This window comes from Bacillus sp. EU55 (assembly GCF_038005925.1).
GTDB classification, from domain to species: domain Bacteria; phylum Bacillota; class Bacilli; order Bacillales; family Bacillaceae; genus Bacillus; species Bacillus velezensis.
Genome location: NZ_JBBOUE010000001.1, coordinates 622501 through 1083873 on the forward strand (window position 1 = coordinate 622501; position 461373 = coordinate 1083873).

The following is a 461373-nucleotide window of genomic DNA, read 5'->3' on the forward strand; positions in this document are numbered from 1 at the left end:
AACGGTTTCTCAGCAAGAGTGGATTTCTTTGCTTGATTACTGCACTCAATCGGGCATTCCGATTGCGAAGATAGGGGCGGTATCTGAACGGAAGGAAGCATGTGTTCTTTTGACAGCCAATGATCAGAGACAAATCGTCCTTGAGAAAAAAGGATACAATCATTTTAAATAAGACGGGTGACTCACTTTGAAGACATTACAATGGAGAACGAAAAACCCCGAAGAAACGAAAGCCGTAGCCAAGCTTGCCGCTTCTTTGGCAAAGCCGGGAGACATTTTGACACTGGAAGGCGACTTAGGCGCGGGAAAAACGACTTTTACAAAGGGTTTTGCCGAAGGACTGGGAATCACGAGAGTGGTAAACAGCCCGACTTTTACAATTATAAAAGAATACCATGACGGTTCGCTTCCTCTATATCATATGGATGTGTATCGTATGGAGGATGAAAGCGAAGACTTAGGGCTTGAAGAATATTTTGAGGGACAAGGCGTCTGTTTAATTGAATGGGCTCATTTAATTCAGGATCAGCTGCCTGCTGAACGGCTGCAGATCGTTATCAAGAGAGCCGGTGATGAGGCAAGGGACATTACCTTTACGGCTTGCGGAACACGGTATGAAACGCTTTGTGAGGAGATAAATAAACATGACAATACTGGCAATTGATACGTCAAATTACACGCTGGGTGCCGCGCTCGTTCGTGACAAAACGGTGATGGCGGAGTATATTACATATTTAAAAAAGAATCATTCCGTGCGGGCCATGCCTGCTGTCAATTCATTGCTGAAGGATTGCGGCCTAACACCGCAGGATCTTACAAAAATAGCGGTGGCGAAAGGACCGGGATCGTATACAGGTGTCAGAATCGGTGTGACGCTGGCAAAAACATTGGCATGGTCGCTGAAGCTTCCGGTTTCCGCTGTCTCGAGTCTGGAGGTGCTGGCGGCTAACGGACGGCACTTTCAAGGACTGATCTGCCCGTTATTTGATGCCCGGCGCGGACAGGTATATACGGGACTTTATGAATATCAGGACGGCCGATTACAATCCGTTCTTCCAGATCAGAATGTCCTTTTGACTGATTGGCTCGGCATGCTGAAAGAAAAAGCGTCTCCGGTTTTATTTTTAGGGCACGATACAGCGATTCATGAAGAAACCATTCTGCATGAGCTGACATCTCAAGCAGTGATAGGAACGGCTGCACAGCATAATCCGCGGCCGTCAGAGCTGGCGTTTTTAGGCTTGGAAAAAGAAGAAGCGGATGTCCACAGCCTTGTTCCGGATTATTTGCGTCTGGCAGAGGCTGAAGCGAAATGGATGGAATCTCAAAAATAGGGTGATAGGGATGAAAACGAAAACGGCGATTCGAAGCATGCGGCCGGAAGATATTGATCAAATTTATGAAATTGAAACAGCATCCTTTACTTCTCCGTGGACGAAGGATTCATTTTATCATGAGCTTTTGGAAAATCCGTATGCCCACTACCTTGTCATTGAAAAGGACGGCTGTCTGGCGGGGTATTGCGGAATCTGGATTATTATAGATGACGCGCAGATTACGAACATAGCCATTAAGCCGGAATATCGGGGCCAATCATTGGGAGAAGCGCTGTTTCGCTCTGCGATAGAATTGTGCAGAGAAAAAAAGGCAAGAAGGCTCTCTCTCGAAGTCAGGGTCTCAAATCATCCCGCCCAATCCTTATATAAAAAATTCGGTCTTCAGGCCGGTGGAATCAGAAAACAATACTATACAGATAACGGGGAAGATGCGTTATTAATGTGGGTGACATTACATGAGTGAAAAACAAGATATTTATGTATTAGGAATCGAAACAAGCTGTGATGAAACAGCGGCCTCAGTCGTAAAAAACGGGAATGAAATTATTTCAAACGTCGTCGCTTCTCAAATTGAAAGCCATAAACGTTTCGGCGGGGTCGTGCCTGAAATAGCGTCCAGACATCATGTGGAGCAGATCACCCTTGTGATTGAGGAAGCTCTTTCAAAAGCGGAGATGGGCTTTGATGATCTTGATGCGATTGCCGTAACGGAAGGACCCGGACTTGTCGGAGCCCTGTTAATCGGAGTCAATGCGGCAAAGGCGTTAAGCTTTGCCCATCAAATACCGCTAGTCGGTGTCCATCACATTGCGGGTCATATTTATGCAAACAGGCTGATAGGAGAGCTTCAGTTCCCGGCGCTTGCTTTGGTTGTGTCAGGCGGACATACGGAATTGGTTTATATGAAAGAGCACGGTTCATTTGAGGTTATCGGTGAAACGCTGGATGATGCCGCAGGCGAAGCTTACGACAAAGTGGCAAGAACGATGGGGCTTCCTTATCCGGGAGGGCCGCAGATTGATAAGCTGGCTGCTGTGGGAACGGATTCCATTCCGCTTCCGCGTGCGTGGCTGGAAGAAGGGTCTTACAATTTCAGCTTCAGCGGCCTAAAATCAGCCGTGATTAACACGCTTCATAACGCCTCGCAAAAAAATGAGGTGATTCCTCCGGAGGATCTTGCAGCAAGCTTTCAGCAGAGTGTCATTGATGTACTGACGGCAAAAACCTCTAAGGCCGCGAAAGAATACGGGGTTAAACAAGTGCTGCTGGCAGGGGGCGTAGCCGCTAACAAAGGGCTGAGAGCCGCACTTCAGCAGGAATTCAGCCATTCGGGAGATCCCGAGCTTATCATCCCGCCGCTTTCTTTATGCACGGACAATGCAGCGATGATTGCGGCTGCCGGAACCGTTGCTTTTGAAAAGGGGATTCGGGGCTCATATGATATGAACGGACAGCCCGGTTTGGAATTAACATCCTTTGATCGTCTCACGTTGTAAAACGTGAGGCTTTTTTTACTTATTAACAGATAATTCTAACATATCCACAGGATTGTGAGTATATCCAGAAATCCAGGCTGGATAAGGGGCTGTAAGTTGTTAGTAAAGTGGATAAAGTCAGAAAATTTTGTGGATAGTGTGTATAAAACGCTTACTTACATGGCTGACAAGGAGGATAGCTGTGGATAAAAAAGCACCCCTTAAAGAGGTGCTTGACTTTTTCTATTCTTCTGAGGAGAGTTCCTCCCATTCTGCTAATAAGTTCTCGAGCTCTTGATTCAGAGCTTCATTCTCCGCGTGAATGGTCTGTACCTTTTCATGATCCTGATACACGTCAGGATCGCACAGCAGCTCCTCATTGGCGCTGATTTTCTCTTCGGCGGATGAGACGGCTGCTTCGATTTCTTCAATGCGTCTCAGGCGCTGCCGTTCTTTCTTCTTCCATTCTTTTTCTTCCTCGTAAGTTCTTTTCGTATCCTGTTTGACCTTGCCGGCAGGCTGAGCCTGCTCCTTTTCCTGCCGCTTCATTTCTTCCAGTTCCAGCTGCTGGGCTTTTTTCTCGGTGTAATAGTCATAGTCTCCCAAATATTCTTCTGCATGATCAGGTGAGAGCTCCAGCACTCTTGTGGCGATCCTGTTAATAAAGTAGCGGTCATGCGAGACAAATAACAGTGTTCCCGGGTAGTCGATCAGGGCGTTTTCCAGCACCTCTTTACTGTCCAGGTCAAGGTGGTTTGTCGGTTCATCAAGGATGAGAAAGTTTGCTTTTTGAAGCATCAGCTTGGCAAGCGCGACTCTTGCTTTCTCCCCGCCGCTTAACGAACGGACCGGTTTCAGGACATCGTCTCCGCTGAACAGGAAGTTGCCGAGGCATGTCCTGATCTCTTTTTCCGGCATGTCCGGATATTCATCCCACAGCTCGTCCAGCACGCGTTTGGACGAGGTCAGTTCAGCCTGCTCCTGATCATAATAGCCGATTGTGACATTGGAACCGTACGTGATCGATCCGGATTCCGGACTGATTGTATTCATAATGGTTTTCAGCAAGGTTGATTTGCCGATTCCGTTCGGTCCGACGAGGGCGGCGCTTTCGCCTCTTGTCATGCCGAAGGTCAGGTTTTTCAAGAGCGGAGGCTGGCCGTCATAGCTGATGGAAACATCCTGTACGCGCAGGACGTCGTTTCCGCTCTGTTTTGTAATGTCAAAACGGAAGGCGGCTGATTTTTCATCCCCGAGCGGCTTTGCCATGACGTCCATCCGTTCAAGCTGTTTTCGTCTGCTTTGGGCTCTTTTCGTTGTAGAAGCTCTGGCCAGATTGCGGTCGACAAAATCTTGAAGCTTGGCGATTTCGTCCTGCTGTTTTTCATACAGCTTCAGGTCTTTCTCATACTGCTCAGCTTTTTGTTCTAAATAGGCGCTGTAGTTGCCGAGGTATTTTTTGCTTTCTGTCCGTGAGACCTCGTACACTTGGCTGACGACTTTATCAAGAAAGTATCTGTCGTGGGAAACGATCAGAATGGCGCCTGAATATCCCTGTAAATAATGCTCAAGCCATGTAAGCGTATCGATGTCGAGATGGTTCGTCGGTTCATCCAGAATAAGCAGATCAGGCTGGGTCAGCAGCAGCTTTCCGAGCGCAAGTCTTGTTTTCTGACCGCCGCTCAGGCTTTGCACTTTCACGGAATCGTCAAATTTTCCGAAGCCGAGGCCGTGAAGGATAGAGCGGACGTCCGCTTCATATTGATAGCCGCCTTTATCCTTGAAATCCTGCTGAAGCCTGTCATAGGTTTTCATCAGCGTCTCAAGCTCCGCCGGGGCGGCCGTGGCCATCTTTTCTTCAATAGAGCGCATCTCTTTTTCCATTGCTTTCAGGAAATCAAAAACACTCAGCAGTTCTTCTTTTATGGTAAGCTGGGATTCCAAGCCTGTGTGCTGGGCAAGATATCCCATCGTTAATTCTTTCGGTTTGATTAATTCACCCTTTTCATATGAAAGGTGACCTGCGATAATTTTAAGGAGAGTTGATTTGCCGGCTCCGTTTCTGCCTACTATGGCGATGCGATCCCGAGATCTGACTTCAAGCTTTATATTGTTTAAAATAGGATCAGCGCCAAAAGATTTGGATAGCTGATTAATTTGTAAGATCATCATATTATTTCACCTCTGTTATAATAAGTTAAGTGTAGCTTATCAACCTGCTGTCAGCAAACAATACATCAGAATTGGAACATTATAGGATAAGACATCAGGGAGAAAATAGTGTATGATCAGAAGTAAGGAGAGTTTAAATATGAATGGATTTTCTCATTTTAATGAAGAAGGCCGTGCCCGCATGGTGGATATAAGCGATAAATCTTCAACAGTCCGTACTGCCGCTGCGATATCCAGCGTACACATGAAGCATGACGTGTACAGCAGAATCAAAAACCGCGAGATCGGAAAAGGAGACGTGCTGGCTGTCGCACAGGTGGCAGGAATTATGGCCGCAAAGCAGACGTCAGCGATTATCCCGATGTGCCACCCGCTTTCTTTAAGCAGCGTCGACATTTCATTCGGCTGGGAGGAAAAGGATTCCGAAGCCGTTCTTCATATACAGGCAAGCGTAAAAACGAAAGGGAGTACAGGTGTGGAAATGGAAGCGCTAACTTCCGCTTCAGTCTGCGCTTTGACCGTTTATGATATGTGCAAGGCGCTGGATAAAGGAATGGTCATCGGCCCGACCTGCCTCATGGAAAAGACAGGAGGCAAAAACGGTGATTTTAAAAGAGATGCATCTGAGTATAAAGTGGAGGACCAATCATGAACAAGGATCAATCAAAAATTCCACAGGCGACGGCAAAACGGCTGCCGCTTTATTATCGCTTTTTAAAGAATTTACACGCGTCAGGAAAACAGCGCGTTTCATCAGCTGAACTGAGCGACGCGGTAAAAGTCGATTCGGCCACGATCCGCCGGGATTTTTCCTATTTCGGGGCGCTCGGCAAAAAAGGATACGGCTATAATGTGGATTACCTGCTGTCATTTTTCAGAAAAACACTGGATCAGGATGAAACGACGAACGTCATTTTGATCGGTGTCGGGAATTTAGGGACGGCGTTTCTTCACTATAATTTCACAAAAAATAATAACACAAAAATATCTATGGCTTTTGATGTGAATCAGAGTAAAATAGGAACTGAGGTAGGCGGTGTGCCTGTCTTTGATCTTAATGATTTAGAGCTTCACATTAAGGATGAACCCGTGGCGATTCTTACCGTTCCCGCGGTTGCCGCCCAGTCAATCACCGACCGGCTCGTGTCGCTCGGAATCAAGGGAATCCTTAACTTTACGCCGGCCCGTTTGAATGTGCCGGATCACATTCGAATTCATCATATAGATTTAGCTGTAGAGCTTCAATCATTGGTTTATTTCTTGAAGCATTATTCTGTTTTGGAAGAAATTGAATAGCGAAAGGAGGAGCTGCACATGATCGGTCCTGGAAGCCTGGCGGTTATCGGTGTGGTAGCGGTGATTATTTTCGGTCCGAAGAAGCTTCCCGAATTAGGAAAAGCGGCGGGGGACACGCTTCGTGAATTTAAGAACGCTACTAAGGGATTAGCCGGTGAAGAAGAGGAAAAAAAGAAAGAAGAACAGTAAGATAGGATGACGCGTATGAGAGTGAATCAAATGACGCTTGTGGAGCATATTGCCGAACTTCGGAAACGATTGCTGATTGTGGCGTTATCCTTTACGGTTTTCTTTATTGCCGGCTTTTTTCTGGCAAAACCTATCATTGTGTATCTTCAAAAAGCCGATGAAGTAAAAGAGCTCACCCTTAATGCTTTTAACCTGACGGATCCGCTGTTTATCTTTTTGCAGTTCGCGTTTATCATCGGCATCATTTTGACTTCGCCGATTATTCTCTATCAGATTTGGGCGTTTGTCAGCCCGGGTCTGTATGAGAAGGAGCGCAAAGTAACACTCAGCTATATTCCGATTTCGATCGTGCTGTTTGTCGGCGGTGTGTCGTTTTCTTATTATATTTTATTTCCGCTGGTCGTTGATTTTATGAAGCGGGTCTCGAATGACCTCGATGTCAACCAGGTGATCGGGATTACCGAGTACTTTCATTTTCTGCTGCAGCTGACGATTCCTTTTGGGCTGCTGTTTCAGATGCCGGTGCTGATCATGTTTTTAACGAGACTCGGTGTGATCACGCCGATGTTTTTATCGAAGATCAGGAAGTACGCGTATTTTGTGCTGCTTGTGATCGCCGCGATGATTGCGCCGCCTGAGCTGCTGTCTCACTTGATGATTACGATTCCGCTTTGCATTTTATATGAGATCAGTATCCTGATCTCAAAAGCGGCGTATCGGAAAAGGCAGACCAGCAGTGAATCCGATCAGGACGTATCAGCATAAAAAAGCCATTTCTCAATGATGAGAAATGGCTTTTCTTTTATTTTTGGTTTTTCTTCACTTTAAATGAGAAAGCGAACATTTTAAACGAGATGCTGATATTATAAGCGGCGAAAACCATCAGCAGTATGGAATAAAAAGACCACATGCTTCCCGGAGAGCTTGCGGCCAAATACGTAAAGATACAGCCGACTGCGAAATAAATCAAGCCCCAAGTCATTGGGTTCCTCATACAAACAATCCTCCAATAATTAATTGCATTTGCTCACTATGCTGTTCAATATATTTTTGGGCGGGGCCGAGCTGCATGACCACGACAATGGTATTCATCATGACATGGGCGAATATCGGCACAATAATCCGTTTCGTCTGCACATACAAGAACGCAAAGGTAAAGCCCATGGCCGTATACAGCAGCAGGTGCGTGAGGTCTTGATGCACAATGCCGAAAATGACGGAACTGATCAGTCCGGCGATAAAGAAATTCGTTTTTTCATATAATACACCGAAAATGATCTTCCGGAAAATGATTTCTTCAAGAATCGGCCCGACGATAGAAGAAACGATAATCATGAGCGGCATGGCTTTAATAATGCTGAGAATGGCTTTCGTGTTTTCGGAACCGCTGCCCACATGAAAGACATACTGCTCAATCATTCCGGCGATTCCCTGAGAAAATAAAGCGAGCCATATTCCCGCTACCGCCCAGAGAACGGACATGCCGGCGGATGCTTTCTTCCCGTTTCTTAATGTCTGCTTCGGCGCGGTTCTCAAAATCAAGAGAACGATAATCAGGCAGATAAAAAAGCTTACGACGGAATAAATCCCCTGAGCCATGGTGAGATTCGCATTCGTAGGGTGCCCGCCCGCATAGCCGAATTTGTACATTAAAGGAATGCCGATCAATGCGGAAAGCTGCATGATAACATATGTCAAAATGATATACCAATACTGTTTTCTCAAATGATATGTACTCCTTTATCCTATAAAATCAACTTATTTGTTCTTATTGTAACACAAGTGAACTTGACGTGAAAAAAGGAGAAAATCAGTGTGAGAGAGAATCATGTAAGCGTGAAAATTTCAGTGTGAGAGAGAATCATGTAAGCGTGAAAATTTTTTATTCTTATGACTTGAAATTGGAAGTGAGATTCTTTATTATAATAACTGTGTTAGCACTCTTTAGAGCTGAGTGCTAAAATTACATATTCATACTATTGAGGAGGTTATTACATTGTTAAAGCCATTAGGTGATCGCGTTGTCATTGAACTCGTAGAATCTGAAGAAAAAACTGCCAGCGGAATCGTATTACCGGATTCTGCAAAAGAAAAGCCGCAAGAAGGCAAAATCGTGGCAGCCGGTTCAGGTCGCGTGTTGGAAAGCGGAGAGCGCGTTGCTTTAGAAGTAAAAGAGGGCGACCGCATTATCTTCTCAAAATACGCCGGTACTGAAGTGAAATACGAAGGTACTGAATACTTAATCTTACGTGAAAGCGACATTTTAGCTGTAATCGGCTAAGCAAATAAATATTTTTAAAAATTCGAGGAGGTTTCGTTAACATGGCAAAAGATATTAAGTTTAGTGAAGAAGCACGCCGCGCTATGCTTCGCGGTGTCGATGCGCTTGCTGACGCTGTAAAAGTAACTTTAGGGCCAAAAGGACGCAACGTGGTTCTGGAGAAAAAATTCGGTTCTCCGTTAATTACAAATGACGGTGTGACAATCGCAAAAGAAATTGAACTTGAAGATGCGTTTGAAAACATGGGTGCGAAGCTTGTAGCTGAAGTAGCCAGCAAAACAAACGACGTTGCCGGTGACGGTACGACGACTGCGACTGTACTTGCGCAGGCTATGATCCGCGAAGGCTTGAAAAACGTAACTGCGGGAGCTAACCCTGTCGGCGTGCGTAAAGGTATGGAACAAGCCGTGACTGTAGCAATCGAAAACTTAAAAGAAATTTCTAAGCCGATCGAAGGCAAAGAGTCTATCGCTCAGGTTGCTGCGATCTCTGCTGCTGATGAGGAAGTCGGAAGCCTTATCGCTGAAGCAATGGAGCGCGTAGGAAACGACGGCGTCATCACAATCGAAGAGTCTAAAGGATTCACAACTGAGCTTGAAGTTGTTGAAGGTATGCAATTCGACCGCGGATATGCGTCTCCTTACATGGTGACTGACTCTGATAAGATGGAAGCGGTTCTTGACAATCCTTACATCTTAATCACAGACAAAAAAATCACAAACATCCAAGAAATCCTTCCTGTGCTTGAGCAAGTTGTACAGCAAGGCAAACCATTGCTTCTGATCGCTGAAGATGTTGAAGGTGAAGCTCTTGCTACACTCGTTGTCAACAAACTTCGCGGCACATTCAACGCTGTTGCCGTTAAAGCTCCTGGCTTCGGTGACCGCCGTAAAGCAATGCTTGAAGACATCTCTGTTCTTACAGGCGGAGAAGTAATCACAGAAGACTTAGGCCTTGACCTGAAATCTACTGAAATCGGACAATTGGGACGCGCTTCTAAAGTTGTGGTAACGAAAGAAAACACAACAATCGTAGAAGGCGCCGGCGATACTGAAAAAATCGCTGCACGCGTTAACCAAATCCGCGCTCAAGTGGAAGAAACAACTTCTGAATTCGACAGAGAAAAATTACAAGAGCGTCTTGCGAAACTTGCCGGCGGCGTAGCTGTCATCAAAGTCGGCGCTGCGACTGAAACTGAGCTGAAAGAGCGTAAACTTCGCATCGAAGACGCCCTCAACTCAACTCGCGCAGCTGTTGAAGAAGGCATCGTATCCGGCGGTGGTACAGCGCTTGTCAACGTATACAACAAAGTCGCTGCAGTGGAAGCTGAAGGCGATGCGCAAACAGGTATCAACATCGTGCTTCGCGCGCTTGAAGAGCCGATCCGTCAAATCGCGCACAATGCTGGTCTTGAAGGATCTGTCATCGTTGAGCGCCTGAAAAACGAAAAAATCGGCGTAGGCTTCAACGCTGCAACTGGCGAATGGGTAAACATGATTGAAAAAGGTATCGTTGACCCGACAAAAGTGACGCGTTCAGCCCTGCAAAACGCAGCTTCTGTAGCAGCAATGCTCTTAACAACTGAAGCGGTTGTCGCTGACAAACCGGAAGAAAACGCCGGCGGTGCAGGAATGCCTGACATGGGCGGCATGGGCGGTATGGGTGGAATGATGTAATTATTGCCTACTAGAAATAAAAAAAGGCAAACTTCTTTCCTGAATATAACGGATGAATTAGAGGCTTTCCATGAGTTCTTTGAACTGTTGGGAAGTCTTTTCTTCCATGTTAGGGGTAATATGGTTTGGATTAATTATTACAGTAAGCCAACAAGCGGTATGAACAAGCAAATTCATCATGAAACAAAGCAATTAATGTATTTGGAAAAAAATAGAAATTAAGATAATCACAAAATTTCCTCTGTAAACCAAAATCTTCTTTAGACAGTAGCCCCTTTTAAATATAATATAGTTTATTTCTCTTTTGCTTTACTTATATTTGGATTATTTGATATTAGGAAATAATTTATGATTAATACTTAATTGTAAAAAATAGGAGTGGGAAGATGGGTACTCATAAAGCTAAGGTTATTTCTTTTATCAACTTAAAAGGAGGAGTAGGAAAAACTTCTACAGCTATAAATGTTGCAGATGCTCTTTCACGAGAGGAACATGATGTGTTAGTAATTGACATGGATCCTCAGTTTAATGCTACACAAGCTTTGCTAAACCACCAGTTTAGGCATCACCCAAAAAAAATAGAGGCTACAATGCTAGAGGAGGTTCTCACTGAACTTAATGAGACATATGATGAAGAAATAAGCACGAGTTCAGGTCAAGATGAAAATAGAGATCAAGATGATGATCTAAATCAAGATGAAAATTATAGAAAAGAAATATCATCTCAGTTAATATATAATAGATTAAAGGAAAGAGGAATGACAGTACGAACGTTGTTTACTCAAGAAGGTTTAGTTAATCCATTAGAAAATCCGTCTCTAATTTATAATATAAAAAATAGTTTAGATTTAATTCCTGGAGATTTAGATTTGTTTGAGTCTTTGTACGGAGATACCAGTGGGAAACATAATGTTTTAGAGGATCATTTCGAAACATATGAATTAAGAAAGGATTATGATTATATAATTATTGATTGTCCCCCTAACTGGACTATATTAACTCAAGCAAGTTTATTTGCTTCTGACTATTACATAATCCCAAGTAAAATTGATTTATTTTCAAGTGTGGGTATTGGATTACTAGAGAATTTAGTTAAATCTACATTTTATGAGAAAAAGTCTGGAATATATAAAATGTATACCATGTATAGAAGAGATTTAGGTCGTAAACATATTGAATCTCTAGGAGTTTTATTTACTTTAACACACGATATGACTATTGCGAGTAAATTAAAAGAAAGACTTCAAAAGAAAATACCACAGTCTTTCTTTGAAACAGAAATACCTTATCATTCATCAGTTCCTTTGAAATTTTCTTTATATGATGAAAGTGGGAGTAAACATGATACTCTAAAAAACTCAGTTACAAGAGTTGTCTCAGAAATAACAGGGAAAATATCATCTTTGGAGGGAGTATATGAAAACAGTTGACAGTAAGAGAGATTTTAAACAAGAGCTAAGTGTAATAAATAAAAACAAATTTACTCTCCAGCAAACTAAAAGTTTGTATCTGGGGCTACTATATGAGTTGATTTCGAGTAGAGAAGTATTTTCGAAAAACAAAGATTTAGAAGATTTCTTAATAAATGTTTTCAAAAAAAAGTACAATAGTTATTTGTTTAAAGCTAGACCTTATCTAGCTTCACGACTATTAAAGGATGTATCTAAAGAGTATGATTCTTTTAGGATATCAGCGTCTATAAAACTAATTATATTGTATCTCGAAGAAAAAGATTTAAACAACCATAATAGTATCCCTAAAGAAAAAAAGTCTTCAACTAGTTTAGAAGATGATGTTATAGGTTGGTTTAATTCTGTTAACAAAGGAAGTAATGGAAATTGATGAGGTTGGAGGATATTTTTCAGCGAGAGTTTGAAAAAATGAAAATACTAGACGGTATTAAGCAACAATTTTTGTTGACTAATGAAAATAAAATGAAAAAAATTTTTGGGTATATCTTTTCGATTAATTATTTTAAAAATAAAATCGAGACACGAAACTACTTCGGTTCAGAATTCAACATGTCTTTTTCATTACTCCTCGAATCAATATATGCTCTTTTTACAGGACAATGCAGAAGTGCCTTATTGCTACTAAGGTCTGCACAAGAAGCAAACTATAAATTTGTGTTGGAAAGAGAAAGAGAATTTATGTTAAATAATAATTCCTCTATATCATTTGATCCTTTAGATTTCCGATTTGTGGAAACTAAAAGGAAGTTTATCAATGATTTACAATATTGCTTAGATAAAAGTGACTATAAAGAATATTATAATTCGGTTGAGCGAAATTTAACTCTTTATAAACGGCTAAGTGGGATAGTTCATTCTAAATCAAAAAGTTTACCTGTAATGAGTGTTGAGTATTTTTCTAATCTTCATGAAGAAACAATTGTAAATATTGATGAATTCTTTCATTTATATTGTTCTGTGTTAAATGAAATTTTTCTTTTGAATTTCTTTTTAATCCGGGAAAGTTTAAATAAATGGGATTATTATACTCTATATAATTTATTGAGAATCTTATATGGGGAGAAAAGGACACGAACGCTCATAAGAATTGTAAAGAAAGATAAGTAATTTTATAACTGCTGTATAAAAATCAATCGCAAAATGTGTATTTTAGAAATAGGCAAGTAACTATCCCAGCTCTAAAATGACCATCTTTTTTAGAGCTGGAGTATTTTCAGAAAATGAAAATCAAACGGCGAGAACTCTTGTAATACTATAGTTTGATCGTTTATTTAATTTAAATGCATAAATACATTCAATTAGAAAGGGTTTCTTATCGGTCTGCGATAGTAATTGGTGATTTTTTGTTTATAAGGTAAAGCAATAAATTCATTTGTTCCCATAATTCACCTTATATGTTACGACGATGTTTTCTAACTATTTCCTTCAAGCACCATTCTCAGCTGCTCCACCTCACCCCGAATCCCAATCCCAGGCTCCCACGAATCAATCAGACGAATTGCCTTCTGATTGGATTCCATCGCTTTCGTTTTCTCTCCTTTTCGGTACAACAGCTGTGCCATTCCGTAGTGATAGTAGATCAGTTCAACTTGATTGGCGTTGTGTTTGTCATAGAGCATTTGTTCAAAGGCTTTTTCCGCTTTTTCGAGTTGATCACACTTCACGTAAGCCATGCCGAGGTTGAAATAGGCTTCTATCGTTTTTTCGCCGCCGTATGCGGCGCTGGTTGTGTTTGCCGCTTCGTATAATGTGATGGCTTCTTCGTAGTGAGAGCGGGCGAAACTCAGGTCGCCGCGGACCAGAAGAACCCTGTGCCGGATAATGGGCGAGACGGGCTGATCTTTGATGCCGTCCAGCATTGCTGCCGCTTTTTCCGGTTCTCCGATTTTTAACAGCAGCCTCGATTGCAGGGCGGTTCCCCATACTTTCAAGTCGTCGTGATCCGGTGCGCCTGATTGTTCGAGTATCTTCAGGCCGGCTTCTATTTGCCTGAGAGCTCCGTCTGAATCGTTGACTTCCATCAGCGCCCAACCTGCCGTATCGATCCGAAAGTAAGCTTCCCGCGTGTGTTCGCCTGATTGACGGGCGGCATCGGCGGCTTTTAATCCGTATTCGATTCGCAGGGGCAGGTTGATTCTGCTTAGAAAATGGCTGATACGGATGATGAGTTTGATCAGGATGTCATGTTGTCCGGTTTCGCTCGACCATTCGATGACCTTTAGGATGTTCGGCCATTCCTTTTTCATTTGCTCTAAATTCCGTCCCAGCAGATAGCTCCAATAGACAGAATTGGGCCGTTCCCGTTTTATATGGGTTTCCGCATAATCAATATAATAATGCGCCCAGCGGCTGCGGGCTTCTTTTGCAAATTCGTGATTTTCGGATAAGTGCTGTTCTCCGTAAGCGACAACGGTTTGATGGGCTGCATATTGAATACTTCCTTCGCTTCGTTCCGGCTGTATTAAAGCATATGACCGCATTTGCTCAATCGCGTAATGAAACCGCCGGACGTCTAATCCGGCCGCTTGAGCCAAGCTTTTCTCATCAGGGGGCTTAGCGAAAAAGCAAAGCGTCTGCCATAGTTTTCGTGTGTCTTCATGACATCTGTCCCATGTGCGGCCAAAGAGAACCTCAAACAATTCCAATAATGAGTAACCCGCTTGTTTAAGTTCTTGAATGAGCTGCGGAGCGGGGATGTCGTCGTCTGACATGTATGCAATGCTCAGTGCCATGGCCTTCGGGTTGCCGGCGGCTGCCGAGACGAATTTATTCTTAAGGTCAGGCGATAGCTGCAGCAGCTGCTCCAGCTTTTCCCGTTTATGCGGGAGGTTGCATGTTTGCAGACAGCGGTGCACTTCTTGATGGAAAAATTCAAGGGCATCCGTTTGTTCAAGGCCGCTCAGCTGGATGGCCGCCAGTTCCCCGAGGCCGTCCCGGTATGTCTGTTTTACGTTTTCCCGTGCCGTAAGGAGGACTTTTACGCCTTGCGGAAGGCCGATGATAAATTCGTGAATGTCACGTTCCGCTGTATCAATGCTGTCAACGATCAGCAATACTGGTTTTTCGTTTGAATGAGCGGCTAATGCATTGCGGACGACGAACCGTTTTTCGTTGATTGATTTGTCGATTTGTTCTGTGCGTCCGAGCTGATAGGCGATCGTGTTTAAAAAATCGCTGAAGCTCAATCCTTTCCAATCCGCACTGATCCAGATGATGCTGTTGAATGCCGGCCAATCTGGTGAACTGCCGGCACAAAGGTAGGCTGCTTCAAGAGCGATTGTTGTTTTTCCCATGCCGGCCCAGCCCGTGATTAAACAGACCGGTGACGGAGACAGCATCCATTGCCGGATTGCTTCCATATCAAAGCCGCGTCCGATAAAGTTCCCGGTCCGGCGTGACGGTAAGTTATGCGTAACGAACTTTCTTGTTTGCGCATTCGTTTCGTGGCTTGGTCTGTCATGAAACAGCCGCTTTACTGCTTTTTCAATATCTTCATCACTCGGCGCTCCGAATGATCCGTCTTTCCGGAGTATTTTTGCTTTTTTTAGACAAGACGCCGTCCAAACGGGCAATGCGGGTTTGATGACGGGAATGGTGGTGGTTTCCAGAAGGCCGATCAGCCATTCAGGATCCATGTCAGTCTTTTCTATAATGATCCAGATCATTCCGAACAGCTTTCCGTCGTCAATTCGTCCGGGAATGTAGTTTGCGCCCATCTGTCCGATCCAGCTTTTGATCGTGTTAGAGGAAACGCCTATTCGGAGTGAGATTTGATCTATATAAGACTGTCCGGATTTTACGTTCTTTGTCCTTTTAATTTTGTAATCAAGATGATGTTTCAGCGATTTGACGGCAGGTGCCAGCAGTTCTGCAAATTGTGTCCGGTTTTCAAGTTCAGCCATTAGCCTGCACCTCCTATTAGTACTATTTTATCAATTCAGTGTTTTTTGTATATGAAAAAATAAAAAGTACAGTGCCGCTGTCCTTTTATACAGCAGGAAAGGCTGTTGTACGTCTTGAAAAGCAGATAAAATAGGGGCAGTGATAGAGAAAATAAAAATGTATGCACTTACATTTCAAAGCAGAGAAAGGAATTTGCCAAATGACTCACACAGTGCCTCAAAACATGAAAGCGGCGGTTATGCACAACACAAGAGAAATCAAAATCGAAACTTTGCCCGTGCCTGACATCAATCATGATGAAGTGTTGATTAAGGTGATGGCTGTCGGAATTTGCGGATCTGATCTGCATTACTATACAAATGGCAGAATAGGCAATTATGTAGTGGAAAAACCATTTATCCTCGGTCATGAATGCGCGGGAGAAATTGCCGCCATCGGATCGTCTGTCGATCAATTTAAAATAGGAGACCGGGTCGCTGTCGAACCCGGTGTCACATGCGGACGCTGTGAGGCGTGTAAGGAGGGGCGTTATAACCTTTGCCCGGATGTACAGTTTTTGGCTACACCACCAGTAGACGGTGCGTTTGTCCAATATATTAAAATGCGTCAGGACTTTGTTTTTTTAATCCCAGACTCACTTTCTTATGAAGATGCTGCTTTGATCGAGCCGTTTTCTGTCGGCATCCATGCGGCGGCCAGAACGAAGCTACAGCCCGGATCAACGATTGCGATTATGGGGATGGGCCCTGTTGGGTTAATGGCTGTTGCCGCAGCTAAAGCATTTGGGGCAGGCACAATCATTGTCACCGACTTAGAGCCGCTGCGGTTAGAAGCTGCGAAAAAAATGGGAGCGACTCACATTATTAATATACGTGAACAGGATGCACTTGAAGAGATTAAAACGATCACGAATGATAGAGGCGTTGATGTTGCTTGGGAAACAGCAGGGAATCCAGCGGCATTGCAATCCGCACTGGCTTCTGTGCGCCGGGGCGGAAAATTGGCGATTGTCGGTTTGCCTTCACAGAACGAGATTCCGCTCAACGTGCCGTTTATTGCGGATAATGAGATTGATATTTACGGGATCTTCCGTTATGCCAATACGTATCCAAAGGGAATCGAATTTCTTGCTTCAGGCATTGTGGACACGAAGCATCTAGTAACGGACCAATATTCGCTGGAGCAGACGCAAGATGCGATGGAACGGGCCTTTCAATACAAAAATGAATGCTTAAAAGTGATGGTGTATCCAAATCGCTGAGTGGACGGGGAGGATCTTTGCATTCTCCCTCTTGCTTATCAAAAATGAAAACGGATTCTTGGGGTGGGAAATGATGATTGAAACAGAAAAAGAAGCGGCAGTAAAGACGAAATATCGCGGCCTGTCCTGGATGGAACGGATCGGCTACGGATTCGGCGATATGTCGTACAATATTATCTTTCAGTTTGTAAACGCATACTTATTATTCTACTATACAGATGTCGGCGGCATTAAGCCTGCGGTCATCGCAGCTTTGTTTCTTATCGTAAGGGTGCTGGACGCTATTTTTGACCCGATTATGGGCGTGATTTTAGACAAGACGAATACAAGATGGGGAAAGGCAAGGCCGTATCTTTTGTGGGTGGCGTTTCCTTTTGCGCTATTTACGTTCTTATGCTTCACGACCCCTCATTTCGGCGAAACGGGGAATATGGTTTATGCGTACATCACTTATATTCTGCTTGGGATGTCCTTCAGCATGCAGACGATTCCGGTCAACAGCTTAACGGGGCGGATGACGAATTCCGTGGAGGAACGGACGGTTCTGACGACGACCCGGATGATTTTGGTTTATATCGGAATTCTGTTATCGATTTCCTGTGCGACACCGCTTGCGGACGCCATCGGCGGGAAAGATCAGGCGTTTGGATTTCAGATGACGGCGCTCATCTATGCGGCGGTGAGCATCGCATTGAATCTGTTCAGCTTCTTTACTGTGCGGGAACGGATTCAGCCTGAAAAAAGAAAAAAACAAGGAATGAAAAAGACGTTGTCCGTTTTGTTCCGAAACAAGCCTTTGCTCATTTTGGTTTCTGCATTTTTGGCGTTTGCGATTGGGTTTAACATTAAGCTCAGCACGATGGTGTACTATTTTACGTATAACGTCAGCCATAAGGAATTTGTGTTTTTAGGAACCGTGTTGTTTTTCGGCGCAGCGCTGATCAGCAATCTGTTTATTCCTTTCTTTTCTGAGAAGCGGGGCCGGAAGCAGGTTATGATCATCACGGCGGCGCTATCGCTGATTTCTTATGCGGGCCTTCAGTTTACATCGTATTCTTCGCTGCCGCTTATCTTCTTTTGGCTTTTCGTTTCGGGATTTTTACGACGCCTTTAAATACGCTTGCTTGGGGAATGGTTGCCGATTGTGTCGATTATGCGGAATGGAAAACCGGAGTCCGGGCTGATGGCGTGGTGATTTCGAGCATGAGTTTCATCAATAAGCTCGGAGTTGCGTTAGCCGGGTCATTTTCGGCCGTTTATCTCGGAATCGCCGGATATGCCGCGAATACCGATCAGACAGCCTCGTCATTGAATGCGATTAAAAATATGAATGCGCTCATCCCGGGATTGTTCATTCTGCTGTCTATTATTCTTATTTCTTTTTATCCTTTAACTGAAAAAAAATATCAGCAGATGATGTCTGATCTGGAGCAAAGGGCTGCCAGATAAGTATACGTAAAATTTAAAATATTCTATGTAAACGGTTGTATTTATGACAGAAAGCACTATACTGAAACTATAATCGAGAATTGATAAATGAGTGTGATAATGTGGGAAGCCAATCTGTTATTTGTATTGGAGAATTGTTAATTGATTTCTTTTGTACCGATGTGGATGTTGATTTGACGGAAGGACGTAATTTCTTAAAAAGTGCCGGCGGGGCACCGGCGAATGTGTCGGCAGCGATTGCTAAGCTGGGCGGAGACGCGGCTTTCAGCGGAAAAACAGGCAAAGATCCGTTCGGGTATTTTCTGAAGCAGACATTGGACGCCGTACACGTCGATACCTCTATGCTCGTCATGGATGAGAAAGCGCCTACAACGCTTGCGTTTGTTTCATTAAAACAAAATGGGGAGCGCGACTTTGTGTTTAACAGAGGAGCGGACGCTTTGTTTACGCTGGAGGATATTGATCTGGAAAAGGTAAACGATGCGAAAATCCTTCATTTCGGATCAGCGACAGCATTGTTATCTGATCCGTTTTGCTCAGCCTATTTACGGCTGATGTCGATTGCGAAAGACAATGGACAGTTTATTTCCTTCGATCCTAACTACCGTGAGGATTTATGGAAAGGAAGAGTTTCAGAGTTTATAAACACCGCAAAAAAAGCCGTTGCCGTAAGTGATTTTGTGAAAGTCAGTGACGAAGAGCTTGAGATCATCAGCGGTGCGAAGAATCATAAAGAAGGTGTTGCGGTTCTTCATGAGATCGGAGCCGGCATTGTGGCGGTGACACTCGGGAAAAGCGGGACCCTTCTTTCAAATGGGAAGCATCTTGACATCATTCCGAGCATTCCGGTGACATCAATAGACTCAACGGGAGCGGGAGATGCGTTTGTCGGCGCGGCGCTGTATCAGCTGGCGCGCACCGATGAGATTCAGACGGCAGCCGATGATTTTGCGAAGCTGCGTGATATTGTCTCATTTGCCAATAAGGTGGGGGCGCTCGTGTGCACCAAAATCGGTGCGATCGATGCTTTGCCGAGCTTTAAAGAGGTTGAAGTATCACTGTAAAGTATGGAGGATGTTTCTTGAAAGTCATCGGACTTCGGGAAGCATCCTCTTTATTTAGGTCTGAAACCCTTTACGATATACGGTATACTTTAGAAAGGCATCCAGTAAATTGAACCGCTGTGAAGTACATACAATCACGTTTTTATCAGTTCTGAGTAAAACCAAGTTTCTGCTGCTGCCGTCATGTATAGTGTGACGGCCTATGATATTGAACCGCGGAGGAATGTTTTTCATGAAACATGTTTTTCTTATTGTGCAATGCGCGTTTTCTGTTTTTTGTTTTCTTTGTCTTGCCGCTGTCAATTGGTATCAGGGGAGTGAGCTTGTTTCTGATTCGTTTGATTGGAATTATACGGCTAAATTCTCAAAGCTTTTGAATGGGACGGATACGATTACAAGTCCGGAACAGATTTCGCAGCTGGATTTCTTTGTGTATGCGGCGAAGCATTATCCGTTAGTGAGCGGGTTGATGATCGGGCTTTTTATTTATTTTTTGTTCTCACTGTATCTGGTCGTGAAAAATTTCCGCCGGCACAAATGGGTTGAATGAGACTATTTTCATATAAAATACATAAATTCATGAGAAAATGAAACTTTTTTCAAAAAAAACAGTATATATAACTATGAACTTGTTACTATTTAATTTTGGGAGGAAAATGAAAAATGAGTATTTTAGGAAGATTTAAAGACATCATGTCAAGCAATATCAATGCGCTGCTGGATAAAGCTGAAAACCCTGAAAAAATGGTTGATCAATATTTGCGGAATCTGAACAGTGATTTAGGAAAAGTGAAAGCGGAGACGGCTTCTGTCATGGCTGAGGAACAGCGGGCGAAAAGAGCGCTAACAGAATGCCAGGCTGATGCCGAAAAGATGGAAAGTTATGCGATGAAAGCGTTGCAGGCCGGCAGTGAAGCTGATGCGCGGACATTTTTGGAAAGGAAAGCGGCTGTTGAATCAAGACTGACTGAGCTGCAAACGGCTTATCAGCTCGCTTCATCCAACGCGTCTCAAATGCGCAAAATGCATGACAAGCTTGTCGCTGATATCGGAGAGCTTGAGTCGCGCCGAAATGCCATCAAAGCGAAGTGGTCTGTGGCAAAAACGCAGGAGAGAATGAACAAATTGGGGTCCTCTGTGTCAAATGCGGGCCAATCGATGACAGCTTTCGGCAGAATGGAAGACAAGGTCAACCAAGCGCTTGATCACGCCAATGCGATGGCTGAGCTGAACGCGTCTCCGAAAGACGATATTGACGAGCTGGCGGCTAAATATGACAGCAATCAAAGCAGTGTCGATGATGAATTGGCGGCGCTCAAGCAGAAAATGCTTTTCAGTAAAGATCAATAGACAGCGGGCTGCAGCTTTGTCCGATATAAAGAGAAAGTGAGAGAAACAGAATGATCATTTCTTATAAATGCCCGAACTGCGGCGATGATATGGTCTTTGACAGTTCATCCGGCATGCTGACATGTCACAGCTGCGGGCGGCAGGATCAGATTGAGAGCCTGCCAAAAGAGTATATAACGACGAGATTTTCCGAAAATGAGGCGAATGAGTACCGCTGTGAGAATTGCGGCGCGGTATTAATGACTGAGGCGGAAACGACGGCCACGACGTGCGGGTTTTGCGGAGGAGCCGCCGTTCTCGCCGACCGATTATCGGGAAATCTCGCGCCTTCGATGGTGATCCCTTTTACGATCAGTAAAGAAGAGGCCATGAGCGCTTTTAAAAAGTGGTGCCGAAACGGCCGTCTGACACCGAAAGGATTTATGTCTGCCGATCGGGTGAAGAGCATAACCGGCATGTACGTGCCGTTTTGGATGTTTGATTTAAACAGCAAGGTTCAGGTCAATGCCGTTTGTACGAGAGTGCATCACTATGATGATGGAGAATACCGGGTGACGGAGACCGAGTATTACAACGCGTACCGCGATATCAATCTTGATTATCTCAAAATTCCGGTCGACGCTTCAGAAAAAATGAATGATGAATTAATGGACAAATTGGAGCCTTACTCATACAGTGAGCTGAAGGAGTTTAATACGGCCTATTTAGCGGGATATATAGCGGAAAAGTACAATTATACCGATGACGATCTCTTTCCGCGGGCGAAGGATAAAATCAGCCATTATATTGATTCTTATATCAGATCCACCTTCTCCGGATATACGACGGCTGACATTACGGATGAGCAGATTCAGACCGATAAAATCAGCAGCTTTTACGTACTGCTTCCGGTCTGGATGGTCAGCTACGACTATGAGCGGGCTGAGCACATTTTTGCGATGAACGGGCAGACGGGCAAGGTTGTCGGCAAACCGCCGATCAGTGCCGGAAAAGTGGCCGCGTGGTTCGGCGGCATAACCGCCGGTGCGTTTGTAGCATTAAGACTCGTCTCACTTATGATAGGAGGCGGTTTTTGATGAAAGTATCGATAAAAAAAGCGTGTCTCTTCTGCTTCGTCCTTTTTCTGATGCTGTCTTTTTCTTTACATACATCGGCGTCTGCCGCGGAACAGAAGCAATATGTTTATGACAATGCTCATTTATTAACGAAGGATGAAACGAAGAAACTTGAGGAATTGGCCGGGAAGCTGGGGGCAAAGCGCCATACTGCTTTTATCATTCTTACCGCAAACGGAACGGGCGGTAAGGACATCGAGCAGTATGCCGGTGATTTTTATGACAGTCATTTTAGCGGAAGTACGGCGATATTGACCATTGATATGAAAAATCGGGAAGTATTTATCTCCGGATATAAAAAGGCGGAGACGTATTTGAATAACAGCCGGCTGAATACGATCAGGAATACGATCTCGTCAGATATTTCCGCAGGCCATTATGAAAAGGCGTTTCAGACCTACATCAAGATGGCTTATAAAGATATGGGGAAAAGCCCGGACGACAAGTCTGACAATCTGCTGCTCACATGGTGGTTTCAGCTCATTATTGCCGCAGCCGCGGCCGGAATCGCCGTCACTGTGATGGTGTACAATTCCGGCGGCAAGGTCACCGTCACCGGCAGCACGTATATGGATCACGATACGTCTGAAGTGCTGAGCCAGCACGACACATATATCCGAACCGACGTTACAAGAGAGAAAAAGCCTGATAAAGATAATGACAATGACGGCGGAGTCACGAGGGGCGGCACGAGTTACAGCGGAAGCAAGGGAAGTTTTTAAATTATATGTAAAGGATTTGAGCATACATGGGTTTTTTTAGAAATCAGTTAGCAAATGTGGTGGAGTGGGAAGAATTCAGAGACGACATGGTTTTCTATAAATGGAACAACCGTGAAATTAAAAAAGGCAGCCGTCTGATCATCCGGCCGGGACAGGATGCCATCTTTTTATACAACGGGAAGATTGAAGGGATTTTCCGTGATGACGGCGATTATGATATCGAATCAGAAATCATTCCGTTTCTATCTACACTAAAAGGGTTTAAGTTTGGTTTTAACAGCGGCATGCGGGCTGAAGTGCTGTTTGTGAATACGAAGGAGTTCACCGTGAAGTGGGGCACAAAAAACGCCATCAACATTCCGGCGGCAGGTATGCCGGGCGGTATGCCGATCCGCGCAAACGGCACATTTAACTTCAAGGTCATTGACTACATCGGATTGATTGATAAGATTGCGGGTGTCAAAGACAGCTATTTAGTGGAGGACATTAAAATCCGGATTACGTCTATTCTCGATCAGCTTTTGATGAAATGGATCACCAGAGAAGGAAAAGACATGTTCAATCTGCAGTCGAATTCCTTTGAAATCGGAAAAGGGATTCAAGAAGATCTTGATATGCAGCTGATCGGAGACGGCATGTCGATTACGGGCTTCAATATTATGAGCTTTAACTATCCGCAGGAAGTTCAGGATATGATTACGAAAAACGCTTCTTACGGCATGGTGGGCGATGTGAACCGCTATCAGCAGATTTCCATGACGGACGGAATGTCATCCGGCAAAATGAACGGAAGCGGCGCCGCCTCAGACATGGCGGGCATGATGATGGGAATGAATGTGGCAAATCAAATGATGAACCAAATGAACCAAAATCAGCAGAACCAGCCGCAGCAAGATCAAAGTCAGCAGAATCAGGGGACGGCACCGGCGAACGGCTCGGAAGGAGCGGATAAGCCGAAATTCTGTCCGAACTGCGGAACGAAAACGGAAGGCGCGAATTTTTGCCCGAATTGCGGACAGAAGCTTGCCTGACGATATACGAAAAAGAGGCCTTTTTGGGGCCTCTTTTTTTTGTCATGATTTCATCGTTTGAACGATGAGGGATGTCAGCGCTTTAGAACCCTCAGGTATGAGATGGACGCCGTCCGGTGTGAAGTATTCAGGGTGCTGCAATGCTTTTGCGTGCCAATCGACAAGCGTCACATTTTTCCGTGACTCGGCCTGCCGGCGCAATGATTCGTTTACTTTGCTTTCCCACTGCCGCGGCACACGTGTGTTGACAAGATAGATCTCGGCTTTTGAAAAGGAGCTGATCAGTGATTCAATTTGGCTGTTGGTGAAATAGCCGTTCGTCCCTAACTCGATGATGACCGCTTTGTTCGGCTGATTAAATGACGCATATTCCGAAGTGAGCCGGAGTGCTTGAGAGACTTGTCTTCCTACCTTTCCGTCGATGGTGACATGAGGGAGGGACTGCCGCAGGTATGACGCAATGTCCAGCATCACCGAGTCACCGATGGCCAGCACGTCTTGCTGAGGCTGTGTTTGTTTTGAATCAGCCGTTTTTTGAGATGACCGTTCCTTTTTCTCTTCGTTTTTCTTTGTATTTGATTTGTCTGTTGGTTCTTTCTTGTTTTTGTCTGACGCGGTGTCCGTTTTTTCGCCGCCGTGTTTTTTCTTGCTGTCTTCTTCTTTTGCAGGCTGATCGTGATCGGCCGTTTTGTGCGAAGAGGCGGCGGTTTCTTGCTGATCATTTTGCGCGTACGTCCATTGCGGCTGTTTTTTCTCTTCGGCTATCCCTGACAGCCCGCCCGCAAATACGAGAATGGCGGCAAGAATGAGGCCGAGCGACATTCTGCTGATGACAGAGGACGTCTTCCATTCCAGAAAGCGGTTCAGAAACACGCGGCGTAAAAATGGCCGGAAGCCCGCAGTGCGGATCGGCTGTTCAATGAAATGGTAAGATAGCTCGGCAAGAATGAAAGTGGCGCCGATTCTGACGGCGCAGTGCCAATAAACCGGATTTCCGATTTCCTGTACGGGTGTGCTCAGCACGATAACCGGGTAATGCCAAAGATAGATTCCGTATGATCTCGTTCCGATCCAGCGAAGCGGCTTCCATGAAAGAACATGTCCCAAAAAGCTGCTCGGATGGCATAAACATGCGACAAGAACCGCTGCGGTGATGCTGATCAAAAGCATGCCGCCCTTGTACAGGAAGGGTTCATATTCATCCGTGTAAAAGACGCAAAGCAGCAGCGCGGCAAAAGCGGCAAGCTCCGTCCCGTGAAGCAGGTGTTTCATGCTGCTCGGCAGCCGTTTGGAAGATAATCGTTTCATCGGCCACACTAAAGCTAAAGCGCAGCCGATCAGCAATTCAAATGAGCGGGTATCCGTTCCGTAATAAACGCGGCTCGGATCTCCGCCGGGCACATACATCATACTCATTACGACTGCCGAACATAACGCGAGGAACATGACCGCGGCCGCAAGCCGGGCCCGTGTTTTACATATGTACATTCCCGCAAGCAGCAGGAAGGGCCATATGATATAAAACTGTTCTTCAATTGCCAGCGACCAAAGGTTTTTTAATGGCGAAGGGGAGCCGAAGCTGTCGAAATAAGAAAGTTTATGAAAGATAAACCACCAATTGCTTATGTAAAAAAGTGAGGAGACCGCATCTCCGCGTACGGTATGCAGGAGCTCGCTGTTAAACAATACGACCCAAATGACTGTCGTGATAATCATGAGATAAGCCGCCGGCAGAAGCCGCCTGATCCGGCGCACCCAAAAATCACGCAAATCAAGGGTGATGGCATTGCCTTGGGCAGGCAATATAATAGATGTAATTAAATACCCCGATAAAACAAAAAAGATATCAACACCGATGAAACCGCCGTCGGCCCAGTTAAAATTCAGATGATATGCGATAACTGCGAGGACGGCAAAGGCGCGAAGTCCATCCAGTCCGGGAATATAGCGGTGATGCAGTGACTTGTCTGACATGGTATTCCTCCAATAATGTGTGCGGAAATTCTCGCTGTTTTGCGGATGGCTATGGCAGATTTCTGTACAGTCTTCCATTTGTTCCGTTAATTAGACGCATTCGGAAGGGGATTTTGTTTCAGAAAAAATGAATGAAATGCTGTGATTTTCTTAAACTTTTCAGCCCCCGTCCGGCGTCTGTTATATGAAAAGGGTCCCTTATGCATCTTGGCTGTTGCAGGACGAAAGAAAAAATCCATGATCTGCGGATATCATGGATTTTTTTCTTTCTTTATCTGATGTAGCGGTCTCCGACAAGCAGCTTGGAGATGACGGAGGTCGGTATTGTAAACTCTGTAACGCCCATATATCCGGGTGCTGCTTCATATTCGTCAAATGAGATGACAAGTTTGTGCTTATCTGTAATATAAAAATTCTGGTCGGCGCGGATGGCTTTAAAAGGCTCCGTCATATCATCATCTTCGACCCAGTATATTTTATTCGGATCTTCTTTCATCTGTTTTTTCATTTGTTCTTTAATATTTTGGCTGATGACTTTAATATAACGGTCATCTTTGAATAAACTCTTTAACGTAAGCACGGCCTCATTTTTTTTATCAATCGTGATGTATCGGCTTTGCGTATAAGCGGAAGCTTGTGTTTTTTCGATATCACGGCGGACTGAGATCAGATCCGCTGTATCAGTCACGGTTTCATAATCGCTATAGATGCTGAGGTGGCCTTTTTTGCTTTTTGAGGCCGCCTTCATAAATTCCTGATACAGCTCTTTGCTTTCTTTCATATAATGCCGGTTGATGCTGTCTTCAAGTTTATGATTGGAAAGGCCGGACAGTGCGGGTGTTTTCACATCAATGCTTGATTGATTCTTTTCTTCTTTCATCTCCACGAACGTGATGGCTTGGACGACTTTGCCGATGACGGGGATTTTGGACATGGCCTGTGCGGCATCCGGATTGATATTGACAACGGCGGTAAATAAGACGGCCGCAGCGACTGCCGCGGATGTCGGCCACATCACGATTCGTTTTTTCTTCGGTTTTGGCTGAAGGGCTTTTTCGACAATGATGTCCAATTCTTTAGGAATGGGCACACTTTTGTACTCTTCCCTTAATTGCTCTAATCTCTTTTCCATTAAGAAAGATCCTCCTTCGTCAGTTGAATGCGCATAAGCTTCAGCCCCCTGTAAAGGCGTGTTTTAACGGTATTGATGTTTTCCCCCGTGATGTCTGCGATTTCTTCTAATTTCAGGTCTTCAAAGAAACGCAGAATGATAATGGTTTTATATGGATGCGGCAGGTCGTCAAGCGCTTCGTGAAGGTCTGTGTCTTTGTAGTGATCTTCCTTTCCGCGGCTTAAAAACTCGATCGTTTCATCGTCCATCACTTTAAGCTTTTTCTGTTTGCGGAGAAAATCAATGGCCGTGCGCACTAAAATTTTATAAAACCAGCTTTTGATGACATCGGGGTTTTTGACGGATTCGACCGATGTCAACGCTTTTTGAATTGATTCCTGAACAATATCTAACGCGTCATCCTTGTTCTTTACATAACTGTACGCAAGCCGGTAAAAGTCTTCTTTGCGCTCAGTTATGCACGTCACAAGCGACGCTTTGGCTGTTTCGTTCTTCATTGCTTCAAAGGGCTCCTTTTTAAAAAATACGTATCATAGGCTGCTGCCTAAGGATAGACGGGACAGGGTGAAAAATAGTTTGCGCAGAGCGGCTCATTTTTAAAAGGAAAAGGAAGGGAAGAGGAAGAGACGAAAAAAAGAGCCTGAACGGCTCTTTTTTTCGGATGTGTCTGGTATTTTGCCGAACGGCTTAGTTCGGTTTGACTAAGATTTTCACTTGGTTTTTCTCTTTGATTAAAGCGCCGAAGCCTTCTTCAATCAAATCGTCGAGCACGATTTTTTTCGTGACGAGCTTATCTGCTGAGAAGTAGCCTTCTTTCATCAGTGCGAGAACGGAAGGGAAGATATCACGGTATCCGATAATGCCTTTTACGGTCCGTTCTTTGATGACGATATCGTTCGGATGGATTTCCGCTCCTTTTTCCCAGATGCTGACGATAACCGTTTCACCGGAAATGTTTGTTGACTGGATCGCCTGGCGGAGAACGACAGGAACGCCTGTCACTTCATAAGAAACGTCAACGCCGCCGTTTGTGCGTTTAGCGATTTCTTCAACGACATCGTCCGTTTTTGACGGATCAATGATGATAGCGCCGAGTTCTTTCGCTTTTTCCTGACGTTCCGGTGAAAGTTCGACCGCGTAAATATCCGTTGCGCCGGCCGCTTTCAGGGCTTCAATCACAAGCAGTCCGATCGGTCCGCAGCCAAAAACGGCTGCCGTGTCGCCCGCTTTTAATTTGCTTTGGCGGACGGCGTAAAGCGCTACCGCTGACGGCTCAACAAGCGCGCCCTGTTCGTAAGAAAGCTCTTCAGGAAGCTTAAACAGCAATTCTTCGTCAACGGACACATATTCAGAAAATCCGCCGCCGCCTCCGGCTAAGCCTAAGAATCCCATTTGTTCATCAAGGTTATAGGCTCCCTGATGTCCGTGTGTGGCAAAAATCGGTTCCACGACGACACGGTCGCCGACGCTGTAATTTTTGACGCCTTCTCCTACTTCCACGACTTCTCCTGAGAATTCGTGACCCATCGTGACGGGCGCCATTTCGTTTGTTAACGGATGAGGTTTGCCGACCGGAATAAAGATCGGGCCTCCCAAATATTCATGAAGGTCGCTTCCGCAAATCCCGCACCATTTGACTTTAATTTTGACTTTACCCGGTTCTGCTTTAGGTTCATCAATGTTTTCGATTCGAATGTCTTTTTGATTGTGCCATCTTGCCGCTTTCATTGATTATCACTCCTAGTCTGATTGAAACGAGTATAGGTACATGATCAATATGAACCACGGTTAAAAGGAATAAAGTGCCTGCTTCCTAAAGCCTGATTTCTCAAAATATATCATATTATGCAACTATCAATAGGCCTTATAAAAAGTCCATATTGAATGCAGAAATACTCTATGAATATTATAACGCTAATGAATTAAATTTTGTAGTATAATTTACCATGGAATTATATAGAACAGGAAATTGTGCCGTCATTATGTGCATGTCTCATCACGTTGTAATGAACATGTAAAGTGATTGAAATATTATAATCGTCTTTCTGGTGTATAATTTTGCCTAGAATAAAGAATCAGGAGGACGAAAGCTTGAAGAAGTTATTCTTAGCCTTATTGATTTTAGCAGGAAGCACGCTGGGAGCGATCAGTTACTCTTCTGATGCAAGTGCTAAAAAAGTGAACGGAAATATTACATGGTATAATGGAGTCGGTAAAAAAGGATCTTCCGGTAAAAAACTGGGACACTGGGATTGCGCGACAAAATTAGGATTTGACGTTCCGAGAAACGGAACGAAAATCAGAGCTTATGCCAAAGCAAAACCGAAAAAGGTTATCACCGTATACAAAAATGATGTAGGCCGAATGCCGAATGCCGTATTGGATGTCAGCCCGAAAGCGTTCAAAGCGCTCGGATATCCATTAAGCAAAGGAAGAGTATCCGGACACTACAGCTATTAAAATAGACCATCTTAAAAAGCAAGGACACTGATTCTTGCTTTTTCTGATTGACGGAGAGATTGATAATGAAGAAGAAACGATGGATCTGGATGTTGCTGGCCGCCGTTTTGGCGGCGGCGGTCATCGCGGCCGTTTTACTGATTAAAGGAAAAAGCGACGGCGGCGGAAAAGCCGTTGTCTCCGGCGGTCATGACAAGCTGCTTGTTTCCATTACAGACAAAGATCTGATGACGAAATATTACGAGGACGGCCGCGTGCTGTACGAGGAAAAGCTTTCGGCATATCCGGCGTTTGCGCTGGATGACGCCCATCAGTTGCTCTATTTTGTCGGGAATAATGACCAAAATGAGATGCGTCTGTATAAGCTTGATCTGAAGACGAAAAAGAAGACGGTGCTTTATAAAGGAACGGCAAGCGCTGACAGTCTGTTTTTATCAAAGGATCTGTCGCACATTTATTTCCGTCTCGGAAAAGCAGATGAAGATATTTTTCGTCTCGCATCTTTTGATTTGAAAACGAAACGTTATGAAAATCTGTATCCCGCCGCCGATGAGAAAGACGACAGTGTGAGCAGCTTCTTTTATAATCGCAGCCAAAACGATTTTGCGCTTCTGCATTATTCCGTAAAAGAGGATTATCAAAAAACGGATGAGGCAAATGAGAAGGGGATTGACCCTGAACCGACGAATATCCGGTTTGCAGCAGGAGCGGGCGAACACCTTCAGGATCTGACAAACCTTGAACAGTTTATCAGCGACGTGGCGGTGTCACCGGACGGAAAGAACCTTGTCTTTACATCTTATACACAAAAAGGGACGGAACAAAAAGCATCCATCCGTCTGATGAATGTCAAAACGAAAAAAGATGAAACGATTATCTCAAACGGGAAGGACTTCGCTCCGCTGATTGATGCCCAGCCTCAGTTTTCTAAAGACGGCAGCATCATTTATTTCATGGCGGAAGCAAAAGGCGCTAAGCGTCTGAAGGATGAAACGGGGCGGAATGCGAAGGTCCGGACCATTTATGCTTATCATTTGGATACGAAAAAATGCGAAAAAGTCTGGGAAAATGACAACGGCATTATCAACAGTTTTTCCGTCATCCAATCATGAAAAAAACACTCAGCGCCTGCTGGGTGTTTTTTAATGAACAAAGCTGGCTGCGGCTGAGGCGAGCCATTTGAAAAAACGGAGAATCGGAACGGCAAAATGGAGCGTTTCGATGAATGACTGTGCGGCAAGGTTCATTTTCCGCCGTTTTGCCATTTCCTTCAGATCTTTCTGCTGCCGATCGTTTTTCATGTTCATTGCTCCTTTGCATCATAAAAGGACATGATAACGCAAAGGCCTCTCATGAGACATGGAGGCCTTCTCTATGTTGAGACTCGTAAAAGGGAGGTCTAACTTGATGCCGTTTGATTATTGTTTTGGAGATTTACCAACGAACGGACGCCGTCGATCATTTTACTGCCGCAAAGGGGGCAAGTCGGGGTATCACTGCCGGCAAAATTCTTTCTGCTCCAGCCGATACAGTCCTCTTTTGTGCATTCCCACGTACTGACATCTTCTTTAGGCAGCGGTTCCTGATTACGTTTGTTGTAGTAAGACATAAAGTCACTTCTTCCCTTATGAATTTTCGTGCACTCCTTCATTGTCTCATACTTTTCCCTAATCTCCTAATTCCTTTTTCTATCCAGATTTCCAATGAGGGTGCACCGTCTTCCTGTTATTACAGTATATGCAAATAAGTGTCTTCTTATTTTTTCTTTTTGGATAAATAAAAAAGCCCCTCTCAGAAAAGGGGGGATGTTTGTTTACTGCTTATCCGTGACGTCCATCGGTCTCATCATGTCGTAATCTTCGTGCTCTAAAATATGACAGTGCCATACGTAGCGTCCGCTGTAAGGAGCGAAAGTCGCCGCGATTCTGATGACCTCTCCCGAGTGCGCCTGCACGGTATCTTTCCAGCCTTTCTCACTTGGAGGAGGCGGGACGGCGGGGCCTGTATACACAATGTCGCCGAATTTGTTATAACGCTCTAAGTCAAAAGGACGCCGGTCAAGGATTTGGAAGGAAACAAGGTGCAGGTGTATCGGATGGGTTCCCCCCATCGGATTGATAATCGACCAGATTTCCGTTGTGCCGAGCTTCGGCGCTTCTGTCACAGGATCATGCCATCGCTTGTTATTCAGCGTCAAAACGGGCCGGCCGTATTTGTCTTGCGTATTTGTGAGTTTAAGCGTCCTGATATTGTGTATTCTCTTTGATGTCACATTAGGCATTGTTGAAAGATATTTAGGCTTACGGCTTGTGTCTTCTCCCTTCAGCGGTTTTGTGACGCGGAATTGCATCACATTGGCGTCTGTATCCGGATCGGCGTCGCCCCCGCAGCCGGTGCCGTTCGTTAAAATGATATGTTCTCCGTCAAAGGCGGAGAAATCGATGAGCACATCATACCGCTCTGCCGGGGCTAAGCTGATAGATTGTGTTTTGACAGAGCGGGGAAGCAGTCCGCCGTCAGAACCGATTTGGATAAACTTCCCGCCGTTATTGAGCGAGAGAGAAAATGTTCTTGTATTGGAGGCATTAAGGATGCGGAAACGATATGTCCGCGGTTCAACTTCCATATACGGCCACGCTTTACCATTGACGAGAATGGTATTTCCGCAAAAAAACGGGACGATGGAAGGGTCGGGCAGCGTTTCGGAAGGGTTAGCAGGTCCGCTCGGATAAGACAAGGAACCGTCGTCATTTAACGTGCGGTCCAAAATCATAAGCGGTACGTCGTACTCTCCGGAGGGAAGCTTCAGCTGCTTTTCTTTTCGCTCGCGGATGATATACATCCCGGCAAGCCCGGCGTACACATTGAGCCTCGTAATCGCCATGGCGTGATCGTGATACCATAACAGAGCCCCGCGCTGTTTGTTTGGATAATGGTATACCTCTTTCTCAAAATAAGGACCCGTTTCCTTAAAATCCTTTGTGAACCAAGCTTCCGGGTAGCCGTCGCTGTCCGGCGGGGTTGCTCCTCCGTGTAAATGGACGACGGTTTTGACATCGGGTTCCTGATGGCCGCTTTCTGAATGGTGAATGGTATGATCCACAGGCAGAAAATGCTTATCCGGCAGGTCATTCATCCATTTAATATAGACGTTCTCATCTTGGTTCACGTCGATCGTCGGGCCGGGAAATAAACCGTTATACCCCCACAGCCGGGTCGGCGGGAGATCGCGGTGCAGCTTGTGAAAGCATTCCTTCATGGTGACTTCATAATACGTGCTGCCGTCTGATTTCTTCTGCGGCTGGAGTGTTTCGATAATCGGCAGTTCATCTGCAAATTTTTCTAGTGCCATTTTTCATCCTGTCCTTATCATTTATTGAAATCCTGTACTACAGTTAATGCTGCCTGGAACAGGTTGGTTAAAAAAACACCCGCCCTTTTTTGAGGGGGGTGTTTGCGGTTATTGCGCAACCCGGCTTTCGGAAGCGCTCTCTTTCGGTTTTTGTTTTTTGCGGAATACATATGAGGCAAGCACCAGCAGAGTAATAAATCCTGTCAGCAGAAATTCAGACCGCATTGAACTGATAAACAGCATAGATAACAAGATGGCGCAAATGGCGATGATCGTCAGGTAGGTTAAGTACGGATAGAACCACATTTTGATTTTAAGAGATTCAGGGTTTGTCCGTTCGATTTTCTTTCTCATTCTCAGATGTGAGACGGCGATGACGAGATAAACGAGCAGTGCGATCGCCCCTGATGAATTGACCAGAAATAAGAATACGGAGTCGGGTGAAAAGTAGTTCATAACAACGGCAATATAGGAGAAAAAGGTGCCGGCGATAATGGCTTGAACCGGTACGCCTCTTTTACTCAATTTCATAAAACGCCGCGGCGCTTCATTTCGCTCTGCCAGTGAATACAGCATCCGTGACGTCGTATAAAGCCCGGAGTTCAGGCAGGACAGAACGGCTGTCAGGACGATGAAATTCATGATTTGAGCGGCTGCGGGAACCCCGATATGGCTCAAAACGGCAACGAAGGGGCTTTCCAAAATATTGGCTGAATCCCACGGCAGCAGTGTGACCACAACCGCAATGGAGCCGACGTAAAAAATAATGATCCGCCAAACGACTGAGCGGGTCGCCTTTGTGACGGATTCGACCGGATTTGACGTTTCTCCCGCTGCGATTGCGACAATTTCAGATCCCATGAAAGAAAAAATGACAACGACGATGCCGAGCAGAACGGAACTTGGACCTTTAGGGAAAAATCCGCCGCTGCCCGCCAGATTTTCCAGCCCGACCGGCTTGCTGCCGGGGACGATTCCGAAAATGAACGCAAATCCCGCGATTAAGAAGACAACGATCGTCGCTACCTTCACTAAGGAAAGCCAGTATTCAAATTCGCCGAACGATTTAACTGAATAAATATTCGTCAGTGTTAACAGCACGGTCAGAAGCAGACTCGTCAGCCATAACGGAATGCCCGGGAACCAGTACTGTATGATTCCGGCGCCTGCAATGGCTTCAATAGCAATGACGATGACCCAGAAAAACCAATACAGCCATCCGATCGTAAAACCGGCCCAAGGACCGATGGCGTCATGCGCGTACTGTGAAAACGAACCGCTTGTCGGGTTGACGGAGGACATTTCCCCCAGCATTCTCATAATAAAAATCACTAATAATCCTGCTAAAGCGTAGGAGACAATCGCTCCGGGTCCGGTGGAATGAATGACGGATCCGCTTCCGACAAATAATCCGGCGCCGATCACGCCGGCAATTGAAATCATAGTCATATGCCGGGTTTTTAATCCCTTTGATAAAGAGTTAGGCTGATTCATTCTTTGCCTCCTTTTGGCTTGTTTATGCTGAATATTCCGACAAGTATTATTCTATCATAAATGCCACAGACAGTTGAAAGTGATGTAAGAAAATATGACATTTTTTCTCGTCCGTACAGCAGAAGGTGCCGGAAGGAAAAGAAATAATTTTCTGTTATTTTTGTGTTTTAATGGGTTTGAAAATAATTCCATGAACATAGGGTGGCGAGAATCCTTGGTACGATTGGGATGAGAGGGGTTTCGTGAATAAAAATAAGTTTCCTGAGCGCATAAATGTTCCATGCTTACTATTTTTCTGTGGAAAGTGAATCATGTTTCTATAGACCCACTGTGTCTTTGCTTTGTATGATAATGAAGGAAAAATTGAACGGGAAGGAGGATTTTCAGTGGAGAGATATCATGAATTGAAAAAAGGCGAAACCGGAGCGATTGTCAGTATTGGCGCATATGCGGCATTGTCGGCTGTGAAGCTTGTGATCGGTTATTTGTTTCACTCAGAAGCGCTTCAGGCCGACGGTTTAAATAATACGACTGATATCGTGGCATCTGCGGCTGTTTTCATCGGTTTGCGCATCTCTCAGAAACCTCCTGACGAAGATCATCCTTACGGCCATTTTCGGGCAGAGACCGTCGCGTCACTCATCGCTTCCATTATTATGATGCTTGTCGGAATGCAAGTGCTGTTCAGCGCCGCGCAATCTATTTTTTCCGTTAAAGAGGAAACACCGGATATGATAGCCGCCTGGACGGCCGCGGGGAGCGCCGTCGTGATGCTGATGGTCTACCGCTATACGAAAGGGCTTGCCAAAAAGGTAAACAGCCAGGCCCTTTCAGCTGCGGCCGCTGATAATAAATCAGATGCGCTCGTCAGTATCGGCACGTTTATCGGAATTTTTGCTTCACAGTTCCATTTGGCTTGGGTGGATACGGTTACCGCGTTTATCATCGGGGTGATCATCTGCAAAACCGCGTGGGATATTTTTAAGGAATCCTCTCATTCGCTGACTGACGGTTTTGATGTCAAACATATTTCTGATTATAAAAAGACGATTGAACAGATTGCGGGCGTCAGCCGTTTAAAAGATATTAAAGCGAGATATCTGGGCAGCTCCGTTCATATTGATGTCGTCATTGAAGTGCCGTCTGATCTGAACATTAAAGAGAGTCATGAGATCGCAAATGAGGTAGAACGCAAGATGAAAGAGGAACATGCCATTGACCATTCACACGTTCATATGGAGCCTCTCCAGCTGAAATAAAGCTTCCTTTCTAAAGGGAGCTTTTTCCTTTTTCAGACTGGAAACAATTCGCTGGAAACGTTTTTTTATACTGTTTATATTTTGTGGTAAAGTTAGGTTACGATAATTGAAATTTGAGAGATGACTAGGAGGAGAAGAATGGCTTATAAAGAAGAGCTGCATCCGCTGCTGGAGAAAGCCGTTGAGCATATTGAAAACATCATCATAGGAAAACGGGATATCGCCATACTCAGTCTGGCCGCCATTCTCGCAAAAGGGCATGTGCTGCTGGAAGACGTGCCGGGAGTCGGAAAAACGATGATGGTCCGCGCTTTGGCCAAGCTGATCGGAGCTGACTTTAAGAGGATTCAGTTCACGCCGGATCTTCTGCCGTCAGACGTGACGGGTGTCTCTATTTATAATACGAAAACGATGGAATTTGAATACCGCCCGGGACCGATCATGGGGAATATCGTGCTGGCTGATGAAATTAACAGAACCTCTCCGAAAACGCAGTCTTCCCTGCTTGAGGCGATGGAGGAAGGGAATGTCACGATTGACGGAAAGACAATGCGGCTGGCTGAGCCGTTTTTCGTCATGGCCACACAAAACCCGGTTGAATATGAAGGAACGTATCCGCTTCCCGAAGCCCAGCTTGACCGGTTTTTATTTAAGCTGCGCATGGGCTACCCGACTGCCGAGGAAGAGCTTCAAGTTCTGTCTTTGCAGGAAGGGCGCAATCCGCTTGAAACAATCGAGCCCGTCATTTCTAAAGAACAGTTTATCAGCCTTCAGCAAAAACTGGAGCAGGTGCGGGTGGATGATGGAATTAAAGCATATATCGTCGGCATTACTCAGCATACCCGCCGGCATCCGTCCGTACATCTGGGCGTAAGTCCGCGCGGTTCAATCTCATTAATGAAAGCCGCGCAGGCGTACGCGCTGCTTTATGACCGCGATTACGTCATTCCTGATGACGTCCAGTATTTGGCTCCGTATACGCTGCCGCACAGAATGATCCTGACCGCAGAGGCGAAATTTAACGATGTGACGCCGGAAGCGATTATAGAAGACATCATGCAAACGGAAAAAGTGCCCGTCCAAAGGATGTCGGTCCGCTAATGAGAAAGAAGATGCATTGGCTTCTATATGGCTGGAAGCTGCTTATGTTGGCCGTACTGACGGCGGCTGTCTTTTCTTATGCCATGTTTCAGGGCGGATTTGTGAGCTGGTTTTTATTTTATGCGTTTTTGCCGTTTACCGTTTACGCCGGGCTGGTCGCTGTGTACCCGCTGCGGGCGTTTCAGGTGACGCGTGACGTGTCCTCCGCCCAGTTAACCTCAGGCGACAGGCTGTCTGTCACCATCAGGCTGACGAGGCGCCTGCCGTTTCCGCTGACATATATGGTCATTGAAGATGTGATGCCGGAAACGCTTGGTGAGAGGCGCAGTGCGAAACAGCTTGTGTTTCCGTGGTTTCAAAGGAAGCTGATGTTACAATATGAGCTGCCGCAGGTGCCGCGCGGAGAGCATCATTTACATACGATCAGAGTGCGGACGGGAGATGTTCTCGGGCTTTTGGACAAGACGGCGTCGTTTTCCGTAACGGATACGGTTCTGGTTTTCCCGGCGTACGGGCCTGTTCACTATAAGCCGCAGGCTGCATCAGGAGAAGAGGGTGCGGGTGCCGGCGCTCCGTTTCAGGTACACCGCACAGCAATGGCCGCGAGCGTCAGAAATTATCAGCCGGGCGACCGGTTTTCCGCACTTGACTGGAAAACATCGGCGCGGCGAAATGAGCTGATGACGAAGGAATTTGACCCGCTGCAGAGTATGAATATGATTCTCCTTTTGGACTGCAGGCCGTCCCCTTCGTTTGAAGCCGCGGTGTCAGCTTCGGCATCCCTGCTTTACACGGCGCTTGTGAAGGGCTCTCCCGCAGGATTTATTTCATTGGGGAGCGACCGGACTGTATTTCCCGTCCGGGAGGGAGACCGGCATTTCAGAAAGATGCTGCGTTACCTGGCATCAGCTTCAGAATCGGAAGAAGCCGATGAAGGCGGGCGTTTAGGAAAAGAACTGGGTAAAGCTTCCATTGCCGTCGTGACGGGCAGTCTTACAGAAGACCTTCTCAAACAGGCTGAGCCCGGCCGTGCTGACATGACGGTGTTTTTGGCGAAAGAAACGAATGCCGCGCTTTCGGAGAAAGAACGGAAACTCGCTCTCATCTTCGCTCAGAAAAATATTAAGGTGCAAATGATCAGGGACAAACGGGTGTCCCATGTTGTTTAGAAAGAGAGGTGGCGCGCCATGCCGCATGACGAGAACCAGGGAAGCAGGCTGAGTCTGCTGCTGTTTTATTTTCTCGCTTTTTTATTGTTATGGGAATGGCTCAGGCCGCTGCACAATTTTACGGATACAAAACATACCGGTTTTTTCATCGTTTTTATCGGTTTGGCATTTCTGCTGTCATTCTTCCGGATGAGGTGGTACGTCACCGTGCCGTCCTGCATTCTGTTTACGTTGATCAGTATTCACATCCTGTTTTATAAAGGTTCTATTTTTCAGCCGGAATGGCTCGTTTCTTTTTTGCGGGACGTGATGCAAAATGCCCGCCACATCGGGACCGGAAGATGGAATGATATGAATCCGTCATTCCGCACGTTGCTATTTTTTGTGCTTTTATGGCTGCTCGTGTATTTGCTGCATTACTGGGTGATCTATCAGCGGAAAATCTTATTCTTTTTTATCATGACGGTGGCGTATATCACGGTGCTTGATACGTTTACTCCTTATGATGCCGCGTACGCCGTCATCCGGATCGTCTTTATCGGCTTTTTGATGATGGGGCTTTTGTATATGGAGCGCATCCGGCTTACGGAACATATAGCATTTAAAAAAAGATTGATACTCAAATGGTTTCTGCCGCTGATGCTGTTTATCTGCGCTTCCGTCGTGTTCGGTCTGGCGGCTCCGAAATCAGACCCGAACTGGCCGGACCCCGTGCCGTTTCTTAAAAAAATAACAAACCACAAAGAAGTGCCCGCCGCCGAAAGCAAAATCGGCTACGGCAATCATGATGAAACATTGGGCGGCCCTTTTCAGCAGGATGATACGCCGGTTTTCACATGGAAGGGAAAAGAACGGGCGTACTTCCGGGTGGAAACGAAGGATACATACACGGGGAAAGGCTGGGTGGAGACCGATCAGGGCATGTCCTATAAACTGAACGGCGGCAACGTGGAAGATATATGGTTTGACCGGAGTGTGCAGACGAGACGGTATACGGCACAGGTGTCCATTGATGAGAATTATCTCTATAATCACGTCATGTATCCGATCGGCGTCTCCAATATTAAACCGAAGCACTCGATTCAGCTTGAAATGAACGGAAACACCGAGCAAATTACGCCGGTCAGTGAACAAGTGGGCAACATCCGCAATATGGGACGGTACACGGTGACTTTTCAGGCGCCCGTCTTTAAGCTGAATGATCTCAGAAAAGTGAAAGTGAAACGATACCGTGAGCAGAATCAATTCAATGACCGGTATTTACAGGTCCCCGACAGCCTTCCGAAAAGAGTGAGACAGCTTGCGGACAGACTGACGCGGGATCATCATAATATGTTCGATAAAGCGAAGGCGATCGAGGATTATCTCGGATCTTCCGCATTTTCGTATAATACACAGGATGTCGCCATTCCGGAGCACAATCAGGATTATGTCGATCAATTTCTGTTTGAAACGAAAAGAGGATATTGTGATAACTTTTCATCGGCTATGGCCGTGCTGCTCCGATCTGCGGGAATTCCCGCCCGCTGGGTGAAGGGTTATACATCCGGCGAGTATAAAGGCGCAGGCGACCATAACGGCCACATTTATGAAGTTACAAACAACAACGCCCATTCGTGGGTTGAAGTGTATTTTCCCGATCAGGGCTGGGTGACGTTTGAGCCGACGAAAGGCTTCACCAATCCGACGGAGTTTACGTCAGAGCAGAATCAAGCAGCTGGAAAAGACAGCGGAAGCTCAGCGGGGAATTCGGATACACCGTCTGACAAGCAGCGTCAGGAAACAAAGCCTGAAAAAGAAGAAGTACCGAAAAAGCGGGAGCACAGCGCGGCGCCGCAGCCTGTGATCCGCAACAAAACCGCGGCACAGCTGTGGCCGTATGCAGCCATCGTCATCGTGATTTCAGCCGCGGCGGCACTCGCCTGGCTGCTCCGGGCGCGCTGGATTCCGCACGTTACAGCAGCCAGATTGAAGCGGCGTACGGATGAAGACGTCTTTTTCGACGCATATGCCGCGCTGCTCCGCCAGCTGAAACGAAAAGGATTCAGCAGGGGAGACGGAGAAACGCTCCGCGATTTTGCCGCGAGGGTTGACGAGGCGCACCATACAAACGACATGTCCGAGCTGACGCTGCGCTATGAGCGGGCCTTATACCGCAGGGATAATGCCGCAAAGCTTTGGAATGAATCGGGACAGTTGTGGGAAAATATAATTAAAAGAAGATAGTCTTGACCGCATATCGTCCTGTTGTTAGAATAAATGAATGTTAAATGGGAGCCCGGGAGCGTTAAAAAGCCGGGCTTCCGGACAAGTCTTGCGCGACAGAGGGCTGAACGTTTGTCCTCCGTTTTTTCTGTGTCAAAAACTTAGAGGAGATTAGGTGACAACCATGACGAAGTTAGTGAATGAAATGATTCTTGTTCTTGATTTCGGCAGTCAGTATAACCAGCTGATTACCCGCCGGATCCGTGAATTTGGCGTATATAGCGAGCTGCATCCCCATACGTTGACAGCTGAGGAAATCAAAGAAATGAATCCAAAAGGAATTATCCTTTCAGGCGGACCGAACAGTGTATATGATGAAGGATCTTTCCGCTGTGATGAAAAAATCTTTGAACTCGATATTCCTGTATTGGGCATCTGCTACGGCATGCAGCTGATGACTCATTACCTCGGAGGGAAAGTCGAGGCGGCAAGCCAGCGCGAATACGGAAAAGCCAACATTCAGATTCAAGGAACTCCTGACTTGTTCAAGGATCTTCCGGAAGAACAGGTTGTGTGGATGAGCCACGGCGATTTGGTTGTAGAAGTTCCTGAAGGCTTCACTGTTGACGCAACAAGCCATCACTGCCCAAATTCAGCGATGAGCAAAGCGGACAAGAATTGGTATGGCGTTCAGTTCCACCCGGAAGTGCGCCACTCTGAATACGGCAATGATCTTCTGAAAAACTTTGTATTCGGCGTTTGCGATTGTGAAGGCAAATGGTCAATGGAAAACTTTATCGAAATCGAAATGCAAAAAATCCGTGAAACAGTCGGAGACAAGCAGGTTCTTTGCGCGCTAAGCGGCGGTGTTGATTCCTCTGTTGTGGCTGCTTTGATTCATAAAGCGATCGGCGACCAGCTGACTTGTATTTTCGTCGATCACGGCCTGCTTCGTAAAGGCGAAGCTGAAGGCGTCATGAAAACGTTCAGCGAAGGCTTTAATATGAATGTCATTAAAGTTGATGCGAAAGACAGATTCTTAAACAAGCTGAAAGGTGTTTCTGATCCTGAGCAAAAACGCAAAATCATCGGCAACGAATTCATTTACGTGTTTGATGATGAAGCGGACAAGCTGAAAGGCATCGATTACCTTGCGCAAGGAACGCTTTACACAGACATTATTGAAAGCGGAACGGCAACGGCGCAAACGATCAAATCGCATCACAATGTCGGCGGACTTCCTGAAGATATGCAGTTTGAACTGATCGAGCCGCTGAACACCCTTTTCAAAGACGAAGTGCGCGCGCTCGGCACAGAGCTCGGCCTTCCGGATGATATCGTATGGCGTCAGCCGTTCCCGGGCCCTGGACTTGGCATCCGCGTACTTGGTGAAGTAACGGAAGAAAAACTTGAGATCGTTCGTGAATCAGACGCGATTCTGCGTGAAGAAGTGGCGAACCACGGCCTAGAGCGCGACATCTGGCAGTACTTCACGGTTCTTCCTGATATCCGCAGCGTAGGCGTCATGGGAGATGCGAGAACGTATGATTACACAATCGGTATCCGTGCCGTAACATCAATTGACGGCATGACATCTGACTGGGCGCGTGTCCCTTGGGATGTGCTTGAAGTGATTTCAACACGGATCGTCAATGAAGTGAAACACATCAACCGCGTCGTGTATGACATTACGAGCAAGCCGCCTGCAACGATTGAGTGGGAATAAGAAACTAAAATGATTTGAATTGAAAAAGCCTATTTTACAGTGTTTATTGTGATGATAAACTTGTGAAATAGGCTTATATTAATTTGATCCCCCCCAAAAACTCCCCCCAATAAGACATATTTACTTATGATATTCCAATGCATTTAATTCAATTTATTGTAGCAATGAATAATAATGATTTTTTATGATTCAATTTGGAAGTTCCACTTATTAGATGATATAATAATATTAAAGATTCTATAAGATTCTTCATTTGGAAGGAGTTTTGACTATGGCAAAAATGGGACGAAAAGTATCTTATAATTTGACCTTAGCTAATGAAGAAAAAGAAAGAAAAGTTCGTGAGAAATGGGAAGAAGAAGGGGGGAGAGTCACTACTGCTTATGTTTTGAATAAAGCAATGGCTTTGTTGTATGAGAAAGAATTCCCTGAGGACGTAGATAATAATAAAAATGATAAAAAATAATTTAAAATCATAAGTATATTGACTAATCCGATAAGGTACTCTTATCGGATTTTTTTATGTGAATTCAAGAAGATTTAAGATGATTTAAGAAGATTATGGTTGACTTTGTGATCCTCAAATAATATTCTTTAAGAGTATTAAAGAATATTTGATATTCTTTAAGGATATTTTTCGAGTTTGGGGAGGTGTTAATTAAAATGTTTGAAGAAGAACTTGAAAATTTGTCAGAAGAAGAACAACTTGAGGTCATTGAGTATTTAGGTGAGTATATGGAATCTGTTGCTCTTGGAAACGGTGATTATCGTATTGGTTCAAATGACGAGATTATTGTTGAAGACTAATTTACAAAAGGTAAGAAGGGATGAAAAATGATACAAGGATTACCAGAGCAAGTTTTGAAGAAGGTTCATGCACAAGAAGGAAAAATAAGAGGAACAAAAAATGTTCCTGACAATATCTTGGTAGCTAATGCAAAAAAAGAGTTAGAGGAAATTTTTTCTGGTGCTGGACGTGTAAACCCTAAATACGCTAGAGAGACATTGATAGCACTGAATTATGCAAAAGAAAATCACCATTTTACTACAGGGAGATCTATGCTAGATGACATTATCAATCATAAGAGAATTGTATTTAACAATTATCTTATCGAGTATCGGTGAACTAAATAGAGAGTGGCTAAACTAGTTACTCTCTAATCTATTGCAAAATCAGAAGAAGTGTCTCTGGAGGGGAAGATGAAAAATAAAATTAAAGTAGTAGTCAAATTTATTCTTGAGACCATAGTTATTCTATTACCGCTATGTATCTCTTATATACTATTAAGCATGTGGTTATCTAATGTTACAGATTTCGGTAGAACATTTGTGGTTCCTTCTGGAACAGATTTTAAAGAAGTTTATGGGTCAGCAGTAAAATACGGCTGGATAGAGTTTGGTCAAGGGTATAAGAATTACGATTTTGAAGTTGCCAAAGTTTTTTGGGGAGGGTTAATATCTGTAATTCTTCTAGTTTTAATTGGCAAGCTAATTTACATAGGACTAGTAAGGTTGCTAGAGAAACGAGTAAAAATAAAACGTTTAATTGAGAATGGGTGAACGCATGAATGTTCAGACCCTTACCAATATGTTGAGTAGAAATAAGAATGATTGGAAGCAAGTTGTTTATCCACAGAAAAAAAATAAATTATTAATATATTTTCTTGTAATATTCATTCTTATGCTGACTATATTCTTGGTTCAAGTGTCAAATGCCATTCCTCCGTTAATTATCAATGTTCCATTGATTTATCGTTCAATAAGTTTTAGTTGGCTTGGTGAGCAGATAATACTGGTTCTATGGGGATATTCTATTTATAAAGCAATTAGGTTTTACTCTAAGCTAGTTAAAAGAAATAAGTCTTGGATTGCGAATAATCTAGCTTACATGATGGGTTCCTTAAAATTATATGATGAAGAATTCTTTGAAACGACCAATAAAGACGACAAAGTCATTAAAGAAAAGCGAATTGTAAGAGTTATACGCATTTTTTATAGAGAAACTGAAAAACATGTTTGTGTGAGAATAATGCGTGATGGTGACCGTTTTACAAGTGAGGCAACTAAATTAGGAGAAAACTTGGAATCTAGTTTAGGACTAGAGCTAGACTCAACTAGTCAGACTGTAGATTTTGCTGAATATGTATTTTTAAAGCATAAAGATGAACGTATAGATTTAAATTCTACTGTAACTACCGTAAATGATTCAGATGAAATCAAAATAACTGGAAACATATCTTATGAGCTCCATAAGGTTCCCCATTCCCTCATTGTAGGAGGTACTGGATCAGGAAAGTCATTCTTTATTTTAGGGAAAATTGTAAGTTATTTAAAGCTATCTCCACAGGCTGATTTACGAATCATTGACCCTAAAAAAGCTGATTTGAGTTTACTTCGATTTGTTACAGGGTTTGAAAGTAAGGTTGCAACTGAAGCTAATCAAATATGTCGAATGTTACGAGAAACTGTCGAATTAATGGAGCGAAGATATACAGATTATTTTAATGATGTATCAGCATTTGGGAAAACGTATAAAGATTTTAATTTACCTGTAGTAATCGTGATATTTGATGAATTTTCCGCGTTTATGCATTCCGTAGATAAGAAATTAGCTAAAGAAGCCCTAGACTACGTTTTTACTCTGGTTATGAAAGGCAGACAAGCAGGGGTAATGATTGAAATACTAATGCAACGACCATCAGCAGATGACTTACCAACAAATATTAGGGCACAAATGGGCTTTAAAGCTGGATTAGGTGCTATGGATTCGATTGGCTATAACATGATCTTTGACACGAATAATATTGAATATAAGACAGTTACAGAAAAAGGTGGAGGTTATATTCAAATAGATGGACAACACACTGCTCCTGTTTATTTTGAAACTCCCTATATAGATAAAGATTTTGATTTTATAGCCGAAATTGAAAATTTAATGAAGGAGGGTTGAATATCAAAGTAATTGTGAATCGACATTACTGTTAATGGTGGTACAGAATAACAAAGATTACTTTGGCTACCTGGAAAGAGAATGGATGGCAGTATTAAAATGTTTCAGCCTCACCCCACAATTGACCGTCATTTTTTGTGAAGGGTTGAGGCGGTGGCAGAGCCATCCGAACGGAGTGACCGAAAACGTTCACGAAAAATGATGGCCTCATGTTGAGCGTTCTTTGCTCAACATGATTTAACAGCCAAAAAACGCTGCACCCGTTGAGTAACACGGGTGATTCTCCCTCAGCGGAAATCGTGGGAAACGTTGGGGCTCTAGGCATGAAAAGCTGTCGGAAATCCCGAGACTGGGGATTAACTAACTGTAAAATTTTAGTAAAAAGGAGCTGGAAAACATGGCAAAATTAATCTTGAAGTCTTCAAAACTAATCTCATTAAATGATTCAGAAAATATCGATTTAGGTGAGTTGCATTTTGATATTTCACAATTCAAAGTTCCCTCAGCTATGGTAGTGCAGAAAGATGATTTTACATCTAGAGTGGCAAGAGAGAGAAATGCAAATGGTGAACTCGTAGAAACTGGAGAGTATACTATTACTTTCAAAGTCTATGACAGAAATTTTATAGAAATGGTCTTGGGGAATGGTAGTACAGAAATTGGTTCTCCTATCACTGTAGTAGTTGAAAAACAAGATAGCTTACCTATCTTTGATAATTATGAAGATGGTGAATTTATTCCGATCACTTTTAAAGGGCTTAATGTGAAACCACGAAAGGTTCAAAAGAAATCTTTTGTGGGACAAGGAAAACCTATGGTAGATACATGGCAATATTCTGAAATAAAAATTGAGGCTGACAGTTATACTATTGGAGAAGTCAATGAGCCGAAAGCTAAGTAATCAGTGTTTAATTGATTATTTGCGATTTTCAATTCCAAATAGCGATTTTACGATAATTGCTAATGAAATATTAGGAATCCCTATCTCCGAATTCTCTTCGGAGGTTAAGGGATCACCTTACCCCACTTATGATGAATCTATAAGTTTTGCAAATATTAAACTTCATTCATCTAAAAATCATAGCAGTATTCTTGTAGATATGTCAGGACAAGCCTGTCGGCAATATGAAGAATATATGTCCAGGGTAGATGGGTGGCACTGGCATGGATTCATTTCATTTATTTTAGATAGGCAAGGTAAAATAACAAGAATTGACCTCGCTTTAGATATTTTTGATGATTCAACACCAAGCGTTAAAGTATTACAAGACTATATAAAACGAGGGCAGTTGAGTACAAAAAGTCACAAATTCATTGAAATCAACAGTGGTAGAATACTTGATGGAAAATTGACAGGTTTTTCATTGTATATTGGCTCATCTCCTCAAATATTGAGAATTTATGATAAGAAACAGGAAAGAAAAGATAATACTGATGAGGTTGTAAATGTTGAAAAGTGGGTAAGGTGGGAACTTGAGTTGACTGACGGGAAGGCTATGCAAGTAGGCTTTCATATGACTGGTGGAAAGCCTCTTAGTGTTATAGTCAAAGGAATTTTGTCAGCTCACTATTGTTTCAAAACTCAGCCTAAAAAAGCTAGTGATTTTCATAATAAAAATAGGTTGCCAACTATGAAATGGTGGCAAAAATTTATAGATGGCATTGAAACGATACCTTTAAAAGTAACTCGTGACAAGATCACTTTAAAGAAAAAGAAAGGCTGGATTGAAAAGTCTACCGTAAAATCAATCAGTATGGTTTATGAGTCATTTGCTAGATTGTATGGGGAAGAATATGCTGATCTCTATTTGAAAGAGTTAATACATATTGGGAAAGGAAAAATCACTGAATCTGACCAAACATTAATCGAGCAACGTGTATTAGAACTTATGAGCGAAGATGAATATTAGCGTGGAAAGGGAGTGTTGTAATGGGTACAACAATATGTAAAGATGATCTAATTAAACTGGGATATAAAAAATATCAAGCTATTTCACTAATTAGGCAAGCAAAAGCAATCATGGTGCAAAAAGGTTGTCCTTATTATAACAACAAAAGACTGGGGAGAGTTCCTAGAGACGTGGTTGAATCAATTTTAGGAGTGTCTCTTATAAAAGAAATGAGCAACTCCCAATGAAAAATAAAACGCAACAAACAACGAAATATCCTGGTGTATATGTTGATGATAAAGGAAATTACTTTTATCAATCAGAATTTGGTATTGATCGGGTTACAGGAAAACGAATACGAAAAAAAGGAAGAAAAGACGTTAATGGCAAACCCTTTTCTTCCGCCTTCGAAGCTAACAAAGAGTTAACTCGATTAAAAAGAGAATATCATAAAGTCAACAGTTACGCTAACTATAAAATGACTTACGAGCAATTTATGAATAATGTGTATATACCGTACTATCAAACAGACGTTGAAGAAAGTACATTCTCTGTTAAGCAAAGAATTTTGGAAAAGATAAGGGATAGATTTGCTTCTATCCCCCTTCGTTCTATTTCAGTTGAGGACGTGCAAAATTTTCGCACGTGGTTATTAACAAGTCAAAAAAATGGCGGAGCTGGGTATGCTCAGTCTTATGCTAGTCTAATTTTTGGGGTGTTTCGCAAAAGCTTGGATAAAGCTGTGGAAATGCAATATTTGGAGCATAATATTTCGAAAAAAGTTAAAGCAATCCCAAAAGGAAAAGCAATTGTACCCTATTGGACCAAGCTAGAATTTGAAAAAGTGATAAATCAAATCTATATTGGTGATTTTTATGAACATTTGAATTTCGTTATGTTGTGGGTCTATTATATGTCAGGGATTCGTGTGAATGAAGGAACAGCTTTATACTGGAATGACATTGATTTAACAAAGAAACGTATACGAGTTCATCATATGCTTATCATGAAAAACAGAACGGATTGGAAACGAAATTCATATACAAAAACAGAAGATGGAAAGAGAATAATTGCGCTTGATGATGACACTATAAAAATTTTAAAAGATTGGAAAGATAGACAAACAGAAGTTGGTTTAGGTAAGGAAAATAATTTTGTTTTTAGTTATGATGGGTTACCGATGATTAAATCAACGATAGCTCGAATTATTGCACGTTATTCTAAGCTTGCAGGAGTAAAAAAGATACAAGCTAAAGGGTTGCGGCATTCCCATGCTTCATACCTTATTAATGAATTTAACGTTTCGGTTCTTGTTCTATCTCAACGTATGGGGCATTCAAGTCCAGAAATCACTTTAAAACATTATGCTCATATGTGGAGTGGTGCTGATACTGCAATTGCTGATGCAATGACTGGAAATATTGAAATCAAAACTGCTGAACGAACAAAAATCAAATTTAATGGAAATCAAGCATTAAATAAGGTTAACGTAAGAGGGAAAACGGCTATAAAGGAGCAGAAGGAACTTTATAATCATTTGTCTAAGGAGCATTGAGATATGGCTAATACATATAAGCTTTCACTTAAAAATGGTGAACTAGTGGTGTTTACATCAAACATGAACGAACAGGAAATAGACAGATTACCACAGTTTGCTAACCAGCATGATTTCTTTAGCTATTTTAAAGAAAAAGGCATCATACTTCATGGAATCGTTAAACCACCATTGGTGAATGGTGAGGAAAAAGAGTAGTATCCCACCGAGAACCCCACCAAATTAATTTATACAGTTGAGAAACCTAGAATTTTAAAGGGTTTTTGGATACACTATATACAATCGAGTGGGAATAAATGAAGATAAAAAACGTCTCTTTTTAAAAAAGAGGCGTTTTTTTTCATCTTTTTGAAACCGTTTTGCCCCGATTCATATCTAACAGCATAGGAGGTGGATAAGGTGAAGGAAGAACGATTGATCAAAAAGGCGAAAAAAGGCGATGCCGCAGCCTTTGAAAAAATGATCACAGCACACCAGGATACTTTATATAAAACAGCTTATCTCTATTTGCATCACAAAGAAGATACGCTGGACGCAGTGCAGGAAACGGCTTACAAGGCTTTTCTTCATATCGCGCAGCTGAAGGAGCCGAAATATTTTAAAACGTGGCTGATCCGGATTTTGCTTAATACGATTTTTGCAATGAGGAAAAAGAACGGAGACGTCATCCCGTTTGAGCCGCAACATGATACACGCGCGGAGAATAAGAACATTGAAGAATACATAGATCTTCGGAATGCCCTGGAAACGCTTGACGAACATATACAGCTGACCATTCAGCTTTATTATTTTCAAGATTTCTCGATTGCCATGATCGCTGAACAGACCGGTATGGCGGAAGGCACTGTAAAAACGCATCTCCACAGGGCGAGAAAAGCATTGAAGCAGGAGCTGGAAAAGGAGGATAAACAAATATGGAAAAGCATCAAATGAAGCAATTGTATCAGGACATTGACGTGCCGAAAGCTGAATTGAAAAACGTGATACATAGCGCCGCTGTCCGTGCCGGAAAAGAAGGCGCCGTCAGACGGAGATGGGGACGAAAAGTGATAAACGGCCTCGCGGTTGCTGCTGCTTTGTTTATTCTGTATCTGTCCTCAGGCTTGTTCATGCCCTCCGTTAATACGGCTATGGGAAACATCCCTGTTGCCGGGCAGATTTACAGGGTATTTCAGGATAAGGCAGGTTCTGCGCTGTTTAAAAGCAATCTGGTGACAAAACTGAACGAGAAAGCGGAATCGCGCGGGATTACGGTTACAGTGAAAAGTGTGTATTACGACAGCGGACAGCTCGTTTACAATTTTACCGTTGACAATTTGAAATCTGATGAGGAGGATATTCCTTTTCAAGTTGATTATAAAGACACCCGGAATATATTATCTTTGGATTATGACAGTCAGGGCATGAAAAAAATGAAAGACGGGCAGTACGGGGGGCAGTTTCGCTTTTTTGCGGACGGCCCAAAGCTGAAAGACGGTGATAAGCTTCCGCTTGTCATTAAACAAATCAAGGATATCCCCGGAAACTGGCGCTTTACACTCCCGATTAAAAAACAAAAGTCCGTTTCTCTTGAAGGAACGAAAGCTGTGAATGTAAACGGGTTATACCGCTTTTTCGATATCCGGGCGGAAAACGGAACGACGGGATCGGCTCTCCTGTATTCAGTCGACTTTCAAGATGCAGCTAAAAATGATGCTATCTCGATTCGCGAAGCAACGGATGATGCAGGAAACCATTATGAAATGATGATGGCGGCTATTGAACTTGGCAGCAGGAAGAACCTTCCCGGCGGCGGGAAAAGAGTACGCGGCCAAACTCAATTCAGCAAACCGATAGACCCGAAAGCGAAAACACTTTTCATAACGGGTGATGTAAAATCAGAATCAGAGCCGGGAGAAATCGTCCCTCTGAAAACAAAACTGCCCGCCAGCTATGAAACGAAACATCATCATGTCGGCATCACCATCAAAAAGATCAAACAGCAAGGCAGACGGGTAATTGTCGATTATCAATTCAGCGGAATTGATGTAAGCAAAACGGATAAAGATCAGCTGATGAATGTCGGTGAATCAATCGGTCTCGGCAATACGAAAAAAATGAAAACATGGCCATCGCTTAATGAGTATGAAAAAGGCTATTATCTGAAAGGGAATAAGGCGAAAGTCACGAATCTTAAAACGGGTGAAATGGAATCCGTTTTTGAATTAGATGATTCATCCGATAAAGAATATTCATTGCGCGATTTCTCATTCGGTTCGTATGCTTTGTATGTCAATCAAACGGTTATGAACTTGCTGGCGGATGACAAGGGGATCACATTCTCGGTGCCGGTTCGGCCTGCAGACGGAAAATGATGTCAGGAAGGCGGCTTTTGCCGTCTTCCATTATTGGTCAATTAACGAATAAACTAATTTTTTTAAACAAGATTGTTCGTTTTTTTTATTGAGTTTTCAAAATTGAATTGATACAATAGACTCAGAAATCAAATATGCAGATATCGTATAATGGCGGGGATATGGCCCGCAAGTTTCTACCAAGCTACCGTAAATGGCTTGACTACGGATCAATCTCAATCGTTTGATATAAATAATCCATTCTTATTTATTCAGACTGAACGTATGTAGTCAAGCGTCCCAAATGTATTTGGGGCGTTTTTTATTTGGCGGATAACGGGCAGAATAAATGGGAGAGAATGAAGGAGGCAAATGGCTTGAAGCAATTTTTTCAGTTTGATGAGCTGGGGACAAGCTATCGTAATGAAATCATCGGCGGTTTAACGACCTTTTTGTCAATGGCGTACATTCTGTTCGTCAATCCGCTCACATTGTCTTTAAACGGTGTGAAGGGATTTCCGGAAGCATTAAAAATTGATCAGGGCGCGGTGTTCACCGCTACAGCCCTTGCATCTGCGGCCGGATGTATTTTAATGGGGCTCATTGCAAAGTATCCGATCGCGATTGCGCCGGGTATGGGATTAAACGCGTTTTTTGCTTTCTCTGTCGTCCTCGGCATGGGGATTTCATGGCAGGCTGCGCTTTCCGGCGTCTTGATATCCGGAATTATCTTCGTGGCGCTTTCGCTGACGGGACTGCGGGAAAAAATCATTAATGCGATTCCGCCTGAGCTGAAATTGGCGGTCGGCGCGGGTATCGGTTTATTCATTACATTTGTCGGTTTGCAGGGTTCCGGCATTATTGAAGCGAATTCATCGACTTTGGTGTCCTTCGGCAATATTCACAGCGGGCCTGTGCTGCTGACGGTTTTCGGTGTTATTGTGACGGTCATTCTGATGGTGCTTCGCGTAAACGGCGGCGTATTTATCGGAATGCTTCTGACGGCGGTTGCCGGTATGATCTGCGGGCTGATTCCGGTTCCGACACACATTGTCGGCAGCGTGCCGAGTCTTGCGCCGACTTTCGGACAGGCGTGGATGCACCTTCCGGATATCTTCTCCGTACAAATGCTGATTGTCATTTTAACTTTCCTGTTCGTCGGATTTTTCGATACGGCCGGTACGCTGGTAGCTGTAGCGACACAGGCAGGACTGATGAAGGAAAACAAACTTCCGCGCGCGGGAAGAGCGCTTTTGGCAGATTCAACATCAATCGTTATCGGAGCCGTGCTCGGTACGTCTACAACGACTTCTTATGTTGAATCAAGCTCGGGCGTTGCGGCGGGAGCGCGCTCCGGCTTCGCGGCTGTTGTGACGGGCATCCTCTTTTTGCTGGCGATGTTTTTCTCGCCGCTTCTGTCAGTTGTCACCACGAATGTGACGGCCCCGGCTTTAATTATCGTCGGCGCGCTGATGGTGGCGCCGCTCGGTAAGATCGCTTGGGATAAATTCGAGGTGGCTGTGCCGGCATTTTTAACGATGATTATGATGCCGCTGACGTACAGCATTGCGACGGGGATTGCGATCGGTTTTATTTTCTACCCGATTACAATGATCTGCAAAGGAAAAGGAAAAAGCGTGCACCCGATTATGTACGGGCTGTTCGTCATCTTTATCCTGTATTTCATCTTCTTGAAATAACGGAAAAACCGGCTGAGGACAGCCGGTTTTTTGTTTTTGTCCTATTCCGTAAAACCAATACATAATATAAAACGTCATGTGGGTGTCCGGGTGAAGAAAACCGCTTGACTGATGAAGGACGCTTCGGTACCTTATATAAGTGTTTTATTTTCTTGCTTAACAAATTCCGCCGTATTTTTTTGATAGGAGTTGCTGACATGACGGAAGAAAGAAAAGAAACGTTGGAAGAAGAAAAACAGCATCAGGGAACTGATGAAGAACCGCTCTCGAGAATGTCCAGAAAAGCGGGACGTTATCAAAAGCAAAAGAAGAAAGAAAAGGAACGGCGCCCGGCTCCGGCTTTTACGGAAAAACTCGCTTCTGTATGGGCCGCGGTCAAACGTTATTGCCGTTTCGCATTGCGCATTTTGACTTCACCGGTGAAGGTCGTTGGAGAAGACGGCTTTTCCCGCTTTAAATATGCTCTTATTTCAATGCTTGTATTCAGTATTTTTTTCTCAATCGGAAATTGGTTTCAGCTGAGGGCGAGCCAGCAGAGACCGCTCGGATACGGGGAACGGCATCACACGTTTTTTGACGGCTTTACCGTCGTTCTCGTGTATTCGCTCGTCTTTTTTGCCGCTGCGGCCGGCGCGGTCTGGCTTGTATCACGCTATCTGCTGAAACAGAAAATTACGATGCGGGACGCGGCCGCGGGAGTCGGCTCACTCCTGGTTCCGGCTGTCGTCTGCTCTATCGTGTGGATGATTTTCGCGATATTGAATCTGCCGGTTATCACCGTGGTGTTTACGGCGCTGACCTTATTTCTGGCTGCATCGGCGATGGTGCAGTTTGTGCAGATTCTGTACAAATCGGCTGAGAATCCTGCCGTCGACGTGATGTACTGTATTTCTGCGGCGGTCATCATCATGCTCGTCTTTACGGCTGTGACATGGCCGCTTATTTCAGAGTACTTTACTGCCTCGCTGATCCCTTTATAAGTCGAAATTTGTCTTTCACAATGTTTACAAATATTTTTAATAAAGCGTGTTGTTTTGAAAAGCCGTCCGATATATGATGGGAGTAACAGAAATTGGAAAGCGGCATTAATCTTTATGATTCGGAAAGGATGATGAGGATGGCCCCGTTGTTGCGAGAAGCCATTAATCGGAAAAAACAGCATCTGAGGACAAAGCTGATCCGCTCAGGGTTTTATCAAGACCATGTTCAGGAACTGTCCGGGTACACGCTTAGTGAACTTGAGAAGGAATATGAAGCCGTCAAACGATTGAAAAAAGCCGAGCTTCACTGATAAGAGCTTAACAGTCTGCCTTGCGGGGCGGGCTTTTTTTTCTTTTGAAAATGATGAAAAGAGGGTAAACTATCCTTAATTGAAGGATTGATGCTTTTCAAAGTATCAGAGGAGGGGAATCAGTGATGCAGACGATTTTATCCAACAGTATAGGTATGGTTCTCATTATTCTCATCATTAACATTATATATGTCTCTTTCTTTACGATCAGGATGATTCTGACATTAAAGGGACAGCGCTATTTCGCCGCAGGCATCAGTACGATTGAAATCCTTGTGTATGTGACCGGCCTGAGTCTCGTGCTCGGCAATCTGAATCAAATTCAAAACGTCATTGCCTATGCGCTCGGCTACGGCCTCGGCGTCATAGTGGGAATGAAAATTGAAGAGAAACTGGCGCTCGGCTATATTACAGTCAACGTCATTACGAAGGAGCTCGATCTGGACCTGCCGAAACAGCTCCGGGAAAAAGGATACGGGGTTACAAGCTGGGTTGCGGGCGGACTTGAAGGAGACCGGACCGCCATGCAGATTCTGACGCCGCGCAAATATGAGCTTCAGCTTTATGATACGATTAAAACGCTTGATGAAAAAGCGTTTATTATCGCCTTTGAGCCGAAAACGATCCACGGCGGATTCTGGGTGAAAGCAGTGAAGAAGAGGAGAATTAAGGAATGACAAAGCCAAAAAAGAAACGGTTTGAAGTAACGGAAGATGAAACGATTGACACCATTCTCACTTTAATGAAGGAAGAGGGTTATATGCCGGTCCGGCGGATGGAAGAGCCGATCTTTACAGAAAAGAAAGAAAATGGATCAATTCAAGTCGTTCCTTGCGGGAAAAAAATCGTATTTGAAGGGAAATTGATCTAAACACGAACATTAAAAGAAAGAATTTTTATATCGTTCGATAATGTCGTTGACATTATCCAAGTCCGTTGTTAAGATAAACATGAAATCAAAACACGACCTCATATAATCTTGGGAATATGGCCCATAAGTTTCTACCCGGCTGCCGTAAACGGCCGGACTATGCAGGAAAGTGATAAACAGCTGACATGGATATCGCAGAAGCGAACGACTGACGATACGCGCGCCATGCCCGGTTTGTATTGCTTCCTCATAGTTGCAATATAAGCCGGGCTTTTTTTTCTGAAAAACAAAGCATGAGAAGGTGGGAACAGAATGCAGCCGCTAGCAGGAATCATCATGGGAAGCACCTCCGATTGGGAGACAATGAAACATGCATGCGACATACTTGACGAACTTCACATTCCTTATGAAAAACAGGTGGTATCCGCGCACCGGACGCCTGATTTGATGTTTGAATATGCAGAAAGCGCCAGAGACAGGGGCTTAAAAGTCATTATTGCCGGAGCCGGGGGAGCGGCGCATCTGCCGGGAATGACGGCGGCCAAAACGACGCTGCCGGTGATCGGCGTACCGGTTCAGACGAAATCGCTTAACGGGCTTGATTCTCTTCTGTCTATCGTACAGATGCCCGGCGGCGTGCCGGTCGCGACGACGGCGATTGGGAAAGCGGGCGCAGTGAACGCGGGTCTGTTAGCCGCGCAAATTTTGTCGGCATTTGACGATGACATTGCGGATAAACTAGAGGCGAGAAGAAATGCGACAAAACAAACGGTGCTGGAAAGCAGTGATCAGCTTGTCTGATAAAAAAACGATTTTTCCCGGCGCCGTCATCGGCATTATCGGAGGCGGACAGCTCGGAAAAATGATGGCTGTCGCCGCAAAACAGATGGGCTATAAAGTCGCTGTCGTCGATCCCGTGAAAGACTCGCCATGCGGACAGATCGCCGATATTGAGATTACCGCCCAGTACAATGACCGTGAAGCGATTCAAAAATTGGCCGGAGTCAGTGACATCATTACGTACGAATTTGAAAATATCGATTACGAGGCGCTCAACTGGCTCAAAGAACATGCATATCTTCCCCAGGGAAGCGAGCTGCTGCTCATCACCCAAAACAGGGAAACGGAAAAAAAGGCGATCCAGTCAGCAGGCTGTCAAGTCGCTCCTTATCGGATCGTAAACAGCGGACGGGAGCTTGAGGAAGCCGTTCAGGCACTGGGGCTCCCGGCGGTGCTGAAAACATGCCGCGGCGGATATGACGGCAAAGGCCAATTTGTCATTAAGGAAGAAGGACAGACAGATGAAGCGGCTGCGCTGTTAGAAAACGGCACGTGCATACTTGAAAGCTGGGTATCGTTCCGGATGGAGCTTTCCGTTATCGTGACGAGATCGGTGCACGGTGAGATTTCAACCTTTCCGGCTGCTGAAAATATCCACAAAAATAATATTCTGTTCCAAAGCATCGTGCCCGCGAGAGCGGAGGAAACGGTTCAGAAGCGGGCAGAGGCGCTTGCCGTTCAGCTCGCGGAGAAATTGGAACTTGTCGGGCCGCTTGCGGTGGAAATGTTCGTCACGGAAGACGGAGACCTTTTGATTAATGAACTGGCGCCGCGTCCTCACAATTCAGGGCATTATACGCTCGACCTTTGTGAAACGAGCCAATTCGAACAGCACATCAGAGCGGTCTGCGGACTTCCTCTCGGCCGAACCGATCTGCTCAAACCGGGAATGATGGTGAATCTTCTCGGTGATGAAGTGAAGCTGGCGGAGGAGCATACGGAGCTTTTAAAGGAAGCCAAACTGTACCTGTACGGAAAACATGAAATTAAAAAAGGCCGCAAAATGGGGCATATAACGTTTTTGCGGGAGCCTGATGAAAAATGGATTCAGGACATCACGAACATATGGATGAAAAGAGACGGAGGACGAGCATAATGATCGAACGTTATTCAAGACCTGAAATGTCCGCGATCTGGACGGACGAAAACAGATACCAGGCATGGCTGGAAGTCGAGATTTTAGCCTGTGAAGCCTGGGCTGAGCTTGGCGTCATTCCGAAAGAAGATGTTAAAGTCATGCGCGAAAACGCGTCTTTCGACATTAACCGCATTTTGGAAATCGAGCAGGATACGCGCCATGACGTCGTGGCATTCACCCGCGCGGTTTCAGAATCATTAGGCGAAGAAAGAAAATGGGTTCACTACGGCCTGACGTCAACAGATGTCGTGGATACCGCTCTTTCCTATCTATTAAAACAGGCGAATGAGATTTTGCTCAAGGACATTGAGAGATTTGTTGACATTATAAAAGAAAAAGCAAAAGAACATAAATACACGGTCATGATGGGCCGCACGCACGGCGTACACGCGGAACCGACGACATTCGGCCTGAAGCTCGCGCTTTGGCACGAAGAAATGAAACGCAACCTTGAACGTTTCAAGCAGGCGAAAGAAGGGATCGAAGTCGGGAAGCTTTCCGGCGCGGTCGGCACATATGCAAATATTGATCCGTTCGTAGAGCAGTATGTCTGTGAAAAACTTGGCCTGAAAGCGGCGCCGATTTCCACTCAGACATTACAGCGCGACCGTCATGCGGATTACATGGCGGCACTGGCTTTGATCGCGACGAGCATTGAAAAATTCGCAGTGGAAATCCGCGGTCTGCAAAAGAGTGAAACACGTGAAGTGGAAGAGTTTTTTGCGAAAGGACAAAAAGGTTCATCGGCTATGCCTCATAAACGGAATCCGATCGGGTCGGAAAATATGACGGGCATGGCGCGCGTGATCCGCGGGTACATGCTGACGGCATACGAAAATGTTCCGTTATGGCATGAGCGTGATATTTCTCATTCATCAGCTGAGCGCATCATTCTTCCTGACGCGACAATCGCGCTGAATTACATGCTGAACCGATTCAGCAATATCGTCAAAAACTTAACGGTATTCCCGGAAAATATGAAACGCAACATGGACCGCACACTCGGTTTAATCTACTCTCAGCGCGTGCTGCTCGCTTTAATCGACACGGGTCTGCCTCGTGAAGAAGCATATGACACGGTTCAGCCGAAAGCGATGGAAGCGTGGGAAAAACAAGTGCCGTTCCGCCAGCTTGTCGAAGCGGAAGAAAAAATCACGTCCCGTCTTACACCGGAACAGATTGCCGATTGCTTTGACTACAATTATCATTTGAAAAACGTCGACTTGATCTTTGAGCGTTTAGGTTTATAGAAGAAGCCAGCCGGGGGCGGCTTCTTCAGCCGCTATAGATTGAATATTCCCAACATTCGGGTTAGGAGGCCTTCCGTGAATATTATGAACAATAATCTTCTTTATGAAGGAAAAGCGAAACGAATTTATCAAACAGAAGACGAACAGATTCTCCGCGTGGTCTACAAGGATTCCGCAACAGCCTTTAATGGTGAGAAAAAAGCGGAGATCAGCGGAAAGGGCCGTCTGAACAATGAAATTTCAAGCCTGATTTTCAAACATCTGCATGCTAAAGGAATTGACAATCACTTTGTAGAGCGCCTTTCAGAATCAGAGCAGCTTATCAAAAAGGTAAGCATCATTCCGATTGAAGTCGTGGTCAGAAACTTTGCCGCCGGAAGCATGTCGAAACGCCTCGGCATCCCGGAAGGAACTGAGCTTCCGCAGCCGATTATCGAATTTTACTATAAAGACGACGCACTCGGTGATCCGCTCATTACCGAAGATCATATCTGGCTCTTGAAAGCGGCGGTTCCTGAGCAGGTCAAAACGATCAAATCGATTACAAAACAAGTGAATCCAGAACTTCAGCATATTTTTGAAGACTGCGGTGTCAGATTAATAGATTTTAAGCTGGAATTCGGCTTAGACGCAGAGGGACGGGTGCTTTTAGCAGATGAAATTTCTCCTGACACGTGCCGTCTGTGGGATAAAGACACGAACGAAAAGCTTGATAAAGATTTGTTCAGACAGAACCTGGGAAGCTTAACCGACGGATATGAAGAGATTTTCAAAAGACTGGGAGGCATTTCATCATGTATAAAGTGAAAGTTTATGTCAGCTTAAAAGAAAGTGTGCTCGATCCTCAAGGAAGCGCGGTGCAGCATGCATTGCACAGCATGACCTATAATGAAGTGCAGGACGTGCGAATCGGAAAATACATGGAGCTGACGATCGAAAAATCTGACCGTGATCTTGACGCGCTCGTGAAAGAAATGTGTGAGAAGCTCCTAGCCAATACAGTCATTGAAGACTACCGATATGAAGTTGAGGAGGTTGTCGCACAGTGAAATTTGCGGTGATTGTGTTACCCGGCTCCAACTGTGATATTGATATGTTTCACGCCGTAAAGGACGAACTCGGCGAAGAAGTCGAGTATGTCTGGCACGAGGAAACAAGTCTTGACGGATTTGACGGCGTGCTCATCCCCGGCGGCTTCTCTTACGGCGATTACCTGAGATGCGGCGCCATCGCCAGATTCGCAAACATCATGCCGGCGGTGAAAAAAGCGGCTGCTGAAGGCAAACCGATTCTCGGCGTCTGCAACGGATTCCAGATTCTGCAGGAGCTCGGACTTCTGCCCGGCGCCATGAGACGCAACAAAGATTTAAAATTCATCTGCCGCCCGGTTGAATTAATCGTGCAGAACGGCGAAACAATGTTCACATCTTCTTATAAAGAGGGACAATCGATTACGATTCCGGTTGCCCACGGCGAAGGCAATTTCTACTGTGATGACGAAACGCTTGAAAGATTAAAAGAAAACAATCAAATCGCCTTCACATACGGAAGCGATATTAACGGAAGCGTAAGCGGCATTGCCGGCGTCGTGAATGAGAAAGGCAACGTATTAGGCATGATGCCTCACCCGGAGCGTGCGGTCGATGAACTGCTCGGCAGCGCAGACGGTCTTGCATTGTTCCAGTCTATTGTGAAAAATTGGAGGGAAACTCATGTCGCTACTGCTTGAACCAAGTAAAGAACAAATAAAAGAAGAGAAACTCTATCAGCAAATGGGTGTCAGTGATGACGAGTTTGCACTGATTGAATCGATTATCGGAAGATTGCCGAACTATACGGAAATCGGGATTTTTTCCGTGATGTGGTCAGAGCACTGCAGCTATAAAAACTCAAAACCGGTTTTACGCAAATTCCCGACTAGCGGCGAACGCGTGCTGCAGGGTCCCGGAGAAGGCGCGGGAATCGTTGACATCGGTGACAATCAGGCGGTCGTGTTCAAAATTGAATCGCATAACCACCCGTCAGCACTTGAGCCATACCAAGGTGCTGCGACGGGAGTGGGCGGCATCATCCGTGACGTTTTCTCAATGGGCGCCCGTCCGATAGCTGTATTAAACTCTCTTCGATTTGGTGAACTCACTTCACCTCGAGTGAAGTACTTGTTTGAAGAAGTAGTGGCGGGAATCGCGGGATACGGAAACTGTATCGGCATTCCGACCGTCGGCGGAGAAGTGCAGTTTGACCCGAGCTATGAGGGCAATCCGCTTGTCAATGCAATGTGCGTCGGCTTAATCGATCATAAAGATATTAAAAAAGGCCAGGCGAAAGGTGTCGGCAACACGGTCATGTACGTGGGCGCTAAGACGGGGCGCGACGGCATCCACGGCGCTACTTTCGCATCAGAAGAAATGTCTGATTCGTCTGAGGAAAAACGATCCGCGGTGCAGGTCGGCGATCCTTTCATGGAAAAACTTCTCTTGGAAGCCTGCCTTGAAGTCATTCAGTGCGACGCGTTAGTCGGCATTCAGGATATGGGGGCGGCCGGTCTGACCAGTTCAAGTGCGGAAATGGCAAGCAAAGCCGGCTCCGGCATTGAAATGAACCTTGACCTCATTCCGCAGCGGGAAACAGGTATGACCGCTTACGAAATGATGCTTTCCGAGTCTCAGGAACGCATGCTTCTCGTCATTGAACGCGGGCGTGAACAGGAAATTGTCGATATTTTTAATAAATATGATCTAGAAGCGGTTTCCGTGGGTCATGTTACGGATGATAAAATGCTCCGCCTCCGCCATAACGGAGAGGTTGTTTGCGAACTTCCGGTCGACGCGCTGGCGGAAGAAGCGCCTGTGTACCACAAGCCGTCAGCGGAACCCGCGTACTACCGCGAGTTTCAGGAAACGGAAGTTCCCGCGCCTGAAGTGAAAGATGCGACAGAGACGCTTTTTGCCCTGCTGCAGCAGCCGACAATCGCCAGCAAAGAGTGGGTGTACGATCAATATGACTACATGGTGCGTACAAACACGGTGGTCGCTCCGGGATCTGATGCGGGAGTGCTCAGAATCCGCGGCACAAAAAAAGCGCTGGCGATGACGACGGATTGCAACGCCCGCTATTTATATCTTGATCCGGAAGAAGGCGGAAAAATCGCTGTTGCCGAAGCAGCGCGCAACATCATTTGCTCAGGTGCAGAACCGCTTGCGGTCACAGACAACCTTAACTTCGGAAATCCGGAGAAACCGGAAATCTTCTGGCAAATCGAAAAAGCAGCCGATGGCATCAGCGAGGCGTGCAATGTGCTCAGCACACCGGTTATTGGCGGTAACGTATCACTTTATAATGAATCGAACGGAACGGCTATCTATCCGACGCCTGTTATCGGCATGGTCGGCTTAATTGAAGATACGGCTCATATTACGACACAGCATGTCAAACAAGCGGGGGATCTTGTATACGTGATCGGCGAAACAAAACCTGAGTTTGCCGGAAGCGAACTGCAAAAAATGACAGAAGGCCGCATTTACGGCAAAGCGCCGCAAATCGATCTTGATGTAGAGCTGTCACGCCAAAAAGCATTGCTTGACGCGATTAAAAAAGGCTTCGTACAATCAGCGCATGATGTGTCTGAAGGCGGCTTAGGCGTAGCGGTTGCAGAAAGCGTCATGACGACGGAAAACCTTGGCGCACACGTGACTGTAGAAGGGGAAGCGGCATTATTATTCTCTGAATCTCAATCACGCTTCGTCGTTTCGGTGAAAAAAGAACACCAAGCTGCGTTTGAAGCGGCTATGGCCGATGCGGTTCATATCGGCGAGGTAACGGCTGACGGACTTCTGGCGATTCAAAACCAGGACGGACAACAATTGGTTCACGCGCAAACGAAAGAACTTGAGCGCGCGTGGAAAGGAGCTATTCCATGCTTGCTGAAATCAAAGGCCTGAATGAAGAATGCGGTGTGTTTGGCATCTGGGGACATGAAGAAGCCCCGCAGATCACGTATTACGGCCTGCACAGCCTCCAGCACAGAGGACAGGAAGGCGCGGGAATTGTCGCAACTGACGGTGAAAAACTGACGGCGCATAAAGGACAGGGGCTTATTACCGAAGTTTTTCAAAACGGCGAACTGAGCAAAGTGAAGGGAAAAGGCGCGATCGGGCACGTCCGTTATGCGACGGCAGGCGGAGGCGGATATGAAAATGTCCAGCCGCTCCTGTTCCGTTCGCAAAACAACGGCAGCCTCGCGCTCGCCCATAACGGCAACTTGGTCAACGCCACACAGTTGAAGCAGCAGCTTGAAAATCAAGGGAGCATTTTTCAGACTTCCTCCGATACGGAAGTGCTGGCTCATCTGATTAAACGCAGCGGACACTTTTCGCTGAAGGATCAAATCAAAAATTCGCTGTCTATGCTGAAAGGCGCTTATGCCTTTTTAATCATGACTGAAACAGAAATGATCGTAGCGCTTGACCCGAACGGACTCAGACCGCTGTCAATCGGCATGATGGGTGATGCTTACGTCGTCGCTTCAGAAACGTGCGCATTCGATGTGGTCGGCGCGACATACCTTCGCGAGGTAGAGCCGGGCGAAATGCTGATCATCAATGATGAAGGCATGAAATCAGAGCGTTTCTCCATGAATATCAACCGTTCCATCTGCAGCATGGAGTACATTTATTTCTCAAGACCTGACAGCAATATCGACGGCATTAACGTGCACAGCGCCCGGAAAAACCTCGGAAAAATGCTTGCCCAGGAGTCCGCGATTGAAGCGGATGTCGTCACAGGCGTGCCTGATTCCAGTATTTCTGCGGCTATCGGCTATGCTGAGGCAACGGGCATTCCGTACGAACTCGGTCTCATTAAAAACCGTTATGTCGGCAGAACGTTTATCCAGCCGTCACAGGCTCTGCGCGAGCAAGGCGTGAGAATGAAGCTGTCCGCCGTCCGCGGTGTTGTTGAAGGAAAACGGGTCGTCATGGTTGATGATTCCATCGTGCGCGGGACGACAAGCCGCCGGATTGTCACAATGCTCAGAGAAGCGGGAGCGACAGAGGTGCACGTCAAGATCAGTTCACCGCCGATCGCTCATCCGTGCTTCTACGGCATCGACACATCAACCCATGAGGAGCTGATCGCTTCTTCTCATTCCGTGGAAGAAATCCGCCAGATCATCGGTGCTGACACGCTTTCTTTCTTAAGTGTAGACGGATTGTTAAAAGGAGTCGGCCGAACATTTGAAGACACCAACTGCGGACAATGCCTCGCTTGTTTTACGGGCAAATATCCGACGGAAATTTATCAGGATACAGTGCTTCCTCACGTAAAAGAAGCGGTGCTGACAAAATAAAATGTGAAAATGACATAAAGGCAGCGGGAATTCAGGCTGCCTTTCTCTTTCTGCCTTTTAAGGAGAAACGAATTGACAAGGAGTGATAGGGATGTCTGATGCTTATAAAAATGCCGGAGTTGACATCGAAGCCGGATACGAAGCCGTCAAACGAATGAAAAAACACGTGGAGCGCACGAAAAGGCTCGGCGTTATGGGAAGCCTAGGCGGTTTTGGCGGAATGTTTGATCTGTCAGAGCTTCCGTATCAAAAGCCTGTTTTAATTTCCGGAACAGACGGTGTCGGCACCAAGCTGAAACTCGCATTTTCAATGGATAAACATGACACGATCGGCGTCGATGCGGTCGCGATGTGTGTAAATGATGTGCTTGCCCAAGGAGCGGAGCCGCTGTTTTTCCTTGATTATTTGGCGGTCGGCAAGGCTGATCCGGTAAAAATTGAGCAGATCGTTCAGGGCGTGGCGGACGGATGCGAGCAGTCAGGATCAGCGCTTATCGGCGGTGAGACGGCGGAAATGCCGGGGCTGTATACGGCTGATGAATACGATATTGCGGGCTTTTCAGTCGGCGTCGCGGAAAAAGACGAAATCGTCACCGGTGAACATATCGAAGAGGGGCATCTCTTAATCGGACTTACTTCAAGCGGCCTTCACAGCAACGGATTTTCCCTTGTGAGAAAAGTGCTTCTTGATGACGGCGGACTTGATTTGGATACTGTCTATGAACCGTTTGCGCGTCCTCTCGGAGAAGAATTGCTGGAACCGACGAGAATATATGTGAAGCCGGTGCTCAAGGCGGTGAAAAGCGGTAAGGTGGACGGCATGGCGCATGTGACAGGCGGAGGATTCATCGAGAACATCCCGCGGATGCTGCCGGACGGATTGAGTGCGGAAATTGATCACGGATCATGGCCGATCCCGCCGATTTTTCCGTTTCTGCAGGAGCACGGCAAGCTGAAAGAAGAAGAAATGTTCAATGTTTTTAATATGGGCATCGGTTTTGTCCTTGCCGTTAAAGAAGAAAACCTGACAGACGTCATCGACACGCTTGAAGCTCAGGGCGAGAAGGCTTATCTGATCGGCCGGGTCAAGCGGGGCGAAGGCATTTCTTTCGGCGGTGCGGCTCTTTCATGAAAAAGTTTGCGGTATTTGCTTCAGGAAACGGATCGAACTTCGAGGCCATTGCCAAACGCATGAGAGAAGAGAAGTGGGATGCGGAGCTCTCGCTTCTCGTGACGGATAAGCCTCAGGCAAAGGCGGTGGAAAGGGCGGAGGCTTTACACATTCCGTCATTCGCCTTTGAACCGTCATCTTTTGAAAACAAAGCGGCTTTTGAACGGGCCGTTATTGAACAGCTGCGCCTGCACGGGGCGGAATTAATCGTTCTCGCCGGCTATATGAGACTGATTGGAGATACGCTGCTTGAAGCATACGGGGGCCGCATTATTAATATACATCCCTCGCTTCTTCCGGCATTCCCCGGGATTGACGCTGTCGGACAGGCGTATCGGGCCGGTGTGAAAGTGGCGGGCATTACCGTTCATTACGTCGACGAAGGCATGGACACCGGACCGATTATCGCGCAAAAAGCATTCGAAATACAGGAAAACGATACGCTTGAAGACATAGAGCATACAATACACGAGCTTGAGCACAAATGGTATCCGAGCGTTGTGAAACAGCTGCTGGGACTAAATAACAGAGGTGAAAAGGCATGACAATCAAACGCGCACTAATCAGTGTTTCTGATAAAACAAATCTCGTACCTTTCGTAAAGGAACTGACAGAGCTCGGCGTCGAAGTCATTTCGACCGGAGGAACAAAAAAACTACTTCAGGAAAACGGTGTGGATGTCATCGGCATTTCAGAAGTGACCGGATTTCCTGAAATTATGGACGGACGGTTAAAAACGCTCCATCCTAATATTCACGGCGGACTGCTTGCCGTAAGAGACAATGAAGAGCATATGGCGCAGATCAATGAGCACGGCATTGCACCGATTGACCTTGTGGTTGTCAACCTTTATCCGTTTAAAGAAACGATTTCAAAAGAAGATGTAACATACGATGAAGCGATAGAAAACATTGATATCGGCGGCCCCGGCATGCTGCGCGCCGCATCGAAAAACCATCAGGATGTGACGGTCATCACAGATCCGGCCGATTACAGCTCCGTGCTCATTGAGATGAAAGAACACGGCGGTGTTTCGCTTAAAAGAAAACGCGAGCTTGCGGCCAAAGTATTCCGCCATACCGCGGCATACGACGCATTAATCGCTGATTACTTAACACGCGAGGCCGGTGAGAAAGACCCTGAGCAATTCACCGTTACATTTGAGAAAAAACAATCGCTTCGCTACGGTGAAAACCCTCACCAAGAGGCTGTTTTCTACCAAAGCGCACTTCCTGTCTCCGGTTCCATCGCGGCGGCAAAACAGCTTCACGGCAAAGAGCTTTCTTACAACAATATTAAGGACGCGGATGCGGCCGTTCAAATCGTCCGGGAGTTTACAGAACCCGCAGCTGTTGCCGTTAAACATATGAATCCGTGCGGAGTCGGTACGGGAGCTTCAATTGAGGAAGCATTCAATAAAGCGTATGAAGCTGATAAAATCTCCATTTTCGGCGGCATCATCGCGCTGAACCGTGAAGTTGATCAGGCAACGGCTGAAGCCCTTCACGGCATCTTTTTAGAAATCATTATCGCCCCTTCTTTCAGTGAAGAAGCGCTGAACGTACTGACGGCGAAGAAAAACCTTCGTCTTCTCACGCTTGACGTGACCGCATCAGGGAAGAAAGAAAAACAGCTGACATCCGTACAGGGCGGCCTTTTGATTCAAGATTTAGACGTCCATGGATTTGATGACGCCGACATCAGCATCCCGACAAAAAGAGAGCCGAACGAGCAGGAATGGGAAGATCTGAAGCTCGCCTGGAAAGTCGTCAAACACGTGAAATCCAACGCGATCGTTCTTGCAAAAGACCATATGACGGTCGGTGTGGGCGCAGGACAGATGAATCGCGTCGGTTCAGCTAAAATCGCCATTGAGCAGGCCGGAGAAAAAGCAAAAGGCAGCGCGCTCGGATCAGACGCGTTTTTCCCGATGCCGGATACAGTCGAAGAAGCCGCAAAAGCCGGTGTCACGGCGATTATTCAGCCCGGCGGATCGGTCCGCGATGAAGATTCGATTAAAAAAGCGGATGAATACGGGATCGCCATGGTATTCACCGGCATCAGACATTTCAAACATTAAGAGGGGGAACGAAGCGTGAATGTATTGATTATCGGAAAAGGCGGCAGAGAGCATACATTGGCTTGGAAAGCGGCGCAAAGCCCGCTTGTTGACACGGTGTACGCCGCGCCCGGAAATGACGGTATGGCAGACTGCGCGACGCTGGCCAACATTGAAGAAAGCGATCATGCCGCACTCATTGCGTTTGCGAAAGAACATCATGTCGGGCTGACGATTATCGGCCCTGAAGTTCCTCTGATTGAAGGAATAGCGGACGAGTTTGAAAAGGCCGGACTGCTTGTTTTCGGACCGTCTGAAAAAGCGGCAATCATTGAAGGAAGCAAACAGTTTGCCAAGGATTTAATGAAAAAATACGGCATTCCGACGGCGAAATATGAGACGTTTACTTCATTTGAAGAGGCGAAAGCATATGTGCAGCAAAAAGGCGCGCCGATTGTCATTAAAGCGGACGGGCTTGCCGCCGGAAAAGGTGTCACGGTCGCGATGACGGAAGAAGAAGCGATTGAATGCCTGCACGATTTTCTTGAAGATGAGAAATTCGGCGAGGCGAGCGCATCTGTGGTCATTGAAGAGTTCCTCGCCGGCGAAGAATTTTCTTTAATGGCGTTTGTAAAAGGGGAGGCCGTCTATCCGATGGTAATCGCTCAAGATCATAAACGCGCCTTCGATGGAGACAAAGGGCCGAATACGGGCGGAATGGGCGCCTACTCACCGGTGCCGCACATTTCCGATGATATCGTCAGAAGCGCAGTCGAAACGATTGTGAAGCCGGCGGCAAAAGCAATGGTGAAAGAGGGACGCTCCTTCACGGGCGTGCTGTACGCGGGGCTGATTTTGACGGAAAACGGATCAAAAGTCATTGAATTCAACGCGCGCTTCGGAGATCCGGAAACACAGGTTGTCGTGCCGAGAATGGAATCTGACCTCATTCAGGTGCTCTTAGATCTTCTGCATGAGAAGGATGTTGACCTAAGGTGGAAGGATACGGCCGCTGTCAGCGTTGTGCTGGCTTCTGAAGGCTATCCGGAAGGCTATGCAAAAGGGACGCCGATCGGCAGTTTGACGTCCGCTGAAGACAGGATCGCTGTTTTTCATGCCGGAACGAAAAAAGACGGCGGCCAATTTGTTACAAACGGCGGTCGGGTCGCCAATGTCACCGCATTTGCTGAGACATTTGAAGCGGCGAGAGATAAAGTGTACAGCGCCGTTTCAGGGCTGACAAAACCCGGACTGTTTTACAGAAGCGACATCGGCGCCCGTGCGCTGAAAGCTTCTCAACGATAGAAAGCAGAACCCCGCAGCACCCGAGCTGCGGGGTTTTTTACGTAAGCTGAGGACGGCCTAGGTTGTCGGCTTGCCAGTCATCGATGAAGGCGTATAGACGGATTCTTCTCAGACTCGCTGGACAGGAGAAAATAAATGGGGCTGGGACAAAACCCACCTCTAAGACGAAAAAAACGGTGAAATTTTACGACGAGTAAACTTTCACCGTTTTTGATTATTTTACAATAAAAAATAAGGACAACTTCTGATAAAATTAAGTTACCATACAAAATCTAATCAGAAAGAAGTGTCCTTATGTTTAAAGATTATACCATGAATCAAATCGTTTTGCCTTTAGATTTAGAAGTAAAGTTACAAAATAATGATATTGCCTACCATGTCCATCATTTAGTGGAAAGTATCCCTCAAGAAGCGTTTGAACCATTTCTTCGAAATGAAGGTTGTCCTGCCTATCATCCACGCATGATGCTTAAAATTATTCTATGTGCCTACACTCAATCTGTCTTTTCAGGGCGTAAAATAGAGGCCCTATTAAAAGACAGTATCCGTATGATGTGGTTAGCTCAAGGGTATGAACCAAGCTACCGTACAATTAACCGATTTCGTGTTCAACCAGTAGTGAAAGATTTAATCCGTCAATGTTTCATCCAATTTCGCTGCCAATTGATTGAAGAAAAACTGATCGATCAAGAAGCGATATTTATCGATGGTACAAAGATTGAAGCGAATGCGAATAAATTTACGTTTGTCTGGAAGAAAGCGATTGAGAAATTTCATCAGCGTTTAATTGATAAGTCAAACCAGTTGTACAATGAGTTGCTTGAGAACGAAATCATACCCCAAATGGAACGGGAAAGTGATGAACAGCTATCATTTGGAGAGCTCACTCAAATGGTTCAAAAAGTAGACGAAGTAGTGACCGAATATGATAAACAAATAGAAGCATCTTCAGACGTTACGGAACGAAAAGCCTTACGAAGGGAACGAAAATACCCGAAACAAGTGCGTAAACAGTTGATTGATTTTATCCTAAGAAAACGGAAGTACCAACAGGATCTTAAAATCTTTGGACCACGTAATAGCTATTCTAAAACAGATCTAGATGCGACATTTATGCGAATGAAAGATGATTATATGAAAAACGGGCAATTGAAAGCTGGTTACAATGTACAAATCGCAACGGAAGGTCAATATGCGCTTGCTTATAGTCTATTTCCAAACCCAACAGATACACGTACGTTAATTCCATTTTTAGATGAGATCGAGCAACATTATTTCGAGTTACCGAAACATATAGTTGCAGATGCAGGTTATGGTAGTGAACAAAACTTTAGTGATATTCTCTCAAACAGAAACCGAGAAGCACTGATAACATATAACATGTTTTTGAAGGAACAAAAGAAAAAGTACAAACAAAATACATTTAATCCTGATAACTGGGTATATGATCAAGAAACCGATACATATACGTGCCCTAATCAGAAACGTTTAGAATTTCAATATCATTCTGTCCGAACGGACGCTACAGGTTTCCAAAGGAGTTTCAAAGTCTACGAGTGCGAAGACTGTTCAGGATGCCCATTCCGTTCATCATGTACCAAGGCAAAAGAAGGAAACAATCGAAAACTAATGGTGAACAAAAAATGGGAACAGCAAAAAGAATATGTGAGAGCGAAGCTTTCAGAAGAGAAAACGAGTGCCATCTATCGAAAACGTAAAACCGATGTGGAACCAGTTTTTGGATTCTTGAAGGCTAATTTGCGTTTCACTCGATTTTCTGTACGAGGAAAATCGAAGGTAGCAAACGAAATGGGTCTCGCATTAATGGCAGTGAATTTAAGAAAATTCACTGCCAACTTCTAAGGTAATAGAAGAATTTATACATAAAAATAAAGAAAGATGAATTTGAGTACCCCCAAATTCACCTTTCTCATTATTTGAAGCTAGTTTTGTCCCAGCCACATTTTTCTTGCTGATGGCTGTCATCCTGATTCATTCCGGTTTGGAACATATATGTCACCGGGCAGAAGCGGAGGATGCCGGACGCCGCTTTCATCGCGCCCATTATCATACAGAAGAGATGCATCTTGCACCAAGGTTTTCTCGTGTATTTCGCTGAAGCAGCAGACAAAATGGTGAGGCCGCAAGTGATGCGCATAACGGCATTTAATAAACTGATATTCGGTTTCATCATTTCAGCTCCCTTAGAAAAAGTTTTTCATTCATCTTCAATAATTTGTAACGTTTTAGCCGTGCGATAATTGTGCGGATGTGATACGATGGGTCTAATATAAGCGAAGGAGAGTATGTGAATGTCCGAACGTACCTTTAACTGGAAAAATAAAGACATCAGATCACAGGCGGATGTTGTAGACTCAAAGCTGCTTCCAACGCTACTTTTACGGGATGCTCTCGTATTAAATCCTTTTTTAAAACAATGGCTGAAAAAGAACGTCTGGATTTACGGAGACCGAATTGTATATGTTGGTCATGAGCTTCCTGATGCAGCTGAGCACATTCATACCATAAATTGTGAAGGAAAATACATTGTGCCAGGTTACATTGAACCGCATACACATCCTTTTCAAATATATAATCCCCAAACGCTCGCCGAATATGTGTCTCAATTCGGAACAACGACGTTTGTTAATGATAACTTGTTTTTTCTTTTGCACAGCGGTAAAAAGAAAGCGCTTACTATATTGGAAGAACTGAAAAAACAGCCGGTGCAATATTTCTGGTGGTCCAGATATGATCTGCAGACTGAAGTGCTGAATGAGGATCAGCTTCTTTCTTTTGATGTCCGAAAGCAATGGATTGAGCACCCGGATGTCATTCAAGGCGGAGAATTGACCGGATGGCCGCGCCTCATGGACGGCGATGACCTGATGCTTCATTGCATGCAGGCGACAAAGAAACTGCGCAAGCGGATAGAAGGGCATTTTCCCGGAGCCTCTGAGAAAACACTGACGAAGATGAAACTGTTCGGAGCTGATTCCGACCACGAGGCGATGAATGGCGGCGAGGTGATGAGACGGCTTGAATTGGGCTACTATGTTTCGCTCAGACATTCATCCATCCGCCCTGATTTGAGAACGATTTTGCAGGATCTCCATCAAAAAGGCTTCCGGCATTATGATCATTTCTTTTACACGACGGATGGAGCGACGCCGCATTTTTATAAAGGCGGCATGACGAATGAATTAATCAAAATCGCTTTGGAGGAAGGAGTTCCGGCGATTGACGCCTACAATATGGCCTCCTTTAATATCGCGAAGTATTATCAGATGGACGACTTTCTCGGTGTGATCGGTCCGGGCCGGCTTGCTTCATTGAACATTCTCGATGACCCGATGAATCCTGACCCGGTCACGGTGATCTCCAAAGGTATCCTGGTGAGGGAAGACGGCCGAAATATGAATGCGTTTACAGAAACGGATTGGAAAAAGGGCGGTCTTGTCCCTCTTGAGCTTTCATATGATATGACGATGGATGATTTACAGTTTTCAATGCCGATGGGTGTGTCCATGCGCAACGCGGTCATTATGGAGCCGTATATGATTGCGATTGATAATTCTGTTGACCAGCTTTCTTTTGATCATGATGAATGCTATCTCACGCTTCTCGATAAGCATGGAAAATGGCGGGTTAATACAATGCTGAAAGGTTTTGCCGATCGGGTGCAGGGCTTTGTCAGTTCCTACACGACAACAGGAGATATTATCGCTGCCGGAAAAAATAAGGAAGATATCCTGCTCGCTTTCTCACGGATGAAAGAAATCGGCGGCGGAATCGTGCTTGCCGAAAACGGGAAGATTCTGCATGAGATTCCCCTCGCCTTAAACGGTTCTGCATCCGCGGAGAATTATGAAGAAGTGCTTGAGAAAGAGCAAAAACTGAGGACTTTGCTTGAGGAGCGGGGCTACCGATTCTGCGATCCGATCTATACGCTGCTCTTTTTGCAGAGCACACACCTGCCTTATATTCGCATTACGCCGAGAGGAATATTCGACGTGATGAAAAAAACTGTACTCTTTCCATCGATAATGCGTTAAAATATAAAAGCAGGGAGCCGACATATGAAAAGATGGAAAACCGTTTGTATGCTTTGTTTTGCGTTTTTGCTGCTTGCCGCCTGCCGGCAGAATGATGCCGATCAGGTGAAGCCGAAAGAGGCGGAAGCTCCTTTAACGGGGTTAAAAACTGAGCGGAAGCTTGCAGAACGCCGTCCGATTGCAGTTATAGTGAACAATCATCCGAAGGCGAGGCCCCAATCCGGGCTGTCAAAGGCGGATGTTGTCATCGAAGCGCTCGCGGAAGGCAGGATTACGCGGTTTCTCGCGATTTTTCAGAGTGAGATGCCGGAAACGGTCGGGCCTGTGCGGAGCGCGAGGGAATACTTTGTCACCCTCAGCAGCGGGTTTAACAGCATATTTATCCATCATGGCTGGAGTCCCGGCGCTAAAAAGCAGCTGGAGTCCGGTGCTTACGATTATATAAACGGTTTGGATTTTGACGGAAGCCTGTTTTGGCGGGCCGATTTCAGCAAGCCGCCCCACAATTCCTACACGTCTTATGACAATATCAGAAAGGCGGCGGAACAAAAAGGATACAAGCTGAACGGAAAAACAAAACCGCTTCCATTTCAGACATCAGAAGCAAAACCCGGAAACGAAACCTACAATATTCGGATAGATTATGGAACACAAAACGTTACAAATCTTGTCGAATACGATTATGATAAAAAAGCTGATACTTATACAAGAAGCTCTGATGGTGTGAAAGCGACAGACCGGGAGACCGGAAAGCCTTTAGCCATGCGCAACATTTTTATTGTTGAAGCCGGCCATCGCATGACAGACAAAGATGGAAGGCGGGCCATCGATATTCAATCAGGAGGGAAAGGCCTCCTGATTCAGCACGGCGATGTTATTGAGTCAGACTGGGAATACAAAGACGGCCGTATTCTGCCCGTTAAAGGCGGTGAGATTCTTCCGTTTGTGCCGGGAAAGACATGGATTAATATCGTTCCTGATCTCGATGCAGCTTCCATTAGTAAAGGAGAAGGTGTTTGACGATGCAAATCGATAAATTACGCGGAAAAGAACTGGACCAGTTATTTTTATCTATTTTATCGCTGAAAGATCTGGAGGAATGCTATCGTTTCTTTGACGATCTTTGTACGATTAATGAAATTCAATCGCTGGCGCAGCGTTTGGAAGTGGCAAGAATGCTCCGCGAAGGAAATACGTATCACAAAATTGAAAGCGAAACGGGTGCTTCCACAGCGACGATTTCCCGAGTGAAGCGCTGCTTAAATTACGGAAATGACGCCTATGAAATGGCGCTTGACCGTGTAAACAAAGGGGAATCTTCCTCAGCAACGTAAAAAACCGACCTGCCGGTGACGGCAGGCGGTTTTTTTATGCGTGCTGATCCATAAGGCCGGGAAGTTCCCTCAGGCTTCCGTCTTTCTCCCGGTATACGATGTGTTCAGCTGAGAAATGAATCGGCGAGCTGATGCCGGCCGCCGCGGCTAGGTGAAACAGCCCTTCACGCAAGGAAAGCACGTAGTTGCAGACGCGGTGCTGTTTATCCTCGATACTGAGTGCGCGCTGAAGTTTTGGATCGGTTGTCGCCACTCCGACAGGACAATGATTGGTGTGGCATACTTGAGCGCGGATACAGCCGACTGAAAACATCATTCCCCGGGCAATATTGACAAAATCTGCGCCTAGCGCGAGGGCGACGGCAATCTTATCCGGAGTGAGCAGCTTTCCGGATGCGAAAATTTTCAGCTTATCCCTTATACCGTATGTCTTCAAAAGGCCGTCAACAAGGGGGAGGCCGGTCAGAATCGGCAGGCCGACGGAATCCGCCAGCTCATGAAAAGAAGCCCCGGTTCCCCCTTCACTGCCGTCAATCGTAATAAAGTCGGGATGTTTGCCTGATGAACTCATGCAGGAAATAAGATCTTCAAGGTCTTTGCGGCTGCCGGGGACAATTTTGATGCCGACCGGTTTTTCACCTACAGTCCTTAATTTCTCAATGAAATCAAGCATGTCCGGTACATTTGAAAATTCGTTGAAGCGGTTGGGGCTGTCAATGGATTGTCCGGGCTGCACATTCCTGATGGCGGCAATTTCTTCGGTCACCTTTGAGCCGTCAATATGCCCGCCTCTTGCTTTCGCCCCTTGCGCAAGCTTTAATTCAAAGGCTTTAATCTGCTCGAGACGGCTTTTTTTCTTAAATTCTTCCCAGGAAAATTCTCCTTCTTCGGTGCGGACGCCGAACAGCCCCGGGCCGATTTGGCAGATAATATCCGCGCCGCCTTTCAGGTGATACTCTGACAGGCCGCCTTCGCCTGTATTCATCCATGTGCCTCCGGCTTGGTGCAGCCCTTTTGACAGGGCGGTAATTGCCCGGTCGCCAAGTGAGCCGTAGCTCATCGCTGATTGTCCGATTAATCCTTTTACATAAAACGGCTTCTTGCATGTGTCACGGCCGATTACTTGCACATCGTCCGGATGCAGGTAATAAGGGTCTGCTTTCGCTTTTTCACGGTGCTCGCTGCGCTTCAGCAGATTGTCTTTGTCAATCTTGTATACCATCGTCTCGATCTTCGGCGTCTGATCTGTGCGCAGCTCCTCCCTTTGTTTCGGGAAGAGGGCGTTACGGATATAATAGCCCGGCTGATCGAAATCCCGTTCCGATCCGAAGCCCATCATTCTGCTTTTATACTTTCCCGACATGACTGTCTGTTCATATTCTCTCCGGGAAAACGGCTGTTCTTCGTTATCATTGCTGAACAAATACTGCCGCAGCTCAGGCCCGATTTTTTCAAATATATAACGCAGCTTTCCCGTTACGGGATAATTGCGCAGCACTGAATGCTCTTCCTGCTTTTCATCTCTTATGTATATCCAAAGAAACAATGCGGCGGGAACCAAAATAATCAAAATTAATATACAAATCAGTACGATAATGGCCTGTTCCATTGAAATCAGACTCCTTGCCTTTTTTCTCTTTGACATTCCACATTTTGTATTTTTTCAAACATAGCCGTATCCCTGCAGGCGGAGCGCAATCTTTTTTTGTGAATCAGGTGAATGACGTCTTTTTCCGTTTTTCCGGGCCAAATGAATTTGTTATAATGTTTAAATGGCAAGAAACGAATGGAGGAACGAAAACGCATGTACGATGTTAACGAGTGGAAGCACGTTTTTAAACTCGATCCGAATAAAGATTTACCGGATGAACAGCTGGAACGGCTTTGTGAATCAGGGACTGACGCCATTGTGATCGGAGGAAGCGACAATGTCACCGAGGACAATGTGCTGAGGCTGATGTCAAAGGTGCGGCGGTTTTTAGTGCCGTGCGTACTTGAGGTGTCGACGATTGATTCCATTGTGCCCGGGTTTGATCTTTATTTCATTCCGAGTGTGCTCAACAGCAAAAAGGCGGACTGGATTGTCGGCATGCATCATCAGGCGATGAAAGAATACGGAGAGCTCATGTCAATGGAGGAAATTGTGACGGAGGGCTACTGCATCGTCAATCCTGATTGTAAGGCGGCCGCTTTGACGGAGGCGGATACACATATAGAAACAGAAGATATTCTCGCCTATGCGCGGGTCGCGGAACATTTGCTTCATCTCCCGATTTTTTATCTGGAATACAGCGGGATGCTGGCGGACATAGAAACGGTGGAGAAAACGAAGGCTGTGCTGGACAAGTCCGTCCTGTTTTACGGAGGCGGCATTAAAGACGCGGAAACGGCGGAACGGTTCGGCCGTCATGCCGATGTCATCGTTGTCGGAAATGCCGTATATGAAGATTTTGATCAGGCGCTTAAAACAGTGGCGGCTGTAAAGACAAAGTAGCCAAGCGGACGAAATTGATTTATGATAGAACATATGTTTGATAGGCGGTGAACGGATATGAATTACATTAGCAATCAATTATTAAGCGGATTAAATCCCGTTCAGCAGGAAGCGGTCAAGACGACGGACGGTCCGCTGCTTCTGATGGCGGGCGCGGGAAGCGGAAAAACACGTGTGCTGACGCACAGAATCGCATACTTAATGGCGGAAAAACACGTGGCGCCATGGAACATTCTGGCGATTACATTTACAAATAAAGCAGCCAGAGAAATGAAGGAGCGGGTGGAGAGCATTCTCGGACCCGGCGCGGATGAAATCTGGATATCCACCTTCCATAGCATGTGCGTGCGGATTCTGCGCAGGGATATTGACAGAATCGGCATCAACCGAAATTTCTCCATTCTTGATACGGCTGATCAGCTTTCCGTTATTAAAGGGATTCTGAAAGAGCGGAATATCGATCCGAAAAAGTTTGATCCGAGAAGTATTTTAGGCTCCATCAGCAGCGCAAAAAACGAGCTGATCGAACCTGAGGAATTCGCAAAAACGGCCGGCGGCTACTACGATCAGGTCACGAGTGACGTGTATACCGATTATCAGAAAAAACTGCTGAAAAACCAATCGCTCGATTTTGATGATTTAATCATGACGACGATTAAGCTTTTCGAGCGTGTGCCGGAAGTGCTTGAGTTTTATCAGCGCAAATTCCAGTACATTCACGTAGACGAGTATCAGGATACGAACAGGGCGCAATATCTGCTTGTGAAGCAGCTTGCGGCCCGTCTTGAAAATATCTGCGTCGTCGGTGACTCCGACCAGTCCATTTACAGATGGCGCGGGGCGGATATCGCGAATATCCTTTCCTTTGAAAAAGATTATCCGAGCGCAAACGTGATTCTGCTCGAGCAAAACTACCGCTCAACAAAGCGGATTCTGCAGGCGGCTAACGAAGTGATCAAAAACAACTCAAACCGCAAGCCGAAAAACCTGTGGACGGAAAATGACGAAGGCATCAAGCTTTCTTATTACAGCGGCGACAATGAATTCGGCGAAGGCCAATTCGTCGCGGGCAAAATTTATGAGCTGAACAGTTCGGGCCGGCGGAAGCTTTCCAATATCGCGATTTTATACCGGACAAACGCCCAGTCGCGCGTCATTGAGGAAACCCTTTTAAAATCCGGACTGAACTACAATATCGTCGGCGGAACCAAGTTCTACGACAGGAAAGAAATTAAAGACATTCTCGCATACCTGCGCCTTGTGTCAAACCCGGACGACGACATCAGTTTTACGCGGATCGTCAATGTGCCGAAGCGGGGCGTCGGCGCAACTTCACTAGAAAAAATCGCTTCATATGCGGCGATGAACGGAATGTCAATGTTCCAGGCGGTCAAACAGGTTGATTTCATCGGCGTCAGCGCGAAAGCGGCAAACGCGCTTGACGGCTTTGGCGCGATGATTGAAAATCTGACGAACATGCAGGATTACCTGTCCATTACAGAACTCACGGAAGAAATTCTCGAGAAAACGGAATACAGAGAAATGCTGAAGGCCGAAAAATCAATCGAAGCCCAAAGCCGCCTTGAAAATATCGACGAGTTTCTTTCCGTGACGAAAAACTTCGAACAAAAAAGCGAAGACAAGTCTCTCGTCGCGTTTCTGACTGATTTGGCGCTGATTGCGGATATTGACCAGCTCGACCAGAAGGAAGAGGAATCAGGCGGAAAGGATGCCGTCACTTTAATGACACTGCACGCCGCTAAGGGGCTTGAATTTCCTGTCGTGTTCTTAATGGGCATGGAAGAAGGCGTGTTCCCGCACAGCCGCTCCCTGATGGAAGAAGCCGAGATGGAAGAAGAACGCAGGCTCGCATATGTAGGCATTACGAGGGCGGAAGAAGAACTGTATTTAACGAATGCCAAAATGCGCACCTTATTCGGCCGCACCAATATGAATCCGGAATCCCGCTTTATCAGGGAAATACCTGGCGATTTATTGGAGAACCTAAATGAGAAGAAAACACCTCGCATGCAGCCGGGAAGAAAAGTGCAGCCAAAACGCGGGCCCGTATCCCGTCCCGTTTCCTATGCGAACAAAACAGGCGGCGACTCGCTCAGCTGGGCGGTCGGCGATAAAGCGGGCCATAAAAAATGGGGCACCGGAACGGTTGTCAGCGTAAAAGGAGAAGGCGAAAGCACCGAGCTTGATATCGCATTCCCGAGCCCAGTCGGCGTGAAGCGTCTGCTTGCCGCTTTTGCGCCGATTGAAAAGCAGTAACCTGAAGAGGAAAGGAAGAACATGATGGACAAAGAAACAGCGAAACACCGGGCAGAAGAATTGCGCCGCACCATCGATCAGTACAGTTATGAATATTACACCTTAGATGAACCGAGCGTGCCGGATTCCGAGTACGACAGACTGATGCAGGAGCTGATTGCCATAGAGGAAGAGCACCCGGAGCTCAGAACGCCTGATTCGCCCACACAGCGGGTCGGGGGAGCGGTGCTTGAATCGTTTCAAAAGGTGCAGCACGGCACGCCGATGCTCAGTCTCGGCAACGCATTTAACGATGATGATCTCCGCGATTTTGACCGCCGCGTCCGTCAGGCTGTCGGTGACGGCGTCGCTTATAATGTGGAGCTGAAAATAGACGGTCTTGCTGTTTCTCTCCGTTATGAAGACGGCTATTTCGTCAGAGGCGCGACAAGAGGAGACGGAACGACGGGCGAAGATATCACGGAAAACTTAAAAACGATCCGCAACATTCCGCTGAAAATGAAACGGAATCTTTCCATAGAAGTGCGCGGAGAGGCGTACATGCCGAAACAGTCATTTGAAGCGCTCAATGAAGATAGGCTGAAACATGAAGAGGAGCCGTTCGCCAATCCCCGGAACGCGGCTGCGGGCTCACTCAGACAGCTCGATCCGAAAATTGCAGCGAAACGAAATCTTGACATCTTCGTCTACAGTATAGCGGAGCTTGACGAAATGGGTGTGGAAACACAGAGTCAGGGCCTGGATTTTCTGGATGAGCTCGGTTTTAAAACAAACCAGGAACGGAAAAAATGCGCCACGATAGATGAAGTCATTGAAATGATCGAAGAGCTGCAGGCGAAGCGGGCCGATCTCCCGTATGAAATTGACGGGATTGTCATCAAAGTCGATTCGCTCGATCAACAGGAAGAACTCGGGTATACGGCAAAAAGCCCGCGCTGGGCGATTGCTTATAAATTCCCGGCGGAAGAGGTCGTGACAAAACTGCTCGATATCGAACTGAATGTCGGAAGAACGGGCGTCATTACGCCGACCGCCGTTCTGGAACCGGTAAAAGTCGCGGGAACGACGGTCTCAAGAGCATCCCTTCATAACGAAGATTTAATTAAAGAGAAGGATATCCGCATTCTCGATAAAGTGGTCGTCAAAAAAGCGGGCGACATCATCCCTGAGGTCGTCAATGTCTTAATCGAACAGCGGACCGGGGAAGAAAAAGAATTCAATATGCCTACCAGCTGCCCTGAGTGCGAGAGCGAACTTGTCCGCATTGAAGGGGAAGTCGCGCTGCGCTGCATCAATCCGGAATGTCCGGCGCAGATCAGAGAAGGCCTGATTCACTTTGTCTCACGCAACGCGATGAATATTGACGGACTCGGAGAACGTGTCATCACACAGCTTTTCCGTGAACATCTCGTCCGTAATGTCGCTGATTTGTATAAGCTGACGAAAGAGCAGGTCATCCGGCTTGAGCGGATGGGGGAAAAATCAACTGACAATCTGATCAGCTCCATCCAAAAGTCGAAAGAGAATTCGCTGGAACGCCTGCTGTTCGGTCTCGGCATCCGTTTTATCGGCTCAAAAGCGGCCAAAACACTCGCCATGCATTTTGAAAGCCTGGAAAATCTGAAACAAGCCACGGAAGAAGAGCTGCTTGCGGTAGATGAAATCGGCGAAAAGATGGCCGATGCCGTTGTCACCTATTTCCGTAAAGAAGAAATGGTTGAGCTATTGAATGAACTTGAGGAACTCGGTGTGAACACACTCTACAAAGGCCCGAAAAAAGTAAAAGCGGAGGACAGCGACTCTTATTTTGCCGGCAAAACCATCGTGTTAACCGGAAAGCTTGATGAGCTGTCCAGAAATGAAGCCAAGGCGCAGATTGAAGCGCTCGGCGGAAAGCTGACGGGATCTGTCAGCAAAAAAACAGACTTGCTGATTGCCGGAGAAGCGGCCGGAAGCAAGCTGACAAAAGCGCAGGAATTAAACATTGAAGTATGGAATGAAGCACAGCTATTGGGAGAGCTAAAGAAATAAGAGGAGTGTTTTCTATTGAAAAAGATGTTGGCATTGGCGGCGACGGCAACGGCGGCAGTACTCATGCTGTCGGCCTGTTCGCCGAGTTTCGGGGGGAACAAAGAGGAAGAGATCACGCAGAAAACGGCAAAGTCTTCTGAAAAAGCGATCATACCGAAATATAATATCTCTGATTCCTACTATAAAATGGTGCTTCCGTTTAAGGCCGGAAAAGCGCGCGGCCTGACCGCGGACCGGCTGAACACGAGGCTGGACATCGATGAATTCGAGACGGGTCTGATGCGGCTCGCTCAAGACACGTTCCCGACGGATGACTATTTGTATCAGGAAGGCCAGTATTTAGATGAGGACACGGTACTCAGCTGGCTTGACCGCAAAAAAGAGGGCAGTGATCTGAAAAAGGCGAAAAAGGCAGACGCCAATTTCCAGAATCTCGGCTTAAACCCGGTGCTGCCAAGCTCGGGATCGGCAAAAGAGAAAAATGAAAACAGCCCGATTTACTTAGCGTCTATGCTTGAACAGGATTACTTAGTAAGAAAAGATAAAAATTCCATCCAGCTTGGCGGTGTCATGATCGGTCTCGCTCTCAACTCTGTTTACTATTACCGCGAAAACACAGGTGATCCGCAGCAGGAAGTGGAGCTCAGCGACAAAACGATCCGCAGCCACGGTGAAGAAATCGCCCAGGAAGTCGTTAACCGCCTCCGGAAAATGGATAACCTGAAAAATGTGCCGATTACCGTCGCCCTTTATAAACAAGCGCCGAAAACATCAATCGTACCGGGGAATTACATTGCGAAAACAGAAGTCAAGGCCGGCTCATCCACCATTTCAAACTGGGATGATGTCAAAGAAAAGTACGTCTTCTATCCGGCGGATACAGACACGGCAAAGAAATACCCTGATGATTCCGAAGTGTTTAAACGCTTCAAAAACGCCATCGACAGCTACTTCCCGAATTACACCGGAGTCGTCGGAACGGCAATGTACGAAAACGATGAAATGAGAAAAATGAAGATTGAAATCCCGATGCAATTTTACGGGAAAAGCGAAGTCATCGCCTTTACCCAATACTTAACAGGTGAGCTGATGGATTATTATTCAAAAAGCTCAGTTGATGTCGAAATTAACATTACCTCGTCTGACGGACAGGAAGCGCTGATCGTCCGCAATGCGGGTGACAAAGAACCGACCGTCCATATTTACGATTAACCAAGATGCCCTTGTTCATTTCTGTATGAGCAAGGGTTTTTTATTGTGAATATCGTTGGAGCGAGGAATGAGGTATGTTAAGATATTTGTATAATTAGGGATTAACAGGAAAACGTATTTCATTCTAAGCGGATGTTACGAATCTGCTGTGAAAAAAGAAGGGCAGGAATGTTGATGAATGACATTTGCTGAGTACACACACCGCCTACAAACGTTATGAAAAGGGTGAATCAGCATGCATAAAGATATTAAAGCGATTTTTGAGGAAGAGAAGGTGCTCGCTGAAGCAGGTGAAATATACGGCTTTACCAAGTTTCAATTTATCGCGGACGCAGAGAACTACGTATATGAAATTGTGAAAGATAACGAACCTTATATCTTAAAAATTACGCATACGATCAGAAGAACACCGGAATATATTCTCGGAGAAATGGAATGGCTTCATCATCTGGCAAAGGGCGGGCTTTCAGCAGCGAAACCGATTCCTTCATTAAATGGCAAAGATGTCGAAGAAGTGCCGGATGGAAAAGGCGGAGCATTTTTAGTAAGAGTCTATGAAAAAGCGCCCGGACGCAAAGTGGAGCAATCAGACTGGAACGGGACTCTGTTTTACGAGCTTGGGAAGTACACGGGGAAGATGCACCGGCTGACGAAAAGCTACCGTCTGAGCGATCCGTTATATAAAAGGCAGGAATGGGATGAAGAGGAGCAGCTGAAGCTGAGAAAATACGTGCCCGCAGATCAGCACCTCGTATTTGAACGGGCGGATGCTCTAATGGAAAAACTGCGCCGTTTGCCGAAGAATCCTGAAAACTACGGCCTTGTGCACGCCGATCTGCACCACGGCAATTTCAATTGGGACAATGGGAAAATCACGGCATTTGATTTTGATGATACCGGCTACAATTGGTTTGTGAATGATATCAGTATTCTGCTGTACAACATGTTGTGGTATCCGGTCATCCCGTATGAAGACAAGGCCGCGTTTACGGGTGAATTCATGACTCACTTTATGAAAGGCTACAGGGAAGAAAATGACCTTGACCCCGCCTGGCTTGAACACATCCCGGATTTTCTCCGGCTGCGCCATATGCTGATCTACGGATTATTGCATCAGGCGTTTGACCTCAATTCACTCGGGGACGAGGAACTTGAGATGCTGAAAACCTTCAGGCGCGATATCGAAAACGAAACCCCGATTACGGAGTATAACTTTTCTGCATTCGTATAAATAGAAAAACGCCGGCTGAATCCAGCCCGGCGTTTTTTTTATAGCGTATCACACTTCACTCCGACGACACCCTGAATTTCTTTAATATCATAATAGACGTCAGTGGTGTATCGGTTTTTGTGAACACTGACTTTCACTTCCATAATCGGAAATTCTTTTTCGTGCAGATCATCAATCCGGACGGAGTGAATGCGGAGCTGTTTGCTTTTCATTTCCTTTAAAATCTCGGTCATTTTGTCTTTATCGGAAAGAGACATTCTCACGCGGATATCCTTCTCCTTCAAGCGGTTGGGACCGATTTTTCTGATCAGCCACGGAAGAAATTCGACACTGATCAGGATAAACAAGAGGCTTGCGAACGCCTCTTTATAAAAGCCGGCGCCTGTAGCCAGACCGAGCCCGGCTGCGCCCCAGATGATGGCCGATGTCGTCAGGCCGGATATGACGTCATTGCTTTTACGCAGGATCACGCCCGCGCCGATAAAACCGACGCCGGAAATGATTTGGGCGGGGAGGCGGAGCGGATCCATCATGATACGGTAATATTTTGGGAAATGATATGCCGCATTAATGCTGACGATCGTCAGCATACAGGAGCTGACGGCGATGACGATACAGGTTTTCAGTCCGAGCGGTTTGTTTTTCAGTTCGCGTTCAAGACCGATGATCATGCCGATCAGCGTGGCAATGCCCAGCTTTAATAAAATGTCTGGTTCGATAGGCCAGCTCAATTTGCACAGCACCTCCGCAATTTTTCTTATAATAAATTGATATGATTTTCTCACAGTATTTATAGCAGGACAAGTGCGGAAGAAAAAAGCCGTCAGGGATAAAATCTGACGGCTTTTTGTCTATTTCTTGTTTTTCAAAAGAGCTTCCATCCGGCTGAACAGCTGATAAGAAGCATCGGCCGGTTTTTTGGTCAGCAGGCTGACGGCAATACCGGCAATCAGACTGAGGAAGAACCCCGGAATGATTTCGTATACGCCGGTTGAAGCGGCAAGCCCTGTCGTGATCCAGATTAAAACGGCCGCGGCCCCGGTAATCATCGCCGCAAGCGCTCCCCATTCATTCATCCGTTTCCAGTACAGACTGAGCAAGAGCGCCGGGCCGATAGCCGAACCGAAGCCTGCCCACGCATATCCGACCAGATCAAGAATGGTGCTGTTCGGATTCATGGAAAGCAGGATGGCGATAACGGCCACGATCAATACCGACAGGCGTCCGGTCATGACCAATTCTTTATCGCTCGCTTCCCGTCTGAAAAAGGCGCGGTATAAATCTTCCGTAATGGCGCTTGCCGTTACGAGAAGCTGTGAGGAAATGGAACTCATGATCGCCGCTAAAATTGCGGACAGCAAGAAGCCCGTAATCAGCGGATGGAACAAGATTTTAGAAAAAATAATGAAAATCGTTTCCGGATCTTTTACGGAGACCCCGAAGTGATGAGAATACGCAACCCCGATAATCCCGGTAAGCAATGAACCGACAACTGAAATAACCATCCAGCTCATCCCGATTCTGCGGGCGGGTTTTAAATCTTTCACTTCTTTAATCGCCATAAATCGTACGATGATATGAGGCTGGCCGTAATAGCCGAGTCCCCATGCCAAATAAGAAATAATGCTAATGACGCTCGCGCCTTTAAAGATATCCAATAGTTTCGGGTTAACGGCGTTGATCGAATCAATCGTCGTTGAAACGCTCCCGAGCTGGGTAAAAGCAACGATCGGCACAAGCACTAATGCCGCAAACATGATCGCTCCCTGTACAAAGTCAGTCAGACTGACAGCGAGGAAACCGCCAAACAGCGTGTAAAGCACAACAACACCGGCCGTTAAAAACAAACCGAATTTGTAGTCGGCGCCGAATGCCGATTCAAATAACCTGCCTCCGGATACCATCCCGGACGATGTGTACAGCGTGAAAAAGATCATAATAATCACGGCGGAAACAATTTTCAGCAATGATGACGAGTGGCGGAACCGTTTATCGAAAAAATCGGGAATCGTAATCGCATCATCCGCAACTTCCGTGTAAGCGCGCAGCCTCGGAGCAAGCAGCAGATAATTTGAATACGCGCCGATCGTCAAACCGAGCGCCAGCCATAAGGTCGATAACCCCGTTGCGAACATTGCGCCGGGAACTCCCATCAGCATCCATGCGCTCATATCGGCCGCACCTGCGGACAGCGCCGTTACGAACGGGCCTAGTCCTCTTCCGCCCAGCATGTAATCATTAATATTCGTTGTCTTCCTGAATGCGTACCAGCCGATTAACAGCATGGCAGCAAAGTAAATGCCAAGAGATATAATTAATTCAATACTCACGTTTTTGGACCCTCTCTTCTTTCATGTAAATGTTGCATCACCTCTGCAGATTAGTAGTGCCGGAATATGCGCCGGCGATCCAGCCTTTAGTCATCATTCCATGCGGATCGCATGATTTAGTGCTGGCTATGGTTACTAAACCTAACAAAGTATCCCCGATCAATCAACTCTCGAAACCTGGCCCGCTCAAGGAAAAAATCCCCGCCAACATAGAACAGCTTAGAGATGAAAACGCTACCAATAAATTATAAAAGTAAAAATTTTCTGACATATAATTCGTTTCTCTTTCTCCCCGATTTAGGATAAAATAGAGAGGGTTTCATCATGCCTCAGAAGGCGGCGTTTTGTTGCTTTAGAGGGCTCATTTTTGATATGATCAGTATTATATGACGAAACGGAGAATTATGCGGAGGTGGATCTTATGTCACGAATTTCTATAGAAGAAGTAAAGCATGTCGCTCATTTGGCGAGACTCGCCATTACGGATGAAGAAGCTGAAATGTTCACAGAACAGCTTGACAGCATCATCTCGTTTGCCGAGGAGCTTAATGAAGTGGACACGGATAACGTGGAACCGACAACACACGTGCTGAAAATGAAAAACGTAATGAGAGAAGATGAAGCGGGTAAAGGCCTTCCGGTCGAGGATGTCATGAAAAATGCTCCCGATCATAAAGACGGCTATGTCCGTGTGCCATCTATTCTGGATTAAAGGAGGGAGACAGTATGTCATTATTTGATCACAAAATCACAGAATTGAAACAAATGATACATAAAAAAGAAATCAAGATTTCCGATCTTGTTGATGAATCTTACAAACGGATCGCATCCGTGGATGATAAGGTGCAGGCGTTTTTACAGCTTGATGAAGAAAGAGCCCGCGCTTACGCGAAAGAACTTGACGAAGCGGTTGACGGACGGTCTGAACACGGTCTTCTCTTCGGAATGCCGATCGGCGTCAAAGACAACATCGTGACCAAAGGGCTTCGCACAACATGCTCAAGCAAAATCCTCGAAAACTTCGATCCGATTTACGATGCGACGGTCGTGGAGCGCCTTCAAGCCGCTGAAGCCGTCACGATCGGAAAACTGAATATGGACGAGTTCGCGATGGGTTCTTCTACTGAAAACTCCGCGTACAAAGCGACGAAAAACCCTTGGAATCTCGATACGGTTCCCGGCGGATCAAGCGGCGGTTCCGCAGCTGCGGTTGCCGCGGGCGAAGTGCCGTTTTCACTCGGATCTGATACGGGCGGCTCCATCCGCCAGCCGGCTTCTTTCTGCGGCGTCGTCGGATTAAAGCCTACATACGGACGCGTGTCGCGTTACGGTTTGGTCGCTTTTGCGTCTTCACTGGACCAGATCGGGCCGATCACAAGAACCGTAGAAGATAACGCATTCCTGCTTCAGGCGATTTCAGGCCCGGACAAAATGGACTCTACGAGCGCCAATGTCGAAGTGCCGGATTTTCTTTCTTCATTAACTGGCGATATTAAAGGCTTAAAAATCGCCGTACCGAAAGAATATCTCGGAGAAGGCGTCGGCAAAGAAGCGAAAGAATCGGTTTTAGCCGCTTTAAAAGTGCTTGAAGACCTCGGAGCGACATGGGAAGAAGTATCTCTGCCGCACAGCAAATACGCGCTTGCGACGTATTATCTGCTGTCTTCTTCCGAAGCGTCTGCAAACCTTGCGCGCTTTGACGGCATCCGCTACGGATACCGCTCAGACAATGCGGACAACCTGATCGACCTTTATAAACAGACACGCTCTGAAGGATTCGGCAATGAAGTGAAGCGCCGCATCATGCTCGGCACCTTCGCGCTCAGCTCCGGCTACTATGACGCGTATTACAAAAAAGCGCAAAAAGTGCGCACGCTTATTAAGAAAGATTTTGAAGACGTATTTGAGAAATACGATGTCATCGTCGGACCGACAACGCCGACACCGGCATTCAAAATCGGAGAAAAAACCAGCGATCCGCTCACAATGTACGCCAACGATATTTTAACGATTCCTGTCAACCTCGCGGGTGTGCCGGGAATCAGCGTGCCGTGCGGATTTGCGGACGGGCTGCCGCTCGGATTGCAAATCATCGGAAAACACTTCGATGAAGGCACTGTATACCGCGTCGCTCATGCTTTTGAGCAGGCAACAGATCATCATAAAGCGAAACCTGAACTGTAAGGGGTGAAATGAAGTGAACTTTGAAACGGTAATCGGACTTGAAGTCCATGTGGAATTAAAAACAAAATCTAAAATTTTCTCAAGCTCACCGACGCCATTCGGCGCGGAAGCGAATACCCAAACGAGCGTCATCGACCTCGGCTATCCCGGCGTGCTGCCCGTTTTGAACAAAGAAGCGGTTGAATTCGCGATGAAAGCCGCAATGGCTTTGAACTGCGAAATCGCAACGGATACGAAGTTTGACCGGAAAAACTATTTCTATCCGGACAACCCGAAGGCATATCAAATTTCTCAATTTGACAAGCCGATCGGCGAAAACGGCTGGATCGAAATCGAAGTCGGCGGAAAAACGAAAAAAATCGGCATTACCCGTCTTCACCTTGAAGAAGATGCGGGAAAGCTGACGCATACGGGCGACGGCTATTCCCTCGTTGACTTCAACCGCCAGGGCACGCCGCTTGTCGAGATTGTATCTGAGCCGGATATCCGCACACCGGAGGAAGCTTACGCATATCTCGAAAAGCTGAAATCAATTATTCAATACACAGGCGTTTCCGACTGTAAAATGGAAGAAGGTTCACTGCGTTGTGACGCCAACATTTCCCTCCGTCCGATTGGCCAGGAGAAATTCGGCACAAAAACGGAGCTGAAAAACCTGAACTCCTTCGCGTTCGTGCAAAAAGGACTTGAGCATGAAGAAAAACGCCAAGAGCAGGTGCTTCTGTCAGGCGGAGTCATTCAGCAGGAGACGCGCCGCTACGATGAAGCGACGAAAAAAACCATTTTGATGCGTGTCAAAGAAGGTTCGGACGACTATCGCTATTTCCCTGAGCCTGACCTTGTCGAGCTCTACATTGATGACGAATGGAAAGAACGCGTAAGAGCAACCATTCCTGAGCTTCCGGACGAGCGCCGCAAGCGTTATATCGAAGAGCTCGGCCTGCCTGCTTATGACGCAATGGTTCTGACGCTGACGAAAGAAATGGCTGATTTCTTCGAAGAAACGGTCAATAAAGGCGCAGAAGCCAAGCAGGCATCAAACTGGCTGATGGGTGAAGTCTCAGCTTACCTGAACGCCGAACAAAAAGAGCTTGAGGATGTCGCGCTGACTCCTGAAGGCCTTGCCGGCATGATCAAATTGATTGAAAAAGGAACCATTTCTTCTAAGATCGCGAAGAAAGTGTTTAAAGAATTGATTGAAAAAGGCGGCGACGCTGAGAAGATTGTGAAAGAGAAAGGCCTTGTTCAGATTTCTGACGAAGGCGTGCTTCTGAAGCTTGTCACTGAGGCGCTTGACAACAATCCTCAATCAATCGAAGACTTTAAAAACGGAAAAGACCGCGCGATCGGCTTCCTAGTCGGACAGATTATGAAAGCGTCCAAAGGACAAGCCAACCCGCCGATGGTCAACAAAATTCTGCTTGAAGAAATTAAAAAACGCTAATAAAAAAGCAGCCCTTAGGGGACTGACCCCTGTTTTTGAGACAGGGATCAAAACACCTTCATACAGCCAATTGCCGATATTGTATCGGCGATTGGCTGTTTAGTTTCGTTTGAATACGAATATTGTTATAATAATGAATGTATTCTATGGCAGTGCGTTCTACGATGGTCGTCGTAGTTCGATCAATGCTGTTAAGATAGAACGTTTCAGACTTTAGTGAGGAATGAAACGATTCGATGGAGGCATTATCAGCGGGCGTCCCTTTGCGGGACATGCTCATGGTAATGCCTTTTGTTTTAACAGCTTTCTGATACTCATAAGATGTATAAACAGAACCTTGGTCACTATGTAACACGCAGTTCTCTGGCAGTGCGGGCAGCTGATCAAGTGTGTGTAAGACAAAGTCTGTGTCCTGTCTATCGCCAATTGTAAAAGCAATCACTTCTCCATTGTATAAATCCAATATACTGGAAAGATACAATTGTTTCTGCCCATAAGGCAAATATGTGATATCCGTTACTAGCTTTTCCAGAGGGCGTTCAGACTGAAAGTTTCGATCCAATATATTCTCGGCCACGGCATATGGCTGCCCATCTTTCTTGCGCTTTTTCACCTTAACCCGGCATTGCCACTGATTCTTCTGCATAATGCGCTGAACCGTTTTATGATTCACACGCATTCCCTTTTTTAATATGGCTGTGATTTTCCGATAGCCATATCGAAACTTGTGTTCTCGGCACAACGTGCCGATTTGTTTTTCTAAATGGTATTTAGGGTTATCTTTCATCAGATTCTTCTTCCAACGATAATAAGATGCTCGTGAGATACCTAAATGAATACAGATATCCTGTATGGTCATTGTGCCGCGCAATGCTTCTACAAGCTCGACTGGCGTTTCGCTATCAGCTTCCTTTCCAATTCGTTGCACTTTTTTAAAACTTCATTCTGTTGTCTCAGATAACGATTTTCTGCCTGCAGTTTCTCTAATTCGGAAGAATACTCCGGGCCTTTTCCGTAAGTGTATTGCTTTCCGACAGGCTGTTCGAATCGATGTGTATCCCCAGTCTTATGCCATCTAACCCATGTCTGAACCTGTGTCTTATTCTTAATATTCAATTCCTGCATGATCTCTTTCATAGGCACGCCTGCCAATCTCATTTCTACAGCCTTCTGTTTCACTTCAACCGGATAACTCACTCTTGTCCCCATAGAAAAAACACCTCCAAGTCTAATTTCGGCTAACAATCATCCGTTTTCAAACTTGAAGGTGTTTTTTGTTTGTCTCATCTTATGGGGTCAGTCCCTAGAGGCTGCTTTTTTTATAGTCAAATCGAGATAAAGACAGAGATGAGGGCCCGAAGCCTTTCAACTTCTTTGTCGCTGGTTCCGGTCAAATTGGACAGCATGCCTTTAATAATCGGCTTGCGCGGTTTATCCTGAGTCAATTCTTCCTCGATAACATCAAGTGACACGGTGATATCCTCGGGCAGCGTGCTGTTTTCTTTCACTTTCTGAATGTCCTCAAGCAGCTGGTCTTTTCCCGCAGGCATCGGGTTGAAAATGTCTTTTGACACAATCGGATTGAGTGCTGAGCGGCTCAGCCCCTGTACAAGATCATCTAGTCTCTCGATGATAAAGGCTGATATTTCTTCTGCACCGATATTAAGCTCACTGTTAAATACCATCACATTCATATAGGAATGCACGATGCCTCTTGCCATGATGGACAGATCTGCGACATACCGCTCGATTCCTTCGCCATAGGATACCAGCAAGGCGTTCCGGTACAGCTTATCCGTCTCCATGGTTACTTTGTAAAAGTATTGCTTGATTTCTTGATTTTCCGGAATGATATTTTCGGTAAGCAAAAGAACGATAAAATCTTTATGATCGCGAAAATCCTCAAATTGAGCGCCAATTTGCTTTTTTAACACTTCCTTAGGGGGCTTTCCGGCGAGATCTTCTTCTATATTTTTCATTTTGTTCATAGACATACCGATATAATATTCACAGGCAGATAACAGCAGCGCTTCTTTCGATTTGAAGTGCAAATAAAAAGCGCCCTTCGAAATGCCGCATTCACTGGCGATTTCTTGGATCGTCGTAGCTGCGAATCCTTTTTTCGCAAATAAACGAATGCTGGTTTTTATGATTCTCTCTTTTTTTTCATTCATGACGTGCTTCCCCTTAATCCTTGAAAAATTTAGTAAAATTTTCTGGTATATGAGTTGACGATGTTGAGTTATACCGTTTAGTATTATATAGAATGACCAGTCAGTCAATAAAAATTAACGGAGGACATGATGAACCACATTATTAACTTTGTACTGAAGAACAAATTCGCAGTTTGGCTGATGACGATTATCGTTACTGTAGCAGGGCTGTATGCCGGTATGAATATGAAGCAGGAATCCATACCGGACGTCAACATGCCTTACCTTTCAGTAAATACGACTTATCCCGGAGCTGCTCCGAGTCAAGTTGCGGATGACGTGACAAAACCGATCGAGCAGGCGGTCCAGAATTTAGAAGGAGTGAGCGTCGTAACGTCCACATCCTCTGAAAACGTCTCATCGGTTATGATTGAATATGATTACAGCAAGGATATGGACAAGGCGAAAACCGAAGTCGCTGAAGCGCTGGACAGTGTCAGCCTTCCTGACGACGCGAAAAAACCTGACATTTCCCGTTACAGCCTCAACTCTTTCCCGATTTTGACGCTCAGTGTGACAAGCGGCAAAAGCTCGCTTGAAGACCTGACCAAAAATGTGGAAAACACTCTCGTTCCTAAGCTTGAAGGCATTCAGGGCGTTGCGTCCGTGCAAGTTTCCGGACAGCAGGAAGAGCAGGTGGAATTCTCTTTCAAAGACAAAAAAATGAAAGAGTACGGACTTGATGAAGATACCGTCAAGAAAGTGATCCAAGGCTCTGACGTCAATACGCCGCTTGGATTGTACACATTCGGCAACAAAGAAAAATCAGTTGTCGTTAACGGAAATATTACGTCAATTAAAGATCTGAAAGATATGAGAATTCCGGTCACATCTTCTTCTGCCGCTCAAGGTCAAGCGGGCGGAGCCGGTGCGGCATCTGCGGCGGACGCTCAGGCTATGCAGCAGGCACAGCGAAGCGCGGCAGCAGGGGTGCCGACAGTCAAGCTTTCTGACATTGCCGACATTAAAGATGTGAAAAAAGCTGAATCCATTTCCCGCACGAACGGAAAGGACAGCATCGGAATTAATATCGTAAAAGCCAATGACGCCAACACGGTAGAAGTGGCCGATGCGATTAAAGATGAACTGAATCAATACAAAAAAGACCACAAAGGGTTCAAGTACAGCTCGACTCTTGATATGGCAGAGCCGATTACAGAGTCGGTGGATACGATGTTAAGCAAAGCGATTTTCGGCGCGATTTTTGCGGTCGTGATCATTCTCTTATTCTTAAGAGATATTAAATCAACGATGATTTCTATCATTTCCATCCCGCTGTCACTGCTGATTGCGCTTCTTGTGCTGAATCAGCTTGATGTCACATTGAACATAATGACGCTCGGTGCGATGACGGTCGCCATCGGACGGGTAGTCGACGACTCGATTGTCGTGATCGAAAACATTTACCGCCGCATGAGGCTGAAAGATGAACCTTTACGCGGGAAGCAATTGGTGCGTGAAGCGACGAAAGAAATGTTTAAACCGATCATGTCATCAACGATCGTAACCATTGCCGTATTCCTGCCGCTTGCCATGGTCGGCGGACAGATCGGCGAACTGTTTATGCCGTTTGCATTAACAATCGTCTTCGCGCTTGCCGCATCGCTGTTGATTTCGATCACACTGGTGCCGATGCTTGCGCACAGCTTATTCAAAAAATCGCTCACAGGTGCGCCTGTTAAAGCGAAAGAGCATAAGCCGGGCAGATTGGCCAATTTCTATAAAAAAGTGCTGAATTGGTCATTAAGACATAAATGGATTACATCTATCATCGCGGTTCTGATGCTTGTCGGCAGTTTGTTCCTCGTACCTCTGATCGGCGCGAGCTACCTGCCTGCGCAAGCGGACAAAACGATGCAGCTCACATACACGCCTGAACCGGGCGAAACGAAAAGCGAAGCTGAAAAAGCTGCGCAAAAAGCGGAAGACATGCTGCTTAAACGCAAACATGTCGATACCGTTCAGTATTCATTAGGCTCGCAAAGTCCGCTCGGCGGAAGCTCAAACGGCGCATTGTTCTACGTGAAATACGTGGATGACACGCCTGATTTTGACAAAGAAAAAGACAATGTCTTAAAAGAAATCAAAAAAACATCCAGCCGCGGCGAATGGAAATCACAAAATTTCAGTTCGTCAGGCAACAACAACGAATTAACGTACTATGTGTACGGAGATTCAGAGTCTGATATTAAAGGCACGGTCAAAGACATCGAAGGCATCATGAAAAAGCAGAAAGATCTGAAAGACATCAACTCAGGCCTTTCCAGCACATATGATGAGTACACGTTCACCGCTGACCAGGAGAAACTCAGCAAGCAGGGCCTGACGGCTTCGCAAATCTCCCAAGCCCTGATGTCCCAAACGTCACAGTCTCCTTTGACAACGGTGAAAAAGGACGGCAAAGAGCTTGACGTCAACATCAAAACAGAAAAAGACCAGTATAAGAGTGTAAAAGAATTAGAGGATAAAACCATCACATCGCCTGCAGGCCAAGAAGTAAAAATCGGCGATGTGGCGAAAGTGAAAAATGGCACGACATCCGATACCATTTCCAAACGCGACGGCAAAGTGTACGCTGACGTAACGGCAACCGTCACTTCTGACAACGTCACGAAGGTGTCATCAGCCGTTCAAAAGAAAGTTGACAAACTGGATAAGCCGGACAATGTATCGATTGATACCGGCGGTGTATCAGCGGATATTGCTGATTCCTTTACGAAACTCGGCTTAGCGATGCTTGCCGCAATCGCCATCGTATACCTCGTTCTTGTGATCACGTTCGGCGGAGCATTAGCACCGTTTGCGATTCTGTTCTCGCTTCCGTTTACAGTCATCGGCGCATTAGCCGGCCTGTATGTATCCGGAGAGACGATCAGTCTGAATGCCATGATCGGTATGCTGATGCTGATCGGAATCGTCGTCACAAACGCGATTGTCTTAATTGACCGCGTCATCCATAAAGAAGCGGAAGGCTTATCGACGAGAGAAGCGCTCCTGGAAGCCGGCTCTACGAGATTACGTCCGATTCTGATGACGGCGATCGCGACAATCGGCGCCCTGCTTCCATTGGCACTGGGCTTCGAAGGCGGAAGCCAGGTCATTTCTAAAGGACTCGGTGTCACCGTTATCGGCGGTTTAATCAGTTCGACTCTGCTTACCCTTCTGATTGTGCCGATCGTATATGAAGTATTGGCGAAATTCCGTAAGAAAAAACCTGGAACGGAAGAAGAGTAAGACAGCGGGCCTTGGCTCCTTAAACGGAGCCGGGGCCTTTTTTGTTGCGATTTTCTCAAGTCATAGTATAATTAAAGGTTGTTAGTGTTAATAATGGATCGGATACTCTTAAGTAGGATGATGAGATAATGAAACGTGCACGCATAATATACAATCCGACTTCAGGACGGGAGCTTTTTAAGAAAAATCTTGCCCAGGTCCTGCAAAAATTTGAACAAGCCGGTTATGAAACCTCCACCCATGCCACCACATGCGCGGGGGATGCCACCCACGCCGCAAAAGAAGCCGCTTTGCGGGAGTTTGACCTGATTATCGCTGCCGGCGGAGACGGAACGATTAATGAAGTCGTCAACGGCCTCGCGCCGTTAGACACACGACCGACACTCGGCATCATTCCGGTCGGCACGACAAATGACTTCGCCAGAGCGCTGGGCATTCCGAGAGAGAATATACTGAATGCCGCTGATACCGTCATTAACGGCGTGGCCCGCCCGATCGACATCGGACAGGTGAACGGTCAGTATTTTATCAACATCGCCGGCGGAGGCCGTCTGACGGAGCTGACGTATGATGTGCCAAGCAAACTGAAAACGATGCTCGGCCAGCTTGCTTATTATTTAAAGGGAATGGAAATGCTGCCTTCACTTCGACCGACAGAAGTCGAGATTGAATATGACGGCAAGCTGTTTCAAGGCGAAATTATGCTGTTTTTAGTGACGCTGACCAACTCGGTCGGCGGATTCGAGAAACTGGCCCCTGATTCCAGCCTGAATGACGGCATGTTTGATTTGATTATTTTGAAAAAAGCCAATCTCGCGGAGTTTATCAGAGTCGCGAGCATGGCGCTCAGAGGCGATCATATTAACGATCAGCACATTATTTACACAAAAGCGAACCGTGTGAAAGTCAATGTATCAGAAAAGATGCAGCTGAACCTGGACGGCGAGTACGGCGGCATGCTGCCGGGCGAATTCGTGAACCTGTACCGGCATATTCACGTCATCATGCCGAAGGAGAAAGCGGAACAGCTGGATGATTAATACGCGGACAAAATCCTAAAACAGTATTCGTTTTAGGATTTTGTCATCTTTTCAGCGTGATCGGAAACCTTTGAAGGCTGACATTGAATTTGAAGGTTTGCCAGCACGCTGAAACAAGGCTATTGGTAAAACTAGAGGTGATTATAGATGAAAATGAAACCCCCGATAGAAAAAAATGAATACTATGATGTGACATTTGAGGATTTGACGCACGAAGGAGCGGGCGTCGCAAAGGTTCAGGGCTTTCCGATCTTCGTGCCGAACGCCCTGCCTGAGGAAAAAGCGCAAATCAAAGTGACACGCGTCAAAAAAGGCTTCGCTTTCGGCCGTTTGATCGAGCTGAAGGAAGAAAGCCCGCACAGAACGGATGCCCCGTGCCCAATCTACAAACAATGCGGCGGCTGCCAGCTTCAGCACATGACCTATGAAGGCCAGCTTTTGTTTAAACAGAAACAAGTCAAAGACGTCTTAGAACGGATCGGCAAGCTGGACCTCTCAAAAGTCACCGTGCACCCGACGCTCGGCATGGAAGACCCGTGGAACTACAGAAACAAAGCACAGGTGCCGGTAGGAGAAAGAGAAGGCGGACTCGTCGCCGGATTTTATCAGCAAAGAAGCCATGACATCATCGACATGAGCGCCTGCCTGATACAGCAATCCAAAAACGACGAAGCCGTCCAAGCCGTCAAAGACATCTGTGCAAATTACGGCGTCAAAGCCTACAACGAAGAACGCCACAAAGGCTGGCTCCGCCACATCATGGTCAGATACGGCGTCGTCACAGGCGAAATGATGATCGTTTTCATCACAAGAACAAGCGATTTTCCGCACAAAGCGAAAATCATCGAAGACATTACGGCGCAATTCCCGCACGTCAAATCCATCGTGCAAAACATCAATCCAAACAAAACAAACGTCATCTTTGGGAACGAAACAAACGTTATCTGGGGCGAAGAATACATCTACGACCTCATCGGAGACGTCAAATTCGCCATCTCCGCCAGATCGTTCTATCAGGTCAACCCGGAACAGACAAAAGTGCTCTACGACAAAGCGCTTGAGTACGCGGAGCTGCAAGGGGAAGAAACCGTCATCGACGCCTACTGCGGCATCGGAACGATTTCTCTATTTCTGGCAAAGCAGGCGAAAAAAGTGTACGGCGTTGAAATCGTGCCGGAAGCCATCGAGGATGCGAAACGCAACGCTGAGCTGAACGGCATCACAAACGCGGAATTCGCAGTCGGAGAAGCGGAAACAGTCATTCCAAAATGGTATGAAGAAGGCATCACGGCCGACACCCTCGTCGTCGATCCGCCAAGAAAAGGCTGTGACGAAGCCCTCCTGCGGACAATCATCGACATGAAACCGAAGCGGGTGGTGTACGTATCCTGCAATCCAGGAACGCTTGCAAGAGACCTGCGGGTGCTTGAGGATGGCGGGTATCAGACGCGAGAAGTGCAGCCAGTGGATATGTTCCCGCATACGAATCATGTGGAGTGTGTGGCTGTGCTGGAGAGGAAACAATAAAGAAATTATAGAATTTAAGCACTTTCACAGACATACCAAGATTGCTGGGAGGGTAAAAATATTCCTTGTGGATACAATTGATAAAAAGGTGTTACTGAAAATAGCGCTTTTTTATTTTTTAGACATTCAAGAACATTGAGTGTCTATTTTTTATTCATTTTTCTTGATAGGGAGCAATACAATTATATCCACAATATATCGGGGTGTGCTTAACATATACACATCTATAAATTTATATAATTTGTTATTAATTGTGTCATTTTAATTAATCACCGTTAGGAGGAAAAAACAATCCAATTTTTATTGAATGTTAATAGTAATCGTAGGATAATTAAGGAAAAAGAATTATTATTGAGGTGTAAAATGATTAAAACTTTAGTTATCCAAAATTTTAAGTGTTTTAAGGAGAAATTTGTTCTTGATTTGAAAGAGGGTATCAACATTTTGGTTGGTAATAATGAAGCTGGAAAATCAACTATTTTAGAAGCAATCCATCTTGTGCTAACAGGAGTATTTCGTGGAAAATCAATAAAAAACAATCTTACTCAATATATGTTTAATAATGCTGCAGTTGCCGAATATATTGAAAATGTAAAAAATGGAACTGATACTACATTACCTGAGATTTTAATTGAGTTATATTTTGACGATCGATTTCCAGAATTAGAAGGAGATAAGTACTCGGAGAAGTCTTCAATCCCTAGGGCCCAAGGAATATCAATTACTATTCAAATTGATGAAAACTATCGTGACGAATATAATAAATTGGTTGAAAGTAAAGAAATCTATTCATTACCGATTGAATATTATGAAATTGTCTGGAGATCATTTGCTAGAAAAACAATCACGAGTAGAAGTATACCTATAAAATCAGCATTAATTGATGTAGGGTTTAGTAAATTCAGTAATGGCTCAGATATGTATATATCGCGTATTATTCAAAATTCTTTAGAAATCATTGAAAAAAATAGTGTTTCCCAATCATTTAGGAAGGCTCAAGAATTGTTTATGCAAGAAGGGTCAATTCAGCAAATAAATGAAAAAATCACTAATGTTTCTAGTTTAAGTAATAAAAAAGTTGAACTATCTGTAGACTTAGGTACACGGTCATCTTGGGAAGGAAGCCTTATCACAAGGTTAGATAGTATCCCGTTTGATTATGTTGGTAAAGGAGAGCAAGCCATAATTAAAACAGAACTAGCCCTAAAGAATAAAATTGCAGAAAAGTCTTCCGTAATATTAATTGAAGAGCCGGAAAGTCACATCAGTCATACTAGATTAAATCAATTAATAAGTAATATAAAAGAAAACTATGGAGATAAACAAATTATTGTTTCTACGCATAGTAGCTTTGTATCTAATAAATTAGGATTAGATAATTTAATTTTGGTAAATAATCAGCAAGTAACTAGATTCAATAAATTAAGTAGTGGTTCTAAATTATTTTTCGAGAAAATTGCAGGTTATGACACCCTGCGATTTATTCTATGCAAAAAAGCTATACTAGTTGAAGGTGATTCCGACGAATTAATAGTACAAAAAGCATATATGAGTTTAAATAATAGTCGTATTCCTATTCAAGATGGTATTGAGGTTATTTCAGTTGGAACTTCTTTCTTAAGATTTTTAGAAATCGCAGATGAATTAAAGATACCAACGCTTGTAATAACAGATAATGATGGCGATATTAAAGCACTAGAAAGGAAATACGATAATTATATCAAAAAAAAGAAAAAAGATTATGTTTATATTTCTTATGAAGAGAACGAATTTAATGGATCTCTCAAAATAGGTAAAAATGATTACAATTACAATACTCTTGAACCTGCAATTATCCGATGCAATACACTGGATAAGCTAAATTCTATTCTAGAGACCGATTTTAAAACAGAAGATGAGTTAAGAGTTTATATGAAAAGAAATAAAACAGAGTGCGCATTAAAAATTTTTCAAACAACACAAGCCATTGAATTTCCAGCATATATTTTAAAAGCATTAGAGGAGCTGAATAATGAATAAAAATCAATTTTTACTTGCTTCTGCTGGTGCAGGAAAAACTACTTATCTTGTAAAATTAGCTCTTCGATCTGAAGGGAACATTCTAATAACGACATTTACAGAACAAAACAAAGAAGAAATTCTAAATAAAATAAAAGAATTAAATAATGGATTAATACCTTTTAATATCACTGTTCAAACATGGTTCTCATTTTTAATCCAACACGGAGCAAAGCCATATCAAGGTTGCTTAACTGAAAGAGATATAACCGGAATGCAACTAGTCAATAACCCATCTGGTGTGAATTATTTTTACAAGCATAATAAACCTGTTTATTATGCTGAAGCTGATGTGGATAATCATTATTTCACAAAAGATTACCGGATTTACTCAGATAAACTATCAAAATTTGTTATAAAATGTAACGCACTTAATAACAATGCTGTCATTAAAAGGATTAGTAACATTTATAGTCATATCATGATTGATGAAGTTCAAGATTTAGCAGGCTATGACTTAGAAATAATTAAACAATTGTTAAATTCGGCCTCAAGTATCATATTAGCGGGTGATCCACGTCAAGTCACTTATCTAACGCACTTTTCTAGAAAAAACAAAAAATATCAATATGGTAATATCAAGTATTATATTCAAGAAGTTTGTAACAAAAAGAAAGAGATCTGCCATATTGACGAGAAAATTTTAAAAGATTCTTGGAGAAATTCTCAAGAAATATGCACGTTAGCTAATAAAGTATTTCCTGATTTTCCACCTTCAAAATGCTTGCATGATAAAGTATCTGAACATCAAGGGATTTTTTTTGTTAATAGAAAAGATATAAACTCGTATTTAAAAACATATAATCCAGTCCAACTTAGAGATAGCTTATCAAAACAAGTCAACCCTGATTTCTCTGTATATAATTTTGGTGCTTGTAAAGGGAAAACTTTTGATAGGGTTTTAATCTACCCGACTTCAGACATGATTAGATGGCTTCAGGACAATTCAATACCTTTAAAATTTAAAACTCAATGTAAACTATATGTTGCTTTAACACGGGCTATTTATAGCGTAGGTATTGTATGTGATAAAACACTTATTGTTTCAGGTATTAAACAATATAGTCTGTAAAAGAATATTGATTCTCCGGACTTACCCATGTAATAGTTTTATCGTTTTTAATTTTTTACTACAAAAATTCAATGATTTAACATATGGGTATTTCAGGGAATTTACCAACCTATACTTACTCAAATAAAACCTATCTACATTGATAATTTTGATGAAGGGAATACCATAAAGGAAAAAAGCCCCTCTAGGAAATTAGAATATATAGTGAGAGCAAATTAAAGGAATGATGCTTGTATAAATATCTCTCTAATCGTTCAACCACTTTTGTGTAGCACATTATAATATTGAGATTCATCACTCACGAATTTGATTAATCATTACAGATGCCGTCAACTGAATAACCCATTGAAAACCCAGTAAAACATTTTTTTACTTTGGTATAAGCATAAGGAGCAATTTGAATGTAATGAGTTTAGTACAAGTGTGTTCAAAAAACAAGAGTTGCTCAGTTTGTTTGAACTTGTATCTGCTATGTACAAAAAATGAGAATATCACCCATATTGTTCAAGAGATGCTTTCTTAAAGTATGAAATAACATTCCATTTTAAGAACCTAAAACTATGAGGTTTTCTTCTGGTTGATATTAAAAAATAGTGATTCCGTTACGTAGTAAAGAAGTGACTGACTACTTCATATATATTATACTGATTTTAAAATGCTATAGTTATATCTTTATATAAAATTTTTTGAAAGGAAGTATTTATGGCTGTATTTAAAAATTTAAGATATTTAAAACTAGATATGGAGAAAAAAGGTTGGTGTATAGACTCTTTTGAATTTAACTATAAACAGCAATACTTTATAGTGCTAATAAAATTATACGAGGATGCAGAAGCAAAACCGGATTATGCACTTTTAAAAATTGAGTTTTTAAGACAAGGAGATTTTGATGATAGTTTACTAGTACATGCAAATTCAGCGAAGCTGTTTGTTGATGCTAAAACTTTAAGAGAGTATTTTAATATTGATTATAGCGAAAACCTTGGGTGTATACTTCAACAATTTAATCAGCATTTTTCAAACTTTATCCCTACTAAGGTGATCGAAACCAAATCAAACATCCAAAGAAAAGCAATGGTATGTTCACTAAACCAAAGTGAAGCCGAAAATCCAAATAAACTCTATTGTTACGCAGTAAAAAGAAATCCTAAAAAAACAGACGGCACATTAGGGCAACGAAGTCCATTTAATGATAATAAAACTAGACTTTTAAGGCCAGAACTATATAAAAGATTAAGGAATGATACTAATTTAAGTTTCTGCTACTCTGTTGATCCCAATGATAGCAAATTAGATGAGGATATACTTTATAATTGGACGAAAAATAAAAACAAGTAATCACTCTAAAAATTATTGGTTACTGTTAAAAAAAGAATGTACTAGGGAGTTCGTTGAATTGTTTGCAGATTTGCTTGTCATGTTTCTGGGATGCTACGTTTACTTCATTTCCTCAGGAAGAACTGATAAAGCTTACAATGATCAAAGCAATTATAGCGCACCGTCAGTTTAAATTTCATACAAACAATCCCCTCTCTGAATTTGATTGCTGGTATGATAACAGAATATCCATCTGCCCAATTTCAGTATAAAACTTTGCGGATAATAATGCCAACTCTTCCATAGGAGGTGAGGGAGCGCCTTTTCATGACTTTCTAGGTCATCGTAGTTTCCTGCGATCACAAAATGGCATTGTATGCGGCGGACTGGGTAAAGGTTGTGCGTTTTATAAATGTAATCCGCCTGAGAAGAATAGTGCATGGATACGTGGGTTTGTTTCATATGATAAAACTTCAGCCATTTTAAAATAAAATTCCGTCCACTCAATTTCATCTAAGATATAGGGAATCGTGTTTGCCGCTTTTGGGCAGAAAGTAATGGGACTTAAGAAATTGTCTTGTTTGTATTAAGCATTTCAGCGTCAGTCACATTAAATATTTGAATATGCCGGTTCCACTCATTAATTTTCATCCTAACGTGTGAAGACAAAATCGTGCCCAAACTTCTAACCCTTCCTCTTCTCACTAATTATGTAAATTTATCAATACTAAAATTTAATAGGAAGGGGTTGAGTGACCGCAAAAAAAATTTTCGGTGCAGTCCGTAAAAGGGAGTTTGGGTGTTATATTTGGTTTTGTGTGGGTTAGTGCAATCTCAATTTTTGAATTGGATTGCGGTTATTAAGACTGAGCAGTTTCGCCGTACTCTTTTAGCAGTTTTTCTGTCTTATGCATTTCTCTGAGCATAGGAGTCATGTAGTCGTTAGCTGTTCAAGATATGCTCTTGTCAGAGTATCAAGTTTATTTTTAACTTTAGAGAGGTCTTCTTCGAATTGTTCCTTTGTTGAATGTTTGATAACTTCTTTCGCCTCTTCGTACCTTTTTAATATGTTTTTCACCATTGGAGTTGGATTCTTTTGTTTAATTGTTTTTATTGATGTGATTATTAAATTGATTTGTTCTGTTAATTCTTTTCTTACTGTCAAGATGATGCTCCTTTTAAATCTCTATTACATTTCAGATTTGCTATATCTGTTTAATGGTTTGTTAGACTACTCATCTTTATAATTTAGAGCAATTTTTACAACCTGTTCCGCTGTGTAATCTTCATTGCTCCAGAAAATTAAATCACTTGGTGCCGGATGAGGAACATTTTTCTCTAATAAAGCGAGATATTCACTGACTTTCTCATCATCTAATGTTGGGTTCATTAATTCCTTTACAAGCAAGATCAACTCTTCTTTTGTCAGTTTATCCATTGTTTACCCTCCGATAGATTGTATCTCCATTGATTTTTTTTACAAATAACTTTATTTCTTCTGGTAATGTTATAGGTTGTTTGCATAATGATAGATAATTGTCTTGAGAAAGGTTAGCCTCGTTATAGAGTTTATTAATTGTATTTATAATCAATATATTCATATAGAAAACCTCTGAAATTTCTTTATTTTAGATTGGTTTATAAAAAATAGCTCAGCAGAGTAGGGCTGAGCTATTTTTTAATTATAGACCGAGGTAACTAATTACAAATTCTTTATCATCCTCATCTTCAGGCAAAATACCAAGGTTTTTATATTCCCATATTGCGATTCTTTCATATCCATCTAATTCTGATGTTAAAATATCATCATAATTATAATCTAATTGGAATTCTCCGCTGCTATCCAATGTTAGTGTAAGGTTCGTCCAAACATCATCGTTATTATTTCTGTGTTCAGTTTTTAATTCTTCAAAAAGTTCTCTTAGTTCTCTTAACAACGTCTTGAAAATATCCTTGCTTACGTTGTAATGGCTAGGTATATCTTGTGAATAAATAATTTGATTATTTTCTGGTGTTCTGAAGTGAAAAAGAACCATTGTGGAATCATCTAATACTTCTGCATAAAGATATATCTTTGTCCATTCACCAGGTATAATGTCATTTAGTTTTTCTCCAATAAGTTGATATAAATCTTGCATTCTCTTAGTTTCCATTAGGTTAACCCCCTCGCTGATTTTTAATAGAGACACTTATTTCTTTTCTGCTCCCAATTTTGTAAGTTACATCGAAATATGATGGTCTAAGTGAATCCCCAGAATAGACAGGTTCTATTTGAACTGCTACTTTTTTAGGTGGTTTCTTGCTTAGAGCTTTTGCCCACTCCTGTTCCATCTCATACCATTTCCCGCCGCTCCTATTAATCTGAGAATTCATCGGCACGATGTTGTCGAATTGGCCTGAGCCTTTGAATTGGGTGGCGATTAGGTGGCCTCCGTCGTCATCTGTCAGACGGTCTGGTTTACCTGCTTTTGACTGTGCATATTGGTTGCGTTTTGCTTCTCCCAGCTGCAAGTCTGCTTTGACACTTGTAATTCTACCATAGTTGTCAGTGGTGTACGTGTAGCCTTCCTTTGTTTTGTAGATGACATTCGGCTTCAATACTTTCTTTCTAGTCCATTTCGCAAAATGCTCGCCGTATTTGACCGTTACCGGCGGTACATGCGGTGCCGGTGTCCGTCTGCCGCTTGCGGAGGTTCCGTACGGCTTCGGCAGGATGACCTTGGCGAATTTCTGAAGTCCTTCTTTAAGTGTGACCCCGTTGACTGCGTTGTAAGGAACGCCTGCCGGCACTAAGTCGTGACGCGGATGATACGGGAGAATATCAGCCAGGGTCAGATCTCCGATTTGATTTAGCTTGGTTTTGACGCGTTTTTTTGATACTTCCATGCCTGTGTTTACTTTTTGTTTGAGGTGATCAACGGTTTGTTTTGAGACCGTTATCGCTTTTTGTGCTGTGGCGGATTTGCGTGCTGCTGTTTTGACTTTGGTTGTCACTTTGGCGGCTGTGCCTGTTTTTGAGACGGCGCCGACGCCTTTTGTGCCGACGACTGATGTCACAACGGTGCCCACTGCATATGACACCCATCTTGCTCTGGAGTAGGTGTCGCCATTCACCATGTCTTTTTGGTACGATTCTTCGATTGCCGCTGAAATGGCTTCATACGTTTTGATCGGGTGAGCCACCGCTCCTGTAATGGCTTCAACCGTTCCGCCCGGATCTGTGACCATATCCCACAGGCCTGTGACCGCGTCTTTTCCGGAATCATAAAGGCCGACGGCAACGCCTTTGAAACCGTCTGTAAGTTCACGCGTGTTTTCAATTTGAGTGAAGTAGCGCTGCTGTTCTTTTGTCAGGTTTTTATAGCCGATTGTTTTGGCCATTGAGTAGAATTCATCGGCATTCGCATAATCGTAGTTTTTCAGTCTTTCTTTCAGTTTTTCAATCTCCCGCTCTTTCGCCTCTTCCTTTTTAATCGTCAAATAAGCATCCGAATGTCTTGCGATATCGCCTTTTTTCTTATGGATGTCGCTTTCGCGATACGCTTTGGCGTTGTAGTGAAGCGGCGTGGCGCTTTTTCCTTTGCCTGTAGCGTTTTGGAGCTGCTGGAAGTCGGCCTGAATGAACTGTTCGTTCGCTTCGGTTTCTGTGTATTCCTTCGTTAGATCGTGATCAAGCTTCCCGAGCTTATGTATGGTTTCGCTTCTTTTTTTGTCAGCTGAAGAAAGCTTCTGATCTGTGCTTTCGGTTGAAAACAGATCAAGCGAGATGATGTCTTCGATCTCTCTGAGGATGGACCCCATGTCCTTTTTTTGCCCTTCCATAATTGCCTTTGATTTACTGAGGGCGTGGGTGAGCTCGTGCTCCAGAAATGATTCCTCCACATGCGAATTGGAAAGTCCGGCGTCTTCGATTTTGCCGGGAAGGCTTGTGAGAAATGCGATTTTCATGTCGATCAGATCAAGCCAGCTGTCTGTGACGCCGGCGTGATCCTGGAAAAAGGCTTTGATATTATTGGCACCCCGGCCGGAGAAATCGCCGTCACCAAGATCAGCCATACCTTGAAACGCTTTTTTCAGATTAACCATCTGGCCGCGCAGTTTTTTGTATTCACCCGCGCGCTGTTTGGCAGCGGCGAGGAGGGTGGTTGCTTCGAAAACTTTCATGACCATATCCTTTCTTTTGTTCGATATCAAAATTTTACCACGTGAGTCGGGATATACAGTGTAGGAAATAGGTAATAAGAATAAAATGAATCTTTTGGCTTGCGACTTCCTTCCTGTATGAAGGGAGGCTTTTTATGTTTTGTATGATAACCCTCACATTCAGCTTACTGCGCTCCGGTGATTTTAAGCGTGCCTGTTTTTTCTAATGTCTTACACTCGAAACAACCCAACCGCTGAGGTATAATAGAAGCAGAGTATTTATCATACAGATTCAATTCGTGAAAGAGAGTGGAACAAAATGGGCCGTAAGTGGAACAATATTAAAGAAAAGAAAGCATCGAAGGACGCAAATACGAGCCGGATTTACGCGAAGTTCGGCCGTGAGATTTATGTGGCGGCAAAACAGGGCGAGCCAGATCCGGAATCGAACCAGGCGTTAAAAGTGGCGCTTGAGCGCGCGAAGACGTACAGTGTGCCGAAAAATATTATTGAGCGTGCGATTGAAAAGGCGAAAGGCGGCGCGGAGGAGAACTTTGACGAGCTGCGTTACGAAGGTTTCGGGCCGAACGGTTCAATGATCATCGTTGACGCGTTAACGAATAATGTAAACCGCACGGCGCCTGAAGTGCGCGCCGCATTCGGGAAAAACGGCGGAAATATGGGTGTGAGCGGGTCTGTCGCTTACATGTTTGATGCGACTGCCGTTATCGGCGTTGAAGGCAAGACGGCGGATGAAGCGCTGGAATTGCTGATGGAAGCTGATGTGGACGTGCGCGATATTTTAGAAGAGGATGACAGTGTTATCGTGTATGCCGAGCCTGACCAATTCCATGCCGTGCAGGAGGCATTCAAAAATGCCGGCGTTGAAGAGTTCACGGTTGCCGAGCTGACGATGCTTGCGCAAAATGAAGTCGAGCTTCCGGAAGATGCGAAAGCTCAATTTGAAAAGCTGATCGATGTGCTGGAAGACCTCGAAGACGTACAGCAGGTTTATCACAATGTAGATTTAGGCGAATAAAGACAAACAGGCCGGGGCGGCATAAGTTCCGGCCTTTTTATTTTGCTTACGCGGTCGGCCTGTATCGTATGTCTCCGTAAGCAATTATTGATTATTTCGCCAAAACTGGGCGGATGCCCATACGTTTCCTTCCGGATGTCATAAACTGGACTGTAACCTATGTGAAGGAGCGATAAGTCATGAATGAAAGAAGACCGATTTACGGCGGCGGCTTTGGCGGCGGCTATGGAGGCTTCGGAGGCTACCCGGGGTACGGTTTTGGCGGCCACGGAGGCTTCGGAGGATATCCGGGATACGGTTTCGGCGGAGGCTACGGCTACCCGGGATACGGTTTCGGCGGAGGCTACGGCTACCCGGGATACGGTTTTGGCGGTTACGGCGGTTTTGGCGGCTACGGCGGTTACGGCGGCTACGGGGGATATCCGGGGTACGGTTTCGGCGGCTATGGCGGAGGCTACGGCGGCTACCCGTTCCATCATCATCATCGGGACAGCCAATATATCTGACCATTCGGGAAAAAGCACTCTTGGAACAGCAGGAGTGCTCTTCTCATGTTCTTGCAGATGTGTTACGATTGGAGCAAAATCATCAAGTACATAAGGCTTTCTGTAAATCATGAGCAAGCTCACAAACCTTTTCTTTCTGTTGTTTATAAACTGAAAAGCATGATCTGTAAAAATCTCTTTATCGGGAGGTTTTACATGTGAGAAGTGAAGACGAAATGATGAAATTGATTCTTGATATTGCGATGAAGGACGAGAGAATCCGTCTTGTCACTTTAGAGGGATCAAGAACCAATAAAAATGTACCGAGAGACAGATTTCAAGACTATGATATTTCTTATTTTGTGACCGATATGGACTCCTTCACATCTGACGACAGCTGGCTGGATCAGTTTGGCGAAAGAATGATGATGCAAAAACCTGAAGATATGGAACTTTTCCCTCCGGAACTCGGAGACTGGTTCTCCTATCTAATGCTATTTAAAGATCATCATAAAATCGACTTAACTTTGATCCCTCTGAGTCAAACAGAGGATTATTTTACACAGAGTGATGGTTTGGCGGAAATAGTATTAGACAAGGATGACCGAATCAATAGTAAGGTTATTGCGAGTGATGAACAATATCATATAAAGAAACCGACCTCCAGAGAGTTTGATGATTGCTGCAATGAATTTTGGATGGTTTCAACCTATGTGATTAAAGGATTAATGCGTAAAGAAATACTGTTTGCGCTGGATCATATGAATGACATTTTAAGGCCTAATGTTTTGCGTATGATTGCGTGGAATATCGGGATAGAGAATCAGTTTTCATTAAGTGTAGGGAAGAATTATAAGTATATTCAACATTACATGAATGCGAAAGATTGGGAAATCCTGCTGAATACTTATGCCGGCAATACTTATGAAAGCGTGTGGAAGGCATTGTTTGACTGCCAAGGTCTCTTTAGAGCATATTCAAAGTCAGTGGCTGTTTTATTGAGATATGAATATCCTGAATATGATCAACAAATTACGGAATATACATTAAAACATTATCAGCGCTTTCAAGCAGATTTTTCATTATGATTGTTTCACTTCAAATTCCAGATGAGTTGCATTGAGTCCGTTTTTAACGGGCTTTTTTATTTTCTTACAGGGCATAAATGCCGGTACGGATTCATACCTATTAAGGTCATGTGTTTAGGAAAGGAGGATCGTAATGAAAGAAAATCAGCCGTTTACACCGGTCAAATCCTATAAACCCTTCCACAGCCGGTTTGATCCCTGCCCGCCGATCGGGAGAAAATATTACAGAACGCCGCCGCATCTTTATATGCGGTTTCAGCCGTATCACTTGGAGCAGTTTTCTCCGATGGAGGCATTGAGAAAAGGGACCCTTTGGAAGGATCTTTACGATTTCTATGATAATCCTTATCGGGGGGGAATCGAATATGGCGAAAAAGATTGATGATGAATACTATCGGCTGCTGGAGCAAATTCAGGCGGCGGACTTTGTCTTGGTGGAGCTGACGCTTTATCTGGATACGCATCCCCATGACCGTCTCGCGCTTCAGCAGTTTCATGAATATTCCCGGTACTCAAGACAGCTGAGAAAGCGGTTTGAGCCTGAGTACGGACCGCTTCTGCAATTCGGCGTGAGTCAGGTCGGCGCTCAATGGGACTGGGGCCGCGGTCCTTGGCCATGGCAAGTATAAGGAGGGATCTGTAAATGTGGGTATATGAAAAAAAACTGCAGTATCCGGTTAAAGTCAGTACATGCAACCCGATGCTGGCTAAGTTTCTCATTGAACAATACGGCGGGGCGGACGGCGAATTGGCCGCAGCGCTCCGGTACTTAAACCAGCGCTACACGATTCCTGACAAGGTGATCGGCCTGCTGACGGATATCGGCACGGAGGAGTTTGCGCATTTAGAAATGATTGCGACGATGATTTATAAGCTGACAAAAGACGCGACCCCGGAGCAGCTGCGTGATGCAGGGCTCAGTGATCATTACGTCAACCATGACAGCGCGCTGTTTTATCACAATGCGGCCGGAGTTCCGTTCACAGCGTCTTACATACAGGCGAAGGGAGATCCGATCGCTGATTTATATGAGGATATTGCGGCTGAAGAAAAGGCGAGAGCGACGTATCAATGGATTATTGATATTTCCGATGATCCTGACCTGAATGATTCACTCCGTTTTCTGCGTGAGCGTGAAATCGTCCACTCTATGCGTTTCAGGGAAGCGGTTGAGATTTTAAAAGAAGAACGTGATAAGAAGAAAATTTTTTAAACGGCCCTCAAACATGACGGCTGTTTTTTTCCTTTCAGCGTTTGGTCTATAATAAAGGTGTCGAATATTCTGATTACAGGAGGATTTTATGACACCATTTACGATCACGGAGGAGAAGGCGGGGGCATTCCGGGTCACCCCCGCCCGGAAGGATGATGAAGAAGAGGTCATGGATCTGCTCGTGCAAGCGGCAGAATGGCTTCGCGATAAAGGGTCGAACCAGTGGAGCGGCCTTCTGCAAGGGGAAGATACCCACAATATGCGGGAGGCGATCGCCAAAGGGTATGTTTTTTTATTCAGGCAGAATGAAGAGCTGGCCGGCGTCGTCATGCTGCTTCCCGAAGCAAGCGGGTGGGACAGACGTCTTTGGGGCGATGAAGGACATGAGGAGTCCGTATATCTCCACCGGCTGGCGATTAACAGGCGGTTTGCAGGCGAGAGGCTCGGCCGGACAATCATGACTTGGGCGGAGACGGGTGTGTCTTGTCCGGGAAAAACGAAAATCCGGCTCGATTGCGTGTCCGAAAACAAGGCGCTTCAGTCGTTTTACAGCGGAATGGGGTACGAATCAAAAGGACTCGCGCCGGGTTATCATTTGTTTGAAAAAAAGATGAGTAAATAAAAAGCTCCTCATGACGGAGGTGCAAAAGACATGGGGTTTTTTTATCTGATCTGTCTGGCCGCATTTTGTCTTAACTTTGCCGTATCGGCTGTGCTCCGTAAGAAATGGCCGAAAAAGATGTGGCCTGAGTGCCTTTTGGCGGTGCTGGGCCTGACTGCTTTAAGTACGGTTGTTTACAGCATTTTCGGTGTCGGCGGCTGGGAAGGAATGGGCTTGGGGCTTGCCGCGATGTTTGCGGGTTCCGGAGCGGCCGCCGGTTATGCCGCTGAGGTGTGTTTACGGGTCGTCAGATCGAATCAAAAACAGTAAGCAGAAGTGAAAAAACGCGGCCTCGGCTGCGTTTTTTTGTGTGTTGCCGGCCGCTGTATAGAAAACAGGCGAATGTCCATAATGGTAATGACTTTTAAGAAGAAGGTGCGAATATGGGACATTTACTTACAGTGGCTTGGGAGTTAGTATGCGGTTTGGGTATTTTATTTGTGATTTTAAAATTGCTTGGAAAAACTCAATTCTCGCAAATTACGCCGTTTGATTTTATTTCTGCGCTCATCCTCGGCGAACTGGTCGGAAATGCGGTGTATGATAAAAACGTCAGGATTATTGAAATCATTTTTGCTTCTCTGTTATGGGGAGTTTTAATTTATCTCATCGAACTGATTACGCAGAAAGTAAAAAGCACCAGAAAGCTGTTGGAAGGCGAGCCGAGTATTATCATACATAAAGGAAAACTGAAATATGATGTGCTGAAAAAGAATAAGCTGGACATTAATCAATTGCAAAGCCTTCTCAGACAGGCGAATTGCTTTTCCATACAGGAAGCGGAGTACGCGATTTTAGAAACAAACGGGATGGTCAGCGTCCTGCCGAAATTTCAATATGATACGACGAAAAACGGCGACATGCAAATAAAGCCGAAGCAGGTCTCTTTGCCGGTCACGCTGATTATTGACGGCGAAGTGCTGTATGAAAATCTGAAAGAAGCCGGGCTGGAAGAAAAGCAGCTGAATCAGGAGCTGAAAAAGCTGAACATCAAAAAAACGGAGGACGTGCTGTATGCGGAATGGAAGCCCGATAAACCGCTGTTTGTCCTGCCGTATGAGGAGAAAAAATAAAAAGAGCATTGCCCTGGGGCAAATGCTCTTTATTATTTTTCGTGTACGCCTGTTTTAACGGCTCTGACATGATACATACCGACATCCGTCCCAAGCATATAATCAGGTTTCGGCTTGCCTTGGTTTGCTTTGTGGGCCGCGATGTGGTCTTCGCTTTTTTCCCATTGTTTCCAATGATCTTCTGACTCCCAGCGGATTAACACGACGACTTCTTCATCACCGCGGCGGACTTTTTTTTCCAGGACCGTTACGTCTATCAAACCTTCCTGCTTTTCAATCACGCCTTCTGAACTGAAGCGTTCGATTACTTTGTCGGCATGTCCTTCTTTTACGGTCATTTTTCTGATTTGCACGAACATCTGGCATCTCTCCAATCATTTCTACGCTTTATCCAACATTTTAAATGAAAATGATTCTCAAAGTCAATTAAGATGCCTGACGGATTACGATTTCAGGAGAAAGACATGACCATCCTCATCTTTAAATTGCACGAAGCTGCCCCATTCCATTTGTTTCGGTTCATCTAAAAAGGTGATGCCGTTCTTTTTCATCTGTTCGTATGCGGCAAAGACATCTTCACACTCAAATACGATAGAAGCCTTCATATGCTCGGCGCCTTTCATCATCGATTTCGGATAAATAACCAAATGAGTGGCGGCTCCTTTGGGCGCTACCTCAAGCCAGAAGGCGCCCGGGCCCATCGGATGCTCGGCGACGGTTTCAAACCCCGCTTTTTCCGTCCAGAATGTTTTCGCTTTTTGCTGATCATCAGTGTATACGGCGACTGTCGCGATTTTTTTGATCATCATACTGACCTCCTGTTTCATTTCTTTTATAGTGTATCCTCCTGCCGAAAAAAGCAATCAAAAGCTTTAATGTGCAGGTTTTTTTAATTTCTCTAGTGCGATCGGCGATTCCGATTTATAATTTAGACAAAAGTACATATTCTTGAAAGAGGAGACGGCAGTGAACAAAGACCAGTTACTTCATGATTATATTATTACACATTCGGCAGAGCTGACGGAAAAATGGCTCAAGCTGAGACGGAAGCTGAGAGGGCGTTTTTATTCTGCGGATCAATTAAGTGAGGAAATGAAACGGCTGCTGATCGAGCAGCATACCTTTACAAACACGGTCATCGCAAGCGCTTTTTTGGAAGATCCGGCCGTTTTTCAGCATAACAAAGAAAAATGGGCCGCACAGGTAGCGAAAAGCAGAGTGGAGCAGGACGCGGAGGTTCATGAGGTCGTTGAGGCGATCGGCAATTCAAGAACCGTCTTTTGGGAGGCGGTCACCCGTTTTATGGATGAGCATCAGGACATCGTAACAAACGAGGATGCCCGCCGCTGGAATCACCTTGTCAACAGCTCGTTCGATCAGCTGATGACGGATTTTACTGAACAGTTTCAGACATTAATGATCGCAAGGCTGTCATCTCAGCAGGAGCTTATTTCCGAATTGAGCTGTCCGGTTATTTTGATCGCGGATACGATCGGCACTCTGCCGCTCATCGGATCGATTGATACGAGACGGGCGCGCGTGATTTTGGAGACGGTGCCGGAAAACTGTGTCGCCAAACGGATCACAAACCTTGTGATCGATCTGTCCGGTGTGCCCATTGTCGATACGATGGTGGCGCAGCAATTGTATATGCTGTCGAAAACGTTATTTCTCCTCGGCATCAGAACCGTGTTTTCCGGCATTCGGCCTGATGTGGCACAGACTTCTATCCAATTAGGGCTTGATTTTTCAGAGTATCAAACTTACGGCTCCCTGGAGCAGGCGCTCGCCAGCATGGGTGTCACATGTGTGATCGAGGAAGCAAAAGCATAGAAAAAAGGTGCTCCGTCCAGAGGCGGGGCGCTTTTTTTGTCAGCGGAAAACAATTTAAATAGTCTAAAACTTAGTTGACGGCTAGGGATAGTTTGAATTATTCTTATACACATCGAACCGGCACAAATAGCTGATCGTACACAAACGAAAGCTGGCCGTTCTGCCCAAATCTGATACCGGTATAATTGCCCATCAGTCAACTGAAGGCATATTATTTCCCTTTTTTGAAAGGGGATAATATGCCTTTTTTTTATGCGGAAAAAGAGAGGAGAAATCAGGCACATGAAAAAAACAGCGGCATTTTTAGTATTGATCTTATTGGCAGGGGCGCTGTCAGCCTGTCAATCTGAGTCCGGCAGCGCGTCAGCAGACGGAAAGACCGTTCAGCTGCTGAATGTATCGTATGATCCGACACGGGAGCTGTATAAAGAGTATAATCAGGCCTTTTCTTCCTATTGGAAAAAGAAAACGGGTCAAGATGTAACCGTTCAGCAGTCGCACGGAGGTTCGGGGAAGCAGGCCAGATCCGTAATAGACGGACTTGACGCTGATGTCGTAACGCTTGCTTTAGGTTATGACATTGATTCGATAGCAGAAAAAGCCCGACTCATTGATCAAAACTGGCAGTCACGTCTGCCGGATCAATCAACTCCTTACACGTCAACCATCGTATTCTTAGTCAGAAAAGGGAATCCGAAGCACATCACTGATTGGGCTGACTTGGTGAAAAAGGACGTTTCGGTCATTACGCCCAATCCGAAAACATCGGGCGGAGCCAGATGGAACTATTTAGCGGCATGGGCATATGCGGATGAAACGTATCATCATGACGACACGAAAATCAAACAGTTTATGAAAGACCTCTACGGCAATGTGGAAGTGCTTGATTCAGGGGCGCGCGGAGCCACGACCAGTTTTACAGAAAGAGGGATGGGGGATGTGCTGATCGCCTGGGAAAATGAGGCCTATCTCACACTGAAGGAATTCGGCAAGGAGAAATTTGAGATTGTCAATCCTTCAATCAGCATTCTGGCTGAGCCTTCTGTCTCTGTCGTCGACAAAACCGCGGATAAAAAAGGAACAAAAAAAGCGGCTGAAGCATATTTATCCTATCTCTACAGCAAAAAAGGGCAGGAGATCGCCGCGAAGAATTTTTACCGGCCCCGCGATAAAGAGCTTCTGAAAAAGTATAAAAAACAATTCCCGCAGATTAAAACGGTGATGGTCGAAAAGGAATTCGGCGGCTGGAAAAAAGCGCAGGAAACCCATTTCAATGACGGCGGAACCTTTGACAGCATCTATGAGAAATAGAAAGAGGAAACGAGTATGAGAACGTTACTTTTCAAAAAAACAAAACCGTCCGTGATTCCGGGGTTCGGATTAACGATGGGATTTACATTTTTATATATGGCCGTTTTGGTTATCGTGCCGCTGTCCATGGTGTTTTTTCATACGATGTCAATGGGGCCCGGGGACGTCTGGCATATCATTTCTGAGCCGAGGGCCGCGGCTTCCTATCGGCTGAGCTTCTTGACGGCGGGCTGCGCCGCTTTGATCAATGCGGTTTTCGGCGTTGTCATCGCCTGGGTGCTGACGAGATATGACTTTCCGGGGAAAAGGCTGGCTGACGGCCTGGTTGATCTGCCGTTTGCGCTGCCGACCGCCGTCGCAGGCATTACATTAACGGCAATGTATTCACCGGACGGCTGGATCGGACAGTTGTTTCCTTTCCGTATTTCCTTTACACCGATCGGCATTGTCATCGCATTGACGTTTATCGGTCTGCCTTTTGTCGTCAGGATGGTTCAGCCCGTCTTAGAAAATCTCCAAAAGGAAACGGAAGAAGCATCTGCTTCACTTGGAGCTTCGAAATGGAAAACCTTCCAAAAAGTCATTCTGCCGGAGCTTTTTCCTTCTATTATATCGGGTTTCGCATTATCTTTTGCCCGCGCCCTTGGGGAGTATGGTTCTGTCGTTTTTATCGCGGGCAATATGCCGTTTAAAACCGAGATTTCCCCGCTGATCATTATGACGAAATTAGAGCAATACGATTATGCCGGGGCAACGGCTGTTGCGGCAGTCATGCTTGTCATCACATTCTTTATTTTATTCGTCATCAATGGATTGCAATGGCTCACCGCGAGAAAATACGCAGGAAGGTAGGGGATATGCCATGCAGCTGGAAACAGCGAAAACAGCCGGGCCAAAGCGGGAGATGCGGGAATCACCCGTTGTGAAATGGGTGCTGATCTCAGCGGTCCTGCTCTTTTTGTCCATATTTTTAATCATGCCGCTTGCATTCATATTTATTGAAGCTTTTAAAAAGGGAGCGGAAGCATATATCCTCTTTGTCACGCATCCGGATTCCCTTGCCGCGATGAAATTGACGCTCCTCGTCGTTTTCATCACGGTTCCGCTGAATACGCTGTTCGGCGTCGCCGCGGCGTGGGCTGTGACCAAATATGAATTCAGGGGGAAAAGTCTGTTTATGACACTGATTGATCTGCCGTTTGCCGTGTCTCCGGTAATCGCGGGCTTAATCTTTGTCCTTTTGTTTGGGCTTCACGGCTGGCTTGGTCCATTTTTACTTGATCACCAGATAAAAATCGTATTCGCTGTCCCGGGAATCGTGCTTGCATCCTTGTTTGTGACGCTCCCTTTCATCGCCCGGGAATTAATACCGCTTATGCAAAGCTTAGGAAATGCTGAAGAAGAAGCCTCCGTCACGCTAGGCGCGGGAGGCTGGAGAACGTTTTGGCATGTCACGCTTCCTAATATCAAATGGGGGCTGATCTACGGGGTGATTTTAAGCGCGGCCCGGACAATCGGCGAATTCGGCGCCGTATCAGTCGTTTCCGGTCATATCAGAGGTGTTACCAACACGCTCCCGCTTCATATCGAAATTTTGTACAACGAATATCAGTTTACGGCCGCTTTTGCGGCGGCCTCCGTCATGTCGGTTTTTGCGATTGCGACACTGTTTTTGAAAAACATCATTGAATGGAAAGCCGGTTATCGTTCTGTCAAAACCGGATGAGGAAGGAGTCATTATGGAGATTACGATCGACAGTATTTCTAAGCATTACGGAAACTATCAGGCATTGCGGGATATCAATCTTCACGTCAATAATGGCGAGCTGGTTGCGCTTCTCGGTCCGTCAGGCTCAGGCAAAACATCATTATTGAGAGTCATTGCCGGTCTTGAGCAGGCGGATGGGGGACGTGTCCTGTTCGGAAAACAAGATGTGACGGATACGCATGTGAAAAGCAGACATGTCGGTTTTGTGTTTCAGCACTATGCGTTATTCAGCAAGATGACGATTTTTGAAAATGTCGCCTACGGATTAAAAGTCCGTCCGCGAAAGCAGCGTCCCGCCAAAAAGGAAATTGCCGAAAAGGTGAGAGAGCTCCTGGCGCTTGTGAAACTGGAACCTTATGAAAAGCGCTATCCCTCGCAGCTGTCAGGCGGACAAAGACAAAGAGCCGCCCTCGCACGCGCCTTGGCCGTAGAACCGAACATTCTGCTGTTGGATGAACCGTTCGGCGCGCTTGACGCCAAAGTAAGAAAAGAGTTAAGACAATGGCTCAGACGGCTTCATGATGAATTCGGCATGACAAGTATTTTCGTCACTCACGACAGGAAGAAGCGCTTGATGTGGCCGACCGCATCGTCATTATGAATGAAGGTGCGATTGAACAGATCGGAACGCCGCAGGAGGTGTATGATCACCCCGCAAATCCGTTTGTGTACGACTTTCTCGGCAGTGTCAACGTATTTGAAGGAAGAGTGGAGGGAGGAAAGCTGATCACCGGAAACGCGGCAATACCTGTCGGGCATGCTGATCAGGATAAGGGGATCGCTTATGTGAGGCCACACCATTTTACCGTAGAAAAAAAACCGTCCGGTCTGCATTCATTTGAAGCAAGGGCGGCTCATATTCGCGCCATCGGACCGTCCGTCAGATTGGAAGCCGTCCGTACCGACACAGGCCAGCACTTGGAGATTGAGCTCTCAAAAGAGCAATATGACGCCTTGGGGGCGGGCGTCGGCGACACGGTTTATGTCAAAGCGAAGGAAGTGAAAGTTTTCGCAAAGAAAACATATCCGAAAATTGTGTAAATGCTGTTGATTTCTGAATGAAAACATAATAGTATAATTATATATTTCTTATCAGAATAGTATGAATTAAAACACTCATTGTCAAAAGACGAACGGCCAGACATAAAGGGGGAGCATGATGACGTCCAAAGGAAACGTAGATCCGCATGTGATCGAAAAGATTATCAGCGCGCTGGAAACGCTCGATTTCGGGACAGTTCAGATTACGGTTCATAATTCCCAAGTGACACAAATTGATAAGGTGGAGAAATATCGATTTTCCCTGAAGAGCAAAGAAGTAAAACAATCTTAAAAAACAGCCAATGACAGGAGGCGGTACATATGAAGCATTCAACTGTTCCTTTCCGGGAGAGCCGGTATCTGCACCTGCCCGAAGTGCGCTTTCTGCATTGGTGCACGAAGCAATACGGCATTAACAAAGGCGTGCTCAATACAATTGACGGCTGGTTTTATGATGCGGGCGTCATTCCGATTCCCGTCAGGCGTCTTTATGTGCTGGCATTCCTCGATTTCGCGAAAACGCCGGGGCAGAAGGGGAAAATCCGATTCGGGCACGGCGGCTTGACGAAAAAACTGCATGATTTCATGGATATGCAGGAGTGCGCAGCAAAACGTCAGGCCTGATATCCTTAAAATCTTCTTAAAATCATGCAAATTTCTCCCATTTTATTTATAATAGACCTATCACGATCATTTTTTGGGAGGACTTTTGACATGCAAACTGCTGCTTATGAGAGCAAACAATCTATTATGCAGCGCATTATAACGGTATTTGTATTTACACTGTTAGTTGCGACAATCGGCCTGTATACGGGCCAGTTCATTCCGCCGGCATTGATGCTGCCGCTGTCGATCTTAGAGGTCGTCATGATCATCGCCGCGTTTTGGCTGCGCCGAAAAAAAGCCGTCGGATATGTGTTTGTGTTTTCATTCGCTTTCATTTCCGGAATGACGCTGTTTCCGATTATCAGCCATTATGCGTCCGCAGCGGGGGCCTATGTCGTATTGGAGGCATTCGGTTCTTCGTTTGTGATTTTTGCGGTGCTCGGCACGATTGGCGCTAAGACGAAAAAGGACTTGTCGTTTTTATGGTCCTTCTTGCTTGTCGCTGTTATCGCGCTTCTTGCAGTGGGGATCTTTAATATTTTCAGCCCGCTGAATTCCGCCGCCATGATGGCGTATTCCGTCATCGGAACGATTGTGTTTTCAATGTATATCTTATACGATCTGAACCAGATCAAGCACCGGGACATCACGGCTGACCTGATTCCTTTGATGGCATTGACGCTTTATATCGACTTTATTAACCTGTTTATCAACCTGCTTCGGTTTTTCGGGATTTTAAACAGTGATGATTAACCGCGCGAAAAAGGCGCCCTGCTAAAAGGGGCGCCTTTTTATGTTCTGCCGCCGGAAAACAGCAGAAGCTTATCAAATAAAACTTCAAGCATTTTTGTCAATTCCGCTTTTTGTTCAGCGGTGAAGCTTTCCATGACTCCTGAAATATTGGAGAAGTGGCCGGGAAGAAACAGCATCAGCTTTTCTTTTCCTTCTTTTGTGAGTTCGATGCTGATTTTTCGTCTGTCGCCGGTATGCCGGCTGCGGTTTACAAAGCCGTCCCGTGCGAGTCCGTCGATCAACCCGGTGATGGTCGCTTTGGTGACATTGGATTTTTTCGCCAGTTCCGTCGGGCTCAGGCTGTGGCCGGGTGCGTCAAACAGAAACATTAAAATTTTGAATTTCCCTTCGGACAATCCGTGACTTGAGAAATAATGCTCCATGACCTGATTCATTTTTTTAGACATATCAAATAACGTCAAAAATGTTTTCAATGATTCAGCATCCATATCGGCGTAAATCTCAGCGCGTCCGGCAATCTGCGAGTAATCCGGCAAATGTCTCAACTCCATTTTTGTAAGCCTCCGTACCATTTTAGTGATTCAAAGTATAAGCTTGCCGGATTCAAAAGGCAACCTATAAAGATTGACAGTTTTTCAGCTCATATAGTAAGGTGGCTAATAGTTAATGAATAATAAATAAATAGAGAAGGCGGTATCGTGATGAACCATGAAGTGAAAAAGATCATCATAGCGGGCGGAGGGATCGGCGGCCTGTCCGCAGCGATTTCTCTCGGCAGAGCGGGTTTTGAAGTGACCCTTTGCGAGGCGGCGTCCGGCATGCGAAAAAGCGGAGCGGGCATTCTCCAGCCTCAAAATGCGCTGCGGGTGCTGCGGGAAATCGGTGTGTATGATGAATGCTGCCAACACGGCTTTCAAACGGAATGGCTGAAGCAGCATGATGAAAACGGAACGCTGCAGTTTAAAGTGAGTGAGGCGTTTTTAAATGATTCACTGCCGGGGCGGAATAATATATTGCGCCAAACGTTAAACGATATCCTCAAAAAGCATGCTGAAGCGGCGGGGGTCACGATTCTTCTCGGTAAAAAAGTCGTGTCTTACGAAGAAACAGCAGATGACATAACGGTGCATTGTGCAGACGGAACCGCGATGACGGCTGACATCCTCGCCGGCTTTGACGGCATCCGCTCCGCTGTCCGCAATCAAATGCTGCAAAGAGAAGTGAAAACGGAGTATCTCGGCATGGGAGCGCACAGATTTTACATTTCTTTTCCCGAGCCGGTTTTTCATGATTCAACACTGATGTATAAAAAGGGGCAGACGCAGGTCGGGGTCGTGCCGCTCTCTGAAAAAACAGGATACGTATTTATCATCCGGCCGTATGACGCTGACTTCAGGGATGACGAGGACACGCGTTTTGAACGGGTGAAAGACTTGCTGCACGGATTTCCGGGAGTAAAGTTTGTGACAGAGAATATGTCAAAGGAATATCCCGTTTTGTTTCATAAGATTGAGCAGATGGCGGTTAAAGAACCGTGGCACAGAGGCCGCGTCGTTCTGGGCGGGGATGCCGTCCATGCAGGAGCGCCGACATTGGCGCAGGGAGCGGCGATGGCGATTGAAGACGCGATTGTGCTTAGTGAAGAACTGCAAAAACACGAAAACCATGAAACTGCATGTCAAGCATACTTCGAAAGACGGGCGGAGCGGGCATTGCAGGTGCAGAATCTCTCATCTGAAATCGTCCGCCGCGAGATAAAGGGAACGCCCGGCGTCCAAGACATCATCAGTGAATGCTATCGATTGCTCAAAGAGCCTTATTAAATAAAGAAAGTCCAGAACATGGCGTCTGGACTTTTGTCAGTCTTGTTCAGATTTATTCCGTATCCGCTCAATCACCTCATGCAGCCCCTCAGGCTTGTGAAACTCCACCGGCGAACTGCCTTTTTCAAACGAGATCGTCTCCGCCTCAATGAGCGCGACATAGCGCCCGTTCACTTTTGCGAGATGGATGGATTCGCCGAAATCAGCCAGTAATCCTTTAATCTCTGTTTCTCCGACTTTCATTTTCAGCTCGGCTTCCGGCGTGTGTTCAATGATCTGCGCGGATGCCTCGATGACTTGATGGGTGTCGAGGCGCTCCTGAATTTCCCGCTTTTCACTCGCTTCCCAAATTTCAATGTCGTGCTCAAACTGCTGAAGCTCTTCGCTGTTTTCTTCAAAAGTTTCATACACGTGCTCCTGCACCATGTTCATGACTTGGCTTTTCATGATTTCCGGCATCGATTCGCCGTATTCGACAAATTTGAGAAAATCTTCGAAATAACGGGCGTGCGAGGCCTGGTGGATTTTTAGCTCATGCTCTTCCGTCATGCCTTCTTCCGGCATATACGGATATTGAATGCTTTTCATGTTTTTTGTCGTGATGGCCATTTCGACCTTTTTAATGAGAGACGAGGCGTCTGAGATGCGGGCGACCTTCGGCTCGAAATCGCATTTCATCATAAAGACGAATTTGTCTTCAAAATACTTGCGCGGAACGGCCGATGCCACGATAAAAACACCGCCGCGCACGGCGCTCGTGTCAAGGTAAGTGCGGACGAACTGCTCGCTTGCTTCGATAAATGCTTCCTTCGTATCCGCAAGTCTGGCGCGGTTGAAAAGGTTGTAATTCGGATTTGAATCAAGCTCATGGCCCGGCTCCGTGATAAAATGGCCGATTTTTGTGGGGACCTGCTCGGATTGCGGATGCCGTTCGGCTTTCCGTTTGACGATTTTCTTCAATTCCCCGTCAAGAAAATCCTTCAGCTCGCTTTCTTCAAATTCTTCCGTGTCAAGGGTCTGGAAATGTTTGAACTGTTTGTTTGCCTGTTCGTCTTTTCCTTCCACTTGAATGACATAAAACGATAAAAACTTGATTTCAAAATCCATATGTGAACTCACCTTATTTCTGTATTTAACAAGCCTCTCCAGTATAGAAAAAACCGTTATCGATCGTCAATCCGATGATTGATCCGTGACGGCGGATAATCGGCCGGTGAAAAGGGCAATGTAGTTGGAAGGAACGCATCAACGTGTTAGAAAGGGTGTTATTCATGAAGGAAACAGGTCCGATTCCGCAGCCGAAGACATTCGGCCCGCTCGGCAATCTTCCTTTGCTTGATAAAGACAAGCCTACAATGTCGCTTATCAAACTGGCAAACGAGCAGGGGCCTATTTTTCAGCTGCATACGCCGGCGGGCGCCATTATCGTCGTGTCCGGCCATGAACTGGTGAAAGAGGTTTGTGATGAAGAGCGGTTCGATAAAAGCATTGAAGGGGCTTTAGAGAAAGTCCGGGCGTTTTCCGGTGACGGGCTGTTTACAAGCTGGACGCATGAGCCTAACTGGCGAAAGGCGCATAATATTCTGATGCCGACCTTCAGCCAGCGCGCGATGAAAGATTATCATTCGATGATGACTGATATCGCGGTGCAGCTGATTCAAAAATGGGCTAGGCTGAACCCGGATGAGGCCGTTGATGTGCCTGCTGATATGACCCGCCTGACGCTTGATACGATCGGGCTTTGCGGCTTTAACTATCGGTTTAACAGCTATTACAGGGAAACGCCTCATCCGTTTATCAACAGCATGGTGCGCGCCCTTGATGAAGTGATGCACCAAATGCAGCGCCTTGATGTTCAGGATAAGCTCATGATCAGGACGAAGCGCCAATTTCATCATGACATTCAGGCGATGTTTTCGTTAGTAGACAGTATTATCGCAGAGCGCCGGTCAGGCGGCCGGGATGAAAAGGATCTGCTGGCCAGAATGCTGAATGTGGAAGACCCGGAAACGGGCGAAAAACTTGATGATGAAAATATCCGGTTTCAAATTATCACGTTTTTAATTGCCGGCCACGAAACGACCAGCGGCCTGCTTTCCTTTGCCATCTACTTTCTGCTGAAACATCCCCGTGTTTTGGAAAAAGCCTATGAAGAAGCCGATCGGGTTTTGACCGATCCCGTTCCTTCATATAAACAAGTGCTGGATCTTACTTATATCCGAATGATTTTGCAGGAGTCATTGCGCTTATGGCCGACCGCGCCTGCGTTCAGCCTTTATGCGAAAGAGGATACGGTGATCGGCGGGAAATATCCGATCACGCCGAAAGACAGAATTTCCGTCTTAATTCCCCAGCTTCACCGTGATAAAGACGCGTGGGGAGACAATGCGGAGGAATTTTATCCGGAGCGGTTTGAACATCCTGATCAAGTGCCTCAACATGCGTATAAGCCGTTCGGAAACGGTCAGAGGGCGTGTATCGGTATGCAGTTCGCCCTGCATGAAGCAACTCTTGTTCTGGGGATGATTCTGCAGCATTTTACCTTTATCGATCACACCGATTATGAGCTCGATATTAAACAGACACTAACGATCAAGCCCGGCGACTTTCATATCCGGGTGCGGCCGAGAAACAAAGGAGCCGTTGCGGCAGCCCTCCCGGCGGCTGAAAAAACAGCGGAAGACGTCAAAAAAGAAAAACGGGATACAAAAGGCGCATCCATTATCGGGCTTGATAACCGACCGCTTCTGATTCTGTACGGCTCAGATACGGGAACCGCAGAAGGCGTGGCGCGGGAGCTTGCTGATACTGCCGGGATGCACGGCGTCCGGACTGAAACGGCGCCTTTAAATGACCGGATCGGAAAACTGCCGAAAGAAGGAGCTCTCTTGATCATTACGTCCTCTTATAACGGAAAGCCTCCGAGCAACGCGGGACAATTCGTTCAATGGCTTGAAGAAGTCAAACCCGGGGAACTGGAAGGCGTCCGATATGCCGTCTTCGGCTGCGGTGATCATAACTGGGCGGCGACATATCAGGCCGTGCCGAGGCTTATTGATGAGAAGCTTGCCGAAAAAGGGGCGGAACGCTTTTCCTCCCGAGGCGAAGGGGACGTCAGCGGCGATTTTGAAGGAAAGCTTGATGAGTGGAAAAAAAGCATGTGGACGGACGCCATGAAGGCATTCGGTCTCAAGCTGAATGAAAATGCCGAAAAAGAGCGGAGTGCGCTGGGCCTTCAATTTGTCAGCGGGCTTGGCGGGTCTCCTTTGGCACAGACGTATGAAGCGGTTTACGCATCCGTTGCGGAAAACAGGGAACTTCAGGCGCCGGAAAGCGGCCGGAGCACAAGGCATATCGAAATCACTCTGCCGAAAGAGGCTGCCTATCATGAAGGGGATCATCTCGGCGTGCTGCCGGTAAACAGCAAGGAGCAGGTCAGCCGTGTTCTCCGCCGGTTCAATCTGAATGGGAATGATCAAGTGCTGCTGACGGCCAGCGGACAGAGCGCGGCTCATCTCCCGCTCGATCGGCCGGTCAGGCTGCATGATCTTCTGAGCAGCTGTGTTGAATTGCAGGAAGCGGCATCAAGGGCTCAAATCCGGGAAATGGCCGCTTATACGGTCTGCCCGCCGCACAAACGGGAATTGGAAGATTTTCTTGAGGAGGGCGTCTATCAGGAGCAAATCTTAACATTGCGCGTCTCGATGCTCGATCTCCTTGAAAAATATGAAGCGTGTGAACTTCCGTTTGAGCGATTTCTGGAGCTTTTGCGCCCGCTGAAGCCGCGGTATTATTCGATTTCAAGTTCGCCTCGGAAACATCCCGGGCAGGCCTCAATTACCGTCGGCGTCGTTCGCGGCCCCGCCCGGAGCGGTTTTGGTGAGTATCGCGGAGTCGCTTCGAATTATTTAGCGGATCGCGGCCCTGAGGATGGTATCGTGATGTTTGTCCGCACTCCGGAAACACGATTCCGGCTGCCGGAAGATCCGGAAAAACCGATTATTATGGTCGGTCCCGGCACAGGAGTCGCCCCGTTCCGCGGATTTCTGCAGGCCCGGGCGGCGTTAAAAAAAGAAGGAAAAGAGCTGGGGGAGGCTCATCTGTATTTCGGATGCAGAAACGATCATGATTTTATTTACCGTGACGAGCTTGAAGCTTATGAAAAAGACGGAATCGTGACGCTTCATACGGCTTTCTCCCGCAAAGAAGGCGTACCGAAAACGTATGTGCAGCACTTAATGGCGAAAGACGCCGGCGCTTTAATTTCCATCCTCGGCCGGGGAGGGCACCTCTACGTATGCGGCGACGGCAGCAAAATGGCGCCCGATGTAGAGGCAACGCTGCAAAAAGCGTATCAGTCGGTCCACGAAACAGACGAACGGCAAGCGCAAGAATGGCTTTTGAACCTCCAGACAAAAGGCATTTACGCAAAAGATGTTTGGGCGGGGATTTGAGCGATTTGATGAGAAGGACTGGATGACTCCAGTCCTTTTTCCTTCAATAAAATGAATTGCTTTCCAATCGATATACATTCGGTTTGTCAGCAATCTGAAGGCTTTGTTGTGAGATCTTATAACAAGATAAGGATGTCTCACAGTGGTGGAAGGATATCAGCGCCAAGAGTCCCATCTGCTGTTTCCAGGACAAAATAGTTGCGCCTATTTTGGATAAAACCTCTTTACAAATATATGGAATTGGAATATACTCTGTTCCACAAAGTACTTTGCGAAAAGAGGAGCCTGTTTTATGTCAAATCAGAATTTTCGTGAATCAGAGATAGCCGAAAACTTATCTCATATCAAGGTCTTGACGAACTACAAGACTGAGTACTCAAGGCAAACCAGTCCATATTTCATTATTTGGGGCTGTATATGGATTATTGCGTATTCCGTTTCTTTATGTAAGGTACCTTCTGTAGTCCTCGCTTGTGTCTGGTTTATACTGGCAATAGTAGGGTGGATACTGACTTTGAAGACATATCTTAAGCAGAAACAATTTGATCCCATGCCCACTTTCTTAAAGAATCAATTAAAATATGCATGGATTGGATTCATATTAGTGATATGCATTTTTGTTTTTCTGATTTTAATGGGGTTATTGCCGCGAACAGGAGAATTTCTATCGTTTTTGATCGTTTTAATGGTGTCTATTATGTACATATTCTTAGGCATCGTGTTAACAAAAGAGATTTTTGTTATGGGATTTTGGCTGAGCATACTCGGTATGCTTACATTCTGCTTATTTCCTGATGCAATGAATATTGTTTTTGCATTTATTGGCGGAGGCAGCCTATTACTTACAGGAATGATTTTGAAAAGAAAAGGGCAAGGAAATGAGTAATGTTAATAATATCAATGATTTAATACATGCCAAAGTAAGGTTGGGAATTATGAGTTTACTGATGACTTATGATAAATGTGATTTTACTTTCCTGAAAAAGTCATTAGACATCACAGATGGTAATTTAGGTTCGCATCTGAAAAAGTTAGAGGAGGCAGCTTATATAGAACTAACCAAGAAGTTCGTATCCAAAAAGCCGAAGACTATTGTTCAGATTACGAAAGAAGGGAAAGCAGCCTACAAGGAGTACATTAATACAATTGAATCCATATTTAAAATAAATAACAGTGGGGGAATGGTGTAAATGCTGCAAGTTGAACATATAAGTAAGCGCTATGGCACGACTCTGGCTTTGGACAATGTGGCTTTAACAATTCCGAAAGGAGTCTGCTATGGACTTGTTGGACCGAACGGATCCGGTAAATCTACCTTAATTAAGATCATCTCGCGCATCATCCGGGAATATGACGGTAAGGTTGAATTTGTCGGCAATGAAAATGGCAGACTGGGTTATGTTCCACAGGATATCAGCCTTGAAGAAAAATTAACTGCAAAGACCAATATGGAGTTTTTCGGAAAGGTGCATGGGCTGAATGGCTTGAAACTAAAGCAAACAACAAAAAAACTGTTAGAAGATATCGGGTTGTCAGAAAGGGCAAACGACGTTGTGGAGAACTTTTCCGGAGGAATGAAGCGCCGTTTAAATATCGGATGTGCATTAATGCACGATCCAGACTTAATTATTCTAGATGAGCCGACGGTAGGCGTGGATCCGCAATCACGCCGCTACATTTTTAACATCGTAAATCGACTCAAAAAAGCCGGTAAAACCATTATTTATGTGAGTCATTACATGGAAGAGATTGAAACTCTTTGTGACTATGTAGCTTTTATCGACAGAGGGCAGATTATCGATGAAGGAGAAATAAATGAACTGCTTAAACGACATGAAGAATCATCTATTATGTTTAACTCCTCATTGTCTCATGAATTAATAAAGAGCCATGGTTTTGAGTTTTCAGTCGTTAATTCAGGGCTGATAATAAAAACCCAAGAACCTTTAGAAACCATGGAGCGCTTAATTAGGATCAGTAAGGAAAACAATATTGTGCCTCATCAGTTGTTTTTATATAAGCCAAAATTAGAAGATGTATTCTTTAAACTTACCGGCACTGATTTGCGTGATGAAGAATAAAGGGGGAATTTATCATGTTACCGCTCGCTCAAATTGAAACGCTAAAACAGTTAAAGGATAAGTCTCTGTTTTTTTGGACGATTATATTACCTATTGTGTCCATCATATTGCTGATTGAGCTATTTACGACAGACAGTACAAACAAAACTTTAGTAGCTTCACAATCTGTAACCGGTATGAGCGTATTCTTTTCTACATTCATTATTATCTCCATCGTTATAAGTTTTGTAAAGGATCGGGAAAAAGGAATTGTATCAAGACTGGCAAGTACCCCTTTAAAGCCTTATAACTTCTTCTTAGGAAAAAGTATCCCTTTTTTAGTCATAACTTTTATGCAAATTCTTCTCCTTTCTGTTTTAGGAATATTTCTGTATGATATTGAAATTAATAATTTTCCGGCGTATCTGTGGGTTGTTGTGTTGATATCTTTACTGGTTACATCCTGGGGAGTTGCCATTTCAGTCTTTGCAAAGACTGAAAATACCGGTTTGGTCATGACAAATGTGATTGCATTAGGTACCGCTGTTGTATGTGGTTTATGGACCCCTTATGATCAATTACCAAGCTATCTTCAAACTATTGGAATGCTCTTTCCTCAGTACTGGGCGCATCAAGGGTTAATTCAATCGGTTTCGACGATATCGGGAGGAGAAAGTCTAATATGGGTAACACTTGTTGTACTGAGCTATACAATACTGGGATTTATAGTTTCCTTAATTGGATACCGGCATTACATTAAAATGGCAAGAAATTAGACCGCTGAAGAATGGGTCATTAAAACGCAGCTGGGACTAAAAGGAGAGCGGGAAATGATAAGTGAAAAACTAAAACTGTATGTCGAGGCTCTATTTAAAAAGTATGAAAAAAACTCGTTATTGAACAGAAAAAAACGGAGCTAATTCCTTTATTGGCGGGTTTGATGAAACCAGTTCACAATTTTTTTCGCTAATGAGAAACAGAAATTTGCAAGACGCGTTAAGGACCGGTGTTGGAAAACAGTTTAAGCAGTCACAAATGCCAGCTCTGCTGCATGGTTGGATTATAAAAAACAAAAGGTATACGTGAAGAAAGCATTTTTGTATATCTTTAGGGACAGGTAAAGGACTGGATGACTCCAGTCCTTTTTTTACATCAGCCAAAAAAACCTTCAAGTTTTTCAACCCCTTTGCATACAATAACTTCAGCCCGCCTGTTGGGCGGCTGTCTTTGATATTCATTTTTCGTTTTTAGAAGTTTGTGTTATTCTTATATTTGGTATCTCCTATTTTCAGACCGGGTCTGATACGGTACCTTTTAATGCCAGAAAAAAATGTGAAACGAAGAACGGATATCCTGCGTCTAATGGCTGGCGGGATAAGATGTTCAATGGGCATGACACGAATGATAAATATATCGTTTTTTTAAATGGTGTGTTTATGGGGCTGTGTGATGCTTTCGTTTTGCTCGGAAAGCAGGAATTGAAGCAAAAAGTAAGAATACAGATTTAAAGTGTTTAGGAAAGTAGAGGTTGCCATGAAGAAATTATTTTCTTACAGACTTAGTTTTTTTGTACTGGCTATTATTTTGTTTTGGGCCAAAACGTATTTAGCCTATCATGCTGAATTCAACCTTGGGGTGAAGGGTCCGACGCAGCAGTTTCTGCTTGTGATCAATCCGTTCTCAAGCGCCATTTTCTTTTTAGGACTGGCATTGTTTGCGAAAGGCCGCAAATCAGCGATTATCATGGTGATTATTGATTTCATCATGACGTTTATTTTGTATGCAAATATCCTATTCTATCGATTCTTCGATGATTTCTTGACATTCCCGAACTTAAAGCAATCCGGTAATGTCGGAAATATGGGAGACGGCATCTTCAGCATTATGTCCGGCCATGATATTTTATACTTTGTTGATATTATTATTTTAATCGCGCTTCTGGTGTGGAGACGTGAGCTGAAGGAATTCAAGCTGAAAAAACGGTATACGTCATTAATTATCGTGACGGGTATTGTTTTGTTCTTCGTGAACCTGGCGATTGCCGAAGAGGACCGCCCGGAGCTGCTGACAAGAACGTTTGACCGCAATTACATTGTAAAATACTTAGGTCTTTATAATTACACGATTTATGACGGCGTGCAGACGGCGCAGACGGAATCACAGCGGGCATATGCCAGCAGCGATGACCTGACGAGCGTTGAAAACTACACATCCTCGCATTATGCGAAGCCGAACGCCGAGTATTTCGGCAAGGCCAAAGGCAAAAACATTATTAAGATTCACTTGGAAAGTTTCCAAACGTTTTTGATCAACTACAAACTTGACGGAAAAGAAGTCACGCCGTTCCTGAATAAACTCGCCCGCGGCGGAGAGGACATGACGTACTTTGATAACTTTTTCCACCAAACAGGCCAAGGTAAAACATCTGACGCCGAGCTGATGATGGATAACAGCCTGTTCGGACTGCCTGAAGGGTCAGCCTTCGTGACAAAAGGGGAAAACACGTATCAATCGCTTCCTGCCATCCTTAACCAAAGTGAGGGCTATACAAGCGCCGTTTTACACGGTGACTACAAATCATTCTGGAACCGTGACCAGATATACAAACATATCGGCTACGATAAATTCTTTGACGCCAGCACATACGATATGTCTGATGACAACCTTGTCAATTTGGGACTGAAGGATAAACCATTCTTCAAAGAATCCATTCCGAAGCTTCAATCGCTGAAACAGCCGTTCTATGCGCATTTGCTCACGCTGACGAACCATTATCCGTTTACGCTTGATGAAAAAGACGCAACGATCGAAAAAGCGAAAACGGGCGACGCGACTGTGGATGACTATTTCCAGACGGCGCGTTATCTCGACGAGGCGCTTGAACAGTTCTTTAAAGATCTGAAGTCATCTGGTTTATATGACAACTCGGTGATTATGCTTTACGGAGACCACTACGGAATCTCTGAAAACCATAACCGCGCGATGAAAGAAATTCTCGGCAAAGAAATTACGCCTTATCAAAACGCGCAGAATCAGCGTGTGCCGCTTATGATTCGCATCCCCGGCAAAAAAGGCGGGGTGAACCATACGTACGGCGGTGAAATGGACGTTGTGCCGACGATCCTTCACTTGGAAGGCATCGATTCTAGGAAATATATTAATTTCGGCACCGATCTCTTCTCGAAAGACCATGATGATACGGTGGCGTTCCGTAACGGAGATTACGTCACGCCGAAATATACTTCCATCTCCAATGTCGTATACGATACGAAGACAGGAAAAGAACTGAAAGGCAATCAGGAAACGAAAAACCTGAAAGCCAGAGTCACAGAGCAGCTGAAGCTGTCTGACAGCGTGATGTACAAAGACCTGCTCAGATTCCACAAATTGAGCGACTTTACGCCGGTTGATCCGTCTAAATATCATTACGGCAAAGAAAAGCTGAATCAGGATAATAAATAATAGAAAGAGCCTTACGGAATTTCCGTAAGGCTCTTTTTTTGTGTGTATCTTCACCAATCTGAAAAAAGAGAGAGCTTTTGGTCACAAAGGGCGCCAATCTCTCATATCTTACAGTAGATTTTGAAACCGGTGATAGAGAATCGGACAAATTATCGGGTTGGTTTCTCTTATACGGGCGGTTTCGAATCCAATATTCACAGAGAAGAGGGGTAGAGATGAAAGCAGTCATTCTCTGCGGCGGAAAAGGAACGAGAATGAGCGAAATCACCAATGAACGTCCCAAACCGCTCGCCATGATAGGCGGCAAACCGATTCTATGGCATATTATGAAACTCTATCAATACTATGGCGTGAACGAATTTATCCTGCTTCTTGGTTTCAAAGGAGAGATGATTAAGGAATATTTCTTAGATTATGACTGGAAGAATCACAGCATGACGCTGGACAGCTCTACCGGAGAAGTGCGGATATTGGGAAAATCCGAGCCGTGGAAAATCACTTTTTTAGACACGGGGGAACACACGCAGACAGCGGGGCGGCTTTTACAGGCGAAGGACATCATCGGTGATGAAACCTTTCTTATGACGTACGGGGACGGACTGGCCAACATCAACCTGTTTCATCTGATCAGCTATCATCAATCAAAAGGGGCTGCGGCAACCGTCACCGGTATAGAAAAGACCTCGCAATTCGGAACGCTGACGGTTGAAGACGGTATGGCGAAAAGCTTTTCTGAAAAAACCTCAAGTGAAGGCATCATCAACGGCGGATTTTTCGTGCTCAGCCCGAAGGTATTTGATTATCTGCCGAAAGACAGGGACGTCATGTTTGAAGAAGAACCGCTGAAGGAGCTGGCGAAGGACGGCGAATTGGCGGTATACCGGCATTACGGTTTCTGGACGGCGATCGATACGTATAAAAACCTGCTGGAAATCAACAAGATGTGGGACCGGGGACAACATGTATGGAAGGTATGGTGATCAAGTTTGAGTTTCTGGAAAAATAAAAATGTGTTTGTGACGGGATGTACAGGTCTTTTAGGAAGCTGCCTGGTGAAGGAACTGATCGATCAGGGGGCCAATGTGACGGGACTTGTCCGTGACACTGTGCCCAAGTCGAACCTGTATCAGGGAGAACAAGTGAAGCAAATGAATATCGTGCAGGGCGCGCTTGAGGATCTGGATGTGATTGAGCGGGCGCTGGGCGAATATGAAATTGACACGGTCTTTCATTTAGCCGCTCAGGCGATCGTCGGCGTCGCAAACCGCAATCCGATTTCCACATTTGAAGCCAATATTCTCGGCACATGGAACATCCTTGAAGCGTGCCGCAGGCATCCGCTCATCAAGCGGGTGATCGTCGCGTCCAGTGATAAAGCGTACGGCGACCAGCCGACACTGCCGTACGATGAAAACATGCCTCTTCAGGGCAAACATCCGTATGACGTATCAAAAAGCTGTGCCGATTTGTTAAGCCACACATATTTTAATACGTACGGACTTCCGGTCTGTATTACGCGCTGCGGCAACTTGTACGGCGGCGGAGATTTGAACTTCAACCGGATTATTCCGCAGACGATTCAGCTCGTGCTGAACGGTGAAGCGCCGGAAATCCGCAGCGACGGCACATTTATCCGTGATTATTTTTACATCGAGGATGCGGTCGAGGCATACCTTTTGCTGGCGGAAAAGATGGAGGAGCTCAATCTTGCGGGAGAAGCGTTCAACTTCAGCAATGAGATTCAGCTGACGGTGCTGGAGCTTGTAGAAAAAATTCTTAAGGCCATGGACAGTGACCTCAAGCCGAAAGTGCTCAACCAGGGAAGCCATGAAATCAAGCACCAATATTTATCGGCGGAAAAGGCGAGGAAGCTTCTGAATTGGTCACCCGCGCATACCATTGATGAAGGATTGGAAAAAACGATCGAATGGTATAAAGCCTTTTTTCAAAAGTAACAGAAACAGAGGTGAGAGAAAGACGTGACAAGCGCATATTGCACAGTTTTATCAAAAGGAAGGCTGTATCAGGCTATCGCTTTGTTCGGCTCATTGAAAGCGGTTCAGGCGGACGCCCCCATTTTTACTTTGTGTATGGACCAAGACACCTATGACGTGCTTCAGGCAATGCGGCAGGATAATGTCACCTTGATTCAGGTGTCCGCACTGGAAAATGAGGAGCTCCTTGAACTGAAGCGGACGAGGGATCAGAGCGAATACTGCTGGACGGTGAAGCCGGTATTTCTCGAATTCGTGCTGGACGGACATCCGGAATTAGAGCGTGTCACGTACATTGATGCCGATTTGTTTTTCTTCGCTGATCCGCGCGCGATTTTTGACAATCAGCCGGATTGTTCGGTGCTTCTGTCACGGGGCGATATCGTCATTCCCTCATTTGAAAAACAGGAAATCGACATGCTGCAGCGTCTTTTAGGCCGGTATAATTCCGGTTTTCTCAGCTTCAAAACCGACAGTGCCGGCACAGATTGTCTCAGATGGTGGAAAGAACGCTGCCTGGAAGAATGCAAAAATGCGCCGGGCGAAGGAAAATTCGGAGATCAAGGCTACTTGGATTACATGTCCGGCCTGTTCCCGAATGTGTGTGACATCACCACGCCCGGCGTGAATATCGGCCATTGGAATTACGGCCGCCACACGTTTTCATGGAAGGACGGGCGTCTTGTGCTCGAAGACGGAAGTCCGCTGATTTTCTATCATTTCAGCGGATACCGGATCGTTACAGCCGGCGACATTCGGCAGATTCATGAGACGGACCGGACCGACCTGCCGTTTGTCCATCAGCTTTATCAGGACATTCTGAAGCGGGTGATCGGGACGGTCAGCGCCGTCTGCCCGGAGTTCAGCGGCTTTGCATCTGAGGATGATAACAAATAAATGATCATATACAGGAAGTGAACGAAAAGTGAAGGCAAGCGTCATTGTTCCCGCATATAATTCCAAGGAGAGGCTTTATAACAGCCTGCTGTCCCTGAATGAACAGGAATGCACAGAGCCGTTCGAAGTGATTGTGGCTGACAACGGTTCGGAAGACGGAACCTTATCCATGCTTGAATCATTCAGCGCGAATTTCCCGCTGATTTTTGTGAGAATTAAAGAAAACAGAGGGATCGCTTACGGCCGGAATCAGGCGGTCCGCAATGCCAGAGGCGATATTTTGATCTTCCATGACAGCGACATGCTTGCCGAAAAGGATTTGGTGGCGAAGCATATCAAGGCTCATGAGAACCGGGACGATCTTGTCGTATGCGGTATGTTCTGGAAGCGGATTTACAGCTTTTATTATGACCGTTTTGAAAAAGAGCATAAGGAAAAACTCGCCGAACTGTATGAAGAGCTGCCGGGCGATAAAGAGCCGCTCCTTGAAGAAGGTGACATCAGAGACGGAAGTTTTCTTGACCAATGCTTTGATTTAGATACCGACTTTATCCGTGTGCTGAAAAGCATTTTGGAAAAATACGGAGATGATTTGAACGGCTACCGTCTGCCGTGGCGTTTTTTCATTACGAACAATTCGTCAGTCAAGAGACAGCACGTGGCAGATCTCGGCCTGTTTGATGAAGGCATTGTCAGATACGGCTTTGAAGATTATGATCTCGGCATCAGGCTTCATCAGTCGGGAATGAGATTTCAGCTGCGGCGCGATATCATGAGCGTCCATCAGGAGCATCCGAGCAACTGCGCTTCCGTTGATGACATCAGGGCGAACATCGCGTACATGTGCGACAAGTACAATGACATTCATTCGCTTGACGTGCACCTCGCGTTTAACGGCCCGTTTGACGCGGAGTTAACCAACAGCATGATGGCAGACATCGAAGTGCTGCTTGATTATGAGAAATATGAAAGCCTGCTGCACATTTTTCTCGAACTGCTGCACGCGGTTAAAGACCGCAACCTCGACCCGGACTGGAAGACGAAAAGCCCGCGGATCACGGCGAACAGCTTCAATCTGCCGGAGGTCGGAAAGCTTTTGGCAAAAGCGGAAAAAAAGCTGGGCGTCACGCACTTTGCAAGGGCGTTCAAAGCGCTGGCTGCTGATTTACTGCATGTGGATCTTAAATAAATTGGATGTGATATGGTGAGTAAATATCATTTTTCAACCATTGTTTCCAGAACGCATATCTTTAAACTGATGCCGATGATTCATTCTCTCCATGAGCATTGCCGGGATTTTCATCTGTATGTGCTGTGTGTCGACCAGAAGGCGTATGAATTGCTTCAGCAGGTGCCGTGGGAACATGTCACGGCGGTTCAGCTCCATGAAATGGAGGACCCGGAGCTGCTTGAAGCAAAGGGCGGCCGGACGTTTCATGAATATTGCTGGACGCTGAAGCCGGCATTTCTGTTCCATGTGATGACAGAGTATGATGAAGCCGAATATTTTGCCCACTTGGACACCGATCTCTTTTTCTTCTCAGATGCGGGCGAGCTGTTTGCGGAAAAGCCGGATGCTTCCCTTTTTCTGACGGATCACCGCAATTCAGAACGGTTTGCGTCTTATTACAAGCTGACAGGGCAGTACAACACCGGGTTTGTCGGCGCGCGGAATACCGGGGAAGCGTATCGGGCGGTCTGGCAGTGGAGACAGGATTGCATCTCCTATTGTACGGTGGAGATGAATGAAGAAAAAAAGACATACGGTGACCAAAGGTATGTTGAAAAGTGGCCCGCGCAGTTTGAACACGTTCATGTCACGGAGTCGATCGGCGCGAATGCGGCGCTTTGGAATATTGAGCAATATGACGTCAGCCTGCGTGACGGGGCTGTGTATGTCAATGACACCCCGCTGATTTTTTATCATTTTTCAGGCTTTACGCTCGTCACGGAGAACGAATTCAATCTGTGCTGGTACTATCACATTGATGACGAGGCGACAGTCAATATGATTTACGTGCCGTACATCAAAAACGTGAAAAAATGGATTGATGAAATTCAAAAAGCATTTCCCGATTTCAGAGAAGGGTTTATTCCGAAATATGCGGTTCCTGACACTCATTTTTATACGGTTGAAACATAAAATCCCTGCCTTTTCGGCAGGGATGTTTTTATGAATGCCATTCTTTTAATGTTTTGTCGCTCGGCAGGACAAAGGCGAGCAGACCTAAAACGGGCAGAAAGGCGACGGCTGTCATGGTCGGCGTCAATCCCGCTGAATCAATAAGAGCTCCGAGCGCAACGGCTCCGATCGCGCCCATTCCGAAGGCGAGCCCGACCGTAAGCCCTGACATCGTTCCGATTTTGCCTGGAACAAGCTCCTGCGCGTAGACAACCGTCACGGAGAAGCTGGACATCAGAACAACATCGATCAGCGCCAGTACGCCATAGGCGATGACAGGCCCCGCAAACGGAAGGGAAATCGTCAATGGAGCCGACGCTATCATCGAAACGATGATGACGTTCCGCTTTCCGAAACGGTCTGCAAGCGGCCCGCCGAGAAACGTTCCGACAGCTCCGAAAAATAAAAAGACGAAGATGTAGCTCTGTGCCTGCTGAATGCTGACATGATAGGCATTCATCGCATAGAACGTATAAAAGTTGCCGATCGCGCTCACATACCAGGAGCGCGCGAAAATTAAGAAGATAATCATGATAAGGGCGAGAATAATCGGTTTTGTAATCACGGTCTGCACAGCGGCGGCCGGTGATTTTTTACTTACGGCGCGCAAATGAATAAGGCGGCCTTTATACCATTTGGCGATATAGATGAGAAACAGCACAGCGATTGCGGCGACAAGCGTAAACCAGACAGAGCCGAATTGACCGAGCGGAACGAGAATCAGCGCGGTAATCAAGGGCGCCATCGCCTGGCCGGTATTCCCTCCGACTTGGTAAATCGATTGCGCCAAGCCGCGCTTTTCGCCGGCGGCCATGTAGGCGACACGCGATCCTTCAGGATGAAAGACGGCGGAGCCAAGGCCGATAAAAAAGACACAGCATAAAATCGTCAGAAAAGACGGGGCGAACGCGAGACCTAAAATGCCGAGCATGCTTGCGGTGAGTCCGAGCGGCAAAGCATACGGCATCGGGCGTTTATCCGTATACCAGCCGATGACGGGCTGCATCACGGAAGACACCATATTCAGCGTAAAGGCGATAATTCCGAGCTGCGTAAATGTAAGATTCATGGAACGTTCCAAAATCGGAAACATCGCCGGAATCACCGCTTGCAGTGAATCGTTCAGCAGATGACAAATCCCGATAATGAACAAAATAGAATACATGGTTGTCTCGGGACGATGGACAGGTTTTTCTTTAAGCGGGGCGGCAATTGCCAAAGTGATTCTCCTCCTTTTTATGTAAACGAAGCATACACCATATTATTCATAAGGTGAATGAATTATCAAGTGCAAAAAAGGCTCTTCTTTCTCAAAAAGAAAAAAGAGCCTCCCTTTTTATTTATTTAACAAACTGTGTTTTCTCGAATACATCATATAAACGACGATCCCGGCAGCGATCCAGATGACAAAGGCGAGCCATGTCACGCCCGGCAGGCTGCTTGCGAGATACAGGCATAAGCATGCGCTGATGATCGGCACAACAGGCACGAAAGGAACACGGAAGGAAGATTTGATCTCCGGATGTTTCTTTCTTAAAACGATGACGGCGATCGCAATGACCGTAAAGGCCGCCAAGGTTCCCATGTTGACGAGATGCGCCAAGGTTCCCAGATCAATAAAACCCGCGATCCCGGCGGCAATGATCCCCGTCACCCATGTGTTTTGAAACGGTGTTTTAAAACGCGGGTGAACCTTGGAAAACATGCGTGGCAAAAGGCCGTCTCTGCTCATCGCAAATGTAAGGCGCACCTGAGCGTAAAGCAGAGCGAGCATGACCGTTGTAATCCCGATAATCGCACCGACGGAAATAATGCCTGCTATCTTGTTCTGGCCGACAAATTGAAGCGCGAAAGATACCGGATCTCCGACATTCAGCTTGGTGTACGAAAGCATTCCCGTCAGGACGAGCGATACGGTAATGTAAAGGATGGTGCAGATGGCGAGCGCGCCGATGATTCCGACCGGCATTGATTTCTGCGGGTTTTTCACTTCTTCCGACGCGTTTGACACGGCATCAAATCCGAGATACGCGAAGAAAACGGTCGCGGCGCTCGTGATGACGCCTTTCATTCCGAACGGCATAAACGGCGACCAGTTTTCCGGTTTCACGTAGCCGAAACCGACAATGATAAACAGCAGAATGATCGCAATTTTCATCAATACAATGACATTGTTAAAGCGGGTGCTTTCTTTCACGCCCCTTGAAACAATCGCGGTAATGACCAAAATAATGATAACGGCCGGCAGGTTGAACACGGCACCCGTTTTGCTGCCGGGTGCGGCGGTCAGCGCCTCCGGAAGATGCAGCCCGAAGCCTGCAAGAAGCGACTGGAAATAGGATGACCAGCCGGTTGCGACGGCGGCGAGCGCGATGACATATTCAAGCATTAAGTCCCATCCGATTAAAAACGCGAGACACTCCCCGAGAGTGACATATGAATACGTATATACGCTGCCTGAAATCGGAATGGAAGAAGAAAATTCCGCATAACAAAACGCGGCGAGCGCGCAGGCAAGGCCCGCGAGCACAAACGACAGAATCAAAGCCGGTCCTGCGCCTGTCGCGGCCACAGTCCCGGTAATCACAAAAATCCCCGTGCCGACAACACAGCCGATTCCGAGCAAAACCAAGTCAAAAGCGCTTAACGAGCGGGACAGGCTGGTCTGTTTGCTCTGGGCCTTTAAGTCGGCCAGCGGCTTTTTCCGAAATAGTAAAGACATATGGGTCCTCCTGAAAATTCATAATATTCTCATCATTATATACACTGACGTTTGTATTATATTGTCGAAATTTCTCGCAGTCAATTAAAGAATTTTCCACTTTAAAAGGACAAAGCTAAAAAGCGTCGATGCACGGAAGGAACGGGAATTTTATTGTGAAATAGTTCAATTTTCTCACCTTAAGACCGATACAAAAGATGACTCATCAACTAATTTCAAGTTTCGGTGAAAGGGAGATGTTTACATGTTTCAATATGAAGAACTAAATAAGCAGTTTATCGGCGGCCGATGGAGGGATGGGAGCAGCCGGAACGTATTGGAAAACAGAAATCCTTATACTCAAAAAGTCATCACCTCATTCCAAAAAGCGACGTCTGATGACGTGGATGCGGCATATCGCGCCGCGGCTCTTGCGAAACAAGAATGGGACAAAGTAAACCCTTTTAAAAAGCGGGCCATTTTGGAAAAAGCCGTTTCTTTCATCGAAGAGCACGAAGAAGCGATTATTTACTTAATCATGGAGGAGCTTGGCGGAACACGGCTGAAGGCTGAGTTTGAAATCGGACTTGTCAAAAATATGATAAAAGAAGCCGCAACATTTCCGGTGCGGATGGAAGGGAAAATTCTCCCGTCCACGATTGACGGAAAAGAAAACAGGCTGTACAGAATACCCGCCGGAGTCGTGGGGGTGATCAGCCCGTTTAATTTCCCGTTTTTCCTTTCGATGAAATCTGTTGCGCCGGCACTCGGCGCGGGGAACGGCGTCGTGCTGAAGCCTCATGAAGAAACACCGATCTGCGGCGGAACGCTTATCGCGAAAATTTTTGAAGCGGCCGGCGTACCGGACGGGCTGCTGAATGTTATCGTGACGGATATCGGGGAGATCGGCGACAGCTTTGTTGAGCATCCCATCCCGCGGATTATCTCATTTACAGGTTCAACCGGAGTGGGCAGCTATATCGGACAGCTTGCGGTCAAACACTTTAAAAAACCGCTGTTGGAGCTTGGCGGAAACAGCGCGCTGATCGTGCTTGAGGATGCTGATCTTGAATACGCCGTCAATGCGGCCGTATTCAGCCGGTTTACGCATCAAGGCCAGATCTGTATGTCTGCGAACCGCGTGCTCGTTCACACATCTGTATATGACAAATTTACAGAGCTTTACGAAGCGAAAGTGTCATCGCTGAAAGTCGGCGATCCGATGGACCCTGATACGGTTATCGGTCCTTTAATCAATGAGAGACAGGCGGAAGGTCTGAGACGGTCTGTCGAAAAAGCGATAGAAGAGGGAGCGGTTCCGGTGCTGTCCGGCCGATTCAGCGGAACGGTCGCTGAGCCCGTCATTTTAAAAGATGTGAAACCTGAGATGAGCATCGCGAAGGAGGAGCTGTTCGGACCGGCCGTCTGCATCATGCCGTTTGAAACGGAGGATGAAGCGGTAAGCATCGCAAACGCGACACCGTTCGGTTTAAGCGGAGCCGTGCATACGGCAAACGTTGAGCGCGGCGTTGAGTTTGCTAAGCGGATCGAAACAGGCATGATTCACGTCAACGATACGACCATTAATGATGAACCGAACGTCGCGTTCGGCGGCGAGAAGCAATCAGGTCTCGGCAGGCTGAACGGCGAATGGAGCCTTGAAGAATTCACCACGCTGAAATGGATTTCGGTTCAGCATGAAAAACGGCAATTCCCATATTAAGAAGGAGTGAAAGAAATGAGTATACAGACGGAGCAGCAAACGCACAGCCTGCTTGACGCTTTTGTCAAAGTTGCGCCTTTTTTAAACAGCCTGATCCAAGATGACATCACCATCGGAATTTATGATACAGAAAAATTAATCGTGAATATTCCGGCTAAAACGTTTTCTCTTAACGTAAAGCCGGGAGACCCGCTGCAAAAAGGGGACATCATTACAGACGCGATCCGCATGAATCAGAAGAAGACAAGCATGGTGCCGAAAGAGCTGTTCGGATTTCCGCTGATCGCCAGAGCGATTCCGCTTCACGATGAAAACGGAAAAGTCATCGGCGGCGTCGGTCTCGGCACGAGCCTTGAAAAATCAGCCAAGCTTCATGATGTCGCTGAAAGCCTGTCCGCCGTCGTGGAGCAGACCGCTTCGGCCATCGCGGATATCTCAGAATCCATCAGCGGTTTCTCAGCACAGATGAACGGGATTTCCGCTCAGGCGAAACAAGTCAGTGAAAGCGCGGGAGAAATCGCCGACATTTCCGTCACTGTCAAGGGCATCTCGGATCAAAGCAATCTGCTCGGTTTGAATGCGGCCATTGAAGCCGCGAGAGCAGGAGAATCCGGCAAGGGCTTTTCCGTGGTGGCGGATGAGATCCGCAAGCTTGCCACTCATTCAAAAGACAATGTCGGCCAAATTGACCAAATTACGAAAAAAATCCACAGCCTGCTGAAAGGGCTGGAGGACTCAATTGAATCCATCAACCAGAACACGGACGGCCAAGCGGCGGCGGTTGAACAAATTTCTGCCACGATGCAGGAAATTTCGGGAAGCGCCCAGCATTTAGCGAAAATGGCTGAAAACGTACTAGGAGAGTCATAAAAAAAGGGAGCTTACGGGCTCCTTTTTTGTTTTTCCTTTATCAATCGGAAACTGCACTTACACGTTTGATCCGTCATGCTAAAGGGGTACACATACGAATACATCACCAATGATAAAGGAGAGTCTTGTATGTCTGATGCAAATCTGCACAACCCGCTGACGAAATATGATCATGATGAATTTCCAAAACAATATCAAGAACCGCCCGGTTTGCAAAAAGAGATGAAGCCTGTGCCGGATTGCGGTGAAACAAGCTATAAAGGAGCCGGCAAGCTGAAGGGAAGAAAAGCCCTCGTCACCGGCGGCGATTCAGGTATCGGCCGGGCCGCCGCGATTGCTTATGCCCGGGAAGGGGCGGATGTGGCGATTAACTATCTGCCTGAGGAACAGCCGGATGCTGAAGAAGTGAAAGCGTTAATTGAAAAAGAGGGAAGAAAAGCCGTTCTGCTGCCGGGAGATTTAAGCGATGAAGCGTTTTGCGGAGAATTGGCGGAAAAAGCGTATCAAGAGCTTGGCGGTCTTGACACGCTCGCTCTTGTCGCCGGCAAACAGCAGGCAGTGGATGATATCAGCGATCTTGCCACAGAACAAATCTATCAAACATTTGAAGTCAACGTATTCTCGCTGTATTGGCTCGTCAAAGCCGCGCTTCCGTATCTGCCGGAAGGCGCGTCTATTATCACGACAACGTCCGTAGAAGGGTATAATCCAAGCCCGATGCTGTTGGATTATGCCGCGACGAAACATGCCATTATCGGTTTTACCGTCGGCTTAGGAAAGCAGCTGGCGAATAAAGGAATCAGAGTCAACTCGGTAGCGCCGGGGCCGATCTGGACGCCTCTGCAGATTTCGGGAGGACAGCCCGGTGAAAACATTCCGAAATTCGGCAAGGAAACACCGGCCGTTCCATTAAAGCGTGCCGGACAGCCGGCGGAGCTAGCAGGGATTTATGTCTTTTTGGCCTCAGAAGAATCGAGCTATGTGACATCCCAAATTTACAGTGTAAGCGGAGGAATTCCGACAGCGTGATCAATAAGGAGCTGCCCTTCATACGGGGCAGCTCTTTTTTTGATGTTATGTGCCGAGCACGTTTTGATTATACAGGACACTCGGATGTGACGGATGATAGGAGGCGGCTTTGTCGTTATGAATCTTCGCTTTTTCTCTGTCGCCGAGCTGCCAGTGGCAGACGCAGAGCTGAAGATGGGGATACCAGGTGGAATATTCGAGCTGGGTAAAGCCTGCATCACTGCTTTTGGCGGATAGGGCGAGCTCATACCAAAACACGCCCTGCCGGTATTGCCGTTTCTCCGCAAAATAGTCGCCGAGCCTGCAGCAGAACTCCGGACGCGGACAATCGATCAGAAATGATTTTAAGAGAGACGTCATGGCGGCCTCTTCATGGCCGACCGCCCTGTAGCAATCGGATAGATATTGGCACGTTCTGATCTCGTCTTCGATCCAGCACTGTTTTGTGGAAAGAAAATGGTGATAATACGTGATGGCGCGCTGATACTGGCCGTGATCCTTTAATTCATTCGCGAAGTAAAACAAATCGCGCGGTGTCATCGTTTCACTGGTTTCCGCCATTTTCTCATAAATCTTCAAGTTGCGGTCTGAGGGAGGCGAGTGCTTTTTCTCGGATTTCCGGTGTGTGACGGCAATATCGGTTTCTATGATGTTTCCGTATACTTCCAGATACTCATGCACGGCTCCGATCCAGCGGAATCCTTTTTCACGCTTAACGAGACGGTTGCGGCGGTATCTGAAGCTGACCTCTCCCCGAGCATCAAAGCCGACGTGATAATACATGGATACCGCGTCCACCTCTTTTGAAAGCGACGCCTTCAGTTCAATCAGCTTTTCACGGTCCTTTTCCGTCAGTATATCGTCGGCGTCCAGCCACAGAATATAATCCATTTCCGCTTTCGAAAACACAAAATTACGGGCGGCCGCAAAGTGATCGATCCATTCAAAATTATAAATCTTATCCGTATAACGGGCCGCGATTTCTTTCGTCCGGTCGGTCGAGCCCGTATCAGCAATCACAATTTCATCCGCAATGTCTTTGACGGAATCAAGACAGCCCGCAAGCACTTCCTCTTCATTTTTCACGATAACGCACAAACTGACGCTGATCATGTCATCACCTCTTCCCCTCCAGTGTATAAAAGGAGAGGCGGAAACATTCTTCGGACAAAATGATCTCTTCCAAGAAATTTGTCTGTCCTTTTACTAGTTTTATTCCAGCGCCTGATTTAAAATGAACACATGAACTTACGTGAGGATTGATAGGGACCATGAGCATCATAAAAGCGGAAAACCTTTATAAAACATACGGAGATAAGACATTATTCGACCATATCTCCTTTCATATTGAAGAGAATGAAAGAATCGGTTTAATCGGCCCGAACGGAACGGGGAAGTCTACGCTTCTGAAAACCATTGCCGGCCTTGAATCAACGGAGGAAGGCGAGATTACGGCCTCAGGAAACGTGCATATTGAGTTTTTGCATCAGGACCCTGAGCTTCCGGCCGGACAAACCGTACTTGAGCATATTTATTCCGGCGGATCAGCCGTCATGAGAACGATGAGAGAATACGAAAAAGCGCTTCAGGCGCTGAATGAAGAACCGGAAAATGACCAGCGCCAGAAACAGCTGCTTGATGCGCAGGCCCGAATGGACGCGAATGATGCGTGGGAGGCGAATACGTTAGCCAAAACGGTTTTAACCAAACTTGGCGTCACCGATCTGATGAAGGATGTCAGCGAGCTGTCCGGCGGCCAGAGAAAGCGCGTCGCGATTGCGAAGAACGTCATCCAGCCGGCTGACCTGCTCATTTTGGATGAACCGACAAACCACTTGGACAATGAAACGATTGAATGGCTGGAAGGCTACTTATCGCAATATCCGGGCGCCGTTATGCTTGTCACGCACGACAGATATTTTCTGAACAGGGTGACGAACAGAATTTACGAGCTTGAGAGAGGCAGCCTTTATACGTATAAAGGAAACTATGAAGTATTCCTGGAAAAACGGGCCGAACGGGAAGCGCTGGCGGAGCAGAAAGAAACAAAACGTCAAAACCTCCTGCGCCGCGAATTGGCGTGGCTCAGAAGAGGGGCGAAAGCGCGCTCGACGAAACAAAAAGCGAGAGTGGACAGAGCGGAGGCGCTCAAAGAGCAAAAAGGGCCGGCAGTCTCCGGATCACTCGATTTCGCGATCGGCTCCCACCGTCTCGGAAAACAGGTGATCGAAGCCGATAACGTCTCCATTACCTATAACGGCCAAGCGCTGATCAGCCAGTTTAATGAGCTTGTCATCCCGGGGGAACGAATCGGCATCATCGGGCCGAACGGAATCGGGAAAACGACACTTTTAAACAGCCTCGCCGGCAGAATTCAGCCTGACAGCGGCAATATCACCATCGGGCAGACGGTCCGGATCGGCTACTACACCCAGGATCACAGCGAAATGAACGGTGATATGAAAGTCATTGAATATATAAAAGAGACGGCTGAAATCGTCAAAACGGCGGAAGGCGATGTCATCACCGCGGAACAAATGCTTGAGCGTTTTCTGTTCCCGCGTCCGATGCAGCAGACATATATCAGAAAGCTGTCGGGCGGGGAAAAGCGCCGTCTGTACTTGTTGAATGTACTGATGCAGGAACCGAATGTGCTGTTTTTAGATGAGCCGACCAATGATCTGGACACGGAAACATTAAGCGTGCTCGAAGATTATATCGAACAGTTCCCGGGCGTCGTCATCACCGTATCCCATGACCGCTATTTCCTTGACCGCGTCCTTGACCGCCTGATCGTATTTGAAGGACAAGGCGTCATTTCCCGTTTCCAAGGTTCGTACAGTGAATACATGGAACACGCAAAAGCGAAGAAGACGGCGGTAAAACAGCCGGCCGAAGAGAAAAAGGCGGAGGAAGAGCCGAAGAAAAAGCGCAAAAAGCTTTCATATAAGGATCAGATCGAATGGGACGGCATCGAAGACAAAATCGCCGGCCTTGAAGAAAAGCATCAGCGTCTGGAAGCGGAAATCGCTGAAGCGGGAAGTGATTTCGGAAAGATTCAAGAACTGATGGCCGAACAGGCAAAAACGGCTGAAGAGCTTGAAGCGGCGATGGAGCGCTGGACCGAATTGTCACTGATGATTGAAGAACTTGAGAATTAATAGAATGCGGATGCACGCCGCGCTTTTTTACACAAGCCTTATTATCGTAAAAACGTTGCCTTGAACCGCTTGACCGCATTGTTAGAGCACTAAGCAGTTTCCATCAGTGACAGGGGTTCAGCTAATCGAGACAAAAAACCAGCGGAGCGTGTATGCTTCACTGGTTTTTTGTTTCGTTATAAAAATAATAAATAGTTTAGCAAAAATAAACACGCAACGAAGCAAACGGTGACATTTAGCTCTTTCCCTTTTCCACACAGGATTTTAATCAGAGGATAAGAAATAAACCCAAATGCCATGCCGTCGGCAATATTATAGGTTAAAGGAATTAAGACAATCGTTAAAAATGCCGGAAAATATTCTGTCACATCATTGAAGTGAATGTCACGTATACTTTGAAGCATCAAGCTTCCGATTAAAATTAAGATAGGAGCGATAGCGCTGTCAGGTATGGCTTTAATAACAGGCATAAAAAATACCGAGCATAAAAATAATAAACCGACTACAGCCGAGGACAGACCCGTTCTCGCGCCGGAAGCAATACCGACAGAACTTTCCAATGCAGCCACTGTAGAGCTTGTGCCAAACGTTCCCGCAAAGATATTTGAAACTCCTGTCGCTCGGTAAGCGTGAGTGAATTTTCTCTCGTTTTTTTCAAAAGTTTGGATCGTTCCCAGATTTTGAAACAGCAAAATCATGGTTAACGAAAACACAGCCGTCCAAAAGGGAAGTGTAAGGAAGCGATCAAACGAAAATGCTCCGAATAAATGCTGGTACTGCCGCAGTCCTGCTGACCAATCACTCGAACCGTCCCATTCGGTAAAACCGAACGGAATTGCCAGAAGCGCACCTGCTGCAATGCTGATAAGAAGTCCGCCCTTTACATTCCTGATAAATAAAACCGCTGTGATAAGCAAAGAAACCAGCGTAAGCAAAGTTTTGGGACTTGTCAAATCCCCCAATTCAATAAGATTTTGCTTATTTGCCGTCACGATACCGCCTTTTTGCAGGCCGATAAAAGTAATAAACAAGCCTATGCCGACAGTAATCGCACTTTTCATTGAAAGAGGAATGGATTTTGTTAAAGATGCCGCTAAAGGAGAAAATGCAATAATGGTGTATAAAACGCCTGAAATGAATACAATAGCCAAGCCTTCTTGCCATGAAAAGCCGAGAGCACGGACAATGGTATATGAAAAAAATATATTTTCACCCATTCCGGGAATAATCACTAAAGGGGAATTTGCCCAGAAGGCTATCATCAGACAGCCTAAAAAACAAGTGATAGAGGTTGCGATTGCGGATGCTTCTTGGCTCATGCCGGCATCCTTTAAAATTGAGGCATTGACGATAACTATATACGCAACTGTGAAAAAGGCAGTTAGCCCCGAAAGAAATTCCCGCTGAACAGTCGTCTCATGCGCTTTAAGCTTGAAGGTTCGATTCATCCAATTTGTTAACAATGTTGCTCTCCTCCTGATATGATGGGATCTCCGCTGCTTTTGTACTGATGATAGTCAGATGATTCAGCGTTCTGAAACCGAACGTATCCATCCAGCTGGCTTTTGATTGAGAAAGATTCTGTCCCTGAAAAGCCTTTTGAAATGATTTTGCAAATATAGCCAAAGATTTCTTTGTAATTACCGCACCCGCACAGTAATGACTCCCTGCTCCAAAAGTAAGCGGTGCCGATTTGTGACTGTGCTGATGAATACAAGAAGGATTTATGTATTGTTGGGGGTCTACATTTCCCGCAGAAATAAAAAAGATTACCCGGTTGCCTTTTTTTATAGTTTTGCTGCCGATTTGAATGTCTTCATTCGCATTACGGGCGCAGTATGGAAAAGGTATTTCCAGCCTCAGTGTCTCTTCGGCAAATGTTTCAATCGGCAGACTGTCAAGAAATGACGGGTTTTCAGATGAGTATTTGATGAAGAAATACATAAACGTTTTAATAGCGCTTAAAAACGGTTCATGCCCGTCAATAACAATATTAATGATCAGCGCGAGGGATTCCTGATGTGTGCCGATGCTTTTTAAAACGCAGTCGAACAGTCTGTCCTCTTCAAAACGTTCATCGTCTATTATTTCATTAATCAGTCTGTAGGTTTTCTTAATGGATGCTATGGCGTTTTGGATGTGTGAGTGATCTGGGTGAGGGTTCCAAAGGAAGTCTACTGCGCTTGTTGCTTCAGCTAAAATAGTTGAATAATCTTTAACGCTTAATCCAAGCAAGTCTGCCATAACGTTGTTTATAAACGGGTCGGCGATTTCACTTACCGCGTCTATAACCGCTTGTCCCTCTTTAAGGGGAATGCGGCTGAAAACAGAGTTTGCAGCGCTTTGTGAGATTTCGGTTATTCGGGCATTTATTTTGTTAATAGGAAGTTGCACTTTTCTTCGCAATTGCGTATGTTCAGGTGCATCCATATACATAAGCCATTTCGAATAGAAAGACGTTAAAAATTGTTTTTCTTCTTCTGCGATGTTCAGTTTTTCGAAAAACTCTTTTTTTCTGTTGGCTGTAAATCGCTTGTCTTTTAAAAAATGAGAAATGAAATCATAGCGAAAGATCAGCCAGGCATTCAAGTCGTCTGACCACAATGGGTCATTGTGCTGCAGAGCTTCTTCATAAAAGGAAAAACGATTTGCTGTCATCTTGCCGATGATACCTTCGGTCAGTGGACAGCCGCTTATACTGGTCAATGTGAATACCTCCGAACATATTTGAATATTAACTATTTATAATTAGTTATAACTAGTTATAATGGATAATAACATAAATATGTTATTTTTTAAATAAAATGTTACAAAAAGTAAAAAACCGATCTGAGATCGGTTTTATATATCAAACGAGAGGAGCCAGCGCTTTATATCTTTGGGAAAGCTCCGTTATTTTTTGTGCAATTGCTTCTTCAGTATTCTCTTCAGTCGGAATCGTCTCGTCTGCATAAGGCTCCAAATCAGGATGACAGCCGATTCTTACCGCGTAAGCAGCGTTTTGAAACATTGTAATATCGTTTGTATCATTTCCGAAGGCAATATATTCTTCAGCATTCACCGGAATTCTTTGCAAGGCGCTCCATTTATGAATATTGGCAGGACTGATGTCAATCAGGTTTTCATTCGTATGTTTATGCACTACCATATCTTCATGTTCAAGCTCCCGCGCCATCGCGTCCATGTCATCTGCTTCAACAATCAAAATCTTAACAAAAGACTCCATTTCTTCAACCGTCACAATTTTCGCCAGTTTAAGTTCATCAACTTGTTTTAAAATCGGGTGGGTGGCAGGACCTGTGTAAGCATAGTTCCAATCACTGTCAATTAAGTATGACGCATTGTATTTTTCAATCAGATGTAAAATTGTTTTTCTTTGTTCATCTGTAAAACAGTGTGTGTGAACGATCTTTCCCGTGCTGGAAGACAACGCGCCGTTTCCGCCGATGAGATACGAATTATGAAAGTGTTTGTCAAGAACCGGTATCATATCACGAATCGGTCTGGCAGAAGCGAAGACTGCTTCATGCCCTTCGTCCTGCAAGGTGAGGATTGCATCAGCTATCACGCTGGAAACGGGTTTTCCTTTAAAACATATCGTTCCATCCAAGTCAAAAACAAATTTCATAGTATCCCCCTGTATATCATTATTTATATCTATTTATAACTAATAATAACATTTATTCTCTTCATCATCCTCATATTTTTCAAGCAGAAAAACCAAACCTTTACGTTTACGTTAAGGTTCAAATGGTGTATAATAGAAACAGATACGACAAGAGGGGGATTCACCTTGGAATGGATGAAGATTGATCAAGTTGCCAAGCGAAGCGGATTGACAAAACGAACCATTCGTTTTTACGAGGAGATTGGTTTGATTCCTGCTCCTAAACGGACAGAAGGCGGCGTCCGGCTTTACTCTGAAGATGATATGGAGGAGCTCGAAAAAGTCACCAGCACAAAAGAAGTGCTCGGTTTTTCCCTTCAGGAGCTTCAGCAGTTTATGGAGATGAGCCGTCAGCTGGAATTAAACAAAGAGGGGTACTTGTTGTCACTGGATCCGAAGGAACGGAAAGAAAAGCTGGAAGAGATTCAGCACGCTTTGAACCACCAGCTTGAGATGATTGATGAGAAGATCAGCACATTTCAGCATTTTAAAACGCGCCTTAACGGAATGAAAGAAAAAGCTGACCGCGCCATTCAATCAATCGAATGATTTTGCTGTAAACGCTATGGATATAGCGTTTCTTTTAATGGATGAAACAGGAGGTCTGGTCAAATGGATACATCATCACAACAGAAAACAGGCTTATTCAGCCAGCCGAAAGCCGTTTGGGCGGTTGCGTTTGCCTGTGTTATTTCCTTTATGGGAATCGGTCTTGTCGATCCGATTCTTCCGGCGATTGCCGCACAATTACATGCTTCACCTAGTGAAGTATCTCTGTTATTTACAAGTTATTTGCTCGTTACCGGTTTTATGATGTTTTTCTCCGGCGCGATTTCCAGCCGGATCGGCGCGAAATGGACGCTGCTTCTCGGACTTATTTTTATCATCGTGTTTGCCGCCCTCGGCGGAAGCTCAAGTTCAATCGCTCAGCTTGTCGGCTATCGCGGCGGCTGGGGGCTTGGGAATGCTCTCTTTATTTCAACCGCGCTTGCCGTCATTGTCGGGGTATCTGTCGGCGGCAGCGCCAAAGCCATTATTTTGTATGAGGCTGCACTCGGCTTGGGGATTTCCGTCGGGCCGCTTGCAGGCGGAGAGCTTGGCAGCATTTCATGGCGCGCTCCGTTCTTCGGAGTGTCTGTCCTCATGTTCATAGCGCTTTGCGCGATTTCACTCATGCTGCCAAAGCTGCCGAAACCGGCAAAACGCGTCGGTGTGTTTGATGCGATGAAGGCGCTCAAATATAAAGGCCTTTTGACAATGGCAGTATCTGCATTCTTATACAACTTTGGATTTTTTATTTTGCTTGCTTATTCTCCGTTCGTGCTGGATTTAGATGAACACGGCCTTGGATACGTCTTCTTCGGCTGGGGGTTATTGCTGGCAATTACGTCAGTCTTTACGGCGCCGCTCGTGCACAAAGCGCTGGGAACAGTGGGTTCGCTCGTCGTTCTCTTTATCGCCTTTGCGGTCATTCTCATCGTCATGGGGATCTGGACTGACCATCAGACGTTGATCATTACATGTATCGTTGTCGCCGGTGCTGTTCTCGGTATGGTGAATACGATCATGACAACCGCTGTAATGGGTTCTGCGCCGGTTGAACGTTCAATCGCGTCTTCAGCCTACAGCTCAGTCCGTTTTATCGGCGGTGCGCTCGCTCCGTGGATTGCGGGAATGCTGTCAGAACACTTCACTGCAAGCACACCATATACAGTAGGCGGGATTGTCGTTTTTGTCGGCATGCTTGTCCTTCTCATGGGACGCAAACATCTCGCCGGAATAAAAGCCGGACATTAAGAAAAAAAGGAACTTCCGCTCAGGCGGGAGTTCCTTTTTGTGTTTACAGCACTTTCGTCGTCCAAGATTCACAATTCCATGTTTCCGTCGCGATATCCATGTAGAACTCGGGTTCGTGGGAAATCAGCAGAATGGAGCCTTTGTATTCTTTCAGCGCGCGTTTCAGCTCTTCTTTCGCATCGACATCCAGGTGGTTTGTCGGTTCGTCAAGCACGAGCAGGTTTGTTTCTGAATTGATCAGCTTGCACAGTCTGACCTTCGCTTTTTCTCCTCCGCTGAGAACGGAGACGCGGCTTTCAATGTGTTTGGTCGTCAGGCCGCATTTGGCGAGGGCGGCGCGGATTTCGTACTGGGTAAAGGAAGGAAATTCGCTCCACACTTCTTCGATGCACGTATTGTTATTGGTTTCTTTCACTTCCTGCTCGAAATAGCCCGTGTATTGATGCTCGCCCCGTTCCACCGTGCCTTCCAGCGGCTGGATTTCACCGAGCAGGCTTTTTAACAGCGTCGTTTTCCCGATGCCGTTTGCGCCGTACAGGGCGACTTTCTGTCCGCGCTCCATTCTGAGATTGAGCGGGCGTGACAGCGGAGTATCGTAGCCGATGACTAAGTCCTTCGTTTCAAAAATGAGCTTGCCTGACGTTCTCGCAGGCTTGAAATGGAATTCCGGTTTCGGTTTTTCGGCCGCCAGTTCGATCATATCCATCTTATCAAGCTTTTTCTGGCGGGACATCGCCATATTTCTCGTGCTGACCCGCGCTTTGTTGCGGGCGACGAAATCTTTCAGCTCAGCCACTTCCTGCTGCTGTTTTTTATAGGCGGCTTCGAGCTGCTGTTTTTTCACTTCGTATACTTCCATAAACTGATGGTAGTCGCCGACATAACGAGTCAGCTCCTGATTTTCCACATGATAAATCAAATTGATCACGCTGTTTAAAAACGGAATGTCGTGAGAAATTAAGATGAACGCATTTTCATATTCCTGCAAATAGCGTTTCAGCCATTCAATATGCTGTTCATCAAGGTAGTTCGTCGGTTCGTCCAACAGGAGGATTTCCGGTTTTTCCAAAAGCAGTTTGGCGAGCAGCACTTTCGTCCGCTGTCCGCCGCTTAAATCTGTGACGTCGCGGTCAAGGCCGACATCCTGCAGGCCGAGGCCGCGGGCGATTTCTTCAACTTTGCTGTCAATCACGTAGAAATCATTGTTTGTCAGGGCGTCTTGAATGACACCGACATCTTCAAGCAGCTGCTCAAGCTCATCAGGGTCCGCTTCGCCCATTTTGTTGTAAATCTCATTCATTTCCTCTTCCATCGCAAATAAGTAATGGAACGCATCTTTCAGCACGTCGCGGATCGTTTTTCCTTTTTCAAGCACGGTATGCTGATCGAGGTAGCCGACGCGCACGTTTTTCGCCCATTCAACCTTACCCTCATCAGGCTCAAGCTTTCCGGTAATAATATTCATAAACGTTGATTTACCTTCGCCGTTTGCTCCGATTAAGCCGACGTGTTCCCCTTTTAAAAGACGGAACGATACATTGTTAAAAAGCGCACGGTCACCAAAGCCGTGGCTTAAATCTTTTACGGATAAAATACTCATCATTACACCTCTATCGTTATCAGACACGCTTTTTTTATCATGTGTCTTTCTCATTTATGATTATAAAGGAGGAGACCGTTTGTTAAAAGGCTTGGAAGGAAAAAGAAAATTGCGTTTGGCGCGTGCATTTGAGATACTATGGAGTAGATTTTAAGAATTGAGGAGAACGACATGACCCAAACATGGCCATTTTTACAGCATACACAACCATTTATCGCCGAAAACTGGGAGGCCTCAGGTTTTCAGGAGCCGACCGTCATTCAGGAAAAAGCCGCTCAGGTGATCATGGAAGGGAAAGACGTCATCGCCGAATCCCCGACGGGAACAGGAAAAACATTGGCGTACACGCTTCCGGTTCTGGAGCGGATCAACCCGGAACAGAAACATCCGCAAGTGATCATTTTAGCGCCGTCCCGCGAGCTGGTGATGCAGATTTTCCAAGTGATTCAGGAGTGGAAAAAAGGCTCTGATCTTCGCGCTTTGTCTTTGATCGGCGGAGCAAACGTGAAAAAGCAGGTGGAAAAGCTCAAAAATAAACCGCATATCATTGCGGGCACACCGGGCAGGGTGCTCGAATTGATTCAGGCGAAAAAGCTGAAAATGCATGAAGTCAAGACGATCGTTCTTGATGAAGCGGATCAGCTCGTGACACAGGAACACCGCGAAACGATGAAAAAAATTATTAAAACGACGCTGAAAGACCGACAGCTTTTAAGCTTTTCCGCTACGCTGCAGCCGGAAACAGAACAGGTGCTGAATACCATCGCACACGAACCGGCCGTTTTGAAAGTGGAGCGGAATACGGCGGAAAAAGCGCGCGTCACACATCAATATCTCGTCTGCGATCAGCGGGATAAAGTAAAGCTATTGCAAAAGCTGTCACGGCTGAACGGCATGCAGGCGCTCGTGTTCGTCAGAGATATCGGAAATTTAAGCGTCTATGCGGAAAAACTCGCCTATCACCACGTGGACCTCGGCATCCTGCACGGAGAAGCGAAAAAAATGGAGCGGGCAAAGATATTATCAGCGTTTGAGCGGGGAGAATTTCCGCTGCTTCTGGCGACTGACATTGCGGCGCGCGGACTCGATATCGATGATCTTCCGTACGTCATTCACGCGGACATGCCGAATGAAGACGGATATATCCACAGATCCGGCCGGACGGGGCGGGCCGGTAAAGAAGGAACCGTACTCAGCCTTGTCACGCCGATGGAAGAATCCAAATTGAAAAAAATGGCCAAATCACTCGGAATTGAGCTGAAAGAGGCCGTTTATTCAGGCGGAAAATTATCTGAGAAATAAGAAACGGAGGGCGGGAAGCCCTTCTTTTTTTGTTGTATAATAATAGAAAAGGTTCAGGCGGGGGCGGGAAGATGGTTTCAATAGACAGATGTCAAATATTGAAGGAACCCGAACTGAAAATACTTGAACACTGGTTTAAGAACGATAATATCAAACGGAGAATGGATGCGATGCTGCCATTAGACGCGTGGTATGCACGATTGAATAAAGATAAAGACGATACTGTCATTATGGGATATGAAGGGGAGTGTCCGGCAGGCATGGCCTCTATAGAGTTTGTGGAGGAACGGGCGTATATCGGGTTGATCGTCAATCCTTTATACCAGCTTCAAGGGTACGGAAAACAGATCTTGCAAAAACTGCTGACTGACCCTGGGTTTACCAGCGTGCGGGAATGGGCGGCAAGCATCGAAAAAGACAATCAAATCAGTTTAGCCTGCTTTCAAGCAGCGGGATTCCCTTTGGAAGATACAGAGCCTGATGAAGACGGCTTTCTTACTTTGATTCTTCGCGGCTGATCCCAAATAAACAGAAAAGGAGGGGACAAAGCCCTCCTTTTTTTCATCATCATGTTAACTTAGATCACTGACTTTGATGATCTGTTTGCCTTTATTTTCTCCTTTAAACAGGCCGAGGAACGCGTCAGGAATATTGCTGAATCCTTCCGTAATCGTTTCTTCATAATGAAGCTTTCCGTCCTTGAGCCATTCGGCCAATTGTTTCGCACCTTCGGAAAAGCGGTCAGCATAATCACTGACGATGAATCCCTGCATCAGCGCTTTTGTTTTGATCAGCTTCGGCTGGACGCGGGGGCCCATGTCTTCTTCTTCACTTTCGGTATTGTACGATGAGATCGCTCCGCATACCGGAATGCGGGCGAATTCATTCAGCAGGTTTATCACCGCATCTGAAATCGGTCCGCCGACATTGTCAAAATAGACATCGACGCCGTCAGGACATGCCTGTTCCAGCGCTTTTTGAATATCATCCGCCGTTTTGTAATTAATGGCTTCATCAAATTGAAGCTCCTCTTTCAAATACGCGATTTTTTCATCAGATCCGGCGATGCCGACAACCCGCGCGCCTTTGATTTTGGCAATCTGTCCGACTGTTGAGCCGACGGCGCCCGCCGCGCCTGAAACGACGACGGTTTCACCTTTTTTCGGACGGCCGATGTCGAGCAGCCCGAAGTAAGCGGTCAGTCCGGTCATCCCTAAAATGCCGAGATACGCCTGGGCGGGTGCGATATCCGTATCCAACTTGCGGAGGGCGGACTCATTGACGGCTGAATATTCCTGCCACGCGAGATTTCCGATCACAACATCTCCTTTTTTCAGCTGATCGCCATCTGTCAGAACCTCGGCAATCACTCCGCCTGTTATGGCTTCATCTAAAGCGAACGGCTCTACATATGATTTTGTATCCTGCATCCGTCCGCGCATGTACGGATCAACGGACACATAACTCGTTTTCACAAGCACTTCGCCGTCTTTCGGTTCGGGTACGGCAATCGTTTCAAAGCGGAAATCGTCATGGGCGGGAACGCCTTTGGGGCGTCTTGCCAATTGAATTTGCTGCTGATTATTCGGCATACTGAATCCTCCTTCAAGATAAGTGGTTGTTCCAAATGTAACACGAACCATTTCCCGATTACAAAATCAAACCGTCAGCGGTCATAAAAAAAGAAGGGCCCAGGGCCCTTCTTTCCTTATATGCATATTTAATAGAATAACCGGTACACATCGGTGTTTTTCTCATGTTCCAAATATTCATAGGCATTCGTTTTTGAAGAATGAAGCATGTCAGCGGTAACGACGGGCTGAAGCGCGGTCAGATAAGAACCCAGCCTATTTTCAATTTCTTTCGGCAGAACGGATTCGATATCACCGATATTGATAATGATAGAGAAAACGAAATCGATATTAATATGAAAAGTATCTTCAGCAAAGGCCGTAAGCTCTTTTATTCCATCCGGGCAGCGGGTATGCCGGCGGAATACCTGCTTCACTAAATCACTGACAACCCAAGCGTTAAATCGCTGTTCCGGTGAAAAGTAATGAATAGGAACCACCTCCCTGCTTAATCGGCTCATGAAGATTTTTATTTTTCTGATAAAAGTAGCTTTCCCTACTGTAACATGTCCCGCCAGAAAATATCCACCGACAATCTGCCCGTTTTTTCACGGAACTCTCTTTCTTTTGTTTGACCTTTGGTTGAGCGGGTAAACATCCAATATACAAAAACAAAAGGGAGGACTTATCAATGAAACCGGTAGTAAGAGAATATACAAATGATCAAAAACTGATGCAGGACGTAAAAGAGCTTCAGCAATTGGGTGTCGCAAAAGAAGACGTATATGTGCTTTCTCATGATGACGACAGAACGGACCGCCTGGCCGATAATACTGATGTCAATACCATCGGAGCGAAAGAAACGGGCATTAAACACGCGGTCGGCAATATGTTTAATAAAAAAGGCGACGAGCTCCGCAACAAAATTCACGAAATCGGCTTTTCGGAAGAGGAAGCATCGCAATTTGAAAAGCGCTTAGATGAAGGAAAAGTTCTTCTGTTTGTCACGGATAACGAAAAAGTAAAATCATGGGCGTAAGCTGAACAGATCCCAAGGGGTTTTCGGTCCCTTGGGATTTTTTTGCGGTTTCCGCAATAAAACCGAAAGGCACATTCTGTACATTTTCGGTGCTGTTTCTCAACTGATTTGATACAATTCGATTGTAATAAATTGGAACAAAGAATCAGGAGGAGCACAATTCATGAAAAAAATGTTATTTATGCTGGCGGTTTGTTTATGTATGACCCCTGCGGACGTCTATGCCGCTGATCTGGGACGGCAGACGTTAGGAACAAATGACGGCTGGGGAGCCGCTTCCGGCGGGACAACCGGCGGCGCGAAAGCCTCTTCATCGAATGTATACACCGTATCAAACAGACAGCAGCTCGTTTCTGCATTAGGGGGAAGCGCCAACAGCACACCGAAGATTATTTACATACAAGGCACAATCAATATGAATACGGACGACCGCAATAAAACGCTCGGCTTTAATGATTATAAAGATCCGGCATATGATCTCAACGCCTATCTGAAGGCGTACGACCCGGACAAATGGGGAAAAAAAGCGCCGTCAGGCACCCAGGAAGACGCCAGACAGCGATCGCAAAAAAACCAGAAGGCACGGGTCGTGGTTGACATTCCTTCAAATACGACGATCATCGGCTCGGGTTCAAATGCCAAAGTGACAGGCGGAAGTTTTAATATAAAGAACGGCGTCGACAATGTCATCATCCGCAACATTGAATTTCAAGACGCTTACGACTATTTTCCGCAATGGGACCCGACGGACGGCAGCAGCGGCAACTGGAACTCGGAATATGACAATATCACCATTAACGGCGCGACGCACATCTGGATCGATCATTGCACCTTTAATGACGGATCGAATCCCGACAGCGGTTTTCCCTACTATTACGGGAGAAAATATCAGCACCATGACGGCCAGACGGATATAGCCAACGGGGCGAATTATATTACATTGTCCTATAATAAATATCATGACCATGACAAAGGCTCCGTCATCGGAAACAGCGACAGCAAGATGTCGGATGAAGGAAAACTGAAGGTGACCATTCACCATAACTATTACCAGAACATCGTCCAGCGCGCACCGCGGGTCCGGTACGGGCAGGTTCATATTTATAATAATTTTTACGCAGGCTCGAAAAGCGCCGCATACCCGTTCAGCTATGCGTGGGGCGCGGGCCACGCGTCAAAAATATATGCCCAGAATAATGTCTTTGAAGTGCCGGGACTGGCTGCTGATAAAGTCATCAGCATCTTCAGCGGCGGAAAAGCGCTTCATGAAGACGGCACTCTTTTAAACGGCGCCTCCATTAACGCGTCAGCCGCCAACGGATTAAGTCAGTCCGTCGGCTGGACACCGTCATTGCACGGTTCCATCGGCTCATCATCAAATGTAAAATCAGATGTTATATCTAAAGCCGGGTCGGGCATATTAAAATAAGAAACAAGAGACACAAAGGAAAATATTCCTTTGTGTTTTTTAATTAACAAAAACGTTTATTAACTTAGTTAAGTAGTAAAATGGGATAGGGGATGGAAGACAACAAAATAGGAGGAGACCTGTAATGGCTTCAGAAAAAGACGCAAAAAAACAGCAGGCAGTAAAAATCATTCCTTTGCTTATTACTGTTGCTGTGGGATTAATCATTTGGTTTATTCCCGCGCCGTCCGGACTTGAACCTAAAGCATGGCATTTGTTCGCTATTTTTGTCGCAACAATTATCGGCTTTATCTCCAAGCCCTTGCCAATGGGCGCAATTGCAATTTTTGCATTGGCAGTCACCGCGTTAACGGGAACGCTATCTATTGAAAATACGTTAAGCGGATTTGGAAACAAGACAATCTGGCTGATTGTCATCGCCTTTTTTATTTCCCGGGGGTTCATCAAAACCGGGCTCGGCGCCAGGATTTCTTACGTATTCGTACAACGGTTCGGGAAGAAAACACTCGGCCTTTCTTATTCACTGCTTTTCAGTGATTTAATTTTATCACCTGCCATTCCGAGCAACACGGCACGGGCGGGCGGCATTATTTTTCCTATTATCAGATCATTATCCGAAACTTTCGGATCAACGCCGGCAGACGGAACAGAGCGGAAAATCGGCGCTTTCTTATTAAAAACCGGTTTTCAAGGAAACTTGATTACGTCTGCGATGTTTTTGACGGCAATGGCGGCGAACCCGCTGATCGCCAAGCTGGCCCACGATGTCGCAGGGGTGGACATCACATGGACAAGCTGGGCAATCGCGGCCATTGTACCGGGATTGGCGAGCTTAATCATTACGCCGCTCGTCATTTATAAGCTGTATCCGCCGGAAATTAAAGAAACACCGGATGCGGCTAAAATCGCAACGGAAAAATTGAAAGAAATGGGTCCGTTTAAAAAATCCGAACTCTCCATGGTCATCGTGTTTTTATTGGTGCTTGCGCTGTGGATTTTCGGAGGAAGCTTAAATATTGACGCAACGACGACGGCCCTGATCGGATTATCCGTTTTGCTTTTGTCACAGGTATTAACATGGGAGGACATCAAAAAAGAACAAGGTGCATGGGATACGCTGACTTGGTTCGCGGCGCTTGTGATGCTGGCGAATTTCCTGAATGAGCTCGGTATGGTGTCTTGGTTCAGCAATATGATGAAATCTTCTGTTTCCGGTTTTTCATGGATTGTGGCATTTATGATTCTGATTGTCGTGTATTATTACACGCATTACTTCTTTGCGAGCGCAACCGCGCATATCAGCGCCATGTATGCGGCATTTCTCGCCGTCATCGTGGCGGCAGGCGCTCCGCCGCTGTTGGCGGCGCTCAGCCTGGCGTTTTTCAGCAACCTTTTCGGTTCTACGACGCATTACGGCTCAGGAGCGGCTCCGGTCTTTTTCGGAGCGGGTTATATATCGCAAAGCAAATGGTGGTCCATCGGCTTTATCCTGTCAATCGTCCATATTGTGACATGGCTTGTGATCGGCGGATTATGGTGGAAAGTATTAGGGTTATGGTAGAAGAAAAAGTGGCTGGGACAAAACTAGCTTCAAATAATGAGAAAGGTGAATTTGGGGGTACTCAAATTCATCTTTCTTTATTTTTATGTATAAATTCTTCTATTACCTTAGAAGTTGGCAGTGAATTTTCTTAAATTCACTGCCATTAATGCGAGACCCATTTCGTTTGCTACCTTCGATTTTCCTCGTACAGAAAATCGAGTGAAACGCAAATTAGCCTTCAAGAATCCAAAAACTGGTTCCACATCGGTTTTACGTTTTCGATAGATGGCACTCGTTTTCTCTTCTGAAAGCTTCGCTCTCACATATTCTTTTTGCTGTTCCCATTTTTTGTTCACCATTAGTTTTCGATTGTTTCCTTCTTTTGCCTTGGTACATGATGAACGGAATGGGCATCCTGAACAGTCTTCGCACTCGTAGACTTTGAAACTCCTTTGGAAACCTGTAGCGTCCGTTCGGACAGAATGATATTGAAATTCTAAACGTTTCTGATTAGGGCACGTATATGTATCGGTTTCTTGATCATATACCCAGTTATCAGGATTAAATGTATTTTGTTTGTACTTTTTCTTTTGTTCCTTCAAAAACATGTTATATGTTATCAGTGCTTCTCGGTTTCTGTTTGAGAGAATATCACTAAAGTTTTGTTCACTACCATAACCTGCATCTGCAACTATATGTTTCGGTAACTCGAAATAATGTTGCTCGATCTCATCTAAAAATGGAATTAACGTACGTGTATCTGTTGGGTTTGGAAATAGACTATAAGCAAGCGCATATTGACCTTCCGTTGCGATTTGTACATTGTAACCAGCTTTCAATTGCCCGTTTTTCATATAATCATCTTTCATTCGCATAAATGTCGCATCTAGATCTGTTTTAGAATAGCTATTACGTGGTCCAAAGATTTTAAGATCCTGTTGGTACTTCCGTTTTCTTAGGATAAAATCAATCAACTGTTTACGCACTTGTTTCGGGTATTTTCGTTCCCTTCGTAAGGCTTTTCGTTCCGTAACGTCTGAAGATGCTTCTATTTGTTTATCATATTCGGTCACTACTTCGTCTACTTTTTGAACCATTTGAGTGAGCTCTCCAAATGATAGCTGTTCATCACTTTCCCGTTCCATTTGGGGTATGATTTCGTTCTCAAGCAACTCATTGTACAACTGGTTTGACTTATCAATTAAACGCTGATGAAATTTCTCAATCGCTTTCTTCCAGACAAACGTAAATTTATTCGCATTCGCTTCAATCTTTGTACCATCGATAAATATCGCTTCTTGATCGATCAGTTTTTCTTCAATCAATTGGCAGCGAAATTGGATGAAACATTGACGGATTAAATCTTTCACTACTGGTTGAACACGAAATCGGTTAATTGTACGGTAGCTTGGTTCATACCCTTGAGCTAACCACATCATACGGATACTGTCTTTTAATAGGGCCTCTATTTTACGCCCTGAAAAGACAGATTGAGTGTAGGCACATAGAATAATTTTAAGCATCATGCGTGGATGATAGGCAGGACAACCTTCATTTCGAAGAAATGGTTCAAACGCTTCTTGAGGGATACTTTCCACTAAATGATGGACATGGTAGGCAATATCATTATTTTGTAACTTTACTTCTAAATCTAAAGGCAAAACGATTTGATTCATGGTATAATCTTTAAACATAAGGACACTTCTTTCTGATTAGATTTTGTATGGTAACTTAATTTTATCAGAAGTTGTCCTTATTTTTTATTGTAAAATAATCAAAAACGGTGAAAGTTTACTCGTCGTAAAATTTCACCGTTTTTTTCGTCTTAGAGGTGGGTTTTGTCCCAGCCCCTTTTTTATTTCTGTAGGGAATGGGAAGGGCCTGCACATGATGACTTCAGTGCGAATAGAATATTGCCGGGGTGATAATATGAGCAGCGGCCGTGATCAATACATGATATTGAAACAGAAACCTTACAAATATATGAGCAGACATATGAAACGCCGGTATGAACAATTACCATGTGAACTTGAAAGACCGGAAACAGGGGCGGAAAAACGGTTTCCGTCTTCAGATGAAAATCGATCTGCCTTGTGCGTACCCGGGCTGCGAGGTCCCGAAGGCAAAAGAGGACCCGCCGGCTCCCGCGGTCCGCAAGGGGAGGCGGGTCCGCCCGGTCCCCCGGGGCCTGAGGGACCGCCCGGAGCGGTTCCTGCGGTAGCTTTTCAAAATACAGCAGACCAGATGATGATTCCGTTAGAAGGAACACCGATAAACGTGTTAAGCACAGTGATAGCCGCGCCGACAGATCAATTGGTGAAAACGGATGCCGTCATACAAGTAAATGTGGAATTAGACCCGCTCGCGTCTCATTTCTCATTGGTCTTAGCTGTCGATCTGCAAAGAAATGGCGTATCGATACAAACACAGAGACAAGAGCGGAACCTCTTTTCTTCAGGCGGACAAATCATAGGAATTCCTTTTACGTACATCGACGAAATGAAGGCGGATGAAACAGCCGCGTACCAGCTCTATTTATCCGTCCTTTCTTCGAATCTCGTAACACAAGTCGCAGCGGCAAACCGCTCCCTCATTGCGACGGGATTCCCCATTCAAGGACCGGACTAAGGTGATGAATAGAAATCACCTTTTTTATTTAGGTTGTCAAAACACAGCCCGTATTAATATGCTGTCTTAATAGGTAAGACGGTCAACAACGGGAAGGAGAGGGAAAAAGATTGAATGAATAATCCGATTATAAACGGGAGCTTTGAAACCGGTACATTAGCGGGGTGGAGTTCGGCCAATACCCAGATTAACAGTTTGTTTGCACATTCAGGGAGATATTCCGCGCAATTTATTGGAGCTCAGCCATGTGCTTACCTCAGTCAAATCGTTCCCATTTCAGCCAAGTCACTGACTCTATTCGTATCACTCGCAACGCTCGGAAATGAGCCAAGTCCCCAAGTAACTCTCCAGATCATCTATGTCAGCGCAGCAGGTGAACAAATCAGTTCCATTCAAGAAAATATTACACCCGGAAATTTGCCGAACGTGCTCTTTCACACATGGTCTGAAATCTATAAAACAAGCAGTGTGCCTTCTGGCGCGGCCTCTGCCGTCATTGTATTAAGTAAAGTTTCTTCCGGCACGGTTTTAATAGACGATGTTTCATTGGCGCAAACCGGGGGTGAACCTGGCGTAACAGGAATTACAGGTCCCACAGGAGTGACGGGCCCCACAGGAGTGACCGGAGCAAGAGGAGCGACCGGAGTAACTGGTGTAACGGGAGCAACTGGTTCAACCGGGGCAAGAGGAGCGACTGGAGTAACAGGCTCAACGGGTGCATCCGGGAATACTGGCTCAACAGGGGTAACCGGTTCAACTGGAGTGACTGGGTCAACGGGGATAACCGGACCGACTGGCTCAACTGGCTCAACGGGAGCAACCGGATCAACAGGTGCAACTGGAGTGACTGGGGCAACGGGGATAACAGGTTCAACCGGAGAAACTGGCTCGACCGGGGATACCGGAGCTACTGGAGAAACCGGCGCAACCGGAGTAACGGGATCAACCGGGATAACGGGAGCCGCCGGAGTAACGGGAGCCGCCGGAGTAACGGGAGCCACCGGAGTAACAGGCACCACGGGAGTAACGGGAGCAACCGGAGTAACGGGAGCCACCGGGATCACCGGAGCAACCGGAGCTACTGGAGTAACAGGCTTGACCGGAGCAACCGGAGATACTGGATCTACCGGAATAACGGGAGCCACCGGAGTAACAGGAGCCACCGGGATCACCGGAGCCATCGGAGCGACCGGGGCAACTGGAGCGACCGGGGTAACCGGATCAACTGGAGTAACGGGCTTGACCGGAGCAACCGGAGATACTGGATCTACCGGAATAACGGGAGCCACCGGAGTAACAGGAGCAGCCGGGGATACTGGAGCCACCGGAGTAACCGGAGCCACAGGTGTAACTGGGGTAACGGGAACAACCGGAGTAACAGGCGCAACAGGAAGTACTGGTGCAACAGGAGTAACGGGAGCCACCGGAATAACCGGAGCAGGCGCGATCATTCCCTATGCTTCAGGTCTTCCCACTGCCGTGACGACCATTGCCGGCGGATTAATCGGAACGGTGAGCCTTGTCGGGTTCGGCAATTCTGTGACGGGCGTCAATGTCGGAGGGGGAGGTGCAATTGATCTCACCGGGGCTGGAGGAACTCTGCTGAACTTTGCTTTTTCTGCTCCGAGAAGCGGAACCATTACATCAATTGCCGCTTATTTCAGTACAACCGCAGCATTGTCGCTTGTCGGCTCGACTGTTACGATAACCGCACAATTATACAGTTCCACAGTGCCGAACAATACGTTCACGCCGATCCCCGGAGCATCCGTCACTTTAGCTCCTCCCCTCACCGGCATATTGTCAATCGGCAGCATCAGCAACGGAATCACGACAGGGCTGAACATTGCGGTAACTCCTCAAACCCGGCTGTTAATGGTATTCTCCGCCACTGCGACAGGCCTTTCGCTTATTAATACAGTGGCAGGATATGCAAGCGCGGGAGTTACGATTTCCTGATAGATTGCAGACTGACTTCGGTCAGTCTTTTTTGTGTGTTATATAAACTATGTAAAAGTAAATATATACCTATCATACCTTTTTGGTAAGCCGCAAGAGAAAAAGATCACGAAAATTCTCAAAAATGAGAAACAAAGATTTAAAAAGTGGTATGATTTTAGGAGGAAAGGACGGCTGGTGCTGTGTTGGAAGCGAAGCGGTTTTATGTCTCTCTGCAAATGAAAATCGCCGGATTAATCACGGCTTTATTAATACTTGTCATCGGAACGCTCACTGTTATATTTGCCTTTCAGCAATTAAAGGAAGGCCAGAAGCAGGCTGAACAGCTGGCGGTGCAAACGGCAAAAACCATTTCATACATGCCTCCTGTAAAAGAGGCATTCCGGCTTGCGGATCAAGAAGCTTTTACAAAGTTAGACGTCATTGAACAAATGAAAGAACAGGCAGGCGCGCACGCCGTCTACATTACTGATCAAAAAGGGCATGCTGCATTTCATTCGGCCCGCAGCAGCATTCCGAAAGAAAATCAAAATCTGCAAAATAAAACCGTCATGTTCGGCGGGTCTCCGGTTTCCGACGGAATGACGGCGGTCCGGGGAAGCGCCCCGGTTATTCTGGAGGAAAAAAATCATAACGAAGTCGTCGGAACGGTGACAGTCGAGTTTTTACAAGATGAGATAGAAAAAGATATGAAAGCGCATCTGCGGCATTTAGGCTATTTTGCATGCTTGGTGTTTCTTATCGGCATCGGGGGAGCGGCAGCGCTCGCAAAAAGCATCCGTAAAGATACACTCGGCCTTGAACCGCATGAAATTGCAGCGCTGTACAGGGAGCGCAATGCGATGCTCCTTGCGATTAAAGAAGGGATTATCGCCGTAAACAAAGAAGGCGCGGTAACCATGATGAATTTATCTGCGGCTGGTATGCTGAATCTTCCGGAACCGATGATCGGAAGGCATATAAAAGAAATCATGCCGGGCGCAAATCTCATGCCGGTTTTGGCAGGGGGAGAATTACCGCCGAACGTGGAGGTGCGTGCCGGAGATAAAGTATTTATCTTAAACGTGAAAGAAATGAAGCAGACCGGACAAGTATACGGAGCGGTGATCAGCTTCCGCGAAAAAACGGAGCTCAAGAAACTGATTAACAAGCTGACTGAAATGAAAAAATACTCAGAGGATCTTCGGGCGCAAACGCATGAATTCTCGAATAAGCTTTACGCGATCCTCGGTCTGTTAGAGCTGGGAGAATATAATGAAGCCATTGAACTGATAAAAGAAGAGTACGCCATCCAGAATGAACAGCACGAAATCCTCTTTCAAAACATTCATTCACAGCGGGTTCAGGCCATACTATTAGGAAAAATGGGAAAGGCGTCTGAGAAGAAAGTGAAGCTTTCAATAGATGAAAACAGCTTTTTAGAATCGCTGCCGGAGCATGTGGGTTCATCCCAGCTCATTACGATCATCGGAAATCTTATTGATAACGCTTTCGAAGCCGTCGCCGAAAAAGAGAAAAAAGAGGTCGCCTTTTTTATGACCGATATCGGCAGAGATATCGTCATCGAAGTGGCGGATTCAGGAGACGGCGTGCCTCAGGAAAAAACAGAAACGATATTTGAAAAGGGCTACTCTTCAAAGGGGACGAGGAGAGGATACGGCTTAGCCAACCTGAAAGAAGCCGTCAGTGAATTGCAGGGATCGATAGAGATTTCGCAGCAAAAGAGCGGCGGTGCCGTATTTACGGTGTTTATACCGAAAGAAACGCCAAAGGGGGAATCGGTGTGATTAACATCGCGATTGCAGAGGACGACTTTCGAATAGCGCAAATTCACGAAAAATTTATCGAACATCTTGATGGATTCAATGTCATCGGCAAAGCAATCAATGCCAAAGACACCATATCGCTGCTTGAGAAACGGCAGCCTGATCTGCTGCTTTTGGATATTTATATGCCGGATGAGCTGGGAACAGATCTGCTTCCCCTTATCCGCGGCCGTTTTCCTTCCGTTGATATCATCATTATTACGGCTTCTGCCGAAACAAGACTGCTGCAGGAAGCGCTCAAATCAGGCGTTTCCCACTATGTCATAAAGCCGGTGTCGGCACATAAATTTACAGAAGTGCTTTTGCAGTACCGTGAAAAAAGAGAATGGCTGCACTCACAGCCGGAGCTGAGCCAGTCCGTTATCGACATGTTTTTCGGAAGCGGTCAGAAAGAACAAAAACAGCTCAATGATCTGCCGACCGGGATTAATTCGATTACACTTCAAAAAATCAAAAACGCGCTCAGGGCAGCCCAAAAAGGGATGACGGCTGAAGAACTGGGCGAAAAAATGGGCGCCTCCAGAACAACGGCGCGGCGCTACGCCGAGTTTCTCGTTTCTCGGGAAGAAGCGCTCGCTGAATTAGAGTACGGCATTATCGGCAGGCCGGAACGGAAATATTATTTAGCACATGAATAAGGGATGGGAGAAATGAAGCGGTTGGGAGTGCTTCTTGTCATGCTGGCGGCGCTGGTTTCTTTTGACGGACGGCAGATGGCGGGCATCCGTTCAGCTGAAGGGCCGGTTGAAATTGTCGTCCCGGCGGCGCCTCAAGGGGGCTGGGACGTAACGGCAAAAGCGTTGCAATCGGTAATAGAGCGGAAGCAAATATTAGGCCGGCCCGTAAAGATCGTCTATAAACCCGGCGGAGGCGGAGACAGCGGCTGGAAATATGTAAACGAACGAAAAACGGATGTCATCAGTATGAATTCAAGCCTGCTGTTAAGCAATGAAATTTTGGGACAAAGCCGGCTGAAGGCAGCTGATTTTACGCCTTTGGCCATTATCGCAAAAGAGTGGCAGACCGTCGCTCTTCCGAAGGATTCAAAGATAAAAAGCGGAAAGCGGCTGCTCGGCGATATTAAAGCACATCCGGGCGGCATAAAAATCGGATTTGCGCCCGGCCTCGGAAATGATGACCAGCTCTCCTTTGCGAGAGCGGCGGAAATGGCCGGAATTTCTCCGTTTGATATCCGCTTTTTTCAATACGGGAGCAGCAATGAAGTCATTGAAGCTCTTATCAGCCACGAGATAGACGCCGCCTCAATGACCATTTCAGAAGCGAGAGACGCCTATCGGAAAGGGAAAATCACATTGGCGGCCGTTACGTCGGACAAAAGGCTCTCCGGCTTCAGCGATGTGCCGACATGGAAAGAGCAGGGGGTGCCGTTTGTCTTTGCGCACTGGAGAGGCATCATGGGGCCGAAAGACATGACCGAAGGCGAGATCGCCTATTGGGATCAGGCTTTGAAACAGATTACCTCATCCGCGGAGTGGAAGCAAATGCTGAAAAAACGGGATTGGGAGAGCTTTTATAAAAACAGCAGCGGCGCAAAACGCTTTTTAGAAGAGCAGACCGAGTTTTATAAAGAGATGATGAGCAGCGAAAAATAAGCCTTCCGCATATTTGCGGGAGGCTTTTTATTTATAAATGAACAAAATGAACGAAAAGGTTATAAAAAATTAAAAATCTTTAAAATCCAAAATATTTACTTCAATATCCAATTCTCATAAGATAGCAAAAAGGCGGATAAAGGGGATCGGGCCTTTAAAATGTAAGCGTATTCATGATAAGGGGGACATACTGTGTTAGCAATCTTAGGCTTTCTTATGATGCTTGTTTTTATGGTGCTGATTATGACAAAACGGCTTTCAGTGTTAACGGCGCTCGTATTAACGCCGATCGTGTTTGCGCTGTTTGCCGGGTTTTCTTTTAACCGGGTCGGCGAGATGATGATTTCCGGTATTGAACAGGTGGCGCCGATCGCAGTCATGATTATGTTTGCGATTCTTTATTTCGGCATTATGATTGATACCGGTTTATTTGATCCGATGGTGTCGCGTATTTTAAAGCTGGTTAAAGGCGATCCGCTCAAAATTGTAGTCGGAACAGCCGTTTTGACCATGCTTGTCGCACTGGACGGAGACGGCTCGACGACGTATATGATTACGACAAGCGCAATGCTGCCTTTGTATATCATGCTCGGAATCCGTCCGATTATTTTAGCGGGAATCGCCGGTGTCGGCATGGGTATCATGAACACGATACCATGGGGCGGCGCGACGCCGCGTGCGGCGAGTGCGCTCGGCGTTGACCCGGCAGAGCTGACGGGGCCGATGCTGCCTGTCATTGCGAGCGGAATGGTGTGTATGATTGTGGTCGCTTATGTACTCGGAAGGATGGAAAGGAAACGGCTCGGGGTGATCGAATTAAAGCAGCCGTCCCATACAAATGAAACGGCTGCGGCTGCGGAAGATGAATGGAAGCGGCCGAAACTGTGGTGGTTCAATTTAATGTTAACGCTTTCTTTAGTGGGATTTTTAGTGTCAGGAAAAGTGAATTTAACCGTGCTGTTCATCATTGCGTTTTGTATTGCGCTGATTGTCAACTATCCGAAGCTTAACGATCAAAGGGAGCGTATTTCAGCCCATTCGAGCAATGTGCTTGCGATCGGTTCGATGATTTTTGCCGCAGGCGTGTTTACCGGAATTTTAACGGGGACGAAGATGGTTGATGAGATGGCCATTTCCCTCGTATCGCTTATTCCGGAACAGATGGGGGGATTTATTCCGGCGATTGTTGCCTTAACGAGCGGTATCTTTACGTTTCTGATGCCTAATGACGCCTATTTTTACGGCGTGCTGCCCATTTTATCCGAGACCGCCGTGGCGTACGGTGTAGATAAGGTGGAAATCGCCCGCGCTTCGATTATCGGCCAGCCGATTCATATGTTAAGCCCGCTCGTGCCGTCGACGCATTTATTAGTCGGGCTTGCCGGGGTCACCATTGATGAACACCAGAAATTTGCGATGAAATGGGCGGTTCTTGCCGTTATCGTCATGACGGCCTTTGCGCTCATCATCGGCGCAATCACGATTTTTTAACATAAAACACCCGGTTCGTCGCACACTAAAGGCATCAGAGGAGGTGCCATGATGAGTGATCCGTTTATGCCGCTTTTTTCAGTGAGAAGCGGTGCCGGTTTTAAAGCGGCGGACGGCGTTTACGGACTGACCGTGCAGATTGCGAATGTTTATTTTATCGAAAATCCCTCAGCTCCGCGGGAAATCATTCTGGTTGACGCGGGAATGCCGCAATCGGCGGAGATGATAACAGAAGAAATGAAACGCTGGTTCAAAGAGGGGTATCAGCTGAAGGCGGTCATTTTGACACACGGTCATTTTGATCATGTCGGTGCGATTGAAGAGCTGCTTGAGCTTTGGAATGTGCCGGTTTACATTCATGAAAAGGAGCTCCCGTACGTCACGGGGAAAGCGGATTATCCGCCTGCCAGGCCCGATGCGAAAAAAGGGCTTGTCGCAAAGCTGTCACCGCTGTTTCCGCGCCATACGATCCGTATTCCGTCCGTTCAGGCACTGCCTTCAGACGGTACCGTTCCGTTTCTTGAAGAATGGAAATGGGTGCATACGCCCGGCCACACACCCGGCCATATTTCATTATTCCGGGATAAAGACCGCGTTCTGCTTGCCGGTGATGCCGTGATCACTGTTGAACAGGAATCGCTTGCGGACGTTGTCATTCAAAAGCAAGAGCTTCACGGGCCGCCCGCCTATTTTACAGCGGATACGCAGACGGCGGCCGCATCCGTTCAGAAACTGGCCGAACTGGAGCCGGAAGCGCTTTTGACGGGTCACGGAATTCCGATGACGGGAAAAAACTACCGTGAGGATTTGCTTACACTGGCTGAAAAATTGCATTCCGTTTTGTAAAACACCTGCGAAATTCACAGGTGTTTTTTCTTTGCAGTTTCCAGTATGATACAAAAAAACCATTGTGTTCACTCCTAAAAACGATACAATGGGAAACAGATGTAAATTGAAGGAGAGAGTTTTTTGAAACATACGGAAATACTTTGGGATGAGGCGAAGGATTTTATTGATGTCTGCTATCAGGAACTCGGAATGGAATCGCAAATCAACACGCGTCTACACGCGATAAAAGATGAGATAGAGCGGACGGGAAGTTACGTCCATACGGCGGAAGAGCTTGAACACGGGGCGAAAATGGCGTGGCGCAACAGCAACCGCTGTATAGGGCGTCTGTTCTGGCAATCGCTGAACGTCATTGACCGGCGCGGTGTGAACACGAAAGAAGAGGTGCGCGACGCATTATTTGAACATATTGAAATCGCCACGAACGGCGGAAAAATTAAACCGACAATTACGATTTTCCCTCCTGAGAAGAATGGGGAGAAACAAGTGGAGATCTGGAATCACCAGCTCATCCGCTATGCGGGATATGAGACTGAAAAAGGAAGAGTCGGTGATCCGGCATCATATGAGCTGACGGCTGTCTGCGAAAAACTCGGCTGGCGCGGGAAGCGGACCGATTTTGATATTCTGCCGCTGCTTTTCCGGATGAAAGGGGACGGGCAGCCGGTCTGGTATGACCTGCCTCAGACGCTCGTGAAAGAAGTGCCGATCACCCATCCGGATATTGAAGAGTTTGCCGATTTAAATCTCAGATGGTACGGGGTTCCGATTATCGCCGATATGAGGCTTGAAATCGGCGGACTGTCGTACAACGCGGCGCCTTTTAACGGATGGTATATGGGAACCGAAATCGGCGCAAGGAACCTTGCAGACGAAAAACGGTATGATATGCTCAAAAAAGCCGCTGCGGTCATGGGGATTTCCGCCAGCCTGAATACCGACCTGTGGAAAGATCAGGTGCTGGTGGAACTGAATAAGGCAGTGCTCTATTCATACAAAAAACACGGTGTCAGCATTGTCGATCACCATACGGCGGCGAATCAATTTAAACGCTTTGAAGAACAGGAACAAGACGCGGGCAGAAAGCTGACGGGCGACTGGACTTGGCTGATTCCGCCGATCTCGCCGGCTTCCACCCACATTTTCCATAAATCATATGACAATACGATTGTGAAGCCGAATTATTATTATCAGGACAAGCCTTATCAGTAACTGATGGTAAAAGTGCGGTACCCTTTCAGACGGTGTGATTCTTCGATGGTTACGCCTGTGACATTTGAGAAGGGGCTGCCTTTTCTGACTGCTTCGGCAAATTGTTTTAACGACTCTTCAGGACCTTCGGCAAGGATTTCCACCCGGCCGTCATCACGGTTTTTTACCCAGCCGGCTACCTTATGTCTGTCGGCTTCCATCTGGACGAAGTAGCGAAAACCTACGCCCTGAACCCGACCGTCTGCCATCATATGATATTGAAGCATGGAAAAACCACCTTTTTCTTACTATGATAAAGGAAAGATATGAGATTTCGCAAAGGATGTGAACGAGGTGACGCAAGACTATTCTGTCTTATCTATCAATCTCGGAAAGCCCGCAATTCATGAATTTGCCGGCAGACAAATCAATTCCGGCATCATAAAGCGGCCCGCAGATTCTCCCGTCATGCTGTATAAAACCCATTTTGACGGGGACGGGCAAGCCGACTTGAAGCATCACGGAGGCCCCGATAAAGCGGTGTGCGTGTATCCCGCCGAGCATTATTCATATTGGGAAACAACGCTCGCGAGAAAACTTCCCGCCGCTGCGTTCGGAGAGAATGTAACGGTCAAAGGACTGGCCGAACAAGACGTGTGGATCGGAGACGTCTTTCAGCTGGGGGAAGCCGTCGTTCAAGTAAGCCAGCCGCGCCAGCCCTGCGTCAAACTCGCGCTCAAATATGGCATCAAAGATATGGTGCTCCGTGTACAGCAGACGGGATTTACCGGCTTTTATTTCAGGGTGCTTGAAGAAGGATATGTCGATTCGCGTCCCGTCCTCAAGCGTCTGTCGAGAGGAAAAGAAAGCATTTCCGTCTGGTATGCGAATGAAGTGAAATACCGTGATTCAGGCAATCTGTCAGCGATTGAAGAAATACTGCGGGAAGAAGCGCTGTCAGAAAGCTGGAGGGAGTCCTTCCTTAAAAAAAGGGACAGGCTCAGGAATGTATAGAAAAAAAGCCGTGCTGCACTGACAGCACGGCTGATTTACGTTATGCTTGTTTTTTTGTTTCCAGCAGATTGGCAAGGAAGTACTTTTTGAAGCTTTGAAGCTTTCTTCCTTCATAGTGGGTAATTCCTTTTTTCTTTAACTCTTCTACATACCAGCCTTTACTGCCATAATGCATGTCAGAAAACTCCTTTCTCCGTTCTCCCGCTGGGGAGAGTTTCTTCAGTTTTTGCCAAACTTTTGGCATTGTAACATCTATAAAAAGACGCTGAAAAGGGATAACGCAAAAACTGAGACTTTCGATTCAGAGATGTAAAGCTTTCTTACATATATATGTAAAGGGCGGTCTTTTCATGCTTAATGGCCGGTTAATTTTAACAGCACCGTTCCGAGTGTCATGATTCCGAAAACGACGCCGAAATAAATCAGCATCCCCTTCTTTTTCTTCACCCCGTAAACGGTGAGAATGATGCTTTCAATAAAGAAAATAAACCCGAAGATAATAAACCACATGTTGAAAAATGGCTCCTTTCACAGACATAAGTCCAGTGTAGCACAACTCTTATAACGGGGCATAAAAAAGCCGGGCACTGTATCAGTGTCCGGCAAGTTTGACGAGAAGCTGGGCCAAATGCTGTTTTTCATTGTCATCCGCAATGTCCCACAGTTCTTGTAAGAGTTTTTCTTCCGCATTGCGGGGCTCCTCGTGTTTGGCGAGATAGTCCCCGAGGATGGCGGCGCTTTTGATGATTTTGCTGTCATCCAGACCCAGTTTTTTTCCGGCGGAAATTTTCTGATGAAGGTACGCCTTAAATTCCTCGAAATCCTCTAAAATCTGCTGTTTCGTTACGCCGTGCATGGCGTGTATTTCGTTTTCGATTTTGATTTTTTCTTTATCTTTTTTCATGCGTCTCCCTCCTTCGGGTTAGTTGTTGTATACCTGTTTGGAAGGGAGATGAAACATTACAATGCAGTTAAAATAATCGGTTTGTCTTTTGTGATCACGATGGTGTGTTCCACTTGGGCGACAAGGCTTTTATCCGGCGTTTTATACGTCCAGCCGTCTCCCGTTTCAACAATCGTTTCCGCTTTCGTGGAAATAAACGGCTCAAGCGCGATCACGGTTCCGTTTTTAAGAAGCGCGTTATCAAACGGATCGTAGTAATTCATGATGTGGTTCGGCGCTTCATGGAGGTTTCTGCCGATTCCGTGGCCCGTCAGCGTTTTAATGACGGTAAATCCGTTGGAGCGGGCTTCATGGTAGACGGCTCTGCCGATCTGATTTTGGCGTTTGCCGGCTTTTGCCTGATCCAATCCTTTCTGAAATGCGGATGCTGCGCAGTTACAAAGCTTTTGCAGACGTTCATCGCCTTCTCCGAGCACAAATGAAATTCCCGTATCGGAATAAAAACCGCCGAACTCCGCCGAAATATCGATATTTACAAGATCTCCGGCTTTTAAGATTTTAGAGGCGCTCGGAATGCCGTGAGCGACTTCGTCATTTACGCTGATGCATGTCACGCCCGGGAAATCGTATTCCTTCTCCGGAGCGGAAGCGGCTCCGTGCTCGTCAAGCACCGCCTTTCCGATCAGGTCAAGATCTTTCGTGCTCATGCCGGGCTCGGCTTTTTTCTTCATTTCTTCACGCGCCAGCGCGACGATTCTGCCGATTTTTTTCAGGCCTTCTAATTCTTGATCGTTCGTTACAATCATTGTCATTCCCGCTTTCTATTTTTAATCATCTGATTCAAGCTTACCACAACTGGTTTATAAATAGAAAACCAACAAGCCTTATGTGAATAAATGAAGGAAAATTGGTATAGATCACTAGATAACTTATGTGGTATATTTAAGAAAAAAGAAGGGGGATGGGTAAAATGCTTCAATTTTTGCAAAAACTCGGAAAATCATTTATGCTTCCGATTGCCGTTCTGCCCGCCGTTGGTATTATTTTGGCCATCGGCAGAGAGGACTTATTAAATATTCCGTTCATTTACGCGGCGGGGACCGCGGTATTTGATCATCTGCCGCTGATTTTCGCGATCGGAATCGCGATCGGGATTTCCAAAGACAGCAACGGGGCCGCCGCTCTGTCGGGAGCAATTTCTTATATCATGCTGGACGCGGCTGTAAAATCAATCAATTCGACAAATAATATGGCCGTTTTCGGAGGGATTATCGCGGGGTTAATTGCGGGATACACGTATAATCGCTTTAAGGATACGAAGCTGCCCGAATATCTCGGATTTTTCAGCGGGCGCAGGCTCGTTCCGATTGTAACGGCGCTGATTACCATTATTTTGGCGGGGATCTTCGGATTTGTGTGGCCGCCGATTCAGTCGGTGATTACATCCTTCGGGGAATGGATGATCGGGCTTGGCGGGATCGGCGCCGGGATTTACGGGATTTTTAACCGGCTTTTGATTCCATTCGGTCTTCATCATGTGCTGAATAATATTTTTTGGTTCCAGTTTGGCGATTTTCACGGAAAAACGGGAGATCTGGCCCGCTTCTTTGCGAAGGATCCGACGGCGGGAACTTATATGACGGGATTCTTCCCGATTATGATGTTCGGGCTTCCGGCCGCATGTCTGGCAATGATTGCCGCGGCTAAGCCAAGTAAGCGCAAAGCGACGGCCGGAATGATGATCGGTCTCGCGCTGACGGCATTTATTACCGGAATTACAGAGCCGATTGAATTTGCATTTATGTTTTTATCACCGCTTTTGTACGGGGTTCATGCTATATTAACCGGGTTCTCTTTATTTATCGTAAATGTTCTCGGAATCAGGTCAGGTTTTTCATTCTCGGCGGGGGCGATCGATTATCTCCTCAGCTACGGCATTGCCGAAAAACCGCTTTTGCTGCTCGTTGTCGGGCTTTGTTATGCGGTGATCTATTTTGTCGTATTCTATATGCTCATCAAAACGTTAAACTTGAAAACGCCGGGACGGGAAGATGATGAGGAAGAGGAAGAAGAAGAAGTGCTTAGTGAAGATACGGCCGGTTCCGTCGAAGAACATGCCATGCTCAAGGGGCTCGGCGGCAGGCAAAACCTCGAAACGATTGATCACTGTGCGACCCGCCTCAGGCTGACCGTGCAGGATACGTCTCTCATTAATGAGGCGGCGCTTAAAAAAGCGGGAGCAAAAGGGGTTATCAAAACGGGGAATAAAACGGCGCAGGTCATTATCGGGCCGAACGTCGAATTTGTCGCGGAAGAGCTGAGAGAAGCCGTCAGCCGTGACGACCAGAAGCAGACTTGAAAAATCCGGATCACCTATGTGATCCGGATTTTTTTGAACATATAACAAGTTTCACATAATGTACAAAAAACAACGTTTTCTTCTATGTTAAGATTCATGTAGAACAAGTAAGGAGATGATGTAAGGTGACATGGATTGCAGTTGTTTCAATTGTTGTCATAAGCCTGATTAAGATTTTGCTGACATGCCTTCCTACCGGAGCGGTGGAATGGATTCTCCGCAAGTTTGAAACCCATTCAAAGCTCAGTGACGCGTCCGCTGCCGTTTCCCTCGGCGGAAAACGTCTGGAAGGCGAAGACAAACGCCGGGTGATTGATGATTTTAACGAAGCCGTGTTTATCGAACGGCATTATATATACCCAGGGGATGAAGAGCGTTATCTTCATCCGCAAAACGGAGCCGATCCGCTTGTCATTAAGACGAGAAAAGGAAAAAAAGATGTGACGGTGTTTGTATACAGCTACGAAGATCATGTAGATGTCGTCAAACAGCAGAAAAAGAAAGTCGTCGCTTATTCAGTTCTTTCCGACAGCCTGCAAAAGCGCTCTATGGCCGCCGCCGGGAGCTGAACATAAAAAAGCCAGATCATTGATATGATCTGGCTTTTGTTTATTCTTTTTGATCATCTGCTGAGGAATCTTCACGCTTCGTATAATCGAATTGTGAAGGGTCCACTTTCTTAAAGCCTTTCGGCTGATAGAAACGAAGCAGATCGCCGTTGATGATCTTATCAGACATTTCAAGCTCAGTCTTGACGAGAGAGTCTTCTTTTTTGTCGACTTCTGAATCATCTAAAAGTCTTCCGGTTTTCGTATCGTAATACTTGCCGGACACTTTCGTATAGTTCGGTGAGATGAAGTCTCCGTTACGGAACGGAATGACTTCTCTGTGCTCTTTCGATAAGATATCTGAACCTGACATGAGATAATCTTTCGTATCGACGCCGAGCAGATGAAGAACGGTCGGCGCAACATCGACTTCACCGGCAAATTTATGATTGCGGCCGCCTTTCACGCCGGGAGCGTGGATAAAGAGCGGCACCCGCTGAAGCTGGGCATTGTCGTATTCAGTGATCTCATCTTTGCCGAGCACTTTCGCCATCGCTTTATTATGGTTTTCGGAGATGCCGTAGTGGTCTCCGTACATCACGATAATCGACTTATCGTACAGGCCGTCTTTTTTCAGGTCATTAAAGAACTGTTCGATTGATTCATCCAGATAGTTCGCGGACTGGAAGTAGTTATTGACGACTGAATCGTCAAAGTCTCCCGCCGGGAAGTCCGTGTCTTCTTTATCCATTCCGAACGGGAAGTGGTTGGACAGCGTAATGAACTTCGTATAGAACGGCTGCGGCAGGCTCTTTAAGAGCGGCATGGATTCTTTGAAATACGGTTTATCTTTCATGCCGTAGTTTTTCGTGTTTTCTTCGCTCATGTCATAATAAGCGGAATCGAAAAACTTATCGATGCCTTCCGCTTTGTACATTTCGTTACGGTTCCAGAAAGTCTGCGTATTTCCGTGGAAAGCGGCAGATGTGTACTTTTTGCCTTTTAGGATCGCAGGAACGGACTGCAGCGTGTTTTGCGCTTTATTGACGAAAACCGAACCTTGCGAAAGCGGGTACAGAGAGTTCTCCATCATAAATTCCGCATCAGATGTTTTACCTTGTCCCGTTTGGTGGAAAAAGTTATCAAAGTAGAATGTTTGATTATCGTGCGCCAGTTTGTTTAAAAACGGCGTCACTTCCTTGCCGTTAATTTTATAGTCAATGATAAAGGATTGCAGAGACTCTAATGAGACGTAGATGACGTTTTTTCCTTCGGCTTTTCCGAAGTAGACGTTGTTCGGCACGTCATAGTTGGCCTTCATATAGTTTTCCACATCCGTTACATCGCTTGAATCGGCAAGCGCGCGCTGGCTGTTTGATTTCACATTCTGCACGGCATCGTAAATCGTAAAGTTGTACGTGCCCAAGTATTTCACCAGATAGTTTCGGTCAAATGAGCGTGTCAAAAGCTCAGGACGATCGGATTCCGCGACGGCGAGGTTGATCAGGAACACAAGCACGGCGGAAGCCAAAACGATTCTGAATGATTTCTTCGCCGGTTTTTCAGCCGGTTTTTTCATCTTAAGGGCCAAAATAATCAAAATGACGGTATCCAGGAAGTAGAAGGCGTCTGTCCATCTCATTAACGAGAACGCGCTGTCTCCGAGCTGGCCGCCGTTTGTCTTTGCCTGCATCATGACCGGGATGGTAATGAAATCATTAAAGAATCTATAATAGACGATGTTTGCAAAAAGCAAAAAAGACAATAAAAAATGAATCACAATAATGGCTGTCTGCTGTAATTTTTTCTTGAAAAGAAGCCCAAATCCAAGAAAGAACAAGCTGGAGCTCAGCGGATTCACAAAAAGCAATATTTTCTGGATCGTGTTGTCTATGCCGAGGTTAAAGTTTAAAATATAAGCGACATATGTTTTCACCCACAATAACACGACCGCTATCAAGAAGAAGGCAAGTCCTCTTTCTTTTATAAATGTTTTCATTGTTACACTCCTTTTTTCCGATCACGGTTTACACGGAACGATAGAAAAAACGAACGTAATCAATATACCATGAAACCAGCAAATAGAAAAGGTGGAAAAGGCTCATCGGAAAAAGGGCGAAAAACGCTGTCGCAACGGGGGTTGATCTGTTGAATGACAGCTTTAAAAAACGCAAATGGAACAAACTGGGATTTGTGTTTCCGTATGATCACACCCGGTTCTATTGAAAAAAGAGGTGAACAGTGATGGATATTGCCCATATCGTGGCTGAAGATAAAATCAAGCGCGCCATTAAGGATGGAGAGTTCGCCGGCATCAAAGGAATGGGAAAGCCCCTGCCCAAAGACGATGCCGCACATCTTCCGGAATCGCTCAGAATGGGCTACCGCATATTAAAAAACGCCGGGATCGCCGAGGATGAGGGCGCGCTGAAGAAAGAGCTGATGACGCTCGATTATTTGATCTCCAAGTGCCGCAATGAACAGGAGCGGGATCACCTGCGGAACAAACGGACGGAAAAACAAGTCAGACTCGATAAACTGACGGAGGAGAAAGCCATGTTCTCAAAACCCGCATCTTCTCATTATAAGGAGAAAGTGTACAGACGGCTGGGCCGCCCGTAAGCCGGCTCTTTAGATTTTTTTCTGAAAAGGAATGTGCTCCATAAGGCGCGGGTAGGAAATGTGGAGCAGGCCGTTTACGCACTGCGCCTGTAACAGGCGGGGCTCAGCCGGTTCAGGAAGCTCAATCGTCTCATCGATTTCCCCGTAATACCGGTTTTGGCAGACGCCCATGTTCTTTGGAAAAAGGGGTGTGATGTTTCCTCTTATATGCAGCCGTGTTCTTGACAGCAGCCTCAATGTCAATTCTTCTTCGTAAACGCCGGGCATTTCCACAATGACAAATGTGTGCTGTTCATCCTGATAAATATCATAAGTCAGGGTGTTTTTTTGTAAGGAGAAAAAATCTTCGGGAGATTTCCGTTTCAGGACATTGGTCCAAAAGTCGCTGGGCTTGTGCTCGTTCGTAATCTCAAGCCACTTTCTCATTTTTTCGATATCCACTTCGGCAGAACCTCCCTATATTTGATTTGCGATCGGCATTGACGGGTTGGCGATCTGATCCTGATCGCTCACGTCAGGGTCAAGATGGCCCGAATTCAAACATCCGGCGGCCGGCGAAAAATCCCCTAAAGAAAAGTTCGCTCCGACAAATTTGCTGTTGGCGGTGTGGCTGTTTTGTACGGTCTGACCGATATCGACGTTTCCGTTTTGCGTTGCTCCGTTTACTTTTATATTGACGACGTTAATTTGGTAAGGCATTCATAAAAACCCCTTTAATCTATAATGGGCGGCACCGGCGTAATATTTGCGGTATCTGCGGTTCCGATGGCTGTCTGGTCGTTGACATCAGGATCATTTAACAAGTTCTCCATCATCGATTCTATAGGTGACGTATCGCCGAATGAAGAGTTCAGTCCTTGTGATTTGTTATTTGTGGTGGGACTGTTGTATGCCGCTTCCCCAATCGTAATAGATCCGTTGCCAGAAATACTGTTAATCTTCAAATAGTACAGGTTGATAACAGTGGATGGCATCTCTTCACACCTCTTTAACTTAGTTGTACAGTACTGTATGCTTTTTGTGCTCCTGTTGTGAATTCCGCCCGGACATGTTCCCGATAAAACAAGAAGTCAAGGCCCGGTTCCGGCGGGGCTTTTTTTGTTTCAGGGTCTTTCGCAGTATATTTGTGATGAAAGCGCTATAAAAATAGATTGACGACATGTATATACATCATTACAATAGAGTCATAAACATGTATATACAAGTTTGCAAGACAAAATGAAAACGGTTACGGAGGGGTTGGCATGGGTGAGTTTAACCGGGCTGCGCGGCAGATCGCTGAAGCTGTCGGCGGAATCGAAAATATTGAGGCGGCGACTCATTGTGTGACGCGTTTGCGGTTTGCATTAATAGATGAAACCAAAGTAAACCAAAAAATGCTGGATGCAATAGACATTGTCAAAGGATCTTTTGCGGTAAACGGGCAGTTTCAAGTCGTGATCGGGCAGGGGACGGTCAACAAAGTATATGCGGAATTAGTGAAGGAAACGGGGATGGGTGAAGCGTCCAAGGATGACGTGAAGAAGGCGGCGGCGCAAAAAATGAATCCTTTACAGCGTGCTGTGAAAACGCTTGCGGACATCTTTATTCCGATCTTGCCGGCGATCGTCACGGCCGGGCTGTTAATGGGTCTGAACAACATCTTAACGGCGGAAGGCATTTTCTACAGCGAAAAATCGATTGTCCAAGTGTATCCGCAATGGGCGGATCTCGCCAATATGATTAATCTGATCGCGGGGACGGCCTTCGCTTTTCTGCCGGCTTTAATCGGCTGGTCGGCAGTGAAGCGGTTCGGAGGAAGCCCGCTTTTGGGCATCGTGCTCGGGCTGATGCTGGTGCATCCTGATCTGTTAAACGCATGGGGCTACGGGGCCGCCGAGCAGAGCGGCGATATTCCGGTGTGGAACCTGTTCAGCCTTGAGGTGCAGAAAGTCGGGTATCAAGGTCAGGTGCTCCCGATTCTGCTGGCATCTTATTTACTTGCCAGGCTTGAGCTCTTTTTGACGAAACGGACGCCGGAGGGCATTCAGCTGTTAGTCGTCGCGCCGGTGACGCTTTTGGTCATCGGTTTTCTATCCTTTGTCATCATCGGTCCGATTACGTTTGCGATCGGTAACGCGCTGACGGCGGGATTGATTGCCGTTTTCGGACAATTCTCCGCCATCGGAGGCCTGCTGTACGGAGGGCTGTATTCGGCGCTTGTGATCACGGGGATGCACCATACGTTTCTCGCGGTCGATCTTCAATTAATCGGATCAAAGCTCGGCGGCACATTTTTATGGCCGATGCTCGCATTGTCAAATATCGCTCAAGGATCGGCGGCTTTGGCAATGATGCTGATTACAAAAGATAAAAAACAGCGGGGGCTTTCACTGACGGCCGGCATTTCCGCATATTTGGGCATTACCGAACCGGCGATTTTCGGCGTGAATCTGCGTTACAAATTTCCGTTTGTGATCGCCATGATCAGCTCGGGAATCGCGGGGATGTTCATCTCCGTCAAAGGCGTTCTCGCAAGCTCGGTCGGAGTCGGCGGCGTGCCGGGGATCTTCTCCATTATGAGCCGGTACTGGGGTCCGTTTGCGATCGGAATGCTGATCGTGCTGATTCTCCCGTTTGCGGGAACATACGGGTATGCGCGGCTGAAACGGCAAAAATAGAAAACCTGCGGGGCGCCTTCTATCAGGCTGTCCCTTTTCCCTTTCAATTCAAAACATTACAGGCGGTGAAGAAAAATGAAAACAGACAGCACACCATGGTGGAAAAAGGCTGCGGTATATCAAATTTATCCGAAGAGCTTTTATGATACGACGGGAAACGGGATCGGTGATCTGAACGGTATTATCGAGAAGCTTGATTATTTGCAGAAGCTTTTGATTGATGTCATTTGGCTTACGCCGATTTACGATTCGCCGCAGAATGACAACGGTTATGACATTCGCGATTACTGCACCATTTATGAAGAATACGGAACGATGGAGGATTTTGAACGCCTTCTCGATGAAGCGCACAAAAGAGGAATCAAGGTCGTTATGGATCTTGTCGTCAACCATACATCAGTCGAGCATCAATGGTTCAAAGAAGCGGTCTCGTCACCCGACAGTCCGTATCGGGATTTTTACATTTGGAAAGACGGAAAGGAAGACGGCCGGGCGCCGAACAACTGGGAATCAAAATTCGGCGGTTCCGCTTGGGAGCTCGACCCGGCGTCAGGCCAGCACTATCTGCATTTATTTGATGTGTCGCAGGCCGATTTGAACTGGGAAAATGAAGAGATGAGAAAACAGGTTTACGACATGATGCATTTTTGGTTCCGAAAAGGGATCGACGGCTTCCGGCTGGATGTGATCAACCTCATTTCTAAAGACCAATCGTTTCCTGATGCCGAGGATGGGCGTGACGGGCGCCCTTATTATACGGACGGGCCGCGCGTGCACGAATTTCTCCATGAGATGAACCGGGAAGTGTTTTCGAAATATGACAGCATGACGGTCGGGGAAATGTCCTCTACAACGGCGGACCACTGCATCCGGTACACAAACCCTGAGAATAAAGAACTCGATATGACTTTTAACTTTCACCATTTAAAAGTGGATTATCCGAATGGTGAAAAATGGGCGCTCGCTCCGTTTGATTTTCTGAAGCTGAAACGGATTTTAGCGTTTTGGCAGACGGAGATGCAAAAAGGCGGAGGCTGGAATGCATTATTCTGGTGCAACCATGACCAGCCGCGGGCCGTATCCAGATACGGAGACGACGGCGTATACCGCACAAAATCAGCCAAAATGCTGGCGTCGGCCATTCATATGATGCAGGGCACGCCTTACATTTATCAAGGTGAGGAGATCGGCATGGGCAATCCGAAATTCGATGACATCGGCTCATACCGCGATGTCGAATCATTGAACATTTACAAAAAGATGAAGGAAGAAGGCGTGCCCGAAAATGACATTATCGCCATTTTAAAAGAGAAATCAAGAGACAATGCAAGAACCCCCATTCAGTGGAACAGCGGGCCGCACGGCGGTTTCACGACGGGAACGCCTTGGATTCCGGCGGCGGATGATTATCGGGACATTAACGCGGAAGCGGCTTTGCGGGACCCGGATTCAATTTTCTACCATTATCAGAAGCTCATCAAGCTCAGAAAGGAATATGACATCGTGACTGAAGGAACGTTTGAGCTGCTTGCTGAAGACGATCCGGCGGTTCTGGCGTACGTCAGACACGGCAAGGATGAAAAACTGCTGTGCATCAACAACTTCTACGGGAAAGAAGCGGACTTTACGGTTCCGCTTAAAGACACGGACGGCTGGCGGTTTACGGTGCTGCTGACGAATGATGAACCGAGGGAAGGGCGGCCGGAACGATTGACGCTCCGTCCGTATGAATCGATCGTTTATCATCTGACAAAAGCGTGATACACTAATCTGGGTGGTCAAATGAAAGTGAATAAATACATCACAATCTATAAAGATATGGTGCGGCAGATCGAAAGCGGCCAGCGGAAGGCTGAAGACGTTCTTCCGTCTGAAAATGATTTGTGCGATCAATACGGCACATCACGAGAAACCGTCCGCAAAGCGCTCAATATGCTGGCGCAAAACGGCTACATCCAGAAAATCAAAGGCAAAGGCTCCGTCATATTAGATAGAGAAAAAATGCGTTTTCCCGTCTCAGGCCTGATCAGCTTCAAAGAGCTTTCGAAAACGCTCGGAAAAGAGACGAGAACGGCGGTTCACCGTCTCGGGCTGATCCTGCCTCCCACAGAAGCCGCAAAAGAGCTTGGTGCAGAAGCGGATGAAAAGGTGTGGGAAGTCGTCAGATCAAGACGGATTGACGGAGAACATATTATTTTGGACAAGGATTACTTTGTAAAAAAACATGTGCCTCTATTGACGAAGGCGATTTGCGAAGATTCGATCTATGAGTATCTCGAAGGAGAGCTCGGCTTGTCCATCAGCTACGCGCAAAAGGAAATTGTCGTGGAGCCGGCGGGGGAAGAGGACCGGAAGTATTTGGATCTCGGCGGATTCAGCCATATGGCGGTCGTGAAAAACCGCGTCTTTTTGGAGGATACCAGCCTCTTTCAGTACACGGAAAGCCGGCACAGGCTCGATAAATTCCGTTTCGTCGACTTTGCGAGAAGGGAAAAATAAAAACGGACTGCCGCGGCAGCCCGTTTTTTTGTCAGTATCAAAATGAATACTATCCAACAAAAATGTGCGTACTGGTACTTTCAAAAATATTGGCTACAATAGTACATAACGATTGAAAAGGAGAGATCATGAATGTCAGATAAAAAACAGCAGATCATCGAAGCGTATCAATTCAGACACGCCACAAAGGAATTTGATCCTGAGAAAAAAATTTCAGAAAGCGATTTTGAATTCATTTTAGAAACGGGAAGATTATCCCCAAGCTCACTCGGTTTGGAGCCTTGGAAATTTGTCGTCGTTCAAAATCCGGAGCTTCGTGAAAAACTCCGCGAGTTCACATGGGGCGCGCAAAAGCAGCTGCCGACCGCAAGCCATTTCGTACTTCTGCTTGCCCGGACGGCAAAGGATATCCGTTTTGACGCCGACTATGTCAAAAATCACTTGCGGGAAGTCAAAAAAATGCCGGAAGATATGTATGAAGGCTATATCAGCAAAACGGAAGATTTCCAGAAAAATGATTTCAATCTGCTTGAATCAGATCGCGCGTTGTTTGACTGGGCATCCAAACAGACTTACATCGCCCTCGGCAATATGATGACTGCCGCTGCGCAGATCGGAATCGACTCCTGCCCTGTAGAAGGCTTCAACTACAAAGAAATTCACCGGATTCTTGAAGAAGAAGGGCTTCTGGAAAACGGAAGTTTCGACATCTCTGTTATGGCCGCATTCGGCTACCGTGTCAGAGAACCGCGCCCGAAAACAAGATCTGCCTCAAAAGACATTGTAAAGTGGGTATAAGATAAAAAAAGCTGCCGGGCGTGTCCCGGCAGCTTTTAACGTTTATTTGGTTTTGCTAAAAAACAGGCGGTGATCCAGGATGTAACGGGAATGATGATGCCGATCCCGATTCCGGCACAAAGAATGGTGACGGCTTCCGCACTGAATACTTTTGAGTTCACAATTTTTTCAGCTGAGTATGATAAGTCTTTAAACCAGATAATTAAAGCCAAATAGCTGCCGAAAAAAGCAAAGAATAACGTATTCGTATTCGTTCCTAAAATATCTCTCCCGATGCTTAATCCGAATGTGTACAGATCTTTTCTGCTCATGGACGGATTATGACTGTAAATTTCCCGCATGGGTGAAGTAATGGAAATCGCGACATCGGTAATCGCCCCAATCGTGCCCATGATGATCATGGCTGCGGTAACCTTCACAAAATCCACCCCGACAAACAGTGTGAATATGCCGATATCACCCAATTCTTCTTCACCGAATCCCTGAATCGAAGTATGTTTTGTTACAGACATAATAAAAAACAGCAACAATGCAATCGTCAGCATTGCGGAAATAAAGGCGGTTACGGTTTTGACGTTTCCTCCATTAATATAAAAAAGAGTAATGCTGCAAATCACGGCGGAAGAGAGCAATGTTAAAACAATCGGATTGATATGCGGGTCTGTCATGAAAATGATGGTGAGAAAGAGAACACCGAAATTTAAGAATAACGCAATAAAAGACCTCGCTCCTTTTTTTCCGCCGATGATGACCATTAATAGAAATAAAATCGCCGCGAGAATTACGATGACATTCATGAGCTTGCCTTCTTTCGTTTAATAAAAAAGATAGAAGCATACAGACTGGCGGGTATGGCTAATACGATTCCGATCCCTCCGGCCAATGCTCTGGCTATTTCCAAGGAAATGTTCATAGAAAGAGTGAATCCTATCGGGGAATCATTTTTCAAATACAACAGCATCATCGGAATAGAGCCGCTTATATAAGCAAAAAACAGAATGTTGGTCATCGCCCCCATGATGTCTTTTCCGATCTCCATCCCGGAACGTCTGAGAGCTTGTAATGAGATATCCTTGTTTTCTTCATATAATCCGAAGACAGATGACGTCATGGTAATGGCTACATCCATGACCGCTCCCAGTGATCCGATAAATACCCCGGCCATGAACACCGTGTGATAAGGGCGGGTTAAATACTGCATTTCCTCATATCTGAGACCTTTCTCTCCGGTTGCCAGCATTACCAGATACGTAATCAGCAGGGAAACGAAAGTGCCTGCGAGCGTCGCGGCAATGGCGGCGTATGTTTTCGCGTGAAAACCGCTGACAAGCAGCAATGAGATGACAGTAAAGATGAGAATACAGACACCGCAGATGAAAATTAATCCTATATTAGGATGCTTCCTGTACAAATCTAATGCAAACGACAGTAAAACGGCGTTGAACATCAGGCTGACGATCGAAAAGAAGCCTTGTTTTTTGCCGACGATAAGCAAGGTGAAGATGAAAACCCAAGCGATCAGCAAAAGCTGTTTATCCCGTTTTTTATCTATAATGCTTCCCGATATATCCTTGTTTGATGGTTTCCCTTTATCAATAGAAACGAATACTTCATCGCCAATCGAATATTTCTGATCGTTCGCTCCGGATGATGAATACTGATTGGACAAATGAATGAGCTGTCCTTTCTGACTGCCGTTTTCAAGTCTGGCAGTGATCGTCTGACTGAAAATCTTATCTTTGTTTTTATGCATGTCCTGTACGTCAGACTGGTGTTCCAATGTTGTTTTCGTCACTTTGGCAATCGGGCGCTCATAAAAAGAAGCGTTGTGAGTGACGAAAATGAGCGAGCTGATAAAACAGAGCGCTGTTATCACGTAAAACAGCTTTTTCTTGTAAGACATGCGGTTTCGTTTGTTTCCTGTTATCTTCAAAAAAAGTCCTCCAAACAGGCGGCGCCGTGTGAAAGAGAGGCCCTGCCGTGAAGTGTTAAACGATGCGGATACAGTCTTTCGCGAATAACGTTCATATTTTATCACTCGGCCGTACGGCTGTCGACTCAGAGAGGGACCGAGATAAAAAGCTCCCCTGAAATCAGATCAGGAGAGCTCTTGGGATGAACCGCCCGATAAAAGCGGTCTTTTTATGCTTCGTTCACTTTTTTTGCTTTTCTTCTTTGATACAGATACAGTGCGGTTCCGAGCGCGCTGATGAGTAACCCGGCAAGAAGGATGGAATACATCGTTGTGGCCGTATCAGGAAGCAGGCCGCCCGGCGATACTCCGTCCTGCGCAGGGCCGGATGACGGTTTTTGTCCGCTTGGCTGCTTTCCGGAGCCGTGATCTCCGCTTGTCGGCGGCGCGCTCTTCGTGTTTGCGTTTAATATGGTGTATTCACTGAAATGATTTGTATAGCCCGTGACGAGATCGTGTGAAACCGAACCGTTGTCTGTTTTTGTATAGACGTTCTTTTTCCGGTCTACATGGTAAATGCCCGGCTGTTTCGCCTTTTTCGTATTCTCAATGCGCAGGGTGAGCTTTACCGGCGCTTTGAATGTTTTGATGTCTTTGTTTTTCTGCTTCATTGTAAAGTCGTATACATTTGAAAGCGCCCCGCTTACTTTTCCTTTCGGCGTCACGCCGAATCGTGTATCAGCTGAAGCAGCGTTTGCCATCGGCATTTTCATGCTGAACTTGTCATGCAGGATCGTAAGGGAAGAATCCGATGTTCTGTCCTTTAACAGGCCGATTTGTTTTTTTGTCACGCTGAGATCAATCGGCTTTTTGGCGCCGTCATTCTTATCGTAATACACGATCGGCGTATTGGCGTTTTTGGCATAGACGGCAAATGCGCTGTCATCTTCAAGCGTCCACGAGCCGTTTTTTTGTTTCGTCGGCAGGTACACTTCCTGCGCGCGGCCGTCAACTTTCGGTTCCACCGCTTTTCCCGCTTTTTCAAGCTGCTCGGTGAAGACCTCATAGTCGACAAAGCCAAGGTCTTCTTTATGGGACGCTTCGTTAAAGACGGAATATCCGTCTCCGCCTTCACCGACAAAGTTACTGGTGGCGACTCTGTATGTCTTCTTATCAGAAATCGGCTTTACGCTGCCGTCATCCTGTACGGCCGCAGCTTGAAGAACGCGGTGTCCCGGCTTTTTATTCAGTGTAAACGTGTATGTTAAACCGGCAACTTGAGGGAAGGCGCCGCCTTGAGCCTCAATTCCGCTTAACCCTTGTTCCAAGGCTTGTTTGATCTGTTTTCCGGTTAAATCCGCGACGTAAAGCGTGTTGCCGAACGGCATCACATTCAGCACATCGCCGAGTGTGATGTCTCCTTTATCAATGCCCGCGCGGATGCCGCCCCCGTTTGTGATCGCGATTTGGGCGCCGGCCGCTTCCTTCGCTTTTTGCAGCATGCCGTCCGCGATGAAGTTTCCGAGATTGGTTTCTTTGGAGCGGACATGCTCGCGCTGGCCGTCAAGTGCGACCTTCGTTGAACCGACTTTTTCATTTTTAACTGAGACGAGCTCTTTTTTAAACGGATCAAGCTCTTTTTTCAGATCCGGGTCTTCTTTCGTCTGCTCGTTCACCGGCAGCGCCTGAAGAGAGGATTGTTCCGGCAGAACGACGCCGTTTTTGTCAAATGCGACATCGACACGGCCTAAATATTCGCCGTATTCTTTTGCCTGGGCGACGATGGTCGGCTCTTCGTTTTTGACAACTTCCATTTTATCTACAAGCGTATGCGTATGTCCGCCGACGATTAAGTCGATGCCTTTTACCTTTTTGGCGAGATCGAGATCACGCTGATGCCCGATATGGGTCAGGGCGATAATTTTATTGACATGTTCCTTGTTCTGTATTTCTTTTACTGTATCTTGTGCGGATTGGAAGGCATCATGAAAGACAATGCTTTTTCCCGGGCTTGATGTGACGGACGTATCTTCTGTCGTTAAGCCGAATACGGCGACTTTTTCTCCGTTTACATCAAGCAGAATGTATGGATAGATGCCTGCTTTTTTCTTTTTCCCTGCCGTAAATGTGTCTGCTTTTTTCATGAATGGTCTGAGTTTTGACTCTTTGGACACATCGACATTTGAGCTGACGAGCGGAAAGTCAGGCGCTTGAAAATTGTATTTTCCGGACGGGTCAGCCGCGCTCCCGTTACCGCTCAGGAAGCTGGCGAGAGCACCCGGACCTTTATCAAACTCATGATTTCCGAAGGTCATTGCGTCGTAGCCCATGCTGTTCATCAATTTTAAATCAGCCAGCCCCTGCCACTTTGTGAAATAGAGATCACCTGAGAAAACGTCTCCCGCATCCAGCAAAATGCTGCGGTCGGTTTCGCTTCTGATTTCTTTGATTTTCGTCATCCGCCTCGCCGCGTTATCAAGGTGGGCGTGCGTGTCGTTTGTATGCATAACGGTGAGTTTCCATGCATCATCTTTCGGCGGCTTTGTGCCCGGTTCATCATCTTTGAATTGGAGCTTGTACTGTCCGTAGCCCGCGTTTTGTGATTCACCGATATAGGCGACGTCATCTGCGCGGTCGGCAAACGGCTTTGCAGCCAAGGAAGATTCAAATGTCAGGTTTGTCCCTTTGACCGGAAGGATGGACCAGTTATGATCAGCCTGCGGATTAATCGTTTTCTGCTGGATGATGTAATCCATTAAGACCTGCCTGTTCTCATCGGCAGAAGAGTATACGATTTTATCATTGCTTAAGTGAGGGAATCCTCCGCCGCCTGAAGCGCGGTAATTATTTGTGACGATCAGAAATTCCTGCTTGGCGCTGACGGGCTTTCCTTGATAAGAAAGGTTGACGATCCGGCTTGCATCGGGATGAATGACTGTTCCGTTTTCGTTGTATTTCGCCGGTTTTGTGACATCGACCTGATAGGTGACACCGTCAATGACATCAAAATTGTATGAGCGGTAGGCGTCATTTAAAAGCGCTTGGCTGCCGCCTTTTGCCTGATCGATCTGATTAAATTGCCCCGCGGACATTTCGAGCCAGTCTTTCACTTCGCTTCCGTTCAGCTTGACGATCTGAACCGTGTTGTCATACAGGTACAAATCGCCGATGTTTTTGATGGCGAGGTCGCCAGCGGAAATGTTTGTATAGTAATTTGAGCCGTTCCGCCCGCCGGCTTTAAACGGAGCGCCCGCCGAGAGGATAGGCAGATCTTTGTATTCCGTATCCTTCATCTTATTTTCGGCGTACCATTTTTGCGCATCCGTTACGATTTGAATGGACGGATCATCTTTGACTTGGGCGAAGAAACTGTTGATATCGGCTTTTGTCTGGCCGACGGGTTCTCTGATGTATTTCAAAGTGCCTTCGTGCGCTTTTTTGACGGTATTGACGACGGTTTCGTTTTCCGACGTCACATTGCCGGCAATCGGCTCGATGCTGCCTTTTGCATCTTCCACATGCCACGCGCTGTCTGTTTTTTTAAGCCGGAGGTCGATGACGCCCGCATATTTGCCCCAGCTGCTTGACATAACAACGGGGATGCCGTTAATCGTGCCTTTATCGACGTCGAATTGATCAGCGCCTTTGTATTCGGCATCAGGGAAAAGCCCGTGCTGATGGCCGGATACGATCGCGTCAATTCCGCCGACTTTCGTTGCCAGGTCAAAAACGGCGTTTTCCGCTCCGGAAGACTGCGCTTTTTTTTCGATGCCGCTGTGGGCGAGGGCGATGACGATATCGGCTCCTTCAGCTTTCATTTTCGGAACGGTTTTCTTTGCGGATTCCACAATGTCCTCGACCTGAACGCGGCCTTCGAGATTTTTCTTATCCCACGTCATGATTTGGGGAGGAACAAAGCCGATGTAGCCGACTTTTATCTGATGCTTGCCGCCGTTTTCATCCGTGACGGTTTTGTCTTTTATGACATAAGGCGTATAACGGTTTTCGCCGCTTAATGTTTTCACATTGGCGTTAACGATCGGATAATCAGCGCCTTTGATTGTCCCGTCCAGAAATTCAAGCCCGTAATTAAATTCATGATTGCCGAGTGTTCCTGCGTCATAATGCAGACTGTTCATCACTTCAATGATCGGATGGGTCTTTGCGCCTGAAATGATATCATTTTTCTCATATTTTACGGCGTATTCTCCGAGGGGATTCCCCTGAATCAGGTCTCCGTTATCGACAAGCAGCGTATTCGGGTTTTCGCGCCTGTGCTTCTCAATAAGCTGAGCCGTTCTGGCCAGCCCGAATTCCGTTGTCGGTTTGTCGCTGTAGTAATCGTAGTCCATCATGTTAGCGTGAACGTCAGTTGTGGCTAAAATGCTGAGATTCACACTGGAGGATTTGTTTTCTTCTGCTTTAATGGGTGATGTTGGGAGGATTAGACTAAGTATCATAACTAGGGGCAGCAGAATACGGAGTGTCATATTGACGCTGCATCGTCTTTTCTGTATTCTCACCTGTTCTCCACCTTTCAACAAATTTTGTCATGCAGTACCATTGTAAGAATATTTTGTGAAAGTTCATATAGATTTCATGATGATTCTTGTAAAAAGATGAAAAATGAGGATAATGACCTATGTAAAACGGATGAGCGGCAAACGCGTTACTTATGTTTGATGTTAGTGTGGCTGGGGTACATGGATTTATGTAGACTTCATCAAGCAGGAGGTAGTAACTATGGGTAAAAAAATTGCAGTTGTATTAACGGATTATTTTGAGGATGTCGAGTATACTGAACCTGCGAAAGCTTTTAAAGATGCGGGTCATGAATTAACCGTAATTGAACAGGAAAAAGGAAAAACAGTCAAAGGCAAACAAGGGGAAGCGGAAGTGAAAGTGGACGCGTCCATCGATGATGTGAATCCGAAAGACTTTGACGCATTGCTGATCCCGGGCGGATTCTCTCCTGACATGCTGCGTGCGGATGACCGTTTCGTCCAATTTGCCAAAGCGTTCATGGATGATAAAAAACCGGTGTTCGCCATCTGCCACGGACCTCAGCTTCTCATCAACGCGAAAGCATTGGACGGGCGCAAAGCGACAGGGTTTACTTCAATCCAAATCGACATGGAAAACGCGGGCGCGAATGTTGTGGATGAAGAAGTCGTCGTCTGTCAGAACCAGCTGGTCACAAGCCGCACACCGGATGACATTCCGGCATTCAACCGCGAATCATTAAAACTGCTTGCGTAATATAATAGCGGAGCGCCGTATCAGGCGTTCCGCTTTTTTTGTGAAGATTCCCGGATGACCAGCTCAGGCGCCAGAATAATGCGTTGTTTTTTGTGCTGGGAACTGGTGATTTTATGATGCAGCAATTGAGCCGCTTCTTTTCCCGACTGCCGCGGAAAGGAAGAAACGGTTGTAAGCGGGGGATAAGAAATTTCAGCTTCCGGCACGTTATCAAAGCCGATAATGTCAATATCTTCGCCCGGAACGAGCCCGGCTTTTCTGATCCCTTGCATGACGCCGAACGCGACCAAATCACTGAAGCAGAAAATCGCGGTCGGGCGCTCAGACCGGCGGAGGAGCTCCGTCACGGCTTCACAGCCTGCTTCGCGGGTCGGCGCGCTGTCAATGACATATTCATTTTTCACATCCAGATCCGCTTCACGGAGCGCTTTTTTAAACCCTTTCATACGCTTCGTCCATGTTGATGAGTGCTTCACGCCGCCCAGAAACGCAATCTCCTGATGGCCTTTCTCAATGAAATGACGCACTGCCTTATAGGTGCCTTCCTCATAATCGGCTCCGACAAAATCACAATCTGCATCGGCAATCTCCCTGACGGCGAGCACGACCGGAATGTCAAGCTGCTCAAGGCGGGAAAGGGTTTCCTCAGCCGTACCTGAAACCGGACACAAAATCAATCCGCCGACCCTGTGTTCCAGCATGGTCGAGATCAGCTGTTCCTGCTTGGCGACGGAATCAAATGTCGTGCCTAACAGCACCGTTAATCCGACTTCCTCAAGCGTATTCTGAACGCCGATCAGAAACTCTGAGAAAAACGTATTGGAAATGTCAGTAATAATCAATCCTACCGTTGTGGACGTCTGTGATCGTAAATTCGCGGCGACCCGATCATATACGTACCCCAGCTCCCGCATGGATTGCAGCACTTTCTCACGGGTCGCTTCGGAAATTCGCGGATTGTTGCGGACGATTAATGAAGCGGTGGATGTTGAGACGCCGGCATGTTCAGCGACCTGCTGCAATGTCACCCGGCGTTTTTTTTGCTGTTTCATACGTCGCATTCCTCACTTGGTTTTTATTCGTTACATCCATTATAAGCGTTTTGGCGCATGAGAAGAAAGAGAGAGGGGAGAAAATGACAAAGCGCCGGAAGACGGATTGTCCTTCGGCGCTTCTGTCACAATAGGTTATTCAAACATTTGCTCTTTAATATACTGAACCGGCATTTCACGGCCTGTCCAATATTCAAATGCCATGGCGCCCTGCCAAAGCATCATGCCGAGGCCGTTAATGGTGCTGCAGCCGGCCGCTTGAGCTTGTTCAAGCAATTTCGACGTAACGGGGTTGTAAACGACGTCTGTCACAATCAAATCAGGACGGAGCATGGATGTATCTTCAATGACGCTCAAGCCTTCAAGCGGTTTCATGCCGACACCTGTTCCGTTTGTGAAAATATCGCTTGAAGCGATTTCAGCACGCAGCGCATCTTGATCTTCGAGCGGGAAGACTTTCGCTTTACAAGAAGATCCCTTCATTTCTTCATTGATAATGCGGACGTTTTCTTCCGCTTTTTCGAAAAACGCGTCATTACGGGCGAAAATAGAGATTTCTCCGAGGCCTTCCAATGCGGATTGAATCGCTATCGGAGTGGCGGCCCCGCCGGAACCGACCAGCGTCATTTTTTTGCCTGTGATATCGATGCCGTGTTCTTTTAAGTTGCGGACGTATCCCATACCGTCAGTCGAGTGTCCGATCAGTCTGCCGTTTTCATTAACGACTGTATTCACCGCGCCGGTGAATTTCGCTGAATCCGCGAGTTCATCGAGGTAAGGGAGAATGTTCATCTTGTTCGGCATCGAGACATTGAATCCTCTGACGTTTAAGGCGCGCATTCCCGTTACCACATCTTCCAGCTGTTCATTGCCGACTTCAAACGCGAGGTAAGCGTAGTTCAATCCTAATTTTTTAAACGCCAGGTTGTGCATCGCCGGAGATAAAGAGTGTCCGATCGGTGTCGCGAATAATCCGATAAGCTGAGTTTTTCCGTTAATCCGTCCTAAATCTTTCTTCATGATGTATTCCTCCGTTAGTCCATTCATTTGTTTTTCATCCCGCTTTGAGGGCAGAAAAACGCTGATTACATATGTTTATTTAAAATGCTGAGTACGCTGCGCAATTCTTCAACGGGAATCTGTCCGGGCGCTGATGCTTCTTTGCCCGCTCCGAACGTGCACGCTGAGCCGAAGACTTCGCCGGCCAGGCGGCTGATCAGGCCTGTCCCCGCCATTGACATCGTGATGATCGGCCGGTCTGCGTATTGTGTTTTCATCGTGTGAGTGGCATCCAATAAGACGAAAACATCTTCAGTGCTTTGCGGCATCACCGCGATTTTCGGAATGTGCGCGCCGTACGCCTGCATGTTCCGCAGCCGGGAAATGATTTCTTCTTTTTTCGGTGTCTGATGAAAATCATGATTGGACATGACGACATATACGCCGTTATCTTCAGCGGTTTTCACAATTGATTTGACTTCCGCTTCTCCCGTAAACAACTCAACGTCTGCAAGGTCAATATGTTTTGTTTCGATGGCGGTTTTAAGCAATTCAATGTAAAAGCGGTCATCAATAACTTTATTTCCGCCTTCTTTATGGGTTCTGAATGTGAAAAGCAGCGGTGTTGCGCCTGCGGCTTTCCGCAGCTTTTCAAGCATGCCTTTTACGGCGTCCAGGCTGTCAACATGCTCGTACACATCCGCCCGCCACTCAATGATATCCGGGCAAAGCCTGTTGACGGCTTCCATTTCTTCGAGCAGTTCTTTCTCTCCGGCCGCCATCAGCGGCACAATGATCTTCGGAAGCCCTTCGCCGATGACCGTGTTTCTGATCGTGATAGATTGCATGATAAATCCTCTCCCTTAAAAAATAGTCAGGCTTTCATCACTTGCTTAAAGCGGATTCCGATAAACAATGCGAGAAGGGCGCTGACGGCCGCAATTCCGATATCAAGCAGAAAAACAGGCGTCAGGCCGGCCGCTTTGGATATCGCTCCCGTTACAAGCGGAATGACAATAAAAGATAAGCTTGATGCTATATTAACAAAAGATGTGATCGTACCTTTATTTTTAGGGAATAAAACAGCCATAACCGTCATCGCCAATTGCAGAATGCCCGCAGTTGAAAGTCCGATGACAAAGGAGCTGATGACTGATACGGCCGGCTGATGAATGAAAATCAGAGCAAGCAGCGCGATTGCCGCGATCACAGGGTACAGCACCATTACCGTAATCGGCTGAATCACTCTGTTTAACAGCACAGCCAGCAATAATACGGATACAAGCGCCCCGATGCTGTAATAGCTCAACAATTTGACGGCCTGCACCTCAGGCATGCCCAAAACGGTTTGCCCGAACTTAGGAAGCCATACTTGAACGAGCATAAACAGCGCCGTAGATGAAAAGCCTAACAGAATGATCGCAAGGCCTTCACGCCATATCGACGGCTGTGATGTGAACGCGCCATCAGACGGAGAGGCTTCCGTCCGGCCGCCGTCTTCTTTTTGCTTATGATTCGGAAACGGAACTTTTAACAGGAAAAAGCCGTTCAGGAAGAAAATAATGCCCGGTACGAAAAACGTCCAGCCGTAAAACAAATGCCTGTCCGCAATAAACGCGATAAAAAACGGAAGCACCGTCGCGCCGATGGATACAAACGCTTTGATTAACACGGTTGCAGAGCTTGCGTTTTTCGGAAATCCTTCAATAAGCGCCGGATATGTCCCGGAATCCAAAAAGGAATTGGCGATCCCGGCGAAAATGGCGAAGATAAACGCGGCTGTATAGTTTGTCGAAAGCGGAATTCCGATTAGGAAAATCAGATACAGAAAGGCGCCCGATACGATAAACGGCCGTCTCCCGAATGTATCCGAAAGCTTCCCGGCAAACAGAAGCGAAATCAGCTTCCCGATTCCGATGGCGGAGACCAAATAGCTGACCCCGGCTGCGGATGTATGAAGCTGTTTTGATAATGCCTCCATATTGGATGCGATAATAATATTGATCATGCCCAGCAGGAAATAGTTAATATAAAGACCCGCTGCCATTTTGGTGTATATGTTTTTCATGATGACATCCCCTAATGCGGTTAATAAAGAATTAAATTATTTTTTAAATTGATAAAAGAACAGCACGATTCCCCTTTATTGAACCACTGCCTTTCTTTGAAAACTGTTTGATAAAACGGTTGCAAAACAAACTTGAATAACGCTGAGATCACAATGAGTATATCGTTCTACTAAATAAAAAAAGATAAGCGGCCCGCTCATTTAGTATATCGTTCTACCAAGTTCACAGTTACTATACTCCTTCTTTTTATATGTGTCAAACCGATGAACTTTTTTTACTTTTTTTAAATCAAAAAAAGACCTGCCGTTTTTCGGCAGGTCTGACATGGGTTTATTTTCTGAGAGAGGCGAGCTCCTCGGCAATGGCCTGCATTTCACTCGGGCTGAATGATGCTTTTTTCATGACCATTTGATGAAGGTATGTAAGATCTTCTATTTTTTCATCACTGAAATCTTCCGCTCTGATGACGCCGACATTGAGCATGTTGAGCTTTTGCGAAATGTCTTCAATCATTTTGTTTAACGTTTCTGTTTGTTGGCTCGGCAAATTCATGCATCCTTTCATGACCTTTTTCGTACCCTTTATTCTAACAGAATTCATTTAGAATAAAAGCTTATTTCCACAGCCGCAGAAAAGTTGCTAAGATGATGATAAGGTTTTTGATCCTCAAAATGCGGGGAAAGAATAGGGAGGTTATCGATATGATACATGTGCTGTTTGTCTGTCTGGGAAATATTTGCCGGTCGCCTATGGCAGAGGCGGTATTTTCTGATATGGTGAAGAAAAACGGGCTGAACGGGCAGATTAACATTGATTCAGCGGGAATCGGCGCCTGGCATGCGGGAAATCCGCCGCATGAAGGGACAAAGGAGATCCTGGAGAAGAAAGGGATCAGCGCAAGCGGCATCACGGCGAGGCAGGTCCGTGAGTCTGATCTGACCGATTTTGATTACGTCATTGCGATGGATGCAGAAAATATCGGACATCTGCGCAGCATGGCCGGTTATAAAAAAGCGGCGCCGCGTATTGCAAGGCTGCTTGATTATGTACCGGAGTCGGACCTTGCGGACGTGCCCGATCCGTATTATACCGGGAATTTCAGCGAGGTGTACGCTTTGGTCGAATCCGGGTGCCGTCATTTGCTGGAGACAATAAAGAAAGACCATCATTTATAAGGGGGATTGACCGATGAAGCAGACACGCATCATGGCAAAAGCGATTCTGATCGGCGCTGCCGCCGGAGGAGCACTGTCCTTATTACATAAGCCGACGAGAGAGGCATGTTTCCGGAACATGGACGCGTGCAGGCGCCGTGCGGCATTTTACCGGAAACATCCTGAAGCCCTGAAACAGCAGGCTTCTGCAAAACTGGATCAAGTGAAAATCATCGCCAATACCGTATCGGAAGATCTGGGTTTTTTAAACGGGCAGATCACCAAGCTGAAGCAGACGACGCCGCAGGTCATTGACCTGTTAAAAGAAACGAAGGAGCATTTTTCGAAAAACGATCATTGAGGTGGGATGTCATGCGTTTTATAAAGGAGCTGTTTGCAAGGTTTTCTCTGCATGAAGGACAAAGTAAATCGGCGGAGCTGGCGTATTTTTTCCTGCTGTCATTGTTTCCGTTGATGATTTTCATGCTGACGCTCACCGCCTATCTTCCCATATCGGCAGAAGACGTGCTCGGGGCGGTCGATCAATACGCGCCCGACAGCGCCATGTCCATGGTGAAATCCATTACGGAGCAAACGCTGAACAAGCGCAGCGGCGGACTTTTGTCATTCGGGATTATCGCCGTCATCTGGTCGGCTTCGAATGGTATGAACGCGATTGTCAGAGCATTTAACCATGCCTACGAAGTCGAGGAAAACCGCTCATTTATCATCATTCGCCTGACCTCAATTTTTTTAACCATCGCGATGGTGGTTACGATTTTAATCGCATTGCTTCTGCCGGTGTTCGGGAGAGAAATCGGAATGCTGGCCGCAGATTTCATCAGCGCCTCCGGCCTGTTTTTGCAGGTATGGTCGGTTGTCCGCTGGGGTATCAGTCCGCTTATCCTTTTAATCGTGTTTACCGCGCTTTACATTTTCGCGCCGAATAAAAGGCTTTCTCTCCGTTTTGTGCTGCCGGGAGCCGTATTCGCGGCAGCCGGCTGGATTATCGTCAGTATGCTGTTCTCATTTTACGTCGGCACCTTTGCCAACTACAGCGCCACATACGGGAGCATCGGGGGAATTATCGTCCTTATGATCTGGTTTTATCTTACGGGAACACTGCTGATTTTAGGAGGAGAAATCAACGCGCTTTTACATAAACGTAAAAAGCTTCCTGATGAAAATCCGTACCGCGGGAGCAAGCTATAGAGGAACGGATGACGTTCAAGCTGAAAAACGGAGGGGAATCGATTATGACCAAGCATACGAAAAAAGGCGGAAGCCATAATAAACAAAACTCAAAAAACGGCCCGAAGAATAAAACAAGCGGAAGCGCTAACGGGCAGAACGGATACCACTAGAAAGAAGCCGCCTGACTCAGATCAGGCGGCTTTTTTATGAGGCCGGAAAAGAATGGGATTCGGATGCGGGACTGTGCTTTGTTTTCCCGAAGACGAGCGCAAGCCAAATACAGACCAGAATCACCGTAATAAAGTAAAACAAGTTGGCGCTTTCAAACCGCTGCATATACCAGCCGCCCGCCACCGGGCCGATCATGCTGCCGAGGCTGAAGGAAATGCCGCAGAGCAGATTGCCCGCCGGCAGCAGATGGGACGGCAGCAGGTCGCTCATATAGCTGATGCCGAGGGAAAACATACTGCCGACCGCCATTCCCGCCGTGAAAAAGCAGCAGCCGATGACAGAAGGCGACGGAAACAGTCCGGCCGTCAAAAAGCAAAGGGCACCCGTTAATAAGATGACGAGCAGGACACGTTTTCTCCCGAATCGATCGCTTAATAAACCGAGAGGGAACTGGAATACAATACTTCCGATAGCAAAAGCGGGCAATATCAGCGCGACGGCATCAACGGATATGCCTAAACGCAGGGCGTACACGGGAAAGCTTCCGTTCAGCGCCGTTTCTAAAAAACCGTACCCGAAAGCCGGGAGAAAAGCGACCCAGCCGAAAAGAAGAGCGCGGTAAAACCGTTTTGCGCTGTTATCCCCGGATGTTTCATCCGGACCTTGCGCCGGGTACTCGTTACGTAAGGCAAACACAAACAGCCAGGCGGCAAGACTGATACAGCCGGATACGATAAACGGAAGGGACGGACTTGTTTTCACAAGAGGGACCATGAACGGGCCGACAGCGAATCCAAGCCCGAAGGACAGTCCGTACAGCGAAATGTTTCTTCCTCTGTTTCGGGGCGTTGACTTTGACGTCACCCACGTTTGGGTTGAAAAATGCAGCATATGATCCCCGATTCCGATAAGCAGCCGCAGAAAAAACCATAACCATATGGATTGAAGCCAAATAAAACTGAATAAGCTGATGATAACAAGAAATCCGCCCATGACCATCAGAGGTTTGAATCCGAGCTTGCGCAGCGGGGCCTCCATAAACGGCGACGCCAGAAGCACACCGATATAAAGGCCGGTTGCGTGAAGTCCGTTTATGGCTGCGGATTCTCCGTTCGTTTCAAAAATGACGGAGATCACCGGCAGAAGCATGCCTTGGGAAAATCCGGAGATGGAAACAAGCAGAACCAAAATAAAGAAGTACAGTCGTGACATCGCGTATTTCTCCTTCTTCAGTCTCTTTCTTGATCGTACACGGATTTGCTGCGTCCGGCAACCTGAAAATGCCAATTCGGGCTGCCGCGGAAGTGTAATTGAGGGAGTTTTTGAGAAGGATATAAAAAGACTCATTCGAAAAAAGGAGCCAGGCAGATATGAATCGGATTTTTTTCTTTACGGCTGCGGCGGGAGTGCCGCTTTCAGTCATCGGCGGCCTGATGCACTGGCCGTCAGCGGTTTTGTTTATTATTTATTGCTTGACGATTATTGCGCTTGCAAGTTATATGGGGAGAGCGACCGAATCTCTTGCCATTATCGCGGGACCGCGGATCGGCGGTCTGCTGAATGCCACGTTCGGCAATGCGGTAGAGCTGATTATATCGCTTTTTGCCCTAAAAGAAGGGCTGACGGGCATCGTGCTTGCTTCACTGACCGGTTCGGTGCTCGGCAATCTTCTGCTCGTCGCGGGATTGTCGTTTTTTATCGGCGGTTTGAAATACAAGCGGCAGGAATTCAATATTCATGATGCCCGGCATAATTCTGGCCTGCTGATTTTTGCCATTATCGTAGCTTTTGTCATTCCCGAAGTGTTTTCCATGGATATGGGGGAAAAAAACAAGCTTGATTTGAGTGTCGGCATCAGCATCATCATGATCCTTTTGTACGTGGCAGCTCTTTATTTCAAGCTCGTCACCCACCGCGGTGTTTATCAGCCGAATCAGCCGGAGGCAAAGGAAGAAGAGGAGCAGCCTGAGTGGTCGGGGAAAAGAGCGACAGCCGTCTTATTTATTTCAACCATTATCGTCGCCTACATATCTGAAAACCTTGTCCATACGTTTCATGCGGTGGCTGAACAGTTCGGCTGGAGCGAGCTGTTTATCGGAGTGATTATCGTCGCAATCGTCGGAAATGCCGCAGAGCATGCGTCGGCGATTATTATGGCGTACAAAGACAAAATGGATGTCGCCGTTGAAATCGCGGTAGGCTCGACTTTGCAGATCGCCATGTTTGTGGCTCCGGTTCTTGTGATCTGTTCCATCTTTTTTCCGGTCAATATGCTGCTTGTATTCACATTGCCCGAGCTTGTCGCGATGATCTCATCCGTCCTTTTGATGACGATGATTTCAAATGACGGTGATTCGAACTGGTTTGAAGGGGCTACGCTCCTTGCCGCCTATGTCATCATGGCGATCGGTTTTTTCCTGCTTTAACCTGTAAAAAATGCGGATAACAACGATTGCGGAGGAAAAGACTAAAGGAAAATGCTATAGAAAGAGTGATATGATGAGAAAGCTGTTTCATGCCACACTGATTCTGCTGTTATCCTTTAGTTTTTTCGCAACGCCGTCTGCCGGTGCAAAAAAACCGTTTAAAGTTCCCAACTCTGTCGTAAGCATTTCAAAGGAAAATACGTATCCGAATGCCTCACAGGACCAGCCGATGCTTCAGCCGAGCAAACTGGCAAAGGAATTGTTAGATACATCAGAGATCAACATCGAAAATCCGCATCTGATTAAAATGCTGAATGAATCCTCGGTTTCCGGTTCACCGCTTGCCATCGGATACCGGGCGACAATATTTCTCGGGAAATGGGCGCTCGGCTATCAATCGAACGAAACGGTCGCCAACTGGGAATATAAAAAAATCAACACAAACAGAGCGGATAACCGGGGCGGGCAGCAAACCGCGGTTATCTCATACGCCCAAGAACAGCAATACAAAATCAAAGGCGGGCTCACAGCGAAGGTGCCGAACGCAGAAGACGTAAAAAGCATGATGATGCAAAAAGCGATGAAGAAAACAAAACTGCCGCTCGCGTTTGAAACGGTTATCGGCGCAGGCACAAAACGCGATCAAACCTACAAAATTTCTCCGCAGCGGCTCGGCTACCTGCACGCCTACGCTCCGGCCGTTAATGAAAAAGGAAAAGTAACATACGGTGAAGTGTATTTGGTGCTGAAAGGCAGCAAGCGGAAACTTGTCGTCAAAAATGTGACTTCGCAAGGAATCGGGGCTTGGATTCCGGTGCAGGATCATGTCACATTCGGTTTTCAAACGACAGCGCAGCCGAGATAAATAAAAAAAGCTGATTCCGGTTCGGGAATCAGCTTTTTTGTGTGTGATACATTTCCTCAAGCAATTGCACATTGTTGTTGTACAGCTCCCGGGCAAGAACGCGTCTCACCGCAAGGCTCGCCGAGAAGTATTCTGTGTCTTGAACCATGCCTTTGACGGTAAATTCTATGCCTCTGGTTAATTTGTTCAGACTCATAATTCCATGCACTTGAAACGGTTCCGTCGCATTGAGAAATTCATCCCGTTTCAATGAATCGCGAAGCTCATCATTGAGCATGTCACACGCTTTTTCTAAGATGGCATATACCCGTTCAGGATCTTCCTTGTAACTGATCACGACGGACTCGGTAATCCGCATATAATCAATGTTATAGTTTTGAAGCTGTCTGACCTCACCGTTAGATATGGTAAGCAGCTTGCCGGTCCACTCACGGATCTGGAGGGAACGGAGTCCGATTTCTTCCACTGTGCCGTTGAACAGATTGTTAATCGTCACGTAATCGCCTTTATGCAGCTGGCGTTCATATATTAAAAAGATACCGGCCAAAATGTCCTTGATTAACGACTGGGCGCCGAAACCGATGACGATACCGGCAACGCCCGCCCCGGCTAAAATTCGGCCGAAATCATGAACAAATAAAGAAATGACGTAAAAGATAAAACCGATCGTCGCCGTATACTGGGTGATGGACCGGACGAGGCTCTCAATCGTCTTCCCTTTCCGTTCCTCTAAGAAATCTGTGCGTTTAAATAACACCTGAACAAAGCGGTTGATCAGAAAAACACCGGTGTAAAGCACGAGAGCGACGATGATGATCTCAACCACTTTGCTTTTCAAAATGTCCGTAATTGTCGTTTCCATCTTCTGTTAACCTCTGGCTTTTCGTAATGAAAAATCCGTGTCCTGATAATAACTGTTTTTGACAAGGACGTTCGGGCCGAGGCACCGGACGTTTGTGCAGCGGCAGTTCAGCTCTTTGCTCAGCTTTGTCTGTCTCCACTTGTCATATGCTTCAGGAAGGCTGTCTGTTTTAATATTGCCGAGCGGCGGTGTATCGCCGAAATCCGTGACAATGATATTTCCGTCAAAAATGTTGACATTCAGGCGGGAGCGGCCGTCAGGGTCGTTTCGCACCGTAACGTTTTTCGCTTCCCGCAGGCGGCGGAGAAGCTTCTGGTCTTCTTCATCAGGACTGCATGCGTAAAACGGGAGCGTACCGAACAGCATCCATGTCTCTTCATCTCGAATGTCGAGCAGATGATGGATGGCCTGTCTCATGTCTTTCAGGCTGAGTGATTCAAGCGCGCTGGCGAAATCACTCGGATACATCGGATGGACTTCGTGCCGCTGGCATTTCATTTCTTCGGTAATTTGCCGGTGAATATGTTCGATATGCGGCAGTGTCCGTTTGTTGAGCATCGTTTCCGCTGAAACCATTACACCTGCTTCGACCAGCGTGCGGCTGTTTTCAATCATTTTGTCAAAATAGCGCGCCCGCTGTTCAAATGTCGGTTTCTTCTCCATCATCGCAAATCCGATGTCGGCAAAGTCCTCGACCGTTCCCCAGTTGTGAGAAATGTGAAGAACGTCCAAATAGGGAATAATCCGTTCGTAGCGCCCGATATCAAGCGTCAGGTTTGAATTGATCTGTGTGCGCACGCCGCGTTCATGCGCATATTTTAAAAGCGGGACGACGTATTCCTTTACCGATTTCAGCGAAAGCATCGGTTCGCCGCCCGTAATGCTGATAGAGCGTAACAGAGGAATTTCATCAAGCCGCTTTAATAAAAGGTCGATCGGCAGCGCATTCGGGTCTTTCGGCTGGAGCGTGTACCCGACGGCGCAGTGCTCGCATCTCATATTGCACAAAGTCGTCGTTGTGAATTCAACGTTCGTCAGTTTCATATCTCCATACTGGTCGACATCCATGTACGCTTCCCAAGGATCGTACTCCGGTGTGATCGGACGCAGTGTTGTGTTTTGTGTCATGACTATCTAACTCCTTTATAAATGGGGCATACTAACGTCTGCCAACTGTTAATTTTAGACCTGATCAGCCAAGATCGCAAGTAGCGGAACCATTGAAAAACGGCAAAAAATACGCTACCATTATAAAAAATGAATGGAGTGGAAGTATGGGGAATGCAGTAAACAGCAAAGATCAGCAGCTCGATTACCTAAAGAACAGACTCGATATGTTTATGAATGTCATTGATTCATTAGACCCTGAATCAACGGACGTTGAAGATATAGACCGGCTCATCGGCATGCTTGATGATCTGGAAGCAAAATACGAACGCTTTAAAAAGGATTGGGAATAAACCCCGGCGGATGCCGGGGTTTTTCTTTTTCCATAATGCGGCTGTATAAAAGGGCAGGGCCTACTGCAAAATAAGGAAAAATGCAGAAGGAGTGCTGGTCATGAAATGGTTTTGTTCAATTTGCTGCATGGCCGTTTTACTTGCGGGAGGCATCAACAGCGCAGAAGCCGTGCCGAATGAACGGATAAACTGGGGCTTTAAACGCAGCGTCAATCATCAGCCGCCGGATGCCGGCAGACAGCTGGACAATCTGGTCAAAAAATATGATGCCTTTTATTTGGGCAATACGAAAGAAAAGACCATCTATTTAACGTTTGATAACGGATATGAAAATGGGTACACCCCGAAAGTGCTTGATGTGTTAAAAAAACATCACGTCACGGGCACTTTTTTTGTCACAGGTCATTTTGTGAAAGAGCAGCCTGATTTGATTAAACGGATGTCAAAGGAAGGCCATATCATCGGCAATCATTCTTTTCATCATCCTGATCTGACGACAAAAACGGGCGATCAGATTCAAGACGAACTCGATTCGGTCACGGAAGCTGTGTACAACATTACCGGAAAGCGGGACAACCTGTATCTCCGTCCGCCGCGCGGCGTATTCAGCGAATATGTCCTCAAAGAAACGAAGCGCCTCGGCTACCAAACCGTTTTCTGGTCCGTCGCATTTGTCGACTGGAAGGTTAACGAGCAAAAAGGGAAACAATATGCCTATAATCACATGATAAAGCAGGCGCATCCCGGCGCGATCTACCTTCTTCACACCGTTTCAAAGGACAATTCAGAAGCTCTGGACGATGCCATTACCGATTTGAAAAAAGAAGGCTACACGTTTAAAAGCATTGATGACCTGATGTTTGAGAAAGAAATGAAGCTGCCGCGCCTGTAGAAAACACCTCTCCTGGTAATGGAGAGGTGTTATTTTGTTATTTTAAGCTTTTAATCAGTGCAGCCCAATCCAGATCCCCGAAGCCTTGTGCGATCCCGCTTTCAAAATGGCTCTTGGCCAGCTCGGCAAGAGGGAGTTTTGCGGAAACCTGTTCAGCGGCGGCGAGCGCCAGATTGGTATCCTTGAGCCCTAAAGACATTTTGAAACCGGCCGGCTCAAATTTCTCATCAGCCATGATCGTGCCGTAATTTTGATAGACGGGAGAGCCAAAGAGCGCGCCGGCGATTTCTAAAAATTGTTTCCGTTCTAACCCGTATTTCTCCATCATTAAGAATGATTCAGATAACGCCTCCAGCATAGAAACGAGCAAGAAATTGACGCTGATTTTCGCGGCATTGGCCGTTTTTGTTTCTTCACCAGTGTCCAATACTTGCTGACTCAGGATGTTAAGCAGCGGTTCGGCCTTTTTCTTCGCTTCTGCCGGTCCGGCTGTGATGATGCGGAGTTCGGCCTTCTCAGCGGCATCGGGGCGGCCGAGGACGGGAGCGGCGATAAAGGACTGCCCTCTGCCCGAATGTGCGGCGGAAAGCTGTTCTGACAGCGCTGTACTGATCGTGCTCATCGAAATATGAATGCCGTTTTCAGATAACCCGGCAATAATGCCGCAAGCTCCGAAAGTCACGTCTGTTACGGCTTCATCGTCTGACAGCATTGACAGCACGATGTCGGCATGTTCAGCTGCCTGTCGGGGCGTTTCGGCATATTCTGCCCCTTTATCCAGCAGGTCAGCCGCTTTTTCTTTCGTCCGGTTATATACAGTCAGGCTGTATCCGGCTTTCATGATATTTTCGGCGATGGGGCGGCCCATATTGCCGAGTCCGACGATGGCGATCTTCATTTCACAGTCCCTCCAATGAAAAGTTTTCCACCATTATACATGCAAAATGGTTAATCTGCTGTGTACAGGATTGCCACTTTCAGTTCAGGTTCTGAAGACCATCCGGAGTCTGAGGCGGCTTTCCCCTTATAAAATCCGGTAAATCGGGTTTTGATGATTGTTTTTGAACGGGGTTTTACAATGAATGTTTTTGATTTGAATGTGACGTCCTTTATGTTTTCTGATAAATCCGGGGTGACAGAAATGGTTTGTTCCCCTTTTCCGTAATGATTGATATAAAGCGTGCAGCTCATGCCCGCTCTTTTTCGCTCAACCAGATGACTGCATTCGCTGCGGTGCTTCACATATTCGACAGCCTCTTTTTCGGGCGCGAACTGTTTTAAGGAAAAAGCGGCATATTCAGTGGCGGGACTGATACCGGAAGCGGCCCCCATACTGAGAAAGAGCAGAAACAGCCCCGCCGCGGGAAGCGTCCGCCTGAACGCGGCGGCACACCAGATTAACGCCGCAAAGTAAAGCACGACCCCGGGAATGACGGAGATATGGGCTCCATCTTCCGGCCAAGAGGAAAAGCCGAGCGACTCAAAGATGTAATCAGACACCGTACGGCCGTTATACAGCGGGGCAATGGACATGACACTGAAAGCCAGGAGGACAGAAGAAATGATTTTGTGAGAAAGGATGGTAACGGCGCACACCTCTTTACGTTTTTTTCCAGACTATCATGTTTTCTTAAAAAAAAGAACAGCCCGCAGCCGTTCTTACTTGAAAATATTAAACCAGCCTTTGCGGGCGAACCAAAACAGCATGGCGGCCACAAGGAAGGCCATTACGCCCAAAACGATAAAATACCCGTATTTCCAATGAAGCTCAGGCATGTTATCGAAATTCATGCCGTAAACCCCTGCGATGAACGTCAGCGGGATAAAAATGGTCGAGACGATGGTTAATGTCATCATAATGGCGTTCATCCGGTTTGAATTCAGCGTCACATAGCTGTCCCGCAAATCTGACGTCATATCACGGTTTGACTCGATCAGCTCGGCCAGTTTTAACAGGTGGTCATAAATATCGCTGAAATACGCTTTCGTTTCACGGCTTTCTTTTACATGGTCAAGGCTCAAAATCCGGTACATTAAATCGCGCATCGGAATGATCGTCCGCCTCAGGTTCAAAAGATCAGTCCGCAATTCAAACACTTCATTCATTAAAGTGCCGTAAGATTTATGGGTTCTGCTGTCTTCAATTTCATTCAGCCGGTCTTCAATTTTGTACAGCACGGGGAAATATTCATCGACAAGCTGATCCATAATCATATAAGTGATATGCCCGGGCCCTTTTTTGGCTAATCCCGGAGAAGCGAAAAACCGTTCTCTCACCTTTGAGACGCCGGGCGATTCGTGCAAATGGAAGCTGACGATGAAACGGTCGGACTGAAAAATGTCCACCTCTTCCATTTCCAGTGTGTCCGGGTTCAAGGCGTGGAGCACATAAAAACGGTAGCCGTCATAATGGTCGATTTTCGGCCGCTGCATATGCTGAAAGCAATCCTCGATCGCAAGCGGATGAAAGTGAAAATAATCCCGCAGCAGCTCGGTTTCATGCATCTCGGCGCCGAAAAAATCAATCCAGTACCATGCGATGTCCGGTTGTTCTGTACGTGATAGGGGGATATTATCTAATATCTCATTATGTGTTGTGATTGCGGTTATATGTATCATAAACAACCCTCCGCCTGCCATTATATCATGCGGCGTTATGAAGAAAAGTATACGAATTGCCGCCCGGCCGCTTCATGATATACTTGGACAAAAGGGGTGGAGCATATGTGGAAGGAAACGGTTTCGGTCACGCCGCCGTATCATTTTGATAAAGTCCTTGAAAGGCTGTCGCTCGATCCGCTGAATGCGGTCGATCTTCATGCAAGATCAATCAAAGTACCGCTCAGAACAAGGGACGGCAAACTGTCCGTCATCACGGTTCAAGGGGAAGGCACCGCCGCAGACCCGGTCTTCCTCGTCAGCGGAGAAACGGACCGCGAGGAGATGATTGAACGGATCAAACACATTTTTCAGTGGGAGCAGCCGCTTCAGCCTGTGCTTGATCATTTCTCAAAAACAAATCTGTCGGCGCTTTTTGAGGAGCATGCGGGAACCCCGCTCGTCTTGGAGTATGACGTCTACAACTGTCTCATGAAATGCATCATCCACCAGCAGCTCAACCTGTCCTTCGCTTTTACCTTAACCGAACGGTTCGTCCATGCCTTCGGTGAACAAAAAGACGGCGTCTGGTGCTATCCCGAGCCGAAAACGATCGCGGCGCTCGAGTATCAGGACTTGCGGGATCTCCAGTTCAGCATGAGAAAAGCGGAATATGCGATTGACATTTCACGGATGATTGCAGACGGGGCGCTCAATCTGGCGGAACTTACCCATTTATCGGATGAAGACATTATGAAAAAGCTGATCGCCATCAGAGGCATCGGCCCGTGGACCGTCCAAAACGTCCTCATGTTCGGTCTCGGCCACCCGAATCTGTTTCCTTTGGCGGACATCGGCCTGCAAAACGCCGTCAAACGCCGCTTCGCCCTAGAGGATAAACCGTCAAAAGACTTGATGCTTCAGGTAAGCAGCGAATGGGCGCCGTATTTAAGCTATGCGTCCTTGTACTTGTGGAGAAGCATTGAATGAAAAAAGGAAACTTCCAGTGAAAAACATGAAGGAACCGCCGGCTGCATGTTATACTGAAAAGATGTGATATTTCAAATCAGCCGTTTTCCCATGAGGAAGGCTTTATATAGAAACGGAGAGAAAAAAACGTGAATCAACATCAAAAAAAGGCGCCTGCCGAATTGAAAATCGGACAGACATTTCCGCTGACCATCAAACGTCTCGGCATTAACGGAGAGGGCGTCGGCTATTTTAAGAAAAAAGTTGTCTTCGTTCCCGGCGCTCTGCCCGGTGAAGAAGTCGTTGCCGAAGCGACAAATGTGCAGCCGAAATTTTCAGAAGCACGCGTCAAAAAAATCCGCAAGCCGTCTGAACACCGTGTCACGCCGCCATGCCCGGTCTACGACCAGTGCGGCGGCTGTCAGCTTCAGCATCTGGCATACACCCAGCAGCTTCGCGAAAAACGCGACATCGTCATTCAGTCTCTGGAACGTCATACGAGATTCAATGTCGAAGAAATGAACATTAAAGATACGATCGGAATGGACAACCCTTGGAATTACCGGAACAAAAGCCAGTTCCAAGTCGGACGCTCGCAAAGCGGCAGCATCATTGCCGGCTTATACGGACTTGATTCCCATAAAATCGTCCCGATTAAGGAATGCATTGTCCAGCATCCGGCAACAAACAAAACAACGGGTATCGTCCGCCGTATTTTAGAAAAACACAACGTGTCCGTTTATAACGAACGGACCAAAAAAGGCGATGTCCGCACCATCGTGACGAGAGTCGGTTTTGAAACAGGCGAAGTGCAGGTCGTGCTTGTCACCGCGAAAGAGACACTGCCGAATAAAGACGAGATCGTCAAAGCCATTCAGAACCGTCTGCCGGAAGTGAAATCGATTATTCAAAACGTCAACGGCGCGCGCACATCTGTCATTTTCGGTGACAAAACAAAAGCGCTGGCCGGAAGCCATGCCATTCAAGAAGTGCTAGGTGACGTGTCATTTGAACTGAGCGCCCGCGCCTTCTTCCAGCTCAACCCTGAGCAGACGGTCAAGCTGTATGACGAAGTGAAACAAGCGGCTCAGCTGACAGGAAAAGAAAAAGTCGTAGACGCGTATTGCGGCGTCGGTACGATCGGCATGTGGGTTTCAAACAGCGCAAAAGAGATCCGCGGCATGGACGTCATTAAAGAATCAATTGACGATGCGAAGAAAAACGCCAAAAAACACGGCATCAAAAACGCGGCATATGTCACAGGAACAGCCGAACACTGGCTCCCGAAATGGACGAAAGAAGGCTTCCGCCCTGACGTGGTCATCGTCGACCCGCCGAGAACGGGCTGTGACAGAACATTTTTAGATACCATCAAAAAAGTAAAACCGAAACGCTTCGTCTACGTATCCTGCAATCCTTCCACATTGGCGAAAGACTTGCAGACGCTGTCGAAGGACTATCGCGTCGAATATATTCAGCCTGTTGATATGTTTCCGCAGACGGCTCATGTAGAAGCCGTGGCGAAGCTTGTATTAAAATCGTCTAACTAAAATAAACAATTCGTAATCAGACCTGGATTTCGGTAAATAAACAATTCCGATTTCCGGGTTTTTTCATGTTTTGCCCTTGTCCTACCTGTTTTTTGTCTTTATTTAACTGATAAAAAGAGTTGAAAAAACGTATGGAAAAGCAAGTGAAAAACAGCCAAGCAGGCTGCTTTCTATTAACACTTTCTTTTTTCCGTTTGGAAACGGCATTACAGACAAAATATGAAGATCTTGTTGTGAACCAGAAGCAATAACAAGTCGTTCAAGTTCCGTGAATACTTGTAATTTCCGTTAATATTTTGTAAACTTCTTTAATAAGTAATTATCGCGACAATCATGCTTCATCATATAATGATGTTAGATTGTCACTTGCTAAAAAGTATTGGAGAAAAGGAAATGGATAAAGTAAACAAAAAACGACCGTTATTTAAAAGAAGTTGGTTTCAAACGTTGTTGGCATTTTTAGTTTCACAGCTTTATTTTAATTTTGCAGTATTAACGGGATGGGGTCCTAATTATAGAGAAATGAATGGATTCCCAGCAAACATAGTTGAACTGGATTTCTTTCAAACATATCTTTCATTCTATGATAATCCATGGTTTAATATTGTCACTGTTTTCTTGGGGGTTTTCACTGTTATACACATAATCACAGGTATAACAAAGGATATTCGAAATGAAAGCCATAACTTCTGATGCCTTATTTAATGATGAAAGAAACTTTCTTATTAATCTTATGAATGAAGACTGCGGCAATTAGTCAGCAGTCTATTTTATTGGTTCTGGATCAGGATTACCGAATCGTAATCTTATACAAACATATATAGGTGAATGTATAAAGATATTAACATAAGGGGTTTGAAAGCCAATCGACCCTTAGTACATATACTGTATAGAGCCAGAAGCCACTTGTTGCGTTGGTTATATTTCTAAACCATGAGCAAATCTCAAATGGTCCAGATTGAAGTTTTGAATTCTTTTAAGTTCGAGTTTATTTTCTCTTCCCATCCCCTTACTCCATACCATCCCCAACTCATTTTGCTTAATCATATTATTTCTTGAAATTCGTTTTCCGCAAATGATATTGAGATACGGATATGGTGCAGCGTTAAATATTTTATCTTCGATAACAGGACAAATATTTTGCATTGGTAATAGGGAGAACTCATATGATATTCTATTTAGGTTGGAATCCTTTTTGTCCAAAAAGAGCAAAAGTAAGGCCGCTAAGAAAGATGAAGGTCAGCGCTACTACTAATAAACCACAATATAAAAAAATAGGTGTAGATAATCATCACACTTTTTTCTCTTTCGAACCGATTATATGGTTAAGGAGTTGTAAGGTGTTCTATCATATCTATTCTGCTTCAGTTTGCTTTTCACTTTTTAACGAGTAAAAAGTGAAATGTTCAAAATTTACTATCGTTTGATAAGAAGTGCTGACACATGCTATAAGTGTAAAAGAAGCATGGTCAGTTTTTAATTTTGGGATAAAGGTTTGGCTGTATCCCATCATGAAAGGATTTGGATTTGTTATGACAGATAATTTCTGGCGTGAATTACCGCGGCCATTTTTTGTACTGGCACCAATGGAAGATGTGACGGATGTCGTTTTTCGCCATGTTGTGAGTGAAGCAGGCAGACCTGATGTGTTTTTCACAGAGTTTACAAACTCAGAAAGCTATTGTCACCCGGATGGGAAGGATAGTGTGCGCGGCCGTTTGACTTTCACGGAGGATGAACAGCCGATGGTTGCCCACATATGGGGAGATAAGCCTGAAAACTTTCGCCAAATGAGTATTGGGATGGCGGAATTAGGGTTTAAGGGCCTGGATATCAATATGGGCTGTCCTGTACCTAATGTGGCGGGGAATGGAAAGGGAAGCGGCCTGATTTGCCGTCCTGAAGTTGCAGCCGAATTAATACAGGCGGCGAAAGCAGGAGGTCTGCCGGTCAGTGTGAAGACCAGACTTGGCTACACGGACATAGACGAATGGCGCGGCTGGCTGACACACATACTGAAACAAGACATTGCGAATCTTTCCATTCATCTGCGTACAAGAGCGGAAATGAGTAAAGTAGATGCGCATTGGGAGCTCATCCCGGAAATCAAGAAACTTCGTGATGAGATAGCGCCGGATACCCTTTTGACGATCAATGGGGATATTCCTGACCGTGAAACCGGCTTGAAACTCGCTGAACAATACGGTGTTGACGGGATTATGATTGGACGAGGCATTTTTACTAATCCATTCGCCTTTGAAAAGGAGCCGAGAGAGCATAGCAGTAAGGAATTGCTTGATCTTTTGAGATTGCATCTGGATCTTCATGATGAATATTCAAAAGCAGAAGCCCGAGCATATAAACCGCTCCCCCGCTTTTTCAAGATATATCTCCGCGGATTCCGGGGAGCAAGTGAATTAAGAAATCAATGCATGAATACAAAGTCAACAGATGAAGTGCGTGCATTGCTCGATGACTTTGAGAGAAAGTATCTTGATGGGATGGAGCAAGAGTGACATAAACAACCTTCATCCGGCCCGGATTTCGATTTGAATTCCGGGTCTTTTTGTGTGCAGTTTTTACCCAGACAGATCCATGGCCAGTTTCGTCATGCAGAAATAAACGAATAATGGTACATTGATAGGAGATACATCATAAAGGGGGAGAGAAAAATGAAACGACTGTGCATCATCCCCTGCGGCAAGAAAAAAATTTGGGATGTCCATTCAGATACAGGTCCGGTAAGGGCGGAAGACGCTTATCTCAGCCCGTTTCATCAGGCGTGCGAGCGATATGCGAAAGCATTTTTCGATGAGTGGGTGATTTTGTCGGCGAAGCACGGATTCCTTCGTCCGGATGATATTGTTCCCGGAAATTACGATGTCACTTTTGGAACCGGTCATCCGGAGATCATGGCAGCGGACGAGCTGCGCCGTCAATTTCATGAAAAAGGCTTCTCCGACATCGAGGAGCTTGTCATGCTTGGCGGGAAAAAATACCGAAGCGTCCTAAACGCCGTCATCGGAGAGCATCAGCATATCACCTGGCCTTTGTCATCGTATAAAGGCATTGGCTACATGCTTCAAGCGCTGAATCGGGCTGTTGAAGAAAAGCATGAACTGCAGCACGTGGATATGAAAAAAAGAGTGTAACCACTCAAACGCCACGATAGACTGTATGCAGAAGAATGAAGCAGTTAAAAGATTTCCGAGGAAATAAATACGTCGATCATTGTCAAAGACAGGGTGATGCCCGGTCTTTTTTGTATGCCATAAAACGAGACAAAGGGAACAGATCGAGACAAAATGAGACACCTGTCTCAAACTGTCTCCATTGTAAAAATAAAAACATTCATTTTACGGGCTTCAAAGGCTGGCATGCTTCTTGCATTTATAAGTGTGAACCCTAAATAGAAGGAGGCGCACAAAATGGAATTGTTAAAACGAGAAGGCTTGTCATTAACTGAGGAGAAAGCGCTGTGGATGTACCAAAAGATGCTGGAAATCAGGGGCTTTGAAGACAAAGTGCATGAACTGTTCGCGCAAGGAGTGCTTCCCGGATTCGTCCATTTGTATGCCGGTGAAGAAGCGGTAGCTGCGGGCGTGTGCGCTCATTTAGATGATGGCGACAGCATTACAAGCACACACAGGGGACATGGCCATTGTATCGCCAAAGGCTGTGATCTGGACGGCATGATGGCGGAAATATTCGGAAAAGCGACCGGACTGTGTAAAGGCAAAGGCGGTTCTATGCACATTGCGGATCTTGATAAAGGCATGTTAGGCGCAAATGGAATCGTCGGGGGCGGATTCACGCTCGCATGCGGATCAGCGCTCACGGCTAAATATAAACAAACTAAAAATGTAAGCGTTTGCTTTTTTGGAGACGGAGCCAATAACCAAGGGACTTTCCATGAAGGGCTGAACTTAGCGGCAGTATGGAATCTTCCTGTCGTGTTCATCGCCGAAAACAACGGTTACGGCGAAGCGACGACATTTGAGTACGCGTCAGCCTGTGATTCAATCGCCGATCGGGCGGCTGCCTACAACATGCCGGGGGTCACGGTGGACGGAAAAGATATTTTAGCGGTTTATCAGGCAGCCGGGGAAGCGATAGAAAGAGCAAGAAACGGCGGAGGCCCGTCTTTGATTGAATGTATGACTTACAGAAACTACGGACATTTCGAAGGGGATGCCCAAACGTATAAAACAAAGGATGAAAAGACTGAGCATCTTGAAGAAAAGGATGCCATTCAAGGCTTTAAAAACTATCTTCTAAAAGAAACAGATGCAAATAAACTGTCAGACATCGAACAGCGTGTCAGCGAATCGATTGAAAAAGCCGTCTCGTTCAGCGAAAAGAGTCCATATCCGAAAGAGTCTGAGCTGTTGACAGACGTCTACGTGTCATATGAAAAAGGGGGAATGTGAGATGGCGAGAGTCATAAGCATTTCGGACGCGATCAATGAAGCAATGAAGCTTGCGATGAGAAAAGATGACAATGTGCTTGTAATCGGTGAAGATGTCGCCGGGGGAGCGGCGGTCGATCATTTGCAAGATGATGAAGCATGGGGCGGTGTATTAGGGGTCACAAAGGGGCTCGTACAGGAATTCGGCAGAAACAGGGTGCTGGACACACCGATTTCTGAGGCGGGCTACATGGGTGCGGCCATGGCTGCGGCATCCACGGGGCTGAGACCGATTGCGGAACTGATGTTTAACGATTTTATCGGCACGTGCTTTGATCAGGTGATCAACCAAGGGGCGAAATTCCGCTATATGTTCGGCGGTAAAGCGCAAGTGCCGATCACCGTCCGCACCACATACGGAGCCGGGTTCCGGGCAGCCGCTCAGCATTCGCAGGCGCTGTATGGCCTGTTCACCAGCATCCCGGGTCTGAAGACGGTTGTGCCGTCCAATCCATATGACGCCAAAGGTTTGCTGCTGGCGGCAATAGAAGACAATGATCCGGTATTCTTTTTTGAAGATAAAACGTCCTACAACATGAAGGGCGAGGTGCCGGAAGATTATTATACAATCCCGCTCGGAAAAGCGGATATCAAACGCGAAGGCAGCGACATCACGCTGTTTGCGGTCGGCAAGCAGGTCAATACCGCGCTTGAAGCGGCTGCACAGCTTTCTGAGAAAGGCATCGACGCCGAGGTGCTTGATCCCCGGAGTCTGTCTCCTTTAGATGAGGAAGCGATTTTCACATCGTTAGAAAAAACAAACCGGCTGATCATCATAGACGAAGCCAATCCGCGCTGCAGCATCGCCACGGATATTGCTGCGATTGTCGCCGATAAGGGCTTTGATTTGCTTGATGCGCCGATTAAACGGATTACAGCGCCGCATACACCGGTGCCGTTTTCGCCGGTGCTTGAAGATCAATATTTACCGACACCAGACCAAATTGTCAGCGTCACGCTTGAATTGCTTGGCGAGCCGGCAATGAATTAAAGGAGGGATATAGAATGGCTGTAAAAGTAGTAATGCCGAAGCTGGGAATGGCGATGAAGAAAGGTGAAGTATCCGTCTGGAATAAAAAAGTCGGCGACCCGGTTGAAAAGGGAGAAAGCATCGCCAGCATCAACTCGGAAAAAATAGAAATGGAAATAGAAGCGCCTGAAAGCGGCACGCTTCTTCATATTAAAGTCAAAGAGGGAGAAGGAGTCCCGCCGGGAACGCCCATCTGTTATATCGGGGAAAACGGCGAAGAAGTGCGGGAGAAGGAGGCGCCGGCTCCTGAAAAAGCCGGGAAACCGCAATCTGAACCTGAACATATTCCCGCTCCCAAAGCCGGGCAAAAGCGTAAACACCGCGTGAAAATATCTCCCGTTGCCCGAAAAATGGCGGAGAAAGCCGGGTTGAAAGTTGATACGCTGAACGGGACGGGGCCCGGAGGCAGAATCGTAAAAGCTGACGTCATCAAGGCCATGAAGACGGAATCTGAACCGCAGTCTTCGGTTCAGACGGCACAGCCGGAGGGAAAACCGGCTTCAGCGATGAGAAAAGTGATTGCAGACCGAATGCACAAAAGCCTGCAAAACAGCGCCCAGCTGACGCTGACTATGAAAGCGGACATTACGGAGCTTGTAAAATGGCAGCGGCAGCTCGCCGACAGCGCGAAAAAGCGGAGCGGTGTTAAACTGACGGTCACACATTTCGTATCCCGGGCCGCGGTGCTTGCGCTGAAACAGCATCCTGAGCTGAACAGCTCTTATCAAGAGGAGCGGATCATCACCTATCCATATGTCCACCTCGGGATGGCGGTTTCTCTTGAAAACGGTCTCGTCGTGCCGGTGATCCGGGATGCGGAAAAGCTTTCATTCCTTGAGCTTGCGGATCACATCAGCACATCGGCACGCCGGGCGCGGGAAGGCAATGCTTCCGGAGATGATCTGCACGGATCGACATTTTCTATTACAAATCTCGGGGGTTACGGAATTGAGCATTTCACTCCGATTCTTAATCCGCCTGAAGCCGGTATTCTCGGAGTAGGCGCAAGCTATGAAACGCCGGCGTTTAAAGGAGATGAGCTTGTCAAAAGCACCATGCTGCCGCTGAGCCTTACCTTTGATCACAGAGTATGTGACGGCGCACCGGCTGCGGACTTCCTGAAAACGGTCAAAGCGCTGCTTGAAGAGCCGGCCGGATTGATTTTATAGAGAGGGTGAAGAGATTGACACTAGCCATTATCGGCGGCGGGCCTGCCGGATATGCAGCTGCCGTGACTGCCGCGCGGAGGGGAGAAGAAGTCGTTCTGATCGACAAAGGGCCGCTCGGAGGCACTTGTCTCAATGAGGGATGCATCCCGACAAAGTCGCTTTTGGAAAGCGCGAATGTGCTCGATAAAATCAGGCATGCAAATACATTCGGCATCGAACTGCCGCAAAACATTACACTCAATTGGGCCCGCATGCAGGGGCGCAAACGGCAAATCGTCAGCCGGCTCGTGCAGGGAATTCAATACTTAATGAAAGCAAATCAGATTAAAGTCATCAGCGGGACAGCTTCATTTCTCACAGAGCAGACATTGCTTGTTGAAGGAGAAGGAGGCGCAAAAGACATTCTGGAAGCGGATCGGATATTGATTGCATCCGGATCTGAACCGGCGGAGCTGCCGTTTGCCCCATTTGACGGCGATTGGGTGATCGACAGCAAAGATGCGCTTTCTTTACAGAAAATCCCTTCTTCTCTGCTTATTGTCGGGGGAGGTGTGATCGGCTGTGAATTTGCCTCTTTATTCAGCCGGTTTAAAACGAAAGTGACGGTGATTGAATCGGCTGACCGGCTGCTCCCGGCAGAAGACGGGGAAATCGCCGCCGTTTTCGAAGACTCTTTAAGAGACAGCGGGGCTGATATTCAGACAAAAGCCGCCCTTCAACGGATTGATAAAGAAAGGAAAACTGCCGTGTGGACAAAAGACGGCAAAGAAATTGAGGCGCAGGCTGATCACGTTTTGGTTGCAATCGGGAGAAAGCCGCGTTTGCATGGCTTGAATCTGGAGCAGGCCGGCATCCGGTATTCTCCGCGCGGTATTGAAGTCAATGACCATATGCAGACCAATGTGCCTCATATATACGCATGCGGCGATGCGGCCGGAGGAATGCAGCTCGCGCATGCCGCCATTCATGAAGGAATCACAGCCGCCGCGCATGCCACGGGAAAGGACAGCAAAGTCGATATGCGGGCGGTGCCCCGCTGTATTTATACATCGCCGGAAATGGCCGCTGTCGGGCTGACGGAAACACAGGCGAGAGAAACATACGGAGATGTGAAAATCGGAGAATGTTCATTTTCTGCTAACGGAAAAGCGTTAATTAAACATCAGCATGGCGGCAAAATGAAAATCATTGCCGAACCGGAATTCGGAGAAATCGTCGGCGTGTCAATGATCGGGCCGGACGTGACGGAATTGATCGGTCAGGCGGTCATGATGATGAACGGTGAAATGACGGCGGATATGTCGGAGCACTTTATCGCGGCGCATCCGACTCTGTCAGAGACGCTTCAGGAAGCCCTGCTGAATGTCACCGGACTTGCGGTGCATTCCGTATAACCGGAATACCCTTTCTCAGATGAGAAGGGGTATTTTTCGTTGAAAGCGCTTTATTTTTCCCCTACAATATATGAAAAGATGGTCTGAACAGGGGGGAGCGAATACAATGAATGTCATTCGGAATGATTTTAAAACCTGGAAGCGCTTTGTGAAAGAAGGCGTGCTTGATGAATCCCGTATTCAGAAGCGGGTGGCGGCCTCATGGCACCGCTGCAAAAAAGCCGACGTCAATCCTTATCTCGAAAAGGGGCCGAATGTAATGCCGGCAGATCATTTAGAAAGGCAGGCCGAAAAGCATGCGTTATTTTTAGCGGCCTCAACGCCGTATGCAGAAAGAATGAAAACGGCAATGCGGGAAATGGAAATGATGGTTCTCCTGATTGATTCAGACGGCGTTGTCCATTCAGTTGACGGCCACCCGCGCACCATTCATGAAGCGAACCGCATCAATTTCTTAAAAGGCGCCCGCTGGACGGAAACGGCCGTCGGCACGAATGCGATCGGGACGGCTCTTTATACAAATGAGCCGGTCATGATACACGGCTCTGAACATTATTCGCTCGCTTCTCATCAATGGAGCTGTTCCGCCGCGCCGATCCGTTATGAAGACGGACGGCTGGCGGGTGTCATTGATATTTCCTGCCCCGCCGCCCGCGCTCAGCCTTTTATGCTCGGAATTGCCTCCTCCATCGCTTATACGGCGGAACGGGAGCTTGCCCTAAAGATCAAAATGACAGAACTTGACATGATCAGCAAATTCGCCGGGCTGACCCGGTCTCACGATCCGATCGTGCTTTGCAATGAAATGAGCCGGGTTATCGCTGCAAGCCGTCCCGTTCAGCATTTTACCGGACATACGCTGCGCGAGCTTGAGGAACAGGGCTTTCACATCAAGCAGGCGAAGCGGGAGGAGAACGGCTACACGTGCATTTACTTATCCAAACGAGAAGAAAAGCCTTCTTTTTTATTCCATGGTGCGGCAGGCAAAAGCCCGTCATCCCGACATATGCTCCAGCAGCTGGAGCTTGTCGCCCGAACGGACGCAACCGTCTGTCTTACGGGAGAAACCGGGACGGGAAAGGAGGTTGCCGCCCGGGCGATTCATAACAACAGCTCCAGGAAAAACGGCCCGTTTATCGCCGTCAATTGCGGAGCGGTCCCCGAAAAGCTGATTGAGAGCGAACTGTTCGGCTACTCGGAAGGCGCCTTCACCGGGGCCAAACGGAAAGGACATAACGGCGCTTTGCAAAAAGCCGATAAAGGCACGCTTTTCCTCGATGAAATCGGAGAAATATCACACTCCATGCAGGTCGCTCTGTTACGGGTGCTGCAGGAACGGAAAGTCACCCCGGTCGGCGGGACAAAAGAGATTCCCGTCGACATCAGAATCATCACTGCCACCCACACTGATCTGAGACAGCTTGTCGAATGCAAAAAGCTGAGAGAAGATTTATTTTACCGGCTTCACGTCTGTCCGATCCATCTCCCTCCATTAAGAGAACGCACCGAAGACATTCCCGGACTCTTCCTTGAATTTCAGCGAAATCGCGGCTGGCGGGGGGAGCTTCCTGATGACTTTTTAGACCTATTAAAGAGCCGGAAATGGCCGGGGAATATCAGGGAATTGTTTAATGTATTTGAACGTCTTTCCGTCATGTTCCCGGACGGACGGCTGTCAGAACGCCCCATCGCAGCCCTGCTTGAAGCGTCAGGTCTTAAAGAGGCGGCCGAGTCTTATGAACAGGAAGAAGCGTCCCCCGTCTCCATCCGGGAGCACATTCAGAAAAACATCATCGTAAACGCGCTTGAATCGGCGAAGGGAAATGTCACGCTGGCCGCCAAAATGGCCGGAATCCCGCGGAGCACGTTTTACAAACGCCTCAAAAAATTCAAACTCACCGCCGGACAATTGTAAGAAACAAGCATACTTCTCTTGGCTGCCGGACACGTTATGTGTGAGGCCTAAAGGAGGTTTGAAACGTGAATACACAGCGTGCGAAAGACATTTCGGAATCCGCCGCCATGGCGTATGTGACGTATGAAGGAGTCCCGATTTATATTCAGCATGTCAACGAAGACAAGGAAACAGCCAGAATTTTTCCGATCGGAAATCCGCAATTTGAGCAGGAAGTGCTGCTTTCTGATTTACAAGAGCATTTTTGAGAATGGGTCTGCTGATGACAGCAGGCCTCTTTCGTACCTGTGGGAACTTTCCCGCTTTTTGAGAAAAATAACTAAAAATGATTAAATGATCTAACTCCTCCAAACCTGGTACAGATCGGACCTTCTCATGATATAAATAAAATGTAAACGTTATCAGAGGAGGGCTTCACATGACAGACAAATCATTCTCAATCGTTATTGCAGGCGGCGGCAGCACATTTACCCCCGGAATTGTATTAATGCTTTTGAATCACCTGGAAGAGTTTCCGATCAGAAAGCTGAAACTTTATGACAATGATAAAGAAAGGCAGGAGCGGATTGCGGGTGCGTGTGAGGTATTCATAAAAGAAAAAGCGCCGGACATTGAATTTTTGGCGACTGATGACCCAGAGACGGCTTTTACGGATGTTGACTTCGTCATGGCGCATATCCGCGTCGGAAAATATGCGATGCGCGCACTCGATGAACAAATCCCGCTGAAGTACGGCGTGGTCGGCCAGGAAACATGCGGGCCGGGCGGAATCGCATACGGCATGCGCTCTATCGGCGGTGTTCTGGAGATTCTTGATTATATGGAAACGTACTCGCCTGACGCATGGATGCTGAATTACTCCAATCCGGCGGCGATTGTGGCTGAAGCTACACGGCGCCTCAGACCGAATTCAAAAATATTGAACATCTGCGACATGCCGGTCGGAATTGAGGATCGCATGGCGAACATCCTCGGATTATCTTCACGGAAAGAAATGAACGTCCGTTACTACGGCTTGAACCACTTTGGCTGGTGGACGTCCATCACAGACCGGCATGGCAATGATTTAATGCCGAAGCTGAAAGAGCATGTCCGTGAATACGGCTACGTTCCGAAGACGGAGGTTGAACAGACTGAAGCAAGCTGGAATGACACATTCAAAAAAGCGCGCGACGTTCAGGCGGCTGACCCGGATACGCTTCCGAACACATATCTGCAATATTACTTATTCCCGGATGATATGGTGAAAAAATCAAACCCGAACCATACGAGAGCCAACGAAGTCATGGAAGGGCGCGAAGCTTTCATTTTCAGCCAATGCGATATGATTACGCGCGAACAATCATCGGAAAACAGTGAAATTAAAATTGATGATCATGCTTCCTATATCGTCGACCTTGCCCGGGCCATCGCTTACAACACAGGGGAGAGAATGCTGTTAATCGTTGAAAATAACGGCGCGATCGCAAACTTTGATCCGTCAGCCATGGTTGAGATTCCTTGTCTCGTAGGTTCAAACGGACCTGAACCGCTCTCAATCGGGAACATACCGCAATTTCAAAAAGGTCTGATGGAACAGCAGGTGTCTGTCGAAAAACTGACGGCTGAAGCGTGGGAAGAGCGGTCATTTCAAAAGCTGTGGCAGGCGCTGATTCTGTCAAAAACAGTGCCGAACGCCCGTGTGGCAAAACTGATTCTTGAAGATCTGATGGAGGCTAATAAGGACTACTGGCCTGAACTTGATGTAAGTCCGTCTCATATTTCTTGATGACAATCGTCCCCGTTTTCTTTATCTGTTATTCTATATAATAGAAAGAAAACGGGGGGATTTTTGGGATGAGTCTTGAAGAACTGGTTAACCAGCATTACGCGAAATTAAATGACAACGATTTTTATATTTTAAAATATATATTGAATCATAAACATACGTGCTACCATCTCGGTATCAATGACATGGCGAAAGCCTGCAATGTCTCTCGGTCTTCCATCCTGCGGCTCGCCCAAAAACTGGGCTTCAGCGGCTATAGTGAATTCCGGGTTTTTCTGAAATGGGAGGATCAGCCTGAAGAGGGCGAGAATATGACGTTTGAAAAGCTGCTGGATGATATTGAAGCCAATGTAAAATACGTGAAGTCAAAAGATATGACGGAGATGTGCCGGCTGATAGATGAAGCAAAACGGATTTTCGTTTACGGATCGGGGACGGCTCAGAGGGTGTGCGCCCGTGAGCTGCAGCGGATGTTTGTATCCCGGCGGAAGTATCTGATTTTAATTCAGGACATTATAGAGTTTGATATCATGTGTGATGATTTTAAGGTTGATGACGTATTCATCATTATTTCTTTATCCGGTGAAACACCCGAATTAATTCCGCAGGTAAGGACCCTGTCCGCAAAGGGAGTTCCGTTTATTTCAATCACCAATCTGAAAAACAACGTACTGGCGCAAACGACGCCGTATAATCTTTATGCGACCAGCAAGCCGGTGACGTTAAGCGATAAAACGGAAATCGTCGCATTTGCCCCGTTTTTTCTGGTGGGCGAAGCGTTATTCCGTGCATATGTTGATTATAAAGAGCTCGAAAATTTTGATGAATAGCGGGAGGTCACGTGAAATGATGCAAAAAGTCCAGCGCTTCGGCAGCGCGATGTTTGTGCCTGTTTTATTATTTGCATTTTCCGGTATTATTGTCGGTCTGAGTACGCTGTTTAAAAATAAAACGCTGATGGGGCCGCTGGCTGATCCTGACGGGCTTTGGTATCAATGCTGGTACGTCATTGAACAGGGCGGCTGGACCGTCTTTAATCAAATGCCGCTCCTGTTTGCGATCGGCATACCTGTCGCTTTAGCGAAAAAAGCGCAGGCACGAGCCTGTTTGGAAGCGTTTACAGTTTATCTGACATTCAATTACTTTATCAATGCGATTCTGACGGTTTGGGGCGGGGCTTTTCATGTCGATATGACTCAGGAAGCCGGCGGAACGAGCGGGCTGACGATGATCGCCGGCATCAAAACGCTTGATACGAATATTATCGGCGCCATCTTTATTTCATCTATTGTCGTGTATTTGCACAATCGTTATTTTGATAAAAAACTGCCGGATTTTCTGGGGATTTTTCAAGGATCTTCATACATCGTTATCATTTCTTTCTTTATTATGATACCGATTTCACTTGCGGTGGCATACGTATGGCCGATGGTTCAGTCCGGAATCGGATCGCTGCAAAGTTTTCTCGTTTCTTCCGGGGCGATCGGCGTGTGGATTTACACGTTCCTGGAGCGGATTTTAATCCCGACCGGTCTGCATCATTTTATTTACTCGCCGTTTGTTTACGGTCCGGCTGTGGCTGAAGGCGGTATCGTCACCTATTGGGCGCAGCATCTCGGGGAATACTCTCAAAGCGTCAAACCGCTGAAAGAATTGTTCCCGCAGGGGGGCTTCGCGCTTCACGGCAACTCGAAAATCTTCGGCATTCCGGGAATCGCGCTCGCTTTTTACGTCACGGCTTCAAAGGAAAAGAAAAAAATCGTCGCCGGCCTTTTGATTCCGGTCACCTTAACGTCCATTGTCGCGGGAATTACAGAGCCGATTGAATTTACATTCCTTTTTATCTCGCCGTTTTTATTTGCGGTTCATGCTTTGCTTGCCGCTTCCATGGCAACCGTCATGTATATGGCCGGCGTCGTCGGAAATATGGGAGGCGGTTTGATCGAAGCTGCGACCTTGAACTGGATCCCGCTGGCGTCAAGCCACGGCTTGACGTATGTATACCAGATCATCATCGGGTTGTGTTTTACCGCTATTTACTTTTTCGTCTTCCGTTTCCTCATTCTCAAATTCAACATCGCCACACCGGGCAGAGAAAAAGAGGAAGGGCAGGAAACAAAGCTCTATTCGAAAAAGGAGTACAGAGAACGGAAGCAGGCTTCAAAAGAAACAGCGGCGGCAGACGAAACACAGCGGGATACAGCCGCTTTGTATATTGAAGCGCTGGGCGGAAAAGACAATATTACGGAGGTCACCAACTGCGCCACCCGTCTCCGCGTCACTGTCGCTGATGAATCAAAGGTCAAAAGTGACGCCGATTTCAGAGAGCTGGGAGCCCACGGCGTCGTCAGAAAAGGCAGGGCGCTTCAGGTCATTGTCGGATTAGGCGTTCCGCAAATGCGGGAGCGTATTGAACAGCAATTGGATCAATAAGGTCAAAACCTTCCCCTCCCCGGGAAGGTTTTATCTTTTTCGCAGATTATTGAAAAAACGGCACACCAAATTTCTTTATTCATTTGCCGGAAAGGCATAAAATAATAATATTGAACAAAGGATTTGGAGGCTTACACATGTCAAAGGCTTTATCATATGTAAAACCGTATTCTCTTTTGGCGGGAATCGCTCTGTTTTTCATGCTCATCGAGCTTGCGGTAGAGCTGATACAGCCCCTGCTGATCGGGAAAATCATTGACGAAGGAATTTTAAAGCAGGATCTCGGTACGGTTTGGCTGTGGGGCGGCGTGATGATCGGACTGACCGCTGTTTCATTCGCATCGGGCATTTTAAATTCATTCTACTCCGCCCACATCAGCCAGAGCTATGCGTATGATACGCGAAAAGGGCTTTTTCAAAAAATTCAATCCTTCTCTTATTCGACGTTTGCGCAATTCTCATCCACATCGTTTATCACCCGGCTGACAAACGATGTGACACAGGTCCAGAATATGCTTTTCATGAGTCTCCGGTTTATGCTTCGTGCGCCGTTAATGATCGCGGGCGGCATTATTCTCTCGCTGACCGTCAATGCGAAACTCGGATTTTTTCTGCTGATCACGGTGCCGATTTTGCTTTTGTTTTTGCTGTGGGTGCTGAAAAGAGGCGGCGCGCTGTTTCGGTCTGTGCAAAAGCGGCTTGATCAGGTCAACACGATCATGCAGGAAAACCTGACGGCGATCAAACTGATTAAAGCGCTCCTCCGTGCAAACCACGAAGTGAAACGTTTTTTGAAATCGAATACGAAGCTGATGGAAAAAACGGTCTCCGCTTTTCGTCTCGTGGAAGCGGCGATGCCGATTTTAATGCTGCTGATGAACATTTGCATTTTGTTTATCTTATGGTTCGGCGCCAAAAGCATTGCTCAGGGCGGAGCGCAGGTCGGCGATGTCGTTTCCGTCATTAACTATGCGACGCGGATTACAGGCGCGCTGTCCGTCCTTCCTTTTCTCATCATGGTATTTTCCCGGGCGAAGGCTTCCGGGGAAAGAATCGGCGAGGTGCTGGAAACAGAAGGCGGCGAGGGAACGGGGCAGGACCCGGCACGGGCGCTTGCAGGCGCGATTGAGTTTCGCGAAGTGTCCTTCCGCTATCCGGGCATGGAAAAAGACGCGCTGCATCACGTGTCCTTTTCTGCCAGCCCGAAAGAAACGGTTGCCATTATGGGCGCGACAGGTTCAGGGAAATCAACGCTTTTTCAGCTGATTCCGCGCCTGTACACGGCTGATTCGGGCAGTATTTTCATAGACGGCAAACCGATCGGTGAATTCTCCGCTTGCGGCCTGCGCAGGGAAATCGGCTATGTTCCGCAGGAAGTGCTTCTGTTTTCGGGCACAATCCGTGAAAATATCGCCTGGGGGCGGGAGGATGCTTCACTAGATGAAGTAATGGAAGCGGCCAAAGACGCGCAAATCCATGACACGATTATGAAGCTGTCAAACGGATACGACACGGTGCTGGGACAGCGGGGCGTTAATTTGTCAGGCGGGCAGAAGCAGCGGATTTCCATCGCGCGCGCTTTTATCAGAAAGCCGTCCCTCCTGCTGTTAGATGACAGTACGAGCGCGCTCGATCTTCAGACGGAAGCGAAGCTTTTACAAGCGATCAGATCCTATGAATGCACGACACTGATTATTACGCAGAAAATAACGACTGCGATGAAGGCTGACACCATCTTATTGCTTGAAAACGGCGAACTGCTGGCCAAAGGCACGCACAAAGAGCTGATGGCACAGTCTCATCTGTACCGGCAGATTTATGAATCACAATTCGGAAAGGAGGGAGCTGACAATGCAAAAAGACATTCGTAAACCTTTCCGATATCCGAAAATACCGCTCAAATCAAATGAAGGCGGCAGAAAACGCGCGAAAGCAAAAGATACAAAAGGCACGCTGCGCAGAATCTGGTCTTATGTAGCCGAGAAAAAAGGGCTTTTAACCCTTGTGATCATCATGGTAGTCATAAGCGCCATATTCGGCCTGCTCGGACCGTTCGTCATCGGGAAAGCGATTGATCATTTTATCGTCGGACAGACGACAGACGGATTGGCGGGGGTGCTGTTCATGCTGTTTGTGATTTACCTCGTGCAATCATTGTCCTTATGGTTTCAAAACTATTGGATGATCAATATCTCGCAAAGCACCGTGTTTAAAATGCGGAGCGAGCTGTTTACCCATCTGCATGAGCTGCCGATTCCGTTTTTTGATAAACAGCGGCTCGGGGACTTAATGAGCCGGGTCACCAATGATATCGAAAATGTCAGCTCCACTTTAAATACATCCGTCATTCAAGTGCTGTCGAGCGTCATTACATTCGTCGGCACAATCGCCGTCATGCTGTACATGAGTCCGCTTTTAACATTGATCACGCTTTTGATTATTCCGATCATGCTTTTGAGCATTAAATGGATCACCAACCGGACGGGACTGCTGTTTAAACAGCAGCAGAAAAACCTCGGCGAGCTGAACGGTTTTATTGAAGAGTCGATATCAGGGGCGAAGGTCATTAAAGCCTATTCGAGGGAAGACCGCGTCATGGAACAATTTTTAGAAAAAAACGCGGCGTTACAATCATCGGGGTTTTGGGCGCAGACAATTTCGGGATTCATTCCGAAAGTAATGAACTCTTTAAACAATTTAAGCTTTACGATTATAGCGGCGGTCGGCGGGCTGTTTGCGCTGAAGGGATGGATTTCAATCGGTGCCATCGTCGTATTCGCCGAATACTCGCGGCAGTTCACGCGCCCTTTAAATGATTTAGCCAATCAGTTCAATACGATGTTATCGGCCATCGCCGGGGCTGAACGGGTGTTTGACGTGCTGGATGAAAAAGAGGAGCGGGAAGATGAAGAGCATGCGCTGTACCAGCCGATCAAAACGGGAGAAATTGAATTCCGAGATGTCTCCTTCGGCTATCAGGAAGACAGCCTGATCTTAAAACACCTGTCCTTCAGCGTTCCGAAAGGACAGTCAATCGCCTTCGTCGGACCGACCGGAGCGGGTAAAACAACCGTTACGAGCCTGATCGCCCGTTTTTACGAGCCGAATAACGGAAAAATCCTCATTGACGGAACGGACATCAAAAAACTGACGAGATCCAGTCTGAGAAAAAACATGGGGTTTGTCCTGCAGGATTCCTTTCTCTTTCAGGGCACCATCAGGGAAAATATCCGTTACGGCCGTCTGGACGCATCTGATCAAGAGGTGGAGGCAGCCGCAAAAGCCGCCAATGCCCACGGATTCATCGAACGGCTCCCGAAAGGCTACGATACCGTCCTTACCCAAAACGGTGCGGGCATCAGCCAAGGACAAAAACAGCTTATTTCCATCGCGAGAGCTGTGCTGGCGGACCCGGTGCTGCTCATTTTGGATGAAGCGACGAGCAACATTGATACGGTGACGGAAGTGAAAATACAAGAAGCGCTCGGCCGTTTAATGGCGGGCAGAACAAGCGTCATCATCGCTCACAGGCTGAACACGATTCAAAAAGCCGATCAGATTCTTGTACTGAAAGACGGCGAAATGGCTGAAAAAGGAACCCATGCCGAACTTCTCAGCCAGAACGGGTTTTACCAAGAATTATATGAAAGCCAGTTCCGGGAATCATAGATAGGAAAAAAGACCTCCGACAGAGTGCGGAGGTCTTTTTTTCGCGAAGGCAAATAGTACTTTTAAGTTATTTTCGTTAAATGTAACAAAATTACTTTACGTAAATAAGTTATGTATATATACTAGCTTACATAAAGTAAGTGATAATAATTTTCAAGGAGGATTTTATGAATAAATCATTCGAAACAGGAACACTGCTTTTAAGGGTTGTAACAGGTATTATCTTTTTTGTTCACGGTTTATCCAAGTTTCAAGGGTTGGAAGGAACTGCGCAATTTTTCCAGAGCATCGGGATTCCGGCCTTTATGGTCTATGTCATCGCGACGATTGAGCTTGTCGGCGGGGTTCTGATCTTTTTCGGCTTGGCAACGCGCATTATCGGCGTTCTGTTTGCCGTCACATTAGTGGGCGCCATCTTCACGGCGAAGCTTTCCTCACCATTTATGGGCGGATCGGAATTTGATTTCATCTTACTGGTTGCGTCAATTCACTTAGCGCTTTCAGGAAGCCGTCTGCTTTCATTGGATCAGCTCCTTTTCAAATCAAAAAAGGGAGAAACTTTTTCAGCATAAGAAAGAAGGCGTTCAAATGACCGGCATTCATCAAGATACGGCAATCGGTTATGTCAAATTGACCATTAAAAATATGGAACGCTCGCTCGACTTTTACCGGAATGTAATCGGCTTTCAAGTCATCTCGCAGACAGATCGTTCAGCAAGACTGTCAGCAGACGGAAAACGCGTTCTGCTGTTGCTTGAAGAAAATCCAAGCGCCGTCGTTCTGCCGGAGCGGTCTGTCACCGGCCTGTACCATTTCGCGATCCTTCTGCCTGACCGGAAAGAACTCGGCATCGCATTGGCCAGGCTGATTGAAAACGGCATCGCGCTCGGTCAGGGGGATCACGCGGTCAGTGAGGCTCTTTACCTGTCTGATCCGGACGGCAACGGTATTGAAATATACGCCGATCGTCCCCGCAGCACGTGGCGCCGGGATGCAGAGGGCAATTATGTCATGCAAACGGCGCCCGTCGATGTGGACGGGCTTTTGGAAGAAGCCGGAGCTGAACGGAAAAGCCGTCTCCCAGAAGGAACTGTTATCGGCCACATCCATCTTCATGTGACGGACTTACAGGAAGCCAAAGCGTTTTACACCGATATTCTCGGTTTTGACATTGTCGGCAATTACGCGGGCATGTCCGCTCTGTTTGTTTCGGCGGGAGGGTATCACCATCACATCGGTCTGAATATATGGGCCGGAAAACATGCGCCGCCGAAACCGGGAAATGCAAGCGGGCTGGATTATTACACCATCGCGCTGCCGCATCAAAAAGAGCTGTCACGTGTGACAAAAGCGCTGACCGATGCCGGCTTTGAGATCGAAGAAAAAGAAGAGGGCGTATTCGTCAAAGACCCTGTATCAGGGGCGGATATCGCATTTACACTGTAAGAAACAACCCTTGCCGTCTAACCGGCAAGGGTTTTTATTTTTCTGAAGTTTTCTTGAAAAGGCTCGGTAAAGAAGAACATCTGTGACTTAAGAGAGCGAACATCTCAGTGAGGCGCAAAAATGACGCGTAGAGGCCGCCATCGCCGGCCCGAGCTCAGGGCATCCGCTGGATTGAAAACTGTGTCCGTTCAGCAGATCGGGGAGCCGTATGGGCAGACTTTGAATAGAAAAAGGCAAAAGCCGCATCCGGTCACAAGATGCGGCTTTTCGTACACAATTTACAATTGTGTGAAAAATGTCCAAAACAATTGTACTTCCTGATTCTTCCTGATATGATAAGCCGAAAAAGGAGAACCTGAACAAATGAACTCAAATGCAGCACAGACGGAACAGTCTATGAAGCATAACGGAAACCGGATGACGGTCAAGGACTTTATCATTCTTGCCAAACCGGGGATTATCATCTCAAATTCACTCGCCGCATTGGGCGGATTTTGGATCGCATGGCTTCAGCCGGAAAGGACGGGCGGAGGGCCCGGTATATTTGCCGCCATGGCGGTTGCTATGATCGGAACGGCGTTAGTCATGGCATCAAGCACTGTTTTTAATAACTTCTTTGACCGCGGCATGGACGCAAAGATGGCGCGAACCCGCACCCGCGCAAGCGTCACGGGGAGAATACCGCCGCCGGTCATGATCCTGTACGGCACATGTCTCGGCGCATGCGGATTCATCATGCTTGCTTCGCTAAATGTACTGACCGCCGTTCTTGGGCTGCTTGCATTTTTGCTGTATGCCGTCGTTTATACGCTTTGGTTTAAAAGACAATCCGTCTGGAGCACATTTGTCGGCAGCTTTCCGGGGGCGGCTCCGCCTTTAATCGGTTATTGCGCGCTGACCGGGTACATTGATATGCCCGCAATTTTGTTATACGCGATTATGTTTTTGTGGCAGCCGCCGCATTTCTGGGCGATCGGAATCAGGCGAAAGGAAGAGTATCGTGCCGCCGGCATTCCGCTTTTGCCGATCATAAAAGGCAATCGCGTCACAAAAATAAAAATGTTGCGCTATATCGCCGTTCTGACTGCGGTTTCGCTGCTCGTTCCTCTTTATATAGACGTCAGCCCGTTTTATACCGCGTCCGCTCTCCTGCTCGGAGCCATGTGGCTGTACCGGAGCATCAAAGGCTTTCAGGCGGCGGATGACACGCAATGGTCGAAGGGGATGTTTTTTTATTCGATTGTGTATTTCAGTCTGCTTTTTCTTATTTTAATGGCTGATTCGTTTATCAATGCGGTTCTCAGAACGTAAACAGGCGGCCTGCAGATACAGAGCCGCCCCGTTTTGTTTATGCTTTTTTGATGAGAGCCAAAATATCTTCAAGCCAGGAAATATAATTCCGTTCCCGCTCAAGCGCTTTTGTCAGCACGAGATAATGGCCGAAATCAGGAGAAGAAAAAGAATCCGCCTCCGCGGACGATGTCATCAGTTCTTGATAACTGTTTTCCAGATCGGACAATTTCTCCTGCCGCTTTACGAGCTGGTCGGTGAATAGCTCATCCGCTTCTTCCTGCGTCAAAGCTGAGATGAAATAAGCCTTCAGCATAAATTCATCCTTCACCGTTTCCGGAATCGGGTCTTTTTTCGTCAGCCAGGCAGCAAGCTCCAGCTCTCCCTTGTCAGTCAGTGTGTACATTTTTTTCTCAAGCTTTGTTCCTTGAATCGCAGTGCGAAACGTAATAAATCCCTCAGCCGTCAGTTTTTTTAATTCCGGATAAATCTGGCTGTGCTTTGCGCTCCAAAACTGGCCGAGCTCTTCCTTAAAATAGCTCGATATATCATATCCGCTCAATTCGCCTTTTCGCAAAAGCCCTAAAATCGCGTACTTTAAAATTCTCATGTTGTCCTCCAAGCCCATTCATTTGACAGCTAGTATACCATACCGCCGCTCAAAAACGCAGAAGTGCCGGATGCTTGTCATTGAATCTGCGGCGGCAAAATCAGCGAAAATATGCAGAAAGGGGTTATCGAAACGGCAGCAGTACCGGAAAAAGCCTTTCTCATGTCTTTGCTTCATTCATATGACATCATGATATAATCATTGTAAAAATTAATAAATACTGGGAGGGACATATGAAGACGGTGATTGTGTATGCAAACCCGGATGAGAACAGTTTCAATGCGGCTCTCGTAAAATACGTCGTCATGGCTTTAAAGGACAGCGGCCGAAGCTATACGGTCATTGACTTATACGCCGACCAATTTGATCCCGTGCTGAAGTACGGCGGCGAAAAAAAGCGCTCTGACATGAACCGGGACGCTGAAACGAAGAAATACCGGAAACTGATGAAAGAAGCAGATCATCTCATTTTCATCTACCCGCTGTGGTGGGGAGGCGTTCCGGCGATTATGAAAGGCTTTTTTGACAGAGTGCTTGTCGCCGGAGAAGCCTACACATATGAAAACGGCCGCGTAAAAGGACTGCTCCGGGCAGAGACGGCACAGGTCTTTTATACGGCGGATTCCCCGGGCTGGTACTTAAAGTGGTTCCGGAAAAACTCGGACTGGATTACGCTGAAAAAAGGCATTCTGCAATTTTGCGGCATTCAAAAAGCCGAGCGGAACCTTTTTTCTGTCGTCAAAACGAGCACACCCGAGCTGCGGGAAAAATGGCTGCGCCAAGCATACGCTAAAGTCCGGCGCGCTTGTGAAAAAGGAGCGGCCGCATGCAGATAAAAGAAATTTTCGTGATTCGCTGCCTGTCCTGTTTAAGTGTCGTTCTGCTTCACGTTGTTTCAATGGTGCTGATGATTCAGGAAGAGTCCTTAGCCAGTGCCGCCCATACGGTTGATGCTTTTCGGACCCTGTTGATGTTCAGTACGCCGGCGTTTATCTTTATTTCGGAATTTCTGCTTGCCAGGTCATACCCGGGAGGCGTTCCCGCGGGTTTTTTAAAGAAAAGGGGCAAAGTCATTTTCGTGCCGTTTCTGTTTATTGCCGCGGTGGATGCCATTTTAATGAAAAGCGTGGCGGAAGAAGGAGCCGGCTTCGTTTCAGTGATCGGTAAATTTTTAGCAAATGTGTTTTTAGGAAACTTCATCGGCTACTTCATTCTTGTGATCTTTCAATTTTACATTCTCCATATGCTGCTGCACCGCTGGCTGAACAACACATCTCCCGTGTGGGTGCTGTCTGTTTCGTTTATCATCAACGCCGTCTATCTGGATTACTTTTCCATCTTTCATCCGCCGGCATCATCGGGGCTTGATTCTATTTTTCCGTTCTTTTGGGTTCCGTTTCCGGGCTGGGTGTTTTATTTCTGTCTGGCATTTTATTGCGGAAAGGAATATCCGCGTTTTTTAGCGCTCATCAATCAGTACCGTTATGCGGTTTACTTCAGTGCGGCCGTATCGGCAATATTGATTGTGGCCGTTTCATATATCAGCGGCGGCTCCATTTCCTCTAAGCGTCCGGATATTATGATTTACGCGGTCAGTATGATCTTTCTGTGTTTTCATCTGTTTTCAAAGCTCAAAAAAGTGCCCGCGATTGTGATGATGATCAGCAACTATTCGTTTTCAATCTATCTGCTGCACTCCTACTTTTTAATCAGCGGATATCTTCTGGAAGGCTATTTGCGGTCAATGCCTTTGCCGGCTGCTATCCTTCTTTTATTTTTGATCTGCACGCTCGGTCCCATTTTCGTATCTTGGGTGTGCAACCATTTCAGATACGGATACCTGTTTGTCGGGAAAGTGTATCAGCCGAAGCAGACCAAAAGAAATACGGCGGCGCATCAAGGCCGCACAGTCTGAAAAAAAGGCGGCGTTTCGGCCGCCTTTTTGATACGGGTCCGATTTATCAGGCACGAGAACGGATAGTTGTACATCCTGCAAACAAAGACCCCCGCCTGCGGCCGTTTTGACGGATGCATTTATGACAAAATAACGCCATCGATTTTCTCCCTTGTGAAGACCGATATAATGTATACTTATAGGAAATACTTTCAAAAAAAGTGAAAAAGAGAAAAACTGTGTTTTTTAGCGCTCATCAATCAGTACCGTTATGCGGTTTACTTCAGTGCGGCCGTATCGGCAATATTGATTGTGGCCGTTTCATATATCAGCGGCGGCTCCATTTCCTCTAAGCGTCCGGATATTATGATTTACGCGGTCAGTATGATCTTTCTGTGTTTTCATCTGTTTTCAAAGCTCAAAAAAGTGCCCGCGATTGTGATGATGATCAGCAACTATTCGTTTTCAATCTATCTGCTGCACTCCTACTTTTTAATCAGCGGATATCTTCTGGAAGGCTATTTGCGGTCAATGCCTTTGCCGGCTGCCATCCTTCTTTTATTTTTGATCTGCACGCTCGGTCCCATTTTCGTATCTTGGGTGTGCAACCATTTCAGATACGGATACCTGTTTGTCGGGAAAGTGTATCAGCCGAAGCAGACCAAAAGAAATACGGCGGCGCATCAAGGCCGCACAGTCTGAAAAAAAGGCGGCGTTTCGGCCGCCTTTTTGATACGGGTCCGATTTATCAAGTTGTACATCCTGCAAACAAAGCCCCCGCCTGCGCCCGTTTTGACGGATGCATTTATGACAAAATAACGCCATCGATTTTCTCCCTTGTGAAGACCGATATAATGTATACTTGTAGGAAATACTTTCAAAAAAAGTGAAAAAGAGAAAAACTGTGAGCTTGGATGAACGACTAAAAAGGAGCGGGGACATTATGAATGACTGTGTCAAAACATTCGGAGAACTTTCGGCCGAACTTTATTCCTTTGCGGGGGGAAAAGGAAGCATTCTCTCTAAAATGTATCAAAGCGGGTATCCTGTGCCTGAAGGGTTTGTGATTTTGCCGTCAGCCTTTCAGGACGGACAGCTCCGCCATCAGGCGAGAGAGGCTATTGATCAATATGTGAATTCCATCCGCAGCCGCCATGCATCTGCGTTGTTTGCCGTACGCTCATCCGCGCTGAGCGAGGATTCCGCTCAGGCTTCCTTTGCCGGGGAATTCGATACGGTGTTGAATGTCAAAACAGATCAAGACATGTCCAGGGCGATTGATGAAGTCCGCCGATCGGCACAGTCAGAAAGGGTAAAAGCGTACAGCGCCGTTCAGGGAATGGAAGATGAGCATGAAATCGCAATCGTCATCCAGCTGATGATACCGTCTGAGATATCCGGAGTGCTGTTTACCGCAGATCCGATTACGGGGAGCAGGCGGGAGATGACAGGCAATTACGTCTACGGTCTCGGGGAGCAGCTCGTTTCCGGGGAAGCTGATGCCTATTCTTTTAAACTGGCACGGCCTAAGAAAAAATATGACGGCCCCGGGGAATTTCGCAAATATGCGTCAACGCTCTATAAACTGGCGAAAAAGCTGGAAAAAGATCTTGGAGGGCCGCAGGATATTGAATGGGCCGCCGCGGGCGGGACATTGTATATTCTTCAATCCCGCCCGATTACGACCTTACAAGCCGGAAATCTGGAAACCTATGAATGGAATGATTCTTTCAGCGGTGATTTTTTATGGACAAACACAAATATAGGAGAAGCGATTCCCGATGTGATGACGCCGCTGACATGGTCGCTCCTCCGGAATCTGGATGAAGAGTCGGGCATCATTCCGGGCTATTATGTCTGGTCCGGCAATATTTGCGGCAGAGCCTATAACAATATGAGCCAGCCTCTTTCCGTTCTCGCCGCTTTCGGTCTGAATCCGAAAGGCGGAAAAATAGGAAAAATGATGAGCGATACATTGGGAGAAATCCCGGCGGAAATGAAGATTCCTTTATATCCGTTCTCAAAGTATGAACTTTTGAAGATCATCTCGAAAAAACTGAAACCGTATCTGTCGAAAATGAAGCACGCGAAAAAAAACATGTCCTCCTATTTGGACGAATCGCCGGAGTGGTGCCGGAATATTGAGGAAAAGCTGAAACGTGCCGAAACGGAGCGGACATTATTAGCGATATGGAACAATGAGATCTATCCGTATTTATGCAACGCGTGGTTTGCGTTAATATCCGGCGGGCGTGATTCTGCGCAATCCTCTTCGTCGTTAACCTCTCAATTAACAAAACTCGCAGGAATAGAAGATGCGAATCTCCTGCTTTCCAATCTGAGGGGAAAAGGCGGACTGGCCAGCCTGGAGCCGATTATCGGCATTGATCAAGTCATAAAAGGCCGTATGAGCGAGGAAGAATATCTCAGGAACCAAGGCCACCGAGGCCCGCATGAATACGAACTTTCCATACCGCATCCGGGAGAAAACCGGGATTGGCTGACGAAGCAGATCAAAGAACACAAGGAGTCGGGTATTGATGCCGAACAACTGCTTTTGAAACAGCAGCGGGCGCATGAACAGGCCTTCCGAAGATTTGAAGAAAAGTTTCCTCATAAGGTCAAATGGCTCAAAGCCAAAATGGAAAAAGCGTCAGAATACGCGAATATTAGAGAAACAACCAGATCCGAATTTGTCAGGGTGTACCGGACAGCCAGAGCATTCGCGCTCAGAGCGGCGGAAATGACCGGCATGAAGGACGATATTTTCTTCTTGTATCTGCATGAAATAACCGATCTGCTCGCGGGGAAAGAGCCGGCGGTTGCGTCGATTCAAGCGAGAAAGCAAAACTATGAAACCTATAAAAAACTGCCGCCGTCCCCATCCGTTATTAACGGAAGATTCAATCCGTTTAAATGGGCTGAGGAGCCTGACAGAAGAGCGGATTATTACGATGCTTTTATGCCTGCGGAAACTGATGATGCGCATACTTTAAAAGGTTTCGCGGGAGCGGCCGGGAGAGTGGAGGGCATTGTCCGTGTCCTTGATGCTCCGGAAGACGGGGATTCTTTTGCGGCGGGGGAAATTTTAGTGACTTCGACAACCAATGTAGGCTGGACCCCGCTTTTTCCAAGAGCGGCTGCCATCATAACGGACGTCGGCGCCCCTTTGTCCCACGCGGCGATCGTCGCCCGGGAACTTGGGATTCCTGCCGTTGTAGGGTGCGGAAATGCAACGTCAAAACTGAAAACGGGGGACAGGGTGGCCGTTGACGGCGGGCAAGGCATCGTCCAGCTGGAACCGCGGCAGACTCCGGCCACTTCTGAAGAGGAAAATGGTAAACTGATAGAATAAAATCATGGGAAAGGAGCCGCGCATGAATAAAGCAGTTATTAACGGGGAGCAAATCAGAAGTATGAGCGACCTGCATCAGACATTGAAAAAGGAACTTGCCCTTCCTGAATACTACGGTGAAAACCTTGACGCTTTATGGGATTGTCTGACCGGCTGGGTGGAATACCCCCTCGTTTTAGAATGGAGCCAGTTTGAACAAAGCAAGCAGCTTACAGAAAATGGCGCCGAGAGTGTGCTTCAGGTCTTTCGTGAAGCGAAAGCGGAAGGCTGCGACATCACCATCATACTTTCATAATACGATCAGCGGGAGAGAGACAGATATGGAAAAACAAACCCTCAACTATCCGATTGGAGAGTATCAGCCGGCTGAATCGATTTCGGCCCGGCAGAAACAAGAATGGATCAATGCGCTGGAGCACGCTCCGGCCAAACTGAAACAAGCTGTCAGAGCGATGTCGGACAGTCAGCCTGATACGCCGTACCGCGAAGGGGGATGGACTGTCCGCCAAGTTGGTTCACCATCTGGCGGACAGCCACATGAACGGCTATACCCGGTTTAAATTGAGCGTAACGGAGAATGAACCGGAAATCCGTCCTTATGATGAAAAAGGATGGGCTGATCTTCATGATTCCAAAACCGCCGCTTGCGGGGATGCGCTTGAGCTGTTAACGATCCTGCACAGAAGATGGGCCGCTCTTTTGCGCTCCATGACGGAAGCCCAATTTAAACGGACATACTTCCATCCTGTGTCTAAAGAGACGGTTACGCTGGAACAGGCGCTCGGACTATATGTCTGGCACTCTGAACATCACATCGCCCATATTACTGAGCTTTCCCGGCGGATGGGCTGGCATCTGTCTTAGAGGATGCCGGCTTCCGGAAAAACGCCAAAACAGCCGCAGACACAATCGTGCATAATGAAATGACGGCGGCTGCCGTATAAAGATGGTGGTAGCCGCTGGAAATGCCTGCTTCAATCGCATCAGAAACCGCTTTTTTGACGGCGGGAACGGGGATTCGGCTTACCTGCTCCTGCAACGAAGAAAGTCCGCCGCCGATATCGGGCGTTTGCGCCTGATCAGCGGGAATGCCGCTTTTCGCTAAACGGTTTTTGATGTCATCTCCGATCCGGTCAAAGCCCGCTGTAATGAAGCCGGCATATAAAGCCGGAGCGAGCGTCAGCCCGACCTGCCTTACGAGGGAAAGCGTGCCGAGCGCCGTCCCTTTGTTTTGGCCCGCCGTTTCTGATACAAGCACATTCAGCGGAGCCCCGAGCAGAAATCCGAAACCGATCCCCGCAATGACACTCGCTATGACAAATTCCCATTTATCCGTCACCCATAACGGAAACAGGCTGAAGCCGACAAATGCGATGGCGCCTGATACAACCGCGGAAAAGACCGGCCCTTTTTTATCCGTGATCGCCCCGCCGAGCCACGCTCCGATGCCTGACGCCAAAGCGAGCGGCGTCATCCAATAACCCGCTTTCTCCGCCGATACGTGCAAATATTGCTCCGCATAAGAAGGAATAAAAATGACCGCAGCGAGCAGCCCTCCCGATAAAAATCCGATGACGAGCGTCCATTGAAACACTTTATTTTGCAGCAGCGAGTAGGCGAGAATCGGATCGCCCCCTCGGTTTTCAACCCGCTTTTCGACCTTAAGCAGCACCAGAAAGAGAAGTGCCGATCCCAAAAGATACCCGTATACCTTTACGTCCATTATGCTTTCTGACAGCTTCGCCCCATTGAGATTCGTAATACCGATCATGCAAGATAAGATCGCAAGAGACAGCAGCATTGTGCCGGCGAGGTCAAGCCGTTTCGCCTCAGGCTCTTTCGTTTCAGCGATAAACAAACCGCCGCACACAACCAAAGCGGCGGCAATCGGCAGGTTAATTAAGAACAGCCAATGCCACGACCCGGTTACATCAAGCAAAAAGCTCCCGATATTCGGTCCGAGGACGGCCGCCATACCGTTCATCGCCCCTAAAAGCCCGAGAGCTTTCCCCTGTTTCTCCTTCGGAAGCACGGCCAGCACATGCGAACTCCCGATTATAAAAATTCCGCCGCCGCCAAGCGCCTGAATGAGCCGTGCCGCCAAAAACATCGGGAAGCTCTGACTGAGTGCGACAAGCAAAGAGCCGAGTCCGAACAGCCCGACTTCAATCATAAACAGCTTTTTCCGCCCGTATCGGTCCGACAGCTTGCCGACAATCGGCACACTGACACTGAGTCCCAATGTGTAAAGGGTCACTCCCCAAGATCCCCATGAAGGAGAAACATCAAAAGAGCTGTTAATCGTCGTCAGAGCAGCGGAAATAATTCCGTTGTCCAGCGCCGCCATGAACACACCGATCGTAAAGAGAGTGATGGCCCAGCTCTGGTTTTTTTCTGTTTGCAAAGGCTCCGGCATACTGATCAATCCTTCCGTTTTTAATTCACTTCAAATATATTATTCACTTTGAGTGAATTAAATGTCAAACAAAAAAAGGCCGCCGATACCGGCAGGCCTTTTTCATCTCTATCCCTGTTTGGAAGAATCAAGCGCTCTTGCCAAAATGGCAAGCCCTTGATTGACCGTTTGTTTTTCTTCAGCGGTCAGCGTTTCCAATGAACGCTTCAATTTTACATGTCCTTTTTGATAAAGGCTGCGGAAAATATCTTTCGCGTTTTCCGTTAATTGAACGACGACTGAACGGCGGTCTTCTTCTGACGGAGCGCGTGTAATGAAACATGATTTTTCTAAACGGTCAAGCAGCCCAGTCGTATTTGAAAGAGAAGCGCCCATTTTCTCCGCTATATCACTCACCTTAAGCGTCCCGTGGTTGTTCAGAAGCATCAGCACCTTCATTTGCGGCATGCTCATATCAAGCTTCATCCACTCCGACACATCGCCGAGCCCCGCCGATGTCATCACTTTCATGTACAGCACCCAAATATCCCGTTCCTCAGGAGAAAAAATATCGCCGCCTAATACCGTTGTATCATGCAGATTATAATCCATCGTCTCACTTCCTCATTCATACTCCTGCATACCATATTACTGATTTTAATCAGAGAAAGAAAGTTGCAGGCGAGTTTTGTTTGAATGTGAGGTGGTAGTGTATAATATGTTGGAGATTATTGGGGGAATTATAATAAATAAGCTATTTTATGATGATTGGAGAGAACATTGCTGACTAAAAAGAATGCCTTATCGATATTAAAAGTATTATTTCCTATTGCAGTTTTGCTTTTAGTCATTTATCAGTCCAAAAAGGAATTGACAGACCTTTCTTTTAAACGAACGCTGTACATTATTAACGGGATTGAGCGTTACGATTTATTTATTCTCGTTCTGCTCGGCCTCCTTGCCGTCAGCGCGATGTCCTTTTATGACTTTGTGCTGAAACGGACGCTTCGCCTCAACATTCCGAATTGGAAAGTATTCAGGGTCTCCTTTATCGCCAATTCCTTTAACAATGTCCTTGGATTCGGCGGTCTGGCGGGCGTCGGGCTGCGGACGATGCTTTACAAAGAACATACGAATGACGTAAAACGCCTCGTCGCAGGCATCGCCTGGCTTACGTCCTCAGCGCTGCTCGGGCTGTCCGTCTTCAGTATCCTGACCATCGCCCGGGTTCTGCCGGTTGGAGAGATTACAGGTGAGAAACCGTGGCTGTGGGCTGTTATCGCGGGAGTGGCGCTTATTGTGCCGGCAGCCTTAATCGCCGCTGGGATCAACAATAAAAAAGCTGGCGCAGAAGACGGTGAAGCAAAACCGAGGCATCCGGTTTTTTCTTACATCGGGGCATCGTTTGCCGAATGGTTCGCGGCGGCTGTCGTCATGTATTATTCTCTGTATGTCATGGGAATTCACGCGGATGTCCGCCATGTATTCGGGGTATTTGCCATTGCCGCTATCGGGGGAATCATCAGCCTTGTGCCGGGAGGATTCGGTTCGTTTGACCTTCTGTTTCTGCTCGGCATGCAGAATATGGGCTTTCCGCAGGAGGCGGTCGTGACATCCATCGTCATCTACCGGATTGTGTATTCATTTATTCCGTTTGTGTTCGGGCTGTTCTTTGCGGCCGGCGACTTAACGGAAAATACGCTTAAACGGCTGGAATCAAATCCGAAGATGGCGCCTGCCGTGGAAACGACGAACGTGCTTCTCGTATTCCAGCGCGCTATCTTGATCAGGGTGCTTTACGGTTCGCTGTCGCTTTTGGTTTTCGTGTCGGGAGTCGTCGTGCTTGCGTCCGTCTCCCTGCCGATCGACAGGGAGACGGTCATTCCGCACATTCCGCGCCCGGCGCTCCTTGCGTTTAACGGGTTATCGCTAAGCGCGGCTTTGATTCTATTAATTTTGCCGATTGAATTATACAAACGGACGAAACGTTCTTATTCAATGGCGGTTGCCGCGCTGGTCGGCGGCTTTGTGTTCAGTTTCTTAAAAGGAATGAACATCAGCGCGATCTTTATTCTGCCTGTCGTCATCGTATTGCTTGTGCTGTTAAAGCGGCAGTTTATCAGAGAGCAGGCATCGTATACGCTCGGCCAGATGATTTTTGCGGCCGCTCTGTTTATTATCGCCTTGTTTAACTACAATCTCATTGCCGGCTTTATTTGGGATAAAATGAATCGGCTGCTGCGCCACGACTATTTCGTCCATAACAATTCGCACATTACATATGCCACGATGACGGCCATTATTGTTGTGCCGCTGTTTTTCCTTGTGTTTACGTTCTTTTATCATAAAAGATCGAAGCCGATCGGAGAAGAGGCCGATCCTGAACGGCTGAAGTCCTTTTTGGCGGAAGAAGGAGGAAATGCCCTCAGCCATCTCGGCTTTCTCGGGGATAAGCGGTTTTATTTCTCAAGCGACGGCAAAGCGCTTTTATTGTTCAGCCAGATTTCCAGAAGGCTTGTCGTGCTCGGTGATCCGTCAGGACAGAGAGACTCTTTTCCGCTTGTGATTGAGGAATTTCTGAATGAAGCGCATAAGCAGGGGCTGAGTGTCATGTTTTATCAGATCGAACGTGAAGATCTGGCGCTGTACCATGACTTCGGCTATAACTTCTTCAAGCTTGGAGAAGAAGCGTTCGTGGATATGGAGGCATTTACGCTCTCAGGTAAGAAAAAAGCGGGGCTGCGGGCGATTAACAACAAATTTGACCGCGAAGGCTACACATTTCATGTCGGGGAACCGCCGTTTTCCTCCGAGTTTATCGGCAAGCTGAAAGACATTTCGGACGAATGGCTCGGTCCGAAAAAAGAGAAAGGTTTTTCCCTCGGTTTCTTCGACCGGGATTATCTGGAACAGGCGCCGATTGCTTACGTGAAAGACGCGGAAGGGGAGATCATCGCTTTTGCCAACCTGATGCCGATGTATCAGGAAGGCGAGATATCAGTCGACTTGATGCGTTATCGGAAAAGCGCGCCGAACGGTATTATGGACGCGCTTTTCATCCGTCTGTTTCTCTGGGCGCAGGAAAAAGGCTATACCACCTTCAATATGGGCATGGCGCCTTTGTCAAACGTAGGAACGGCTTTTACATCTTTCTGGTCGGAAAGAATCGCGGCCGTCATCTTCAACAACGTCCGGTATATGTACAGCTTCAGCGGGCTGCGGGCCTTTAAAGAAAAATACAAACCGGAGTGGCGCGGGAAATACTTGGCGTACCGCAAAAACAGATCGCTGTCCGTCACGATGATCCTCGTCACCCGCCTGATCGGAAAAACCAAAAAAAGACGCCGTTAAAAGGCGTCTTTTTTTTTGAATAATTGACTAAAAATTCTAATTTCACTCTGTTATACTGAATAACATGATCATAAGGTGAAAGGAAGGCTGATGAATGAAACAGGCAACCGTGTTTAAATATGAAGCGTTTTCCGATATTCCGGATTTGGGAAATCCCGCGGGAATCGTCTTTAACGGAGATGATTATTCAGATGAAGAGATGCAGATGATCGCCGAAATGGCAGGGTACAATGAAACCTCATTTCTCTGTAAAAGCGGAGAAGCCGATCTGCGCATCCGCTATTTTACACCCGGCCATGAAATGAATTTATGCGGACATGCTACCGTCGCCTCTCTTTACGCATTAATTGAAAAGGGAAGGCTTCAGGCTGATCAGGCATATCAAATTGAAACAAAAGCCGGCATTCTTCCCGTAAAAGCCGCTGAACGAAACGGCCGGGTATACATCACGCTCGAACAGGCTCCCCCGCAATTTCTGCCGTTTACGGGCGACAAAGAAAAGCTTGCGGCCTCGCTCGGGATTACGGCTGAGGATTTTCACAGCGAGCTGCCGATTGTTTACGGATCAACGGGGATCTGGACACTGATTGTTCCGCTGAGATCACTTAAAGCATCACGGAATATGGTGCCGGACAACGCACAATTCCCCGCTATTTTGCGCGATCTTCCGAAAGCGAGCGTTCATCCGTTTTCTCTGGAAACCGTTCATCCGGAAAGTGATCTGCACGGACGCCATTTTTCTTCCCCTTTCTCCGGAACGACCGAAGATCCCGTCACGGGAACCGCTTCAGGCGTCATGGCAGCCTATATGCGGCAATACGGAGGCTCCGAAGCCGAATGCCTCACGATTGAACAAGGCCAGGAAATCGGGAAAGACGGAAAAGTGGAAATTAGGATCGCGGAGGAAAACGGAGAGATGAACATCAAGATGACGGGAACGGCCGTGTATGCCGAAACAATCAATTTTCAGCTTTCGTAACGGTTTACAAAAGCCGGTCGTATCCGTTATATTATAAATGATAATCATTTTCATTTGGATAGGAAGGTGAATCGGCATGCCGAAAACCGAACAATTACAGCAAAACGAAAGTCTTGCACATACAATCAGAAACAGAAGATCCATCCGGTCGTTTAAACCGAAAACCGTACCTTCTGAAGTCATATTAGATATGCTTGAAACGGCCGTTTACGCACCGAACCACAGACTGACGGAGCCATGGCGTTTTATCTACGCAGCAAGCGAAGCGGGAAAAGCAAAGCTTGCGGACAGCTACGTCTCATTTTTCAAAAAGATAAAAGATGATTTCAACGAGGAAAAAGAGCGGAACATGAGAAAAAACCTCAGCGCCGTTCCGGGATTTTTGCTGGTCGTCTTAAAAGAAGATGAAAATGAATTTACGAGAAACGATGATTTCGCGGCGCTGAGCGGCATGATTCAAAACCTTCAGCTTCTCGCACATGAAAACGGCATCGGCATGGTCTGGAAAAGCGGCCGCATTATGTATGACAAACAGGTGCACCAAGACTTCGGCCTTGCTGACAATGAGCGCTTTGCCGCCATCATTCAAACGGGCTATCCGGATGAACAGCCTAAGGCGAAAGAACGGACGCCGGCAAAAAGCCTGTTTACCGAACTGTAAAAAAAATCCCCGTCTCTATACAGAGGCGGGGATTTCGTATTAGCGGGTTTTGCTTTTAGCTCTGTTGTCAGCGGCTTTCATCCGCGCCTGCGCTTCACGGTCAGCGGAATCAGCAAGCTCGCTTGAATATTCCTCATATGTGCCGTCTGTTTCGCGTTTCAAAGCATCCGGAACTTGAGAAAGTTTTTGTTTGTTTTTATCACGGTTTTTGTGAGTATGATTTCTGCCCATATCAATCGCCCCCTGAAAAAAGTGATATCAAACAAACATAGTATCTGCCCGGTCCCGATCTTTATTCAGTTTACTTCCGTTTGGCTGCTCTTTCCGCTTTTTTGAATTCACCGGAATAAAGGACTTCCTGCATTTTTTTCAGATTGGCTCCCTGCTGATGTTTTTCGCGCTTCTTTTCCATAAAAGAAGACCCTCCTTCAAAACAGAATACCAATAGGATTGGCTTTTATTTCCGTTTTTATGCAGATAAGAGATCCTTTAAAGCCAAATCAAGTTCTTCATACGTAAATTGAAAACCGGATGTCAGCGCCTGCTTAGGCAGGGCGCGCTGGCCTTTTACGATCAGCAGGCTCATTTCTCCCAAGGCCTTCTCCAGAAAAAGTTCCGGTACGGGAATCCAATGGGGGCGGTGCAGGACGCCTGCGATCGTTTTTCCGAATTGCTTCATTTCCACGGGGTTCGGCGATGTCACATTCATGGGACCGGACAAGTCATCATGCTCCGCCGCATAAGCGATGAGTTCCGCGGCGTCATCCACATGAACCCATGACAGCCACTGCCGTCCAGAGCCGATTGTGCCGCCGGCTAACAGCTTATAAGGGAGAACCATGAGCGGCAGGGCGCCTTTTTCACCGAGCATCACCCCGAATCTGGCATATACCGTCCGGATGCCGAGCGCTTCAATTTTCTGGCCTTCACGTTCCCACATATGAGCCGTATGACTGAGAAAGTCTTCATTTGACGTATCGGACTGTTCGGTGAATGTTTTCTCTGTGCTTGTGCCGTAAATGCCGACGGCGCTGGCCTGAATCAAAGCCCGGGGTTTTTTCGGCTGCTGCTTCATAATCCGTCTGACTTCTCTCGTCGCTTCTATTCTGCTTGAGATGATTTGTTCCTTCGTTGTGTCCGTCCAGCGGTCAAAGATGGATTTGCCGGCGAGGTTCACCCATACATCAATAGGGGGAAGCTCGCGCTCAGGCGCCGCGTTTTCGGCCAGCCATTGAACATATGTCACATTTTTTTGTTCGGTTTCTCTCTGTTTTCTTGATAAAATATAGACATGATGTCCCCGGCGGGTAAACACATCTGTCAGATGCCGGCCCAGAAAACCGGTGCCGCCTGTCATCGCGATATTCATATCCATCTCTCCTTACACGTTGATACATATACTGTACCTCATTTGCCAAAAAGAAAAACGCCTGAACATCGGGGCGGGAAAGGAGACCGGGATGCCGTTTATTACAAAAATATCGACCCAAAAGAAAAATACCGAGCGCTTCAACATCTTTCTTGATGAGAAATATGCATTCAGCGTCGACGCCGACGTGCTTGTGCGTTTTGACCTGAAGAAAGGGAAAGAACTGGACGAGCTTGACATTCTTGAAATCCAGCACGGCGATGACGTGAAAAAAGCCTTTAACCGCGCCGTAGAATTTTTATCATACCGGATGCGCTCTGAAAAAGAAGTCCGGGATCATCTGAAGAAAAAAGAAACACCGGACATGGTCATTTCTGAAGTCATCCATAAACTGTACGATTACCGCTACTTAAATGACAAAGAATTTGCCGAAGCTTATGCGAGCACCCACAAAAAAACAAACGGCAAAGGCCCTGACGTCCTGTTCCGCGAGCTGAAAGCGAAAGGAATAGACGACGATACCATCAAGGAGACGCTCAGTGCGTTTACATTTGATGATCAAATACAAGAAGCGCTGAAACATATCGGCAAAATCCTCAAAAAAGACAAAAAGCTGTCCACAAAAGAGATCAGACAGCGGGCGCAGATGCAGCTTCAGCGAAAAGGTTTCCCTTTCGACGTCATCAATGCCGCTCTGGAACAGACGGAGTATGAAAATGATGATGAAGCCGAGAGGGAAGCTCTGAAGGCTCATGCGGAAAAAGCGATCAGGAAATACCGTTATGACGGCAGTTATGAAAGCGGAATGAAGGTCAAACAGTACTTATTCAGAAAAGGATTCTCGATTGACGATATTGATCAATTCTTGCAGGAAGAGGAGTAAACTGAAATGGACAAACGATACAGTCAAATGACGCCTCATGAACTACAGACCGAAATTGCGGGACTGACGGAAAAAGCGCGAAAGGCGGAACAGATGGGCATTGTAAATGAACTGGCCGTGCTTGAACGGAAAATTACGATGGCCAAAGCTTACATGCTGAACCCGGAAGACTTTCGGCCCGGCGGGGTGTATCAGATAGAAGGTTCTGATGACACTTTCCGCATTGATTACATCAACGGCGTATTCGCCTGGGGACACAGATCTTCCCCGTCTGACGGGGAAGAAGCACTGCCGATTTCCGTTTTAAAAGAAAAAAAATAACAAAAGAGGCCGGTTCCGGCCTCTTTTTCTTTTCGGGCACATTCGTTTCAACCTTTCAGTAAAAAATGATTGAATTCATTTTTGATATCTTTTAAGATGGAATTCGTTGTTTTTTAAATAAAAAGGAGGCGATTTGCGTTGAATATCAAAATGAAACAGCCATCTGTGAAATTAATGATTTTTGTTTTAATGATTTGCACATTTTCCATCGGGTATACGGAATATGCTGTCATGGGTATTCTGACGTCGATTGCCGATGACTTTCATATACATGTATCTTCAGCGGGCATGCTTGTTACGGCGTACGCGGCAAGCGTCTGCCTGACGGGCCCGATCGTAACCATTATCGCGGTTAAGCTGCCGAGAAAGCCGGTGCTGCTAGGGTTGATGGGCATCTTCGTCCTTGCCAACCTGATGAGCGTCTTTGCGCCGAACTTCGCCGTGCTGGCGATTTCCAGAATTTTATCCGCATCCATCCACGGAGCTTTTTTTGCGATCGCCATGGTGTTTGCGAGTGAAATGGTGCCGCCTGAAAAACGTTCCGCCGCCGCGGCTTCCATGAACGGCGGATTAACCGTGGCGCTGATGCTCGGCGTCCCGTTCGGCTCTTATTTAGGGGATGCCCTTAACTGGCGGGCCGTCTTTTTCATTATTTCCGTTTTAGGCATGATCGGGCTGATCGGACTGATGCTGGTCGTGCCGAACCGGAAACCGAAAGTGATTCCGATGCTGATGAATGAATGGAGTGTCTTTAAGCATAAACAAGTGATTTTTTCCTTTGCGATCACCATTCTCGGCTACTCAGGCGTATTTATCGCTTACACGTTTATTGAGCCGATTTTAAGAGATTCAGCGGGGTTCGGCACAGTCGGCATCACAGGTGCGTTATTCGCCTACGGTCTCGGCGGAGTGGCGGGGAATTTCTTCGCGGGCAAAGTGCCGCTCAAACTGCTGACGCGCACGATGATCGGTGTGATGATCGGCTTGATCGGCGTCTTGGCGATTTTCCCTTATATCGCCGTTTTTCCAGCCGCCGCCGTTTCAGCGACATTTTTATTCGGCGCATGTGCGTTCGGCACGCCGCCGCTTTTGCAGACCAAGGTTATTTCTTCCTCTGAAAACGGCACGACAATCGCCGCTGCGGTGAGCGTTTCCGCCTTTAACCTGGCAAACGCGCTCGGCGCCTGGATCGGCGGGTTGATTCTCGGCGGAACGGGATCTTACTCATGGCTGTTTGCCGGCGGTGCGCTGATGACGGCTCTCGGCCTTGTGCTTTCCACGTTCGCTCATCTGTCTGAGAAGAAAGATGTCTATGAATACCAAGTGCATAAAGGATAACAAAAAGCTTGCAGGGGATATTCCGCCTGCAAGCTTTTTTCAGTGTTTCAATGTAATGCTGATCACCGTATGTTTATCACTCTCAGCTAAGGAAATATTCCGGGTTTCCGGTACCCCGTCTTTTTCAAAAACGACGGCATAGGTTCCTTTCGCGCCGCTTTTCCATGCAATATCGCCGTGGTGATCAGTCTTGCCTATTATCTCTCCGCGGTCTATATTCGGCTGATGATCTGACTCCGCCGCTTTCATCACGGTGACCGTCACACCGGCCGCCGGTGAACCGTCTGCATCCTCAACATGGAGCGTAACGGGCAGTGCTTTTTTGGCGGCGGAATCATCCGCTTTGCCGCATCCGCATAAAACGGCCGCGGCGAGCAAGAAAACAAAAGCTTTATAGATTTGACCAATATTGAATGTTGTCGAATACACTGTTTGTCACCCTTGTTCCCAGATTGTAAGACGACCCGCCGTTTGTATGAATGGCAATGGCGGTCTGGCCGGTGTCGCTGTAATTGCGGTAAACGGGCGATCCGCTCTGGCAGCCGAACGTATCTGTCGTGTAGGTGAGTTTATATGTCTCGGCAGAACGTATCGGCTTGCTGTCCGACCACATGGAACCGGACACTTTGTCGCACGGATACCCTGTCACGGTTGAGGAAAGCCCGGCCGGACTGGAACTGTTGGTCGTCCGGTAGCCGTACCAGCCGACAGTATTCCCGGGCGACCCGTTTACTTTGATTGCGCCGTAGTCGTAGTTTGTGTCACCGTTTTCTGTCCACCCTTTGACGCTGTAGAATGTCTTGCCTGAATAAGAGCCGTACGGGTACGATGACCCGTTGCGGCCGGGAGCTGCCGTAATTTTCGATGCCCAGCCGTTTTTCTGATCATACACGCAATGTCCCGCCGTAACGATCGTGTCGGCATTGACAAAAAAACCGGTGCATCCGTAAGTGCTTGTGCTGCCGCTGTATGTAACGGTCAGCTGTGCTGTCGCGCGATATGGAAATGATGTTGTAGGAGAAATTCTGATTCGTTCGTCTGTCCCAATAATACTGGAAGGCTTTAATGACTTGATGTCAGCTTTGCTGTTTTGTGCAAGCTGTCTTTTGGTGAGGCCCGTTCCTTCATAAGCGGGGGATGTCTGTGTTGTTTGTACAGGCTGATTCAGATGTGCGTCAAACTCCTCACCGCTGTTTGATACAGATGTCTGCGGACTGCCCTCTGCTTCTGCTGAAACAGCAAATAATGAAACTGACAGTAAGAATGCGGTAAGGCTCAGCAATCGTTTTGAAACTGTCTTCATTTTATAAAACCCCTCCTTTTTTGTCTACCGGCTTTCGGTTGAACATTTAACATATTATGGAATTTATTTAGCGTTATGACCTCAAAAGAATGTTTTTCTCCGCAAAAAAGAGACCGGATCATTCCCGGTCTCTTACGGTGTGTGTTATCGTCTGCCTGAAGCTCTCATGCGCTCTTGCGGGTGCGAATTAATTGAACCGTCCGCCCGTTTAGAAGCGTAGTCATCCTTTGCACGCGGTTCGCCTTCAAACTTATTATTGTTCTGATTAGGAAATCCTTTTGCCTTGTTCCGGACCATTTGTTTTCCCCCTCGGCCAATATCAAAAGGTTGCGCCTTCTGGACTGAAGACGTAAAGTTAGTATATGCCTGTGACAAGCTGCGTAAAAGCAGCAGGTTTACCCAAGGAAAGGAGACAGAGACATGAATACATATATCGACAAACTGACGAATTTGCTGCTTGAGAAAAATGACATGCTCAGCTATTTGCAAGCGCGAACTTGGGTTGAGCTTTTATGGGGAGATTTCGAAGCGACTTACGCAAAAGCCGGCCGCCCGTATCAAGGAGAGCAAATGACGGAACGCGTTGTCAAGGAATGGATCGAATCATACGGCAGCAAGCTCCATATGTTCCAGAGCGTTCGGGAAGACATTTCTCATTATTTGGATCAAAGCAGGGGTCTCCTGCATTAACATAGCAGTGCGCCCGCCGGATATCGTCCGGCGGTTTTTTCTTTTGATAAAAGAAATGGGAAAATCATGTTTGACGACCGGCGGAATGTGGAAATGTGTAATAACTTATAAAATAGCGGGGAGGAACCACAATGAACATGAAAAAGGGGTTAACCGCATTTATTCCGGCCGCAGGACTTTGCTTATTTTTAGCCGCAGGCACCGTTTTTTTCGATCCGGCAGCGAATGCCGCAGCAGTTCACCAGACAAAAATAGACACCGCAGCAGATACATATATCGTGAAAGCAGGAGAACTTAACGTCCGCAAAGAACCAAATAAACAAGGGCCGATTATCGGCACGCTTCGTTCAGAGGATTCTGTAAAGGTTAAACGGCTTCAAGGAGCAGATTGGGCTGAGATTGACTACAAAGGTCACAAAGCCTATATTTCCACGCATTTTCTGATGAAGCAGCCGGTGAAGGCGGTGACGGCGAAACAAACCGCTTTTTATACGCCGACTTTGGAAACCGGCAAAAAAGGGTCCGTTAAAGCGGGTGAAACCGTCAATGTGCTCGGCTGGGGGTTCAGCCATGACGGAGGATTTGACCGTAAATGGGCGTACGTCACATACGGCGGGAAAGCAGGTTATGTGAAAACGGCCGACTTAACTCAAAAATAAAGATTCAGGCAGGCGAATGAGCCTGCTTTTTTTCTGAAACTTTCCGCCTTTCCTTTCGTAAAAGATGAAAAGGAGAGTGAGGGATATGATAATGGTGATTGGCGGCCTTCTGATGGCTGCAGCCGGCATTTTAGTCACATTTTTTCCGCCGAAGTCGATCAACAGCCTGTACGGATATCGGACGAAGCGCTCTATGGCGGATGAGTCGCAGTGGAGAGAAGGCAATCGATTCAGTGCGCTCCTCATGATTTTGTTCGGCCTTATTTCGGCGGCAGCTGGATTTGCGGGCAGCCTGCTTATCCGGCTGACTCAGCCGTTCGCCCTGATCGTTCAGGCCGTATTGTTGATTGCGATCAGCGTACTGATCATCGTCTTAACAGAAAGAAGATTGAAACAAACGGGGAGGAGAATCGATGAATGACATTACGTTTCACATGATCGAAACAAACGGAGTGACGCTGCACACGGCTTCAGCCGGTCCGAAAGACGGTCCTTTGGCGGTGCTGCTGCACGGGTTTCCGGAATTCTGGTACGGCTGGAAGAGCCAGATCAAACCGCTGGCGGATGCCGGATATCATGTTGTCGTGCCTGATCAGCGCGGCTATAATCTCAGTGACAAACCGGAGGGCATTGAAAACTATACCATTGATACGCTCAGAGACGACATTATCGGGCTGATCACGCATTTTACAGATGACAAAGCCGTCGTCATCGGCCACGATTGGGGAGGAGCCGTGGCCTGGCATTTGGCATCCACGCGGCCGCAATACGTAGAAAAATTGATCACGGTCAATATCCCGCATCCGGCGGTTATGCGGAAGGTCACACCGTTCTACCCGCCGCAGTGGAAGAAAAGCTCTTATATCGCGTTCTTTCAGCTTCCGGAAAAGCCGGAACGGAGATTGTCTGAAGACAATTACCGCGTATTGGATCACGCAATCGGCTTATCCGAACGCCCGGCGCTTTTTTCACGGGAAGCTATCGACAGCTACAAAGAAGCTTGGGGCAGAAAAGGAGCGCTCACGGCGATGCTGAACTGGTACCGGGCGATCAGAGCCGGCGGTTTAGGCCCTGCCGTTCCGCTAAACATGCCGGTTCCGTACCGATTAATATGGGGCGTCAATGACCGCGCGCTGAGCAAAAAGCTCGCCAAGGAAACAAAACGGATGATTCCAAACGGCGACTTAATCTTTATAGACGATGCCTCACATTGGGTCATTCACGAAAAACCGCGCATCGTCAGCCATTTGATTCATGAATACCTTCAGCAATAAAGTCTGTCCCGCGTACAGACTTTTTCTTTTTTTTCTCATATCTGCCGAAAACATGACAAAATATAAACCATATGCAGAAAAAATTTTCTTTCCCTGTAACAAAAAAAGGGTTTAAACGTCATTAAAAAAAGGAAAAGCCTTACTGAAGTTTTGCGGACAATTCCTTTAAGGACGTCCTAAAAAAAGAATAATACAAAGAAGGTGCCTTCATGAAACAAAGGTTAATCTCAATTATTATTCCGTCTTACAATGAAGGGAACAATGTCAAGCTCATCCATGAATCTTTAAAAAAAGAGTTTCAGACGATTCATTATGACTATGAAATTTTCTACATCAATGACGGAAGCGCGGATGACACCCTTCAGCAGATTAAAGAACTGGCCGCCAGAAACCATCGCGTCAAATACATATCTTTTTCCCGAAACTTCGGGAAAGAAGCGGCCATTTTGGCAGGATTTGAACACGTGCAGGGCGAAGCGGTAATCGTGATGGACGCCGATCTGCAGCATCCGACCCATCTGCTGAAAGACTTCATTCAAGGCTATGAAGAAGGGTATGACCAAGTCATCGCGCAGCGCAACCGAAAAGGGGACAGCCCCGTGCGTTCCGTGCTTTCTTCCCTGTATTATAAATTTATCAACAAAGCCGTCGAAGTGGACCTGCGTGACGGGGTCGGAGATTTCCGCCTGCTGAGCCGGCAGGCCGTTGATGCCCTTTTGAAGCTGAGTGAAGGGAACCGTTTCTCGAAAGGGCTGTTCTGCTGGATCGGGTTTGACCAGAAAATCGTATTTTATGAAAATGTCGAAAGGAAGAACGGCACGTCCAAATGGTCATTCAGCAATCTGTTCAACTACGGAATGGACGGGGTCGTCTCCTTCAACAACAAGCCCCTGAGGGTGTGCTTTTTCACCGGTATTCTGATATTGCTTCTGTCGATGGTTTATATTGTAACGACCTTTGTTCATATTCTGACACACGGCGTGTCCGTACCCGGATACTTCACCATTATTTCCGCCGTGCTGTTTTTAGGGGGCATCCAGCTTTTGAGTCTCGGCATCATCGGAGAATACATCGGCCGGATTTACTATGAAACAAAAAAACGCCCGCACTACTTAATTAAAGAAGCGAATATAACGTACGGAGAACAAAATGAAACGAATTATACAAAAAAGCGCAAGTGGAACCATTAAACAGCCGCCGCTGTGCGCAGGGTCTGGGGACGTTGTATGAAAAAAAATAAATGGATCTTGCCGGCAGCCTGTGTGCTGGCTGCGGCAGCCGCTCATATTTTTTTCTTAAAAGAGTGGTCGGCAGGCCGCTATATGACGGGGTCTGGAGACGGGATCGCCCAAATGGCGGTCTTCAAAAAGCTGCTGTTTGATCAATATATGAACGGCAGGCTGTTTTACAGCTATTCGTTCGGACTGGGCGGGGGCGTGTACAGTCAGCTCGGCTATTATTTCTCTACTTCTTTTCTATTCCTGTTTATCTCCGCCGCTGTCCGCTTTTTGCAGCTTATTCAGCTGACGGGCGAGGCTGATGCGCTGTTCTGGGCGCAGGCCTCCGTTTTTATCAGCATCGCCAAGCAGAGTTTTATCATATTCACGGCGGCGTGTGTGTTCCGTTATTTCGTCAAACGGGCGGTGCCTGCTTTTGCCGGCGCCGTGTTGTACGGGGTCTCGATTATCTACTTCCGGCATGAGGTATATTGGGACTTTTTCACTGACAGTATGGTGTGGCTGCCGCTGCTCGTGCTCGGCGCGGAAAAAATCATCAGGGAAAAAAAGCCGGCGTGGTTTATCTTCGCCTGTGCGCTGACATTGATCAACAACTTTTATTTTGCATATATTAATTTGATTTTCATCGGCATTTATATCTTATTCAGGTGGGTGATCCCCCTTGAAGGCAATGAGGCGAAAAGACTCACTCAATGCAGGATATTTATTCTGTCGGGCCTTCTCGGGTTCGGCATAAGCGCAGTTTCCTTTATTCCTGTCGTATACGGATACCTTCATAATCTGCGGCCGCCGTATTCAGAGCATATTGCATGGCTTGATTTTTCCGACAACATTTTATTTTCAAGCCGGATTATCATCCTGCCGGCGGCTTTTTTGCTCTTTCTATTTACATTTTCTTTATACAAAAACCGCTTGTTCCGGCTGTTTGCGGGAATCAGTCTGCTGTATATTCTGTTTCACTTCAGCCCGTTCGCGGCAAGTGCCTTTAACGGCTTTTCAGCTCCGCAGAACAGGTTTGAATACGTCCTGTGCTTCACGATTGCCGGAACGGTTTCAGCCGGGCTTTCTAGGCTTTCAGGCATCAGCATGAAGAGTATGCTGATGTCCGCCGTACTCGTCGTTCTGCTCTATTGGAGCCAGGTGAGGCGGTACAGTCTGGATATTTCTGATCACGCCAATCTGCCCGTCATTCTTCTTCTGGTGCTGACCATAGCCGCTTTCTTCGCAGCAAAGACAAGACTGAAAGGCGCGGTGCCCGCCGTCTATGCCGTCATTTTGCTTACGGCGGTGCTTACGGCTAATACATATGAAAAATATGCTTTATCAGAAGGCGGGAAGATTTATACGGTATCGCATACATTTATGACGGGTGCTGACTATAAAGGCAAAGAGCAATCAGAGCTCATTCAGCGTCTGAAAGAAAAAGACCCTGATCCGTTTGCCCGTTTAGATTGGATGAACGGTGTTTTCAATAACACCCCGATCATATACGGATTCAACGGATTCAGCGTATACTCAAGCATACTGAACCGCAATCTGCTGTCCTTTTACTGGAACGACCTCCGGATTGACATGGGCAGAGAAAGCGTCAGCCGCTATGCGACATTAGGAAACAGGGCTAATTTATACAGCCTGCTTTACGGAAAATATTATATGACGGAAAAAACAAACGAGGCCGGCGTGCCGTACGGGTTCAAAAAAATCATGGAATCATCCCATTATGCGGTTTATCAAAATCAATATTTGCTTCCGTTCGTACGGACAGCCGATCGCGTATATAACGAGGGCGGCCTGAAAAAAGCGCCCGCCCTTGCCAGGGAACGGGCAATGCTTGACGGGATCGTCACGGAATCAAGCACAACCAACACGAAAAAAGCGCCTGAGGCGAAAAATATGATCCGCCATGCAGAGGTAGCGGCCGAACATGGCGATTATCATAACGGCATCCTGACGGTAAACGAAGACGGCGGCGGCCTGATCATTACGCCGCAAGCCGCTAAGATGGACGGCGGCGATTATTACGTCAGCTTTTATTTGAAGAATAAAGCGAAGGACCAGGGCTTTACATTAAAAGTGAACGATTACACGACAACGAGAAAATCGAATCAATCCATTTACAAAACAGGTGTCAACGATCTTACTGTGAGAGTGCCGAAAACAAAAAACATCCAAATCCGTCTGCCGAAAGGAGCGTATCAGCTTGACAGACTGGCGCTTTATGAAGAACGGTACGATACGCTGAAAAGCGCATACCGAAAAGCGGAAAAAGAACCGCCGGCCGATCTCAGCTGGCGCGGAAATACGCTTCATATCTCGTATGATAACAAAACCCGCGCGCCGTATATCATGCTTCCGATTCCATATGAAAAAGGCTGGGAGCTGAAGATAAACGGCAGAAAAGAGCAGATTGAAAAAGCGGATTATTCCTTTATCGGATTTAAAGCGCAAAAAGGAAAAAACGATATTCAATTAACGTATTACCCGCCGTTTTTTAAACCCGCGGCCGCTCTATCGGTAATCAGCCTCGTGTTTGCCGCTATATATGTGAGAAGACAAAAAAAGCCCGGCTCTTAAACAGAGCCGAGCTTTAATTTTTTCTGCAGTTTTTCCTCGCTGAAAATCCAGCCCGTGTAAGAAGAGAGAAGCTCTAAATCATGTCTGAGATGGACGATGGCGACAAAAGGATAGTGGCCTTTGCTTCGGTAGCGCAAATCAATAAAGCGCACCTCATAATGATCTTTAAAGGTATCGACCTCCCACCTGTAAACAGGGGAAAAGGAAAGAAAGGCTGCAATATTTTCGTCCTGTTTCGCGGCCTTCATCACATCGGTTTCCGGAACGGGCACGCGGTTGAATGTATCCAATATCACGACATGGCCGTCAAGGCTTCTGCCGACATAAAAGGCATGCGCCGTCGTCACGGCGATACGCCACTGCCTGAATTTCATCGTCGGCGAAATAATGATGGTTTCAATCTCCTCTTCAATCATCTCGCGCAGCCTTCGCTTTATCCGCAGCTGCATCAAAAACCGGACGGCGTAATATCCTGCGAGGATGATATAAAGCATCAGAAATGTCACGCCCGGATGACCTCCGATATACCACACGGCAATCGCGGCCAAATGGCTGACGAAAATAAACGGATCAAAGGTATTGATTAAACCGAGAGCGATCCATTTTCTCGAAAACGGGCGGATGGCCTGCGTGCCGTACGCGTTAAAAATGTCAACAAACACATGCAAAACGACAGCCAGAAGCGTCCACAGCCACAGGTGCAATAAGTTCGCTTCCGGATAAAACATAAACAAAATACCCGGAATCAGAACGGACCAAAATAAAACGGCGGGAATGGAGTGCGTAAACCCTCTATGATTTCGAATATAAACGGCATTATTTTTCAGCTTCAATATGGTATCAATATCAGGTGCCTGAGAGCCGGCAAGAGCGGCGATCATAACTGCCTGAGACATGGGGGTGTGCATGCCGACGGCAGGATCAAGAGTTGCGATTCCGCCAAGCGCGATACCCATGACAACGTGAGTGCCAGTATCCATTGTTGACCTCCTAGCAGGCGTTAAAAATCAGTCGCCCGCATATTTCGCATTATAAGATATTCCCCATTTTCTGTTTGCCCAATCATGGCGTTTATCCGCCGTTCTCATATGTTTCCGCTTTTTCTTTATCACTATTTAATGTAACATATTATCGTAACGTGCCCTAAGTTTACACCAAAATACGGTGTCAAGAAAAGCGGAACCCGAAACATCTGAGGAGAAGATATGAACGCACTTGAAGAAAAAATGAAACAAAAAGATATAGACAAATTTCGCGAGGACTTAATTACATGGTTCGAAAGAGAACAGAGAATTCTGCCGTGGAGAGAAAATCAGGACCCGTATCGGGTGTGGGTATCAGAGGTGATGCTGCAGCAGACGCGCGTAGAAACCGTCATTCCTTATTTCCGGCGGTTTGTTGAGCAATTTCCGACCGTTTCGGCGCTCGCGGAAGCCGATGAGGAAAAAGTGCTCAAAGCCTGGGAAGGGCTAGGTTATTACTCCCGTGTAAGAAATCTGCAAAGTGCCGTAAAAGAAGTGCATGAGCGGTACGGGGGAGTCGTCCCTGCCGAGGAAAAGGAATTTGGCGGACTGAAAGGCGTCGGCCCTTATACAAAAGGCGCCGTGCTCAGCATCGCATACAACAAACCGATTCCCGCCGTAGACGGCAATGTGATGCGTGTCATGTCGAGAATTCTTTCCATATGGGACGATATCGCAAAACCTAAAACGAGAACTATTTTCGAACAGGCGGTATCCGCTTTCATTTCTCATGAAAAACCATCTGAATTCAATCAGGGTTTAATGGAGCTCGGCGCGATCATCTGCACCCCGAAATCGCCGTCCTGCCTGCTTTGCCCCGTACAAAAGCACTGTTCGGCATTTGCGGAAGGGACAGAGCGGGAGCTGCCCGTTAAAAGCAAAAAGAAAAAGCCCGGAATAAAAACAATGGCAGCCGTTGTGCTGACAGACGTTCAAGGCGATGTCTATATTCATAAACGGCCGCCAAAAGGCTTGCTCGCCAACTTGTGGGAGTTTCCGAATACCGAAACCCAGAAAGGAATCAAAACCGAGAGAGAGCAGCTTGAAACCTATTTAGAAAAAGAGATGGGAACAACCGCTGAAATCGGGGAGCTGGAAGGCATCGTAGAGCATGTTTTCACCCATCTCGTCTGGAATATTTCGGTCTTTTTCGGTAAAGTAAAACAAGTGTCGGATACAACGGAACTCATACGGGTCACAAAAGAGGAGCTCGAGGAATACGCATTTCCCGTTTCCCATCAAAAGATATGGAAAATGGCGGAAGAAAGCGGCCGCCTGTAAAAAGCGTCAGTCATAGCTGACGCGAGTGCCGTGGCCGTAATCCGCTTCATTCCGTTTCAGTCCGCCGCGGGCTTCGATTTCCTGAATCAGTTCCCGGTATTTGGACTGGCCTTCTTCGTTTAAATACGGCATAATTTGCTGGAAGGCATGATGGAAATAGGCGAGCTCTGAATCTCTCCAATCTTTTTTGGGCATCATGGCCAATTCGCCCATATCACGTCCGACATACATATAAAAGACCCCTTTCAACACATATTGCTTTTATTGTTTGTTGAATGAAAAGAACTATACACAGCAAGGAGCTGAGGAAAAATGGAACAAAATAAATGCGCACTGATCACGGGAAGCAGCCGCGGCGTCGGGAAAGCAGCCGCCATCAGACTCGCGGAAAAAGGATACAACATCGTCATCAATTACGCCCGCAGTAAAAAAGCGGCATTAGAAACCGCTGAAGAAATTGAAAAACTCGGCGTTAAAACGCTCGTCATTAAAGCCAATGTCGGCCAGCCGGCAAAAATCAAAGACATGTTCCGCCAGATTGACGAAACATTCGGCAGACTGGACGTGTTCGTCAATAATGCGGCTTCAGGCGTGCTGAGACCGGTTATGGAACTCGAAGAAACACACTGGGACTGGACGATGAATATCAATGCCAAAGCATTGCTTTTCTGCGCCCAGGAAGCGGCAAAGATGATGGAGAAAAACGGAGGCGGCCACATCGTCAGCATCAGCTCGCTCGGCAGCATCCGCTATCTTGAAAACTATACGACGGTCGGTGTCTCAAAAGCCGCTTTAGAATCGTTAACCCGTTATCTGGCGGTTGAGCTGTCTCCGAAAAATATCATCGTAAACGCGGTGTCAGGCGGAGCGATTGATACGGACGCGCTGAAGCATTTCCCTAACAGAGATGAACTGCTGGAAGATGCCCGCCAAAATACGCCGGCCGGCAGAATGGTCGAAATTAAAGATATGATCGATACGGTGGAGTTTTTAGTTTCTTCAAAAGCGGACATGATCCGCGGTCAGACCATCATAATTGACGGCGGACGCTCTCTGCTCGTATAAGTTTTAAAAAAGATGAATAGCCTTATCGTCTCCTGCGCATTCTATAGTGCGTGGAGGTGATAACAATGGCAAACTCAAAATTCAGCAAAACAGACGTTCAGCAGGTGAAAAGACAAAACCAGCAATCAGCTTCCGGTCAGGGTCAATTCGGCACTGAATTCGGCAGTGAAACTGATGCGCAGCAGGTTAGAAAGCAAAACCAATCTGCTGAACAAAACAAACAGCAAAACAGCTAATCACTGAAACGAAAAAGCACTTCATCTTCGGATGGAAGTGCTTTTTTCTGTTGCCGAAACGACAAAACTTGTGATTCCTCTACAGAATGAGTCAAAGGGTTTTCCGGCGGAAAATCGAAATGGTAAGGAGTATCAACCTAAAAGCCTAAGGAGGAACCCGATGTCAGAGTTTGAAAAGCTTGTAAGTGAACAGATGAAAATCATGGATCAGCTTCTCGAGCTGCAGTCACAACTTGACCGCTGCCGGCAGGTGGAAGCGGAACTCATCAGTCTGGAAAGAGATGCAAAGCTGGACAATGTACAGGACGAAATTGCGACAAAGCGAAAAGACCTGGCCGGCATACAGGAGTTATTCCAAAGGCAGACAGAGCAAGTCATCCAGTCTTATCGCAGCACGGAAAAGCCGTCTTCCTATGTGCAGAAATGAATGTGCCATTCCGGAAGCGGAGTGGTTCTTTTATTTTCATTTTTTAATTCGTAACGTTATAATAGTGAAAAGACTTGTCGGAAAGCAATTGCGGCTGCATTGACTGCAGGGCTTTACAGAAAGTAGGGGAGAAATATGGGATATCCCAAGGAAGGAGAAACCATTCAAATTCACAGCTATAAGCATAACGGGCTGCTTCATCGAATTTGGAATGAAACGACGATTTTAAAAAGTACGGAATTGTGTATCATCGGAGCCAACGACCGGACAATGGTGACGGAATCCGACGGACGGACGTGGGTGACGAGAGAGCCGGCGATCTGCTACTTTCATGCCCGTCAGTGGTTTAACGTCATCGGAATGCTGAGAGATGACGGGGTACACTATTATTGCAACATCAGCTCGCCGTTCGCTTATGACGGAGAGGCCATCAAATATATTGATTACGATTTGGATGTCAAGGTGTTTCCGGATATGACGTATAACATTCTTGACGAGGATGAATACGATGACCACCGCAAATCAATGAATTACCCTAAAGAGATCGACAGCATTCTGAAGGAGTATCTGAATACGCTGCTGCACTGGATTCATCAGCGGAAAGGACCGTTTGCTCCGGAATTTGTTGATATGTGGTATGAACGGTATCTGCGCTATACAAAATAAAGAATACAATAAAAAAACCTGTTGGGGTGTCAACAGGTTTTTCACATGGGCTCACACGCCTTAAAGAGAGAGGGGGATAAAGTGTGGGCGTAATCAGACGCTATATGCAATTTGTAAAACCTTATAAAAAACAAATTTTTATCACAGTGTTAATCGGCATCATAAAATTCTCCATCCCGCTGGCTCTCCCGCTTCTGTTAAAATACGTGGTCGATGACATTATTCAAGGGAGCGGAACGGCAAGCGCTAAAACATCATCGCTATTTACGATAATGGGTATCATGTTCGTGCTGTTTTTAATTCTGCGTCCCCCGGTAGAGTACTATCGGCAATACTTCGCGCAATGGACGGGCAGCCGGGTGCTCTACGATATCAGGGGGGTATTGTTTGATCATATTCAAAAATTGAGCCTGAGGTTTTATGCCAACACGAGAACGGGCGAAGTCATTTCCCGGGTGATAAATGATGTCGAACAGACAAAAGACTTTGTCATAACGGGACTGATGAATATCTGGCTTGATATGATGACGGTGCTGATCGTCATCTGTATTATGTTTACACTCGATGTCAAGCTGACATTGATATCTGTCATTTTGTTTCCGTTATACGGAATTTCAGTGAAATACTTTTACGGCCGCCTCCGAAAACTGACACGTGAGCGTTCTCAGGCACTCGCCCAAGTTCAGGGACATTTGCACGAAAGAGTTCAGGGGATGCCCGTTATCAGAAGTTTTGCCATTGAAGATTATGAACAAGCCAATTTTGATGAAAAAAACGGACATTTTCTGGACAGAGCGATCCGTCATACGAATTGGAACGCAAAAACGTTTGCAGTCGTGAATACCATTACGGATTTGGCGCCGCTGCTTGTTATCGCGTTTGCGGGTTATTTTGTCATAAACGGTCCCCTGACGGTAGGGACGATGGTTGCGTTCGTCGGCTACATTGACAGAATGTACAATCCGGTCAGAAGATTGATCAACTCATCGACGACGCTGACCCAGTCGATCGCTTCGATGGACCGCATATTTGAATTTATCGACGAGCCGTATGAACTGACTGATAAACCGAATGCAGTAAAAGCTGACGGCATTAAGGGCGAAGTTGAATTCCGAAATGTCTCGTTCCGTTATGAGGAAGGAAAAGAAACGATTTTGCAGGACGTTTCCTTAAAGGTGACAAAAGGGGAAACCGTCGCGCTCGTCGGGATGAGCGGCGGCGGAAAATCGACGCTTGTCAGCCTCATACCGCGTTTTTATGATGTATCCGGCGGCAGCCTGCTGATTGACGGCACAGATATTCGCGATTATGAAGCGAGAAGCCTCCGCAATCAAGTCGGAATGGTGCTTCAGGATACGTTTCTGTTCAGTGAGACAATTCGTGAAAATATCGCCATCGGTAAACCGGGAGCGTCTCTGGATGAGGTGGTTGCGGCAGCGAAAGCGGCAAATGCCCATGAATTTATTATGAACTTCCCCGAAGGCTACGAAACCAAAGTCGGCGAACGGGGCGTCAAATTGTCAGGCGGGCAGAAACAGCGGATTTCTATCGCGCGTGTATTCTTAAAAAATCCGCCGCTGTTAATCTTGGATGAAGCGACATCGGCTCTTGATCTTGAAAGTGAACACTACATTCAGGAAGCGATGGAAAAGCTTGCGAAAAACCGGACGACTTTTATCGTCGCCCACAGGCTGTCCACGATTACGCATGCGGATAAAATTGTCGTCATGGAAAACGGCGCCGTCGTCGAAACCGGCACGCACGAGGAATTAATGGCCCAAGGCGGCCAGTACAGACACTTATTTACGATTCAGAATTTGAACTGATACAAAAACTTATGCCGTCCGAATGGGCGGCATACGTTTTTTTGAATGCAAAAAAACCCGGTTTTACGGAAGCACCGGGTTACTCTTCGTCTGTTTCTAATTCGCTGTCTTTCGGGTGGTATGTCTGAAAACTCGTAATTAATGTATCGAGATGCTCCAGCTGCTCGCGGTATTCCGCAACCGCAGCCATAATGCTGAGCATATTGTAATCAAGCAGTTCATCCTCGCAGTTCTGCTGATTTTTCAAGAAAGACTTCGTCAAAAGCTGTTTATATCTTATGCTTTCTTCAGCATCGTCATCATGCGGCTTGATCTTGCCGACCGTCCGCATCAGAATCCTTTCGTGCCAATGAAGCAGATAATCAATTTCTTCTGTCAGCGTCTCCTGAAATTCCTCCGGCATATGATAAATCTCGTTTTCATAGCGGTGCAGCTTTTTCAGCGTATCAAGCGCCCGATTCGCCGTAATAATCGCCTGTCTGAATAAAACAAGCTTGCGCGACTTTACATACGTCGTTTTCTTAAAGTAGCTTCTCTCCTCTTTATAAAGAAGGTACGTATGATCAAGCTTCATCATCTTTTCTTTCAGCTTCTCAATATCCTCTTTCAATATCGAGTGTTCCGTGGACTGGCGCATCGTCAGCCTGATCCATTTCATGATCTCATCGGTATATTCAACCGTATGATGAGTCAGCTTCGTTTCGTATTTCGGCGGAAGAAACACAAGGTTCACAATAAAAGAAGACAGCACGCCTAAAATAACGGTGCTTGTTCGTATCAGAGCGAACGTCAGGAAGCTGTTTCCCGGTGTTTCTAAAATCGCGATAACCGTCACGAGCGCAATCGAAATGGTGTGTTCAATTTTCAGTTTTAACATGATCGTGATGACAATCACTGCGGTCAATCCGATCATAATCGGACTCGGTCCGAAAATCAGTCCGAATGCCGTAGCGATGACAGCGCCGATGATATTTGCCTGAACCTGATCAATAATGATAAGAAAAGACCTGTAAATAGAGGGCTGTATGGCAAATATAGCTGCAATCCCGGCAAAGATCGGCGACGGAAGTCCGATCCATGATGCTAAGTAGAGCGCGAGCGTAATCGCAATCCCTGTTTTAAAAATGCGGGCACCAAGTTTCATTGGTTTGTGCGTGCATTCCTTTCTCTAATAAATTATGTGCCGAACGAACGGCTGACACTTACATTTCCCTGTCGGCTGATTTGCTAAACAATAAAGTAATATACAGGGATCATACCAATTATTCAAGGTCTTTTTTTGAAAAAACCATTATCTCACAAATCGGACAAAAAGAAAAAGCGGAAGCCCCGGGCTCCCGCTTGTTTCAGCAGTTATTTTTTCATATGTCTGAACGCATCTTCAACGGCTTGTAAAGTGGCGTCGATATCCTCTTCAGTATGTGCGGTTGTGATAAACCAAGCTTCATACTTCGATGGAGCGAGATTGATGCCGCGCTCAAGCATCAGCTTGAAGAACTTGGCGAATGCTTCTCCGTCCGTATTTTCCGCCTGCTCGTAATTGACGATCTTTTCATCAGTGAAGTAAACCGTGAGCGCGCCTTTTAAACGGTTGACGGTGATGGTAATGCCGTGTGTCTCCGCATGGGCGAGAATGCCTTGCTCAAGTCTGGCGCCGAGCTCATCAAGCCGCTCATAAACGCCTTCTTCCTTCAGCACTTCCAGGCAGGCGATGCCAGATAGGATAGATGCCGGGTTTCCGGCCATCGTACCGGCTTGATATGCCGGGCCGAGCGGAGCAACCTGCTCCATGATCTCTTTTTTGCCTCCGTAAGCGCCGATCGGCAAGCCGCCCCCGATAATTTTACCGAGCGCCGTTAAATCAGGCTTCACTTGAAGAAGATCCTGCGCGCCTCCGTACATAAAACGGAACGCCGTGATCACTTCATCATAAATGACGAGCGCGCCCGCTTTATGGGTCAATTCATTTACCTGTTCTAAAAATCCTTCTTCAGGTTCAACGATGCCGAAGTTGCCGACGATCGGCTCGACGAGAACCGCTGCAATTTCCGAACCCCATTTATCCAGCGCGGCTTTGTAGCTTTCAATGTCATTGAAAGGAACGGTAATCACCTCATTGGCGATGCTTTTCGGCACGCCGGCGGAATCGGGGGTGCCGAGCGTAGACGGGCCGGAACCCGCAGCGACAAGCACGAGATCAGAGTGGCCGTGATAGCAGCCGGCGAATTTAATGATTTTTGTCCGGCCTGTATAAGCGCGTGCAACCCGGATCGTTGTCATTACCGCTTCAGTGCCTGAGTTTACGAATCGTACTTTATCAAGTGAAGGAATGGCCTCCTTCAGCATTTTGGCGAAAGTGACCTCATGTTTGGTCGGCGTCCCGTACAGCACGCCGTTTTCAGCCGCTGTTTTAATCGCTTCAGTAATATGCGGATGGGCATGTCCGGTAATAATCGGGCCGTAAGCCGCTAAATAATCGATATACTGATTCCCGTCTACATCCCAGAAATAAGCGCCGTTCGCTTTTTCCATCGCAACGGGTGAACCGCCGCCTACCGCTTTATAGGATCTGGACGGGCTGTTCACGCCTCCGACGATATGCTCTAACGCTTCCTTATGAAGTTCAACTGATTTTGTATACAAAAAATGACCCTCCTAATATCTCCTTACATCATGTTCTATTGTAGCATGCTTCATTGCGAGCACAACGGTTCATGCTTCCAAAAAAGAGCGGGAGGATAACGGTTGTAATCTTAACGTGAATTGGATACGCTTAATAAAAAACCCGGAGGTATAAGAAATGACGATTGAAATCGGACAAACAGCACCGGATATGAAATTAGTGAATGACAGCGGGGAAGAAGTAGCATTGACGGATTTTAAAGGGAAGTACGTCGTTCTCTATTTTTATCCGAAAGACATGACACCCGGATGCACAACGGAAGCATGTGATTTCCGTGATCAGCACGAAAGTTTCGCGGGACTTGATGCGGTTATCATCGGAGTAAGCCCTGACAGCCGTGATAAACATGAAAAATTTAAGCAAAAACACGATCTTCCTTTCCAGCTCCTCGTTGACGATGAGCACAAACTGGCGGAAGCTTTTGATGTGTGGAAGCTGAAGAAGAATTTTGGGAAAGAATATATGGGTATCGAGCGATCCACTTTTTTGTTAGACAAAGAAGGCCGTCTTGTGAAGGAGTGGAGAAAGGTAAAAGTGAAAGATCACGTTGCCGAGGCGCTTCGCGAATTGGAACAAATTGCGTCTAATTAATGGACAAATGCTGAACTCACGGGGTTTTCTTCAGATTACATTTGACAGGAGACCGGAAAAAGATGTACACTAATTATAAACATTATAAAGTAAGAATCTTTTTTAGAAGAGAGGTGCATGACGGATGGCTGCACATGAATTAAAAGAAGCCTTAGACACGTTGAAGGATACGGGAGTCCGGATTACTCCTCAACGTCATGCCATTCTGGAATATCTCGTGGATTCTATGGCACATCCGACAGCGGACGATATATATAAAGCCTTGGAAGGGAAATTCCCTAATATGAGTGTTGCGACAGTGTATAACAATTTGCGTGTATTCCGGGAAGCGGGGCTTGTAAAGGAACTGACGTACGGAGATGCGTCCAGCAGATTTGACTTTGTCACCTCTGACCATTATCACGCCATTTGTGAAAGCTGCGGAAAAATCGTAGACTTCCATTATCCCGGGCTTGACGAAGTGGAACAGCTTGCGGCTCACGTCACGGGGTTTAAGGTAAGCCACCACCGTTTGGAGATTTACGGCGTCTGCCAAGAATGTTCCAAAAAAGAAAACCACTAAACGAAGCTGACCGCTTTGATACGGTCAGCTTCGTTTATTTTACACTGTTTTTTCTGTTATAAGACTCATCGAACGCTTTGCCTTCCAATCCTTTATCCAATGTAAGCGGCTCTCTGCAATGCATGCACATATCCACTCTGCCCAGAATCTTCGTTTCTTTCTCGCAAGCGGGGCACATCACCCGGACCGCTTTTGTGGACAGCATGCCGATCCAAAAATAAACGGCGGTGCTGAGCCCGATCGACAGCAGGCCGAGAACCATAAACAAGCTGGCAAGCAAAACAGACTGCTTAAAGAACAGCCCGATGTACATAATGATAAACCCAACGAAAACCAAACTTAACGCAAACGTTCTGATCTTATTAATTTTGCTTGAGTATTTCGCCATGTCCATCCCCCTCTCGTTTAACTATAGCACAAAACAGATGGCATATTCTTCATGTTTTCGTAAGAAAAGGGAAGAATAAATATGGCACCTGAAAGGAAATTTGTTATAATAGTGCAATGTGTTTAGAAAAAAGGACTTTCATGTTTTATCATAGAAATGTAGAAACAATAGCTAGTGAAACAATCGCATTGGAGGAATCGTAATGGACAATCTTCTCCGTCCAATTTACCAAGAAAGAGCAAGTCATCCCGATACGCTGGCCGTCCTTATGATTGAGAGAAGGAGTAAAGCATCATCCATCACGGATAACTTTGATGCGGTCATGCTTGTCATTGTCAAACAGGCTGATGAACCTCTTTTTATAAAGCATTATGAATTCGAACAAAAAACCGCTTCTTTACATATTGTAACGGATGCTCTGCTTCAGGAATGGATTCTGCTTGGGACAAATAGAAGAGTCATAGATTGGATCATCAACGGCAAAGTGCTGTTTGACCGCAATGAATATATATCTGAACTCAATGACCGGCTCAGCACTTTTCCTTTCGCCGAGCGGAAATTAAAGATCGGAATGGAATACGGCAAGCTGATCAGAAGATTTGTAGAAGGAAAAGCGTTTTTTGAAGCTGATCATTTTCTGGATGCATATTATGCGGTAGTGCATGCTCTTCACCACTTGGCCCGCATAGAAGTGATTGACCGGGGGTTTTATCCCGAAACGACAGTCTGGAACCAGGTCCGTCACATTGAGCCGCAGGTATATAAGCTATATTCCGAACTTGTCGAGAGTCACGAAAGTTTGGAGAAAAGGCTCGAATTATTATTCTTAGCAAATGATTTTCTCATCCATTCAAAAGCTGAAATCGGTTCTGCGCACCTTTTTCAAGTGATGAAAGAAAAAGAAATGTGGCAGTTTGGAGAATTGCTGCAGCACCCTGAACTGCTGCACTTCACCCAAGATCTTGGTGTCATGCTTGATTACCTGACGGAAAAAGGCTTTGTTGAAGTATCTCAAATAGAGACCAAAGGGCAGGAAGTATATCATCGAGGATATTCTTTCAAAAAAAGTGTTGACGCTGAATCATAGGCATGGTATATTATTAAACGTCGCTGATGCGCTTCAACAAAAAGCTCACAGCGGCGGAGAAATAAAAACAAAAAAACATTTGACAGCAACTTGCTGGAATGTTATACTGAAAAAGTCGCCTCGAGATGAGGTTGAGATGATCTTTGAAAACTAAACAAGACAAAACGTACCTGTTAATTCAAAGTTTTAAATAAATCGCACAGCGATGTGCGTAGTCAGTCAAACTACTTTATCGGAGAGTTTGATCCTGGCTCAGGACGAACGCTGGCGGCGTGCCTAATACATGCAAGTCGAGCGGACAGATGGGAGCTTGCTCCCTGATGTTAGCGGCGGACGGGTGAGTAACACGTGGGTAACCTGCCTGTAAGACTGGGATAACTCCGGGAAACCGGGGCTAATACCGGATGGTTGTTTGAACCGCATGGTTCAGACATAAAAGGTGGCTTCGGCTACCACTTACAGATGGACCCGCGGCGCATTAGCTAGTTGGTGAGGTAACGGCTCACCAAGGCAACGATGCGTAGCCGACCTGAGAGGGTGATCGGCCACACTGGGACTGAGACACGGCCCAGACTCCTACGGGAGGCAGCAGTAGGGAATCTTCCGCAATGGACGAAAGTCTGACGGAGCAACGCCGCGTGAGTGATGAAGGTTTTCGGATCGTAAAGCTCTGTTGTTAGGGAAGAACAAGTGCCGTTCAAATAGGGCGGCACCTTGACGGTACCTAACCAGAAAGCCACGGCTAACTACGTGCCAGCAGCCGCGGTAATACGTAGGTGGCAAGCGTTGTCCGGAATTATTGGGCGTAAAGGGCTCGCAGGCGGTTTCTTAAGTCTGATGTGAAAGCCCCCGGCTCAACCGGGGAGGGTCATTGGAAACTGGGGAACTTGAGTGCAGAAGAGGAGAGTGGAATTCCACGTGTAGCGGTGAAATGCGTAGAGATGTGGAGGAACACCAGTGGCGAAGGCGACTCTCTGGTCTGTAACTGACGCTGAGGAGCGAAAGCGTGGGGAGCGAACAGGATTAGATACCCTGGTAGTCCACGCCGTAAACGATGAGTGCTAAGTGTTAGGGGGTTTCCGCCCCTTAGTGCTGCAGCTAACGCATTAAGCACTCCGCCTGGGGAGTACGGTCGCAAGACTGAAACTCAAAGGAATTGACGGGGGCCCGCACAAGCGGTGGAGCATGTGGTTTAATTCGAAGCAACGCGAAGAACCTTACCAGGTCTTGACATCCTCTGACAATCCTAGAGATAGGACGTCCCCTTCGGGGGCAGAGTGACAGGTGGTGCATGGTTGTCGTCAGCTCGTGTCGTGAGATGTTGGGTTAAGTCCCGCAACGAGCGCAACCCTTGATCTTAGTTGCCAGCATTCAGTTGGGCACTCTAAGGTGACTGCCGGTGACAAACCGGAGGAAGGTGGGGATGACGTCAAATCATCATGCCCCTTATGACCTGGGCTACACACGTGCTACAATGGGCAGAACAAAGGGCAGCGAAACCGCGAGGTTAAGCCAATCCCACAAATCTGTTCTCAGTTCGGATCGCAGTCTGCAACTCGACTGCGTGAAGCTGGAATCGCTAGTAATCGCGGATCAGCATGCCGCGGTGAATACGTTCCCGGGCCTTGTACACACCGCCCGTCACACCACGAGAGTTTGTAACACCCGAAGTCGGTGAGGTAACCTTTTAGGAGCCAGCCGCCGAAGGTGGGACAGATGATTGGGGTGAAGTCGTAACAAGGTAGCCGTATCGGAAGGTGCGGCTGGATCACCTCCTTTCTAAGGATTTTAACGGAATATAAGACCTTGGGTCTTATAAACAGAACGTTCCCTGTCTTGTTTAGTTTTGAAGGATCATTCCTTCAAAACATAGGAACACCTGCTAAATGCGCCACTTCCTGTGGCAACGCATGTGTTAGCATGTCCTATGCGTTGTTCTTTGAAAACTAGATAACAGAAGTAATTCACATTCAATTAGTAATGCAAGATATCACGTAGTGATTCTTTTTAACGGTTAAGTTAGAAAGGGCGCACGGTGGATGCCTTGGCACTAGGAGCCGATGAAGGACGGGACGAACACCGATATGCTTCGGGGAGCTGTAAGCAAGCTTTGATCCGGAGATTTCCGAATGGGGAAACCCACCACTCGTAATGGAGTGGTATCCATATCTGAATACATAGGATATGAGAAGGCAGACCCGGGGAACTGAAACATCTAAGTACCCGGAGGAAGAGAAAGCAAATGCGATTCCCTGAGTAGCGGCGAGCGAAACGGGACCAGCCCAAACCAAGAGGCTTGCCTCTTGGGGTTGTAGGACACTCTGTACGGAGTTACAAAGGAACGAGGTAGATGAAGAGGTCTGGAAAGGCCCGCCATAGGAGGTAACAGCCCTGTAGTCAAAACTTCGTTCTCTCCTGAGTGGATCCTGAGTACGGCGGAACACGTGAAATTCCGTCGGAATCCGGGAGGACCATCTCCCAAGGCTAAATACTCCCTAGTGACCGATAGTGAACCAGTACCGTGAGGGAAAGGTGAAAAGCACCCCGGAAGGGGAGTGAAAGAGATCCTGAAACCGTGTGCCTACAAGTAGTCAGAGCCCGTTAACGGGTGATGGCGTGCCTTTTGTAGAATGAACCGGCGAGTTACGATCCCGTGCAAGGTTAAGCAGAAGATGCGGAGCCGCAGCGAAAGCGAGTCTGAATAGGGCGAATTGAGTACGTGGTCGTAGACCCGAAACCAGGTGATCTACCCATGTCCAGGGTGAAGTTCAGGTAACACTGAATGGAGGCCCGAACCCACGCACGTTGAAAAGTGCGGGGATGAGGTGTGGGTAGGGGTGAAATGCCAATCGAACCTGGAGATAGCTGGTTCTCTCCGAAATAGCTTTAGGGCTAGCCTCAAGGTAAGAGTCTCGGAGGTAGAGCACTGATTGGACTAGGGGCCCCTACCGGGTTACCGAATTCAGTCAAACTCCGAATGCCGATGACTTATCCTTGGGAGTCAGACTGCGAGTGATAAGATCCGTAGTCGAAAGGGAAACAGCCCAGACCGCCAGCTAAGGTCCCAAAGTATACGTTAAGTGGAAAAGGATGTGGAGTTGCTTAGACAACCAGGATGTTGGCTTAGAAGCAGCCACCATTTAAAGAGTGCGTAATAGCTCACTGGTCGAGTGACTCTGCGCCGAAAATGTACCGGGGCTAAACGTATCACCGAAGCTGCGGACTGTTCTTCGAACAGTGGTAGGAGAGCGTTCTAAGGGCTGTGAAGCAAGACCGGAAGGACTTGTGGAGCGCTTAGAAGTGAGAATGCCGGTATGAGTAGCGAAAGAGGGGTGAGAATCCCCTCCACCGAATGCCTAAGGTTTCCTGAGGAAGGCTCGTCCGCTCAGGGTTAGTCGGGACCTAAGCCGAGGCCGAAAGGCGTAGGCGATGGATAACAGGTTGATATTCCTGTACCACCTCCTCACCATTTGAGCAATGGGGGGACGCAGGAGGATAGGGTAAGCGCGGTATTGGATATCCGCGTCCAAGCAGTTAGGCTGGGAAATAGGCAAATCCGTTTCCCGTGAAGGCTGAGCTGTGATGGCGAGCGAATTATAGTAGCGAAGTTCCTGATTCCACACTGCCAAGAAAAGCCTCTAGCGAGGTGAGAGGTGCCCGTACCGCAAACCGACACAGGTAGGCGAGGAGAGAATCCTAAGGTGATCGAGAGAACTCTCGTTAAGGAACTCGGCAAAATGACCCCGTAACTTCGGGAGAAGGGGTGCTCTGTTAGGGTGCAAGCCCGAGAGAGCCGCAGTGAATAGGCCCAGGCGACTGTTTAGCAAAAACACAGGTCTCTGCGAAGCCGTAAGGCGAAGTATAGGGGCTGACGCCTGCCCGGTGCTGGAAGGTTAAGAGGAGCGCTTAGCGTAAGCGAAGGTGCGAATTGAAGCCCCAGTAAACGGCGGCCGTAACTATAACGGTCCTAAGGTAGCGAAATTCCTTGTCGGGTAAGTTCCGACCCGCACGAAAGGCGCAACGATCTGGGCACTGTCTCAACGAGAGACTCGGTGAAATTATAGTACCTGTGAAGATGCAGGTTACCCGCGACAGGACGGAAAGACCCCGTGGAGCTTTACTGCAGCCTGATATTGAATGTTGGTACAGCTTGTACAGGATAGGTAGGAGCCTTGGAAACCGGAGCGCCAGCTTCGGTGGAGGCATCGGTGGGATACTACCCTGGCTGTATTGACCTTCTAACCCGCCGCCCTTATCGGGCGGGGAGACAGTGTCAGGTGGGCAGTTTGACTGGGGCGGTCGCCTCCTAAAAGGTAACGGAGGCGCCCAAAGGTTCCCTCAGAATGGTTGGAAATCATTCGCAGAGTGTAAAGGCACAAGGGAGCTTGACTGCGAGACCTACAAGTCGAGCAGGGACGAAAGTCGGGCTTAGTGATCCGGTGGTTCCGCATGGAAGGGCCATCGCTCAACGGATAAAAGCTACCCCGGGGATAACAGGCTTATCTCCCCCAAGAGTCCACATCGACGGGGAGGTTTGGCACCTCGATGTCGGCTCATCGCATCCTGGGGCTGTAGTCGGTCCCAAGGGTTGGGCTGTTCGCCCATTAAAGCGGTACGCGAGCTGGGTTCAGAACGTCGTGAGACAGTTCGGTCCCTATCCGTCGCGGGCGCAGGAAATTTGAGAGGAGCTGTCCTTAGTACGAGAGGACCGGGATGGACGCACCGCTGGTGTACCAGTTGTTCTGCCAAGGGCATCGCTGGGTAGCTATGTGCGGACGGGATAAGTGCTGAAAGCATCTAAGCATGAAGCCCCCCTCAAGATGAGATTTCCCATTCCGCAAGGAAGTAAGATCCCTGAAAGATGATCAGGTTGATAGGTCTGAGGTGGAAGTGTGGCGACACATGGAGCTGACAGATACTAATCGATCGAGGACTTAACCAATTTGAATGTATGCTTACTGTTATCTAGTTTTGAGAGAATTTTTTTCAAAAAAAACTCTTGCTTTTTCTGAAATACATAGTATAATAATACATGTCACTAAAACGTCTGGTGATGATGGCGAAGAGGTCACACCCGTTCCCATGCCGAACACGGAAGTTAAGCTCTTCAGCGCCGATGGTAGTCGGGGGTTTCCCCCTGTGAGAGTAGGACATCGCCAGGCAGACTTCATTCCGCAGTAGCTCAGTGGTAGAGCTATCGGCTGTTAACCGATCGGTCGTAGGTTCGAATCCTACCTGCGGAGCCATTTATGGAGAGCTGTCCGAGTGGCCGAAGGAGCACGATTGGAAATCGTGTAGGCGGTAACCCCGTCTCAAGGGTTCGAATCCCTTGCTCTCCGCCACTAATTATTAATACATAACAAACGAAAAAATACCAGGGCCCGTTGGTCAAGCGGTTAAGACACCGCCCTTTCACGGCGGTAACACGGGTTCGAATCCCGTACGGGTCACTTATATGATGGAGGATTAGCTCAGCTGGGAGAGCATCTGCCTTACAAGCAGAGGGTCGGCGGTTCGAGCCCGTCATCCTCCACCATTATTATCGCGGGGTGGAGCAGTTCGGTAGCTCGTCGGGCTCATAACCCGAAGGTCGCAGGTTCAAATCCTGCCCCCGCAACCAAAAATTAAATGGTCCGGTAGTTCAGTTGGTTAGAATGCCTGCCTGTCACGCAGGAGGTCGCGGGTTCGAGTCCCGTCCGGACCGCCATTTATAAAATGGCTCGGTAGCTCAGTTGGTAGAGCAACGGACTGAAAATCCGTGTGTCGGCGGTTCGATTCCGTCCCGAGCCACCATTTGCCGGTCTAGCTCAATTGGTAGAGCAACTGACTTGTAATCAGTAGGTTGGGGGTTCAAGTCCTCTGGCCGGCACTCTAAATGATGGAGGGGTAGCGAAGTGGCTAAACGCGGCGGACTGTAAATCCGCTCCCTCAGGGTTCGGCAGTTCGAATCTGCCCCCCTCCACCATTTTATAAATAGGGGCATAGTTTAACGGTAGAACAGAGGTCTCCAAAACCTCCGGTGTGGGTTCGATTCCTACTGCCCCTGCCACTATATTATTTATTCATCTTCAGATTATGGCGGTTGTGGCGAAGTGGTTAACGCACCAGATTGTGGCTCTGGCACTCGTGGGTTCGATTCCCATCAATCGCCCCATTTTATCATTGGGCTATAGCCAAGCGGTAAGGCAACGGACTTTGACTCCGTCATGCGTTGGTTCGAATCCAGCTAGCCCAGTTGCATTTTTTAAAAAACAACAGCATAAGATGTATTAAGTTCTTTTACATGTTGCGGAAGTAGTTCAGTGGTAGAACATCACCTTGCCAAGGTGGGGGTCGCGGGTTCGAATCCCGTCTTCCGCTCCAAATTACGGCGGCATAGCCAAGTGGTAAGGCAGAGGTCTGCAAAACCTTTATCCCCGGTTCGAATCCGGGTGTCGCCTTTCTATTGCCGGGGTGGTGGAATTGGCAGACACACAGGACTTAAAATCCTGCGGTAGGTGACTACCGTGCCGGTTCAAGTCCGGCCCTCGGCACCAATTTAACTTTGAACGAACTATGTTAAATTGGTCATCAGTTTTCACATTATAAAACATATATGAGAGTGATTTGCATATTGCAGATCACTTTTTTTATATAATAAAAACGTAATGACTATCAATATAAGTTTCTTGTTTGTATCGTATATACTGCATTACCATTTAAAAAACTTTGCTAAAACCGTTGACGTTTTATGAAATACATGTTATATTTATATACGTCGGTTGAACACGACGCATTACATGCCGGTGTGGCGGAATTGGCAGACGCGCACGACTCAAAATCCGCGGATACATTCCGGTGACATAAACGCTAATATGACGGGCGATCTACGCAATGTAGGTGGCTTTTTTGCGTTCGCATTCGTACGATTACGTTTATTTAACACAAAACGGAGGCGATGCGGTTGGCTAGGCGGTCAAATATAATAGCGGCAGTCCCGGAGACGGACAAGCCCGAAATTGAACTAACCGATTTTGAAACGGCATACAACGCATTCATACGAGAATGTAAAATTAAGAATCTTTCGGAACATACGCTTAAGTATTACCGGAACGAACTACTGTCATTTCGCTCGATGCTCGAGCAGCAGGGCGTATCGACTAGACCTGAAAAAATAACGCTACCGATATTGAAAGAGAACGTTATTGTGTACATGATGGATAAACTAGGAAGGAAAGAGACCTCGATCAATACGAGGCTTCGCGCTATTAGGGCGTTCTTTAATTTCCTCGAAAAGAACCGTATGATAGGCGATAATCCTGCGAAAGAACTTTCGTTGGTTAAACAGAAGAAAGAAGTAATTGAGACGTTCAGCCGCGAGCAACTTCGTGATATTCTGCGGCAGCCGGATCAGGGAACGTTTACAGGCTTTCGTGATTATACAATCATGTTATTACTCATCGAAACTGGTGTGCGTGTACGAGAACTGACTGATATAAGCGTCAAAGATATCCGTTGGGAGGATTCGCAAATACTGATTAATGGGAAGGGTTATAAAGAACGTCTTGTACCGATTCAATCGACTGTTAAAATACGGTTAAGAAAGTACGTTCAGATACGCGGAGATGTACCAAATGACGCTTTATTTGTTACGATAGACAATACCCCACTAACAACACGACAGGTTCAGAACCGACTTTCTAAGTATGGCCGTATGGCAAATATTAAGAATGTTCGGTGTTCTCCACATACATTCCGACACACCTTTGCAAAGATGTCTGTTCAAAACGGCGCAGATGTATTCGCACTTCAAGCCGTACTTGGGCATTCAAGTCTTGATATGGTTCGGAATTACGTGAATCTTTTCAGCAGTGATGTTATGGATGCGCATAAAAAATTCAGTCCAGTAGAAAAGTTATTTTAACCTCGTCTTTTTAGACGGGGTTATTTTTTTTGACCATTTTCCGAAGTGCTTTCGCAGTTAATAGTGACGGACGAAAAAAGTTTCGTAATCCGTGTCGCAAAATTGACGGCAGCCTACCCGTTATATAGGTGTAAGGCAAACGGAGAACTAGTCGAGGAGATACCGACACACAAAAGGAGGAAAACGTATGTTGCCGCAAATGAGAATTAACGGAGCAGCAGCCGAACTTTTCGTAAAAGGCGACTTGTTGCTAAAGAATTACGTACCTTTCGAACCGGAGATAGACAATACAGAATGTGATATCGCGATTATTCAAGACGGAAAGCTTGTACGCATCCAAGTAAAGAGCGCTCGCTCAGAAGATCTCGAAAAGGTTAAGTTCGACTTAACGCGTTCAAGCGCATCCAGTCGCTTTTATACGAAAGATGATTTCGACGTGATAGCGCTATACGATTTCGCAACCAATAAGATTGCGTATATCGATTGGCAAAGCATAACGCATAAACGAAGTATTACGTTGAGGTACACAGATACTCACTGCAAGAATGGATTCGTTAGAGAGAATGGTCGACTGTTCTTTGATGATTATCGAGAGTTTCCGCAGATTATACGAGGTGTATCGAAGGAGGAGTCCGCATGAATAGTAGAGGAATGATCGGATATGCATCAGAAAGGCTAGTTGAATCAGACCTGCTTTTCCAAGGAATTGTCGTTTTAAATCCAAGCCAGCCAGATTTAGAGTACGATTTGGTTGCGCAAATCGGGAACGAAAATTTCAAAATACAGGTTAAAACAGGGAGGCGGAAAGATGACAAGGTGCTTGTAGCGGACATTAGAAAATCAGCGAGCCCACGTAACCCATATAAAAAACTGCACTATACAAAAGACGATGTAGACATTTTTGCGATTACAGATCCGGAAACGAGAAGGGTAGCCTATTATCCTGCGGGCGAAGTCAGACGAGAAATAACTTTTCGTTTTGAAAAGCGAAAATGCATAAACGGGTATGCTGAGAGGTTGTTCAATGATTTCACAGACATTAAAGCCGCCATAGAAAAACTGTCTTCGCTGCAGAGAATATCATAGACGAGGTGATAACGAATGACCGACGAACATCAGCGGCTCGTATCCGTCGAATCTCAATCGGAATACAACGTCACGTCCGGCAAGGCCGAAACGCGGATCTTCGTTAAGATGTACGTCGACGCCGTTAAGAAAGGCCTTATCGCGGACATCGGGGCGGAGCGTTGGCAGACCCTTTGCGTACTGTCTTCGTTCATGAACGCTAATGGCGAATGCTACCCGACGCAAGATCAGATAGCCGGCGCACTAAATCTCAGCCGAGCTGCGGCTAACAGGCGGATCAAAGCGCTATGCGAATATCGGTGGCAGGAGCGGCCGTTAGTCGTAAAGCAGAAGGCGCGGGACCCGAAGACGCAGCGATGGGATAACGCAAGATATACGATCATGCCGATCAGTCAGCTCGCGATATTCGATGGAGATACGGAGGAGCTTACGTAGCCATGTGACGCCTAGCCATACACGGCGGACCCATACACGGCTCGACTTTACACTAACTAGAACCATCTTTTAACTAGAGCCATTAATAACTAGATAAATAATAGCGCTCAATTAAAACCTTTTCGCGCGCAGATACTTATTAAATAATAATTCTATCGCGATAATGAACATCCGCAAGAGTGAGCGTAAGCGAACGATTGCTAGGTTTTATTAACAAACGAAGGAGGAGGTCTTCATAAGTTTCTTGATATGCACAGTAGTCGTAATAACTATTTCAATACTGTTAGGCACAGATTATCAGGATAATTGGTATAAGTGCCATAACGGGCATGTGTTTAAAAGACCTAAAACTAAAACCGTCATGGATTACGAGGGTTTTGAAGAAGAGGTAATGGTCTGTCCTGATTGCGGATGCGACGAGACTTTTTACAGAGAGTTGATTAACGAAGGAGGCGACGCCTACCATGGCGATTAATATCCCGATCTCACCCGATTACAAACTAACGTCCGATACGCTTAACATCATCGTAAATGAACGCTATTTCACCGACCCGACGAAGTCGCCGAATTGGCCGAAGAAGCTTGCGGAGAACCCGAACGCCGACCCGACGCCGAAGGAAAAGTGGCGCGAAGTAGCGTATCACTCAACGGTCGAACGCGCCGTACTCGACGTAATGAATCGGCGGCTGCGTGACTCGGATGCGACATCGCTTTCGGAATTAGCACGATTAATACGGGAGTTTCGCGAGGGAATAGCGGCGTTACTGACGGTCGAGGGCGATTGGTAGGGTAAGCGGTAAAACGCGAAAATACACGGAATGGAGGCGCTAAAGTGACCGAAGAAGTTAAACGATTGCGCTGTGCTGTGGCGGATATGATTGGCGAGAATGAGCGGTTGAAGGCGAAGAACGCGCGTCTTGAACTGCGAAATAATGAACTCCGGCGCTGTGTTCCTGCGCTTAGTACAATCGCGACCGTATCGAGTATTTCTACGGGAGATATCGTTCTTAGGGAAATCAATAGAATCGCAAAGGAGGCGCTAAGATGAAACCGACAATCACGAAGGAGCAGGCGGAGGCTATCGAATTTTTACGAAGCCTCGACGCAGTATCAGATGAGTGGTTTTTGTTCGAATATGCCGATGTATATTTCGGTGGGGAACCGGACTCTCCGGAATTTGGTCCGATCGCAGACATGAATATTATGACGCTTGCAGCCGCATTGATCAACGGATACGAAGTCGAAGCGACGCCGGAAGACCTGGTACGCGAGTATTTCGCAGAACTTCAGGAAAAGCAACGGACTGCGCAATCCCGGGGCGTTACGTTCAGTTTGGAATGCGAAAGGGAAGGCGTTATCAATACGCTCAATCTTCTCGGAGTGAAAATCGAAGGAGTGAACGCACGATGAAACGACCGACACCGTACGAATTAAACGAAGCAATATCAGCGCTACAGCTCGGCGTACCCGAACACCTTTATCATCACGTTTGGCGCCTTCTCTACGAAATCGAAGCCTTACGTGAGGAGGTCGGAAGATGACGACGTATGAATCAAAGCCGGTCGCCAAGTGGAAAACCCCCGATTTTATCGGCTACCTGCACGCCAAGCATAAAGAAACTTACGGAATTCCTTACGTAACGAACAATCGCGGCATGGAGGCGAAAAACCTAAAGCGGATGATCGACGAGCAAGGCGCCGAGGTTACGCGGAGATTCATCGATAAATGTTTCGCGGAGAAAAAGCCGACGCTGAAGTATCCGGGCTGTAACTTTGCGTTCATGTTTTCATATATGCGCGAAAGTGTCTTATCGCGTGTGCTTACGGAAGTCCAAGCCGAACAGAAACGGGCTGATCGCAATGAAGGCGTAGATACTACGTGGTTTTAACGTGAACAAATACGAGGAGGCTGACGAAATGAAAATCGATTTGAACGCAATGGGATACGAAGAGTTACTGGCGCATGGTGAAGTGGTAATGGAGGCGATTAAAAAGCGCACGTTTCAAGAAGGATTTCGAGCGGCTAAACAAGTTCAGCGTAAGTTGGCGGAAATGAAAGCGTCTATTAACGCCCAAGACCACCGTGATGAAATCGTTGAGCAGGCGAAGGCGGACGTTGAAGAACAATGTTTCGAGTTGTTCGCATATGACCTGGAATTTATTGTCAATCGAGACAAGAGGACGGTTGTTGTGTTATTGCGCGGATATAGAACGGGAGGGGTCATCGAAAAAGGAATCGCAAAAGCCGCACCTAACGACTGCTTCAACGTCCATATCGGAAAGGCGATTGCGTTAAGACGTGCGTTGGGATTGAAGGTGCCCGACGAATACTTGAACGCTCCGCAGCCGACTGAGGTTCGTGTAGGCGACGTTGTTGGTGCGCCGTACGGAAGAGGCCCGTATAAGCTCAAAAAACGGCACTTTAGCGAAATTGATCTTACGTATTTAAATCGCTGCAAAATCATCGACGACTCACGCGAAGAGGTGGGCGAATGACCAAGGCAAAAGCGTCCGTTGGAGATTTGATTCGATTGACCATTTATGGAGGCAAGAATTATCCGGAAGGGAGCGTTCTCCGTGTTCATGAAATTATCGACATGTCTCCGATTAGAGAAAAGATCGCAAACGGCGAGTATGATCGGGAATATGTAGAAATCAACTATCCGGAAGGGACTGCGGCGGATGAAGTTACGGCTTTTCCGACATGGGTTCGGATGGATGTAAACATTCACGAAGAATGCTTCGGAACGATGTTTTTCCTTGAGAACGAAGATTACGAGGTCTTAGCCGAAGAGGAGAAAGCTGCGTATTTAGAAAACGAGAAAAAACAAAAGGAGGAGTGCGAATGACTTTAAAATATACGATGAGTGAGGCGGAGATCGTCGAAGCTATGGTCCAGTGGCTTAAGCAACGAGGCTACGTGGCGGCCAAAGGAAGGTTTGTACTCAATCAATGGAATCGGGAAGTAAAAGCGGAGTTTACTCTGCGCAAGCACTAACGAAAGGAGGCGCGTAAGTGACGTACCATAAACGCTTGAAAACAACGGTGTTTAAAAAATATAGCGGGTACGATTGGACTTACGACGCCATGTATCCAGAGCCTCGAGTGAAGGGCGCAGATAAGAGGATGCGCACGAAGCATGAAAGGACGATAAGAAAACGAATTGATCGAAAGGAGGTCCGCGAATATGACTAACGAAAACAATTGCGTACTTGCTAACGGATGCCTGGGGGCAGGTACGGCGGCTTGTACGAAACACTGTACGGCTTTCATTCAGATGCACGGCGTAAGCGGAAACGGAGGACGTTCGGCGGCGGCAGGGCTTCCGCGTGAGTACCGGCTCGTGACGCTACAGAATTCGCCGGCACGCGGTGACCAACCGGAGGCTTATAAAGCGGCTTATGCTTACGCGTCTACATTTAATCGTCAATTCGATCAATCCGGTTCGGTAGCGGCAGAGGACCGCATCAAGTCGCTGTACCTCGTAAGCGAATCGCCCGGCACCGGTAAGACGACAACGGCCGCCGCACTTCTTAACGAGTGGCTGCGCGTCCACTATAGCGGCTCCCTGCGGCGCGGCCTCGAACCGTTGCAGCGGCCGGCCTATTTCCTCGACGTAAACGCGTGGCAGAACGACTATAACGAATTCAACCGTCCGCGTGTTCCGGATTCAGTCGCAGAGCCGGCGGCGGCCCGGTACTATCGCGCATTAGAAGCGGCTAAGACGACGCCATTTGCGGTGCTGGACGATATAGGGGTACGCGATGCAACGGACGGCTTCCGCGGCGATTTACACAGCGTAATTAACGCAAGGATAACGAATCAGCTACCGACGGTATACACGAGCAACATCGCGCTCGATCAGCTTTGGCAAGTATTCGGTGAGCGACGTCTGGCTGATCGGGTTGGCGACCTATGCCGCGAGATTGAATTCGTAGGTGAATCGAAAAGGGGGATGCGTAGATGAAAACGGAATTCACCTTCGGAGATATCGTTTCGGTGTCCGGGTACGAAAATCGGATCTTCTACGTCGATGCTTGGCGTGAAGTAAAGGAAACCGATGAGTGGGGCGTAAGTGAATACGTCGAGTTCGAGCTGACCGACGCTATTAACGGTGAATTCCTCGACGCGTTCGAAACGGATCTGCGGCTGGTCTGCCGGAAACAGTTTGCGGAAGATTACCTCTTAACGTACGACATGACGAATTATCCGGAGCCTACGGGCGCGGCGTTTCACTTTACGGATGATTATTCTTTCGGAATAGGTTACGCGAAAAAGGAGGCGGTTGGGATGGCGAAAGGGCCGAAGGAAACATCGAAGAGGGAACAGGAGGCCGGGTCGAAACGGAAGACTGACGAGCTACTGGACGAATACAACGATAACATGCGCCTATATGAGACGTTTGGGGATGCGGAATATAAAACGAAGGCTGACGCTGTGATGGCGAAATTGAGACGGGAGGTGAGCGAATGAATGCGAAGGAAGCTTCCGAGAAAGCGTCTGATGTGCGGGCTATAATCAACCGAGAAACTCGGACAGCGATTTATAAAACAATAAATCGTTTATCCGGAATGGGGCGGTACCAATGTTATAAAAACACCTCGCATCTTTATAAAGATGAAGTAAAGACCCTCATAAAAGAATTGCGAGCTTTAGGCTATAAAGTACGCCGAGACTCTTTTAACACAATTTATATTCGATGGGAAAGGAAGGATCGCGTATGAACTACGGAACTTTACTAATATCGAAAGCCATCGAAGCGAACGATCCGAATGCCCTGCTGCGATTCAATGTTTCAGAAGCCGACTTCCAAACGCAGGGCGAACGCAAGGCCTTCCGGTATGTAATGGACTACGCGGAGAAGTACCGAGGCCAAGCGCCGACGGCCGAGATGGTTGCGAATGAGGTGCCGGACTTCCAACCGGAGTTTAATATCGAAGCCAGTTACGATTACCTTGCGAAAAACCTCAAGGATCGGGCGGCCGAGCGCGAATTTATCGAGCTGATGAACGGCCGTATTGATCCGGAAACCAATCGCCAAGTTCAGGCGCCGCAGCTCGAAAAACGATTTATTGAAGCGCAAAAAAGCGGTGATATGGGAAAATTCTTCGAGTGGTTGACGGGGCAGGCCGAAAGTCTTAAAATGAGAACAAACGTTCGAAACTCGGTTGGTACGGATATCAAACGAGACATTGACAAGTTTAAAACGGAATATGAAAACCGTAAGGCGGGCGAGTCCTTTCGGATCTGGCGCAGCAAATTCGACTTTGTCAATAAGGCGATGGGCGGCTACGTTTCATCGAACGTGTACGTGATCTACGGAAAATCGGGGCGCGGTAAATCGGCCATAGCGTTAGAGGAAGTCATTAACTGCGCGATGCAGGGGGCGAACGTTTTGATATGGTCGATGGAAATGGGTTGGTACGAAGTACTGGTGCGCCTCTACGTATCGATTTCCGGAACCATGGGAGTAACGACCGCGACTCTTGACGGCGTCGATATGGAAGCCGGATTCAATTCGAGAGACATTCGACAAGGTAAACTATCCGACGAATTCGAGGCGGGCTTTATGGAATTCCTAGATCGGCTCAACGAAATCCTTCCGGGTAATATTACGGTGAGAGCCGTCGACGATGAAGACTTCGGTTCTCGTACATTGCGCGATCTAAAATCGGACATTATCGAAACGAAAGCCGACGTCGTTCTCGTAGATCCATTTTATTACCTCGACTACGAAGCCAATACGTCAAAGACGGCGGGCGGGGATGCGGCTAATACTTCGCAAAAACTGCGCCGTCTGGCCGGGCATACGAAAACGACGATCTTTGCGCTCACACAGGCGGATGAGGATGACGAGAAAGAAGCGGAAGACGGAGCGCGCGAGCTTAAGCTGCCGCAGCGTAAGGACGTCAAGAAAACGAAAGCCCTGCTCGAAGATGCTGCGTTATTGATTGCGGTCGATACGAACGCGAAAGAAGGACGCGGCTTGATCGGATTGAATAAAGGGCGTGACGGCGGCGAAGGAGAAGTCGCAGAGATTATCTATCTGCCGCAAATCGGCGTAGTGAAACAGCCGGAAACGGGCGCCGGAGCTGCGGACGTGTTCGAGTTTTAGATCGGATGGAATTTACCGGATGATATTGTCAACAATTACATCTAAATTTTTGAATATTTTCGACAAATTGCGACTGCAAGTTTCGTAACAATGTCGTAATATAATTTACAAGTCTCGAAAGGAAGTGTCTCGAATTGCCGATATTAACTTTGAATGGACGTTTTGTGGACGTCGACATTCGGTATGAGCTCGAACAATTCGACTGGACTCGGCCGACGTGGGGCGAAGAACGCCTGCTGGCCGCCAGTCCTTTCAGATACGATCGGACCCCGAGCTTTTACGTTTACCTCGAAGACACAGCATCGGCAAAAGCCGGCTATTGGGGCGACTCAGGCGCCTATGATGAAGAGTTTTCACGGGGCGGGTTCGTTAAACTGCTCGCTTTCCTGCGCGGCGAAACCGAAGACGACGCAATCGATTACTTATTGGAAACGTATGCACCGGCGACTGAAGGCGGCCGCATGATGCTTCGACTCCCGAAATTAAAGGCCGTCACGAAGCCGGAACCTTTAGCGGAATCGGTCCTCGACGGCACAAAGCCGGGGCCTAACGCTTACCTGACGGGCCGAGGCATCGCACCCGCGGTACAAGAAGAGGTCGGCGTATCGCTTGTCGGAAATGCAGTCGCGATTCCTTGGCGGCTTCCTAACGGGCGGCTGGCTAACGTTAAGTATAGGGCAACGAAGGGGAAGGCGTTCTGGTACGTAAAAGGCGGCATGCCTATCCGGTATTTAGTTTACGGAATGGATCTCGTATATGCGCAGCGGCTTAAAAGCGCGGTGTTATGCGAGGCCGAAATCGATGCTATGGCGTGGCGTTCCGCGGGCATACCGGCGATCGGAACCGGCGGCAGCACATTTAATTTACAGAAGGCGGACATAATTGCGCAGTCACCTATCGAATATTTAACGGTGGTTACAGATAACGACAAAGCTGGCGAAAAATTACGGCGGGAGATTGAGCGTTATTTGATCGGAAAGGTGCGGCTTGCGCACGGTTATATTACGGAGGTGAAAGACGCTGATGAACTACTTATAAAGCGCGGTACAGAAGCGTTGCGAGACGTGTATGATCGTGCGGAGGTCGTGAGAAATACTTTACGTTTAGGTTCGGGAATTCCCGTACTTTAGGTCGGCGGAGGTTGTATTAACCCTCCGTGTTGCTGTCGGATACCTCATTCCATTCGTACAGATCTTCGGGCGCACAGCCGAGCATCATCGCGATATTGTAGGTTCGTTCGATGCTCGGCAGATTCCGAAGGCTGACGTAATCGGACATGTGCGTTTTTGATACTCCGACCATTGCTGCGAGTTGACTGAGACTAATTCCGCGTTTTTTGCATAGTTCGGGTATCCGACACTTGCCGACCTTAAACGTAATAAACACCTCCATTCGTAAAGGTGTCCGTAATATTTTATCTTAATTAAGTATTAATTTCCATTAGATCATTCTTTAACAATTCTAATGACTTTTTCAACCGGAACGTCAAGGAATAAACAAATTTTTTCCAAAGTGCCTATGTACATTTTTAAATTCGCTTGCATGTGGTTTTCTTTAATACTGGTCTGGGTGCGTGAGCTTATGACCTGTCTGAGATCGCTCAGGTTCATTTCTTTTTCTTCTAAGGTTTTGAACAATGGGGAAAAATCGACCATTTTAAAAATCCTCCTAAATAAATGTTTACACGTCTAAACATTTTTATTATACTTCAATTATACTTAACGAATAGATAAAAGTCATTCATTAATTCAAATAGGGGTGAAATTACATGGATTCCGTTCGGGATTTTTTGTTTAATAGTATAGAAGACAGGGATGACATTACAGACGATGATCTTGCTCGACATTTGAAAGTAGGAGGGAAACAGGTTAGAAACCTGAGGAACGGTGATCGCGAATTGACTTTTAGAAGTTTGCTTATTCTTACACAATTAGTTGATGGCAGCAATTACCCTGAACACATCTCCAATTGGTATGATTTACTAGATAGCGACGATTGTATCCGTAATTTATTTGAATACGCGGCTATTACAAGAAATATAGAACTGCTGGATAGGCATATAAAAAAATATCAAGATGAAAAGAAATCCACTGTAGAGAAATACATCAAGGTTTACACATTCATCCGCGATTATATGAAAGGAGATATTAGCTTCTATGAGATCGATGATGAGATCGGTAAACTCACAACTCTTAAAAACCCCAAACTTAAGCTTCTAATTGAAATATATGAGTGTATTTCTTTACTACAAAGACGAGAATTTTCCTATGTGCTCGCAAAGGCTTCTGAAATTGAGAAGCGTATCCGAAAGATGAGCGAGAAAACTCAATTATTCGAAAAGGAATGTTATCTGTACAGAGTTTCAGAGGTGTTAGCATTTACCCATCTATTTATGAATAATTTAGATGAAGCAAGGCACTATTCACACATCTTACTAAATGCTAAAATTAACAAAAGAGTCGACTCTGACGCTCTTTATATTCTGGGAATGACTAATTTACTGCATGATGAAGAACTATGCCTCCACTACTTACAGCGCAGTTTATCCGTAGCGAAAGAAACAGGGATAGCTAGATTAGAGGGGTATGCATACTACAATTACAATTTCGCGAAAATTCTGATGTCCCGCAGCATCGATGACAACGCGCCTAGACCACTTCTTGCTGTTCAAAAATTTCGTAATAATGAGATTAGTCAGGATAAAGCTCAAGAAGTAATTTTAGAAATGGGCGATCCTGATCTGACTACATATTTCGAATCGTGTTGTGGAAAAGAAAAAAGACACAAAAAGTTTTGCGAGTTGGTGTCCACTTCTAATCTTTTCTTCGCAGTTATTATTGTAAGGGATATGATTCAGTCCGGGGAGAACAGCGACTTTGTCAAGACCCTTACAGAAAACCTAAAAACTGTAGAAAAGGGAGATGTTGTTTTTGAAGAAGATTTTATTTGTTGCTTTAATGTGTGTAGCTTTGGTGTCAGGAGTGCTTGCGCTTAATGCTAATGAGGGCAGCAAGGAGGTAGCAATAAACGCAATAGGGGGATAATTATTTCTAAGGGCCTGTATCAAACAGGCCTCTTTTTATGTTTACATGTTTGAACATATCTGTAAATTTACAATCTTGTTCCTTTTCAAATAACTTCAAAATATATGTGCTAATATATGGTCATGGAAGAAAATAATAAAAAAAATCTTTCCTGAATGTGTCCATCTTGATATGTGCATTCGCAGTTAATATTGAAAGGGGAAATCACATTGCAAAATAATGAAAACTTAATAATCTTGATTGATGATTTTCGAGAAAAAGGAGATCAAAACTCGTTCAATGAGGTTTTTGAATTCTTCCGGCCGCTAGTTCGGAATCTCGCTAGAAAATACGGTCGAGGATGTCCGATCTTGTTCGATGAAATTGTAAGCGAGTTGAACGAGAAGGTATGGCGGATCGTTGAAAAGTTCGATAAGACCCGATCGAGAGAAGTGGTTGGTCATTTTAAGCTCCATCTTTCGCGAGCAGCAATCGATGTAACGCGAATGAAAAATGGGACTTATGCAAAGAAACGGGTACTGTTAGATGCTTCGGCGGAAGAGAATGCTGCAACATTCGAATCTGATTCCGACGATCTAATGGAGGATCACGTAATTGCGATGGTTGATGGAGAAATAAAAACGGACCAAGATAAGCTGCAACTTATCAAGGCCCTAACGGAAAATTCCTGCTCGCTAACGACTGCAATCGTTAAGGAGCATCTTGCAAGCGAACGACCTACATACGCTTCGATAGGCAGTAAGGTAGGCGTCCATTACAAAAAAGTAGAACGTGTAATCAAAGGCTTAGCGAAAAATTTCGACGCTTCTCACCACGGCGAACTTAACGCTTTTCTATCTGTGTAACACACGCTATACGCAGCTAGGCCCGAAGGACTTTCGCTACGTCCTCATTGTATTGCATATTGTCAACGAATTCAAGCGAACAATTATGCGAACAAGTCCTCGGTCTAGTGCGATTATCCTTAAAATAACGGAGGCTAACGTACTATGCATACATCGAATTTACCCGCATTTAACGAATCTCAAACGCTTTTAGCGCTAGATGAACGCAAACTCACCGATTTCATTTACCAAGGCGCATGGCCACACGATGAAGACCCGGCCGACTATCTCCCGGCTACTCCGATTAAGGCGGTGCGCGTCGGATGATTACCGCCGGTCAGGTCAAGTTTTCGCACCACGCACGCAAACGCCTGAAGGAACGTTACAATATTACGAATTTACACGTAGCGCGTAATTGGATTGCGCAGAAGCTTCAGCACGCAAAGTATCTCGGAATCACCGTAGATTCTAACGGCAAGGAAGCGCGAATGTACGGCGGAAAAGGAGTCGTTATACTCTTCGCGCTGAATAGCGATTATGTACTGACCGTTCATCCTCCCGAAAAGAATACGGCGATCCGATTTATCAACGAAGCGTATAACACGATGAAACAAAGCGTAGAGGCTGCGGTTCAGAATAACGAAAATTATGCCGCGGAACTTCACGAAGAAATAGCGCATCTGACGGCCGAGCTTAAACGAACGCGATCAAAAGCGAAGAAGATGGCGTACCAGGCGCGAATCAATGCGGTTCAGATGCGTATTGACGAATTGCCCGCCGAATCCTTCGAATTAAAACGCAGGCTTACAAAAGCGGCGAAAGGAGTTGCGGCGTATGTCTGATCTTTCGTGGGTGGGACCGATTGCCGCCGTCATCATCGGATTAATACTTTTCGGCATGTGGACGCAAATTGGCGAAGACGACGCATCATAGGCGCGTCGCGTCCTCGGAGAATGTCGGGGCGGCCGTTAGGTAATCCGTGTCGCGTCGCTACTGCCAAGCGCTGGCGGCGTTTCGGGCGCAGACACCGGCATTTTGCGAGGGCGAAAAGCCTTAATAAAAACGTAGGGGGAAAACGAATGACACAATTTCAAAAAGGCGCAGAGGCATTAAACGCACTTAAAGCAGGTAGAAGCGAAGGTGGGAATGCTACTAAAATTGATTTCGCTAAATTCGGGATCGGAACGACGTATAAGGTGCGTGTCCTCGGAACTCAAGATATGATGCGTTATTTTGGATACGGTATCTACAAAAAAGTTAATACTTTCGTTGCTCAAAATCCGTCCACACGAAACGATAAAGGGTTTGTAGTAAGCGATCATACACCTTGGGATTTAGCCGAAAAATATCATCGCGATCTTCAGTTCGCTGCAAAAGACGCTAACAACGAAAAAGAGGAAAAAGCTCAGCGTGAAGAGGCGAATAAATATCGCGGAGAGGAACGTTTCGCTATGGGATTCGTTGACTTGGCGACAGGAAAAGAAATCGTAGTGGACTTAACGCGAAACCAAGCGCTGGATGTATACGCAACAATTACGAAATATGAAAAGAAACTTGGCAAACTTGCTTTTGAATTAGCGAAAACGAACGCGACAGGACAAAACAAAGATACTAAAGCATCGTTAACTCCTCTGATTGACTTTGACGAAGATCTTAACGAAAAGGAACGCGAGAACTTCGCCAAGTTTGACGGCAAGGAATTTAATCATTCATTATTCGACGGACTGTTGTTTGAAGCGGACGAAAAAACGCAGATCGAAAACCTAGTCGCGGCTGGTTTTGATATCAACTTAATCGGAAAGTCACTCGGCGGCAGCGCGACAGACTCTAACGAACCGAAATCCGAAGAACTACCGTTTTAATCGCGACTATTAGACGAAAAGGAGGCGCTCATATGGCGCATAAAGCAGAAGATACCGGCAAATATTCGGAACTGATCGCTCGTGCTGCGCTGCTGGCTAGCGGCTGGCAGGCGGTCAGTACGTCCGAGACGGAAGAGGCGTTCGATATTAGCGCAAAAGATCCGTTGAGTGGCGAATGGAAAACGTTTCAGGTGAAGACGATTTATGATCGGAAGAAGCGCGGTAGCCTTATCGTTCAGGCGCGGAAAAGCGACCGGACACCGTATAGGCTCGATGAAGTCGATTACTTTATCGGCGTGCTGATCGGCCGCGGTTCGGTGCCTACCGTGTGGATGTTCGAGAATCGCGAGCTTACCGAGTATTGGGGGCCGCAGTCGAAGGAAGGCAAGCGATGGGTACGGATGGATTTGAACTTTCGGCGCGAAGACGTAGAGCTTACGGAAATGAACGAATCGGAGGCGGTCTGATGGCGTGGTTTAAATACAGCGATATGAGCACGGGCGGCTATGAGAAAAGTGATTACGGGACTATTTTCGTTGAGGCACACGACGAGTACGAAGCTAACGATATCTTTGAAAGCGAGCTTGACCTCGATCCTTACGGCGTTGCTTGCGATTGTTGCGGTAATGATTTTTGGATATCAGAGGTCGAAGCTGACTACGTTGTGGGTTACGCGCAAAGAGAAGACGTTCTTGTAATTAAAAAGGAGGCGGTATAAATGGCGAAATTAAACGGCGTTAAGACACTCGATATGGTGGACGGTAAAATTACGAAGGTTGCGTATGGCGGTGCGGTTTACGAACGTGTGGAGGGGAGCGCTGGCGAATTCGGGAGTATCGGCGATCTGGTGCTTAATGGACGCATTCACTGCGACTTAACTGTAGGCGCGTTTTACGAAATAGTAATCCACGAGGACTACGGATGGAAAACAGTTCGAAATGATATCGGGGATAGTCACAGCGGCGTATTCCGTCATTCAGGGAGCGTACTCTTCCGCAAAGTATCCGCCAGCACCGGTCCGTCCTTAGAAGAACGCGTCAGCAGCGCGGAAGGCGAAATCGAAACGTTAAAATCCGACGTGGCCGCACTGAAGGGTGAGGCGGAATATAAGCGAATTGACAAAAGCGAAGCGAAGGATGGTGATTATGTTAAGTTCGATGAGGCTCCTAGACATTATCTAACCGCGGGCAAGTATTACGAAATTGATTACGTTGATTCGCACGGAGGTCCTCGGATCACTGACGATGATGGAGACGACTTTGATACGTACGCGCTGCACGATGACGAATTCGAAGTCTACCGCAAAGTAAGCGCCGCAAGCGTAGAAGCTGAGCGCCTGAAGGTCGGTGATTATGCGAAGGTGGTCGGTCAGGCTATTGTCACCGAAAAAGGAGACATCGTTAAAGTGATTAAAGATACGGGCGATCAGGTTCCTTTTATGGTCGAAACTATGGACGGTAAAGACACGGAATGGCGTACAGAAGAGTCACTCGTCCGCGCCACTGACGAAGAAGTTGCCGAAGCTAAAGACGAAGCGGCACGCGCTAAATTTAAAAAAGGCGATAAGGTGCGGTTGAAGTCGGGCGGCGGGGAATACCCTTTAAACGGATTCGAGAACGGTAAGATTTACGAGGTTTCCGATAACAATGTCGTCCATCTGAGGGGTAAAAGCATTCGACTCGAAGGCGGCGACTGCTTAGGGGGCTTCGGATTCGCAACGCCAGATCAGCTCGAAATTTTATCCGAAGAGGAAGCCGCCGAGATCGAGCGCAAGCAAGCCGAAGGAGCGAAGTGGGCGAAGATCGGACGTAAGGTTGGCGAGTATAAGAGAGGCGATGTTGTTCGCTACGACTACGGAGATAATGAGATTTGCGAAGTTGTGGACGATACCGAAGAAGGTCGCGTAGGAGTTCAGACGAAGGATTACGGAGTTTGCAGAGAAAAACCGGATAACCTTCGCCTCATCACGCCAGTCGAGGCGCGCTTTGACCGCTAAAGCCGCCGCCATCTGCGCCGCATGTAACGCTAACCTTTACGAAGGGCGATCCGCAATTTACGATTCGCTCTTCGAGGTTTATGCGTGCGATCCGTCTTGCTGGTCGGAATGGTATGCGGCGAACGAAGCGGATTATAAACGAAAATGGGCGGAGGCGGTCGATTTATGAGGACGAAAGTAGATCGAGTATTGTCGTACACATTCGGCGCTTATTTCGTAGGGATGGGCGTACTCGCCGGAACTAACAATGAATGGATAGGCGTAATTTCATTCGGAATTCTAGCGTTACTGAACGGAATTACGAACTATCAGGCGGAATAAGCACGCAATTACTTCGCGAGGAAGGAGGACGACGGATGGAAGGCTTACGGTTAAATATGAACGCGCTGAAGCCGGCGGCACCGAAATCAGACGCAGTAGAGGCGACGGCCAAGCGGAAGGCGAAAGCCAAGACCGCCGAGCCGATCGAGGAAAGCTGGCGCAAGATATTCGCGATGAAGCTATCGGATGCTGACCGTAAACGGCTCACCGAAGTCAAGGCGGCCATGGATGCGGGCAAGCTGGCGCGCGATCCGGCTGACTGCGTTAATAAGGCCGGCAATCCTAAAGCGTTCAGCAAGGCGGAGGCGCTCCGGTTATGGAAGACGCTGCAGGAAGCCCAGCGCGAAGAAACATTGCGCCAGATGGTCGAGAATACACCGGATAATTACGAATTAATTACGACTGAGGAACGATTTCAGGCGCTGATCGATGCGTTGGGTAACGAAACAATAATCGCAGTTGATACCGAGACGACGGGCGTAGATGTCTATACGGACGTAATCGTGGGGCTTTCGCTGACGCTGCCAAACGCTGACTGGCACGTTTATATACCGGTGGAGCACGTTGATTGCGAGCAGTTAAGTCGCGAATATGTACTCGAAGGTCTGGCGCCTGTATTTAACGATGAATCAATCGGCAAGGTTTTACACAACGCGATATTCGATATTGCGATGCTTCGGCGGCATGGGTTCGATTTAAAAGGCGTCGCTTGGGACACGATGACCGCGATGCACCTTCTTAACGAAAACGAGAGTGATAGGACACTAGGCGGAGCCGGTTCGTTTAAGCTCAAAGACTTAGCGCCTAAATATTTAAAAACACCGGCAGACACTTTCGATGCTTTGTTCGGCAGGAATGCGCAATTTAAAGAAGTTCCGTTAGATATAGCGCTAGTTTACGCTGCGAAGGATACCGAATTAACGTGGAAGATGTACGAATTTCAGCGTTATCACATGTCGAAAATACCGACGATTTTTGACTATTATCAAACCGTTGAAGTTCCGTTACTGCACGTAATCGTCGCTTTAGAAGCTAACGGATATATTCTCGACTTGGATTTCGCGAAAGAATACGGAGAAAAGCTGCATAAGCGTGCGGAAGAGTTGCGCAAGGAATTAGTCGCGGAATTGACGCCGTTCCATGCAGGAGACGAACCAATAAATCTGAACTCGACCCATCAGATGCGACCCGCACTTTCGAAGGCAATCGGCAAGGATCTCCCGAATATGGACGCTAAGAAAACGCTCAAGCCGTTGAAAGATGACTACGATATTATTGCGAAACTCCTAGAGTACAAGAATATCGTTAAACTGAGCGGAACGTATATCGATACGCTGCCGACGAAGCAGAATCCGACAACTGAGCGTTGGCATTCGCGATTCAATCCGATGGGAACCGTGACGGGCCGATTCAGCTCCGGAAAGGACGAAGAGGATAAAACGCAGCAAGGGTTTAACGTGCAGAATCAGCCACCGGAAGCACGTCCGATGTTCGGTCCTCCTCCCGGAAAGCTACTAGTAGGCGCCGACTTTAAAGCGCAGGAAATCAGGTGTGTGGCGCACCTGTCGGGCGAACCAGTACTGATTAATGCGTTTTTAGAAGAACGCGATCCATACGCAACGATGGCATCGAACTTCTACAAACGACCGTACGAGGAAGTTTATAAGAACGCTGATGGTTCCGACACAAAAGAGCGAAAGAAAATGAAGGTCGCATGGTTAGCTACATTATACGGAATGAGTGATTATTCTCTAGCGGATATGCTAGGCGTAGGTAAGAAAGAGGCGACCGAGTTTAAAGAAGAGTTGTTCGGAAGTATGCCGAAGCTGTCGGCGTGGTTAAAAGAGAACGAAGAATTTGTGCGAAAAAACGGATACGTTTGGGCTGATCTGAATGCACGAAAACGCCGGCTACCAGACGCTAAACTCCCCCGCAAAAACATTCCGTACGGAAAATGGAATGATCCGAAATACGATGACGCAAGGAAACATAATTCACGAATTAATCGCGCTTTGCGTCAGGCGACAAATGCCCGCGTACAGGGCTCGTCGTCTATTCAAACGAAGGTCACGATGATTAAAGCGCATGAATATTGCGCTAACAAACCGGGATGGGCGCTGTGGTCAACGGTGCATGACGAACTCATTTTCGAAGTTCCGGAGGATTTTACGAGGGAAGAAGCGCAAGACATTCGCGATATCATGCTTAATTCTTACCGTTGGGGAGACGTTGTGCCGAACGGTACAGATATCGAAGTTATGCGCAAATGGGGCGAAGGTGTGCCCGTTGAAGAATGGTTTAAAAACAAGGAGGCGGTTTAATATGGCGAAAACTTACGTTGTACTCGACTTAGAAACGACAGGACTCGATTATCAGTCCGAACAAATTACGGAAATCGGTGCGATTAAGATTGACGAAAGATTTAACGAAATTGATCGCTTTCATACGATGGTTGCGCTAGAAGAAGGACGCGATCTGCCGGAATTCATTACGAAACTGACCGGCATCACAGCGGCCGATCTCGAAGGCGCGCCGACTGAAGCCGAAGCGCTTGAAAAGCTGAACGAATTTATTGGCGATTCGATTGTAGTTGCGCAAAATGCTCCGTTCGATCTGTCGTTTATCAGTCGAGGCGGAATCGAGCCTAAACGCTTTTACTGTACGCGAGCTATGGCGCGCTTCGTTGAACCGGAACTATCTGCGAGCCTCAAGCATGTTGCTAAACGCCACGATATCTCGCTTGAAGGACATCATCGAGCGCTTAACGACGTAGAAGCGACGATTAAAGTTTTCCGGATCTATCTACCGCATGTAAGAGAGGAGTTTAACGAGTTCGAAAACATCGTTCAAGACTCCGCAGACCGTCCGTTAAAGTTTAAGCCTAAAAACGCAATTGTACGCAAAGTTCATATGGTTGCGCTGGATAATACGGACTTAATTCGTTTGGTTCGAGCGTTTCCGGAGGATCACGATATGTTTGTCAAGCTAGGCAGTATTATCGGGCGTACGATGAAGGGGCGTGATTAATTGACGAACGCAAACTCACGATCAGCCGCAAACTCCTTACGCGCCCAATTAGCGCCGACGCCCGAACCGACCGGCTATGCGCAGCAGATTGCGGATGAACTCATCGAATATCTAAACGAATGGCACTCGCTTCCGGAAACGTGGGATAACGCACTGGATGCGCAGATCCACCGATGGTACGCAGATGCTCCGAAAGTATTTCCGAAGAAACCGTATTTCTCGCCGTCATCTGCGAATGCCTGCCCGCGTGAACTTTATCATAAGGCGTTGGGCGATCCTAGAGACATAACGCGAAAGCCTCCGTATCAGGGACGTTGGACCCGCATCGGAACGGCAATCGGCGATGTGGTTCAGCGTGATCTGCTCTTTATGGAAAAACATTTCGAAAAGAAAGTCGGCCGGCCCTGTCCGTTCAGTTTCGAGCGCAACGAAGACGGCACGCCGGTGTTCGAGGACTTCGCCAAGCGGAACCATAAGATCGAGCGCGGCGGCAAGACGTTTCATCTCTTCGGAACATGTGACGGCATCATGCGTTATGTCACCGAAGATGGCGAAGTATTGCGCGTGGGACTCGAAATCAAGTCGAAGCAAACGAGCGCAGCCCGTACGTCTTTCTATTCGCTGAAGAAGCCGGATGAAAAGCACGTTAAGCAGTGCGTCGCTTATGCGGAGATGTATGGCGTCGACTTATACGTAATCCTCTACGTAAACGCATCGAAGAAGGCGTGGGAGTACGAAGAAGGCGAATTCGAAAAGTCGCCGGACATCCGGGCGTTCGGCCTCGAAATCGGACGCGAAGACATCGATGTGCTGCTCGATAGATTCGTAGAAATTCAGAATTCGATTGACGACGGCAAACCGATGGCGGTCGACCTTAACGGCTGGACATTCAACGGATACAAAACGGCTATTGCGCAATCGCTTACAGCGGCCGAGCTGGAAGACATTCGCGATAAGGTTTCGCGAGTCAAGCGGTCAAATGTCTTTGATTCTACGAAAAGGCAGTACGCCGGGGCGCTGGAATTTATAGAAAAAGTACGCAAAGGGGAGGCGGTTTGATGTGCCGTTTCAATATTGGAGACATTGTGAAAGCAAAAAATTCTCATAGGGAATTAGGCTATAAGAGAGGAGACCTTATTAGAGTAACGAGAAAAGGGTATTTTTCAGGGGCTTTCATCGGTGAGAATTTAACAGAACCTTCCGCGTATGGAAACTGTCACGTATATATTGGAGACCATTTCCGCGGCAAGAATATCCAAAGAGATAGCGTTGTTAAAGAACCGAAATATAAAGTGTATTTTCTCGGAACCCCTATTTTATCGGTCAGAAAGGAGCTCCGATGACTAGCGCCAAGCCTATCCGCATCCTCGCGTTAGACATATCGACTAATCCCGGATTCGCAGTCCTCGAAGTCAAACGGCTGAAGTCAGGTCCGCGCGTGAATCTCGTACACGTAACGTCTGTCAACACGACGAGCCAGTCGCCGGACAGCCACCGGTATTCCTATATCGAGGCAGCGGCAACGATGGTTCTGCACGAACACGGACCGTTCGACGTTGTTGTCCGGGAGCATTACACGAAAGGGCGCAATAGGCGATCGACCCAAACGGTGTTTGGTGCGTGGGCTGTCATCGACTTAGCGCTTGGTAAATACGGCTATAAGGCGGATGTGGAGATCACGCCGACAACGGTTAAAAAGGACGTAACCGGAAAAGGCAGCGCATCAAAAGACGAAGTAGAGGCGGGAGTAAGGCGGATACTTTCGCTCCCAGCCGACTTTACGTTTCGGACAGATGACGAATCGGATGCGGTGGCGATTGGGCTTTCGTATCTTGTCCGCGATAAGATTATAAAACCGGAGGAGGCGGAGTAAATGGATAAAGGATATTTTTTAATCGCAGGTAAAACGGAGGGGTTTAGTTATGCGGATGCTAAAGTTCTTCGCTGCGGCTCCGAAATCGATGCAGAGAGCCTTATTAACTCACTTAGACACGAGGGCTATTCAATCTTTTACGTCACTAAAACCGTCGATCGAATCGATGATAACGCGACTATCGGGGAGGACGAATAAATGGGCAAATACGAACAATACACGCTAGGTATTTTCGGAGCGATTTCTGAGGTCTTTAACGAAGAATCCGACCACTTTATTGCGGAATTAAAGGACATAGACTTGACGGAATTCTTTACTGCCGCAAATGTGGCGCTTCTCTCTATGTTCAACGAATTTACAGGCGAACAAAAGAATGCGCTGGAATTTACGCATGTACTCAACGGATTGGCTGCGCAGAAGGCGGTCGAGTCCGTAAGGGAGGCGAAATAATGGATCGCATAATAAAGTGTGTAACTATTGCAGTAATTGCGCTGGCTGTGTTTTCTTTCGTGGTAGCGGCGCCGGCATATACGATTGCGTCTTACCATAACGAAAACACTTACGTAATAAAGGTTACAGATAAAGAAACGAAGACCTCCAAAGATTCCTCGAAGTATCTGATTTTCGGAGATGACGATAAAGGTAACGCAAAAGTGTTCGAAAATACCGACGCAATATTTGCACGCAAGTTTAATTCCAGCGATCTGTACGCGGAGATTGAAGTCGGTAAGACGTACGAATTCAAGACGATCGGCTTCCGGATTCCATTTATGTCGAGCTACGAAAACATAATGACGGTAAAGGAGAAGTGATCGGATGTTTAAGCGGAGATTAATCGAAACGCTTTCGTGGATACTTACATGCGCAACGTTCTTTCTACTGATTAGATTTCTGGTATGGGCGATAGCATCTTCCGTAGCAAAAGCGATCTTCGCGATTGCACTCGTATTCGGCCTGCTTCTCGTCGGACTTTACGGAATCATCCGTTTTATCTTATGGCTGATCGTCGAACCTTACCGCGCACATAAACGCGAGAAGGCGAGGGCGGCCGAATGATTTACGGAGCGACTGACGAAGGTTTGCGGAATATGAGACGCTGGCTTAACGAAAAACTTATCGAAAGTGATACCGCCATCAGCTTTCACGACCGGAAACTGATCGAGGAGCGCATCGAGCGCGAACGGGCACAGGCGCGTCTGGACGAAGTTGAGGCGGAGATTGAGAGACGGAAGGGGTAGATCGGATGCATAAACGTGAAGAACTAGAAAATGCGTTATCGGCGTTGGAATTGGAGCTGCGGTCGAGGGAAAGCGATCTCGAAGATTTGCGCGAGGAGATGCAGGACGTTCAGAACGATATTGACGATATCGAAGATCAACTCGCCGATATTGAAGACGAACTTGACTCGCTGGAAGACGAAGAGGATTCCGAATGCTAATCGCTTACTATTCGCTGACCGGTAACGTCCGCCGTTTCGCCGCAAAGACCGGCCTAGCCGCCGTCGAAATTAAGCCGGGACTGATTCTCGCCGAGCCGTTCGTTTGCGTGACCGGTACGTACGGCTTCGGTCAGGTTGCCGGCACGGTGGCCGATTTCCTTGCGGATAACAGCGACTATCTTGCGGGCGTGGCTGCGTCGGGGAACCGCAATTGGGGCGATAATTACGCAAAGGCGGCCGATGTGATTGCGGCGCAGTACGGCGTGCCCGTGGTCGGGCGCTTTGAATTGGCGGGCACGGACGAGGACATACGACAATTTATCGAAAGGGTGAACGCGCTTGGGTAAAGAGATGATCGGAGAACTCGAATTAAATCGGATATATCAGCGCGATTGTATCGAAGGGATGCGGTTGCTGCCGGATAAGTCGATTGATATGATTCTTTGCGATTTACCTTACGGCACAACGCGCAATAAGTGGGATACCGTTATACCCTTCGAGTCGCTGTGGGGGCAGTACGAGAGAGTGATTAAGGGTAATGGAGCTATCGTGTTATTTGCGCAAACCCCATTCGATAAAGTTCTCGGATGCAGTAACCTTAAACTTTTACGTTACGAGTGGATATGGGAAAAGACGCAGGCGACCGGCCATTTAAACGCTAAAAAGATGCCGATGAAATCACATGAAAATATACTCGTATTCTACAAAAAACTGCCGACATATAATCCGCAAAAAACTACCGGGCACGAAAGAAAAGTAAGCCTGGCTGCGCACAAGAATAACTGTAGTAAATCTACAAATTACGGAGAGTACCAGAACACTTCGTATGATAGCACCGAAAGATATCCGAGAAGTGTGCTCGTTTTCCCTACGGATAAGCAAAAGAGCCAATTACATCCGACTCAAAAACCTGTTGATCTGCTGAGGTACTTAATTAGAACGTACACTAACGAGGGCGAAATCATTTTAGATAATTGTATGGGTTCCGGCTCAACCGCAGTCGCAGCGTTAAAAGAGAATAGAAAGTTCGTAGGTTTTGAGATTGAAGAAAATTACGTTCGTATTTCCGAAGAAAGAATATCGCTCGAATTTAAAGAAGGAGGACGCCAATGACGAATAAACACGCAAGTTATATCGAACTTAATAACGAAATTATGCTACAGAAGGACGGCCGATTCCAATTCGAAAAGGATCTCGAAGCCGTCCGCGCTTATTTTATTGACTACGTAAATCAAAACACCGTATTTTTCCACGACCTTCGCGAAAAGCTCGACTATCTACGCGATAACGATTATTACGAAACCGAATTCCTGGACGCCTATACGTTCGAGGAAATCAAGGCGGTCTATAAAGCGGCCTATGCGCACAAATTCCGATTCCCTTCGTTTATGAGCGCGTTCAAATTCTATAACGACTATGCGTTGAAGACGAACGACGGCAAAAAGATTCTCGAACGCTACGAAGACCGGGTCGCTTGCTGTGCGTTATTCTTTGCGGAAGGCGACGCAGCCAAAGCGATCGAGTACGTCGATTTAATGATGCGCCAGGAATATCAGCCGTCAACGCCGACGTTCTTGAATGCGGGCCGTAAACGCCGCGGCGAATTAGTTTCGTGTTTCCTGCTCGAAGTTAACGATTCCCTTAACGATATTAGTCGCGCGATTGATATTTCGATGCAGCTTTCGAAGCTTGGCGGTGGCGTGTCGCTTAATCTATCGAAGCTTAGAGCGAAGGGTGAAGCGATTAAAGACGTAGAGAACGCGACGAAGGGCGTTGTCGGCGTTATGAAGCTACTCGATAATGCGTTCCGTTACGCCGATCAGATGGGTCAACGGCAGGGCTCCGGCGCAGCGTACCTTAACGTATTCCATGCGGACATTAACGATTTCTTGGATACGAAGAAAATCAGCGCAGATGAAGACGTACGCGTCAAAACGTTATCCATCGGCGTTGTCATCCCGGATAAATTCATCGAACTGGCGCGCGAGAATCGTCCGGCATACGTTTTCTATCCGCACACCGTTTACAAAGCGTATGGCCAACACTTAGACGAAATGGATATCGAAGAGATGTACGATAAGCTCGTCGACAATCCGGCGGTCCGTAAAGAAAAGATCAACCCGCGGAAGCTACTCGAAAAGCTCGCCGTGCTGCGGTCCGAATCAGGCTATCCGTACATCATGCTCGAAGGAAACGTTAACGCGGCGCATGCGAATAATCACATATCGAAGGTAAAGTTTTCGAATCTCTGTAGCGAAATACTTCAAGCGTCGCAAGTATCGGAATACGCCGACTATGGCGAACCGGACGAAATCGGTCTCGATATTTCGTGCAACCTCGGATCACTCAACGTTGCAAACGTAATGAAAAATGGCGACTTCGAATCTATCGTCAAGCTATCCGTTGATGCTCTAACGCGAGTCTCGGAAACTTCGAATATCAAGAACGCGCCAGCCGTCGCAAGAGCAAACCGGGAGATGCGTTCGATTGGACTTGGCGCGATGAATCTACACGGCTATCTAGCGCAGAACGGTATCGCTTATGAATCGGAGGAAGCGCGGGATTTCGCTAACGTATTCTTCGCGCTGGTGAATTATTGGTCGCTTGTGCGTTCGATGGAACTAGCGAAAGAAACCGGCAGCACATACGAAGGATTCGAGGGATCAACGTATGCAAGCGGGGAGTATTTCCGCAAATACGTCCAAAAAGATTTTGCGCCTAAAACAGAGAAAGTAGCGAAACTATTCGAAGGTATCGAAATACCGAAATGGACGCAATGGTTATCATTATCGCAGGACATTCGTAAGTACGGACTTTACCATTCGTACAGACTTGCGATTGCGCCGACGGGTTCAATATCGTATGTGCAGTCGGCTACGGCGTCGGTCATGCCGATTATGGAGCGTATCGAGGAGCGTACGTACGGTAATTCGAAGACGTATTATCCAATGCCGGGCTTATCGCCGCAGAATTGGTTTTTCTACAAGGAAGCGTACGACATGGGTATGTTCAAAGTCGTCGATATGATCGCAACGATTCAGCAGCACGTCGACCAAGGTATTTCGTTTACGCTGTTCTTGAAAGATACGATGACGACGCGCGATCTGAACCGGATTGACCTATACGCGCATCATCGTGGAATTAAAACGTTGTATTATGCGCGAACGAAGGATACTGGGCAGGATACGTGCTTAAGCTGCGTAGTTTAAACGAAGAGGAGGGCACGAACATGAGTCAACGACTATCGGACGAAGATTTGTCGAAATTAAGACGGTACGCAAGTCGGTGTTGTGATCTTATGAATTACGCGAATATTCCGCCGGGAATCCTTATCGAGTTGTTGGACGGATATAAAAAGGAGGACGAATAATTGACGAACGTAAACGCAATCCATACGGCGGCCGACTGGTCGCGCCACGAAGACGACTTCACGCAAATGTTCTACGCGCAGAACGTTAAGCAGTTTTGGCTCCCGGAAGAGATTTCGCTAAATGGCGATCTCCTCTCGTGGAAGGCGTTGGGCCCGGCCGAGCAGACGACATATATGCGGAACCTTGTAGGCCTGACGCTTCTGGACACGGAGCAAGGAAATACCGGAATGCCTATCATCGCGCAACATATCGACGGCCACCAACGTAAAGCCGTCCTGAATTTTATGGCGATGATGGAGAACGCAGTCCATGCGAAGTCCTATTCGAATATATTCATGACGCTGGCGCCGACGGAGACGATCAACGAAGTATTCGAATGGGGTAAGACCAATCCGTATTTGCAGCGAAAGGCGGCGCTGATAACCGGCCTATATCGTGGCATCAAAGAAGGCGATGCCCTTTCGCTGTATAAGGCGCTCGTGGCTTCGGTTTACCTCGAAAGCTTCCTGTTTTATTCCGGCTTTTATTATCCGTTATATTTCGCTGGCCAAGGCAAGCTAACGAGCAGCGGCGAGATCATTAACCTCATCATTCGCGATGAGGCGATACATGGCGTATACGTCGGCTTATTGGCGCAAGAGGTCTACGGAAAGCAGGACGAAGGCACGCAACACCGACTCGAGATGTTTGCGCTAAGCCTTATCGAAGAGCTTTACCTGAACGAGGTCGCATATACCGAGGATTTATACGATGCGGTCGGCTTAACGCACGATGTGAAACGCTTCCTTCGGTACAACGCGAATAAGGCGCTACAAAACCTCGGATTCGATCCATATTTCGAAGAGGAAAGACCGAACCCTATCGTCATGAACGGCCTAAATACGAAGACGAAATCGCACGACTTCTTCTCGCAAAAAGGAAACGGCTATAAGAAGGCGACGGTAGAGGCGCTCAAAGATTCGGATTTTTATTTCGGCGAATAAGCGTCCATTTTCCGGAGTAGCTTCGCAGTTATATACGAAAAGGAAATTATCCGGCGATGTCGCAAAAGTGGCGATTACCTACCCGTTATATAAGTGAGGAGGTTATCGCGTATGAAACGATTTATCAGCGCCACTGCAACGGTCATCGCCGGACTGCTCTTCGTCCTTCCGTACATCCATACGATAGGATTTCGGTGGTTTTCGATAGTGGCCGTGTTCGCCTTGCTTGCGATATTAACAAGCGAAAGCACGAAGGAGGAAACGAAATGAACGTAAATATAAAACGGTTATCACCGGACGCTCAAATACCGGCTTATGCACACGCAACGGACGCTGGCTTCGATTTGGTCGCGGCGGCTGACGTTATTATCGAACCGGGCGAGACGGCGTGTGTGCCGACAGGCTTGGCGTTCGAGATTCCGGAAGGCTTTGAAATGCAAATCCGACCTCGCTCCGGCATTACGCTGAAGACGTCTTTACGCGTGCAGCTCGGAACTGTAGACGCGGGCTATCGCGGAGAGGTCGGAGTGATTGTCGATAATATTGCTGAGTATCGAAATAGTTCAGGCGCAGAATTGTTTAGAGAGTCCTTCGACACTATTGACGGCGGCCTCGTTCCAACTGACGGGATGTTTAACGTAAAGACTTATCTCATCCGCAAAGGCGATCGTATTGGGCAAGGGGTAATTAAACCGGTCGAGCAAGTTGAGTTTGTAGAAGTTTGTGATCTTAGCGAATCTGACAGAGGTGATGGTGGATTTGGCAGCAGCGGAGCGTCCGTATAAAGAGCTAAGTTTATCTAATGGCGGAATATGTTTAGTCAGCGAAGAGGACTTCGATAGTTTGAGTAAATATAAATGGCACAGGAGGAGTTCCGATGGATACGCGGCTCGCACTGTGTATAATGCTGGTAAATTCAAAACTATTCGAATGCACCGGGAGATTATGCGCCCTCCGAAGGGATTTGTTGTAGATCACATTAACCGAGACAGATTAGACAATCGAAGGGATAACCTTAGAATCGCTACCACAAGCCAAAATATTGCTAACTCGGTAAAACCTTCCACCAACTCGTCCGGCTATAAGGGAGTACAGTACCGAAAAGACCAAGGAAGATGGAGATCGTGTATACGAGTAAACAAAAAGCCCATCTCTTTAGGGCAGTATGATTCAGCAGAAAAGGCGGCACAAGCATATAATGAGGCCGCAATAAAGTATTTTGGAGAGTACGCAAGACTGAATGATCTCCCTAAGGAGGACGCTTAGATGGCGCAAATATATGCGTGCTTTATGAACGGTAAGCTATACGGATGGGGTGACCTCGAATATATGAGCGAGCTATTTCGCGATTACGTTGTTTATTGCGAGATGTATGGAATAGACGACTGTACATTCCGAATAACTACGAAGGAGAAAGCTCGTAGCTTAATGCTTAACGAAACTATCCGCGAAAACGGCGAAGCATTAAAACGATTGGAGGACGAATAGATGGCGGAAACCAAAATGAACGTACAGCTTATCGCACATACGCAAGTCTCTCGTAGCTTCTTAGATACGTTTGTTCCGTTCGCTGATGAAACGGACGGCCAAGCGGTAGCCCTAACCGCAATCAGAACGTGCTATAGCGCCAATAAGCCGACCGAAATCGTCGCAAAGGAAGGCGCCAAGTATTTCGGCTCCAAAGCGTCAGACGGCGGCGCAGGCACGGACGCCGACCGGCTATTCCGACACATCTTCGCATCCAAACACACGTCGACCCTCGAACACCTAACGTTCACCTTTGCGATTGAAGGCGTCAGCCGGGCGTTACTAGCGCAGCTTACACGGCATCGCGTTGGTTTTAGCTTCAGCGTCCAGTCACAGCGTTACGTGCGGATGGGGAGCGATGATAAGATCGGCGGGTTCGATTACGTGGTACCGGACAGCGTCAAAGGATCGGTCGTTAAAGAGGCGCTATTCCGAGCGTCAATGAGGATGCGCCAAGAGGATTATGATGCGTTAAGAGCGCAAGGAGTTCCCGCAGAAGATGCTCGCGCCGTCCTACCGAACGCAGCCGCAACGAATCTCGTGATGACTGCGAATCTGACTGCGTTGTTGTCGTTCTATTCCAAACGTAAAAAGGGACGCGGCGCGCAGGCGGAAATCACCGAATTAGCCGAAGCGCTAAGACGCGAAGTGGTCGACGCGGAACCGTGGACGGACCAGTTTTTCGAGGAGGTGTAAGCATCGGAATACTAACGAATCTTGCGATGTCAACGCAATTACTTACGAACCCGACCGCTAAGCCGCCGGAACCACCACCGCCGAGTCCGCCACGCATCACCGAAGAAGAATATGCGCTCCAAGAGGCGGAAGCCATTATCGAAGGCAAGGACGCTGAACTGGCGGCCAAGGATACGAAGATAAAAGCGCTCGAATCCGAGCTTGCTTCCGTAAAAGACGAAGTTAAGGCGCGGGCTAACGAAAAGCGCGAGAAGCCACCGCAGGAGAACGAAGAGCCTGCCGGCTGGCAAACGTTCGAAGCGTCTGCGTATACGGCTTATTGCGCTGAAGGATGTACCGGAATCACAGCGACCAGCCTCGACGTTAGCCAAACGATTTACCACGGAGGCAAACGCATTATTGCGGTCGATCCGTCAGTGATTGCGTTAGGATCGACGGTTGAAGTGCGGCAGGCAGACGGCAAGACGTTCGAAGCCGTGGCGCAGGATACGGGCGGCGCAATTAAGGGCGCCAAGATTGACGTATTAGTTGCGGACGAAGCCGACGCGGTACAGTTCGGACGGCAGTCGGTGAAGGTTCGTGTAATAAATTAACGGGAGGGTAACGACGATGAAACGGATTTTAGACGCGTGCTGCGGAAGTCGAATGTTTTGGTTTAATAAGCAGAACGAGGATGTTTGTTATATGGATATCCGACAGGTAAGCGAGACATTAAGCGATGGGAGAAAGTTGGAAGTGAACCCGGACGTATTAGCCGACTTCCGAAATATGCCGTTTGAGGACAATTCGTTTTACCTCGTCGTATTTGATCCTCCGCATTTACTTAGAGCAGGCGAAGGTTCTTGGTTGTCCAAAAAGTACGGAAAGCTTAACGAGAATTGGAAGACTGATATTGCGCAAGGATTTAAAGAATGTATGCGAGTGTTGAAGCCTAACGGAACACTTATTTTTAAATGGAACGAAGATCAGGTTAAGTTAAGCGAAGTGCTTAAGGCTATAGATTTCAAGCTTTTATTCGGAAACCGCCGCAGTAAAACGCATTGGCTTGTGTTTATGAAGAACTAGACGGGAGGTCGATCGGATGGAATTAAAGATAAGTCAGGCGGAGATACAGAACGCGATAAACGATTATATTCGTAAGAAAGGACTAAACGTGGATGTGAAACGGATTGAATACGTCGGTCCGTACGGAGACTCTCTAAGCCATCTTGATTATGCGGTAGTAGAATTCGAAAATGGGGAGGCGGAATGAATGGTGGAAACTAACGCAAAGATCCACGTACTGGCTGACGAAAAACTAGGTGGCATCAAGCGTGAATACGTTGAGGTCGATCGGAAGGCGGAGGTTGGCGAGAAGATCGTTATTGTAGAGAAGGCTGATTGCGATGAATGGTACGAGAATGGCTCTATTTTTACAGTTGATCGCGCCCGCCCAGGAAAGGCACACGTAGAAAGTGACGAAGCTATTAGCGGTACAAATCTCAGCGGATTTATCATTCGCGATGAATACCACGTACTCGAACCGACCGACATCATTCACATTGACGGTCAGCGCTACGAAATGGCCGATCGCAAGGCGGAAGTGGGCGAGAAGGTCGTGCATGTTAATAAAGACTGCGGCAAATCTGACGGAGTAGTAACCGAAGTTACCGATGTAGGCCCTAGTACGGTTGACATCGTTGAGTACGAAGTATCTGACGGAGAAAATGTTTGTGGAATCTCTCACGGATATTACCGCGTACTCGTCCCGGTAGAAACCGCTGAAGCCGACGAACGGCAGCCGTCCGACCCAATCGACGTTATCGCCAGTTTAGCGCAAGAGGTGGCGGAATTGAAGCGTAAGGTGAGCGACCTAGAAACGGTTGTGGAACGTCATGAGCGCATAAATGGTCGTCATAATTGCGAAATCGACACGCTCCACAAAGACAATCGGACGCTCGGCGAGGAATTGGCGCGGTTGAAAGAGACGCCGAAGAATGAAGCATGCGCTCCGATTGACGCTCCGTTAGTTTTTGTTCAGCGGAAGATAGGCGATGCGTTTGACATGTATCAAGACGGTAAGCGCTTGCGCGGTATAAAACGAATTCGTATTGATGCGGCGATGGGAGAAGTCACTACGCACGACATCGAATTTGTTTCCGGAGCAACCGAGGAGGAGCGCCCATGAAGCTCGCCCTAACCGCACCGTTACGCGCAGGCAAGTCGCAAGCCGCCGGTTATTTATCGCTACATTACGATTTCCAAACGTTCGCCTTCAGCGACGAACTAAAGGCGGCTTTTCATCGCGCTTTCCCTTCCGTACCCGAAAAGCCGAAGCCCCGCGCGTATTATCAAGAATTCGGTCAGGCGGTGCGGAAGATGCTCGGCGAGAACGTATGGATAGACGCATGTATGGCGAAGGTCAACGCATATACGGCGCTCTTTTCTCGCAAATGTGATTGCGGATTAGCACCGTCCCTGAAGAATCGCGTACTGATCGAAGACGTTCGGCAGCAGAACGAATATGACCGGCTGCGCGCCGAAGGATTTACTATCGTCCGCATCACAGCGCCGGAGGAATTACGGATCGAACGCGCACAAAAGGCCAGCGACGATTTCGATTTAGCAGCGCTCGATCATCCGACTGAAAAAGCGCTGCAAACTTTCGAAGTTGATTACGAAATTGTTAACGATGGTACGTACGAGAAGCTCTATGCGAAACTGGACGAATTAATGGCGGAGGTGGGCGTTAGGTGAAGATGATTCCGAATCATTACGGATACGGAGTGCGAAATGATGAGAAACCCTATGCACACAAAATCCCGGACGGCGGAAACTGGCGTAGCCTACCTGAAGACGAACAAAAAGCGTTTATGAAAGGGTCGTTTTACAGCGGAGGTGGGAAAACGGCCTATCTTCGCAAGATGTCCTGGGATGAGCCGGCTTTAACGGTCACGGCTTCGGTAATAGCGAAAGCTACGTGCCATCTACATCCAACTGAATCGATCGAGAGGAGCGAATATATGGGCGACTTTAATTTAACGCCACAACAGCCGACGAACGGAATGAATGTGCTCGAACTATTCTGCGGAGGCGGACTCGGTGCAATCGGCTTTAAAGCGGCCGGCTACAATATTGTGAAGGCGCTGGACTTCGATAAGAATGCCGTTAAAGCATACCGTCACAATTTCGGCGATTACGTTGAACAGGCGGATATTAGCGCAGTAGATATCGACAGCTTGCCGGATACCGACGTTATATTCGGAGGGCCGCCATGCCAAGACTTCTCGGTTGCGGGTAAGGGTGCCGGAGCAGACGGGGAACGCGGTAAACTCGTATGGCGGTATCTCGAAATCATTGAACGAAAGCAGCCGAAAGCCTTCGTGTTTGAAAACGTTAAGGGATTGATAACGAAACGCCACCGTCCTACATTCGACGCGTTTATCGAGAAGTTTAACGAAATAGGTTACGAGATTAGTTGGCGAGTTATGAGCGCGTGGGACTACGGAGTAGCACAGAAGCGAGAGCGCGTGGGACTACGGAGTAGCACAGAAGCGAGAGCGCGTGTTCATCGTCGGAATACGAAAAGACCTCGGATTCACTTTCGAGTTTCCGAAGCCGTTAGAAGGCGATTATCAGACGAGAGTGTTGCGGGACGTCATCGGGGATTTGCCTGAGCCTGAGCGCCAAGATTGCGGAAAGTATTGGACGCCAAAAAGCGAATACACGTACGGCCAAGCTAACCGCGTGCAATCGCTAGATAAACCGTCTAATACGATTCCGGCGCATCATAACAGCGGACAGCCGATCCATCCGACCGAAGCACCACGACGATTCACCGTCCGTGAATGTCTCCGAATCCAATCTGCGCCAGACACATACATCCTGCCAGACGATATTTCTTTATCGGCGCAGTATCGGATCGTAGGAAACGGAATTGCTTCGCGTGTAGCGTGGTATATCGGATGTGCCTTGGCGGATCAGCTACGATTTAAATCGAAAGCATAAACACCGGAAGGGTACGCCATATACGGCTGCTTCGCGGCCTCCTCTTCGCCAATCATCTGAAAACGTAGCGGAAGGTCCTCGTCTTTGAAGCCGGCCGCCTTAATTACTTTGCTTGCGGCTTTATTATACGAGCGCTTATCGAATTTGAACGGAGCCGCATCAGCCTTTACGGTTTCAGGCTTTGCGCAAACGAGCCGATTCGCTTCGTCATCATAGCCAATCGTCAAGTAAAACGGAGCTTTGTCAGGCAGACCGATGATTTTACGTGCGCCGGACGAAACGTATATTCTTCGTTGTTTATCAAGCGTTATGTAAGCGTCATTACTTTGCGCTGAAATCCAGTTAATAACCACGCAATTCACCTCGATTATACATTATACGGAAATTATATTCGCTTTTGGGACGAAAGTCAAACGAAAGGGGACGAAGGGATGGGCGTTACAAAAATTGATCTACACCGTAAGGACCGCGAATTCCACGACGCATATGCGCTAGATAACGCAGAAGGCGTCAAGCTACTGCTCTCCGATTATCAGAAGTTCGTCAGCCGGAAGCGATGCGGCGACTATGCGGCCGTGGAAGTGCTCATCGACATTCACAAGGCGATTGAGCTCGCCGGTTTAACGGATCGGCAACGGCAGGCGGTCGAACTTGTGTATTTCGAAGAGTTAACGCAAGCCGAGGCGGGCAAACGGATGGGGATTGCGAAAGATGCAGTAAGCCACTTACTTAATCGCGCATCCGAAAGCCTTGCGGACATTTATTACTATTGGGCCGGTCACGGCGAAGGATACACGACAGGGGGACGGATTGATGGATAAAACGATTTTGCACGAAACGATTACGGAAATGTACACACGCACTAAGGACGGCAAGATGTCGCGGCAGGAGCGACTTGAGGCAATAACTGCTCTGTCCGACGCTTACTACGACTCTACCGGAGAGCATCCGGAGCCATCAGCGCTTGAAAGAATGGCAAATCTCGTACTCTACGAAGAGCTATCCGATTCGCATCCGGACAAGGTGACGCGCGAAGAGTATCCGATCATGAGCGAAACCCAATTCGACGAGCGTTACAAACGTGAAGCTTCGGATAAATTGGCGGAGGAATACGACCAAACCGGCTCCTATAAAGGTCGGCCGATCCGGAGGCCTCGTTCTTCCTACGAAAATAAATTACTGAATAGGCGCGCCAAAGCACGGAATGAAGAGCGAAGGAAACGCTATTCGGCCTTCGTTAACGGAAGGTCGGACGGTCAGTTCACCGTAAATATCGCTACCGGCGAAAAAGTTTATCACTGATACCTATATTTTATCGCGTTAGTTGTCTATACGTTATGAGGGCGCCCGTTTAGCGCTCTTTTATTTTGCGAAAAAAGGAGACGGTATAATGAAGAGATTACGAGTTATTAATACGGAGACAGGCGAAGACTGGTCGGAAATGTACACGCTGCGGCACCGAAACCAAGACGATGCCTTTCGCCAGCAACAAGAAAAGACGGCTGATCGACGCGATTTCTCAAACGCCAATATGTCTAATATTCACGAAGTCTATGACGCTCTTACGACGGCGCAGTGCGGCTACCTGATGCTGCTTCAGTGCTACGTCGATTATAACGGTGTGCTCGTTAAGTCCAGTCGCAATAAAACGCCGATGACCACCGCGGACATGATGGACGTTTTGCAGCTCGGTAAAAAACCCCGGACCTTTTACGACTTCCTCTCCGCCTGTACCGAGCACGACATTATCCGGGAAGAGGGCGGCTGCTACAGCGTAAATGACCGCTATCACTTCAAAGGTAATTTCGGTAGCCAGCAAGTCGTCAAGCTCTACAGCGCGAAGATTAAACGTGTGTACAGCGAAGTGAAGGCGACTGACATCGGCCTGATCTATCGTATGCTGCCGTTCATTCATTACGAAACAAACGCTCTATGCGAAAATCCTTTCGAAAAGAATCCGAAGCGCATCCGCTGGTTCAATAAGAAGGAGCTTGCGTCAGCGATCGGCGTTACTTCGGATGCGCTTGGCCGGCGCCTGAAGCAGATGAAATTCGACGGCGAATACGTTGTTGCGCGTATTAAAGTCGGCAGCGAGCCGGAGCGCTACACGTTTAATCCTAACGTATTCTATCGACAATCAAAGACGCCGGACAAAACGCTGATTGCGCTGTTCAACGTTAAAAAGGTATAATTTTACTATATCGGAGGTGAGGCGAATGGGAGAAGTAAAACCGGGCGGATTTCCACGATTGTACGGTATGCCACGAGGAGCTAGTCCGTTAGAAAGCATTATCAGAGGCGCAGGTCCAGCGGAAAGCGCATCACGCGGAGCATAAAACGAAAAAGGACGCCTTATACGGGCGTCTTTATTTTTGCGTTTATATCCACGAATCAAACGAAGGTATGCGCAGCAGTCCTTTCCGCGTCTTAAACCGATGCTTCACGCGGCATCTTATCGGCTCTATATTCACGTATTTATCTGATTCTCCTACGTCTACCCGCTCCGAATGAAATCTCCGCCGTTCGGCGTGCGGCATAAACTCCATCAGTCCCGCATAAGCACCGTCTTCATACGCCAAAATAAGCGCATTATCTTCTTTGCGGTAACCCGTAATCCAAACGTCAGTGTATTCGTAATTAACGATCTTCAGCCAACGGTCCGACCGCCTATTTTCCGCGTAGGACGAAGCAGCACGCTTCATAACTACGCCTTCAATGCCGGAGCTTTTCGCTAATTCGAAAACAGCGCGGCCATTACCGGTAACACTATCGACAATCTTAACGTTTGGATGATCGAGGTAAAGGCCGGTTAATAATTCCTTCCGCTCATATAACGGCTTCGACGTAACCGATACGCCGTCGAGTCGCAATATATCGAACACGCAGAAAACTATCGGATGATAACTTCTTCGCGATTGAAACCGTTCCATCATCGCTTCGAAATCGCCGGCGCCTGTCGGTCCGGGCACGATAAGCTCGCCATCGAGTACGGTGCCGTCCGGGATCTGTAGCGTGTGGAGTTCGGGGAATTTAGCGGTGACTTCGTTATTGTGGCGCGTATAGAGGCGTATTTGTCCGTTGGTTTTGGACGCGATTAGACGGATGCCGTCGAATTTGATTTCCGTAATGTAATCGTCAGAGTCGAACGGGTCTTTTATGGACGCTAATAGCATTGGCGAAATAAACAAAAAATCACCTCGTTTCAGCTTCGTAATACTATAATGATATAGTAAGAGTCGGCTGGAGCGAAGTGATTGGGCGTTGGTAATTATTGTGCAACTACCGGTCCATTTTCGAAGTCGTTGCTAAAACAAACTACTCCAATAATAAAATCGACAAGCTCACTAATATGTATAGAGTAGCTGCAAGGATTGTTAATGGATACTAGAGGTAATAACTCTTCACTGCTGTTGATCTGTAAAACAACGTGGACAAGTTGAGTTTCAGGATCTCTCACTTGTAAATAAGCTTTTCCTTCTGATATAACGGTCCGGAATTCAGCAGGAGAACTCATTAGTTTGAAATATAAAACTTCATTTTGGTTGTTGTCTTTCCTAATTTCTATTCTGTTGTCCGACACCTCAATGACATCGGCTAAACGGTTTCGGAGTTGAATTAAGTCGTCTCTTACTTTCCTCATAATTTTAAGTGTCAAAATCTTATTTCTATATTTTTTATCAAGTCGTTCTGATAAGCGATCAATATTACTCACTGAATGCCCTCTCATTAAATGTTCTTTTTCATTCCACACCGCCGGCACTCCCGAAGAAACTTCCCGCTCTTCACCGAGCTTTTGAAAAGCGTATAATCGCAGTTATCGCAACGCCCTGCGCGCTTGTCCGGAAATTCCTTGTATTCGTAAGTGATCGACGTATCAATGCCGTTAGTCTCGTATTTCCCCTCCATTTTCGCTGTACCTCCGTGTCCTACATCGTTGTATAGAACGATTATACCACGAAATTACAGCAAGAGAGCCGCTTCAGACGCGTTCAGGTACGGTAGGTATCCGAAAGCTCGAAACGGCTCATTTCGTTCATTATTTAACGTTGAATTTCGCTGACTCAAACGTACCGATGTATTTGCGCTTGCCTGAATCCGAATAGCAGTCGATCTGGATAACGTATGTGCCTTTGCCGGTTTTGCTGCGGATTGACTTCGCACTAAACGACTTCAGCGGCGTTGCGGTTTTGAAGCTGCCGCGCTGTACTAAATTCGTATCGGTCAGCCCGCCTCCGCTGCGTTTTTTGTATACGCCAGCCGTGTAGTATAACGTTGAGCCGCCTTTCTTCTCGGCTTTCCAATCGACCGTGCTTGCGCTGCTGCTATACGTGGTTGCGTCCGTATATACCCGTGCCTTGTGTCCGAACTTTTCCGTCTGCCATCCCGACCATGCCGCGTCAGCTTGCGGAGCCAGCGCAATAGTGCCGGTTAATAAGGTTGCGGTGATTACGAGCGATTTAGCTAAACGTTTCATACGATTTCCCCCTTTAGAAGCCGACAACTTCGTCGTCAATAGTCGATTTTGTATAATCGATGGTATTTCCGTCGCGATGACCGCTACTATACGCAAACATTTCCTCAATATCCGGGACTTGTATTGCGCGTGCAGTTCCGAACGACTTCGAAAGCTCTTTGTAGGCGTCGCTTACTTCCTTCGGTTTAATAACCATCAAACCGTATTCTTCTTTCATCTGACGCAACTGCTCGGCGAATTTTTCTTTAAGCCCGTCAAGGAAGCCCTTCATGTAAGAGTTTTTTAGGTCATTGGTCTTTTTTACGGTTCTGGTGGCGTATTCTTCGTCATAGTAGGAATTTATGAAACGCTTTGAGTAGAGCTGAATCGCATCATAGGCGAGTACAAACATTTCTTTCGCAAGCTGCACATCGTTGTCATAACCGAAGAAGATTACAGTTTTCTTCCTTCTTTGCTCACCGTCAAAACGTTTATTATTGTAATAAAATTCAACTTTGAAGTTATCCGCGATAATTCGTGATAACGAACGTTCCCACCAGAAAAGCCGCTTATAAGCCGTTGCCTGACCTTTTACGATCTCTTGTTCGGCATATCTTTCCGTTATCTCACCAGAGGAAATATCGTGCTTAATCATGAGTTTCTGCGCCAATAGGAACGCGCTTTGCGATTCCTCATCGCTTTTATTGTCGTTTGCAATTGCCAATAGGCCGCGAATTTTCTTTATGATCGACTCGTTGCGCGTAGAAGTCATACGATTTCCTCCTCAACTTCCAGCCGCGTACCACACGTAGGGCAGCACGCGTCCGGCTTGATTTCGATATCTAACTTAGCGTAATTGCAATCATGGCAAGTGTATTCAATCATCGTTATGACTCTCCGTTTCCTTTTCGATTAAGTACCCGAAGTAGGTAAGCACCGTATTAAAACCGATCTGGTACGCGCGCCCGCTGTCCTGAAATAGCGTCATCGGTCGTTGGTATAGGTCGAGGATCTGCGCTTTTTGTTGCGCCGTTAATGGCGGCGTATCCGACCACAGGCGTCTTATATCAAGCGTCATTTTCCACACCGCCTTTCCGCCGTAAGAGCAGAAGGACAAAAAACACGATCGCCGATCCGATTCCGATATAATCGAGCGCGGAAAGCTTGGCGAAATTCATGCTCGCGATCCATGAGACAAGGACGATAATTAGCAAAATTTCCGTGGTATTAATCCGTTTCATACGTGGTATAATTGATTGACAGGGGCTTTCGCCCCCGCTGGATTATGTGCGGCGACGGTGTTTCTTGGTCGGAATCCGTCGCTCTTTTGCTTTCGCCTCTTTGCGCATCTTGCGAAGTTCTAGCGATAGTTTGAAAATCGCTAACCAAGTGCCTAGGAGCGCTGAAAGCTTTACGATGATGTCAATCAATTTACCGTTCACCTCCTTTCGTTACTTTAATTATATCGCATAAACGTTATAACGTCAATACGTTATTGATAAAAATATCGTTTTTACGTTATAATAATCGTAGGAGGTGGCGGAAATGATCGCAAAGATAAAGGTAGGCGAGGCGTTAAAGCGGTCGGGCAAGACGCAAGGCGAACTCGCTGAACTAACCGGAATCCGTCCGAATACAATAAGTGAATTAGTCCGCGGACATAGGGAACGAATCCAGCTCGACCATCTCAGCCGGATTGCGTCGGCGTTGAATATAAAAGACATACGTGAACTGATCGACCTAGTAGACGAAGAAAACGGAGGCGCTGACGAATAGTTGGCGTCTTTTTTTATGCATGCGATTCTCAATTACGATAACCTAAATGATAATGAACACGACTTTATTCGCACAAATCGGGCAAAAACACGACTTTATTCGCACAACCGAAAAGTGGGTTCGCGCTTAGAGCCACAAGGGATACAGCCGTTTTAGTCCGTCAATCACTTCTTAGTCTTGTGAATCACAAGCCTCCGGAACTACGGCTTCGCCTTCGTCCGGTGTTAACGCAATCAATATATCTATTAATATCTGCGCGTATGTAGGGAACGAAGTGACCGGAATTAGCGCTATGTTTAAATACATTCGGATGTGAGTACGTAGGATAGACGTTAATAGAGCGCTAACCTAACGAAATAAATAACGGTATTCTAACGATAAGTATCAACATTTACCGCCTTAGCTGTCTATACGTAATAGAAGGACGTAACATACCGTATAGCCTAGCGATAGGCAGGCGGAGTACAGCCGGCATACATACGCTATATGTAACACCGTATAGGCATACGTATGGTTATATAGGAAGGAAGGCGTCGGGGAGACGTCCGGTTGCGATGCGTGATGAGGCGAACAGCAACGAGCCACTGCCGGAGGATGAGCCCTTCCAAAACTCACGGGGTCAAACCAAATGACCGACGCAATATGCACGATCCTATACATAGCATACGGCACATGGCATACGGCAGGGTGCATGCGTGGCGCGGCTTCTTGAATGCATAAAGAACATACGATTAATTGCGATGAGTAAACGATGACGAACGCTATCATATCAACGTTTGTCTATTGATTCGAATGTAACTCAATTTACTTCTGTTAAATTCGTTATTCATAAATGTGTATTTAATATACGATGACCCAAACGAAGAATTGCGGAAACGCCGGGCCCCCAACCGCCCCCAAAAATACCGGCGCGACTGCTGTCCGGAACTTGCGCACAATTTTTCGAACTCGGGGCGTCAACTAAACGGAGGTGTAGACGTTGCCCCATAAATGCGACGTTTGCGAAAAAGATTGCGAAGTGGAATACGATGATATTAACGATCGTCATATGTGCGAGAGATGTTGGGACGAATATTACGAGGCTTGTTATTATGGCGGATTAATATAACGATTATTCCACGAAATAAGCACGTCACAGCCGTTTTAATCCAGACGGAGGGTATTCGGTAGGGTAAGCGTTAGAGACGCTAATTTCGTGTGATTTCGAAGGGAGGGCGAAAAGGTGGCAAAATATCGTAAAAAGCCGGTTGAAATAGAAGCGGTAAAATTCGAGGATACGGCGCATTCAATCGCTGATATTTCGAACTTGGCTGGCGGAAGGACGATCGTATACAGTTACCAGAGCGAATATCCGACTTTAACGATTCAGACTTTAGAGGGAGATATGATCGCACAGGTTGGCGACTACGTTATTAGTGGAATAGAAGGCGAACTTTACCTGTGCAAGCCCGACATTTTCGAAAAGACTTACGAAAGGGTGAACGAATCGAATGGCGGAATTTAAAACGTTAAAAGAAATCGTCGAGCAGCTTAAAGATTGCGGATATGAATGCGAGGCAGGTCCGTTAGTCAATAACGTAGCTTTCCAAAAGCTTGCGGAATTGGCAGGCGTCGAGGTTTTGTAGATCACCGCAATCAGAACGAGGCTTCCGCACCCTACGGCGGAGGTCTTTTTGTGCTTGCGTTTTACTGATCAGATGGAATGTGCTTCCGAGCCTTCCGGTAACGCTAGCGCACCCACCGACACGCCTCTCAACGATGCGGACCCCGGTCGGTGTGGCAAATAGGGGCGCATGTTCCTCGGTGGCGAATTATTTGGGCAGGTTCGATCCCTGCCGCCTCTGTAAAAGTGGGTTTCACGTTGAAGCGCGCTTTAAGAAACGAAAAGGAGACGATGTGAATGGCGGATAAACGCGAATCAATAGGAAATTCAGAAATGGCGAGGGTAGATACTACAAAATTCAGCTTAGAATCTAAAACCGGAAATATCTACGCAACAGGCGACGTTAGCGTAAAAGTAAGCGTAGAGGTATCCGAAGCTATAACCGGCCTTAAAGCGCTTCAGCGCGAAGCAAAGGCGGCGACTCAGGCGCTGGCTGAATTGCGCGAGGAGCAGGCGAAACACGGTGGTGGACGAAGCTATGACGAATAAGCAAACGGAATCCCACTGCGCTCCATCTAATTGTTCGCGTCATTTCGAAGTATGCGATTGCAAGTCGATGTGTCTGCTGCGGTATGGAGAAGAAATACGGAAGCGGCAGGAAGAAGTCGTAGCGGCAACCGGATTATACGAAAAAAGACGAGCACACCTACGTTGGCTACGGCTCAAACGTTGGGGCGCCCGTCGTCTTATAGATTAACATTCGCGTATACTTCGTCGATCCTGTCCTGATTGATTCCGATATATCTCAACGTGACCGACTGCTTCGAATGGTTGAAAATCGATTGAAGTAGCGTAAGATCCGTGCCGTTCTTGTACGCGTGATAGCCGAAAGTCTTACGCAATGAGTGGCAGCCGATTGTGCCGAGTTTCTCTGAGAGGCCGGCGCGCTCAACAGCTTCGTTAAGGATGCCGTATGCACGGACGCGGGTAATAGCTTTCGAACCCTTCCGTGAAGGAAAAAGCCAGTCGTCATCGTTTGCTTCGGCCGGAATCAGGTCGGCGACGGCTTTCTTGATTGCGGCATTGAAGAAGAAACGTTTTGACTTCTTCGTTTTCCCTTCCGTAATTGCAACGAAGTCCTTTCCGCGTACATCGCCGACTTTGAGCGCGAGTATATCGGATATACGTAGGCCGGAATTAATGCCGATCGTAAATAAAAGCAGATCACGCCCTCGAAGTGCTTTTTTTATTGCGTTTATTTGGCGTTTTTCTCTAATCGGTTGGACTTCGTTCATTCGAATTTCACTCCGTTCTCAATATGTTAAATTCATATTAACGAAAATATTAACGAAAGTCAAGCGAAAGGAGGTCGATAATTTGGCGTGCATTAACGGAAAATGGTTGGATCGTGAAGAGCGGCAAGAACGTATCGACTTATTGATCGAGAGTGTGCGTCGATTAGCGGCCCTCATTAAAGCAAAAAAAGCCACCGACTACCATATCGATATGTTCCGGAAGAACAAGGCCGAATTAATTAAACTGAAGCGCGTTCATCGTGCCGAGGTGGATATCGCATATTTCACCTACGAGTATTTGAGCGACGGCCTAAACCCGGAAAACGAGGATAATGTCGTAAGGAATTCGGATGACGGGACGCCTCACGATAGCATTGAAGATATCGCGAAGATTCACGAAGAATTTTTCGAGCTTTGCGATTACGTCAACGAAGAGAAAAGGAACGCGCGGCTTGCAATCGCGGCTGCCCGGGGCCACTCAAAATCCGGTATGTTTTCGAACGCCCTTCCGCTACACCAAGCGGCTTACAGAAAACGCAAGTATATTCTTGTTATATCAGAGACGGATTCGCTCTCGAAAAAGCTTATCGGATGGGTTAACAAGCAGATGAAGTTTAACGCAAAGCTACGGGAAGACTTCGGCCCTATGATGCACGAGTCGGCGAGCCGCAACGAAAAGGATAACGAAGAGGCGTTCATTACCACGACGAATATCCTTATCGAGTCGTCGTCCTCCGGTAAGCAGCTTCGCGGTAAACGTCACGGCGCTGTCCGGCCTGACCTCGTAATAATTGACGACCCATCATCAACAAACAACGAAGGAACCAAGGAAGCGCGAGAAAAGCTCGTTCATTGGTTTAACTCGGTCGTTGTTCCGATCGGGTCCAAGGCGACCGCGATCGTGTTAGTCGGGACGATGGTTTCAGCGACCGGGCTTCTTAACCACGTTCTGAAGCGTAAGGATTTCAAGGCGAGCTTTCACGGAGCGATCATAAGCGAGCCAACACATCCGGAATTATGGGACAAATACTGCGAGGTCTATGCGAGAGCGGAAACGATCGAAGAGGCTGACGAATTTTACGAAGCGCATAGAGAAGCGTTGGAGGATGGCGTCGAACTGGCGTGGCCTTGGCGCTGGACGTATCGCGAGCTCATGCACGAGAAAGTAAACATGGGAACGCGCGCATACAACTCGGAGTTCCGGAACTTGGCTTTCAGTGAAGACGAGCAGTTCTTTTTCCCGGATAACTACGCCTATTACCACTATTATCACGAGAACGGAACAGCATACGTCGTGTATAACGAATTGAAAATACCGATCAGTGATCTTCTGATTGTGGGCGCGTGGGATATCGCGCAGGGCAAGAATGCGCGGTCTTGCTATAACTCGGTTATTACGCTCGGCAAACACGAGCCGACGGGATACATTTTCGTACTTGATGAATACGCGTCGAAGGAGCCAGCGCACGTATACATTGACGTCATTATTCGGAAGATCAAACAATACCGGCATCGTTCCTTCAACGTTGAAACGATTAACGCGCAACACGAATACTACCGTCAGCTTCAGGAACGGGTCCGGCAGGAAGGTCTTTATACGTGCCGCGTGAACGATGTGAAATCGCATAAGTCTTCGAAAGATGAGCGAATTCAATCGATGGAGCCGATGCTGCATAACAAAACGCTAATTCTAAACGATAGGCACACGATGCTTCTCGATCAGATGGCGCAGTATCCTTTCGGCGATTACGTTGATTCACTCGACGCGCTTCAGCAGGCGCTCGAATCCGTATTCAGGCCGAAAACAAGGCTGGTGAAGAAGCCGGGATGGCTATAAGAAAGGGGGCGATAAAATGTCGCGGATGAAAGAGCTCGAAGCAAAACTAACGCTTCAGCAACGTAAGGCAGCGCAAGTCGTGGCGAGTAATGAAGTTACGCCCGAAGACGGGAACAAACGAAGTCAGGACGCGCTGGCCGAAGAAATCGGTGTAAGTCGTATGACGCTCTATCGATGGCGGTTTCAAAATCCGATATTCATCGAATACATGAATCTATTAGCGGACGATATGCTATCCGGGCACCGGTCTGAGGTATATGGGCAGCTCCTAAAGCTGATAAAAGGGCCGCAGCCTTCAGTTAAGGCTATCGATTTGTTCATGCGTCGCCACGGATTACTGACCGATCGTCAGATAACGACCAATGAAGCAGACGGAGGCGCCCGCAGTAACGAAGATATCGAGAAGGAACTCGAAGAACTAGCTGACATTATCGGAGAGGAGGAATAGCGTTGGGGTTTTTCAACTTACTAAAGAAACACGACCAGCCTTCGGATGAATACACAGTCAAAAAGACATACAGTATCATTCGGCAAGGCGCGCAATTTCCTCCGGATGATTCAATCGAGAGGTTGGCGAAGTATAAGCGTATGCGTAAGCTCTTCGAAGGAAAGCACCGAGACGTGTACGAAAGGGCTACGGACATTTTAAAAGATTCGCCACAATCGAAACAGCTTGAAAAGCTCTACATTGCGGTTAATCTGGCTGACATACTCGTCACCAAGCCCGCGGATATGCTCGTCGGAGAGCCGGTTCATTTTGAAAGCGGACTGGACGACACCAGCAAAGAGCAGACAGCTCTCAACCGATACGTAGAAGAAAACGATCTCAATCAACTGCTACACGAGAGTGCCATGTCGAACGGGTATCGCGGTGACGCTTGGATTAAGGTTCGATTTGGATACCGTCAAGACTACTCTGAACTCATTTCGATGGGATTAGGTATTCCAGAAGAAGCGAAAATGGAGTCCGTTGTTGAGCATGTTAATGCGAATTGCGTTTTCCCTGAGTTTTCAGCCGGAAATGTTAAGCAGATCAAAGCGGTCAATATAGCCCAAGTCGAATGGGTAGAGACGGAGCAGACGGAAATTCCTTTCCTAAACGTAGAGCGCCATATACCGGGACATATCTTTTATACGCGCTACAGACTATATCAGAATGGCGTCGATGTTTCAGGCGGCGCCCCAATCAGCGTTTTCAATATAGGCGAAGAGGTACCGACGGGTCGCGAAGAAGATCACGAAGAAACGTTCCTCCCGCACATTCCGGTCTTTCACATACCTTATAAATCAATCGATGACAGCTATTTCGGTATTGGCGGATTGGAGAAGATCGAAACGGTATTCGCAGCGATCAACGACCGGCTTGTTCAGATCGATTATATTCTTTGGAAACACAGTGACCCTACAGCGTATGGTCCAGATTTAGAAACGACTAACGGAGCCGTTCAGTTTGGTGGCAAATACATTCCGGTAAATAAAGACGACCCGACGCCCGGATATATGGTGTGGCAGGCTCAGCTTGATGCCGCGTTCAAACAGCTCGACATGCTATTGAGTATTGTCTTTCAGATGTCTGAGACTCCGCAATGGCTTTTCGGAACAACAATGTCCGGAGATAATTCTGGTGGGACCGGGACTTCGCATACAGATGGCGCGGCGATAAAAGCTCGATTCATGCCTATACTTTCGAAAATAAAACGTATTCGCGCCCATTACGATAAAGCAATACGCGATGCCCTTTGGACGTGCATGCTGCTCGAAAAAGCAGTCGGTGTCATCGACGTTGAAAATGCGGTTTATCCGCGGGCTATTTGGAGCGACGGACTTCCGAAGAATGAAAAAGAGCTCGCCGAAATTATGCAAATCCGTACAGGCGGCAAGCCTACGATTGACGTTCGCGGAGCCATTAAGCAGCAGGACGACGTGGACGACGAGAAAGCTGACGAAATCATTCGTCGCATTGAAGAAGACGAAAAAACGACGAGCGGCTTTGTTGACGGATCGGTTTTCAACAAGGAAGAACCGGAAAAGAGCCCTTCGGACGAGGATAAAGAGGAAATCGCAGAGGAGGACGATAGTTAATGCCTCGTTCTCCTGAGCCTCAATATGATTATCAGACGAATCGCCTTGCCGGGTATTATCAGGAAGCGGTACGAGACATCTTGGCGGAGCTTGAACGAATTGACCTCGATAATTTTCGAAGAGCTAACGCGTTGGCGACCTTGAAATCTATTAGCGAGATCCTCAGCGATTTAGACGAAAAATCTTCCGCATGGGTCAAGAAGAATGTTCCGAAGGCGGCCACCGATGGTATTGCGCGGGCACTGGTCGCTCTGGACGTAGCAAAGACGGTGGCGGACGCGGAAAAGGTCGTTGCTTTTAACGAGGTAAACGAGTACATGGTTGCGGCTGCTGTAGCGGATACGCAGTCGGATTTATTAGCAATTACGCAAAACGTCGATAGGAAGACGCGGGCCGCCGTGAGGAAAGCCGTGTCGGATTCGATGCGTCTTAATATGACCAAAGGGACGAACGGACGGCGCAGCATAACGGATCTGGTACGCAAGTCTCTTCAGGCTTCGGTGAGTACCGGCATTATTGATGCGAGGGGAAATCGATGGAAGCCGGAAGTGTATGCGGATATGGTCGTCCGTACAAAGATGATGGAAACCTACCGGGAAGCCCATACGAATGAGGCGGTAAGCCGCGGAGCTTATTATGCGCAAATTTCGTCTCACGGGGCGAAGGATTTATGCCGTCTTCACGAAGGACAAATCATTAAGCTGACCGACGACGCTCCCGGCAATTACCCGACATATGATGAACTCAAAGCGACCGGGGAGATATTTCATCCGCGTTGTAAGCACGTAATTTCCACAATAAGAAACCCATCAAGCGCCATGTAGCGCTTTTTTTATTTTGTCCGAACGTTATGACGTTAAAAGAAACGGCTGCATCACTCAATAGCCGACGGGCTTTAAGCGGTGGAGGGACTATATGAGCGAAGAACTTAAAGAAACGCAAACAAGTGAAGTTACCGATCAAACTACGGCTGAGGTGCCGGAAAATAAACCTGAAGCGCAGACGGTGACTATGACGCAGGAGGAGTTTAACGCTGTAATTGCTCGCGAAAAGGGGCGCGTTAAGAACAAGTACGCTGACTATGACGAAGTGAAGGCGAAACTTAGCGATTACGAAAAAGCTCAGAAAGAGCGAGAAGAGGCGGAAATGACCGAGCTGGAAAAGCTTACGAAACAGCTCGACGAAAAGGCCGAAGCTGAAGCCACCTTCGTAAAGCAGATCGAAGATTTAAAAGCGGCTGCTGAACAGGAAAAAGTGGCGAACGAATTTATCAAGGTTGCTACGAGCAACGGCATCGCCTACATTGACGACGCTTTACGTCTGGCTGACCTATCCGCGGTAAAGGTTGAGGACGGAAAAGTAATCGGCATGGAGGACGTTGTAAAGGGGCTCGTTGACAATAAACCGTACTTGGTTGCGAAACAGCAAACGATGAAACCGATCGGCCAACCCTCTAATAGCGGAGGAGATGGAGACGGCGGCGAAATCAAGACGTTAGAAGCGCAACTAAGCGAAGCAAAGAAAGAAAAGAATTTTTCGAAGGTAATCGAGCTTTCAAACAAATTGAAATCACTTTTGAAGAAGTAGGGGGAAAATAAATGTTAACTAGTTACGATTTTAAAGATCAGGTACGACAGCTTGACGACGGGATTGACCTTATTATTCAGGATGAACCGACATTACTCGGTCTGATCGGGTTAAATGGAGAGGCGCTTTATCAGACTAAATTCGAGTGGATGTCTGATCGACTGAACTCAAACCTCGCGACTGTTAAATCGGTAGCGGAAGACGGAAAAATCACTGTGGCGGAAGATGACGGAGAGAAGTTTCGTAAAGATGCCATCGTTGTTTTTGGCGAAGAGTATCTGAAAGTCACAAACGTTTCCGGCGATGTGCTGACTGTTGTTCGCGGATTTGATGGGACAGTTCAAGAGGAAATCAAGGCCGGTTCGGAGTTGCGTATTGTTTCCCGTCCGCAAAATGAAGGCGCTGGTGTTGGTATCGATGAAGGCCACGACCGTTATGTAGATTACAATTTCACGCAAATTATTGAAAGATACGCTGCCGTATCGAACACTCAACAAGCAGTCCGTACACATAACGTATCGAGCGAGCTTGATTATCAAGTAAAACTACGTCTTAAAGAGATGGCGCGTGAATTTAACGACTGGTTGATCTACGGCCGCAGAATTGATGGCAAGCCTCGTATGACTGGCGGCTTACTGAACTTTGCGAACTTGAAAGGCGCTGCTAAAGCTAACCTGAAAGGAGAAGAGGTTCAAGCGAAAGATATTAATGCATTAATGGAAAAAGTATATCAGCGCGGCGGGTCAGCAAATACAATCCTTACAAACACCGCGGGTGCTCGTCAAATCTCTAAAATGGCGACGGATACTATTCGAACAGAAAGAACGGACGCTGCTACAGGCCACCGCGTAAGTACCTTCGTTTCTGATATGGTAGGTGGCGGAGTTGCGACTGTAGTTGTAGATCCGAACTTCCCTAAAGACAAAATCGCACTCTTCGACCGTAGTATTCTTTCTCTGCATCCGTTGAACGGCCGTTCCGTCTACGATACTGATGCCAGCGTAAATGGTGCCGACTTTGTTGCGCGTCAGATCCGTGGCGAATACGGAATCAAGGTCAAAAACGCGAATGAAAAAATCGCCATTCTCGAAAATATCTCGACAACTGTATCTTAATGACAATCGACGGGCTTCGGCCCGTCTTTTTAATTTGAAAGGAGGACAACAATGGCAATTACAGATGATCAGAAACGGAGATTAAATGAATCTATGCCGGTCGCCAACGATCTAAAGCTCGGTGACATCATTCAGGAATTACAGGAAAGCGGTGGGACTGCCGGACCAAAAGGCGATCCCGGTCCGAAAGGCGACCCCGGACCAAAAGGAGCGGACGGGTTCGGTACCAAGGCGCAGTATGACGACATCATCGCGCGGCTTAAAGCGTTAGAGGGAGCTGGCTCGTAATAATGGCCGTCTATAAGGCTTCTCCGTTTTATTCCGTAGGCACCGACCAGACGATTGTTTTCGACCACAAAGGCGTTTATGAAACCGATGTGCCTGCCGAAATCAAGCAGTTGAATGCATTATGTCCGCGATGGATTAGCTGTATTGCGTCAGACGATGAGACGGAAAAGGCGGAGGCTAAGGCGCCGAAAAAGCCTGCACGTAAGTCCTCCGGAAAATAAGGGGGCTGTGCGTATGGCTTTAAGCGTAGAAGCTGCAAACGAATATATTAACCGAATGACAATCGATAACGAGGATTGGAACGACTATGACGATGCAAAGCAGCAGCGGGTACTAAACGTAGCCGAGGACGTCTTGGCTCGAAAATTTCGTAAGTACGTCATTCCTGACGACGCAGTTTACGAGTTTACGAACGTGCTTGCGACTGCTTATAACGATACGAACCGCCTGAATAAGCACGGCATCGCGTCTTACTCAATCACCGGCGTCGGGTCGTTTACGTATAAGGAAACGCTTCGAGCTGACGATGAGTCTCTCATACCGAAAAAGACGATCGACCTGATCGAAGAAGCGAACGACGTGAAACTTAGCGGCCGGACCGTAAAAGCGACGGTGATGTAATTGGCGATCATACCAATGCGTCAGACCGTGACCGTTACTCGTGCTTCAGATGAAATAGACGTGTGGGGAAACCCCGTGAACGTCGAGCCGTTCGAAATTAAGTGCCGAATCGACGAAGGATCTACTATTGCTAATTCACGTTCTTCTGGCGTTGTGAAGAGCGAGGAAGTCGTGGCTACGGCGCGCATCTTGGTCGATAAATTAGCCGACATCAGGTATACGGATACACTCGCGTTCACGAACGAGCTAGGCGAAACTATTGAACGTAAACCGAAGGAAATAAACGTGAAGCGACATGTCAGTGGTAAGCCGATACTGACCGAGGTGGTCGTATGAGTTTCACGTTGGATGCTGGCGATTTTCTATCGTTATTGGATAGCCGAGAGGTAGCCGTTGAGCAGGCAGCAAAAACAGCGATGCATGATAATACTGATGACCTCGCTAGGCTTGCGCAAAATATCGCCCCGATCGACAAAGCCACGCTCCGACGCGGCATGAAAAAGAAGGTTACGTTAAAGCGCGATAGTCTGATCGGTGAAGTATCGTTCCGGGCCGTTGATAAAGGCTTTAACTATGCAGTATGGACTCATGAAGCGGAATACAACCTCGGACCGAATTCGGCAAGTGCCGGCGGCATTAGCGGCTATCCGGTCGGTAACAAATATCTGGAACGTCCGCTGAAAGGTGAATCGCAGAAATACATTAATCACGTAGCAGACGCGGTGAGAAGGGAGTTGTGATAATCGTTGAAGATAACCGAATTAATCTTGTTTATACAGTCGCGGGTTGACGGCGTTTATTACGCAAACGGATTCCCCCGGAATGCGGCAGACGAATGTACTTATGTGCGATTTACAGGCGGATTTCCTCCGTCTCAATGGACCGGAAAGAGTCAGCCTTCGTTTCAGATAATCGTACGAGGAAAGGCAAGGGGAGACGCTGACTGCGAAGAGAAAGCGTATCAGCTTCAGGAGGCGTTAACGAACCTTCGCGAAGTGTTTATCGGTAATAGCTCCATTGTTGTTATCCGCGCGGCCAATTCGGTGCCGTTATTTATCGGATACGACGACAATGATCGTCCTCAATACTCGTTAAATTTCGATTGTGTAGTGCGCCCCGACCGGGCGCTTTTTTAATGCAAAAATAAAGGAGGAAAACGGATGGCTGGAATTAAAACGATTCAAGTTCCTATCGGCCCCGCAATCGTCGAGTACGGCGAGGGTAAGGATATGGTGACGTTCGACATCACGAAGGGCGGCATCGTTTTTAAGGCGCAGATGTCTAAGCAGGATACAACGGTCGACCAATACGGTGACTCGATTGTAGGCTCACGGACAAAGGGTGGAACTTGCGAATGTACCGTACCGTTTGCGATCTATGATTTAGAAAAGATTCATAAGGCGGTGCCGAACAGTAAGTACGTGTCTGACGGAGACAAAAAGAAGCTAGTAGTCAGCGGTAAAGCTGGATATGACTTACTGAAGGATGCGAAGCCTTTACGAATTAAGCCGACAGATCCGGAAGCGACGGCCAACGACTGGCTCACGATTCCATTGGCCGGCGCATCGACTGACATCGAATATACCTATGATTCCGATAATGAGAGGATCGCTAACCTAACGTTTACCGGTTATCCGGACACGATGGGAGAAGGCGATCTTTTTATTATGGGCGACGAAACAGCCGGGACTTCTTCCGGAACCGGCAGCGAATAACAAACGAAAGGCATCGTCGAGAGGCGGTGTCTTTTTAATTACGAAAGGAGAGTCGCATGAACATTTTCAAAAAGAAACAGGAGACTGATTCGATCCAGCTTGGTAAGTATCCGGTCGAGGTTGCGAAGCTCACTCCGGCCAAGTGGAAACAGCTTTTCGCATCACTCGATAAAATTCCGTTTCTCGTTCTGGAAGTCTTTAGCGCGCCTAAAACTGATTTCTACTCGTATTTAGTAAGCGCGATTGAGGTCGGTATGGATGAGATCGTCGAGATTACAGCATTATTGAGCGGCGTAGATGCCGAGTACATCCGTGAAGAAGTCGGTACGGACGAAATTATCGAGTACATCACGCTCACTGTTAAAAATAACCGTCTCGATTCGCAAGCAAAAAACGTGAAGAGCCTTCTTCCGAAACTCGAAAAGTAGACGAAGAGGGCGGTCCGTATACGATTGACGACTATCTGATCGAAGCGGCTATCAGTTTAGGCGTCACGCAGCATCAGATAGAAAACGAGTTTTATATGGTAGACATACCGAAATTTGTGCGCGCTAAGACGAAACAAGGCGCAGTAAGGCGTATAGAAGACATTCGTGTACTTCTGGCGACGAATAGCCGGGCAAGTGAGGACGACGAGTATAAACAACTCATGAATACGTTGATTCGGGCGGCAGGACTTCGTCCTGAAGTGAAATTCGACCGTGAGAAATTCGAGCAACTACGGGCTTTACAGGGGAATTTTCGGAAAGGAGGTAAATAGATGGCCGGAACAACAGTCGGAGAAATCCGGGCGCGTCTCGTATTAGACATGGCGGACTGGTCCCGACGATCTCAGCAAGCTCGAAACGATATGGATCAAATGGGCCGTTCATCTGCGAATCTCTCGAAACAGATGGGCCTCATCCAAAAGGCTTCGCTTGCGGTCGGGGGCGCAGTCGTGGCCGGCATCGGTGTTTCCGTCAAAAAGGCGGCAGACTTCGAGGAGGCTATGTCGCGAGTTAAAGCGATCAGCGGTGCGACCGGTCAGGACTTCGAAGATCTGAAGAACATTGCGGCTAAGATGGGCGCCGAAACTAAATATACAGCGGTAGAGGCGGCCGAGGGTCTTCAATACCTCGCGATGGCGGGCTTCAGCGTAAAAGCGCAAGTGGGGTCGTTGCCGGCCGTTCTTAACTTGGCTGCGGCTTCGGGCGAAGGGCTCGGACGTTCAGCGGATATCGTTTCGAACATCATGACCGGCTTCGGCATTAAGGCGGAAGACTCCGGGCATGCCGTTGACGTACTCGTAAAAGCGATGACGACGGCCAATACGGACCTACCGCAATTGGGTAAACAAAATTGCCCGGCTGCTTGGGAACAAGCTGCGTAACACCACGTGAATTCGGTGAACTCTAAGTCACTTTAAATAATAAGTAAACGCTCAGTCCTTTTCTTTAAAAAGTTTCGCAGTTAAAGAGGGGGATTTTTTATGCCGAAAAAAAGAACACATGAAGAATTTTTGATAATTGTTAATGAACGTACGGAAGGAAAATATAGAATTCTTGGAGCTTACGTGAACAATGTAACGCGTGTTAAGACCTTGTGTACAGTTTGCGGCAATGAGTTTCTGCTAAGCCCTAAGGATTTCATCAGAAAGAACACAGGCTGCCCTGTATGCGCTAAAGCTCGTGTAGGACTGTCAAAAAGACTAAGTCCCGACGAATTTGAAAAGCGATTTCAGGAGATGTACGGCAATGACTATGCGTTGCTTACTCCGTACAAAACCAGTAGGGAAAAAGTGCGAGTTAGACACAACATTTGTAGCCATGTCTTTGAGCCCTCGGCTAATAATCTATTAACAAAAAGGAATGAATGTCCGAAGTGCTCCATTTCCCGAGGAGAAAATTTAATCGAGCGCTTTCTGGTTAAGCGGAAAATCTCTTTTAAAATCCAATATTCATTTTCTGATTGTAAATACAAAAAACCGTTACTTTTTGATTTCGCTATTATAGATGGCGAGAGGGTTATAGGCTTAATCGAGTTCGACGGCAGACAACACTTTAAAGCAAATGATTTTTTCGGCGGAAAAGAAGGACTGAGATTGACTAAAATTCGAGATGGCATCAAAAACGACTACTGTGAACGGAAGCGCATTCCGTTACTGAGGATTCCCTATTGGGATCTAAATAGGGTTGAGGTTGTGGTCTCGGAGTTTTTAAGTGATATGAGAATACCGAGCGAAGCCGCATAGGAAACTTGCGGAACGTGTAACGACTAGGTGAAGTAGTCTACGGCGTATTAGCTATGATGAAACACCCACGAGCGCGTGGCACCCTAACGTCTTTGGCGCGGGTGAAGATATAGTCTGAGCTTGCGGGAAACCGTAAGAACTACCGGATAAAGAGCCGGTAGGATAACAAACTGGATGCAATGAAATTCGTCGCCCCTGTCGCGCACTCTCTCGGATACTCCATCGAAGACACTGCGACGGCCGTTGCGAAAATGTCAGACGCCGGTATTCAGGGATCGATGGCGGGTACGGCGCTTCGTGCGTCACTCTTGCACCTTACGAATCCGGTAGGGCAGTCGGCAAAGGCGATGAAAAAGTACGGCATCGAAGTAAAGGACGCGCACGGAAATCTAAAGCCGATACCGGAGCTCGTCGGCCATATCTCGAAGCAATTCGAAGGAATGACGTCGGCGCAGAAAACGGCAGCGGCGGCACAGCTCGTAGGAGTTGAAGCGGCTTCCGGATTCGTTACGCTTTTGGGCGTCGGAGAAAAGGGACTGCGCAATTATTCAAAGACGCTGAAGGAAGCCGGCGGGACAGCGGACAAAGTAGCGAAAACGCAGATGGATAACCTCAAAGGGTCATTCGAACAGTTTACGTCTGCGCTCGACGGCCTCGGCATCAAAATCGGTAACGAGTTTTTACCTACTTTCCGAAAAATTGTCGATACCGGTACGAAGGTGGTCGAGTTCCTTAGTGAACTGAATCCGGGGATCATTACGACGGGACTCGAAATGGCGGGCGCGGCGGCAGCGGTGGCGCTGGTAGCGTCTTCTATGTTAAAGCTCGGAATCGCAGTACGTGGCTTGTTTGTTGCGATGGGGCCTGCCGGATGGGTGATTACCGGGCTCTCTTTATTAGCGGGAGCACTTATCGGGGTAAAATCGGGGTACGATCAGATGAACACCGTTAGCTTAGAGGCGGCCGAGTCGAAGCAGAAGGAAATTGACTCTATCAATGGCTTAACGAAAGAGTTCGATAAGCTTCAAAATAAAACGAAGCTGACTGCCGATGAATTCGTCTACTACCTCGATTTGAATGATCGAATTAAAACGGAGACAGATGCCAATTCTATTAAACGGATGAAGGAAGAGCAGGAAGAGCTGAGGAAAAAATCAGGTCTTACAAACGAGGAATTTAATCGATACTTAGATCTAAACGATAAGGTTATCGCAAAAGCTCCGGACACTGCGGCTGCTATCAGCGAGCAAGGCAATGCCGCAGCAAAGAACACGGACGCATTAAAGCGTCTTAACAAAGAAAAAGCCGAAGAACTCCGGCTGGAACTGGAAACCCAAAGGGCTAAAGCTGAGGCCAATATGTCTAAATATATAGCCGAAGAAGCGCGATTAAAAGAAAAAGTTAATGCGTTGACGAGAGAGCGATCCGATTTAGAGCAACAAGTATCTGATCAATTGCAAGTTGTGGCGGATAAAGAGAGCGAATTGGCGGCAGCTAAAGAGGCTAAAGATACAGCGCGGGTGGCGATGGCTGAAAATGACCTCAACTTAGAGCAAACAAAGTTACAGAGACTACGTGAACAGTTTTCTACAAATATGGAAAACTTGAGCTCTAAGAATCAAGAGCTCCAAAAGACTCGCGAGAATATCAATCAGTTAGATGTCGTTAATCAGAAAATGATCGACCTTGAGCTCCGTCAAGTTGGATTAAACGCCAAAAAGGGCGAAGGCGTGAGAGTGATTGCTAAGGAGATCGGGCGCTTACAAGATGCGAAGGCGAATCTGAAAAACAACACGACAGCAGCCGATCGTAAAACGGATGAATATCGGAAGTCTGTTAAAGCAATTGACGACGAGATCGCAAACCTACGCTCAGCAAGAGGACGAGTCGAGGAGATTACGTCAGAAGCCCAAAGAATGAACGCTACTCTAAGTAAGGACATCACGAAACGAATCACGACAATTACATCAGATGTTTCTATGAAGACGGAGCGTGCCGTAAGTCGCGGAAAAGGGAACGAAGGTACTTACCACACGGGCGGCGTCATCGGCCTTGGTCAGATCAATAAACTTCATATCGGCGGTCTAGCGTCTCAATTCGCTAATCCGATGAGCCACGAAGTCGATATCCGGGCCCTGCGTAACGAAATGGTGCTTACTGAAGCGCAACAGGCGAATCTTATGCGAATGATAGACGCAGGCCACACGACAGGCCTCGGAGGAGATTCCGGCTTATCTTCGGATATGCTGCGCGCGCTTAGTTCGATTGAGCAGGCGATTAAGACGAAGGGCGGCGCTTCTGTAATCGTAGATGGATACGAGCTCGGTTATATAATTGAGCCGCATATTAGCGCGATCCAGCAAGACGGCCTTGATATAGAAAGTCTAAGGAGCGGGAGGTGATTTCGAATGGGAAATACGGACTTCATTAAGAAAATCGCTCCGGATGCGCAGAAGATATTCGTAAATTATAAAATTCTCGCCAGTCTTGTAATCGCGCAAGGATGTCTCGAGAGTGCTTATGGAACCAGCGGCCTTGCAGTTAACGGAAAGAATCTTTTTGGAGTAAAGGGCGAATATAACGGAAAATACGTCACCATGAAAACGTGGGAAGTAATCAACGGAAGGAACGTTCAAGTGGACGCCAAGTTCCGGAAGTATCCGACGTGGTATGAGTCGATGCAAGACCTTGCGAAGCTTTACGTAAATGGCGTCAGTTGGGACCCGAACCATTATAAGGCGGTCGTAGGCGAGAAGAATTACAAAAAAGCCACGGCTGCGCTAGTAGATGCCGGCTACGCAACGGACCCATCTTACGCGTCAAAGCTTAACAGAATTATTGAAACGTATAATCTGACGAAATATGACACCGCCCCGTCTCCATCGAATCCGTCGACTCCTTCTACGCCGGAGACAAACAACCCGGCCCCGGTTGTCGTTGAAGAGCCGGAGGTATCTATCGACGTTTTTTCGAGTGTCTATACAACGCCTCCATCAGGCGTCCCCATTACGGATAGCAACTTCCGGATACTTTACAAGGACGGACGCATAATCGATATGGCTCGCGATTTATCGGTCCTTGTGCGAAGTTTCAAGATTGCTTCGCCCACTCCCGACATTGATTACGAAACGATTCCGGGAAGAGATGGCCTAGTTCGAGTAGGAAAAACCTTCGGAGCCCGAACGTTGACTGCTGAATGTCTCTTGCTCGGAGCCGATGACGTTGATTTTCATTTGCTACAAGCGGAACTCTTTCACGCGCTTCACCGCGAGGAGGAGTTCTTTTTAGTTTCGGAAGCGACGCCGAAAAAGCGGTGGCGGGTCGAGCTGAGCGCATCATTCACGCCAGACAGAATTGGCAGCTTCGGCGACTTTACGTTGACTTTCCAAAGCGCCTCGACCTATTGCGAATCAGTCGGCACAACGTTGGATGCATTTACTTTTGATGCGAACAAATGGCAGATAGGCGAAGGGCTGACGGACGATATCCCTTCGTACAAACACAAGACGAAGACTTTTCGTATTTTCAATGCGGGAGCCGTCCGGCTAGATCCGAGATACATGTCTTTAAAAATTACGTATAAAGGCGCATCTAGCAAATTGTCGATCAAAAATAGAACAACAGGCGATCTGTGGACGTTTTCCGGCACATCTACCGCGAAGGAAGCGATTCAAATTTCCGGGGTAACTGCGAAAAAGGGGAACGTTAGCATCTTCGGGCAGACAAATTTCGGACTCATTACGTTAGAGCCCGGGTGGAACGATTTTGAGTTAAGCGGAACGAGCGAGGATTTTGAGATCACGTTTGATTTCAGATTCCACTATTACGCGTAGGGAGGTGCGTTGTGTCGAGTCTAATTGTAAAAAATCTCGCTAATCAGGTCGAAGCTCTAACAGACTTCAGCGTGACGAAGAAAGATGAAATCGATAACGGTAGATCTTTAGATGTATCAGTTATACAGACGGATCGGAACGCGCACTCCTTTCCGCTGATTCAGAATGAAGGCTCTCTCTTTTATGAAGACGAGGAATTTATCATCAGAAAGACGCGTTATGTACCGATCGGTGGCAAGAGACTAAAGGTCGACATTACGGCCTTACACCGATCATTTTCAGATCTCGGAGAGAATTACGTGTACGAGACTTCGGGGAAAAAGAAAAAACTTTACCTCGAGGATATGCTGGATATCGCATTAAAAGGTTCTGGATATTCCTACGAGGTTGTACCGGATGGGCTCGGTGATTCGTTTGAAGTAGAGGACTTTGGGAACGGGTACTCACTCGGTCTGTTAAACGATATAAAGGAAAAATACTCGGCTGAATATGATTGTATTGGAAAGAAAGTATATTTCGCGAAGGAGATAGCGAGAGATACGGACTATGTTATTCGCGATCGAGTAAATGTAAAAGATCCAACACAGGAGATTGACACTTCTTCTATCAAAACGTTTATCAAGGGCTTCGGAAAGAAGGACGACAAGACAGGGAAATATGCAGTTGAAGCTGAATACAAAAGCCCTTTGGCTACAATCTACGGAATTAAACACGCAAATCCAATATTCGACGATTCTTACACGGCGAAGGACGAAGGGAAACTTGAGAAACGGCTAGAGAAGGAACTGACCGATAAGATCGAAATATCAATCAGTTTGACATATGTAGAAGTCGAAGCTTTGAAAATGCAGGACATCCGAAAAGGTGATTACGTATGGTGTGTATTAGAGCCATTTGATTTACGCACCAAACTTCGCGTTGTCAGTGTCGAATCTTATTCCGATCCGAATAAACCGTCTGTTTTCACTTTCGGAAAATTGCGGCCGAATATCAGTAAAACTGTTGCAAAGCTTGGTCGTACGCAGAGTACGCTCTCCAAACTTATCGACACGTCGACTGGGAAAGTGAAAGGCAGCGCCATAAGTGCGAACATAACCATCGGAAAAGATGCGATTTACGAAGACGGGTATGATCCGACAAAGCTGACGATTCCTACGTACGGCCGGGCAAACGCAACAACGGATGGGCTTATGAGTTCGTCGGACTACGTGAAGCTGGCGAGTATCGTCTTAGGGCCCGACGGTCAAGTTTCTGTCTCGCTGGCTACCGAAACAACGGACGGCTTAATGAGCGCATCTGACTTCACAAAGCTGAAGCGCATCAAGGTCGGTACGGCTACGGTGGATATATCGACACTTTCGCAACAGCTCGAATCTATAAACAAGCGCCTGACCGCGCTAGAGAATAAATAACGAGGAGGAATACAATGCCGAAATTTCCGTACAGAAAGGCCGGGGCAGCGTGGGACCGTGTTTTTCGTAACGACCACAACCAAAACCTCGATGATATTGCGGACGATATTAAAGGATCGTATACGGAACTGGCCGCACATAAGAACGCGAAAACCGCCCACACGTCGGATCAAATCGACCATGGCGGTTTTTCTTTGCGCACATATATCGACGGCTTATATAACCGTATCAGAAATCTGATCCTTAACGCGGACGGCACAAACGTAAAAGAGGTCGTTGATGCTCGTGTAGACGCGGAAGGAAACATCGCGCCGTTATTGAAAGAGCGGCTCGATAAAGAGTATAACAAGCTACTGCGAAAAATTGAGCGTGATGTAAACGTTGACGACTACGGAGCCGATCCGACAGGCGTTAACGATAGTACAGAAGCGTTTAAAAAGGCGATTGGGAACGGTAAGGTGCGACTCAATCTATCGGCCGGCACGTATATCGTTAAAGGTGTCAAGTTGCCGTCATGGACGTATTTGATAGGCCAAGGCATGGGCGTTACTACGCTGAAGCTGCACGAAGACACGCCGGCGAGCGAGTGGGTCATCATTAACGCGGACCCAACATCCGGCAACCGGAATATCGTAGTCCAAGGAATGTCCCTCGACTGGAATCCGGATCGTCAAGGCGGGGTGGGCGCAACGGGAGGCATTCATTCGAGTTGCTTAACTTTTGCGCAAGTGAAGTTCGGTATCGTCCGGGAAGTCGAGGGGATTAACCCGGGGCTTCATTGTTTCGATATAACTGCGCCTACCTATGATATCTCAGCGAAAGATTACACGGCAAAAGGCAGTAAATACGTTTGGGTCGACCGATGCATAGGGTCTGGGTATGGGGATGATGGAATCACTACACATTATAGTGAATACATCTTCATTACTCACAACGTCATGACATACCCAAGCGGAAAAGCCCACGATAAAGGGGCCTCAAATTCAAACGGAATTGAGGTAGATGATGGGTCAAAACATGTTTGGCTTATCGATAACTATACCGAGGGAAATGTCAGAGGCGTTGAGGTAAAAGCACATGCTAAGTGGCCGGCTCCGTGTAACGTCCATATACGCGGTCATGAATCTTTTCGCGATGTTAGGTCTTACGATTTGCGCCACATTGGACACCACCTCGTATCAGATCCGTGGAGCGAGACGGCAAGAGACGTAACGATGGTCGACTGTACAGCCAGAGAACCTGTATTTAATTCTCTGTATGAAGGGATAGGACCGAGGGCGCTTGTCGTATCGGCTTACCAACGCGTTAAGATAATCGGGTTTACAGCCATCGGCGACCCGACATATGACTACAAAGGTAATTCAGTGATCGCGTTTCAGTATAAAAGTCGGAAAATAAGCGTCACAAACCTACAAGTGTCAGGCTTTAAAAAGGCAGGGTGTGATGTTAAGGTGACTGGCGGAGATCAACGGACAGACGACGTTTTCATCTCTGACTTCGTTATTCACGATTCGGCGCATAATGGCATCGAGATCGGAGGCGGTGTGTACAACGTTAATCTGGATAACGGGATTCTGCACACGTCGGGAGGTACGTCTGGTGTTACGTCACCAAACACACAAACAAATATCTTAATGGTCCGGTCGTATGGTTATAAGGATGCGGCAATTCTCGGAGGGCAAAAGTATTCATTCGTTCCCAATAACGTTAAAGGAGGGTTTCGGGCAGCTTCGACATCAGGACATCCGGTAGACACTACAAGCGCGGTCATTGCGACCACGGGCGGATGTACAACGAAAGGACCTAGAAACGTCGTTCTAGGCGCCAGCGGTGGTTCATCCACAACAGCTTCGCGTCAAGCAATTATAGCGTCAAACAATTCACATACAAAAGGTGACGGGCCGTCGAGGGTCGTACTCGCTGCCAACGGGGTTATCAACGATAACGGGTACAGCGTCAGAGGGGGATACGGAAGCGGAAGCGCCTCGACCGGAAATACGAAATGGGAACTCGATTCAACTGGAGGACACATTCGCGGTACAGGACGAGTGGAGAGCGTCTCAGATTTCAAAGACTTCGCGGAGTATTTCGAATCTGTTGACGGTCAGAAAATTGATTCTAGCTATCTCGTTGCGCTAGAAGGCGATAAGATACGAAAAGCAGGCGAAGGGGATAAGATACTCGGAGTTGTTTCGGAAACGGCCGGCTTGGTACTCGGAGGCGCAGCGTTCTATTGGAACGATCAGTTCGAAAGAAACGAATTCGGCGGCTTGGTTTACGAAACGGTTATCGATGGCGGCGAAGAGTTAAGCGTGCCAAAATTAAACCCCAATTATGATCCGACTCTTGAATACGTGCCGCGCGACTCTCGCGATGAGTGGCATGTCATCGGCTTAATTGGTCAAGTCTTTGTCAGGATTGACGAAACAGTGGCCATAGGGGATAGCGTATCCGCAATCGAGGGCATCGCAACCAAGGCGGAAAGCGGCGGTTATGGGACCGTTATGAAAATCAAATCTCCGTATGACGCGGAAAAAGGCTACGGTGTAGCGCAAATGATCATTACGCCACAGCACTAAGGAGGTTTTGTAGTGATATACAATAACGCATCACTTGCGTTTGAGGTGACGAGTCGGACAAAAACGAATATAAAAACCGCAATACAGTTCAGCACGCAAGATGTCTATACAGCGCGTTTAATCTTCTCATTAACAAAAGACGGCGTCCCGTTGCCGTTGTCTGCTGTTACCGGGAAGCTCGTCATGTTAATGGCGGACGGCAGCCGGTTTATAAGAAGCGTAGAGATCACGGATAAAGTCGAAGGGGTTGCGCAGTACGTTCTATCAGCCGAAGAGATCCGACACAGCGGCGATGTGCAGGCGGAACTTTATCTGTATTACGCGAATAAACAGGCGCTTTCCATCCATAAGTTTTCGTTTACCATCGACAAGGCGCTGATTGATACGGATATCGTACCGTTGGCGGAATACTACGTCGATGACTTTGAAGAGCTGCGCCAACAAATCAACGACTTATACGACGAAGTGGTCGAAACAGTCGAAGAGCTGCGCAAGAAATTCGAAGACCTTGAAAATATTGAAACGAAAGAAGGGGCGCAAGAAAAAGCCGATGCTGCGGAAAAGAATGCGAAGGCATATACAGACACTCATACGAAAAGGACAGACAATCCGCATAGTGTAACGAAATCGCAAATCGGTCTGGGAAACGTTGAGAATGTGAAGCAGGAGACGCCGGACGGAGCGCAGGCAAAAGCCGATAAGGCCCTTGCGGACAGCATAGCGTATACGGACGAACATACTGATCGGACGGATAACCCGCACTCAGTGACAAAGGGGCAGATCGGACTTAATAACGTAGACAACGTTAAGCAAGCTCCTCTCGACCAATTCCGAGCCCACGACACCAATGGCATCCGTCATATTTCTCAGGCTGAAAGAGACAAATGGAATGACAGTCAGATTGCGAAGTTGACAAAGGATGATGGAAAACGGACTCAATTAGCCAATGAAACAGACATTCTCGCATTAAGCTCCGGTTTTTATTATGCGAATGGCACATCAGTTAAAAACAATCCTGTTGCAAATGATAGTTCTTGGTTCAACTATGATGTTATCGAAGGCGATTCCGGAAGAAAGTCCATCATAGCTTGGCGTAGCCATGATAACACTTTGTGGCATGCTACGGTTCATACTGACGGCGTTTTCAAAGGGTGGAAACGGATTATTACATCTACGGACTTTGAGAGTAACGAGTGGCGAGAACCGACGCTTAAAAACGGTTGGACAAATTATACGGATTCTTCCAATGGTGATCAAACTCAATACAAAGTTCGTTATTCCAAAGATACAGCAGGAACGGTGTCCGTAGAAGGCGCGATGGCAAAAGGGACGGTAGGTTCCGGAGTTGTAGCATTCGTTCTGCCTGAAGGGTATAGACCGGGAAGGGCTTTTCAGTGGCTTGGAGTCTCTTCGCAAATCGGAATGAATGGTATCCCTCAGTATCATCGGCTGCTGGTCGAGGTGAACGGTCAAGTTATTATTGAAAGCTGTTCAAACACACAGAGGCCAAATGAATACATCAGTCTAGGCTTTCAATTTAAAGCGGGATGAAGGGGGCGATTAAATGAAGTGGCTTTATCAGTATGATGAAAATTTCAACTATATAGATGCGGGGGAAATTGAATGGGAAGATGGCATGGGCATTCCGGAAGGATACACAGATGTGAGGCCCCCTGATGGACTATTCAAAGCAAAATTCGATCTGGAAAATCAGGTGTGGAAAGAATCCGCGTCAGAAGAGTACATCGAAAGCTTACAGCCTCCACCGCCTGAACCAAGCGAAACAGAAATATTAGCTGAGAAGGTTGCGAATCTATATTATTTAGTAGCTATGGGAGGTTAAACATGATCGACTGGTTCTCAGATATCAAGTATTTCTATGAGAAGAAATTATGGACTAAGAAACAGGTGTATGATGTTGTAGGAAAGCGAATAACACCGGATGACTACGAGAAAATCACCGGAGATGTTTACGACCCCAACAACCCTCCTATCGAAGAACCTTCGGAAGAAACAGGCGGACAGGAGGCGTAGTTATTGAACGGCGGCGAATTAGACGTACTCAAATACTTTTTAACGCAGGGACCGTTCGCGGTCCTTTTTACGTGGCTGCTGATTTACGTAATGAAATCGAACAGGGAGCGCGAATCGCGGCTACAGGACTTACTCGATAAATTTAGTGATAAGTACGACGTCATCATCGACAAGATCGATAGACTCGAAGAGAAATTCCGCGGAAGAGAATAACCGATTAAAAGCAACACGCCCGTCAGGTGAGAGTCCCGGCGGGCTTTTTTAATGCAAAAAAAAACGAAAAGGGAGACGATTTAATGGCGATTTCAGTACGTAAGAACCTAGTGTCTGCGAGTAAGTATTCGATTAAGTGTCCGAATTCAATGGATGCGCAATACATCACGTTTCATAATACGGCCAACGATGCTTCAGCGGATGCAGAGATCCGATATATGATCGGAAACAACAACGAAGTGTCTTACCATTTCGCAGTTGACGATAAGGAAGTCGTTCAGGGGATTCCGACAGATCGTAACGCATGGCATACCGGAGATGGTAGCGGCGCAAATTCCGGAAACCGCACGTCCATCGGAGTCGAGGTTTGTTACTCGAAATCGGGCGGCGCTAAGTACGATGCGGCCGAAAAGCTGGCGATCAAATTCATTGCGCAGTTACTGAAGGAGCGCGGCTGGGGAATCGATCGTCTGCGCAAACACCAAGACTGGTCCGGCAAATACTGCCCGCATCGCGTGTTAGCGGAAGGCCGTTGGGAATCCGTGAAATCGGCAATCGCTGCGGAAATCAAAGCACTCGGCGGCAAGTCTTCCGCAAGTAAGCCGGCCAAAACATCCGGATCGACATACACCGTTAAGAAAGGCGACACTTTGTCCGAAATTGCGGTGAAAACAGGCGTCAGTATGGCGAAGTTACAAGCATATAATGGCATTAAGAATGCGAATAAGATTTCGGTCGGCCAAGTTCTAAAGTTGACGGGTGCGGCCGGCTCTTCTAAACCGTCATCCAGCGGTAAGAAATACGTTTACCTTCCTGCTTCTGCCGATTCATGGCGCATCTACCCTACGAATAAAGCGCCGGTCAAAGGCAACGAATGCGGCTTATTGCGTCCTAAGAAATTCGGCGGCCTGAAATACGAGGTTCTCGGTAATCCGCAGACCGACGTGTACACGATCAAGACGGACCAGTTCGGAAAGGTAAACCTCTATGCCGCGAAGTCCACAGGCGCAGCAGTAAAATAAACGATAAGGGAGACGATAATTATGGAAGAAGTATTAATTTTCGCGACTATCCTCGCGCCTATCTTAACGGCGCTCGTTCAGCTCGTTAAGAAAACGGTTAAGTTGCCGACGAATATCGTACCGGCTCTCAGTTTCGTCATCGGTATCTTATTGGGCGCGATTGCTTATCCGTTTACTGACCTCGATTTGGTGCTGCGTTTGTGGGCCGGCGGCTTTGCGGGTCTGGCTGCGACGGGTCTTTTCGAAATCGGAACAAAACGAGAGGGAACTACGAAATAAAATAACGGAACTTTTTGCGGACGCTTGCGTATGAATACGTAGGTGTCCGTTTACATAACTGAAAAATAAGTTATCATTAGAAGAAAAAGGTCGTGATCGTATTGAAGCGGGTTGGACTACTTTTTTCTGCGTTAATAGCTGCGTTTTTAATCGGTGGGTGCTCATCTGATTCGCAGCCTCATAAAAAAGACAGTACGGCAAAAGCTGAGGAAGTGAGCACAAATGAAAATCTAGGTGAAGATAGTGCTATCTGGGCTTATTCAGCGGAAATGAATGATAAGGGAAATTACGATGGGCTAGATATTAAAATCGAGCGCATCCTGATCTCGCCATCAAGCGCTCACATTGCGATAAAAGGATCGATAGAAAACATCGGGCATTCTTCCTTTGAAGCGTATCCAGCGGCGGAAACAATCAAGCTTAACACCGGAGAGGAATTAGGACCGGAAGAAGTGATAAAAGTAGTTGAAGAAGGCCCGAATAAATTAAAGAAAAAGGGCGATCGTCTCGATTTCTTCTACGCTTGGCCTATGTCCAATACAACCCCGAACGAAGTGACAAGCGTAAACCTATCTTGGAATATCTACAAAACGATTGGAAATGACGCAGTAAACTCAGCCACCTTCACGCGAAATTACACGCTAAAACAATAACGATAAGCCCCGTCCTTAACCGGATGGGGCATTTTTTACGTTTATAATATCCGCAAACCTCACGAAATTGGTATCACCCTTAGCGTCCTTCACACGAAATTCCTTCCGTATGTGATCCACGTAATGAACTGCGCCGATTACTTCGCGTATGTATCCGTCATCGTAAAGCTCGAACGATAAATCTGCGCCTACTTCCATCGATTGTGCGACCGTCACTTCCATATCCTCGATCTGCTGCGTGTCCAGTTGCGGCTTCTCTACTTTAAGCTTCGCCTCGGCCAGTCGTTGAAACCCTTCGCGCAACTCCGGTAAAATAAAGCTCGAAGCCCACAGTTTGTTATCGCTAGTCATGCCGAACACCTCCGGCTTTATTATATGCGAATATGTGTTCGGTTATCAATCGGAAATAATTTCTATGATCTCGCTGATGTCGTCGATTTCAAACGTATTCACGATTCGATCCAAGTGTTCGATTGAAATCCGGACCACATGATTACGTGATAATTGAGAGATGGCTGCGGGGCGTATTCCGACCTTTTCCGAAAACTCACCCTGATTCAATCCGTGCTTCTCCATTAACTTATCGATACGTAAAACCACTCGTCTCATACGTAACCTCCGTCCATTTTTATTTTATTATAATGCGCAAAACGCTTTCCGTAAATACGTAAAAAAGAAATTTACGCAAAAACGTAATTTGATATTGACGACTATATACGTATATGCGTAAAATACGTATTAACAAATATACGTAAAGGCGGAAACGTTATGCATTACTTAGCGGAACATCAAACGTTCGACTCGACGGCTCAACTTAACGAAGCTGTTTACGAACATATCAAGCGCAATACATACGAACTTAATGATACGGATCGCAAGGCGCTTAAAATGATCGCACGTTACGCGGTTAAGTTTAGCGGGGCGGCGCACCTCAAAGCGGAAACGTTGGCGAGCCTAATCGATAAATCCGTTAAGACGGCGCGTCGGGCGCTGAATAAACTAGCGGGGCTCGGCATCGTAAAGAAGGTCGCTACGACGCGGAAGATTAACGGAGGAAAAGGCGCGAACATAATCGTGATCCTGCCGGTGGATGACCAGTCGACAATGTCCAATCGCGGACAAGCCGAAAAGCCAACGGAGACAACGGCCGAGGCACCGAAAACGGAAAACGAACCATCGGATTCTATTAAGCGTTCTAAAAACCAAAATAACGTATTAGATACGGCGACAGTCCCGGCTGAAGCGTTAAAAGGCGCATTGCCTGACGAAATATTTAACGCGATGTCTCGCTACTTTGACGCAGATAAGATTTATAAATACTACGGAATTCTTTTGCGCGCTAAGGCAAGCGTAGACAGAACGATCAGGCTCGAAGATCATGCGGAGCCTTTCGTTGAAGCGTGGCACGCAACGATTATGAAAGCGAAATCGCACGAAATTAAGCGTTTCGACGATTACCTATACGCTGGGTTTAGGAAGGCGGCTTGGACGGTTAAGGCGCGCTTAAATCGTGGCGGATCGCTTATGGATCGTTTTAGGCAGGCGTTGGAGGGCCTGGGATCTCGTCACAATTTGTGACGACAGTCTGCCGGCACGCACGATTTTTATTCTGCGAAGAGAAATAACGTATCCACAGCGGGGAAAACATTGGTATTGCGTGGTATAATACTTCGCAAAAAATTTGGTCGTGCGTATTGACACCTACGAAAAACCGTGTTATATTTATATTCGTCGATAACGACCCGGTTACATACGATTGACATAGCGCTTAATATGGCGCGCGATAATCGAGTAACAGACGAATCGTACGAATCATAGACGAATCGTACGAACCATTAAGGCGAATAAAAGCCCGCATTACATGCCGGTGTGGCGGAATTGGCAGACGCGCACGACTCAAAATCGTGTTCCTTCTGGAGTGCCGGTTCGACCCCGGCCACCGGTATACAAAGGCTTCTACAATATGTAGAAGCCTTTTTTGTTGTATGAAAATATCCTCCAAGGCTTGTGAAAACATGATACCTGCTGATTGTATAAATCCGCTTTTTTCAAAGATACTAACAAGAAGTTCTTTGAAAGAGGTGTTTTTAGTGGAAGGGACTTGGGCTTGTCTCATCCCATTTATTCTGGTCATTCCCATTTCAATCATTACAAAGCAAGTGCAGTCCGGTCTGTTTGTCGGTTTGCTGGTCGGAAGCTATCTTTTGCATCCCAGCTTGCTTGGCGGGATTGAACATATGGTTCAATATGTAATCAGCAATATTGTCGTCACCAATAATATTAGAATCATTGTGTTTCTATATTCATTTGCCGGCCTTGTAGGGATTATAAAGCTGACCGGCGGGATAAAAGGATTCGTCCATTTGATCAGTAAAAAAGTTAAAACCAAAAAAGGTGCGATGCTGCTTGCATGGCAGTCGACATTTGGCACGTTCAGTGAACCGGACTTTCGCATCGTCACAATTGCACCGATCATGAAAGCGTTAAGCAAGCGTCTGGACCTGTCGAAACAGAAAATTGCGTATGCCATTGTGTTTACGGCAAACCCTGTCATTGCCTTGATTCCGATAGCAACGGCATTTGTCGGCTACATGGTTTCCATTATCGGACAGGCCCTTAAAACGTCAGGAATAGATCAGCCGGCTTACACGGTATATGTGAAAAGTATTCCTTTCAATTTTTTCTCCATTGTGATTATAGTAGTCGGAATTTATTACTGCTTTTTTAAGAAACAAAAAGCGGACGAAAGCTTAGAAAAAACAGAAAAGAGCGGACAAACTTCTGCTCGCAAACATAACAAAAATACGGAACCGATTCCGCGGAACAGCGGTGTGTTGCTTTCAAAAGGCTCAGGTTCATTCAACATGGAAACAGGGACGATCTCAGATATTCACGGTGAACATACGGGAATGTTCGAAAGTGATGAGCATGCTGACCAGCAGGAGGAGCTGGATTCGGCGCACCGTGCTTATATTAAGGAAACACCGATTCGGCCTTGGAATTTAATCATTCCGATCGGGCTGTTTTTGCTATTAACACTCTTTCTCAGCTGGTGGGACGGTCATTCAAAAGCACAAGGGTTTTTGAATGCCTTTATCAAAAGTGATATGCTTGGCGTCATGTTAACCGCATTATTGGCAGCGGTTATTGCAGCATTTGCTCTTTTTATGTTTCAGCGTTTTCATGCAGGCGAGCTTGTTACCCATTTTATTAAGGGCGGAAACGAATTGGTCAACGTTATTATTTGTTATCGCTGATTTGGGCCGTAACAGCAGTATCTGAAGATCTGGGATTCTCGAAATATGTTACTTCTCATTTAACGTCATGGATCCCTCATATGTTTATTGCGCCGTCTCTTTTTATACTGGGGGCTGTTATATCCTATTTTATCGGGTCATCCTGGGGGACTTGGGGGCTATTAATGCCGCTCGGCGTAACGCTGGCGGTTCAGTCACATACCAGCTTATTATTAGCGATCGGGGCTGTGTTTGCGAGCGGAACATTTGGAGCGTTTGCTTCTCCTCTCAGTGATAATACGGTGACAACCTGTACGGTGTTGGGGATCGATGTTGTGAAGTATGCCCGTTCGAAGCTTGTTCCGGCGCTTATCGCCGCAGGGATCTCCGTTGTGTTATACGGTGCGTTTTCATTTTTTAGATAACAAATCCTTTTTAAAGGATAACGCCTTTTTATGAGCTGTTATACTAGAGGAAAAAAGAGGTGATGACATTGAAGCAGATTATTGCAATGGGCGGCGGAGGCTTTTCCATGGAGCCGGATCATCTTGTGCTGGATCAGTATATTTTAGAGCAGTCGGCGCGGTCAAAGCCGAAAGTTTGTTTTTTGCCGACGGCAAGCGGAGATTCGGAGAATTATATCGGCAGGTTTTATCAGGCCTTTCAAAAGCTGCGGTGTGAGCCGGATCACTTGTCGTTGTTTAAACCGCCGGGTTCTGATCTCAGATCCTTTCTCATGAAGAAAGATATTATATATGTCGGCGGCGGAAATACGCGCAATATGCTTGTCTTATGGAAAGAATGGGGGCTTGACCGTATTCTTCGTGTGGCTTGGGAAAACGGCATCATGTTGGCGGGTCTCAGCGCCGGGGCGATTTGCTGGTATGAAGAAGGGTTGACGGATTCAGCTGGAGGTTTGAGAGAGTTAAGAGCTTTAGGATTTTTGCCGGGCAGCTTTTGTCCGCATTATGACGGAGAAGCGGAGCGCCGGCCGGTGTATCACCGTCTGATTTCAGAAAAGAAACTCAGGGAGGGCTATGCCGCTGATGACGGCGCTGCGCTTCATTATAAAGACGGTCAGCTGATCCGGACTGTCTCTTCCCGGGAAACCGCAAAGGGTTATCGGGTTTTTAATACCGAAGAAGGCGTTCGGGAAGCAGAGCTTATGACTGTCCCGTTATCTGAATTTTGATAATATGCTTTTTTTTGTACACAACTTATGTTACGATGAGAGCGAAATCAATAGTTACTGGGGGTGCCCGTCTGAGCGGGCTGAGAGAGAAGCGGCGGCTTCTTAACCCTTTGGACCTGATCTGGTTCGTACCAGCGTGGGGAAGTAAAGGTTTTATTATTGTTGAAGAAAACAATAATAGTTTCTTTCTGACTGCAAAACCGGGTTCTTCTTTGAACCCGGTTTTTTTGTGCTGGTGCTGAGCTTGGTTCTGTTATTCAAATGATAAAGGAGAGATTTGTATGCAAAATCAATCAGTACAGCAAGCGAACATTTCCATTATGTCGAGTTTTTCCGGCAGTAAAAAGGTTTATGCAGAAGGTTCTTCGCCCGATATACGAGTGCCGATGCGGGAAATCAGCCTGAGTGCGACTACGGGGGCATTCGGGGAAGAGGAGAATGCGCCGGTCCGTGTTTATGATACGAGCGGGCCGTATACAGACCCGGATGTACAAATTGATATTCATGAAGGGCTGGGGGCGCTCCGCACAAAGTGGATTACCGGGCGCGGAGATGTAGAGGAATATAACGGCCGGACCGTGAAGCCTGAAGACAATGGTTATAAAAAAGAGGGCCGTGCCGCCGAATACCCCGGCCTGCAGCGGAAACCGCTTCGGGCCAAGCCGGGGAAAAATGTAACACAATTGCATTATGCGAGAAAAGGCATCATTACGCCGGAAATGGAGTTTATCGCAATTCGCGAGCATGTGTCTCCCGAATTTGTCAGGGAAGAGGTGGCGAGCGGACGGGCGATTATTCCTTCTAACGTCAACCACCCGGAAAGCGAGCCGATGATTATCGGCCGGAATTTTCATGTGAAAATCAATGCAAATATCGGCAACTCGGCTGTTACATCTTCTATCGAAGAAGAAGTCGAAAAAATGACGTGGGCGATTCGCTGGGGCGCCGATACGATGATGGACTTATCCACGGGAAAAGACATTCATACGACGCGTGAATGGATTATCCGCAACTGCCCCGTGCCTGTGGGGACGGTGCCGATTTATCAGGCGCTTGAAAAAGTTAATGGCATTGCCGAGGATTTAACGTGGGACATTTATCGTGACACATTGATTGAGCAGGCGGAGCAGGGCGTGGATTATTTCACCATCCATGCCGGCGTACTGCTTCGTTACGTCCCGTTAACGGCCAAACGCACGACGGGAATCGTTTCCCGCGGCGGGGCGATTATGGCGCAATGGTGCCTGGCTCATCATCAGGAAAGCTTTCTGTACACGCATTTTGAAGAAATTTGTGAAATCATGAAGACCTATGATATCGCTTTTTCTCTTGGTGACGGGCTTCGCCCCGGTTCGATTGCGGATGCCAATGATGAAGCGCAGTTTGCGGAATTGGAGACTCTCGGAGAATTGACGGAGATTGCGTGGAAGCACGATGTGCAAGTGATGATTGAAGGACCGGGTCATGTGCCGATGCATAAAATTAAGGAAAACATGGACAAGCAGCTGGAAATTTGTAAAGAGGCGCCTTTTTACACGCTCGGGCCATTAACGACGGATATCGCTCCGGGTTATGACCACATTACTTCAGCAATCGGCGCGGCGATGATCGGCTGGTATGGGACGGCGATGCTTTGCTATGTCACGCCGAAGGAGCATTTGGGGCTGCCGAATCGTGATGATGTAAGAGAAGGCGTCATTACGTACAAAATCGCGGCACATGCCGCAGACCTTGCTAAAGGGCATCCGGGTGCACAGATCCGTGACGATGCTCTGTCTAAGGCGCGGTTTGAATTCCGGTGGCGTGATCAATTTCATTTGTCGCTTGATCCTGAAAGAGCAATCGAATATCATGATGAAACGCTGCCGGCTGAAGGCGCAAAAACGGCTCACTTCTGTTCGATGTGCGGTCCGAAGTTCTGCAGCATGAGAATTTCTCAGGATATTCGTGATTATGCGAAGGAAAACGGACTTACTGAAGACGAGGCCGTCAATGAAGGGCTGAAAGAAAAAGCAAAAGAGTTTGCAGAGAAGGGAAGCCGCTTATATCAATAAAAGAAAAGATGAAGATGGAGTTTGCCCATCTTCATCTTTTTTAGAAAAACGGTGAACGGCGAAGCGGCGGAATGCTCTGCTCAAATCGGAATATATTTTCCGGATCGTATTTCGTTTTGACTTGACGGAGGCGGTGAACATTTTCTCCGTAATATGTTTGCAGCCAGTTTCTGATTTCTCTATCAGGCCAATTCACGTAATCTCCCATCGTTTCTCTTGATAGAGACGTTCTCAGTCCTTCGATCCAGCGGACATTTTGTCTTTCTTCTTCAGCAGATGTCCAAGTTGTAATATATTCTTGGGCAATGATTGCGTTGCGATAGTAGAATGCCGTTTGGTCCGGAGCGATCCGTCCGGCCGCCCCGCCGAGAGATTGCTGCCAGACACTGGCGTTTTCGTTCGGAGCGTGCTCTAAATAGCGCTTTAAAGTGGAAATCGCGCGTGTAGATAATGGTTTTTCAATAAAGGATCCTGACCGCTTCATCTTTTGCGGCTGATTGCCTCCCGGGCTGTTAAAAAAGGCTGCCGCTTTAATAAATGGGACTGTCTTGACCATGCCGCTTGCCGGTTTTCCCGCTTTCATTAACGGAGCCAGCAGTTCTTTCAGCTCATCCTTTGTCCCGGTAAATTGACCGAGCGCTTCTATGCGGTTTACTTCCTTAGGCCAAAACTGAATTGATGAGGTAAGCCGGTTGTCTGTAAATGGAGCCCAGCGCTGCCATGTGTTAAATACTTTCTCAAAATCATCCCAGCCCCAAGTGACAGAAAAAACAGACACGCACGAGATCGGCACGGCTTTAAACATCATGGATGTGACAATGCCGAAGTTGCCTCCCCCTCCGCCCTGAGACGCCCAAAATAGATCAGAGTGCTTTGAGCGGTTGACTGTGATCAAGTCAGCACCCGCTTTTTCGTCCGCTATGATCATTTCGAGCTGGAGGAGACGATCGCAAGTAAGTCCGGCTGTCCTTGTTAAATATCCGATTCCTCCCCCGAGCGTCAGCCCCGTGATTCCCACATTCGCAATGGTTCCCGCAGGAAGGGTCAAGCCGTACCGCCAGAGTGTCCGGTAGACTTCTCCTAATTCGGCTCCCGCTTCAATCGAGACCAGCCGCGTATCCTCATTTACTCTTATTTTCTTCATTTCACTGAGATCAATGACTAGTCCGTTATTTAACAGGGAAAAATTTTCGTAGCTGTGTCTTCCGCCTCTGATGCGGAAAGGCACATTGTTCTCACGCGCCCATCTCAGCGCATTGAGGGCGTCATGTTTATTTTGACAAAACACAATGATGTCTGGATATCTTTGCAGGCTTAAATTGATATTGGTTCTTGCAGTATTATAGTCCGGGTCATCTTTTTTGACGATGCGACCGGTCAATGTTGTCTTTTCCACATTCTCACTCACTTTCACTTGTACTCTGCTATGTTTTCTAGCATATGCGGAAAAATGAGAGAGTGTATGAGGAAAACCCCCGGAAGGAAACGATATTTTAAATTATAGTTGACAGGTAGGGATTGTATGAATTAACATAATCATTACATATTTCCAAACGATGGCTGATCGGATCACCGAAGGCTCTTATCTTTTAAACAGATAAGGGCCTCTTTTGCGTGAAAGTCATTGAATGAAATGAAAAGCGGAGGGATGAAAAGTGGCGTTAAAAAAGGTATCACATGTGCGCAAAAAGAGCAAAAAACGAAAAAAGTACAGAAAACACACATTGAATTTCGAACTGCTTGTAGAGAAAAACAAACGGGAGATTATGAGAAATGAGGAACAGATGGAGCAGATTTATATAAAGATAGATGAAAAGCATGCGGGGGTTCGATAAAGATGAAGGAGAGAAAATGGAGGATAAAAACAACGGTACTTGCGCTGTCGGTATCCATCATGTTATCAGGGTGCGCGTTAGGGAGTGCCGGAGAAGAACCGTCATCTGCGGCTGATAAAAAGGAAGAAACACGTATTGCCCATGTCAAGACAAAGGAATTTAAAGCTTCTCATCCGGCGGCGATTCCCGCTAAATCGAAAGCCAGAACTGACACTTTTGTTGCTGGGATTTCCGCGCCGGGCGGCGTGTTTCTGCCGTACTTTTACGAAAACGGCTGGGACGGAAATGCGACAGATCCTATTTTTGAACCGTTAGTCAAATTGGATAAAACGGGGAAGCCTGCCCCGGCTCTTGCGGAAAGCTGGAAAATTTCCAAAGATCAGCTTACATACACGTTCCGTTTAAGAAAAAATCTCGTTTTCAGCGACGGTTCACCATTGACCGCAAAGGATGCCGCATTCACTTTAACACTGCTGCATGATCCTGCATACGCGGGCTATGAAGATATCACCACGGCCTATATTAAAGGCGGTAAGGCTTATAAAGAAGGTAAAGCAAAGACGATAGAGGGCATTCGCGTCCTTGATGACAGAACCATTCAAATTACGACTGAGAAAGTCAGTGCGAAGTCGCTGCTTCTTTTGGGAGGGCAGGTGCTGTCAGAAGCCTACTACGGGAAGAAATATCAATTCGGCAAACTGGACTACTTAAAAGAGCTTTATGCCAAACCGCTCGGAGCGGGACCTTATCAATTTACAGAATACCTTCCGGGACAGGAAATACGTTATCAGGCTAATGAACACTATTATGCCGGAAAACCGAAAACGGAAAAGCTGATTTATAAAATTATCGATCCGTCAACTTCTCTTCAGCTGTTTGAAACGGGTGACCTTGATTACGCTTCTTTCTCACCTGATGATGATACGGTTCAGCATTTAAAAAGTCTCGGTTTTGCCAATATAAGCGTATCTGTCGTGAATGATTACGGGCTTGTGTACGTCAATCACAAGCGTCCGCCTTTTCAAGATAAGAAAGTGTCCCAGGCGCTTATTTACGGACTTGACCGTCAAAAAATCGTCGATGTCCGCTTTAAACGCTACGGAGAGGTCGCGAATGTTCCGGTGTCTCCGGTTTCGTGGGCTTATGATGACAAAGGTGTCAATCGGTACGCGTTTAACTCTGAAAAAGCCAAAAAGCTTCTCGATGAAGCAGGCTGGAAAACGGGCAAAGACGGTGTGCGTGAAAAAAACGGCAAAAAGCTTGAAATCAGCTATTACACGTCTAAAGCGGATGATGATTTCATCCCGATCGCGAAAGAAAATTACGCGGACATCGGAATCTCATTAAAACCGGAAGTCATGGATTTTAATACAGAAGTAGCGAAAATAAATGACAAACAATACGACCTTGCCGCCGTTTCCACCTCGCAGATTCTTGATCCGAATGACACGGTGGAAAAGCTGGCTTCCGGCCATCCCAATAATGTAACGGGATATTCCAATCCGAAAGCGGACCGGCTGATAGAGAAAGGAGCCGGCACGCTTGATATCAGCAAAAGAAAAGAGATTTATCACCAGCTGTACCGGGAGCTCGGGGAAAACCCGCCTTACATTCTGATTCATTACCGTCAGAGCGCAAGGGCGGTCAGCGGAAAAATAAAAGGGCTTGAGCCTGACAATTATTCTGGAATCAGTTCAAGTCTCTCAAATGTCTCAATTCAATAGAACGGTTGGGCAAAAACCCGGTGCATCCTGGGAATTTTGCCCTTTCAGCGGAAAGGAGGGGCTTTTTATGAAACGGTATGCCGCTGAACGATTCATTCAAATGCTTGTGATCTTATTCGGTACGTCCTTTATTATTTTTTTCTTATTCGCCATGCTGCCGGGCGACTATATCGATTCCAATGTAAACCTGACTCCTGAAAGAGCGAAGGAGTTAAAAGCGCTTTACGGGCTGGATCAGCCGATTTGGCAGCGTTATGTGACGTGGCTCGGAAATGTGCTCAGCGGAGATTTTGGGTTTTCTTTGAAATATCAGGAGAACGTCCTGTCACTGCTTCGGAAATATGTCTGGAATTCGTTTTTTGTCGCGTTTTTGGCGTTGCTTGTCACATGGTCAGCCGCGATGATAACGGGTGTCATATCCGCTGTCAGGAAATACTCATGGTTTGACGGGATCGTGACGTTTCTTGTGTTTGCTTCCATGGCGTTCCCGTCTTTTTTTATCAGCCTTCTGTTTATTAAGTGGTTTGGGGTGGATTTGAAATTATTGCCCGTCGGCGGGATGATTGATACCGGAAGCACGAGTACAGGTTTTTCGTACGTGCTTGAAGCCGCCAGACATATGATTCTTCCGGTCGTGATTTTATCTATGCTCGGCATCGGCTCGCTGACAAGGTATTTCCGCTCCGGCATGCTGGACGTGATCAGACAGGATTATATCAGAACGGCGAGAGCGAAGGGATTGAAAGAGCGCACCGTCATCTGGAAACATGCGTTGAAAAACGCGCTCATTCCGGCCATCACCCTGCTTGCTTTTGAACTGCCGGGACTGTTTTCCGGAGCTATCATTATTGAACAGATTTTCGGGTGGCCGGGTGTCGGACGTATTCAGCTGGAATCTGTGCATTATCGTGATTATCCGGTTTTGATGGCGTTTACCTTGTTTTTGTCTTGTTTAACGATTGTGGGGAACTTCTTGGCGGATATCGCTTATGCTGCGGTTGATCCGCGGGTCAGGCTGAAATAGGGGGTGTTCGGAATGAAAAAACAAAAAGGGGTGCCGCCTTCTCTTTGGAAGCAGACGTACCGCCGCCTGCTGCAGCATAAGCTGACGGTCATCAGTCTTCTTTTCTTATGTTTTATGTTTTTATTGTGCTTTATCGGGCCGTCTTTTTCTCCGTACATAACAGATCGGACGGATATTTCAAATGCCAATCAGCAGCCGGGAATCCATCATTGGCTGGGAACCGACCAGTACGGGAGAGATGTGCTGACGAGGCTGATGCTGGCGGGGCAGATTTCTCTGACTGTGGGGCTTGCTTCAATGGTGCTGTCGCTTGTCATCGGTTCTTTACTCGGGGCTGCGGCCGGATTTTATCGGGGAGCCGCAGATATGATCATTATGCGCATCGCTGATATGCTCATGTCCATCCCGGGCCTGCCGCTGCTTTTGATTTTGGCTGCGGTGATGTCGGAGTGGAAAGTGCCTTCTGAATACAGAATGTACCTGATTATGATGATGTTAAGCCTGATCGGATGGCCCGGTTTGGCGCGGCTTGTACGCGGACAGATTTTGTCGCTGAAGGAGCAGCCGTTTATGATGGCCGCGGAAGTTTTGGGGCTTAGTGATAAACGGAAAATCCTCTATCATTTGCTTCCCAATACATTGCCGTTATTACTGGTAGCGGCGACTTTGCATGTGGCGGGAGCGATGCTGAGTGAATCGGCGCTGAGTTTTCTCGGACTTGGCGTTGCTCCGCCCACACCTTCTTGGGGAAACATGATGGAAGCGGCGAATCATTTTATGGATTTTACACTCCGTCCGTGGCTGTGGATTCCCCCGGGAACGGCCATTTTTCTGACCGTTGTGGCGATTCATCTGCTTGGAGACGGTTTAAGAGACGCTTTTGATCCTAAGGTAAAACGGCAGGTGAAAATGAAATGAAAAAACCGCTTTTAGAAGTGAGGCATTTGGAAACGGCTTTTTATACTGAGGAGGGGGCGGTAAAGGCCGTGGACGATGTCAGCTTTACGATACATGAGGAGGAAACGGTTTGTATTGTAGGGGAGTCCGGCTGCGGGAAAAGCATGGCGTCATTGTCCATTATGCAGCTTATTCCCGAGACGGGGAGAATCGAACGGGGAGCGGTGCATTTTTCCGGACGGAACCTGTTGGAATTGAAACCAAAAGACATGCAGAAAATCCGCGGCAGCGAAATCGGGATGATATTTCAGGAACCGATGACATCTTTGAATCCGGTGTTTACAATCGGTGAGCAGCTGGCCGAACCGATTCGCGAACATTTATTGCTGAGTAAGAAAGAAGCATGGCGGAGGGCCGTTGAACTGATCACGTTAGTGGAGATCCCGCATGCCGAGCAGGTTATGCACCAATATCCTCATGAACTGAGCGGCGGCATGCTGCAGCGCATCATGACGGCTGTCGCGCTAAGCTGCGAACCGAAACTGATCATTGCCGACGAGCCGACGACAGCGCTTGACGTAACCATTCAGGCGCAGATATTGGATTTATTGCGGGATATGAAAAAGCAATTTCGCACGTCTATTTTATTCATTACTCATGACCTTGGCGTGGTTGCTGAAATGGCTGATTATGTGATTGTCATGTATGCGGGAAAAATTGTGGAGGAAGGACCGGTTGCAAAGCTGTTTTCTGATCCGAAGCATCCGTATACGAAAGGGCTGCTCGCGGCCAAGCCGGTTATCGGTCAAAGAAGGGAGATGTTGTACACCATTCCGGGGCAGGTCCCCGAGCTTGCGGACCTGTCGGGATCGTCTTGTTATTTTGCGGAGCGATGTGAACACAGCACGGAAATATGCCGGAAATCGAGCCCGCATTTTACTGAATTCGGGAAGGGGCATCAGGCGGCGTGCTGGCTTTACAGAGAGGAGAAAGCAGATGAGTGATGTGTTGCTGGAGGTCAAGGGGCTGAAAAAATATTACGAGGAGCATGGGGGGATGAGAAGGACCCGCAAAAATCCCGTAAAAGCGGTCGACGGTGTCAGTTTTACGATAGGAAAGGGAGAAGTGTTCGGCTTAGCGGGAGAATCGGGCAGCGGAAAGTCATCAATCGGCAAGACCATTTTGAGGCTTCATGAAAAAAACAGCGGGAGAGGTGTTTTTTCAGGGGCGTGATGTGTTTCGAATGAGCCGGCGCGAGCTCAAAACTTTCAGATCAGAAGCGCAGCTCATCTTTCAAGATCCGTTCAGTTCTTTAAATCCCCGGCGCCGGATCGGAGAAGCCATCGGTGAAGCGATGATCGAGCATCAATTGGCGGTGAAACGGAACGCGCGTGATAAAGCGGCGGAAGTTCTTGAAGCCTGCGGACTTTCCGCAAACTTTATCGACCGTTATCCGCATGAATTTTCCGGAGGGCAGCGTCAGCGGATCGTGATTGCAAGAGCGATGGCGCTCAAGCCGCAATTTATCATTATGGATGAACCCGTGGCGGCGTTAGATGTCTCCATTCAGGCGCAGATGATCAATTTGTTCAGCAGCCTTCAAAAACAGCACGGGCTGTCATATTTGTTCATTTCTCATGATTTAAGCGTGGTGGAGCACTTATGTACGAAGGTCGCCATTATGTATTTAGGGACGATTGTGGAATATGCGTCAAAGGAGGAGCTCTTTTCACGGCCGCTTCACCCTTATACGAAAGCCCTGTTATCAGCCGTGCCTGTTCCTGATCCCGGGGCGAAAAGGGAGCGGATAATTTTAAAGGGTGATATACCGAGCCCCTCTGATCCGCCTTCAGGCTGTAAATTCCGAACGAGATGCCCGGCAGCCAAGAAGATATGTGCTGAGAAAAGTCCGGCGCTGTCAGAAAAAGGGCTTCGTCATTTTGCGGCATGCCACTTCGTGTAATTGAGAAAAAAACGGTTTTATTGATAATAAACAGGAAAACCTGCCGGGCAGACCGGCAGGTTTTCTGATGTTATTTTGGTGATGGCAGTCCGAGTCCTTCGGCAACGCGTCTGCCGTATTCAGGATCAGCTTTGTAGAAGTGGCCGATCTGGCGCAGCTTAATTTCTTCTTTTTCCACAGGTTTCATCGCACTGACGATATTGGCGACAAGGCGCGTGCGCTCTTCTTCGCTCATCAGGCGGTACAGGTCGCCGGCCTGTGTGTAATGATCATGATGATTATAGCTTACACTGTCAGCGAAACCTGATACAGGGTATGCCGCCTGTTTATTCTCAGGTGACTCTTTCGGGCCTCCGAAGCTGTTAGGCTCGTAATAGACGGAGCGGCCGCCGTTATCATCAAAACGCATTTGTCCGTCACGCTGATAGTTTTTCACTTCATTGCGGGAACGGTTGATCGGCAGCGCCTGATGGTTCGCGCCGACACGGTAGCGATGCGCGTCATGGTATGCGAACAACCGGCCTTGAAGCATTTTGTCAGGTGAGACGTCGACGCCAGGGACTAATGTGCCGGGAGAGAACGTCGCCTGTTCTACTTCCGCAAAGTAATTTTCCGGATTGCGGTTCAGAACCATGCGGCCGACTTCAATGAGCGGATAGTCTTTTTGAGACCATACTTTTGTGACGTCAAACGGATCAAAGCGATATGTGTTTGCGTCTTCTAACGGCATGATTTGAACATATAATTTCCATGCGGGGAAATCGCCGTTTTCAATCGCATTGAACAAATCTTCCGTATGGTAATCGGGATTTTCGCCCGCGATTTTTGCGGCTGTATTAACATCAAGGTTTTTCACGCCTTGCTCTGTTTTAAAGTGATATTTGATCCAGACGCCTTCGCCTTTATCATTTGTCCATTTAAATGTATGGCTTCCGAATCCGTGCATATGGCGAAGAGTCGCCGGAATGCCCCGGTCTGACATCAGAATGGTTACCTGGTGCAGGGATTCCGGTGACAGAGACCAGAAATCCCAAACGGCCGTCGGATTTTTCAGATGTGTTCTCGGATCTCTTTTTTGTGTATGGATAAAGTCAGGGAACTTGATGGCATCGCGGATGAAGAACACGGGTGTATTGTTTCCGACGATGTCGTAGTTTCCTTCTTCTGTATAAAACTTAACGGCAAATCCGCGCGGATCGCGCACTGTGTCACTAGAGCCAAGTTCGCCCGCGACGGTTGAGAAACGGATGAAGAGCGGCGTGCGTTTACCGACTTCTGACAGAAATGCGGCTTTCGTATATTTTGTAACGTCATTTGTGACTTCAAAATAACCGTGTGCGCCCGCGCCTTTTGCGTGAACGACACGCTCCGGAACGCGTTCTCTGTTAAAGTGCGCCAATTTCTCAAGCAGATGGACGTCTTGTATTAAAGCAGGACCGCGATCGCCGGCCGTCATTGAGTTTTGGTTATCTCCGACAGGAGCGCCCCAGCTGGTTGTCAATTTATTTGAACTCATGTGATCACCTCTTTAGATTTATAAAAACATAATATCACCTATCAGTAAAAAGTCAATATTATTTTATAATGATTATAAAATAATTATTTTTATTATCGAAAAAAGGGTTTGGGTTTGAAAGCCTACTTGACTGACGGGAATAATGGGTTTAAGATGAGAAAAAATAGAAACCGCTGACTTGGACACAAGAGGTTCTTATTCTTCACTGGATAAGGGCCTTTTTTTATTGTCAGGCGGTAAGGGAGGCGGCGATTGTATGCTTTTCCGGCAGCATTTTAAACCTGTCGATATTCACGGTCATCTGCCGTACAGCCTTTATTTCGGCAAAAACGATAAGACATTTTCCGATTATAACAGGGAGCGGTCAGAAAGAATGAATCTGACTTGGGATTTTCCTGATCCGCATGATGTTGATGGCGATGACGGCGAAATCGCTTTGATGACAAGATGGGAGATAGAATTAGATAAGTACGGCATTGACGTGCTGAATTTTTTAACAGCAGAGAGCAATGACCGGATGGCGGCGTTTATTCAAGCCAATCCCGCGAGATTTACCGGATTTGCATATCATCCTTTGGAGCGGGAGAATGCGTATGAAGAGCTGAAAAGAGCGGTAGAAGAGCTCGGTCTGAAAGGATATAAACTGTTCGGACCGCTGACAGACATCGATTTTCATGATCCGTCGCTGAAAAAGCTGTGGACGTATCTGGCTGACAAAAGGCTGCCTGTATTAATTCACTTCGGGCTTTTAGGGAGAGCGGGGGGGATTGTCAGCCATCGCAACATCAACCCGCTCTCCATCTATCGCGTCGCGAGAGAGTATGCTGATATCCCGTTCATCATTCCGCATTTCGGCGCCGGATATTATCAGGAACTGCTGCAGCTGTGCTGGAGCTGCCCGAATGTGTATATTGACACGTCCGGCTCAAATCAGTGGATGAGGTGGATGCCGTATCCGCTTGATTTGGAAATTCTGTTTCGAAAGACATCTGAATTAATCGGTGTTGAACGGATCATCTTCGGGACGGATTCGAACGGATTTCCGAGAGGATATGTATACAGATATCTTCAGGAGCAGGTGAGGACCTGCCGGGAAATCAATATGCGGGAAGAAGATATAGAAAACATTTTCGGCAACAATGCGCGAACATTATTGAAAATCGCCCGCCAAGAAAAGGAAGTAAATACGTGATACAGCCGATGCGCTCTCTGGCAGGGTTATGCCGGAGAGCGTATTTTAATCCTTATAAAAAATAGTTGACAAGTCGGAATAATTTGAATTAACATGATATTCAAATTTAAAAACAAACGGGTTGCCGATCGGACCGCCGAAGGCTCCCATCTCTGCAAGCAATCGGAGATGGGGGCCTTTTTGTTTTTCGATCGCACGCGGCAGAAAGAGAGGGGAAGACAGATGGCTGTAACCATCAGCATACAAGAAAAAGCTTTTGAGCATGAAGGCCGGAAAACACCGGTGCTGAATGATATTGAGCTGTCAATTGCTTCGGGAGAATTTTTGACTGTCATCGGGCCGAGCGGATGCGGCAAAAGCACGCTTTTAAAATTGATTGCCGGTCTTGATACCGATTATAAAGGCTCTGTCACAATAAACGGCCGCAATGTGTCGGGACCGGGCATCCGGCAGGGATTTATCTTTCAGGAGCACCGGCTGTTTCCCTGGCTGACGGTAAAACAAAACATCGTTGCCGATCTCAATATGAACGACCCGGCCGTTCGGAAAAAAGTGGATGATCTGATTGAGGTTGTCAGGCTGCAGGGAGCGGAGAACGCTTATCCGCGCGAATTATCCGGCGGCATGTCGCAGCGGGTTGCCATCGCCCGAGCCCTTTTGCGCGAGCCGGAGGTGCTGCTTTTAGATGAACCGTTCGGGGCGCTTGACGCTTTTACGAGAAAACATTTGCAGGATGTGCTGCTTGATATATGGCGCGAGAAAAAAACGACGATGATTCTGGTCACGCATGATATTGATGAATCCGTCTATTTAGGCGATAAGCTGGCGATCCTCAGGGCAAAGCCCGGCCGGCTGCACAGCCTGATGCCGATTCAGCTTCCGCATCCGCGCAATCGGACCTCAGCGGATTTTCAGGCCGTCCGGCAGAAGGTGCTTTCTGAGTTTGAGAAAACGGAAGACCTCCGGTTTGCGGATGGGTCCGGGATATAGAAGGGACGAAGCGAAGTGAAAAAAACCATCATTCTTTTAGCCGCAGCAGTCATGATGTCAGCCGGATGCAGTGCAGACGGGACAGGAGGGAGCGGGAAAACGGTGAAAGAAATCCGGATCGGCATCCAGCAGAGTTTAAGCCCGCTTCTCATTGCCAAGGAAAAAGGCTGGTTTGAAGAGGCCTTCAAAAAAGACGGAATAAAAGTAAAATGGGTCGAATTCCAAAGCGGTCCTCCGCAATTTGAAGGTCTTGCCGCCGATAAGCTTGATTTTTCCCAGGTCGGCAATTCACCGGTCATTTCCGGTCAGGCGGCTGGAATTGATTTTAAAGAGATCGGGCTGTCTCAGGACGGGTTAAAGGCAAACGGCATTCTCGTAAACAAGGGCAGCGGGATTCAGAGCCTGAAAGAATTGAAAGGTAAAAAAATCGCCGTAGCCAAAGGCAGCAGCGGCTTTGATTTTCTCTATAAAGCTTTAGATAAAGCGGGGCTTTCCGCCGATGACGTCACCATCATCCAGCTTCAGCCTGATGAGGCGGTTTCCGCTTTTGAAAACAAATCAGTTGACGCATGGTCCATTTGGGAGCCGTATTTGTCGATTGAAACGCTGCAGCACGGGGCGGAAATATTGGCGAACGGAGAAAGCACAGATTTATATTCTCCCGGTTTCACGTTAGTCAGAACGGGATTTTCCAAAGAACACCCGGATGAGGTTGTCCGTTTTCTGAAAGTGTTCAATAAAGCAGTTACATGGCAAAAGGAACACAAAGATGAAGCTGCCTCCTTATATGCGAAAATCAAACATCTTGATCCGAAAGTCGTCAGAAACGTGCTTAACAATACTGAGCCTCTCAATGAACCGATCAATGATGATATTGTCAAAGCCCAGCAGGAAACCGCTGATTTTCAATATCAAACAAAAGCGATTCATAAGAAAATTCATGTAAAAGACGTTGTCGACAATTCATTTATTAAAAAAGCGCTTGAAACGGGGGATGGCAAGTAATGAAAGCAGAAGCATCAACGGCTGCCGGCGCAATAAGCCAATCAGAAAAGAAAGCTCTGGCAAGATCCCGGAAGTATTCATACCAATGGATGAAGGGGGTTGTACTCCCGGCTGCGGTCATCGCAGTATGGCAGTTTATCGCAAGTCTGGGTATCGTCTCGGCCACGGTGCTCCCGTCGCCTGTCGTCATCTTGCAGACGTTTCAGGAACTTCTTCTTTCAGGTGAGCTTTGGGGTCATTTAGAGATCAGCTTATACCGGGCGGCTGCCGGATTTCTGCTTGGCGCGGGCCTCGGACTTGTTTTCGGGCTGCTGGTCGGTTTCTCAAAGCGGACGGAAGCATATCTTGATCCGTCTCTGCAAATGCTCAGAACGGTTCCGCACTTGGCCGTGACTCCTCTGTTCATTTTGTGGTTCGGATTTGATGAGACATCAAAAATTCTGCTGATCGCATTGGGGGCTTTTTTCCCCGTGTACATTAATACGTTTCTCGGAATCCGCAGTGTGGACGCGAAGCTGTTTGACGTCGCGCGGGTGCTGGAATTTAACTGGTATCAGCAGATGACGAAATTAATTCTTCCGGCATCTCTGCCGAATATCCTGCTCGGCATCAGGCTCTCTCTGGGCATTGCGTGGCTCGGTCTTGTGGTGGCGGAACTGATGGGCTCGAGCGAGGGCGTCGGTTATATGATTATGGATGCCAGACAATTTTCACAGACAAATAAGGTGTTTGTCGGCATTATCATTTTTGCGGCTGTCGGCAAGCTGACAGATGCATTGGTCAGAATGCTCGAACGGAAACTATTAAAATGGCGGAACAGTTATGAAGGGTAACCTATTAAAAAAGGAGAGATTCATATGGAGATTCTTTGGTTTATTCCGACGCATGGTGACAGCCGGTATTTAGGGACGCAAACGGGAGGGAGAACGGCGGATCATCTTTATTTTAAGCAAGTGGCACAGGCGGCGGACAGACTCGGGTATACGGGGGTTCTGCTGCCGACGGGGAGATCATGTGAAGACCCGTGGCTGACGGCTGCGGCTTTAGCGGGGGAAACGAGTGACTTGAAATTTTTAGTGGCGGTCCGTCCGGGACTGATGCAGCCGTCTGTCGCCGCGAGAATGGCGTCGACAATGGACCGGCTGTCAGACGGCCGTTTGCTCGTAAATGTCGTAGCGGGCGGAGATCCTTATGAACTGGCGGGAGACGGCATGTTTATCAGCCACGATGAACGTTATAAGGCGACTGAAGAATTTTTAACTGTCTGGCGCGGACTCATGCGGGGCGAAACGGTGACATATGAAGGGGAGCATATCAAGGTGGAAAACAGCAATCTGCTGTTTCCGCCAAAACAGTCTCCGCATCCGCCATTATATTTCGGCGGTTCATCACAGGCGGGAATTGAGGCTGCGGCGAAACATACAGATGTCTATTTAACATGGGGAGAGCCGCCGGAGCAGGTAAAAGAAAAGATTGAAACTGTTAAAAAACAGGCTGCCAAGGAAGGAAGGACGATGCGTTTTGGCATTAGACTTCACGTGATTGTCCGGGAGACTGAGGAAGAGGCATGGGAAGCGGCTGAACGATTAATCAGCCATTTAGACGAAGAGACGATTGCGAAAGCGCAGGCTTCGCTCCGGCGCGCTGATTCATCGGGACAAAAACGGATGGCCGATCTCCATAACGGTGACCGCTCGAAGCTTGAGATCAGCCCGAATCTCTGGGCCGGCATCGGACTGGTCAGAGGCGGAGCGGGCACGGCAATTGTCGGTGATCCGCAGACTGTCGCTGCTCGAATTTTAGAGTATCAGGCACTCGGCATTGAGTCGTTTATCTTTTCAGGCTACCCGCATCTGGAAGAAGCTTATTATCTGGCTGAACTCGTGTTTCCGCTTCTGCCGTTTCAGAATGAACGGACTAAAAAGCTTGAGCGCAGACTGGGTGAAGCAATGGGAAACGACCATTTTGCAAGAGAAAATAAAGCGAAAGTCTGATGACGTCGCAAGGCGGATAATTGACGGCGGGCGCTTTCTGCGGATTCATTTCCGGGGAAATGCCGGCAGTGAAGGCGGGTATTCACCCGCCTTTTTAAGCGCTTAGCTTGCACGATGCTCATATGGATGATATGATACAAAACGTAATAATTACGATTTGTTAGGAGTGCTGAAATGGCAAAAAAATCAAAAGTGATCAAAGAGCTCAAGCGGCAGAAGCTTGTTGAACAATATGCGGACATCCGAAGAGAATTAAAGGCAAAAGGAGACTGGGAAGCGCTGAGCAAACTGCCGCGTGATTCTGCTCCGGGCAGGCTTCATAACCGCTGTACGGTGACGGGGCGGCCCCGCGGATATATGAGAAAATTTAAACTGTCCAGAATCGCATTCAGGGAGCTGGCCCATAAAGGCCGGATTCCCGGGGTGAAAAAAGCGAGCTGGTAATGTAAAAAACTCCGGATCTGTCATGAACCGGAGTTTTTGCCGTGCTTATGAAAAGTGAAAGCATAAGCCAAATGCTGAATCATCATCAGAATGAAAATCAAAAGAATCGGAAAAAAGGGAAGGTGCGGCTGAATCAGCGGATAAAACAAAAGCAGAACGGCTGCGGCCGGCAATGAGAAGTAAACGGCGATATACGAGGAACGGCAAGCTTTAGCCGTCATCATTCGTTCTCTTTCATCCTGTTCCTCAAATTCATCGGGCACAAGCCTGTGCTTTTTGCCGTTCCGTTTTTTCTTTTCGGCATAGATATACAATGCGGCACAAACGGTAAACAGCAGAAACGGCGTGATATTCAGCTCAAATGAACCGCTCCCCTCCGTTTGGAAAAACTGAGCGATCCGCGGCGCCGCTTCCATAAAGGAAATAAGCGTCCAGCAGGCCAATCCGTAGAGTGCAAGGTGAAAACACGCTTTTCTTTTCAAACTCATTTTTTCTCCTCCTCCAGCCAGAAAACTTCCTCCATCGGCAGGGAGAAAGCCCGGCAGATGTTAAGCGCCAATAAAAGTGAAGGCACATAATCTCCTTTTTCAATCGCTGCAATCGTCTGTCTGGTGGCTCCGGCTTCTTTTCCGAGCGTTTCCTGAGAATAGCCGAATCTGGCTCTCAGCTCTTTTACTTTATTTTTCATCATCAGGCGTACCTCAAGTTTTCTTCTTTTTTATATTGTATGAGACTCTTAACAAAATGTAAACCCAACTTAACATGTGGACAAAAAAAGAATTTTTTTCGACAAATTTTTTAACATTCCCTTGACGAAAAAAAAATAAACATGTAATATTAGAAACATCAAATCGGTACTGACAAAAATTAATTTTGATGCGGGTGTAGTTTAGTGGTAAAACCTCAGCCTTCCAAGCTGATGTCGTGAGTTCGATTCTCATCACCCGCTCCATACATACGTTATTAACGCAGTGTTTCGTTTCTCTGATAAACGAAGTATTGCGTTTTTTTATGTGAAAAAAGACACGAAAGGCGTGTCTTTTTATGAAAGCCAAGAGACGGTATGCGTGCCTCCGTGAATTTGTTCAAACATTTTTGTTAAGGATGATAGCAGCTCATCCGCCGCGTCGGCATGAAATGAAGGCGGGAAAAAGATCAGCTGCAGCATTTTCTTTGTGCCGGGCGTGACCGGGCGGGTATTGATATGTCCGGTGAAGTCGCCGAAAACGCCGTCCGGGCCGGAGAAAGACAGTACGCTTTCTTTTTCTCCGATCGTAATCGAAATCGGTTCATCTATTTCTGCGGCGTCATACGCCATGATAGGCAATGAATATTTCAAGGAGAAAAAAAGTATGGTATCATGGGCTGAATTCACACTTTCAATGAATCGTTCCCGGGAAATATCGCCGAGCATAAGCTCCATCGGCGTTTTTTGTCCTGAAAAGGCGGGACTGAGCTGTTCCATTATACGCGCCCACTCTTTTACAAAAGGCTGCTCATCTATACCGCCGTCAGCATAATCAAAGTAAAGAGATTCTTGAAATAAACGGAGGCGGCCTTTCAGCATTTGCGGAGCAGGCCCGACTTCGATCTGTTCATATAAGACGGCTGCCGCTTTGATCCCCGGCACCCGTTCAGCAATAAGTGGATCTAAACTGATGTTCAAGTGTGTTCACTCCATTTCGGGATGATAAAACTCTATTATACCTGTGCGGGAGCCTGATCACAAAGAAAGGAGGCTGTGCAAAAAATGAATATTCATAAACTGAAAGAGGAATTAATCGAATACGCCAAAAGCATCGGAGTCGACAAAATCGGGTTTACGACGGCTGATACGTTCGACAGTCTGCGGGACCGGCTGATTCTTCAGGAATCACTCGGCTATTTATCCGGGTTTGAAGAGCCGGATATTGAAAAACGGGTTACACCGTCTTTGCTTCTCCCGAAAGCCAAATCAATCGTCGCCATCGCCCTTGCTTATCCTTCCAAAATGAAAGATGCGCCGAGGAGCACGAGGGACGGGCGGCGCGGCATTTTTTGCAGAGCTTCCTGGGGGAAGGATTATCATGACGTGCTGAGGGAAAAGCTTGATCTGCTGGAGAATTTTCTCCAAAGCAAACATGAGGATATCCGCACAAAGTCAATGGTGGATACAGGAGAATTGTCCGACAGGGCCGTTGCTGAACGGGCGGGAATCGGCTTCAGCGCCAAAAACTGCATGATCACCACGCCTGAATACGGCTCTTACGTCTATCTGGCTGAAATGATCACCAATCTGCCCTTTGAACCGGATGTGCCGATTGAAGATATGTGCGGTACGTGCACAAAATGTTTAGACGCGTGTCCGACCGGCGCGCTCGTCAATCCCGGACAGCTTAACGCCCAGCGCTGTATTTCGTTCCTGACCCAGACAAAGGGATTTTTGCCGGATGAGTTCCGCACGAAAATCGGAAACCGTCTGTATGGCTGTGACACGTGCCAGACGGTCTGTCCGATTAATAAGGGGAAAGATTTTCATCTTCATCCGCAGATGGAGCCTGATCCGGAAATCGCAAAGCCGCTGTTAAAGCCGCTTTTGACCATAAGCAACCGCGAATTCAAAGAAAAATTCGGACATGTATCGGGATCATGGCGCGGCAAGAAGCCGATACAGCGGAATGCGATTTTAGCTTTGGCTCATTTTAAAGATGCCTCGTCTCTTCCGGAATTAACGGCCTTAATGCACCAAGATCCGCGCCCCGTTATCAGAGGGACGGCCGCCTGGGCCATCGGGAAAATCGGTGATCCTGATTATGCGGGGGAATTAGAAAAAGCGCTTCAAAAGGAGCAGGATGAGGAAGCTATACGGGAAATTGAAAAGGGACTGGAGCTGTTATCGGTTTCTGATAAGACTAAAACCGGCCGGTCCTGACATATGTATAGAGAAAAAGCACTTGGCGTGAGTTCAAGTGTTTTTTCTTTATAAAATCGTATGGTGGGTGGAGCGCTTGAAGCATATTATTGAAGATTTAGCGGAGGCCCGGCTTCATTATTTAATCAACGGAACTGAGATGAGGCAGAATGGGCAGGCCGGCGATCTTGAGGTCCTGACGAGAAAAAAAGAGCTGTTTGAAAAACGGAAAGTTGATATCGTGAAGGCGAAGGCAAAAGCCGTCATTGTCAAAAGCAGTCTTGAGGACGACGGCACGTTATGTGTCATGTACACGATTCATTTCGAATATTTGTGCAAGGAGCATGACGGACACCTTTACTTAGAAGAGCAGATTGAGGAACGGATTGCATTTCTCTATGATGAGCTTTTGATTAAAGACCGGGAAGTAAAGAAAAAACCGGCTGGATTTTCTGACGGAAACAGCGTAATTGAATATGAGCGGAGTGAACGGGAAGATTTCGGGCGGGCGTTTCAATACGACCGTCTGGCTGCCGTGCAGTACGCGGAGAAGTTTTGGAATAAACGAAATCCCGCTTATAAAAATTTCAGCGATAATTGCACCAATTTTATTTCCCAATGTTTACATGCCGGAAAAGCACCGATGCGGGGGCATCCGAACAGAGGCTCAGGCTGGTGGATGAAGGCAAGCTCGTGGAGCTACAGCTGGACGGTCGCGCATTCGATGAAGATGTATCTGGCCCAATCCAAGGCAGGGCTCCGCGCATTGCAAGTATCAAGAGCTGAAGAACTGATGCCCGGAGATATCATTTGCTATGATTTTGAAGGAGACGGCCGTTTTAATCATACGGCGATCGTGGTCGCAAAAGATAAAAGCAATATGCCGCTCGTCAATGCCCAAACGTATGACAGCAGAATGAGATATTGGTCATATGAGGATTCAACGGCGTATACTCCTTCCATCAGATATGCGTTTTTTCATATTACGGATGATACGACAAAAGAGTAATTAATGATATAATGGTGGGCGGAATAAAAAACAGAGGTGAACATCGTGGCATTACATGTCGTTTTATATCAACCCGAAATCCCGGCCAATACGGGAAATATCGCACGTACTTGTGCGGCAACAGACACAACGCTTCATTTGATCCGCCCGCTCGGATTCTCAACCGATGATAAAATGCTGAAGCGCGCCGGACTCGATTATTGGGAGTTCGTCAACGTCGTATATCATGATTCATTGGAAGAATTATTTGAGGCATATGAGAACGGAAAGTTTTTCTTCATTACAAAATTCGGCCAAAAGCCGCACACATCATTTGATTACTCAAATACGGAGGAAGACTTTTTCTTCGTATTCGGCAGAGAAACGAGCGGACTTCCGAAAGAATTGATCGAAAACAATATGGACCGCTGCCTGCGTCTGCCGATGACCGAGCATGTGAGATCATTAAACCTGTCCAACACGGCCGCGATTCTTGTATATGAAGCGCTGCGCCAGCAAAATTACAGAGATTTGACGTGAGAAAAAACGCCCGCATCCGGGCGTTTTTTTATTGAATAAAAAGACGGGCAGCAGCGGTTCACGGCATTTTTATATTTTCAGGCTTAACAACGTAACAGTGTTATGTTACAATACATTCATCGAAGGAGCTGGATTCATGGAGGAACAACTGATTTCTAAAAAAGAATTGCTGGAAGAAACATCAATCTCATACGGGCAGCTGTACCGCTGGAAACGGAAAAATTTAATTCCTGAAGAATGGTTTATCCGAAAATCAACATTTACAGGCCAGGAAACATTTTTTCCGAGAGCGGAAATATTGAAACGTATCTCAAAAATACAGAAAATGAAAGAAAATCTGTCTCTGGATGAAATGAGAGAAATGCTGTCTCCGCAAATGACTGATGTCAATATAACGTCTGCGGAACTGCTTCAAAAGGGACTGATTTCAAAAGCCGCGCTGCAAGTTTATGGCGAAGACGGCGTGACATTCACGTCCCGCGCGCTGCTGTCTTTATATGTGCTTGAAGGGCTTTTGCAATCGGGCAATATCAGCCTTGAGGAAGGAAAATTGGCGGCAGGGGTGCTGAAAACGTATGAGGCTTCCGAGCTGAAAGCGAATACGGAGCTTGTCATGCTCCGAAAGCTTGGCGTAACGACGTGCTTCATCGCAGACGCGGAACATATTTTGTTTGAACCGACTGTCAAAGTGGTTGAACGGGTGGCGCTTGCTGCGGCATCGGAAGAATTAAAAACGAAATGGATGCAGGAGGACCATCAATGGAAGTAACAGATAAATTAGTCATCAACGGTTCAGGAAGTTCAAAAGGAGGCCGTTTTCATACAGTGGAGATCAACGGAAGCGGCACGGTGTCAGGTGATGTGGAGTGCACGAGCCTTTTGTTTAACGGCAGCGGAAAAACAGACGGACATGTCAAGACGCAAACGCTGACGATCAGCGGTTCGGGGAAAATTTCCGGCAGCGCCGAAGCTGAATCCATCCGTATCAACGGAACGGGTGTCATTAAAGATGATGTCAAAACGGAGCGGCTGAACGTCGCGGGATTTTCATCTTTCGGCGGCGGTGTGAAAGCTGATGATATTTTCATATCCGGGAAAGCCGGGATTGAAGGCGATTGCGAGACAGAGACGTTCCGTTCGGAAGGCAAATGCAAGATCGGCGGCCTGCTGAATGCCGATGAAGTCAGTATTAAGCTGGCGGCGGGAGAAAGCCGGGTGAAAGAAATCGGCTGCCGCCATTTGAAAGTGATGAGCAGAAAGAGCGTGCTTACGCGTTTTAAGCTGATGCCGGCCCCGGTGCTGACAGCAGAGCTGATTGAGGGTGACATCATTGAATTGGCGGACACGAACGCGAAGACAGTCCGCGGAAATCATGTGCGGATCGGCGCGGGCTGCACCATTGGGACGGTGGAATACAGCGGCGATTTTACATGTGATCCTTCCGCTTTGGTTAACAAAGTCGTGAAACGATAGGAGGAGCTGCGATGGAAACGACAAAAAAATTGAGTCATTTAAAAATGTACGGAGCCGGACACGCCTCCGGCGGTTCCTACCAAAATGTAAGCATTAAAGGGGAAGGAACTGTCGGCGAAGGACTTCAAAGCGAACGCTGCCGGATATTCGGTACGGGACTTTTTCTCGGAGATGCCGAGATCAACAGGCTGAAAATTTTCGGAGAGCATGAAGTTGCAGGAGATTTATCAGCACGTTCAGCAAATGTGATGGGCAAATTGAAAGTCGGCGGCTCCGTGCGTTTCGCCACGATGAGGCTGAAAGGACTTGCTGAAATTGGCGGCGGGGCCGCGGGAGAGCAGTGTCATATAAAAGGCAGCCTCACAGTCGGCGGCGATTGCGAGACGGAGCTGCTTCATGTAACAGGATGTATCAATGTGGCGGGATTGTTAAACGCGGGGGACGTAAACATCCATTTGCGTTATGACCGAAGCCGGGTGAAAGAAATCGGCGGCACATCGATCACCGTCAGACGGAAACCCGGTTTTCTTAAACGGAAAGCCGGCACGCTTTCTGCTGGATTGATCGAAGGAGACGCAATTTACCTCGAATACACGGAAGCGGACATCGTCAGAGGAAAGCATGTGGAAATCGGCCCGGGCTGCAAAATCGGAAAAATCGAGTATCAAACAAGCTGCAAATCTCATGAAAAATCAACAGTCCAAGAACGTATTCAAATGTGAAACATTGTTATGTTGTACAGGAAAGGGTGCTCTTTATGAAGAGCACCCTTTTGCCGTTATTTGTTTTCAGGTTTGCTGTCGTAACCCGCCGTAAAAATGGATACTAAAAAAGTGAGAATGACCCCAAGTAAAATGATCGTTTTCATCATTTCTCCTCCTCTTTGCTTTTCCATTTGATGTCCGAGTCTGGATGAAACTGTATTTCTTTCATTATGAACGGTGCACCGGACCCTTGTCAATGACGGCCTTATAACGTCTTTATTTTTAAGAAACGAAAAGCATGTATTATCACGTCACCGCATAGATTGTAACAAAGTACCTTATTTCTAGTGCATTAACCATGATAGAGGAGGTTCTTATGGATATATTAAAGAAAATTGAAAAGTACAGAGAGGAAGAGCAGCGTCTCAAATGGGAAGGGACGTTCGCTGATTATTTGGAGATCATAAAAGAAAATCCATTGGTCGCGCAGTCTGCTCATTCTCGCGTTTTTAATATGATAAAAGACAGCGGAATCGAGGAGGATGACGGTAAAAAGACATACAGCTTTTTCTCGAGGGAGCTGTTCGGCCTTGAGGAATCTCTGGAACGGCTCGTGGAGGAATACTTTCACCCGGCTGCCAAGCGGCTCGATGTAAGAAAACGGATTTTACTATTGATGGGACCCGTCAGCGGCGGAAAGTCAACTCTTGTCACCATGCTGAAAAAAGGGCTTGAAGCCTACTCATTGACAGACAACGGCGCTGTTTACGCCATTAAAGGCTGCCCGATGCATGAAGATCCTCTCCATCTCATTCCCCATCATCTGCGCGACGACTTCTACAGAGAATACGGCATCAGAATTGAGGGCAGCCTTTCTCCGCTTAATGTCATGCGGCTTGAAGAAGAATACGGCGGCAGAATTGAGGATGTAAAGGTTGAACGTATATTCTTCTCGGAGGATAAACGTACCGGAATCGGAACCTTCAGCCCGTCTGACCCGAAATCACAAGATATCGCCGACTTGACGGGGAGTATTGATTTTTCAACGATTGCCGAATACGGCTCAGAATCAGATCCGCGCGCTTATCGGTTTGACGGTGAATTAAATAAAGCGAACCGCGGAATGATGGAGTTTCAGGAAATGCTGAAATGCGATGAAAAATTTCTGTGGCATCTTCTGTCACTCACGCAGGAAGGCAATTTCAAAGCCGGACGGTTTGCGCTCATCTCAGCCGACGAATTGGTTGTTGCGCATACGAACGAAACGGAGTACCGCTCGTTTATTGCCAATAAGAAAAATGAAGCCCTTCACTCCAGGATCATCGTGATGCCTGTTCCTTATAATTTAAAGGTGTCAGAGGAAGAACGGATTTATGAAAAAATGATTTCTGAAAGTGATGTTTCTGACGTACACATCGCCCCCCATACATTAAAAGTGGCCGCGATGTTTTCTATTTTGACCAGGCTGAAGGAACCGAACCGCTCTGATATTGATCTCGTCAAAAAAATGAGGCTCTATGACGGAGAAAGCGTTGAAGGTTACAATTCCGTTGATCTTGAGGATATGAAGAAGGAATTCCATGATGAAGGAATGAGCGGAATTGACCCGCGCTATGTCATCAACCGCATTTCCTCAACGATTATCAGAAAAAATATGGAATCGATCAATTCGCTTGATGTGCTGCGTTCCTTAAAAGAAGGGCTCGACCAGCATCCGTCGATCTCCGCCGAGGACAAAGAGCGGTATATGAATTTTATTTCCGCCGCCAGGAAAGAGTACGATGACATCGCCAAAAAGGAAGTGCAGAAGGCGTTCGTCTATTCATATGAAGAATCCGCGAAAACTCTCATGGACAATTATTTAGATAATGTGGAAGCGTACTGCAATAAAAATAAGCTCCGCGATCCGCTGACGGGAGAAGAAATGAATCCTGACGAAAAATTGATGAGATCCATTGAAGAGCAGATCGGCATTTCAGAAAACGCGAAAAAAGCGTTCCGCGAAGAAATCTTAATCCGCATATCCGCCTATGCAAGAAAAGGAAAACGCTTTGACTATAATTCGCACGAAAGACTCCGCGAAGCGATTCAGAAAAAGCTGTTCGCAGACTTAAAAGATGTGGTGAAAATTACGACCTCCACCAAAACGCCGGATGAGCAGCAGCTTAAAAAGGTCAATGAGGTAGTAGCAAGGTTAATAGATGAACACGGCTATAATTCGACTAGCGCTAATGAACTGCTGAAGTATGTCGGAAGCTTGTTAAACCGCTGATGTTTGATTTCATTGAGAGGCCCGTCTGTAAAAGGACGGGTTCTTTTGTCTGTTTTTCGCAATTGTTTGTCAATTGGAGAGTCCGGCCGGCATAAGATAAAAATAAATCTTTTCGCCGGACTTGTTTCATAAACAGGACCAAGCCGGAATACACATGTAAAACGACCATAACGGTTAAGGAGGGGAATTCATGTCCCGTAATGACAGCGGAAATTTTTTGATTTCAGAGGAAGACTGGTCCCTCCATCGCAAAGGCTTTGACGACCAGCAGCGCCACCAAAAGAAAGTACAGGAAGCGATAAAAAACAACCTTCCGGACCTTGTCACTGAGGAAAGCATTATTATGTCCAACGGAAAAGATGTCGTGAAAATCCCGATTCGTTCGCTTGATGAATATAAAATCCGTTATAACTATGATAAAAATAAACATGTCGGCCAAGGCGACGGCGACAGCGAAGTCGGCGATGTCGTCGCAAGAGACGGCGCAGATAAAAAGCAGGGTGCCGGAAAAGGCCAGGGAGCCGGCGATCAGGCAGGCGAGGATTATTATGAAGCGGAAGTTTCATTGATGGATCTGGAAGAAGCGCTGTTTCAGGAATTAGAACTGCCGAATCTGCAGCAAAAGGAAAGGGACAATATCGTCCATACCGATATCGAGTTCAATGATATCCGGAAAACCGGGCTGACAGGGAATATCGATAAGAAAAGGACGATGCTGTCGGCCTATAAACGAAACGCTATGACAGGCAAGCCGTCGTTTTACCCTATTTATCCGGAAGATCTGAAATACAAAACATGGAATGATGTGACGAAGCCGGAATCGAAAGCTGTCGTTTTAGCCATGATGGATACAAGCGGTTCGATGGGCGTATGGGAAAAGTATATGGCGAGGAGCTTCTTTTTTTGGATGACACGATTTTTACGGATAAAGTATGAAACGGTTGATATCGAATTTATCGCCCACCATACGGAAGCGAAGGTTGTGTCGGAAGAAGATTTCTTCTCGAAAGGCGAGAGCGGGGGCACCATCTGTTCCTCCGTTTACCGGAAGTCTCTTGAATTAATTGATGAAAAATATGACCCCGCCCGCTACAACATCTATCCGTTTCATTTTTCAGACGGAGATAACCTGACTTCGGATAACGCCCGGTGCGTAAAGCTCGTCAATGACATCATGAAAAAATCGAATCTGTTCTGTTACGGGGAGGTCAATCAATATAACAGGCATTCCACCCTCATGTCCGCCTATAAAAATGTCAAAGATGATAAATTTAAATACTACATCCTGAAACAGAAATCAGACGTATTTCAAGCGCTGAAAAGCTTTTTTAAAAATGAGGAAGCCGGTGTAAGCAAAGCATCGTATGAAATATAAAGCCGAGTGAAGAATCGTGCGGCCGCGGTTCTTCACTCGGCTTTTTTAAATTAAAAATAAAGAGAAAAAACGGCATAAAAAAAATCCTTAAAAAATGAAACTTTTCTCTTTACAAACCTTCTTTCATTTATTAATATTTTATCTTGTGAACTATTATTAAGGGAATGAGGTGAAAATACGGTGATTGAATCAGAGCTCGCTTTGCTCAGTTTTGAACAACTGTTTGATACTTCCAGATCGATTTACAAAAAGCAGAAAATGATTCTGGAGACAGTTCTTGAACCTTTTGATATTACAGTACTGCAGTATCTGCTGATGTTCAAAATACATAAGAGCAAAAGCACGCAGCTTTCAAGGCTGGCTTTGTCGCTTGATCTGAAACCGGCGTCTGTCACGAGAATGACCGATATTCTGTATAAGCGCCGCCTAATGGTTCGGAGCGACTATCACGACGACCGGCGTGTTGTTATGATTCAGTTAACCGAAGAGGGGGAAGAACTTCTAAAGAAAGCTGCTGTTCAATATGCCGAAAAAGCGGCGGTCTTATACCGGCAGCTCAATACCGCTGAACTGCAGTACCTGCGCAAGCTTGCGGAAAGTTTAACGAAGCTGGCAAACGGCTGTGCAGTGAAAAACGGAAAATAAAAAAATCCCCACATATTTTTATCATCATTCCACAAAATGATAGAGGAAGAAACGAAAGGAGAAAACAAAATGAACAGAGGACGTTTAATTCTGACCAACATTATCGGTTTGATTGTTGTTCTTGCAATTATAGGCGGAGGTGCTTACTACTATTATCAAAGCACACACTATGTAAAAACCGATGAAGCAAAAGTTGCCGGCGACATGGCTGCTATCACAGCTCCTGCTGCGGGTAAAGTAACTGACTGGAACCTTGATGAGGGGAAAGAAGTAAGCAAAAACGACGTTGTTGCAAAAATCAAAGGACAGCAAAATGCTGACGTAAAAGCCATCATGGATGGAACAATCGTGAAAAACGAAGTGAAAAACGGCCAAATGGTGCAAGCCGGTACGACAATTGCCCAGGAAATTGACATGAAACACCTTTACATCACTGCAAACATTAAAGAAACAGACATCAGAGACATTGAAGTAGGAAACAAAGTAGACGTAATTGTTGACGGAGACCCTAATACAACATTTGACGGAACAGTAGAAGAAATCGGTTATGCGACAAATTCAACATTTGATATGCTGCCTTCTTCAAACTCAAGCGGCAACTACACAAAAGTAACGCAAAAAGTTCCTGTTAAAATTTCACTCAGCAACCCATCTGACAAGGTGCTTCCTGGTATGAACGCATCTGTAAAAATTTCTGAATAATACAGATCAGTCATCAAACCATGAAGGGAGGTTGTCTTAGGTGGCTAAATCAGATAATCAAGTAAAAAGTCCTAAAACATTGCTTATTGTGCTTATGGCCGGGTTATTCCTGGCGATCTTGAACCAAACGCTTCTTAACGTGGCGATGCCGCACTTAATGACCGAGTTCGGTGTGAGTGCGACGACGATTCAGTGGCTTACGACCGGATACATGCTGGTCAACGGTGTTTTGATTCCGTTATCTGCGTTCTTAATTACCCGGTTCGGACAGAGAAGCCTCTTTCTCGTAGCCATGTTCTGTTTTACAGCGGGAACGTTAGTCTGCGGAATCGCGCCTAACTTCTCAACCATGCTGATCGGCCGGTTAATTCAGGCGGTCGGCGGCGGTATCCTGCAGCCGCTGGTCATGACAACCATTCTGCTTATCTTCCCGCCTGAAAGCAGGGGGAAAGGAATGGGGATTTTCGGTCTTGCGATGATGTTTGCTCCGGCGGTCGGACCGACTCTTTCCGGCTGGATCATCGAGCATTACACATGGCGCATTATGTTCTACGGTCTTGTTCCGATCGGGGCAATCGTTATTATCATAGCGTTTTTCCTCTTTAAGAACTTGGTGGAACCGCAAAAAATCAAACTCGACAGCTTGGGTGCGATTCTATCCATTGTCGGATTTGCCTCATTGCTTTACGGAGTCAGTGAAGCGGGCAGCGACGGCTGGGGAGATCCGATCGTGCTGTCTACCGTCATTGTCGGTGTCATCGCGATTGCCGCGTTTGTCATTCAGCAATTGCGCTCTGAAAAACCGATGCTCGACTTCCGGGTATTTAAATATGATATTTTCTCACTTTCCAGTGTGATTAACATCATTATTACCGTTGCGCTTTACACAGGAATGTTCCTGCTTCCGATTTACCTGCAGAACTTAGTCGGCTTTACGGCGCTGCAATCGGGTCTCTTGCTATTGCCGGGCGCGATTGTCATGCTGATCATGTCGCCGATTTCCGGTATTCTGTTTGACAAAATCGGTCCGAGACCGCTTGCGATTATCGGGCTGGTCATCACGGTCGCAACGACATTCCAGTACACAAAATTGACAATTGACACACCGTACACGCACATTATGCTTGTCTATGCCATCCGCGCATTCGGTATGTCACTGTTAATGATGCCTGTTATGACAGCCGGAATGAACCAGCTTCCGGCACGGTTGAACAGCCACGGCACGGCGATGAGCAACACGCTCCGCCAGATCAGCGGTTCAATCGGAACAAGTTTGATCACAACGATTTATACGAACCGTACGACAATGCACTATTCGCAGATTGCGGATAAAACGAGCACGGCTGATCCAAGCTTCATGCAGTCGTTCCAAAGCGCGGTTTCGAATTTAATGGTCAACATGAACATGTCGCTTGATGCGGCGAAACAAACCGTTTATTCATATCTCTACAAAACAGCTTCACTTAATTCCAACGTTATGGGGATTAATGACGCGTTTATGTGGGCGACGATCTTTGCGGTTATCGGCGTAGTCCTGAGTCTGTTCTTGCGTGACGTACGGAAAGACAAACAGCGGGCGAAGAAAAAAGAGGAGCTGTCATTGCTTCCGGCCCCTAAAGAAGTGAAGGAATCTTAATCATCTGAATGGGAGGTTTCCTGAATGAAAATTTACGTAGTGTACGATAGTGAAGGCGAACACACAAAACACCTTGCTGAAGCCATTGCCGAAGGAGCGCGAGAAAACGCTGAGGCTGAAGTCCTGATCGACCATGTCGATCAAGCAGACATCCGCAAGCTGAAAGACATGGATGCCATTATCTGGGGATGCCCGGGACACTTTGGCACCATCAGTTCAGGCTTAAAAGCGTGGATCGACAGACTCGGCTATCTGTGGGCTGAAGGCGAGCTGATTGATAAAGTCGGCGCCGTATTCTGTACGACGGCGACAACACATGGCGGATTAGAAATGACAATGCACAATCTGATCACTCCTATGTTTCACCAAGGCATGATTGTTGTCGGACTTCCCGGCAACGTTCCTGAAAACGCGCTGTACGGCTCTTACTACGGCGCGGGCGTCACATGCCCGGTTGACAGCGATGTGCTGATGACGGAAGAAGGCCTTCAATTAGGCCGTGCGCTTGGCAGACGTGTCAGCCAAGTCACAGGTAATCTAACTGCCGGACGACAGTAAGGAGAGGGTTATATGGCCATTATTATAGCGGTTATTGCTGCTGTCATTGTGATTGCACTTCTTATCACATTCAATGTCCGCAGCACTTCTGCAGGACAGGATGTCAAAGAAGAAAAGAGAGAAGCGATCGGCACTACAGCCGAACAGCCGGAAAAGCATGATCCGGCCGAGGAGCGCTCAGCCGAGCATGCTCCCGTCGTTGTAAAATCTGAATCTCCCCGTGAGAAAAAGAATACAATGGGCGATGATGTGTACCGTCAGGCGCTTCAGAAGTTTAAGACTTCTGAGACGGATCGGGAACCAAACGATCCTGATAGCGGCGGCAAAATGCAGGATAGCAGCTATCGTGATGCGCTGCTCTCCTTAAAAAACAAAAAGAAGTAATTGAAAAGGCAAATCTGCGTAAGAGCGGATTTGTCTTTTTTTTATTGAAGATATTGTAATACGTGATGATCTAGTGTACTATGTTACTCATACACTTGATCCGAATGGAGAGAGCAAGAATGACATCGTTTTTAGGTTTGCTGAAAAAAGATGCGAAGGTTTCATGGATTTGGCTCGCGGTGTGGCTTTGCGGCATGATTTGCTTGGCGTTTGCAGCCCACGTCATCGCTGCCCGTCAGAAAGAACCGCTCGTCATTTTCGGCTTTTTTGCGGCAATGGGGTTTTTTCAATTTCTTGTAGCGCCGCTTTTTATGTACTATCACCTTCATAAAGAAGGAAAAAACCAGCTGTGGCTTTACAATCCGAATGGAGGATTTTATCTGCTGGCTTCCAAGCTGACGGCCTCACTGCTGTATCAGTTGATCGGGCAGCTGGCGCTGACCGGTTACGGCATTTGGATGTACCGGATGCTTTCTGCAAAAGGAGCGCTGGAACACGCCATTCCCCTGGCCGGCACATTAACCGGACTGAATGCTTACCTGCTGATCAGTTCAGCGTACTTATCTGTGATCGTGGCCGTATTTTGGACTGTTTTTCACTCATTAAAACATGTTCCCGTCCTCCGTTGGGTGATCTGCATCGTGCTTGCGTTTGTCTGGACCTATATTGACGATAAAATCATTACGCCTTTCACTTCATCTCAACATGATTTATGGCCGGTAAAAGTGTATGCGAATTTTCATTTTCATTATACAAAATTGACCGGATGGACGATGGAGCTGAAAACCGTCCACATTTCGCTTTTCAGCTTCTTGGCAGTGATCGTGCTTGCGGCGCTCTGTCTTGCGCTGGCCTCTATGCTGCTGAATCGAAAGGTTGAGGTGTAATGATGGAGAATGAATTTCAGTCATCCAAGCCGATTTATCTGCAGATTGCCGATCGTGTATATTACCGGCTGATCCGAAGTGAGCTTTCACCGGGGGACAAACTGCCGTCCGTAAGGGAGATGGCCGTACAGATGAAAGTGAATCCGAATACGATACAAAGAACGTACAGTGAAATGGAAAGGCTGGGGATCGTGGAGACGAGAAGAGGACAGGGAACCTTTATAGCGGAAAGGTCCGATCTGAAAGCGGAGCTGAAAGACAGGCTGACTAAAGACGTTTTCAAACGCTTTATTCAGGAAATGGCGGAGCTGGGGTTATCTCCTGAGGAAATGATCGACGGGATCAAACAATATGCGGAGGAAGCAAACGATGAATCTTGATTTTGAACGCGTAACAAAAAAATACGGCCGCAGGCTCGCGGTCAGCGATGTATCATTTTCATTGTCTCCGGGTAAAATCTACGGAATTTTAGGGCCGAACGGAAGCGGTAAATCAACAACGCTTAAAATGCTTGCCGGGCTTGCGTTCCCGACCTCGGGCGCCGTCCGGATCGGAGACTGCGCAGTAAGCAGGAACATGCTGTTTCGTACGGCTTATTTAACCGAACATGATATGTTTTTCGCCCGGACGACCGTCGGTGATATGCTCACATTTTATCATTCGCAATTCCCGGATTTTCAGCTGGAAAAAGCACATAACCTATTAACGGAAATGAATCTTTCAGCGGGGCAGAAGATAAAAGAGCTGTCCAAAGGCAGCCGGGGCAGGCTGAAAATCGTTTTGGCCCTGTCGAGAAAAGCATCCGTCATTCTGCTGGATGAGCCGTTTTCAGGTCTTGATCCGGCGGTCAGAGAATCGATTGTCAACAGTCTCGTATCTTATATTGATTTTGACAGCCAGATCGTCGTCATCGCCACGCATGAGATCGGCGAGATTGAGACGCTGTTAGACGAAGTGATGGTTTTCATAAAAGGGAAAATCGCTGAACGGCGCGAGGTCGAAGAAATTCGGGAACAGGAAGGAATGTCCGTGCTGCAATGGTACAGAAGCGTCATGCAGGCGCACGAAATAGAAGGGGGATTCTAATTGGAAACGGTATTAGAACTGCAACAGGTAAAGAAAACGATAAAAGGACGAACGATTATTCATGATCTGAGCTTCTCCGTCCGGGCGGGCGAAGTGTTTGGGTTTCTAGGGCCGAACGGAGCGGGGAAAACCACTACGATCAGAATGATGGTCGGATTAATGATACTGTCTCAGGGAGACATCGTAATCTGCGGGGAATCCATTACGAAAAACTATGCAAAAGCGGTCAGGCACGTCGGAGCCATCGTGGAAAACCCGGAGCTGTACAAATTCCTGAGCGGTTATAAAAATTTACAGCAGTACGCAAGGATGGTAAAAGGCGTTACGAAAGAAAAAATAGATGAGGTCATCGAGCTCGTCGGGTTGCAGGACAGAATACATGACAAAGTAAAAACCTACTCTCTCGGAATGAGACAGCGTCTCGGCCTCGCCCAAAGCCTGCTGCATAATCCTAAGGTGCTGATTCTGGATGAACCGACAAACGGCCTTGATCCCGCGGGCATCAGGGAAATCAGGGACCATCTGAAAAAGCTGACACGTGAAAAAGGAATGGCTGTCATCGTCTCAAGCCATCTGCTGTCAGAAATGGAGTTAATGTGCGACCGAATCGGCATTCTGCAAAAAGGGGAGCTTGTCGATATTCAAAAAGTAAGGGATGAAGGAAAAGAGGATAAAGATACATACTTCTTCCATATTGAACAAAGAGAAGAGGCTCTTGCCGTTCTGAGTCAGTTTGACTGTGTGAAGAAGACGAACGGCATTGAGATCAAGCTGTCAAAACAGGAAGTGCCTGATGTGATATCACTGCTCGTCCGTGAAAACATCCGCTTATATGAAGTGAAAATCATGACAAAATCTTTGGAAGACCGTTTCTTGGAGATTACCGGCGGGACGAAAGAGGAGGTTCAATATGTTTAAGCTGATCTATAATGAATGGATAAAAATTTTCAGCCGCGTCGGCACGTGGGCTATGATTGTAATTTTAGGCGTTTCGATGATCGGTTTTGCGCTTCTGTCAAACCATTTCACCTCGAGCGAAGCCAATCCGAATTGGAAACAGGAGCTCCAGGCTGAAAACAAAGAAATGAAACAGCAGATGAAGGAAACCGGAAACCAGACGCTCATTGATAACCTGAAACAGAATGTCGCGATAAATCAATACCGTATGGATCATAACATCCCTGAGGATACAGGGTACACAGTGTGGTCATACGTAGCTGATTCTTCGATGATGACTGTTTTGACCGGGCTGTTTACGATTATCATTGCCGCAGGCATCGTGGCGAATGAGTTCAACTGGGGGACGATCAAGCTGCTTGCCATTCGTCCGCTCAGCCGTTTTCAGATTTTGCTTTCTAAATATATGACGGTGCTGCTGTTCGGACTGCTGATGCTTGTGATTTTATTTGCCGGCTCCGCTCTGTTGGGATTGGTCTTTTTCGGTACAGGCGGAGATACTGCGGCTGATGTTCATCTCGTATACAAAGACGGCCATGTTTTTGAGCAAAATATCATCGCCTTCCTCGCTAAAACATATGTCTATGAATCTGTCTCCGCTTTTATGCTTGCGACGATGGCGTTTATGCTGTCTGCGGTATTCCGGAACAGCTCATTAGCGGTCGGATTTTCTATTTTTCTATTGGTTATGGGGAACACGGCGACGGTATTTCTTGCTGCGAAATTTGAATGGACCAAATATATTTTATTTGCGAACACGGATTTGTCGCAATATATGAACGGGACTCCTTTAGTAGAGGGGATGACGATGACATTTTCGGTTGTGATGCTTGTGATTTACTTCGTTATTTTTCTGGCGCTCGCATTCGGCGTCTTCTTAAAACGCGATATTGCCACCTGATATAAAAAAGCTGTTTTGCCTTTGCAAAACAGCTTTTCGTTTTAGATGAAAAAAACCTGCCGGCGTACACCGGCAGGTTTTTTAAACAATTTATGCTTTTGTTACGTTAGCAGCTTGTGGTCCGCGGTTTCCTTCAACGATTTCGAAAGAAACAGATTGGCCTTCTTCTAAAGTTTTGAAGCCTTCGCCTTGAATAGCAGAGAAGTGAACGAATACATCGTCTTGACCTTCTACTTCGATGAATCCGAATCCTTTTTCAGAGTTGAACCATTTTACTTTACCTTCTAACATGAAATTTCCTCCTAAAGCGACATAACGCTTAAATTCACTATTCTTGCTCTAAAACAAACTTCCAAGACGAAAACTCTTACAAAACTTTCTTCTTAAAGATAGTTCGAACAAAAATAATTACCTTTACTCTACCAGTAATTCGAAGAAAAAACAACTGCTAAATGTAACTTTTTTCGAAATAACATGTTTTAAGAGGGGAACGCTCTGATACGGAAATCTGATTTGAGACTAGAACAGCCCATTTTCAGCTGATAAAACCGCTTTACGGTCTCTTAAGGAAGCAATTGACAACCCTTTTTTTAATCGGTATTGTATGTAATCATGAGCCCGAATACCATGGTGCAGCCTCTGTACATAAAAATAGATAGGGAGTAGGTCAACTTGAACCTGCGGCTTATAAACAGTCTGTTTCTTTTCATTTTGATCATGTCACTTACTTCATGCCATTATCCTGACGGGAACCGGACAATTACTATCGGAATCAATGAATCTGATCAATCGATCTGGGAGTTTGTCGCGAAAAAAGCCGGTGAGGAAGGATTGCAGCTGTCTTTGGTAACGTTTTCGGATTATGCCGAGGCCGATTTGGCGCTTGCCGGCGGGGATCTTGACGCCAATGCGTTTCAATCCGTTTCTTATTTTCAATCTTTGCCGCCTCATGTGAAAAAGAAGCTGGCTCCTTTAGGAACGACATATGCGGCATCGCTGGGGGTGTATTCCAAGCAGCATAAACGGCTGAAGGATATACCGGACGGAGCGGTCATTGCCGTGCCTGGTGAAGCGGCGGCCTTCGGCAGGGCGCTTTTTCTCATGCAGGAGGCCGGACTGATGACATTGAAAAAGGGATTCACCGGTACGGGTTCAACTGATATGATCAAGGGCAACCCGAAGCATCTGACCTTAAAAACGGAAACAAAAAAGAACGCCTATCAGGCGGCGGAACATGCTGACGCAGCAGTTCTCAGTCAAAGCGAGGCGAAAAGAGCAGGATTTCATGCGGAGAAGGACGCGCTGATCCGATCGGCGCAAATGAAGGAAGCGTATATTCATCTGATCGCCGTCAGAGCTGAGGATAAAGATGATGAACGGATGCAAAAACTCCTGTCTTTGTATCAATCAGATGATACCGCGGCGTTTATTGAAAAAGAATATAAGGGCAGCCTGATTCCTGTTTTCCTGAGGGGCGGCTTTCTCACTGAAAAGAAAGAATGATTTCCTCTTCGGGCGATCATTCTTTTTTTTCAGTGCTGCACACTTGATTGCGCCCTGATGTTTTCGCTTTGTACAGCATCCGGTCCGCGATCAGGGGCAATGTCTGAGGGTCCGATGTATTTGTCGGATAATGCGCGATGCCGAGGGAAACGGTCACGGGAATTGTATCTCCGCTCGTCAGCAGAATCGGGTCCGCGTCAATCGTGTGCCTGATTTCTTCTGCGAGGTGAAGCCCTTTTGTATACGTGCAATTGGGCATAAGCACGGCAAATTCTTCCCCGCCGATGCGGGCTGACGGATCAGAACTGCTGAGTAAGAACCTCAGGCGCGCCCCCAGTTCCTTCAGCACTTGATCCCCTTCATAATGGCCGTATTGATCATTGATCTGCTTAAAGTGATCAATATCCAAATAAATAAGCGCGAGCTGAGACGAGGGGGATTGAGACGCCCGATCGTACAGAACGCGCGAGACTTCCTCGAATTTTCTCTTATTAAAAATCCCCGTCAGAAAATCATAATTCGCTTGAAACTTGTATTGCTTGAACAAAAGGCGGGCATCGGCTTCGTGTTTAATAATATACAGCGACAGCATTCCGCCCAAGACGGAAATGAGCCAATAATAAACGAGGGCCCCGGCAGGCTGTTCGGGCATAAGAAACAGCAGCGTCAGGGTGAAAATAACATTTGAAAAAAGCAGCATAACGAACGCCATTTTGTGATCCGGCTTTTTTCCTCTGAGGACGGCCGCAGAAAGTATCGCAATAACCCCGACGGCGGCGATGGAAAAAATGGCGCTGGCATTGAAATTGATCAGGATACGGCCTGCGACGATAATCGCAAAGGCGGCTGCCGTAGACACCCAGCCTCCGTAAAGAGCGGCGATGATAATGGGGATATTTCTGAGATCAATGATGGAATCGGAGTAAGAAAAGCCGAAAGCAATCAGAAAAACCCCTAAAAGCCCGCAGACCGTCCCCTTCAGTAATTGAAACATCAGACGGTCTTCTTTATACGAAAGCGACTCTTTAAAAAGAAGGGTGAACAGATAATTAAATGTAATTAAAATCGTCAAATTAAGAAACAGTTCCTTCAGCATAACAATCACCCTTATATAAGTTACTAGAGAAAGGGTGGAAAGAAAAGAGAAAAGTCTATAAAAATACATATTTTGCCAATTCTTACTTGACCGATCGGAATTCATATAATATAGTGTTAAAGGATAATGAGCAAGGGAGTGTTTACCTGTTTTGGAGAATTTATTTATAGTCTTACATGTTTTTATTATGCTTTTGCTTATAGCAGGTCTGTTTGTCATGCAAAAAAAACACGTTTCCTTTTCTAAACGTGTCTTTATCGCGCTCGGACTAGGCATTGTATTCGGTTTTGCACTGCAATTGATTTACGGGCCGGCTTCACATATCGTGACACAAACGGCCGATTGGTTTAATATTGCCGGCGGCGGTTATGTCAAATTGCTTCAGATGATCGTCATGCCGCTAGTCTTTATTTCTATTCTCGGCGCATTTACGAAGCTGAAACTGACCCATAACATCGGGAAAATCAGCGGACTGATCATTGGGATTTTGATCGCTACAACAGCAATTGCTGCGGCAGTCGGAATTGTTTCGGCGCTTTCCTTTGATCTGAAAGCCGTTCATATCGACCAGGGAAGCACCGAGTTATCAAGAGGCCAGGAGCTGCAGCAAAAATCTGAGGATATGACGGCCAAAACGCTGCCTCAGCAAATCGTTGAGCTTCTGCCGGGAAATCCGTTTCTTGATTTCACGGGGGCCAGACCGACTTCCACCATAGGAGTCGTTATTTTCGCCGCTTTCCTCGGCATCGCTTTTCTGGGCGTGAAACGGAAGCAGCCGGAGCACGCTGCGACGTTCAGCGGAATTGTCGATGCGGTATACGCGATTATTATGCGCGTCGTGACGTTAATTTTAAGATTGACGCCTTACGGGGTATTGGCGATTATGACAAAGACGATCGCGACAAGCGACATCGACAGCATTGCGAAACTGGGGATGTTTGTGATCGCTTCATACGCCGCGCTTATCGTCATGTTTATCATTCACTTGCTGCTGATTACGTTCAGCGGTTTAAATCCGATCACATACGTGAAAAAAGCATTTCCTGTCATGGTGTTTGCGTTTACGTCCCGTTCAAGCGCAGGGGCTTTGCCGCTCAATATTAAAACACAAAAAAGCATGGGCGTCCCGGAAGGAATTGCGAACTTCGCCGGTTCATTCGGCTTATCGATCGGTCAAAACGGCTGTGCCGGCATTTACCCGGCGATGCTCGCGATGATGATTGCGCCGACAGTGGGGCAAAACCCGTTTGAACCGGGATTTATCATTTCCGTCATCGCCATCGTGGCAATCAGTTCATTCGGTGTAGCAGGCGTGGGAGGCGGCGCGACATTTGCGGCTCTGCTCGTCCTATCCGCTTTGAACATGCCTGTCGCGCTTGCCGGGCTGCTCATTTCAATTGAGCCGTTAATTGACATGGGGCGCACCGCCTTAAATGTCAGCGGCAGTATGACCGCAGGGCTGTTAACAAGTAAAATGACGAAGGAAACCGATACCGCGGTGTACAATGATTCCTCAATCGTCATTGAAGCTGAAGAAGCTTAAAAGCAGATCGATGGTTCATTCTCTTATAGAAAAATAATAGATAGAGCGCTAAAACGAAAAATCCTTCATCGTTGAACGAATGAAGGATTTTTTCGTTTTCTAATGATTTCCGGGTTCAATTTCTTCCAGCATATTCATCACGGTGCTGTCATTTAAAACATTTACCGCGCTTTCTTCAAAGTGAATCGGCTCCGTATAGTGAGGCTTTGCCGAAGTCTCTTTTCGGCGGTCCGCCTGTCCGTCCGTATGGCTCCGGCTATGTTCATGAGACGATGAAGATGAGCCGGAGTGTTGGCCGGAAGTCTGCTCATGCCGCTGTCCGCCGGATTCTCCGCCGAAAGCCTGTTTGATCATCTCGGCGGGCTGCATGGAGCCGCTTGGTGAATGCCGTGCTTTGTCCGTGTGCCGCTGTCCGCCGGATTCTCCGCCGAAAGCCTGTTTGATCATCTCGGCAGGCTGCATGGAGCCGCCTTGTGAGTGCCGTGCTTTGTCCGTGTGCTGCTGTCCGCCGGATTCTCCGCCGAAAGCCTGCTTAATCATCTCAGCAGGCTGCATGGAGTGTGCGTCATCTTTATGCTGCATTCGGCCTGAAACCATTCCGGTGATTTTGCGGCGGATTTCCGGTGATAAAGCTGCAATCAAAAGTGATGAGCCAATCAGCAGCGCTGTCGGGCTGATGCCTTTTTTTTGTCTGAACAAGTTAAATCCCTCCTCATTCTAGTGATTACATTTATCTTTTCCTTTCCTTCTGATATTTATCCAAACCGCTCAAAATGCAAACGGAGTGCATAAATCCAGCCGAATAGAAAAACCTATACGTAAAGTGAGAAAGGAGGAATTCACATGATAAAAAAACAAGCAGTTATCTCTGCCCTTCTTCTGCCGATGCTGATTACCGCAGGGTGCAGTATGGGAAACCAGGGAGAAGGAAAACGAAATGACAACCGCACCCAAAATGTAAATTACCGCAACACGCCTAACGACGGTGCGACAAATATGAATACAGGGAACCGTCATAACCAAAACACCGCAGATCACAATAACGACCGTAACCTGAGCGTTGCCGATAAAGCCGCAGACAAGGTGACTGATCTGAAAGAAGTTAAAAATGCAACTGTGATCATTGCCGGAAACACCGCTTATGTTGCTGTTGTTTTGACAAACGGGCAAAAAGGCGCCATCGTCAACCACCTGAAAAATAAGATTACCGATAAGGTGAAATCAGCCGATAAACATGTCCGGACAGTATATGTATCAGCGAATCCGGATTTCGTGGAACGTATGCAAGGCTACGTAAAACGAATCAAAAACGGCCACCCGGTATCCGGTCTGTTTGATGAATTCGGCCAAATGGTGCAGCGTGTATTCCCAACCCCCAATAAATAAATGAAATGAATGGAAAAGCCGCATTTGCTGCGGCTTTTTTATTTTATCTGCCGTCACGGCCAAACCTTCCGGCGCATAAAGTAAAGAATGAGATGAAAATTGAAGGATCGGGGAGGGAGCTTGTTTGCGTGACGGCATGGGGAAACGGGCGGCATTCACTCTGATCCTGTGCGGGGTCCTTGTCATATTGGCTGTCAGTTCAGCCATTTCAGTAAGTTTGATGTACGTCCTGTCGGGCCAAAACAGCCGCTTTGTTCCGACGAAGGAACAAGTGACTGAACACATGAATAAAGAAATTTACAAACATACAGCGATTTACTATACGGCGGATGAAAAGCCGCTCTTGGACCTGACCAAGCTTACGTTAGACTACGCAAAGCGTATCAATCAAATCATTGTCGGCTATAAAGGAACAGCGCCTCTTGAACTTATTTTCTTTGCGGATGAAGCTGAAATTGAGCAATATTCCGGCTTGAAAAACGTAGTCGGTTTTTATTCAGAGCAGGAGCAGATGATGGGGCTTTTGCCTGAAGAGAAAAAACAGCTTTTGAAAAAAGATGAGCTGGCCGTTTTTATGTATAAACAATTGATTATTCATGAATATACGCACTATGCGTTTCATCAAAAAACGCGGCAAATGGGAACGTCTACGTCTGAATTTCCGCTTTGGTTTCATGAGGGGCTGAGCGAATGGGTTGCGCATTATGATGTAGTCATTGATCCGATTGCATTTTCCGTCGTGCCGTTTGATCAATTAACGACCGACCGAAAATGGCAGAAATCGCGGATGGAATATGAGACGGATGTATATTTGCAAAGCTTCTATATGATAAAGGATTTAACCGATACATTCGGAGAAGGCATTATCTTAACCATTATCAACAAAACCGCCGAAACACAGGATTTTGAAAAAGGCTTTGAAGCGGCCACTAAAGAAACCCTGAGACAGTTTGAACATGATTTCACAAAAACATATGAAAAAAAGAAAACGGCATTGGAGAGTCGGGTATCCAACGCCGTTTCTTAATCAATGCAGGTTTTGCTGCTGTCCCATTTGTCCTTTAATCGGAGGCATTTGCGGCTGTCCCTGAGCCGGCCCGAATGAATTCAGCATCGTCTGCATATCTTGTGCATTAAGCTGAGGAACCTGATAATAACCGTGTTTGTTTTGGTACAGGAAGATTTCAAATGCCATTTCAACATATTGCTGAATTTGGGCGGAGAGCACTCTTCTTGTCACGGGATTGGTCATTTCAAGCGAGCTCATCGTCAAAAGAGAAGCTTGAGCTTTAATCAGGCCGAGCATATGGCCGCTTATCCCGAGATCTTTGACATCATTTAATGATTGATTCGGTTTTTTCGGCTGTGTCGCTTTTATGCCGTACACGGCTTGGTTCTGTTCCTTCATCATATATGTCGAAGTTTCCTGAGAAGGCTTTTGGCCGGTCTTAAAGCATTCTGCCGTCAGATTATAAAGTCCGAGAATGAATTGGTATTGGCGGTCAAGAATATCCGCCAGCTGCTGATCCTGTATAAATTGTCTGAGCATCATAAATTGATCCAGGACGCCGACTGTTCCGGCCAGGACTTCATGCATATCGAAAAGCTCATGTCCTCCGTGATTCACTTGCGGTGAACCCGGCATCCCCTGATTTACTTGCGGCTGCTGCTGATTCTGCTGCTGTTCCACTGATTGTTTTCCTCCTTCATGTCAAATCATCATTAAGAGGTGAAAAAAGCTGATCCGTTATACATGCAGACCTATTTCGTTACATGGGGACTATTTACTATTTTGCGCCAGTGAAGACAATCTTTACAAAAAAGTGGTGTGATTTTTAAGAAAATAAGCTAACGTATTTCTTAGAAGACAAGGGGGGAAATGAATGAAGAAAAAAAGGGGGATGCGTCTTTCGTGCTGTTTGCTGATGGTTTGTTTTATGGTCTCCGGCGTGAAAGATGCGTCAGCAATCGGACAAGCCGGACCGCTGAATGAGAGTAGAACGGCTAAGGCGTATCAAGACCAGCAGACTGAAGACACCGGCCGTGTCCCGCTCAGAATCATCAGCATGAATGATCTGCACGGAAAAATTGATCAGCAATATGAGCTTGATCTTAACGGAGATGGTAAACCGGATGGCACGTTCGGCCGAATGGACTACGCTGCGGCGTACATTAAAAAAGCAAAAGCCGAAAAAGAACATGCCTTCGTGGTGCATGCGGGCGATATGATCGGGGGCAGTTCTCCCGTGTCAGCCCTTTTTCAAGATGAACCGACAGTAGAACTGATGGAAGACATCGGGTTTGACGCCGGGACTGTCGGCAATCATGAATTCGATGAAGGAACAAATGAGCTTAAACGGATCATCAATGGAGGAGATCATCCGGACGGAAAGGGGACAAGCGGTTATGACGGCCAAAATTTCCCGCTCGTCTGCGCCAACTGTAAACTAAAATCAGGAGAGCCCTTTCTGCCGCCGTATGAAATCAAATACGTTTCCGGAATTCCGGTTGCATTTATAGGAGTTGTAACCAGATCGGCAGCAGGAATGGTCATTCCGGACGGAATTAAAAACATCACGTTTACGGATGAGGTAAAAGCCGTAAATGACGCCGCCGCTGACCTGAAGAAAAAAGGAATTAAAGCTATCGCCGTGCTCGCCCATATGTCTGCTGAACAAAACGGCAGTGCGATTACGGGAGAAGCCGCAAAGCTTGCCGCCGGGACAGACTCAGAGATTGACGTGATTTTCGCCGCGCACAATCATAAAGTCGTAAACGGAGAAGTCAACGGCAAGCTTATCGTGCAGGCATTTGAATACGGAAAAGCAATCGGAATCGCCGATCTTGAACTTGATAAAGAGTCGAAGGATATCGTGAAAAAATCAGCGGAGATCCAATATATCGACCAAAGTAAAATCAAGCCGGACCCGGATGCGGCAGGCATATTAAGCAAATATGAAGAGAAAGTGAAACCAATTATCAGCGAAGAGGTCGGGGAAGCGGCCCATGATATAACGGGCGGCTATTCAAATGACGGCGACACGGCGCTTGGAAATCTGATTGCCGACGGTATGAAAGCGAAGATGAAATCCGATTTTGCGCTAATGAATGGCGGCGGCATCCGGGACGGCATAAAAAAAGGGCCGATTACATGGGGAGACCTTTATAATGTTCAGCCGTTCGGCAATGTGCTGACGAAGCTTGAAATCAAAGGAAAAGATTTGCGGGAGATCATCAACGCGCAAATTTCTCCGGTTTACGGACCGGATTACAGCATCAGCGGATTTTCCTATACATGGAACCCGGAAACCGGAAAAGCGATTGATATGAAAATGGCGGACGGGACAGACATACAGCCCGAGAAAGGATATACATTAACAGTCAATCAATTTATGGCAACGGCAGCGGGGGCAAAATACGGCCCGATCGGGAAACTCGGCAAGAATCCGGTGACGGGGCCTGAGGATTTGGAAGCGACAGTAGACTATGTCAAAAGCTTTTCCGCTCCGATTTCTTATCAAAGCAACGGCCGCATCCGCACGGCATCCGCAACCGAAACACCTGATGACACCGGCAGTCAGCCGGGAAGCGGGGAAACACCGGGCGGCACCAGACCCGATAAAACAGAAAAACCCCAAGCGGAAAAACCCGCTAAAAACCCGGATGCTGCAAAACAGCCTGATCAAGCAAAAAACCCAGAGCGTCCCGTTATAAAAGAAACAGCTTCCAAAACCCGTCCGTCTCCGGCTGCAAATCCGGAAAAAAGCACAGAACAGACTGAAAGCGGCACACAAAAAGGCCGCCCGTTGCCTGACACTTCAGCGGGCAGCCATCAGACGGCACTGGCCGGACTGGTGATCACAGGCGCCGGCGTATACTGGCTTTTCAGAGGGAAAAGGAGCAACCGCACACCATGAATAAACTGAAACATATTCCGCTTCTTGTCATCATTATCGGTGTCATCGTCACATGCTACGGAAGCTGGAAGATCGTCGATTCACATATGAAGACAAACCAATCGCTTCAAGAAGCAAAAAAAACGGCTGAACCCGTTCTGGCAAAGAAAGAAACGAATAGAGCCGTTTTGGCGCAGCGCAAAAAAGAATTTCATCCTAAAACAGGTGAAGCAAGCGGTATTTTAGAAATCCCTAAAATTGATGCTGAGCTCCCGATCTTGGAAGGGACTGACGCAGACGATTTAGCAAAAGGCGTCGGCCATTATAAAGACAGCTATTATCCGGATGAACACGGCCAAATCGTATTATCCGGCCACAGGGACACGGTGTTCCGACGGACCGGCGAACTGAAAAAAGGAGACAGGCTGAACGTGATTCTGTCTTACGGCGCGTTTTCTTATAAAATCAGCCATACAAAAATCGTCAGCCGGGATGATACGTCCGTCATCACCCTTCAGCACGAGCGGGAGGAACTGATCCTGACCACTTGCTATCCGTTTTCTTACATCGGAAATGCACCGAAACGATATATTATATATGCTTACCCGGTTTAAGAAAAATACGTGTCGGCAAAGTGTGCCAGATCAGCGGGCATAGGCGCTTCGGCAATGATTTCTTCTCCGGAGACCGGATGGACGACGCTGACCTTTTTGGCGTGAAGCGCCTGTCTGTGAAACAGCGCCCGGCTTCCGCCGTACAGGTCATCTCCCGCTAACGGATGGCCGATGCTTGCCATATGCACTCTGATTTGATGTGTTCTTCCGGTTTCCAATTCAAGCTCGACCAGAGAAAGCTGCGCGCCGGAATGATAGCCTTTTACCTTGTAATGGGTGACGGCGGCTTGTCCGCCGGGTGAGACGCGCCGTCTGACGGAATGTGACCTGTCGCGGCCGATCGGCGAATCAACCGTGCCTTTTTTCGGCGTCACTTTTCCTTCCGCTGCGGCGATATAGGTTCGTTTTAATGTTTTGGTTTCAAGCTGCCGATCGAGGATGGCATGAGCCAGGCGGTGTTTAGCGAAAACGACCGCACCTGACGTGTCCCGGTCAAGCCGGTGAACATGGCGGGCTTTCGCTTGTTCGCCGTTGATTTGAAAATGGTAAGCGATCAGATTGCTGAGGGTTCCGGTCTGACCCTCTTCATTCGGATGAGTCGGCATCCCCGCCGGCTTATTTGCAATCAGCATATGATTGTCCTCAAATAAGATTTCCGCTTCCCCGTATTCCGGGATCACCGATGACTCCGTTTTTTCCTGAAGATCAATGAACAGGCGGTCTCCGGTTTTCAGGATGATGTTGTTTTTGGGAGATGTGCGATTGACCTGAATGCTTTCTTGGTTCATCCATTCGGTTATCACGGGTTTTGATGCCTGAAATTCTGATTTCAGGACTGAAAACAGCCATTGTCCGGCGTGCTTTTCCGTTATCAGAAGTTCCAGCCCGCGGTCATTTTGTTTCATATCATAAAGCTCCTTTTTCAAGCGGAAAGCGGCTGTTTCAATAGGAAACACTTACCTTAGCTTTCGCGTTTTTTTCTGTGCTATTCTTGATAAAGATTAAGGATATTCACATGGCAAGAAAGGTGATTGATGTGAGAATTGTCAACGCAGCGACTGACGGACAAGAAAGCGCGATACAAGAGCTTTCCTCTGAACTGTTCCAAAATGTCTTTCCTCTTTATTTCTCCGAACTGGAAATGCAGCGCTTTAAAAAAAGGGGCGTATTGTCTTTACAAAACCAACTTTACCAAGGAACGTTAAAAGAAGCATTTCAAATTATGGCTTGTCTGCAAACGGTACATATCATGCTGTCAAAGCCGCACGCGGTATATGATGCCAAAGAGCGGGCGCTGTTTGATAAAAATTGCGCTTTGCTGAATGATTGCGGAATGAATTTTCCGTTTACCTATGATGATTTCGAGACAAGAGCCGAATCAGAAGCCTGCGGTCACAGAAGACTGATCTGACGGATGTAAAGAGCCTTTTTACAGGCTCTTTTTTGCTTCTTTGACATGATACCACAATTTCTTTCCTCTAACTCCCTTTATAATGAGACAAACCCCTGAGCATAATAAATGGCGAAAGGGGTGCTTTACAATGAGTTCAATCAAACAATCAATGACTACCCACGTGGCTACCGTTTCTCCCAATCAAACGATTCAGGAAGCGGCCGCGCTGATGCATCAGCATAATGTCGGAGCGATTCCCGTCGTTGACGGAGGGGAATTAAAAGGGATGCTGACAGACCGTGATATCGCATTGAGAACAACGGCTCAAGGCCGCGACGGCCAAACACCTGTTTCGCACGTGATGTCTTCTAAAGTAGTATCCGGAAACCCGGAGATGAGTCTTGAAGAGGCGTCACACCTGATGGCCCAACACCAAATCCGCCGCCTTCCCATTGTTGATCAAAATCATTTGGTCGGGATCGTTGCGCTTGGAGACTTAGCGGTCGATCAGCGTTCAAACGAGTCTGCGGGAGCAGCTCTTTCTAATATTTCCAGCCAAAACTCACAGTAACGGATCAAGAGAGCTTGCATTCATGCAGGCTCTTCTTTCCGTCCGAATGTTACATTTTGAACGCGAAAGAAATTCACGGTATAGTGTATACATAGGTCACAGTACGTTAACTAAAGGAGCTGTAAGCAGTGATAAAAGCATTAATCTTTGATTTTGACGGGTTAATTTTAGATACAGAAACCCATGAATATGAAGTGCTGCAAGAAATGTTTGAAGAACACGGATCGACATTGCCTTTATCTGTCTGGGGAAAGGTGATCGGAACGGCCGCGGGGTTTAAGCCGTTCGCGTATTTAGAGGAGCAGCTGGGAAGAAAGCTCGATCATGACGAACTGACGGCGATCAGACGTGCGCGCTTCGATCAGCGGATGAAAACGGAAACGGCGCGTCTCGGGGTGGAGGCTTATTTAGCCGCGGCGAAAGAATTAGGATTGAAGGTGGGGCTTGCTTCAAGCTCAGATTTCAAATGGGTATCGGGCCACCTGAAGGAGTTAGGCCTGTTTGATGAATTTGAAGTGATTCAGACGGCGGATGACGTAGAAGAAGTGAAGCCGAATCCGGAACTCTATTTGAAAGCGGCGGAACATTTAGGCGTCGAACCTTCCGAATGTCTTGCTTTTGAGGATTCCGTCAATGGCTCAATCGCAGCCAAACGTGCCGGCATGAAATGTGTGATCGTACCGAATAAGGTAACAAGCGCCCTGTTGTTTGAAGAATACGATCACAGACTGGAATCGATGGCGGAAATGGAACTTGAATTACTTTTACAGCGCTTGAACAATCAAAACGAATCGGCAGGGGGAAGCGGCATTGTCTGAGAAACTTGATCTGACCCGTTTTGAAAAGAAAATGGTCATACGGAACATGGAAGAGAAAGATATCAACAAAATTATTGAGCTGCAAAAGGATTGTTTCCCGGGGATGGAGCCTTGGGAGCCTGAGCATTTAATCAGCCATCTCGCGCATTTTCCGGAAGGTCAGTTTTGCGCCGAGTATGAAGGGGAAATTATCGGATCATGCTCCAGCCTGATCATCAATTTCGATGAATACGATGACCGCCACACATGGCAGGACATTACAGACGACGGTTACATCACGAACCACAATCCGGACGGAATGAACCTGTACGGAATTGAAGTGATGGTGCATCCGGCATACAGACGGATGAAGATCGGACACCGGCTGTATGAAGCGAGAAAAGACCTGGCTAGACGATTAAACCTGAAAAGCATCATTATCGGCGGACGGATTCCGAATTACCATAAATATGCGGAAGAAATGACGGCGAGAGCCTATGTCGAACAGGTGACGCGCCATCAGATTTATGATCCGGTGCTTTCCTTTCAGCTGATGAACGGATTTACGCTCATGCGGATCAATCCGAATTATCTCCCGGATGACACCGCGTCCATTAAATATGCGACATTAATGGAGTGGAACAATGTCGATTACCTGCCGCAGTCGAAGCGCTATTACAAATCGGCATTTCCGGTGCGTATTTGCGTCATTCAGTATGAAATGAAAAAGATTTATTCCTTCGAGGAATTTGCCAATCAGGTTGAATATTATGTGGATGTGGCTTCCGATGCAAGATCTGATTTCGCGGTATTTCCGGAGATTTTCACGACGCAGCTCATGTCATTCCTCGAGGAGCGTTCTCCGAGTCTGGCCATTCAGAGGATTACCGAATATACAGAGGACTATATCAGCCTCTTTACAGACCTCGCGGTGAAATATAATGTCAACATCATCGGCGGCTCCCACTTCGTTGAAGAAGAAGGGAAAATTTATAACATCGCTTACTTATTCAGACGTGACGGCACGATTGAAAAACAGTATAAGCTTCACATTACGCCGAATGAGCGGAAATGGTGGGGCATCAGCGCCGGAGACAGAGTGCGCGTATTTGATACAGACTGCGGAAAGATCGCCATTCAGATCTGCTACGATATTGAATTTCCGGAGCTTGCGAGAATTGCCGCGGATCAAGGGGCGAAAATTATCTTTACGCCGTTCTGCACTGAAGACCGCCAAGGCTACTTGCGCGTAAGATACTGCTCTCAGGCGAGAGCGGTTGAAAACCAAATTTACACTGTCATCTCAGGTACGGTCGGGAACCTGCCGCAAACAGAAAATATGGATATTCAATACGCACAGTCAGCCATTTTTGCTCCGTCTGATTTTGAATTTGCCAGAGACGGAATCGTCGGTGAAACGAACCCGAATATCGAAATGGTTGTGATCGGGGACGTTGACCTTGAAATTTTAAGAAGGCAGCGTGAAAACGGAACCGTGCGCCAGCTGAAAGACCGGCGCAAAGACCTCTACCGGATTACGCATCTTAAATGAAGAAAGCCCGCTCCGGTTTAAGGAGCGGGTTTTTTTATAAAAATACTTGCACCGTCCCCGGTTTCGGGATATGCTCTTGTAGCCCTTTCGCTTTCTGGGAGAAAGCGTTTTTTTAATTGCCGCCGCTTTATTGACTCGCCCATGCCGCGCCTTTATATTCTTATTAAGAGGAAAACTTCACCAAGAGAATCGGCGTCAGAAGCCGGGCAGCTTTCGATACAGTGCAATGATATTGAAAGGGAGATGAGCGGTGTGGAACATGTACAAAAAAATCAGTCACTCAAACAAAAGGATAAAGAGCTGATTTGGCACGCGATGAAAGGGGCGGAGCCGGATGACAGCATAATCGTCCAAAAAGGGGAAGGCGCCTGGGTTACGGACATTGACGGCAGGCGGTATTTGGACGGCATGTCAGGACTATGGTGCGTCAATATCGGATACGGGAGAAAGGAGCTTGCCGATGCGGCATACAGCCAATTGAAGGAGCTTCCTTATTATCCGCTGACCCAAAGCCATCAACCTGCGATTGAACTTGCGGAAAAACTGAATGAATGGCTCGGCGGCGATTATGTAATCTTCTTTTCCAACAGCGGATCGGAAGCAAATGAAACCGCGTTCAAAATTGCCCGCCAATACCACATTGAAAACGGCGATCACAGCCGCTTCAAATTCATCTCCCGGTACAGGGGCTATCACGGCAATACGATGGGGGCGCTCGCCGCTACCGGCCAGGCGCAGAGAAAATACAAATACGAGCCGCTCTCCCAAGGATTTTTGCATGCGGCGCCGCCTGATCTCTATCGGAATCCCGCCGATGCTGACACATTGGAAAGCGCACATGAAATCGACCGGATCATGACGTGGGAATTAAGCGAAACGATTGCCGGCGTTATTATGGAACCGATTATTACAGGCGGAGGGATACTGATGCCCCCGGACGGGTATATGGCAAAGGTAGAGGACATTTGCCGCCGCCACGGCGCGCTGCTTATCAGTGATGAAGTCATCTGCGGTTTCGGCCGCACGGGAGAGCCGTTCGGATTTCAGCATTACGGCGTTTCACCGGACATCGTCACAATGGCAAAAGGCATCACGAGCGCTTACCTGCCGCTGTCGGCGACGGCGGTGAAACGGGAGATTTTTGAAGCGTATTCGGACGGTGAGCCGTACGGCCGTTTCCGGCACGTGAATACATTCGGAGGCAATCCGGCAGCCTGCGCCCTTGCTTTGAAAAACCTGCAATTGATGGAGGAGGAAAATCTGATCGCCCGTTCCCGGGAGCTTGGCGAAAGGCTGCTCAGGGAGCTTCAGCCGCTCAGAGAACATCCCGCGGTCGGAGATGTACGGGGAAAGGGCCTTCTTGCCGGCATCGAGCTCGTAAAGGACAAAATCACGAAAGAACCCGCTGATGCCGCCGCTGTCCAGCACGTCATCACCGCCTGTAAGAAAAAAGGCCTGCTCGTCGGGAAAAATGGCGATACCGCAGCGGGATATAATAATGTCATTCAGCTTTCACCGCCTTTCTGCCTTTCTGACGAGGAGCTTTCTTTCATCATTTCAACGGTCAAAGAAAGCGTGCTGAGCATTGATTTTTAATGTAAAGGAGTAAAACATGAGTTTTCACAACCAGCAGATTTTACCGGCTATCCGGAACATGAAGCAATTCGATGCATTTTTAGAAAGTCCGTTCTTATACGGCGTTATTTTAGATATTCACCTCGGTCAATTAAAAGGTGTCGTGAATGAAGCGAAAAAACACGGAAAACACCTGATGGTTCACGTCGATTTAATTCACGGCATTAAGCATGATGAATACGGGGCGGAGTTCATTTGTCAGGACATCCGGCCCGCCGGCATCATTTCGACGAGATCGGCCGTCATCGTCAAAGCGAAACAAAAGAAAATATATGCGATCCAGCGTCTGTTTCTCTTGGATACGAGCGCGATGGAAAAGAGCATGGAATTCGTCGGGAAGCATAAGCCTGACTTTATCGAGGTCCTCCCGGGCATCGTTCCGACTTTAATCCGGGAAATTAAAGAGATGACGGGCATTCCGATTTTTGCCGGCGGCTTTATCCGCACGGTACAGGATGTTGAAAACGCCTTGCAGGCGGGGGCCACGGCTGTCACGACTTCAGACACCGAGCTGTGGGCTAAATATGAACATTCTATGACAAAAAAAGATTGACACCGCTTACACCCGTTGTTACAATAGACCTAGGTTAATACTATGTGATGGAGACCCGGAGACCCACAACAGCTCTTTACGGCAGCAATAAAGCGTAAAGCGGTCTGTTGTGGGTTTTTTATTCTCTATAACTCTGTCAAACCTGCTATTATGTCATTTAGGAGGAATGATGATGACAGCATTTTGGGGAGAAGTAATCGGTACAATGCTGCTTATTATTTTCGGCGGCGGCGTTTGTGCGGGAGTCAATTTAAAGAAATCGCTTTCATACCAATCCGGATGGATTGTTGTTGTATTCGGCTGGGGGCTTGGAGTAGCCATGGCGGCATATGCTGTCGGCGGAATCAGCGGCGCTCACTTGAATCCGGCTTTAACGATAGGCCTTGCGCTTGAAGGCAGTTTTCCTTGGAAAGAAGTCCCTGTCTATATTGCTGGACAGATGATCGGAGCAATAATCGGTGCGGTTATTGTGTACCTTCATTATCTGCCGCATTGGAAGGCGACGGATGATCCGGCCGCTAAGCTGGGCGTTTTCTCGACCGGACCGAGTATTCCTCATACATTTGGGAATATGATAAGTGAAGTCATTGGGACATTTGTGCTTGTGCTCGGCATTTTGGCAATCGGAGCGAATGAATTTACAAAAGGGCTGAACCCGCTGATTGTCGGATTCCTCATCGTGGCTATCGGAATTTCTCTCGGAGGAACGACCGGGTATGCGATCAACCCTGCGCGGGATTTGGGGCCGAGAATCGCTCACGCCTTTCTGCCGATTCCGAAAAAAGGGCCGTCAAATTGGAAATATGCCTGGATTCCCGTAGTCGGTCCGATCATGGGCGGTGCGTTCGGCGGCGTATTTTACAATGCCGCGTTTAAAGGAAATGTGACACCTAGCTTTTGGTTTGTAAGCGTTATAATGGTTGTAGTGCTTTTCATACTCTATATTTATACCAAGAAATCTCAATCACGGAAAATATTATCAAATTCTGAATATATTTAAAAAGGAGAGCGGCATCATGGAGACCTATATTTTATCAATTGACCAAGGCACAACAAGTTCAAGAGCGATTCTTTTTAATAAAGAAGGAAAAATCGTGCATTCCGCTCAAAAGGAATTCACACAGCACTTCCCTCAGCCGGGCTGGGTGGAGCATAATGCGAACGAAATTTGGGGATCGGTGCTCGCCGTTATCGCGACTGTGATCTCAGAGTCCGGAATCAGCGCGGACCAAATTTCCGGCATCGGCATCACGAACCAAAGGGAAACGACGGTCGTATGGGATAAAGATACCGGAAAGCCGGTATACAATGCGATTGTGTGGCAATCGAGACAAACATCCGGCATTTGCGAAGAGCTTCGTGAAAAAGGATATAATGATACATTCAGAGAAAAAACGGGACTTCTGATCGACCCTTATTTCTCAGGAACGAAAGTCAAATGGATTCTTGACAATGTAGAAGGCGCGCGGGAAAAAGCGGAAAACGGAAATCTCCTTTTCGGAACGATTGATTCATGGCTCATCTGGAAAATGTCCGGAGGCGCGGCGCACGTAACGGATTATTCCAACGCTTCAAGAACGCTGATGTTTAATATCCATGAATTAAAATGGGATGACGAGCTTCTTGACATTTTAGGCGTGCCGAAATCAATGCTGCCGGAAGTGAAACCGTCTTCTCATGTGTACGCGAAAACGGTTGATTATCATTTCTTCGGCAAAAATATTCCGATTGCGGGTGCGGCCGGAGACCAGCAGTCAGCGCTGTTCGGTCAGGCGTGCTTTGAAGAAGGCATGGGGAAAAACACATACGGCACAGGCTGCTTTATGCTCATGAATACCGGAGAAAAAGCCATTGCTTCAGAGCACGGCCTTCTGACGACGATCGCCTGGGGATTAGACGGAAAAGTCGAGTATGCGCTGGAAGGAAGCATCTTTGTCGCAGGTTCTGCCATCCAATGGCTGAGAGACGGCATGCGGATGTTCCATGATTCGAAAGAAAGCGAGACGTACGCAGAGCGTGTGGATTCCGCTGACGGTGTTTATGTCGTGCCCGCTTTCGTCGGATTGGGCACACCGTACTGGGACAGTGACGTGCGCGGCTCGGTTTTCGGCCTGACACGCGGAACGACGAAGGAGCATTTTATCCGGGCTACGCTTGAATCTCTCGCTTATCAGGCGAAAGATGTGCTTGATGCCATGGAAGCTGATTCAGGCATCTCTTTAAAAACGTTGCGTGTAGACGGCGGAGCGGTTAAAAATAATTTCCTTATGCAGTTCCAAAGCGACTTGCTTGATGTGCCGGTCGAACGTCCGGAAATTAATGAAACGACGGCGCTCGGTGCCGCGTATTTGGCCGGAATCGCTGTCGGCTACTGGAAAGACAGCACTGAAATCGCCGATCAGTGGAATCTGGATAAGCAATTCAAACCGGAAATGGAAGATGAAAAACGCGATGAATTGTACGGCGGATGGAAAAAAGCAGTAAATGCAGCTATGGCTTTTAAGTAAGATAAAATTATGATATACTGAAAACAAGTTAATAGGAACGGTCCTGAGATGAGGAGAGACCACAGCACCAAAGTGATAACATGCGCTTTGGCTGTTGTGGTCTCTTTTTCTATACCGTGACAACAAGGAGGAAACGTAATGATGAATCACCAATTTTCGAGTTTGGAACGGGATCATATGCTGGAAGACATGACTAAAAAAACATACGATCTGTTTATTATAGGCGGAGGCATTACGGGTGCCGGTACGGCGCTTGACGCTGCTTCAAGGGGAATGAAAGTCGCTTTGAGCGAAATGCAGGATTTCGCGGCCGGCACATCAAGCCGATCCACAAAGCTTGTCCACGGCGGTTTGCGTTATCTGAAGCAATTCGAAGTCAAAATGGTGGCTGAAGTCGGTAAAGAACGTGCCATTGTATACGAAAACGGCCCGCACGTCACGACGCCGGAATGGATGCTGCTTCCGTTCCATAAAGGAGGCACATTCGGTTCATTCTCTACGTCCATCGGTCTGCGTGTATATGACTATTTAGCAGGGGTAAAAAAATCAGAGCGCAGAAGCATGCTGTCTGCAAAAGAAACGCTGCAAAAAGAACCGCTCGTCAAAAAAGACGGCTTAAAAGGCGGAGGCTACTATGTAGAGTACCGGACGGACGACGCCAGACTGACGATTGAAGTCATGAAAGAAGCCGTTAAATTCGGTGCGGAGCCTGTCAACTATTCTAAAGTGAAAGAGCTGCTTTATGAAAAAGGAAAAGTCGTCGGCGTTTTAATTGAAGATCTGCTGTCAGGCAAGGAATACAAAGTTTACGCAAAAAAAATCGTCAATGCGACAGGTCCTTGGGTCGACGAGCTGAGAGAAAAAGACCACAGCAAAAGCGGAAAGCATCTCCAGCATACAAAAGGGGTCCATCTCGTATTCGACCAATCCGTATTCCCGCTTAAACAGGCTGTATATTTTGACACGCCGGACGGACGGATGGTGTTCGCCATTCCGCGTGAAGGAAAAACATACGTGGGCACGACAGACACGGTTTATAAACAAAAGCTTGAGCATCCGCGCATGACGGTGCAGGATCGTGATTATGTCGTCAGCTCCATCAATTATATGTTCCCGGAACTGAATATTACGGCGGACGATATTGAATCAAGCTGGGCCGGCCTCAGACCGCTCATTCACGAAGAAGGAAAAGATCCGTCCGAGATCTCCCGTAAAGATGAAATCTGGACATCTCAATCTGGCTTGATCACAATCGCCGGAGGAAAACTGACGGGCTACCGTAAAATGGCTGAGCACATTGTCGATCTTGTCCGCGACCGCTTAAAAGAAGAGGGCGGCCAGGACTTCGGCGGCTGTAAGACGAAGACGATGCCGATTTCCGGCGGACATGTCGGCGGCTCTAAAAACTTCGAGTCATTTGTGGAAGCAAAGACAAAAGACGGATTGAAAATCGGTTTATCACAGGAAACAGCTAAACAGTTAGCCATCAGATACGGCTCTAACGTCGAAAATGTATTCAGCCGGATTGAAGGCCTGAAAGATGAAGCGGCAAAACGCCAGATTCCGGTTCACATTCTGGCGGAAGCGGCTTACAGCATTGAAGAAGAGATGGCTGCGACACCTGCTGATTTCTTCGTCCGCAGAACGGGCAGACTGTTCTTCGACATCAAATGGGTGCAAACGTATAAAACGGCTGTGATTGATTACATGAGCGACCGGTTCCAATGGGATGACGAAACGAAAGCGAAACATACCGAGTGGTTAAACACGCTGCTGCACGATGCGGTTGTTCCGCTCGAACAATAATAACCGGAGGGCTGTGCCGAAAAGGCATGAGCCCTTCTTTTTACATAAAGCGCTGTGTTAAGTTATCAAGTGACACGGACAGCCGCTTCATATTAAAATATGGTCATAAGCTGAAATTATAGGAGGACGAACATGAGTTGGAGTAAGAGTTACGAACGCTGGAATCAGGCCGAACAATTAGATTCAGAATTAAAAAAATTATTGGCGGACGCAGAAGGAAACGAGCAGCTGCTGGAAGACTTTTTCTACAAAAATCTTGAGTTCGGAACAGGAGGCATGAGAGGAGAAATCGGGCCGGGCACAAACAGAATGAACATTTACACGGTCCGCAAAGCATCCGCCGGGCTTGCTGCGTATATCGCAAAACAAGGAGAAGAAGCGAAAAAAAGAGGCGTTGCGATCGCGTACGACTCCCGTCATAAATCTCCTGAGTTTGCGATGGAAGCAGCCAAAACCCTTGCTTCCCAAGGCATTCAAACATACGTATTTGATGAGCTCCGCCCGACGCCTGAGCTGTCTTTTGCGGTGAGAGAACTGAACGCTTATGCGGGTATCGTCGTGACGGCCAGCCATAACCCGCCTGAATATAACGGATATAAAGTGTACGGCGATGACGGGGCACAGCTGCCGCCAAAAGAAGCGGACATCGTCATTGCGGAAGTGAATGCGATTGAAAATGAATTAACGATTCAAGTTGAAGATGAACAGGCGTTGAAGGAAAAAGGTTTAATTAAGATCATCGGCGAAGAAATTGATACATCCTATACTGAAAAACTGACTTCCATCTCCGTCCATCCCGAGCTTTCGGAAGAAGTCGACGTGAGCGTCGTGTTCACTCCGCTGCACGGCACGGCGAATAAACCGGTACGCCGCGGTCTCGAAGCGCTAGGTTACAAAAACGTCACTGTCGTAAAGGAACAGGAGCTTCCGGATCCGGATTTTTCAACCGTCAAATCGCCAAATCCTGAAGAGCACGCGGCATTCGAATATGCCATTAAACTGGGAGAAGAACAAAACGCCGATATTCTCGTCGCTACGGACCCGGATGCCGACCGTCTCGGCATTGCCGCAAAAAACAGTGAAGGCAAGTATACGGTGCTGACGGGGAACCAGACAGGCGCGCTTTTATTGCACTACCTGCTTTCTGAAAAGAAAAAACAGGGCGTCCTTCCTGAGAACGGCGTCGTCATGAAAACGATTGTCACAAGTGAATTGGGCCGCGCCGTCGCTTCATCGTTCGGGTTAGATACGGTCGACACGCTGACAGGCTTCAAATTTATCGGTGAAAAGATCAAAGAATATGAAAAAACCGGACAATACACGTTCCAGTTCGGGTATGAAGAAAGCTACGGCTACTTAATCGGCGATTTCGCGCGTGACAAAGATGCGATCCAGGCTGCGCTGTTAGCCGTCGAAGTATGCGCCTTTTATAAAAAGCAGGGCATGTCGCTTTATGACGCGCTGCTGTCCATTTTTAAAGAATACGGTTATTACCGTGAAGGTTTGAAGTCATTGACGTTAAAAGGAAAACAGGGAGCAGAGCAGATTTCCGCTATCCTGACGTCATTCCGAAACGATCCGCCGAAGCAGATGGCCGGAAAACAAATCACGCAGGCTGAAGACTATTCAACGGGAAAACGGACTGTATTTGCCGATCATCGTGAAGAAGATATTGATCTTCCGAAGTCAAATGTTCTGAAATATTTCCTTGAAGACGGCTCTTGGTTCTGCCTCCGTCCATCCGGAACGGAGCCGAAAGTCAAGTTCTACTTCGCAGTGAAGGGAACTTCTTTACAAGACAGCGAACAGCGTCTTGCCGCATTATCTGAAGCCGTCATGAAAACGGTGGATGCCATAGTGGAAAAAACGAAATAAACAAAAAACCGCCGGAAGCGATATCCGGCGGTTTTTTTACGCCTCATCCGAAAGTATGAGGAAAAATCATGCTGAAGCAAAGGCAAATACAGATTAGAATTGATATAATATGGATAATTCTGAATGGCCGGAGTGAGGGAGTTTGACGAAAACGACGGTAGAAACCTTAAAAACCTTAAAAGCGATTGCGGAAACCTTAAACCAATGCCACGATATGAAGGAAGCGCTTGATAAAGTCCTGCGCGAACTGCTCAGCCTGACCGGGCTGCAGACAGGGTGGATTTTTCTGATTGATCCGGACAGGTCCTATACGCTCGCCGCATCCGCTTATTTACCGCCGGCTCTCGGTCAGCGGGAAAACGCATTAATGTGCAGCGGGGACTGCTATTGTCTGACCAAATTCAGCAATGGCGGATTGACCAAGGCTGTAAACATTATGAATTGTAAACGGATTGAATTTGCGGAACAGACGACGGACTGCAGCGACACCGAAGGCATTACCCATCATGCGACTGTTCCGCTTGAAGACGGCGGCCGGACATTCGGTTTATTAAACGTCGCTGCAGGAGAAAAGACGTTTTTCAGCGAAGAAGAACTGCATCTTCTTGAAGGGGTCGCATTCCAAATCGGAACGGCGATCCAGCGGATGAAACTGGCCGAATTTGCGCAGCAGAACGCCCTGCTGATGGAACGGAGCAGACTGGCGCAAGAGCTGCATGATTCCGTCAATCAGATGCTGTTTTCCGTCAGCTTAACGGCAAAAGCCGCTAAAAGCTTTACAGATGATGAACGGCTCCGGCAGATGATTACGTTCATCCAAGAGCTGTCGCAGGATGCGTTGACAGAAATGAGGACGCTTATTTGGCAGCTGAGACCGGAAAGTTTAACGAAAGGGCTGTATGCGTCGATCAAAAGCTATGCCGCTCTCATCGGTCTGGAAGCCGTCTGTGACATGGAAGATGAACTGAAGCTTACGGATGAACAGGAACACGCGCTTTGGCGGATCGCTCAAGAAGCCTTGAATAACTGTAAAAAGCATGCGGGAACGGACCGGGTTATCATTTCTGCCGTTAAAAAGCCGGATCATGCTGAGCTTCGCATTATCGACCATGGAGCGGGCTTCAGCGCTGATGCGCATGCGGGACTGCCGTCACTTGGCATTGCGGGTATGAAATCGCGCGCCGAAGCAATCGGAGGCCGGTTTGCATTGCAATCTGAGCTTGGCGCCGGTACGATTGTCTCCGTTCGGCTTCCATTTTACGGGATAGGAGGTCTGATTGATGAAAATTGTGATCGCTGATGATCATCACGTTGTCCGCAAAGGACTGCGCTTTTTCTTCGCCACTCAGGAAGATATTGAAGTTGTCGGTGAGGCGTCTACCGGTGCTGAAGCGCTTCAGCAAGCTGAACTAACGAAGCCTGACATCGTTTAATGGATTTATCAATGCCTGATATGGACGGCATTGAAGCGGCAAAAATCGCGGCTGAACGATTTCCGGACATCCGTATCGTCGTTTTGACGAGCTATTCCGACCCGCAGCATGTCATTCCCGCCCTTAAAGCCGGGGCCAAAGCGTATCAGCTGAAAGACGCCCAGCCCGATGATTTAGTGAAAACACTCCGGGAAGTGTATTCCGGACGGTACCGGCTCTCTGCGGATATTGTGCCTCACGTGCTGACACATATGGTTCAGGAGGATCAGGATAAGGAAAAATATGATCAGCTGACTCCCCGTGAAAAAGATGTTCTTCAAGAAATAGCCAAAGGGAAAAGCAATAAGGAAATTGCCGCAGCTCTGTTTATTTCTGAAAAAACAGTGAAGACCCATGTGTCCAATCTGCTGTCAAAGCTGAATCTTTCAGACAGGACACAAGCGGCATTGTATGCCGTAAAATACAATGTTTCCGGAAAGGCGGTAAACTAAATGAGCATATTAGTGATCAGCGGCACGCCGAGAAAAAACGGGCGGACAAGAATTGCCGCTTCGTATAACAGAGACCGGTTTCAAACCGATTTTATTGATTTAAGCAAAAGTGAACTGCCGCTTTATAACGGTGAAGAAGAACAGAACGATCTGCCCTCAGTGCAAGAGTTAAGGCGGCAGGTGAAAAAGTCGTCTGCCGTCGTCTTATTATCTCCCGAGTATCACAGCGGCATGAGCGGCGCTTTAAAAAACGCCATTGATTTTTTAAGCAGTGACTGCTGGAGATACAAACCGGCGGCCATCATTGCAGCGGCGGGCGGGGGAAAAGGCGGCATGAACGCGCTGGCGAATATGCGGACTGTGATGAGGGGCGTCTATGCAAATGTCATCCCGAAACAGCTGGTCTTAGACCCGATTCACATCGACATGGAGCGCCGGACCGTATCTGAGGATATGGCGGTCAGCCTGAAAGAGATGATCGAAGAGCTGAATATGTTTACAAACATGGGGAATCCCGGCGCGTGACGCCGGGATTGTTTTTATGTCAGCATGGCTAATTGATCTTCATACGCGAGCTCTGCCGCATGATCAATATACCTGAGAAGGGAATACAGCTCTTTTTCAAGCACCGCATAATCAAGTTCAAAATGATATGCATGCAGAAAGTGCTCAATACGCTTTGATAACAAATCATCTTTCGTACGCACCATCAAAATTAATAAATTGTCCCATTGAGACCGGTGTGTGTAATATAAGGCTTTATCATAATCGGCATGATCCATCTTACGCTTCCCCTTTCAATGAGAAGTTCTCCGTTAGTGTATGCCGCCGAAGCCCGGATGCAACGGGGGAAAAGTTGGTGTCCGTATAAATTGGGCATAGCAATATGAGGGAGACATAAAATAAAAACGCATATCCGTCTCTTCTTTGGACACGCTAAGATTGACAAAAACGACTCAGGAGAACATAAAGATGAAATTCCTTCCATTTACGCTTGCCCTCTTGTTTTGCGGCATTCTCATTGCCTCAATCGCTGAAAAAGGGCATACAGAACACCTCGATCCATCAGCCGGAAAATGGGAGCAGCTTGCATGGAACCAGCTGGAACGTGAATACAAGGGGGCCGAGCTTACCGATTATTCGTACATGGGCCGTACGAAAGTGAACCGGGAACAGACGAAAGATGTGTTTCGCGTAACGGTGCAAACAACAAAAGAAACGTTTTCATCCCGTGCTGAAGTGTATTTCCATCCCGTAACAAAACACGTGATCAGCATTAATATTTTCAGACTGTAAAAAAAGCTGCACAGCCTAATTGAGGCCGTACAGCTTGTCAGATATCAGAAGAAACGTTTTGCGCCGAGGTAGCGCTGTTTCCAATAGGAATTGTTCATGCTGGAAATAACGACACCCGAATCGTTGGCATTAATAAACTGGCCGTTCCCGAGATAAATACCGACGTGGGAAGGTCCGGCTTTATAAGTTGAGAAAAAGACAAAGTCACCGACCGCCGGCTGGCTGACTGATGTCATCGTATTCCAGTAGCCTGCGGCTGAAAGTCTGGATACAGAAGTGACCTTATTGAGAACGTAATAAATGAAACCGCTGCAGTCAAAGCCTCTCGGCGTTGTCCCGCCCCATACATACGGTACGCCCAGTTGAGCTTTTGCGGCATCGATCATTACATTAATCTTCGCGCTTGTTGAACCTGTGCCGCCTGTGTTGCCGGACTGATTCGGTGTCGTGTTTGTCTGCTGCCCGGTAATCGTCAGCTTTTGTCCGATTTGAAGAACATCTGTTTTCAGATTGTTTTTCTCGCGGATCTGCTGGGCGGTCACATTGAACTTTTGGGCGATCACCCATAAAGAATCCCCGCTTTTCACGGTATATGTAGTGGTTTTCCCTGTATCTCCGGACTGGTTCGGAGTTGACGGTGAAGTCGAAGAGCCGGAAGATGACGTTTTGGTCAGCTTAAGCACTTGTCCGACCCGCAGCATGTCTGACGTCAGTTTGTTGATGCTTCTGATTTGCTGAACCGTCATATTGTATGCGTTTGCGATTTTCCAGAGCGAGTCTCCGCTTTTTACTGTATAGGAGGACGTTTGCGTCTGGTTTTTATTTTGGTTTGAATTGTCTTTTGACGGCGTGTTTCCCGAAGAAGACGTTCCTTTTGTTTTCAGGACTTGGTTTACGTAGATCGTATCCGTTTTTAAGTTGTTTAATACTTTGAGTTCCGCAATGGTCATATTGACGCTGTTTGCGATCTTCCATAGGGAATCGCCGAGTTTTACTTTATACGTCCCGGAAGATGATGACTGATTTTTGCTGCTGTTTGAGCTGCTGCCAGGAGCGGTTTTTTTCTGATCGGTGCTTGAGGAAACTTTCCCCGTCACTTGCAGCTTCTGTCCGGCGCGGATTAAGTCGCTTGTCAGACCGTTCAATTTTTTCAGTTCCTGTACGGACATTTTAAAATCAGATGCGATCAGCCACAGCGAGTCTCCGCTTTTCACTGTATAAACGCTTTTAGTCGTGCCGCTGTTCTTTGAAGATGGCTTTTTGCTGCCGGAATCTGATTTGCCGTTAGGAATGTTGAGCGTCTGCCCGATAGAAAGAACGGTGGATTTTAGATGATTCGCTGATGTAATGGCATCCACGCTTGTATTGTAGTTTTGGGCAAGCTTCCATAATGAATCTCCGCTTTTAACCTTAATCGTTTGTGCTTCTGCCGGTGTTACAGCTAACGCAGACCCGACGATCGCAGATGCAGTCAAACCGACCGCTACCTTTTTTTTCATAGTGAATCTCCCTTTTCCTGCGATAATTTTTCTATCCCCATTCGTTGCAGCCGCAAGGTGAGGATATCAGTAATGATAATCTTTATATCGGCACTTGTCTGCAATCGTTTATCATATTAATAGAAATAGTCCTTTTTTCTTATGCCGGCATAAAAAAAGAAGGAATGCGGACATTCCTTCAGCTTCTGAGCAGTCTCATAATCTCCTCTTTGTTTTTGACCAGATCCCTTAACGTATATTTGTCTAAAACGGCCAGGTAAGCTTGCAGGGCTTCATTCAGAAGGTTCTTTAAGTTGCAGGCGGGAGATATGATACAGAGATTTTTTTTGGAGTCAAAGCATTCTACGATGTTAAAGTCGTCTTCTGTATTTCGAACGACTTCTCCAATGTTTATGTCTTCCGGTGTCATTCCTAATCGGATTCCGCCTCCCCGGCCCCGGATCGTTTCGACATATCCGAGCTGTCCGAGGCGGTAAATGACTTTCATGAGGTGGTTTTTAGAGATGGAATAAGTATCTGCGATTTCTTTTATGTTGGAAAGTTCGTCGGAATGTCTGGAAGCCAAAAAAATTAAAACGCGTAAAGAATAATCGGTATAGTTCGTTAATTTCATAGAATGACCTCGAAAAAAGAGATTTTGCTTCTGTTACAGTCTATCATATATGAATTTAAAATGAAAAAAAAGGAATTTGCCCCTTTAACTTAAAAAAAAACGTGCACTCCTTCTGAGCACACGTTTTTTTCGTTAAGACATCGGCGGCTTACGATCGTCAGCCGATTGATGTTTTTCAATTTTGCGATCCAATTTTGCGAGATAACGGGAGGCGAATTCTTTTCCGCCGAGACCGAATGAAAGTCCGAAGGCAAGCGCGAAACCGCCCAGAATCAGAATAAACGCGGCATTTACGATCGTGTCGGCGACACCGAGCTGATCCAGCGCCATAAAGATTGAAAGAGTGATAATGGTATATTTCGCAAGCGGCGCCAGGAATCTGAATTCCTTTCCGCTCAGCATGCCGGCAAGCAGCCTGCTGACGAGCTGTCCGGCCAAAAGCCCGATTCCGAGAATAAATACAGCGGCCAGAACATTAGGCAGGTAAGCGATAATACCTGTTGCGATAACGACGAGAAATTCAAGATGGACAAGCTGCAGCGCCTCTGCCGTAAAGAGCAGGACGATGATGATCTGAACAATCATGCCGACCGTCTGAGAAAGCGTCAGCTTCGGGGTACCCGCCTGTTCAAAGCCCATTTTACCGAGAAGAGAGTCGAAACCGGCCCGGTGCAAGAGCCCGGATACAATGCTGTTGACCCATTTTCCGATCCAGATGCCGGCGATGATCAGCACAATACCGATGATGATATTAGGGAGCATTGTGAAGACCGTGTGCAGCATGGCTGACGCCGGTTCAGAAATACCCGCCACATCAAGCCGGTCAAGCGCAGAGATGATCACCGGAATGAAAATCAGCACGTAGACAATCGTTCCGATGATTGCCGACAGGCTTGTATCCTTCAGATAAATAGAAAGCCCCATACGTGCGGCAAGCCTTTCCGTGCCGATACTCGCCAGAAAGTTTGTGACGATATCACGGACGAGACGGGCAACAAGCCAGCCGATTAAAACAATCAGCGCCGCGGCGAATAATTTCGGTATAAAGGACAAAACGCTTTGGATCATATTTGTAAACGGCCCTGATACTCCGCTGATTTGGAGAGCGGCCAAGACGCCGGGCAGGAACAAGAGCAAGACGAAGTAAAAAACGATTCGTGAAGCGGCCGTAACGGATCTGCTCATTTCCGCTTCTTCAGACACCATTGTCCATTTTCTGAGCCGGCCGTTTTCAGCGAGTTTCATGCCCGCTTTTTTGACGAGATAGCTGAAAAGCGAAGCGGCCGCCCAGCCCAACAGCAGAATCAGGCCGGCTTTTAAAATGCTCGGCACAGCCGCCGTTATCGCTGACAGCATGCTGACAAAAGGCGAAGCCACGGTTGTCAGATGCAGAATGTTAAAGAATAGAATAAAAACGATGATTAATGCGATAAAATAAATGACTTTACTGATGACTTTTTCTGAGGAATAGCGCGCCGGCTTTTTTTCGGCGAACAGCCTGTCGTCGATTTTTGTTTTTTGCAGGCCTTTGTATACGGCTTTTTCAATGATTTTGGCAATGCCCCAGCCGATAAGCAGGACGAGCAGTGCAATGATCAGATTCGGGAGTTTGCTGAGATACGTCGTAAGCATGTCTGCTGTATTCAAGTAGAATCGCTCCTTTTCTTTTTGGGGTATGGTGTGTGTTTTACCCACTTACATATAAAGCAAACGGGGCGGATGTGCCGAAAGTTTTCAGCCGGAAACCGGTCTGTTATTTCATCTTTTGAGAGGAGGGGTCATACATTATAAATAAGTCCAAGTAGGGGGGATTCGGTTGAACGCGGAGGAGACAAAAGGTTTACAGCGGGCAATTGAGGAAATAACCGACATTGCCAAGGGTTTCGGCCTTGATTTCTACCCGATGAGATATGAAATTTGCCCGGCTGAAATTATTTATACATTCGGTGCGTACGGCATGCCGACGAGATTCAGCCACTGGAGTTTCGGCAAACAATTTCATAAGATGAAACTCCATTATGATCTCGGTTTGAGCAAAATTTATGAACTTGTCATTAATTCCAACCCTTGCTACGCTTTTTTGCTGGACAGCAATTCGCTGATCCAAAATAAATTAATTGTAGCCCATGTTCTTGCCCATTGTGATTTTTTCAAACATAACTGCCGCTTTCAAAATACGAACCGGGACATGGTTGAGAGTATGGCGGCTGCGGCGGAGCGGATTAAGCATTATGAAAGAATGCACGGGATAAAAGAGGTGGAGTCCTTTTTAGATGCCATTCTGGCGATTCAGGAGCATATCGATCCGTCGCTCGTCAGGCCGAAGCTGCTGTGGAGCGTCGATGACGAAGAGGAGGACGAAGAAGAAACCGCGCCATCGCCTTACGATGATTTATGGGGAATGGATAAGCCGAAGCAGGTGAAAAAGAAAAAAGGGAAAAAACCGTTTCCGCCCCGGCCGGAAAAAGATATTCTGCTGTTTATCGAAGAACATTCGCGGGAGCTTGAACCGTGGCAGCGTGACATTTTAACCATGATGAGAGAAGAAATGCTGTATTTCTGGCCGCAGCTGGAAACGAAAATCATGAACGAAGGCTGGGCATCCTATTGGCATCAGCGGATTATCCGCGAGCTTGACCTGACTTCAGATGAAGCCATCGAATTTGCGAAGCTGAACGCAGGCGTCGTTCAGCCGTCAAAAACGGGAATCAACCCGTATTATTTAGGGCTGAAAATTTTTGAAGACATCGAAGAGCGTTATGACAACCCGACAGATGAAATGAAAAAAACAGGAGTAAAGCCCGGTTCCGGCCGCGAGAAAATGTTTGAGGTCAGGGAAATTGAATCGGATATATCATTTATCCGCAATTATTTGACGAAAGATCTCGTGATGCGTGAGGATTTGTATTTATTCCAAAAACAGGGCAGGGACTATAAAGTGATCGACAAAGAATGGAAGGCCGTGCGCGACCAGCTCGTGAACATGCGGGTCAACGGGGGATTTCCTTATCTGACCGTCAATGACGGGGATTACCTGAAGAATAATGAGCTTTATATTAAACATTGGTATGAGGGAATTGAGCTTGATCTGAAATATTTGGAGAAAGTGCTGCCGTATCTGTACCAGCTGTGGGGCAGGAGCGTGCACATCGAATCTGTTCTTGAAGACAGAGAAGTGATGTTTTCGTATGACGGCAAAGGAGTGCACCGGAGATATCTGTAAAATAAAAAAGGATGCGGGGAAACCCCCGCATCCTTTTTTATTTTCCGTGTTTCAGGATGTGAAAGATCTTTTTGGCCTGGTCCGTGTTGTTTAAAAGCCCCGTAAATGACTCTCTTCCCGGACCGTATGCGTAAACGGGAACTTCTTCGCCCGTATGATCGCCGGTTGTCCAGCCGCTGTTGGTTTTCGCATTAAAGAGCTTAATGATCGCTTTGTAGATGCTCTTGTCAGCATCCTGTTTTGCTGCCGTTTCGATCTGTTTGATTTCAGCTTTTGACCATTTCAGGTCTGTATAACGCGCAAGCACGGAAGATACGGATTTGCCCGCTTTGATTTGGTCAGCCATAAATGCCGGGGTTTTTTTGGCGGCAAGAATCGGTTCAACATGCCAGTTTTTATCGTCATTCGCGCCGATCGTCAATCCGCCGGTGGTATGATCGGCCGTGGCAACGACAAGCGTATGTTTGTCCTTTTTGGCAAATGCGATCGCTGCTTTATACGCTTTTTCAAAATCCTTCATTTCGCTCATTGCGCCGACTATATCATTGTCATGTCCCGCCCAGTCAATTTGGCTGCCTTCGACCATTAAGAAAAACCCTTTTTTATTCTTGTTCAGCCTGTCGATCGCTGCCGTTGTCATGTCTTCTAATGAAGGGACGGCGTTTGAGCGGTCGATTGCTTTGTCGAGTCCGCCATCGGCAAACAGGCCGAGAATCTTCTTGTTACGATCCTTTTTGAGCTCCTGTTTTGATGTAACGTAGCTGTATCCCGCTTTTTTGAAATCCTTTGTTACATTGCGGTCTTTACGGATAAAGTTTGATTTGCCGCCTCCGAGGAGCACATCGACTTTCTGTTTTCCGTTGATGCGGTCATCAAAGTAGCTGCTTGCGATGTCATCCATATTTTTTCTGGATTTGTTATGGGCTCCGAATGCCGCAGGAGTGGCGTGGGCAATCTCCGAAGTTGCGACAAGTCCGGTGGATTTGCCTCTTTGTTTCGCTTCTTCGAGGACGGATTTTACCCGCTTTCCTTTTTTATCGACTCCGATCGCCGCGTTATACGTTTTCACGCCTGTGGCCATTGCCGTACCTGCCGCCGCGGAATCGGTAATATTGGAATCAGGATCGTCAGGGTAAGTCATCATCATACCGGTGAGATTGGGGTCGAATGCCGTCAGTTTCATGCCGTCTGCAGGCTTTCCTTTGTTAATGACCGAACGGTAGGCGTTCATATAGGGAGCGCCCATTCCGTCGCCGACCATGAAGATGACGTTTCTGATTTCGTTTTTGTCAGACTGTTTTTTTGCCGCAGCCTGTTCGGAGTGCTGAAGCCCCGCGCCCGCAATCAGACCGGCTGTCAGCACGGATACGGCTGCCGCCGGCAGAAGTTTTGATCGAACCTGTTTAAATAGACTCATTCTCACTCGTCCTCCTTTAATCTTGTCTGCATGTCTAATGGTAGGGGATGTTTGTAAAGAGCGCCTGTTCCTCCTGTAAATTTCAGGTGAAACATTGTTAGAAATGTAAATTCCGGTGTAACTTATGTTTTCAAGAAAGAGTGAAAACCATTCACTTTTTTGAAAAAGACGAGGATTTTTTTAACAAGGGGTTATTTGGAAAATAAACTGCTTTGTTTTTCCAAAATACGAGGATCACAGGAAAAAAACATGACAAATTGACTCATTTTTCGTCACGTTTGAAATCAAATTGAAATATTTAATACCCTTAAAAACTTTTTTTAAAAACGAATTAGTAAGAAATTTGTCACGGGAAGTCAAGTCTATTTCTAGTGGAAATTGAACCTTATAATAGGAAACAGATAAAAACTTTAAAAAAGAGACACATAAAATAGATAGAATCATTCGGGGAGGAAAACATGAAAAAGCAACTTGTTACAGCAACAACGGCAGTGGTTTTGGGGACGACTTTGTTTGCGGGCGCGGCATCTGCGCAAACGATTAAGGTAAAAAAAGGCGATACATTATGGGGACTTTCAAATCGGTACGGAACGTCAATTAATTCCATTAAATCTGAGAACAAATTAAAATCGGATATCATTTACATCGGCCAGACGCTTTCGATCAACGGTAAATCATCTTCAGGTTCAAATTCGGGCAGCAAGTCATCATCGTCTACATATAAAGTCGTAAAAGGCGACAGCCTTTGGAAAATTGCGAATAAATATAAAATGACGGTAAACCAATTAAAAAGTTTAAACGGTTTAAAAACGGACCTGATCCGCATCGGACAAGTTCTTAAAGTAAAGGGATCAACTTCCGGTTCAACGTCTTCAGGATCTTCGTCATCAAAGCAGCCTTCATCTAACCATAATGCTGCACAGACGAGCCTGAATGTAAACAAGCTGATTTCTGATGCGCAATCTTTAATCGGCACGCCGTATGTATGGGGCGGAACAACGACTTCCGGCTTTGACTGCAGCGGATTTATCTGGTACCTGTTAAACAAACAGACGAGTGTCGGCAGAACAAGCACTGCGGGATACTGGAGCTCAATGAAGAGCGTGTCCAGCCCGTCAAGAGGAGACTTCGTCTTCTTTACAACATATCAGGCCGGCCCTTCACACATGGGTGTGTACATCGGAAACAACAAGTTCATCCATGCCGGTTCTGACGGCGTCACAACAAGTGATCTGAATAACAGCTACTGGAAACCTCGCTACCTTGGCGCGAAAAGATTCTAGCAGCGATAGAAACCCGTTCATCAGAACGGGTTTTTTATTTAGACGGGACAGAGCTCCATTTGTTTCACCTAAAAATGAAAATGTGATAAAAAATCTAAAAAGGTTTTCTTTTTTTCATTTTCATAGAGGGCGATGGCGTACGTGCCCGCGCTCGGCATCTGGGCGAATTCGCACGGAATTTCAATCATGCTGCCTGCGGCGAGTTCGGCCCGTACCGCTGACAGCGGCAGAAATGAGACACCCAGCCCCTCTTTAATAAATCGTTTCGTAATATGCGTCTGTGTCACCTTCATTGTCCTGACGAAAGGGAACTGTATTCTGACCTGGCGGAGCAAATCATCCCAATAGTCAGGGTGGTTATGGGTCAAAAGCAGATATTGTCCGAACAGGTCTTTCACTTCATCCGCCTTCCCTGTTCCGGGTTTTCGGCCGGGCGGCGCGACGAGGACCACGGGGTCATTGTACAGGGGGCGGCAAGTGAGGGAAGATGATTGCACCTTTAAGCAGCTCAGTCCGATATCGGCTGAGCCGTTTCTGATTTGAGAGGCGATTTCTTCCGATTCGAAAATGGTGACCGTCATTTCGGTTTCTTTATTGTCCTCTGTATAACGCTTCATGACAGACGGGAGAACGGTGTCGGCGATAAGCGGCGAAACAGCGAGTGTCAGTGTGTGCGAGTAGCCCTGGCGCACCCTGTGCAGCTCCGCCATGCTGTTTTCATAGTCTTCCAAAAGCCTCATGGCAAACGGCACGTATGCTTTTCCTTCTTCCGTCAATTGTATTTTCCGGCCGCTTCGCTGAAACAGCTTGCAGCTGATTTCTTTCTCTAATAATTTTATATGAACGGTGACGGTCGGCTGAGATAAAAAAAGCGTTTCCGCCGTTTTTCTGAAATTCTCATATTTTGCCGCGGTGACGAAGGTGTGAAGCCATTTAAAATCCATAGATGCACTCCTCTGATTAAAAGTTTTAATTAATTCCCTTAAAAATATTCATTATTTTTTAAATATTATATTTACTATAATAACAGAAAGAGGATAAGGGGGAATGAAATTGATTTATCGTGGATTGAAAGGGATTACTTGTGCAGAAACGGCGATCAGCCACATTGACGGAGAAAAGGGGCATTTAATATATCGCGGCTATGATGCGAAGGATATCGCGCTGCAATCCAGTTTTGAAGAAGCGGCGTATCTCATTTTGAACGGGGCGCTTCCTGATGAGCGGCAATTGCTTGCGTTTCAGGAAGAACTTGCAGCCGAGCGCGGGCTTCCGAAACATTTGATCGGCTTACTGGAAACGCTTCCGGATGAAATGGACGACATGGCGGTGCTGAGAACGGCTGTTTCAGGTTTGGGCACAGATTCATTTACATATCCGCCCAAGCCGGAAGAAGCGATTAAACTGATTGCCGTCACACCGACGATTATTGCGTACAGATACCGCCGTAAACAAGGGAAGGAAGCGTTGTCACCTGAGGCGCGATACGGACACGTTGAAAACTATTTGTATATGCTGACAGGCAGGCAGCCGTCCGCAGCCCAAAAGAAAGCGCTTGAGACGTATATGATTCTGGCGATGGAGCACGGGATGAATGCATCGACTTTTTCAGCGAGAGTCACCGTTTCGACTGAATCGGACTTAGTGTCTGCCGTCACTGCCGCACTGGGTACGATGAAAGGGCCGCTGCACGGAGGCGCGCCTTCAGGCGTCACGAAAATGCTTAAAGACATCGGAGAAAAAGAAAATGCAGAAGCGTATTTGACAGCGAAGCTTATGAGGGGAGAACGCCTGATGGGCTTCGGGCACAGGGTGTACAAAACAAAAGACCCGCGGGCGGAGGCGCTGCGCATAAAGGCTGAAGAAGTGGCGGGAAATGATCCGTCGCTTGACTTGGCGCTTTATGTGGAGAAGGAAGCCATCCGCTTGTTAGAGCAATATAAGCCCGGACGGAAGCTGTATACGAATGTGGAGTTTTACGCAGCGGCTGTGATGCAGGCCATTGATGTCGACAATGATTTGTTTACGCCGACCTTTTCAGCAAGCAGAATGGCAGGCTGGTGCGCACACGTGCTTGAACAGTCCGCTGACAACATGATTTACAGGCCGTCTGCCAAATACACCGGCGCTTTTCCCGAAACGGCTCAGCAGCTTTAATCACCGGCATATTTGTCCGTTTAACTCCCTGCACTGCGTGGTATCGTCTCAGTAATACCAATTGCAGGAGTGTGAGAATATGAATCCGATGGACAGACAGACGGAAGGACAAAAGCCGCAGGTGCAAAACCGCCAGCCCGGCATTGAGTCAGACATGGAGCCGAAGCCGCTCTTGGAGGACCCGGATGTAAAAGGGTCGGGCAGATTAAAAGGAAAAGTCGCCGTCATCACGGGCGGAGACAGCGGCATCGGCGCAGCGGCTGCGATCGCTTACGCGAAGGAAGGGGCGGATCTTGCCATCCTGTACCTAGACGAACATGCCGATGCCGAGAGAACGAAAAAGCGTGCGGAAGAATACCAGGCCGAATGCCTGTTAATTCCGGGGGACGTCGGTGATGAGGCGCATTGTCAGAAGGCGGTCCGGCAAGTCTTAGATCACTACGGAAAAATAGATATTCTCGTTAATAATGCGGCTGAGCAGCATCCGCAAAACGGGATTCTTGATATTACAGCTGAACAGCTGGAGAAGACATTCCGTACAAACATGTTTTCCATGTTTCATATGACAAAAGCCGTGCTGCCTCATCTCAAAAGAGGGAGCGCCATCATTAATACAACGTCGATTACCGCTTATCAGGGAGACACATCATTGATCGACTATTCGTGCACGAAAGGCGGCATCGTTTCCTTTACTCGTTCAATGGCGATGTCATTGGCCGATCAGGGGATCAGAGTAAATGCGGTGGCCCCTGGCCCGATCTGGACCGCCCTGATTCCGGCAACGTTTACTGAAGAAAAGGTGGAAAAGCATGGTCTGGACACTCCGATGGGAAGACCGGGACAGCCTGCGGAACACGCCGGAGCTTACGTGCTTCTGGCTTCAGACGTATCTTCCTATATGACGGGGCAAACCATTCACGTAAATGGCGGCAGATTTATTTCAACATAATACGCAAGTCTTATCCCGCGCTTTTAAAAAGGGCGGGATTTTTATTTGAACGTACATATGAATACGATTTTAAAAAAAATAAAAGTCGCCAGCTGAATCACTAATGTTAATATTTCACAGTGGAAAATCCGCTGAGTTCTGTTTCATGAAAACTAAAAATAATATATAGAATTTTCAAAAAAGTTATTTTCATTTTTATATTTTTCGCTATAATATGATGTAGGAGAAAGGAATGATGTGCTGAAACATTTCATGCGAAAAATAAGAATTTAGTCATTATTGCTATTGTTATCTGAATATTCTAACATATATTGGTTTACAAGGAGTGAAGCAGATGAAGGGGAGCGTATTCAGAAAGAAAAGCATTCAGGACCTGCTTGCCGCAACGGGCGGGGAAAAGTCGCTAAAAAGAGAGTTAGGGGCCTTTGATTTGACCCTTCTGGGGATAGGGGCCATCATCGGAACGGGGATTTTTGTATTAACCGGAACAGGCGCTGTCACGGCGGGGCCGGGGCTGACCGTTTCATTTGTCATCGCCGCTCTTGCGTGTTTATTTGCGGCTCTGTCATATGCCGAATTTGCTTCAAGCGTCCCGGTTTCCGGTTCCGTCTACACGTTTACTTATGCGACACTGGGTGAACTTCTCGCGTTTATTATCGGATGGGATTTAATCTTGGAATATATGCTCGCCGTCAGCGCGGTTTCGGTCGGATGGTCCGGCTATTTTCAATCATTCTTGGCGGGCTTCGGCATTCATCTTCCGACCGCATTAACGGCCGCGCCGGGGTCAATAAAAGGCACGGTCACATTCTTTAATCTCCCCGCATTTGTTATCGTGCTTGCGATTACATTCCTCCTCTACTTAGGCATTAGGGAATCGAAGCGGGTCAATAATATTATGGTCATTTTGAAGGTTCTGGTTGTTCTATTGTTTATCGCCGTTGCGGCCGTATATGTCAAACCTCACAACTGGCAGCCGTTTATACCGATGGGGTTCGGCGGTGTTTTCAGTGCCGCGGCGCTCGTTTTCTTCTCTTTTATCGGTTTTGACGCCGTCTCTTCCGCCGCTGAAGAAACGAAAAATCCGGCGAAGGATCTGCCGAAAGGAATTATCTTTTCATTAATCGTCTGCACTGTGCTGTATGTGACCGTATCGGCGATTATGACGGGCGTCGTTCCGTTTGCCCGCTTTGAAGGCGTTGACCATCCCGTGTCTCTCGTCCTGCAGATGGCCGGACAGAATTGGGTGGCCGGGATTATTGATATCGGCGCAGTGTTGGGGATGACAACGGTGATGCTCGTCATGCTGTACGGCCAGACGAGGGTGATGTTTGCCATGTCCCGTGACGGTTTGGTGCCGGGGGCGCTTTCAAAAGTCCATCCGAAGCATAAAACGCCGCATGTGGTGACGTGGGTGTTCGGCATCCTGTCAGCATTACTCGGCTCGCTCGTCCCGCTTGATGAACTGGCGAAGCTGGTGAACATCGGCACGCTTGCCGCGTTTGTCCTGATTTCCGTGGCGGTTATCGTATTGAGAAAGAAACAGCCTGATCTGCCGAGGGCTTTTAAATGTCCGGGGGTTCCCTTTATTCCGATATTGTCCATTCTGTTCTGCGTGTTTTTGATTATTAACCTCGGCGCCACCACCATATTCCGTTTCTTTATCTGGCTGATCATCGGTCTGGTGATTTATTTCTTATATTCGAGAAAGCATTCGAAATTAAACGGGGATTTGTAAGGAGCGGCACCCGCCGCTCCTTTTTATTTTTCGGAATAATGAAACATATTGAAATGGGCTTAAGTTATCGCAGCGAATAAGGGATAATATAGGGCGGAAGGGAAGTGGAAAGTCGTGTCTGACCAAAAAAGGGTTCAATGGGCCTCAAAAATAGGATTTATTATGGCCGCTGCCGGTTCGGCGATCGGCCTGGGAGCCATTTGGAAGTTCCCTTACGTAGCGGGTACGAACGGAGGAGGCGCTTTTTTTCTTGTTTTCGTTCTCTTTACCGTGCTTTTAGGCTATCCGCTTTTGCTCGGTGAATTTATTTTCGGAAGACGGAGCCAGACAAATGCGATTGATGCCTACAAACAAGCCGCGCCGAAGTCGGTATGGCACCTCACGGGTTATGTGGGTGTGGCGGCCTGTTTTTTAGTTTTGTCTTTTTACAGTGTTGTCGGCGGGTGGATTTTGCTTTATGTGTTAAAAGCCGTTACCGGTTCTTTATCCGGGCTCACTCAGGAGCAGTACGGCACGGTGTTCGGGACAGTCATTGAAAATCCGATCCAGACTCTCGTTGCGCAGCTTGTATTTATGATCATGACGGTAGCGGTCGTCGCAAAAGGCGTGCAGAAAGGGATTGAACGTGTCAGTGCGGTGCTGATGCCGATTTTATTTGTGCTGTTTCTATTGCTTGTGCTGCGATCAGTCACGCTCGATCATGCCGTTGAGGGGATTAAATTTTTATTGGTTCCGCACTTTGAAGATTTGACGCCGGAATCCATCCTATATGCTTTAGGACAGGCGTTTTTTACATTAACGCTCGGTGTTTCGGTCATGGTGACATACAGTTCGTATCTGCCGAAAACCCAAAATCTTCCGGGTTCGGCGGGTTCCATTGTTATGATGAATGTACTCGTTACGCTGTTTGCGGGACTGGCCATTTTCCCGGCGGTTTTTTCGTTCGGCTTTAAACCGGATGAAGGGCCTACACTGCTGTTTACCGTGCTGCCGGCTGTGTTTGACCGGCTGCCGTTCGGCTCGCTGTTTTTTATCAGCTTTCTGGCGGTCTTTTTCTTCGCCGCGCTGACTTCGGCCTTTTCGATGGTGGAAATTATCGTGGCGACTGTGGGGAAAGGTGATGAAACGAAAAGAAAGAAGCTGTCGTGGACAAGCGGTCTGCTCATTTTCTTAGTCGGAATTCCGTCCTGTTTATCATACGGTGTTCTCGGTGATGTTCATTTGTTCGGAAAAACGTTTTTTGATCTTGCGGATTTCACCGTCAGCAATGTGCTGATTCCGCTCGGCGCTTTATTAATATCAATCTTCGTCCCGCTGAAAATACCGAAGCAGGAGCTGTTTGCCGAGATGAAAAGCGGTTCCGCCATCGGCTATCGTTTCTTTCAGGTGTGGTATTTCCTTCTGAAATATCTCGTGCCGCTGGCTATCATCGTCGTATTGCTGCATTTAATCGGCGTTCTTTCATTTTAAAAAAACAGGCCCCCGTAAAAGGGCCTGTTTTTATGTTTAAAAACCGAATTGCAGATTCGTATCAACCGCAACGATCGTATATACACAGACAATGACGAACAGATTGAGAATGACACCGAGCAGTCCCGGGCCCGTCCGTCCTTTTTTAATAAACAGCTCAATGATGCCGAACGGCACGGCGGCCATCGCAAACGGCAGCATCTGATAAGAATAGAAAGTCACATTGCTGATGATTGCCACGTTCAAAAGCAGCAGCGACAAAATCGCGGTACCGACTGATATCCAGCCGAAAACATTATGCTCTTTAAAAATTCTTACCAATTCCATAATTCCACCTCACCGATGTTTGCTGCTTTTACTGTTTTGTTTTTCAGCAGACGTTCGATTTCTTTTGTCGGCCCCGTCACGACAGAGCCGTATACGTTCATTCCGTGATGTTCAACATAGTCGATTCGGCTGCCAAGATTCATGTCTTTTCGTTTCGATATTGCATGCGCCCATTTTTTATGGCGGGACATAAATTCAAGGGCATTGATAAATTGTTCACGGTCTGTCTGTCCTTGCGTTTCGAAAGAGGACACCATCTTAGAATCTTTCCCGGGAAATCCTAACGGCTCGGCATAAGGACTGTCTTTCAGATTTTTCTCCGTTTCGACCGCATTCCATAAAAACTTCACATCGTATTTTTTAAAAGTTGAATATACTTGAGAAGAAGGGTAGGCCCGGTCATAAGAAAGATAGACCTCCGCCACGCTTCCTTCAGGCAATTTTTTTAATGTCTGACCGGCTTTTTCAATCGTGCGTTCCTTTAAGCCGGAAGGATGGGCGAAATAATGCTTTGCCTGTGCCGCGTCTAGATCATAGTAGTTAACGGCAGGTGATTTGACCGTATCTAAAAACATTTCAATCCGTTCTCCGCCGACGGATTTCGTTTTTGTGCCGATCTGCTTTTGCAGCGGAAATTCCGTATTCATTCCAAACAGCTTCACCTGGCTTTTCAGTCCGGAGGTATCGACGAGGACGTTCGGCATTGTGGTCGCCACCGTCACTGCCGCGGTCTCCATTAATTGATTGCCGGTGCTTTCCTTTCCTCCCAGACCGTAATAGAGGTAGCTTCCCAAAGTGCAAAGCGGCAAAATCATCAAAGTGGAGATGACGGCGAGAACTGAAATCCGCAAATACGATTTGCGTTTTCCGTATGATAAAATGGCCTTCTGTTTTTCCGGGCTGATGCCGACGTCCCATTCCCGGTCGTCCTGCATTTCGCTTTCAATCAACTCCTGATAGACTTCCAGCTTTTCCAGCTCTTCTTCAAAGGCGGCCATTTCCCGGTCGCTCATTTCTCCATTTTTGTATTGGTAAAAACGCTTTTTAAATTCTTCATTCATCATTAACACCTCTATTATAAAGTGCTTTCAGCCGCTGTCTGGCACGAAATAAAACACTTTTAAAATTAGCCTCTGAAATATTCATAATATGGGATGCTTCTTTGTAATTCAGTTCTTTTAAATAATACAGTGTTAAGGCCTCCCGATAATTGTCGGGAAGTTCGGACATATACCCTGTCAGCACTTCCTTGATTTCAATCTGATGAGCCGGGCTTTGAACAGCCGTCTGAAAAAGGCTCCCAATTAAGTCATCGGAAATGGTCACTTCCTTTTTATGTTTTCTGACATAATCTATAAACGCATTTCTCGCCACTTGAAAAAGCCATGGCTTTACTTTGCTGTGGTCGTAGGAGTGAATGTGTATGTATGCCCTCATAAAGGTTTCCTGCAGCAAATCTTCAGCGAGATGCTTGTCTTTTGTCATGGAGAGCAGGAACCGGTAAACATCATTCATATACATTTGGTAAATTTCATCGATCGTCACTGCCTTTTCTCCCCTCTATGTTATACACGCATAAGAAAGGTTTAAAGTTGCACGTTCCATGCAAACGGCTTAAATTCATTTTCACCTCATCAAACACCATTTCTCTATAGTACCCAAAATCCGTCATAAAAGATAGAGATCGGCGGAGGAAAAATATAATTATTAGTACCAGGTAATAAAAAATATTGTTATAATAGAGAGAGAGAGAACACTTTTGATCATTACAACAAAGGAAGTGCGTTATGTATAAGTTTTGTGCAAATGCCATCAAATGCATTCTATCCCTGCGCGGAGGAGTGAAAGTGTACAATAAAGAGAATCTTCCGTCTGATAAAGGATTCGTTATCGCGTGCACGCATGCGGGCTGGGTGGACGTCCTAACGCTCGGTGTCGGGATATTGCCCCATCAGATTCATTATATGGCGAAAAAAGAGCTGTTTCAGAAAAAGTGGATCGGACGTTTTTTGAAGAAGATTCACGCGTTCCCGGTTGACCGTGAAAATCCGGGCCCGAGCAGCATTAAAACGCCGATTAAGCTTCTGAAGGAAGGAAAGATTGTCGGGATTTTTCCGAGCGGCACGAGAACATCAGAAGACGTCCCGCTGAAAAGAGGGGCCGTGACCATCGCCCAAATGGGAAAAGCGCCGCTCGTTCCGGCCGCATATAAAGGGCCGTCTACGGGTAAAGCGCTGTTTAAAAAGGGAAAAATGCGGCTTATCATCGGCGAGCCGATTTTTTTGGAGGACTTTTCCGATCTTGCGCCGAAGGAGAGGCTTGCGGCCATGACAGAAGAGCTGAATGCCAGAATTAAAGAGCTTGAGAAAAAACTTGAACAATTGTAAATGAAAAAAAGCTTGCCGTCTGTATCAGACGCGCAAGCTTTTTTGTTATGCTTCTTTTTGTTCGGCGGTTTCCAGCAGTTCATCAAACGCCAGTTTTTTCACTTCGATATATGCGACGTGGTGGCCGTCAATTTCATTAATGATAAATTCACAGCCTTCTTCGATAATCGAGTCGTATTGTTCGACGTCGTATTTCTGGGTAAGGAACCAGCCGCCGATGGTGTCGACCTCGTCATTTTCCAAATGGATGCCGAGGAGTTCGTTCACTTGATCAATCAGGACCTTGCCGTCAAGCATGTAATGGCCGTCGCCGAGTTTGCGGATTTCGTTGATTTCATCGATATCAAATTCATCACGGATTTCCCCGACGATTTCTTCAATAATGTCTTCAACGGTGACAAGCCCCGCGGTGCCGCCGTATTCATCCGACAGAATCGCCATATGAACCCGTTCCTTCTGCATTTTTACAAGCAGATCGTGAATCGGTGCCGACTCAATCACATGGATGATCGGATTGACAAAATCGGTAATCGGCGAGTCGACTGATACTTCGCCGCTTATGCAGGCGGTCAGCACTTCTTTAATGTTAATAACGCCGATAATATTATCTTTGTCACCCTCTTCGACAGGGTACCGGGTATATTTTTCAATCTGAATGATGTCCATCATTTCAGAGATTTTGATATCATGCGGCAGACTGACGATTTCCGTACGCGGAATCATGATTTCTTTTGCAAGTCTGTCGTCAAATTCAAAGATTTTGTTCACATATTTAAATTCAGACTGGTTGATTTCACCGCTTTTATAGCTTTCCGATAAAATAATGCGCAGCTCTTCTTCAGAGTGGGCAAGCTCATTTTCAGACACCGTCTCCAGACCGAACGTCTTCGTTAAAAGACGGGCGGAGTTGTTCAGAAGCCAGATAAACGGGAACATGATGCGGTAAAACCAAATGAGCGGTTTCGAAAACAGCATTGAAACGGCTTCCGCTTTCTGGATGGCGACTGTTTTCGGCGCCAATTCTCCCACGACCACGTGTAAGAATGTAATGATCGCATAGGCGAGAATAAATGAAATAATATGCGATAATGAGCTTGGTACGTTTATCTTTGTGAAAAGCGGATGAAGCAAGCGTTCAATCGTTGATTCGCCTAAGACACCAAGACCGATGGAAGTCAATGTTATGCCGAGCTGGCACGCCGATAAATACTCATCTAAATGCGTGGTCACTTTTTTGACACCGATTGCGGCTTTATTTCCTTCTGCTATAAGCTGGTCAACCCGTGAGCCTCTGATTCTGATTATCGCAAACTCAGATGCTACGAAAAATGCCGTCAGCGCGATTAAAACCGCGACTAAAATCAAATTCACAATGTCCAATTAGAACCTTCACTCCTTTTGGGAAGATGAAGGTAACACCTCCTGTTAGTAAGATAATGGTTTAACTTAACAGCAGCATAAATGATTGAAGCACTGCAAGCTTTTCAGGAGCCAGCCTTTTTTTCAGCTGGGCGCGCTCCTCTGGTTCAAGCTTTTCAAACCGATTCAAGATCACGGAGATGTTTTGATTCATGTGATCAATTTCCGATGCCAGATTTCCAATATCGTCAGGCAGGGCTGAAGAGGGAAACTGGTTCTCCAGTCGATCTTTTATATCAGACAGGGCCAATCGCTGCTTTTTACAAGCGACTATAAACTTTAACCGATTAAGTGCAAGTGTATCGTAGTAACGATAGTTCGAACAAGACCTGTCAGGCTTTAAAAGCCCGAGGTTTGTGTAGTAATCCACCGTGCGTTTCGTTACACCGGCAAGCTCTGCTAATTCACTGATGCGATAAGTCTCAGCCCCATCTAAATCCCTCCCCAACCATCACGTTATAGTTATGAGAATAGTTTAATATATGAAGGGGAGTTTGCACAAGTTTATTGTTTTCCGTCTTTCTCCTGAAACGGCGCGGCAGGCTGTCTGAAAAAGCGTTGACTGCGCCAGGTAAATCTTTCATAATCATTGTAAATAGAAACGGCAGAAAAAGACAGAAGGGACAGATGACAGTGGCCGGTTTATCAAGGGAAGTGACACAGAATCTGGAGAAAGGTTCATGGATACGCAAACTATTTGATGAAGGCGCTCGGCTGAAAAAAGAGTTCGGCGCCGATAAGGTGTTTGACTTTTCGATAGGAAATCCGGTTGCGGAGCCGCCTGAAACATTTAAAAAGGCGCTATGCGAAGCGGCTGAAACAGGACGGCACGGATACATACAAAACCAAGGGCTTCCGGAGGCGAGAGAAAAGGTTGCCCGCTTTTTGTCAGAGCGGTTTCAGACAGAAATTTCCGCCAGGCATACAGTTATGACGGTCGGAGCCGGCGGGGCGCTGAATGTCGCGCTGAAGAGCATTTTAAACCCGGAGGAAGAAGTCATCCTTCTTTCGCCTTATTTTGCGGAATATAAAGCGTATGTTGAAAATTACCGCGGCAGACCCGTCATCTGCCCGCTGACTGACTCATTTGAGATTGATATTGAAGCGGTTAAAGGTGCGATCACCCCCCGTACGAAAGGACTGATCGTCAATACGCCGCATAATCCGACGGGGACTGTGCTCAGCCAGAAAAACCTTAACGAATTGGGCGCCTTATTAAAAGAAGCCGAAGAGCGGAACGGCCAAAGCATATTTATTTTATTTGATGAACCGTACAGCCAGCTGATTTACGGAGAAGAGCAGGCGAATCCGTTTCAGGCGTATCACCGCGTGATTTTAGTCAGTTCGTTCAGTAAAGATCTCGGCATTGCGGGGGAAAGGCTCGGGTATATCGCGGCGGACGCCCAAATGCCTGAGGGCGATCTTCTGACGGATGCGTTCGTTTTCTGCAACCGGACGCTCGGCTTTGTGAACGCTCCGGTCATGATGCAGCGCGCCGTGGCGAAAATGGATGATCTTTCGATTGACGCTGAACCTTACAGAAAGCGGAGAGACCTTATGGTGGACATCCTCACAGAAGCCGGCTTCGAATTTGAAATGCCGAAAGGAGGCTTTTTCGTCTTTCCGAAATCACCGATTGAAGACGAGGTGGCGTTCTGCATGCATGCCGCACAGAAATACAAACTATTGATCGTACCCGGCAGCGGATTTGGAAAAAGCGGCTATTTCCGATTATCTTTCAGCGTGCCTTCGGAACAGATCAGACATTCGCGCGATATTTTCAAAGCACTGTATCAAGATTTTTCTTCATAGCTTCCAATACATAAAGATGGGAGAACGGACACATGTCGAGGAGAAATAATGGCACGTCAGACATCAGCATTACAGGAATCGGAGTCTTAACCGCGGTCGGACAAGGCAAGGAGGCGTTTCTCGCTGCGCTCATGGAGGGGCGGCACGCCTTTGATGTGATGAAACGCCCCGGCCGGCAGAAAGGCAGTTCGTTTATCGGCGCGGAGCTTAGCGAATTAACGCCGCCGGACGCGCTGTCGAAGCGCTTGTACCGAAGGGCCGCATTATCAGGAAAGACGGCGCTTATCGCTTTATATGAAGCGTGGCATGACGCTCAATTAGACGGCGCTGATCACAGCCGCACCGGTCTGATCATCGGCGGGTCGAATATGACGCAGCGCGAATTGCTGCAGGCCTTTGAGAAAAACGGTGAAACGCCGCAATTTGTAAATCCGACATACGGGCTTTCTTTTATGGATAGTGATTTGTCGGGGCTTTGCACGGAGCAATTCGGGATAAAAGGGCCGGCCTTTACGGTCGGCGGCGCGTCGGCAAGCGGCCAGGCGGCGGTTATCCAGGCTGCTCAAGGAATCATAGGAGGCCTGTTTGACCGGTGCATCGTGATCGGGGCGCTGGCCGATCTGTCGTACATGGAGTGTCACGCTCTCCGTTCTTTGGGAGCGATGGGCACTGATACATACGCTGAACGGCCTGGAGCCGCCTGCCGCCCGTTTGACCGGCATACGGACGGGTTTATATTCGGAGAGGCGTGCGGGGCGATTGTGCTGGAACGCGCTGAATCTGCCGAAGAGAGGGGCGCACGATCGTGGGCCGGCTTAAAGGGCTGGGGGATGGCTTCCGATGCGAACCGCAACCCGAATCCTTCAGCAGAGGGCGAAATGACGGTGATCCGCCAGGCGCTGGAGCGGGCCGGTCTTTCAGCGAAAGAGATCGATTACATCAACCCGCACGGCACTGGTTCGCCGATCGGAGATAAGACTGAATGCCGGGCGCTTTCTGAAAGCGGCCTGTCGCACGCGCGGATTAATGCGACAAAATCGATTACCGGACACGGTCTGAGTGCGGCCGGAACGGTGGAAATCATTGCTGTTCTCTTGCAAATGCGGGAAAACAAGCTTCATCCGATCCGAAACTTAACGGAGCCGATTGACGATTCATTTCAGTGGGTGACCGACGGGCCGAGCGCCCATACCGTACACCATGCGTTAAGCTTAAGCATGGGATTCGGGGGGATTAATACGGCGCTTTGTTTAGAAAATCATTTCCGAAGCAGATAACGGCAGCCTTCTTTTTGAAGGCTGTTTTTTATATGATAAAAAATCTGAAAATGATGAAAGAATGGAGTTGTGATACAATAAACTATACAAATGACAATCATGCTTTGACTTAGGAGGTGGCAGGATGGGGCCCTCTGTGTAGTCAATCACCCATTTCGTTCCTCTCGCTTAAGAAAAAACGATGAAATCAGGAGGTGACGTCCTTATCCTTTAATTCGGGATAAGGTGAAATGGACGATATTGACAGTTTGATTTTAATCGGTGTGCTCATTGCGTTAACGGCATTTTTCGTGGCGAGTGAATTTGCGATCGTCAGAGTGAGAAGATCCAGAATCGATCAGCTCATTTCAGAAGGGAACAGACGGGCGGTGCTCGCAAAGCGTATCATTACGGATCTTGATGAGTATTTATCCGCCTCGCAGCTTGGCATTACACTCACATCCATCGGGCTCGGCGTACTGGGAGAGCCTGCATTTGAACGGATGCTTCATCCTTTGTTTCAGGGCATGGGGCTGCCGGATTCTGCTGAGCATGTGATTGCTTTTGCTGCGGCGTACGGGCTGATTACGTTTCTGCATGTCGTCGTCGGTGAGCTTGCGCCTAAAACGGTTGCGATTCAAAAAGCGGAAAAGCTGACGTTATGGATTGCCGGACCGCTTCGGTTATTTTACGTGTTCATGTTCCCGTTTATTTGGGTGCTGAACGGCTCCGCGAGAATTCTGACCGGTTTGGCCGGATTAAAGCCGGCATCTGAGCATGAAGGCTCCCACTCTGAAGAAGAGCTGCGGATCCTGCTGTCAGAAAGTTTAAAAAACGGAGAAATCAATCCGTCTGAATATACATTTGTGAATAAAATTTTTGATTTTGATAATCGGATCGCCAAGGAAATCATGATCCCGAGAAAAGAAATCGCGGCTGTTTCCACTGATATGGACGTGCCGGAAATGCTTGATATGATGCTGAAAGACAAATATACGCGCTGGCCCGTAACGGACGGGGACAAAGACAGTGTCATCGGCATGATCAATACGAAGCATCTCTTTTCAGATCTGCTGTTTATGACAGAAGATGAAAAAGCGGAGGTATCCATCACGTCTTACGTCCGCCCGGTGATTGAAGTCATCGAGACGATCCCGATACACGACCTGCTGATAAAAATGCAGAGAGAACGGATTCATTTGGCGATATTGTCTGATGAATACGGCGGAACGTCCGGTCTTGTGACGACCGAAGACATCCTTGAAGAAATCGTCGGCGATATCAGAGACGAATTTGATGAGGACGAACAGCCGCAGATTCAAAAGCTGTCCGAACGCCATTATGTGCTGGACGGAAAGGTTCGGATTGATCAGGTGAATCATCTTCTCGGCGCAGGGATTGAAGAGGAAGTCGACACGATCGGCGGTCTTGTGCTGAAACGGAATATTGACATCCGTTCGGGTGAGTCGATACAAATCGGGGGATACACTGCCCTCATATTAGAAATGGACGGCCGGTTTATTAAACAGCTTGAACTCAAAGAAGAACAGGGCCGCCCGGGCGGTCAGGGAACAATAAACCGCCAGCTGCCCGTGCCTGAAACGGTCATGCTTCATAACGCAACCTTGAGCGAAAAATAAGCTCAAGGTTTTTTTAAATGGATATCATAACAAAGCCGCACCAGAACGCCAAAAGGCTTCCGGCTGCTGAAACAGCGATGTAGAGCAGGCTTTCCTTTATGCGGTTGTTCATCATCAGCTGCACGGCTTCAATACTGAACGTGGAAAAGGTCGTAAACGCACCGAAAAAGCCCGTCGCGATGATGATGCCGGCGGAAGGATTATCCAGACCCAGGCCGGTGAACATGCCGAGGCCGAAGGAGCCGAGCAGGTTGACCGCAGCCATTCCAAGCGGCATCGGAAAACCTTTTGTTCTTTCTGAAATTGTTTTACCCAGCAGAGACCGTAATACTGCTCCGATACCCGCTGCGATAAGCATCAGGACAATCGTCATGGCGTATCATGCCCCCTTCCCGCTGCGTGAAGGGCAATCCGCCGTCCCCAGAAAATGCCGGCACATGCAAGGGTAATGCCAGAGACTAATGTCGCGGCAAAATAACAAAAAGCCGCTGCGGGAGACGATTGCAGCAGAAAAATGGTTTCTTTTGCGAAGGTTGACATCGTCGTGAAACCTCCGCAAAAACCGGTTCCTAAAAAGGCGGTCAAAAGAGGGCGTTTAGCCCGAATGATGAAGTAACCCGTAATAAGACCGAGTAAAAGGCTTCCCGCCGCGTTTTCGAGGAAAGTGGCCGCCGGGAAAGAACCGCTGTGAATGTGCGCGCTCATTTCAAAGCGGAGCAATGCGCCAAGCGCGCCTCCGATAAAAATTGCGATGTATTGTTTCATATCAGCCATCCTTAGAAATAAAATCCGGAAAATCAGTTACAATGCCGTCAACTGCCATCATTTGCAGTTTTTCGGCCGTCTTTTGATTTCTGACCGTCCAGGCAAATACTTTCAGGCCGTGTCTGTGAGCGGTGGAAATCAAGAACCGATTCAGGCGGGTATATTTAATATTGACATAATTTACGGCTGATTTGTAGGCGGCCAGCTGGCTTTTGGAAAACATCCCGAAGCTGGGTCTTGCAATAATTGCAGTCGGAACGGACGGATACATGCCGTGAAAGGTCTGAATTGACTTGAGGCTGAATGATTGAACGATAGGGTGGATGGAAAAGGAAAACCTGCTTAACAGCCGGCCGACTGCTTTTTCAAGACCGACTTGAGAAACGTGCCCCTTCAGTTCAATTAAAAATCCGATTTTAGAATGATAACGCTTCAAGACCTCTTCGAGCAGGGGAATCCGCTCCCCTTTAAACTCAGCCCCATACCAGCTGCCGGCGTCCAGAGACTGCAGCTTCTTCAGCGTAAAATCTTTTACAAAACCGGAGCCGTCCGTCGTCCGGTCGACTTTGTCATCATGGATGACGACAATCTGGCCGTCTTTTGTGAGCTGGACGTCAAGCTCAATGAAATCAGCGTTCATTTCGGCAGCGATATCAAATGCCGCAAATGTATTTTCGGGCGCGTAACCGGATGCGCCGCGATGAGCGATGGTATACAAGCTTGTCAGCTCCCCTCATGGGCATTTCTGTTATTATATCAGATTCGTATATGCACAGCGATTCAAACTGGTGAATGTGCGAAACAGTATTTTTTTGGAATAAAGATAGTGCTTTTTTCGGTTTACAATCCGCAGTGATGAATTATAATGGCAAAAAGGAGGCGAGATCATGGGAAAAGGGAGATTGAAAGTGGAAGAAAGAATTAAGGCCGAAACCGATGCTGAAATCCAAAAAGCGACTCTCCTGAAACAGACACAATCAAAGAAGAAATAGTGCCTGACCCTGTTGTATCTGGCTGAAAGATGAACGAATGTGTGAAAACCCCGGCTGTGTTCTGATGCCGGGGTTTTTCAGGCTGCCTAAAGACATTAAAAGAAGCTGATGTCCGAATGTTTTAGTATAATAGATTTTCGACAAGACAAAGGAGCATATGCCATGATGACACAATTTCAGAGCTTTTTTACTCTTGATCATATTTTGCAGATCAGTATCAGCATCGGAATTTTAGCGGCTTTTCTCGTTTTGAGAAAACTGTTTGTCAAATACTTTTTTCAGCTCATTTACAAATTGGCGAACAAGCCGAAAACCGACATATTCAAACAGATTGCCGTAGCGTTTGACAAGCCGGCCAGATGGTTTTTCGTGGCGCTGGGTCTGTTTTTGGCGATTGAGTATTCGCCGTTTTTAGACGGGCAGATGGACATTGTCAAAAAATTGTACCGCTCTCTGATCGTTGCGCTGATCGCCTGGGGGCTTTGCAATCTGACATCGGCGTCTTCGTTTTTATTTCATAAAGTCAATCAGCGCTTTGAGCTTGATATGGATGACATTTTGGCGCCGTTTTTATCCAAGGTGCTGCGCTTTGTCATTCTCGCGCTCAGCGTCAGTGTGATCGCGCAGGAATTCAATTATGATGTAAACGGGTTCGTGGCCGGACTCGGACTTGGCGGATTGGCCTTCGCGCTTGCGGCTAAAGATACGATCAGCAATTTTTTCGGCGGCATTATCATCATTACGGAAAAGCCGTTTACGATCGGCGACTGGGTCGAGACGTCATCTGTGACGGGGGGCGTTGAAGATATCACATTCCGAAGCACAAGGTTCCGGACGGCGCAGGGGGCGCTTGTTACCGTACCCAATTCAACGCTGTCCATGGAAGCCATCACAAACTGGACGAGGATGACGAAGCGCCAGGTCACGTTTTCCGTTCGTGTTTCTTATGCGACGCCGATTGATCGTTTAGAGCGGTGCATCACAAGGCTCAGAGAAATGCTTCGTGAACATGAAGGCGTGCATGATGATACGATTATGGTTAACTTTGACGTGTTTGCGGACAGCTATTATAATCTGTTTTTCAACTTTTACACAAAGACCATCGTCTGGGCGGAAAGCCTGGACGTGCGGCAGGATATCAACCGCCGGATTATTGATATTTTTGCTGAGGAAGGCGTGGAGTTCGCCTATCCGGGCCAGAATGTATTCGTAAAACAGAAAAGCCACGATGATCCGGTTCATGTGAAGGATCATTCCGGAGAAAAAGAACGGGCATAACAGGCGCCGTTCTTTTTTCATGATATGATAAAAAGAAAAGGCGGTGGAAGAGTGGAAGCGTTTATGACATTGATCAATCAGGCGGAACGTATCGTGGTGCTGACGGGAGCGGGAATGAGCACGGAATCCGGCATTCCTGATTTTCGTTCGGCGGGCGGTATATGGACCGAGGACATCTCCAGAATGGAAGCGATGAGCAGGGAATCCTTTGAACGCCGTCCGCGTGAATTCTGGCCTAAATTCAAACGGCTCTTTCAGATGAAAATGAGCGGAAGCTATGAACCGAATGCCGGCCATACGTATTTGGCGGATCTTGAAAAGCGGGGAAAGCAGGTAGACATTTTCACGCAGAATATTGACGGGCTGCATAAGAAAGCGGGAAGCAGCAGTGTCTATGAGCTTCACGGTTCAATTCAGACCGCCGCATGCCCCCGCTGCGGAGCGCGCTACGGGCTTTCTCATCTGCTGAAGGACGAAGTGCCGGAATGTACGGCGGAAATCGGTGATCATGCGGTATGCGGCACCGTATTAAAAACGGATGTCGTGCTGTTCGGCGATCTCGTTCAGCATTTTGAAACCCTTTATGAAAAGCTTGATAAAGCTGATCTTCTTCTTGTGATCGGCACTTCGCTTGAAGTGGCGCCGGCAAGGTTTGTCCCTGAGGATGCGGGCCGGATTCCCGGTTTGAAGCAGGTGATCATTAACCTTGAGCCGACATATTGCGACTATTTATTTGATCTTGTCATCCATGAGAAGATCGGTGAATTTGCAAAACGGATCAGCGCCGCGACATAAAAAAGCCGGATCATATACAGATCCGGCTTTTCTTATTCATGGACGGGAATCATTTGATCCGTCAGAACATCAAAGGAGTAGCCCTGGGCTTTCAGTTTTTGGATCAGGCTAGGCAAAGCGTGCACCGTCGCAGGCAGATCGTGCATTAAAATGACATGCGGCCTGCTCGTATGAACGCTTTCCAAATATGCGAGCTGATTCAATACTTCCGGCACGTACCGTGCGTTTTTGTACTTCCAGTCTTCACTGTCTATCGTCCAGTCCCAGTACACGAATCCGCCTTTTTCGAGATTCTTAATCTGGGCAGCCGTCAATGACGGTTTACTGCCGTATGGCGTGCGGACAAGATCCGTTTTTACTCCGGTGATTGCCTCGAGCGTATCGCGTCCCTGCTGCATTTCGTTCAGCGGTGATGTCGGTGTTTGATAAAACAGGTGATTATCGTGCGTCACGCCGTGCAGGCCGAGCGCGATTCCTTCCTGCTTCGCTCTTTGCACGGAATGCTTATAGGCTTTCATCCGCGGTTCAAGCATAAAAAAAGTGGCCTTTGCGCCATTTGCCTTCAATACATTCAACAGCTGTTCAGTATATGGAGACGGCCCGTCGTCGAAGGTTAAATATACCGTTTTTTTCCCTGGGTCACGCTCTCTCTGCAAATGTTTCATTAAGACGTCGGGAGAATCATTTTTCAGCCGCAGGCTTTCTGCTTCATCCCGAAGCTGCCCGTTTGCGGTCACGGTGACCTGTTTGTTTTTTGCGGCGGAAGCGGAATATCCCATTATGACGATTACCAGAAGCAGTCCGCACAAAACTGCTAAACTCGTAAGTTTAAAAGCCAATGAAAACAGAGAAGGGGAAGCACCTTCTTTTGTGTTGCGCATAACAATCTCTCCAGTAGCATAAGTTTCTGCATAATGCCGATAACAGCGGAGGCTTGCGAAGTGCCATAAGTTAACAGCATATGTATGTCAAATCAAGTATACAGGAACAAAACTGGAAAAGACATAGAAAAGATGTCGAATAATAAGATTTTAAGAAAAAAATAAACTCCGCAGCCGGCTCGTACAGTATGATAGAATAGTTGACAATAACAGCTGAGAATGCACATCACGGCAGATAACGATGAGGAGGGTTTACATGAAGACATTAGTAAACGGCCAGTTGATTGATCGTGAAGAAGCGGCAGTTGATATTGAGGACCGCGGATATCAATTCGGTGACGGTGTGTATGAGGTCATCAGAGTGTATAACGGCGCCTTATTCGGTCTGCGTGAGCATATCGTCCGTCTTTTCAGAAGCGCCGCAGAAATCGGCATCACCCTGCCGTTCTCCGCAGAGGACATAGAATGGGATCTGCAAAAGCTCGTACAGGAAAACAAACTCATTGACGGCGGGGTCTATATACAGACGACGAGAGGGAAGGCGCCGCGGAAGCACCAGTATGACGAAGGATTGGAACCGCAGACGACGGCATACACCTTTTCAGTGAAAAAACCGGAAAATGAACAAAAAGCCGGAGCGCAGGCCATAACGGCGGAAGACAAACGCTGGCTGAGGTGTGACATTAAGAGTCTGAATTTACTGTATAATGTGATGATTAAACAAAAAGCCTATGAAGCAGGCGCTTATGAAGCGGTGCTGATAAGGGACGGAGCGGTCACGGAAGGAACCTCTTCCAATGTATACGCCGTCATAAACGGCACTGTCCGGACGCATCCTGCAAATGAGCTGATTTTAAACGGCATTACGCGGATGAAGCTGTTAGAGCTGATGAAAGAAAACGGGATTGAGGTGCGGGAGAAGGCTCTTACCGAAGACGAACTCAGGGATGCGGATGAAATTTTCATCTCGTCAACGACGGCTGAATTAATCCCGATCGTAACCCTTGACGGAAAACCGGTCGGAAGCGGAGTGCCGGGACCTGTAGCCAAAACGATTCAGGAGGCTTTTCAGTCGCACATTCAGCAGGAGCTCGGGGTTCAGTCATAAGCTGAAAAAAGGCCGGAACACATCCGGCCTTTTTACTTCAGTCAGATAAAAAGAGATTCGATATGCTGCACGAGCACACGGGAGATCTTCTCTTTTGAAAGACGCTCAGGTTCAAGCATGGCATGCAGCGCCAATCCATCTGCGATGGCGTACATTTTCTCCGCTTCGATCTCTTTATCAAGATTCGGTTTCAGAAGCTTATTTTCATCCAGCCAGTCAATCAGGCCGCGGATATATGCCAAGATCCCGTCCTGCTGGGGATGAAACTCTTCTCCCTTATGTCTGGCATAAGCTGTGAAAGCGAACCATACCTCCATTTCAGCCATCGTTTCTTCATCTGTCGGGATGATTTCAAGCATCAGACGCACCGCTTTTTCTTTCGGCGGCAGATCTTTCATGGCAACTTCGTTAATTCTGGCGGCCGCTTTTTCTTTTACGAGTGTCATCGCATACCCTAAAAGCTCATCCTGGGTGGTGAAATAGTGCCTCAGCGCGCCTAAAGAAAGACCCGCTTCCTGGGCGATGTTTCTCACTGTCGCTCCTTCCATTCCCCGCTCCAAAATCGTCCGCCAAGTGGCTTCGGCTATTTGTTTTCTTCTTTTTTCATGATCGATTATTTTAGGCATGGTTCCAGTGTAACAGGAAATATTTTTTCTTGCAATTTTGTAATACAGTTGTATTAAATAAAAAGCAGTGATACAATGCATTTTAGAAAACGATAAGGGGGAACCGGATTGAACGCGATTGCTTGGTTGATTGTCATTTGTGAGGCTGCTTTTTGGGCGGCTGTCATCTTCGGATTGGCGGCGCGCTATATATTCAGGCGGCAAAAGCTCGGAATGTTTTTTTTCGCTCTCATTCCTTTATTGGATGCCGTACTGTTTCTGGCGGCCGCAGCTGATTTATACAGAGGGGCGGCGGCGACTATGGCGCATGCGGTGGCGGCCATTTATATCGGAGTGTCTGTCGCCTTCGGGAAAAGCATGATTCAATGGGCGGATGAGCGGTTCCGCTATTATGTGGTCAAGGAAGGGGCAAAACCGGTCAAACGGTACGGACTGGATTATGCCAAACATTATGCAAAAGGGTGGGGAAGACATGTATTAGCATTTGTCATCGGCGGCGTTCTTTTAGCCGGAACGGTATTTCTCATTCAGGATGCTTCCCGCACCGAAGCGCTCAGCGTACTGTTAAAGGGCTGGTCTGTCGTATTGTGCATCGATTTTTTGATCATGGCGAGTTTTTTTGTGATGCCGAAAAAAAGAAGAAACAGCCGGGAGCTGTAAAAAAAGCAGCTTTTGATTAAGCTGCTTTACAGAAAGAATTATTTTACGATCAGCACGGGAATATCGGATTTCGATGACAGTTTTTCACTGACGCTTCCGAATAAAAGTTTTTTCAGCCTGTTCTGGTCCCGGCTCCCCATGACGATCAAATCCGCCGATATACGGTCGGCATGCTCGATAATGGCATCAGCGGGATCACCTTCTAAAATGTCGATATCCCCGTCAATCTGGCTGTCGTTCATCAGCATTCTCGCTTCCGCAACGATTTCTTCCGTACGGTCTTCATAAATCATCGGATCAGGGGAGATTCTTTCCGCCTGGAGCGGGTCAGGAACGCTTGCAATCCCGCCGCCGATATACGTTGCCCCGGCTCCCGGCCTCGGGGGATCAACAATCGTCCGGGTATCTTTTGCATTGTGGGAATGTACGACCGTTAAATCCGCGTGAAATGTTTTTGAAAGGTCTATGGCTTTTTGGAGCGCTTTTTTACTATCATCACTTCCGTCAAAAGCAGCTATCAACCGGTCCGCGTGAAACATCGGCCTCATCCTTTCAGTAAAAAAGGTTTGTTTTACAATACCCGAATGGCAGAAATGTAAAACCTGCATTGACAAAAAAAGGATTTGTTTATATGATGAAGGAACAATATAGGGAAAAAGGAGGTATGGATCATGTCAAAACTAAAGCTTGTCAACTCATCTTCAGCTGAATACCGGCGTGACTCCCATACAGCTTCCGTTTTCTGAACATTTGCTTAAAAACGGGGCAGTCGCGCATAAACGGCGGGTCTGTACCTTATTTATAATAATAAGAGGCATGGAGCTGAGGCTTCATGTCTTTTTTTATACAAAAAAATGAAAGAAAGACAGGTGTGATGCATGTGGCGGTATTAGCGAAAACAATGAAAAACAATCCGGAAAAGCTTGAGGGCGGCTGATTGATGAAAGGGGATGACGGTATTTGTTTACTGTATTAAAAAAGCTCGCGTGGTTTTTTAAAGCCTATTGGCTGCGCTATACGACAGCGATTGTTCTGTTATTGATTGTGAATGTCATTGAAATGTTTCCGCCTAAACTTCTCGGTAACGCGATAGACGATATGAAGGCGGGTGTGTTTACAAAAAGCGGGATGCTGTTTTACATATGTGTTTTTCTCGCATTAACGGCAGCCGTCTATTTACTGTCTTATTTTTGGATGTATCAGCTTTTCGGCGGGGCGAATGTCATGGAGAAGATTCTCCGTTCAAAGCTGATGGGAAGGCTTCTTCAAATGTCACCGCCGTTTTACGAGAAATACAGAACGGGCGATTTAATGGCGCGGGGGACAAATGACTTGCAGGCCGTCAGTATGACGACGGGCTTCGGGGTCTTAACGCTCGTTGATTCGACGATGTATATGCTGACGATATTTTTGACAATGGGGCTTCTCATCAGCTGGAAGCTGACATTTGCCGCGATTATTCCGCTGCCGATAATGGCGGCTGCGGTCAGCCTGTACGGAAAAAAGATCCATGAGCGGTTTACGGAAGCGCAGGATGCTTTCGGATCATTAAATGACAAGGTGCTGGAGTCGGTATCCGGCGTCCGGGTCATCCGGGCATTCGTGCAGGAAAAAAATGATGTCAGCCGGTTCGGTGATATGACGGCGGATGTATATGAGAAAAATATGAAGGTGGCGTTTATCGATTCACTTTTTGAACCGACTGTGAAACTTCTCGTCGGCCTCAGCTATCTCATCGGTCTCGGCTACGGCGCTTATCTCGTTTTTCAAAACCGGCTGACGCTGGGAGAGCTGGTATCGTTTAACGTGTACCTCGGAATGATGATCTGGCCGATGTTTGCGATCGGAGAATTAATCAATATCATGCAGCGCGGAAATGCTTCCTTGGATCGTGTCAATGAGACGCTTTCCTATGAGCCTGACGTGACAGGACCCAAGCACCCCGCCCAAATCAAGGAGCCCGGGCGTCTTGCTTTTGAACATGTGACTTTCACATATCCGATCGGAGCTGGACCGGCGGTTTCCGATGTATCTTTTTCCGTAGAGAAAGGGCAGACACTCGGCATCGTCGGGAAGACGGGAAGCGGAAAGACGACGATCATTAAGCAGCTGTTGCGTGAATATCCGCCCGGTGAGGGAGCAATCACGTTTACAGGCGTTCCGATTCAGGAGATTCCGCTTGAGGAGCTCCGCGGGTGGATCGGCTATGTGCCGCAGGATCATATTTTATTTTCAAAGACTGTAAAAGAGAATCTGCTTTACGGACGGCAGGATGCAAACGAAGAGGAAATCGGCAGCGCGCTGAAAGATGCGCATTTTGAAAACGATATCGGCATGCTTTCCGACGGGCTTGAGACGCTTGTCGGCGAGAAGGGCGTAGCGCTCTCTGGCGGACAAAAGCAGCGCATCTCAATTGCGAGAGCGCTTTTGACCGATCCGGACATTCTCATATTAGATGACTCGCTTTCTGCCGTAGACGCGAAAACGGAAGCCGCCATCATTGACAGCATCCGTAAAAAACGGCGGCATAAAACAACGATTATCACCACCCACCGGCTCTCGGCAGTTGAACACGCAGATCTCATTCTCGTCATGGATGAAGGCCGGGTATCTGAAAGAGGCACGCACCGGGAGCTATTGGCGCAGAACGGCTGGTATCGAAAACAATATGAGAGGCAGCAGCTGTCCTCTCTTGAAGAAGGGGGGACGGGCGCATGAAGACCGGGAGAAGATTATGGAATTACGCGCTTCAATATAAGAAGCTGCTGATATGGGCGGTCGTCCTGCTCATTATTGCGGTCGGCACTGAGCTGACCGGCCCGTTTATCGGAAAAAAAATGATTGACGACCACATTCTCGGCATTGAAAAAACATGGGTTAAAGCCTCTGCGGACGATCCGGGCGCCGTCAGGTTCCGGGGGCATGATTATGTCAGGGAGGACCGGCTCAAACCGGGGGCGGACAAAACCGGAGAGGCGCACATTTATCAAGTCGGTGCGGGCTACTATTTTGTTGACCGTCCCGTCAGTTTTGACGGAAACCGTTCTGTGTCTGACGGCCGGCTGACAATATCAAACGGTAAAGAAAGCAGGTCATATCCCGCCATTACGTTATCAAGACAGGAGATTTTTCAATTTTACCGTCCCGAAATAAAAGGATTGCTGACGCTGACCGCCATTTACGCGGGACTGCTCATGTTTTCCGTATGTTTTCATTACGGCCAGCATTATCTGCTGCAGATGGGAGCGAATCGGATCATACAGCGCATGAGGCAGGATGTATTTTCACACATTCAGAAAATGCCGATCCGCTACTTTGATAATCTGCCTGCCGGAAAAGTCGTGGCCCGCATTACGAATGACACAGAAGCGGTGAGGGATTTATATGTAACGGTGCTGTCGACATTTATCACAAGCGGCGTTTATATGCTCGGCATTTTTACGGCGCTGTTTATGCTTGACGTCAGGCTGGCCGCCGTTTGCCTGCTGATTATCCCGATTTTAATGATCTGGTCGGTTGTGTATCGCAAATACGCATCCGTCTTCAACCAAAAAATCCGTTCCATTAACAGTGACATCAATGCGAAAATGAACGAGTCCATTCAAGGGATGCCGATTATTCAGGCGTTCCGCCGAGAGAAGGAAACGATGAAGGAATTTGAAGAATTGAATGAAGCTCATTTCCGCTACAAAAACAAAATGCTGTCCTTAAATTCCCTCATGTCCCACAGTCTTGTCAATGTGTTGCGCAATCTGGCGTTTGTCGGGCTGATCTGGTATTTCGGAGGCGCGAGTCTGAGTGCGGCCGGAATTGTTTCGATCGGCGTTTTATATGCATTTGTTGATTATTTAAACCGTTTGTTCCAGCCGGTTACGGGGATTGTCAACCAATTTTCGAAGCTTGAATTGGCCCGTGTCTCTGCCGCCAGGGTATTCGAGCTTTTACAGGAGGAGGAAACGGAAGAAGAAGGCGCTCCCGCAGACAGAAAGGCGAAAGGGACAGTGGAATTCCGTGATGTTTCTTTTGGATATCGAAAGGGGGAAGAGGTGCTGAAACACATCAGCTTTACAGCTGAAAAAGGGGAGACGGTCGCCCTCGTCGGCCATACAGGGTCCGGCAAAAGCTCCATCCTGAATCTTCTGTTCCGTTTTTATGATGCTCAAAAAGGGGATATTCTGCTGGACGATAAAAGCATATACGGCATGTCGAGGCAGGAGCTGAGGTCGCATATGGGCATTGTGCTGCAAGACCCGTATCTTTTCTCGGGCACGATCGGCTCCAATGTGACACTCGATGATCAGCGTATTTCTTTGGAGCAGGCGGAAGAAGCGCTTCGCCAAGTCGGCGCCGCAAGTCTTCTGAAATCTCTGCCAAAGGGCATCAGAGAGCCCGTTACTGAAAAAGGCGGCACACTGTCCTCAGGCCAGCGTCAGCTGATTTCTTTTGCAAGAGCGCTTGTGTTTGATCCGGCCATTTTAATTTTGGATGAGGCGACGGCGCACATTGACACCGAAACAGAAGCAGTCATTCAAAAAGCGCTGCAAGTCGTTCAAGAAGGGCGTACGACATTTATTATCGCCCATCGGCTTTCCACGATCAGACACGCAGACCAGATTCTCGTGCTGGAAAAGGGCCGCATCATTGAAAAGGGAAGCCATGACGAATTAATGGCGCAAAAGGGGCAGTACCATCAAATGTATGAATTGCAGAAAGGAACGGCGAAGTCCGCGGTGTAATCGGAAAGGGTGAATCTAAAGATTCGCCCTTTAAAAAAACTTAAAACAGAAGAAAATTCAATTTTAATAAGAGAAATAATGTTATAATATATAATATTTTATTAAATATCCCATAAAAGGAGTTAATATGAAAAGAATCAGAATTAGAAATCTTCGAAGTTTAATAGATACAGGTTATATTGATTTAAAGCCTTTAACAATAGTTGTTGGTAAAAACAGCTCTGGGAAAAGTACATTCTTAAGGTCATTTCCGTTAATAAAACAAACAGTTGAGACAAAGACTAAAGATCCTATACTATGGTACAGTAAAGGACTGGTTGATTTTGGAAGCTTTAAAGAAAGTATCAATAAATTAAATGCAAGTGAGACTATATGCTTTAGTTTTGAGTTCGAAATGTCTCAAAGAGATATTATATTTAGAAATAGATACAATATTAGAGGTTTTTATGAAGAAAGCGTTTTTGGTTCAGACACAAGAAATTTCAAATTATCAATACACTGCAGTAGCGATTCAATTCAGAAGCTGAAACTCATCATTGATGAACAAGAAGTGGAAATTATTAAGGAGGGGAAAATGGGTAACTCTATTAATAAGTTATATATTAATGGAAGACCAATATCTGAGGAATTTACTGATATAAGTCCAAGTAGTTTCGGGGCTAGCTTATTACCTATCTATATAACAAAAAAGATTAAAGACGAATATGCGGAGAGTGCTAGCTCTTTTTTTCGAAGTAAATTAAAATTAATACTCAAAAATATGTCATATAAATCAACAAGTGATGAAACTATCGAACGTCTAATAGATGATGTGAAATTCGGTTCATCTGATGAGCTATTAAGGAGTTTAAAAAACCAATCTACTACAGCAAACACCTTAAAGCAGAACCTGAATTTACTTTCACTTGAAAATGAAACTTTTCTTGAAATACGGGATTATTTCGTAGGTATGCATATAAATGAATTTATAACATTATCCAATAATTATCTAGAAAGATACTTTAATAATTTACATTATATTGCCCCAGTTCGAGCAAGTGCAGAAAGATATTATAGACTTCAAGGTGTCTCAGTTGATGAAATTGATTCAAGAGGTGAAAACTTACCCATGATTATCCATAACATGAATCCACTACAAAAGAAAAAATTTAGTAATTGGACAAAAGAAAATCTTGGATTCCATATTGAGACAAGTATATCAGGGGGACACACTTCATTACAACTTATTTATGATAATGGGGATAAAATAAATTTAGCGGATACTGGGTTTGGATATTCTCAATTGCTCCCTATTGTTCTTTCTATGTGGAAATATATAAATATAAAAAAAGGTCCAAGATATAGAAGCCCGAACTTAATGTACACGTTAGTTATTGAACAGCCTGAGTTACATTTACACCCAGCACTTCAAGGTAAATTAGTAGATACATTTATAAATGTGATTAATGCTTGTAGAAAAGAGAACATAGATGTAAAGATTATTATTGAAACTCATAGCGAAGCAATTATTAATAGGGTTGGGTATCGGATTGCAAAAAAAACTAATGATTTTACTAGTGAATTAGTAAATATCTTGATATTTAATAATGAAAAGGACGCCTATAGTACAAAAATAGAAAAATCCATTTATGATAATGAGGGAATATTAGAAAAATGGCCATTAGGTTTTTTTAATATGGAGGTTTAGATTTGCTTATTAAAATAGATGAATCAGTAGCTAACTATTTAATTGAAACAAGCAATCTATCAAGAGAAGATAGTATAATAATAGCATTGAATAATATAGCGAAATCACGTCAAGAAGGAAATCATGTAATTATAGGCTCTGTTTACACACTAGAGAAGATAATTGAGAGTAAGTTATTAGATTATAGTGCGATAAAAACCTATCAAAATATTTTAACAAAGGTTTCAACTTTAGGTGCATATGAAAAAGAAATGTGTGATTATATCGTGGCAACTGTTATCGAAGAGTTCAAAAAAGTCCCTAAAAATAATGGACATATTTTCAAAGTCCCTATTGAGTTCTTTCAAAGTTATTATAAATTGAGTAAATCAGTATTGGTTTGTGAAAACCCTAAAGATTTTTATTTTTATAAATCTTTAGCTGAAAAATATTTAACTACTGAAACGAATTTTAATTTAGAATTATCTTTTAGTATGTCTAATGGGGGAGGGAGTACCTCGTATCAAGTCGTAGAACATCAGTTAAAAGAAGAATTAATAGTTCTTATAATAGTAGATAGTGATAAGAGGTTTAAAGATGATAGTTTCGGATCAACTCAAAAAGAAATTCAAAAGATATATAATAATTATGAAAAAAAAAGCATTGCCTCTTTAATTAATTTAGAGGTTAGAGAGAAAGAAAATTTAGTTTCTCCGTCTTTATATATGCTTTCGGAAACCAATTCTAGTAGGAGAATGCTTAAGTTACTTTGTGAAATTGAAACAAACCAGCGTTTGGTGGAAAATTTAAAGTATTACGACTGGAAAGATGGTATTAAAGTAAAAAATATTAAAAACAAACAATTTCATGACTATTACAAGAATTTCATTTCTTTTTTTGAGCCTTACTCTGAGTTAGCAGCTACATTACATAGGTTTGAGGATTTGAAAAATTTAGGGGGGAGTGACGAGGACAATATTATACCGGGGCTAGGCTCAAAACTTACTGATCGATTTGAGCAGTATGTATTAAAAGATGGACTTGAAAAAAGGTTAGATCGAATTAGAATGAAAAGCGGCATGTTTCCTAAGGTTATTAAAGATTTTGAGGAAAGGATACAAATTAAAGAACAACTATTTAAAAATACACCTGATTATATTAAATATGAACAAATAAGGATATGTCAGAAGGTAATCGCGTGGGGGTGTTGTGAAAAAATTTTTGCTGGATAAATACATCTCCTTTTAATCCGATAGTCTTTATTGTTTTATGGTATATGATTGTTTAGTGATTAGCATTGTCTATTAATGAAAAAAGAAAAAATTTTAAAGCAGAACGAATATACGATCTGCTTTTTATTATAAAAGATATTCTTTCATCGCCTTCAGTAAGCCAGTCCCACCCGTTTTCTGACAAACTGCGGGCTGATCAGCTCACGGTACAGAAAATGCGCCGTGTCTCCGACGGTGATTTCAGCGCCGTCTTCAGGAAGGCGATCCTGTTCGAACCGGTAAACTCCGGCAGCATCTCCGTCAGGAAGATAGGTGGGACAGATGATCGTCCAGTCAAGATCCTCTGCCAGCAGCATCTCGTATACGCGGGCGTGTTCTTTTGCGGCTCTTGTTGATTTTCGTTTTGATTCTGCCGATTCAAAACGGTATTGATCAGGCATAAGCCGTGATTGAAGGATACCCGCGGTGCCGATCGTAATCAGACGCTGAACATGATGCCGTTTCATGCCGTCTATGATATGGGTCATAGCGGCTGAAAGGGTATCGTCACCGTCCGTGCCGAGACAGCTCACGACTGTGTCCGCTTTGGAAATCAATCGGCTTACATCTTCCCGCCGCCTCGCATTCCCTGTTATGATATGTTTTTCAGGAATGGGAAGGACTGTTCCGGCTGATCTGACAAGAGCGAATATCTCCATGTGTCCATGTTTCTGCGCTTCTTTTATAAAAGCCTGTCCGACTCTTCCCGTTGCTCCGAGTAAAGCGATGTTCATGTAAAAAACCTCCTCGCCGCTCATTATATCATTCAAAGCAGCGGGGAAAAGAATACCTGTGAATAAACGGGAAATGGTGGGCAACATATTCATTGACCAAAGAGACACTTACGAACTGAAACAGCTCCCAATTGACTGAGGCAATGAATGACATGTTTTCCCTCCTTTTTTCCTAGGGTATGTGGAATAGGAAAAAAGGGTGACGGCATAAAAGAAGACGCGGTATCCCGCGCCTTCTGTAAGCCATTTATTGAGTTATTGTACGCCTTGGCCGCCCATGCTCTGCTGTGCGAAAGATACTAAACGTTTCGTGATTTCTCCTCCGACAGAACCGTTTGCACGAGAAGTTGTTTCTCCGCCAAGGTTTACGCCGAACTCAGAAGCAATTTCGTATTTCATTTGGTCGATTGCTTGAGCAGCGCCGGGTACTACGAGTTGGTTTGAAGAGTTGTTGTTTGCCATTTGTATGATCTCCTTTATAAAGTAGTATGGTTGGGTTTGCTGGAATTGCACCAGCCGATGATTTTCGGAATGAAAACCATTGCCAGCTCGGCTTCACCCAATGCTGTTTGCCGCTTTGTACTACGTATTATGGTGAATCAAACGGCATCTCATTCGGAAAAGGGTGTGGTAAATAGCGGAAGGAAAAAGAAAAGCCCAGCCTGGTGCGGCTGAGCTTTTAGCTTTCAGTCATATATGTGATAAAGCATTAATTCATGCAGCTCTTTTACGAGAGCCGGCTCTTCTTTTCCCGGATGTGTGTGTCCCCATTCAATGTCTCCGGACTTATGGTAAATCCCTTCGTAATGCGTACCCTGCCAGTAAAATGAAATCCGCCATCCGGGCAGTTTCTCTTTTTTGAATAACGGTTTCCAGCTGAAGTGCGAAATCATGACGTTCACGCTCCTTATGGGAAATGTTGATCTTGTTCATTGTAGCTCATCGTTCATTGCCTGTCCCGGGTAAACCAAAAAAAAGACAGCCTCACCGCCAAAGTTTTTCCGGGGCGGTGATGGACCGTTCTGATAAATAAGACGCGTATTCAAAATTTCTCCGTTTTGTCAGGTAATCGACCGATCTCAGCTTCGGATGGGAAAAAATGCTGCGCCCGGGGCGGGAATTGGCTTCAAACATCCAAACTTTCCCTGAATGATCGACGCCGAGGTCAAAACCGATTTCGCCGATAAAACCTTCAATGTGCTCATTTAACACGCGGCTGACCGCCAAGGCGGCTTTTGAAAGTTTCCGCATCATGCCGACTCTCTCTCGCGGATCGCCGTATAATTCAGCTAACGTCCTGACTTCTCCGCCGGTTGCCAGATGCGTCGTGATGCTGTTTTCACCGGAAATTTTTGCCGCAATGGCCGTCACTGTCCATTTCCCCTCGGCGTTTTTATTCGTGTGCACCCTGAAATCGACGGGGCGCCCATCCAGCCGGATCAGGTCAATGCCTTGCTGAATTAAAAATGCGGACGGGTCATTGTTTTCTTTAAATGATGTCATGAAGGATGCCGCATCTGAATACTCTGCCGTCACCACCGTTTTTTCCTCATTCGTGTGTTTGACAGATAAGCCGGCATCTGTTTTTTCCACCTTGTAAATCCCCGTTCCGAGTGCGCCGTCTGCAGGTTTGATATAGACGGTGTCAAACGTGCTGCATAACGTTTCTAACGCTTCCGCATTCGGGTGCAGGACAGATTTTGGCAGGAGTGAAGCGGTGAGACTGTTTTTTTCCAGAAGCTTATGAATGTCCCATTTATTAAAGAATTGCGGATTAAACCACGGAATCTGATAGACATTCATCAGCCTCTGTTTTGTCTGCTGTAAAAGCGGAACTTCTTCCGTTTTTCGGCTCGGGAGTCTGTCATATACGACATTCGGAAGCGGGACGGCCGTCCGTTTCCAGCTGTTTTCTTTATAAATCAGCGCTTGGACGGTGCCTTCTTCCCAGTTGATCTGATGGGCCCCGAAAACGAAACAATATCCGTTCGCCTGTTCATGAAGAGAGAGCATCTTGGAAAAGAAGTCTGTGCGGTCTCTTAACGGGCGGGTCGGCGATGATGTGAACCCGGCTGTGAAAACGCCGATCAGCGGTCCGATGTGCACCGTCTGGCCGTGTATGAGAAAATCAGCCCGGCTTTTATGCGGTATCAACAGCTCCTCAAACAAATCTTCAGAAAGGAGCGCGCTTTTTTCAAGTGATTGAGAAAAGGCTACACGGCATTTGACAACCTTGGTCCCGAAGGCAGCGGATAAAAGCCCTTCCCGTTTCATGGAGGAGGGGAGAAACAGCGTATTTTTGCTTTTTTTATCGATGCCGACAATCATCCCTTTATGATTCACGCGGTAATACTCCTTTCCGGCTTTCCTGTGACTGAAGTTCGCGGAAGCGTCTCAGCGGACTCGTATACAAATCCTCTTTCGCCTCCGGAGCCACGCTTAAAATAGCTTTCCGTCCCGGCTTTGAGTTGACATCCAAAAGCCAGATGCGTCCGTCTTTGGCATAACAAATATCGAGCCCCAGCTCAAACAGCGGCCCGAACCGTTCGTCAAGGAAATAAGGGACGGATTGGGTGATCGAAAAGACATCATCCAATAAAACGGCCTGCTGCTTTCTCGGAATTTCCTCAAACCATGTGTCAAACTTAATCGGTTCAGATCCTCCGGGGAAATGAGATAAAAGACCGTTCTGATAACCCCTTCTGACCGCTTTTCCGACCGTTTCCCAAACGCCTGACTCAGTTTTACGCATGAAAATACGGATGTCGCACGGATGCCGCTCTTTATCCTGGATATTTAAGTAGGATTGAAGCAAATAGCGGTGCTGCAGCACTTTTTTGCACCAAGACTTAAAAGACACGTGATTGGAAAATGATTTTGTTTGTTTGTTTTTTCCGATATAGTAAGTGGCCGTAATTGATTTTTTGCCTGTTTCAAGCAGGATGATGCCTCTGCCTCCCGCGCCGAAAGCGGGCTTAAGTATACATGCTTTTTCCTTGGCTAAGTATGATTGCACCTGTTCATAGCGGCTGACTTCGGCCGTTTCAGGAATATAGGGACTGATCAGATGATGCTTTTGGAGCGCATCCGTGACCGTCCATTTATCAGGAAGCCCCCGGCCGATAAATTCCGTTTTCCGATATTTTTTCAGCCATTCGACGATCGGTTTGGCTTTTTGCGCTTCAGCGGATTTTCCGTAAAAACAGCGGTCGTAAATATATTCGGGAATATCGATTTCCGTTTCGTTCCACTTTCTGCTTTGCGGGTGATAGACGAGCGCTTTCACGCGCAAAGAATCCGGAAATATATCAAATGGTGTAAAGCGGGCTAAGCGCACATTATATTGAGGCGCTCTTTCAGCCAATTCCCCGGCGTAATCTTCTTCGTGCCGGCGGGATACAGACATAAAACCGAGTGTTGTCATATTATTACTCCCCCTTTATTCAAAAAGCCGCTGATGGAACGGCCCTTCCATCCAATAAATATGCTAAGCGCATCATAAAAGATGATCTACTGTAAAGAGTACGAAACAGCATCTTGCCTTATTCCTCACAAACAACAATTCAGGTTCTTCATTTGCCCGCATGCACGCCAGCCTCTATAATACGAATAGATATATCATCAAGAAAATAGAACATTAGATGGAGGCAGAAGAAAAGGAATGGGCATAGCAGGAACGTTTCTATTTATGATTGTGATCGGAGCCGCGATCGGCGCGGTGACGAATCATCTTGCCATTCAGATGTTATTTCGTCCGTACCGGCCGTATTACCTGTTCGGAAAACGGGTTCCGTTTACGCCGGGGCTGATCCCGAAAAGGCGGGATGAATTGGCAAAACAAATGGGGCTCATGGTGACGAACCACCTTTTAACCCCGGAAGGAATAAAAAAACGGCTTTTATCAGATACCGTTAAAAACCAGGCGCTTCTTTTCGCCGAACAATTCACGCAAAAAATGGCCGCTTCCGAGATGACGGTGCACGAAGCTTTGGCCGCCGCGGGCATCCGGAATCCGCAGGAAAAAACGGATGCCTGGATTGACCGTTTTACCGATGAAAAGCTTTCGGAACTGTACCGGAAATATGAGCACCGCGCCATAAAAGACTGGCTTCCTGATGAGCTTCAGGAAAAGCTGGATGAAAAAGTCCCGATGGCCGCAGATTATATCCTGAAGCGGAGCATTGATTATTTTGAGAGCGAAGAAGGGAAAGACAGGCTCGGAAATATGATTGACGACTTTTTGAATTCCCGGGGGATGCTCGGCAACATGGTGCAGATGTTCCTCGGCAATTCAAGCTTGGCAGACCGTGTGCTGCCTGAGCTGTTAAAGTTTTTGCGCAATGAGGAAACGAAAAAGCTTCTGGCTGATCTGCTTTCTCAAGAATGGGGCAAGCTCAAATCTTATACACTTTATGAGGCCGATGAAAAGTGGAATGCGAAAGATCTGCTGTTCAGCATGAAAAAGCGGGCTTTGGCCGCACTTCAAACCGCGCCCTTTTTCGAATGCCGGCTCGGTGACATCATCTCCCGTTATGAAGGGGAGATTACGGGAACGTACGCGCCGAAGCTGCTTGATGCGGCACTCGGCGGTATTGCCGCTCATTTGGAGGATGTGCTGAAACGGCTGCGTCTTGAGGAAGTGGTCAAAGAGCAGGTTGATCAGTTTCCCGTTGAACGGCTGGAGGAAATGGTGCTGTCGATTTCCAAGAGAGAATTTAAGATGATAACGTATTTAGGCGGTTTGCTCGGCGGGATAATCGGAGCAATTCAGGCTTTGTTTGTCATTCTTTTCTAAGGAAAACATACGCCGATGATGAAAGTCGCTCCGCAGTCTGTTATAGTGGAGTGGTATGTCCGAAAGGAAGAAAGGAGCGGTTACTATGGCAGTTCATTTTTATGATGCAGCATATGATCTTGAAAAAGCTTTGCGAAACAGTGATGAATACAGCCGTCTGAGAGGGCTTTATGATCAAGTAAACGCAGATGAATCCGCAAAACGCATGTTTGATAACTTCCGCAATGTACAGCTGCAGCTTCAGCAGAAACAGATGTCAGGTGAAGAAATCACTCAGGAAGAGGTAGAGCAGGCACAAAAAACGGTTGCTCTCGTACAGCAGCATGAATTGATTTCTCAGCTGATGGAAGCGGAACAGCGCATGAGCATGCTGATCGGCGAGTTAAACAAAATCATTATGAAACCTCTTGAAGAGCTTTACGGCAGCCCGGAATAAGCTCCAAACCCCTCCATCTATGAAATGGAGGGGTTTTTTTATTCAACAGAAAAATCAAGCGAACCTTTTACCGTACCGTTAATGATGACAGACAGAGTGTGAATTCCCCGATAATGCTTGCGGGTGGTTAAATCTTTAAGGGAATGATGTTTGCTGAAGGTTTTTACGTCCCCGTTATCCATGGCGGACTCCGACATCTTAAACACCTTGCGGCTGCGGTGCCCCCTTTTCTTTACAAAATCAATCGCGTATTCAACCCTGACTTTTTGCCGGGCGGATGAGCGGATCTGAAAAGAAAAATGTATGCTTGTTCCGATGGCGGCCGTTTCCGAATTCAGTGTAAAACGTTCCAATGAAATCCGGGAGGCGTCTTCAAACCCGAAAACCGCAAGCGCCTGTTTGTCTCCTCTTTTTAACAGTGTCCTGCAGGCGTGCTTCAAAATCCAGTTCGTGTGCGGACAGCTTCCGAACCGCTCGGCTGCGATCTGTAGCAGAAGCTCCGGATGTGTTTTGGAGATGTCATTCAGGTTATTCGCCACGCTTTTTCTGACATATAACGAGTCATCCTGCATCAAGCGGTCCAGAACAGGGAGAATCGGAGAAGGATCGTCAAGAAGAGCCGGAATGGAGATTCCCCATGGGAGGCGCGGTCTTGAGCCTTCGCTGGCAAGCCTTCTGACATGTTCGTCCGGATTCTCCGTCCAGGAAAGGAACTCTTTGAACATCCGCTCCCGGTCAAGCCTGATATACGGGCGGACCGCAAATTCGGAAGTGGAAAAACGAGTGAAATACTGAAGCGCCTTCATGGATTCGTCCCAGTGATCCGTTCCGTACTGTTGGACATAATCGGGAAAAATAATCCCGGCGAGCCCTGAGAAGCGGGGAGCTGTCTCATATAAGACGTCAAGCGCCCGTATGTAATCCTTCGGCAGTGTTTCATATAAAGAGTCTGTGATCCGGCGCATCCGCTGTTTTAACGTCAGTCCGGGCCAATCTTCCTGAAATATCAGCGCCCGGCACTTGTCCCGCTCAAAAGCCGGATGCGCCGATTTGATTCTGTTCAGAAGTGCTTCTGCAAATTCTTCGTTATAAATATCTTTTAATAGAGACATGACAGTCACCGCTTTTTTTCTTTTATTATATGAGAATGTATGTTCCCTTTCAACTTTATCATACATTCAGCACAGATATTTCCTCTGATTTTTTTAGTTAAAAAAACCCTTGTTTTTTAACAATATAATTGAGATAATAACTCTGAAAGCGCCTACACTTACAGATGATATAAGGATACGGTCGCCTATACTGCCTGGTATAATAAGGGGTAGCAACAGAGAGTAAGTGAAACGAGCGCATCAACGGTCAAATAAGGGGTTCCTGATATATTTCGTAAATAGAAATACACATTGGGGAGAAGGCAGCAAATCGATCGTATCCCAACAAAACGACAGTTCAAAGTCTGCTTGAGGCAGGCTTTTTTGCTGCGGAGAAAAGGTTGTTCTAAACAAAGAGACAGGGTCATATCCTAATGACAAGTACAGTCATCAAGGAGGGGGACTTCTCTGTGTCAAAACAAATGCTGGCGTTAAATATAGACGGAGCGCTTCTTCGCTCCAACGGCAAACTTCATCAGACGACAAAGGATGCCATCGAATACGTCAAGAAAAAAGGAATTTACGTCACACTGGTCACAAACCGCCATTTTCGCTCCGCTCAAAAAGTGGCGAAAATATTAAAGCTGAATGCAAAATTGATTACCCACAGCGGCGCATACATTTCTGAAAAAATAGATGAGCCGTTTTTTGAAAAGAAAATATCAGAAGATCACACGTTTAATATCGTTCAGGTGCTGGAAAGCTATCCATGCAATATCCGGCTTCTTCACGAAAAATATTCGATCGGAAACAAGAAGAAAGTGAACTCCAATCTGGTCGGGAAAACAATGATTCATCCGTCTGACCCGATTTTTTATCCGGTGCAGTTTGTCGAATCATTAAGTGACCTGCTCCTTGATGAGCCGGTTTCAGCGCCCGTCATTGAAGTGCATGCCGAAGATGGCCTTCAGGCTGATATAACGGATACGATAATGAAAGCATTCCCGGCCGTCGATGTGATCCGCGTCAACGGAGAAAAACTGAACATCGTGCCTAAAGGGGTTTCAAAAGAAAGCGGACTTTCGATGGTCGCCGCTGAACTCGGGCTTTCAATGGAAGAGGTTGTGGCTATCGGCCATCAGGAAGATGATCTGCCGATGATCGAGCTGGCCGGTCTCGGCGTCGCGATGGGGAATGCCTCAAATGAATTAAAAAGAAAAGCGGACTGGGTGACAAGGTCAAATGATGAACAGGGAGTCGCCTATATGATTAAGGAATATTTCCGCATGCAGCACCGCAAAGGCTTTCTCGATAAGTTCCATATGAAACGGCCGTAATCAAGAGCCGCAGACGCGAAACGCCGGTCTGCGGCTTTTTCGCGGATTGATTTTAGCCTGTTCTTTCTGTACACTAAAGAAAGTTTTGAATCTGAAAAATAAGGTGATCACATTGCAAATAAAAATAGACGGCATCACGGATGACAGGCTGCATCGTCCGCTGCAAAACATCGCGAATTTATTTTTTGAAGAGTGTGTTCTTGCGTACGGCGAAACGGAGGAACCCTCTGATCTCGTCATCTCACTTGCCATTTCTCAAGATGCAGACAGCGTGTCGGTATCCGGAGAAATCAAAGGAACCGGCGAAAAGGAACATCATACGAAACCGCTTCTTGCCGGATGGAGCGAAAAAGAAGTATTTAAACAGGTGAAAAACACGCTGTCATACGTCTACTTAAATCTTCTTCAATCGCATACGGGCATGACACAAAAATGGGGAATCTTAACCGGCATCAGACCTACTAAACTTCTTCATAAAAAGCTGCAGAGCGGCCTGACAAAAGAAGAGGCGCACGCCGATCTGAAAAAAGATTATCTGATCCATGATGAAAAAATCAATCTGATGCAGGAGATTGTCGACCGCCAGCTCGCTGCGGTTCCCGATCTGTACCGGGTCAAAGATGAAGTCAGCATATATATCGGCATCCCGTTCTGCCCGACGAAATGCGCCTACTGCACGTTTCCGGCTTATGCCATTCAAGGACAGGCGGGAAGAGTCGGCTCCTTTTTATGGGGGCTTCACTATGAAATGCAGAAAATCGGAGAATGGCTGAAACATCATGATATCAAAGTGACGACCATTTATTTCGGCGGCGGCACGCCGACAAGCATTACCGCTGAAGAAATGGATCTTTTATATGAAGAGATGGTCCGCTCTTTCCCGGATGTCGCAAATATCAGGGAGATTACCGTTGAAGCGGGCCGACCCGACACGATTACGGAGGAGAAGCTGGCCGTTTTAAATAAGTATAAGATTGACAGAATCAGCATCAACCCGCAATCTTATGAAAACGAAACGCTTAAGGCCATCGGCAGACATCATACAGTTGAAGAAACCATCGAAAAATACCATCTTTCCCGCAAACACGGCATGAATAACATCAACATGGACCTGATCATCGGCCTGCCGGGAGAAGGGACGGCTGAGTTCAGACACAGTCTTGAAGAAACGGAAAAGCTGATGCCTGAATCTTTGACCGTTCATACGCTTTCTTTTAAACGGGCGTCAGAAATGACGAGAAACAAGCATAAGTATAAAGTTGCCGACAGACAGGAAGTGTCCCGCATGATGGATGACGCCGTCCGCTGGACAAAAGAGCACGGGTATACGCCGTACTACTTGTACCGGCAGAAAAACATTCTCGGAAACCTTGAAAATGTCGGCTACTCCTTCCCTGGTCAGGAAAGCATCTACAACATTATGATTATGGAAGAAGTGCAGACGATTATCGGTATCGGCTGCGGCGCGGCAAGCAAATTCATTCATCCGGAAACCGGAAAAATCACGCACTTCGCCAATCCGAAAGATCCGAAATCATATAATGACCGATTCGAGCATTATACAGAAGAGAAAATCAAATACTTAGATGAGATGTTCGTTAAATCTGCATTATAATATCAAAAACGGCACGGAATCAGCGTGCCGTTTTTTTTATGTTTAACCGTCTGCAAAAACGGGAAAAGACCATCAGACTGTTATTCGTAAGAGGTGTAATTATGTATGATGTCATAGGAGCGGGAATCGGGCCGTTTAATTTAGGGCTTGCCGCATTATTAGAGGATATACCCGGAACAGACGCTCTTTTTTTCGATAAAAAGAAAGAATTTGCGTGGCATCCCGGTCTATTAATTAAAGGGACGGATTTACAGGTGGCGTTTCTGGCGGACCTGGTCACGCTCGCCGATCCGAAAAGCCGCTACACGTTTTTAAACTTTCTCCATGAACATGACCGGCTGTACCGGTTTTATACGTTTAATGAATTTGATATTCCGAGACGGGAATTTAACGACTATTTGAGCTGGGCGGCTTCAGAAATCAAATCATGCCGTTTCGGCTCAGAGGTAATCGGCGTGAAAAATGCCGGCGGACATTATGACGTCAGCGTCAAGAACATTGAGGACGGAAGCATCAGTGTCTATCAAACGAAGCATTTCGTCATGGGGACGGGGTCTGAACCGCTTATTCCCGCAGAGATTGCTGGCGAAGCGCGTCAGGACACGATGGTCAGCACGGAATATTTGTTTCGGAAAGACGAGCTCGCCGGCGCCGAATCAATTACGGTGGTCGGCTCCGGACAGAGCGCCGCGGAGATCTTTTCTGACTTATTGCACGATGAACAATACCGCCGCAGCCGGCTGCAATGGGTGACACGCTCCGCCGGATTTCGAGAATTGGAAACCGCCAAGCTCGGGCAGGAAATGTTTACACCTGATTATGTGGAATATTTTAACCGCCTGCCTTTTAAAGAACGGCTGAACACGCTCCCTGAGCTGGACGGACTGCGCCACGGCATTGATTCTGACACACTTGCCGCCATTTACGATGCCCTGTATCACAGATCAATCAGCGGAGGTTCGCCTGACGTGTATATTCAGCCGATGGCGGAGCTTGAAAAAATTGAAAAGCAAAACGGGCGCTGCGTACTGAGCTTTCATCAATGGCAGATGGATGAAACCTTTACGGCCGATTCAGAAAAAGTGATATTGGCGACCGGCTTTAAACCCCATATTCCGGAATGGTTTACGGCAATTGCCCCCGATATCGAATGGGAGGATGAGAAACGGTTTAAAGTGACGGCCGATTCCCGTCTTGTCTTTAAGGACGACAGGCGGCATCATTTTTTCACATTAACGAATCTTGATCATGCTCACGGAACAGGCGCTACGAATTTGAAGCTGTCTGTTTACAGAAACCAAAAAATCATCAATACCATTCTGGGGAAAGAGCATTTCTCCATTAATAAAAAAACGGCTTTTCAGCAATTTCTTCCCGCTCAAAAAGCTGACCCCTTATGAAGAGGTCAGCTTTTTTTTATGATTTCTGCGGCTTCTTTTCAGACGTCTTCCATTTGAACACGCTGTTCAACAGGAGATATATCCGCTTCGATTCTTTCGTGAGCAAAGGGCCGAAGATGGCCAGTATCAAAACATATAAGGCGGCGAAAGGTTTAAGTGAAGCGGACAGGCCGCCGGCGATGCCGAGATTTGCGACGATAATGGAGAATTCGCCGCGTGACACAATGGTCAGCCCGATATTAGACGATGCTTTATGAGAAAGCCCCGCCCGGCGTCCGGCGATCATGCCGGCGATAAAGTTTCCGGCAATCGTCAGCAGAACGGCGCCGAGGGCAAGCCATACCGCATCTCCGAGTGAAAACGGATCAATGCTGAGACCGAAGCTGAAGAAAAACATGGCCCCGAAAAAGTCACGGAACGGCACGACAAGATGCTCAATCCTGTCAGAATGGGCCGTCTCCGAAAACACGAGTCCGAGCAAGAGCGCGCCGATCGCTTCAGCGACATGAATCGTTTCGGAAAAGCCGGCAATGAAAAAGAGCGCTGCGAAAATAACGATGACAAATACCTCATTTGAACGGATATCAAGCAGCTTGTTCAGCAGAGGCGGCAATTTTCGGGCGGCAATGAAAAACAGCAGCATATATCCGAAAGCGATCACGATTGACATCAGCGCGCCTCCGACAGACGTCGCGTCTCCCAGAACAAGCCCGGAGACGACGGACAAGTAAACCGCCAGAAAGATATCCTCAAACATAATGATGCCGAGAATCAGCTCCGTTTCCGGATTGGCCGTGCGCTTTAAGTCGACAAGCACCTTTGCGACAATGGCGCTTGATGATATCGTGATGACACCCGCCAATACAAGCACTTCCAAAAAGGAAAAGCCCGTGATAAAGCCGTAGATCAGCCCTAAACTGAAATTAATCAGAATATAAATCGTTCCGCCGGCGGCAATTGAACGTCCGGATTTGACTAATTTTCCGACCGAGAATTCAAGCCCGAGGTAAAAGAGGAGGAACAGGACGCCCATCCGTCCGAAAAATTCAATCACTTCCCGGCTTTCGATAAACGTCAGGTCAATGATGCCCGCTTGGGGCGCGTGCGGCCCGACGAGCATTCCTAAAATGATCAGGAAGGGGATGATCGAGAATTTAATTTTATTGGCGATGACACTCGCAATGGCCACAAGAACTAACGCCGTACCGACTTCAAATACGAGATGGTCCATAAACAGATCACACTCCGTCTCTGGAGAGGAAGTCTTGGATCAGCTTTTTCAGATGCTTTCTTTCACCTGAGAGGACGAGTGTATCGTTTGCTTCAAGGAGCGAATCAGCGCCCGGGTTTAAAAGCTTTTTCTGGTTATGCTTAATGATGGCGATGACCGTCACGTCATAGTTCTGCCGCACATCCAGTTCGCCGAGCGTCCGCCCTGCCGCTTTTGCCCCTTTTTCAACTTTAAACCATTCGATAATCAGATCGTTGAACGCCATTTCAATCGATTCAAGCGCCTGCGGTTTATACACCATCCCGCCGATAATCGCGGCAATTTGTCTAGCTTCCGCATCATCAAGTGAAATGCTTGCCAGAAGCTCATCAGGGTCGCGGTCATCAAATCTGTAAATTTCCCGCCTGCCGTCATCATGAATGATGATTGTCATTTTTTCATGATTTCTCGTTTCGATTTCGAATTTTTTCCCGATGCCGGGCAGATCGTTTTCTTTAATATTCATAAAAATCCCTCCGGAATATACTGTTTTTACACCGTAAATACAGATTGGCAATGAGAAATGGTCTGATGCCGGAGGTAATTTGACTGGTATTGTATCGGAATGGCGCATGTCCTTTCCATTGTGGAATCAATGAATTGATCAAGAGGTTTGACAGATAACAGGGAGATCATCCGGGATAACGCACCGTATCCTTTTGACAGGCCTTGCGGAGCGGTTTTGGTTTGAACCGGCGTCTTTGCCGAATCCGTTTCCTGCGGGTAAACCGAAATTTGTACATGGCTGTCTGTTTCTGTCACCAATTGGGAAGGAAGAGCGACATCTGAAGGGGGGAACAGCACCATAAAAAAGCTCAGTAACAAGCTGAGTATCACATATTTCATTATCGGCGTTTTTCCCCCCTTTTGTTTTGTATATCAATTTCACTATATAAAAATGTATGTTCAGTTTCAAATGATATGCATTTTTCGGTATCTGTTGACCTTGAAAAATAAAGGAGTTTCGCTTCGGGGGAAGGAATATATCATTTGAACAAAATATGTAAGCGGATTCAAGGGGGATGTAAACATGCAGTATATTCGTTATGAAGAAAAGGGAAAGATCGCGGAGATTGTGCTGAACCGGCCTGACAGTTACAATGCGCTGAATGAACAAATGCTCCGGGAATTGGAAAATGCATGCGTGATGGCAGCCGACAGTGAGGCGCTTATCGTGCTTTTACGGGGGGAAGGCCGGGGATTTTCCGCGGGCGGTGATATTCAGATGATGACGTCTGATCATGATTCAGGAGAATATGAACGGCTCATGAAAATGATCGAATCCATTACGCTGACCCTCTATGATATGAAAAAAATTGTGATTGCCGCCATCCACGGAGCCGCGGCCGGGCTCGGGCTGAGTTTCGCGCTGTGCGCCGATGTGGTGCTCGCCGAAGAAAACGCCCGCCTCGCGATGAATTTCATCGGCATCGGATTGGTTCCCGATGGAGGAGGCCATTATTTATTAATGAGACGCGTCGGTGAGATCGAAGCGAAAAAACTGATTTGGAGCGGTGAAAAATTGCCGGCTGAAAAAGCGGTGCGGCTCAAGCTTGCCGACGGGCTGTTCAGCGGCGGCCCTAGTGAGGGGGCACAACCGTATATCGACCGATTGCTGCATGCGCCGCTGTCAGCGATGATTGAAACGAAGGCTATTTATCAGAGCCTCCATATCAGCCGGTTAAAAGACGTTTTGTCTCTTGAACGAAAGGCCCAGGAAAATATGAGAAAAACGGATGATCATAAAGAGGGCATCCGCGCCTTTTTAGAAAAACGGACGCCGCAATTTAACCGGTAAAATACAGAAGCCGGAAAGCTTCTGTTATCTGTGGAATAAAATCAGCTTTCCGGCTTCATTTACCAAGCGATGAGTACTGTTCTCAAGCTTTTTTTCCTTCAATAAAGCCTCTCCGGCGGCCTTCGCCTCCGCCTCATTATCCGCTTCGATCCGTTCATTCAGCAGCGTTTCTCCCGACGCATGGAATGCGGTCAATACATATTGTCCCATCATGTCACCCCCTTTATAGAATGATATTCTGATAAAGAATTTAAAATCCTCCATTAATTTTTACCCATTATTAGTATATAATGGGTCAAGGAAGGAGTTGGATTCGTGCTTACAATTAAAAACGTAACGAAAACATTCGGCAGCTTTACCGCTGTTGACAATTTGAACCTGCAAATACCTGAAAGGGAAATGTTCGGGCTGCTCGGCGCAAACGGCGCGGGAAAAACGACGACCTTTCGGATGATTTTAGGTCTTTTAAGCCTGACTGACGGGCATATCACCTGGAAAGGGCAGCCGGTCAATTATTCCATCAGTGAAAAAATAGGCTATCTCCCGGAAGAGCGGGGGCTGTATCCGAAAGTGAAGGTGAGTGACCAGCTTGTCTATCTGGCGAGATTAAAAGGAATGGGCAAAAAAGAGGCGGAAAAAGAGCTCATGACATGGCTCGAGCGGTTCGGCATTACAGATTACAAGAATAAGAAAGTCGAAGAGCTGTCGAAAGGAAACCAGCAGAAAATCCAGTTCATTTCGGCCGTCCTGCATAAGCCTGAACTGCTGATTCTCGATGAACCTTTCAGCGGTCTTGATCCGGTGAATGTCGAGCTGCTGAAAGAAGCGGTTATTTCTTTGAAAAACAGCGGCGTTTCCATCGTTTTTTCAAGCCACCGAATGGAGCATGTGGAAGAGCTTTGCGAGAATTTGTGCATTCTCCAGAAGGGGAAACCCGTCGTTCAAGGCAATCTGAAAGACATTAAGCGGTCTTTCGGCAAAAAAAATGTCACTGTTCATTCAGATGATGACCTCAGCTTTTTAAAAACGCATGAAGGCGTCGTGAAATGGAAGGAAACAAATGACGGGATCAGACTGCAGGTCGCGAATGAACCGGTTTCTCAGGATATTTTCCGGGCGCTGCAAGGGAAAGGTTTTATACGGAAGTTCGAATTGGAAGAGCCGTCACTGCATGATATTTTTATAGAAAAGGTGGGGGCCGTTTATGAATAAATTTTGGATTATGCTGTTTCATACATATAAAAACAAAATCGCGGCAAAGTCATTCATTATTTCGACCGCCATTACCGTTTTATTGGTATTAGCGGTGACCAACCTGCAATCGATTATTTCCGTGTTTCAATCGGATGACGGCAAGCAGCAGATCGCGGTGATTGATGAAACGGGCGGGCTGTACCCGGCGTTTGCAAAACAGCTTAAAGCGGCGGATACAGACAATGATCTGCAGGCAATGGAGACGAAGGAGTCTGAAAAAGATGCCGTAAAGCGAGTCAAAGACGGTGAATGGAACGGACTGTTTATCATCAGACAAGATCAAAAAGGAACGATAACAGGAGCATACAAGGCGCTGACCATTTCCGATGAATCAGCGTATAAACTGCTCAAGCAGGCTTTAACCCAGACAAAAACCGCTGTCGAAACCGCCAAGCTCGGCATTTCGGCAGAAAAAGTCAGCAGCCTCTACACTCCGCCGGAAGTCAGCAAAGACGCGCTGGAAAAAGGGGCGAAATCTGAGGAAGAGCTCGGTCAGGTAATGGGGCTTGTCTACATCATGCTGTTTGTCATCTACTTCTCAGTTATCATGTACGCAAGCATGATTGCGATGGAAGTGGCGACGGAAAAATCGTCCCGCGTCATGGAAATTTTAATTTCAAGCATGCCGCCGATTCAGCAGATGTTTGCCAAACTGTTCGGTATCGCGCTCGTGGGGATCACACAGTTTGCGGTGCTGATTGCGGCTGGTTATCTCTCACTGAAGCTGAACCCTCAAAATGATGCGTCGTCGCCGATCAGTGCATTTCTCAATTTTAAGGATGTTCCCGTCTCGACGATAGTTTATGCCGTCATTTTCTATTTGCTCGGCTATTTTCTTTACGCGACGCTGGCCGCGTTTCTCGGCAGTGTTGTCAGCCGGATAGAGGACGTACAGCAGACGATTCAGCCGATGGTTTTTTTAGTCGTGGCAGGTTTTATGATCGCCATGTTCGGCATCGGCAATCCTGACGCCGGTTTTATTACCGTTACATCTTACATTCCGTTTTTCACGCCGATGATTATGTTTTTACGCGTCGGGATGCTCGATATCCCGTTTTGGCAGGCTGCGGCCGGAATCGCCCTGACAATGCTCACTATCGTGATCTTTGCGGCGGTCGGCGCGAAAATTTACAAAGGCGGCGTTTTGATTTACGGAAACGCCAGCGGATTCAAAGCGATCAAACAAGCGCTGCGCATCTCCAAAAAATAAGTGAAACAGCCCGGAACAGCCGGGCTGTTTTTTTATTTTACAGAACGTGCATTCGTATAAAAACGGTGCTAAAATAAGGGTAATTCAATTTGCAGAAAGGGGAGGGCGAGATGGCTGATCTGACGTTTATTCATGCCGCTGACCTGCATCTGGACAGCCCGTTTTACGGCATTTCGAATCTGCCTGAACCGGTATATGCGCGTATTAAAGAAAGCACATTTCACAGCGTCCGCCGACTGACGGACGGGGCACTCCGGGAGCAGGCAGATTTCGTGCTGCTTTCGGGGGATCTGTTTGACGAAGCCAACAGAAGTTTAAAAGCCCAGCTGTTTTTGAGAAAACAGTTTACGAGATTACAGGAAGCGGATATCCAAGTGTTCGTCATATTCGGCAACCATGATCATTTGGGCGGTAAGTGGACGCCGATTGAATGGCCGGAAAATGTACATATCTTCACCTCGGATACACCGGAGGAAAAATCTTTCTTTAAAAACGGAGAGCTTGCGGCAAGCATTTACGGGTGCAGCTATCAGGAAAGAAGCGTAACGGTCAATCAGGCGGCCCGTTACCGGAAAATGACCGGCGCGCCTTATCATATCGGCATGCTCCACGGCATGTTATCAGGAGCGGAAGGGCATGACCCGTACTGCCCGTTTACGAAAGAAGACCTTGAAAAAAGCGGCATGGATTACTGGGCGCTCGGACACATTCATAAACGGCAGGTTCTGTCCGCCCAGCATCCCGCCGCCATTTACCCCGGGAATATTCAAGCCCGGCATTTAAAAGAAACCGGGCCTAAGGGATATTATCTCGTCCGGGCGGCAAACGGTGAGATGTCTTGGGAATTCAAAGAAGCGCATGATGTGTTATGGGAGGAAATTGATCTGGATATCTCCGGAGCTGAACATATGACTTCACTTCTGAAAGCCGCATCAGATACATTCTCCGGCTTGCGCGCGGCGGGCCGCCCGGCATGTGTCAGGCTGGTGCTTCGCGGCGCGGCGCCCCGCTTTTGGACGGAGGCGCCCGCAGGCATCGCGGAGGAGCTTCTTTCCGCTTTACAGGAGGAAGAGGCCGAAGAGGAATGTTTCATCTGGCCGCTTGCGCTTGAGGATCGGACGGACGAAACAGACAGCGTGCCGCCCGATCCGTTTTTTAAAGGGCTGCTTCAGGACATAGAACAATGCGCGGACATGAGCGGTGTATTTGAAGCCCTTGAGCGTCATCCCGTATACCGGCGTCAGATGGCTTCATTTACAGATGAAGAGATACTGGATATTAAGCGGCAGGCTCAAGCCGTTTTAAGACGCCAGATGAAGGAGCTTCAGCGATGAAAATAACGGCGATGCATATTTACCAATACGGAAAATTTTCCGACCGAAGTTTTCAGCTGTCAGATTCTCCCGTGCAAGTGATCTACGGGTTAAATGAAGCGGGTAAAACGACATTGATGTCCTTCATCAAAAGCGTGCTGTTCGGTTTTCCGAAATCAAAAAAATACGAACCGAAAAACGGCGGGGTTTACGGCGGCGCTGTAGAATTGAAGCATGGCGATCACGGCGCTGTCAAAATCGAACGGACAAAAGGCGCTGCCGAAAAAGTCAGAGTGTATATGGCTTCAGGCGAAATCAAGGACGGAGAATGGCTCAAACAGCTTCTCTCCGATACAGATCGGGCGCTGTACGAAGCGATCTATTCGTTCGATGTATTCGGACTGCAGGAGATTCAAGCTTTTAACCGGGACAAAATCGGCGAGTTTCTCCTGTATTCGAGCTTATTCGGGTCGGAAGCGGCGGCAAAGCTTGACGGGCGGCTGGCAAAAGAACTTGACAGGATGTATAAGCCGAACGGGCGGAACCCCCGCTTAAATCAGGAGTTGGATACATTAAAGCGGCTCAGCGCCCAGCTGAAACAGGCGGAAGCTGCGGAAGCGGGCTATCACAGCCTTCTGGAAGAGAAAAAAAGCGCCGGCGGCCGTTTGCAGGATGCCGAAGCACGATTGAAAGACATAACTGAAGAAATCAAAACAGTAAAATCAGCGATTGAAGCAAAGCCGCTCGCAGACAAAAAAACAGCCTTGGAAAGCGAACTTTCTTCTTATCCGGAAGCATTGAAGCAATTCCCGAAGGACGGAATGCATCAGCTTGAAAAATACGAATCGCATCTCCATCCGAAAGCGGCCCGTCTTGAGGGGCTTCGGGCAAAAGCGGATGAACTCCGGCGGCAGGCTGAGCTGCTCGCTCCAAATGAGGACTTGCTGCAAAAAGAGCGGCAGCTGCAGGAGCTTTCCGGCGAGCAGCATATGTACGAATCGCCCGGCGAACAGCTTGCCGCCATCCAATCACAGATCCGGCAGACATCTGCCCGCGTTTCGTCAGGATTGCAGCAGCTCGGAAGACATGAGGAAGACGGCATTCTTTCACTGAACACCGATTATGAATATGAATGGCGGCTGCAGGAAGCCGTGCAGAGCGCCGGACAGGCAAGAGAAAGAAAGGCACAGCTTGATGCGATGTTCGAACAAGCGCGGCTGGAGCTGGAAGAAGCCGAACGAAAACATGCCGTGACGGCGGAAAACATTTTGGACCCCGCTGTCAGGAAAGAAAAAGAAGCCGCTTTACAATTATATAAGCAAACGGCTGATACAGAAGGAAACGAATGGCAGGCACATGTTCAGCATCTGGAAAAACAGCGCGCCAAACAAAAAAAGCTCTTTCTCGGTGCGGGCATTCTGTTCATTGCGATTTTCGCTATGTTAAAGGAATGGCTGCCCGCCGCCCTTTTTACCGGCGCTCTGCTGCTGTATATGCTGTCCGGCATGCAAAAGCCGCTGCCGTCAGAAAGAGGAGGGCCCGGACACAAGAAAAAGAAGCCGGCGATCTCTAAAGAAGCGGCTGATCT

468 protein-coding genes, 17 tRNA genes, 3 rRNA genes, 13 pseudogenes and 3 riboswitches (2 of these 504 cut by a window edge) are annotated in these 461373 nt (G+C 46.9%); of the genes and pseudogenes, 376 read left to right on the forward strand and 125 right to left on the reverse strand.

Annotated elements, in window-relative coordinates; genetic code table 11:
- The 5 genes in view from thiL to tsaD are tightly spaced (at most 15 nt apart) and all read left to right on the forward strand, a layout consistent with a single transcriptional unit that may run on beyond the window.
- Nucleotides 1-172: the 3' end of a thiamine-phosphate kinase gene (gene thiL / locus NYE50_RS03255; protein ID WP_014417063.1), read on the forward strand. It extends 806 nt beyond the left edge of the window; the window shows 172 of its 978 coding nt (coding positions 807-978); the start codon falls outside the window, past its left edge; its stop codon occupies nucleotides 170-172.
- Between the two features lie 15 nt (nucleotides 173-187).
- A complete protein-coding gene (tsaE, locus tag NYE50_RS03260) occupies nucleotides 188-664 on the forward strand; it encodes a tRNA (adenosine(37)-N6)-threonylcarbamoyltransferase complex ATPase subunit type 1 TsaE (RefSeq protein ID WP_014417064.1) in 477 nt (158 codons plus the stop codon).
- Nucleotides 645-1334, forward strand: coding sequence for a tRNA (adenosine(37)-N6)-threonylcarbamoyltransferase complex dimerization subunit type 1 TsaB (gene tsaB, locus NYE50_RS03265; protein ID WP_007408854.1), 690 nt, complete (start codon nucleotides 645-647; stop codon nucleotides 1332-1334). The genes tsaE and tsaB overlap by 20 nt, the downstream gene beginning before the upstream one ends.
- A gap of 10 nt (nucleotides 1335-1344) precedes the next feature.
- Nucleotides 1345-1800 carry a ribosomal protein S18-alanine N-acetyltransferase gene (gene rimI, locus NYE50_RS03270; RefSeq protein ID WP_003155993.1) on the forward strand — a complete coding sequence of 152 codons (456 nt, stop codon included), beginning with the start codon at nucleotides 1345-1347 and terminating at the stop codon, nucleotides 1798-1800.
- Nucleotides 1793-2833, forward strand: coding sequence for a tRNA (adenosine(37)-N6)-threonylcarbamoyltransferase complex transferase subunit TsaD (tsaD, locus tag NYE50_RS03275; RefSeq protein ID WP_007408855.1), 1041 nt, complete (start codon nucleotides 1793-1795; stop codon nucleotides 2831-2833). Before rimI ends, tsaD begins: the two co-directional genes overlap by 8 nt.
- Nucleotides 2834-3055: 222 nt before the next feature.
- On the opposite strand, the gene NYE50_RS03280 is transcribed toward tsaD, so the two are convergent.
- Nucleotides 3056-4984 (reverse strand): ABC-F family ATP-binding cassette domain-containing protein, encoded by a 1929-nt coding sequence (locus tag NYE50_RS03280; protein ID WP_021495210.1) that lies wholly within the window; start codon nucleotides 4982-4984, stop codon nucleotides 3056-3058.
- 139 nt (nucleotides 4985-5123) lie between these two features.
- On the opposite strand from NYE50_RS03280, the gene moaC reads away from it, so the two are divergent.
- Genes moaC through tatC form a run of 4 tightly spaced genes read left to right on the forward strand, consistent with a single transcriptional unit; the run spans nucleotide 5124 to nucleotide 7234 of the window.
- Nucleotides 5124-5636: a cyclic pyranopterin monophosphate synthase MoaC gene (gene moaC, locus NYE50_RS03285; protein WP_003155986.1), complete on the forward strand. Its 513-nt coding sequence runs from the start codon at nucleotides 5124-5126 to the stop codon at nucleotides 5634-5636.
- Nucleotides 5633-6280: a redox-sensing transcriptional repressor Rex gene (locus NYE50_RS03290; protein WP_003155984.1), complete on the forward strand. Its 648-nt coding sequence runs from the start codon at nucleotides 5633-5635 to the stop codon at nucleotides 6278-6280. The genes moaC and NYE50_RS03290 overlap by 4 nt, the downstream gene beginning before the upstream one ends.
- A gap of 18 nt (nucleotides 6281-6298) precedes the next feature.
- Nucleotides 6299-6469 (forward strand): twin-arginine translocase TatA/TatE family subunit, encoded by a 171-nt coding sequence (locus tag NYE50_RS03295; protein WP_003155981.1) that lies wholly within the window; start codon nucleotides 6299-6301, stop codon nucleotides 6467-6469.
- Between the two features lie 6 nt (nucleotides 6470-6475).
- A complete protein-coding gene (tatC, locus tag NYE50_RS03300) occupies nucleotides 6476-7234 on the forward strand; it encodes a twin-arginine translocase subunit TatC (RefSeq protein WP_094032596.1) in 759 nt (252 codons plus the stop codon).
- Between the two features lie 37 nt (nucleotides 7235-7271).
- Here the strand turns inward: tatC and NYE50_RS03305 are convergent, their stop codons facing one another.
- On the reverse strand, nucleotides 7272-7463 hold the full coding sequence (locus NYE50_RS03305; RefSeq protein ID WP_003155975.1) for a YdiK family protein: 192 nt from the start codon (nucleotides 7461-7463) through the stop codon (nucleotides 7272-7274).
- On the reverse strand, nucleotides 7460-8194 hold the full coding sequence (locus tag NYE50_RS03310; RefSeq protein ID WP_007408860.1) for a CPBP family intramembrane glutamic endopeptidase: 735 nt from the start codon (nucleotides 8192-8194) through the stop codon (nucleotides 7460-7462). Before NYE50_RS03310 ends, NYE50_RS03305 begins: the two co-directional genes overlap by 4 nt.
- A 271-nt stretch (nucleotides 8195-8465) precedes the next feature.
- On the opposite strand from NYE50_RS03310, the gene groES reads away from it, so the two are divergent.
- The 5 genes from groES (at nucleotide 8466) to NYE50_RS03335 (ending at nucleotide 13005) form a co-directional block, all read left to right on the forward strand.
- On the forward strand, nucleotides 8466-8750 hold the full coding sequence (groES, locus tag NYE50_RS03315) for a co-chaperone GroES (protein WP_003155970.1): 285 nt from the start codon (nucleotides 8466-8468) through the stop codon (nucleotides 8748-8750).
- 41 nt (nucleotides 8751-8791) lie between these two features.
- Nucleotides 8792-10426 carry a chaperonin GroEL gene (gene groL, locus NYE50_RS03320; RefSeq protein ID WP_003155941.1) on the forward strand — a complete coding sequence of 545 codons (1635 nt, stop codon included), beginning with the start codon at nucleotides 8792-8794 and terminating at the stop codon, nucleotides 10424-10426.
- A 386-nt stretch (nucleotides 10427-10812) separates the two neighbouring features.
- Nucleotides 10813-11856 carry a ParA family protein gene (locus tag NYE50_RS03325; RefSeq protein WP_109566745.1) on the forward strand — a complete coding sequence of 348 codons (1044 nt, stop codon included), beginning with the start codon at nucleotides 10813-10815 and terminating at the stop codon, nucleotides 11854-11856.
- The gene (locus tag NYE50_RS03330) at nucleotides 11843-12268 is read left to right on the forward strand and encodes a hypothetical protein (protein WP_109566746.1); all 426 of its coding nucleotides are present in this window, start codon (nucleotides 11843-11845) and stop codon (nucleotides 12266-12268) included. The genes NYE50_RS03325 and NYE50_RS03330 overlap by 14 nt, the downstream gene beginning before the upstream one ends.
- Nucleotides 12265-13005, forward strand: a complete 741-nt coding sequence (locus NYE50_RS03335) for a hypothetical protein (RefSeq protein WP_109566747.1) — start codon at nucleotides 12265-12267, stop codon at nucleotides 13003-13005. Before NYE50_RS03330 ends, NYE50_RS03335 begins: the two co-directional genes overlap by 4 nt.
- A gap of 305 nt (nucleotides 13006-13310) precedes the next feature.
- Here the strand turns inward: NYE50_RS03335 and NYE50_RS03340 are convergent, their stop codons facing one another.
- Nucleotides 13311-15800 (reverse strand): tetratricopeptide repeat protein, encoded by a 2490-nt coding sequence (locus NYE50_RS03340; protein WP_159353850.1) that lies wholly within the window; start codon nucleotides 15798-15800, stop codon nucleotides 13311-13313.
- 200 nt (nucleotides 15801-16000) lie between these two features.
- Here NYE50_RS03340 and gutB point away from each other — a divergent pair, with 200 nt between their 5' ends.
- The 8 genes and pseudogenes from gutB (at nucleotide 16001) to NYE50_RS03380 (ending at nucleotide 23793) form a co-directional block, all read left to right on the forward strand.
- Nucleotides 16001-17062 (forward strand): sorbitol dehydrogenase, encoded by a 1062-nt coding sequence (gutB, locus tag NYE50_RS03345; protein WP_159353851.1) that lies wholly within the window; start codon nucleotides 16001-16003, stop codon nucleotides 17060-17062.
- Nucleotides 17063-17135: 73 nt separating this feature from the next.
- Nucleotides 17136-18511 (forward strand): annotated as a pseudogene (locus tag NYE50_RS03350) (MFS transporter).
- 101 nt (nucleotides 18512-18612) lie between these two features.
- Nucleotides 18613-19575 carry a carbohydrate kinase family protein gene (locus tag NYE50_RS03355; protein ID WP_022552690.1) on the forward strand — a complete coding sequence of 321 codons (963 nt, stop codon included), beginning with the start codon at nucleotides 18613-18615 and terminating at the stop codon, nucleotides 19573-19575.
- 232 nt (nucleotides 19576-19807) lie between these two features.
- On the forward strand, nucleotides 19808-20125 hold the full coding sequence (locus tag NYE50_RS03360) for a YjdJ family protein (RefSeq protein ID WP_159353852.1): 318 nt from the start codon (nucleotides 19808-19810) through the stop codon (nucleotides 20123-20125).
- A gap of 113 nt (nucleotides 20126-20238) precedes the next feature.
- Nucleotides 20239-20925: a PspA/IM30 family protein gene (locus NYE50_RS03365; RefSeq protein WP_072177310.1), complete on the forward strand. Its 687-nt coding sequence runs from the start codon at nucleotides 20239-20241 to the stop codon at nucleotides 20923-20925.
- 50 nt (nucleotides 20926-20975) lie between these two features.
- A complete protein-coding gene (locus NYE50_RS03370; RefSeq protein WP_017419002.1) occupies nucleotides 20976-22001 on the forward strand; it encodes a TFIIB-type zinc ribbon-containing protein in 1026 nt (341 codons plus the stop codon).
- Nucleotides 22001-22762 carry a TPM domain-containing protein gene (locus NYE50_RS03375; protein ID WP_159353853.1) on the forward strand — a complete coding sequence of 254 codons (762 nt, stop codon included), beginning with the start codon at nucleotides 22001-22003 and terminating at the stop codon, nucleotides 22760-22762. The genes NYE50_RS03370 and NYE50_RS03375 overlap by 1 nt, the downstream gene beginning before the upstream one ends.
- Nucleotides 22763-22788: 26 nt before the next feature.
- Nucleotides 22789-23793 carry an SPFH domain-containing protein gene (locus NYE50_RS03380; protein ID WP_014417078.1) on the forward strand — a complete coding sequence of 335 codons (1005 nt, stop codon included), beginning with the start codon at nucleotides 22789-22791 and terminating at the stop codon, nucleotides 23791-23793.
- Between the two features lie 42 nt (nucleotides 23794-23835).
- Here the strand turns inward: NYE50_RS03380 and NYE50_RS03385 are convergent, their stop codons facing one another.
- The 4 genes from NYE50_RS03385 to NYE50_RS03400 form a co-directional block, all read right to left on the reverse strand.
- Nucleotides 23836-25767, reverse strand: coding sequence for an acyltransferase family protein (locus NYE50_RS03385; protein ID WP_224988870.1), 1932 nt, complete (start codon nucleotides 25765-25767; stop codon nucleotides 23836-23838).
- A 271-nt stretch (nucleotides 25768-26038) separates the two neighbouring features.
- Nucleotides 26039-26899, reverse strand: coding sequence for an anti-sigma-V factor RsiV (rsiV, locus tag NYE50_RS03390; protein ID WP_224988871.1), 861 nt, complete (start codon nucleotides 26897-26899; stop codon nucleotides 26039-26041).
- On the reverse strand, nucleotides 26899-27396 hold the full coding sequence (locus NYE50_RS03395; protein ID WP_045926857.1) for an RNA polymerase sigma factor: 498 nt from the start codon (nucleotides 27394-27396) through the stop codon (nucleotides 26899-26901). Before NYE50_RS03395 ends, rsiV begins: the two co-directional genes overlap by 1 nt.
- A 190-nt stretch (nucleotides 27397-27586) precedes the next feature.
- Nucleotides 27587-28627, reverse strand: coding sequence for a 2,3-butanediol dehydrogenase (locus NYE50_RS03400; RefSeq protein WP_060963420.1), 1041 nt, complete (start codon nucleotides 28625-28627; stop codon nucleotides 27587-27589).
- 363 nt (nucleotides 28628-28990) lie between these two features.
- Here NYE50_RS03400 and NYE50_RS03405 point away from each other — a divergent pair, with 363 nt between their 5' ends.
- Nucleotides 28991-29359, forward strand: coding sequence for a septal ring lytic transglycosylase RlpA family protein (locus NYE50_RS03405; RefSeq protein ID WP_014417081.1), 369 nt, complete (start codon nucleotides 28991-28993; stop codon nucleotides 29357-29359).
- Nucleotides 29360-29424: 65 nt separating this feature from the next.
- Nucleotides 29425-30471: a TolB family protein gene (locus tag NYE50_RS03410; protein WP_224988872.1), complete on the forward strand. Its 1047-nt coding sequence runs from the start codon at nucleotides 29425-29427 to the stop codon at nucleotides 30469-30471.
- A gap of 30 nt (nucleotides 30472-30501) precedes the next feature.
- On the opposite strand, the gene NYE50_RS03415 is transcribed toward NYE50_RS03410, so the two are convergent.
- The 4 genes from NYE50_RS03415 to gabP form a co-directional block, all read right to left on the reverse strand.
- Nucleotides 30502-30660 carry a hypothetical protein gene (locus tag NYE50_RS03415; protein WP_003155794.1) on the reverse strand — a complete coding sequence of 53 codons (159 nt, stop codon included), beginning with the start codon at nucleotides 30658-30660 and terminating at the stop codon, nucleotides 30502-30504.
- Between the two features lie 98 nt (nucleotides 30661-30758).
- Nucleotides 30759-30968 (reverse strand): cold-shock protein, encoded by a 210-nt coding sequence (locus tag NYE50_RS03420; RefSeq protein ID WP_007408879.1) that lies wholly within the window; start codon nucleotides 30966-30968, stop codon nucleotides 30759-30761.
- A 204-nt stretch (nucleotides 30969-31172) separates the two neighbouring features.
- The gene (cotA, locus tag NYE50_RS03425) at nucleotides 31173-32711 is read right to left on the reverse strand and encodes an outer spore coat copper-dependent laccase CotA (RefSeq protein ID WP_014417082.1); all 1539 of its coding nucleotides are present in this window, start codon (nucleotides 32709-32711) and stop codon (nucleotides 31173-31175) included.
- A gap of 108 nt (nucleotides 32712-32819) precedes the next feature.
- On the reverse strand, nucleotides 32820-34205 hold the full coding sequence (gene gabP / locus NYE50_RS03430) for a GABA permease (protein WP_012116987.1): 1386 nt from the start codon (nucleotides 34203-34205) through the stop codon (nucleotides 32820-32822).
- A gap of 386 nt (nucleotides 34206-34591) precedes the next feature.
- On the opposite strand from gabP, the gene NYE50_RS03435 reads away from it, so the two are divergent.
- The 35 genes from NYE50_RS03435 to NYE50_RS03605 all read left to right on the forward strand — a co-directional run bounded on the left by NYE50_RS03435 (nucleotide 34592) and on the right by NYE50_RS03605 (nucleotide 69227).
- Nucleotides 34592-35464: a cation diffusion facilitator family transporter gene (locus tag NYE50_RS03435; protein WP_022552696.1), complete on the forward strand. Its 873-nt coding sequence runs from the start codon at nucleotides 34592-34594 to the stop codon at nucleotides 35462-35464.
- Nucleotides 35465-35602: 138 nt separating this feature from the next.
- The gene (locus NYE50_RS03440) at nucleotides 35603-36565 is read left to right on the forward strand and encodes an AAA family ATPase (RefSeq protein WP_014417085.1); all 963 of its coding nucleotides are present in this window, start codon (nucleotides 35603-35605) and stop codon (nucleotides 36563-36565) included.
- Nucleotides 36565-37734: a DUF58 domain-containing protein gene (locus tag NYE50_RS03445; RefSeq protein ID WP_146276255.1), complete on the forward strand. Its 1170-nt coding sequence runs from the start codon at nucleotides 36565-36567 to the stop codon at nucleotides 37732-37734. The genes NYE50_RS03440 and NYE50_RS03445 overlap by 1 nt, the downstream gene beginning before the upstream one ends.
- Before the next feature lie 18 nt (nucleotides 37735-37752).
- On the forward strand, nucleotides 37753-39960 hold the full coding sequence (locus NYE50_RS03450) for a DUF4129 domain-containing transglutaminase family protein (protein ID WP_159353857.1): 2208 nt from the start codon (nucleotides 37753-37755) through the stop codon (nucleotides 39958-39960).
- 163 nt (nucleotides 39961-40123) lie between these two features.
- On the forward strand, nucleotides 40124-41665 hold the full coding sequence (gene guaA, locus NYE50_RS03455) for a glutamine-hydrolyzing GMP synthase (protein ID WP_159353858.1): 1542 nt from the start codon (nucleotides 40124-40126) through the stop codon (nucleotides 41663-41665).
- 271 nt (nucleotides 41666-41936) lie between these two features.
- Nucleotides 41937-42131 (forward strand): hypothetical protein, encoded by a 195-nt coding sequence (locus tag NYE50_RS03460; RefSeq protein ID WP_224988915.1) that lies wholly within the window; start codon nucleotides 41937-41939, stop codon nucleotides 42129-42131.
- A 197-nt stretch (nucleotides 42132-42328) separates the two neighbouring features.
- On the forward strand, nucleotides 42329-42472 hold the full coding sequence (locus tag NYE50_RS03465; protein ID WP_224988917.1) for a hypothetical protein: 144 nt from the start codon (nucleotides 42329-42331) through the stop codon (nucleotides 42470-42472).
- A gap of 27 nt (nucleotides 42473-42499) precedes the next feature.
- Nucleotides 42500-42790 carry a hypothetical protein gene (locus NYE50_RS03470; RefSeq protein ID WP_340763173.1) on the forward strand — a complete coding sequence of 97 codons (291 nt, stop codon included), beginning with the start codon at nucleotides 42500-42502 and terminating at the stop codon, nucleotides 42788-42790.
- Nucleotides 42791-42865: 75 nt separating this feature from the next.
- A complete protein-coding gene (locus tag NYE50_RS03475; RefSeq protein ID WP_340763176.1) occupies nucleotides 42866-43225 on the forward strand; it encodes a hypothetical protein in 360 nt (119 codons plus the stop codon).
- 4 nt (nucleotides 43226-43229) lie between these two features.
- The gene (locus NYE50_RS03480) at nucleotides 43230-44615 is read left to right on the forward strand and encodes an FtsK/SpoIIIE domain-containing protein (RefSeq protein WP_340763177.1); all 1386 of its coding nucleotides are present in this window, start codon (nucleotides 43230-43232) and stop codon (nucleotides 44613-44615) included.
- 397 nt (nucleotides 44616-45012) lie between these two features.
- Entirely contained in the window at nucleotides 45013-45516 is a 504-nt protein-coding gene (locus NYE50_RS03485) for a peptidase (protein WP_084990958.1), read from the forward strand.
- Entirely contained in the window at nucleotides 45497-46525 is a 1029-nt protein-coding gene (locus tag NYE50_RS03490; protein ID WP_340763183.1) for a replication initiation factor domain-containing protein, read from the forward strand. The genes NYE50_RS03485 and NYE50_RS03490 overlap by 20 nt, the downstream gene beginning before the upstream one ends.
- 20 nt (nucleotides 46526-46545) lie before the next feature.
- Nucleotides 46546-46752, forward strand: coding sequence for a DUF3173 domain-containing protein (locus NYE50_RS03495; RefSeq protein WP_084990903.1), 207 nt, complete (start codon nucleotides 46546-46548; stop codon nucleotides 46750-46752).
- A complete protein-coding gene (locus tag NYE50_RS03500) occupies nucleotides 46749-48059 on the forward strand; it encodes a tyrosine-type recombinase/integrase (RefSeq protein ID WP_224988925.1) in 1311 nt (436 codons plus the stop codon). Before NYE50_RS03495 ends, NYE50_RS03500 begins: the two co-directional genes overlap by 4 nt.
- 3 nt (nucleotides 48060-48062) lie before the next feature.
- Complete coding sequence (locus tag NYE50_RS03505) at nucleotides 48063-48257, forward strand: hypothetical protein (protein WP_340763184.1); 195 nt, start codon at nucleotides 48063-48065, stop codon at nucleotides 48255-48257.
- A 201-nt stretch (nucleotides 48258-48458) separates the two neighbouring features.
- Nucleotides 48459-48992, forward strand: a complete 534-nt coding sequence (locus NYE50_RS03510) for a sigma-70 family RNA polymerase sigma factor (protein ID WP_159353859.1) — start codon at nucleotides 48459-48461, stop codon at nucleotides 48990-48992.
- Nucleotides 48974-50413, forward strand: a complete 1440-nt coding sequence (locus NYE50_RS03515) for a DUF4179 domain-containing protein (RefSeq protein ID WP_159353860.1) — start codon at nucleotides 48974-48976, stop codon at nucleotides 50411-50413. The genes NYE50_RS03510 and NYE50_RS03515 overlap by 19 nt, the downstream gene beginning before the upstream one ends.
- Before the next feature lie 123 nt (nucleotides 50414-50536).
- Nucleotides 50537-50638, forward strand: a riboswitch (purine riboswitch).
- A gap of 131 nt (nucleotides 50639-50769) precedes the next feature.
- Nucleotides 50770-52092: an NCS2 family permease gene (locus NYE50_RS03520; RefSeq protein WP_047476370.1), complete on the forward strand. Its 1323-nt coding sequence runs from the start codon at nucleotides 50770-50772 to the stop codon at nucleotides 52090-52092.
- A gap of 197 nt (nucleotides 52093-52289) precedes the next feature.
- Nucleotides 52290-53072, forward strand: a complete 783-nt coding sequence (locus NYE50_RS03525; protein WP_045926631.1) for a hypothetical protein — start codon at nucleotides 52290-52292, stop codon at nucleotides 53070-53072.
- A gap of 137 nt (nucleotides 53073-53209) precedes the next feature.
- Complete coding sequence (locus NYE50_RS03530; RefSeq protein ID WP_003155777.1) at nucleotides 53210-53383, forward strand: Fur-regulated basic protein FbpA; 174 nt, start codon at nucleotides 53210-53212, stop codon at nucleotides 53381-53383.
- 122 nt (nucleotides 53384-53505) lie between these two features.
- A complete protein-coding gene (locus tag NYE50_RS03535) occupies nucleotides 53506-54060 on the forward strand; it encodes a DUF2179 domain-containing protein (RefSeq protein ID WP_014469850.1) in 555 nt (184 codons plus the stop codon).
- Nucleotides 54057-54254 (forward strand): NETI motif-containing protein, encoded by a 198-nt coding sequence (locus NYE50_RS03540; protein ID WP_007609843.1) that lies wholly within the window; start codon nucleotides 54057-54059, stop codon nucleotides 54252-54254. The genes NYE50_RS03535 and NYE50_RS03540 overlap by 4 nt, the downstream gene beginning before the upstream one ends.
- 78 nt (nucleotides 54255-54332) lie before the next feature.
- Nucleotides 54333-54434: riboswitch (purine riboswitch) on the forward strand.
- A 132-nt stretch (nucleotides 54435-54566) separates the two neighbouring features.
- A complete protein-coding gene (purE, locus tag NYE50_RS03545; RefSeq protein ID WP_007609846.1) occupies nucleotides 54567-55055 on the forward strand; it encodes a 5-(carboxyamino)imidazole ribonucleotide mutase in 489 nt (162 codons plus the stop codon).
- Complete coding sequence (purK, locus tag NYE50_RS03550) at nucleotides 55009-56190, forward strand: 5-(carboxyamino)imidazole ribonucleotide synthase (protein WP_159353861.1); 1182 nt, start codon at nucleotides 55009-55011, stop codon at nucleotides 56188-56190. The genes purE and purK overlap by 47 nt, the downstream gene beginning before the upstream one ends.
- Nucleotides 56190-57482 (forward strand): adenylosuccinate lyase, encoded by a 1293-nt coding sequence (gene purB, locus NYE50_RS03555; RefSeq protein WP_007408896.1) that lies wholly within the window; start codon nucleotides 56190-56192, stop codon nucleotides 57480-57482. The genes purK and purB overlap by 1 nt, the downstream gene beginning before the upstream one ends.
- Before the next feature lie 75 nt (nucleotides 57483-57557).
- Entirely contained in the window at nucleotides 57558-58289 is a 732-nt protein-coding gene (purC, locus tag NYE50_RS03560; protein WP_060963400.1) for a phosphoribosylaminoimidazolesuccinocarboxamide synthase, read from the forward strand.
- The gene (purS, locus tag NYE50_RS03565; RefSeq protein WP_003155758.1) at nucleotides 58277-58531 is read left to right on the forward strand and encodes a phosphoribosylformylglycinamidine synthase subunit PurS; all 255 of its coding nucleotides are present in this window, start codon (nucleotides 58277-58279) and stop codon (nucleotides 58529-58531) included. Before purC ends, purS begins: the two co-directional genes overlap by 13 nt.
- A complete protein-coding gene (purQ, locus tag NYE50_RS03570) occupies nucleotides 58528-59211 on the forward strand; it encodes a phosphoribosylformylglycinamidine synthase subunit PurQ (protein ID WP_159353862.1) in 684 nt (227 codons plus the stop codon). Before purS ends, purQ begins: the two co-directional genes overlap by 4 nt.
- On the forward strand, nucleotides 59195-61423 hold the full coding sequence (purL, locus tag NYE50_RS03575; protein WP_159353863.1) for a phosphoribosylformylglycinamidine synthase subunit PurL: 2229 nt from the start codon (nucleotides 59195-59197) through the stop codon (nucleotides 61421-61423). The genes purQ and purL overlap by 17 nt, the downstream gene beginning before the upstream one ends.
- Nucleotides 61399-62829: an amidophosphoribosyltransferase gene (gene purF, locus NYE50_RS03580; protein WP_159353864.1), complete on the forward strand. Its 1431-nt coding sequence runs from the start codon at nucleotides 61399-61401 to the stop codon at nucleotides 62827-62829. Before purL ends, purF begins: the two co-directional genes overlap by 25 nt.
- 91 nt (nucleotides 62830-62920) lie before the next feature.
- Complete coding sequence (gene purM / locus NYE50_RS03585) at nucleotides 62921-63961, forward strand: phosphoribosylformylglycinamidine cyclo-ligase (protein WP_007609857.1); 1041 nt, start codon at nucleotides 62921-62923, stop codon at nucleotides 63959-63961.
- Entirely contained in the window at nucleotides 63958-64545 is a 588-nt protein-coding gene (purN, locus tag NYE50_RS03590) for a phosphoribosylglycinamide formyltransferase (RefSeq protein ID WP_007408902.1), read from the forward strand. The genes purM and purN overlap by 4 nt, the downstream gene beginning before the upstream one ends.
- Complete coding sequence (gene purH / locus NYE50_RS03595) at nucleotides 64542-66080, forward strand: bifunctional phosphoribosylaminoimidazolecarboxamide formyltransferase/IMP cyclohydrolase (protein WP_159353865.1); 1539 nt, start codon at nucleotides 64542-64544, stop codon at nucleotides 66078-66080. Before purN ends, purH begins: the two co-directional genes overlap by 4 nt.
- 15 nt (nucleotides 66081-66095) lie before the next feature.
- Nucleotides 66096-67364 carry a phosphoribosylamine--glycine ligase gene (gene purD / locus NYE50_RS03600; RefSeq protein ID WP_159353866.1) on the forward strand — a complete coding sequence of 423 codons (1269 nt, stop codon included), beginning with the start codon at nucleotides 66096-66098 and terminating at the stop codon, nucleotides 67362-67364.
- A 294-nt stretch (nucleotides 67365-67658) separates the two neighbouring features.
- Entirely contained in the window at nucleotides 67659-69227 is a 1569-nt protein-coding gene (locus NYE50_RS03605; RefSeq protein WP_340762868.1) for an IS1182 family transposase, read from the forward strand.
- Nucleotides 69228-69297: 70 nt separating this feature from the next.
- Here NYE50_RS03605 and NYE50_RS03610 read toward each other — a convergent pair whose 3' ends face one another.
- The gene (locus tag NYE50_RS03610; protein ID WP_159353867.1) at nucleotides 69298-69555 is read right to left on the reverse strand and encodes a YgaP family membrane protein; all 258 of its coding nucleotides are present in this window, start codon (nucleotides 69553-69555) and stop codon (nucleotides 69298-69300) included.
- Between the two features lie 121 nt (nucleotides 69556-69676).
- On the opposite strand from NYE50_RS03610, the gene NYE50_RS03615 reads away from it, so the two are divergent.
- From NYE50_RS03615 to NYE50_RS03625, 3 genes are read left to right on the forward strand one after another with little or no spacing between them, the layout of a single operon-like run.
- Entirely contained in the window at nucleotides 69677-71419 is a 1743-nt protein-coding gene (locus tag NYE50_RS03615; protein WP_021495178.1) for an adenine deaminase, read from the forward strand.
- 24 nt (nucleotides 71420-71443) lie between these two features.
- Nucleotides 71444-72439: a DUF3048 domain-containing protein gene (locus NYE50_RS03620; protein WP_224988959.1), complete on the forward strand. Its 996-nt coding sequence runs from the start codon at nucleotides 71444-71446 to the stop codon at nucleotides 72437-72439.
- 2 nt (nucleotides 72440-72441) lie between these two features.
- Entirely contained in the window at nucleotides 72442-72753 is a 312-nt protein-coding gene (locus NYE50_RS03625; RefSeq protein ID WP_003155745.1) for a YerC/YecD family TrpR-related protein, read from the forward strand.
- A gap of 34 nt (nucleotides 72754-72787) precedes the next feature.
- On the opposite strand, the gene NYE50_RS03630 is transcribed toward NYE50_RS03625, so the two are convergent.
- Nucleotides 72788-74362, reverse strand: a complete 1575-nt coding sequence (locus NYE50_RS03630; protein WP_224988961.1) for an FMN-binding glutamate synthase family protein — start codon at nucleotides 74360-74362, stop codon at nucleotides 72788-72790.
- Nucleotides 74363-74557: 195 nt separating this feature from the next.
- Between NYE50_RS03630 and NYE50_RS03635 the strand changes: the two genes are divergently transcribed.
- The 5 genes from NYE50_RS03635 (at nucleotide 74558) to NYE50_RS03655 (ending at nucleotide 81998) form a co-directional block, all read left to right on the forward strand.
- The gene (locus tag NYE50_RS03635; protein WP_159353870.1) at nucleotides 74558-75247 is read left to right on the forward strand and encodes a heptaprenylglyceryl phosphate synthase; all 690 of its coding nucleotides are present in this window, start codon (nucleotides 74558-74560) and stop codon (nucleotides 75245-75247) included.
- Between the two features lie 57 nt (nucleotides 75248-75304).
- Nucleotides 75305-77524: a DNA helicase PcrA gene (pcrA, locus tag NYE50_RS03640; RefSeq protein WP_159353871.1), complete on the forward strand. Its 2220-nt coding sequence runs from the start codon at nucleotides 75305-75307 to the stop codon at nucleotides 77522-77524.
- A gap of 24 nt (nucleotides 77525-77548) precedes the next feature.
- Nucleotides 77549-79555, forward strand: coding sequence for an NAD-dependent DNA ligase LigA (gene ligA / locus NYE50_RS03645; protein ID WP_159353872.1), 2007 nt, complete (start codon nucleotides 77549-77551; stop codon nucleotides 79553-79555).
- Nucleotides 79556-79570: 15 nt separating this feature from the next.
- A complete protein-coding gene (locus NYE50_RS03650) occupies nucleotides 79571-80767 on the forward strand; it encodes a CamS family sex pheromone protein (RefSeq protein ID WP_014417115.1) in 1197 nt (398 codons plus the stop codon).
- Between the two features lie 235 nt (nucleotides 80768-81002).
- Nucleotides 81003-81998, forward strand: a complete 996-nt coding sequence (locus tag NYE50_RS03655) for a phosphotransferase enzyme family protein (RefSeq protein WP_110124558.1) — start codon at nucleotides 81003-81005, stop codon at nucleotides 81996-81998.
- A 38-nt stretch (nucleotides 81999-82036) separates the two neighbouring features.
- On the opposite strand, the gene NYE50_RS03660 is transcribed toward NYE50_RS03655, so the two are convergent.
- Together NYE50_RS03660 and putP are read right to left on the reverse strand one after the other, a co-directional pair.
- Nucleotides 82037-82729 carry an MgtC/SapB family protein gene (locus NYE50_RS03660; RefSeq protein ID WP_014417117.1) on the reverse strand — a complete coding sequence of 231 codons (693 nt, stop codon included), beginning with the start codon at nucleotides 82727-82729 and terminating at the stop codon, nucleotides 82037-82039.
- Nucleotides 82730-82849: 120 nt separating this feature from the next.
- Nucleotides 82850-84328: a sodium/proline symporter PutP gene (gene putP, locus NYE50_RS03665; protein ID WP_007408914.1), complete on the reverse strand. Its 1479-nt coding sequence runs from the start codon at nucleotides 84326-84328 to the stop codon at nucleotides 82850-82852.
- Nucleotides 84329-84749: 421 nt separating this feature from the next.
- On the opposite strand from putP, the gene gatC reads away from it, so the two are divergent.
- The 3 genes from gatC to gatB are packed head-to-tail and all read left to right on the forward strand — an operon-like array spanning nucleotide 84750 to nucleotide 87956.
- Nucleotides 84750-85040 (forward strand): Asp-tRNA(Asn)/Glu-tRNA(Gln) amidotransferase subunit GatC, encoded by a 291-nt coding sequence (gene gatC / locus NYE50_RS03670; protein ID WP_003155732.1) that lies wholly within the window; start codon nucleotides 84750-84752, stop codon nucleotides 85038-85040.
- A 14-nt stretch (nucleotides 85041-85054) separates the two neighbouring features.
- Nucleotides 85055-86512, forward strand: coding sequence for an Asp-tRNA(Asn)/Glu-tRNA(Gln) amidotransferase subunit GatA (gene gatA / locus NYE50_RS03675; RefSeq protein WP_007408915.1), 1458 nt, complete (start codon nucleotides 85055-85057; stop codon nucleotides 86510-86512).
- A 13-nt stretch (nucleotides 86513-86525) separates the two neighbouring features.
- On the forward strand, nucleotides 86526-87956 hold the full coding sequence (gene gatB, locus NYE50_RS03680; RefSeq protein WP_159353873.1) for an Asp-tRNA(Asn)/Glu-tRNA(Gln) amidotransferase subunit GatB: 1431 nt from the start codon (nucleotides 86526-86528) through the stop codon (nucleotides 87954-87956).
- A gap of 58 nt (nucleotides 87957-88014) precedes the next feature.
- Here gatB and NYE50_RS03685 read toward each other — a convergent pair.
- Nucleotides 88015-89165, reverse strand: a protein-coding gene (locus tag NYE50_RS03685; RefSeq protein WP_099721935.1) for an IS3 family transposase whose coding sequence is annotated in 2 segments (ribosomal slippage) — nucleotides 88015-88892 and nucleotides 88892-89165 — 1152 coding nt in all. Because the reading frame shifts where the segments join, the coding sequence is not laid out codon by codon here.
- A 94-nt stretch (nucleotides 89166-89259) separates the two neighbouring features.
- Nucleotides 89260-90130: pseudogene (locus NYE50_RS03690) on the reverse strand (TetR/AcrR family transcriptional regulator).
- Nucleotides 90131-90259: 129 nt separating this feature from the next.
- Here NYE50_RS03690 and NYE50_RS03695 point away from each other — a divergent pair.
- The 6 genes from NYE50_RS03695 (at nucleotide 90260) to NYE50_RS03720 (ending at nucleotide 100438) form a co-directional block, all read left to right on the forward strand.
- Entirely contained in the window at nucleotides 90260-93403 is a 3144-nt protein-coding gene (locus tag NYE50_RS03695; RefSeq protein ID WP_159353875.1) for an efflux RND transporter permease subunit, read from the forward strand.
- A 128-nt stretch (nucleotides 93404-93531) separates the two neighbouring features.
- A complete protein-coding gene (locus NYE50_RS03700) occupies nucleotides 93532-94443 on the forward strand; it encodes a diacylglycerol kinase (RefSeq protein ID WP_014417122.1) in 912 nt (303 codons plus the stop codon).
- A 147-nt stretch (nucleotides 94444-94590) separates the two neighbouring features.
- A complete protein-coding gene (gene rlmD / locus NYE50_RS03705) occupies nucleotides 94591-95970 on the forward strand; it encodes a 23S rRNA (uracil(1939)-C(5))-methyltransferase RlmD (protein WP_159353876.1) in 1380 nt (459 codons plus the stop codon).
- A gap of 363 nt (nucleotides 95971-96333) precedes the next feature.
- A complete protein-coding gene (locus tag NYE50_RS03710) occupies nucleotides 96334-97989 on the forward strand; it encodes an ATP-dependent nuclease (RefSeq protein ID WP_032867638.1) in 1656 nt (551 codons plus the stop codon).
- Nucleotides 97982-99100 carry a UvrD-helicase domain-containing protein gene (locus NYE50_RS03715; RefSeq protein ID WP_032867566.1) on the forward strand — a complete coding sequence of 373 codons (1119 nt, stop codon included), beginning with the start codon at nucleotides 97982-97984 and terminating at the stop codon, nucleotides 99098-99100. Before NYE50_RS03710 ends, NYE50_RS03715 begins: the two co-directional genes overlap by 8 nt.
- A gap of 702 nt (nucleotides 99101-99802) precedes the next feature.
- Nucleotides 99803-100438 (forward strand): DUF6037 family protein, encoded by a 636-nt coding sequence (locus tag NYE50_RS03720; RefSeq protein ID WP_032867564.1) that lies wholly within the window; start codon nucleotides 99803-99805, stop codon nucleotides 100436-100438.
- Between the two features lie 285 nt (nucleotides 100439-100723).
- Here NYE50_RS03720 and NYE50_RS21920 read toward each other — a convergent pair.
- From NYE50_RS21920 to NYE50_RS03745, 5 genes and pseudogenes are all read right to left on the reverse strand, one after another.
- Nucleotides 100724-100934 (reverse strand): annotated as a pseudogene (locus NYE50_RS21920) (aspartate phosphatase); the annotation flags it as partial.
- Between the two features lie 343 nt (nucleotides 100935-101277).
- A pseudogene (locus NYE50_RS03730) lies at nucleotides 101278-101582 on the reverse strand (hypothetical protein).
- Between the two features lie 66 nt (nucleotides 101583-101648).
- Nucleotides 101649-101855, reverse strand: a complete 207-nt coding sequence (locus tag NYE50_RS03735; protein ID WP_032867562.1) for a bacteriocin immunity protein — start codon at nucleotides 101853-101855, stop codon at nucleotides 101649-101651.
- 244 nt (nucleotides 101856-102099) lie between these two features.
- On the reverse strand, nucleotides 102100-102555 hold the full coding sequence (locus NYE50_RS03740; RefSeq protein WP_119001987.1) for a TIGR01741 family protein: 456 nt from the start codon (nucleotides 102553-102555) through the stop codon (nucleotides 102100-102102).
- A 19-nt stretch (nucleotides 102556-102574) separates the two neighbouring features.
- Entirely contained in the window at nucleotides 102575-104581 is a 2007-nt protein-coding gene (locus NYE50_RS03745) for a T7SS effector LXG polymorphic toxin (protein WP_159353877.1), read from the reverse strand.
- Nucleotides 104582-104879: 298 nt separating this feature from the next.
- Between NYE50_RS03745 and NYE50_RS03750 the strand changes: the two genes are divergently transcribed.
- From NYE50_RS03750 to NYE50_RS03790, 9 genes are all read left to right on the forward strand, one after another.
- Nucleotides 104880-105599, forward strand: a complete 720-nt coding sequence (locus NYE50_RS03750) for a YebC/PmpR family DNA-binding transcriptional regulator (protein WP_224988021.1) — start codon at nucleotides 104880-104882, stop codon at nucleotides 105597-105599.
- Between the two features lie 179 nt (nucleotides 105600-105778).
- The gene (locus NYE50_RS21925) at nucleotides 105779-106105 is read left to right on the forward strand and encodes a spore coat protein (protein WP_159353879.1); all 327 of its coding nucleotides are present in this window, start codon (nucleotides 105779-105781) and stop codon (nucleotides 106103-106105) included.
- A gap of 197 nt (nucleotides 106106-106302) precedes the next feature.
- Nucleotides 106303-107172: an aminoglycoside 6-adenylyltransferase gene (gene ant(6), locus NYE50_RS03760; RefSeq protein ID WP_029973730.1), complete on the forward strand. Its 870-nt coding sequence runs from the start codon at nucleotides 106303-106305 to the stop codon at nucleotides 107170-107172.
- Between the two features lie 133 nt (nucleotides 107173-107305).
- Nucleotides 107306-107554 (forward strand): spore coat-associated protein CotJA, encoded by a 249-nt coding sequence (gene cotJA, locus NYE50_RS03765; RefSeq protein ID WP_003155704.1) that lies wholly within the window; start codon nucleotides 107306-107308, stop codon nucleotides 107552-107554.
- The gene (gene cotJB, locus NYE50_RS03770; RefSeq protein WP_007408934.1) at nucleotides 107538-107801 is read left to right on the forward strand and encodes a spore coat protein CotJB; all 264 of its coding nucleotides are present in this window, start codon (nucleotides 107538-107540) and stop codon (nucleotides 107799-107801) included. The genes cotJA and cotJB overlap by 17 nt, the downstream gene beginning before the upstream one ends.
- A gap of 14 nt (nucleotides 107802-107815) precedes the next feature.
- On the forward strand, nucleotides 107816-108385 hold the full coding sequence (gene cotJC, locus NYE50_RS03775) for a spore coat protein CotJC (RefSeq protein WP_003155700.1): 570 nt from the start codon (nucleotides 107816-107818) through the stop codon (nucleotides 108383-108385).
- Nucleotides 108386-108473: 88 nt separating this feature from the next.
- Entirely contained in the window at nucleotides 108474-109007 is a 534-nt protein-coding gene (locus NYE50_RS03780; RefSeq protein WP_022552725.1) for a GNAT family N-acetyltransferase, read from the forward strand.
- 30 nt (nucleotides 109008-109037) lie between these two features.
- The gene (locus NYE50_RS03785) at nucleotides 109038-109316 is read left to right on the forward strand and encodes a YesK-like family protein (protein ID WP_022552726.1); all 279 of its coding nucleotides are present in this window, start codon (nucleotides 109038-109040) and stop codon (nucleotides 109314-109316) included.
- 113 nt (nucleotides 109317-109429) lie between these two features.
- A complete protein-coding gene (locus NYE50_RS03790; RefSeq protein WP_017419063.1) occupies nucleotides 109430-110119 on the forward strand; it encodes a YetF domain-containing protein in 690 nt (229 codons plus the stop codon).
- Nucleotides 110120-110151: 32 nt separating this feature from the next.
- Here the strand turns inward: NYE50_RS03790 and hmoA are convergent, their stop codons facing one another.
- Complete coding sequence (gene hmoA, locus NYE50_RS03795) at nucleotides 110152-110478, reverse strand: heme-degrading oxygenase HmoA (RefSeq protein WP_003155696.1); 327 nt, start codon at nucleotides 110476-110478, stop codon at nucleotides 110152-110154.
- A gap of 84 nt (nucleotides 110479-110562) precedes the next feature.
- The gene (locus NYE50_RS03800) at nucleotides 110563-110925 is read right to left on the reverse strand and encodes a VOC family protein (RefSeq protein ID WP_007408938.1); all 363 of its coding nucleotides are present in this window, start codon (nucleotides 110923-110925) and stop codon (nucleotides 110563-110565) included.
- A 160-nt stretch (nucleotides 110926-111085) separates the two neighbouring features.
- On the opposite strand from NYE50_RS03800, the gene NYE50_RS03805 reads away from it, so the two are divergent.
- The 8 genes and pseudogenes from NYE50_RS03805 (at nucleotide 111086) to NYE50_RS03840 (ending at nucleotide 117431) form a co-directional block, all read left to right on the forward strand.
- Nucleotides 111086-111952, forward strand: a complete 867-nt coding sequence (locus NYE50_RS03805) for an STAS domain-containing protein (RefSeq protein ID WP_014417142.1) — start codon at nucleotides 111086-111088, stop codon at nucleotides 111950-111952.
- 282 nt (nucleotides 111953-112234) lie between these two features.
- Nucleotides 112235-113263, forward strand: coding sequence for a sulfate ABC transporter substrate-binding protein (locus NYE50_RS03810; RefSeq protein WP_172870102.1), 1029 nt, complete (start codon nucleotides 112235-112237; stop codon nucleotides 113261-113263).
- Nucleotides 113264-113278: 15 nt separating this feature from the next.
- Complete coding sequence (cysT, locus tag NYE50_RS03815; protein WP_088056292.1) at nucleotides 113279-114115, forward strand: sulfate ABC transporter permease subunit CysT; 837 nt, start codon at nucleotides 113279-113281, stop codon at nucleotides 114113-114115.
- 10 nt (nucleotides 114116-114125) lie between these two features.
- Entirely contained in the window at nucleotides 114126-114989 is an 864-nt protein-coding gene (gene cysW / locus NYE50_RS03820; protein ID WP_103527088.1) for a sulfate ABC transporter permease subunit CysW, read from the forward strand.
- A gap of 13 nt (nucleotides 114990-115002) precedes the next feature.
- A pseudogene (locus tag NYE50_RS03825) lies at nucleotides 115003-116072 on the forward strand (sulfate/molybdate ABC transporter ATP-binding protein).
- Nucleotides 116073-116190: 118 nt separating this feature from the next.
- The gene (locus NYE50_RS03830; RefSeq protein ID WP_003155693.1) at nucleotides 116191-116364 is read left to right on the forward strand and encodes a YezD family protein; all 174 of its coding nucleotides are present in this window, start codon (nucleotides 116191-116193) and stop codon (nucleotides 116362-116364) included.
- A 29-nt stretch (nucleotides 116365-116393) separates the two neighbouring features.
- Nucleotides 116394-116696, forward strand: coding sequence for a hypothetical protein (locus NYE50_RS03835; RefSeq protein WP_015416995.1), 303 nt, complete (start codon nucleotides 116394-116396; stop codon nucleotides 116694-116696).
- 90 nt (nucleotides 116697-116786) lie between these two features.
- Nucleotides 116787-117431, forward strand: a complete 645-nt coding sequence (locus NYE50_RS03840; protein WP_012117028.1) for a Bax inhibitor-1/YccA family protein — start codon at nucleotides 116787-116789, stop codon at nucleotides 117429-117431.
- Nucleotides 117432-117469: 38 nt separating this feature from the next.
- On the opposite strand, the gene NYE50_RS03845 is transcribed toward NYE50_RS03840, so the two are convergent.
- Nucleotides 117470-117982, reverse strand: coding sequence for a MarR family winged helix-turn-helix transcriptional regulator (locus NYE50_RS03845; RefSeq protein ID WP_007408942.1), 513 nt, complete (start codon nucleotides 117980-117982; stop codon nucleotides 117470-117472).
- A gap of 150 nt (nucleotides 117983-118132) precedes the next feature.
- On the opposite strand from NYE50_RS03845, the gene NYE50_RS03850 reads away from it, so the two are divergent.
- Entirely contained in the window at nucleotides 118133-119254 is a 1122-nt protein-coding gene (locus tag NYE50_RS03850) for an FAD-dependent oxidoreductase (protein ID WP_159354695.1), read from the forward strand.
- Nucleotides 119255-119290: 36 nt separating this feature from the next.
- On the opposite strand, the gene NYE50_RS03855 is transcribed toward NYE50_RS03850, so the two are convergent.
- The gene (locus NYE50_RS03855; RefSeq protein ID WP_007609950.1) at nucleotides 119291-120361 is read right to left on the reverse strand and encodes a DUF3900 domain-containing protein; all 1071 of its coding nucleotides are present in this window, start codon (nucleotides 120359-120361) and stop codon (nucleotides 119291-119293) included.
- Between the two features lie 164 nt (nucleotides 120362-120525).
- Here NYE50_RS03855 and NYE50_RS03860 point away from each other — a divergent pair, with 164 nt between their 5' ends.
- From NYE50_RS03860 to NYE50_RS03910, 11 genes are all read left to right on the forward strand, one after another.
- Entirely contained in the window at nucleotides 120526-123708 is a 3183-nt protein-coding gene (locus NYE50_RS03860; RefSeq protein WP_224988022.1) for a bifunctional cytochrome P450/NADPH--P450 reductase, read from the forward strand.
- Between the two features lie 292 nt (nucleotides 123709-124000).
- Nucleotides 124001-124594: a hypothetical protein gene (locus NYE50_RS03865; RefSeq protein WP_014417145.1), complete on the forward strand. Its 594-nt coding sequence runs from the start codon at nucleotides 124001-124003 to the stop codon at nucleotides 124592-124594.
- Nucleotides 124587-124898 (forward strand): winged helix-turn-helix domain-containing protein, encoded by a 312-nt coding sequence (locus NYE50_RS03870; protein WP_072177520.1) that lies wholly within the window; start codon nucleotides 124587-124589, stop codon nucleotides 124896-124898. The genes NYE50_RS03865 and NYE50_RS03870 overlap by 8 nt, the downstream gene beginning before the upstream one ends.
- Nucleotides 124899-125789, forward strand: coding sequence for an ABC transporter ATP-binding protein (locus tag NYE50_RS03875; protein WP_061581492.1), 891 nt, complete (start codon nucleotides 124899-124901; stop codon nucleotides 125787-125789).
- 14 nt (nucleotides 125790-125803) lie between these two features.
- On the forward strand, nucleotides 125804-126544 hold the full coding sequence (locus NYE50_RS03880; RefSeq protein ID WP_032867543.1) for an ABC transporter permease: 741 nt from the start codon (nucleotides 125804-125806) through the stop codon (nucleotides 126542-126544).
- A gap of 757 nt (nucleotides 126545-127301) precedes the next feature.
- On the forward strand, nucleotides 127302-129230 hold the full coding sequence (locus tag NYE50_RS03885) for an LTA synthase family protein (RefSeq protein WP_014417149.1): 1929 nt from the start codon (nucleotides 127302-127304) through the stop codon (nucleotides 129228-129230).
- A 215-nt stretch (nucleotides 129231-129445) separates the two neighbouring features.
- Nucleotides 129446-130210: a glucose-1-phosphate cytidylyltransferase gene (gene rfbF / locus NYE50_RS03890; RefSeq protein ID WP_014417150.1), complete on the forward strand. Its 765-nt coding sequence runs from the start codon at nucleotides 129446-129448 to the stop codon at nucleotides 130208-130210.
- Between the two features lie 6 nt (nucleotides 130211-130216).
- Nucleotides 130217-131185 (forward strand): GDP-mannose 4,6-dehydratase, encoded by a 969-nt coding sequence (locus NYE50_RS03895; RefSeq protein WP_172870106.1) that lies wholly within the window; start codon nucleotides 130217-130219, stop codon nucleotides 131183-131185.
- Nucleotides 131186-131209: 24 nt separating this feature from the next.
- Nucleotides 131210-132121, forward strand: a complete 912-nt coding sequence (locus tag NYE50_RS03900) for a putative nucleotide-diphospho-sugar transferase (protein ID WP_015239358.1) — start codon at nucleotides 131210-131212, stop codon at nucleotides 132119-132121.
- 28 nt (nucleotides 132122-132149) lie between these two features.
- Complete coding sequence (locus NYE50_RS03905) at nucleotides 132150-133310, forward strand: glycosyltransferase family 2 protein (RefSeq protein WP_014417152.1); 1161 nt, start codon at nucleotides 132150-132152, stop codon at nucleotides 133308-133310.
- 15 nt (nucleotides 133311-133325) lie between these two features.
- On the forward strand, nucleotides 133326-134264 hold the full coding sequence (locus NYE50_RS03910; RefSeq protein ID WP_095273244.1) for a putative nucleotide-diphospho-sugar transferase: 939 nt from the start codon (nucleotides 133326-133328) through the stop codon (nucleotides 134262-134264).
- 28 nt (nucleotides 134265-134292) lie between these two features.
- On the opposite strand, the gene NYE50_RS03915 is transcribed toward NYE50_RS03910, so the two are convergent.
- Together NYE50_RS03915 and NYE50_RS03920 are read right to left on the reverse strand one after the other, a co-directional pair.
- Nucleotides 134293-135522, reverse strand: a complete 1230-nt coding sequence (locus NYE50_RS03915; RefSeq protein WP_172870108.1) for an MFS transporter — start codon at nucleotides 135520-135522, stop codon at nucleotides 134293-134295.
- Nucleotides 135523-135639: 117 nt separating this feature from the next.
- Nucleotides 135640-137025: an amino acid permease gene (locus NYE50_RS03920; protein WP_109566774.1), complete on the reverse strand. Its 1386-nt coding sequence runs from the start codon at nucleotides 137023-137025 to the stop codon at nucleotides 135640-135642.
- A gap of 244 nt (nucleotides 137026-137269) precedes the next feature.
- Here NYE50_RS03920 and NYE50_RS03925 point away from each other — a divergent pair, with 244 nt between their 5' ends.
- The 3 genes from NYE50_RS03925 (at nucleotide 137270) to NYE50_RS03935 (ending at nucleotide 140626) form a co-directional block, all read left to right on the forward strand.
- Nucleotides 137270-138727 (forward strand): aldehyde dehydrogenase family protein, encoded by a 1458-nt coding sequence (locus NYE50_RS03925; protein ID WP_071181626.1) that lies wholly within the window; start codon nucleotides 137270-137272, stop codon nucleotides 138725-138727.
- Between the two features lie 465 nt (nucleotides 138728-139192).
- Nucleotides 139193-139597, forward strand: a complete 405-nt coding sequence (locus NYE50_RS21930) for a methyl-accepting chemotaxis protein (protein WP_370530951.1) — start codon at nucleotides 139193-139195, stop codon at nucleotides 139595-139597.
- A 129-nt stretch (nucleotides 139598-139726) separates the two neighbouring features.
- A complete protein-coding gene (locus NYE50_RS03935) occupies nucleotides 139727-140626 on the forward strand; it encodes an SDR family oxidoreductase (RefSeq protein WP_007408956.1) in 900 nt (299 codons plus the stop codon).
- A 45-nt stretch (nucleotides 140627-140671) separates the two neighbouring features.
- Here the strand turns inward: NYE50_RS03935 and NYE50_RS03940 are convergent, their stop codons facing one another.
- Entirely contained in the window at nucleotides 140672-141739 is a 1068-nt protein-coding gene (locus NYE50_RS03940) for a glycosyltransferase (RefSeq protein ID WP_172870109.1), read from the reverse strand.
- Nucleotides 141740-141897: 158 nt separating this feature from the next.
- Between NYE50_RS03940 and NYE50_RS03945 the strand changes: the two genes are divergently transcribed.
- Nucleotides 141898-143787 carry an ABC-F family ATP-binding cassette domain-containing protein gene (locus NYE50_RS03945; protein WP_053285236.1) on the forward strand — a complete coding sequence of 630 codons (1890 nt, stop codon included), beginning with the start codon at nucleotides 141898-141900 and terminating at the stop codon, nucleotides 143785-143787.
- Nucleotides 143788-143963: 176 nt separating this feature from the next.
- Here NYE50_RS03945 and NYE50_RS03950 read toward each other — a convergent pair whose 3' ends face one another.
- The 3 genes from NYE50_RS03950 to NYE50_RS03960 all read right to left on the reverse strand — a co-directional run bounded on the left by NYE50_RS03950 (nucleotide 143964) and on the right by NYE50_RS03960 (nucleotide 147415).
- Nucleotides 143964-145235: an NCS2 family permease gene (locus NYE50_RS03950; protein WP_060963357.1), complete on the reverse strand. Its 1272-nt coding sequence runs from the start codon at nucleotides 145233-145235 to the stop codon at nucleotides 143964-143966.
- Nucleotides 145213-146493 carry a cytochrome P450 gene (locus tag NYE50_RS03955; RefSeq protein WP_060963356.1) on the reverse strand — a complete coding sequence of 427 codons (1281 nt, stop codon included), beginning with the start codon at nucleotides 146491-146493 and terminating at the stop codon, nucleotides 145213-145215. Before NYE50_RS03955 ends, NYE50_RS03950 begins: the two co-directional genes overlap by 23 nt.
- A 142-nt stretch (nucleotides 146494-146635) precedes the next feature.
- Nucleotides 146636-147415 carry an HAD-IIB family hydrolase gene (locus tag NYE50_RS03960; RefSeq protein ID WP_060963355.1) on the reverse strand — a complete coding sequence of 260 codons (780 nt, stop codon included), beginning with the start codon at nucleotides 147413-147415 and terminating at the stop codon, nucleotides 146636-146638.
- A gap of 165 nt (nucleotides 147416-147580) precedes the next feature.
- Between NYE50_RS03960 and NYE50_RS03965 the strand changes: the two genes are divergently transcribed.
- Complete coding sequence (locus NYE50_RS03965; protein ID WP_003155658.1) at nucleotides 147581-148003, forward strand: MerR family transcriptional regulator; 423 nt, start codon at nucleotides 147581-147583, stop codon at nucleotides 148001-148003.
- Between the two features lie 63 nt (nucleotides 148004-148066).
- Nucleotides 148067-149251 carry an MFS transporter gene (locus NYE50_RS03970; RefSeq protein ID WP_007408959.1) on the forward strand — a complete coding sequence of 395 codons (1185 nt, stop codon included), beginning with the start codon at nucleotides 148067-148069 and terminating at the stop codon, nucleotides 149249-149251.
- Between the two features lie 43 nt (nucleotides 149252-149294).
- Here the strand turns inward: NYE50_RS03970 and NYE50_RS03975 are convergent, their stop codons facing one another.
- Nucleotides 149295-150851, reverse strand: coding sequence for an ABC-F family ATP-binding cassette domain-containing protein (locus tag NYE50_RS03975; protein WP_012117051.1), 1557 nt, complete (start codon nucleotides 150849-150851; stop codon nucleotides 149295-149297).
- 171 nt (nucleotides 150852-151022) lie between these two features.
- On the opposite strand from NYE50_RS03975, the gene NYE50_RS03980 reads away from it, so the two are divergent.
- Nucleotides 151023-152153 carry a DEAD/DEAH box helicase gene (locus NYE50_RS03980; protein WP_014417161.1) on the forward strand — a complete coding sequence of 377 codons (1131 nt, stop codon included), beginning with the start codon at nucleotides 151023-151025 and terminating at the stop codon, nucleotides 152151-152153.
- A gap of 71 nt (nucleotides 152154-152224) precedes the next feature.
- Nucleotides 152225-152671, forward strand: coding sequence for a GNAT family N-acetyltransferase (locus tag NYE50_RS03985; RefSeq protein WP_159353887.1), 447 nt, complete (start codon nucleotides 152225-152227; stop codon nucleotides 152669-152671).
- 54 nt (nucleotides 152672-152725) lie between these two features.
- Here the strand turns inward: NYE50_RS03985 and NYE50_RS03990 are convergent, their stop codons facing one another.
- Together NYE50_RS03990 and NYE50_RS03995 are read right to left on the reverse strand one after the other, a co-directional pair.
- Nucleotides 152726-153745: an NADP-dependent oxidoreductase gene (locus tag NYE50_RS03990; RefSeq protein ID WP_014417163.1), complete on the reverse strand. Its 1020-nt coding sequence runs from the start codon at nucleotides 153743-153745 to the stop codon at nucleotides 152726-152728.
- 128 nt (nucleotides 153746-153873) lie between these two features.
- On the reverse strand, nucleotides 153874-154224 hold the full coding sequence (locus NYE50_RS03995; RefSeq protein ID WP_007610002.1) for a DUF3212 family protein: 351 nt from the start codon (nucleotides 154222-154224) through the stop codon (nucleotides 153874-153876).
- Between the two features lie 191 nt (nucleotides 154225-154415).
- On the opposite strand from NYE50_RS03995, the gene NYE50_RS04000 reads away from it, so the two are divergent.
- The 3 genes from NYE50_RS04000 (at nucleotide 154416) to NYE50_RS04010 (ending at nucleotide 157753) form a co-directional block, all read left to right on the forward strand.
- Entirely contained in the window at nucleotides 154416-154763 is a 348-nt protein-coding gene (locus tag NYE50_RS04000) for a general stress protein (RefSeq protein WP_003155650.1), read from the forward strand.
- A 163-nt stretch (nucleotides 154764-154926) separates the two neighbouring features.
- On the forward strand, nucleotides 154927-156192 hold the full coding sequence (locus tag NYE50_RS04005) for a pectate lyase family protein (protein ID WP_224988023.1): 1266 nt from the start codon (nucleotides 154927-154929) through the stop codon (nucleotides 156190-156192).
- Between the two features lie 124 nt (nucleotides 156193-156316).
- Nucleotides 156317-157753: an anion permease gene (locus tag NYE50_RS04010; RefSeq protein WP_007408966.1), complete on the forward strand. Its 1437-nt coding sequence runs from the start codon at nucleotides 156317-156319 to the stop codon at nucleotides 157751-157753.
- A 107-nt stretch (nucleotides 157754-157860) separates the two neighbouring features.
- Here the strand turns inward: NYE50_RS04010 and NYE50_RS04015 are convergent, their stop codons facing one another.
- Entirely contained in the window at nucleotides 157861-159429 is a 1569-nt protein-coding gene (locus NYE50_RS04015) for an IS1182 family transposase (protein ID WP_340762868.1), read from the reverse strand.
- A 235-nt stretch (nucleotides 159430-159664) separates the two neighbouring features.
- Between NYE50_RS04015 and NYE50_RS04020 the strand changes: the two genes are divergently transcribed.
- The 8 genes from NYE50_RS04020 (at nucleotide 159665) to nosA (ending at nucleotide 169313) form a co-directional block, all read left to right on the forward strand.
- Nucleotides 159665-160363, forward strand: coding sequence for a hypothetical protein (locus NYE50_RS04020; RefSeq protein WP_022552740.1), 699 nt, complete (start codon nucleotides 159665-159667; stop codon nucleotides 160361-160363).
- Between the two features lie 114 nt (nucleotides 160364-160477).
- On the forward strand, nucleotides 160478-162322 hold the full coding sequence (locus NYE50_RS04025) for an NTTRR-F1 domain (protein ID WP_159353888.1): 1845 nt from the start codon (nucleotides 160478-160480) through the stop codon (nucleotides 162320-162322).
- 182 nt (nucleotides 162323-162504) lie between these two features.
- Entirely contained in the window at nucleotides 162505-164109 is a 1605-nt protein-coding gene (locus NYE50_RS04030; protein WP_159353889.1) for a sensor histidine kinase, read from the forward strand.
- Nucleotides 164106-164786 (forward strand): response regulator, encoded by a 681-nt coding sequence (locus NYE50_RS04035; protein ID WP_159353890.1) that lies wholly within the window; start codon nucleotides 164106-164108, stop codon nucleotides 164784-164786. Before NYE50_RS04030 ends, NYE50_RS04035 begins: the two co-directional genes overlap by 4 nt.
- A 12-nt stretch (nucleotides 164787-164798) precedes the next feature.
- Nucleotides 164799-165761, forward strand: coding sequence for a tripartite tricarboxylate transporter substrate binding protein (locus NYE50_RS04040; protein WP_012117061.1), 963 nt, complete (start codon nucleotides 164799-164801; stop codon nucleotides 165759-165761).
- Nucleotides 165762-165953: 192 nt separating this feature from the next.
- On the forward strand, nucleotides 165954-167252 hold the full coding sequence (locus tag NYE50_RS04045; RefSeq protein ID WP_014417175.1) for a citrate:proton symporter: 1299 nt from the start codon (nucleotides 165954-165956) through the stop codon (nucleotides 167250-167252).
- Between the two features lie 51 nt (nucleotides 167253-167303).
- Complete coding sequence (locus NYE50_RS04050) at nucleotides 167304-168098, forward strand: MBL fold metallo-hydrolase (RefSeq protein WP_159353891.1); 795 nt, start codon at nucleotides 167304-167306, stop codon at nucleotides 168096-168098.
- A 123-nt stretch (nucleotides 168099-168221) separates the two neighbouring features.
- Nucleotides 168222-169313: a nitric oxide synthase gene (gene nosA, locus NYE50_RS04055; RefSeq protein ID WP_061890486.1), complete on the forward strand. Its 1092-nt coding sequence runs from the start codon at nucleotides 168222-168224 to the stop codon at nucleotides 169311-169313.
- Here nosA and NYE50_RS04060 read toward each other — a convergent pair.
- Nucleotides 169307-169579, reverse strand: coding sequence for an acylphosphatase (locus tag NYE50_RS04060; protein WP_159353892.1), 273 nt, complete (start codon nucleotides 169577-169579; stop codon nucleotides 169307-169309). The genes nosA and NYE50_RS04060 overlap by 7 nt on opposite strands.
- A 67-nt stretch (nucleotides 169580-169646) precedes the next feature.
- Here NYE50_RS04060 and NYE50_RS04065 point away from each other — a divergent pair, with 67 nt between their 5' ends.
- Nucleotides 169647-170306 carry an MOSC domain-containing protein gene (locus tag NYE50_RS04065; RefSeq protein ID WP_224988637.1) on the forward strand — a complete coding sequence of 220 codons (660 nt, stop codon included), beginning with the start codon at nucleotides 169647-169649 and terminating at the stop codon, nucleotides 170304-170306.
- A 40-nt stretch (nucleotides 170307-170346) separates the two neighbouring features.
- On the opposite strand, the gene NYE50_RS04070 is transcribed toward NYE50_RS04065, so the two are convergent.
- The 4 genes from NYE50_RS04070 to map all read right to left on the reverse strand — a co-directional run bounded on the left by NYE50_RS04070 (nucleotide 170347) and on the right by map (nucleotide 172016).
- Complete coding sequence (locus NYE50_RS04070; protein ID WP_003155609.1) at nucleotides 170347-170481, reverse strand: YflJ family protein; 135 nt, start codon at nucleotides 170479-170481, stop codon at nucleotides 170347-170349.
- Nucleotides 170482-170660: 179 nt separating this feature from the next.
- Nucleotides 170661-170816 carry a hypothetical protein gene (locus tag NYE50_RS04075; RefSeq protein WP_003155608.1) on the reverse strand — a complete coding sequence of 52 codons (156 nt, stop codon included), beginning with the start codon at nucleotides 170814-170816 and terminating at the stop codon, nucleotides 170661-170663.
- An 82-nt stretch (nucleotides 170817-170898) separates the two neighbouring features.
- A complete protein-coding gene (locus tag NYE50_RS04080) occupies nucleotides 170899-171210 on the reverse strand; it encodes a DUF3243 domain-containing protein (protein WP_003155607.1) in 312 nt (103 codons plus the stop codon).
- A gap of 56 nt (nucleotides 171211-171266) precedes the next feature.
- Nucleotides 171267-172016, reverse strand: a complete 750-nt coding sequence (gene map / locus NYE50_RS04085) for a type I methionyl aminopeptidase (RefSeq protein WP_014417181.1) — start codon at nucleotides 172014-172016, stop codon at nucleotides 171267-171269.
- A 164-nt stretch (nucleotides 172017-172180) separates the two neighbouring features.
- Here map and nagE point away from each other — a divergent pair, with 164 nt between their 5' ends.
- Both nagE and NYE50_RS04095 read left to right on the forward strand, forming a co-directional pair.
- Complete coding sequence (gene nagE / locus NYE50_RS04090; protein ID WP_224988634.1) at nucleotides 172181-173569, forward strand: N-acetylglucosamine-specific PTS transporter subunit IIBC; 1389 nt, start codon at nucleotides 172181-172183, stop codon at nucleotides 173567-173569.
- Between the two features lie 125 nt (nucleotides 173570-173694).
- A complete protein-coding gene (locus NYE50_RS04095) occupies nucleotides 173695-174138 on the forward strand; it encodes a YfmQ family protein (RefSeq protein WP_061861961.1) in 444 nt (147 codons plus the stop codon).
- A gap of 40 nt (nucleotides 174139-174178) precedes the next feature.
- Here the strand turns inward: NYE50_RS04095 and NYE50_RS04100 are convergent, their stop codons facing one another.
- Nucleotides 174179-176116, reverse strand: a complete 1938-nt coding sequence (locus NYE50_RS04100; RefSeq protein ID WP_224988632.1) for an LTA synthase family protein — start codon at nucleotides 176114-176116, stop codon at nucleotides 174179-174181.
- Between the two features lie 245 nt (nucleotides 176117-176361).
- Between NYE50_RS04100 and NYE50_RS04105 the strand changes: the two genes are divergently transcribed.
- The gene (locus NYE50_RS04105) at nucleotides 176362-176739 is read left to right on the forward strand and encodes a DnaJ family domain-containing protein (protein ID WP_014417184.1); all 378 of its coding nucleotides are present in this window, start codon (nucleotides 176362-176364) and stop codon (nucleotides 176737-176739) included.
- 9 nt (nucleotides 176740-176748) lie between these two features.
- Here NYE50_RS04105 and NYE50_RS04110 read toward each other — a convergent pair whose 3' ends face one another.
- Genes NYE50_RS04110 through NYE50_RS04120 form a run of 3 tightly spaced genes read right to left on the reverse strand, consistent with a single transcriptional unit; the run spans nucleotide 176749 to nucleotide 177713 of the window.
- Complete coding sequence (locus NYE50_RS04110; protein ID WP_017419105.1) at nucleotides 176749-177180, reverse strand: Hsp20/alpha crystallin family protein; 432 nt, start codon at nucleotides 177178-177180, stop codon at nucleotides 176749-176751.
- A gap of 15 nt (nucleotides 177181-177195) precedes the next feature.
- Nucleotides 177196-177438, reverse strand: coding sequence for a spore germination protein (locus NYE50_RS04115; RefSeq protein WP_003155595.1), 243 nt, complete (start codon nucleotides 177436-177438; stop codon nucleotides 177196-177198).
- 14 nt (nucleotides 177439-177452) lie between these two features.
- Nucleotides 177453-177713 (reverse strand): spore germination protein, encoded by a 261-nt coding sequence (locus NYE50_RS04120; RefSeq protein ID WP_007408496.1) that lies wholly within the window; start codon nucleotides 177711-177713, stop codon nucleotides 177453-177455.
- Nucleotides 177714-177983: 270 nt separating this feature from the next.
- On the opposite strand from NYE50_RS04120, the gene treP reads away from it, so the two are divergent.
- The 4 genes from treP to NYE50_RS04140 all read left to right on the forward strand — a co-directional run bounded on the left by treP (nucleotide 177984) and on the right by NYE50_RS04140 (nucleotide 182696).
- Nucleotides 177984-179399: a PTS system trehalose-specific EIIBC component gene (treP, locus tag NYE50_RS04125; RefSeq protein WP_224988630.1), complete on the forward strand. Its 1416-nt coding sequence runs from the start codon at nucleotides 177984-177986 to the stop codon at nucleotides 179397-179399.
- A 75-nt stretch (nucleotides 179400-179474) separates the two neighbouring features.
- Complete coding sequence (gene treC / locus NYE50_RS04130; protein WP_224988629.1) at nucleotides 179475-181160, forward strand: alpha,alpha-phosphotrehalase; 1686 nt, start codon at nucleotides 179475-179477, stop codon at nucleotides 181158-181160.
- Nucleotides 181161-181181: 21 nt separating this feature from the next.
- Nucleotides 181182-181898, forward strand: a complete 717-nt coding sequence (gene treR / locus NYE50_RS04135) for a trehalose operon repressor (protein ID WP_061861963.1) — start codon at nucleotides 181182-181184, stop codon at nucleotides 181896-181898.
- 132 nt (nucleotides 181899-182030) lie between these two features.
- Complete coding sequence (locus NYE50_RS04140) at nucleotides 182031-182696, forward strand: NAD(P)H-dependent oxidoreductase (protein WP_061861964.1); 666 nt, start codon at nucleotides 182031-182033, stop codon at nucleotides 182694-182696.
- 35 nt (nucleotides 182697-182731) lie between these two features.
- On the opposite strand, the gene NYE50_RS04145 is transcribed toward NYE50_RS04140, so the two are convergent.
- The 3 genes from NYE50_RS04145 to NYE50_RS04155 form a co-directional block, all read right to left on the reverse strand.
- Nucleotides 182732-183493 carry a YibE/F family protein gene (locus NYE50_RS04145; protein WP_021493875.1) on the reverse strand — a complete coding sequence of 254 codons (762 nt, stop codon included), beginning with the start codon at nucleotides 183491-183493 and terminating at the stop codon, nucleotides 182732-182734.
- The gene (locus NYE50_RS04150) at nucleotides 183490-184629 is read right to left on the reverse strand and encodes a YibE/F family protein (RefSeq protein ID WP_159353900.1); all 1140 of its coding nucleotides are present in this window, start codon (nucleotides 184627-184629) and stop codon (nucleotides 183490-183492) included. The genes NYE50_RS04145 and NYE50_RS04150 overlap by 4 nt, the downstream gene beginning before the upstream one ends.
- 209 nt (nucleotides 184630-184838) lie before the next feature.
- A complete protein-coding gene (locus tag NYE50_RS04155; protein WP_224988628.1) occupies nucleotides 184839-189131 on the reverse strand; it encodes a multifunctional 2',3'-cyclic-nucleotide 2'-phosphodiesterase/3'-nucleotidase/5'-nucleotidase in 4293 nt (1430 codons plus the stop codon).
- 220 nt (nucleotides 189132-189351) lie between these two features.
- Here NYE50_RS04155 and NYE50_RS04160 point away from each other — a divergent pair, with 220 nt between their 5' ends.
- Complete coding sequence (locus NYE50_RS04160; protein ID WP_224988627.1) at nucleotides 189352-189867, forward strand: type 1 glutamine amidotransferase domain-containing protein; 516 nt, start codon at nucleotides 189352-189354, stop codon at nucleotides 189865-189867.
- Nucleotides 189868-189887: 20 nt separating this feature from the next.
- On the opposite strand, the gene NYE50_RS04165 is transcribed toward NYE50_RS04160, so the two are convergent.
- The 5 genes from NYE50_RS04165 to NYE50_RS04185 form a co-directional block, all read right to left on the reverse strand.
- Nucleotides 189888-190919 (reverse strand): LacI family DNA-binding transcriptional regulator, encoded by a 1032-nt coding sequence (locus tag NYE50_RS04165; RefSeq protein WP_022552753.1) that lies wholly within the window; start codon nucleotides 190917-190919, stop codon nucleotides 189888-189890.
- Between the two features lie 135 nt (nucleotides 190920-191054).
- Nucleotides 191055-191939, reverse strand: coding sequence for a shikimate dehydrogenase (locus NYE50_RS04170; RefSeq protein ID WP_014720860.1), 885 nt, complete (start codon nucleotides 191937-191939; stop codon nucleotides 191055-191057).
- Nucleotides 191940-192004: 65 nt separating this feature from the next.
- Nucleotides 192005-192766 (reverse strand): type I 3-dehydroquinate dehydratase, encoded by a 762-nt coding sequence (gene aroD, locus NYE50_RS04175; RefSeq protein WP_021493872.1) that lies wholly within the window; start codon nucleotides 192764-192766, stop codon nucleotides 192005-192007.
- Nucleotides 192767-192792: 26 nt separating this feature from the next.
- On the reverse strand, nucleotides 192793-193986 hold the full coding sequence (locus tag NYE50_RS04180; RefSeq protein ID WP_021493871.1) for an MFS transporter: 1194 nt from the start codon (nucleotides 193984-193986) through the stop codon (nucleotides 192793-192795).
- A 331-nt stretch (nucleotides 193987-194317) separates the two neighbouring features.
- The gene (locus NYE50_RS04185) at nucleotides 194318-194533 is read right to left on the reverse strand and encodes a DUF1128 domain-containing protein (protein ID WP_003155571.1); all 216 of its coding nucleotides are present in this window, start codon (nucleotides 194531-194533) and stop codon (nucleotides 194318-194320) included.
- A 155-nt stretch (nucleotides 194534-194688) separates the two neighbouring features.
- Here NYE50_RS04185 and NYE50_RS04190 point away from each other — a divergent pair, with 155 nt between their 5' ends.
- From NYE50_RS04190 to NYE50_RS04205, 4 genes are read left to right on the forward strand one after another with little or no spacing between them, the layout of a single operon-like run.
- Nucleotides 194689-195162, forward strand: coding sequence for a low molecular weight protein-tyrosine-phosphatase (locus tag NYE50_RS04190; RefSeq protein WP_115941313.1), 474 nt, complete (start codon nucleotides 194689-194691; stop codon nucleotides 195160-195162).
- A 13-nt stretch (nucleotides 195163-195175) separates the two neighbouring features.
- A complete protein-coding gene (locus tag NYE50_RS04195; RefSeq protein WP_095061139.1) occupies nucleotides 195176-195502 on the forward strand; it encodes a hypothetical protein in 327 nt (108 codons plus the stop codon).
- Between the two features lie 11 nt (nucleotides 195503-195513).
- Nucleotides 195514-196353: a YihY family inner membrane protein gene (locus tag NYE50_RS04200; protein ID WP_159353904.1), complete on the forward strand. Its 840-nt coding sequence runs from the start codon at nucleotides 195514-195516 to the stop codon at nucleotides 196351-196353.
- 8 nt (nucleotides 196354-196361) lie between these two features.
- The gene (locus NYE50_RS04205; RefSeq protein ID WP_017419116.1) at nucleotides 196362-196505 is read left to right on the forward strand and encodes a hypothetical protein; all 144 of its coding nucleotides are present in this window, start codon (nucleotides 196362-196364) and stop codon (nucleotides 196503-196505) included.
- Nucleotides 196506-196539: 34 nt separating this feature from the next.
- Here NYE50_RS04205 and NYE50_RS04210 read toward each other — a convergent pair whose 3' ends face one another.
- A complete protein-coding gene (locus NYE50_RS04210; protein WP_029974039.1) occupies nucleotides 196540-197718 on the reverse strand; it encodes an MFS transporter in 1179 nt (392 codons plus the stop codon).
- A 158-nt stretch (nucleotides 197719-197876) separates the two neighbouring features.
- Between NYE50_RS04210 and cax the strand changes: the two genes are divergently transcribed.
- Nucleotides 197877-198932 carry a calcium/proton exchanger gene (cax, locus tag NYE50_RS04215; RefSeq protein WP_159353905.1) on the forward strand — a complete coding sequence of 352 codons (1056 nt, stop codon included), beginning with the start codon at nucleotides 197877-197879 and terminating at the stop codon, nucleotides 198930-198932.
- A gap of 70 nt (nucleotides 198933-199002) precedes the next feature.
- Complete coding sequence (locus NYE50_RS04220) at nucleotides 199003-199797, forward strand: YfkD famly protein (RefSeq protein ID WP_088056277.1); 795 nt, start codon at nucleotides 199003-199005, stop codon at nucleotides 199795-199797.
- Nucleotides 199798-199825: 28 nt separating this feature from the next.
- Here NYE50_RS04220 and NYE50_RS04225 read toward each other — a convergent pair whose 3' ends face one another.
- Nucleotides 199826-200659, reverse strand: a complete 834-nt coding sequence (locus tag NYE50_RS04225; protein ID WP_224988626.1) for a mechanosensitive ion channel family protein — start codon at nucleotides 200657-200659, stop codon at nucleotides 199826-199828.
- A 6-nt stretch (nucleotides 200660-200665) separates the two neighbouring features.
- Nucleotides 200666-201787, reverse strand: coding sequence for a radical SAM/CxCxxxxC motif protein YfkAB (gene yfkAB, locus NYE50_RS04230; RefSeq protein WP_014417201.1), 1122 nt, complete (start codon nucleotides 201785-201787; stop codon nucleotides 200666-200668).
- A 146-nt stretch (nucleotides 201788-201933) separates the two neighbouring features.
- On the opposite strand from yfkAB, the gene NYE50_RS04235 reads away from it, so the two are divergent.
- Nucleotides 201934-202119: an SE1561 family protein gene (locus tag NYE50_RS04235; protein ID WP_003155558.1), complete on the forward strand. Its 186-nt coding sequence runs from the start codon at nucleotides 201934-201936 to the stop codon at nucleotides 202117-202119.
- A gap of 100 nt (nucleotides 202120-202219) precedes the next feature.
- Nucleotides 202220-203011 carry a delta-lactam-biosynthetic de-N-acetylase gene (pdaA, locus tag NYE50_RS04240; RefSeq protein WP_160216778.1) on the forward strand — a complete coding sequence of 264 codons (792 nt, stop codon included), beginning with the start codon at nucleotides 202220-202222 and terminating at the stop codon, nucleotides 203009-203011.
- Nucleotides 203012-203048: 37 nt separating this feature from the next.
- Here pdaA and NYE50_RS04245 read toward each other — a convergent pair whose 3' ends face one another.
- The 3 genes from NYE50_RS04245 to corA all read right to left on the reverse strand — a co-directional run bounded on the left by NYE50_RS04245 (nucleotide 203049) and on the right by corA (nucleotide 205630).
- Nucleotides 203049-203909: an NAD(P)-dependent oxidoreductase gene (locus NYE50_RS04245; protein ID WP_224988625.1), complete on the reverse strand. Its 861-nt coding sequence runs from the start codon at nucleotides 203907-203909 to the stop codon at nucleotides 203049-203051.
- Between the two features lie 50 nt (nucleotides 203910-203959).
- Nucleotides 203960-204607: a hypothetical protein gene (locus tag NYE50_RS04250; protein ID WP_224988624.1), complete on the reverse strand. Its 648-nt coding sequence runs from the start codon at nucleotides 204605-204607 to the stop codon at nucleotides 203960-203962.
- Between the two features lie 63 nt (nucleotides 204608-204670).
- Nucleotides 204671-205630, reverse strand: coding sequence for a magnesium/cobalt transporter CorA (corA, locus tag NYE50_RS04255; protein ID WP_224988623.1), 960 nt, complete (start codon nucleotides 205628-205630; stop codon nucleotides 204671-204673).
- Nucleotides 205631-205735: 105 nt separating this feature from the next.
- Here corA and NYE50_RS04260 point away from each other — a divergent pair, with 105 nt between their 5' ends.
- The 19 genes from NYE50_RS04260 (at nucleotide 205736) to cyoE (ending at nucleotide 228732) form a co-directional block, all read left to right on the forward strand.
- Nucleotides 205736-206599 (forward strand): DNA-3-methyladenine glycosylase family protein, encoded by an 864-nt coding sequence (locus NYE50_RS04260; RefSeq protein WP_224988622.1) that lies wholly within the window; start codon nucleotides 205736-205738, stop codon nucleotides 206597-206599.
- A gap of 128 nt (nucleotides 206600-206727) precedes the next feature.
- A complete protein-coding gene (gene rlmD, locus NYE50_RS04265) occupies nucleotides 206728-208128 on the forward strand; it encodes a 23S rRNA (uracil(1939)-C(5))-methyltransferase RlmD (RefSeq protein WP_224988621.1) in 1401 nt (466 codons plus the stop codon).
- Nucleotides 208129-208521: 393 nt separating this feature from the next.
- Nucleotides 208522-208821 carry a YfzA family protein gene (locus NYE50_RS04270; RefSeq protein ID WP_021493861.1) on the forward strand — a complete coding sequence of 100 codons (300 nt, stop codon included), beginning with the start codon at nucleotides 208522-208524 and terminating at the stop codon, nucleotides 208819-208821.
- Nucleotides 208822-209660: 839 nt separating this feature from the next.
- Nucleotides 209661-210644, forward strand: a complete 984-nt coding sequence (locus tag NYE50_RS04275; RefSeq protein WP_007408522.1) for a tRNA dihydrouridine synthase — start codon at nucleotides 209661-209663, stop codon at nucleotides 210642-210644.
- A 156-nt stretch (nucleotides 210645-210800) separates the two neighbouring features.
- Nucleotides 210801-211280: a DUF6884 domain-containing protein gene (locus NYE50_RS04280; protein ID WP_017419128.1), complete on the forward strand. Its 480-nt coding sequence runs from the start codon at nucleotides 210801-210803 to the stop codon at nucleotides 211278-211280.
- 276 nt (nucleotides 211281-211556) lie between these two features.
- Entirely contained in the window at nucleotides 211557-212558 is a 1002-nt protein-coding gene (gene acoA, locus NYE50_RS04285) for an acetoin:2,6-dichlorophenolindophenol oxidoreductase subunit alpha (protein ID WP_003155540.1), read from the forward strand.
- A 1-nt stretch (nucleotide 212559) separates the two neighbouring features.
- The gene (acoB, locus tag NYE50_RS04290; protein WP_224988620.1) at nucleotides 212560-213588 is read left to right on the forward strand and encodes an acetoin:2,6-dichlorophenolindophenol oxidoreductase subunit beta; all 1029 of its coding nucleotides are present in this window, start codon (nucleotides 212560-212562) and stop codon (nucleotides 213586-213588) included.
- A gap of 14 nt (nucleotides 213589-213602) precedes the next feature.
- The gene (locus NYE50_RS04295; protein WP_094296490.1) at nucleotides 213603-214796 is read left to right on the forward strand and encodes a dihydrolipoamide acetyltransferase family protein; all 1194 of its coding nucleotides are present in this window, start codon (nucleotides 213603-213605) and stop codon (nucleotides 214794-214796) included.
- Between the two features lie 14 nt (nucleotides 214797-214810).
- The gene (gene lpdA / locus NYE50_RS04300) at nucleotides 214811-216190 is read left to right on the forward strand and encodes a dihydrolipoyl dehydrogenase (protein WP_053285218.1); all 1380 of its coding nucleotides are present in this window, start codon (nucleotides 214811-214813) and stop codon (nucleotides 216188-216190) included.
- A gap of 106 nt (nucleotides 216191-216296) precedes the next feature.
- On the forward strand, nucleotides 216297-218105 hold the full coding sequence (locus NYE50_RS04305) for a sigma-54-dependent Fis family transcriptional regulator (RefSeq protein WP_159353911.1): 1809 nt from the start codon (nucleotides 216297-216299) through the stop codon (nucleotides 218103-218105).
- A 65-nt stretch (nucleotides 218106-218170) separates the two neighbouring features.
- Complete coding sequence (locus NYE50_RS04310; protein WP_003155535.1) at nucleotides 218171-218353, forward strand: H-type small acid-soluble spore protein; 183 nt, start codon at nucleotides 218171-218173, stop codon at nucleotides 218351-218353.
- 170 nt (nucleotides 218354-218523) lie between these two features.
- Entirely contained in the window at nucleotides 218524-219873 is a 1350-nt protein-coding gene (gene glvA, locus NYE50_RS04315; protein ID WP_053285216.1) for a maltose-6'-phosphate glucosidase, read from the forward strand.
- Between the two features lie 68 nt (nucleotides 219874-219941).
- Complete coding sequence (locus NYE50_RS04320) at nucleotides 219942-220703, forward strand: MurR/RpiR family transcriptional regulator (protein ID WP_159353912.1); 762 nt, start codon at nucleotides 219942-219944, stop codon at nucleotides 220701-220703.
- Nucleotides 220704-220719: 16 nt separating this feature from the next.
- Nucleotides 220720-222306, forward strand: coding sequence for an alpha-glucoside-specific PTS transporter subunit IIBC (locus tag NYE50_RS04325; protein WP_159353913.1), 1587 nt, complete (start codon nucleotides 220720-220722; stop codon nucleotides 222304-222306).
- 137 nt (nucleotides 222307-222443) lie between these two features.
- Nucleotides 222444-224177 (forward strand): ABC transporter ATP-binding protein, encoded by a 1734-nt coding sequence (locus NYE50_RS04330; RefSeq protein WP_159353914.1) that lies wholly within the window; start codon nucleotides 222444-222446, stop codon nucleotides 224175-224177.
- Entirely contained in the window at nucleotides 224158-225975 is a 1818-nt protein-coding gene (locus NYE50_RS04335) for an ABC transporter ATP-binding protein (RefSeq protein WP_021493852.1), read from the forward strand. Before NYE50_RS04330 ends, NYE50_RS04335 begins: the two co-directional genes overlap by 20 nt.
- A gap of 167 nt (nucleotides 225976-226142) precedes the next feature.
- Nucleotides 226143-226547 (forward strand): DoxX family protein, encoded by a 405-nt coding sequence (locus NYE50_RS04340; RefSeq protein ID WP_012117101.1) that lies wholly within the window; start codon nucleotides 226143-226145, stop codon nucleotides 226545-226547.
- 16 nt (nucleotides 226548-226563) lie between these two features.
- Complete coding sequence (locus NYE50_RS04345) at nucleotides 226564-227421, forward strand: VOC family protein (protein WP_205161083.1); 858 nt, start codon at nucleotides 226564-226566, stop codon at nucleotides 227419-227421.
- Between the two features lie 363 nt (nucleotides 227422-227784).
- Nucleotides 227785-228732 (forward strand): heme o synthase, encoded by a 948-nt coding sequence (gene cyoE, locus NYE50_RS04350; RefSeq protein ID WP_128496514.1) that lies wholly within the window; start codon nucleotides 227785-227787, stop codon nucleotides 228730-228732.
- Between the two features lie 37 nt (nucleotides 228733-228769).
- Here the strand turns inward: cyoE and NYE50_RS04355 are convergent, their stop codons facing one another.
- Nucleotides 228770-229321, reverse strand: a complete 552-nt coding sequence (locus tag NYE50_RS04355) for a PadR family transcriptional regulator (protein ID WP_014304649.1) — start codon at nucleotides 229319-229321, stop codon at nucleotides 228770-228772.
- 233 nt (nucleotides 229322-229554) lie between these two features.
- On the opposite strand from NYE50_RS04355, the gene NYE50_RS04360 reads away from it, so the two are divergent.
- The 6 genes and pseudogenes from NYE50_RS04360 to bstA all read left to right on the forward strand — a co-directional run bounded on the left by NYE50_RS04360 (nucleotide 229555) and on the right by bstA (nucleotide 235434).
- The gene (locus tag NYE50_RS04360) at nucleotides 229555-230157 is read left to right on the forward strand and encodes an NAD(P)H-dependent oxidoreductase (protein WP_032872373.1); all 603 of its coding nucleotides are present in this window, start codon (nucleotides 229555-229557) and stop codon (nucleotides 230155-230157) included.
- Entirely contained in the window at nucleotides 230148-231236 is a 1089-nt protein-coding gene (locus NYE50_RS04365; protein WP_285002053.1) for an acyltransferase family protein, read from the forward strand. Before NYE50_RS04360 ends, NYE50_RS04365 begins: the two co-directional genes overlap by 10 nt.
- 222 nt (nucleotides 231237-231458) lie before the next feature.
- Nucleotides 231459-231917: pseudogene (locus NYE50_RS04370) on the forward strand (acyltransferase family protein); the annotation flags it as partial.
- Nucleotides 231918-232158: 241 nt separating this feature from the next.
- Nucleotides 232159-234570, forward strand: coding sequence for a PEP/pyruvate-binding domain-containing protein (locus NYE50_RS04375; protein WP_224988618.1), 2412 nt, complete (start codon nucleotides 232159-232161; stop codon nucleotides 234568-234570).
- A gap of 22 nt (nucleotides 234571-234592) precedes the next feature.
- Nucleotides 234593-234865: a ribonuclease inhibitor Barstar gene (locus NYE50_RS04380; protein WP_029973990.1), complete on the forward strand. Its 273-nt coding sequence runs from the start codon at nucleotides 234593-234595 to the stop codon at nucleotides 234863-234865.
- Nucleotides 234866-234890: 25 nt separating this feature from the next.
- Nucleotides 234891-235434 (forward strand): annotated as a pseudogene (bstA, locus tag NYE50_RS04385) (bacillithiol transferase BstA).
- Here bstA and NYE50_RS04390 read toward each other — a convergent pair.
- A complete protein-coding gene (locus NYE50_RS04390) occupies nucleotides 235394-236986 on the reverse strand; it encodes an MFS transporter (protein ID WP_061861989.1) in 1593 nt (530 codons plus the stop codon). The pseudogene bstA and the gene NYE50_RS04390 overlap by 41 nt on opposite strands.
- Nucleotides 236987-237094: 108 nt before the next feature.
- Nucleotides 237095-237577, reverse strand: a complete 483-nt coding sequence (locus tag NYE50_RS04395) for a MarR family transcriptional regulator (RefSeq protein WP_014417231.1) — start codon at nucleotides 237575-237577, stop codon at nucleotides 237095-237097.
- A 168-nt stretch (nucleotides 237578-237745) separates the two neighbouring features.
- On the opposite strand from NYE50_RS04395, the gene mprF reads away from it, so the two are divergent.
- From mprF to NYE50_RS04410, 3 genes are all read left to right on the forward strand, one after another.
- On the forward strand, nucleotides 237746-240316 hold the full coding sequence (gene mprF, locus NYE50_RS04400) for a bifunctional lysylphosphatidylglycerol flippase/synthetase MprF (RefSeq protein WP_224988617.1): 2571 nt from the start codon (nucleotides 237746-237748) through the stop codon (nucleotides 240314-240316).
- 94 nt (nucleotides 240317-240410) lie between these two features.
- Complete coding sequence (locus NYE50_RS04405; RefSeq protein WP_224988616.1) at nucleotides 240411-241295, forward strand: PhzF family phenazine biosynthesis isomerase; 885 nt, start codon at nucleotides 240411-240413, stop codon at nucleotides 241293-241295.
- 76 nt (nucleotides 241296-241371) lie between these two features.
- Nucleotides 241372-241956, forward strand: a complete 585-nt coding sequence (locus NYE50_RS04410) for a nitroreductase family protein (RefSeq protein ID WP_224988614.1) — start codon at nucleotides 241372-241374, stop codon at nucleotides 241954-241956.
- Between the two features lie 39 nt (nucleotides 241957-241995).
- Here the strand turns inward: NYE50_RS04410 and NYE50_RS04415 are convergent, their stop codons facing one another.
- The 3 genes from NYE50_RS04415 to NYE50_RS04425 form a co-directional block, all read right to left on the reverse strand.
- A complete protein-coding gene (locus NYE50_RS04415) occupies nucleotides 241996-242187 on the reverse strand; it encodes a YfhD family protein (protein ID WP_224988612.1) in 192 nt (63 codons plus the stop codon).
- 70 nt (nucleotides 242188-242257) lie between these two features.
- Nucleotides 242258-242368 carry a YfhE family protein gene (locus NYE50_RS04420; protein ID WP_003155504.1) on the reverse strand — a complete coding sequence of 37 codons (111 nt, stop codon included), beginning with the start codon at nucleotides 242366-242368 and terminating at the stop codon, nucleotides 242258-242260.
- 57 nt (nucleotides 242369-242425) lie between these two features.
- Nucleotides 242426-243325: a TIGR01777 family oxidoreductase gene (locus NYE50_RS04425; RefSeq protein ID WP_224988611.1), complete on the reverse strand. Its 900-nt coding sequence runs from the start codon at nucleotides 243323-243325 to the stop codon at nucleotides 242426-242428.
- 91 nt (nucleotides 243326-243416) lie between these two features.
- Here NYE50_RS04425 and recX point away from each other — a divergent pair, with 91 nt between their 5' ends.
- The 3 genes from recX (at nucleotide 243417) to NYE50_RS04440 (ending at nucleotide 245867) form a co-directional block, all read left to right on the forward strand.
- Complete coding sequence (recX, locus tag NYE50_RS04430; RefSeq protein ID WP_224988609.1) at nucleotides 243417-244208, forward strand: recombination regulator RecX; 792 nt, start codon at nucleotides 243417-243419, stop codon at nucleotides 244206-244208.
- Between the two features lie 6 nt (nucleotides 244209-244214).
- Nucleotides 244215-244529, forward strand: a complete 315-nt coding sequence (locus NYE50_RS04435; protein WP_007408553.1) for a YfhH family protein — start codon at nucleotides 244215-244217, stop codon at nucleotides 244527-244529.
- A gap of 144 nt (nucleotides 244530-244673) precedes the next feature.
- The gene (locus NYE50_RS04440) at nucleotides 244674-245867 is read left to right on the forward strand and encodes an MFS transporter (protein ID WP_025284446.1); all 1194 of its coding nucleotides are present in this window, start codon (nucleotides 244674-244676) and stop codon (nucleotides 245865-245867) included.
- Between the two features lie 39 nt (nucleotides 245868-245906).
- On the opposite strand, the gene NYE50_RS04445 is transcribed toward NYE50_RS04440, so the two are convergent.
- From NYE50_RS04445 to NYE50_RS04455, 3 genes are all read right to left on the reverse strand, one after another.
- Nucleotides 245907-246296 (reverse strand): DUF2606 family protein, encoded by a 390-nt coding sequence (locus NYE50_RS04445; RefSeq protein ID WP_224988607.1) that lies wholly within the window; start codon nucleotides 246294-246296, stop codon nucleotides 245907-245909.
- Nucleotides 246259-247170 (reverse strand): trypsin-like serine peptidase, encoded by a 912-nt coding sequence (locus tag NYE50_RS04450; protein WP_172870077.1) that lies wholly within the window; start codon nucleotides 247168-247170, stop codon nucleotides 246259-246261. The genes NYE50_RS04445 and NYE50_RS04450 overlap by 38 nt, the downstream gene beginning before the upstream one ends.
- Nucleotides 247171-247314: 144 nt before the next feature.
- On the reverse strand, nucleotides 247315-247467 hold the full coding sequence (locus tag NYE50_RS04455) for a small, acid-soluble spore protein K (protein WP_003155495.1): 153 nt from the start codon (nucleotides 247465-247467) through the stop codon (nucleotides 247315-247317).
- A 123-nt stretch (nucleotides 247468-247590) separates the two neighbouring features.
- On the opposite strand from NYE50_RS04455, the gene NYE50_RS04460 reads away from it, so the two are divergent.
- From NYE50_RS04460 to NYE50_RS04485, 6 genes are all read left to right on the forward strand, one after another.
- Nucleotides 247591-247860, forward strand: coding sequence for a YfhJ family protein (locus NYE50_RS04460; RefSeq protein ID WP_094031606.1), 270 nt, complete (start codon nucleotides 247591-247593; stop codon nucleotides 247858-247860).
- Nucleotides 247861-247991: 131 nt separating this feature from the next.
- Nucleotides 247992-248519 (forward strand): SH3 domain-containing protein, encoded by a 528-nt coding sequence (locus NYE50_RS04465; protein WP_064107418.1) that lies wholly within the window; start codon nucleotides 247992-247994, stop codon nucleotides 248517-248519.
- 85 nt (nucleotides 248520-248604) lie between these two features.
- Nucleotides 248605-248940 (forward strand): SdpI family protein, encoded by a 336-nt coding sequence (locus NYE50_RS04470; protein WP_017419152.1) that lies wholly within the window; start codon nucleotides 248605-248607, stop codon nucleotides 248938-248940.
- Entirely contained in the window at nucleotides 248933-249793 is an 861-nt protein-coding gene (locus NYE50_RS04475) for an alpha/beta fold hydrolase (RefSeq protein WP_014417240.1), read from the forward strand. The genes NYE50_RS04470 and NYE50_RS04475 overlap by 8 nt, the downstream gene beginning before the upstream one ends.
- A gap of 209 nt (nucleotides 249794-250002) precedes the next feature.
- On the forward strand, nucleotides 250003-250983 hold the full coding sequence (locus tag NYE50_RS04480) for a glycosyltransferase family 2 protein (protein WP_003155484.1): 981 nt from the start codon (nucleotides 250003-250005) through the stop codon (nucleotides 250981-250983).
- A 36-nt stretch (nucleotides 250984-251019) separates the two neighbouring features.
- Entirely contained in the window at nucleotides 251020-253605 is a 2586-nt protein-coding gene (locus NYE50_RS04485; RefSeq protein ID WP_224988604.1) for a YfhO family protein, read from the forward strand.
- On the opposite strand, the gene NYE50_RS04490 is transcribed toward NYE50_RS04485, so the two are convergent.
- Entirely contained in the window at nucleotides 253602-254585 is a 984-nt protein-coding gene (locus NYE50_RS04490; protein WP_094296498.1) for a metal-dependent hydrolase, read from the reverse strand. The two genes, NYE50_RS04485 and NYE50_RS04490, sit on opposite strands and share 4 nt — an antisense overlap.
- 225 nt (nucleotides 254586-254810) lie before the next feature.
- Here NYE50_RS04490 and mutY point away from each other — a divergent pair, with 225 nt between their 5' ends.
- Nucleotides 254811-255908: an A/G-specific adenine glycosylase gene (gene mutY / locus NYE50_RS04495; protein ID WP_224988602.1), complete on the forward strand. Its 1098-nt coding sequence runs from the start codon at nucleotides 254811-254813 to the stop codon at nucleotides 255906-255908.
- 6 nt (nucleotides 255909-255914) lie between these two features.
- On the opposite strand, the gene NYE50_RS04500 is transcribed toward mutY, so the two are convergent.
- Nucleotides 255915-256139 (reverse strand): hypothetical protein, encoded by a 225-nt coding sequence (locus NYE50_RS04500; RefSeq protein WP_007408563.1) that lies wholly within the window; start codon nucleotides 256137-256139, stop codon nucleotides 255915-255917.
- 81 nt (nucleotides 256140-256220) lie between these two features.
- Between NYE50_RS04500 and fabL the strand changes: the two genes are divergently transcribed.
- From fabL to NYE50_RS04525, 5 genes and pseudogenes are all read left to right on the forward strand, one after another.
- Nucleotides 256221-256973, forward strand: a complete 753-nt coding sequence (gene fabL, locus NYE50_RS04505; RefSeq protein ID WP_003155478.1) for an enoyl-[acyl-carrier-protein] reductase FabL — start codon at nucleotides 256221-256223, stop codon at nucleotides 256971-256973.
- A gap of 83 nt (nucleotides 256974-257056) precedes the next feature.
- Nucleotides 257057-257209 (forward strand): annotated as a pseudogene (locus NYE50_RS04510) (gamma-type small acid-soluble spore protein); the annotation flags it as partial.
- 160 nt (nucleotides 257210-257369) lie between these two features.
- Nucleotides 257370-257636, forward strand: a complete 267-nt coding sequence (locus tag NYE50_RS04515; protein WP_224988600.1) for a YgaB family protein — start codon at nucleotides 257370-257372, stop codon at nucleotides 257634-257636.
- A 135-nt stretch (nucleotides 257637-257771) separates the two neighbouring features.
- Entirely contained in the window at nucleotides 257772-258302 is a 531-nt protein-coding gene (gene ntdP, locus NYE50_RS04520) for a nucleoside tri-diphosphate phosphatase (RefSeq protein ID WP_003155475.1), read from the forward strand.
- An 83-nt stretch (nucleotides 258303-258385) separates the two neighbouring features.
- Nucleotides 258386-260128 carry an ABC transporter ATP-binding protein gene (locus NYE50_RS04525; RefSeq protein ID WP_014417243.1) on the forward strand — a complete coding sequence of 581 codons (1743 nt, stop codon included), beginning with the start codon at nucleotides 258386-258388 and terminating at the stop codon, nucleotides 260126-260128.
- Between the two features lie 79 nt (nucleotides 260129-260207).
- Here the strand turns inward: NYE50_RS04525 and NYE50_RS04530 are convergent, their stop codons facing one another.
- Both NYE50_RS04530 and NYE50_RS04535 read right to left on the reverse strand, forming a co-directional pair.
- On the reverse strand, nucleotides 260208-261272 hold the full coding sequence (locus tag NYE50_RS04530) for an aromatic acid exporter family protein (protein WP_007610190.1): 1065 nt from the start codon (nucleotides 261270-261272) through the stop codon (nucleotides 260208-260210).
- A 209-nt stretch (nucleotides 261273-261481) separates the two neighbouring features.
- Nucleotides 261482-262771: a glutamate-1-semialdehyde 2,1-aminomutase gene (locus NYE50_RS04535; RefSeq protein WP_007408567.1), complete on the reverse strand. Its 1290-nt coding sequence runs from the start codon at nucleotides 262769-262771 to the stop codon at nucleotides 261482-261484.
- A 157-nt stretch (nucleotides 262772-262928) separates the two neighbouring features.
- Here NYE50_RS04535 and bcp point away from each other — a divergent pair, with 157 nt between their 5' ends.
- Both bcp and perR read left to right on the forward strand, forming a co-directional pair.
- A complete protein-coding gene (gene bcp, locus NYE50_RS04540; protein WP_003155466.1) occupies nucleotides 262929-263402 on the forward strand; it encodes a thioredoxin-dependent thiol peroxidase in 474 nt (157 codons plus the stop codon).
- A 124-nt stretch (nucleotides 263403-263526) separates the two neighbouring features.
- On the forward strand, nucleotides 263527-263964 hold the full coding sequence (perR, locus tag NYE50_RS04545) for a peroxide-responsive transcriptional repressor PerR (protein ID WP_003155465.1): 438 nt from the start codon (nucleotides 263527-263529) through the stop codon (nucleotides 263962-263964).
- Between the two features lie 34 nt (nucleotides 263965-263998).
- On the opposite strand, the gene NYE50_RS04550 is transcribed toward perR, so the two are convergent.
- Nucleotides 263999-264352, reverse strand: coding sequence for a YgzB family protein (locus NYE50_RS04550; protein WP_022552794.1), 354 nt, complete (start codon nucleotides 264350-264352; stop codon nucleotides 263999-264001).
- Between the two features lie 202 nt (nucleotides 264353-264554).
- On the opposite strand from NYE50_RS04550, the gene NYE50_RS04555 reads away from it, so the two are divergent.
- The 36 genes from NYE50_RS04555 to NYE50_RS04730 all read left to right on the forward strand — a co-directional run bounded on the left by NYE50_RS04555 (nucleotide 264555) and on the right by NYE50_RS04730 (nucleotide 282107).
- Nucleotides 264555-265439: a nucleotidyltransferase-like protein gene (locus tag NYE50_RS04555; RefSeq protein WP_014417244.1), complete on the forward strand. Its 885-nt coding sequence runs from the start codon at nucleotides 264555-264557 to the stop codon at nucleotides 265437-265439.
- Between the two features lie 229 nt (nucleotides 265440-265668).
- Nucleotides 265669-267218 (forward strand): 16S ribosomal RNA (locus NYE50_RS04560).
- A 233-nt stretch (nucleotides 267219-267451) separates the two neighbouring features.
- Nucleotides 267452-270381: ribosomal RNA gene (locus NYE50_RS04565) — 23S ribosomal RNA — on the forward strand.
- A 104-nt stretch (nucleotides 270382-270485) separates the two neighbouring features.
- Nucleotides 270486-270601, forward strand: a 5S ribosomal RNA gene (gene rrf, locus NYE50_RS04570).
- Together the 16S, 23S and 5S rRNA genes with 15 tRNA genes alongside form the textbook arrangement of a ribosomal RNA operon.
- 9 nt (nucleotides 270602-270610) lie before the next feature.
- Nucleotides 270611-270685: transfer RNA gene (locus NYE50_RS04575), tRNA-Asn, on the forward strand.
- A 5-nt stretch (nucleotides 270686-270690) separates the two neighbouring features.
- A tRNA-Ser gene (locus tag NYE50_RS04580) sits at nucleotides 270691-270781 on the forward strand.
- 36 nt (nucleotides 270782-270817) lie between these two features.
- Nucleotides 270818-270889, forward strand: a tRNA-Glu gene (locus NYE50_RS04585).
- A gap of 10 nt (nucleotides 270890-270899) precedes the next feature.
- A tRNA-Val gene (locus NYE50_RS04590) sits at nucleotides 270900-270975 on the forward strand.
- Nucleotides 270976-270982: 7 nt separating this feature from the next.
- Nucleotides 270983-271059: transfer RNA gene (locus tag NYE50_RS04595), tRNA-Met, on the forward strand.
- Nucleotides 271060-271069: 10 nt separating this feature from the next.
- A tRNA-Asp gene (locus tag NYE50_RS04600) sits at nucleotides 271070-271146 on the forward strand.
- A 10-nt stretch (nucleotides 271147-271156) separates the two neighbouring features.
- Nucleotides 271157-271232 (forward strand) — tRNA-Phe (locus NYE50_RS04605).
- Between the two features lie 3 nt (nucleotides 271233-271235).
- Nucleotides 271236-271308 (forward strand) — tRNA-Thr (locus tag NYE50_RS04610).
- 11 nt (nucleotides 271309-271319) lie between these two features.
- A tRNA-Tyr gene (locus NYE50_RS04615) sits at nucleotides 271320-271404 on the forward strand.
- A gap of 10 nt (nucleotides 271405-271414) precedes the next feature.
- A tRNA-Trp gene (locus tag NYE50_RS04620) sits at nucleotides 271415-271488 on the forward strand.
- 29 nt (nucleotides 271489-271517) lie between these two features.
- A tRNA-His gene (locus NYE50_RS04625) sits at nucleotides 271518-271593 on the forward strand.
- 9 nt (nucleotides 271594-271602) lie between these two features.
- Nucleotides 271603-271674: transfer RNA gene (locus NYE50_RS04630), tRNA-Gln, on the forward strand.
- A 53-nt stretch (nucleotides 271675-271727) separates the two neighbouring features.
- Nucleotides 271728-271802: transfer RNA gene (locus NYE50_RS04635), tRNA-Gly, on the forward strand.
- 6 nt (nucleotides 271803-271808) lie between these two features.
- Nucleotides 271809-271879: transfer RNA gene (locus tag NYE50_RS04640), tRNA-Cys, on the forward strand.
- 7 nt (nucleotides 271880-271886) lie between these two features.
- Nucleotides 271887-271975 (forward strand) — tRNA-Leu (locus tag NYE50_RS04645).
- 401 nt (nucleotides 271976-272376) lie between these two features.
- Nucleotides 272377-273342: a tyrosine-type recombinase/integrase gene (locus NYE50_RS04650; protein WP_340763313.1), complete on the forward strand. Its 966-nt coding sequence runs from the start codon at nucleotides 272377-272379 to the stop codon at nucleotides 273340-273342.
- A 187-nt stretch (nucleotides 273343-273529) separates the two neighbouring features.
- Nucleotides 273530-273982, forward strand: a complete 453-nt coding sequence (locus NYE50_RS04655) for a group I intron-associated PD-(D/E)XK endonuclease (RefSeq protein WP_340763315.1) — start codon at nucleotides 273530-273532, stop codon at nucleotides 273980-273982.
- On the forward strand, nucleotides 273979-274428 hold the full coding sequence (locus NYE50_RS04660) for a group I intron-associated PD-(D/E)XK endonuclease (RefSeq protein WP_340763316.1): 450 nt from the start codon (nucleotides 273979-273981) through the stop codon (nucleotides 274426-274428). The genes NYE50_RS04655 and NYE50_RS04660 overlap by 4 nt, the downstream gene beginning before the upstream one ends.
- Nucleotides 274429-274536: 108 nt before the next feature.
- On the forward strand, nucleotides 274537-274863 hold the full coding sequence (locus NYE50_RS04665) for a helix-turn-helix domain-containing protein (protein WP_227005773.1): 327 nt from the start codon (nucleotides 274537-274539) through the stop codon (nucleotides 274861-274863).
- A gap of 464 nt (nucleotides 274864-275327) precedes the next feature.
- The gene (locus tag NYE50_RS04670) at nucleotides 275328-275651 is read left to right on the forward strand and encodes a hypothetical protein (protein ID WP_340763321.1); all 324 of its coding nucleotides are present in this window, start codon (nucleotides 275328-275330) and stop codon (nucleotides 275649-275651) included.
- 44 nt (nucleotides 275652-275695) lie between these two features.
- Nucleotides 275696-275911, forward strand: coding sequence for a hypothetical protein (locus tag NYE50_RS04675; RefSeq protein WP_095284400.1), 216 nt, complete (start codon nucleotides 275696-275698; stop codon nucleotides 275909-275911).
- Nucleotides 275908-276273 (forward strand): hypothetical protein, encoded by a 366-nt coding sequence (locus tag NYE50_RS04680; RefSeq protein ID WP_095284397.1) that lies wholly within the window; start codon nucleotides 275908-275910, stop codon nucleotides 276271-276273. The genes NYE50_RS04675 and NYE50_RS04680 overlap by 4 nt, the downstream gene beginning before the upstream one ends.
- Nucleotides 276270-276404, forward strand: a complete 135-nt coding sequence (locus NYE50_RS04685; protein WP_283162084.1) for a hypothetical protein — start codon at nucleotides 276270-276272, stop codon at nucleotides 276402-276404. Before NYE50_RS04680 ends, NYE50_RS04685 begins: the two co-directional genes overlap by 4 nt.
- Nucleotides 276401-276751 (forward strand): hypothetical protein, encoded by a 351-nt coding sequence (locus NYE50_RS04690; RefSeq protein WP_340763323.1) that lies wholly within the window; start codon nucleotides 276401-276403, stop codon nucleotides 276749-276751. Before NYE50_RS04685 ends, NYE50_RS04690 begins: the two co-directional genes overlap by 4 nt.
- 28 nt (nucleotides 276752-276779) lie before the next feature.
- Nucleotides 276780-277358: a hypothetical protein gene (locus tag NYE50_RS04695; RefSeq protein ID WP_340763325.1), complete on the forward strand. Its 579-nt coding sequence runs from the start codon at nucleotides 276780-276782 to the stop codon at nucleotides 277356-277358.
- A complete protein-coding gene (locus NYE50_RS04700; RefSeq protein WP_029974748.1) occupies nucleotides 277355-277711 on the forward strand; it encodes a hypothetical protein in 357 nt (118 codons plus the stop codon). The genes NYE50_RS04695 and NYE50_RS04700 overlap by 4 nt, the downstream gene beginning before the upstream one ends.
- A complete protein-coding gene (locus NYE50_RS04705; protein ID WP_157829261.1) occupies nucleotides 277708-277860 on the forward strand; it encodes a hypothetical protein in 153 nt (50 codons plus the stop codon). Before NYE50_RS04700 ends, NYE50_RS04705 begins: the two co-directional genes overlap by 4 nt.
- 189 nt (nucleotides 277861-278049) lie before the next feature.
- On the forward strand, nucleotides 278050-278829 hold the full coding sequence (locus NYE50_RS04710; protein ID WP_340763332.1) for a DNA replication protein: 780 nt from the start codon (nucleotides 278050-278052) through the stop codon (nucleotides 278827-278829).
- Nucleotides 278826-279335: a hypothetical protein gene (locus NYE50_RS04715; protein WP_340763334.1), complete on the forward strand. Its 510-nt coding sequence runs from the start codon at nucleotides 278826-278828 to the stop codon at nucleotides 279333-279335. The genes NYE50_RS04710 and NYE50_RS04715 overlap by 4 nt, the downstream gene beginning before the upstream one ends.
- Complete coding sequence (locus NYE50_RS04720) at nucleotides 279332-279586, forward strand: hypothetical protein (protein ID WP_340763336.1); 255 nt, start codon at nucleotides 279332-279334, stop codon at nucleotides 279584-279586. Before NYE50_RS04715 ends, NYE50_RS04720 begins: the two co-directional genes overlap by 4 nt.
- The gene (locus NYE50_RS04725; RefSeq protein ID WP_340763338.1) at nucleotides 279583-280977 is read left to right on the forward strand and encodes a DnaB-like helicase C-terminal domain-containing protein; all 1395 of its coding nucleotides are present in this window, start codon (nucleotides 279583-279585) and stop codon (nucleotides 280975-280977) included. Before NYE50_RS04720 ends, NYE50_RS04725 begins: the two co-directional genes overlap by 4 nt.
- A gap of 134 nt (nucleotides 280978-281111) precedes the next feature.
- The gene (locus NYE50_RS04730; RefSeq protein WP_340763340.1) at nucleotides 281112-282107 is read left to right on the forward strand and encodes a toprim domain-containing protein; all 996 of its coding nucleotides are present in this window, start codon (nucleotides 281112-281114) and stop codon (nucleotides 282105-282107) included.
- Nucleotides 282108-282123: 16 nt separating this feature from the next.
- Here NYE50_RS04730 and NYE50_RS04735 read toward each other — a convergent pair whose 3' ends face one another.
- Together NYE50_RS04735 and NYE50_RS04740 are read right to left on the reverse strand one after the other, a co-directional pair.
- On the reverse strand, nucleotides 282124-282369 hold the full coding sequence (locus NYE50_RS04735) for a helix-turn-helix transcriptional regulator (RefSeq protein WP_340763342.1): 246 nt from the start codon (nucleotides 282367-282369) through the stop codon (nucleotides 282124-282126).
- A gap of 53 nt (nucleotides 282370-282422) precedes the next feature.
- A complete protein-coding gene (locus NYE50_RS04740) occupies nucleotides 282423-282632 on the reverse strand; it encodes a helix-turn-helix domain-containing protein (RefSeq protein ID WP_029974735.1) in 210 nt (69 codons plus the stop codon).
- A 113-nt stretch (nucleotides 282633-282745) separates the two neighbouring features.
- On the opposite strand from NYE50_RS04740, the gene NYE50_RS04745 reads away from it, so the two are divergent.
- The 35 genes and pseudogenes from NYE50_RS04745 to NYE50_RS04910 form a co-directional block, all read left to right on the forward strand.
- Nucleotides 282746-283972 carry an AimR family lysis-lysogeny pheromone receptor gene (locus NYE50_RS04745; RefSeq protein ID WP_340763343.1) on the forward strand — a complete coding sequence of 409 codons (1227 nt, stop codon included), beginning with the start codon at nucleotides 282746-282748 and terminating at the stop codon, nucleotides 283970-283972.
- Nucleotides 283973-284230: 258 nt separating this feature from the next.
- Nucleotides 284231-284866 carry an RNA polymerase sigma factor gene (locus tag NYE50_RS04750; RefSeq protein WP_206584125.1) on the forward strand — a complete coding sequence of 212 codons (636 nt, stop codon included), beginning with the start codon at nucleotides 284231-284233 and terminating at the stop codon, nucleotides 284864-284866.
- A 302-nt stretch (nucleotides 284867-285168) separates the two neighbouring features.
- The gene (locus tag NYE50_RS04755) at nucleotides 285169-285687 is read left to right on the forward strand and encodes a hypothetical protein (RefSeq protein ID WP_326229181.1); all 519 of its coding nucleotides are present in this window, start codon (nucleotides 285169-285171) and stop codon (nucleotides 285685-285687) included.
- A gap of 237 nt (nucleotides 285688-285924) precedes the next feature.
- A complete protein-coding gene (locus NYE50_RS04760; RefSeq protein ID WP_340763348.1) occupies nucleotides 285925-286707 on the forward strand; it encodes a hypothetical protein in 783 nt (260 codons plus the stop codon).
- Nucleotides 286708-286739: 32 nt separating this feature from the next.
- Complete coding sequence (locus NYE50_RS04765) at nucleotides 286740-287174, forward strand: hypothetical protein (RefSeq protein ID WP_340763350.1); 435 nt, start codon at nucleotides 286740-286742, stop codon at nucleotides 287172-287174.
- Nucleotides 287174-287425 carry a DUF7296 family protein gene (locus NYE50_RS04770; RefSeq protein WP_340763351.1) on the forward strand — a complete coding sequence of 84 codons (252 nt, stop codon included), beginning with the start codon at nucleotides 287174-287176 and terminating at the stop codon, nucleotides 287423-287425. Before NYE50_RS04765 ends, NYE50_RS04770 begins: the two co-directional genes overlap by 1 nt.
- Nucleotides 287426-288703 (forward strand): hypothetical protein, encoded by a 1278-nt coding sequence (locus NYE50_RS04775; RefSeq protein ID WP_340763353.1) that lies wholly within the window; start codon nucleotides 287426-287428, stop codon nucleotides 288701-288703. It abuts the gene before it with no gap.
- Nucleotides 288693-288872, forward strand: a complete 180-nt coding sequence (locus tag NYE50_RS04780) for a hypothetical protein (RefSeq protein ID WP_340763355.1) — start codon at nucleotides 288693-288695, stop codon at nucleotides 288870-288872. The genes NYE50_RS04775 and NYE50_RS04780 overlap by 11 nt, the downstream gene beginning before the upstream one ends.
- Nucleotides 288869-289024, forward strand: a complete 156-nt coding sequence (locus NYE50_RS04785; protein WP_164965947.1) for a hypothetical protein — start codon at nucleotides 288869-288871, stop codon at nucleotides 289022-289024. Before NYE50_RS04780 ends, NYE50_RS04785 begins: the two co-directional genes overlap by 4 nt.
- 35 nt (nucleotides 289025-289059) lie before the next feature.
- A complete protein-coding gene (locus tag NYE50_RS04790) occupies nucleotides 289060-291345 on the forward strand; it encodes a DNA polymerase (RefSeq protein ID WP_340763358.1) in 2286 nt (761 codons plus the stop codon).
- 1 nt (nucleotide 291346) lies between these two features.
- On the forward strand, nucleotides 291347-292051 hold the full coding sequence (locus NYE50_RS04795) for a 3'-5' exonuclease (protein ID WP_340763360.1): 705 nt from the start codon (nucleotides 291347-291349) through the stop codon (nucleotides 292049-292051).
- Entirely contained in the window at nucleotides 292052-293110 is a 1059-nt protein-coding gene (locus tag NYE50_RS04800) for a hypothetical protein (RefSeq protein ID WP_340763361.1), read from the forward strand.
- Nucleotides 293111-293390: 280 nt separating this feature from the next.
- Nucleotides 293391-293924 (forward strand): crossover junction endodeoxyribonuclease RuvC, encoded by a 534-nt coding sequence (locus NYE50_RS04805; protein WP_104678822.1) that lies wholly within the window; start codon nucleotides 293391-293393, stop codon nucleotides 293922-293924.
- Nucleotides 293925-294122: a hypothetical protein gene (locus NYE50_RS04810; protein WP_106503116.1), complete on the forward strand. Its 198-nt coding sequence runs from the start codon at nucleotides 293925-293927 to the stop codon at nucleotides 294120-294122.
- Entirely contained in the window at nucleotides 294123-294374 is a 252-nt protein-coding gene (locus tag NYE50_RS04815) for a hypothetical protein (protein ID WP_025851622.1), read from the forward strand.
- Nucleotides 294374-294736, forward strand: coding sequence for a hypothetical protein (locus tag NYE50_RS04820; protein ID WP_340763368.1), 363 nt, complete (start codon nucleotides 294374-294376; stop codon nucleotides 294734-294736). The genes NYE50_RS04815 and NYE50_RS04820 overlap by 1 nt, the downstream gene beginning before the upstream one ends.
- Before the next feature lie 4 nt (nucleotides 294737-294740).
- The gene (locus tag NYE50_RS04825) at nucleotides 294741-294980 is read left to right on the forward strand and encodes a hypothetical protein (protein WP_224988391.1); all 240 of its coding nucleotides are present in this window, start codon (nucleotides 294741-294743) and stop codon (nucleotides 294978-294980) included.
- Complete coding sequence (locus NYE50_RS04830; protein WP_169510343.1) at nucleotides 294977-295162, forward strand: hypothetical protein; 186 nt, start codon at nucleotides 294977-294979, stop codon at nucleotides 295160-295162. Before NYE50_RS04825 ends, NYE50_RS04830 begins: the two co-directional genes overlap by 4 nt.
- A 5-nt stretch (nucleotides 295163-295167) precedes the next feature.
- Nucleotides 295168-295362, forward strand: a complete 195-nt coding sequence (locus NYE50_RS04835; protein ID WP_224988392.1) for a hypothetical protein — start codon at nucleotides 295168-295170, stop codon at nucleotides 295360-295362.
- Entirely contained in the window at nucleotides 295356-295709 is a 354-nt protein-coding gene (gene nrdI, locus NYE50_RS04840) for a class Ib ribonucleoside-diphosphate reductase assembly flavoprotein NrdI (RefSeq protein WP_224988394.1), read from the forward strand. The genes NYE50_RS04835 and nrdI overlap by 7 nt, the downstream gene beginning before the upstream one ends.
- Nucleotides 295702-296475 carry a DNA-methyltransferase gene (locus NYE50_RS04845; RefSeq protein ID WP_340763371.1) on the forward strand — a complete coding sequence of 258 codons (774 nt, stop codon included), beginning with the start codon at nucleotides 295702-295704 and terminating at the stop codon, nucleotides 296473-296475. The genes nrdI and NYE50_RS04845 overlap by 8 nt, the downstream gene beginning before the upstream one ends.
- On the forward strand, nucleotides 296472-298571 hold the full coding sequence (nrdE, locus tag NYE50_RS04850) for a class 1b ribonucleoside-diphosphate reductase subunit alpha (RefSeq protein ID WP_340763372.1): 2100 nt from the start codon (nucleotides 296472-296474) through the stop codon (nucleotides 298569-298571). The genes NYE50_RS04845 and nrdE overlap by 4 nt, the downstream gene beginning before the upstream one ends.
- 20 nt (nucleotides 298572-298591) lie before the next feature.
- Nucleotides 298592-298732: a hypothetical protein gene (locus NYE50_RS04855; RefSeq protein WP_164463368.1), complete on the forward strand. Its 141-nt coding sequence runs from the start codon at nucleotides 298592-298594 to the stop codon at nucleotides 298730-298732.
- Between the two features lie 18 nt (nucleotides 298733-298750).
- A complete protein-coding gene (gene nrdF, locus NYE50_RS04860) occupies nucleotides 298751-299716 on the forward strand; it encodes a class 1b ribonucleoside-diphosphate reductase subunit beta (RefSeq protein ID WP_445661853.1) in 966 nt (321 codons plus the stop codon).
- A 111-nt stretch (nucleotides 299717-299827) separates the two neighbouring features.
- Nucleotides 299828-299986, forward strand: coding sequence for a hypothetical protein (locus NYE50_RS04865; protein WP_340763381.1), 159 nt, complete (start codon nucleotides 299828-299830; stop codon nucleotides 299984-299986).
- On the forward strand, nucleotides 299983-300501 hold the full coding sequence (locus tag NYE50_RS04870; RefSeq protein WP_340763385.1) for a dUTP diphosphatase: 519 nt from the start codon (nucleotides 299983-299985) through the stop codon (nucleotides 300499-300501). The genes NYE50_RS04865 and NYE50_RS04870 overlap by 4 nt, the downstream gene beginning before the upstream one ends.
- Nucleotides 300502-300661: 160 nt before the next feature.
- The gene (locus NYE50_RS21935; RefSeq protein WP_224988456.1) at nucleotides 300662-300982 is read left to right on the forward strand and encodes an AP2 domain-containing protein; all 321 of its coding nucleotides are present in this window, start codon (nucleotides 300662-300664) and stop codon (nucleotides 300980-300982) included.
- 237 nt (nucleotides 300983-301219) lie between these two features.
- Nucleotides 301220-301939, forward strand: a complete 720-nt coding sequence (gene thyX, locus NYE50_RS04875; RefSeq protein ID WP_224988457.1) for an FAD-dependent thymidylate synthase — start codon at nucleotides 301220-301222, stop codon at nucleotides 301937-301939.
- 26 nt (nucleotides 301940-301965) lie between these two features.
- Nucleotides 301966-302532, forward strand: a complete 567-nt coding sequence (locus NYE50_RS04880; RefSeq protein ID WP_224988400.1) for a 3D domain-containing protein — start codon at nucleotides 301966-301968, stop codon at nucleotides 302530-302532.
- A 16-nt stretch (nucleotides 302533-302548) separates the two neighbouring features.
- A complete protein-coding gene (locus NYE50_RS04885) occupies nucleotides 302549-303004 on the forward strand; it encodes a class I SAM-dependent methyltransferase (RefSeq protein WP_224988402.1) in 456 nt (151 codons plus the stop codon).
- Between the two features lie 16 nt (nucleotides 303005-303020).
- Nucleotides 303021-303191, forward strand: a complete 171-nt coding sequence (locus NYE50_RS04890) for a hypothetical protein (RefSeq protein WP_224988404.1) — start codon at nucleotides 303021-303023, stop codon at nucleotides 303189-303191.
- The gene (locus NYE50_RS04895) at nucleotides 303192-304106 is read left to right on the forward strand and encodes a hypothetical protein (protein ID WP_224988406.1); all 915 of its coding nucleotides are present in this window, start codon (nucleotides 303192-303194) and stop codon (nucleotides 304104-304106) included.
- Nucleotides 304103-304675 carry a deoxynucleotide monophosphate kinase family protein gene (locus tag NYE50_RS04900; protein WP_340763392.1) on the forward strand — a complete coding sequence of 191 codons (573 nt, stop codon included), beginning with the start codon at nucleotides 304103-304105 and terminating at the stop codon, nucleotides 304673-304675. The genes NYE50_RS04895 and NYE50_RS04900 overlap by 4 nt, the downstream gene beginning before the upstream one ends.
- 308 nt (nucleotides 304676-304983) lie before the next feature.
- Nucleotides 304984-305412, forward strand: a pseudogene (locus tag NYE50_RS21940) (DNA cytosine methyltransferase); the annotation flags it as partial.
- A 46-nt stretch (nucleotides 305413-305458) separates the two neighbouring features.
- A pseudogene (locus NYE50_RS04910) lies at nucleotides 305459-305926 on the forward strand (DNA cytosine methyltransferase); the annotation flags it as partial.
- On the opposite strand, the gene NYE50_RS04915 reads toward NYE50_RS04910, so the two are convergent.
- Complete coding sequence (locus NYE50_RS04915; protein WP_041481629.1) at nucleotides 305899-306279, reverse strand: hypothetical protein; 381 nt, start codon at nucleotides 306277-306279, stop codon at nucleotides 305899-305901. The pseudogene NYE50_RS04910 and the gene NYE50_RS04915 sit on opposite strands and share 28 nt — an antisense overlap.
- Nucleotides 306280-306357: 78 nt before the next feature.
- On the opposite strand from NYE50_RS04915, the gene NYE50_RS04920 reads away from it, so the two are divergent.
- The 3 genes from NYE50_RS04920 to NYE50_RS04930 are packed head-to-tail and all read left to right on the forward strand — an operon-like array spanning nucleotide 306358 to nucleotide 308117.
- Nucleotides 306358-306747, forward strand: coding sequence for a sigma factor-like helix-turn-helix DNA-binding protein (locus NYE50_RS04920; RefSeq protein ID WP_340763397.1), 390 nt, complete (start codon nucleotides 306358-306360; stop codon nucleotides 306745-306747).
- On the forward strand, nucleotides 306740-307228 hold the full coding sequence (locus NYE50_RS04925) for a hypothetical protein (RefSeq protein WP_340763400.1): 489 nt from the start codon (nucleotides 306740-306742) through the stop codon (nucleotides 307226-307228). Before NYE50_RS04920 ends, NYE50_RS04925 begins: the two co-directional genes overlap by 8 nt.
- Nucleotides 307229-307250: 22 nt before the next feature.
- The gene (locus NYE50_RS04930; protein WP_340763402.1) at nucleotides 307251-308117 is read left to right on the forward strand and encodes a hypothetical protein; all 867 of its coding nucleotides are present in this window, start codon (nucleotides 307251-307253) and stop codon (nucleotides 308115-308117) included.
- 187 nt (nucleotides 308118-308304) lie between these two features.
- On the opposite strand, the gene NYE50_RS04935 is transcribed toward NYE50_RS04930, so the two are convergent.
- The 7 genes from NYE50_RS04935 to NYE50_RS04965 all read right to left on the reverse strand — a co-directional run bounded on the left by NYE50_RS04935 (nucleotide 308305) and on the right by NYE50_RS04965 (nucleotide 311809).
- Nucleotides 308305-309114, reverse strand: a complete 810-nt coding sequence (locus NYE50_RS04935) for an ATP-dependent DNA ligase (RefSeq protein WP_340763404.1) — start codon at nucleotides 309112-309114, stop codon at nucleotides 308305-308307.
- An 80-nt stretch (nucleotides 309115-309194) separates the two neighbouring features.
- Nucleotides 309195-309677, reverse strand: a complete 483-nt coding sequence (locus tag NYE50_RS04940) for a hypothetical protein (RefSeq protein ID WP_340763406.1) — start codon at nucleotides 309675-309677, stop codon at nucleotides 309195-309197.
- The gene (locus NYE50_RS04945; RefSeq protein WP_095284310.1) at nucleotides 309653-309832 is read right to left on the reverse strand and encodes a hypothetical protein; all 180 of its coding nucleotides are present in this window, start codon (nucleotides 309830-309832) and stop codon (nucleotides 309653-309655) included. The genes NYE50_RS04940 and NYE50_RS04945 overlap by 25 nt, the downstream gene beginning before the upstream one ends.
- Before the next feature lie 130 nt (nucleotides 309833-309962).
- Entirely contained in the window at nucleotides 309963-310400 is a 438-nt protein-coding gene (locus tag NYE50_RS04950) for a hypothetical protein (protein ID WP_340763409.1), read from the reverse strand.
- A 13-nt stretch (nucleotides 310401-310413) separates the two neighbouring features.
- Complete coding sequence (locus NYE50_RS04955; RefSeq protein WP_340763411.1) at nucleotides 310414-311151, reverse strand: DUF2786 domain-containing protein; 738 nt, start codon at nucleotides 311149-311151, stop codon at nucleotides 310414-310416.
- A gap of 105 nt (nucleotides 311152-311256) precedes the next feature.
- On the reverse strand, nucleotides 311257-311457 hold the full coding sequence (locus NYE50_RS04960) for a hypothetical protein (protein WP_340763413.1): 201 nt from the start codon (nucleotides 311455-311457) through the stop codon (nucleotides 311257-311259).
- Between the two features lie 205 nt (nucleotides 311458-311662).
- Nucleotides 311663-311809 (reverse strand): hypothetical protein, encoded by a 147-nt coding sequence (locus NYE50_RS04965; RefSeq protein WP_164965943.1) that lies wholly within the window; start codon nucleotides 311807-311809, stop codon nucleotides 311663-311665.
- 115 nt (nucleotides 311810-311924) lie between these two features.
- On the opposite strand from NYE50_RS04965, the gene NYE50_RS04970 reads away from it, so the two are divergent.
- From NYE50_RS04970 to NYE50_RS04985, 4 genes are all read left to right on the forward strand, one after another.
- Nucleotides 311925-312155, forward strand: a complete 231-nt coding sequence (locus NYE50_RS04970; RefSeq protein WP_168984907.1) for a helix-turn-helix domain-containing protein — start codon at nucleotides 311925-311927, stop codon at nucleotides 312153-312155.
- Nucleotides 312156-313377: 1222 nt separating this feature from the next.
- Entirely contained in the window at nucleotides 313378-313659 is a 282-nt protein-coding gene (locus NYE50_RS04975; RefSeq protein ID WP_340763416.1) for a hypothetical protein, read from the forward strand.
- Nucleotides 313646-313780 (forward strand): hypothetical protein, encoded by a 135-nt coding sequence (locus tag NYE50_RS04980; RefSeq protein WP_340763419.1) that lies wholly within the window; start codon nucleotides 313646-313648, stop codon nucleotides 313778-313780. The genes NYE50_RS04975 and NYE50_RS04980 overlap by 14 nt, the downstream gene beginning before the upstream one ends.
- A 275-nt stretch (nucleotides 313781-314055) precedes the next feature.
- A complete protein-coding gene (locus NYE50_RS04985; RefSeq protein ID WP_340763421.1) occupies nucleotides 314056-314307 on the forward strand; it encodes a hypothetical protein in 252 nt (83 codons plus the stop codon).
- A gap of 197 nt (nucleotides 314308-314504) precedes the next feature.
- Here the strand turns inward: NYE50_RS04985 and NYE50_RS04990 are convergent, their stop codons facing one another.
- On the reverse strand, nucleotides 314505-315053 hold the full coding sequence (locus NYE50_RS04990) for a site-specific integrase (protein ID WP_285979740.1): 549 nt from the start codon (nucleotides 315051-315053) through the stop codon (nucleotides 314505-314507).
- Nucleotides 315054-315135: 82 nt separating this feature from the next.
- Between NYE50_RS04990 and terL the strand changes: the two genes are divergently transcribed.
- From terL to NYE50_RS05125, 27 genes are all read left to right on the forward strand, one after another.
- Nucleotides 315136-316890, forward strand: a complete 1755-nt coding sequence (gene terL, locus NYE50_RS04995; protein ID WP_340763425.1) for a phage terminase large subunit — start codon at nucleotides 315136-315138, stop codon at nucleotides 316888-316890.
- A 16-nt stretch (nucleotides 316891-316906) separates the two neighbouring features.
- On the forward strand, nucleotides 316907-317338 hold the full coding sequence (locus NYE50_RS05000) for a phBC6A51 family helix-turn-helix protein (RefSeq protein ID WP_046341194.1): 432 nt from the start codon (nucleotides 316907-316909) through the stop codon (nucleotides 317336-317338).
- 2 nt (nucleotides 317339-317340) lie between these two features.
- Entirely contained in the window at nucleotides 317341-318972 is a 1632-nt protein-coding gene (locus tag NYE50_RS05005; RefSeq protein ID WP_340763430.1) for a phage portal protein, read from the forward strand.
- Nucleotides 318972-319796 (forward strand): phage minor capsid protein, encoded by an 825-nt coding sequence (locus NYE50_RS05010; protein WP_340763432.1) that lies wholly within the window; start codon nucleotides 318972-318974, stop codon nucleotides 319794-319796. The genes NYE50_RS05005 and NYE50_RS05010 overlap by 1 nt, the downstream gene beginning before the upstream one ends.
- A 91-nt stretch (nucleotides 319797-319887) precedes the next feature.
- Nucleotides 319888-320559 carry a phage scaffolding protein gene (locus NYE50_RS05015; protein WP_076424333.1) on the forward strand — a complete coding sequence of 224 codons (672 nt, stop codon included), beginning with the start codon at nucleotides 319888-319890 and terminating at the stop codon, nucleotides 320557-320559.
- Between the two features lie 11 nt (nucleotides 320560-320570).
- Nucleotides 320571-321674 carry an SU10 major capsid protein gene (locus NYE50_RS05020; RefSeq protein ID WP_076424331.1) on the forward strand — a complete coding sequence of 368 codons (1104 nt, stop codon included), beginning with the start codon at nucleotides 320571-320573 and terminating at the stop codon, nucleotides 321672-321674.
- Between the two features lie 51 nt (nucleotides 321675-321725).
- Nucleotides 321726-321962 carry a hypothetical protein gene (locus NYE50_RS05025; protein ID WP_095352793.1) on the forward strand — a complete coding sequence of 79 codons (237 nt, stop codon included), beginning with the start codon at nucleotides 321726-321728 and terminating at the stop codon, nucleotides 321960-321962.
- A 2-nt stretch (nucleotides 321963-321964) separates the two neighbouring features.
- Complete coding sequence (locus NYE50_RS05030) at nucleotides 321965-322183, forward strand: hypothetical protein (protein WP_046341201.1); 219 nt, start codon at nucleotides 321965-321967, stop codon at nucleotides 322181-322183.
- 13 nt (nucleotides 322184-322196) lie between these two features.
- Nucleotides 322197-322583, forward strand: a complete 387-nt coding sequence (locus tag NYE50_RS05035) for a hypothetical protein (RefSeq protein ID WP_014470943.1) — start codon at nucleotides 322197-322199, stop codon at nucleotides 322581-322583.
- 15 nt (nucleotides 322584-322598) lie between these two features.
- Entirely contained in the window at nucleotides 322599-322919 is a 321-nt protein-coding gene (locus tag NYE50_RS05040; protein ID WP_340763444.1) for a hypothetical protein, read from the forward strand.
- Complete coding sequence (locus NYE50_RS05045; protein WP_340763446.1) at nucleotides 322916-323323, forward strand: hypothetical protein; 408 nt, start codon at nucleotides 322916-322918, stop codon at nucleotides 323321-323323. Before NYE50_RS05040 ends, NYE50_RS05045 begins: the two co-directional genes overlap by 4 nt.
- 6 nt (nucleotides 323324-323329) lie before the next feature.
- A complete protein-coding gene (locus NYE50_RS05050; protein WP_340763448.1) occupies nucleotides 323330-323719 on the forward strand; it encodes a minor capsid protein in 390 nt (129 codons plus the stop codon).
- A gap of 24 nt (nucleotides 323720-323743) precedes the next feature.
- Entirely contained in the window at nucleotides 323744-324298 is a 555-nt protein-coding gene (locus NYE50_RS05055; RefSeq protein ID WP_013351570.1) for a hypothetical protein, read from the forward strand.
- Nucleotides 324299-324354: 56 nt separating this feature from the next.
- Entirely contained in the window at nucleotides 324355-324726 is a 372-nt protein-coding gene (locus NYE50_RS05060; protein ID WP_169510315.1) for a hypothetical protein, read from the forward strand.
- A 464-nt stretch (nucleotides 324727-325190) separates the two neighbouring features.
- Nucleotides 325191-325667: a phage tail tape measure protein gene (locus NYE50_RS05065; protein WP_340766631.1), complete on the forward strand. Its 477-nt coding sequence runs from the start codon at nucleotides 325191-325193 to the stop codon at nucleotides 325665-325667.
- 99 nt (nucleotides 325668-325766) lie between these two features.
- Nucleotides 325767-326528, forward strand: a complete 762-nt coding sequence (locus NYE50_RS05070; RefSeq protein WP_340763453.1) for a hypothetical protein — start codon at nucleotides 325767-325769, stop codon at nucleotides 326526-326528.
- Between the two features lie 179 nt (nucleotides 326529-326707).
- Nucleotides 326708-328930 (forward strand): phage tail tape measure protein, encoded by a 2223-nt coding sequence (locus tag NYE50_RS05075; protein WP_340763455.1) that lies wholly within the window; start codon nucleotides 326708-326710, stop codon nucleotides 328928-328930.
- Between the two features lie 6 nt (nucleotides 328931-328936).
- On the forward strand, nucleotides 328937-330361 hold the full coding sequence (locus NYE50_RS05080; RefSeq protein WP_340763456.1) for a glucosaminidase domain-containing protein: 1425 nt from the start codon (nucleotides 328937-328939) through the stop codon (nucleotides 330359-330361).
- Between the two features lie 11 nt (nucleotides 330362-330372).
- Nucleotides 330373-331773 (forward strand): phage tail protein, encoded by a 1401-nt coding sequence (locus NYE50_RS05085; RefSeq protein ID WP_224988687.1) that lies wholly within the window; start codon nucleotides 330373-330375, stop codon nucleotides 331771-331773.
- Nucleotides 331774-331787: 14 nt separating this feature from the next.
- Nucleotides 331788-334352 (forward strand): peptidase G2 autoproteolytic cleavage domain-containing protein, encoded by a 2565-nt coding sequence (locus tag NYE50_RS05090; RefSeq protein WP_224988689.1) that lies wholly within the window; start codon nucleotides 331788-331790, stop codon nucleotides 334350-334352.
- A gap of 12 nt (nucleotides 334353-334364) precedes the next feature.
- Nucleotides 334365-335903 (forward strand): BppU family phage baseplate upper protein, encoded by a 1539-nt coding sequence (locus NYE50_RS05095; RefSeq protein ID WP_224988690.1) that lies wholly within the window; start codon nucleotides 334365-334367, stop codon nucleotides 335901-335903.
- 13 nt (nucleotides 335904-335916) lie between these two features.
- Complete coding sequence (locus NYE50_RS05100; protein ID WP_224988691.1) at nucleotides 335917-336195, forward strand: hypothetical protein; 279 nt, start codon at nucleotides 335917-335919, stop codon at nucleotides 336193-336195.
- Nucleotides 336196-336197: 2 nt separating this feature from the next.
- Nucleotides 336198-336386 (forward strand): XkdX family protein, encoded by a 189-nt coding sequence (locus NYE50_RS05105; RefSeq protein WP_224988692.1) that lies wholly within the window; start codon nucleotides 336198-336200, stop codon nucleotides 336384-336386.
- 3 nt (nucleotides 336387-336389) lie between these two features.
- Nucleotides 336390-336599 (forward strand): BhlA/UviB family holin-like peptide, encoded by a 210-nt coding sequence (locus NYE50_RS05110; protein ID WP_013351581.1) that lies wholly within the window; start codon nucleotides 336390-336392, stop codon nucleotides 336597-336599.
- Nucleotides 336600-336682: 83 nt separating this feature from the next.
- Nucleotides 336683-337621: an N-acetylmuramoyl-L-alanine amidase gene (locus NYE50_RS05115; protein ID WP_340763463.1), complete on the forward strand. Its 939-nt coding sequence runs from the start codon at nucleotides 336683-336685 to the stop codon at nucleotides 337619-337621.
- A gap of 21 nt (nucleotides 337622-337642) precedes the next feature.
- Entirely contained in the window at nucleotides 337643-337900 is a 258-nt protein-coding gene (locus NYE50_RS05120; RefSeq protein WP_069013261.1) for a holin, read from the forward strand.
- Nucleotides 337901-337992: 92 nt separating this feature from the next.
- Nucleotides 337993-338553, forward strand: a complete 561-nt coding sequence (locus tag NYE50_RS05125) for a hypothetical protein (protein WP_340763469.1) — start codon at nucleotides 337993-337995, stop codon at nucleotides 338551-338553.
- 15 nt (nucleotides 338554-338568) lie between these two features.
- Here the strand turns inward: NYE50_RS05125 and NYE50_RS05130 are convergent, their stop codons facing one another.
- Together NYE50_RS05130 and NYE50_RS05135 are read right to left on the reverse strand one after the other, a co-directional pair.
- Entirely contained in the window at nucleotides 338569-338904 is a 336-nt protein-coding gene (locus tag NYE50_RS05130) for a YolD-like family protein (protein ID WP_104679018.1), read from the reverse strand.
- Nucleotides 338905-338949: 45 nt separating this feature from the next.
- Complete coding sequence (locus NYE50_RS05135; protein WP_029973246.1) at nucleotides 338950-339162, reverse strand: helix-turn-helix domain-containing protein; 213 nt, start codon at nucleotides 339160-339162, stop codon at nucleotides 338950-338952.
- 159 nt (nucleotides 339163-339321) lie between these two features.
- On the opposite strand from NYE50_RS05135, the gene NYE50_RS05140 reads away from it, so the two are divergent.
- The 5 genes and pseudogenes from NYE50_RS05140 to thiC all read left to right on the forward strand — a co-directional run bounded on the left by NYE50_RS05140 (nucleotide 339322) and on the right by thiC (nucleotide 345035).
- The gene (locus NYE50_RS05140) at nucleotides 339322-340131 is read left to right on the forward strand and encodes a helix-turn-helix domain-containing protein (RefSeq protein ID WP_340763478.1); all 810 of its coding nucleotides are present in this window, start codon (nucleotides 339322-339324) and stop codon (nucleotides 340129-340131) included.
- 285 nt (nucleotides 340132-340416) lie between these two features.
- Nucleotides 340417-340498: transfer RNA gene (locus NYE50_RS05145), tRNA-Leu, on the forward strand.
- A gap of 145 nt (nucleotides 340499-340643) precedes the next feature.
- Nucleotides 340644-342214 (forward strand): annotated as a pseudogene (locus NYE50_RS05150) (Na+/H+ antiporter NhaC family protein).
- 68 nt (nucleotides 342215-342282) lie between these two features.
- A complete protein-coding gene (locus NYE50_RS05155; RefSeq protein WP_201448506.1) occupies nucleotides 342283-342981 on the forward strand; it encodes a Type 1 glutamine amidotransferase-like domain-containing protein in 699 nt (232 codons plus the stop codon).
- Between the two features lie 49 nt (nucleotides 342982-343030).
- A riboswitch (TPP riboswitch) is annotated at nucleotides 343031-343141 on the forward strand.
- A 121-nt stretch (nucleotides 343142-343262) separates the two neighbouring features.
- A complete protein-coding gene (thiC, locus tag NYE50_RS05160; protein WP_053573508.1) occupies nucleotides 343263-345035 on the forward strand; it encodes a phosphomethylpyrimidine synthase ThiC in 1773 nt (590 codons plus the stop codon).
- Between the two features lie 40 nt (nucleotides 345036-345075).
- Here the strand turns inward: thiC and NYE50_RS05165 are convergent, their stop codons facing one another.
- Nucleotides 345076-346431 carry an FAD-binding oxidoreductase gene (locus NYE50_RS05165; RefSeq protein WP_159353929.1) on the reverse strand — a complete coding sequence of 452 codons (1356 nt, stop codon included), beginning with the start codon at nucleotides 346429-346431 and terminating at the stop codon, nucleotides 345076-345078.
- A gap of 259 nt (nucleotides 346432-346690) precedes the next feature.
- On the opposite strand from NYE50_RS05165, the gene NYE50_RS05170 reads away from it, so the two are divergent.
- The 6 genes and pseudogenes from NYE50_RS05170 (at nucleotide 346691) to NYE50_RS05200 (ending at nucleotide 352478) form a co-directional block, all read left to right on the forward strand.
- Nucleotides 346691-346870 (forward strand): FbpB family small basic protein, encoded by a 180-nt coding sequence (locus NYE50_RS05170; protein ID WP_003155431.1) that lies wholly within the window; start codon nucleotides 346691-346693, stop codon nucleotides 346868-346870.
- Between the two features lie 2 nt (nucleotides 346871-346872).
- Nucleotides 346873-348594 (forward strand): ABC transporter substrate-binding protein, encoded by a 1722-nt coding sequence (locus tag NYE50_RS05175; protein ID WP_159353930.1) that lies wholly within the window; start codon nucleotides 346873-346875, stop codon nucleotides 348592-348594.
- Nucleotides 348595-348661: 67 nt separating this feature from the next.
- Nucleotides 348662-349618: an ABC transporter permease gene (locus tag NYE50_RS05180; protein ID WP_014417250.1), complete on the forward strand. Its 957-nt coding sequence runs from the start codon at nucleotides 348662-348664 to the stop codon at nucleotides 349616-349618.
- Nucleotides 349619-349630: 12 nt separating this feature from the next.
- Entirely contained in the window at nucleotides 349631-350536 is a 906-nt protein-coding gene (gene opp4C / locus NYE50_RS05185; RefSeq protein WP_014417251.1) for an oligopeptide ABC transporter permease, read from the forward strand.
- Complete coding sequence (locus NYE50_RS05190; protein WP_033574445.1) at nucleotides 350533-351519, forward strand: ABC transporter ATP-binding protein; 987 nt, start codon at nucleotides 350533-350535, stop codon at nucleotides 351517-351519. The genes opp4C and NYE50_RS05190 overlap by 4 nt, the downstream gene beginning before the upstream one ends.
- Nucleotides 351512-352478: pseudogene (locus tag NYE50_RS05200) on the forward strand (ABC transporter ATP-binding protein). Before NYE50_RS05190 ends, NYE50_RS05200 begins: the two are co-directional and overlap by 8 nt.
- 70 nt (nucleotides 352479-352548) lie before the next feature.
- On the opposite strand, the gene katA reads toward NYE50_RS05200, so the two are convergent.
- Entirely contained in the window at nucleotides 352549-353994 is a 1446-nt protein-coding gene (gene katA / locus NYE50_RS05205; RefSeq protein ID WP_159353932.1) for a catalase KatA, read from the reverse strand.
- 256 nt (nucleotides 353995-354250) lie between these two features.
- Between katA and NYE50_RS05210 the strand changes: the two genes are divergently transcribed.
- From NYE50_RS05210 to rpsN, 6 genes are all read left to right on the forward strand, one after another.
- Entirely contained in the window at nucleotides 354251-355186 is a 936-nt protein-coding gene (locus NYE50_RS05210) for an amidohydrolase family protein (RefSeq protein ID WP_159353933.1), read from the forward strand.
- A 222-nt stretch (nucleotides 355187-355408) separates the two neighbouring features.
- Nucleotides 355409-356176, forward strand: a complete 768-nt coding sequence (locus tag NYE50_RS05215) for an ABC transporter ATP-binding protein (RefSeq protein ID WP_159353934.1) — start codon at nucleotides 355409-355411, stop codon at nucleotides 356174-356176.
- A 15-nt stretch (nucleotides 356177-356191) separates the two neighbouring features.
- On the forward strand, nucleotides 356192-357181 hold the full coding sequence (locus tag NYE50_RS05220; RefSeq protein ID WP_159353935.1) for an aliphatic sulfonate ABC transporter substrate-binding protein: 990 nt from the start codon (nucleotides 356192-356194) through the stop codon (nucleotides 357179-357181).
- Nucleotides 357181-358014, forward strand: a complete 834-nt coding sequence (locus NYE50_RS05225; protein WP_022552806.1) for an ABC transporter permease — start codon at nucleotides 357181-357183, stop codon at nucleotides 358012-358014. The genes NYE50_RS05220 and NYE50_RS05225 overlap by 1 nt, the downstream gene beginning before the upstream one ends.
- Nucleotides 358015-358038: 24 nt before the next feature.
- A complete protein-coding gene (ssuD, locus tag NYE50_RS05230; RefSeq protein WP_159353936.1) occupies nucleotides 358039-359175 on the forward strand; it encodes an FMNH2-dependent alkanesulfonate monooxygenase in 1137 nt (378 codons plus the stop codon).
- Nucleotides 359176-359349: 174 nt separating this feature from the next.
- Complete coding sequence (gene rpsN / locus NYE50_RS05235; RefSeq protein WP_025284463.1) at nucleotides 359350-359619, forward strand: 30S ribosomal protein S14; 270 nt, start codon at nucleotides 359350-359352, stop codon at nucleotides 359617-359619.
- Nucleotides 359620-359639: 20 nt separating this feature from the next.
- On the opposite strand, the gene NYE50_RS05240 is transcribed toward rpsN, so the two are convergent.
- A complete protein-coding gene (locus tag NYE50_RS05240) occupies nucleotides 359640-360107 on the reverse strand; it encodes a hypothetical protein (protein WP_007408423.1) in 468 nt (155 codons plus the stop codon).
- Nucleotides 360104-360307, reverse strand: a complete 204-nt coding sequence (locus NYE50_RS05245; protein WP_003155407.1) for a helix-turn-helix transcriptional regulator — start codon at nucleotides 360305-360307, stop codon at nucleotides 360104-360106. Before NYE50_RS05245 ends, NYE50_RS05240 begins: the two co-directional genes overlap by 4 nt.
- A 190-nt stretch (nucleotides 360308-360497) precedes the next feature.
- Here NYE50_RS05245 and NYE50_RS05250 point away from each other — a divergent pair.
- Nucleotides 360498-360571 (forward strand) — tRNA-Gly (locus NYE50_RS05250).
- A 90-nt stretch (nucleotides 360572-360661) separates the two neighbouring features.
- On the opposite strand, the gene NYE50_RS05255 is transcribed toward NYE50_RS05250, so the two are convergent.
- On the reverse strand, nucleotides 360662-361285 hold the full coding sequence (locus NYE50_RS05255) for a hypothetical protein (RefSeq protein WP_063636884.1): 624 nt from the start codon (nucleotides 361283-361285) through the stop codon (nucleotides 360662-360664).
- An 84-nt stretch (nucleotides 361286-361369) separates the two neighbouring features.
- On the opposite strand from NYE50_RS05255, the gene queG reads away from it, so the two are divergent.
- The 18 genes from queG to NYE50_RS05345 all read left to right on the forward strand — a co-directional run bounded on the left by queG (nucleotide 361370) and on the right by NYE50_RS05345 (nucleotide 377617).
- Nucleotides 361370-362530: a tRNA epoxyqueuosine(34) reductase QueG gene (gene queG, locus NYE50_RS05260; RefSeq protein WP_015239452.1), complete on the forward strand. Its 1161-nt coding sequence runs from the start codon at nucleotides 361370-361372 to the stop codon at nucleotides 362528-362530.
- A 76-nt stretch (nucleotides 362531-362606) separates the two neighbouring features.
- Nucleotides 362607-363518 (forward strand): amidase domain-containing protein, encoded by a 912-nt coding sequence (locus NYE50_RS05265; RefSeq protein WP_094296108.1) that lies wholly within the window; start codon nucleotides 362607-362609, stop codon nucleotides 363516-363518.
- Between the two features lie 36 nt (nucleotides 363519-363554).
- A complete protein-coding gene (trmL, locus tag NYE50_RS05270; RefSeq protein ID WP_007610253.1) occupies nucleotides 363555-364037 on the forward strand; it encodes a tRNA (uridine(34)/cytosine(34)/5-carboxymethylaminomethyluridine(34)-2'-O)-methyltransferase TrmL in 483 nt (160 codons plus the stop codon).
- A 136-nt stretch (nucleotides 364038-364173) separates the two neighbouring features.
- Nucleotides 364174-364806, forward strand: a complete 633-nt coding sequence (locus NYE50_RS05275) for a YhbD family protein (RefSeq protein ID WP_015417094.1) — start codon at nucleotides 364174-364176, stop codon at nucleotides 364804-364806.
- A complete protein-coding gene (locus NYE50_RS05280) occupies nucleotides 364797-365510 on the forward strand; it encodes a polymer-forming cytoskeletal protein (RefSeq protein WP_053285082.1) in 714 nt (237 codons plus the stop codon). The genes NYE50_RS05275 and NYE50_RS05280 overlap by 10 nt, the downstream gene beginning before the upstream one ends.
- A gap of 11 nt (nucleotides 365511-365521) precedes the next feature.
- The gene (locus NYE50_RS05285) at nucleotides 365522-366232 is read left to right on the forward strand and encodes a hypothetical protein (RefSeq protein ID WP_159353937.1); all 711 of its coding nucleotides are present in this window, start codon (nucleotides 365522-365524) and stop codon (nucleotides 366230-366232) included.
- Nucleotides 366233-366590: 358 nt separating this feature from the next.
- Complete coding sequence (prkA, locus tag NYE50_RS05290) at nucleotides 366591-368486, forward strand: serine/threonine protein kinase PrkA (protein WP_003155391.1); 1896 nt, start codon at nucleotides 366591-366593, stop codon at nucleotides 368484-368486.
- Nucleotides 368487-368676: 190 nt separating this feature from the next.
- Complete coding sequence (gene yhbH, locus NYE50_RS05295; protein ID WP_159353938.1) at nucleotides 368677-369861, forward strand: sporulation protein YhbH; 1185 nt, start codon at nucleotides 368677-368679, stop codon at nucleotides 369859-369861.
- Between the two features lie 180 nt (nucleotides 369862-370041).
- A complete protein-coding gene (locus tag NYE50_RS05300) occupies nucleotides 370042-370506 on the forward strand; it encodes a MarR family transcriptional regulator (RefSeq protein ID WP_003155389.1) in 465 nt (154 codons plus the stop codon).
- 36 nt (nucleotides 370507-370542) lie between these two features.
- Complete coding sequence (locus tag NYE50_RS05305) at nucleotides 370543-371208, forward strand: HlyD family secretion protein (protein WP_007610259.1); 666 nt, start codon at nucleotides 370543-370545, stop codon at nucleotides 371206-371208.
- A 40-nt stretch (nucleotides 371209-371248) separates the two neighbouring features.
- A complete protein-coding gene (locus tag NYE50_RS05310; RefSeq protein ID WP_003155387.1) occupies nucleotides 371249-372844 on the forward strand; it encodes an MFS transporter in 1596 nt (531 codons plus the stop codon).
- Between the two features lie 24 nt (nucleotides 372845-372868).
- Nucleotides 372869-373402 (forward strand): NAD(P)H-dependent oxidoreductase, encoded by a 534-nt coding sequence (locus NYE50_RS05315; protein WP_003155386.1) that lies wholly within the window; start codon nucleotides 372869-372871, stop codon nucleotides 373400-373402.
- Between the two features lie 12 nt (nucleotides 373403-373414).
- Nucleotides 373415-373786 carry a hypothetical protein gene (locus NYE50_RS05320; protein ID WP_159353939.1) on the forward strand — a complete coding sequence of 124 codons (372 nt, stop codon included), beginning with the start codon at nucleotides 373415-373417 and terminating at the stop codon, nucleotides 373784-373786.
- Nucleotides 373787-373905: 119 nt separating this feature from the next.
- A complete protein-coding gene (locus tag NYE50_RS05325) occupies nucleotides 373906-374673 on the forward strand; it encodes a hypothetical protein (protein WP_088056545.1) in 768 nt (255 codons plus the stop codon).
- Between the two features lie 2 nt (nucleotides 374674-374675).
- Entirely contained in the window at nucleotides 374676-375053 is a 378-nt protein-coding gene (locus NYE50_RS05330; protein WP_012117149.1) for a GntR family transcriptional regulator, read from the forward strand.
- A complete protein-coding gene (locus NYE50_RS05335) occupies nucleotides 375043-375759 on the forward strand; it encodes an ATP-binding cassette domain-containing protein (RefSeq protein WP_059366816.1) in 717 nt (238 codons plus the stop codon). Before NYE50_RS05330 ends, NYE50_RS05335 begins: the two co-directional genes overlap by 11 nt.
- Entirely contained in the window at nucleotides 375760-376677 is a 918-nt protein-coding gene (locus NYE50_RS05340; RefSeq protein WP_159353941.1) for an ABC transporter ATP-binding protein, read from the forward strand.
- Nucleotides 376670-377617, forward strand: coding sequence for an ABC transporter permease (locus NYE50_RS05345; protein ID WP_003155377.1), 948 nt, complete (start codon nucleotides 376670-376672; stop codon nucleotides 377615-377617). The genes NYE50_RS05340 and NYE50_RS05345 overlap by 8 nt, the downstream gene beginning before the upstream one ends.
- A 90-nt stretch (nucleotides 377618-377707) precedes the next feature.
- On the opposite strand, the gene cspB is transcribed toward NYE50_RS05345, so the two are convergent.
- Nucleotides 377708-377908, reverse strand: a complete 201-nt coding sequence (gene cspB, locus NYE50_RS05350; protein WP_003155376.1) for a cold shock-like protein CspB — start codon at nucleotides 377906-377908, stop codon at nucleotides 377708-377710.
- Nucleotides 377909-378289: 381 nt separating this feature from the next.
- On the opposite strand from cspB, the gene NYE50_RS05355 reads away from it, so the two are divergent.
- Complete coding sequence (locus NYE50_RS05355) at nucleotides 378290-379120, forward strand: MetQ/NlpA family ABC transporter substrate-binding protein (protein WP_159353942.1); 831 nt, start codon at nucleotides 378290-378292, stop codon at nucleotides 379118-379120.
- A 16-nt stretch (nucleotides 379121-379136) separates the two neighbouring features.
- Here the strand turns inward: NYE50_RS05355 and NYE50_RS05360 are convergent, their stop codons facing one another.
- Nucleotides 379137-380216, reverse strand: a complete 1080-nt coding sequence (locus NYE50_RS05360; RefSeq protein ID WP_159353943.1) for a GGDEF domain-containing protein — start codon at nucleotides 380214-380216, stop codon at nucleotides 379137-379139.
- Nucleotides 380217-380367: 151 nt separating this feature from the next.
- On the opposite strand from NYE50_RS05360, the gene NYE50_RS05365 reads away from it, so the two are divergent.
- On the forward strand, nucleotides 380368-381759 hold the full coding sequence (locus tag NYE50_RS05365) for an L-cystine transporter (RefSeq protein WP_159353944.1): 1392 nt from the start codon (nucleotides 380368-380370) through the stop codon (nucleotides 381757-381759).
- Nucleotides 381760-381858: 99 nt separating this feature from the next.
- On the opposite strand, the gene NYE50_RS05370 is transcribed toward NYE50_RS05365, so the two are convergent.
- On the reverse strand, nucleotides 381859-382458 hold the full coding sequence (locus NYE50_RS05370) for a hypothetical protein (protein ID WP_159353945.1): 600 nt from the start codon (nucleotides 382456-382458) through the stop codon (nucleotides 381859-381861).
- A 144-nt stretch (nucleotides 382459-382602) separates the two neighbouring features.
- On the opposite strand from NYE50_RS05370, the gene NYE50_RS05375 reads away from it, so the two are divergent.
- Nucleotides 382603-383145 carry a YhcN/YlaJ family sporulation lipoprotein gene (locus tag NYE50_RS05375; RefSeq protein WP_159353946.1) on the forward strand — a complete coding sequence of 181 codons (543 nt, stop codon included), beginning with the start codon at nucleotides 382603-382605 and terminating at the stop codon, nucleotides 383143-383145.
- 124 nt (nucleotides 383146-383269) lie between these two features.
- On the forward strand, nucleotides 383270-384172 hold the full coding sequence (locus NYE50_RS05380; RefSeq protein WP_224988513.1) for a hypothetical protein: 903 nt from the start codon (nucleotides 383270-383272) through the stop codon (nucleotides 384170-384172).
- Here NYE50_RS05380 and NYE50_RS05385 read toward each other — a convergent pair whose 3' ends face one another.
- Nucleotides 384173-384835, reverse strand: coding sequence for a spore coat protein (locus tag NYE50_RS05385; protein ID WP_224988511.1), 663 nt, complete (start codon nucleotides 384833-384835; stop codon nucleotides 384173-384175).
- A 193-nt stretch (nucleotides 384836-385028) separates the two neighbouring features.
- Between NYE50_RS05385 and NYE50_RS05390 the strand changes: the two genes are divergently transcribed.
- On the forward strand, nucleotides 385029-387062 hold the full coding sequence (locus NYE50_RS05390) for a 5'-nucleotidase C-terminal domain-containing protein (protein ID WP_224988510.1): 2034 nt from the start codon (nucleotides 385029-385031) through the stop codon (nucleotides 387060-387062).
- Nucleotides 387059-387655, forward strand: a complete 597-nt coding sequence (locus tag NYE50_RS05395; protein ID WP_224988508.1) for a class D sortase — start codon at nucleotides 387059-387061, stop codon at nucleotides 387653-387655. The genes NYE50_RS05390 and NYE50_RS05395 overlap by 4 nt, the downstream gene beginning before the upstream one ends.
- Here the strand turns inward: NYE50_RS05395 and NYE50_RS05400 are convergent.
- The gene (locus NYE50_RS05400) at nucleotides 387652-388560 is read right to left on the reverse strand and encodes an RluA family pseudouridine synthase (protein WP_224988506.1); all 909 of its coding nucleotides are present in this window, start codon (nucleotides 388558-388560) and stop codon (nucleotides 387652-387654) included. The genes NYE50_RS05395 and NYE50_RS05400 overlap by 4 nt on opposite strands.
- A gap of 110 nt (nucleotides 388561-388670) precedes the next feature.
- Here NYE50_RS05400 and NYE50_RS05405 point away from each other — a divergent pair, with 110 nt between their 5' ends.
- The 13 genes and pseudogenes from NYE50_RS05405 (at nucleotide 388671) to NYE50_RS05465 (ending at nucleotide 402793) form a co-directional block, all read left to right on the forward strand.
- Nucleotides 388671-389066 (forward strand): DUF5365 family protein, encoded by a 396-nt coding sequence (locus tag NYE50_RS05405; protein WP_224988504.1) that lies wholly within the window; start codon nucleotides 388671-388673, stop codon nucleotides 389064-389066.
- Nucleotides 389067-389196: 130 nt separating this feature from the next.
- Nucleotides 389197-389619 (forward strand): CBS domain-containing protein, encoded by a 423-nt coding sequence (locus NYE50_RS05410; RefSeq protein ID WP_016938414.1) that lies wholly within the window; start codon nucleotides 389197-389199, stop codon nucleotides 389617-389619.
- A 128-nt stretch (nucleotides 389620-389747) separates the two neighbouring features.
- Nucleotides 389748-390437 (forward strand): HAD family hydrolase, encoded by a 690-nt coding sequence (locus NYE50_RS05415; RefSeq protein WP_224988502.1) that lies wholly within the window; start codon nucleotides 389748-389750, stop codon nucleotides 390435-390437.
- Nucleotides 390430-391968 (forward strand): bifunctional GNAT family N-acetyltransferase/carbon-nitrogen hydrolase family protein, encoded by a 1539-nt coding sequence (locus tag NYE50_RS05420; RefSeq protein ID WP_224988500.1) that lies wholly within the window; start codon nucleotides 390430-390432, stop codon nucleotides 391966-391968. The genes NYE50_RS05415 and NYE50_RS05420 overlap by 8 nt, the downstream gene beginning before the upstream one ends.
- A gap of 243 nt (nucleotides 391969-392211) precedes the next feature.
- Complete coding sequence (locus NYE50_RS05425) at nucleotides 392212-393564, forward strand: aspartate aminotransferase family protein (RefSeq protein ID WP_101605564.1); 1353 nt, start codon at nucleotides 392212-392214, stop codon at nucleotides 393562-393564.
- A 16-nt stretch (nucleotides 393565-393580) separates the two neighbouring features.
- The gene (locus tag NYE50_RS05430) at nucleotides 393581-394156 is read left to right on the forward strand and encodes a glycerol-3-phosphate responsive antiterminator (RefSeq protein WP_159353949.1); all 576 of its coding nucleotides are present in this window, start codon (nucleotides 393581-393583) and stop codon (nucleotides 394154-394156) included.
- Between the two features lie 172 nt (nucleotides 394157-394328).
- Nucleotides 394329-395156, forward strand: coding sequence for an MIP/aquaporin family protein (locus NYE50_RS05435; RefSeq protein ID WP_159353950.1), 828 nt, complete (start codon nucleotides 394329-394331; stop codon nucleotides 395154-395156).
- A gap of 16 nt (nucleotides 395157-395172) precedes the next feature.
- Entirely contained in the window at nucleotides 395173-396663 is a 1491-nt protein-coding gene (gene glpK / locus NYE50_RS05440) for a glycerol kinase GlpK (protein WP_060963203.1), read from the forward strand.
- A gap of 138 nt (nucleotides 396664-396801) precedes the next feature.
- Nucleotides 396802-398469, forward strand: coding sequence for a glycerol-3-phosphate dehydrogenase (glpD, locus tag NYE50_RS05445; RefSeq protein ID WP_016938407.1), 1668 nt, complete (start codon nucleotides 396802-396804; stop codon nucleotides 398467-398469).
- Between the two features lie 132 nt (nucleotides 398470-398601).
- Nucleotides 398602-400344 (forward strand): phospho-sugar mutase, encoded by a 1743-nt coding sequence (locus NYE50_RS05450; protein ID WP_060963201.1) that lies wholly within the window; start codon nucleotides 398602-398604, stop codon nucleotides 400342-400344.
- Nucleotides 400345-400486: 142 nt separating this feature from the next.
- Nucleotides 400487-401644 carry a GAF domain-containing sensor histidine kinase gene (locus NYE50_RS05455; protein ID WP_224988498.1) on the forward strand — a complete coding sequence of 386 codons (1158 nt, stop codon included), beginning with the start codon at nucleotides 400487-400489 and terminating at the stop codon, nucleotides 401642-401644.
- Nucleotides 401625-402268, forward strand: a pseudogene (locus NYE50_RS05460) (response regulator). The gene NYE50_RS05455 and the pseudogene NYE50_RS05460 overlap by 20 nt, the downstream one beginning before the upstream one ends.
- Nucleotides 402269-402793 (forward strand): NADPH-dependent FMN reductase, encoded by a 525-nt coding sequence (locus tag NYE50_RS05465; protein WP_224988496.1) that lies wholly within the window; start codon nucleotides 402269-402271, stop codon nucleotides 402791-402793.
- Nucleotides 402794-402807: 14 nt separating this feature from the next.
- On the opposite strand, the gene NYE50_RS05470 is transcribed toward NYE50_RS05465, so the two are convergent.
- Nucleotides 402808-403050, reverse strand: a complete 243-nt coding sequence (locus tag NYE50_RS05470) for a YhdB family protein (protein WP_016938402.1) — start codon at nucleotides 403048-403050, stop codon at nucleotides 402808-402810.
- A 190-nt stretch (nucleotides 403051-403240) separates the two neighbouring features.
- Here NYE50_RS05470 and NYE50_RS05475 point away from each other — a divergent pair, with 190 nt between their 5' ends.
- Nucleotides 403241-403564, forward strand: a complete 324-nt coding sequence (locus tag NYE50_RS05475; protein ID WP_224988494.1) for a DUF3889 domain-containing protein — start codon at nucleotides 403241-403243, stop codon at nucleotides 403562-403564.
- A 44-nt stretch (nucleotides 403565-403608) separates the two neighbouring features.
- Here NYE50_RS05475 and NYE50_RS05480 read toward each other — a convergent pair whose 3' ends face one another.
- From NYE50_RS05480 to NYE50_RS05490, 3 genes are all read right to left on the reverse strand, one after another.
- Nucleotides 403609-405063: a C40 family peptidase gene (locus tag NYE50_RS05480; protein WP_014417290.1), complete on the reverse strand. Its 1455-nt coding sequence runs from the start codon at nucleotides 405061-405063 to the stop codon at nucleotides 403609-403611.
- A gap of 178 nt (nucleotides 405064-405241) precedes the next feature.
- Nucleotides 405242-405676, reverse strand: a complete 435-nt coding sequence (gene nsrR, locus NYE50_RS05485) for a nitric oxide-sensing transcriptional repressor NsrR (protein ID WP_007610306.1) — start codon at nucleotides 405674-405676, stop codon at nucleotides 405242-405244.
- Nucleotides 405677-405808: 132 nt separating this feature from the next.
- Nucleotides 405809-407323, reverse strand: a complete 1515-nt coding sequence (locus tag NYE50_RS05490; RefSeq protein WP_014417291.1) for a mechanosensitive ion channel — start codon at nucleotides 407321-407323, stop codon at nucleotides 405809-405811.
- A gap of 169 nt (nucleotides 407324-407492) precedes the next feature.
- Here NYE50_RS05490 and NYE50_RS05495 point away from each other — a divergent pair, with 169 nt between their 5' ends.
- On the forward strand, nucleotides 407493-408899 hold the full coding sequence (locus NYE50_RS05495) for a SpoVR family protein (RefSeq protein WP_014417292.1): 1407 nt from the start codon (nucleotides 407493-407495) through the stop codon (nucleotides 408897-408899).
- A 37-nt stretch (nucleotides 408900-408936) separates the two neighbouring features.
- On the opposite strand, the gene NYE50_RS05500 is transcribed toward NYE50_RS05495, so the two are convergent.
- Nucleotides 408937-410316 carry an alkaline phosphatase gene (locus NYE50_RS05500; protein ID WP_224988493.1) on the reverse strand — a complete coding sequence of 460 codons (1380 nt, stop codon included), beginning with the start codon at nucleotides 410314-410316 and terminating at the stop codon, nucleotides 408937-408939.
- Nucleotides 410317-410774: 458 nt separating this feature from the next.
- Here NYE50_RS05500 and NYE50_RS05505 point away from each other — a divergent pair, with 458 nt between their 5' ends.
- Nucleotides 410775-411599 (forward strand): C40 family peptidase, encoded by an 825-nt coding sequence (locus tag NYE50_RS05505; RefSeq protein WP_159353955.1) that lies wholly within the window; start codon nucleotides 410775-410777, stop codon nucleotides 411597-411599.
- A gap of 68 nt (nucleotides 411600-411667) precedes the next feature.
- Here the strand turns inward: NYE50_RS05505 and NYE50_RS05510 are convergent, their stop codons facing one another.
- The gene (locus NYE50_RS05510) at nucleotides 411668-412543 is read right to left on the reverse strand and encodes a LysR family transcriptional regulator (RefSeq protein ID WP_159353956.1); all 876 of its coding nucleotides are present in this window, start codon (nucleotides 412541-412543) and stop codon (nucleotides 411668-411670) included.
- Nucleotides 412544-412652: 109 nt separating this feature from the next.
- On the opposite strand from NYE50_RS05510, the gene NYE50_RS05515 reads away from it, so the two are divergent.
- The 4 genes from NYE50_RS05515 to NYE50_RS05530 all read left to right on the forward strand — a co-directional run bounded on the left by NYE50_RS05515 (nucleotide 412653) and on the right by NYE50_RS05530 (nucleotide 417913).
- Nucleotides 412653-413756, forward strand: a complete 1104-nt coding sequence (locus NYE50_RS05515; protein WP_025649532.1) for a citrate synthase/methylcitrate synthase — start codon at nucleotides 412653-412655, stop codon at nucleotides 413754-413756.
- Nucleotides 413757-413835: 79 nt separating this feature from the next.
- On the forward strand, nucleotides 413836-414705 hold the full coding sequence (locus NYE50_RS05520; RefSeq protein WP_224988491.1) for an SDR family oxidoreductase: 870 nt from the start codon (nucleotides 413836-413838) through the stop codon (nucleotides 414703-414705).
- A gap of 334 nt (nucleotides 414706-415039) precedes the next feature.
- A complete protein-coding gene (locus NYE50_RS05525; protein WP_014417297.1) occupies nucleotides 415040-416443 on the forward strand; it encodes an amino acid permease in 1404 nt (467 codons plus the stop codon).
- A gap of 114 nt (nucleotides 416444-416557) precedes the next feature.
- Complete coding sequence (locus tag NYE50_RS05530; protein ID WP_014417298.1) at nucleotides 416558-417913, forward strand: sodium-dependent transporter; 1356 nt, start codon at nucleotides 416558-416560, stop codon at nucleotides 417911-417913.
- Nucleotides 417914-417949: 36 nt separating this feature from the next.
- On the opposite strand, the gene NYE50_RS05535 is transcribed toward NYE50_RS05530, so the two are convergent.
- The 3 genes from NYE50_RS05535 to sigM are packed head-to-tail and all read right to left on the reverse strand — an operon-like array spanning nucleotide 417950 to nucleotide 419785.
- Nucleotides 417950-418240, reverse strand: coding sequence for an anti-sigma-M factor (locus NYE50_RS05535; RefSeq protein ID WP_003155315.1), 291 nt, complete (start codon nucleotides 418238-418240; stop codon nucleotides 417950-417952).
- On the reverse strand, nucleotides 418228-419304 hold the full coding sequence (locus NYE50_RS05540) for an anti-sigma factor (RefSeq protein ID WP_087920756.1): 1077 nt from the start codon (nucleotides 419302-419304) through the stop codon (nucleotides 418228-418230). Before NYE50_RS05540 ends, NYE50_RS05535 begins: the two co-directional genes overlap by 13 nt.
- Nucleotides 419294-419785 (reverse strand): RNA polymerase sigma factor SigM, encoded by a 492-nt coding sequence (gene sigM, locus NYE50_RS05545; RefSeq protein ID WP_003155312.1) that lies wholly within the window; start codon nucleotides 419783-419785, stop codon nucleotides 419294-419296. Before sigM ends, NYE50_RS05540 begins: the two co-directional genes overlap by 11 nt.
- A gap of 242 nt (nucleotides 419786-420027) precedes the next feature.
- Between sigM and NYE50_RS05550 the strand changes: the two genes are divergently transcribed.
- Nucleotides 420028-420627 (forward strand): lysophospholipid acyltransferase family protein, encoded by a 600-nt coding sequence (locus NYE50_RS05550; RefSeq protein ID WP_007409265.1) that lies wholly within the window; start codon nucleotides 420028-420030, stop codon nucleotides 420625-420627.
- Nucleotides 420628-420672: 45 nt separating this feature from the next.
- Here the strand turns inward: NYE50_RS05550 and NYE50_RS05555 are convergent, their stop codons facing one another.
- Together NYE50_RS05555 and NYE50_RS05560 are read right to left on the reverse strand one after the other, a co-directional pair.
- Nucleotides 420673-422007, reverse strand: a complete 1335-nt coding sequence (locus NYE50_RS05555) for a hemolysin family protein (protein WP_003155308.1) — start codon at nucleotides 422005-422007, stop codon at nucleotides 420673-420675.
- 61 nt (nucleotides 422008-422068) lie between these two features.
- A complete protein-coding gene (locus NYE50_RS05560; RefSeq protein WP_007409263.1) occupies nucleotides 422069-422494 on the reverse strand; it encodes a MerR family transcriptional regulator in 426 nt (141 codons plus the stop codon).
- 179 nt (nucleotides 422495-422673) lie between these two features.
- Between NYE50_RS05560 and NYE50_RS05565 the strand changes: the two genes are divergently transcribed.
- The 3 genes from NYE50_RS05565 to NYE50_RS05575 all read left to right on the forward strand — a co-directional run bounded on the left by NYE50_RS05565 (nucleotide 422674) and on the right by NYE50_RS05575 (nucleotide 426754).
- Nucleotides 422674-423858, forward strand: a complete 1185-nt coding sequence (locus NYE50_RS05565; RefSeq protein ID WP_146276424.1) for a pyridoxal phosphate-dependent aminotransferase — start codon at nucleotides 422674-422676, stop codon at nucleotides 423856-423858.
- Between the two features lie 32 nt (nucleotides 423859-423890).
- Nucleotides 423891-425135, forward strand: coding sequence for a beta-ketoacyl synthase N-terminal-like domain-containing protein (locus NYE50_RS05570; RefSeq protein ID WP_109566817.1), 1245 nt, complete (start codon nucleotides 423891-423893; stop codon nucleotides 425133-425135).
- Between the two features lie 230 nt (nucleotides 425136-425365).
- On the forward strand, nucleotides 425366-426754 hold the full coding sequence (locus NYE50_RS05575; RefSeq protein WP_138091999.1) for a hemolysin family protein: 1389 nt from the start codon (nucleotides 425366-425368) through the stop codon (nucleotides 426752-426754).
- A 13-nt stretch (nucleotides 426755-426767) separates the two neighbouring features.
- Here NYE50_RS05575 and crcB read toward each other — a convergent pair whose 3' ends face one another.
- Genes crcB through NYE50_RS05590 form a run of 3 tightly spaced genes read right to left on the reverse strand, consistent with a single transcriptional unit; the run spans nucleotide 426768 to nucleotide 428237 of the window.
- Nucleotides 426768-427127 (reverse strand): fluoride efflux transporter CrcB, encoded by a 360-nt coding sequence (gene crcB / locus NYE50_RS05580; protein ID WP_012117180.1) that lies wholly within the window; start codon nucleotides 427125-427127, stop codon nucleotides 426768-426770.
- On the reverse strand, nucleotides 427124-427519 hold the full coding sequence (locus tag NYE50_RS05585; protein WP_060562086.1) for a fluoride efflux transporter FluC: 396 nt from the start codon (nucleotides 427517-427519) through the stop codon (nucleotides 427124-427126). Before NYE50_RS05585 ends, crcB begins: the two co-directional genes overlap by 4 nt.
- A 1-nt stretch (nucleotide 427520) precedes the next feature.
- On the reverse strand, nucleotides 427521-428237 hold the full coding sequence (locus tag NYE50_RS05590) for a glycerophosphodiester phosphodiesterase (RefSeq protein WP_224988489.1): 717 nt from the start codon (nucleotides 428235-428237) through the stop codon (nucleotides 427521-427523).
- Between the two features lie 169 nt (nucleotides 428238-428406).
- Here NYE50_RS05590 and NYE50_RS05595 point away from each other — a divergent pair, with 169 nt between their 5' ends.
- From NYE50_RS05595 to NYE50_RS05605, 3 genes are all read left to right on the forward strand, one after another.
- Entirely contained in the window at nucleotides 428407-428511 is a 105-nt protein-coding gene (locus tag NYE50_RS05595) for a YhdX family protein (protein ID WP_003155299.1), read from the forward strand.
- A 162-nt stretch (nucleotides 428512-428673) separates the two neighbouring features.
- Complete coding sequence (locus NYE50_RS05600) at nucleotides 428674-429789, forward strand: mechanosensitive ion channel family protein (RefSeq protein ID WP_007409256.1); 1116 nt, start codon at nucleotides 428674-428676, stop codon at nucleotides 429787-429789.
- A 63-nt stretch (nucleotides 429790-429852) separates the two neighbouring features.
- Entirely contained in the window at nucleotides 429853-430584 is a 732-nt protein-coding gene (locus tag NYE50_RS05605) for an NAD-dependent protein deacylase (RefSeq protein WP_400127579.1), read from the forward strand.
- A gap of 32 nt (nucleotides 430585-430616) precedes the next feature.
- On the opposite strand, the gene NYE50_RS05610 is transcribed toward NYE50_RS05605, so the two are convergent.
- The gene (locus NYE50_RS05610; protein ID WP_129091272.1) at nucleotides 430617-431465 is read right to left on the reverse strand and encodes a polysaccharide deacetylase family protein; all 849 of its coding nucleotides are present in this window, start codon (nucleotides 431463-431465) and stop codon (nucleotides 430617-430619) included.
- Between the two features lie 256 nt (nucleotides 431466-431721).
- Here NYE50_RS05610 and dat point away from each other — a divergent pair, with 256 nt between their 5' ends.
- Nucleotides 431722-432573 carry a D-amino-acid transaminase gene (dat, locus tag NYE50_RS05615; protein WP_160241837.1) on the forward strand — a complete coding sequence of 284 codons (852 nt, stop codon included), beginning with the start codon at nucleotides 431722-431724 and terminating at the stop codon, nucleotides 432571-432573.
- A gap of 41 nt (nucleotides 432574-432614) precedes the next feature.
- On the opposite strand, the gene NYE50_RS05620 is transcribed toward dat, so the two are convergent.
- Complete coding sequence (locus NYE50_RS05620; protein WP_095060926.1) at nucleotides 432615-433199, reverse strand: TetR/AcrR family transcriptional regulator; 585 nt, start codon at nucleotides 433197-433199, stop codon at nucleotides 432615-432617.
- Nucleotides 433200-433307: 108 nt separating this feature from the next.
- Between NYE50_RS05620 and NYE50_RS05625 the strand changes: the two genes are divergently transcribed.
- Nucleotides 433308-433859, forward strand: a complete 552-nt coding sequence (locus NYE50_RS05625) for a hypothetical protein (RefSeq protein ID WP_014417310.1) — start codon at nucleotides 433308-433310, stop codon at nucleotides 433857-433859.
- A gap of 38 nt (nucleotides 433860-433897) precedes the next feature.
- Here NYE50_RS05625 and NYE50_RS05630 read toward each other — a convergent pair whose 3' ends face one another.
- Nucleotides 433898-434398 carry a universal stress protein gene (locus NYE50_RS05630; protein WP_007409250.1) on the reverse strand — a complete coding sequence of 167 codons (501 nt, stop codon included), beginning with the start codon at nucleotides 434396-434398 and terminating at the stop codon, nucleotides 433898-433900.
- A 421-nt stretch (nucleotides 434399-434819) separates the two neighbouring features.
- Between NYE50_RS05630 and NYE50_RS05635 the strand changes: the two genes are divergently transcribed.
- The 4 genes from NYE50_RS05635 (at nucleotide 434820) to NYE50_RS05650 (ending at nucleotide 441493) form a co-directional block, all read left to right on the forward strand.
- Nucleotides 434820-436577, forward strand: a complete 1758-nt coding sequence (locus NYE50_RS05635) for an ABC transporter ATP-binding protein (protein ID WP_224988485.1) — start codon at nucleotides 434820-434822, stop codon at nucleotides 436575-436577.
- Entirely contained in the window at nucleotides 436574-438595 is a 2022-nt protein-coding gene (locus NYE50_RS05640; RefSeq protein WP_224988483.1) for an ABC transporter ATP-binding protein, read from the forward strand. Before NYE50_RS05635 ends, NYE50_RS05640 begins: the two co-directional genes overlap by 4 nt.
- Nucleotides 438596-438722: 127 nt before the next feature.
- Nucleotides 438723-440282 carry an AAA family ATPase gene (locus tag NYE50_RS05645; protein ID WP_129091268.1) on the forward strand — a complete coding sequence of 520 codons (1560 nt, stop codon included), beginning with the start codon at nucleotides 438723-438725 and terminating at the stop codon, nucleotides 440280-440282.
- A 2-nt stretch (nucleotides 440283-440284) separates the two neighbouring features.
- Nucleotides 440285-441493, forward strand: a complete 1209-nt coding sequence (locus tag NYE50_RS05650) for a hypothetical protein (protein ID WP_129091267.1) — start codon at nucleotides 440285-440287, stop codon at nucleotides 441491-441493.
- A 152-nt stretch (nucleotides 441494-441645) separates the two neighbouring features.
- Here the strand turns inward: NYE50_RS05650 and NYE50_RS05655 are convergent, their stop codons facing one another.
- The 6 genes from NYE50_RS05655 to NYE50_RS05680 all read right to left on the reverse strand — a co-directional run bounded on the left by NYE50_RS05655 (nucleotide 441646) and on the right by NYE50_RS05680 (nucleotide 445690).
- Nucleotides 441646-442266, reverse strand: coding sequence for an NAD(P)-dependent oxidoreductase (locus NYE50_RS05655; RefSeq protein ID WP_014417314.1), 621 nt, complete (start codon nucleotides 442264-442266; stop codon nucleotides 441646-441648).
- A 28-nt stretch (nucleotides 442267-442294) separates the two neighbouring features.
- Entirely contained in the window at nucleotides 442295-442420 is a 126-nt protein-coding gene (locus NYE50_RS05660; RefSeq protein ID WP_007610363.1) for a hypothetical protein, read from the reverse strand.
- Nucleotides 442421-442521: 101 nt separating this feature from the next.
- Entirely contained in the window at nucleotides 442522-442728 is a 207-nt protein-coding gene (locus tag NYE50_RS05665; protein WP_014417315.1) for an alpha/beta-type small acid-soluble spore protein, read from the reverse strand.
- 224 nt (nucleotides 442729-442952) lie between these two features.
- Nucleotides 442953-443168, reverse strand: coding sequence for a YheE family protein (locus tag NYE50_RS05670; protein ID WP_012117190.1), 216 nt, complete (start codon nucleotides 443166-443168; stop codon nucleotides 442953-442955).
- A gap of 82 nt (nucleotides 443169-443250) precedes the next feature.
- A complete protein-coding gene (locus NYE50_RS05675) occupies nucleotides 443251-444609 on the reverse strand; it encodes a YheC/YheD family endospore coat-associated protein (protein ID WP_103527023.1) in 1359 nt (452 codons plus the stop codon).
- Complete coding sequence (locus NYE50_RS05680) at nucleotides 444599-445690, reverse strand: YheC/YheD family endospore coat-associated protein (RefSeq protein WP_094295657.1); 1092 nt, start codon at nucleotides 445688-445690, stop codon at nucleotides 444599-444601. Before NYE50_RS05680 ends, NYE50_RS05675 begins: the two co-directional genes overlap by 11 nt.
- Nucleotides 445691-445927: 237 nt before the next feature.
- On the opposite strand from NYE50_RS05680, the gene NYE50_RS05685 reads away from it, so the two are divergent.
- Nucleotides 445928-447061: a DUF445 domain-containing protein gene (locus tag NYE50_RS05685; protein WP_159353964.1), complete on the forward strand. Its 1134-nt coding sequence runs from the start codon at nucleotides 445928-445930 to the stop codon at nucleotides 447059-447061.
- Nucleotides 447062-447146: 85 nt separating this feature from the next.
- Nucleotides 447147-447497: a YlbF family regulator gene (locus tag NYE50_RS05690; RefSeq protein ID WP_014720937.1), complete on the forward strand. Its 351-nt coding sequence runs from the start codon at nucleotides 447147-447149 to the stop codon at nucleotides 447495-447497.
- A 38-nt stretch (nucleotides 447498-447535) separates the two neighbouring features.
- Here NYE50_RS05690 and NYE50_RS05695 read toward each other — a convergent pair whose 3' ends face one another.
- Nucleotides 447536-448675 carry a DNA alkylation repair protein gene (locus NYE50_RS05695; RefSeq protein ID WP_159353965.1) on the reverse strand — a complete coding sequence of 380 codons (1140 nt, stop codon included), beginning with the start codon at nucleotides 448673-448675 and terminating at the stop codon, nucleotides 447536-447538.
- A 383-nt stretch (nucleotides 448676-449058) separates the two neighbouring features.
- On the opposite strand from NYE50_RS05695, the gene NYE50_RS05700 reads away from it, so the two are divergent.
- From NYE50_RS05700 to NYE50_RS05710, 3 genes are all read left to right on the forward strand, one after another.
- Nucleotides 449059-449925: a Cof-type HAD-IIB family hydrolase gene (locus tag NYE50_RS05700; RefSeq protein ID WP_012117197.1), complete on the forward strand. Its 867-nt coding sequence runs from the start codon at nucleotides 449059-449061 to the stop codon at nucleotides 449923-449925.
- 112 nt (nucleotides 449926-450037) lie between these two features.
- Nucleotides 450038-451540: a coproporphyrinogen III oxidase gene (locus tag NYE50_RS05705; RefSeq protein ID WP_159353966.1), complete on the forward strand. Its 1503-nt coding sequence runs from the start codon at nucleotides 450038-450040 to the stop codon at nucleotides 451538-451540.
- Between the two features lie 101 nt (nucleotides 451541-451641).
- Nucleotides 451642-452940: a lysine N(6)-hydroxylase/L-ornithine N(5)-oxygenase family protein gene (locus tag NYE50_RS05710; RefSeq protein ID WP_159353967.1), complete on the forward strand. Its 1299-nt coding sequence runs from the start codon at nucleotides 451642-451644 to the stop codon at nucleotides 452938-452940.
- Between the two features lie 16 nt (nucleotides 452941-452956).
- On the opposite strand, the gene NYE50_RS05715 is transcribed toward NYE50_RS05710, so the two are convergent.
- The 3 genes from NYE50_RS05715 to NYE50_RS05725 are packed head-to-tail and all read right to left on the reverse strand — an operon-like array spanning nucleotide 452957 to nucleotide 455056.
- A complete protein-coding gene (locus NYE50_RS05715) occupies nucleotides 452957-454171 on the reverse strand; it encodes a cation:proton antiporter (protein WP_029973202.1) in 1215 nt (404 codons plus the stop codon).
- Nucleotides 454172-454178: 7 nt separating this feature from the next.
- A complete protein-coding gene (locus NYE50_RS05720) occupies nucleotides 454179-454676 on the reverse strand; it encodes a cation:proton antiporter regulatory subunit (RefSeq protein ID WP_012117200.1) in 498 nt (165 codons plus the stop codon).
- Between the two features lie 26 nt (nucleotides 454677-454702).
- Entirely contained in the window at nucleotides 454703-455056 is a 354-nt protein-coding gene (locus tag NYE50_RS05725; protein ID WP_014417322.1) for a hypothetical protein, read from the reverse strand.
- Nucleotides 455057-455240: 184 nt separating this feature from the next.
- On the opposite strand from NYE50_RS05725, the gene NYE50_RS05730 reads away from it, so the two are divergent.
- Entirely contained in the window at nucleotides 455241-456008 is a 768-nt protein-coding gene (locus NYE50_RS05730; RefSeq protein WP_017417370.1) for an enoyl-CoA hydratase, read from the forward strand.
- 24 nt (nucleotides 456009-456032) lie between these two features.
- On the opposite strand, the gene NYE50_RS05735 is transcribed toward NYE50_RS05730, so the two are convergent.
- The gene (locus NYE50_RS05735) at nucleotides 456033-456218 is read right to left on the reverse strand and encodes a YhzD family protein (RefSeq protein ID WP_015239502.1); all 186 of its coding nucleotides are present in this window, start codon (nucleotides 456216-456218) and stop codon (nucleotides 456033-456035) included.
- A 105-nt stretch (nucleotides 456219-456323) separates the two neighbouring features.
- Between NYE50_RS05735 and NYE50_RS05740 the strand changes: the two genes are divergently transcribed.
- The 4 genes from NYE50_RS05740 to NYE50_RS05755 all read left to right on the forward strand — a co-directional run.
- Complete coding sequence (locus tag NYE50_RS05740) at nucleotides 456324-457220, forward strand: ABC transporter ATP-binding protein (RefSeq protein WP_159353968.1); 897 nt, start codon at nucleotides 456324-456326, stop codon at nucleotides 457218-457220.
- Entirely contained in the window at nucleotides 457213-458472 is a 1260-nt protein-coding gene (locus NYE50_RS05745; protein ID WP_159353969.1) for an ABC transporter permease, read from the forward strand. Before NYE50_RS05740 ends, NYE50_RS05745 begins: the two co-directional genes overlap by 8 nt.
- Nucleotides 458473-458582: 110 nt before the next feature.
- The gene (locus NYE50_RS05750) at nucleotides 458583-459806 is read left to right on the forward strand and encodes a metallophosphoesterase family protein (RefSeq protein WP_159353970.1); all 1224 of its coding nucleotides are present in this window, start codon (nucleotides 458583-458585) and stop codon (nucleotides 459804-459806) included.
- Nucleotides 459803-461373, forward strand: the 5' portion of a protein-coding gene (locus tag NYE50_RS05755) for an ATP-binding protein (RefSeq protein ID WP_159353971.1). It continues 1312 nt past the right edge of the window; only the first 1571 of its 2883 coding nucleotides appear in the window; it begins with the start codon at nucleotides 459803-459805; its stop codon lies beyond the right edge, outside the window. The genes NYE50_RS05750 and NYE50_RS05755 overlap by 4 nt, the downstream gene beginning before the upstream one ends.

Bases quoted from the DNA above. Each gene is read 5' to 3' on its own strand.
- NYE50_RS05115 (WP_340763463.1), top strand. From the start codon at position 336,683: ATGGCGATTTCAGTACGTAAGAACCTAGTGTCTGCGAGTAAGTATTCG.
- cax (WP_159353905.1), top strand. From the start codon at position 197,877: ATGAATCGGATTTTTTTCTTTACGGCTGCGGCGGGAGTGCCGCTTTCA.
- NYE50_RS05655 (WP_014417314.1), bottom strand. From the start codon at position 442,266: ATGAACATCGCTTTACTCGGAGCAACGGGAAGAGTCGGACAGGCTTTT.
- NYE50_RS05065 (WP_340766631.1), top strand. From the start codon at position 325,191: ATGGGCCTCATCCAAAAGGCTTCGCTTGCGGTCGGGGGCGCAGTCGTG.
- nrdE (WP_340763372.1), top strand. From the start codon at position 296,472: ATGACGAATAAACACGCAAGTTATATCGAACTTAATAACGAAATTATG.
- NYE50_RS05725 (WP_014417322.1), bottom strand. From the start codon at position 455,056: ATGAAATATGTGATACTCAGCTTGTTACTGAGCTTTTTTATGGTGCTG.
- crcB (WP_012117180.1), bottom strand. From the start codon at position 427,127: ATGACGATTGTCCTGATGCTTATCGCAGCGGGTATCGGAGCAGTATTA.
- NYE50_RS04450 (WP_172870077.1), bottom strand. From the start codon at position 247,170: ATGAAGACAGTTTCAAAACGATTGCTGAGCCTTACCGCATTCTTACTG.
- NYE50_RS04270 (WP_021493861.1), top strand. From the start codon at position 208,522: ATGGATAAAGTAAACAAAAAACGACCGTTATTTAAAAGAAGTTGGTTT.
- NYE50_RS05030 (WP_046341201.1), top strand. From the start codon at position 321,965: ATGGCCGTCTATAAGGCTTCTCCGTTTTATTCCGTAGGCACCGACCAG.
- NYE50_RS03695 (WP_159353875.1), top strand. From the start codon at position 90,260: ATGAACCACATTATTAACTTTGTACTGAAGAACAAATTCGCAGTTTGG.
- NYE50_RS04900 (WP_340763392.1), top strand. From the start codon at position 304,103: ATGAAGCTCGCCCTAACCGCACCGTTACGCGCAGGCAAGTCGCAAGCC.
- NYE50_RS04105 (WP_014417184.1), top strand. From the start codon at position 176,362: ATGGATATTGCCCATATCGTGGCTGAAGATAAAATCAAGCGCGCCATT.
- NYE50_RS03975 (WP_012117051.1), bottom strand. From the start codon at position 150,851: ATGAGTATTTTATCCGTAAAAGATTTAAGCCACGGCTTTGGTGACCGT.
- NYE50_RS05640 (WP_224988483.1), top strand. From the start codon at position 436,574: ATGAAGACCGGGAGAAGATTATGGAATTACGCGCTTCAATATAAGAAG.
- yfkAB (WP_014417201.1), bottom strand. From the start codon at position 201,787: ATGACACAAAACACAACACTGCGTCCGATCACACCGGAGTACGATCCT.
- NYE50_RS04040 (WP_012117061.1), top strand. From the start codon at position 164,799: ATGAAGCGGTTGGGAGTGCTTCTTGTCATGCTGGCGGCGCTGGTTTCT.
- NYE50_RS04865 (WP_340763381.1), top strand. From the start codon at position 299,828: ATGAAACGATTTATCAGCGCCACTGCAACGGTCATCGCCGGACTGCTC.
- NYE50_RS04200 (WP_159353904.1), top strand. From the start codon at position 195,514: ATGCGTTTTATAAAGGAGCTGTTTGCAAGGTTTTCTCTGCATGAAGGA.
- NYE50_RS04180 (WP_021493871.1), bottom strand. From the start codon at position 193,986: ATGAAAAACATATACACCAAAATGGCAGCGGGTCTTTATATTAACTAT.
- NYE50_RS04725 (WP_340763338.1), top strand. From the start codon at position 279,583: ATGAACTACGGAACTTTACTAATATCGAAAGCCATCGAAGCGAACGAT.
- NYE50_RS03990 (WP_014417163.1), bottom strand. From the start codon at position 153,745: ATGCCGAATAATCAGCAGCAAATTCAATTGGCAAGACGCCCCAAAGGC.
- NYE50_RS04710 (WP_340763332.1), top strand. From the start codon at position 278,050: ATGACTAACGAAAACAATTGCGTACTTGCTAACGGATGCCTGGGGGCA.
- dat (WP_160241837.1), top strand. From the start codon at position 431,722: ATGAAGACATTAGTAAACGGCCAGTTGATTGATCGTGAAGAAGCGGCA.
- NYE50_RS03850 (WP_159354695.1), top strand. From the start codon at position 118,133: ATGAACCATGAAGTGAAAAAGATCATCATAGCGGGCGGAGGGATCGGC.
- opp4C (WP_014417251.1), top strand. From the start codon at position 349,631: ATGAAAAAACAAAAAGGGGTGCCGCCTTCTCTTTGGAAGCAGACGTAC.
- NYE50_RS03980 (WP_014417161.1), top strand. From the start codon at position 151,023: ATGACCCAAACATGGCCATTTTTACAGCATACACAACCATTTATCGCC.
- perR (WP_003155465.1), top strand. From the start codon at position 263,527: ATGGCTGCACATGAATTAAAAGAAGCCTTAGACACGTTGAAGGATACG.
- NYE50_RS05035 (WP_014470943.1), top strand. From the start codon at position 322,197: ATGGCTTTAAGCGTAGAAGCTGCAAACGAATATATTAACCGAATGACA.
- NYE50_RS03870 (WP_072177520.1), top strand. From the start codon at position 124,587: ATGAGTAATGTTAATAATATCAATGATTTAATACATGCCAAAGTAAGG.
- NYE50_RS05525 (WP_014417297.1), top strand. From the start codon at position 415,040: ATGAAGGGGAGCGTATTCAGAAAGAAAAGCATTCAGGACCTGCTTGCC.
- NYE50_RS03920 (WP_109566774.1), bottom strand. From the start codon at position 137,025: ATGTCTTTACTATTTCGGAAAAAGCCGCTGGCCGACTTAAAGGCCCAG.
- NYE50_RS21930 (WP_370530951.1), top strand. From the start codon at position 139,193: ATGAACGGGATTTCCGCTCAGGCGAAACAAGTCAGTGAAAGCGCGGGA.
- NYE50_RS03385 (WP_224988870.1), bottom strand. From the start codon at position 25,767: ATGTCAGACAAGTCACTGCATCACCGCTATATTCCCGGACTGGATGGA.
- NYE50_RS04790 (WP_340763358.1), top strand. From the start codon at position 289,060: ATGGAAGGCTTACGGTTAAATATGAACGCGCTGAAGCCGGCGGCACCG.
- NYE50_RS04295 (WP_094296490.1), top strand. From the start codon at position 213,603: ATGGCTGTAAAAGTAGTAATGCCGAAGCTGGGAATGGCGATGAAGAAA.
- tsaB (WP_007408854.1), top strand. From the start codon at position 645: ATGACAATACTGGCAATTGATACGTCAAATTACACGCTGGGTGCCGCG.
- NYE50_RS05135 (WP_029973246.1), bottom strand. From the start codon at position 339,162: ATGAGACGAGTGGTTTTACGTATCGATAAGTTAATGGAGAAGCACGGA.
- cotJB (WP_007408934.1), top strand. From the start codon at position 107,538: ATGGCGAAAAAGATTGATGATGAATACTATCGGCTGCTGGAGCAAATT.
- NYE50_RS03860 (WP_224988022.1), top strand. From the start codon at position 120,526: ATGAAGGAAACAGGTCCGATTCCGCAGCCGAAGACATTCGGCCCGCTC.
- NYE50_RS04115 (WP_003155595.1), bottom strand. From the start codon at position 177,438: ATGCCTTACCAAATTAACGTCGTCAATATAAAAGTAAACGGAGCAACG.
- NYE50_RS05335 (WP_059366816.1), top strand. From the start codon at position 375,043: ATGAATCTTGATTTTGAACGCGTAACAAAAAAATACGGCCGCAGGCTC.
- NYE50_RS04275 (WP_007408522.1), top strand. From the start codon at position 209,661: ATGACAGATAATTTCTGGCGTGAATTACCGCGGCCATTTTTTGTACTG.
- NYE50_RS05055 (WP_013351570.1), top strand. From the start codon at position 323,744: ATGGCTGGAATTAAAACGATTCAAGTTCCTATCGGCCCCGCAATCGTC.
- gabP (WP_012116987.1), bottom strand. From the start codon at position 34,205: ATGAATCAGCCTAACTCTTTATCAAAGGGATTAAAAACCCGGCATATG.
- purL (WP_159353863.1), top strand. From the start codon at position 59,195: ATGTCGCTACTGCTTGAACCAAGTAAAGAACAAATAAAAGAAGAGAAA.
- NYE50_RS05020 (WP_076424331.1), top strand. From the start codon at position 320,571: ATGTTAACTAGTTACGATTTTAAAGATCAGGTACGACAGCTTGACGAC.
- NYE50_RS04960 (WP_340763413.1), bottom strand. From the start codon at position 311,457: ATGACGCTTGATATAAGACGCCTGTGGTCGGATACGCCGCCATTAACG.
- NYE50_RS05710 (WP_159353967.1), top strand. From the start codon at position 451,642: ATGTATGATGTCATAGGAGCGGGAATCGGGCCGTTTAATTTAGGGCTT.
- NYE50_RS03865 (WP_014417145.1), top strand. From the start codon at position 124,001: ATGTCAAATCAGAATTTTCGTGAATCAGAGATAGCCGAAAACTTATCT.
- NYE50_RS04760 (WP_340763348.1), top strand. From the start codon at position 285,925: ATGACACAATTTCAAAAAGGCGCAGAGGCATTAAACGCACTTAAAGCA.
- NYE50_RS05330 (WP_012117149.1), top strand. From the start codon at position 374,676: ATGGAGAATGAATTTCAGTCATCCAAGCCGATTTATCTGCAGATTGCC.
- NYE50_RS04455 (WP_003155495.1), bottom strand. From the start codon at position 247,467: ATGGTCCGGAACAAGGCAAAAGGATTTCCTAATCAGAACAATAATAAG.
- treP (WP_224988630.1), top strand. From the start codon at position 177,984: ATGGGTGAGTTTAACCGGGCTGCGCGGCAGATCGCTGAAGCTGTCGGC.
- NYE50_RS21935 (WP_224988456.1), top strand. From the start codon at position 300,662: ATGCGCCCTCCGAAGGGATTTGTTGTAGATCACATTAACCGAGACAGA.
- purF (WP_159353864.1), top strand. From the start codon at position 61,399: ATGCTTGCTGAAATCAAAGGCCTGAATGAAGAATGCGGTGTGTTTGGC.
- pcrA (WP_159353871.1), top strand. From the start codon at position 75,305: ATGAATTACATTAGCAATCAATTATTAAGCGGATTAAATCCCGTTCAG.
- NYE50_RS05610 (WP_129091272.1), bottom strand. From the start codon at position 431,465: ATGCGCAACACAAAAGAAGGTGCTTCCCCTTCTCTGTTTTCATTGGCT.
- NYE50_RS03360 (WP_159353852.1), top strand. From the start codon at position 19,808: ATGAAACATGTTTTTCTTATTGTGCAATGCGCGTTTTCTGTTTTTTGT.
- NYE50_RS03605 (WP_340762868.1), top strand. From the start codon at position 67,659: ATGTTTAAAGATTATACCATGAATCAAATCGTTTTGCCTTTAGATTTA.
- NYE50_RS03830 (WP_003155693.1), top strand. From the start codon at position 116,191: ATGACGTCCAAAGGAAACGTAGATCCGCATGTGATCGAAAAGATTATC.
- nsrR (WP_007610306.1), bottom strand. From the start codon at position 405,676: ATGAAATTAACGAACTATACCGATTATTCTTTACGCGTTTTAATTTTT.
- NYE50_RS04885 (WP_224988402.1), top strand. From the start codon at position 302,549: ATGAAACGGATTTTAGACGCGTGCTGCGGAAGTCGAATGTTTTGGTTT.
- NYE50_RS03885 (WP_014417149.1), top strand. From the start codon at position 127,302: ATGAAGAAATTATTTTCTTACAGACTTAGTTTTTTTGTACTGGCTATT.
- rimI (WP_003155993.1), top strand. From the start codon at position 1,345: ATGAAAACGAAAACGGCGATTCGAAGCATGCGGCCGGAAGATATTGAT.
- NYE50_RS04360 (WP_032872373.1), top strand. From the start codon at position 229,555: ATGAAGACGGTGATTGTGTATGCAAACCCGGATGAGAACAGTTTCAAT.
- NYE50_RS05475 (WP_224988494.1), top strand. From the start codon at position 403,241: ATGAAATTCCTTCCATTTACGCTTGCCCTCTTGTTTTGCGGCATTCTC.
- NYE50_RS05730 (WP_017417370.1), top strand. From the start codon at position 455,241: ATGCAGTATATTCGTTATGAAGAAAAGGGAAAGATCGCGGAGATTGTG.
- NYE50_RS04375 (WP_224988618.1), top strand. From the start codon at position 232,159: ATGAATGACTGTGTCAAAACATTCGGAGAACTTTCGGCCGAACTTTAT.
- NYE50_RS04655 (WP_340763315.1), top strand. From the start codon at position 273,530: ATGTTGCCGCAAATGAGAATTAACGGAGCAGCAGCCGAACTTTTCGTA.
- NYE50_RS04320 (WP_159353912.1), top strand. From the start codon at position 219,942: ATGAGTCTTGAAGAACTGGTTAACCAGCATTACGCGAAATTAAATGAC.
- gatA (WP_007408915.1), top strand. From the start codon at position 85,055: ATGTCATTATTTGATCACAAAATCACAGAATTGAAACAAATGATACAT.
- NYE50_RS04955 (WP_340763411.1), bottom strand. From the start codon at position 311,151: ATGACTTCTACGCGCAACGAGTCGATCATAAAGAAAATTCGCGGCCTA.
- NYE50_RS04530 (WP_007610190.1), bottom strand. From the start codon at position 261,272: ATGAAACTTGGTGCCCGCATTTTTAAAACAGGGATTGCGATTACGCTC.
- NYE50_RS03490 (WP_340763183.1), top strand. From the start codon at position 45,497: ATGAGCCGAAAGCTAAGTAATCAGTGTTTAATTGATTATTTGCGATTT.
- NYE50_RS04855 (WP_164463368.1), top strand. From the start codon at position 298,592: ATGAGTCAACGACTATCGGACGAAGATTTGTCGAAATTAAGACGGTAC.
- NYE50_RS03365 (WP_072177310.1), top strand. From the start codon at position 20,239: ATGAGTATTTTAGGAAGATTTAAAGACATCATGTCAAGCAATATCAAT.
- NYE50_RS04890 (WP_224988404.1), top strand. From the start codon at position 303,021: ATGGAATTAAAGATAAGTCAGGCGGAGATACAGAACGCGATAAACGAT.
- NYE50_RS03985 (WP_159353887.1), top strand. From the start codon at position 152,225: ATGGTTTCAATAGACAGATGTCAAATATTGAAGGAACCCGAACTGAAA.
- NYE50_RS04390 (WP_061861989.1), bottom strand. From the start codon at position 236,986: ATGCCGGAGCCTTTGCAAACAGAAAAAAACCAGAGCTGGGCCATCACT.
- NYE50_RS05585 (WP_060562086.1), bottom strand. From the start codon at position 427,519: ATGAAACAATACATCGCAATTTTTATCGGAGGCGCGCTTGGCGCATTG.
- katA (WP_159353932.1), bottom strand. From the start codon at position 353,994: ATGAGTTCAAATAAATTGACAACCAGCTGGGGCGCTCCTGTCGGAGAT.
- NYE50_RS04470 (WP_017419152.1), top strand. From the start codon at position 248,605: ATGATAATGGTGATTGGCGGCCTTCTGATGGCTGCAGCCGGCATTTTA.
- NYE50_RS05410 (WP_016938414.1), top strand. From the start codon at position 389,197: ATGAGTTCAATCAAACAATCAATGACTACCCACGTGGCTACCGTTTCT.
- NYE50_RS05305 (WP_007610259.1), top strand. From the start codon at position 370,543: ATGATAGAGGAAGAAACGAAAGGAGAAAACAAAATGAACAGAGGACGT.
- purN (WP_007408902.1), top strand. From the start codon at position 63,958: ATGAAAAAGTTTGCGGTATTTGCTTCAGGAAACGGATCGAACTTCGAG.
- purM (WP_007609857.1), top strand. From the start codon at position 62,921: ATGTCTGATGCTTATAAAAATGCCGGAGTTGACATCGAAGCCGGATAC.
- NYE50_RS04170 (WP_014720860.1), bottom strand. From the start codon at position 191,939: ATGAAGAAAGATTTAGGACGGATTAACGGAAAAACTCAGCTTATCGGA.
- NYE50_RS04465 (WP_064107418.1), top strand. From the start codon at position 247,992: ATGAACATGAAAAAGGGGTTAACCGCATTTATTCCGGCCGCAGGACTT.
- NYE50_RS05540 (WP_087920756.1), bottom strand. From the start codon at position 419,304: ATGATGAATGAAGAATTTAAAAAGCGTTTTTACCAATACAAAAATGGA.
- NYE50_RS05025 (WP_095352793.1), top strand. From the start codon at position 321,726: ATGGCAATTACAGATGATCAGAAACGGAGATTAAATGAATCTATGCCG.
- aroD (WP_021493872.1), bottom strand. From the start codon at position 192,766: ATGCAATCTATCACGATCAGAAACACGGTCATCGGCGAAGGGCTTCCG.
- NYE50_RS04680 (WP_095284397.1), top strand. From the start codon at position 275,908: ATGAAACCGACAATCACGAAGGAGCAGGCGGAGGCTATCGAATTTTTA.
- NYE50_RS03630 (WP_224988961.1), bottom strand. From the start codon at position 74,362: ATGGAACAGGCCATTATCGTACTGATTTGTATATTAATTTTGATTATT.
- NYE50_RS03785 (WP_022552726.1), top strand. From the start codon at position 109,038: ATGGGGTTTTTTTATCTGATCTGTCTGGCCGCATTTTGTCTTAACTTT.
- NYE50_RS04480 (WP_003155484.1), top strand. From the start codon at position 250,003: ATGAAACAAAGGTTAATCTCAATTATTATTCCGTCTTACAATGAAGGG.
- NYE50_RS05075 (WP_340763455.1), top strand. From the start codon at position 326,708: ATGAAATTCGTCGCCCCTGTCGCGCACTCTCTCGGATACTCCATCGAA.
- NYE50_RS03400 (WP_060963420.1), bottom strand. From the start codon at position 28,627: ATGAAAGCGGCAAGATGGCACAATCAAAAAGACATTCGAATCGAAAAC.
- NYE50_RS05505 (WP_159353955.1), top strand. From the start codon at position 410,775: ATGAAAAAGCAACTTGTTACAGCAACAACGGCAGTGGTTTTGGGGACG.
- NYE50_RS04950 (WP_340763409.1), bottom strand. From the start codon at position 310,400: ATGAAACGTTTAGCTAAATCGCTCGTAATCACCGCAACCTTATTAACC.
- NYE50_RS04380 (WP_029973990.1), top strand. From the start codon at position 234,593: ATGAATAAAGCAGTTATTAACGGGGAGCAAATCAGAAGTATGAGCGAC.
- NYE50_RS03615 (WP_021495178.1), top strand. From the start codon at position 69,677: ATGTCCGAACGTACCTTTAACTGGAAAAATAAAGACATCAGATCACAG.
- NYE50_RS05275 (WP_015417094.1), top strand. From the start codon at position 364,174: ATGGAGGAACAACTGATTTCTAAAAAAGAATTGCTGGAAGAAACATCA.
- NYE50_RS04690 (WP_340763323.1), top strand. From the start codon at position 276,401: ATGACGACGTATGAATCAAAGCCGGTCGCCAAGTGGAAAACCCCCGAT.
- NYE50_RS05450 (WP_060963201.1), top strand. From the start codon at position 398,602: ATGAGTTGGAGTAAGAGTTACGAACGCTGGAATCAGGCCGAACAATTA.
- NYE50_RS05735 (WP_015239502.1), bottom strand. From the start codon at position 456,218: ATGGGACAATATGTATTGACCGCATTCCATGCGTCGGGAGAAACGCTG.
- cotJC (WP_003155700.1), top strand. From the start codon at position 107,816: ATGTGGGTATATGAAAAAAAACTGCAGTATCCGGTTAAAGTCAGTACA.
- NYE50_RS03950 (WP_060963357.1), bottom strand. From the start codon at position 145,235: ATGAATCGAACCTTCAAGCTTAAAGCGCATGAGACGACTGTTCAGCGG.
- hmoA (WP_003155696.1), bottom strand. From the start codon at position 110,478: ATGTTCGTGCAAATCAGAAAAATGACCGTAAAAGAAGGACATGCCGAC.
- acoB (WP_224988620.1), top strand. From the start codon at position 212,560: ATGGCGAGAGTCATAAGCATTTCGGACGCGATCAATGAAGCAATGAAG.
- NYE50_RS04415 (WP_224988612.1), bottom strand. From the start codon at position 242,187: ATGGGCAGAAATCATACTCACAAAAACCGTGATAAAAACAAACAAAAA.
- NYE50_RS04920 (WP_340763397.1), top strand. From the start codon at position 306,358: ATGGGCGTTACAAAAATTGATCTACACCGTAAGGACCGCGAATTCCAC.
- groL (WP_003155941.1), top strand. From the start codon at position 8,792: ATGGCAAAAGATATTAAGTTTAGTGAAGAAGCACGCCGCGCTATGCTT.
- NYE50_RS03740 (WP_119001987.1), bottom strand. From the start codon at position 102,555: ATGCAAGATTTATATCAACTTATTGGAGAAAAACTAAATGACATTATA.
- NYE50_RS04695 (WP_340763325.1), top strand. From the start codon at position 276,780: ATGAAAATCGATTTGAACGCAATGGGATACGAAGAGTTACTGGCGCAT.
- NYE50_RS05190 (WP_033574445.1), top strand. From the start codon at position 350,533: ATGAAAAAACCGCTTTTAGAAGTGAGGCATTTGGAAACGGCTTTTTAT.
- NYE50_RS04795 (WP_340763360.1), top strand. From the start codon at position 291,347: ATGGCGAAAACTTACGTTGTACTCGACTTAGAAACGACAGGACTCGAT.
- NYE50_RS05210 (WP_159353933.1), top strand. From the start codon at position 354,251: ATGCTTTTCCGGCAGCATTTTAAACCTGTCGATATTCACGGTCATCTG.
- NYE50_RS04870 (WP_340763385.1), top strand. From the start codon at position 299,983: ATGAACGTAAATATAAAACGGTTATCACCGGACGCTCAAATACCGGCT.
- NYE50_RS04735 (WP_340763342.1), bottom strand. From the start codon at position 282,369: ATGGAGGTGTTTATTACGTTTAAGGTCGGCAAGTGTCGGATACCCGAA.
- NYE50_RS05405 (WP_224988504.1), top strand. From the start codon at position 388,671: ATGGCAAGAAAGGTGATTGATGTGAGAATTGTCAACGCAGCGACTGAC.
- purE (WP_007609846.1), top strand. From the start codon at position 54,567: ATGCAGCCGCTAGCAGGAATCATCATGGGAAGCACCTCCGATTGGGAG.
- NYE50_RS03790 (WP_017419063.1), top strand. From the start codon at position 109,430: ATGGGACATTTACTTACAGTGGCTTGGGAGTTAGTATGCGGTTTGGGT.
- tatC (WP_094032596.1), top strand. From the start codon at position 6,476: ATGACGCGTATGAGAGTGAATCAAATGACGCTTGTGGAGCATATTGCC.
- NYE50_RS04330 (WP_159353914.1), top strand. From the start codon at position 222,444: ATGTCAAAGGCTTTATCATATGTAAAACCGTATTCTCTTTTGGCGGGA.
- NYE50_RS05320 (WP_159353939.1), top strand. From the start codon at position 373,415: ATGGCCATTATTATAGCGGTTATTGCTGCTGTCATTGTGATTGCACTT.
- purS (WP_003155758.1), top strand. From the start codon at position 58,277: ATGTATAAAGTGAAAGTTTATGTCAGCTTAAAAGAAAGTGTGCTCGAT.
- bcp (WP_003155466.1), top strand. From the start codon at position 262,929: ATGACGATTGAAATCGGACAAACAGCACCGGATATGAAATTAGTGAAT.
- nrdI (WP_224988394.1), top strand. From the start codon at position 295,356: ATGCTAATCGCTTACTATTCGCTGACCGGTAACGTCCGCCGTTTCGCC.
- NYE50_RS04000 (WP_003155650.1), top strand. From the start codon at position 154,416: ATGAAACCGGTAGTAAGAGAATATACAAATGATCAAAAACTGATGCAG.
- NYE50_RS04120 (WP_007408496.1), bottom strand. From the start codon at position 177,713: ATGCCATCCACTGTTATCAACCTGTACTATTTGAAGATTAACAGTATT.
- NYE50_RS05465 (WP_224988496.1), top strand. From the start codon at position 402,269: ATGAGCATATTAGTGATCAGCGGCACGCCGAGAAAAAACGGGCGGACA.
- NYE50_RS04810 (WP_106503116.1), top strand. From the start codon at position 293,925: ATGGATAAAGGATATTTTTTAATCGCAGGTAAAACGGAGGGGTTTAGT.
- NYE50_RS03855 (WP_007609950.1), bottom strand. From the start codon at position 120,361: ATGGATTTTGAAATCAAGTTTTTATCGTTTTATGTCATTCAAGTGGAA.
- rpsN (WP_025284463.1), top strand. From the start codon at position 359,350: ATGGCAAAAAAATCAAAAGTGATCAAAGAGCTCAAGCGGCAGAAGCTT.
- NYE50_RS03715 (WP_032867566.1), top strand. From the start codon at position 97,982: ATGAATAAAAATCAATTTTTACTTGCTTCTGCTGGTGCAGGAAAAACT.
- NYE50_RS04475 (WP_014417240.1), top strand. From the start codon at position 248,933: ATGAATGACATTACGTTTCACATGATCGAAACAAACGGAGTGACGCTG.
- thyX (WP_224988457.1), top strand. From the start codon at position 301,220: ATGAACGTACAGCTTATCGCACATACGCAAGTCTCTCGTAGCTTCTTA.
- NYE50_RS03800 (WP_007408938.1), bottom strand. From the start codon at position 110,925: ATGATCAAAAAAATCGCGACAGTCGCCGTATACACTGATGATCAGCAA.
- guaA (WP_159353858.1), top strand. From the start codon at position 40,124: ATGACGAAGTTAGTGAATGAAATGATTCTTGTTCTTGATTTCGGCAGT.
- NYE50_RS05360 (WP_159353943.1), bottom strand. From the start codon at position 380,216: ATGCTGAAGGAACTGTTTCTTAATTTGACGATTTTAATTACATTTAAT.
- NYE50_RS04555 (WP_014417244.1), top strand. From the start codon at position 264,555: ATGGACAATCTTCTCCGTCCAATTTACCAAGAAAGAGCAAGTCATCCC.
- NYE50_RS03470 (WP_340763173.1), top strand. From the start codon at position 42,500: ATGATACAAGGATTACCAGAGCAAGTTTTGAAGAAGGTTCATGCACAA.
- NYE50_RS05600 (WP_007409256.1), top strand. From the start codon at position 428,674: ATGATGACACAATTTCAGAGCTTTTTTACTCTTGATCATATTTTGCAG.
- NYE50_RS03465 (WP_224988917.1), top strand. From the start codon at position 42,329: ATGTTTGAAGAAGAACTTGAAAATTTGTCAGAAGAAGAACAACTTGAG.
- NYE50_RS03700 (WP_014417122.1), top strand. From the start codon at position 93,532: ATGAAACGTGCACGCATAATATACAATCCGACTTCAGGACGGGAGCTT.
- NYE50_RS05015 (WP_076424333.1), top strand. From the start codon at position 319,888: ATGAGCGAAGAACTTAAAGAAACGCAAACAAGTGAAGTTACCGATCAA.
- NYE50_RS04325 (WP_159353913.1), top strand. From the start codon at position 220,720: ATGATGCAAAAAGTCCAGCGCTTCGGCAGCGCGATGTTTGTGCCTGTT.
- NYE50_RS05510 (WP_159353956.1), bottom strand. From the start codon at position 412,543: ATGGATTTTAAATGGCTTCACACCTTCGTCACCGCGGCAAAATATGAG.
- NYE50_RS03720 (WP_032867564.1), top strand. From the start codon at position 99,803: ATGGCTGTATTTAAAAATTTAAGATATTTAAAACTAGATATGGAGAAA.
- NYE50_RS04425 (WP_224988611.1), bottom strand. From the start codon at position 243,325: ATGAATATCGCGATGACAGGCGGCACCGGTTTTCTGGGCCGGCATCTG.
- cyoE (WP_128496514.1), top strand. From the start codon at position 227,785: ATGAACTCAAATGCAGCACAGACGGAACAGTCTATGAAGCATAACGGA.
- NYE50_RS03445 (WP_146276255.1), top strand. From the start codon at position 36,565: ATGAGAAAGAAGATGCATTGGCTTCTATATGGCTGGAAGCTGCTTATG.
- NYE50_RS05000 (WP_046341194.1), top strand. From the start codon at position 316,907: ATGTCGCGGATGAAAGAGCTCGAAGCAAAACTAACGCTTCAGCAACGT.
- NYE50_RS03410 (WP_224988872.1), top strand. From the start codon at position 29,425: ATGAAGAAGAAACGATGGATCTGGATGTTGCTGGCCGCCGTTTTGGCG.
- NYE50_RS03655 (WP_110124558.1), top strand. From the start codon at position 81,003: ATGCATAAAGATATTAAAGCGATTTTTGAGGAAGAGAAGGTGCTCGCT.
- NYE50_RS03305 (WP_003155975.1), bottom strand. From the start codon at position 7,463: ATGAGGAACCCAATGACTTGGGGCTTGATTTATTTCGCAGTCGGCTGT.
- cysW (WP_103527088.1), top strand. From the start codon at position 114,126: ATGCAGCTGGAAACAGCGAAAACAGCCGGGCCAAAGCGGGAGATGCGG.
- NYE50_RS05470 (WP_016938402.1), bottom strand. From the start codon at position 403,050: ATGGATCATGCCGATTATGATAAAGCCTTATATTACACACACCGGTCT.
- NYE50_RS04365 (WP_285002053.1), top strand. From the start codon at position 230,148: ATGCAGATAAAAGAAATTTTCGTGATTCGCTGCCTGTCCTGTTTAAGT.
- NYE50_RS05550 (WP_007409265.1), top strand. From the start codon at position 420,028: ATGTATAAGTTTTGTGCAAATGCCATCAAATGCATTCTATCCCTGCGC.
- NYE50_RS03395 (WP_045926857.1), bottom strand. From the start codon at position 27,396: ATGAAGAACGAAACAGCCAAAGCGTCGCTTGTGACGTGCATAACTGAG.
- NYE50_RS04880 (WP_224988400.1), top strand. From the start codon at position 301,966: ATGTCAACGCAATTACTTACGAACCCGACCGCTAAGCCGCCGGAACCA.
- NYE50_RS04825 (WP_224988391.1), top strand. From the start codon at position 294,741: ATGTTTAAGCGGAGATTAATCGAAACGCTTTCGTGGATACTTACATGC.
- NYE50_RS05090 (WP_224988689.1), top strand. From the start codon at position 331,788: ATGCCGAAATTTCCGTACAGAAAGGCCGGGGCAGCGTGGGACCGTGTT.
- NYE50_RS04405 (WP_224988616.1), top strand. From the start codon at position 240,411: ATGAAACAGGCAACCGTGTTTAAATATGAAGCGTTTTCCGATATTCCG.
- treR (WP_061861963.1), top strand. From the start codon at position 181,182: ATGAAAGTGAATAAATACATCACAATCTATAAAGATATGGTGCGGCAG.
- corA (WP_224988623.1), bottom strand. From the start codon at position 205,630: ATGATACATATAACCGCAATCACAACACATAATGAGATATTAGATAAT.
- NYE50_RS05520 (WP_224988491.1), top strand. From the start codon at position 413,836: ATGAATCCGATGGACAGACAGACGGAAGGACAAAAGCCGCAGGTGCAA.
- NYE50_RS04805 (WP_104678822.1), top strand. From the start codon at position 293,391: ATGACTAGCGCCAAGCCTATCCGCATCCTCGCGTTAGACATATCGACT.
- NYE50_RS05480 (WP_014417290.1), bottom strand. From the start codon at position 405,063: ATGAAAAAAAAGGTAGCGGTCGGTTTGACTGCATCTGCGATCGTCGGG.
- NYE50_RS03375 (WP_159353853.1), top strand. From the start codon at position 22,001: ATGAAAGTATCGATAAAAAAAGCGTGTCTCTTCTGCTTCGTCCTTTTT.
- glvA (WP_053285216.1), top strand. From the start codon at position 218,524: ATGACAGACAAATCATTCTCAATCGTTATTGCAGGCGGCGGCAGCACA.
- prkA (WP_003155391.1), top strand. From the start codon at position 366,591: ATGGATATATTAAAGAAAATTGAAAAGTACAGAGAGGAAGAGCAGCGT.
- NYE50_RS03960 (WP_060963355.1), bottom strand. From the start codon at position 147,415: ATGAAATTTGTTTTTGACTTGGATGGAACGATATGTTTTAAAGGAAAA.
- NYE50_RS05665 (WP_014417315.1), bottom strand. From the start codon at position 442,728: ATGGCAAACAACAACTCTTCAAACCAACTCGTAGTACCCGGCGCTGCT.
- NYE50_RS04650 (WP_340763313.1), top strand. From the start codon at position 272,377: ATGCGGTTGGCTAGGCGGTCAAATATAATAGCGGCAGTCCCGGAGACG.
- NYE50_RS04720 (WP_340763336.1), top strand. From the start codon at position 279,332: ATGAATGCGAAGGAAGCTTCCGAGAAAGCGTCTGATGTGCGGGCTATA.
- NYE50_RS05680 (WP_094295657.1), bottom strand. From the start codon at position 445,690: ATGACAACACTCGGTTTTATGTCTGTATCCCGCCGGCACGAAGAAGAT.
- NYE50_RS05285 (WP_159353937.1), top strand. From the start codon at position 365,522: ATGGAAACGACAAAAAAATTGAGTCATTTAAAAATGTACGGAGCCGGA.
- NYE50_RS03745 (WP_159353877.1), bottom strand. From the start codon at position 104,581: ATGAAAGTTTTCGAAGCAACCACCCTCCTCGCCGCTGCCAAACAGCGC.
- NYE50_RS04490 (WP_094296498.1), bottom strand. From the start codon at position 254,585: ATGGATACTGGCACTCACGTTGTCATGGGTATCGCGCTTGGCGGAATC.
- NYE50_RS04815 (WP_025851622.1), top strand. From the start codon at position 294,123: ATGGGCAAATACGAACAATACACGCTAGGTATTTTCGGAGCGATTTCT.
- NYE50_RS04020 (WP_022552740.1), top strand. From the start codon at position 159,665: ATGAGCAGCGGCCGTGATCAATACATGATATTGAAACAGAAACCTTAC.
- gutB (WP_159353851.1), top strand. From the start codon at position 16,001: ATGACTCACACAGTGCCTCAAAACATGAAAGCGGCGGTTATGCACAAC.
- NYE50_RS05130 (WP_104679018.1), bottom strand. From the start codon at position 338,904: ATGACTAGCGATAACAAACTGTGGGCTTCGAGCTTTATTTTACCGGAG.
- rfbF (WP_014417150.1), top strand. From the start codon at position 129,446: ATGAAAGCAGTCATTCTCTGCGGCGGAAAAGGAACGAGAATGAGCGAA.
- NYE50_RS04070 (WP_003155609.1), bottom strand. From the start codon at position 170,481: ATGCATTATGGCAGTAAAGGCTGGTATGTAGAAGAGTTAAAGAAAAAA.
- NYE50_RS05715 (WP_029973202.1), bottom strand. From the start codon at position 454,171: ATGGACCATCTCGTATTTGAAGTCGGTACGGCGTTAGTTCTTGTGGCC.
- NYE50_RS05435 (WP_159353950.1), top strand. From the start codon at position 394,329: ATGACAGCATTTTGGGGAGAAGTAATCGGTACAATGCTGCTTATTATT.
- NYE50_RS05080 (WP_340763456.1), top strand. From the start codon at position 328,937: ATGGGAAATACGGACTTCATTAAGAAAATCGCTCCGGATGCGCAGAAG.
- acoA (WP_003155540.1), top strand. From the start codon at position 211,557: ATGGAATTGTTAAAACGAGAAGGCTTGTCATTAACTGAGGAGAAAGCG.
- NYE50_RS03500 (WP_224988925.1), top strand. From the start codon at position 46,749: ATGAAAAATAAAACGCAACAAACAACGAAATATCCTGGTGTATATGTT.
- NYE50_RS04970 (WP_168984907.1), top strand. From the start codon at position 311,925: ATGATCGCAAAGATAAAGGTAGGCGAGGCGTTAAAGCGGTCGGGCAAG.
- NYE50_RS03280 (WP_021495210.1), bottom strand. From the start codon at position 4,984: ATGATGATCTTACAAATTAATCAGCTATCCAAATCTTTTGGCGCTGAT.
- NYE50_RS05720 (WP_012117200.1), bottom strand. From the start codon at position 454,676: ATGAATATTAAAGAAAACGATCTGCCCGGCATCGGGAAAAAATTCGAA.
- NYE50_RS05240 (WP_007408423.1), bottom strand. From the start codon at position 360,107: ATGAGTTTGAAAAGAAAAGCGTGTTTTCACCTTGCACTCTACGGATTG.
- NYE50_RS03925 (WP_071181626.1), top strand. From the start codon at position 137,270: ATGTTTCAATATGAAGAACTAAATAAGCAGTTTATCGGCGGCCGATGG.
- NYE50_RS05045 (WP_340763446.1), top strand. From the start codon at position 322,916: ATGAGTTTCACGTTGGATGCTGGCGATTTTCTATCGTTATTGGATAGC.
- NYE50_RS03540 (WP_007609843.1), top strand. From the start codon at position 54,057: ATGACAAAGCCAAAAAAGAAACGGTTTGAAGTAACGGAAGATGAAACG.
- NYE50_RS03940 (WP_172870109.1), bottom strand. From the start codon at position 141,739: ATGATCAGCGTCAGTTTGTGCGTTATCGTGAAAAATGAAGAGGAAGTG.
- NYE50_RS03475 (WP_340763176.1), top strand. From the start codon at position 42,866: ATGAAAAATAAAATTAAAGTAGTAGTCAAATTTATTCTTGAGACCATA.
- NYE50_RS04280 (WP_017419128.1), top strand. From the start codon at position 210,801: ATGAAACGACTGTGCATCATCCCCTGCGGCAAGAAAAAAATTTGGGAT.
- NYE50_RS04785 (WP_164965947.1), top strand. From the start codon at position 288,869: ATGAGGACGAAAGTAGATCGAGTATTGTCGTACACATTCGGCGCTTAT.
- NYE50_RS03840 (WP_012117028.1), top strand. From the start codon at position 116,787: ATGCAAACTGCTGCTTATGAGAGCAAACAATCTATTATGCAGCGCATT.
- NYE50_RS04225 (WP_224988626.1), bottom strand. From the start codon at position 200,659: ATGGAAACGACAATTACGGACATTTTGAAAAGCAAAGTGGTTGAGATC.
- NYE50_RS03735 (WP_032867562.1), bottom strand. From the start codon at position 101,855: ATGGATAAACTGACAAAAGAAGAGTTGATCTTGCTTGTAAAGGAATTA.
- NYE50_RS04345 (WP_205161083.1), top strand. From the start codon at position 226,564: ATGACCGGCATTCATCAAGATACGGCAATCGGTTATGTCAAATTGACC.
- NYE50_RS04005 (WP_224988023.1), top strand. From the start codon at position 154,927: ATGAAAAAAATGTTATTTATGCTGGCGGTTTGTTTATGTATGACCCCT.
- NYE50_RS04050 (WP_159353891.1), top strand. From the start codon at position 167,304: ATGAGTGATCCGTTTATGCCGCTTTTTTCAGTGAGAAGCGGTGCCGGT.
- NYE50_RS05500 (WP_224988493.1), bottom strand. From the start codon at position 410,316: ATGAGTCTATTTAAACAGGTTCGATCAAAACTTCTGCCGGCGGCAGCC.
- NYE50_RS05245 (WP_003155407.1), bottom strand. From the start codon at position 360,307: ATGAAAAATAAAGTAAAAGAGCTGAGAGCCAGATTCGGCTATTCTCAG.
- NYE50_RS04205 (WP_017419116.1), top strand. From the start codon at position 196,362: ATGACGTTCAAGCTGAAAAACGGAGGGGAATCGATTATGACCAAGCAT.
- NYE50_RS05175 (WP_159353930.1), top strand. From the start codon at position 346,873: ATGAAGGAGAGAAAATGGAGGATAAAAACAACGGTACTTGCGCTGTCG.
- NYE50_RS05010 (WP_340763432.1), top strand. From the start codon at position 318,972: ATGCCTCGTTCTCCTGAGCCTCAATATGATTATCAGACGAATCGCCTT.
- NYE50_RS04820 (WP_340763368.1), top strand. From the start codon at position 294,374: ATGGATCGCATAATAAAGTGTGTAACTATTGCAGTAATTGCGCTGGCT.
- NYE50_RS05105 (WP_224988692.1), top strand. From the start codon at position 336,198: ATGATCGACTGGTTCTCAGATATCAAGTATTTCTATGAGAAGAAATTA.
- cotJA (WP_003155704.1), top strand. From the start codon at position 107,306: ATGAAAGAAAATCAGCCGTTTACACCGGTCAAATCCTATAAACCCTTC.
- rsiV (WP_224988871.1), bottom strand. From the start codon at position 26,899: ATGGAAAAGAGATTAGAGCAATTAAGGGAAGAGTACAAAAGTGTGCCC.
- NYE50_RS04895 (WP_224988406.1), top strand. From the start codon at position 303,192: ATGGTGGAAACTAACGCAAAGATCCACGTACTGGCTGACGAAAAACTA.
- NYE50_RS04395 (WP_014417231.1), bottom strand. From the start codon at position 237,577: ATGGATTATAATCTGCATGATACAACGGTATTAGGCGGCGATATTTTT.
- NYE50_RS05620 (WP_095060926.1), bottom strand. From the start codon at position 433,199: ATGCCTAAAATAATCGATCATGAAAAAAGAAGAAAACAAATAGCCGAA.
- NYE50_RS04945 (WP_095284310.1), bottom strand. From the start codon at position 309,832: ATGGAGGGGAAATACGAGACTAACGGCATTGATACGTCGATCACTTAC.
- NYE50_RS04335 (WP_021493852.1), top strand. From the start codon at position 224,158: ATGCAAAAAGACATTCGTAAACCTTTCCGATATCCGAAAATACCGCTC.
- NYE50_RS03495 (WP_084990903.1), top strand. From the start codon at position 46,546: ATGGGTACAACAATATGTAAAGATGATCTAATTAAACTGGGATATAAA.
- cysT (WP_088056292.1), top strand. From the start codon at position 113,279: ATGAGAACGTTACTTTTCAAAAAAACAAAACCGTCCGTGATTCCGGGG.
- purB (WP_007408896.1), top strand. From the start codon at position 56,190: ATGATCGAACGTTATTCAAGACCTGAAATGTCCGCGATCTGGACGGAC.
- NYE50_RS05390 (WP_224988510.1), top strand. From the start codon at position 385,029: ATGAAGAAAAAAAGGGGGATGCGTCTTTCGTGCTGTTTGCTGATGGTT.
- mutY (WP_224988602.1), top strand. From the start codon at position 254,811: ATGAACGCACTTGAAGAAAAAATGAAACAAAAAGATATAGACAAATTT.
- NYE50_RS05345 (WP_003155377.1), top strand. From the start codon at position 376,670: ATGTTTAAGCTGATCTATAATGAATGGATAAAAATTTTCAGCCGCGTC.
- NYE50_RS04705 (WP_157829261.1), top strand. From the start codon at position 277,708: ATGACTTTAAAATATACGATGAGTGAGGCGGAGATCGTCGAAGCTATG.
- treC (WP_224988629.1), top strand. From the start codon at position 179,475: ATGAAAACAGACAGCACACCATGGTGGAAAAAGGCTGCGGTATATCAA.
- NYE50_RS05325 (WP_088056545.1), top strand. From the start codon at position 373,906: ATGACATCGTTTTTAGGTTTGCTGAAAAAAGATGCGAAGGTTTCATGG.
- NYE50_RS05060 (WP_169510315.1), top strand. From the start codon at position 324,355: ATGAACATTTTCAAAAAGAAACAGGAGACTGATTCGATCCAGCTTGGT.
- NYE50_RS04410 (WP_224988614.1), top strand. From the start codon at position 241,372: ATGCCGAAAACCGAACAATTACAGCAAAACGAAAGTCTTGCACATACA.
- NYE50_RS21925 (WP_159353879.1), top strand. From the start codon at position 105,779: ATGAATGAAAGAAGACCGATTTACGGCGGCGGCTTTGGCGGCGGCTAT.
- NYE50_RS03295 (WP_003155981.1), top strand. From the start codon at position 6,299: ATGATCGGTCCTGGAAGCCTGGCGGTTATCGGTGTGGTAGCGGTGATT.
- NYE50_RS03610 (WP_159353867.1), bottom strand. From the start codon at position 69,555: ATGAAACCGAATATCAGTTTATTAAATGCCGTTATGCGCATCACTTGC.
- NYE50_RS05120 (WP_069013261.1), top strand. From the start codon at position 337,643: ATGGAAGAAGTATTAATTTTCGCGACTATCCTCGCGCCTATCTTAACG.
- NYE50_RS03625 (WP_003155745.1), top strand. From the start codon at position 72,442: ATGCAAATCGATAAATTACGCGGAAAAGAACTGGACCAGTTATTTTTA.
- NYE50_RS03970 (WP_007408959.1), top strand. From the start codon at position 148,067: ATGGATACATCATCACAACAGAAAACAGGCTTATTCAGCCAGCCGAAA.
- NYE50_RS04460 (WP_094031606.1), top strand. From the start codon at position 247,591: ATGAATACATATATCGACAAACTGACGAATTTGCTGCTTGAGAAAAAT.
- NYE50_RS04025 (WP_159353888.1), top strand. From the start codon at position 160,478: ATGAATAATCCGATTATAAACGGGAGCTTTGAAACCGGTACATTAGCG.
- NYE50_RS04765 (WP_340763350.1), top strand. From the start codon at position 286,740: ATGGCGCATAAAGCAGAAGATACCGGCAAATATTCGGAACTGATCGCT.
- NYE50_RS04015 (WP_340762868.1), bottom strand. From the start codon at position 159,429: ATGTTTAAAGATTATACCATGAATCAAATCGTTTTGCCTTTAGATTTA.
- NYE50_RS05315 (WP_003155386.1), top strand. From the start codon at position 372,869: ATGAAAATTTACGTAGTGTACGATAGTGAAGGCGAACACACAAAACAC.
- tsaD (WP_007408855.1), top strand. From the start codon at position 1,793: ATGAGTGAAAAACAAGATATTTATGTATTAGGAATCGAAACAAGCTGT.
- NYE50_RS03380 (WP_014417078.1), top strand. From the start codon at position 22,789: ATGGGTTTTTTTAGAAATCAGTTAGCAAATGTGGTGGAGTGGGAAGAA.
- NYE50_RS03485 (WP_084990958.1), top strand. From the start codon at position 45,013: ATGGCAAAATTAATCTTGAAGTCTTCAAAACTAATCTCATTAAATGAT.
- NYE50_RS05565 (WP_146276424.1), top strand. From the start codon at position 422,674: ATGACAGTGGCCGGTTTATCAAGGGAAGTGACACAGAATCTGGAGAAA.
- NYE50_RS05225 (WP_022552806.1), top strand. From the start codon at position 357,181: ATGAAAGCAGAAGCATCAACGGCTGCCGGCGCAATAAGCCAATCAGAA.
- NYE50_RS04685 (WP_283162084.1), top strand. From the start codon at position 276,270: ATGAAACGACCGACACCGTACGAATTAAACGAAGCAATATCAGCGCTA.
- NYE50_RS04420 (WP_003155504.1), bottom strand. From the start codon at position 242,368: ATGGAAAAGAAGCGCGAAAAACATCAGCAGGGAGCCAATCTGAAAAAA.
- NYE50_RS05400 (WP_224988506.1), bottom strand. From the start codon at position 388,560: ATGAAACAAAATGACCGCGGGCTGGAACTTCTGATAACGGAAAAGCAC.
- NYE50_RS04990 (WP_285979740.1), bottom strand. From the start codon at position 315,053: ATGAACGAAGTCCAACCGATTAGAGAAAAACGCCAAATAAACGCAATA.
- thiC (WP_053573508.1), top strand. From the start codon at position 343,263: ATGCAAAATCAATCAGTACAGCAAGCGAACATTTCCATTATGTCGAGT.
- purK (WP_159353861.1), top strand. From the start codon at position 55,009: ATGCGACAAAACAAACGGTGCTGGAAAGCAGTGATCAGCTTGTCTGAT.
- NYE50_RS05745 (WP_159353969.1), top strand. From the start codon at position 457,213: ATGAATAAATTTTGGATTATGCTGTTTCATACATATAAAAACAAAATC.
- recX (WP_224988609.1), top strand. From the start codon at position 243,417: ATGCCGTTTATTACAAAAATATCGACCCAAAAGAAAAATACCGAGCGC.
- NYE50_RS04830 (WP_169510343.1), top strand. From the start codon at position 294,977: ATGATTTACGGAGCGACTGACGAAGGTTTGCGGAATATGAGACGCTGG.
- ntdP (WP_003155475.1), top strand. From the start codon at position 257,772: ATGGGATATCCCAAGGAAGGAGAAACCATTCAAATTCACAGCTATAAG.
- fabL (WP_003155478.1), top strand. From the start codon at position 256,221: ATGGAACAAAATAAATGCGCACTGATCACGGGAAGCAGCCGCGGCGTC.
- NYE50_RS05430 (WP_159353949.1), top strand. From the start codon at position 393,581: ATGAGTTTTCACAACCAGCAGATTTTACCGGCTATCCGGAACATGAAG.
- NYE50_RS04210 (WP_029974039.1), bottom strand. From the start codon at position 197,718: ATGTCACGACTGTACTTCTTTATTTTGGTTCTGCTTGTTTCCATCTCC.
- NYE50_RS04665 (WP_227005773.1), top strand. From the start codon at position 274,537: ATGTACGTCGACGCCGTTAAGAAAGGCCTTATCGCGGACATCGGGGCG.
- NYE50_RS03440 (WP_014417085.1), top strand. From the start codon at position 35,603: ATGGCTTATAAAGAAGAGCTGCATCCGCTGCTGGAGAAAGCCGTTGAG.
- NYE50_RS04715 (WP_340763334.1), top strand. From the start codon at position 278,826: ATGAAAACGGAATTCACCTTCGGAGATATCGTTTCGGTGTCCGGGTAC.
- NYE50_RS04190 (WP_115941313.1), top strand. From the start codon at position 194,689: ATGATACATGTGCTGTTTGTCTGTCTGGGAAATATTTGCCGGTCGCCT.
- NYE50_RS04080 (WP_003155607.1), bottom strand. From the start codon at position 171,210: ATGAAAAAAGATAAAGAAAAAATCAAAATCGAAAACGAAATACACGCC.
- NYE50_RS03880 (WP_032867543.1), top strand. From the start codon at position 125,804: ATGTTACCGCTCGCTCAAATTGAAACGCTAAAACAGTTAAAGGATAAG.
- NYE50_RS03325 (WP_109566745.1), top strand. From the start codon at position 10,813: ATGGGTACTCATAAAGCTAAGGTTATTTCTTTTATCAACTTAAAAGGA.
- NYE50_RS05750 (WP_159353970.1), top strand. From the start codon at position 458,583: ATGGCTGATCTGACGTTTATTCATGCCGCTGACCTGCATCTGGACAGC.
- NYE50_RS03525 (WP_045926631.1), top strand. From the start codon at position 52,290: ATGACGGAAGAAAGAAAAGAAACGTTGGAAGAAGAAAAACAGCATCAG.
- NYE50_RS05605 (WP_400127579.1), top strand. From the start codon at position 429,853: ATGACATTGATCAATCAGGCGGAACGTATCGTGGTGCTGACGGGAGCG.
- yhbH (WP_159353938.1), top strand. From the start codon at position 368,677: ATGTCCCGTAATGACAGCGGAAATTTTTTGATTTCAGAGGAAGACTGG.
- NYE50_RS03875 (WP_061581492.1), top strand. From the start codon at position 124,899: ATGCTGCAAGTTGAACATATAAGTAAGCGCTATGGCACGACTCTGGCT.
- NYE50_RS04985 (WP_340763421.1), top strand. From the start codon at position 314,056: ATGGCGGATAAACGCGAATCAATAGGAAATTCAGAAATGGCGAGGGTA.
- NYE50_RS05425 (WP_101605564.1), top strand. From the start codon at position 392,212: ATGAGCGGTGTGGAACATGTACAAAAAAATCAGTCACTCAAACAAAAG.
- NYE50_RS03935 (WP_007408956.1), top strand. From the start codon at position 139,727: ATGTCTGATGCAAATCTGCACAACCCGCTGACGAAATATGATCATGAT.
- NYE50_RS04245 (WP_224988625.1), bottom strand. From the start codon at position 203,909: ATGAAGATCGCCATCGTCGGACTCGGCAATATGGGCCGCCCCATCGCC.
- NYE50_RS04670 (WP_340763321.1), top strand. From the start codon at position 275,328: ATGGCGATTAATATCCCGATCTCACCCGATTACAAACTAACGTCCGAT.
- NYE50_RS03620 (WP_224988959.1), top strand. From the start codon at position 71,444: ATGAAAAGATGGAAAACCGTTTGTATGCTTTGTTTTGCGTTTTTGCTG.
- NYE50_RS05100 (WP_224988691.1), top strand. From the start codon at position 335,917: ATGAAGTGGCTTTATCAGTATGATGAAAATTTCAACTATATAGATGCG.
- NYE50_RS04745 (WP_340763343.1), top strand. From the start codon at position 282,746: ATGGATTCCGTTCGGGATTTTTTGTTTAATAGTATAGAAGACAGGGAT.
- NYE50_RS03290 (WP_003155984.1), top strand. From the start codon at position 5,633: ATGAACAAGGATCAATCAAAAATTCCACAGGCGACGGCAAAACGGCTG.
- NYE50_RS03810 (WP_172870102.1), top strand. From the start codon at position 112,235: ATGAAAAAAACAGCGGCATTTTTAGTATTGATCTTATTGGCAGGGGCG.
- NYE50_RS05660 (WP_007610363.1), bottom strand. From the start codon at position 442,420: ATGTCATTCATTGCCTCAGTCAATTGGGAGCTGTTTCAGTTCGTAAGT.
- NYE50_RS03710 (WP_032867638.1), top strand. From the start codon at position 96,334: ATGATTAAAACTTTAGTTATCCAAAATTTTAAGTGTTTTAAGGAGAAA.
- NYE50_RS04305 (WP_159353911.1), top strand. From the start codon at position 216,297: ATGAATGTCATTCGGAATGATTTTAAAACCTGGAAGCGCTTTGTGAAA.
- NYE50_RS03340 (WP_159353850.1), bottom strand. From the start codon at position 15,800: ATGGCTGAACTTGAAAACCGGACACAATTTGCAGAACTGCTGGCACCT.
- rlmD (WP_159353876.1), top strand. From the start codon at position 94,591: ATGAAAATGAAACCCCCGATAGAAAAAAATGAATACTATGATGTGACA.
- moaC (WP_003155986.1), top strand. From the start codon at position 5,124: ATGAATGGATTTTCTCATTTTAATGAAGAAGGCCGTGCCCGCATGGTG.
- NYE50_RS04835 (WP_224988392.1), top strand. From the start codon at position 295,168: ATGCATAAACGTGAAGAACTAGAAAATGCGTTATCGGCGTTGGAATTG.
- NYE50_RS03530 (WP_003155777.1), top strand. From the start codon at position 53,210: ATGGCCCCGTTGTTGCGAGAAGCCATTAATCGGAAAAAACAGCATCTG.
- NYE50_RS05645 (WP_129091268.1), top strand. From the start codon at position 438,723: ATGAAAAGAATCAGAATTAGAAATCTTCGAAGTTTAATAGATACAGGT.
- NYE50_RS05375 (WP_159353946.1), top strand. From the start codon at position 382,603: ATGATAAAAAAACAAGCAGTTATCTCTGCCCTTCTTCTGCCGATGCTG.
- NYE50_RS04515 (WP_224988600.1), top strand. From the start codon at position 257,370: ATGTCAGAGTTTGAAAAGCTTGTAAGTGAACAGATGAAAATCATGGAT.
- glpD (WP_016938407.1), top strand. From the start codon at position 396,802: ATGATGAATCACCAATTTTCGAGTTTGGAACGGGATCATATGCTGGAA.
- NYE50_RS04355 (WP_014304649.1), bottom strand. From the start codon at position 229,321: ATGAGAATTTTAAAGTACGCGATTTTAGGGCTTTTGCGAAAAGGCGAA.
- NYE50_RS04340 (WP_012117101.1), top strand. From the start codon at position 226,143: ATGAATAAATCATTCGAAACAGGAACACTGCTTTTAAGGGTTGTAACA.
- NYE50_RS04770 (WP_340763351.1), top strand. From the start codon at position 287,174: ATGGCGTGGTTTAAATACAGCGATATGAGCACGGGCGGCTATGAGAAA.
- NYE50_RS04165 (WP_022552753.1), bottom strand. From the start codon at position 190,919: ATGAAACAGCAAAAAAAACGCCGGGTGACATTGCAGCAGGTCGCTGAA.
- NYE50_RS04075 (WP_003155608.1), bottom strand. From the start codon at position 170,816: ATGTGGTTTATTATCTTCGGGTTTATTTTCTTTATTGAAAGCATCATT.
- NYE50_RS04660 (WP_340763316.1), top strand. From the start codon at position 273,979: ATGAATAGTAGAGGAATGATCGGATATGCATCAGAAAGGCTAGTTGAA.
- NYE50_RS05180 (WP_014417250.1), top strand. From the start codon at position 348,662: ATGAAACGGTATGCCGCTGAACGATTCATTCAAATGCTTGTGATCTTA.
- NYE50_RS03635 (WP_159353870.1), top strand. From the start codon at position 74,558: ATGTACGATGTTAACGAGTGGAAGCACGTTTTTAAACTCGATCCGAAT.
- NYE50_RS03845 (WP_007408942.1), bottom strand. From the start codon at position 117,982: ATGGAGTTGAGACATTTGCCGGATTACTCGCAGATTGCCGGACGCGCT.
- NYE50_RS04260 (WP_224988622.1), top strand. From the start codon at position 205,736: ATGTGGAAGGAAACGGTTTCGGTCACGCCGCCGTATCATTTTGATAAA.
- NYE50_RS03330 (WP_109566746.1), top strand. From the start codon at position 11,843: ATGAAAACAGTTGACAGTAAGAGAGATTTTAAACAAGAGCTAAGTGTA.
- NYE50_RS04550 (WP_022552794.1), bottom strand. From the start codon at position 264,352: ATGGCGAAATACTCAAGCAAAATTAATAAGATCAGAACGTTTGCGTTA.
- NYE50_RS04235 (WP_003155558.1), top strand. From the start codon at position 201,934: ATGGGGAATGCAGTAAACAGCAAAGATCAGCAGCTCGATTACCTAAAG.
- NYE50_RS03780 (WP_022552725.1), top strand. From the start codon at position 108,474: ATGACACCATTTACGATCACGGAGGAGAAGGCGGGGGCATTCCGGGTC.
- NYE50_RS03370 (WP_017419002.1), top strand. From the start codon at position 20,976: ATGATCATTTCTTATAAATGCCCGAACTGCGGCGATGATATGGTCTTT.
- NYE50_RS04775 (WP_340763353.1), top strand. From the start codon at position 287,426: ATGGCGAAATTAAACGGCGTTAAGACACTCGATATGGTGGACGGTAAA.
- NYE50_RS05395 (WP_224988508.1), top strand. From the start codon at position 387,059: ATGAATAAACTGAAACATATTCCGCTTCTTGTCATCATTATCGGTGTC.
- NYE50_RS04435 (WP_007408553.1), top strand. From the start codon at position 244,215: ATGGACAAACGATACAGTCAAATGACGCCTCATGAACTACAGACCGAA.
- NYE50_RS04220 (WP_088056277.1), top strand. From the start codon at position 199,003: ATGATGAGAAAGCTGTTTCATGCCACACTGATTCTGCTGTTATCCTTT.
- NYE50_RS05215 (WP_159353934.1), top strand. From the start codon at position 355,409: ATGGCTGTAACCATCAGCATACAAGAAAAAGCTTTTGAGCATGAAGGC.
- NYE50_RS04195 (WP_095061139.1), top strand. From the start codon at position 195,176: ATGAAGCAGACACGCATCATGGCAAAAGCGATTCTGATCGGCGCTGCC.
- NYE50_RS04060 (WP_159353892.1), bottom strand. From the start codon at position 169,579: ATGCTTCAATATCATATGATGGCAGACGGTCGGGTTCAGGGCGTAGGT.
- NYE50_RS03515 (WP_159353860.1), top strand. From the start codon at position 48,974: ATGGAAAAGCATCAAATGAAGCAATTGTATCAGGACATTGACGTGCCG.
- ssuD (WP_159353936.1), top strand. From the start codon at position 358,039: ATGGAGATTCTTTGGTTTATTCCGACGCATGGTGACAGCCGGTATTTA.
- NYE50_RS04010 (WP_007408966.1), top strand. From the start codon at position 156,317: ATGGCTTCAGAAAAAGACGCAAAAAAACAGCAGGCAGTAAAAATCATT.
- NYE50_RS04485 (WP_224988604.1), top strand. From the start codon at position 251,020: ATGAAAAAAAATAAATGGATCTTGCCGGCAGCCTGTGTGCTGGCTGCG.
- NYE50_RS05630 (WP_007409250.1), bottom strand. From the start codon at position 434,398: ATGTTTCACGCGGACCGGTTGATAGCTGCTTTTGACGGAAGTGATGAT.
- pdaA (WP_160216778.1), top strand. From the start codon at position 202,220: ATGAAATGGTTTTGTTCAATTTGCTGCATGGCCGTTTTACTTGCGGGA.
- NYE50_RS03505 (WP_340763184.1), top strand. From the start codon at position 48,063: ATGGCTAATACATATAAGCTTTCACTTAAAAATGGTGAACTAGTGGTG.
- NYE50_RS03480 (WP_340763177.1), top strand. From the start codon at position 43,230: ATGAATGTTCAGACCCTTACCAATATGTTGAGTAGAAATAAGAATGAT.
- NYE50_RS03945 (WP_053285236.1), top strand. From the start codon at position 141,898: ATGAGCATCATAAAAGCGGAAAACCTTTATAAAACATACGGAGATAAG.
- NYE50_RS03750 (WP_224988021.1), top strand. From the start codon at position 104,880: ATGGGCCGTAAGTGGAACAATATTAAAGAAAAGAAAGCATCGAAGGAC.
- NYE50_RS04100 (WP_224988632.1), bottom strand. From the start codon at position 176,116: ATGAAAACATTTATAAAAGAAAGAGGACTTGCCTTCTTCTTGATAGCG.
- NYE50_RS03460 (WP_224988915.1), top strand. From the start codon at position 41,937: ATGGCAAAAATGGGACGAAAAGTATCTTATAATTTGACCTTAGCTAAT.
- NYE50_RS04755 (WP_326229181.1), top strand. From the start codon at position 285,169: ATGATTACCGCCGGTCAGGTCAAGTTTTCGCACCACGCACGCAAACGC.
- NYE50_RS03450 (WP_159353857.1), top strand. From the start codon at position 37,753: ATGCCGCATGACGAGAACCAGGGAAGCAGGCTGAGTCTGCTGCTGTTT.
- map (WP_014417181.1), bottom strand. From the start codon at position 172,016: ATGATTGTAACGAACGATCAAGAATTAGAAGGCCTGAAAAAAATCGGC.
- NYE50_RS03835 (WP_015416995.1), top strand. From the start codon at position 116,394: ATGAAGCATTCAACTGTTCCTTTCCGGGAGAGCCGGTATCTGCACCTG.
- cotA (WP_014417082.1), bottom strand. From the start codon at position 32,711: ATGGCACTAGAAAAATTTGCAGATGAACTGCCGATTATCGAAACACTC.
- NYE50_RS04700 (WP_029974748.1), top strand. From the start codon at position 277,355: ATGACCAAGGCAAAAGCGTCCGTTGGAGATTTGATTCGATTGACCATT.
- NYE50_RS05685 (WP_159353964.1), top strand. From the start codon at position 445,928: ATGGGCATAGCAGGAACGTTTCTATTTATGATTGTGATCGGAGCCGCG.
- NYE50_RS05595 (WP_003155299.1), top strand. From the start codon at position 428,407: ATGGGAAAAGGGAGATTGAAAGTGGAAGAAAGAATTAAGGCCGAAACC.
- NYE50_RS03420 (WP_007408879.1), bottom strand. From the start codon at position 30,968: ATGTCTTACTACAACAAACGTAATCAGGAACCGCTGCCTAAAGAAGAT.
- NYE50_RS05575 (WP_138091999.1), top strand. From the start codon at position 425,366: ATGGACGATATTGACAGTTTGATTTTAATCGGTGTGCTCATTGCGTTA.
- nagE (WP_224988634.1), top strand. From the start codon at position 172,181: ATGCTTCAATTTTTGCAAAAACTCGGAAAATCATTTATGCTTCCGATT.
- NYE50_RS05040 (WP_340763444.1), top strand. From the start codon at position 322,599: ATGCGTCAGACCGTGACCGTTACTCGTGCTTCAGATGAAATAGACGTG.
- gatC (WP_003155732.1), top strand. From the start codon at position 84,750: ATGTCACGAATTTCTATAGAAGAAGTAAAGCATGTCGCTCATTTGGCG.
- NYE50_RS04140 (WP_061861964.1), top strand. From the start codon at position 182,031: ATGTCAGATAAAAAACAGCAGATCATCGAAGCGTATCAATTCAGACAC.
- NYE50_RS05140 (WP_340763478.1), top strand. From the start codon at position 339,322: ATGCATTACTTAGCGGAACATCAAACGTTCGACTCGACGGCTCAACTT.
- NYE50_RS04160 (WP_224988627.1), top strand. From the start codon at position 189,352: ATGGGTAAAAAAATTGCAGTTGTATTAACGGATTATTTTGAGGATGTC.
- NYE50_RS05070 (WP_340763453.1), top strand. From the start codon at position 325,767: ATGCCGAAAAAAAGAACACATGAAGAATTTTTGATAATTGTTAATGAA.
- purH (WP_159353865.1), top strand. From the start codon at position 64,542: ATGACAATCAAACGCGCACTAATCAGTGTTTCTGATAAAACAAATCTC.
- NYE50_RS05695 (WP_159353965.1), bottom strand. From the start codon at position 448,675: ATGTATGATAAAGTTGAAAGGGAACATACATTCTCATATAATAAAAGA.
- queG (WP_015239452.1), top strand. From the start codon at position 361,370: ATGAATATTCATAAACTGAAAGAGGAATTAATCGAATACGCCAAAAGC.
- NYE50_RS05690 (WP_014720937.1), top strand. From the start codon at position 447,147: ATGGCAGTTCATTTTTATGATGCAGCATATGATCTTGAAAAAGCTTTG.
- NYE50_RS04925 (WP_340763400.1), top strand. From the start codon at position 306,740: ATGGATAAAACGATTTTGCACGAAACGATTACGGAAATGTACACACGC.
- glpK (WP_060963203.1), top strand. From the start codon at position 395,173: ATGGAGACCTATATTTTATCAATTGACCAAGGCACAACAAGTTCAAGA.
- NYE50_RS04980 (WP_340763419.1), top strand. From the start codon at position 313,646: ATGGCGGAATTTAAAACGTTAAAAGAAATCGTCGAGCAGCTTAAAGAT.
- NYE50_RS04740 (WP_029974735.1), bottom strand. From the start codon at position 282,632: ATGGTCGATTTTTCCCCATTGTTCAAAACCTTAGAAGAAAAAGAAATG.
- cspB (WP_003155376.1), bottom strand. From the start codon at position 377,908: ATGTTAGAAGGTAAAGTAAAATGGTTCAACTCTGAAAAAGGATTCGGA.
- NYE50_RS03415 (WP_003155794.1), bottom strand. From the start codon at position 30,660: ATGAAAAACGATCGGCAGCAGAAAGATCTGAAGGAAATGGCAAAACGG.
- NYE50_RS04500 (WP_007408563.1), bottom strand. From the start codon at position 256,139: ATGTATGTCGGACGTGATATGGGCGAATTGGCCATGATGCCCAAAAAA.
- ligA (WP_159353872.1), top strand. From the start codon at position 77,549: ATGGACAAAGAAACAGCGAAACACCGGGCAGAAGAATTGCGCCGCACC.
- NYE50_RS04145 (WP_021493875.1), bottom strand. From the start codon at position 183,493: ATGAATGTCATCGTAATTCTCGCGGCGATTTTATTTCTATTAATGGTC.
- NYE50_RS05570 (WP_109566817.1), top strand. From the start codon at position 423,891: ATGTCGAGGAGAAATAATGGCACGTCAGACATCAGCATTACAGGAATC.
- NYE50_RS05535 (WP_003155315.1), bottom strand. From the start codon at position 418,240: ATGGAATTGGTAAGAATTTTTAAAGAGCATAATGTTTTCGGCTGGATA.
- NYE50_RS05280 (WP_053285082.1), top strand. From the start codon at position 364,797: ATGGAAGTAACAGATAAATTAGTCATCAACGGTTCAGGAAGTTCAAAA.